The sequence below is a fragment of the Lysinibacillus sp. RS11 genome (assembly GCF_042019215.1).
GTDB lineage: Bacteria > Bacillota > Bacilli > Bacillales_A > Planococcaceae > Lysinibacillus > Lysinibacillus xylanilyticus_A.
Map to the genome: position 1 here is coordinate 346,028 of NZ_CP168124.1, position 461,373 is coordinate 807,400.

The window sequence follows — 461,373 nt, forward strand, 5'->3', positions numbered from 1 at the left end:
ATAAAGCATTATTTATTGATTTTTTTAAAATAACTACTGTATAATTAAAATATCAGAAAATTCAATTAAATCAAAAGGAGAGGTGATTACATGAAAAAGTTGTTCAATTCAAAGTTTGAAACATATTTAATGGATCAGGAATTGGAGTTAACTATGGAAGAGGAAAAAAATGAGGAGCAAACTACACGGGTGTATTATGAAGAATATCCAGAAGGCTTTTTTACAAGTTTATAATATTTATTTGATGGGCTGTGCTAAAGGTGGAAAAAACTTTTAACACAGTCCTTTGCTTTTTTTTACATATTTTAAATCACTTTTTTATATTGTCTGTTTAGTTGATAAAAAATTACTGTTTGAAATTATGTTAATAATATATCTTATTTATTCCTTTTGTCTAGGTCTAATTCCATATATACTTTTGTGAAATGGTTTCCTGTATAATGGGAATCAAAAATGCGTATAGAGGTGTAATTATGTCAAATGCGGTTACATTAGAAGAGACAATTTATCAATGGTTTGAACATTTTCATAAATACCCAGAGGTCAGCTGGAAGGAGTTTGAAACAACGAAAAAGATTGCGTCGATTTTAGATGAGTTAAACGTATCGTATCGTTTGTTAGGCGATGTTACAGGGCTAATTGCTGAAATTGGTTCAGGAGATGAAATTGTTGCGGTACGTGCTGATATAGATGCATTGTGGCAAGAAGTGGACGGGGAATGGCAAGCTAATCACTCATGTGGGCATGATGCTAATATCACAATGGTATTAGGTGCTTTATTACAGCTGAAAGATCGACCATTACAACATCGTGTCCGTTTTATTTTCCAGCCTGCTGAAGAACTTGGTAATGGTGCTTGTGCAGCCTTTGAGCGTGGAGCTGTCGATGGCGTATCGCATTTATTTGGTGTTCATCTAAGACCGATTGAAGAACTACCGCTTGGCAAGGTTTCGCCTGCTATTCATCATGGTGCGGCATATTTTTTAGATGGAACAATTAAAGGTACTGATGCCCATGGTGCTAGACCTCATCAAGGGAAAAATGCAATTGATGTTATTATGGCAGTGCAACAAATGCTGCACAGTATTCATCTATCACCATTTGAGCCACATTCGGCAAAGTTAACGAAAATTGTTGCAGATGGAGGTAGTACAAATATTATTCCGGGTACTGCGAGCTTCTCGATGGATATCCGTGCACAACGTAATGATCAATTAGAATTACTTCGTAGCCGTATTGAATTTGGCTTAAAATCGATTCAACAGCAGTTTGAGATTGATATGGATTGGCAATGGATTGATTTTACACCTGGTGCTGAGGTTTCTCCAGTTGCAGCACGTATGGCTAAAAATGCCATTGTCGAGACGTTAGGTGAAGAACGCCTTGCTGAAGAAATTACAACTCCTGGAAGTGATGATTTCCATTTCTATACGGTTAAAAAACCGGAATTAAAAGCGACGATGATTGGTATTGGTGCTAATTTGGCACCAGGATTACACCATCCAAAAATGTCTTTTGAACGTAGTGCATTAATAGATGCTGCAAATGTACTTGCTTGTGTATTAGAAAAAAAACCAGAATAACTATGTGTGGGAGTTAAATCAAAAGATTAAAATTCTTTTGATTTAACCCCTTTTTATTTTGCTTTTTTGTCGAAATGCATGAATATACGTGGGTTTGCATTGTTTGTAATAGCTATTTGAAAGCGTTTTTTTACGCTAAAAAAGGAGAAATTGCTCGAGAAGCATAAATTTTTTGCGTTGACTTTTAATTTTTTGAATATTAAGCTAAAAATCGTAAAAAAATATTTGCGCCTTAGAAAATTTTAAAAGGGAATGGGTGCAAAAAAGGGGATGGGACGATGAAAAAGGAAATCAGTGCTGGTTGGGCACTTCTAACTTTTGCAATAATGATTATAGCTATGCTTATAACAGTAGTTGTGTTAGAGCAAAGTCCTCACGTGCCACTAATTATTGGAACAACTGTAGCGGCAATTGTTGCCAAATTACATGGATTTAAGTGGTTAGAAATTGAAGAAATGATGTATAAGGGGATACGCCTAGCTTTACCTGCAATTGTCATCATTATTTTAGTAGGTTTGACAATTGGTGCTTGGATTGGTGGCGGTGTCGTAGCTACAATGATTTATTTTGGTTTAAAATTAATTTCCCCAGCTTGGTTCTTAGTGACAATCATGCTGTTGTGTTCAATTGTTTCACTGGCGATTGGTAGTTCATGGTCAACGATGGCAACAATTGGTGTTGCTGGTATGGGTATTGGGTTAAGTATGGGAATCCCTGCACCAATGATTGCTGGAGCAGTTATTTCGGGTTCATATTTTGGTGATAAGATGTCACCGTTATCGGATACTACTAATCTCGCGGCAGGTTTAACAGGTACCGACTTATTTGAACATATTAAGCATATGCTTTATACGACAATTCCGGCTTTGGTCATTGCTATCGTAGCATTTGGAATTATGGGAAGAAGCTTTGCGGATATCTCAATGAAATCAGAAAGTATTTTAACAACACTACAAGTAATGGAGGACAGCTTTGTTATTTCTCCGTGGCTATTGCTTGTACCAGTTGGTGTAATTGTATTGGTAGCAAAAAAAGTACCTGCAATTCCAGCTTTAATTGTTGGAATTATCTCAGGATTCTTACTACAAATCTTCGTGCAAGGTGGCACTCCTGCAATGGCTGTACATGCTTTACAAGAAGGATTTGTTATTTCAACTGGCAATGAAATGGTGGACGAGTTATTTAACCGTGGTGGTTTAGATTCAATGATGAATACGGTTTCAATGACGATTGTGGCTATGACATTCGGTGGGGTGTTAGAATATTCCGGCATGTTAAAGTCACTTATGAATGTTATTGTGAAGTTTGCTAAATCTACAGGAAGCCTAGTTGCTTCAACGATTGCTGCATGTATTACAACAAATGCTACATGTTCTGAGCAGTATATTTCAATTGTTGTTCCATCACGTATGTTTGCGAATGTTTATCAAGAGCGTGGCCTGCATTCGAAGAACTTATCTAGAGCGTTAGAGGATGGGGGAACTTTAACTTCTGTGTTCTTCCCGTGGAATACTTGCGGAGTCTTTATTTTAGCAACATTAGGTGTAAGCGCGATTGAATATGCGCCATATGCAATCATTAACTTCTTGGTACCGATCATTTCAATTATTTATGCATATGTAGGGTTTGCGATTGTTAAGCTGACACCTGAAGAAATAAAAGAGGCAGAAAAGCGTAAAAAAGAGCAAGAAGTGAATGAAGCTAATATGGTCATGGCTGACTAATGTAGAAACTAAAATTCCGCTCTTTTCTGATAGTTAATAAGGGTCTCGCGGATGCAAAAGCATCTGCGAGAACTTTTCGATTTTCTAGCTTTAGAAGTAGAACGATATTTTTTATATGTTAATAGGTTGCAAAGTTTAATTCATAGATTGTGCGTGGGCGGCCTTGCTGATGAGTCATTTCTTCACCGACTACTCTAGCATAGCCGTTATCCACTAATTTTTTGATAATGCGCTCTGTTGTACGGCGTGTAACTTGTAAGTATTCGGCAAGATTATGTGATGTAAATTGAGCTGATTGTCGCTCTCTGCTAAAGTTAATGATTTTAGAGATATTTAATGGACTTAAGCTTGTTTGCTTTGCCATTTGTAAAACATAGGGATCATCAGTTTTTAAAGCTAGTCTTGCTTCTGAATTCGGGAAGGGACCTAGTAAGTTTTTATGTTCATCTAGTATATAAATTTCACACGGTTTAGCAAATGATAATGCGTTCTTAGCGTGTTGATGAGCCTCCAAAATGGAGTGACCGTAACCAAATGCTAACTTAAAGGGATAGCTAGTTTGCTGTAATAAGTTCTGTAAATTTTCTTTTTCAAGCGCCCTTTGCAAATGTCCAGCCGTCGTATAAAGCTCAAAAGAGTAAGCTGTAATTTGTTTATAGGTTGAATGCGTAGCTGCAGTGATTTGTGTTAACATGTTAGCGTCTATAGGTTTATTCTCAGGAGCCTGTAATAGTCCGACAACAGCTTTAACAGATTCAGATTTTGTTAGAAGTGATCGGGATTTCGTTTCTTCTAAGCATTGAATAATGGAGTTAGTGGCATCTAGCATGCGCATTGCAGGTATTTGAAGGGCTTGTAATTCATCAAACACACTATGAATACTTGTTATGATAAAATCAATGCTGTTAGCTTCCCATAAAGCTATATGGTGCTGCAATATAGATTGAGTAGGTTTCGTAATAGAAATAGGCTGGATATATGGTTTTGGACCACGATACTCTATTTCTGTTAGAACATTTTCTACAATAGCTGGATTCATAACATCAATGGAAATTCTATTTAAAGGTACTGCATGATTTGCTATAAGCGATAATAACGTTGTGGAAATAGTTGTCTCATCTTGTTTTATATAATTCCAAGGTATTGGCATTGCTGATAGTGCGGATTGGGTATGTAAATAGGGCAACGTTCCTCCGAATAACAAGGCATCACATGGTTTAATTTCCTTTAACAAAACGGGTGCCTCGGTAGGTTGATTGTAAAGATAAAATTCTAATTGAATATTCTCAATGTTTTGTGCGATACTATTTATACGTTCCATAAATGCTTTAGAGCAGATAACCGCTATTTTAGTAGACATAGGCAATGTTCCTTTTCTCTATTATTTTTTTAATAATTAGCGACGTATTAACGACAACTTTATTATATAGGAGATAGATATAAATGAAAATCCAACAAGTAGAAATTTTCGCCATTCATTTACCACTTATTGATCCATTTATCATCAGTTATGCTACATATAATACAATGCCTTCTATTATTTTGAAGGTTACGACAGATACAGGGATTGTAGGCTATGGTGAAGCAGTACCAGATGAGCATGTAACAGGGGAGACATGGGAGAGCACGTATGCTGTATTACAGAATCAGCTCGCTCCCGCCATCATTGGAGAAAATCCACTGGCCTTTGAAAGACTTCACGATAAAATGAATAAAATTGTGAAGGATGTGCCTGCAGCGAAAGCAGCGCTTGATATTGCTTGCTTCGATATTGCTGGTAAAGCGCTACAGGTTCCAGTATATCAACTGCTAGGCGGACGCTATCATGAAAAGTTCCCTATTACACATGTACTAAGCATCGGAGAACCAGATGCTATGGCTGATGAGGCGGCTAGTCGAGTAGAGATGGGCTACCAATCTTTTAAAATGAAGGTAGGAACAGAGGTTACGCGTGATGTTGCTCGCATCAAAGCTGTGCGTGAGCGTGTAGGCGAAGACATCGCAATTCGAGTAGATGTCAATCAAGGATGGGGTAATGCCTCTACTACATTACAGGGCTTACGTGCATTAAAGGATTTAAATATCGATTGGTTAGAGCAGCCAGTAGATAGTGAAGATATTGATGGAATGGTAGAAGTGAAGTCAAAATCAGATGTTACCTTAATGATTGATGAAGGGCTTCGCGGTGTTCGCGAAATGCGTGAAATTATTGCAAAGCGTGCTGCAGATAAAGTCAACATTAAATTAATGAAATGCGGCGGCATTTATCCTGCTATGAAGTTAGCAGTTATGGCTGAAATGGCAGGCATTGAATGTCAGATTGGTTCAATGGTAGAATCATCAGTTGGCTCAGCAGCTGGTTTCCATGTAGCATTCTCTAAAAAAATAATGACAAGTGTAGAATTAACAGGTCCGCTAAAATTCTCTAAGGATGTTGGGAACTTACACTATGATGTTCCATTTATCTGCCTAAATGAAAAACCAGGATTAGGTGTTGATGTAGATGAAGAGATTCTAAAAGAGTTATGTAAATTCTCGACGATTGTAACAGCCTAAGGAGACGGTGAGATGGAAAAAATTTATGAAGGTATGCTTGGGGAAACGCCGTTTTTTGTTTCAGCATTAAATCTTCAGCATTTAGAAGAAATTGAGAAATTACAGCTTGAGGTTTATGAATCTTTAGAGGACCAAAGCATCTTACAGCCACTGAGTACAGAAGAATTCGACTATATTTTAAAAGGTAATGGCATGATGATAGGTGCTTACGTAGGGGATGAGTTAATTGCCTTTCGCGCATTATTGAACCCACCTGTTGATGATGAGCACCTTGGCTTTGATTGTGGGATTGCCGAGGATGAATTTAATCGCGTATTATATCAAGAAATATCGAATGTCTCTCCAGCTTATCGTGGCTATGGCTTACAAAAGACGTTAGCCAAAGTTGTGATGGGGCATATTGATTTAGAAAAATATGATTATGTATGCTCAACGGTAAAACCATATAATATTCCTAGCTTAAAGGATAAATTCTCTCAAGGTTTAGTCGTAAAGGGATTAAAGGTTAAGTATGTAGATAAGTTGCGTTATATTTTCTATAAAGATTTGCGACAAGAACTACCAATCTTTACAGAGAAGAAATTGATTTCAATGGACGATACAGTTGGTCAGCAACAGCTTTTAAAGCAGGGCTATCTAGGTACTTCTATGTATGAGGATCAAAATGATTGGTTCGTCGTTTATGAGAAATAAATAAAGTAAAAAGCCTTACCTTTTACTTATTGTGAGGGGTAAGGCTTAGCTTTTCAGTTTATTTTAGTTATTAGATTTAGAATTGATTTTCTCTCCATCAGTTGTTTGGACCACTAACGGCTCAACAATTTTTTCTAGGCCTATCTTTATAAATGGGAGTCCTGTATCTTTCTCTTTATCGACAACCTTAACTGTGATTTCAGTGTTCCCTAGGGTCTTTACATCTTTTATTTCCAGATGTTTTCCTTTATATTTCTCGCCTAATTGAATATGAATTTGTTTCATTCCTTCAGAAATCGTAGATACCTCGTAGTAGGAGGATGTATCGTTACCAGCCACAATGACGCCTTCTTCATTGATCCAATAACCTTCATCTAAGGTGATCGCCCAACCAATAATAGCAAAAATAAGGACTGGGACTATAAACAAGATTGATTTATCCACTTTGTTAAATTCAGATTTTCTTAGGCCTTTCGTAAAAGGAAGTAACAACGTCCCAACCATAGCAGCTATCAAAATACCTACTCCAATAATGCCAAAACCCATCCCTTCAAAGCCTCCCACTTTGAACAATCCGTATACGACGGTAAACACAGCAATTAAAAATGTCACAATCGGAGCCAAGTAGAACTTTCCTGTTTTTTTCATAGCTATTAAAGTAAAAAGGAAAATACATGCTCCTATAATGAAACCAATTGAACTTATCATTCCCAATTTCTTCACCCCCAATAGATTAATGTATTAATAGAAAATCGACATAAATGTATCTAAAAAAAATATAATCCCTAAATCAAAAAGAATTGAGAGTGTAATCCACCTTTTGGTAAAAAAGATCATCGTGAATACTGTTAAAAAAATAGCTACTGGGAAATAGAACATGAAAGTAACGCTTTTGATATATTCAAGGGCCGCATCAGCAGACAATTCCCAGTTGTAAAAGTGAAAAGAAGAAAATAAGATGTAAAATAATATGAGGGCTCTAATGGAAATAAACAACCATTTAAGGCCATGATTAAACTGAACTAATTTCTTTAATGGCTTTATTTCTACTTCTTCACTCCGTTCTAACATCGGATAACTTCCATCAGCTAATTCATTAAATAATTGCTTACACTCACTACAGTCGTGAATATGTTCCAAAACCACTTCTTTTGTTTCCTGTTCTAGCTCATCAAATACAGAGATTAACTCCCGCGAAAGAATATGAATCTTTTGGGAATCCTCCATCTTTTTCACCTCTTTCTAGCCATCTGTTTTCTCATCCTAAATATTTTGGACTTTAATGTAGGGATCGGTATATCCAAAAGTGTACTTATTTCTTGATAATCATAACCATAATGAAATTTAGCTAAAAAAATGGCCTTATCACTCGTTGATAAATAACCTAATGTACTTAGAATTTGGGAATTTATTATTGCCTTTGATTCGGGTGTTTGATTATCAATTAATAAGCTTTCAATTACACTTTCATCATGAAACAGCGCTGGTTTTCTCTTTTTGTAATGATCGAGGAGTGTATTTTTGGCTGCCTTCACTAACCAGCTTTTCATATAAGTAACTTGTTGAACTCTCGATGGATCTGTTAAAATCTTCGCAAATAACTCTTGAATGATGTCATCGGCTACGTCATAACTTTTAGTTAATCCAATTAAAAAGTTCCGCAAATATGTGTAATGCTCCTCATAAATCTTTTCAATCACCTCAAATGGATTTTGATTTATCATTTTTATCCTCCGTAAGATGTCGCGCACTAAAGAGACGATTCAAATTGGAAAAAGTTTTAATTTTTTTGAATAATAGTTAAACTTCCTAGTTTTATCGAAAGCCTTCTTTTTTTGAATAAAAGATGGATCAAAATGGATTCTCTTTCATCCAAGATTAGTCCCACCATAGATAAAGGCCTCGATATTCGACACTTCTCTCAAAATGTTGAATATCGAGGCCACACGATTAAAATGTAATATAGTTTAATGCAATCAGGAGTACCGTTTGTCTATAGTCTGAGCATTACCTTTCAATTATTATGAGAGGTAATGCTTTTTTGTTAAAGAGAGTATTATTTAATTGGGCAGAAGCCACAAGCCATTAAACCGGGTATATCTTTAGAAAAACAACATGATTTTCGTACAGGAACGTTCACTAAATTAGTTGGACTTTGACCTCCTGTATATTGCGCCCACCACGATTTATTAGAGAAGCGAGCCCACGTTTTAGGATCCTCTAAGGCCTCGATATCCTCCATTGCTTGGTCAGCCAAGCCGGGGTTAGACAACAATATATGATAGTGCCAAAGTAGATAACCAAAGAAATTCTCCCAAATTGTCAGAGGGGAAATAGACGTTACTTTACGAAGCTGTTGAACAATAACATGCCCATCATATAGGATTTTCTCAATCACTGCCTGGCGTTCATCTTCATCGACATAACGCCAATCATTGGGGTTGACAAACATTGCGACTGTAAAGCTGTTGAACTCTTTTGCTGCATCAAAGCGAAGCTCGATTGGTTTACCAACCCACACTTCGTCATAGGCGGCAAGCATGTAAAGTTGCATAGCGAAAAACATACCGTAGCGGCGTGCGAAATGAGAAATAGCTGCTGCTTCCGTTGCTGCGTCTGTAATACCCATCATTAGGTTTAAAAAGTCAGGATGGTAAAAGTCTTTATGTATATCAGCTAAAGTAAATAATGTTCGCTTTGGTTCTGTCGTATAAATGCTATAGGAATTCAATTGTCGAACTTGATCCATCGTTAATGCTGGCATTGTCATCACCTTTTCTTTCAATCGTTTGCTACTTCAATTATAGATTAATCATTTTTGCTTCACAAATGGAATGCAATGTAGTAAAATTAATTAAACATATCTGAAAGGTTGGTTTTTATTGTGCAGCCTTTGTATAGATTGTTCTCTGCATTTCTAGCTGAGGGTGTAGTCATTGCAATAAAAAACTAAAATAATTTTCAGATAAGTGTTGACTTTTTAATTGATAATGATTATCATTATCGTATAAAGAATATTCCTCTTCTACAATACAGTGTAGAGAGGATGAACTTTAGCTACTTTTCTCCAGAAGTTTGCTAGTTCATGATAACGCTCCTAAAACCCCCCCTCATTTTTTGGGAACGTAAAATCTTCTGACGACTCATCCATTGTGATTGAGTCGTTTTTTTGTAGAAGCCGAAGTTGTTCCGATAAAACGAGATAATAATCCGATAAAAGCTAAAATTGTTCCGATAAGTCTTCAAAGTATTCCTATAAAAATGAAATCATCAACATAACGTGGGGGAGGCTACGTTTATATCAGTGGATATAGCAGCGAAATAAGGTCTTATGAATAACAAATCCTTTACTTTTTTGATTGTATGGACCCGAATTTTAGTTAAAGCCTAAATAGTTTCGATAAATAAATTTCTCCAAAAAAGCAGCCCACTGTATGTGTACTGCTATGAGGAGACAACACTTTTTCTCCCTAGTATCATCGTGTAGTAGCTATGTAACAGCATACCAATGATGATGACACCTAGGCCCGCAAGAGCGATTGGATCTGGGAATGCAATGCCGAGTAATAATACTTCACCAATAATGACAAAGAGTATTTCTGTGGATTGTGTTGCTTCAACTGCTGCGAGCTTGCCTTGATGATCGCGAACACGGTCAGTCGCAATGAAAAATAAAGTTGTCGCGATGACGCCAGAGCTTATACCTACAAGCAATGATTGTGTCACTTGGCTGATTGAGGGAAGCCCGACCGTTGCCATTGCATAAATGGCCATAATAATCCATGCGGGCATCGAGGCGATGGTCATGCCAAGAACTCGTTGATATGTATCGATGCGTCCGCCGCAGACTTCCATCATTTTGCGGTTACCAAGAGGGTAGGCAAAGGCAGCAATGATAACAGGTAAAATGCCAAGCAATAAACTTTTAAATGGAACAGACTGTGCTTGTGGTATTTGAATAAGTAAAATTCCGACTAAAATGACACATGAAATTAGCAATGAAATAAGTGGTATCTTTTGACGTTCTGTTTTCCCAGCGACTACTGAAATAAAGAGGGGAGCTAGTAATACGCCAGCGACAATTGTCAATTGCCATGTGCCAGAAACGAGCCAGCCTGGACCGAATGCTGCTGCAAATGTCAGCGGTGCATAGAATAATACAAATCCGATAAAGCTCCAAAGCATCCAGGCTACAGGCTGTGCTTTCATTTCACTTGAAAGCTGTGTAAATCCTTTGCGATAAAAAACTATAACAAGTAGAAACGGTAACATGAAGAAGTAGCGCAGGGATGCACTCCATAGCCAGCTACCGCCTTGCATTTCCATTGCATGATTTAATATAAAAGTAACAGCAAAAAAAAGTGAGGCTAAAATGCCTAATGCAATTTCTTTCATTAAAGTCACCTCAAAACCTTTTTTAATTTGAAGATTCAGTTATTTATTTTGAAAAAATTACGAAGAAGGGGTAAACCCTTCTTCGTAACTATTTTCCTTGTTGTTCAAATAGCTGTACGATTTCAATAATAACTTGTGTTGCTTTTTCCATTGTTTCGGCAGATACATATTCGAATTTACCGTGCATATTTTCGCCACCTGCAAAAATATTTGGTGTCGGTAAGCCCATGTAAGAAAGTTGAGAACCATCAGTACCGCCACGGATTGGAAGTGTAATTGGTGTAATATCTAACTTTTCCATAGCTGCACGTGCAATATCAACGATTTCTTTTACAGGCTCAATTTTTTCGCCCATATTATAGTATTGATCTTCAATTGTAATGCTTAAAGCATCTTCACCATATTGAGCTTTCATTTTCGCTGCTGCATCAAGCATTAGTTGTTTTTTCGCCTCGAATTTTTGACGGTCATGATCACGTACGATATAGGAAAGCTCGGTATGCTCGATCGCACCTTTAAAGCCCATTAAGTGAATAAAGCCCTCATAGCCCTCTGTTTTTTCTGGTACAGCATCAATAGGCATTTCATTTTGGAAGGCGATTGCCATTGTGATGGCATTAACCATTTTATTTTTTGCTGAACCAGGGTGTACACTCGTACCTGTTGTCACTACTTTTACACCTGCTGCATTAAAACTTTCGTATTGTAGCTCGCCAAGAGGTCCGCCATCCATCGTATAAGCATAGTCGGCTCCAAATGCAGCGACATCAAATTTATGAGGACCACGGCCGATTTCTTCATCAGGCGTAAAGGCTACACGTAATTTGCCATGTTTAATCGAAGGATTATTTATTAAGTATTCCATGGCAGTCATAATTTCAGCGATACCAGCTTTATCGTCAGCGCCTAATAATGTAGTACCATTCGTTGTAATTAACGTTTGACCTACATAATTTTTTAGCTCAGGGAAATCTGCTGGAGACATCACTAGATTTTCGTTTAGCTGAATATCTCCACCATCGTAATTGTCAATGCGCTGTGGATTCACGTTTGTGCCAGTAAAATCTGTCGTAGTGTCAACATGCGCTAAAAAACCTATAGTAGGCACATCTTTATCTGTATTTGCTTCAAGTGTCGCAAATAAATAACCATTTTCATCTAATGTAATGTCAGTTAGGCCTATTGCAGTAAGTTCATCTTTTAGTACGTGCAATAAGTCAAATTGTTTTTGTGTGGAAGGAGTTGTTTCGCTTGTGAAATCAGATTGTGTATCAATTTTTGCATAGCGAACTAATCGCTCGATTACTTGTTCTTTCATAAGTATGGCCTCCTAATGTGTATGTGTAACTTCTTTCGGCAGGTGTCCAAAAACAAAGCCGATTCCAGACGCAATTATGCTGAGGCATAATTGATATTATTGTAACACTTTACTTCGGATTTCGGAATATTGAAGAATACTTAACGCAATAAGTACTTGGGCACTGTAATATGTCAGCATAATAAACTCATGTGAAAATGTTAAGGGCATAACAAATTTATCAACAGCTAAATAGGAATCAGATGCGATAAATAGCAGAGCTCCAATCGTTGCAAAAGTCGAACCTGTTTTAATCGCAGTCCAACCCATCGTTAATATGACAGAAATATAGGCAATTACAGCGAAACCAAGTACGACATCTCCTGATGAAAACACAGTACCTACAATCCACACAGCCATGCTCGCCCCGTAAACGAGTAATACAATCTTCGCCCAAGTCGGCACTTGTCGTTCATTCGTAGAAGAGAAGGCGAAGATATAAAAAATATGTCCAATCAAGAAGCTCGTTAGCCCAATTAGAAACCACTGTAGCGTATAATCACCGACCATACAAAACACAAGTCCGATGATAATCAGTAGTTGATATTTTTTAATGCTTAAGTTCTTTTGTGTAGCCGCTAAAATAATGATTAAAAGCATTGGGATAACTTTAAAAACAAGTTTCAAGCTTTCTGCAATTTGGGAAAAGAAAAAAATATAATAGAAGCCAAACAACATAATGAGTGTTAGTAAAATTTTTTTAGACAAATTTCTCATCTCCTTTTCTTTAAAAATTCTTTATCTATGATAGAATTTCCTGTATTCAAAGTTTTAGGTGATACATAAAGAGTTTACTATACACACCTTATGTATGAAACTTTTTTGATATGTAGCCGTAAATAAGTAGACAGTCAGCTAAGAGAGGGTGAACGAAATGACCAAGCTATTATTAGCTTCGGCAGTTATTGGACTAATTGCGAGTGTTTTATTAACACCGCTTATAACGAAAAAGCGAGAAGACGGATCTAAAAAGGTAATTGGATACTTCTTTATAGGTGTATTTGTACTAGGATTTTTAGCTACAGGTATAACAGTATATGTGACAAAAATGGACGTAAACTGGCTTGCTTTTTGGCCAGCTATTATTCTATTAACATTAGGTGGCGCACTTCTTGCGAGTGGCATTGAAAGAAAAATAAAAGGTGTTTTATTTTTAGCTAGTTTAGGTATTGCGGTGTATGTATTATCTGCGCCTTTATGGAATGCTAACGAAAAATTTAAATCAGCTGAAATGAAGGAAGAAGTTGAAATAAAACCGTTTGATGAAACACAGACACCAGCAAGTGTGCCATCTCAATTTGCGCGTAATAAGATGAAAAAAGCGTTCGGGCAAGTACCGAATACAAGTTATTATGAGCTAGGGCGTTTACAAATTCAAAAAGTGAATGGTGAGTATGTCTATATAGCTCCAGTTGAGTTCTCTAGCCTCTTTAAATGGATGAATGGTAAAACGACACCTGGTTACTTTATCATGAGCGCAACGGATTCAGCAGATAATCCTAAATTTGTTGAGCAAGAAATGAAGTATGTTCCTTCAGCTTACTTAAATGCAAATTTAGAGCGTCATATCCGTTTACAACATCCTTACCTTATTTTTTATGGGGATGTACAACTTGAAGTGGATGAAGATGGTAAGCCATACTACATCCAATCATACGGTGATTTTATTTCAGGACGTAATGGCTTTGATGTAAAAGGGATCGTGCTTGTAGATGCGCTGACGGGAAAATCAGAGGTGATTAAGTTAGCGGATGTCCCAGAGTTTATTGATGGAGCGGTTTCACCTGAGACAGTAAGCTTACAAAATAGCTATTTCGGTAATTACGTTCACGGATTTTGGAACAGTAGGTTTGGTAAGAAAGATGTGAAACTTCCTTCTGATGAGGGAACAGAGTCAAATGTTAGCCCAATTTTTGACGAGAAAGGTGATATGTATTATTTCACAGACTTTACGAGTCCTAAAGAGGGTGTCGATTCGATGCTTGGCTATTCATTAACAAATGCTCGAACAGGTGAAGCAACCTACTATACAGGGAATTCAGATTCTTCTTATATGGATTCACAAGGTAATTTGCAAATTATTGAGAAGAAATTTATCGAGAAAAAATGGACTGGAAAAATGCCAGTCTTGTATAACTTCTACGGTGAAGCAAGCTGGCTAACAGCGGTGCTTGATTCAAATGGTTTCTTACAAAATTATTTCATCGTGTCCGCGGCAAATCCTGAAATTTCCGTTTATGCGCCAACGCCAAAAGAGGCATTAAAGTTATATAAAACAGCTTTAAGTCGAGGCGGAAATAAGGTTGAAGGCAGCTCACATGCAGAAGAAAAAAATGCTAGTGGCAAGGTGCTTCGCGTATACAAAGAACGTCTCGGTGACTTTACAGTTGCATCATTTTTACTGAATAACGGAGAAAACTATGTGGTAAGTTCAGAAACAGAACCTCTTGCAATTTATTTACAAGAAGGTGATGAGGTAATTCTCACTTACGGTGACACAGGAGAGCAGTTCTTACCAGTTCGATCATTGATTATTAAAGGACTACAATAGAAGGAAATCAATTTCGCCATGGCGTAGAATAAAGAAAAAAGACGATCTAGTTGCATTGCTGCGAAGATCGTCTTTTTTTATGTTGGATGAGACTCCATATAGTGAAGCATCTTTTCCTGATGATTCGTATAAAGTGTCTTGGCATAATCATTTAACGCAAATATTTCATGTATGTATCCTTGAAGTAATGTATGTTCATGTTTAAAAGAATAAGCGTCTTCATTTTCTATAATATGTGCTAATAAAAGGCTATGTAACACAACCACCTCTAGATTTTGCGTATTTGTAATAAATTTTAAGTTGAGGATCGTAGTATGAGAAACGAATTGATTGACGTAATCAATAGCATTCGTATAAACGGTTAAGTCGATATGTGGCTCAAGTCGCTTTCTTAATAATGTGCAATCATTATTTAAGTCTTGAATTTTTAAAAATAAACCTCTCACACTTCGCTTATGTTGTTGTTCTAAGGTACGAGCAAGATGTTTATTGGCATAGGACATTTTTACATAGCTCCTTTTTATAATGGTATCATCTATTAGTATTAATGGAATTATATGAAAAGGAAAGAGTCTTTTTGTTTAATTTATATTTAAATTTAACTTCTTTCAGCAAATGTTTTGTGTACTGAAAGCGTAGCGGCAGGTATAGAAGTCTCCTGCTTCTATAGATGTGAGATGAATGCGGTTTTAAATCTCTTTTCAGTGGGTATCCAAACTCCCGCTGCAATAGAGGAACTCAGGCTAATAGCTTCACATCCTGTGAAAACGCCTGAGTGACCAATGTCGTGTTGCTTCGCTTTCGCACAAAAAACATCGACAGGCCTAAGCACAAAGCCGATTCCAGACGCAATTATGCTGAGGCATAATTGATTTAGCTTGTTGAGATTTTATGAGAAAGAGATGTATAGTAAAACAAATAAAGTAGTAGCTAGAAGATTACAAGAGTTGTTTATTGCTCGAAAAAACACAAAATAGCTTACTAACTAATTATTTTTCAAAAAAAGATAATTTTGTAGCAAAAAAACACTTGCGGATGTAATGGAATCGTGATAAATTATTACTTGTCGTTAAGACGACGCAAGAACGAAAACGGCTTCGAAAAAACATTTTAAAAAGATGTTGACATCGATAACCAAGAATGATATTATATAAGAGTTGTCGCTTCTGAAAAGGAGCAAAAAACTTCTAAAAAAGAAGTTGACAACAAAAACAAGAAATGTTATGATATAAAAGTTGCTGAAATGAAACGGCGACGAAATGAACCTTGAAAACTGAACAAGCAAAACGTAATCAATAAAGTTTTTAGTAGCTAACCTTGAGTTAGTGAACGAAACAAAATTTTGGACATCAAACATGATGCCAGCAAAACAATTTGAGCTAATCAAATTTCTTTTTATGGAGAGTTTGATCCTGGCTCAGGACGAACGCTGGCGGCGTGCCTAATACATGCAAGTCGAGCGAACAGAGAAGGAGCTTGCTCCTTTGACGTTAGCGGCGGACGGGTGAGTAACACGTGGGCAACCTACCTTATAGTTTGGGATAACTCCGGGAAACCGGGGCTAATACCGAATAATCTATTTTACTTCATGGTGAAATACTGAAAGACGGTTTCGGCTGTCGCTATAAGATGGGCCCGCGGCGCATTAGCTAGTTGGTGAGGTAACGGCTCACCAAGGCGACGATGCGTAGCCGACCTGAGAGGGTGATCGGCCACACTGGGACTGAGACACGGCCCAGACTCCTACGGGAGGCAGCAGTAGGGAATCTTCCACAATGGGCGAAAGCCTGATGGAGCAACGCCGCGTGAGTGAAGAAGGTTTTCGGATCGTAAAACTCTGTTGTAAGGGAAGAACAAGTACAGTAGTAACTGGCTGTACCTTGACGGTACCTTATTAGAAAGCCACGGCTAACTACGTGCCAGCAGCCGCGGTAATACGTAGGTGGCAAGCGTTGTCCGGAATTATTGGGCGTAAAGCGCGCGCAGGCGGTCCTTTAAGTCTGATGTGAAAGCCCACGGCTCAACCGTGGAGGGTCATTGGAAACTGGGGGACTTGAGTGCAGAAGAGGAAAGTGGAATTCCAAGTGTAGCGGTGAAATGCGTAGAGATTTGGAGGAACACCAGTGGCGAAGGCGACTTTCTGGTCTGTAACTGACGCTGAGGCGCGAAAGCGTGGGGAGCAAACAGGATTAGATACCCTGGTAGTCCACGCCGTAAACGATGAGTGCTAAGTGTTAGGGGGTTTCCGCCCCTTAGTGCTGCAGCTAACGCATTAAGCACTCCGCCTGGGGAGTACGGTCGCAAGACTGAAACTCAAAGGAATTGACGGGGGCCCGCACAAGCGGTGGAGCATGTGGTTTAATTCGAAGCAACGCGAAGAACCTTACCAGGTCTTGACATCCCGTTGACCACTGTAGAGATATGGTTTTCCCTTCGGGGACAACGGTGACAGGTGGTGCATGGTTGTCGTCAGCTCGTGTCGTGAGATGTTGGGTTAAGTCCCGCAACGAGCGCAACCCTTGATCTTAGTTGCCATCATTTAGTTGGGCACTCTAAGGTGACTGCCGGTGACAAACCGGAGGAAGGTGGGGATGACGTCAAATCATCATGCCCCTTATGACCTGGGCTACACACGTGCTACAATGGACGATACAAACGGTTGCCAACTCGCGAGAGGGAGCTAATCCGATAAAGTCGTTCTCAGTTCGGATTGTAGGCTGCAACTCGCCTACATGAAGCCGGAATCGCTAGTAATCGCGGATCAGCATGCCGCGGTGAATACGTTCCCGGGCCTTGTACACACCGCCCGTCACACCACGAGAGTTTGTAACACCCGAAGTCGGTGGGGTAACCTTTTGGAGCCAGCCGCCGAAGGTGGGATAGATGATTGGGGTGAAGTCGTAACAAGGTAGCCGTATCGGAAGGTGCGGCTGGATCACCTCCTTTCTAAGGATATTTTCGGAATACAAACCTAGGGTTTGTAAGATTACGTTTTGCGTTCAGTTTTGAAGGTTCATTCTTCTGAATGAATTACTTCAAAACTTGTTCTTTGAAAACTGGATAAAACGACATTGAAATTGTAACAAACACATTTATTTTTTTAAGTTTTTTATAGGCTTAATAACTTGGTTAAGTTATTAAGGGCGCACGGCGAATGCCTTGGCACTAGGAGCCGAAGAAGGACGGCACTAACACCGATATGCTTCGGGGAGCTGTAAGTGAGCTTTGATCCGGAGATTTCCGAATGGGGGAACCCACTACGTTTAATCGCGTAGTATCTTGACGTGAATACATAGCGTCTTGAAGGCAGACCCAGGGAACTGAAACATCTAAGTACCTGGAGGAAGAGAAAGAAAAATCGATTCCCTGAGTAGCGGCGAGCGAAACGGGAAGAGCCCAAACCAAGAGGCTTGCCTCTTGGGGTTGTAGGACACTCAATACGGAGTTACAAAAGAGCGAGTTAGATGAAGCGACTTGGAAAGGTCCGCCAGAGCAGGTAAAAGCCCTGTAGTCGAAAGTTCGTTCTCTCCTGAGTGGATCCTGAGTACGGCGGAACACGTGAAATTCCGTCGGAATCCGGGAGGACCATCTCCCAAGGCTAAATACTACCTAGTGACCGATAGTGAACCAGTACCGTGAGGGAAAGGTGAAAAGCACCCCGGAAGGGGAGTGAAAGAGATCCTGAAACCGTGTGCCTACAAGTAGTTAGAGCCCGTTAATGGGTGATAGCGTGCCTTTTGTAGAATGAACCGGCGAGTTACGATTACGTGCGAGGTTAAGCTTTAGAAGGCGGAGCCGCAGCGAAAGCGAGTCTGAATAGGGCGAATTAGTACGTGGTCGTAGACCCGAAACCAGGTGATCTACCCATGTCCAGGGTGAAGGTGAGGTAACACTTACTGGAGGCCCGAACCCACGCACGTTGAAAAGTGCGGGGATGAGGTGTGGGTAGCGGAGAAATTCCAATCGAACTTGGAGATAGCTGGTTCTCTCCGAAATAGCTTTAGGGCTAGCCTCGTGATGAGAATACTGGAGGTAGAGCACTGTTTGGACTAGGGGGCCATCCCGGTTTACCGAATTCAGACAAACTCCGAATGCCAGATATTTATACACGGGAGTCAGACTGCGAGTGATAAGATCCGTAGTCAAAAGGGAAACAGCCCAGACCACCAGCTAAGGTCCCAAAGTAATCGTTAAGTGGAAAAGGATGTGGCGTTGCACAGACAACCAGGATGTTGGCTTAGAAGCAGCCATCATTTAAAGAGTGCGTAATAGCTCACTGGTCGAGTGACGCTGCGCCGAAAATGTATCGGGGCTAAACGATTCACCGAAGCTGTGGATTGACATCTACGATGTCAGTGGTAGGAGAGCGTTCTAAGTGCGTTGAAGTCAGATCGGAAGGACTGGTGGAGCGCTTAGAAGTGAGAATGCCGGTATGAGTAGCGAAAGACGGGTGAGAATCCCGTCCACCGTATGACTAAGGTTTCCTGAGGAAGGCTCGTCCGCTCAGGGTTAGTCGGGACCTAAGCCGAGGCCGATAGGCGTAGGCGATGGACAACAGGTTGATATTCCTGTACCACCTCCTCACCGTTTGAGAAATGGGGGGACGCAGTAGGATAGGGTAAGCGCGCCGTTGGTTGTGCGCGTCCAAGCAGTAAGGCGTGTGTGTAGGCAAATCCGCACACTGTAACGTTGAGCTGTGATGGCGAGTCCGTATGGACGAAGTTCCTGATTTCACACTGCCAAGAAAAGCCTCTATCGAGGTGAGAGGTGCCCGTACCGCAAACCGACACAGGTAGTCGAGGAGAGAATCCTAAGGTGTGCGAGAGAACTCTCGTTAAGGAACTCGGCAAAATGACCCCGTAACTTCGGGAGAAGGGGTGCTCTTGAGCGTGCAAGCGCATGAGAGCCGCAGTGAATAGGCCCAGGCGACTGTTTAGCAAAAACACAGGTCTCTGCAAAACCGTAAGGTGACGTATAGGGGCTGACGCCTGCCCGGTGCTGGAAGGTTAAGAGGAGTGGTTAGCGCAAGCGAAGCTGCGAATTGAAGCCCCAGTAAACGGCGGCCGTAACTATAACGGTCCTAAGGTAGCGAAATTCCTTGTCGGGTAAGTTCCGACCCGCACGAAAGGCGTAACGATCTGGGCACTGTCTCAACGAGAGACTCGGTGAAATTATAGTACCTGTGAAGATGCAGGTTACCCGCGACAGGACGGAAAGACCCCGTGGAGCTTTACTGTAGCCTGATATTGAATTTTGGTACAACTTGTACAGGATAGGTAGGAGCCAGAGATCTCGGAGCGCCAGCTTCGAAGGAGGCGTCGGTGGGATACTACCCTGGTTGTATTGAAATTCTAACCCATGCCCCTTAGCGGGGCAGGAGACAGTGTCAGGCGGACAGTTTGACTGGGGCGGTCGCCTCCTAAAAGGTAACGGAGGCGCCCAAAGGTTCCCTCAGAATGGTTGGAAATCATTCGTAGAGTGTAAAGGCACAAGGGAGCTTGACTGCGAGACCTACAAGTCGAGCAGGGTCGAAAGACGGGCTTAGTGATCCGGTGGTTCCGCATGGAAGGGCCATCGCTCAACGGATAAAAGCTACCCCGGGGATAACAGGCTTATCTCCCCCAAGAGTCCACATCGACGGGGAGGTTTGGCACCTCGATGTCGGCTCATCGCATCCTGGGGCTGTAGTCGGTCCCAAGGGTTGGGCTGTTCGCCCATTAAAGCGGTACGCGAGCTGGGTTCAGAACGTCGTGAGACAGTTCGGTCCCTATCCGTCGTGGGCGTAGGAAATTTGAGAGGAGCTGTCCTTAGTACGAGAGGACCGGGATGGACACACCGCTGGTGTACCAGTTGTCTTGCCAAAGGCATCGCTGGGTAGCTATGTGTGGACGGGATAAGTGCTGAAAGCATCTAAGCATGAAGCCCCCCTCAAGATGAGATTTCCCATTACGCAAGTAAGTAAGATCCCTCAAAGACGATGAGGTAGATAGGTTCGAGGTGGAAGTGTGGTGACACATGGAGCTGACGAATACTAATCGATCGAGGACTTAACCAAAATGTTTGAAACATTCAATGCACGTTTATCCAGTTTTGAAAGAACAAAACCTTTCATATAAGGGTTTCAAGATACGAGTAGTTCGAGGAAGCGATGGAGAGAGGGAAGGAGCGTACTCAAGTACGTGACTGACTGAGCGACAGAAGCTGACGAAGAAATACGACGTATATTGGAAGCCGAAGAGAGCTTCAAGACACAAGTAGTACAAGGAAGCAAACGAGTGAATGAGGGAGCGTACCTCTGTACGTGACCGATTGAGCGAGAGAAGCTGACGCAGTAATACGCCGTGTATTGGAGGTCGAAAATAGTCTAGTGATGATGGCAAAGAGGTCACACCCGTTCCCATACCGAACACGGAAGTTAAGCTCTTTAGCGCCGATGGTAGTTGGGGGATTCCCCCTGTGAGAGTAGGACGTCGCTAGGCACCTGTAAAAGTCGAGGATTTATTCCTCGGCTTTTTTATTTGCAATTAATTGTGATTCCTGCCAACGATCTAGCTGAAGGTTAAGAAATATAGACGATGGAGCAATATATTGAGCGCCAACTGACGGAGATGCAGGACCTGAAGGTTTGTTGGTTTGGAATAAAGTTTGATACGTAATTCTAAAAGTCATTTTTATAGTATATGAAAAGAAAGTACATTGAACAAAGATTGATCAAGATGCTTTCTTTTCTGGTAATATTAGTAAATAGTTTTTATAAATAAGTTTGGGTATTTCTTTGTAGCTCTTGTTCAACAAACGCACCCCGTTACTTAAAAAACATATTTACCAAATTGTTATTATTGCATACGCTAATTGTATAAAAGAAGTATGGATGACCATTATTGGAATAAGAACATTAGACCCTCTTGTCACGTTTGTCTCATGGAAAACGAGTAGGGGAGCACTGACCTTCATCGATGGAGAGGTCACACGGACGGCGAGTGTCTTGTCTTCGAGTGATGTACTTACTAAACTGTGGGTTCTAAACTTTCAATTAACCATAGTGATACAAAAATCACATTTTTTACACCAGGTTCTTTAAACGTAGCTACACCATCACGGACTTCAATCACATTTACCCGAGTTATCGAATTTAAGCCAGTTGAATAGACATTTAATAATTGGTTATTTTCCTTGTGTAATTCTAACCGTTCGCGAATGGATATTACACAGGGGTCTTCAATACAACTACAATTTTTGCATTTTGGCCTAACACATGTTGAAGTATTAACCATTAATGGCCTGTAGGAAAAAATATAACATATTGCAATATCCAATTGTCCACCATCATTAGGAAGATTTGCTGTAACCGTTCCACAGGAAATGTCCGAAAAATTCAACACAGCTTTGCTTCTAGTAATAGTTTGAATGTCACCAGGTGAATTTCTAAAATTACTTAAGACTTCCCTCATGTCCCTAACAGAAACAGTTTCTAAACACTTGCAAGCTGGTCTTACATTCATTATCTCACCTATCCTTTCTATAATCTTTAATAGCATATGTTTAAATAATAGGAAATGGTAGGTAAGATGTCCTAAGTCATTGACCTAAATTCGGAAGCGGATTGCCTCACGCTTGTAATCTAATTATTTGTTTTATTCTAATCTAAACACGAACATCTTTAATCGGCGGAGGACGAGTTTGATTCTGATTATAAAATTTCAGCAGGCTCTAACCTCAAAAACTTCACTTAGTTTAGGAGAAATAATGCTCAACATGACTTTAAATCTCAATGTGCATGGTCGAAATCCTTTCAGTGCTATATTAGGTGTACTTAAAATAATATTTGGTTATCATGTAAAGTAAACACTGATGAATGAACGCTTTATAATGATGTAGTAATTATTTCACCGACCCTTTATTACATTATACTGCCTCGTTCGCATAATAAGAAAAGCTGCCATCGACTTTGGCAACTGGTTCTTGTGGTACCGCTCTAGCTTAAAAGCTCTAGACTAGATAATGCTCTCTTGAAAATGAAAAAGCTCCTTACATATTTTCAAACTAAAATAAATTAACTATAATGGAATATAAATGGGGATATACTAAATTCTATTCATTTATCTTTATTTATACAAATATATCGTAGAGGAGCACGAAGATGAAAAAGAAGTTTTTATCTTTATTCATGGCCATAATAATGGTCCTATCAGTTAGCGTATCGGTGTATGCCGATGAAACGTCGCCACCAGCGACAAGAGGAGAGATCGTTAAAACCTTGTTGGTGGCAGCAGACGCTTATCAACCAGGAATTAATAAAGAATACGTTATGCAAGGCTTTAACGATTTAAGAGAGAATGAGCCAGCTAAGAAGGTTGAAGCTTTAGTCATGTTGAGTAGAGCATTCGGCGAATTGCCAGAGCCAGTCGGAAATGATCTGCGCAGTGGAACATTTGGCGTCGAGTTCACCGATGTACCCGCTTGGGCTAAGAAAGATATCGATAAACTGGCAAAAGCAGGCGTACTGACGGGCAAACCTGACGGTACATTAGGCGCAAATGACAATATTACAATCGATGAGTTCCAAAACATGATTGCCAGAGTGTGGACGCTTAAAGGCTCCCATTTAAATGACGATTTTTATGAAGCAATTAATAAGGAATGGTTAAATAAATCGACAATTCTGGCAGGAGAAATCATGGGCGGCGTTTTTCCCGAGCTGCATAAGCAAAATAACAATAAAATAGAAAAAATAATAGATGAGCTCGCTGGCAAACAATTCACAGAAGGAACAAAAGAACAGAAAATTGCAGACTTCTATGCAACAGCGTTAGATACAAAAAATAGAAATAAACAAGGGATTGAACCCATTCAAAAATATGTAAAGGACATTGAAGGGGCTAAAACGCTTGATGAGCTCGTTCAAGCAGATCTTACCCTGGAGAAAGAATTGGGTCTAAGTTCATTATTCAGCTTTGCAATCATGGGCGATGCAAAGAACAGCAGCGAAAATGCTTTGTATTACACTGGATTAGCTACCGGTCTGGATAAGAACAGCTTTATAACGGAAGACGAAAAAGCGAAAAAAGCCTATATTCAATATATGACCAAACTTCTCGTGTCATCGGGAGAGAAAGAGTCTGCAGCGAAAGCCCATGCCGAGAAAATTTATGGAATGGAGAAAAGCCTAGCCTCCGTATCGCTTGAACCTCATGAACAAGGCGATGTCAATAAATACTATAATCCGTATACAATCGAACAATTTGATGACATGTTCAAAACAGTAGATATGAAACAAGTCTTGAAATCGATGAAAGTCGACAGTGCAGATAAAGTGATCGTAATCGATGAAAAGTTGGCGCAAAAAGGCTCGGAACTCTTGAATGAAGCTAATCTTGACGTACTTAAAGCTTACTCAAAAGTACAACTGCTTTCGGCAACAGGCGGTTTGTTGTCAGATGAATTCAGAGACGCTGCAAATGAGTTTTCCGCAACGTTATATGGCGTTACAGGAGAAAAAACAGATCAGGAAATCGCAGTAGCCAAGACAACTGGCACAATGGGCGGATATTTGGAGCAAATGTTTGCCGAGAAACATTTTTCACCAGAAGCTAAAAAAGATGTTGAGCAAATGGTAGAGAAATTAATTGCTACGTATGAAGAAAGAATTAAATCCCTTGATTGGATGTCAGAAACGACAAAAGATAAAGCGATTAAAAAGCTAGATACGATGATTGTTAAGATCGGTTACCCAGATAAGTGGGATACGACATTAGATAAAGTAGCGATCAAGACATATGACGAAGGCGGCTCGCTGTTCTCTAATACCTTCACAGTAAACAAAGCATATATTGATAACACAAAAGCCAAGCTAGGAAAACCGGTTGATAGAACGGAATGGGGAACAAGCGTATATACCGTAAATGCTTTCTACAATCCGCTTAATAACGAAATTACGTTCCCTGCCGGTATTCTTCAAGCGCCTTTCTATGACATTAACGCTAAACCTGAAGAAAACTATGGGGCAATTGGCATGATCATTGGCCATGAAATCAGCCATGCATTTGATAACAACGGATCTGCATACGACGAAAATGGAAATGCAAATAACTGGTGGACAGAAGAAGACTTTAAGAAATTCAAAGAGAAGAACGAGGAACTGATTGAGTTCTATAATAACATTGAGATTATTCCGGGTGTGTTGAACGACGGTCAGCTTACACTAAGCGAGAATGTCGCCGATTTGGGCGGAATGGCCGCTTCACTACAAGTTGTATCCAATATGAGTAATCCAGATTATAAAGCATATTTCGAAAGCAATGCAGAAATGTGGAAATCCACAACAACAAAAGAATTTGCAGTGATTCTGAGCAAAAACGATGTACATTCAGCTAATAAAATTCGGGTAAACCGCACGATTGTGAACTTCCAGCAATTCTATGATACCTATGGAATCAAGCCTGGAGATGGCATGTATGTAGCTCCGGAGGATCGAGTTTCCATCTGGTAAAAATCAGAGCAGATAGAGCTAATTCCTGATAACTCTTACATCAGTGTATAAAGGCAAAGAGGTTGTCTAGGAAGTCCTTTTTAGAGTAAGGCTGTTTTCTCAAAGATTGTTGCTGTTAAAACAAAAAGGCAGATTTAATCTACATTAACGTGTAGATTAAATTCTGTTTTTTTTATTTCGATATAAGTAAGCCCCGAACCAAACTGCTAATAAAACAATGGCGATTATTAACAAAATAAGTGCTTATTTTTTTACAATTTCCCATCCCAATACTTTGAACTACTGATTTTAGTTATGTGTTATTTTGACAAAGTGTACATTCATTAAACCTTCCCAAACCCCATTACATAAAATTAATTAAAAAAATTTAAGCCAAATCACCTTCCAGTTTATCTAATAGATGTAAAACCAAAACGAAAGGAGGAATTAAGATGAAACTTGAACGTCTAGTAAAGAAAGCACAAAAAGGAAATGATAAAGCTTACTTAATGCTTTTTCAGCAGTACGAAGCAGATATTTATCGAATGGCTTATGTCTATGTAAAAAATAAAGATGATGCATTAGATCTTGTTCAAGAAGTGGCCTATCAGTCATTTAAGAAAATCAGTACATTGAAAAAACCAGAATATTTCAAGACATGGCTCATGAAAATTACGATTAATTGTGCATTGAGCTTAATCAATAAAAATAAAAAGGTGATCCCGCTAAATTTAGACTTTGAAGTGCTTACTGGGGCAGAAGATGAAGACATTGCACTTACTTTATCTTTACACAAGCTGATTGATACTTTAAAAGAGGATGAGAAGAGTGTCATTTTACTAAAATATTACGACGATCGTACATTAAAGGAAATTTCAGAGATATTAGACATCCCGCTTGGAACCGCAAAGTCTGTCTTATACCGTGCGTTAGATAAGCTTCGCCAAAATTTAAAGGAGGTAGATAACTATGCATAACCATCTAAAGCAAGAGTTTTCAAAAATTGAAATCCCTGTAGAGATTCATGAAAGAAGTAAATTGGGCATTAATAAAGCAAATTCTGAAATGGGTGGTAAACTGAATCGTTTTGTAAAAAAACGATTGGCTATAGCTGTTATTTCTGCTTGTTTAATGATTCCAACAGGTGTATTTGCTTATCAGGCGTTACTTGCCGATCATTTATATGGTTCATTTGATAATCTAAAAAAACATGTGGCAAATGTTACAATGGAAAGTTACTTATTATTTGATGCAAAACTAAATCAAGCAAAAGGTGACCTAGGAAAAGAGGAATTTGAACAATTTAAAGATTTACTAAATGTATTTACAAATGCAAAACTGGAATATGGTGATAACAATGGAAACATAGATTATTCTCAACTCCCTGTAGAACCATTAGAGAAAATTAAAGAAGCTATGTACGAAATTCAACCATACTTTGACAAATTAAACGGACTCCCATCAAGCAAAGAGGTTTTAACAGCTGAAGAATATGAACAATATATTCAAGCCCTAATGACCTATGAAACGATTATGGCACAACTAGGAGTCTCAAGTATTCCTGAGGTCGATATAATTCCTACAGAGTCACAAGAGGAATTCTTGGAAGCTCAAGAATACTTAATTTATGTAAATGAAAAACAAATTGGAAATTAAATTATAGATAGAAGACAGCTGGATAATAAAATATACCAAGTTAATTTCATTCTGTTTTACTGAAACATTACCGTCGGCTAATTATAAATAAATACTTCAACGGGTGTGTTAGCTTATAAATGTGCTTATAAGTACGTATATATAATACAATTTAATTAAATATGAAAAAAAGTGGCGTTACTATCATACGATAGTAACGCCACATACCTTGTTGATAAAGTTATTTCCAATTGAAACCTTTTTTCGCTAAAAAATCTGTAATATGAGGACGGCGCTGTTCGATTAAAAAGTCGGCCATTTGCTTTGTCCAGTTATCAATTTTTCGATTCGATGAGCGATTATTGTAGTATGTTTCCATTGTGTCATTGTAAGCAGGTAAAAGCTCTTCGTATTTTTCTGCATTGTATTCATTTTCATGTAATACTGCTGCAACTGGTAAACGAGGTTTTACTTCGTTGCGACGAGCAGGAACTCCGATTGTTAAGCCGAATAGTGGGAATACATAATCAGGTAGATTGAATAATTCGCTTATTTCCTCAGGCTTATTACGCACGCCGCCAATATAACAAATACCATATCCCATAGATTCTGCCGCAATGACAAAGTTTTGAGCGAATAATGATACATCAGCTACACCAACAAGAACATTTTCTGCTGAATCCGCTACAATGTCTACACCTTCTAATTTACCTGCCATTTGAAGACGTTTGAAATCTACACAGAAGACAAAGGCACCGCCAGAAGTTTCGTATTGACGAGGATTACCAGAGAGTAAACCTAATTTTTCCTTTTTCTCTTCATCTGTTACCCAAATAACACTATAAGCTTGTACAAAATGTGATGTAGCAGCCATTTGTGCAGTAGCAATTAATTCTTCAATAATTTCTTTAGAAATTTGATTTCCATCATAAATACGAACCGAAGAGTGGTTACGTAACAATTGTTTAACCATCTAAAAGAATCTCCTTTTCCCCTTATATAACAAGAGCATATCACGCTTTTTTAAATAAATCGAATTTATGCGAGCTTACCATTATTTTTGTATAGTATTAAAATGCATTAAATTTCTCGTAAAATTAAATATATTGGTTAATATAGATTAAAAATTCTAAATAGTATAGAATTGTTTGTGCGGCGGTTTATTTGGTTTATACCCCAATAAATGGATTTTTATGCCGGAAAAATTGAGCTAAATAATCTAGTTGAACAAAAATAAAGTGGGATGGAGGAATAAGGGATGGAAGAAAAGTTAGCGAAAAAGCTTCGTAATGAACAGCTACGGAGCAAGGTTGTAACAGCAGAAGAAGCAGCATCTTGGATTGAGGATGGTATGGTACTTGGGATGAGCGGATTTACACGTGCTGGTGACGTTAAAGTGGTCCCACTGGCACTTGTGGAAAAAGCCAAAAAAGAGAGCTTCCAGGTAGATGTATATACAGGTGCATCGCTTGGGCCAGAAGTTGACCAATACTTAGCAGAAGCTGGCGTTATTCGCAAACGCGGACCTTTCCAAGCGGATGCCGGTATTCGTAATAAAATCAACAGCGGTGAAATCACATTCGTTGATGCGCACCTGTCACATAATGCGGAACTAGTACGTCAAGGCATTATTGGTCCTATTGATTTTGCAATTATTGAAGCGACTGCTATTACAGAAGACGGCCTACTAATTCCTACAACTTCAGTTGGTAACTCTCCAATTTTTGTGCAAGAGGCAAACCAAATAATCATAGAGTTGAACATAGCTCAGCTTGATGCATTAGAGGGTGTGCACGATATTTTTGTGCCAGGACCACAGGGGAAACGTGATCCAATTCAATTACAAGATGTATCGGATCGACTTGGCACAATTGGTATTCCACTAGACTTAGATAAAGTAAAAGGTATTGTGATTTCAGATATTTTAGATGCACCATCAACAATCGTTCCTGCTGATGAAGAAACAGATATTATGGCCAATCATTTATTAAACTTCCTACGTGAAGAAATTAAAGTAGGCCGTTTAACGAATAGTTTACGACCAATCCAATCAGGAGTAGGTTCAGTAGCAAATGCTGTATTATTTGGCTTTAAAGACTCTGAGTTTGAGAACTTGGAAATATATTCGGAAGTACTACAAGATGCGGTATTTGAATTAATAGATGCAGGTAAGGTAAACTTTGCATCTGCTACTTCTATTACTCTTTCCGAGGCAGTTGGAAACCGAGTGTATAGTAATTTCGAAAAATATACTGATAAATTAGTATTACGCCCGCAAGAAATTTCTAACCAACCAGAAATTATTCGCCGACTCGGGTTAATTTCTGTTAATACAGCGCTTGAAGTAGATATTTACGGGAATGTGAATTCTACGCATGTTTCTGGCACAAAGATGATGAATGGAATCGGCGGTTCTGGAGACTTTGCGCGTAATGCACGATTAGGTATTTTCGTCACAAAATCTTATGCGAAAGGCGGAAATATTTCTAGTATCGTCCCAATGGTATCGCATGTGGACCATACGGAGCATGATGTAGACGTAATCGTAACAGAGCAGGGAGTAGCAGATTTGCGAGGGCTTGCACCAAAAGAACGGGTTGCACTCATTATCGATAACTGTGCACATCCGGAATATCGTGAGCAATTACGGAAGTATTTTAACGATGCTAACGAAGCAACAGGTGGGCACCATACGCCACACAATCTAGAAAAAGCACTTTCATGGCATGTCAATTACGCAAAAAACGGGACGATGAAGGACCCTGCATTATCGAAATAATAAAATGAAGAAAGCCTTGAAGGACAGTTGACTTGTTCCTTCAAGGCTTTTAGTTGTTAAGAAGTATTGCGCGAAAAGCTAGGGACAAGCAAGGTCTCTGAGTGATCGGGTGGGGCCCCGAAGTAATCAGGAGAGCCGGCAAAGTGATCGTTTAAGACCCAGCCCGTAGCGGAAATCAAAGCCTTCTAATCGGGATGGATAAAAATGGTTAATCAACACACTTGTTTTTTCTTTTTCTTAAATGCAGAAGTCACTTTAGGCTCAGTTCCCTGAATTAATCTCTTTATATTTTCAATATGCAAAATGATTGCTATTGCAAAAAGTAGTAGGGCTATAATCGTTGGACCTACTCCAGGAATCCATAAATATGTTGCTGTACAAAAAACAAGATAAAATTCAAGTACACCGACAATTAAATAATTCGTCGCGAAAGATAAAATAACAAATAAAATGAGTGCAAATAAACCAATCTCCCAATCAACTGCTAGTAGGATCCCTATGATTGATGCAGTTCCTTTGCCGCCATTGAAGCCCATATGAAATGGAAAATTGTGACCTAGGATGACACCGGCAGCTATGATATAGGTTAAGAGCCAAACTTGTATTTCTGTTAAATTTGTTGCATCTGCTAGATAGAAATGGGCACCTATAATAGCTGCTACACCTTTACCGATATCGATAAGGGCGACTAATACGCCGTATTTCCATCCAAGGGAAAGTGTTGCATTGGAAGCACCAGCATTTCCATGACCAGCCTTTTTTAGATCGACCCCGGATAAGAACTGGGCGACTTTAGAGCCGTGAATACAGCCAATTAAATAACCAACAAGTAGAAAAATAATAACGGCTTTTACCATAAAACTCCTCCTTTCTAAATAAATACTAAAATAGTGTATGCGTTCGTAATACGTTCAGAAGCAGACAGAAGTTTCGGAAAAAATAAAATTTTAGTGTTGACAGAAAAAAAGTCTATGTTTATACTGTGTAACAACGATGGAAATTGAATCTCATACTCTTATCAAGAGCGGCGGAGGGATAGGCCCTATGATGCCCGGCAACCAGTAAGTGACGAACTTGCTAAGGTGCTAATTCCTACAGATTCTTACTTGGATCTGGCAGATAAGGGGAGGAAAACTTGCAACCGCAACCCTCTTCTTAGCTGAAGAGGGTTTTTGTTTTCTACTGAAAAATCCTCCTCATCTCCGGTGCCATCGTAAAAAAATAACCATTTGGAGGTATACAATGACAAATTTTAAACCAGAAACATTGCTGTTACACGGGGGCCAAGAGCCAGACCCTGTAACAGGATCTCGCACAGTACCCGTATATCGCTCAACGGCTTTCGTTTTTAAAGACACTGCTCATGCGCAACGTCTTTTTGCCTTAGAGGAAGCTGGCAATATTTACACTCGTATTACAAACCCAACTGTAGATGTTTTTGAAAAACGCGTCGCTTTATTAGAGGGCGGTACAGCAGCAGTAGCACTTTCATCTGGTGCAGCAGCTATCGCATTTTCCATTTTAAATCTTGCGGGTGCAGGTGATGAAATTGTCGCGGCGAGTTCTTTATATGGAGGTACTTATAATTTATTTGCCAATACACTACCAAACTACGGTATTAAAACAATTTTTGTAGACGAAACAAACCCTGAAAATTTCCAAGCAGCGATTACTGATAAAACAAAAGTGGTGTTCGCTGAAATTTATGGTAACCCAAGTTTAAAAGTGCTAGATATTGAAGCGGTAGCGAATATTGCACATGAAAACGGCTTGCCATTAATTATCGATAGTACATTTGCTTCACCATATGGCTCTACACCAATTGACTTCGGTGCAGATATCGTCGTTCATTCTGCAACAAAATGGATTGGCGGACATGGTACAACTTTAGGTGGCGTTGTAGTAGATGCAGGAAAGTTTGATTGGACTCGTGGGCGTTTCCCAGGCTTTACTGAGCCAGATGCTTCTTATCACGGTTTGCGTTATGGTATTGACACAGCAGAGGCTGCATTTGCCACAAAACTGCGTGTACAATTGCTACGCGACTTTGGACCAACGTTAAGTGCAGATGCAGCATTTAATTTATTACAAGGGTTAGAAACGCTTCATTTGCGTATTCCTAAACACAATGAAAATGCATTGGCAGTAGCTGAATATTTACGTAACCACCCATCTGTGGAATATGTAAATTACAATGGCTTAGAAGATTTCCCTACTCATGATTTAGCAAAAAAATATTTGAGAAATGGCTTCGGTTCAGTGCTTACATTCGGTATTAAAGGTGGACGTGAAGCAGGGCGTAAACTAATTGATAGTGTGAAATTATTCTCGCACGTAGCAAATGTAGGGGATGCCAAATCATTAATTATCCATCCAGCATCTACTACACATCAGCAACTATCAGCTGAAGAGTTAATCCAAACTGGTGTAACCGAGTCGCTCATTCGCCTATCAATCGGTTTAGAGGCAGTAGAGGATATCATTGCAGATTTAGAACAAGCTATTGAACAAGTAACAGCTTCTCAACAAACAATAGAGGCTTAATAAAAATTGGCTAATGTTGTAGCGTTTACGTATTGTCTCATTTGATGGGCCTCATTCGGTAATACGTAAAACGTTGCTGCATCAACCACTTACCCCATTCGGTAAGTAATCCGAAAGTATGTACAAATAATTCCTAGTATTTATATAAGTATTATTGACTTATTTAAATCCTTGTATTATACTAGGGAATAACTTAAGCGTTCGAAAGGCTACCAACCTAGAACAAAATTGTTTTTCATAAGTATTCTCCACTTTTGAATATTTGCGTAGCCAGTAGCTACTCTGATCTAAAAACTGATGATAAAGGAGTGTTTTAAATGGGAAATGTTTATAGTGCGCAAAACATGGCATCTTATCTTATTTATGAACTAAATGAAAATCATGTGTTTGTGAACAACATGGCCATTCAAAACATACTTGCGTCAGTTGAAAACAAATGGATACAGACATTTGGACATTCTGCTTTTAATGAATTCGTTTATGCTAAAGAGGAAGGCTATATAGTAGAAGAGGTCTTCGAAGCATATGAAATATATGGTGCAAGTCACATTCCTGTACCTGCGACAGAGTATTACTTAAAATACGGTACATTCCAATTAGTTGAACGTACGTATGCAATACCAAACTTTACACAAGAAGAAATTGAACTTGTACAACAGACTTTATCAACATATCGTTATCAAATGCTATCAGAAGCTAGTTAATTCTCCCTCATATATTTCGGCTCATTCTCTGCTGCTACAGGGAATGAGCTTTTTAATTAGATTTGATAAGTGGGAGAGAGATAGATTAACTGACCTGAAAAATTTTTTTATTGGTATCTTTTAAAGGAACAATTTTTATGAACGTTTAAGCATACATATATAATAGAAGAAAGACTTTCGTTTTCTTTAGAAAAAACCGTCAATATTTGTTCAAATATTATAGAACAACTAAAGAAACGTATAATAAAGGGAATGAAACCGATTTCTTCTGCACGTCTAGAGAAAACAAATGTCCTCTCTAGAAAGATTTTTCTTGTGCATTGTATGTATTTGCGTTACAATTTTTCTAAGTTGAATTTTGAATTATTTGAATTTGTGTGTGTTGCACAGATTTATTATCTACATTCAGTAAAGGGTTTGTGTAGCGAAAGTGAAATGATAGTTAAAGAAGACTTTCGCAAATGGCGAGAGCGAAATGCCATGACTCTAAATCTGCTGAACTGAAGTTAGAAACATTGCAAACTGGCCTACGATGTACAGTCTGCGCACAATTCAAAATCTGTACGAATTAAGCTAAGGCGTAATTAAATTTAATGAAACTGCGGAATGTAAGTTGGAGGGAATAACAAGAATGGCAACTATAAAGGCAGCGATCCTAGGATTTGGAACGGTAGGTCAAGGAATTTACCATATATTAAACGAAAAGCGTGAAGAGCTTAAACATAAATTAGGAATTGAGTTAGAAGTAGCAAAAATTTTAGTGACAGATGCTAGCCGTGAACGTGTACCAGGCACAGCGCATTTAATGACAACTAGTATGGATGACGTTTTAGCAGAGCCAGGTATACAGGTTGTATTTGAAGCGATTGTCAATGAGGAGCCAGCATTTACTTATTTAAAACGTGCTGTAGAGCATAAATGCCATGTCATTACAGCTAACAAAGTGATGTTCGCGAAAAGAGGCTTAGAGCTACAGGATCTTGCAAAAGAGAATGGTGTATTTGTCGGCTTTGAGGCAACAACAGCTGGTGGTGTGCCTGTTATTAAAACGATGAAAAATATTTTACTAGTCAATGATGTTAGTCGTATTCAAGGAGTTTTAAATGGCACATGCAATTATATTCTAACAAAAATGCGTGCACAGGGCTGGTCGTTCGAAACAGCTTTAAAAGAGGCGCAAAATTTAGGGTATGCAGAGGCAGATCCATATAATGATATCTCAGGCCAGGATGCCTTTAAGAAATTAATGATTTTAAGCGCACTAGCATTTGGAGAGCAGCCAGATTGGGCTGATGTAGAAGTGATCGGGATTGATAGCATTTCAGCCGAGCAAGTGAAAGAAGCGTGTGAAAAAGGCTTACGCTATCGTCATGTTGCAGAGGTTGAGAAGTTGGCGGATGGTACAGTAGTAGCAAAGGTTGGCCCACAATTAGTTGATAAAGAACATCCACTTTATCCGGTGGATGACGTGAATAATGCTGTAGCGTTGGATACAAATTATATTGGCACATTAACATTAGTAGGGCCTGGCGCAGGTATGTATCCAACAGCTAGTGTAATGGTTGAGGATTATGCAGAAATTATTGGTAAACGAGCTGGGTTTGTCGTAACAATATAACGGGCAAGAGTTAACTGTGTCCGCCTGATTTTAACTAAAATAATATAAATGCCTAACATTCACAATATCAAATTGTTTGAATGCTAGGCATTTTTTAATCCTCATCTTTAACATCAATATCCTCTGGAATGGGTGTATTACGCCAAATTTCGATTTCCTCCTTTATCAGTTCTAGTTGATTAAAATAAGTACTGAATTGCCCGCTATTAATCAGTATTTGATCTCCATCATAAACAGAACGGATGCGTCCCTCATAGACCAAACGCAGTACTTGATCCTCAGGCATACTAAGATCTATAGCTGTTTCTTCAATGGTTTTATACATAATTTTCGCTCCTTTTGTTGTTTATATTATAACGTCCCTTGCAAAGAAAGCATACTGTGGCTAATGTAAGAAAAAGAAATATGTTAATTGTTTGATTTTGGATAAATCTGTATTATTAATGTTAATGAGTGGTAAGGTCAAAGGGGGCAAAAAAGGATGTATCCATTTTTCGTACTACTAGCGGCAATATTGTGGGGGATGACAGGAACCGCACAAACATTCTTAGATGATGGAGTATCCCCGATAGCGGTAGCAACAGCTCGCTCTGCAATTGGTGGCGGACTATTATTAGCTATGGTCATTTTGCTACGTAAAATTAACTTTCGTAAATGGTCGTGGAAATGGACAATTTTAGCTGCTGCGAGCATTGCGTTATTCCAAGGTCTTTTTTTCACATCAATACGTCTAACAGGTGTAGCTATTGGAACAGTTGCAACGATTGGCAGTGCTCCTATGTTTTCAGGCGTTTTAGAATGGATACTATGGAAAACTCGACCGACAAAGGTGTGGGGCATAGCAACAATTATGGCAATACTCGGCTGCATTTTATTATTCGTTAATAATGGGGAAGGGGCTGTTCATATGGGAGGGATCGGACTAGCTCTTTGGGCAGGTTTCTCCTTCGCCATGTACACAAATATTAGTAAAAAGCTTATGACACAAGAGGAGGCACTTCCAGCAGTAGCGATGACATTTTCAATTTGTGCGTTATTTTTGCTTCCTTTCTCAATCAGTAGTGGTTTTAGCTGGTTAGCTGTCGCACACAATCTATGGACGATGCTGTTCATGGGAATAATGTGTACAAGCATAGCCTATTTATTGTTTTTAAAAGGTCTTCAGAAAATTACTTCATCGACGGCTGTAACACTATCACTAGCAGAGCCGTTGACAGCAGCTATACTTGGGGTCTTTTTAGTCGGAGAATATTTAAGTGTGACTTCCTGGATTGGTGTAGCAATGTTATTAGGTGGCATTGTTGTACTGACATTCGGAGGACGAAAAAAGATTTGAGAACAAGTCTTACACTATTTTTGTATGCGTGCCCCTAGAAAAAGCACCCAGTCGAAACGGAAATCAACCCCACGTTATGGTGATGAGCCAAATGGTGTTAACTAATACATTTGATAGGATTCATTAAAACCTTAAGAATTTCTTCATTTTTATAATAACTGGTTTTTAAGATTTAACAGGTACACTATTATTTGAGAGCGAGGTGCATATCATGACGAAACTAACAGTTCTTGTAACGGACGATGATCAAGATATTCGTGATGGTATTGAAATTTATTTGAAAAATGAAGGCTACAATGTCATTAAAGCTGCTGACGGCTTAGAGGCACTTGAAAAGCTAGAAAACAATGAAGTACATTTAATTATTTTAGATATTATGATGCCAAATATGGACGGAATTACAGCGACATTTAAGATTAGAGAAGCGCGCAATATTCCCATTATTATGCTTAGTGCGAAGGCAGAGGATGGCGACAAAATTCATGGCTTGTCTGTAGGTGCCGATGATTACGTCACAAAACCGTTTCATCCATTAGAGCTGTTGGCTCGGGTAAAATCACAGCTGCGACGATATGTACAACTTGGGACGTACAATGACGAAGCAGCAAAGGTGGAAATCGACGGACTTGTATTAGATGAAGACGCCAAGGAAGTCATTTTAGAAGGGGAACCTGTTCGATTAACACCAATCGAATATAAAATTACGGAATTATTAATGAAAAATGCAGGGCGTGTATTTTCAATTAGAGAGATTTATGAGCGTGTATGGAATGAGGAAGCCTACAATGCAGAAAATATTGTGGCAGTACACATTCGAAAAATACGTGAGAAAATCGAAGCAGATCCGAAAAATCCACGTTATTTAAAGGTGGTGTGGGGCGTTGGCTATAAAATGGAGAAATAAAATAGAGCAGTATATTACGATTACAGGGTTTGTAGCAGGGGTTATTGGGCTGATTTATTTCGGTGTGTTTGCGTATCAGCTAGTAAATGCCCGCTCTTCGGAGGTATTACAATTACTTAAGAAAATTTTATAGAGAGGAGTTATTAGTATGTTGAAAAATTGGAAACCTCTTTTCGCTCTTATATGTTTAATCTGGGTGATTTTCGGTATATTTACGTTCTCCAATATTGGGTATCAATATATTGGAAAGTCCTACTTCCAATCCGATGATTTCCAGCACGAACTTGATAATTTTCAGTCGGAGTTAGGACCATTAGTATTAAATTTACCAGTTGCTAAGGATTTAAAAAGTAAAATAGTGGTTACGCAAAATGAAGTTGAAGAGCATCGTAATCGCTATGGAACATTAGGAAGCCAGATAGATAATATTAAAGCTCAATATGAGGAACGTATTCAAGAAGCTGCTAATGTAAATGCAACGGACTTAAAAACAAAGCTTGAGAAAGAGCGAGATGAGAAAATTAAAGATATTACGGCAAACTTTGAGGATGATGAGCATGTTCGTAAGAAAATTCTTGCTGATAAGGAAGCACTCATTGATCAATATATAAAGGCAGCACAAGATGAAGCAAAGAATTTTGTGAAAAATAATAATTACTGGTCTTATGAATTAACGAACACTGAAACAGGCAAAACGTATCGTTCAGGCGATGTTTCTGACAGTAGCGCTTATAAAATAGAGTACACTGAGCAGCATCCATTAACTACTTCGAATATCAGTGGTAATTTAAGCCATGTTTTTTATCAAACTGATGTCCATATGGATACAGAGAGTATTACGGAAACTTCTGATTACACTGGTACCATTACACTTTCTAAAAAATCAGCACAATTTGCAGCTGTGATGGGGGATTATGACCATTTTAAGCGCAATCAATACATATTCTTCTTTATATGGTTAACGAGTATTGTAGCGGCTATTTTTGCATGGAAAGGGCGTAAAAAAGTACTGCAAATGGTACTAGGTATAAAGGAAAAAGAAGCTCTTACAAAGCTAAAAATTGATTTCCAAATTGGTTTATTGTTCATAACTGGTTCTATGTATTGGTTTACATCACATATTGTTATGGAATCAATTGAATTGCACTATCAATACAATTATGTACGCTTTATCTTGGATATACTATTTGAAGCAGGCGTCTTATTGATTATCGCGATAGCATTCTTTGTTCAGTTAATTTGGTTGTATGATCGAGTGAATACAGCACGGAAATTAGAAGAGAATTTAAAAGCTAGCTATCTATGGTCACTAGGAGAATCAATTACAGATTTATTTATAAATCGTTCCATTGCATTGCATTCCATTGTGATGATCGGAGCAGCGTTTTTCGGTGGTGGAAGTCTTGTTGCTACAATGTTAAGAGGTGGCGGTTTTCCCTTCTTTGTATTTGTCATCTGCGCAATGATCGGTATACCAGCCATGATTGTCTTCCTTTCTAGAATGGGCTATTTAAACCGAATTATGAAGGATACAAAAGACATGGCGGAAGGACGTTTAAATCGTGATGTGAAGGTAATGGGCAAATCACCGCTTGCAGGGCATGCAGAAAATCTTAATCATTTAAGAGAAGGCGTACGCACGTCCATGCATGAGCAGGCAAAAAGTGAGCGATTAAAAACAGAGTTAATTACGAATGTTAGTCATGATTTACGTACACCGTTAACGTCGATTATTACGTACACTGATTTACTGAAAAATCCTAATATTTCAGAGGAAGAGCGTAAGCAATATATTCATATTCTTGATAAGAAATCAGAGCGTTTGAAGGTATTAATAGAGGATCTTTTTGAAGTATCAAAAATGGCGAGTGGCAATATTGAGCTTCATCGTAGCCGAGTTGATTTAAATCAGCTGGTGCAGCAGGCCGTAGGGGAGCATGAGGAAGATTTAGCCAAGGCGCGTTTAGATTTACGTATGACAAAACCACATGAGCCAATCTACGCATATGTAGATGGTCAAAAATGGTGGAGACTAATTGATAATTTAATTGTCAATGTATTGAAATATGCATTAGAAGGCACACGTGTCTATGTTACATTAAAACATACGCCTGAGGGCGATGCGGAATTCACGGTAAAGAATGTCGCCAAATATGAAATTAGCGAGGATGCCGAAGAATTATTTGAACGCTTTAAACGAGCAGATGCTTCACGTCATACAGAGGGCTCAGGGCTCGGCTTAGCCATAGCGCAATCCATCGTAGATTTACATGGTGCTCGTATGAGTATAGAAATAGACGGAGATTTATTTAAGGTAATCGTCCGAATTCCAGTTGCATAGACAAAAAACAGCGGCAAACATTTTGCCGCTGTTTTCCTTATGGTGAAAAATAAAATATGTGAGGAAATCCTTTTGAATGTTGTGAATTTCCATCCGTCATTTTGGCCCTTTATTCAGTCGCTTTAGTGGGACCATCCGCGACTTGGACGTTTCTATCCACGATTTTTGCTGTTCTATCCACGATTTTGACGTTTCTATCCGTCACTTGGACCCTTCTATCCGTCGTTCCGGCATTTCATCCCGTGGCTTAAGCACTTCTATCCGTCGTTCCGGCCCTTCATTTCGTCACTTAGGCTACTCGTTGTACCGAAGAGCCTTACAATTTTCAATATCACACCTTAATTTCATTAGAATAGTAGTTTTTCTTAGTTATAACCCTAAATTCTTGGCAATAATTACTTTCATAACTTCGTTGGTACCGGCATAAATAGACATGACAGGAATATCTCGATATCTTCTAGCAATCTTATATTCTTCCATATAACCGTAGCCACCATGTAACTGCATACATTGGATAGCAAGTTCACGTGCATTTTCTGTTATCCAGTATTTTGCCATTGATACTTTTGTTACAACATCATTTCCTGCAATATGCTCTTCTATTAAAGATTCTAAAAAAGATTTGCCAAGCTCAATTTTTGTTGCCATTTCCGCTATTTTAAATTGTGTGTTTTGGAAATCACTAATTGACTTACCAAAAGCTTCGCGTGATTTTACATAATCAATCGTTAAGGCTAGCATATCCTCAGCAGCCGTTTGTGCAGCAATGGCCACTGCTAAACGCTCTTGCTGCAACTTTTCCATCATATAGATAAAGCCTTTACCTTCTTCACCGAGAAGATTTTCTACAGGTATTCGACAATCCTCGAAATATAGCTCAGCTGTGTCCTGTGCATGCATTCCGACTTTTTCGAGCTTGCGGCCTTTCGTGAAGCCAGGTGTCCCGTCCTCTATGACAAGAAGGCTAATGCCACGATGTTTTTTTTCTGCCTGAGGGTTTGTTTTGACAGCCACAACCGCCAAGTTTGTATGAATACCATTTGTAATAAATGTTTTTTGTCCGTTGACGATGTAATGATCGCCATCACGAATGGCAGTTGTTTGGAGGTTTGCTAAATCTGAACCTGCGCCTGGCTCTGTCATAGCAATCGCTGTAATATATTCACCTGTAACACATTTAGGTAGCCAGCGTGATTTTTGCTCATTTGAGCCATATGCCTCAATATAGGGCACGACGATATCGTTATGCAAACCAACGCCAATAAGACTTGAACCTACTCGCTCTAGCTCTTCTTGAATAGTAACGCCGAAGCTAAAATCGAGCCCGAGACCGCCATATTGTTCTTCTACTTGGGGACATAGATAGCCCATTTCTCCGAGCTTACGCCAAAAATCAAGTGGAATAAGATGATCTTTCTCCCATTGTGGATAGTGTGGTTCAGCTTCTTCTGCTAAAAACTTACGTAAAGTTTTACGAAATAACTCATGCTCTGTTGATTCGAATTTGTATCTTGTCATTGGAACAGCACCCCTTTTTCACTCGTAAATGTGTAAATTTTCTTACTATTTATAATGTTACTGGAAAAATGGGCGAAGTTAAAGAGTATTAATCAAAAAGTGGGGATCATTACCATGATGTAGGGTTGACTTCCGTTCCGGATGTGCGCTTTGTTGCCGCTGACGCTTCGCTTTCGCGCAGATAAACATTGTTGCTGTCGCTACGCTTTCGCACAGAGCAGAGCTTCCTGGGTGAGTCCGATGAGCCGCCTGGGCCACAAATGTTTTTTGCGCGAAAGCGTAGTGCTAACAAAGCGGCAGCGGCAACAGCATCGATGTTGGTCACGAAGGCGTTATTACAGGACGTGATGCTCTTAGCCTTCGTTCCTCTATCGCTGTTCCCCAAGGAGCCGCCCAGCCTCCACTCTAATAGCGAAAGTGGTAAGTAATCGCTTAAATTACGAAATTGTCACTTTCCTATTAGGGATTGTCATGTAAATCATACGATTGAATTCCCAGGAAGATGTACACTTGATATAAGGTGCCAATTGGTAGTCCTTTTTCCCTTACTTTCTAAAGACGAATAGTGAAAGTACTTAGAGCAAATATAAATAGTAAGTATAATGCTATAATCGACTAAGAAAATATAAAAGTGGAGGACTAAAATATGCCTAAAGTAATTGGTGGAATTCTTTTAATAAGTATATATAGTGCATTAACTTTTTACTTAGGGTGGGGATTAAGGCAATGGCTTGTGGCAATGGAATGGTTCCGTTATCCAATTTTATATTGGTTAGTGCTATATATCATTGCATTTAGTATTATTATTGGCAGACTGCATGAGTCTTTACGAGTGTTTTCGATTATTAGTAATTACTGGATGTTTATTTTTGAATACGGGTTATTGCTTTGTATGGCAGCACACTTGATTATTTGGTCAAGTCCCTTTAAAAATGTACAGATAATTGGTAGTATAGCAATTGCTATGTTGTTTGTACTAAGTGTTGTAGGCTCCTATTTGGCGTATTCTCCTGTAGTCCGTCATTTAGAAATAACGATGGATAAAAAAAGTAGTAAGTTAGAGTCATTGAGAGTTGTAGTAGCATCAGATTTTCATTTAGGTGTTCTATCACACAAAAAACATTTACAGCGCTTTGTTACTTTATCGAATGAAGCAAAGCCTGATATCGTCTTTTTAGTTGGGGATATTGTGGATGATGATCCTAAATGGTTTGTTCAAGAAGGAATGGCAGATGTGATGAAGAAGCTAACTTCTACATACGGAGTATATGGTGTACTTGGTAATCACGAATATTACGGCAAGAAAATTCCTGAATTTGTTGAAGAGATGGAAAACGCAAATGTGAAAATTTTGAGGGACGAAACTATTAGAATCGATAATGCGTTACTATTAACGGGTCAAGAGGATAGGACAAACAAGGATAGAAAGCAACTAGATGCATTGAAGTTAACAGATGACTTGCCTTGGTTTGTAATGAATCATACCCCAAATAATATAAATACACCTGCAAAAATGGGTGTAGACTTTCATATGTCAGGGCATACGCATAAAGGTCAACTATGGCCTAATCAGTATATAACGGCTCGTGTATTTGAGCTCGATTATGATTATAAGATGAAGGGGAAAATGCATACACTTGTTTCATCAGGTTTTGGCTTTTGGGGTCCTCCGATGCGAATAGGCAGCCGTTCAGAATTATGGGTGGTAGATATCAATTTCCATTAAATCATAAAGGCGGCAGAAGCTAGTGTTTAGACTGTTCGATGTTAAACAGCTATAATTATATTTTTGTGTTAATGTTGTCTACTCACAGCTGAAGACTATAGCCAATGTACATGAAAAAGAGTATTTTATTATATGTGGATATTTAATTAATAAAAGGTAAGGTGAAGATGTGGATATCATAGAGTTATTAAAGGCGTTAATTTTAGGTATGGTCGAAGGGTTGACAGAGTTTGCACCAGTGTCATCGACAGGTCATATGATTATTGTGGACGATATGTGGCTAAAGACAGAGGAGTTTTTAGGGATGTATCCCGCTAATACATTTAAAATTGTTGTTCAACTAGGTTCTATATTAGCCGTAGTCGTTGTGATGTGGAAACGAATGTTGAGCTTAGTAGGGCTATATAAAATCGAGGGACAATCTACTTCGATGAAAGGTCGCTTCAACTTAATGCATGTTATTGTGGGCATGTTGCCAGCAACTGTATTAGGTTTTGCATTTAAAGACTTTATCGATGATCATTTATTTAAAGTAGAACATGTAATTTATGCTTTAATAGCAGGGGCAATTTTAATGATTATTGCAGATAAATTTGCACCGAAAAAACCAAAAGTGGATTCGCTAGATAAGATTTCTTATGGTTTAGCATTTAAAGTAGGTTTAGTACAATGTTTATCACTTTGGCCAGGGTTTTCTCGTTCGGGTGCAACAATCTCTGGTGGTGTACTATTTGGTATGAGTTATCGTGTAGCGGCAGATTTTACTTTCATTATGGCAGTACCAATTATGGCAGGTGCTAGTCTAGTATCTGTATTGAAAAACTGGGATACGCTATCTATGGATTATTTTGGATTCTATGCAGTGGGCTTCATTAGTTCATTTATTTTTGCATTACTGTCTATTAAATTCTTCGTTGCACTTGTTTCAAAAGTGAAATTAATGCCATTTGCTATTTATCGTTTAGTACTAGCTGCTGTATTGGCTTTTATTATCTTTATGTAAATTAGAAAGTCACTCTTCTGTTAAAGGTTGAGTGGCTTTTTTAGTTTATCCCACATTAACGGGCAATAAGACTACCAACTTGAAATTTAACGAAAGAAGGTAGGAGAATAACTGAAATTTTCTATTTTCTGTTTATTTTGGTGTTTTCATGACTCATCATTAAAAGTTGTGTGTGACATTTATTTAAACGTATGAGCGGAGACTGGGCGACTCCTTGGGGATTAACGATAGAGGAACGAAGGCTAAAACCATCATGCCCTGTGATAACGCCCTCGTGACCAACATCATGATGCTGCCGCTACGTTAGCACTACGCTTTCGCGCAAAAAACATCATGATGCTGCCGCTAAGTTAGCACTACGCTTTCGCGCAAAAAACATCGTGCCACTGCCGCTGCGTTAGCACTACGCTTTCGCGCAAAAAACATCTGTTGGCCCGAGACCCTGGAGCGAAGCGAAACGGCTCATCGGACGCCCCCAGGAAGCTTTGCTCTGTGCGAAAGCGAAGCGTCAGCGGCAAATGTTTTATCTGCGCGAAAGCGAAGCGTCAGCGGCAACAAAGCGCCCAGTCGGAACGGAAATCAACCACACGTTATGGGGATAAGTCCAGTTTCTATTATTTAATATAAATAGGATAAAGTCGCTTAATAGAAGGATAAAACAACAAATAGACGAATGAAGTATGTAGAGTGATAGAAAGTATGAGTTATTGTACAAGTAAAGATAAGAAATTCCTAGAAAATGCGCGTTCTAAGTGTTACGCTATAGGCGAATTAAATAGAGGGGTGTTCGGAATATGAAAAAGAAATTATTTATTACACGTAAGTTCCCAACGCATATAATTGAGCCATTAAAAGAGTATTATGATATCGATCAATGGGAGGAAGAGGAAATTGTTATACCGCGAGAAAAACTACTGGCAGCTGTCGCGGATTGTGATGCATTGTGGGTGACGCTTGCTGATCAAGTCGATGAAGAGTTATTATTACACGCACCCAATTTAAAACTGGTGACCAATTTAGCGGTTGGATTTAATAATATTGATATTAAAGCTTTGCGTAAGCGCGGAATAATGGCAACAAATACTCCAGGAGTTTTAACAAATACCACTGCTGATTTTGTAATGGGATTATTGCTTGCGACTGCTCGTAGAATACCAGAAAGCGAACGATATTTACGCGAAGGTAAATGGAAAAGCTGGTATCCAATGCAATTAGTAGGTAAAGATGTGTCAGGAGCTACTATAGGAATTATTGGCATGGGGCGTATTGGACAGGCTGTTGCAAGACGAGCAAAAGGGTTTGATATGAAAATTTTATATAACAATCGTAGACGTCGCCATGAGGCTGAAGAAATGTATGGATTTCAGTATGTGTCGTTGGAGGATCTTTTACAGCAATCGGATTTTGTTGTGATTATGACGCCGTATAATAATGATACGGTAGGACTTATAGGAGCAGAGGAACTTGCTTTAATGAAGGATGACGCGGTGTTAATCAATGCATCACGTGGTGGCATTATTGATGAGAAGGCACTTTATGAAACTTTGAAAAGTGGTAAGCTGTGGGCAGCAGGTCTAGATGTGTTTGAACATGAACCGATTGCGTTGGATCACCCATTATTGACGCTTCCAAATGTTTTAGCGCTTCCGCATATCGGTAGTGCCTCGCTTCAGACTAGAACGGCTATGCTGATGCTGAACGTTAAGGCTCTTACTGCATTTGGACAGGGCAAGGCTCCATCGAATCGAATAGATTGATGACACAGAAGATGGAGGGTGCTTTTTTTAACAAAGCGTAAGGGGAAACGTAACGATAGAAGTACCGAAAAACGGGGAATTCAATTGTTTTATTCATCTATAAGAAAAGGAGCACATCGAAAAAAGATGTGCTCCTTTTAAAAATAGGGCTAATGCGTCTATTATTTATTAAACATATCAAATAAACCGCCGATGCCGCCTTCACCTCTAGATTGACCGCCACCGCCTTGTGAAATTGGTGCTGCAGCGAAGACGCGGCTTGCTAAACGGCTAAATGGTAATGATTGAATCCATACTTTACCTGGCCCCTTTAAAGTCGCGAAGAAGATACCTTCACCACCGAATAGAGCAGTTTTTACGCCCCCAACCATTTCGATATTGTAATCTACATCGGATGTCATAGCAACTAAGCAACCTGTATCCACACGTAATACTTCACCAGGTTGTAGCGTTTTTTCGTGAATTGCTCCACCTGCATGAACAAAAGCCATACCATCTCCTTCTAGCTTTTGCATAATGAAGCCTTCACCACCGAAGAACCCTGCACCGATTTTTTTCTGGAATTCAACACCAACTGAAACTCCTTTTGCGGCAGCTAAAAACGCATCTTTTTGACAAATAATTTTGCCGTTTAATTGACTTAAATCCATTGGTATAATCTTACCAGGGTATGGAGAAGCAAAATACACATGACGTTTACCTGAACCAACGTTTGTAAATGTCGTCATAAATAAACTTTCACCTGTAATTAGGCGTTTTCCAGCTCCGAATAATTTTCCCATAAGGCCATTTTCTTGGCTTCCTCTTGAACCGTCACCAAAGATTGTTTCCATATGGATAGAATCATCCATCATCATTAAAGCACCAGCTTCAGCTACCACTGTTTCCTGTGGATCAAGCTCAACCTGCACGTATTGCATATCATCGCCATATAATTTGTAGTCAATTTCATGATTATTCATAATAGGATTCCTCCAAAAAAAGTAATTTTGTTATATATACGATTATAAGTCACATTAGTTTCAATGTATAATTAATTAATTTAGAAAAAAAGGGATTAAGATAGGAAATGTCGAATATAAAAAACTAGAATGTGTATTTTATTTTCGTTTAGCTAAAATTTTTGTGATTGATATCCAGTGCTCACAAAAGAATTCCATCAGTGACTCTTCATCTATGTTTAGCTAAAAGAAAATAAAGCCTCTGGCGATTTTCATCGATGTTGTTAAGCTGAAAGTATAGCTTTATAGATTATCATTTGTTGAAAATTCGGAATTTTGACACATTTAATTCTGTAATAGATGATATCTGTCCGAAGCGATGCGGCTGGTAACGACGGAGCAGAGGCATCATAGATATTTCAGGGGGTGTTTGTAGTGGAAATCAAAAACTATATCGGTGGTGAATGGGTAACATCACATTCACATTTACAAAGTATAGTAGTGACCAACCCTGCAAATGGGGAGCAGCTGGCTACAATACCGCGTTCTACGGCAAGTGAGGTAGATGAAGCGGTAGCAGTTGCGAAGCAAGTACAAAAAAGCTGGGCATTAGTACCTGCGCCTAGACGTGCTGACTATTTATATGCCATCGGTCAAAAAATGAAAGAGAAGAAGGAGCATTTGGCGACCGTTTTAACAAAAGAAATGGGGAAGGTCATCGAAGAAGCTAGAGGTGAAGTACAAGAAGGGATCGATATGGCTTATTATATGGCTGGTGAGGGGCGTAGGTTGTTTGGGGAAACAACACCGTCTGAGCTTGCCAATAAATTTGCTATGAGTGTACGGGCACCTATTGGAGTTGTTGGTTTAATAACTCCGTGGAATTTCCCAGTTGCCATTGCTACATGGAAGTCGTTCCCTGCAATTGTTGCGGGTAATACGTTTATTTGGAAGCCTTCTAATGAGACACCAATGATGGCGTATGAAATGGGTAAAATTTTTGAAGAGGTGGGCTTACCAGGCGGAGTAGCAAATATTGTCTTTGGTACAGGTCCGACAGTAGGAGCTGCATTAATTGAACATCCTGACGTCAAGGTCATTTCATTTACCGGCTCTACAACAACAGGCAGTAAGGTGGCAGAGCTAGGTGGTAAACATTTGAAAAAGGTTTCATTGGAGATGGGTGGAAAAAATGCAGTCATCGTTATGGATGATGCGGATTTACAGCTAGCTACTGAAGGAATCTTATGGAGTGCATTTGGCACTGCTGGTCAAAGGTGTACGGCATGTAGTCGTGTTATCGTGCATAAAGATGTAAGAGAGGAATTAGAAAAACGTCTATTGGAAGAAATGCGAAAGCTAACAATTGGAGACGGCCTAGATGAAGGTGTAAAAATCGGACCTGTAATTAATAAAGCCGCATTGGAAAAAATTAATCACTATGTGCAAATCGGCAAACAGGAAGGCGCGACATTATTAGCTGGAGGTAGAATTTTATCTGAGCCTCCTTATGATAAAGGGTTTTATTATGAGCCTACGCTATTTACTAATGTGAAGCCTGACATGATTATTGCACAGGAAGAAATCTTTGGTCCGGTCGTTTCGCTAATTGAAGTAGCAAGTTTGGATGAAGCAATCGAAGTAAACAATGGCGTAAAGTTTGGCTTATCAAGTTCAATTTTCTCACAAAATGTTAATACGATTTTCCGCGCACAACGAGATTTAGATACAGGTATTGTTTATGTGAATGCAGGCACAACGGGTGCTGAAATCCATTTACCATTTGGTGGCACAAAGGGTACGGGGAATGGTCACCGTGATTCAGGTGTTGCTGCTTTGGATGTTTATACAGAATGGAAAAGCATTTATGTAGACTATAGCGGTAAATTACAAAGAGCACAAATCGATACAGAATAACAGATCAATGAAAGGGGATGTTCTTGATGAAAGTTGTTGTATTAGGTGCAGGTTTAATGGGGAAAGAGGTAGCTCGTGATTTAATAAAAAATAGCAAAGTAGAGCGTGTGTTTTTAGGGGATATAGACGTAAAAATAGCACAGGATTTTGTGGACTCGTTAAATACAGATAAGGTTGAAGTTGTAGAGCTTCATGCGGAGCGTGATGACTCGTTAATGGGGGTCATCTCTAAAGGCGATGTCGTCGTTAATGCTTTATTCTATTCCTTTAATGAGCGTGTAGCAAGAGCAGCCATTGAGGCGGGTGTTCATTCCGTAGATTTAGGTGGTCATATTGGCGGTGTAACGGAAAAAATATTAGATCTTAATGAAGAAGCAAAAGCAAAAGGTGTAACGATTATACCAGATTTGGGTGTTGCCCCAGGTATGGTCAACATATTAGCGGGTTACGGTGCTTCGAAATTAGATGAGGTAGAATCGATTAAACTTTTTGTTGGTGGTATTCCTACAGAGCCTAAGCCGCCTCTTCATTATACACGGGTATTTTCTCTAGATGGTGTCTTTGATCATTATACAGAGCCATCAAAGACGATTCAAAAAGGCAAACTTCAAGAAGTTCCATCATTATCAGGTGTTGAGCCTATTTATTTCGAAGGTTTTGGTGTGCTTGAGGCATTTTATACATCTGGCGGCATATCGACATTGTATAAGACATTCCCAAATGTCAGCACATTAGAATATAAAACAATTCGTTATAAGGGACATGCAGAGAAATTTAAGCTATTAGCAGATCTAGGATTCCTTGATGCTGGTAATAAGGTAGCGGTAGAAGATCAGGAAGTTCCTGTGCGTGCAGTTGTTCGTGAGGCACTTAAAAAGAAGCTTGAGCTTGGTACAAAACAAGATGCAGTACTACTGCGTGTTATTGTAGCAGGTGAAAAAGCACAGCAGCAGGTGACTTATGAGTACGAAATGATTGTGCGTAAAGATATGACGATTAATGAAACAGCTATGGCTCGTGCAACAGCTAATACAATTTCTGTCGTGGCACAGATGATTGGGGAAGATAAAATTACAGAGCGCGGTGTATTTGCGCCTGAATCAATTGTACCAGGTGATACTTATATTGAAGAGATGGCAAAACGAGGCGTTGTTATAAAGGAAACCTCTCATAAATCTACAATGATCGTGAAATGGTAGGTGCCTAGTCTTGAATTTCGAATTTACTACTGAGCAAGAAATGCTACGAAAAACAGTCCGGCAGTTTGTGGATGATGAAATCATTCCACATATTGCGAAGTGGGATACTGAAGGTGGCTTTGATCCGAAGATTTGGTCAAGACTTGCTGACCTTGGACTAATGGGTGTTTGTGTACCTGAACAATACGGTGGCAGTGGCATGGATTACAATGCGCTGGCCATCGTCTGCGAAGAACTTGAACGTGGGGATACAGCGTTTCGCACTGCTGTTTCAGTTCATACAGGGTTGAATAGTATGACCTTAATGCAATGGGGAACAGAGGCTCAAAAACAGCAATACCTTGTTCCGCAGGCGAAAGGTGTTCGGATTGGGGCGTTTGGTTTAACAGAGCCTGGCGCAGGGTCAGATGTAGCGGCGATGTCTACCACAGCTGTACGTGATGGAGATGATTACGTCTTAAATGGGCAAAAAACATGGATTTCTTTATGTGATATAGCTGACCACTTTATCGTCTTCGCCTACACTGATAAAGCGAAGAAACATCATGGTATTAGCGCCTTTATCGTAGAGCGATCCATGGCGGGCTTCACATCGAAGGCCATTAAAGGCAAATACGGTATTCGTGCTGGCAATACTGGGGAGCTCTTTTTCGAAGATCTACGTATACCTGTAGAGAATCGTCTAGGAGAAGAAGGGGAAGGTTTTAAAATTGCCATGTCTGCGCTAGATAATGGTCGTTTTACAGTAGCAGCAGGTGCTGTCGGTCTCATTCAAGCATGTATCGAGGCGAGCGTGAAATACTGTCATGAACGCGAGACCTTTGGAAAATCTATTGGAGAACATCAGCTAGTTGGGCAAATGATTGCCAAAATGGAAGCGGGCTATCAAATGAGTCGCTTGCTTGTATATCGTGTTGGTGAGTTGAAAAACAAAGGGGTACGCAATACACGAGAGACATCATTAGCAAAGTGGCAGGCTTGTGATTTTGCCAATAAAGCAGCGGATGATGCTGTACAAATTTATGGTGCATATGGTTATTCGGATGAATATCCAGTCGCTCGTTATTTACGTAACTCGAAAGCCCCAGTGATCTATGAAGGTACGCGTGAGATTCATACAGTCATGCAGGCGGATTATGTATTAGGAAAACGTCAAGATAAGCCACTAGCAAAAATGCTACCGAGATGGCCATTTGAAGAGTAAGCATCTTATCAAGACTTTTTATATTAGGCTTATTTTTTAAACACATGAATACACAGATCTAAATGTCAAATGAAAAACAACTTGGTCCCCTTTCTAAGGAGAGGAGGCTAGGTTGTTTTTATTTTAACTTTTAAAATGACATGTAACTACTTATTGTAGGTTTGTAATGAAGTTTGATTAAAGTTCCTCACAAACCTTGATTTTAAAATAAAGAAAACGACTCTCTTTGAACAATATTTGATAAAACAAGGTCACTTTTAATATTGATAGATTTCAGGTGTGTTGATTAACCATTTTCATACATTCGAAGAGGCTGATTTCCGTTACAGGCTCTTGCTAACCTGAGCCCATTACCTGAACCTCGCTTTAATCTTCTTTAATCAACCTTTTTACAGTGTTTAATTAGTTTTTTTATAACAATTGACAATGAAGATTATTTGATTTAGTATAAACTTAAAATATTTTAATTAAAAAGTTTTAAGTTTATTGCGGGAAGGAGAAATAAATGTGTTGAATGAACTCTTTGAAGATTTGTATATGAAACTTGCTATGAATTTTTATAAAAATTCATCTCGAGGTCAAACAGTAGAGATTGAAAATATAAGTGCTGTAGAAATGGCATGCCTTGAAGTTGTATATTTCTTAAAAAAGCCTACATATAGCGAGCTAGCAGAGTTTTTTAATATATCACAGCCGAATGCCACGTATAGAATCAACAAATTGATTAAAAAAGGATATCTTACAAAATTCAATGACGAAAAAGATAAACGTGTATATTACCTTCAAGTAACAGATAAATTTATGGAGTATTACAGTCTTAATGATAATTATATGAATAATATAATTATGAATTTGAAAAAAAGATGTACCGCAGAGGAAATAGAACAATTTGAAAAAATGTTAAAAATACTAGTAAAAGAAGCTATGGAGTAATTACAGATGGAATTTTAAATTGCAAAATAGGATGAGAAATACCAATACAGTATCTTTATTAGTAGAATTGCAAAAGCGTTTAGATATTGAAGTATCTATTTCAGATTTCGATCATGATAAATGGGAAACACCAAATATGATTGTTAAGAAATTGGGAGATCTACGATGAAAAAAGTAACCTTTGGAGAGATGAAATGGAATGGATTTATGAATTATTTCAACAGTATGGATACTATGTTGTATTAGTTGGATTGCTGTTAGAATATATCGCTTTTCCTTTCCCAGGGGAGCCAACATTAGTTTATGCAGGGTATTTAGTACATACAGGAGACTTAAATTTACTGATATTAATTATACTATCGTTTATTGGGACAAGTGTTGGGATGACGATTCAGTATTTTCTAGGTAATAAACTAGGTATGCCGTTTGTACAAAAGTATGGAAAGTATGTGTTTTTAACACAGAGAAAAATCGATTTAACGAAAATGTGGTTTGATAAATATGGATATTTCCTGCTTTTTATTGGATTCTTCATTCCAGGTGTACGTCATTTTACTGGATACTTTGTAGGAATAATCAATTTATCATTTCGCCGTTTTGCAATAATAATTTATTCAGGTGCTCTGTTTTGGGTATCGTTCTTCTTAATTGGTGGTTACTGGTTAGGTGATAAAATGCATTCTGTCTTTAGTATGATGGGACAGCATGTCTGGGAGATTGTTTTTGGCGTTATTATAATTGTAGCTATTATTCGATTCCGTAAACAATTGAAACGTTTATTTGTACAAAATACAAATTAATTTGGAACCCATTCATGTAAAAAATTAGAAGCCTCATAGACAGTTAGAGCTATTTCACATCAATGATTCTTATAGAAAGAGATGTTGGTACATGAAGAAAACAATTAAAGAACAAAAGTCGATATTAATTATACTTCTAAGCAATGTATTCATTGCTTTTCTCGGAATTGGTCTTGTCATTCCTGTTATGCCGTCATTTATGAATAGCATGCAATTATCAGGAAAAACGATGGGGTATCTTATTGCCGTATTTGCGATGGCACAGCTACTTATGTCACCACTCGCAGGTCGTTGGGTTGACCGTTATGGCAGGAAGAACATCATCACAATCGGTTTATTCCTTTTTGGTATTTCAGAACTTATCTTTGGTTTGGGCACGCATGTATCGGTGCTTTATCTATCAAGGATGTTAGGGGGAATTAGTGCCGCCTTTATTATACCAGGTGTTACTGCATATGTTGCAGATATTACATCCGTTCAGGATCGACCAAAAGCGATGGGCTATGTTTCTGCCGCCATTAGTACTGGCTTTATTATAGGACCTGGCTTTGGAGGCTTTATTGCAGAATACGGTATACGCATGCCCTTCTTCTTTGCGGCAGCTATTGCCTTTGTAGCGTGCATTTTATCAATATTTATTTTAAAAGAGCCGCTTACAAAAGAACAACTTGCAGAAATTTCTGCTAAAACAAAGCAAACAAACTTTATAAAAGATCTAAAAAAATCACTTAATCCACTTTATTTCATTCCATTTATCATTGTATTTGTACTCGCTTTCGGCTTGTCTGCATATGAAACTGTTTTTAGTCTATTTTCTGATCATAAATTCGGCTTCACGCCGAAGGACATTGCAACCATTATTACGATAAGCGCAATCTTCGGTGTTATTGTGCAAATATTTATGTTTGGAAAAATGGTAGATAAACTCGGTGAAAAGAAATTGATCCAATTATGTTTAATTACAGGTGCAATATTGGCGGTTATATCCACCGTGATCTCAGGATTTTGGGCAGTGTTGGTGGTAACTAGCCTCATCTTCCTCGCATTTGACTTGCTTCGTCCGGCATTGACGACATTTTTATCAAAATCTGCCGGTAAAGATCAAGGGTTTATTGCTGGAATGAACTCGACCTATACGAGCTTAGGTAATATCATCGGGCCAACGATAGGCGGAATACTATTTGACGTAAACGTCCACTATCCTTACCTTTTCGCTGCTGTTATTATGGTCATTGGCCTCGGTATTACATTTGTGTGGAAAGAAAAACAATTGACAGAAGACTTAGTGGGATAATTAGAAAAGTGGGGGAAGCCTTCAGAACAATCAAATCCCAAATTGTTCCGGTGACATTCAAAGAAGCTCTCTTTGTGGACATAGACAATTCCCTAATTCGAAAAGTTTTACCTAGTATTATCGTTTACTTAAATACCATTCACAATATAATTAGCAGTTTGTGGAGAAGTCGAGAAATCAATTTCGCCTCTATCTCACCACCTTCAGAGGGGGATTCTTCTGTATCTGTCGCTATAAAATGAAAATTCTATTTTTCAAGGTGTGCTGTAAGACTGTTTTTTTATCCATTGTGTTGGTTTGAATGAATTGGAGGTTTAATATACTGTGAAATTTATACCCTGTATGATTACAATTGGAAACTTTATTTGCGGACTTCTTGCTATTCGCTCTTTGTTTATTCAAGATTTCTATACAGCAGCGGTCTTCATTTTTGTTGGTATGTTTCTTGACTTTTTCGACGGCATGGTCGCACGTAAGCTAAATGCCGTTTCGGATATTGGGAAGGAACTTGATTCTTTTGCTGATTTGATTACGTTTGGTGTGGCTCCGGCTATGCTTGCTTACAATGTAGCATTGTATAGTATTCCGTATATTGGGATTTTGTGTACGCTGGCATATGGCACTTGTGGAGCAATTCGCCTATCAAGATTTAATGTTCTTCAAAGCAAGTCTCCGACATTCATTGGAATGCCGATCCCATTCGCAGGAATATGTCTTGTTATATTAAGTTTTATGAATAACTCAATCGTATTAGCATTAAGCACATGTGTGCTTTCTTATTTGATGGTGAGCACGATTAAGTTTCCACATTTTAAAAGACTTGCGGTTGAAAATTCAGAGGTGGAAAGATGGGAACAATTCAAGAATTAATCGGATCTTATGGGTATATAGCAATTTTTTTAATGTTGCTTCTTGGAATCGTTGGATTGCCGATACCCGATGAAGTCCTAATGACAATTGTCGGTTATTTTACAAATATTCATGTCCTGAATTATGAACTTGCTATTTTCGTTAGTTTTGCAGGAGCGCTTATAGGGATGATGATCAGTTATCTAATCGGAAGAAAAGCTGGTCGTCCTTTAATAGCTAAATATGGAAAATGGATAGGGCTGAAAGAAAAGAGAATGATGAAAGTAGAAAGGTGGATGAAGAAATACGGGCCGTATACACTTCTTTTCGGATACTTTATTCCCGGTTTCAGACACGTAACCTGTTACTTTGCGGGAATCGGCAAAATGAAATTAAAAACATATATTACGTTTGCTGCGATTGGTGCTTTTTTATGGTGTTTCACCTTTATTACAATTGGAAAGGTCGTAGGGGTTATACAGGATTAATCCCATTTCCTTATTCGAGTATTGCCCCACATCCATCAACTTAAGAATTTAATAACGCCCTAAAATAAGAAAATGTACAATTTTATATAAAGTTGTACATTTTTTCGTTTTTTGGATAGTTGTATTGATGCTAGTGATAAAGTTAAATAATACGATCAGCCTTAATATGAGAGCAAATCTAAAGAGTGGATTAATTTGTCTAATCAGCAGGTGTGTTGCTTGAAAAAAATTCAGAATAGTGTAACTTTCCTGTTCTTTGGTAGTCTAATTAATAAACAACATTATGAAAGGAAGGAAAAATGATGAAAAATAAGTGGATAGCCATTTTACTCATCGCCGTACTAGCTAGTTTGCCAGGAACTTTTTCGCTGATGGTGCCCCAAAAAGTGGAGGCACAGACTGCAAGTGCGAGTATGACAAAGCATAGCTGGCAAGTGTCCTTTACAGAGGCAATAAAGGAAAGCAAAATAACGGATGCCAATGTATACGTAACAAATAGCAAAAATAAAAAGGTGCTAGCAACAATAACATTGGGGGACGATAAAAAGACACTGATCGTTAGCGATTTAGCACCTGGTAGCTATAAATTACATGTGAATAAAGAAGCATTTGCACTAAGCGGAACTAAAACAGCCTCACAAGTAATACCATTTACCATCATTGAAAAGCTAGAAGCGGTAAAATCAGAAAAAGAGCTGCAACAATATTTCGAAGCACTTTTAGCCAACCACTCACAAAAAGAATTGGACTATGAAACAAGCGTAGAAATGGCAAGCAACGAGGAGAAAGCGAGTGCAAAAGATGCCTCCACAACAAATAATCAAGTAGAGGGCGTGGAGGAAGGTGATATCGTTGTTGTTAAAGATGACTTTATTTATGCTGTAAAGGATCAAAGTATTACGGTAGTTGATGCGAAAGATCCGAAAAATTTAAAATTAGCAACAACAATCAAGCTGAAAGGATCACAATATATTTCGAAGCTAGCATTATATAATAATTTATTAATAGCGATTGGAGACGAATATTTAGAAAAAGCAGACACAAGTATGTTGACAGCTACTTTGTATGATATTTCAAATCCTAAGAATCCTAAGTTTATACGTGAAGTGGGGCAAGAGGGATATTTACAGGATATTCGAATAACAAACGACACATTATATTTAATCGGTAATATGTATACGAATTATTGGATGCTTCGAGAGCAAAAAGCGCCAGATTTAAAACCAAAAACATTTGATAGTTTAGAAGGTAAAGAGTACAAAAGCTTACCTTTAGAGAAAATTTCTATTTTACCAAATACTATGGATGGAACATATAGCTTGATTACAGCTATAGATTTAAAAAATGGTGCCAAGACAACTGCAAATACTAAGGGATATTTAGGTGGCAGTAGTGGGCTTTATATGTCGGAGAATGCACTTTATTTAACAACACCAATTTATGATGGAAGTCCAGACGTTCCTGCTGCTGGTCGCATTACGGATATGATCTGGATGCCGAGAACAACGGATACACAAGTTTTTAAATGGAATGTTGATGGAACTGCCCTGAATTTTGTAGGTACTACGAAAGTAAAAGGATCCGTGTTAAACCAATATTCAATGGATGAGTATGAGGGCAATTTCCGCATCGTTACAACGGAAGGGAACATGTGGGATGAAAAAAATATATCACGTAACCACCTATTTATTTTAGATGAAAATTTACACCAGCTTGGTGCGGTAAAAGATTTAGCTCCTGGTGAAAAAGTGTATTCTGCACGCTTTATGGGTGAAAGAGCATATGTGGTAACTTTTAAACAAGTTGATCCACTGTTTGTGATTGATGTAGCAAATCCAAAGAATCCAACAGTATTAGGTGAACTGAAGATTCCAGGCTTTAGTAACTATTTACATCCATTAGACGATACGCATTTAATCGGCATTGGCTATGATACAGAGCAACGTTATGATGCCAATTCAAAGCGTAATTTTACAGTTACAACAAATATGAAAATGTCATTGTTTGATGTTTCAGATTTCAAAAATCCAAAGGAACAATCTTCAGTGAAAATCGGTGGTAAGGGCTCGTACTCGGATGTTCAATACAATCCTAAAGCGCTATTTCGTAATCCAGAATACAATTACTTTGGTTTCCCGGTTGTCCTTTATGAGGCAGGGAAGGGAGATGAAATTGTCTACAAAGGTCAAGGCGCACAAATCTATGAAATCACTGCGGATAAAGGCATTGTGCTAAAAGGAAATATCATTAACGAAAGCACTGGCGAGCAGTTTGAAAATTGGGAGCAGCTTGTACAGCGTGTAATCTATATAGATGACGCTCTTTACACAGTAGCACGCAATGAAGTGAAGAGTTATAACTTAAAAGACTTTAAGCCACTTGATACATTAACAATAAAATAAATAGAAAGTCCAATAAACCCAAGATTGAGTTTATTGGACTTTTTATGTTGTTGAAAAACTATTAGGTCAGAGAGATTAAAGTGCCATATTAAATGAAGTAAGATTCTTCTGCAAAACGAGGGGGTGATTTCCGTTCCGACTGGGCGCTTTTGTCGCTGACGCTTCGCTTTCGCGCAGATAAAACATTTGTCGCTGACGCTTCGCTTTCGCGCAGATAAAACATTTGTCGCTGACGCTTCGCTTTCGCGCAGATAAAACATTTGTCGCTGACGCTTCGCTTTCGCGCAGATAAAACATTTGTCGCTGACGCTTCGCTTTCGCGCAGATAAAACATTTGTCGCTGACGCTTCGCTTTCGCGCAGATAAAACATTTGTCGCTGACGCTTCGCTTTCGCGCAGATAAAACATTTGTTGCTGTCGCTTCGCTTTCGCACAGAGTAAAGCTTCCTGGGGACGTCCGATGAGCCGACACGAGTAGTCACGAAGGCGTTATCACAGAACGTGATGCCGCTGACGCTTCGCTTTCGCGCAGATAAAACATTTGCTCTTAGCCTTCGTTCCTCTAATTGCTCACTCGAGGGTCTCATTTGTGACGCTGTGATCCCAAAGGAGTCGCACAGTCTCCACTATATATAGAATGTGATTTCTGGTATATCACTCAGATTTATAGTGATATGAAACTCTAGCAACAGATGTACAATCACATCATAGGTATAAATCATTCTGTTAAATTATAATTCGTAGCTATACTGTTCACTTTTAAATGTATAAAAATATATAAAAGTTCTACGCTATTGTTGATTGAAGTGGAAGGCTACTCGACTCCCGTGGGAAAGCGAGTAGCCTGGAACGGAAATCACCCTCTTTAAAGTGACTAAACGTTCTATTCGACCATTTTTTTTACAAAAGAAAGGCCAATAAACCTTGAGGTTATTGGCCTTTTTCTTTGGTTAGTTATTGGCGATATGGAAGAATCTCTGATACTGTCACGAATTCATAGCCCTGCCCTTGTAAATAGGCAAGTACGGCATCAAGACCGTCAGCGGTTGATTGATGAATATCGTGCATTAAGACGATCGCATTATTGTGTAAATTATTTTTGATATTAGGTAGTAACTGTTGTGCATCGCGATGCTTCCAGTCCAATGTATCAATTGTCCATAAGACAACAGGAACAGGGATTTGAGCGTTAATAGCATCATTTGTTGCTCCGTATGGTGGTCTAAATACAGTTGGCTTTTGATTAATGGCTTTCTCTATCTCCGCAACTGTAGATGTGCATTGGTTTACTGCCGACTCTAGTGACAGTTTTGTTAGTACAGGATGGTTCCATGAATGATTACCTATTTCGTGCCCACGTGCAAGTACGTCTCTCGCAATATCAGGGTAATATTGTACACGACTGCCAAGCATAAAGAAGGTAGCCTTTGCATGATATTTATCAAGGGTATCTAAAATTTGTTCTGTAACTTTTGGATGTGGACCATCATCAAAAGTTAAGGCAATACGTTTTGCATTAGGGTCACCTGTATTAATTGGTTTCGCCGGTTTTTCCATGGCAATCTGGAAATCAGGGGCTAACAACGGATTAATAAGTGAAAGGGGAAGCTTCACAATTGGCGCACCTGCTGCTCCGCTAGCAATCTCATACTCATCAAAATAGAATTGTAATGAATCATCAACGATGGCAAAGCGATTGAAGTTAGACCACTTCGGTTCAGTTACCTTTAAGAGCTCATCCTGGATAAGCTCATCTTTTAACTGGGGGTTTCGTTGTAAGTCATTACGTACATGAGTTGCTAATGTCGATAAGTTGTTTTCATCGTTGTGTAATAATGCTTGAATAGAAATTAATTCACCAGTTTCATTATTGATGAAGAATGTTTTCGTTGAAACCTCGTGATTGGCTCCGCCTGTGTACAGCATTGTTGTTAGAACAAAGGAATAGTAATGCTTTTGATATGGGAAAGTTTCCAGACTAATATTAAGCTCGCCCTTAGCCTTTTTATCTTTATTTTTTTTCATAGATGCCAGATAGTTTTCTTTTGAATCCTTTATGTACTGTAATACAGCGTCGTTAAAAGCTTCATTATCTGTTTCTGGGTAGTGAATAGCAAAAGGTGTTCGCTTATCATCAGAAACATCTGTTACAATACGTATACCTGGAAACGCAGAACTTTCTGTAGATAGATTACTCTTTATTGAATCTGAAGTTGTCTCTTTTGAGGCACTAATTTTTTGAAACTTAAAATCATCCTTTGATAGGATAATGACTAAAATAATAGTAGATAATGTAATGATGAGGCCGATTAATAGAAAATCAATTCTTTGGCCGCGTCTTCTTCTTCTGCGTTCCGGCATTTTGATGGATACGCTCCTTTCCTTATTTATTTTTCTATAAAATCAGACGTGTTAGTCATTGAAAAAGTTATACGAATCTACGAAGTTTTGCAATCAATTAATAGGGAACCGATCTTCATGAATAAATAACTCAGCAACTTACACATTTCAGCATATGAAAGCCAAAGTGTTTTTGTTAAAAGTTAAAAATTTTCAGTTGAGTTTTTATTTGCAGTTCGATACTATGGGCAAGGAACCTTAACTTATTTCAGTGGGTGCAAAAACACCCACTGAAATAAGTTAAAGCCTCCGGCGGATGTCACGGAATCGGAAAGGAGTTCTTTGTGCCAGCACAAAGCCGATTCCAGACGCAATTATGCCGAGGCATAATTGATAGGAGGGCAGATAGCTGTAATGGTTTTACATGAAGCAGATAATGAATTTACGTTGGACTGTTTATTGCTTGCAGGGCGCATTATGATTGAAAGTGGTGCAGAAACATACCGTGTCGAGGATACGATGCTACGCATGGCACATTCTCAAAATATGCTGGATGCGCAATGTTATGCCACACCAACAGGAATCATTTTTTCGTTAGGCAAGACACAGCCAACGAGAATTGTATCAATTTCCAACAGAATTACAGATTTACAAAAAATAGCCTTGGTAAATTCAGTATCTCGGAGACTCACATCTCACATGATAACATTAGAAGAAGCTTATGACGAGCTAAAGTCGATACAAAAAACAAATTATTTTTTACCAACATATATACAAGTCTTAGCAGCGGCTCTTGCGAGTGGTTTTTTCCTTATAATGTTTAAGGGAGGATGGTCTGATTTTCCTGTAGCGTTTTTAGCCGGAGGGGTAGGCTTCCTAGTACTTGTAATGATCAATTATTTAACAAAAGTAAAATTTTTCTCAGAATTTACTGCTTCATTAGCAATAGGATATATAGCTGTCTTTGCCGTGAAATGTGGCTATGGTGTTGAATTAGACAAAATTATCATTAGCTCCGTTATGCCGCTCGTACCAGGTTTATTAATTACAAATGCAGTTCGGGATTTAATGGCAGGTCATTTTATATCGGGGATGGCAAAGGGAGTAGAAGCTTTTTTAACAGCTTTTGCCATTGGTGCAGCTATTGCTGTCACTTTATCGTTTTAGGAGGCAGACGACATGGACTATATCATACAATTGATTGTTAGTTTTTTTGCGACTGCTGGTATCGCAATTATATTTAATGTACCAAGAAAAGTATTACTTTATTGCGTTTTTGTTGGGGTCATAGGCTGGATGATATATTTCGTCCTAACAGAACATGGCATGGATATTGTGAATGCCTCGTTCTATAGCTCATTTGTCATTGCCATTGTTGCGCATTTGTATGCTCGACGCTTTAAAATGCCGATGATTATTTTTATTGTTGGTGGTATTATCCCGTTAGTTCCGGGAGGTATGGCTTACAATGCAATGAGAAATGTTGTAGAGGATGATTATTTACAGGGGCTACAGTATGGGTTAAAGGCATTTTTAATTACAGGTGCAATCGTTATGGGGCTTGTGTTCGCGGAAGTATTTATGCAGCTTATTTTTCGTTCTGTTCGTACTAGTAAAGCGACATTCCGAAAAGTCTATAAGAAGTAAGGCTCTACAGCAAATGTGGGGGAGAGCTTGGCGGATTGAAGACCAGAGCGATGGATAGAAGCTAGAGCGGCGGATAAACTCAACCAAAGTAACGGATAGAAAAGCCGAAGCGAAAGTTAAAATAAATAGGGAGAAGGAGGTTACGTTCTTAATCGTAACCTCCTTCTTTAATTTAACTATTTAACGAGTAATGCTTCAACTTCTTCTGACGTAATTGGTTTACTAATATGGTAACCCTGAATAGCGTCGCAACCATAAGTGATTAAAAGGTCTGCTTGTTCAGCAGTTTCAACACCTTCTGCTACGACTCTAAGTTCCATAGATTTACCAAGTTGTACCATACCGTTAATCAGCTTTTGTGTTTTTTCGGATTTCAATAAAGCACTAGTAAATGCTTTATCGATTTTTAATGTATCTATTGGTAGAATTTGCATATATCTAAATGAGCCATATCCGGTACCGAAATCATCTAGTACAAAGGAGATGCCTTCATTTTCAAGCTTACGCATTTGTTGTGTAATAAAAGTAGCAGCTTCTGCTTCTAAGGCAAATTTCTCTGTAATTTCTATTTGAATAAGGCTTGCAGGACAGCCTGTTTTCGCTAACATTTCAAGTATTGACTGTGCCATGTTTTTATCACGAAATTCGCGTACAGAAGAGTTAATGGATACTTTTAAATCAAGCCCGGCTTTTTTCCAGATTAGTGCCTGTTCACAAGCTTTTTCTAACATAAAGGAACCGATATTATTAATGAGACCCGTTTCCTCAGCAATTGGAATAAGCTCATCTGGTGAGACAACGCCTACTACTTCATCTTCCCAACGAACTAATGCTTCTACAGCTGTGATTTTACCTGAATAAACGTCAATTTGTGGCTGATAAAGGACTTTTAGATTTTTTTGGTCAAGTGCCTGAAGTAAACGTTTTTCAATTAAAGCTTTACGATTTAATGCCTTGTGTGTTGCTTTTGATAGTGAGACGATTTTACCGCCACCTGCTTGACGAACAGTTGTAATAGTAGCAATGGATGCTTTCATTAGTTGGGAGAATGTAGCTTGATCCTCAGGATAACGTGTAATTCCTCCACTAATAGAAATAGGGACAGCAACATTACTGTTATAAATTGGATGGTGTTGTAAATAAGACAGGAAGCCCTGAATAAACCATTCACTTAAAGGTGTAATTACGACAAAATCATTTTCGTTAATGCGTGCCATTGTGCTATCTTGGAAATACATTTTTATACGGTTTGTAAACTCTACAATAAGGCCTTGATCGATATGATGATCATGTAACTCTTTTAACGTATAAAATTTATCTATACTTAAATAGACAAAAGAGAAGTTTCTTTCTTCTTCAATCATGCTGGAAATCACTTTTTCGAGACGATGTGCATTCATGAGGCCTGTTTCTGTATCAATATAAGCGATTTTTTCAAGCTGATGTTGTATTGTCTTTGATTTCGTAATGTCTTTTTCAATTAAAATAAATTGTTGCTCGTTTGCTTCAAGATTAAATGTCGGGATAGCTGTTAATAGTACCCAATAAGACTGGCCCGATTTTGTGATTTTTTCAACTTCACCTTGCCACGTGTTGCCATTGTTCAAATTACGCCAGATAGTATTTGTGATCTTTTCGCTCACTTCATTGTTAGGGAATAGCTGCCAAAACGTTTTACCAATAACGCGCTTAGGTGTCCATTGACTCGTTTTTAAAAATTCAGCATTACATTCTAAAATAAATCCATCATGATCAAGTGTTATTGTCATAAATGTCGAGTCTAAGCCTTGTTTTAAGTCTACGAGAGTACTGCTATTTGAGACAGAATTAATCATTAATTCTGGTAACATAAACATTATAAGGATAAAACGCTCTCCTTGTTCAGTAAATGGTTTAGTTAGCAGCTCTGTCGTAATTTTTTCATTGGTATACGAGTTCATTTGAATTGGATCTATATACATGCTGTCATCATTTTGTAAAATTGTTTGAAACGTCTCTGGTGAAAGCTGGCGTAGTATATTTTCATGTATGAATGAAGCAGTAAGTTCTTTTGTATCAGTAGCTGAAAAACCAAATAGCTGTTCAGCAAGTTTTCCCAAAATTATAACTTGTCCATCTTGATTTATGACAATTGAAGGAAAAGGAAGTGAATTTAAATAATTTTCATCAATCGTAAATGATTTGTGGATATGACTCATGATTATTCGATCTCCTTGAGTAATCTATATATACTAATATTATAGTTAATTATCGGGAATTAGTCATTACGAATATAATTGTAAATATTTGATAATGAAAAAAATAGGACTTTTCTAGTGAAACTTAAGAAAAAATTGGAGAAAAATAACATTCCTTAGTACGTATATAGGATGCGGGAGTTGTATGGAACGGTTAAAAGGAATAATATTTATCGTCTTTGGTTCAATGAAATTGATCACCAACTGGAAAAGATATGCAATTTTTAGCGAAAACTATGGAGTAGACAGCCCCTTATTTTCGGAATAATAGGGATGTTGGATGTACAGTTTGTTCCCGTGGCAGCGATCAACGAAAGTAATGCTGTACTGTTTACCTTACTACAGTTTTTATCACCGATATTTATTGTTGCTTATGTCTCTCTTAGTTTAAAAAATGACCCCAAAAATATCAAGTGATAGGGATTATTGTTACGCTTATAGGTCTTTTTCTCCTACTAACGAACGCTTTGTTTGAGGTTTTGTTAGTTAGTAACAAAGCCTTATTATGGGGAGTAGCTGTTGATCACGTTGTATCCTGCACGTCTGAAGGTAGAATGGAGTGTACTTCTTGTTGTTGGCTGGAGAATGCATATAGGTGGTGTAACGCTTAATATTCTTTGGAACTGTGGCTTGTAAGTAGCATGAAATATATTACAACAGTTGAGACTAGTATTCTTTCTAGTATTGAACCATTAACAGCTGTGGTTATTTAAGTGATCATATTTGGTACATCATTAGGTTATTGGCAATTAGTTGGGGTGTTCGTTATGCTTGTTTGTGTAACGTGGCTTTCGATAGCAGGAGAAAAGCATAAAAATACTATCTTTACAGGAGATTGTTACTATGTTCGGGTTATAGGGAATCTCTTTTTAGGACAAGGGGGAAGAATATGAAAGAGGTTTTTTCCTATGTAAAGCCTTATAAATGGACTGCATTTATTGCGTTATGTTTAATGTTGTTGGAATTATTTGTTGAGCTTGCTCAACCACTTATAATGGCTAAAATCATAGATGATGGGGTGCGAGCCCAAAACGAAGGGATGATTTTGCAATGGGGTGCTGTTTTACTGGCTTTATCCTTTGTAGCTTTTTTAGCTGGTATCGTTAATTCATATTTTTCATCACATACAGCACAAAGCTTTTCCTATGATTTACGAAATGCACTGTTTGAAAAAATACAATCCTTTACATTGGCTACTTATCAAAAATTTTCAACGGCGTCACTTATTACAAGGTTAACAAATGATGTGACACAAGTGCAGACGGTGTTGTTTATGAGTCTACGAATTATGCTCCGGGCACCACTTGCGGTTGTTGGCAGCATTGTGATGGCTTTTGTTGTAAATGCAAAGCTGGCATTGTGTTTAGTTATTGGCGCACCCATTATTTTTGTTTTTCTTATTTTCATGGTGGCCAAAGGTGTGTCTTATTTTGGGCTCGTACAAAAAAGAATAGATCGTTTAAATCGTGTACTACAAGAAAATTTGCAGGCGATTCGATTGGTGAAGGCTTATTTACGCGGTGCTTATGAAGCGTCGCGTTTTGACGAGGTTGCTTCACGCTTAAAAATAGATACAGTAAAGGCTCTTCGTACAATGGAGTATATTATGCCAGTATTGTTATTCGTCATGAATATGAGTTTACTTGCAGTACTATGGTTTGGGACGAAGCAAATAGCTGCAGGTACGACTCCACTTGGAGATATTGTTGCTATTGTTAATTATGCAATGCGTATGACAGGCTCGTTTTCGATGTTTGCCTTTATTATTATTTTTTATGCGCGTGCAAAAGCATCAGCAGAGCGTATGGCAGAAGTACTTTCTATTGAAAATGAGATTGAACTACCGTCATCTTCAGAGAAAACACCTAAGGGCATGAGTTTTGGAGAATTAGCTTTTGATCATGTTAGCTTTACTTATCCTGGGGGAGATTCACCGGTACTATCCGATGTAAGCTTCCAAGTGAAATCTGGTGAAAAGTTAGCCATTATGGGGGCAACAGGTGCAGGGAAATCAACATTGCTACAGCTTATTCCTCGCTTCTACGATGTCACAGAAGGCAAAATAGTAGTAGAGAGAAAAGATGCGCAGAAGTGGGATTTACAAGAACTACGTGAAATCATTGGTTATGTCCCTCAGCAATCGTTGTTGTTTACAGGAAGCATTGCCGATAATGTTCGTTGGGGGGATGCAGAGGCTGAAATGGATGCCGTGCTACAGGCTACAATGCAAGCGCAAATCCATGCTTCTGTGGAGGATTTCCCAAATGGTTACGAGACAAGAGTTGGACAGAAGGGTGTCAATCTTTCAGGTGGTCAAAAACAAAGATTATCTATTGCAAGAGCGTTATTAAGAAAAGGTCATATATTGATGCTCGATGATAGTACAAGTGCGCTTGATGTTAAAACGGAACAAGCGTTATGGGAAGCATTAAGTGAAGAACAAGCAACAATGCTAGTGGTCACTCAAAAAATTCGTACAGCTAAGGGGGCAGATCGAATTTTACTCATTGATGCAGGAAAAGTGGTCGCATACGGGACACATGAAGAGCTATTGCGAACTTCAGCGCTCTATAAAAAAATCGCAATCTCCCAACAGGAGGTAGAGGAATAATGGGATTTTTCCAAAAACCTTTTGGCTATGAACCGATTTTGACGCAAGATGATGTGAAGCAGGCTGTTAAGAAAAAGAAGGGACCTCGTGCGACAGATTGGAAAAGTACACTGTTACGTTTATGGAAAATTGTTGATGAACAACGTGCACTATTAATTATTGTGCTGTTACTAGTCATGGTGAGCTCAATATTGGCTCTACTTGGGCCATATCTAATCGGTAAAATGATTGACACGTATGTAATGCATGGAGAGCTTGCAGGACTAGGCAAAGGAATTAGGCTGTTAATCGGCATTTACGCTCTATTAGCAGTATCATTATTTTTACAAAACTATTGGATGATTGGTATTGCTCAGCAAACAATTTATAGATTACGAACGAGTGTATTGGCCCATTTCCAAAGACTCCCGATTGCCTTTTTCGATCGCCGTCAGCATGGAGAATTAATGAGTCGGATGACGAATGATATTGAAGCAGTTAGCTCAACTTTAAACAGTTCCTTTATCCAAGTGTTTTCCAGTGTATTAACGCTTACAGGAACAGTGATTATTATGTTAAGTTTAAGCCCTTTGCTAACGATATTAACGATGGCGATTATACCAATAATGTTTTGGGCAATGCGTTGGATTACACGGAGAACAGCACCATTATTTAAAGAGCAACAAGTGGCCTTAGGAGCGCTTAATGGCATGATTGAAGAAACAATCTCAGGTCAGCGGATTGTGAAGGCTTTTTCACAAGAGGAACGAATGAAAGAGGAGTTTCGTGAAAAAAGTTTACGATTAAAAAGAACTGGCTTTTGGGCACAAACATACTCTGGGTATATTCCAAAGGTCATGAACTTTTTAAATAATATGAGCTTCACAATTGTGGCTGGTATTGGAGGCGTACTTGCTTTTTATGGACATGTGTCAATCGGAGTAATTGTTATTTTTACAGAGTATGCAAGGCAATTTACACGACCATTAAACGATCTAGCCAACCAATTTAACACAGTACTGTCAGCGATTGCTGGTGCGGAACGTGTATTTGCGTTACTGGATGAACAGCCTGAAGAGGAAGCTGCTTTCGCGCAGAAGCATAAACTATTAGGACAGGTGTGTTTTCAACACGTGTACTTTAAATATGAGCAAGAAGCGGAAGCTTACACTTTAAAGGACGTCAATTTTAACGTAGAGCCTGGACAGACAGTAGCTCTTGTTGGGGCAACGGGAGCAGGGAAAACAACGATCTTACAGCTTATTGCAAGGTTTTACGAGGTAGCGAAGGGTGAGGTTTTATTTGATGGTGTGAACGTTCAGCAAATAGCACGACAAGCTTTGCGTTCGCAAATGGCCTTTGTATTACAGGATCCGTTTTTATTTGAGGCGTCTGTACGTGAAAATATTCGTTATGGGCGATTAGATGCTAGTGATGAGGAGATAGAAGAGGCGGCTAAGCGTGCGAATGCACATGACTTTATCATGAAGCTAAAGAATGGCTATGATACAGTACTTGCGGCAGATGGTCGTGAAATTTCGCAAGGTCAAAAGCAGTTATTGTCAATTGCACGTGCCTTGATTGCAGACCCGAAAATTTTGTTGTTGGACGAGGCGACAAGTAGCATTGATACTGTGACGGAGCTTGCGATTCAAGAGGCTCTAGACACGTTAATGCAGGGAAGAACAAGTTTTGTTATTGCTCACCGCTTAAATACAGTGCACAATGCCGATATTGTGCTTGTTATGCACAAGGGTGAGTTAGTCGAAGCGGGGCCACAACAAAAGTTAATTGAATCAGGTGGCATTTATGCACAGATGTTACAATCTTCATCTTATCATCTTGATGAGTAATTGTAGCAATGTGTGAAAAATAAAGAGCAGGGTGAGGAGTAGTGTGTCGAACGTTACTACTCACTCTTTTTATCTGATGAAAATGATTTTTGTATGTTTTTATTAAGCGTCCTTTTGGATGGAATGTGTAGTCAAGTACATATTTGGGTGAAGAGCCTAATAATAAAATGTGATTTAATGGTATAAATAGTGGGGTTGGTTATAAAATAAATGAATCTATTGACGATAAATAAGGTGTAAATCTAATTATATGTATCTATAGCTTCTAGTTAGTTTTAGTCATTTTAGAAATGGACAGTAGTAAAAATCCATTATTTATTAAAGTGAAATCGCTGATTATGAGAAGTTACAATTATATTTTGTTGCCAGCTTATTTTCTTTCTTGCTACAATAGGGCAATAGTTTGATACAAGAACGGAGTAAACAATGGATATTTCAGTAATTACAGTGTCTTTCCCGTTAGATGGGGAAACCTTAAATGAATTAAAAACATTATGTGAAGAAGCAACTTTAAACGATTATCGTGTATATGAAACGATTATGAATATACCAATGGCAAGCTCCTTTGATTCGAAAGGTTTTATGGTTCTTGCGTATGACGATGACAAGGATGTGTTAGTCGGTGCGGCTAGTGCAATTGATTTAATGGGGTTACATACGTATGAATGGTCGTTAGTAGTTACACCATTACATCGTCAAAAAGGAATTGGAACCGCTTTAGTCGGGGGGCTACAAGCGGGACTAGACGAACGAGGTGCAGAAGGTCAATTGGCAGTAGTCATTGATGGATCACCTTTCGGCCATGCATTTATTGAAAAAAGAGGCTATACATATAGCTTCTCAGAGGCAACGCTAGAAACGAGAGCGGAACGAGTTGAATTACGTAGCGATATTGAGATTTCTCCATATGCTGGGGAGCATGCAGCGTTAATGACTATTTATAGTGAGGCATTTGGGGATTTACCAGAAGAATCCGAGGAGCTAATTGCCTTTAACACGTCAACGAATGGACGAAAGCTTTGGGTAGCACGTAAAGACGATATGGTAGTCGGTACAGTAACGACCGTTGAAGAAAATGAAATTCAATGGGTAACGGCACTTGCTGTTCTTCCAACTTGTGAAGGGCAAGGTATTGGTACAGCTTTACTGACATTTTCAAAGGATTTTGCAAGTGAAAATGGAGCGAAATATGTCATGCTTGATGTAGAAATTGAAAATAGAAAAGCACTTTCTGTTTATGAGAAGGCGGGCTTTATGAAAGCTCAACAAATAGATTATTTCGTGAAAAACTAAAAACAGGGTGAGGAGTGATGTAATGGATGGTGCATCGCTGCTCACTCTTTTTATTTGGCTCTCTACAATTTGTTTAGGAATCCGGTGTGGCGGTGTGAACATTTGAGAGCGAGTAAAAAATGTCAGTTGAATAGAGACTTTTCAAGCACAATTCAAAATCCGGCCACAAAAACAAAAACCATCAGTACCTGTCGCTACGCTTTCGGTACAGAAAACATTAGTACCTGTCGCTACGCTTTCGGTACAGAAAACATTGCTGAAAGAAGTTAATATTGAACATAAGTTTGTCACTATCTTCATATAGTATTGCGAAGCCTATGAAAGGAGTCGTTATCATGCGAATGCCGGCATTGCCTAAAAAAAAGTCTCCTCGAAAGGAAGCACCTCGTTCATGGTGGAAGGTTGTTAAAGCGTATTTATTCAGAGGGAAGTTTTACCGTCTACCACCTCGGAATTGATAAATGAGCATTCAATAAAATAAAAAAGTCGCCGTGATAGCGACTTTTTTATTTTCATTCAGCAGAAGACTCCCGCCTCAGAAAGTGTTGAGATGTATGCGTGTGTGGTTTCTTTTCAGTAACACCTGCTGAAATAGGGGAACTCAGTCTAAGAACGCCACGTCCCGCAATTCAAAATCCGGACGCATTGTTAATCTGCGCGAAAGCGAAGCGTCAGCTACCATTGTTTTCTGTAGCGAAAGCAAAGCGTCAGCTACAATTACGCCGAGGCGAAACTGATTATTATATCTGTTCATTTTCTAATAGAAAAGTATTTTTTGATGGGCCAATTAAATAAAGCTCATGCATTGCTCGAGTGAGTGCCACGTAAAGTAGCTTTCGATCAATCTTCGTATCATAGAAAGGGATATCGAAGGCAGCTACGATGACTGCATCAAACTCAAGGCCTTTAGCTAAATGACTTGGAACAACGAGCAATAATTCCTGATTGATGGACTCAGTTTCAGTTAGGAGCTGAGCGGCAATCTTATTGTTTTTTAATGCTTGCTGCATGGATCTTGCCTCTGCAGTAGTTTTGCAAATTAAAGCAATGGAATGATGTCCATTGGCTCGAATGTTCTCAAAAATTTGCTTAATTTGCTGGGCATCAAATGATTGTGCCTGTATATAGGTAGGTACATGGCCATGACGAACCACGGGCTCAACCAAGGGAAGCTGTTCGTCCATTTGTGCTAAAATCTTGTTCGCTACCTCCATAATTTCAATTGTTGTTCGATAGCTTTTTTGAAGTGTTCTGAAGCTTGCTCGGGGAAATAGATTTTGAACGGGTTCCCAGGCAGTAAGAGATCGATAACTGTGAATGCCTTGTGCTAAATCACCAACCATAGTAAACATATCCGTTTCAAGCCCTGTTTTTAAAGCGGCAAGCTGAAATAAACTATAGTCCTGTACTTCATCGATAAAGACAACTCGCATTTTCCATTCATCTGGAATTCCTTTTATACGAGCTTGTAAATAATAAAGTGCAGCTAAATCTTCAAGCACCCATTGTTCTTTAGCATGCATTTGTAAAAATTGCTGTTGCTCAAGATAATGCCATTCTGGTGCAAGCTCTGCTAAAAGCTCAGCATTTGTTAGAAGGGTACGATAGAGAGTTTTAATGTTATGTTTAGCAAAGCGACGCATATAAACAGATACTGTTGATTTTGCCTCTTTCTCAATAGCAGGAATACGTTCATCACGTTCATCGATAAACTTAGTGACAACGCGACGACGTTTGTCATCATCACGAATACCATTCAGTGCTTTACCAAGTGCTTCGTCATATTTTTTATGGAGCATATTTAAAATAGCCTGTTTCTTTTGACGAACATGGCTTGCTAGCACCTTTTTAATATGAGCTAGTCGTTTTTCAATCGGCATATAAGAAAATTCATATAAAAATAGCTTCTTTAAATGGGAGGCGCGCATAATGCAATATTTTTCAATGGAAACATCCTCGAATTGGTTGGCAATTTCCTGCTCTATTTTTTGAACATATCGTTCGATTACATCCCGATAATAAAGAGAGCCCTTTATTTCGGATATCCAAGAGATGGTCTGTTGGGCTTCTCCTGCAACAAGAGATTCTAATTGTTCATTAGGGTTTTGAAGTTTCAGTTTTAGTTTAGTTGCAGCTAGAACATAATCGGTAAAGGTTGTTTGACAAATTTTATCGACACCAAGCTCTGGTAAAACGTCACCAATATAATCGATAAATAACTTATTTGGTGCTAAAATCATGAGCTGCTCAGGGTTAAAGTGTTCGCCCATTGTGTAGAGGAAGTAAGATATTCGGTGTAAGGCAATTGTTGTTTTTCCACTACCAGCAGCCCCTTGTACGATGATAGGCTGACGAAGATGAGCTCGAATAATTTCATTTTGCTCTTTTTGGATGGTGGAGACGATTTCTGTTAAACGCACATCTGCTTTTCCAGCTAACGCTTCTTGCAGTAATTCATCGTTTGTTGTTAAATCAATATCCTGTATATCAAGCAATTTACCATCTTCTATTTTATATTGACGCTTTGCAAATAGGTGTCCCTTATGGATCTCTCCACGCACATCATATTCCATATCCCCAAGGCGACCATCATAATAGACGTTTGCTACCGGTGAACGCCAATCGACTATAATAGGCTCATGGGTTTCTCGATGAAACAAAGAGGTTTTACCGATATAAAGAAATTCTTCAGGATCTCCAGTTTTTTGAAAATGAATTCGGGCAAAGTATGGCTTTTTTTGAACAGCCTCTAAGCCTTCCTTTTGGTTTCGAGCCATTTCAAAGAAACGAGCATTTGCTAAGATATTTAAATAGCTCAAACTTGAATCTAAATAATCAAGATCTGCCATCGACTTACGGATATTTTCCTGAGCAGATCGCAAATCTTTTTGCGATTCATTTAAAATTTGCTGCATGTAATTTTTGGTGTAAACTAGCCGTTCCACTTCAGCCTGAAAATCTGGATGTTGTACAGTCATATTTTAGCACCTCCTAAGTACTTACAATTTCAAGTAGATTCTCATACTACTATATAAAATATTTACCATCAAGTGAAATTGTAATAGGATTATTTAGGAAGAAGGAAAACCGAAATTCAAGGCCCGCCCGCTAATCTGATGAGAGGTGGGCGAAATAGGAGGTTATTAGAATTGGATATTTTTGCCCATAGAGGCGTTTCTGCACATTACCCTGAAAATACTATCGCTGCGTTTGTAGCTGCATCCAAGCTTCCGATTGTTGGGATTGAATTAGATGTTCATTTAACAGCGGATAGGGAGTTGGTCGTGATTCATGATGAAACGATTGATCGCACATCTAACGGTTCTGGCTACGTAAAGGATTATACGCTACAAGAACTTCGCGCATTTGATTTTGGTTCATGGTTTTCTCCTGAATTTGAGGGTGAAAGCATTCCAACGCTAGGTGATATATTAGAGCTGTTTGCAGGTACAAATCATCGTATTAATATTGAACTTAAAACAGATATATTTCCGTATAACGGTATAGAAGCTCTTGTCATTAAGGAAGTTGCTGCATACCAAATGACAGAGAGAGTGATTCTTTCCTCCTTCAATCATGAATCCATTCAGATCGTCTCACAAAGGGCACCGTATATCGAAAAAGCGGCGCTATTTGCAGAAATTTTAGTTGATTTTTATGGCTACACAGCTCAAATTCCGGCAAATGCTATACATGTCAGCTTAGCAACAGCGTTTCGGAAATCAATTAAAGAAGCTCTTAATGAAGGAGCCGTTGTACGTGTGTATACAGTAAATGATGTTGAGTATGCAAAGCAACTGCAGCAGCTTGGTGTACAGGCAATATTTACAGATGACCCGGAGAAGATAGTATCTGCATTAGCAGATTGATTGGATGGAATGGCCGGGGGGATAGACGCAGTGATGGAACGGTCAAAGTGGCGGATGAAAGAGCTAAGGTGACGGCTAGAAGTAGGGGCGACGGATAGAATCACCAAAGTGATGGGTAGGAAGGCGAGAGCGACGGATAGAGTGGCCAAAGCGACGGATAGAGTGGCCAGAGTGACGGAAAGAAAGGCGAGAGCGACGGAAAGAAAGGCGAGAGCGACGGAAAGAAAGGCCAAGGTGACGGATAGAAGTCAAAGCGACGGATAGAAGAGCCGAAGCGACGGAAAGAAAGGCGAGAGCGACGGAAAGAAAGGCCAAGGTGATGGATAGAAGTCAAAGCGACGGAAAGAAAGGCGAGAGCGACGGAAAGAAAGGCCAAGGTGACGGATAGAAGTCAGAGCGACGGATAGAAGAGCCGAAGTGACGGAAAGAAAGGCCAAGGTGACCGATAGAAGTCAAAGCGACGGATAGAATCGCCGAAGCGACGGAAAGAAAGGTCAAAGCGACGGATAGAATCGCCTTAAGTGACGGAAAGAAAGGTCAAAGCGACGGAAAGAAAGGCGAGAGCGACGGAAAGAAAGGCCAAGGTGACGGATAGAAGTCAGAGCGACGGATAGAAGAGCCGAAGTGACGGAAAGAAAGGCGAGATCGACGGAAAGAAAGGCCAAGGTGACCGATAGAAGTCAAAGCGACGGATAGAATCGCCGAAGCGACGGAAAGAAAGGCCAGAACGACGGATAGAACCGTCAAAAACGTGGATAGAACCGTCAAAATCGTGGATAGCCCCGACAGAGCGAGGGGAAAGAACCGCTAAAGCGACGAATAGACGCGAGTCATGGGCTTTTTCGGATTTAACGCGCTGAGGATGTGCGAATGTCAGTGCGTTAAACCCTAGTATGAGAAGGATATAGCAATTAATTTATTTTGTTCTTACCATTTCACACGATTTTCTTCTATACTGCCTAGCATTTGCTTGATTACAAGTGTTTCACCGTTGTCTAGTAATACGGAGCCGTCGTAATAGCCAAACATTTGATGTACTTCAGATTTTACAAGTCCGGCCTTTGTGACGGATATGCGCTCGAAAAACGGGGAGAATGTTAATGAAACTTGGTTAGAGAATTTCGTCTTAATTTTCCACCGTTGCATTAAATCCTCTTGATTATAATTGAACAGTACATCTTCATGTATTTTTGTCATTTGACCTTCAACGAAAACAGCATTTTCGGTCATTCCAGTCCCGTCAGTCCACTTACCGCCTAAATTGAGCCCAATTCGTCTACCTCGAACTCGCTGTGAGGCCATACCCCAATTCCATGTTGACTCACGCGGCCAAACACCACGACTATATTCTAGTACAGAGAAGTTTTCTTCAGGTGAAAATGTAAAGCGACGAGTGCCAATTGTTACAACTCCAGAAGTAGGAAGTATATGATGCTTACCTGTAAATTGAAATGTTTTACGGTTCCAAGGAATGACTACATTCAATGACTCATCTGTTGGTGGATGCTGAATGACAAGCTTCGCACGTAAAACATCTCCATCGAAGTCCGGAATTGAAACGGATAGATGTGTTTCATTTTGTATATAAGTCATCTCAATCATCATGTCACTATTTTTGTATGATACGGAATCTAGCACCTGTGTAGGCATTTTTAAATTTCCGCCTAATGGAATTGTAATCGTTTTTTCAAAATAGCGCTGTGTTTCATATTCAAGGAAATAAACGAAGCAGACCGCCGCGTAGTCTAGATGACTAATAGTAGCAGAGAATATGATCTCGTCACCGTAGACACACCAATAATTCCATTTCTTTTTGCGCAGAATATGGCCACTTAAATTGCTGTTTATGAGGGGTTTACGTGCAAATCCGATGGCAGCTGGATTTAAATTACCTTTTTTATCGCATAAAAGAGTAGGCTGTATAATTTCTTTCTCAGCATGCTGCTTCACTTTCAACATCCCTTCCAGTCATAAAATAAAAATGTATATTTCTTTTAACCTTATTGTAGCAAAAACTACCTTAAAATTGAAAAGATACCACCGATAAAGACCACTTTATATAGGTTTTCGAATATGGACCTAGCTAATAGAAACACCTCTTTGTACATATGATGAATATAAGGAGGGGAAGTGTGGCAAAAATGTATAACAGACAGGCCGCTGTACAATATGCGAATTTGTGGTGGAACAGGCGTAATCCAGCATTTCCGAATTTTACTGTCGATTGTACGAACTATATTTCTCAATGCTTACTTGCTGGAGGAGCACCAATGCGAGGTGCTCCAAATAGAGAGAGAGGTTGGTGGGTTCAACATAGCAATTGGAGCTTTAGCTGGTCTGTTGCACATTCCCTTAGATGGTATTTGGAGGGCTCTAAAAATGGCTTGAAGGGAAGGCGTGTGCAATCTGCTGAGGAATTAGATCTTGGAGATGTCATTTTTTATGATTTCCAAGGTGATGGAAGGATTGACCATTCTGTAATTGTGACGAGTATTCAAAATGGTATTCCATACGTTAACGCACATACTTCAGATAGTATTAATCGGCCATATTTTTATGAAGATTCAACGGCCTATACGCCAAGCATGACTTATTATTATATTCATATAGATGATAGTTTTGCTTAGGAAGGTAGCAGTATTAAAGCTCATCATTTTGTGATAATGTAAAAGATAGAAAATATAGCTGTAATGTTATAGAAGGAGATACGAGTATATGAGCGAACAATTTTTGTCTGTTAGGGATGCGATTATTGAGCGTCGTTCTATTAAAAAGTTTAATGGGCAGCCAGTAAATCGTGAAGATTTACTGGCAATTATTGAAGATGCGGTATGGGCACCGAATCATGGTAATCGAGAGCCTTGGCGTTTAGTCGTTGCATGTGGAAAGGAGTTATCTGCCCTTCATCATGTATTGCGTGATTTAGCTATACCGAAATGGCAGGAGCTTTCAAGTGAAGATTTAGCGAAGCAAATGATGACATTCACATTACCGGGTGGTTATGCTTTTGTGATTGTTCCTGAGGATGTACGACAAAAAGAGCGTTTAGAAGATTACGCGGCGGCAAGTATTTTTATTCAAAACATTCAATTGCTTGCATGGGATAGAGGGATCGGTTCATGCTGGAAAACTCCTGCTTTCCTAGATAACCCAAAATTCCGTGAAGCTTTAAAAGTCCAGCCAGGTGAGCGTATTATCGCAATGCTACAAGTTGGCTATTTTGATGAAATACCAAAAGGGAAAGAACGTAAAAAATCAGCAGATATCGTTACGATTTTTGGAGAATAACATAGTAAAATCCCCTCGTAAAAAAATGCGAGGGGATTTGTTGATTTTATTTTTGTAATTCAGCTACCTCGAATAAATAATCGCTTAAAACGCGTAATCCTTTATCGAAGTTTTCTAAATGGAAGTGTTCATTTGGGGCATGGAAGTTTTCACTAGATAAACCGAAGCCCATTAGCACTACTGGTAATTCTAAAATTTCATCAAAAGCAGCCACGATAGGGATTGATCCTCCTCCACGTGTGTAAGCAGTTGGCACATTATATACTTTTTCGTACGAGCGACCAGCTGCTTGGATAAGTGGATGATCAAATGGTGTTAAGAATGGACGACCTTTATCGAATTCAGAGATTGTCACTTCAACGCCAGTTGGTTTATGTTTTTCAATATGTGCTTTTAAAAGTGCTACAATTTCATCGGGTTCTTGATTTGGCACAAGACGGCAAGTAATTTTTGCGCCAGCCTCAGCAGGAAGCACTGTTTTAATGCCTTCGCCAGAGAAGCCACCAAACACACCATTGATCTCTAATGTTGGGCGTGCCCAAGTACGTTCTAAATAGGAATAGCCAGCTTCACCGAATAATTCCTTCACGCCAACTTCTTCTTTCACTGATTCTTCATCGAAGCCAAGCGCACGGTAAGCTTCACGTTCTTCTTCAGTTAACGGTAAAACTTTGTCGTAGAAGCCTTCCACTTGAATTGTGCCATGCTCATCACGGAAAGATGCTAAAATGTCAGCCAATGCATGAATAGCGTTTTGTACACCGCCACCGTAAAGACCTGAGTGAAGATCACCTTTTGCACCGCGAACATCAATTTGAATCCCTGTTAAGCCTCGTAACCCATAGCATACAGCAGGCTTACCAGGACCGTATAGACCTGTATCAGAAATCAAAATTAAGTCTGCAGCTAATTTCTGTTTATGTTCTTCAACATAGGCAGGAAGGTTTGGACTGCCAATCTCTTCTTCACCTTCATAGATGAATTTCACGTTCACTGGTAATGTGCCAGTTGTCGCAAATAATGCTTCAATCATTTTTAAGTGCATAAACACTTGTCCTTTATCATCACTAGCACCACGAGCAAACAATTTGTTATCACGAATTGTAGGGTTAAATGGCTCGCTATCCCATAAATTTAATGGATCAACAGGCTGTACATCATAATGACCGTAAAACAGAATAGTTGGTTTGTCCTCTGCATGTAACCAATCCGCATAAACAACAGGGTGACCTGCAGTTTGAGTAATGGAGATGTTTTCTAGATTGAGTTTCTTAAAGGCATTGGCAAGCCACTCGGCAGCGTTTTGTATATCTCCTTTATGCTCAGATAAAGAACTAATACTTGGAATACGTAAAAATTCGTTTAATTCATTTAAGTGTGTCTCGCGATGTTCTGTGAAATACGCATCTAATTGCTGTAAATTTGTCATCTAGCATCCCTCGTTTCAAATATTTCGATAATAGAAATAGTATAGCATAATGTGGTTGGGGAATCCTTTAATAGCAGTGATTTCAGTCACATTCGTTATTGATTAGCCCCAGTTTTAGCCCCACTAGCCTGTAAAGTTTGGCTAAATAACGAAACAGATTCTGCTTCTAATTCCTTTAGAACATGACCGTATACATCCATAATCATTTTAGGTGTATTGCCTAATCTCTCAGCAATAACTTTCACATTGAGCCCGCGATTTAACAAGATGGTGCAATGTGTATGCCTTAAACCATGTATCGTTGTTTTTGGCAATCCAGTCCGATCTAAAATTTTTTTGAATGCATAAATAGGACTTGTCGGAGCAATCGGATCCGCAGCATGTTCAAATATGAAGACAAATGAATCATCTTTTGATAAGTCCTCTTGTAATTTACGGCCATTTTTAAATAACGCTATTTTACACCACTTTAAATAAGTTTCGAGTTGCTTCATAATCGCTTCATCCACTAAAATAGTTCTATAGCTATTGGTTGTTTTGGGTGTGTGGATGCCAATAACATCCCTAGTACGTTCAATAGTAATAGTGTTGTTTTGAAAGTCGATATTCTTCCACTGCAATCCTAATGCTTCGCCGCGGCGGATACCTGTATAAGCGATCGTTAGGAAAAAAGTGTAGTGGGTAATATTTTCATGCTGTTTAGCATTCTCTAAAAAAGTGACCAACTCAGTAGGAGTAAGGAAGTTAGCAGCTTCCTTTTTCTTTTGGCTCTCTGTCGGAATTGTTACTTTCGTGAAGCGGTTACGATTGAGTATTTCTTCTTCAACTGCAGCATTAACAGCAATTTTAAAAATGGTATGCCATGCCCGTATTGTACTAGCCTGGTATTCACCAACAAGTGCATTGATAAACATTCTTTGATATGTTTGCTTGTCTAATTTTTGTAGTTTGTAATGGCCGAGTAGAGGCTTTAAATGAACACGTACAATGATTTCTCGTTGAACCTGTGTCCCTTTTTTCCATTTACCTTTATTCGTTTCATACCAAGTGTCTAGCCATTCACCAACAGTCATTTGGTCATTTTCTACATACCTTTTTTCACCACGCAGCGTTGCAGCCTTCACTTCCAACAGGGCTTTCAACGCTGCCTTTTCTGTTTTAAATCCACTTTTCTTCTTTTCTCTTCGCTTCCCAACAGCATCATAATACTTATGCCGAAACATCCATAACTTTTCTTTATTCGCATTAAAATAGTGATATATTTCAGGTTCTTTTGCTGATTTATATAACTTCACCTTGTCCATTCCTTTCATGCTTGGCGAGCGTGTGTACAGGAATAGGTGAGTGATTTTATTGATTGTTTTTACAAATAATATTAAAACTTTTTAAACACATCAGAAAGTAATTCAATACTAAAATTGTTTTTTATACCTTTTTCAAGAAATTGTTTTTGATTAATGTCGAATGCAGTGTTGCCCAATTCTTGCAATACTTTTTCTTTCAGTTCACTTTCTAAGACATCAGTAAATTTTTTATAAATGTCTTGGCGGAATGAACTATTTATTCTGTTATAAGTCTCGTAAATAAAACTATTTTTCTCTGTATCGTTTTCGAATTCGATTTTAATTTGAATAGGTGTATCAGGTTCTTCTAATGCAAATTTTTTAGACATAACCAGCGAACATTTTAAATCGATACTTTGTTTTTGAGGCGATTTATCTACATCTAAAATTACCTCAATATCTATACTACTGACACTAATATAAGAGTAGATAAATTCAGTTTCTAAATAGTAATTAAAGCTATTTAGAAAAACAGAAAAATCTATATCAATAGGTTCGTATTCATAAAATTCACAAGGAGTAACACCGAGGTATTTACATAAGGTATTTATAGTTTCCATGCGTATCATTTCACTATCATTTTGAGCGATCGAAGTAATTGTGTTTCTTGATATTCCAGTATCTTTCGCTACCCGCGTTATTTTTAATCCCCTTTCCCCCATTAAAGCAGCTAAACGGTTTCTTATCATTTATATAACCACCTTTCTTAATGAAAATATATCAATGATTAAGCAAAATGACAAGTTAACTTATCTATTCGACAATCAAACTTGTATATTTATAATTCGTATGGTAGAATTCGTTAAAAGCATAATGACAAGTAAAGTTATCATTTTGATTACATGTTGTTTCGTGTGTTGTTAAAATGTTTAGTTTAGTTGTCATTTTATTTTCGAGAGATCAAAGGAGGGGTATGGATGAAAAATAATTTGCGTTTGTTAATGGCTCAGAAACACATAAATATTACACAACTTTCAGGGGCAACAGGAATATCACGAAATACAATTGCTAGCATTTATCATGAAAAAACTACTCGTATGGATATAAAAACAATTACTTTACTTTGTAATTATTTTAAATGTACTCCAAATGATTTAATTGTAATTCCAAAGGAGGTTGTTTAATTGTTACCAGCACAAATTGAAGTGAACATCGATAAAACGGCAGTTCGTCAGTACATCGAAAAGCGACTTGATGAGGAAATTAGAGGGACTCTGTGGCTGATAGATTTGGACAAAATGGCTGAGCTAACTTGTATGTCGAAGCGGTGGTTAGAGGATGTAATTACTTGTGATGTGCGTATGCGAGCTATTGAGATTAAGAAGAACCGCAAGCGCTGGTGGCCGTATAGACAAGCTTTTGAAGTAATAAGTGAAATCACGAATTCTTGGTGACAAAACAAATAAAAAAGTCTTGGCGGACGTGTGTACAGGAATAGTTAAAGAAGAATGGAGGTCAAAGGGAATGTATGAAAATCTAACAAACGACGAATTACGTGTCTATCGTATTTTAGAGGGATTAAGAGATTCAGAGAGTTTAACAGGTTTACAAATTATGGAGCGATTATTGATTAAAGATCGCCGCTATTTTCACCAGCTTATTTACAATTTGAGAACAAAGGGCTTACCTGTTGTGAGCATAAAGAATGGTGGTCATTCGGGTTATTGGTTAGCACAAAACAAGGCTGAACTTGCAGCTTACTTACACGACAAGGAGCAATATATAGCCACTCATAGAAAAATCATCGAAGCAATGAGAGGCGCAGCAGAAACGATTTTTTAGTAAGTGTAGCAACTAATGAATAGGTAGGGGGTGTGATGTTGGAAACAGATAATTCAACAACAGTTGAAAAAACATGGGCTCCTTTGATAGATGGGATGCAATATTTAGGGTTTCAGCCTTTGTTGGCTAAAGAAATTGGTGTAAACGAAACCCTATTTCTTAATCATATCCATAACTGGCTGCAAGTTTCTAAAAATAAACGTGATGGATTTATATGGGTTTATAAGACGTATGATGAATGGCAAGCTGAACTACCGTTTTGGTCAGTAGATACAGTAAAGCGAACTATTAAAAAACTAGAAAAAGCTGAATTGGTTATTAGTACTGGAAAGTATAACCGTTTAGGATTCGATAAAACAAAATGGTACACAATTAATTACGAAAAAATCAACCTATTGAATATGGAATTACAGTCAGGGCAAAATGCACAGACGGATGATGCAGATTGCACAGACAATAATAGCAAAATGCATAGAGGTACAGAGCAATTTGCAACAAGCCATGATAATAAGTTGCACAAACAGTCAGGGCAAAATGCACAGACGGATGATAGCAAATTGCCCCAAACAATACCATTAAATAACACACTAAATAATTCATTAAATCAATCAAATAATACTTTCATAATAAAACAAGAAGAAAAGACAGACAGACAATCTTTTCACGCCTCTAGTATATCTAATAGCGTAGATAGAGAAAGAGAAGAAAAGAAAAAAGAAAAAACAGTCGTCGGTCAGTCTCTTTCTCGAAATGAGCAAATTGTAAGTATTGAAAAAGCAATACAATTCACATTCGATAATGTTGACGAGCAAGTCTATAAAGAAATCCCTGGATGGCTTGTATATTCTGATTACGATTCAATCATGACAGTTTTACAAGAGACAGCACAGCTTGAGGAAATTCCTAATAAGCTTAGTAGCCATATATTGAACATGTTGAATGAGAGGAAAAAGCAAGGTTCTACAGCAATGAGTGGGTAAAGTAGGTTGAAAAAACGTATAGCAAACTTGTAGAGGTGTTTTAGCATTAAATTTGATAAGTATATAAGGGTGAAAGTTAAAACTGCTTCGAGGGCTATTTAAACGATATTAGAAAGGGTGGTAGGAGTATGGGGGACGTAATAAATTTTCCTGATTTAGATAACTTATTTATTGAAATTGAACGTACAGAGGCTTTTATACAGTCAGCGAAAGAATTAAGCACATTCTTAAAGGCTTTACCTTTGAACAACGTTGATAACGATAAATTAGTAGAGTTAATGATTAAACATGTAAAGGAAGCAGAACAGGGGGCTTTTTTACAAGGTTTTAGTATGGGCCATGAATTTAGTGAATATCAAGGGAATGAAGGTGATCTATAAATGATCACTCAATTCAAATATACAGACACGGAACTAAAAAAGCTCCTCACGTCAATGGTGATACTCATTGATACGAGGGAGCAAGTGAATCAGCATATAATAAACTTTTTTCAAGTCAATAATATCCCATATACAGCTATAAAGCTAGATACTGGTGATTACGGGGCTATGATTCCACAGAATTTTGAGTTAGGTATATACAGAGATACCTATTTTCCGCTCACTGTGGAACGTAAGAATAGCATTGACGAGTTAGCTAGTAGTATCAAAGAGGATCGGTTTGAACACGAATTGATCAGATCGCAGAAATCACATTTTACTTTATTAATAGAAGGTAGTTACTCAGACTTGGTACATGGTAACTACAGAAGCCAATACAATGCCAAAGCATTACTTGCACGAATCAAAACGTTTGAGGCACGTTACAATTTCTCTACAACCTTTTTGAATGATAGGCAAATAAGTGGTAACTGGATATACAACCATCTTTATTATCATGTTCGAGCCGCGTTGAAAGGATAGAGATGTTAGTCCTGAAACGACGTGTGTCAAATTTGACTCTCCCTACAGAGATAGTAATCGGACAAATCAGACACCTTAAAAAGAGAAGTTGTTAACCTTTGTTAACGTCTTTTATATAAAGCACAATTTTTCTAGTTACCAATTTGCAGAAGATGTACTGAGACATTCGGTGGAGATATAGCTTAGAACGCACAAGAAGCGACAGGGGCGTTTTAAATCTATTTTGTGAGAAAAAGTACAAACGTGAAACGAATGTTCTAAAAAGGGCTGTAAAACATGTTTTAGGGGTGATGGCATTTTGAATAAGAAATATGATTGGGATTGGATGCGAGAATATTATGCACGATCTCAGAAAAATAGCCGTACATCGTTAAAGGATGTTTCCCAGCTCTTTGAGGTACCTTATCAAACTGTTAGGAGAATAGCAGCGAAAGAAAACTGGATAGGCGGTGTAGCTGTATGTAGATGCGCTGAATTGATTGAGTATTTTCCAGATACTGAATACCAGGAACAATATTTGAAATTGGCTAAACCGCTAGCACATCGGAATTATAAGGAATTGGAAGAAATGCAACGATTCGATGATTGGTTTTGAAAGCTACAAATGATGACTTACTGATTGGTAACGTTACTAAATAGCGTTCCTTTTGAAAGGCTACAAAAGCTCAGATAAATTACGTTTTTCGATGCACTGGACATGTTGAGAAATGTTAAGGTTGCAACGTTTCCAAAACGGAACTCAATTCACTTCCCAAACGGAACAGGACAGTAAGAAAACGTAAGGTATTTGTGATGTTTGAGCCTTGCAAGACCTAATATTTTACGGAGTACTCCATTGCAGTACTCCAATCGTTTTGCTTTAGTACTACATTGATTTAACTAGGGAACGAACAGTCGTTATGGAGCGTTCCGTTCATTTGATTGGAACGTCCCGAAACGCAACTCAAATACTTTTCCGAAACAAACAATACCCCAAGAAAACCCAAGAATTAAACAAAAAAGTGTGCGTACCAAACGAAAAAGGATGCAACCTTTTCGTGCGATGGTTGCAATGTTTGAAAAATGAGAGGAGGAAAACATAGTGGACATCAAAACAGAGAAATGGCTCGATTATGAAATTCGTTTTGTGGAAATTGAAGGTGAGTGGTGGGGAATTGCTAAAGATATAGCCGATGCCCTTTGTTACAGTAGTACAGCTGCTATGACAAGACACTTAAAAAGTAAATTTCTTACACATGTCAAATTGACTGGTATGAATCAGAAGTTTACAGCAATATCTGAACAAGGGATTTACAAAGCAATAACTCGTTCGCAAAGACCTGAAGCAGAGGCATTTGAAGATTGGCTATTTGAAGTAGTTAAAACACTTCGCCAGTCGTCAGGGTTAGAAGGTTTTCAAATATTTAGGATGCTAGACAAAGTGCATCAAAAGGAAACGATGGCTAAGTTGCAACAATCATTGCTAGAACCAACAACTGTGAGCTTTATAAAAGCAAACACAATTGCTAACAAAGCAGTTTCTAGTCGTCATGGACACGTGAAATCTCTAAAGAAAAATCAGATGACACCTGAGATGTTAATTGAACGAGAGCCAATCTTAGCCGATACAGTTGATTTAATGATCGCAAAAGAGAAATTCCGACTTGATTTGTCAGTCAGTAAGAAAGTGTATGAAAAGTATGTGCATTAACAGGTAGTAAAGTTTATTAATATGTGTTTGAAAATTCTAAAATGGACAAATACATGAATGCAACCATGCTAACATTTGCTAACAGTTTTCTGTATTAAAGATGCTTAGAAATACTAATGTATTTCGTCTTAAGGGCACTAAGAAATGTTAAAAAAGCTTCTGAATGAGTTTACTACTAAAAAATACTAACACCATTTATATAGGGGATGTAGTTACTTGTTTAGAAAATTGTATAACTACCGTATGGCTGATTTGATGGATATTCAGATGAATAGGGTTGCCCTGTTATGCATAGTTACACTAGGGATTATAGGCTGGATCCATGAAAATGTTGGCTTTTCCGGTAACCTGCTTCTTAAAGTGTTTGCAAATGTGAGTGCATTTCATATAAGGGATGGTGAGAGACATTGACTTTAGATGAACTAAAACGCCTTTTTAAAAAGCAAATACCAGCTGCGTACGAATCATTAAAAGAAGCGGAAGCCATGCCAGAAGGTGAGGTAAAGCGTTATAAAATATCCGCCGCTATTGATGTAATTGAAAAGGCTCAAGATTTACTCGCAAGTTGCTGGGGTGAATTGAAGTTTAAGGACGAGCTTATTTTAGCTCATAGAGTTGAGAATGTGCCGGTGGAACTCACAGCTAAGATTCTCTATGATTACGCTCATGTTGAATCTAAAAGGGCTATTCATAATCTTCAAGCCTTAGAGGGAGTAGCTTATAAAAAATTGTATAAGATCCTTTGCACACAGAAAGCTAATTCAGTTGGATTAAAAGTTGAAAGGGAGCAAAGTATGGCCAATCGTTTAAAAGCAAGAGAACAACGAATGAAAGGGTGATAGCATGATGACAGATAGCCAATTTTGGGCGTACTTACATGCACAGCGAGAAATAGAAGAAATCGAACGAATATATCAAGCGGAGCGACAAGAAGCTTATGAAGGTATTGCTCCGACGATAACAGGTTTCGATTATGGTAGTGGCCGTATCTACAAATTGGCTTGTCACGTTGAAGATTATGCTAGTTACCTGGTAGAGCTTTATGAAAAACGAAATCAGCGCATGGATAAAGTAAAAAAGCGTGTTGAAGTATTGGAAGAAGCAGTTTCCCTTCTCTATGATGACGAGCGAGCGCAGTATGAGGCTTGGAATGCAAATCCTGTTGATATATACCCCGATGTATTAAACGCGTTAAGAGAGTGCTTGTATTACGTTATAGAGCGTGAGCAAATAAAAGAAGATGCTCGTGAAATGTCGCTGAATGAATGGGATGCGCTGATAGATGCAATGGAAGACGATGAGCTACTTTTGGATTACTGGGATCGTGATGGTTCATTTGACGAGGAGATTAAGAAGCGGCGAGAAAAAGAAAAACGGTATGGCCGAGTCGATTTATCTGAAAGAGCGTTACAAAACTTTGCTGATAAGTTTACGATAAAAGACCGCTTCTGGAAGGCAGCCGTGTGTTATTAGTATTGTAGGTACTATATATGTTCTCTGAGTAACTACATAGAAAGGAGCAGCGTACATGTTTTGTGTCATTCAGAAAATACAAAAGAAAAAGCCTGATGAATACGGAGCCGCAAAGGAATTGCTAGTTGAAACAGATGTTTATACAGTCGATGGGGAAGAAATAACGGAATATACTTACCATTACAGTGAGGATCGCTTTGAACGTCCTATACTGGATGCTTATAAGATTAGTATTCATCATTCTTATAGAGAAAATGGTAAGGTTAAAAAGAAACAATGGGCAATCTGTACAATGGGTTATTATGATATTGTTGAATATTGCTTTGATGATAAGGTTGTAAAGTCTGTACTTGATGCAAAGATAGCGGAAATGGGCATTAAAAGAGGTCAGTTTTATAGAATGGTTTATGATAAGTTAAATCCGTTGGAAGATGCAATAAAAGCCGAGTATGAGCAAACAGAGGAATATAAAACCCATAAAGAACACCAGGCTATTTTAACAACGCATAGAAATACCAAGAGAGAATTTGAAAAACTATATGGTAAAGACACCTACAACCGTATTTATGATGTGTACGGCATAGTTAGAAATAAGGAATACCTAGAACGGTTGATAGCAGCTAAAGGTACGGCAGAAGAAGCGCAAAAGGCGCAAGAAGAATATAAAAGACGTAGCGAGCAAGAACAGTGGAAACGATTCGAGGAACACTTTGGAAAAGGCGGTGGTAGTTACTCTTCAACTTTAAATAGTAACTACAGCGAAAATGAAAAAACGATGTTAAAAGAAATCTATCGTATGGCATCCAAGAAGTTTCATCCCGATGCATGCGGTGATGATGGGAGCAAAATGAAATTCTTAACAAAATTAAAAGATCAGTGGGGGCTATAAGTAGAAGAAGCGGTTTAGATCAAAAAGGATCTAGCCGCTTCTTTTTTATATGAATGATGATGTTGTTATTCCTTGGAAAATGTGTATAATCACAATTAAATATTAAAAATGGTATAGCTTGTTATAATCTTTTCTAATTTATTGGAACTTGTAGTACATAAAGTTCTTCTTCAACAACATCCATCTGAAGACGCACTGTTTTACATGCATCTTCTATAGCTTGGTTATATATGTGTGGTCCAATTTCTTTCATTATAAACTCCAGTATGGATTCAGTTTCAATTGAACTTAAGTCAAGATCGAATTTTTTATAAAAAATGTCCTCAAGACGTGCCTTTACCATCTCTTCATTTTCACGAGATAACCTTTTTAATTTTGGCATTTCACAATTCACTCCTATATATTAAATCTATTGCTTTGTAACAGACATAAGTTTTGTATAACGATATATAAATAATCTAATTAATTTTTGCGCCATAAGATTGTGCAACAGCTATCGCTTGGGTTGTATCCAGTCTTACGTTTTTTAAATCAAAGGTCCTAAAATCTATTCTATTGACTGCTGCTCCTCGTAAATCCGCTCCTGAAAGCTTTACTTTCCCTAATTGTGCACCTGTCAAATCGACATCACGCAAATCCGCCTTTTCCAGATTACATTCATACAAGTCAGCCTCAACCAAACGAATTCCTCTTAATTTTTGTTTCCCTAAATTCGCGAAACGAAAGTTTGTATAGGACCAATCGCCACCTTCGATTGTTATTCCATCTAAATTGGCCTCTTCAAAATCGGAACCCGTCATTTTACATTCCTCAAACTTTGAAACAAACAAATTCGCCCTAGAAAATTTACAGTTGGCAAATGTTGACCCTTTATGGAGAGAAGCATTAAAGAACGCACCAGTAAAATCACATTCGATAAAGTTACAATTTTGCGTTAAGATCTCTGATGCATCTACACTTTTGAAACTGCACTTAATGAAAGTACAGGTTCTTAACTCTGCTTCATTTAAATTAATTCCTTTGAAATCCGTTTCTACATATTCATTATTTATATATTGAGCCATATTTTAACCTCCGATGTTACTATAATTCGATTTTTTTAGATTTAAGATAAAAAGAAAAAGGTAATCCCAAAATAGCTATAATAGTAGCTATTATAAATACATCATGAATACTTAGTGTAAAGGCTTGTTGTTGGATCGATATAGCACTACCACTTAGCTTTTCTGTGTATACAATCATACGTGCAGCTATTATAGAAGTGAATACGCCGATAGCAAGGGAACCAAAACTTTGTCGTGTCCAATTATTAATAGAAGATGCATGTCCAGATAAGTTTAACGGAACTTCTTCCATTCCAGTGTTGCTAGCGGGCATGGTTGAAAATGCGACTCCAATATTACGTATTGTCATCCAGAAAATTATATTGCCAGTAGAGGTATCGACTTGTAAAAAACTCAGTCCAAAAGTACCGATGCTAAGTAGAATAATACCTGTCACAATAAGAGAAAATGCACCTATGCGATGATACAATTTTCCAGCAACCACCATAGCTATCACCATCGCTATAGAAGGTGGAAATAAAATTAGTCCTGCCTCAACAGCAGACGTATGTTGAACATTTTGTAGGAATAATGGCATTAAATAGGTGCCAGAATATAAACTAATTGTAAGAATACTGCTTATGATAATGCTAATTGTGAAACGAGTATTTTGAAACACTCGAATATTGAGTAATGGGGAGTCGTGTTTTAGTTCCCACCAAATAAATAAACCCAGTGTAAAAATGCCTACTACTAATAAAGAGACGATTTTCCATGAAGTCCAGCCCCATTGATGTCCCTGACTGAATGCAACAATTAACATAAAGCTACTAAGAATAACAGTAATGAAACCAATAAAATCAAATGATTTAGGCGTTTGTAATCGGTAATATGGAATAAGTAACATCGTTAAGATTATTGCTATAATTCCAATAGGAACGTTTATTAAAAAGATCCACTTCCACCCTAATGTTTGAATAACCCAGCCGCTTAATGTTGGACCTAATGCCGGCGCTAATGTTGCTGAAATACTCCAAATACTCATGGCAAGTGCTTGTTTTTCCTTCGCAATAACTTGAAAGATAATTGCCATTGTTGTTGGCATAATTAAACCGCAGAACGCACCTTGTAGAATACGAAATCCAATAAGAGATGATATGCTCCATGAGAATGCGCAAAGCGCTGAAAATAATGTAAAACCTAAAAGTGAGAAAAAGTACAAATATTTATAACTATATCGGTCTCCTAGAAAACCAGTAATTGGAGCAATAATACCGGTTGCTAGTATGAAACCTGTTAATGTCCATTGAACAGTGTCAAGATTAGTTTGGAAATATCTCATTATTTCAGGAATCGCAACATTGATTGTGCTCATATTTAAAATTGATAAAAATGAGCCTAAAAAAATGGCAATTATAATCGGAATAAATGAACCTGCGGTATTTTCTGAACTATTCATATTTGTTTTCCACCTAACGCTTTATGGAATATGAAATTCAACTGCTGTACTTCTTCGGGAGATAAATTTCCCCAAAGTGTTTTGATGATGTCCTTCCCAGTTTCATCCATCACACTTAAGAAATGCAGTCCTTTTTGAGTAATTTGTAATAATACTAGGCGTCGATCTGATTCTGAGTGAATACGTTCTATATATCCTCCGTCCACTAGCTTTTTTGATAAATTTGTAACAGCGGGCAATGTAATTTTAAAGAATTGAGCTAACTCAGAACTACTCTTGCTGCCTTCATTTCTAAGAATCTCTAGAATTAAGTATTGGGAATTAGAAACCCTAGCTTCTTTGGCTTCTGGTGGCACAGTGTAAGCCATTGTAAATTTCCGAAGTACAAGTAAAGATAATTCCTCAAGTTTTTTAAAATTTAGATCTTCATCATGGTTCATCGTTCAATCACTCCTAACATAAACTTAAGACATCTTAATATTTCATTTTATAAAAGGTTAAGATGTTTTAACTATTTTTTCATAATAGTATGTTTTATCTCGAATGTCAAATCCAATAAATTAGATGTTTACATATTCAAGGGGGGTACCGATCATTTTAGAAATAATATGTCTGTGCTTTCCGTTTTTAATATTTTCCTATCCATTAATGAATTTTAAGTATCCATTAGAAAATAATTGATTTTAGCTAATCTTTTTTTAAACTAATTTGTAATAATGTTTATAAAATCAACGTTTATCAGCTTTTAATCAAACTTAATTCCAAAGCTACATTAGATTGGTGCTAGTTGATTTCCTATATCTAGGCTAGCTATTGGAATAGAGCTTCTTATTGAGCATACAAGATGACTTGATAATTTATAATCATAGACACAAAAAACATCCGCTCTAAGAGAGTAGCTGCTTTTTGTGTTCTTTTCCGGTGTATATTTAATTAAGTCAAAAGCTTACAATCGAAATCAGGAAAGGAATGCTATTTGCAGATGAATATTAAAGAACAAATACAAAAAATTGATTCTTTAGAATTTGAGTTATTTCAACAAAAATTAGAATTAGTCATTGAAAAAGCATATCTAAAAGGTGTACAAGATGGACAAACGAAGTATAACTATCCGCCAGTATTAACTAAGAAAGATTTAACAGAAATCTTTCAGGCTTCATCTTCAACAATTGATCGAACTGTAGCAAGAAAGGATTTTCCAAAGCTTACAACCTTAGCTGGAAAGTACCCACGCGATGAAGTGTTCGAATGGATAAAAAATAATTCAATATAATTTGATAGTTTTTGGCGACTGCAAAGGCCAATGGAAGTAGATTGATAGCAAATGATATCGTAAAAGCTTATATAGACGAACGTATGGAGGAATTAGAGTGCGAAGCTAATCAAGAAGAAATAGAAATAGAAATAGAAATAGGTATTGGCCGATGTTTTGAATCTGTTTATCAGTCTTCTTTTTTATATGACTAATGTTGGCGTTTCTTGTAAAATATTTGATAAATCAAATAATAAAGGTGGTATGGTTGTGGGTAAAAAAGATGATACAAATCAAGTTAATATCGAGGTTAAAATAGCTGAACTCGAATTAGAATTAGTTAAATTAAAAATTGAGCAAGTAGCGGAAGAGGCTTTTTTACAAGGAGTAGAATATGGAAAGCAACAGCATAAATGGCCTCCCATATTAACAAATTCCGATTTAAAGGAAATATTTCAATGTAGTAGTGCAGTAGTACATCGATTAAAAAATATATCTGGTTTTCCAAATTTCCCTTATGTTCAAGGGAGATATCCTCGAGATGAGGTATTTGAGTGGATAAAAAATAATTCAATTTAATTTGATAGATTACAGCATGTTTCACCAATTCGAAAGTTTCGAAGTCGTTAGTGAGATACTAGTGGATTACCTATATAAGGCTGGCATTTTGAAATACAGCTCCTATTGAGCATACAAGATCCGTGACAACTAATGGCCCCATAAATACAAAAAGCATCCGCTCCAGAAGAGTAGATGCTTTTTGTGTTGTTATTCAGATACCTTCACATGCGAAATAATATCCTCTATTTTGCAATCTAAATACTCGCATAGTTTATCTAATACAGACATAGATATGTTTTCACCTTTAGCAAGTTTAGCCATAGTTGCAGGGGAAAGTTGTAAATCTTTTTTTATTTGTTCCCTTGTCACTTCTTTGTCAATAAGTGTTTTAAAAAATGGTTTGTAATCAAATGACATAGAAAGCACCTCCGTCTATTTACTATTATATACTAAAAGTTCATAAAAATAAACTTTTAATTCATTAACATGTTGACTGTTGATTTAATAAGATGTATTATAAGTTCATGAAGTTGAACTTTTGATTTGCGTTTTGAAGGCTATCAACAGTCAGTCGGTGAATGGACTAGAAATAACCGACACACTAGAAGAGGTAGGTAAATATATGGATCGATTATTAGAGTTAGAAAGCCAGCGAATAGTTCGTGCTTTGATTAAAGGCTATATGAAGTTGCTCACACAACAGATCAATAAATAAATTCAGGGAGACGAAGTTTCGTTCACTTAAAAAGGGGGGCATCCAAATGAAAGTAACAGCTAAAGAATGGTGTATCATGTCGGACCACAACAAGCAATTACTTTTGAATGCAGTAGCAACAATTCGCTAAGGTAACGAATCATTCAACAGTGAATAATGACTATTAAATCACACTATAAAACACAGCAGATAGGAGCTAAGAAACATGGAAAAAACAACAGTAACATTTAGCTTAGTAGACACAGTAGATGCACTAGAGGACATTCGAGAGATCTTAGAAAATGCGCATTATGTTCAACAGCTAGTCGAAGAAAAATTTTTCGGTCGTTGCGATGTTGAGGAAGCCGATGTACAGCTCGGCATTGTTCATGATTACCATCGTTATGGAGTTTTCAACAGAATACTAAGCGACAATGTTTATCATGCTGAAACACTACTAAAAGACCTATTGCATACAGTCAAAATAACTTTGCAAGATAGTTAATCAATAACAAATAGAGAGGGGAATTGAACATGATTAAGAATTTATTTGCTGGTGTAAAAAACGTTGATTTTGTAGGAGAATCCTTTTCAAGAATAGTTGGCCAAGAGGTCAAAATGGAAACAGTCGTTTTAGAAGAGCTTGATACAAGTCGTTGGAATACACTGGCTGAACGTACTAACACAAAATCATTCATTCGTATGGTTGGCAGGGAACCAGTGAACTATGCAGAGGTACAGGCATGGGTGAAAGGTTTATCAGAAGGCATAGAAAAAGCCGCAGCGTTGGCAGACGCTACAGCTCATTGATTCATGCCCTTTGAAGTGCAGAAATAGTTTATCATATAGATTTAGTATATGCCAATTAGAAAAGCTTTACAGTACACTGTAAGGCTTTTTTGTATCATTTTATATATTATATAATTTCCATCCTATGACTTATTATAGAATCAGGAGGCGATTATATGAATAAGGAAAAATTAAAATATGCAATTTTAAAAGAAATAGATTCGAATAATTTACCTTTAACGGAAAATGATTTTGGTGCAGCTCTAGGTTTTTTGTCTAGAGAAAACTATCTATCCGGATTTTTTAGGGCAGATCATAGAGCTCATTTACACAAAATGGGACCTTCTCTAACTGAACATTCAATCCCGACCCTGATTTTTTTGCAAATAACCTTTGCGAAATTGGGGTCTTTTTATATGGAACATAATCGGAAAATATCTCGTATTCAGCATTTATGATTAGTACACGGATTAATCCATCCATTTCTTTTCTAGGAAAGGAATTACTTGTATTGGTTTTATATCATGAAGCCCTCCTATGCTTATTACGTAATCAAGTGGTTAATTTATAGGGGCGCTTTCCAGAAGTTTCGCGACTTTTTGGAGGCCTTTATTTCATAGCTATTTCAATGGGATTTAGAGAATAAATTTTCATTTTACTTCATGATAAATTAAGTTGTCAATAATAAATTTGTAAATTTATAAAAAAATGTTATAATAGTCTTACAATTATTTTTTAAAATCGTATTTCGAATTCCGCTGTCCTTTTTGCAGATAGAATTTGGATACGTTTTTTTAATATCCTTTTTAAGCCGAAGAAAAAATTAAAACAGTTATGTGAGCTTTAAAGGAAGTTAGTTGAATAAAATTATTAATTTACTATCTAATAGTAACCGATTTTTTATTTCATAAGGAGGACTAGAATAATGAATCTAATCAATAAGAAAGTTACACACAAGCGTTTTGGCATGGGTAGTATAGTTAAACATAATGATTCTCGTATTGAAATACATTTCGCATCGGAAAATAAAATGTTTGTTTTCCCTGATGTATTTGGAAAGCACCTAAAACTACATGATAAAAGTGATGCTAAGTCACTTGAAGAAATTTTGAAAAAAAAGGAAAACGAACGAAAAGAGGAAGAATGGAAGAAGGAAGAGGAAAAAAAACTACAACGAAAAAAACTGGTACTTCGCTTGGAACACGAAAAACTTATGAAAAACCATAAACTTCATCCCGAATCACAAATGGTTTTTTGGTGTGACACAGAAGAACAGAATAGTTCTTTTTCAGAGCGGAAAGTTTTTTCAGGCGTATTAAAAAGTGGTAATAACAAAGGAAAGCCAAACAAGCCGAGCCGCTTGCACCAAAATAGCGCTGTCCTATTAACAGCAATAGATTCCGGCATGCCTGAAAAAGACAGACGTATCTTAGGTGTCTATATGGTGAATGAAGATTTTGTCGGTAAGCTTTGTGAAGATGGATATATTCCTGCTCATTCAAAATACAGAATTCAACTTACAGAACAGGAGTCGGATCAGCTGCTTTTCTGGCAATATTATATAAATGAAAAATTCCCTGAAAAAATGACATGGAAGACAGGTAAATATCGTTATTTTGAAAATTTATGGATGGCTCAAATTTTGCTTGATATAGTTTCGTTGAAAAGTGACCCAAATGAACGAGAGCTGGCACAACAATTTTTTAAACATTTTTGTAAAATGAATATGATAACAGCTCAAGAGTTACCAAAGCCTAATGGTGCATTAATGCGTATTTAGAAGTTAGCCCAAAGATTATAAGAATGACTAACACCTACTTTCTTTTTAGCAGTATGTTTGATTGTAACTGCTGGGATTGTTCGTGTCATAGCTAACCTGATTTGGAATTAAAATATAAGGTATGCTGTTGTTTCAAAGGCACCAATTTTATCAAACTTAGATTCAATTGTAGCCATGTTTATGGGGTGGCCATATAATACAAATTATTCTGAGGGTGTAAAATGGGTTGTCCACTTGAGGTAGGACATTACCAAAGATTAAAGTACCTAGATTAACCAGAAGGTAATACGGGAACAGTCATCCTTTTTAGATGTTGTAAATTTACACTTTTATGGAAGCGTTATATAAAACTTTAATAACAGATAAAGATTGATCAAAATATTCATCTTGTAGATGTAGTAAATTAGGATTTATAATAGGAAAGACACTAACATTATTTTAGCCATTTCCCTCAATTGAGATATGGCTTTTATTTTTAACTTGTATGGAAGAATATTAAATTCATGTTGTTGTAAGTAATTCGTTCAATTATTGGCCCGATTCTTTATAGGAAAAAGCAAATAACTCCTGAAGAGCCTTAAATGGTCTATTTACATAACAAAAAAAGATTGAAGCAGTTAGCCCCAATCTAAATCACTCACACATTCCTATACACACGCTCGCCTAGTTTTTAATTAGCCCCATTCTGCCCCACCTAGCCCCAATGCAAAGCTATTATATGCAGTATCATGCAATTAATGTTTATGCTAAATTACCGTTAAACCGTTGATACATAAGGCTTTCTTGCTTATTGATGTAATACCTTGCACCCTGAAAATAATAGAAATAGTATAGCATAATGTGGTTGGGGAATCCTGCTATAGCAATGGTCTCTGAGATTTTTTTATTAATGATTAACCCCAGTTTTATACAAGGGCCGCGAGAGACATCAAGTGAAGATTATTGGCATTGAAAGAAGTTTCGAGGGCAAAGAAAAAAGCCGTAACGTTGGCAGGCGCTACAGCTTAAATCCATCCTTTATGTTATTAAAATTTGTTGGTCATTCCATATATCATTCCAGATATATAAGGAATCAACCAAATGAACCATACTAATATACTAAACGTATGGAATTTTACCATCATATTTGAGTCTTTTTTTACCAATACAATAGAAGCCCAAATTGCATGAAATAACATTAACAAGATTGCTAATAAACCTGTTATGCCATGAAAACTAAATAGAGACCCTTGTGAGGACATTTTTTCCATCATGGTAGTTCCGAGTGTATCGCAAAGTAAGCCTATCCAAAAAATAATCACATGCCATAACTTTAATGTTTTTTGGAATTTTTCTGCCCATACTCCTACTGAATAAAAAATTAGTGCTGCTGTAATAAATATAGTAGCAATTATTAGCATTTCAATCACCCGATTCATAGCACTATTTAAATGTCTTTTTCCCTTAAAAGTAATACTTTATACGCTAAAAGAATATATACACCTATTGCTCGGCTTTATTATAAAAAAGCAATATGAACAACAGATGAACAGCAACTGCTACATCAAAAGAGTTTCGGGATTCTATGCACTACTGCGCATCATAAAAATAATTAGAACATGACCGTATACATCACTCTCGTGGATGCTTTTTGTGTTGTTTATAAGTGGCTAATTTTGTGCTTCTGCCACTTTTTTGACACGTTCTAAAAATTCAACGACTACTTTGTCCGAAGCCAACAATAAAAATAATTTTACGAACCATTTTAACGGGTTATTTTGTTACAGTATAAGTAAAAGAAGTCTCTGTTTCATTTAGTTTATTTAATTCATAGTAAGCCGTAATTTCAAACATATTAGCGAGTGTAAAGCCTACTTTCAATATTTTTTTATCAGGTATATTCGTATATTCAAATGTTTCTACATCGTACTCTTCGATAGGTTTTCCTTCTTTATATTTTTGGCGATAAACACTGCCAACCACTTCTTCCGTTATTTTCATAGGTTTGTTTTCAACTACTTGTGGCATACTCTTTTGCAAATCAGCTAAAGAACCATCACGTAATGTCCAAATTTTCTATGGGAGCATTTATGTTAATAGTCTTTGTCCATGTTTTCATCAAAAAACACCTCTACTTCCAACAATAAAATAATTGATTTTTTTATTGCATTCTATCCTTCAAATCTGTGCCTCAAACAGATATCTATTTGAGAGCTATTACTTTAAATAACATTTCACTTTGTTGATAAAATGATGAATCTAGTAATGTTTAGTATTGTATTAATTTTGGTATTTTTTTGCTTAGTGCATACTTAGATTTTTATTCGAAAACGAAGGGGGAACTCAGCATCGTTTTCTCCTTATGATGTTCAATGTTAAATATAATGCACATAAAATTTGGTGATTTTCTTTAAGGTTTTGATGATATTTTCATTGTTTATCAAATATTTAACTTGACGCCGTTTATGAAAGTATGTAATATGAAATAAACTTCATGTGAAGTAAACTTCATATTTCGGAAGGGGTATTGGTATTGAAACGAAAGTTATTTCAAAGATTATTAATGTCTTTCCTTGCAATAATGTTAGGTGTTATTAGTCTTTTGATGGATCCAGCAGACAAAATGTCAGCAATTTATCTTTTAATTGTTGGTAGCATTATTTTGATTTTCTCGATTACAATGTATTTAAGAAAATCAGAAAAAGAGGATGATTTATCGAAAGAATATGATGAAAGAGATGCTCTTATTGAAGGACAAGCTTCAAATATAACAATGCAATGTATAACGTCATTAATAATACTGTTGCTATTTTTGAGTAATTTTATTGTATTATCTGTAAAAGCGGTTCTTTTACTATTAATACTCGCTCTTTTCATCCTATATACTGTAACTAAGTTTTTCTATGAACGAGTCCTTTAATTCTGAAGGAGGACGAATATGGAAAATAGAGTGCGAGATTTAAGAAAACAGCATAATTTAACACAACAAGAATTGGCTGATCGTGTAAGTGTATCTTCAAGGACGATTATTTCGCTTGAGAATCAGAAGTATAATCCTTCTGTATTACTTGCCTATAAAATTGCATCGATTTTTAATCAATCGATAGAGGAAGTTTTTATTTTTGATGAAAATGACAAATAAGGGGATTTTTTAATATGTTAGGTTTAATTGCTATCGTTTTTGGTATTGTTTTAACTGTTTGGGGAATTTATCGTATGAAAACAGATGATGGTCTTTTTGGAAAGACTCAAAAAAGCAAAAATATTTTTAATCTGTTTTTAATGGGAGAGGCGTCTGGGATTGGTCAATTTTTAGGCGGAATTGTTTGTGTAATTTTAGGAGTTGCTTATTTATTGTTCGGGTAATCTAGAAAGCTACCAACCGATTAAGTTAATATATTTAGCAAAAGACCGGGACTTGTGATTCAGGTCTTTTTGTGTTTATTCACTTTGCAATTCCTTTTATCGAGCTTCCATAATTTTATAAGGCTACAGGACAAGCATCACTAATAATAATAGATTTTTCCTCTCGATTCTTGCTGTAAGAGAGGTTAGAACAGGAGCACCTATAGTTACATCATATGTTGAAAATTTGAAACTTGAACATATAATCTATAGGATAATCTCCAATCAAAAAAGCATCTGCTCTAAGAGAGTAGATGTTTTTTGTGCTGTTATTAACTCAGTACCTCAGCTATTTCTATAAGTTCTTTTAAGTTGTCACGTTTGAATTTGTTATAAAGGTTTGAGGTATTCTGCCTAAAAGAATCGTTCATATATGAAACAAGAGGTGATCGAAGGCAAAACCATTTTTCGCTTCTTTTATGAAATTTTCCATCGTGCCTCGTTTTCGATAAGACTGCACAATCACTTTGGGAGAGAAACGTTTGTTGAATTGGTCACGAAGAACGTTTGCGAAAAGAGTAATTTAAAGCTGGACGAACCGATTTCTAGTCTTATATTTTTACCTAAATGGGCATTTTGCATAGGTCGATTACTCAAATATACATATAGATAACAAGACAATACTATTAGGAGGCTAAAGGAATGAATAAAGATCTTCTGCTTACGTTAATGAATAAAGTTATAAGAGTGGATCGAGGAGGTCCTGAATCACGTATAGGGAAGTTAATGGCTGCTGAAGACGATCATTTTGTATTATTAACTGAAAAAGATGGGATTGTTTACTACAGAACGCAGCACATTAAAAGCATTTCTCTTAACTCAAGAGATGGGATGGAATTTAGTGCTGAAGATCCAGCAGCAGGTTCGTACCTACTTGCACCTGATTTTAAAGCAGTAGTAAGCAGCCTACGACATCATTGGGTTAAAGTGAATCGTGGGGGTCCAGAAATGTTAGAAGGAATAATGGATGAGGTTTCGGACGATTATATTACTATTTTTTCTAAAGAAGAGGTTATCCGTCTAGCAATGTATCATGTACGAAATATTAGTTTAGGAACAAAAGAAAAAACGAATGAAAAAAACAATAGTGAAGCAAAAGATAGCAATGAAAGCCCTAATAATAAGACAGAAAACAGCAATAAACAAAAAAATGAAAACGCAGTGAATGATAGGGGAAGAAATGCGAGAAATAGAAGAAGGTAATGATTTTGTATTACGAAATAATTCGAGTCACGCATTGTCAGTTGAATATCCTTTTCAGCTGAATAGCGGAATCATTTCGTATTTCTATAAGCTCGTCAAAAGCTTCACTTGTATATCGTAGATCCTAAATCCTAAATCCGTATGTATACTTATCCCTAGTAGTGGATTTTGCGCTGCTACTGCGTTATCAAATGTTTCTAAAATGAGTTCAACCTCATACCATATACGCTAGCTTAGTTGATTGACCGTTGTCTCGAGCGATAAAGCTCGACTAAAATTTGTGATTTCTTAATTGTACTTTCTTAGACTCTTTTCGGACACGTCCTCTTGTATACTAAATTTTATTGATTGAACCGAGGCATGTCTATTCAACTATAAACATCCATTCAACAAATTTTCTTATATAATGTGATTTGAAGAGGCTGGGATAGAACTCGATTATTTTGAAAAATAGCGAAAACAGATAATAACTTTTTCGCTTCAATGAGTAGAGTGTTCCTTCCTAAATCAAAAAAATGTTAGACCAATTGCAATCGGTCTGACATTTTTTCTTTTTGTCCTAGCCTCTTCAAGTTTTGAAAAACTAGTATGTCAATGAAATTAAGGTATCATAATGATACGCCAAGGCGAAAATTGATATCAAAATATCGATAAACTATTCGCTAGTTTAGTGCAAAAACTGCAACAAAAAAGTGACAAACTTTCTTAAAACATAACCCCTAGTTACTTTGATAAAAGGAAACAAAAAAATAACCTACATAACAAAATAGACGCACCTTACACTTGATGAACAGTTTGAATATGTGAAAGGTTAAAATACGTTGAATTAGATTTCCCGTTTTGTATCTCAATAATTTGACCTTTTACAGTTACTACTCTACCTATATGGGAAAATTCTTTTCCAAGATTTAATACAACAAATTGATTTCTAAGTTGGTCAATTTGAGACTCGAATGTATCGTTTAGTGACTGATTGTTAATAGACGACAGGCTTAAAAATTCATTTTCACTTAGTCCGTAAGGAAACTGATCCTTAGAATATGGAATGAGCCATTTTAAATGTTTTGTTGAAATGAGCATGGTTTTGTAAATAGGAGATTCAAATACAAAATAATCATTCCTAACAGACGTTATAACTCCATGTAGTGCTTGGTTTTTTGTTACAAAAATCTCCACGTGTATTCCTTTTGCATATGAAAGTATATTTGTAAGGGTTAGGTCCTTATTGGACGACACTTGAGAATCAAATGCCGGTCTTTCTGAAGGTTGTTGAACATTATCTTCATTGTTATAATCTATTTCTAAAGTTTGAATATGATCGATTGGTAAATAGACAAACATATTTCCATTATAAATCACAATAATGTCACTACTCGAATCAATCACTGAACCTTTTAATACCTTTCCCCCCGAGAGTTCAATGACAACAATTTCTTTATTTAAATTTTGCAATAACAAAATCAAATTTACCTCCCTTTCTATATAAGTACTCAAACTACCCACAAATCCTAACTGAATAAATTAATCAATAAGCTAATAGGGATGACTAAAATGCTACATTAAGCTATCCCTCCGTTAGATTAATAGTCTATGTTTTTTCTAATAAATATCCATATTAGTGTTGCTTGGCTATCAATAGATGTCAATATGGCACTGATGCTCCTCAGGTACACTTGCCAGACTTGTAACTTGAAAAAGTAAGGTCTAATTCCTAATCCATAATCGCAATGTACCAATCATCACAACTTATTCATTTGAAATTGCTTTTATGTCAATATTTTTTATGGTTTTACGGTGCTAAAGCACGTCACGAAGTTAGTATAAATGCTTTTCCAAACGCCCATAAACTAAATGTTTGCGATTGAATTAATTATTTCAATTTCAAGATGGTGATTACTTTATAGATTCTTTAACAATAAAAAGAGAGTTCATCCTATTAGGAGGAACACCTCTGATGATTAAACGACCTATTTTTATTTGGTTAAGATTAAGGATCTAACACTATTTTAGACGTCTCTTTATCCTAAACTTAAAGAAATACATGGCATGAGTTCAGAATTTGCTTGAACACATGCCTTTTTATGTTTGCTTTAAATCAATGTAATTCTTTACGACCTAATATTTTAATATTTAGGTAATTTAGTATGAATATTGGAGAAAGTAGGTATAAAACTAAGGGAGTTTTAACTTTTTACATATTTATACTAAGACAGCATCACTAACCTAATGTATGAGAGGGAGAGCCTATTATTTTAGTCTAAAAATAAGTTATTTTTTAGAATCAAAAAACTGCTTGAAGGTGAAAATACTATGCAAATATTTGAGGTAATAACAATACTTACATTTTTAGTTACTCTTGGTTTCATTTTTTGGAGACCTAGAAATATGAATGAAGCGATTCCTGCATTGGTTGGCGCGATTATTGTAATACTTTGCGGTAGTGTGACCATGACAGATCTCGTCACAATTTTACAAACCATCAGTGATGCTGCGATTACCATCATGGCTACAATTGTCATGGCGATTGTATTAGAAAGCTTTGGGTTCTTTAACTGGGTTGCAGAGCTTCTTGCTGAAAAAGCAAATGGGTCTGGCATTCGATTATTCTGGTATGTCAATCTCTTATGCTTTCTCATGACACTATTCGTTAATAATGACGGTAGTATTTTAATCGCAATACCAATATTAATAATGTTATTAAACAATATGGGATTAGAAAATCATCAAAAGATTCCATATTTACTTTCTGGAGGTTTAATTGCAACAGCATCCAGTGCTCCAATCGGGGTAAGTAATATCGTAAATCTAATTGCATTAAAAATTGTCGATATGACTTTGTATTCACATACAGCAATGATGTTTGTCCCTGCAACAATCGGTTTATTGCTACTAGTTGGCTTACTGTTTTTATACTTCAAAAAGAACATACCTAAAACTGTTCCTATAAATGTAGCAGGGATGTCACTTCCTTCTTATCATCCACTCAAACAAATTGCTTTAGGACAATCGAGGCAAAAGCGTACTAGGTTTATGCTAAACGTACTTCTATTTGTATTTTGTGTTCGGTTAAGTCTGTTCTTCGCCTCGTTTTTAGGAATTCCAATTTCTATTATGGCGGTGATTGGATCCCTCGTTCTTTTAGGGTGGAGATGGGCTTATTTAAAAATACCTCCAGGTGATATGCTGAAAAAAACACCTTGGTATATTATCGTTTTCGCATTTGGTATGTATGTCATCATCTATGGTCTCAATAATATTGGCTTAACGGAATGGTTAATTCAATTTATGCACCCACTGGTTTCAGAAAACCTACTCAACACAAGCGTCTTAATGGGCGTACTACTTTCAGTACTTTCTAATATCTTTAATAACCATCCGGCACTTATGGTTGGAACGATTACGTTAACTAATATGGGGCTAGACCCTATTTCCTTGAAAGTTGCATATTTAGCAAACATTATTGGAAGTGACATAGGTGCGCTGTTACTTCCTATGGGTACCCTTGCAACACTAATGTGGATGCACATCTTAAGGAAAGGTAAGGTGAAAATCACATGGTGGGAATATATTAAAGTTACGATTATTGTGATTCCACCTACAGTCATCTTTACATTAGTTATTTTATATTATTGGGTAACATGGCTCTTTTATTAACACTGTGGAATAGATGACCTAAATTTAATAGATGATTATCCGAGAAAATTGTTCTAACATTACAATTTATTTGTTATTAATCGAAGATAATTTTTTTAATAGTTGAGAGAAATAGCCACTTTAATTTGTAAATCAACGGTTCTTTAGAATCAGCTTTTTAAGCTTATACAATTGTGGTAAAAAGGTGACTTTAACTCATGCGTTAGGTCTGAGTATTAATAGAGAGAGTCTACGATTTTCGTAGACTCTCTTCTACATAGCGTCAACTCGTAATGTTTTGTGTAACCATTTGAAATGGATGGAAAAAATTTTTTTCATAGATTCAGGAAAGAACAAGGTGATGAAGGAAATTAATAAGGGCGTATTGGCGCCTCAGCTTTTACATAAAAAACATCCTATACAAAACGAAAAAGGATTAAGTCCGGTTCAACACCGAACTTAATCCTTACAGATTTTTTTAAAAGATAGGTGATCACTTCAAAATGAAGTGATCCCTAATCGTTAGTGACAAATTGTATAAAGAGGTACTGCATTTAGAAATCATATTAAACACGGAATTGAGCTGCCAAGTCTCTTAACTCTTCAGCCAAGCTTGCTAGTGAATAAGCAGATGATGAAATTTCCTCCATTGCTGCCATTTGTTCTTCGGACGAAGCAGAAATACTCTCAGTGCCAGCAGTAGTAGATCTAGTTATAGAGTGGATTGCATTCATACTACCAACAATTTCTTCAGTTCCTGCGGCCATTTGCTCAACCGCTGCAGATACTTCTTCTACCTGCATCGTAACATTTTGAATGGCATCTTGAATGGAAGCAAAAGTTGTACGTGTATTTTCTGTTGTTTTAATCCCTTCATTAACTCCCGTTGTTACTAACTTCATTGATTCAACGGCCTTTTGAGTATCTTTCTGCGTCTCTGAAATCAACACTTCAATTTGGTTTGAAGAAATAGCGGACTGTTCTGCTAATTTTCTAACCTCATCTGCAACGACAGCGAAGCCCTTCCCATGCTCGCCAGCACGTGCGGCTTCAATTGCGGCGTTCAAGGCAAGGAGATTTGTTTGTTCAGCAATTGCTGTAATTGAATCAATAATTTGACCGATTTCATTTGAACGTTTTCCTAACACGTCGACAACTTCTGATAAGCCATTTACTCGTTCTGTGATGTCCATCATTTGTTGATTCATTTGATTCGCGGCATCTATACCATGTATTACTAGAGATAAAGAATCACCTGAAAGTTCGGTTACAGCTTGAGCATTCCCAGCTACTTGTTGTACACCTGTTGAAAGCTCATTAACGGTATTGACGGTGTTAGAGACATTGTTTAGTTGCTCTACTGAACCATGAGCGATCGTTTCCATCGTATTTGCAACCATCTCTGTTGCTTTCGTAGTTTCAGCTGCATTAGAATTCAATTCTTCAGATGCTGCGGCTACATGATTAGCAGTTTCAGTCACTTTTGTTACGGTAGTACGAATATTATTAAGCATCGAATTAAATGAAAGGGTTAATTGACCAATTTCATCTTTGGATGAATAGGTACCTTGTACAGTCAAATCTCCATCGCCTGCTTTTAACATGTTAGCCTGCAACTCTTTAACCGGATTTACAATTAAACGGCTAATCCATGTTGCCAATGCAATAAAGAAAATAATGGCTATAACAGTGAGAATGGCAGAAATGAGCATAGTAGTGTATAGACTTTGTTCATTTGCTTTATTCAACTGTTCAGCATCATCAGAACATATAATCATTAGTTCACGTGCATCATTTGCCACTTTCTCACGAAAATCCTGCATAGATGTAGTGTATAAAGAATAAGCTTCCTCGTTTCGGTTTTTACTAGCCAAATCAACGACCTCTGTCATAGTACTAAAATAACCGTCAAGATTAGATTGAATAGATTCTAACAGTTTTCGTTCATCTTCATTTCCGCTGTAAGAGTCTTTGAATTGTACAATTGATTCTTCAATATTTTGAGATCTTTCTGTGACGTTCGCTTGTAGCTCGGTATTACGTTTAGTATCCATAGTAATCATAAGCTCTAAAACGAAAGAATCCATCGCACGAATGTCAGTTCGAATTTGACCGAGATATTGGATTGGCAAAAGTGACTCTTCGTACATATCCTTAGTTCTTTTTGCCATATCGTTAATATAATAAAAACCTCCACCCGAAATAATTAGCAAAAAAATAACAGCAGACGTAATAAGTGTTAGGATTTTCTGTTTAATTGAAAAGTTTTTCATATGTATTACCTCCCTTGTCTCAACTATCTTCCAAATTCCTTATTATTATTGTGGTATATACTAATAACTTTGGATATATTGAGTAATTTAGATTATGTAATAATATACTACATCTAAGCTATTAATAAGAGAAGAAAAAATTTAAAAAATATAAAATAAGTATTAATTATTTGAAAAAAAACCCTGATAGTAGTTTTTAAGTAGTGAACATAAAGTGCTATGTTTGAAGTTAGTAAATTGTCATTTATAAGAAGTAATATAGAAAACATACATATTTTGTTATGGAAAATTAAAGGAAATAAGTCCTAGGTAGTCTTTGTGATATTTATAATAGTCCCTTATTAGCGCGCTTTTTTAATTGAAAAGACTGTTTTGTGCAAGGGGTATATCTGTAACATTAAATTGTTTATTGAGTAATAGATTCGTGATGAGAGATGGGGGAGAAGATCATGAACAACCAGCGTCAATTGTAAATAATCGTTTAGGTATGTTGAGCTTTTTTTATCATGGGGTGACCATTCCTTCCATTTATACAGCATTTTATGTTTTGTGCGGATTAAGGGAACAACAGACACAATAATTACGGACGACACCTATGTTTTTGTTAAATAAGAATGAAGTCAATGAATTAAAGTAAGAAGAGTTTATGCTGATAATACCTTCAAAAGTCAATGAATGGCCTACAAGCGCAAATCCAAGAACACCTTTAATAGGGTGTTCTTTTTATTTTAGCTAATGGATTCCATTGAGAAGATTAAATCCAAAAGAACGGAGGGTTTGAATTACTACATGTATTAAAGGAATGGTAGTGAGAATACACCTAGAGGACACTTTTGTAAATTGTTGTAATTAACATTGTGAAGGGAGTGTGGGCGTTGTTTTATTTATAAGAAAAAAATCTGTCGAAAAATATAATTTAATGTAAAAAAACTTTTGGCGCAGTTTGTATTTATTGTAAAAGAAAAATATGGTTCTATTAACATTTTTTAATTCCTTAAAATGGATTTTATTAAGGTTTGCGAAATTAATAAAAATACTAGTTTCTAAATATTTTTTATAAAATGGTACTATAGTAATGTTTTGGGAATCCTTAAAATATTTTTCAATTCTTTAGTCTTATGTTATATTACTTTAGGTGCTTTTTGCTTTATATTATTGAGAGTTTACTCACCTACGAGATTTTGTTAGGTTCTATATTGATAGTAAAAAGGTCTGTAAAGTTATCCTTTCACTAAAATCCAAAGCAAGAAATTTTTACTGAAATAATATGAATCATATAAAGTTTAGCGATAATAGGGAATCTACATACGATACTCTGAAATTCAAACAGGAGGTTTATAAACATGCATGCCAAGAAATTATTTCCATTATTATTATGTTTTGTAGTCGTACTTTTTCAAACAATAGTACCCAATGTAGGAAAAGCAGATGAACTAAACAATACAATGCTTATTGATAGTGCGCAAATTACAAAAACAGATTTAACATACGGAGAACAAACAGGAGTCCGTGTAACCTTTAGTGAAAAGCCTAATCTGAAATTAAAATCAGGCGATACAATTACGATGACATTACCACCTGAATTAAGAGGTTTTAATGTGAATATTAAACTAGATGATTACGGTTCGTGTAATGTGACTGGCGAACAAGTTGTGTGTACGTTCAATAGTAAAGTAGATGAACGTAAAAATATTAAAGGTTTCTTTGAATTTACTATCCAAGCAACAAACGTAGAATCTGGAAGTTCAAAAACGATTAATACGAACTTTGGAACAAGTTTAAGTAAGCAAGCTGTAAAAATTACGCATCCAGCTAGTAGCGGTTCTTCGCCAGGAATCTTCTTCTATAAAACAGGAGATATTCAGCCAAATAATTCAGATGAAGTTCGTTGGTTCCTAAACTTCAACTTAAAGAAGGAATATCTTGATAGTGATATCGTGTTACAAGATACTTCAAAAGGTGGTCAACAAATTCAGAAAGATAGTTTCTATATCCAAACAAGTGGTCACTTAGGTGATCGTCAATTCACACCTGATGAGTTTTATAGGAATGGGCTTGGATATGTGAGTATTACGAGTGATAATTCATTTAATGTAGTAATTTATCGTGGGTATGCAAGTGGTTCTTCGTTCACTGTAGGTTATAAAACAACTATTACAGCTCAAGGAATAAATGAAGAATATTTGAAGAATGGATATGATTTGAATTACAAAGTTAACAATCAACAGCCAGTACACGAGCAAAAAGAGGCTCAAGTAAAAAACATTTCAGCTAATGGTGGGGCTGTAGGAGACTTACCAGCTAAAGGTACATTAAGAATACTGAAATATATAGATGATCATAAAGAACAAGTCATTCCAGGTGTTCAATTTAAAGTTTTCACATCAGGTGGTCAACAAATTGGCGATTTTACAACCAATGACAAAGGAATTGTAGAAGTACCAAACTTGAAAGCTGGTGAGTACTATGTACAAGAAGTATCAGCTCCTGAATATGTAACATTTGACGCGAGTAAGAAAATTCCATTTACAATAGACGAGGATGCTGCAAAAGGTATTGAATTACCGATTTCTAATAGTTTGAAAAAAACTTCGATTGAGGGAACGAAAACTTGGAGCAACGATCGTGAACAAGATCGCCCTTCAGAAATCAAAGTAGATTTACTCAAAGATGGAGAGGTTATTGTTACAAAAACCGTAACAGCAGACAATGGTTGGAAATATCAATTCGATCAATTAGACCAATACACAGTAGAAGGTAAAGAAATCCAATATGCTGTAAAAGAGCAATCTGTAGAGGGATATGAGTCTAAAGTTAATGGTTATGATATTTTAAATACAAAAATAGAAAAACCAGTGGATCCAAGTGAAAAACCGGTGGATCCAAGTGAAAAACCGGTGGATCCAAGTGAAAAACCGGTGGATCCAAGTGAAAAACCGGTGGATCCAAGTGAAAAACCGGTGGATCCAAGTGAAAAACCGGTGGATCCAAGTGAAAAACCGGTGGATCCAAGTGAAAAACCGGTGGATCCAAGTGAAAAACCAGTGGATCCAAGTGAAAAACCAGTGGACCCAAGTGAAAAACCAGTGGACCCAAGTGAAAAACCAGTGGACCCAAGTGAAAAACCAGTGGAACCAAGTGAAAAACCAGTGGACCCAAGTGAAAAACCAGTGGACCCAAGTGAAAAACCAGTGGACCCAAGTGAAAAACCAGTGGAACCAAGTGAAAAACCAGTGGACCCAAGTGAAAAACCAGTGGACCCAAGTGAAAAACCGGTAGAGCCGAGTGAAAAACCAGTAGAGCCAAGTGAAAAACCGGTAGAGCCGAGTGAAAAACCAGTGGACCCAAGTGAAAAACCGGTAGAGCCGAGTGAAAAACCAGTAGTTCCAAGTGAAAAACCAGTAGTTCCAAGTGAAAAACCAGTGGAGCCGAGTGAAAAACCAGTAGTTCCAAGTGAAAAACCAGTGGAGCCGAGTGAAAAACCAGTAGTTCCAAGTGAAAAACCAGTGGAGCCGAGTGAAAAACCAGTAGCTCCAAGTGAAAAACCGGTGGATCCGAGTGAAAAACCGGTGGATCCGAGTGAAAAACCAGTAGTTCCAAGTGAAAAACCAGTGGAGCCGAGTGAAAAACCAGTGGCCCCAAGTGAAAAAGTGGTAGAGCCAAGTGAAAAACCGATGGCTCCGGGTGAAAAACCGGTAGAGCCGAGTGAAAAACCTGTGGAACAAAGTGAAAAAACGAAAGACTCTGAAGATGCAGGTAAGGTAGAAGAGGAACAAATAACTCCAGAGAAACCAGAACAATCGGTGGAACAGAGTAAAAAACCGAAAGACTCAGGAAATACGGCTAAGGAAGTAGAAAAGCCATCAGTAGAAGAGCATGTCAACAATGTTGTTCAAAATCAAAAAGTTGACCAAGAGGAGCAACAAACTCCAAATAAAGCTGAACGCTTACCTCAAACAGGGGAAAGTAACACAACTTTATATCAAGTACTTGGTTTAATCTTAGTAGCTTTAGCATGCTTGTTATTACGACGTAGCAGAAAAGAAATTTAAAATATAAACCCCCTGTTTTGAACTGAACTGCTCCCTGTCAAGTAGACAGTGGAAATAATAAAAAGCTTTTAAGCGGCTTTAGCCCTATATTCTAATGGGCTTAAGCCGTTTAATCGTTCTTGGTATCTATCGTTATTGTAAAACTGGATATAATCCTCAATCGCTTGTTGTAACGCTTCAAATGTTTGGTACTTATGTAAATAATACTTTTCACATTTCAATGTTCCCCAAAATGATTCCATTGGTCCGTTATCTATACATTTGCCTACACGGGACATGCTATGAATCATCTCTGCTCCATCTATTCTTCTTTTAAATCCATGTGATGTGTACTGATAGCCACGATCACTATGAAGTAACGGTTGTTCTCCATCTTTTAAAGTAAGCATTGCTAAATCAAACGTCTTAAATACCAATTCATTATTATTTGAATGCCCCAATACATAACTGATAATAGAGCCATCGTAAAGATCTAGAATAGCGCTTAAATAAGCTTTCTTTCCATTTCCTAATTTGAACTCCGTCACATCTGTTACCCATTTTTCGTTGGGTTTGCTTGCAGTAAATTCACGATTTAATCGATTTTCAGCGACATGTTGTGCAGGTGAAGAAACATATCGCTTTCTTTTTCGGCGAATCACGGATTGTAAACCACTGATTTGCATTAATCGATAAATACGTTTGTGATTGAACTTTTTATTGTATTTACGATTGATATTTAAAGTCATTCTTCGATATCCATAAATTCCTTCGACTTGTCGAAAAATAGCTTGGATATCCTGAAGAATCGCTTTATTCTCTAGCTCTCTATCTGTTGGTGTACGTTGTAGCCATTTATAATAGGCAGCACGAGATAAACCGGCAATATCACATAAAAGGATTACTGGCAGATTTTCTTTCGCATGTAACTCTTGAATCGCTCTATATTTATTTTGTAAACGAACGCTTGTTAACGATTCCTCCTTTCGAGTTCTTCCAACTTTTTTAAAAAGGCATTTTCTGCGCGTAATCGTTCATTTTCACGTTCTAAACGTTTCATTTCTAGCTTAAATTTTTCTTCAGCTGTTAATTCCTGTTCTTCTTTCTTGCGACCACGTTTATCCTGCAGAGCCTCTTCACCATTTACTTCGAATTTTTTGACCCATTGATACACCTGTTGATAAGACACTTCATAGGTTTCTGCAGCGAGCTGATAGTTTTTCTGATGTTCTAGACAGTAATTTACAATCTGTATTCTTTCTTCTAACGTCGTTGTTCTTTTATTAGTCATAGAGTTTGTCATTCCTTTACCGGTATCCTTTAATTCTCTATGACTATTATACTTTTGAATCCAATTTCTCAAAACGGATTTGTCAGAAATCTTGTATTTTCTTGTAACTTCTTTTAAAGAATATTGTCCAGATAAATAGTCTTGTACAGCTGCTAACTTTAGCTCTTTCGAGTAAGAATTCCAAGAAGTGGACTCTTCAAGGCCAATTTCTCCATCTATTTCATATTTGTAGTTCCATTCTTCAATGGTTTTATAAGAAACCTGAAATATAGTAGCTAATTCTGAAATTGTCTTTTGTCCTTTGTGAAGAAGTCTTAGAACCGCTAATTTTTCATCTTTTGAGTGGTTACTTCGAGCCATAAAAAAATGCCCCCTAGATAAACAGATTTTTATTTTTTAATCTGTCTACCTAAAGGGGAGCATATCAAACGAACAGGGGGTTTGTTATGTCGAAAAAGTTCTTATTTGTGAATACTGTTTCGGGACCACCAGTTTAATATGAACGGACACTAGTGAGCGGATTTAGGGCAGCATCATCAGAGCAACCCGATTTAAATGATGGGAGGAATCAAACGATAATCCTTCATTTATTTCCATAAATATCTGAATTTTTAGTTAGGTAATTTAAGTAAATACTATTGGGAATACAATAAAAAAGTAGCAGAGGAGGCGTGCTGAGTAGCTTTTCTTTGAAAAAGTAATATAGTAGTAAAACAATTTTTACGAATATTACAAGTGAAAGGATTTAAGCTTACACGATTGTAATGTAATTGAAAGCCAATACGATAGAGTGTAATACATTATTTTGCGAGAATGTGTATAGAAGCAAGAACAAGAAGCGGAGGAATACACAATGAATGAAAAATTAGAAGGCGTATATGAGGAATACAATCGTTATATATATCATTTATGTTTAAAACTTACTCGCAATAATATTGAAGCTGAAGATTTAATGCAAGAAGTATGGGTAAAAGTTGTGCGCTATGAGGATAGCGTTGCCGAGGTGGAGCATATTAAAGCTTGGCTAACAACAATTACAATGAATACATTTAGAGATCGCTATCGTAAAAAAGTACGACGTAGTAAATACATGATGAACCAACCTGAAACATTAGACGTACCGATTTTAGATTTGGTTCCCAATAATGATATTTCGACTGAAGAAAAAATTGAAAAAGATGTTGTTACTAAATTAGTACAGGATAAAATGGAGCAATTAGATGGGATCTATCGTAAAACATTATGGTATTTTTACATAGACCAATACTCACTTGCTGAAATCTCTTCTATTATGAAAGTTTCAATTGGTACTGTGAAATCTCGTTTATTCCGTGCTAAAGCTCGTTTGAAAGAAATGCTTATGGCTGATGTTTCAATTGTAGAGTCTGTGCTACCAGCATGATAACATGCATTGGTCGCACTAAACTAATTACTTAGACGGAAGTATATGTTCGACCAATCCGATAAAAGATGCATTGCAAAATTATGTTGCAATGCATCTTTTTTTGAATTTTATTACCAGTAAAACGGGGTACATCGCTGATAAAAGTGCCGAAATCGCTGATAAACCACCGAACATCGCCGGTGGAACCTCAAACTTTCACTCACTTAAATGCAGGGCTAAATGAATCTCTAAATAATGTGCTGGATTGTGTAAATCACGATTTAACAATTGTTTAATTTTCTCAAGTCGGTGGTATAGCGTATTTTGATGAATGTGTAAGGTAGAAGCCGTTTTTGAAATAGAACGATTTTGATGAATATAACAACGAAGTGTTTTAAGTAAAGTTTCATCCTTTTGCTTGTATAACGGAGCTAATATATCATGAACGAATTGTCCAAGCTCTTCTTCGCTTTGCTTGTTGAATAATCGATTAATACCTAGCTCTTCATAACAAATAATGGTTACCTCGTCTTCTTTGTTTGCTTGGCGCGTAGCTTGTTGAAGTGCTTGCTGACTTTCTTCGGCGCTCTGAGCAACATTTAACAAATGATCCTGTATAGCTCCTATGCCTATTGCCACCTGTTGATGATAAAACTGAACCCAACTAATAATAGCCTGCGTTAATTGTTGTTTTATTTTGTGACGAAATGCCGTATCTCCTTGTAATACCCAAACGATTGTTTCGCGTAGTGTAAATATAAAATGCTGCCCTTTAAAATATTGCTGTACATGTTGAATAAATTGCATACTATTTTTATGAGAAAATTGTTTCAGTCCAAATTTTACGACGAATGTTGGTTTCTTAATATCGAGTCCTAATTCATCATAACGAGAATCAACTAGAGGGGCACGTCCAGAGATAAGCTGTTGAAAAAGCTCGAAACGTTCTTTAAAATTCGTTTGTCCTGTCGCTTGTATTTGTAGTGATTTTAAAGTTAAGCTCATCGCGGCGTTTTCAATAATCATACGTTGTTGGCTCGTCAATTTCTCCAACTGCTGAATAATTAAGTAACCGAAAATTTCTCTTTCATTTCGGATTGGGAAAATATAGCCTATATCCATTAATTGTTCCTCTTGAATTGTTGCTAGCTTGTTCATTTTTTCTAACTGTAAAAATGTTTTACGATCGGCTAAATTTACAAATTGTATGTCTAATTGTAATAATTCCTTCGTCGTTTGAATGATTTTCATTTCTTGTACATTTTGCAAAGATAGTTTAATAAAGATTTGGTGAATTTCATGTTGCTTTATAAAATAAGCATTTAACCGTTCTATTTCTTCATATGCCTCCGCATTTCTTATAGCAACGGCCGCCTGCGATGCGAAGCTTTCTAGAAGTCTTAGATCACTTTGTTGAAAAGCACGTTTATTTGTATATTGATGAACAATCATCACACCGAGTTTTCTTTCGTGAAAGGTAATAGGAACAGCCATCGATGTATTATTCTCGATTCTTCCTAAATGTACAGCTTCCATTAATGCGTCTAGATTGAATTTTGTAACATTGCTCATAATCTCTAATGTTTCTTGATAGTTGTAAATGGCTGATACGCCTGTGTGGAATGTATAACCTGCCATTCCCTCGCCTAATTGGGGAGCGTAATCAAAGATGCGCTCTGTCACACCCGCACTTGCTACTGTATATAAACGCTCCATTTCAGGGTTGAATAACATTAAAAATCCACGATCAATTACTGGAATAGCTAGAATGGAAAAATCCATGATGGTCTGCAACAGCGTTTTTATTTTCAAAGTTGAATTCATTACTCCTATAAGCTGCATAATGGCTAATTTCTGCTCACGCTGCTGTATGAGAATTTTCTGATAAAAGGTCTTTTCTAGCTGCAAAACTAAAAATTGCTCATCATAACCAGTAAAGTCCCCAAAGATGATACCTTGTACAATGTACTCATTTGGCTCTGGTATGTATATCGTTGCACTAAAGCGTTGCTGTTGTTTATCCCAATGTACTCCTTTTAGATTGGGGTTAATATCACAAGGTCGACCATAAAATAAAGACCATTCCTTTGTTGCGCTATAAATATAAAAGCTACAATTTTCATCGTTCAATACAATTTCTTCATGTTCCCCTAGAGACATCGTTATTTCGACTCCTTTCACTAAATTTCGGAATATATTCTAATGATCTTTTATAAACATTGTAAGATATTCTAATGATATCGTCCTTTATTTATCTTAATATTTAGATAATTTAATGAAAGGAGTGGAGTTATGAATGTCGAACTAAAAAACCGCAGTAATTTAATTTTAGGCGTTTTATTCTTTGGATGGATGGTTTCATATATTGACAGAACTGCTATCAGCTTAGCTTTAATTAATATTGGTAATGACCTAACCTTAACAGCCACTGAACTAGGATTTGTTTTAAGTGCGTTCTTCTTTGGATATGCTGTAATGCAAATTCCTGGTGGATGGCTAACGGATAAGTACGGAGCGATTAAATTATTAATTGGTGCCGTTATTTTTTGGTCAGTTTTCACTGCATTTACGGGATTGGCTTGGTCACTCACTTCACTACTCTTAATTCGGTTTTTATTTGGTATTGGAGAAGGCGGATATCCTGCTGCAAGTACAAAAGCAATCTCTATATATTTTCAGAAAGAACAACGTACAAAGGCTCAAGCGACAATGATGTCATCCAATATGATAGGTAGTGCTATCGCTCCTATTATTTGTGCACCTCTATTATTGGTAATGGATTGGCGCAATGTATTTTTCTTAATTTCTGGTTTAGGACTTCTTTTTGTAATCGCTCTTTTGTGGAGTACGAAAAATGCACAAACATCTATATCAGAGGAGCGAAAGGAGAGCGAAGAGAAGGGCTCTTTTAGCAAAGTATTAAAAAATACTTATTTAATGCGTGTACTTCTTATTTTCTTCTTTATTAATATAGCAAACTGGGGATTGAGCTCATGGATGCCAACGTATTTAATGAAAGTGCATGGTCTTGATTTAAAAAATGTCGGATTCATCGCCGCTATACCAGCCATTTTCGCAGCTATTGGAATGATTATAAGTGGGCGTATCATCTCAAAGATAGGAGGGCGCTCGAAATATGGCGTGATTTTCGGAGCGGTTGTGCTAGCTGTTTGTTTGTATCTCATGTCTACAGCTGCTTCTGCAGCACTAGCTATTACGTATCAATCAATCGCCTTTATATTCGTATCTTTTATGTCCTCGTTTATATTTACAACACCACATCGTGTCGTCAATCAACAAAATGTTGGGACAGCTTTTGGCGTAGTAAATTTTGGTGGTCAAGCAGCCGGCATTATTTCGCCAATAATTATGGGTTATTTAATTAATGTATCAGGTGGTTCTTTTAAAACATCATTTATATTTTTAGCCATTATGTGTGTAATTGCTGCTGTAATTGCTGTTACTTTACCAGTTAATCATCAGCAACAAACAAAAATAAAATCTGTGGAGGGATACTAACTATGAAACGGCATTTATTTGATTGGATGCAACAACATGAAGAAACTTTCAGTCATATGGCAAAGCAAATTTGGGACAATCCTCAGCTAGGCTATGAAGAAACATTTGCTTCTGTACTGCAACAAGATTTTTTGAGAAAAGAAGGATTTGATATTGTTACTCCGATTGGTGATGTAGAAACAGCCTTTTATGCACAGTGGGGATCAGGTAGTCCAATTATTGGAATTTTAGGAGAGTTTGATGCGCTTCCAGGATTATCGCAGCAAGTCAGTTCATTATATTCGCCTGTGGAGGAAGGGGCACCAGGGCATGGCTGTGGTCACAATTTATTAGGAACGGCTGGAGTAGAAGTTGTAGTTGCCTTAAAAGAAGTGATGAAGCTTAACAATTTACAAGGAACGATTCGCTATTACGGATGCCCAGCAGAGGAATTGTTATCAGGAAAATCGTATATGGCACGGGCAGGTGTTTTTGATGATTTAGATGTAGTCTATACGTGGCATCCATTCACGTTTAACATGACAGCGAATTTCTCTATGCAAGCACTCACTGCCATTGAATTTTATTTTTCAGGTAGGACGGCACATGCTGCTGGTGCACCACATCTAGGGAGAAGTGCACTTGATGCTGTTGAATTGACGAATGTCGGAGCCAATTATTTACGGGAGCACGTGCCAGACGGTTCTCGTATTCATTATCAAATTACAAATGGAGGCTTAGCACCGAATATTGTTCCAGATAAAGCAAGTGTCTATTATTTCCTACGCGGAGCAAATCGTGATGCTGTTAAAGATTTAGAGCGCAGACTCATTAAGGTGGCAAAAGGGGCAGCGATGATGACAGAAACAGAAGTGCATTGGGGGATTAAGGCAGGGTGTTATGATACTTTACCAAATCTCACTTTAAATGAGCAAATGTTGGCACAGTGGAACGAACTACAGCCATTATCTTTTACAGAGGATGAGCTTGCTTTTGCAAAGTCGTTACAGGCTTCATTAGATCCTTCTGTTCTTGCAGGTGTTGCCCAACAATCTTTTGTACCAAATGAAATAAGTAAAGAGGTATTGGTGGAGCAGGTATTTCATTTTCCACAAACGTTTCGCCAATCCATGCAAGGTTCTAGCGATTTAGGGGACGTTTCGTGGATTGCGCCCCTTGGTCAGGTATTTACAACATGTGCTCCTCATGGGGTCCAAGTGCATACTTGGCAAGCGACTGCTGCTTTTGGATCTTCAATTGGCATGAAGGGGATGCATTATGCTGCAAAAGCAATGGCAGGAGCTGCGCTTGATTCCTTACTAAATCCTGCTGTTATTCAAAAAGCGAAAGAAGAATTTATGAATTTAAGAGCTGGGAAACAGTATGAATGTGGTATTCCGGAATAAGTAAAAGCAAATTCTGGTTTAAAACTAAGCGTCTAGAAATAGTTGGGGTGGAGGGTAGTCACCCATAATTTGGCCAAATGAAAAACACCTTTAAAAGTTAGATGTATGTCTAACTTTTAAAGGTGTTACTCTTACCGAGTAGATTCATTGTTAAGTAATTTTGCAAAAATCTCACGTAATGTTTGTATTTCCTCAGCTGAGAGCATACCAAACATATTGTTGAGAATTTCGCTAACTTGTTGACGGGATTTTTCCAAAATGTCTTTGCCATCAGGTGTAATGATCAATTGAAATGCTCTTCGATCTGTGGCATGTTGTGTTTTTTCAATAAAGCCAGCATTAATGAGCTTACTTGTTAAAACAGTGACGCCACCTGTTGTAACCTTTAACCGATCAGCAATGGCAGAAGGGCGTTTTGGTCCCTCCTGCGATAAGTAGTCTAAAATTAAAATATGGGATTTTGAAAAGCCGAGTACATTTTGATTATTCCACTCGTTTGCCCACTTACGCTCAATAGAAGAAACTACTTCAAACAACGAGGTAAGGGTTATTTGTTTTTCTTGATCCATATAAGGTCATCTCCAAAACTGTTTTAACTTTCTTGTGCCAATCTTGTCATCGCATTTAATTCAAAAGCACGAACTTTACGTGGAATAAAACGACGAATGTCCATCTCATTGTACCCAACTTGAATACGTTTTTCATCAATTAAGATAGGGCTGCGTAGCATTCTCGGATGAGCCTGGATGATTGCAAACAATTCTTGAATAGAGAGCTGATCAATATCAACATTTAAATTTTTAAAATCGTTTGAGTTTGTCGCAATAATTTCATCTGTTCCATCTTCTGTCATGCTTAATATTTCTTTAAATTCTGCAAGTGTAAGTGGGTGTGAAGTAATACGTTTTTCTTTATATTCGATGTTGTGATCTTTTAACCATTTTAATGCTTTTCTGGATGAAGAACAGCTCGCTTGTGAATAAATAATAACTGTCATTCTTCATTCCCCGCTTTCTTTTTTAGGATTATATTTTATAGATATCTTATTAGTAAGTTAAGTAGGTTATACATATATCTTACTAGTAAGTTATATATAAATCAATAGCTATTTGAAAAAAAAATTAAATAGAAATAATGTTTTTTTTTATACTAAAATATACGTTCAAAAGAGCAAAAAGTTCCGTAAATTCAGCTTACAATGATGTAAGTTTACTCAATATTAATAATAGATGCTTAAAGAATTTGAGAGTTGTCCTAAAATAGGGAGAAATAGTTTGATTTAATAGCGGTAGATATATTTGTTAATCCACTGATTATTATTATGATTAAATGTTGGGTTTTATGCATAGATAAAAATTTTTTTATTTGAGGCTAAGGAGAGAAGTGGTTTTCAAAAGCTCGGGAAGCTTGGAGAACCGCTCAGGTCCCACGATCCCCACGCTCAATTTCCAGCTACTAAAAAGAGGGCAGTACCGAGTGATCCAAGAATCACATCGGTAACTGCCCACATTAATAATATTCCTAGCTTTGTTGCCCAGAAGTAAACCAGTCTTGGACATTCCAAACTTTTGTTGCTAAACCTTCATAGAAATCAGGTTCATGGCTTACTAACACGATTGTGCCTTTAAATTCTTTCATGGCACGCTTTAGCTCATCTTTTGCATCGACATCTAAGTGATTTGTTGGTTCGTCAAATATGAGCCAGTTTGCCTCTTCCATCATTAACTTACATAAACGAACCTTTGCTTGCTCACCACCAGATAAAGAATTAAGTGGGCGAGTAATATGCTCCGTTTTTAGTCCCGCACGTGCTAATGCTGCACGTACTTGTGCTTGCTCCATAGAAGGGAAGGCATTCCATACATCATCGATTGGTGTAATTTTGTCTGCCTTTACTTCTTGTTCGAAGTAAGATGGGTAAAGGTAGTCCCCACGAATAACTTTTCCATCCAGTGGGTTTATTTTGCCTAGCATCGTTTTTAATAATGTTGATTTACCGACACCATTCATACCGACTAGAGCAATCTTTTCCCCACGTTCAATCTCAAAAGTAAGTGGTGGAAGTAACGGCTTGTCCTTATCATATCCAATGACTAAGTTTTCAGCCTCTACTACATAACGGCTTGAAGAACGTGCCTCTTTAAAGCCAAATTCAGGTTTTACAGCTGTTTCAGGACGATCGATACGCTCTAAACGGTCAAGCTGCTTGGCGCGAGATTTTGCACGACCAGTAGTAGAGTAGCGAGCTTTATTTTTCGCGATAAAATCCTCTTGTTTTTTTATGAATTCCTGTTGTTTTTCATAGGCATCAATATGCTGACGTTTATTGATTTCAGCAAGCTCTAAAAACTTTTCATATGTTGCTGTATAGCGAGTTAATTTTGAAAACTCTAGTTGGAAAATAACGTCCACCGTTTCATTCATAAACTCCGTATCATGCGAAATTAATAAGAAAGCATGTGGATAGTTCTTTAAATAGTTTTTCAACCATGTAATATGCTCTTCATCCAGATAGTTCGTTGGCTCATCGAGTAATAGTACTTTTGGTTTTTCAAGTAATAGTTTTGCTAGTAAAACCTTTGTACGTTGACCACCAGAAAGAGCAGCGACATCACGTTCCAAGCCGATTGCATCAAGACCAAGACCTCGTGCAACCTCTTCAATTTTCATATCAAGAGAATAGAAATCCCCTGCATCCAGAGCATCCTGCACCTCGGCCATTTGATCTAGTAAAACTTCTAATTCTTCAGGTGTTGCTTCAGCCATTTTACCAGTAATTTCATTGAGTTCTTCTTCTTTTTTATATAAAGGAAGAAAGGCATCACGTAATGCATCTCGCATCGTTCGGCCAGCTGTTAATACAGTATGCTGATCTAAATAGCCGTAATGTGTTCCTGGAAGCCATTCAACCTTCCCAGTATCGTGGATTGCTTGGCCTGTAATAATGCTCATTAATGTGGACTTACCAACACCGTTTGCACCTACAAGACCAATATGATCACCTTCAACTAAACGAAAGGATACATCTTTAAAAAGTGTGCGGTCACCGAATGAATGACCTAAATTTTCAACTGTTAATACTGCCATATATGTTCCTCCAAATTCAATTCATACATTTATGTGAAATAGTAGCCGTCTTTCTAAAGAGACAACTGTTTGTGAAGTGTTTTTATTTCGCTAGGCTTTTTCATTATTATAGTTCTGCTAATTGTTTATTTAACTCCGCTAGCGTTGCTTCCATATTTGCAAGGCGTTGTTCTGCCTTTGCCACTTGATCATTATGACCTGTAGATTCAAGTTTTTCGATGTCGCCTTGTAAATTCATATAATCCATTTTTAGCTCTCTAATTTGATATTCAATATCACTTTTTGATGGCATGATAATTGCTCCTTTTATGTGTTTATTTTATAACGAATGCGTATATCAATTATGCCTCGGCATAATTGCGTCTGGAATCGGCTTTGTGTTTACACAAAGAACTCCTTTTCGATTCCATGACATCCGCCGGAGGCTTTAGGCCAACACGAAGTTGGTCACTCAGTAGTTGCCACAGGACGTGGCGTTCTTAGACTGAGTTCCCCTATTTCAGCAGGTGTCTTTTGTACCGAAAGCGTAGCGACAGGTACAGGTGTCCAAACACCTGCTGAAAGAAGGTAAAAGCGATGGAGGTTTTTTGATCCCCCACCGCTCATTAGTTAATATCAATCGGGTACTTATGTTGCTTGAATTCACTTCTTATAATGAAAGATAAGTGAAAGTGAAAAATTCTTCTATATTGTATCATATCCACCTTCAAAGAATCACTAAGTAGAAGCGATATTGTGTCGATCGTAAGCGAAATCTAAAAGCAATGACTGTAGTGCTTCATTGTTGCTTACTAAATTGAGCTGTCGTTGTTTTTTTACAGCTCGTTCGCTTCGGGCCTCATGTAATAAAAATTCCATGACAGCGTTTTGAATTTGTGATTGCTTCATTTTGCGACCTAATCCAAGGTGAATAAAGCCGTTCTGTTCACGAGGGAAGGCGTGTAATAGTTCAGCCTCTGTTTGTGCAAGTGTAATACAAGGTACACCATAAGCGGCGATTTTATAAGGTGTATAATTAGAATTACAAATGATAACATCTGCTTTTGGTAATAGTTTTAGGAGTGCGTCTTTATCACGAAGAATGGCAGTATTACGACGACTGAGCACCATCATTTGCAAATCATCCGTTGCATGTCGATAGCTATCATCAATCATCACTGTAATTTGTAGTGGAATTTGTAGCTGCGTTAAGTGTCGAAGAGTACGGTAGGTTAAGTTATGCTCGTCCCCATCCTCAAAAGCAACAACAATATGAGGTGGGTTTTCAGGTATTTTACTATCTGGTCTATTTTCGAAATTCTGGTAAGCCTTCGGTAATGCAAAGTTGAAGTTACCCCCAATATAATGAGATGGTAAATAATCTTTAACTTCTTGATAGAGTGCTAGCAAAACACAGTCACAGGCTTGACCACCCTCACCAAAGTCATCAAAATGAATGATTGTTTTGCAGAATGGTCGTAAATTTTGTACTTGCCAGCTTTCGGAGTTATGACCATCTCTTACAATTAAATCCGGTTGAATACTTTTCATATGCTTCGGTAGCTCATCGAAATGTTCAAATAAGATTGGGCCGAGATTTTCATTCATTAAAATTTGAATCTCATCATTTGAAGGGGTTTTTACAAATATGAAAACTTGTTCATTAGCAAGTAGCTTTGCCAGCGTTGCAACCCGTTCAAAAGGATACAGCCCTTTATCAATACAGCTTTCAATAATGAAAACAATCGTTTTTTTCAGTTCCATTTGAGTTTCGTTTTGCAAATGTATCCCATCCTTTCATCTGTCTATTTAAACTATGGTGAATAATGGTCAAGTATGTGTAAAAAATTAGGATTAGATAAATTCTGACATAATGTATACCGGGTTCGTTAACAGTATTGCTTATAAATGGTTTTTCGAAACTCCTAAAATTAAAAGAGTAAGAGTTCCTTCATTGTCCGATAAATAAAGTAGAGCTATCGGGAATATACATACGATTGTTTTAGTTCATTACCAAAAATAAAATGTTACGTTCTTCCAGTAGTGCGACTTCTGGAGCGAACAGAGCACAGAAAGGGGTACAACCAATGGGAATGCGCGCAGCAATTGTTGTAGGGGCTACTGGATTAACAGGTACCTCTCTTGTCAAACAATTATGTGAGAATGATGAATATGTTTCGGTTACAGTAATTGCACGAAGAGAACTAGCATTTACGCATCCAAAGCTAGAAGTAAAAATTCGTAATTTTGATACTTTAGAAGAAAAAGATATCGAATTGGCGCAAGAGGTCTATTGTTGTTTAGGAACAACAATTAAAAAAGCTGGATCGCGTGAGGAATTTGAGAAAGTTGATTTTGAATATCCGCTAACGATAGCTTCGTTAGCAAAAAAACGAGGAATTCCACATATGCTTGTCATCACGGCGATGGGGGCAAATGAAAATTCTCCATTTTACTATAATCGAGTAAAAGGAAAGCTAGAGCATGATTTAATGGAGATAGGCTTACAGAGACTTTCTATTATTCGCCCATCGTTATTAGTTGGGGAGAGAGAGGAAGTTCGCTTAGGTGAAAAAGTAGGAGAGCAAGTTTTAAAGTTCGTAAAGCCGCTTTTAGTGGGGCCACTAAAACGCTCAAGGTCTATAGAAGCCTCCCAGGTTGCAAAGGCGATGATCGTAATTGCTTTGCAGGAGCACGGTACTAAACAGCCTGTTACTGTTTATCAATCTCAGGAATTGGCTAAGTTAGATTTTCCTGAAACGCAGGATGAGGATGTTTCAAGAGAGCAATTATTTAATTGGGATAAGCGCAAATTACCGGGTGCTAACGCTGAAGGAGATAAAGTAAATCGTGAAGTCGTGATGAATCGAGATAAATATAAAATAGAGGAAACTGTTGTAGATAAAGAAGTAAATTTTCATCATCGTGAGAATAAATAATAGGTTCATCGCTGAAATTGGGAATTATCTTTATGCAGATTAGTGATGAGAGTGGAGGCTGGGCGACTCCTTGGGGCTCATCGGACGCCCCCAGGTAGCTTTGCTCTGTGCGAAAGCGCGCGACAGCGGCAATGTTTTATCTGTGCGAAAGCGAAGCGTCAGCAACAATGTTTTATCTGTGCGAAAGCGAAGCGTCAGCAACAATGTTTTATCTGTGCGAAAGCGAAGCGTCAGCAACAATGTTTTATCTGTGCGAAAGCGAAGCGTCAGCAACAATGTTTTATCTGTGCGAAAGCGAAGCGTCAGCAACAATGTTTTATCTGTGCGAAAGCGAAGCGTCAGCAACAATGTTTTATCTGTGCGAAAGCGAAGCGTCAGCAACAATGTTTTATCTGTGCGAAAGCGAAGCGTCAGCAACAAAGCGCCCAGCCGGAACGGAAATCAACTCCACGATATGAACCAAATAGTATTTTAATAACAAGTAATCGCTGTATCGAAGTCCACTTTCTGTAGCAATAGTTCCTGTGTAGACTCCGTTCCGCCTAAAGACTGAATTTATGGTTTTAACCACTACAATTCTTTCCGTGCCTCTTTTCATTTGTTACAATATTATTGTAGAAATGAATGTGGAGGCAAAGTGAAAATGAAAATTTTACTCGTTGATGGCACGATGTTTGGTCGTAAAACTGGTGCTATTTTAGAGCAAGTGGAGCAATATATTAAAGAATTAGATGCAAGTTTCGAGTTAGAAATTATGCATTTTAGTCAATATAAGCATCAAATTGTAGACGGTTCACCGTTAAATGATGACATGAAGGAAATGATTCAAAAGTTCGAGGAAGCGGATGCGTATATTATCGCTACACCGATTTTCCAAGCATCAATTCCAGGCGTTTTAAAAAATGCATTTGACTTCTTGCATCCGAAAACAATGCGCTATAAGCCAGTATCGATCGTGGCAAATGGTGGTACGTATCAGCACCATTTAGTAGTAGAAAATCAGTTGAAACCAATTTTAGACTACTTCCGTGCACTTGTAACGCCGAACTATGTTTACACACACACATCTCACTTTGATGCAGATAATAATATTGTCGACGAAGACGTTCATAATCGTTTACGTGAATTGGCTCGTGTTTTTGTGCAGTATTGTGAAATGAGCAAAACATTGCCGAAAGAACCGATTGATCAACATTAAAATAAAATTCATCCCTTGTGCAGTGGAAGGAAATCACTGTGCAGGGGATTTTTCTTTTAATTTATTTCAGCGGGTGTCCAAACACTGCTGAAATATAGGAACTCAGTCTAAGAGCGCCACGTCCTGTGGCAATTTATCTGTGCGAAAGCGAAGCGACAGCAACAAGTTTTTATCTGTGCGAAAGCGAAGCGACAGCAACAACAACAACAACAACACACGACTGAGTGACCAACATCATGTTGCTGACGCTACGTTAGCACTGCGCTTTCGCACAAAAAACATTATGTTGCTGACGCTACGTTAGCACTGCGCTTTCGCACAAAAAACATTATGCTGCTGACGCTACGTTAGCACTGCGCTTTCGCACAAAAAACATTATGCTGCTGACGCTACGTTAGCACTGCGCTTTCGCACAAAAAACATTATGCTGCTGACGCTACGTTAGCACTGCGCTTTCGCACAAAAAACATTATGCTGCTGACGCTACGTTAGCACTGCGCTTTCGCACAAAAAACATTATGCTGCTGACGCTACGTTAGCACTGCGCTTTCGCACAAAAAACATTATGCTGCTGACGCTACGTTAGCACTGCGCTTTCGCACAAAAAACATTATGTTGCTGACGCTACGTTAGCACTGCGCTTTCGCACAAAAAACATTATGCTGCTGACGCTACGTTAGCACTGCGCTTTCGCACAAAAAACATTATGCTGCTGACGCTGCGTTAGCACTACGCTTTCGCGCAAAAAAACATTTGTTGGCCTAAAGCCTCCGGCCGATTCCCGACGCAATTATCCCGACGCATAATTGATGTATCCTTTTACGATGTGATAAAATTGAACTTTAGTGATTCGGAAGGGAGGGCTGCTCATGCAGGACATAGCTTTACTAGAAAAACAACGCTGTAATCTCATTTTGACAAATAAAGCGAAGGAAGCGGTAGAGGAATGCTCAGCAAATGAGCATGCCTTTTTTGCGTTACAAAAAACTTTCACTGTTTACATCGAAAAACGTAAGGCAAAAACACTTGGTGAAACGTTTTTATCGATTTACTTTAATGCGGAGCAGAATGAAAAGTTAACGGATGTCTTGGCCGAGAAAACAGCCATTATGGATTGTGTGCTAAAGGTTGAGGGATTGCTAGCTACAAATCTTCGTTTTGTACATATGCGAGGACCGATTAATACAAACCGACGTCTACCAGCAGCATTACAATTTGTCACAAGACCTAATAATGGAGCAGGGATTCCGCTTGATCTTCATACAAAAATAAGAGAGTTACCAATAGCCGAGGAGCGCACGGAATATGTAAAAAAGCGTATCGGGAGCTGGGAAGGCTATTTAAAAATTCAAGAACGTGATGCGACTGTTGATGACATTCATACCGAATTTAAGCAAAGCTATTTTAATGAAGATTTTACTAGGCTGACAATTGTCTGCCCTTATATAAAATCGAAGGAATGGAAGAAGCTTGAAGGGTTAAGTGTGAACATTCAAGGGGTACGCGGTGAAATTGGACAAGTATTAAAGGCTAATGCAGGGAAGCAGACAATAGAAATTGACTTAAAGCCTTTTGTGCAGGATTTAGCACGTAAAGATCAACTTAACCTTCGTTCTAAGCAAGCGAGCTTTAGTAATTTTGCGACATTGAGTCAAATTAGACGATTACGCAATGGTTTTACAAAGCTAGAAAAAGGTGAGGCCGTTAACCCTAATTTAGAGACAATACTATTTGAAAAACGCCCAACTGTTCGAACAGCAAAGCTACGAGACGATATTGATTTTCACAATAATTTAAACGAATATCAGCGACGGGCCGTTTTAGGGGCATTGTCTGTTGAAGATTTGTATGTGATTCAGGGACCTCCTGGCACAGGGAAGACCACCGTTATTTCTGAAATTTGTCAGCAAAATGTCAAGGCTGGTTTAAAAACACTTGTAGCTTCTCAATCAAATCTAGCCGTGGATAATGCATTGGGACGACTTCTTTCCAATCAAGAAATTCGAATTTTACGTTATGGTAGAACGGAAAGTATTGAAGAAGAGGGTAAAAAATTTATTGAAGAAAATGTTGCGCTTTATTGGCGTGAGCAAACTCTTGCAGCGATTGAAGAGGAAATCACAGCATTTACTGAACGTGAGCAGGAACTGAAATCTAGTTTAATCAAAGCTAAGGAAGAGCAAGAAAAGCTTAAGGAATGGCTTGAGGACCTAACAAAAGAAATAGCTGCAAAAGAACAGGCTGCAATAGACGAGCCTATTTTACAGCAGGAAATCCAAGCGTTAAAAAAAGAATTGAAGGCTGCAAAAGCTGAACAGCAGGAGTGCGAGGCGCAAAAAGAGCATTACGAAAAACAGCTGGCGCAAATCGAGCCTGCTGTAAAGACACTGGAGCAGACCATTGCTGAAAACCCATCAATAGAGCAGCTAAAGCTTACTATAGAAGAAACTTCCCAAAAGATGGAGCAATTGGAAGCGTCTGCTCAATATAAGGAGCTGCAAGAACAAAAGCAGCATCTGACCCTGCAGTTCAAAGATATTCAATCGAAATATGAAGAGGAAAGTAACCGGCTTCGATTAATGAAGGAAGCGGAAAAATATATCGGCAATTTAACGTCCTATGAGCGAATCCAACGATTTTTACAGCACTATCAAGTTCGCCCTTCCTATGTGCTGACACAACAAATCAATCGGTTACAGCATTTAGAGGACGCCAAGGATTTAGAAGCATGGTCAACAATTAATGGACGTCTACAAAAGGCTATCACAAAGCTTGAAGCATTAGTAGCATATGAAGAAAAGGAACGTGCCCTTGCTAAAAGTAGATTACAGCCAGTTCAATCGTTTTCGTTGCAAAATCTCACAGGTGTTTTTGCCAAGCTTAATAAAGCCTTTGAAGATGATCAAACCCCACCTGTTGAACAAATTGAGAGCTTCTTGCTCGGATTATATATGCGTCGTGACTTTGTCTGGCAAAAGGGTGTAGCTCTTAAACAACAACAAGAGCATAAAGATCAGGAGTTTGAGTCCTTACGTAAAAATATTGGTGGACTAATACATCAAGAGTGTGCAATTACAAGCTTCGACGTCCAAAGCTTACAGCGACAATTGCAGCCATTTTTACAGCATACAGAACGACTTCAGCAGCTAGCTGAGGCATTCCAAATTGATGCTGAGCCAGAGGAATCTGTAGAGCATTTAAAAATACTCGTATCGCAATCAAAGACTTCTCTTCAAACAGCACGTCAACAGCTTGAGGCAGTTGAACTTGCTCATACACAGCTCCTACCAAAGAAAGCGGCCCTTCAAACAGCGCAGAATAGCTTACAAGAGATTGAACAGGAGCTTGCACAAGTAGAAGAACGTATAAAAGAAATTAATATAGCTGGATTGAAGAAGGAAAAGCAGCTCACAGCATGTACAAATCTCCTGCAATCAACACCAGAGCGCACTTTCGAGGAAGTAGAGGAAGCAATTGTATCCTCCGAAACAGTGCTAGAGGAATTACAGCGCAAGGAACAGCAGCTGCCTCTTCGAAAAAAATTACAAGAGCAATGGCGTGACAAGCTGCAAAACGCTACGGAATATGATTTAGATGAAATTCGTAAATTATATGTGCGCCACGCTAATGTCATCGGTACAACATGCGTTGCTTCAGCAAGTAAGGAATTTATGGAGAACTACCCGACATTTGATGTTGTCATTATTGATGAAGTATCAAAGGCAACACCACCAGAGCTACTATTACCGATGCTTAAAGGTAAGAAAGTTATTTTAGTGGGCGATCACCATCAGCTACCTCCACTACTTGGAGATGACACGTTAGAGGAAACGTTAAAGGCAATGTTAGATGAAAATCCAAACTTTGATGGCGCACAGGAATTGAAAAATTTATTGCGTGAATCACTATTTGAACGCTTATTTAATAATTTGCCGCAAACACATAAACAAATGCTGGCATTGCAATACCGTATGCATGAAAAAATTATGCATAGTATTACGCCATTTTACGCAAAAGAGGAAAATGGTCTGCAATGTGGTTTACCAGATTCCGATGCAGCGCGAGACCATAGCCTAGAAGGGCAATTTGTGAGCCGTGATGATCATTTAATGTGGATTGATATTCCTACCGAAAAACCTTATCTAGAGGAGCAGGTGAAGGGAGGAACAAGTCGTTATAATGAGGGTGAATTACAAACAATTCGTCGTATTTTAATAGACTTAAATGATGCTGTTATCGCAGCAAAAGAGGCAGGTCGCATGCCACAAGATGCACAAAAAAGCGTTGGAGTTATTAGCTTCTATGGGGAGCAAGTAAAGAGAATTAATCGCCTTCTTCAACAGGAATTACAGTTACCACATCTTCAATTTAGAACAGGGACAGTCGATAAGTTCCAAGGTATGGAGATGGACGTCATATTAGTCAGTATGGTACGTAATACACCTAAAGGGGGAGACATTGGCTTTGCAAAAGATTATCGCCGCTTAAACGTTGCCTTATCTCGTGCCCGAGAGCTCTTACTACTTGTCGGAAGTGCGGAGATGTTTGCCAAACGTGCGAAACATCAAGATACACGTGAGATGTACAGTAATCTGTTAGATACAGTGAAATCCTATAACGGCTTGCGCAATCATGAAGGACAGGTGATGTAGAGTGTCAAAATTACAGCAGCGCTTAATGCGTGAACTGCAGCAAAATCGAAATATTAAAATTATCAAAACTGATGAATGGTGTATTCCGATTCGCACAGTAGAAGTGACCTATGAGCCAGTTCGCCGTTCCACTATGGACGTCTTAATGACGATGCTGTTAATAAGCATACAGGAAGCGGATTTTGCAAGTACACATGAATTAAGTGAGTTATTGCTAGTCGATCCGTTATTTATTGAGGATTTAGTATCATTAATGTCTCGAGCCAGTCTTATTGAGCAAAAGGAAAACTTCTATAGATTAACATCTAAAGGGCAGCAGCAACTGGAACGTGGTATCTTTGAAGAGGAGCTAGATGTTGAAATGGCCAACCTTTACTATAGCCCATGCCATCTTGCATTTCTTACTGTCGATGAGGACAATGTGGAAGAATATGACGATCTACCAGAGCTATATCGCTATGTGGATGAAGAGGCTGAGAAGCAGGAGCATTTTGAAGAAGTGATGTTAATAGATGCATTGCAGCAAGAGGATGATGAACAAGCTGGAGCCTCTCAAAAAATCATTTCAAAAATTTTCCAAACAGACGCTAAACAAATAAATGATATCCCATGTCTTGAATTTGTTCTTTACAATAAAGAACAGGATATTGTCTTTGTTCGTGTCTGGAATGCGTTGTTAAATCAATGGGATTCTTATTTAGAACAACAGCTCACAGAAAAAGAACAGCTACAATGGCGTGAAAAATACCTATAAGTTGAAGAAACGAACGTGTATAGCGTTCGTTTTTTTGTGCTTTTTGAGGTGGATGTCGATAAAACGGAAAAGTTGAGTGATAAATTCAAAAAGTTGAGCGATAAATAAAAAAGTTAGACGATAAAATGGAAAAATGCCTCGATAAATTTTCAAGCTTGCATATATTAATACAAAAAAAAGGAGGGGACAGATGCTAACGATTAGTTTATGTATGATTGTCAAAAATGAAGAATGTATTATTGAAAGATGCCTAGATTCCGTTCAACATTTAGTGGATGAAATCAATATTATTGATACAGGCTCAACTGATCGTACAAAAGATATCGTCCGAAGCTATACCTCTAGAATTTTTGACTTTACATGGTGTGATGATTTTTCCAAAGCCCGTAACTTTTCTTTCCAGCAAGCAACGAAAGATTATATTTTATGGCTCGATGCAGATGATGTGATGACAACAGAACATCAGCATAAGCTACTTCAGCTTAAGAAATCTCTCTATCCTAACGTCGATGCTGTTTCAATGGAATATTATGTAACGCTAGATGCAGATGGCTGTGTAGAATCTAGTGAAAAAAGATTTCGTCTTGTCAAACGTGCAAGTAATTTTCAGTGGCAGGGTGCCGTCCATGAGTATTTAGATGTATCGGGCCAGCTCTATCATAGCGATATAGCGGTTATGCATTTGCCAAGAAAAAGTGAAGTTCATCGTAATATTCGTATTTATGAGCGTTTAAAGAAAGAAGGGCACCCATTTTCAGCTAGAGATACATTTCATTATGCTAATGAACTCAAAAATCATCAGCGATTTTTAGAAGCTATTAATCACTATAATAATTTCCTAGATTCCACACTAGGCTCTACTGATAATAATATTCAGGCTTGCTTAAATTTAGCGGATTGCCACCAACAACTACACGATGCAAAACAAGCAACCCAAGCTGTTTTAAAATCTTTATTGTATGATCGACCAAGACCCGAAACATGCTGTCGAATTGGTCATTTTTTTATGGAGCAATTGAAAAATAAAGAGGCGATTTATTGGTATTCACAAGCGTTACAGCAACCTATAGAACAGACAATGGCTATTCACAAGCACGCTTATTCTACATGGCTTCCACATTTACAGTTAAGCTTGTTATACAATCGTTTGCGTCTCTATGAAAATGCCCATCAACATAATGAGGAAGCACGGAAATATAAGCCAAAAGATCAGCGCATACTAGACAACCGAAAATACTTGTTAAGTCAGTTAAAGAAGTAAGGCCGTCATGGAAAGGGAACATCAATAAAATTGATATATATACCGTAACCAATTAACACCGATACAAAAACAACAATCGTCATAAAAATCACATTCCGAGGTCTGAAAGTTCGAGCATCCATTCATCCATCCCCTTTCGAATTTGTGAACATTCTGTTAACTCAACATATGTTTTGAGAGTTAGAGTATGCAGTTGATATTTAATATTTTTATTTGAAGCATAGAAAAAGCGCAAATTCACAATTTTCGTGAATTTGCTTTTTAAATTAATCGTCTTACTCGATAGTTTTCCAGCAAGCCGATCAGTTCTCCCACAATGACCATTGTAAAGACTAAGTAGTGGCTCTACTCAATTTCCACCTCGAACTTATGGTATATTAGACATTACATAGTTAGTAAAGGAGTACGAATATATGGTTAAAAGTGTAGTTATTGCTGAAAAACCTTCAGTTGCACGTGATATAGCAAATGTATTGAAATGTAATAAAAAGGGGAACGGATTTTTAGAGGGTGACAAATATATTGTTACTTGGGCATTAGGGCATTTAGTAACATTAGCCGATCCAGAAGCCTACGATAATAAATACAAAACATGGAATTTAGAAGACCTTCCGATGTTACCAGAACGAATGAAGCTAGTCGTGATGAAGCAAACAGGTAAGCAATTTAATGCGGTCAAATCACAATTAACACGTAATGATGTAAATGAAATCATTGTGGCTACTGATGCTGGACGTGAAGGGGAATTAGTTGCTCGATGGATTATAGAAAAAACAAATGTGAAAAAGCCGATTAAACGTTTGTGGATTTCGTCTGTCACAGATAAAGCTATTAAAGAAGGATTTGCTAATTTAAAGCCGGGTAAAAACTATGAAAATTTATATGCTGCTGCTGTCGCTCGTTCTGAAGCAGATTGGTACATTGGCTTAAATGCGACACGTGCGCTAACAACAAGATTTAACGCACAGCTGAACTGTGGTCGTGTACAAACCCCAACGGTTGCAATGATTGCCGCACGCGAAGATGAAATTAAAAACTTCAAACCACAAACGTACTATGGCATTGAAGCACAAACAGATTCGTTAAAGCTGACATGGCAAGATGCGAACGGAAATTCACGTAGCTTTAATAAAGAAAAAACAGACGGTATTGTAAAAGCATTAGGCAACCAAGATGCAAAAATTGTTGGAATTGACCGCAAGCCTAAAAAGTCATTTGCCCCAGGTCTTTATGACTTAACAGAATTACAACGTGATGCCAATAAATTATTTGGCTATTCTGCAAAAGAAACATTAAATATCATGCAAAAGCTGTACGAATCTCATAAAGTACTGACATATCCTCGTACGGATTCACGTTATTTATCGTCTGATATTGTAGGTACATTACCTGAGCGTCTAAAAGCATGTGGCATTGGCGAATATCGTACATTAACAAATAAGATCTTAACAAAGCCAATTAAAGCGAATAAATCATTTGTAGATGATAGTAAAGTATCCGATCACCATGCCATCATTCCAACTGAAGGCTATGTGAATTTATCGGCATTCAATGATAAAGAGCGTAAAATTTATGATTTAGTAGTAAAGCGATTTTTAGCTGTATTATTCCCAGCACAAGAATATGAGCAATTAACAGTACAAGCTCAAATTGGTCATGAGAAATTTATTGCCAAAGGGAAAACCGTAATAAATGCTGGGTGGAAAGAAGTGTATCAAAATCGTTTTGACGATGAAGAGTCATCGGATGATGTGAAAGAGCAAATGCTTCCTCGTTTAGAACAAGGACAAGTATTAAAAACAAAGCTAATCGCTCAAACATCTGGTCAAACAAAACCACCAGCACGCTTTACAGAGGCGACATTGCTATCAGCTATGGAAAATCCTACGAAGTATATGGAAACGAATGATAAGAAGCTTGTAGATACGTTGAAATCAACAGGTGGACTAGGGACAGTTGCAACACGAGCAGATATTATCGAAAAGCTCTTTAATTCATTCTTAATCGAAAAACGCGGCGGTAAAGAAATCTATATTACTTCAAAAGGTCGTCAATTGCTTGATTTAGTACCTGAAGAATTACGTTCCCCTGCGACAACAGCTGAGTGGGAGCAAAAGCTAGAATTGATCGCTAAAGGCAAGCTTAAAAAAGAAGTATTTATTAATGAAATGAAAAAGCATACGAAAGAAATAGTATCTGAAATTAAATCAAGTGATAAAAAATACAAACATGACAATATCTCTACAAAGTCCTGTCCTGATTGTGGCAAGCCAATGCTTGAAGTCAATGGTAAAAAGGGCAAAATGCTTGTCTGCCAAGATCGAGAATGTGGTCATCGTAAAAACGTATCTCGTGTTACAAATGCACGATGCCCTCAATGTAAGAAAAAGCTAGAACTACGTGGTGAAGGTGATGGCCAAATCTTCGTATGTAAATGTGGCTATCGTGAAAAATTATCTGCATTTGAAGCCCGCCGTAAAAAAGAAGGCGGCGGTAAGGTAGATAAACGTAGCGTACAAAAATATATGAAGCAGCAAGAAAAAGAAGCAGAACCGATTAATAATGCGTTTGCGGATTTATTAAAAGGGATGAAGTTTGATGAATAGGCAAAAAATGTGCAAATCTAATTTTAGATTTGCACATTTTTATTTTAACTATGGAAAAAATTTGATTTCACTGTAATTCTTTATTTTTCAAATTCCTCGATGACGATGTCGGGACAGTTTATTTCGGACAGCAATTCATCTATATTTGTTATTTCAAAAGGGGAAACTACACCTTTTACATTTTTTTGTTGAGCAATTTTTGCTAAGGAAGCAGTTGCCATGGCTGTTGTATGATAATCAGAAAAAGTTGATAAGGCTAACGTTTTTACCTTCTCTTTGTGATCGATTATTCCTTTTACCTCAACCGTAAGAAAAGCATGTTCATTTTTATGAGGCTTATGTTTTACTACCTTTGATAGAACATTCTTGTACTTATGAACGTTTTCTATGAATCCAACTTGTCTTAAAAAAGATACTAGTTTATTGAAAGGATTATCATTCCAAGAAGTCCAATAATTTATAGAGCCAATGCCCAACATGTCTTTTAAGATAGCTTTTTCTGAATGGTCTATACATCTCATCTCTTTTTCTTTAAGGTGATGAAGGAAATACATTTTTCTTTTATTAGTAAATCCAGAGATTACTTTGTTTTCAAACTTTACTGGTTGGGCAATTATATGTAACATATCTAAAATTCCAGAAATCCCAGCTTTAGCATTTGTATTTTGCAATAATCCGACATTAACCTCTGTCACTTCTAAAAAATTGGAAATAGCCTTTTTGACCATTAATCCTGATAATCCAGGGAAAAACCCAGACATTACAACTAAACCTACATCATGGTTTTCTGCATCTTCATTAAGCTCGTTAACTTTCTCTACAAAGTCATAAAATGGTGTGACATCTATACATAATATCTTATTTTCTATACATGCTTTTTGGATATATGGATTTTTCTGCTTTAATACAACAACTACCGTATCAATATTTTTTATTACCTGTTTTACATTGTCTTCATCATTTGCATTTAAAAATTGGAATTGAGCATCCGTGTTAAAAGAGTTGGCTAATTTTTCTCCTCTTTCAGTTTTATAGTCTGTCACTATTAACCTTATTTGATGATTATATATTCTTAGTAATTCATGGCAAACTAATTGACCAAGAACGCCAGATGCTCCTACAACCATAATCTTTTTCATAATTCTACAATCACCCGTTTTATTTAATAAATAGTGTAATTTGTTTTCTTTTTATTATATACGAAATAGCAAATTTGGTATAACAATCCAATCTAGTTTTGGATTGAAAGGCTATTGAATAGGATGGTAGCTTAAAAAACAACGCAAACTGAAATTTCAGAAAATATATTGGATTGCGGCAAAAACTATGCTAAGCTATGCACCATGTGGAATGAAGCTTAAACTTCAAAAAATGGGAGACAATCAAACAATTCAACAAGCCATTCAACATAAATATCAGGAGCTTTCAAAAAGTCAGCAAAAGGTAGCGAGCTTTATTCTCAAAAATTTGCAGACTGTTGGTGTTCATTCAGCTGCATATGTTGGGGAAAAATCTGACGTAAGTGAAACGACGGTCATCCGCTTTTGCTATGCAATAGGATTATCGGGTTATGCTGAGTTGCAGCGATAGATAACGATGCATCTTTTCAATGAAGGCAATACGAGTAAGCTTGCAAAATTATTTGCAGTCAAAGCAAGCACTTTTCGAAACGCCGCGATTTTATGGAAAAACGATGGAGAAGGACGCCACGCGCATTTTAAATGTGGCTAAGAATATTAGCGAGGAAGATTTTAATCGTGCTTCGAAGCTACTACATACAAAGAAAAAGATCTATATTGTTGGGAATGGTTCATCCCATTTAGCTGCACAATGGCTGTATTTTACGTTAAATATGTTATGTCCTAACGTTGTGCTTTTAGATTTTGAAACTAGTGAAATCATTAGAGCTTTACAAGAAATTGATCAGGATAGTGTGGTAATTATTTTATCGTTCCATCGTTATTCTAAAGAATCGATTCAATTTGCCGCTGAAATTCAAGAAAAAAATTGCGAGATTATTGGTATTACAGATTGTGAAATTGCACCAATTACGCAGTATGCGACGATTACCTTTGTGAATGAACAACAAGAAATGTCTACGATTGACGCAATGCCAGCACTCATCTCATTTTTAAATACACTAATTGCAGGTATGACAGCGCAAAATCACGACTATTATGAAAATCAGCGCGTAAAATATGATAATTTCCAAAACAGCTTTTTAGCAAATCGATGGAGTTGAAAAAAATGAATCAAGTTTTACAAAATTTACAGCCAAGATTGGCTAATATATTTACACATTTACATGCGCATCCGGAAATCAGCTGGCAAGAGCATGAAACCACACAATATATTGCTGATTTATTGCGAGAGGCACAAATGGAGCCTCATTTATTCGATGATATGACAGGACTTTATGTAGATATTGGTAAAGGGACACCAAAAGTTGGCTTTCGTACTGATATAGATGCGCTTTGGCAGGAGGTAGATGGTGTCTTTAAGGCAAATCATTCTTGTGGACATGACGGTCATATGACGATGGCTATTGGGACGGCACTACTTTTAAAGGACATGGAGCACTTACTTTCTGGAGCGGTGCGTATACTTTTTCAGCCCGCTGAAGAAAAGGGGCAAGGGGCGAGTGCATTTGTCGAGAAGGGGTTAATTAATAGTTTAGAATACTTATTTGGTGTCCATGTGCGTCCGTTAAAAGAATTGCAGGATGGAACGTACGCCCCGGCATTGTATCATGGTGCAGCAAAGCTTTTTACTGGGACTATTATTGGAGAAGAGGCACATGGCGCACGACCTGAACTTGGCATTAATGCGATTGAGGTAGGGACAGCGATTGTCGAAGGTCTACAAAAAATTTGGACTGACCCGAATGTCTCCGCGTCAGTCAAAATGACGCAATTTAATACAGGAGGTAACTCCGCGAATATTATTCCGGGGAAAGCAACATTTAGTATTGATGCACGGGCGCAAACAAATGAAATAATGCAAACGATCACAGAAGGTGTGGAACGTGTAAGAGCATCGATAGAAGTAATGTATGGTGCCAAAATTTCCTTAAATGTAGATGCACATATTGTTGCAGCATTAGTAAATGAAGAGGCATTACAGCATATGAATTCGGCTATTATTGACGTTGTTGGTGAAAAAGCATGTGCTTTACCAGTTGTCACTCCAGGAGGAGAGGATTTTCATTTTTATACGTATGGGCGTCCTAATCTTAAAGCAACAATGCTTGGCTTAGGTTGTGGTGTAACACCGGGATTACATCATCCGAAAATGACGTTTAATCGTGAGCGACTTATTACAGGTGTGAACATTATCACGAGAGCCATTTTACGAGCTTTATAAAGTGAAGGGGTTTAGGGTAGAGAACCAGACATCTCCTGGGACATAACGAGCTGATAGTAATGGGAAAGAGAAATCGAACATCATCGATTTCTCTTCTTTAATTTTTAGTAATAAAAACAAGGTGGAAATCATACAGTAAATGTGTGTTTGTTCATTTGTTTCGTGAAGTATAATTCTGTTTTATGTAAAATAAATTCTCGTAAAATCTATTTTATTGCTAGACACTAAATTTTGTAAATGCTATATTGATATTGTCATAGTATTTTTATAATTTGGAAAAATGACGATTATAAACGATTCATCATCAAAAATAAAGTAGAAATTTTTTCTGATTATAAAGAGTGATGGAGTAAAGAGCAATATGAAGGATGATAGATGCCTATGGTAAAGAAAACGTTAAAACAACGCATTGTTGACGCTTCTGTAGTGCTGTTTCAGCAGGATGGCTATCACAATGTAACTGTTGATCGCATTGTTGAATATATTGGTGCATCAAAAGGTGGATTTTATCATAATTTTAAATCGAAAGATGAACTGTTATATGAAATTCATGATGTATTTATTTCTTATGTTATTAAACAGTCACAGGAGGCATATGACAAATACGATACACCGATTACTCGTTTATGTGCAATGCTACAAACGCTTACACAAGTATTTGATATGTATCAAGCGCATATAACTGTTTTTTACGAGGAAAGTCGTTCATTGCCAGAAGAATATAGTGAAATTATTCATAAAAAGCGAGATCAATATCGGGATATTTTACAAAAAGTCATAGAGGAAGGCCAGCAAACAAAGGATTTTCGTACAGAACTACCTTGTACTATTGTAACGATGGCTATTGTTGGGATGATTAACTGGACATACAAATGGTTTAAACAAACGGGTCCATTGACAATGGAGGAAATTACAGCTGTATTTACGGATATGGTATTGCGTGCGATTGTCACTGAACAAGCAATGAAAGAAGCAGTTCAATTTATGGTTAAGGGGTAGCCAGCACAATGACTGGTTTTAACTTCATTTAGCAAAATGTTTTTGTAACGAAAGCGAAGCGACAGCAACAAAATGTTTTCTGTGCGAAAGCGAAGCGACAGCAACAAAATGTTTTCTGTGCGAAAGCGAAGCGACAGCAACAAAATGTTTTCTGTGCGAAAGCGAAGCGACAGCAACAAAATGTTTTCTGTGCGAAAGCGAAGCGACAGCAACAATTACGCCAAGGCGAAATTAATTAATCGTTCAAACAAACCGACTAGTCGGTATTAACCTATTTCAACGGGTTTCCAAACACCCGTTGAAATAAAGGAACTCAGTCTAAGAACGCCGCGTCCTGTGGTATTACCGAAATGACCGACATCGTGTCGGCCCTCGTGCAGGCCTAGGCACAAAGCCGATTCCGGACGCAATTACGCCGAGGCATAATTGATTTATTGCAACTGTTATCTGAACGAAATCTGCTATGGCAAATTTGAACTTAGGGGGACTAGGGATGAACTTTGAGCTAACGAAAGAGCAAGAGATGATTCGAGACATGGTGCGTGATTTTGCAGAAAAAGAAATTGAACCGTATGCTCGTGAGGTTGACGAGACATCGACAATGAGAATAGAGAGCTTTGAAAAAATGGCGGAACTAGGGTTATTAGGTATTCCATTCCCTGAAGAATACGGCGGTTCTGGTGGGGATACAGTTTCCTACGCAATAGCTGTTGAAGAGATTGGTCGTGCATGTGGGGGCACAGGTTTGAGCTATGCAGCAGCAGTTAGCCTAGGTGCTTCACCTATCTATAACTTTGGGACAGAGGAGCAAAAGCAGGAATGGCTTGTTCCGTTAGCGAAGGGTGAAACGTTAGGTTCATTTGGCTTAACAGAGCCCAATGCAGGTTCAGATGCCGGTGGGACACTTACAACAGCCGTAATTGATGGTGATGATTACATCATTAATGGTGAAAAATGCTGGATCACAAATGCTGGCCATGCACGTCAAATTATTGTGACAGCAGTGACAGGTAAACGTGAAGATGGTAAAAAAATTATCTCATCTATCATAGTACCAACCAATACTCCTGGCGTAACGATCAACTGCAATTACGACAAAATGGGCGTACGCGGCTCCAATACGTGTGAAATTGTTTTGCAAAATGTGCGTGTACCAAGAGCTAATCTTTTAGGGGATGAGAAACGCGGATTTAGTCAATTTTTAAACACTTTAGATGGAGGACGTATTTCCATTGCTGCATTATCCGTAGGTATTGCTCAAGCTGCTTATGAGAAATCATTAAAATACGCAAAAGAACGTGAACAATTTGGTGCACCAATATCCAAGCTACAGGCTATACAATTTAAATTAGCCGATATGGCGACGGAAATAGAGCTTGCGCGTACGTTAGTACATAAGGCGGCATGGCTTAAGGACCAAAAGAAACCATTTGGGAAGGAAGCAGCAATGGCAAAATTATTTGCTTCTGAAATGGGCTTCCGTACTTGTAATCAAGCAATTCAAATTCACGGTGGTTCAGGTTATATGAAAGAATACGATGTGGAGCGTCATCTGCGCGACATTAAGTTAATGGAAATCGGTGAGGGAACATCTGAAATTCAACGTCTCGTTATTTCTCGTCTAATTGGCTGTTAATCATAATTAAGGGGGATTTTCATGGCAGAGCTTGTGTATCAAACTATTGGTCAATTGCTAGATGAACAATCGAAAAAGTATCCACAGCGCGAAGCATTAGTGTATGCAGATAGAGATTTACGTATGACATATGAGGAGCTAAATCGTCAAAGTCGCCTAGTAGCGAGGGGATTAATGGCTCTTGGAATAGAGAAGGGTGAACATATTGCAGTGTGGACGACGAATGTTCCTGAATGGGTACAACTGCAATTTGGGACAGGAAAAATGGGTGCCCCAATCGTTACCGTAAATACTAATTACCGTGCAAGTGAGTTGGAATATTTACTAAAGCAATCCGATACGACAACGATATTTTTAATTGAAAATTATCGCGACCATTCATTTATGAATACACTGCAAGAGTTATGTCCAGAACTTGAACATTGTGAACCAGGTAATTTGCAATCAAAGCGACTACCTTTATTGAAAAATGTTATTTTAATTGGCGAGACGAAATATCCCGGAGTGCTTAATTGGTCGGATGTTTTATCTGCTGCTGAGCAAGTAACAGAGGAGCAATTAGATCAGAGACAACAAGCACTTCATTATGATGATGTTATTAATATTCAATATACTTCGGGAACGACAGGTTTTCCGAAAGGGGTTATGTTAACGCATTACAACTTAGTCAATAATGCGATAAATATTGCGGAATGTATGCGATTAACTTCTGAAGATCGTTTATGCATACCTGTACCATTTTTCCACTGTTTTGGCTGTGTGATTGGAACATTAGCGATTACAACTTGTGGCGGAACGATGGTGCCTGTGCAGGAATTTTCACCTGCTGATGTGTTACGGACGGTTGAAAAAGAAAAATGTACCGCATTACATGGCGTGCCAACGATGTTTATCAGTGAACTTAATTTACCGAATTTTTCGTCTTTTGACCTATCGACATTACGTACAGGTGTAATGGCTGGCTCAAACTGCCCTATAGAGGTGATGAAGGCTGTTATCGACAAAATGGGTATGAAAGATATTACGATCTGTTATGGGCAAACGGAAGCTTCACCTGTAATTACACAAACGAGATCAGATGACCCGCTATCTTTAAAAGTGGAAACAGTCGGTCGTGCATTGCCGAATCTAGAAGTGAAAATTGTCATTCCTGGTACAAACGAAGAAGCTGCGCCGAATGAACAAGGGGAGCTATGTACGAGAGGTTACCACGTCATGAAAGGTTACTATAATAACCCAGAAGAAACGCTTCTTGCAATTAATGAAGACAACTGGCTGCATACTGGGGATTTAGCAACAATGGATGAGGCTGGCTATATTCGTGTAACAGGGCGTTTAAAAGATATGATCATCCGTGGCGGTGAAAATTTATATCCTCGTGAAATTGAAGAATTCCTTTACACACATCCAAAAATTTCAGATGTGCAAGTTGCTGGTGTCCCTGATCCTATCTATGGGGAGGAAGCGGCAGCTTGGATTATTTTGCGGGAAGGCGAGGAAGCAACGGAGGAAGAGATTCGCGATTATTGTCGGGATAAAATTTCAAGACATAAAATCCCACGACATATTTTCTTTATCGATAACTACCCGATGACTGCATCAGGGAAAGTTCAAAAATATAGATTGCGTGAGAATTTTGTTGCCGTAGTGAAGTAAGAAAGGGGCCAGTGTTATGTTCAAGAAGGTTTTAATTGCAAATCGTGGAGAGATAGCAAGACGTATTATAAGAACATGCAAACGACTAAATGTTCAAACCGTTGCGGTGTATTCCGAGGCAGATGCTGCAAGCTTACATGTTAAAGATGCTGATGAGGCGTTTTGTATTGGGAAACCACCTGTTGCACAAAGCTATTTAAATATTGATCGTATTCTTGAAGTCGCTAAGGAAAGCGGTGCTGACGCTGTTCATCCCGGCTATGGCTTATTATCGGAGAACGCTGAGTTTGCTAAACGTTGTACTGAGGCGGGGTTAGTTTTTATTGGGCCAAGCGCCGCAGTTATTGCTTCAATGGGTAGTAAATTAGAAGCTCGTAAAACAATGAAGGCAGCGGGTGTCCCTATTGTTGAAGGTGTAGAGGCACCAGTGAAAGATGTAACAGAAGCTATTGAAATTGCTTCCCGTCTAGGTTATCCGATTATGTTGAAAGCCTCTGCTGGAGGTGGGGGTATCGGCATGCAGCTAGTTGAAAATGCTGAGGAATTAGCAAAAGCCTTTGAAGGGAATCAAAAGCGTGCACAGTCATTCTTTGGTGATGGCACGATGTATATGGAACGATTTATTGCTAACCCTCACCACGTCGAGGTACAAATTATTGCGGACCATGATGGTAATGTCGTACCGCTATTTGAACGTGAGTGCTCAATTCAGCGCAGAAACCAAAAAGTAGTTGAGGAAGCACCATCGCCATTCATTTCTGAAGAAACAAGATCGCGTATGCTAGATGCGTCAGTCAAGGCAGTTCAACATATTGGGTATGTAAATGCCGGAACGATTGAGTATTTAGTAGATGAACATCAAAATTTTTATTTCTTAGAGATGAATACACGCTTACAGGTGGAGCATCCGGTGACTGAGGAAATTACAAAGCTGGATCTGGTAGAAGAACAATTGAAGATAGCAGCAAAACAACCATTAGCATTTACACGTGATAGCATCCAAAAAAATGGGCATGCGATTGAAGTACGCATATATGCTGAAAATCCTTCAACCTTTTTCCCTTCTCCGGGCACAATCACGACGCTTGAATTACCTACGGGTGACGGGATTCGCCATGAATGTGGTGTAGAGGCTGGTTCTACGGTAACGCCTTTTTATGATCCGATGATTAGCAAATTAGTCGTTTGGGGAGAAACACGTGCAATTGCGTGTGAAAGGCTTATTGAAGCACTTAAAGCATATAAAGTAGAAGGAATTCAAACTAATATTCCGATGCTTTTAAAAACAGTCACTCATGAACAATTTTTAAAGGGCTATACAACAACTAAATTTGTGGATGAATATTATCTACCACAATTAGCAGAGACAAAATAAAGACTGGGGCTGTCCATATAACTTTCGATTTGGAAGAGTATTTCAGACAGCCCTGCTACTAAATATTTGGAGGGGTCACAATGGCAACAGTTAAAGCGAGCATGGCAGGAACAGTATGGAAAATCGTTGTAGCAGAAGGCGAGAAAGTGACAGCAGGACAAGATGTGGCAATTTTAGAGTCGATGAAAATGGAGATTCCCATTGCAGCAGAGGAAGATGGTGTGGTAACAAAAATCATGGCGAGCGAAGGGGATTTCATTAACGTTGATGATGATATTTTAGAAATCGAATAAGGAGGCTTCTTGATGCAGCTACCAAAGCATGTAACGTTAAAGGAAGTAGGTCCTCGTGACGGTTTGCAAAATGAAAAGGCGCATATGGCAACTGCCGATAAAGTACAGCTAGTGAATTTACTTAGTCAAACTGGCTTGAATTATATCGAGGTAACGTCCTTTGTGCATCCGAAGTGGATTCCACAGCTGGCAGATGCAGTGGAGGTACTACAAGCCATTAAACGCCAAAAAGATATAACGTATGCAGCACTAGTACCGAATATGCGTGGCTTAGAACGTGCATTACAGGCTGATGTGGATGAAGTGAGCGTTTTTATGTCGGCGAGTGAAAGCCATAATAAAAACAATATTAATAAAACGATTAATGAAACATTTCCGATAGTAGAGGAAGTAGTTATAGGGGCAAAGGCAGCGCATAAAAAAGTGCGAGGTTATATTTCAACAGTGATTGGATGCCCATATGAAGGCTACATACAACCAGAAAAGGTTTTGCGAGTAACAGAAAAATTATTAGAAATGGGCATCGATGAAATTTCACTTGGTGACACAATTGGTGTTGGCGTACCAACACAGGTGGAAAGGCTTTTAGAAGAATTACTAAAAAGATATCCTGTAGAAAATTTTGCGATGCATTTTCATGATACACGTGGCACGGCACTAGCGAATATTGTGAAATCCTTAGAAATGGGGATTACCAAGTTTGATAGTGCACTTGGTGGGCTTGGAGGCTGTCCATATGCCAAGGGAGCATCAGGTAATGTAGCTACGGAAGATTTATTGTATTTGTTAGATGAAATGGGTATTAAAACAGGTGTAGAACTCAATAAAGTGCTTGAGGCGACGCATTTTATTGAACAGAAACTAGGGAAGGCAGTTACATCTAAACAAATGGCGATTGCCCGTAATGAAAGGAGTGCGAGTCAATTATGACGCAACTCGTTCGTTTTGAATTATTAGACGGCAGCATTGGACTTATTACACTTTCAAGGCCAGAAGCTGCAAATGCAATGTCTGTACAATTACTCCAAGAACTTAGTGCGACATTCGACAAAATTAATGGCGATCCGGCAGTGCGAGTTGTCTTGCTAACAGGAGCAGGGGAAAAAGCTTTTTGTGCAGGTGCAGATTTAAAAGAACGGAAAGGAATGTCGGACCGACAAGTTAAGCAAATTGTGCATTTAATTGGTGCAACAGTGGCAAAAGTAGAAGCACTCGCTCAGCCCGTTATTGCCGTATTAAATGGCGTTGCTTTTGGTGGTGGACTCGAACTAGCGTTAGCCTGTGATTTACGTATTGCAGCTTCCCATGCAAAGATAGGCCTCACGGAAACATCTCTCGGGATTATTCCTGGAGCAGGAGGTACACAGCGACTTCCTCGGCTCATTGGTATTGGAAAAGCAAAAGAACTAATTTATACGGCCCGTCGATTAAATACACAGGAAGCAAAAGACTACGGTATTGTAGAGTATGTTTTTGAAGGACATGAAGTATTTGAAAAGGCTCAACAGCTAGCACTTGAAATGGCAAAAAATGCACCACTATCTTTAGTACAGGCGAAAATTGCTATTAATCAAGGGGTAGAGGTAGATTTAGCTACTGGTTTAAAAATCGAATCTCTCGCATATAGTGCTCTGATCTCTACGGAAGATCGTTTAGAGGGTTTGCTTGCCTTCCAAGAAAAGCGAGCACCACAATATTTAGGGAAATAAGAAACGATATTATTAATTATTTATTCAAAGGCGTAACCGATTGGGCAAAAAGGAGGAATTAACTATGAGCAATGTATCGACAGAAAATACGACTAAAACAATGAAGGAACAAATTTTAGCAGGTGGTCTGCCAAAATATCACGATAAAAATGCACAACAAGGGAAGCTATTTGTGCGTGAACGACTCGAATTATTATTAGATGATGGACTTCAATCAGAGGATGGTCTGTATGCAAACTGCTTAGCTGGCGATTTACCGGCAGATGGCGTAGTAACAGGAATCGGTAAAATCCATGGTCGTACTGTTTGTGTTTTAGCAAACGATTCGACGATTAAAGCTGGCTCTTGGGGTAAACGTACAGTAGAAAAAATGATTCGTATTCAAGAAACAGCAGAAAAGCTAAATTGCCCGTTATTGTATCTAGTCGATTCAGCAGGTGCACGTATTACAGATCAATTAGAAATGTTCCCTGGTCGAAGAGGAGCAGGGCGTATTTTCTATAATCAGGTAAAGCTTTCAGGTAAAATCCCTCAAATATGCTTATTGTTTGGACCATCAGCTGCAGGTGGTGCATATATCCCTGCATTTTGCGATATCGTAGTAATGGTAGAGGGTAACGCATCCATGTATTTAGGATCTCCACGTATGGCGGAGATGGTGATCGGTGAGAAGGTAGATTTGGAAACAATGGGTGGAGCGAAAATGCATTGTTCCGTTTCTGGCTGCGGAGATGTACTAGCGAAAACGGAGCAGGAAGCTATTACTTATGCTCGTAAATATTTAGGTTATTTTCCGAGTAACTATTCAGAGCGCAGTAAGGTTGAGGCACCAAAGCCACCAGCTTCATTTGATAAGTCCATTGAAGAACTAATACCAAAAAATCAAAACGTTCCATTTGATATGTATAAGTTAATTGACCGTATTATTGATGAAGATTCGTTTTGTGAAGTAAAAAAATTATTTGCTCCAGAATTAATTACAGGGCTTGGACGTATTAACGGGCAACCTGTTGGTATTATCGCCAACCAACCTCGTGTAAAGGGAGGCGTCTTGTTCCACGATTCAGCCGATAAAGCGGCAAAGTTTATTTCACTTTGTGACGCGTTTAATATACCACTTCTTTTCCTTGCAGATGTACCAGGTTTTATGATCGGTACGCAAGTTGAAAAAGCAGGGATTATACGCCATGGTGCGAAAATGATTTTTGCGATGAGCGAGGCGACTGTTCCTAAACTAACGGTTATTGTTCGTAAAGCATATGGTGCAGGGCTGTATGCAATGGCAGGTCCTGCTTTTGAGCCAGACTGCTGTATTGCGCTATCCAACGCACAAATTGCCGTAATGGGTCCTGAAGCTGCAGTCAATGCAGTTTACGCAAATAAAATTGCTGAACTTCCAAAAGAGGAGCAGGCAAGCTTTATTGCAGAGAAACGCAAGGAATATCAAGAGGAAATCGATGTCTATCGTCTAGCTTCAGAGCTTATCATTGATGATGTTATTGAGCCAAATGATTTAAGAAAAGCACTTGAATCACGTTTAGAGCTTTATATGTCGAAGTACCTATTATTCTCAGAGCGCAAGCATGGAGTAAATCCAGTATAAAGCCATTTATAAAAAAGCTGTCTCGGTGAGGCAGCTTTTTACTGTATAGAGAATGCAAATGGACGTGTCGGAATATAAATATATTGTTAGCTATTGCATGGGGAGGTAGTGCATATTAAAATATGAGGAGGATAAAGGGAAGTAGGTGGTATAGGCATGCAAAAAAATAACATATCAAATGCGCAAGGTGATGCCAAGCTACCATTACCTTATCGTGCATTGATAGATACATATTATCTACCATTAAAGATAGCAGGTTGGATATTTTTTAGTATCTATTCAACTATAGCTTTTTATAAATTGGTCATTGATCGTCTAGTGAATGTTTTCATTATATTAGTCAAGGGCGAATATACTTTTGTAGAATTAGGGCTTTTTGATTATAGTGATTGGCGATTAACAACAAATTTTGTTCCCTTTGAAACAATTCTTCGTTATATAAATTACTCCCAATATTTTAATCTGGACATCATTATTATCAATTTACTCGGCAATTTATTAATATTTACTCCGATGGGCTTTTTACTACCATTATTATCGAAAAAGTACCGTAAAGCTTGGTCAATTATATGTGTAGGGTTTTTCTCCAGCCTAGCGGTAGAAACCGTACAATTTATTTTTAGAGTTGGGTCAGCAGATATTGATGATTTGATTTTAAATACGCTTGGAGCATGGCTTGGCTATTTAGCCTATAAAAGTATCCTTATTAAACCTAAAAATAATAGATAGAAACAGCCTTTGTCCAAGGGCTGTTTTTTTGTGTGCTACAGTAACACTTTTTTAGGGAGTGATAATAGTAATAACTTTTATTGAAATTAAACATTAATCAAATGCCGCCTCAATTTATGGTGATGAGCCACATTTAAGTAATTAATGGATAAAAACAGGTTATTATTAAGGTCTTTATACTCACCAGTTTGAAAGTTAATTATTTCTTTAGGAGGTTAGTAGCAATTTGCTCTTGAATTTAATTGGGAAAATTCCGATAATGAGTGTACAGAAACTGTTTAGATGATCTATGTATAGTAAATAGAGGATATGATCATATTTTTTATTTATCTTGCATATTAAATTAGAAAAGCCGAGGTGAATTATATGAAACTATCAAGTTTAATAGAACAAGAAAGAATTCCATTACCCTATAATCGTAAAAAGATGTTACAGAGAAAAGAAGCAAGTGATGCATATCGGAAAAACGCACTGTATTTTCAGCCAAAGAAAAATCCGTTATTGCTTGAGCTAGAAAATTTACTGCTAGGGCACACAGATCAAGATCTCTACGAACAACAAAAAGAGGAAGCAAAAGAAGTTACCCCTCAACAGCAAGCAATCATTCAAGATTTGCAGCAAACGAAAAAGGATGTGCTTGCTCATGAACAAGCGCATAAGGCTGTGAATAGTGATGCCCTTGAATCATCTTCTAATTTACAGCTAAAACATGTAGATGAAGAAGGAGCTCCAGTAGTTGAAACGAATGCTAGTGACATGTTACTAATTCTAGAGAAAGTGCGTAATGCAGCGTTAGCACCAGCACAGCCATCACCACAGGCTATACAAGTAGCGATAAATGCAAATGCTCACATACAGCGTATGCAGGCACAGTTACATGGTCATAAGGTAGATGAAAGTGAACTAGGTCATCATGAGCCTGCTTTTGTGGGGGAAGTAATGGACGTCAAGGTACCAGAACGTTTTTCGAAGGAATTGAAATTAGATCCATTTGCAGATACAATTTTCGGTATGAGTGATGGGGAGGCATTTAAGGCGCGAACTTTTAAAAACGCTTCTGAAAAATATGCCGCTCATATTCAAATGGCGAAAAATGGGTATCATCCAGGAACAGATTCTATGTTCTCTATGATAGCCTAGTGTTAGAGATGGGAGATTGTTAACATGGCGAAGGCAAAGCATGCGAAGACAAATGCTATCAGATTGTTGGAGCAGCAAAAAATACAATTTGAAGTAATTGAATACGAGACTAGCGACGGTCAGGTTGATGGAATTTCAGTTGCGGAAAAAATTGGACATCCGGTTTCTCGTGTTTTTAAAACACTAGTAGCAAAGGCAAGTGCACAAAAGCTTTTTGTCTTTGTTATTCCTGTGGCTGAAGAGCTTGATTTAAAAGCAGCGGCCAAAGTCGTTGGTGAGAAAAAAATCGAAATGCTTGCTGTTAAAGAATTACTTGGTTATACAGGCTATGTACGAGGCGGATGCTCTCCAGTCGGGATGAAGAAGCTTTACCCGACAGTTATTGATGCATCGGCTCAAGAACAAGGAAGTATTATTGTTAGTGCAGGAAAAATCGGCATGCAAGTCCATCTACAATTAGATGATTTAGTCGCTGTGACGAAAGCAAAGCTTGCACCAATTTCAACTACCCAGGAATGATTTGTGGTAGTTTTTTTATTTGGATTGAATAGGGACAATCCGTTTGGCTAAGAGGGAAAACGACAATCCACTCGGCTAAAGGGGAACTGCTCTGCTATTTATAATCCGCCAAGAGAAGGTATAACTTATCCACTGGTAAACGCATTTTCTTGGATGTTTCTAGTGGGGGCGCTGAGACGCATATATCGATTTTTGTAGAAAATATGGTACAGTTAGAGCAATAGTGTACATAAGTGAGGGATATGCCGTGCGGAAGATTATGGGGTGGCGTTGGACGTTTTTTATTGGTGGCTTAATGGTTATGTCACTTGGTATTACGATGTCCATTAAAGGGAAAATCGTAGGAACAAGTCCTTGGGATGTGTTGCATGTAGGTTTATTTCAGAACTTTGGTTTATCAATCGGTACTTGGTCTATTTTAACTGGGCTTTTTATTGTAGTATCTACCTCAATTGTTTTGCGAGAATGGCCAAAGGTAGGGACATGGCTTAATATGCTACTAATCGGGTCATTTATAGATGTCTTTAATTGGTTAATACCGTCTACAAATAATTATGGCTTACAGGTAGCGTATTTTGTAGTTGGTTTATTTGTTTTAAGCTTTGGCTGTGGTATGTATATTGCACCGAATATGGGAGCAGGACCACGGGATACATTAATGATGATTCTTGTTGAAAAGTTTGGCGGGACGATTAAAACTGCGCGAATGGGTATTGAGGTGCTTGTCACTATTTTTGGCTGGTTACTTGGTGGTCCTGTTGGCCTCGGTACGGTAATCATTGCTTTAACATCAGGCTATATTGTGCAATATTCTTTACCTTATTGTCGGAAGGTATTAATGAAGTGTATTGGCAATGTCGAGGAGATGAAGCCGTTCTATTAAATAGGAAGCTACTTTTATCTGTGAAAGATAGAAGTAGCTTTTCATTTTTTTAAAAGCTGCTTCATATAATGCAAGGCATAAGGTAAAGGGGGAGCGATATTGAACGGAAATGTGACCTATTATTTTGGACACGCACTGACGGGGCAAGGAATTAAACATTTATATAAAGAAATGATGGATGAGGCGGAATTAGTTTATATTTTGCAGGGGGCGCCGACGTTTAAAGGATCAGAGCTTCTGAAAGAGCTTGGTTATTTTTATGTCAAGCAGGGCTTCGCAGTAGAATGGTTTAAACATGCTTTACTAGAGAATATTGTTGAGGCGGTGTATGTTCAAGGGTGTAACCGACTATTTGTATGGTCATCGGAATGGGGTATTGAGCCAATTTTTCTTGGAACGAAGCATCGCGTGATGTCATTTTATGATTGTTTAGAAGAAATCCAGCTTGAAAGGATTGGCGAACAGCTTGCTGATGCAATGAACGAACGAGAATTATGGCATGAAAAGTGTATTTCAATGCTTAATAAAGCTATAAAGATTCATGATGATTGGGAGATCGTTACACAGAGCTGTATGAACTGGCAGGCATTAAATGACCAAGTTGAAATGTTAAAGACCGATGTTTTTCAATCAATCGAATTAAATAAAACAGGAATGCGCACTCATCGCTTACTTGGAACATTAACACCAAGGGGCGCAGAAAATACAGTGGAAAGCATAACAAAAAATTTAGCTCGAAGATTAATGATTAAAGGTAAGCCAGGGACAGGTAAATCTTCTTTAATGAAGGGAATAGCAGATGAAGCAAATGAGAGAGGGCTAGATGCACAAATTGTTTGGTGTGGCTTAGATGCTGGCTCTGTTGACATGGTCATTATCCCGGAATTAAATTTGTGTATCTTTGATAGTACAGAGCCACATGTCTTTGACCCACAGGACGGAAGATTAGGGGATGAAATTTTTGATATCGGGAAACATTGTGCACTTTCACAGGAAGCGGAAGCTAAAATCGTAGATATTCAGGCAAAGTATAAAGAAGCCATTCAGGATGCAATGGGTTATTCGAAGCGTTATGCGGAAGCAGAGTATACAGTTCGTCGATTATTAGATAATTGTGTATCGTCATCTCTTTGGAAAGAAAGAACTGCCCCACTATTCGAAAGATTAACAAAGTAATGTTTCGAATAGTGTGCTTGTGCTACACTAGGAGCTAGAACAGTTTTCCTAGGAAAGGATGATACGCTTGTCAAAAGTATTGAATGCATTTTTAGATGAAAACCTACAAGCCTTACACAATCAAGGCTTATACAATGAAATTGACCCAGTAGAAGGAGCGAACGGACCGATCATTCAGGTACGTGGCCAAAATCTAATCAATCTATCTTCAAATAATTACCTGGGCTTAGCAACGAATGAAGAATTAAAGCGTATTGCCAAAGAAACAATTGAGACATACGGTGTGGGAGCGGGAGCAGTTCGCACGATTAACGGTACACTCGATTTACACGTGAAATTGGAGGAAAAGCTTGCTGAATTTAAAGGAACAGAAGCAGCGATCTCTTACCAATCAGGTTTTAACTGTAATATGGCAGCTATTTCAGCTGTTATGGATAAAAATGATGCGATTCTTTCAGACCAATTAAACCATGCATCTATTATTGATGGCTGTCGTTTATCACGTGCGAAAATTATCGCCTATAATCACTCGGATATGGACGATTTACGTGCAAAGGCAAAGGAAGCAAAAGAATCGGGCTTATACAATAAAGTCATGGTCATTACGGATGGCGTATTCTCAATGGATGGTGATATTGCAAAATTACCAGAAATCGTTGAGATTGCGAAAGAGTTTGATTTAATTACGTATGTCGATGATGCACATGGCTCAGGTGTAACTGGTAAAGGGAAGGGGACAGTGAAGCATTTCGGTTTAGAAATAGAAATCGACTTCCAAATTGGTACACTGTCTAAAGCAATTGGCGTTGTGGGTGGATATGTAGCTGGTAAGAAGAATTTAATTGACTGGTTGCGAGTGCGTTCACGTCCATTTTTATTCTCAACAGCATTACCACCAGGCGATGTAGCAGCGATTACTGCGGCAGTGCAAATGCTGCTTGACTCGACAGAGCTACATGATAAGCTTTGGGAAAATGGCAACTATTTAAAAGCAGGTCTTGCTAAGTTAGGCTTTAATATTGGTGAATCTGAAACGCCGATTACACCATGTATTATTGGCGATGAAAAGCTTACGCAGGAATTTTCACGTCGTTTATTTGAAGAGGGTGTCTATGCGAAATCAATCGTTTTCCCAACGGTTCCAAAAGGCACAGGTCGTGTTCGTAATATGCCTACAGCGGCGCATACAAAAGAAATGCTTGATGATGCGCTAGCCATCTATGAAAAGGTGGGTCGTGAGCTAGGCGTAATTCAATAATAAAAAAGGGCTGCCTCAATAGAGGTAGCCCTTTTTTGAGGTTGAGATGGATTGAGTGGCTAAAGCGACGGAAAGAAAAGCTGAAGCGACGGAAGGAAGAGCTGAAGCGACGGAAGGAAGAGCTAGAGCGACGGATAGAAAGGTCGAAGAGACGGAAAGAAAGCAGAGCGACGGAAAGAAGAGTCAAAGCGACGGAAGGAAGAGCCAGAGCGACGGAAAGAAGGGTCGAAGTGACGGAAAGAAAGCAGAGCGACGGAAAGAAGAGCCGAAGAGACGGAAAAAATCGCCAGAGCGACGGAAAGAAGAGCCGAAGTGACGGAAAGAAAGCAGAGCGACGGATAGAAAAGTAGAAGCGACGGAAAGAAGAGCCAAAGCGACGGAAGGAAGAGCCAGAGCGACGGATAGAAAGGTCGAAGCGATCGAAGGAAAGCAGAGAGACGGATAGGAAAGTAGAAGCGACGGAAAGAAGAACCAGAGCGACGGATAGAAAGGTCGAAGAGACGGAAAGAAAGCAGAGCGACGGAAAGAAGAGCTAAAGCGACGGATAGAAAGGTCAAAGTGACGGAAGGAAGAGTCGAAGTGACGGATAGAATAGTCAAAGTCGTGGATAGAGCAGCCAAAGTCGTGGGTAGAACCGTCAAAGTTGTGGATAGAACAACCAAAATCGTGGATAGCCCCGCCAGAGTGACGGATAGAAAGGTCGAAGAGACGGAAAGAAGAGCCAGAGCGACGGAAAGAAGAGCCGAAGTGAAGGAAAGAAAGGTCAGAGCGACGGAAGGAAGAGTCGAAGAGACGGAAAGAAAGTAGAGCGATGGAAAGAAGAGCCGAAGTGAAGGAAAGAATCGCCAGAGCGACGGAAAGAAGGGCCGAAGTGACGGAAAGAAAGCAGAGTGACGGAAAGAAAGTAGAGCGACGGAAAGAAGAGCCGAAGAGACGGAAAGAAAGGTCAGAGCGACGGAAGGAAGAGTCGAAGAGACGGATAGAAAGCAGAGCGACGGATAGAATAGTCAAAGTCGTGGATAGAGCAGCCAAAGTCGTGGATAGAACCGTCAAAGTCGTGGATAGAACAGCCAAAATCGTGGATAGCCCCGCCAGAGTGACGGAAAGAAAAGCCAAAATGACGGAAGCCACCGCCAAAACGACGGAAGCCACCGTCAAAGCAACAAAAAAGTCGTCCCAAAAGGATTGATAGCTTTATTTCGAGTGAATGGCTTTCGCTTCTTTTAGCTGTTTGTTGCGCTCATCAGTCACATGTAATGATTTTAAAATCTCTTCATCATCTTGTCCCAATGTATACTTCTGTCTCAGGATCAATATCCACATTGTATTCACGTTTGTAGAAGTCAGCTGCTGCTTGACGTAATTCTGCGATACCACGAAATGGAGAGTATTTATGATTTTGAGGATTGTCAGCTGCCTCCTGTAGTGCTTGAATAATATGGGGAGGAGTAGGCTGATCTGGATTGCCTTGACCAAGATTGATAACATCGCGCCCTTCTGCTAGAGCAGCGTTTACTTTTTGCACAAGTGCTGCAAAAAATTGAGTTGGGAATTGCTGTAGTTTTTTTGAGAATTCCATGCATGTTCACCTTTTTCAGAATATAATAATTATTAAAGAATACTATTACTTTTTTTACTAGTTGTTTAGAGCTTTTTCAGTTAATTAAAAACTACTGGTGATTAAAAGTGACCTAATAATACGTATATGAGGTGAGAAAATTGAACAAAGTCTCATATTTTATCGTCAATGCTTTTACTACAGAGCTTTACAAGGGAAACCCCGCTGCAGTATGTTTACTTGATACAGCAATACCTGAGTCGACCATGCAGAAAATTGCTCAGGAGATCCCCGTACCAACAACAGCTTTTGTCCAAAAGAAGGATAATGATTTTTTTCTTAGATGGTTTACGCCAGCAAAGGAAATACCGATTTGTGGACATGGGACAATTGCTAGTGCTTTTTTACTTTGGAAAAAAGGGATTGTACCCGTCAATTCTTCTATTACATTCCAAACTTTTAGTGGCCCTTTGCAAGCGATTTGGTTTAATGAGTTAGTTGAAATAACAATTCAAAAGTATCGGTTAGAAGAGATTGAATGTCCTTTGGAGCTTGAAGAATGGCTTGGTATGAAGCCAACATATGTAGGGAAAACAGAATTGGATTATATAGTGGAGCTAAGTCACGAAGAATATATTGCAGATTTCAAAGCTAATTTTCATGCGATGAAACAGTTCCCTGTACGTGGTGTTTGTATTACGAGTATTTCTAAGGATGAAGGGATTGATATTGTTTCAAGATTTTTTTCTCCAGCACAAGGCATTGATGAAGATCATGTAAATGGTTCCACTCATGGTGCATTAGGACCTTACTGGTGTGAAAAATTATCAAAAGAAAGCATCGTTAGCAAACAGCTTTCAAAACGTGGTGGATTATTATACGTTACGCCAAAAATAAAAGATGTGGCAATTGCGGGCTCGGCAGTTCGAGTATTAAGTGGTGAAATATTAATCTAAACATAGAGCTAAAACTATGGCAGTAAGTTTGTTTTATTGTAGTATAAAATACAGAAAAGTACAGTCTAGAGGAGGACTAACAATGAAAATAGGGTGTATCCAATTAAATGTAGGCTTCGGTAAAGTAGAAGAAAATTTTGCTCGCGCTGAGGACAAGATTCGTGAAGCGGCAAAACAAGGTGCAGAAATTATTGTACTACCAGAAATGTGGAATACAGGTTATGCACTTGAACGTTTACCGGAGCTTGCAGATGTTGATGGAGAGCGTTCGAAAGCATTTTTATCAGATCTAGCCAAAGAACTGGGTGTACATATTGTTGGTGGCTCTGTTTCGACGAAGAAGGGCGATAAATTTTACAATACGATGTATACGTTTGATAAATATGGTGAACTAGTAGGTGAATATAGCAAGGCGCATCTTTTCCGTTTAATGGACGAGCATTTATATTTAGAAGCCGGGGATGAAATGAATCGCTTTGCACTGGGAGACATCGAGGCTGCGGGTGTGATTTGCTATGATATTCGCTTCCCTGAATGGCTACGCGCTCACGCTTTAGAGGGTGCAAAGGTATTGTTCGTCCCAGCACAATGGCCAACACCACGTATTGATCATTGGAAAACATTGCTACAAGCACGTGCTATTGAAAATCAATGCTTCGTGATCGCGGTTAATCGTATTTCGAAAAAGGTAGAAAACTTCAATGGTCAATCTATGATTATTCAGCCGTGGGGCGAAGTACTTTGGGTTGGCGCGGAGGATGAAGAGGTCGCTGTCATTGATGTGGACTTTTCGATTGTTGATGAAGTACGAGGTAGAATTCCTGTTTACGACGACCGCAGACCTGGATTATATAGTGGGGTAGTTGCTGGAAATTAGCATGATGGGCACGCTCAAGGAGCAAAGTGATCTTGAGCGTGCCATCGCCGCTAAACCCGAGAACATCGCCGCTAAACCCGAGAACATCGCCGCTAAACCCGAGAACTAAGATTTTTCCTCGATTAAAGAGTTAGCGAGCAACATAAATTCAAGTGTAATCCGATTATGCCCCTTCATGAAATTTTCACCTAAGAGACTCTCAAGCTTGTTTAAACGATGATAGAGCGTTTGGCGTACGATGAACAATTGATTGGCTGTTTGCTGTTTGGAGCCATTCGTTTGTAAGTATACCTGCAGTGTTTCTAACAGCTTACTGTTATATTTTTTATCATATTCAATAACAGGCTGCAAATAATCTTGTATGACTTCCTGTAAATTTACTTGCATCTGTAATTTATAGATTAAGTGATACAAATGTAAATCATCGTAAAAATAAGAAGTTGTTTGTACTTTACTGCAAATATACAATGTTTCGAGAGCAGTTTGATAGCTCTTCGGAATTTCTTTTACGTCTGCAATGACTTTGCCGATAGCTACTTGATAACCCTGAACCATTTGTTTTTTATAAAAGTCGGTTTGTTGGAGAGAAGATACTAACGTATTTAATAATTCGCGACTCGCTTTACTATCCTTCGCATGGAGTAAAATAAAAATGACATAGCTTTTTCTCTCAAATAAAAATGGTATAAATCCATTTTGCTCAAAAAGGTTTCGATAGTAGAGCTTACTATAGACAATATCCTCTTGTACCTTAGAGACGGCATTAGGAGATGCTAAAATAAAGACAGCTCCGCTAGAAAAATGATAGTTAGAATGATGTGCTACGATAAATTTATAAATTTCCTCTTTCGATAGTTTTTGATCGATCCAATCCGCTAAAATAGAGGCATCCTCAATGTCCCTTTTCTCCTCAATATAAAATTCCCGCATTAATAGCTGTGCTAACGCAGTAGCTGTTCGGTCTAAAATAAGTAATTCAAATTCTGAGAATCGACCATCTTCCCTATAGAGAGATAAATCTGCATAATGCTGATCAAAAATAAAGATTGGTTCATTTTTAAATACTGATGCTGTTTTTTTTATCGTTAATAGTTGTTGGCGTTTATTGTGCGACTTATTTGGAAAGAAGATAGGCTCTCGACCTTTAATAGAAAAGATGATTTGTGTCTTTAATTCATTATATATATTTTGTAAAATATCTTCCGCGGTTTGCCCTAATAGAGCATTTTTATTTAACGTTTGAGAATAGGATTCTAAAGTGGAAATCATTAAATATTGTTGATTCATTATTTGGCTATGTAAATCCTGTGTAATGCGGACAAAAGGAACCGTATCATGAAAAACGATGATAGGGAAGTTGTGACGGTTGGCGATAGCTACGATCACTTCCGGGATGGTTTGTATGGAAGTTCCATATTCAATGCACAATGCAGCGCAATTTTTTTTGATTAAGGACTCTACAAAAAAGATAAAATCCTCTAGGCGATGCTGAAGACTTATCCCTGTTGTTAAGACCAATTCATCACCAGCTAGAAAATTATCTACTTGGATAATTTCGATGACATGGGCCCATTTTACAATCCGTAACAATCCATCCTCACCAGCTACGACCTCCGCACTTTGAAAATATGTATTTTCTAATACATCTTTCACTTGAAGCTTAAACATTTTTATCCTCCTTCCTTTTAACACAAATCCTTGCTTAGTTTTCTAATTAATGCGCGATTTCAGCTTGAATAGACAAAAATAATATGTTTTGTGAATATTAAATCTATTTTACATTATGTTTAAAACAAAAGTATAGAATTTTACAGTTTGTCTATTACTTCGACTCTATGGAACTTGTAAAATTTTTGTAAGCAATAATTTTAATAAAAGACGTAACAGAGCCGTGGAATCGATGACCCAAAAGAGAAAGTCGCCTGACCCGATAGATGAAGCAAGCTCTATTTTCCAAAAGGAAGAATTAGATTTTAAACAACAATAAATGAGGAGTGGGGAAATTATGACAGTTCAACAAAAAATAAAAACGCTATCACATTTTATCAATGGTATTGAAACAGCTGGTACAAGTGGTCGTTATTCGGAAGTTTATAATCCAACAACAGGAGAGATCATCGCACAAGTTCCGTTAGCAACAAGAGATGAGGTGAAGCAGGCGATCCAACTAGCAAAGTCAGCCTTCCCTGCATGGAAAAGGACATCGATTGGCAAACGAGTTGAGGTTTTACATCGTTTCCGTCAGTTATTAATAGAAAGACAGGATGAGCTAATTGAAGTGATTTGTGAGGAAAGTGGGAAAACAAAGGAAGATGCTAAAGGGGAAATTGTTCGTGGCATTGAATCTGTAGATATGGCAATAAGTGCCCCGCAAATGCTGAAGGGGGAATATTCCGTTAATGTAGGCGGCAATATTAATGCCTTCTCTGCAAAATCACCACTTGGGGTTGTTGCGACAATTGCGCCGTTTAATTTCCCTGTCATGGTCCCACTTGCAATTACAAGTATGGCTGTAGCGGTTGGCAATGCCGTCATTTTAAAGCCGTCTGAGCGCGTGCCAATTTCGGCATTATATTTAAGTAGATTATGGAAAGAGGCAGGGCTGCCAGATGGAATTTGGACAGTCATGAATGGCGATAAAGATGCGGTAAATGAACTGCTAGAAAATAAAGAGATACAAGCAATTTCATTTGTTGGATCAACACCGGTTGCAGAGTATATTTACCAAACAGGAACGAAGCATAATAAACGTGTCGCTGCATTTGGTGGTGGGAAAAACTTTATGATTGTTATGCCGGATGCAAACCTGGAGCAAACAGCTAATGCCTTTTTAGGTGCAGCATTTGGAGCCGCGTCCCAGCGTTGTATGGCCATTTCGGGGGCGATCGTTGTTGGGGGAGATATTGAAAAACGCTTTACAGAGATATTAAAGGAGAAGATTTTGAAATTAAAGGTTGGTTCATATACAGATGACGAAGTTGATTTTGGTCCAGTTATTACGCAACAATCAAAAGATACCATTGTTCGATATATAGACGAAGCTATTACAGAAGGTGCAAATCTTGTCACGGACGGGCGGAAACCGAAAATATGTGAAACATCTAAAGGCTTTTATCTTGGACCAACATTGTTAAACAATGTAACACCAAATATGACTATTTTTAAAGAAGAGGTTTTTGGTCCTGCGCGTATTATTGTGGGCGTTGAAACTTTACAAGAAGCTATTGATTTAATTAATGATCACGAACTTGGGAATGGTGTCACGATGTTTACGAGTAGTGGTTCGGCGGCCCGTAAATTCCAAGAAGAAATTGAAGTAGGTATGGTAGGCGTGAATGTTCCGATTCCAATTCCAGTTGGCTATCACAACTTTGGTGGTTGGAAGCGATCGAAGTTTGGTGAAGGGCATATGTTCGGACCTGACCAAGCTCGGTTCTTTACGAAAGCGAAAACGATTTCTGAAAGATGGCCAGACGAAACAGAGGGTACGACAAGTTCATTCGCGTTCCCGAGTAATAACGATGTGAATAAGTGAACATAACATAAGGGGGTGTATCGATATGGTTCAAGTAAATCTTAAAAGTGATGTTTTAAAGAAAGATGAACAATATGTATGGCATTCAATGAAACCTTACAATCCACAAGCAACATATGTAGTAGAAAAATCAAATGGCGCGAGAATTGTTGATACAGAGGGAGTTGAATACATCGATGCAATGGCAGGATTATGGTGTGTAAACGTAGGCTACGGACGCAAGGAATTAGCAGATGTTGCACATGAGCAGATGCTGAAAAATGCATATGCACCATTATCGCAAGGACATTTACCAGCAGTTGAACTGGCTGAAAAGATTAATGAAATGCTTGGGGGAGATTATGTTATTTTCTTCTCTAATAGTGGGTCAGAGGCTAATGAAACCGCGTTTAAAATTGCGCGCCAATATCATCAACAAAAAGGACAGAGCTCGCGTTATAAAATTGTTTCCCGTTACCGTGCATATCATGGCAATTCTTTTGGTGCTTTAGCTGCTACAGGGCAAGCGGAACGAAAGTATAAGTATGAGCCATTATCTCCTGGCTTTATCCATGTAGCGCCACCTGATCAATATCGAGAATATGAAAGTGACACACTTGCTCCAATGGATTTAGCAAGCGTAAAAGCTGTAGACAAGACGATGACATGGGAGCTAAGTGAAACAATAGCCGCTATGATTTTAGAGCCAATTATTACAGGTGGGGGCGTCATCATGCCTCCGGAAAATTATTTAAAGGGTATTGAGGAAGTGTGTAAAAAACATGGGGCTTTAATGATTGTAGATGAAGTAATATGTGGCTTTGGTCGAACAGGTAAGCCATTTGGATTTATGAACTACGGTGTTAAACCAGATATTATTACAATGGCAAAAGGAATTACAAGTGCTTATTTACCATTATCAGCAACAGCAGTGAAACGTGAAATTTATGAAGCATTCACTGGCTCTGATGCATACGGTTATTTCCGACATGTCAATACATTTGGTGGATCACCAGTATCTTGTGCGGTCGCATTAAAAAATATTGAGATTCTTCAGCGAGAAGCATTATTTGAAAGATCTAGCGAGGTTGGAGCTGCTACTCTGCAAGCGCTTCAGGAAGCGTTGGGAAATCACCCGAACGTTGGGAATGTTCGGGGAAAAGGTTTATTAATTGGCATAGAATTAGTTGTTGATAAAGCGTCGAAGGAGCCTTTACCAGTAGATAAAGTAAATGCTGTTATTGCTGCATGTAAGGAGCAGGGTGTTATTTTAGGTAAAAATGGTGCAACTGTTGCAGGCTTCAATAACGTATTAACATTATCTCCACCTCTTAATATTGTACAAGAGGATCTTGATACAATCATAAAAGCTGTCATTGATAGTATTCATAAAGTGAAGCTTAATTAGTGGTGTTTTGTAGATAAATTACTGCCTGTAAAAAAAGTAAAACTGTCTCTTAAGTTCAAGTAGAAACTTTTGAGACAGTTTTTTGATTGTCTTATAGCACAAGAAAGGCGAGGCAGTATGAGTTTGAACAACGCTCCTCCTGTTAGAAAAGTGTCATTCATACACAACTTCACTTACTCTTTTGTTGTTTTAAATAAGTAGCCACTATAAGAATTGTAGATAATCATAACAATGCCCATTAACATGAAATTTGATATGAGTGAACTTCCGCCATAGCTTAAAAATGGTAATGTCATACCTGTTACAGGTAAAAGTCCAATTGTCATACCGATATTTTGTGTAATTTGGAAGGCTAATAAACTAGAGATACCTGCTCCCATCAACGTCATAAATGGGTCTTTTGCTTCTACTGTAATGAGAACAATACGGTAAATGACAAAAAATAAAAGAGCAATGACAAATGCCCCTCCAATGAACCCGAGCTCTTCAGCGATGTTTGCGAAAATGAAATCTGTATGCTTTTCTACGACATAGACATTATTGTTCATGTATCCCTTACCAGTAAACCCTCCTGAACCTATTGCTAAAAATCCCTGCCTAGTTTGATAAGATGAATCCAGATGCTCATAAGGCTGCAACCAGCCATAAATGCGAGAAATTTGATGCCCTGATAATTTATTTAATATTTTATCTGTAAAAAATTCATTAAATTTTACATAAAGAATAACCACAACGCTGAGAATTGAAACTGGAATGGCAGTAAAGATTATAAGCAATTTTCTTTGTATACCTGAAAAGAAAATCATCGGTATAATCATCGACATATAAATCATTGCCATGCCCGTATCAGGCTGCTTATAAACAGCAAGCGTAGGTGGAAGGGTGATAACAGCAATTATGAAGAGAAGCCGCATATCCGTTAAAAAGGTAGGGCGCACATATTTCTCTCGATGTGCAACAATGACCTTACTCACAACGATTAAAAGCGCGAACTTTAAAAACTCTGACGGTTGGAATGATCCTAACACTGGAACTTGGTACCAACGCTTCGCCTCATTTACAGTTCTAGCTATACTCTCGGGTGCAATAAATAAGCCAAATGTTAAAACGACCATCGCCCAATAAAATGGCCAGCCAATCTTTTTTAGTTGCTCAATATCAAGCGTCGCTACTCCATACATAATTAAAAATCCGATTAGATAATAAAAAAACTGCTTTATAATAAACGAGCTTGTATACTGCTCAAACACCGTACTACTGGAATGAACAAAGAGACAACTAATGATGCAAAGTAACATTAAGCTAACGACTAAACTTTTATCTAATTTATTTAATTCTAACACCTCCCTTTAAAACCAAACTATTAATAGAAAACGATAGAAATATACAGAAGGTTGCGAGTTAAATGATTATTACAAAAAATAAAAATCTTAAACTGATTTTACTAATTATTTAATTTTATATTTGATTCTATTTGAGTAGTTTTGTGGATTACCAGCATAAAGTTTCGTTTTTTTCTGGGCTCGTCAAATGGGGGTGCTTGGAGATACAAGTGTGTTAAAGAAAAAAACGATTAATCATGAACACCTGAAACGGGATGTGTTGTTAAATATAATAATTTTCTGTTGAGATAATTTAGAAACTCTTCGTGCAATCTTTATAAAAACATAACACTAGCTTTACATCTTCATACTATCATTATTGGTAAGAGTTGGAGAAGGAGCCAAAGATAATGCGTTTTTTTCGATACATAATGGTGAAAGACAAGCTACTAGTACTAATGATTGTTTGTGTACTATCGAATGTATTGCTAGGTGTTTTTAGTGTTGATTATTTACGGAAAATGTCATGGCATGCAAGTGAAAGCTATTCAGAAGGGCTTGTACCGATTGGATGGTTAAATGAACTAGAGGAATCACAACGACAATTAGATTATTTAGTAGATTCAGCTGGGACTTATCAAGAAATGACAGCCATTTTTAAAGATGTTGAGCAGCCTTTAGGTTATTTAGAAAATCTAGAAGTTGATAAAAAGATGGATCACCAGGTGAAGAAATACAAGTCCTTACTAGCACAGCAGATAGAACTGGTTGATAGCTATAAACAATTAGATCAAAATGAACAACAACAGTTTTATGTTCAGTCATATTTATCCGTAAGCCAGCAAAGTCATACATTATTAGAAGAAACTCAAAGCTATTTGGTCCAAAGGTCTAAGGAACAGCAACAGGCATATCAGGACGATGTGGAATTCGGTTATTGGCTATTGGGTGGAGTGTGTTTATTTGTTGTTCTGTTAGTGATTTTTATAGGGTTAATAGCAACGAAAGCTGTAAATATACCAACACGTCAATTGAAGTCACTATTAAAGCGTGCAGAGCAGGGGGATTTCACAGCGAATGCTAGCTATGTGGCACAGGATGAGCTTGGCGAGGTAATATTGTCATACAATCAAATGGCAACAGAGGTGAAAAGACTACTTCATACAGTAACAAATAGTGCATATGAGGTAGAAGAAATGTCTGGAAAGCTGCAGGAATCCTCAGAGCAGTCGTCTAATACAACAGTCAAAATTGCAAAGGATGTGCAGTCCATTTCAGATTCAACAGCCGCTTCTACAACAAAATTAGCTTCCAATACAGCTTCTCTAGAGGAGGTGCTGAATGGTGTCCAAGTAATTTTAGAAAAAGTACAGGTTGTTGAAAATTTTGCTCATAAAACGGCACGTGATGCAGAAAGTGGTACGGAAATTGTACAAGCAAATTTAACACAAATACAGGCGATTAAGCGTGCAGTTGAAAAATCGAATACAGCTATTTTTAATCTTGTAGAAAGGGCATCTACGATCGATCAAATGGTCGAGGTGATTGAAAAAATTACTGCACAAACAAACCTCCTAGCTTTAAATGCATCCATTGAGGCTGCTAGAGCAGGGGAGCATGGTAAGGGATTTGCGGTGGTGGCCGATGAAGTACGTAAGCTTGCGGAGCAGACAGTTCAGTCAACACAAACGATTACGTCGATAGTACAAAACATTCATTTAGATTCAAACTATGCTGTGCAAATGATGGAGGGCGTGTTAGCCGCAACTGAAAAGGGTGTACATGTAACTGGGGATACGGCAACAAGCTTTGATCAAATTTTAGAAAAAGTACATACAATTAAGCCGTATATAATGGAAGTATCTGCAACCGTGCAAGAGATTGCCAATCATACGAAAAAGGTTAATGAGGATGCGGTCATGTTAACGTCATTTTCAGATACAAATGCATCATCAACTAAACATGTAGCTACTTTAACAGCTGCTCAATTAACCGCACAACAGCAATTCCATGATTATATTCAAGAGTTACGTAGGGTATCAAAAGTTTTACAAATAGCGGTAAAGCGTTTCTCAATTTAATAAGAATAATTGGACCTTTCTTTGTAAATGTATACAAAAAAGGTTCTTTTTTTGGCTCCTCACCATAACGTATGGTTGATTTTCCCTTAGGGGCGTCCGATGAGCCGCATTACTTGCGTCCCTCTATCGCTGATCCCCAAGGAGTCGCCAAGCTTCCACTCCAATCAACTAATCTACATGGCGGAGCATATGTTTTAACAGATGTCACCAACAAATTAATAGTGTTGCTATGCGAAAAACGGACATTTGTACATTTCAGGTATACAAATGTATTTTGTTTGTTTTATCAGCACAATATTATATAGGGCTCATATACTGATAGTAAGGGGTTTTGTGTTCGGATTGTCGAAATGAAAAAGATAATGGTTGTGTTTTTAATGTGAACACTTTATAATAAAAATCACCAAAAGTGTTATTAAATCAATGTTTATTTATATATTAATGTACTTTACAGAAGTACAATTGTTCACAGGTGGAGGTTTGGAGAAATGAAAAAGATAATGGTTACAGGAGCACTTGGTCAAATAGGTTCTGAGCTTGTAGAAAAGCTTCGGGGTATTTATGGAGAGGACAATGTGTTAGCGACAGATGTTCGGAAGCTTGAAAATATTAAGGGTCCATTTGAAGTATTGGACGTGACGGATGGACAAAGAATGCATGAGTTAGCGAAGGATTTTGGTGCTGATACAATGATGCATTTAGCGGCGTTACTATCAGCAACAGCAGAAAAAAATCCATTGCTAGCATGGAATTTAAATATGGGCGGTTTAATGAATGCGCTAGAGGTTTCGCGTGAGTTAAACTTGCAATTTTTTACACCGAGCTCAATAGGCGCGTTCGGTCCTACGACACCGAAGGATAATACGCCTCAGGATACATTACAACGCCCAACAACAATGTATGGGGTAAATAAAGTAGCTGGAGAGCTATTATGTGATTATTATTTCAATCGTTTTGGTGTAGATACTCGTGGTGTACGTTTCCCAGGGTTAATATCATATGTAACGCCTCCTGGAGGTGGTACGACAGACTATGCAGTTGAGATTTTCTATGAGGCGATTGAGCAAGGTAAGTATACATCTTATATTCAAGAAGGCACATACATGGACATGATGTACATGCCAGATGCATTGCAGGCTATTGTAGATTTAATGGAAGCGGATAGTAGCAAACTAATACATCGCAATGCCTTTAATATAACTGCAATGAGCTTTGAGCCATCTGAAATTGCGGCAGAGATTAAAAAGCATTTACCACATTTCCGTATGGATTATAATGTAGATCCAGTACGTCAGGCGATAGCAGATAGTTGGCCAAATTCTATAAATATAGAAGCGGCACAGAAAGAATGGGGCTTTAAAGCTCAGTATGATTTAGCAAAAATGACAGTTGATATGCTAGAAAAATTAAAAATCAAACTACACAAAAAGGCCATTTCATAAATATTCCTGAAAAAATGGACGAAGAAAACAATTTAGTTTTCTTCGTCTTTTTTATTTTTACGGGCAATCACTAAAAGTTGGGATGACATTTTTAAATGTATACCGTGTATATAAATTGATTGGAGTGGAGGCTTGGCGACTCCTTGGGGATTAGCGATAGAGGAACGAAGGCTAAAAGCATCACGTCCTGTGATAACGCCTTCGTGACCAACATTCTTTTGGCCCGAGACCCTGCAGCGAAGCGGATGTTTTCTGTGCGAAAGCGTAGTGTTAACGTAGCGGCAGCAATGTTTTATCTGTGCGAAAGTGCAACGACAGCAACAACAATGTTTATCTGCGCGAAAGCGAAGCGTCAGCGGCAAATGTTTTATCTGTGCGAAAGTGCAACGACAGCAACAATGTTTTATCTGTGCGAAAGTGCAACGACAGCAACAACAAATGTTTTATCTGCGCGAAAGCGAAGCGTCAGCGGCAAATGTTTTATCTGTAGCGAAAGCAAAGCGACAGCTACAAAGCGCCCAGTCGGAACGGAAATCAATCACACGTTATGCTAATAAGTATTTTTAGAAAAAGTTAACAATAAAAAGAAAAATATTGGAATATATAGCTTAATTTATAATTTTCAAATATAATCATATTCAGAATATTAATAGTATTCAATTATATTTTTATTAGTATTTCACAAAGGTAATGGAGAGGCAGTTCACAAGACGAAGGGATGGATGGTTTTTATGATGCAGACGCCGTTAGTATTAACAAGCTTTTTTAACCGAGCAGAAAGTTATTTTGCTAGAAAGACTATTGTTTCACGAACGAGCCCACAGAAGATTCACCGCTTAACATATGGAGAGTGGGCGAAAAGGACACGTCGTTTAGCAGATGCGCTAACAAAGCTGGGGATGAAAAGGGGAACAAAGATTGGCTCCTTTGCCTGGAATCAGCATCGCCACTTAGAGGCCTATTTTGCGGTACCGTGTTCTGGTGCTATTTTGCATATGGTGAATATTCGTTTATCAGAAGAGCATTTAACTTATATTATTAATCATGCAGAAGATGAGATTTTAATAATTGATGTTGATTTGTTACCAATCATAGAAAACATTGCGCCTGAGCTTAAAACAGTGAAACATTATATTATTATGACGGATGAGGATACTTTACCAGTGACGACATTACCGAATGCGTTATCATATGAGGATTTATTGGCAGCAGCAGATGAAAACTATCAATTCCCAGAGGATTTAGGGGAAGATGAGCCCGCTGGAATGTGCTATACAAGTGCTACAACAGGAAATCCAAAGGGTGTTGTTTATTCACATCGAGGCCTAGTGTTACACAGTATGATGCTGAGTATGTCTGATTCAATGGGCATTTCCGAGCGTGATGTTGTGATGCCAATTGTACCGATGTTTCATGCAAATGCATGGGGTCTACCGTTTGCAAGTGTCAATGTAGGTGCGACACAGGTGCTTCCGGGTCCACAATTTACATCGGCAATAATTTTGGATTTAGTGGAGCAGGAGAAGATTACATTAACAGCTGGAGTGCCGACAATTTGGATTGGGGCGTTGCAAGAACTAGAGAAGCGTGAACGAGATATAAGTTCGCTACGTGCCATTTGTTGTGGTGGCTCTGCTTCACCAACCCGTCTTATTCGTACATTTGAAGAGCAATATGGCATCCCATATATTGTTGTATATGGTATGACTGAAACAACACCGATTGTAGCATTATCAAATTATATGTCTTGGATGGAAGACTGGCCAATTGAAAAGAAAATTGAATCGCGAGCTATGCAAGGAATGACGATGGCTGGTATTGAATCGAGTATTATTAATGACAATGGAGAAGTACCGTGGGATGGAGAGACAATGGGTGAATTACGTTTACGAGGTCCATGGATTTCACACGAGTACTATCGTGATGAACGAACGGCTGATGCCTATCGAGATGGCTGGTTATATACAGGGGACATTGCGGTGCGATCAGAGGATGGCTTTATTAAAATATCAGATCGTACAAAGGATTTAATTAAATCAGGAGGGGAGTGGATATCCTCAGTTGATTTAGAAAATGCGTTAATGACCCATGATGCTGTTTTGGAAGCAGCAGTTATTGCAATTCCGCATGTTAAATGGCAAGAACGTCCGCTAGCTTGCGTTGTATTGAAGGAAGGAAAGACAGCAACCGACGAGGAGCTTCTTGCATTTTTAGAAAGTCAATTTGCAAAATGGTGGGTGCCAGATGATGTTGTATTTTTAGAGGAAATTCCAAAAACATCGGTTGGGAAATTCCTAAAAGCTAAGCTTCGAGATAATGTGGCAGAAATTTATCCGAAATTAAGTTCATTGGTATAGTCAAAAGAGCGATTTCCACAAACGGAAGTCGCTCTTTCATTTCATTATTTCTTTAACATGTGGAATACTTGTTCTACGTCCTTGTCTCCGCGGCCCGAGATGTTAATAATAATACTCTCATCAGGAGATAACGTTGGAGCAAGCTTTAGTGCATGCGCAACTGCGTGAGAGCTTTCAAGTGCAGGGATAATTCCCTCGACTTTTGAAAGTACTTGGAATGCTTCAAGCACCTCTTCATTTGTCACCGTTACATATTCTCCACGACCAATTGTTTTTAAATAGCTATGTTCCGGACCAGCTCCTGGATAATCTAGTCCAGCGGCAATCGAATAAGTTGGTAGGGGATTGCCTTCCGAATCTTGTAGTACTAAACATTTGAAACCGTGTAATTCACCTGGCGTTCCTTCATTTAATGATGCAGCCTTATCTGGTTCAATCCCGATGAGGCGAACGTTTTCATCTGCAATATATTCTGCAAACGCACCGATCGCATTACTACCGCCACCGACACAAGCGAGTACTGCTGTTGGTAGCTTTCCTTCCTTTTCTAAAATTTGTTCGCGACTTTCACGGCTAATGACTGATTGAAAATGTTTCACCATTGAAGGGAATGGGTGAGGTCCAACAGCAGAACCTAGTAAATAGAAAGTCGTTTTATAGTTTTCTACTAAATCAGCAAATGCTTCATCTACAGCATCCTTTAGTCGTCCTTGCCCTTTATCAACAGCTACTACCTTTGCGCCAAGAAGCTCCATACGGAACACATTCAATGCTTGACGCTTTGTATCTTCTAAGCCCATATAAATTGTGCAATCCATCCCGAACATTGCACAAGCAGTTGCAGTGGCTACACCATGCTGACCTGCACCTGTTTCGGCAATAACACGATTAGCACCCATGCGCTTTGCCAATAAGATCTGTCCAAGGACATTATTAATTTTATGTGAACCTGTGTGGTTGAGATCTTCACGTTTTAAATAAATTTTCGCGCCACCTAATTGTTTTGTTAAATTTTCAGCAAAATAAAGTGGGGATTTTCGCCCAACATATTCATGGAAATAATAATCTAGCTCTCTATTAAAATCTTCATCGTCTTTAAATTTTTGGAAATTTTCATCTAAAATATTTAATACATTTTGAAGCTCCTCAGGAACAAAGCTACCGCCAAATTCACCAAAATATCCCTTTTTCTCTGCTACTGTACTCATCTGCTCTCGACTCCTCTTTTCTAATTTTTCCATAAAAAAAAGCCACTTCAATCCTTCTGTAAAAAGGACGAGTAACCGTGGTGCCACCTTCATTCGCAAAAAAATGCGCGCTTTCGTACTCCGGTAACGGGGAGTAAATTCGTCCTCACATTTAATAAGGCTGCTCCAAAGTCCATTCACAAGTAGTTACTACTGATTTACACCAACCATCAGCTCTCTACAAGTACTACTACTTGCTACTATTCTTTTTCATCGCATGTTTTATTGAAAAGAATTGTAAAATATTTTCAGAATATTGTCAAGAAATTAAAAAAGACGAATCTAAAAAGATCCGTCTTTTAAATCAAATTTTTGAAGTTTAAGCGTTTATTCAATAGATACATAATAGGTGCACCGACCGCTAAGACCACAAATTCACCTGCAGCAACAGTTAACCATGTCCAGAAGAATGGTATTTCTAATACTATGTTCAATTCTAAAGCAATGATGAACATTGTGCATGTAAATAACAATGTATTAATGATTAAACGTGCCCAAATATTTTTGACAAATTTACAAATAAGAATGAACAGTCCAAGTGTAATCATCGAATGGCCTACACCGAAAAATACATCGTAAATGCCGTTTGGTGAAAATATATTAGAGATAAATACACCAATAATAATCCCGACGGCAAAGCGTGGATTAAAGGCAACTAGATGATTGAACATTTCCGATACGCGGAACTGCACCTCTGTAAAGCCAAATGGCGCTACCAGCAATGTAACAGCAATGTAGAGCGCTGCAATAATGCCACTCGTTGCTAAAAATTTTATTTTCATATATTAATTTCTCCTTAGTTTTTTTGCGTGGGATGGTTACGAACCACGTGAAGCAAATGCAATCATATCAATGTTTATGCTAGTTTGTAAAGAGTCATGTGTAAAACAAAAATTGTTATTATTGTACTAACATCTGCATAACCAAGACTTCTGAAATATATTATATTGAAATACTTAAGTCTGTAGCAGTTGTGTTAATAAAAAATCTAAGGATCCGCGTAGTAAAAGAAAGGGGCTAATCCCATAAATCATTTTTTAATGACGTTTAGGATTAGCCCGAAAGCCTTTACTTATTTATGCTGTGTAAGGTAAACTTTGCCGTTTATTGTTACTTTAGAAGCTGAGATTAGAATTTCTTTATTTGCTTCATAATATGGATTTAAAATGTTGTCGATAGCAACCCATTTTTCACTAGATTTTTCATAGTCACCTTTTTTATCAAGAGCTGTTGCTTCTTCATAAAGCTTTTTTAATTGCGCTTTATCTTTTGCTTTGATTTCAAAATCAAAGTTAGACATGTAATCTTCAAAGCTAAGTGGCTTCATGTAAGGATGAATCATTTCATCGAATTCACCCCATAGCTTTTCAGATAGTTGATCATTTTTATCTTGATCTGCTTTTTGAGCATCCTTGTATAAAGTTTTTAGTTTTGGTAAAGCTTCAGCAGGAATATCTACATCTATATCTGAAATGTATTCTTCAAATGGTACTGGTGGATATAGCGCATCTAGGTAAGGTTGAAGAACCTTCTGGAATTCTTCAAATTTTGTTTGTGCTGCTTCTTCTTTACCAGATTTCTCTAGTTTAATCCACTGTTGATAAATATCTTTTAGCTGCTTTTTATCTTTTTCTTTAATAACTATATTTTTTTCACCAAATCCATACTGTTCCATGAATTCTTCGAAGGATACTGGTACCCAGCTAGCTAAAATATACGGCTTTGTGATTTTATCCATTTCAAGATTAATTTTTTCTACTTCTTCATATTTCTCTTCTTTTTCTAACTTTTTCATTTGATTAAACAATTTTTCTAATTTAGCTAGATCTGCTTTTGTGATTTCTTTAGGTAAGTCTTTTTTATATACGTTAAACGTGTAGAAATCTGAATAATCTTGTACTAAGCTACCTTCTACAGAGATTTCTTGACCTTCTACTAACTTCATTTTTTCTAATTGCTCATCTGAAAAATTTTGAATTCCGATATAATAATTTTTACCGTCTTTTCCTTTGATTGAGATGCTATCTCCGTAAACACTTTTAATCGTTCCTTTAATTTGTTGCTCAGCTTGAACAGTTATTTCGCTTGTTGTTTTTGCTGTTGTTGCCTCAGCTTGATGTGGCGTGAAGACAGCCATTCCTATTGTTAGTGCTGATACAATCATCCAAGATTTTTTTATTGTTTTTTTCATAATTATTTCTCCTTTAATTTAAGTGATTTAATTTTCTAATGATTAGACGGCTTTCGAATGATAAAAAGTTAGCTAAAATTAGAAAAAATTTTAACTTTTTTTAGCAAATTTTTTGGTAACGTAAGTGCAACGGCAGTTACAAAAGGTTTTTTGTACCGAAAGCGTAGCGGTAGGTACAGAAGTTTCCCGCATCTAGGAGTATTTTTACCTTCACTCCTTAATACTTCGCAAAATTGTCAAAAAATTTTTTATTATGTTAGAAAAAGCAATCAATTTGTAAAAACAGCGTAGTTTAGCGGTTTAAAGCGACGAATTGAAAGAAAAACTAAAATATTATGTCAATTTTAAAAGTCAGAACATTCATAATGTTGTTGACGAACCTCGATAATAACGATAATATAGCGATACGTTCACACTTCGTTTGGATGAAGTGTGATGAATATCAGAGATAATAATCGGGGGGATTATTTGTGAAATGCAATTTAAAAAAGCTTTCGTTCCTGTTATTTGGGTTAGTCTTAATGCTTGCTGCTTGTGGTAGTGGTGGCTCTAGTTCATCTGATTCAAAAGGAAAAGAAACGAATAATGCAAGTGAGAGCGGTAATGCAGATGACAAAACATATAAAATCGGGATTACTCAAATTGTTGAGCATCCATCTTTAAATGCTGCCACTGAAGGCTTCAAAAAAGCAATTGAAGAATCAGGCTTAAAAGTTGAGTACGAGGCACAGATAGCTCAAGGGGATAACAGTCTTAACACAACGATTGCAAACAATCTAGTAAGTGCAAACGTAGATTTAATATTTGCTAACTCTACACCGTCTGCGCAAGCGGCAGCGACAGCAACTAGCGATATTCCAATTATCTTTACTTCTGTAACAGATGCTGTTGGTGCACAACTCATTGAATCTATGGAGAAGCCAGGAAAAAATGTAACAGGTACGATCGATTTACATCCTGATACTATTTCAAAAACAGTGGCTTTCTTAAAGGAACTTGGTGCCAAAAATGTTGGTATGGTCTACAACGCTGGTGAGCAAAACTCAGTAGCACAAGTAAAAGAAGTGAAAAAAGTTATGGGCGAGCAAGGCCTAACAGTTGTTGAGGCATCTGCGTCAACTTCTGCGGAAGTAAAACTGGCTACGGAATCATTAATCGGTAAAGTAGATGCATTCTATATTATTACTGATAATACAGTAGTTTCTGCTTTAGAATCTGTTATTGATGTAGCGAATGCTAATAAATTGCCACTTATTGTAGGGGAGCTTGACTCTGTTGAACGTGGTGGCTTAGCTGCATATGGTTTTGAATATTTTGACATCGGTTACGAGGCAGGTCAAATGGCTGTGAAGATTCTAAAAGGAGAAGCAACACCTGCTGATATGCCAGCACAATACCCACAAAACTTAAAACTAGTAATCAATAAAAAAGTAGCGGATGATTTAGGAATCGAAGTTAAAGATTCTTGGGGTGCAGAGCTTTTAGAAAAGTAATGGACGGATATGGTCATCTGATCAAGCAAAGCGGGGGAGAACTAAACTGCCCCCGCTTTATCTTCTTTTTAGAGTGAAAAGTTTAAAGAGTATGTATGATTCATAGAAATACCTAAGGATTTAGCACGACGTTCTGTGATAACCCTTTGATCTATATCCATGAGCTCATCATCGAAAGTTGGGATAATATTTATTAAAACGTATTCCAGTATATTAGTTGATTGGAGTGGAGACTGGGCACTCCTTGGGGATTAGCGTCGCAGATGAGACCCTGGAGCGAGCAACGCGAGTGAAGCGGCTCATCGGACGCCCCCAGGAAAGCGCCTAGTTGGAACGGAAATCAACCTTACTTTATGATGATGCCCAATTTAAATGTTGAGCTCCATTATTTAGGAATGGAGCATAGGTAATAAAAATTAGTTTAAGAATGATTAGGAGATGATTCAACTATGTTTTTAGCAATGTTTGGCGCAGTGGAGCAAGGAATCATCTATGCAATTATGGCACTTGGTGTGTATTTAACATTCCGCGTGTTAGATTTTCCGGATTTAACGGTTGATGGAAGCTTTGTAACAGGGGCGGCTACAGCGGCGACGATGGTTCTGCTTGGCTACCACCCGATGTTAGCGACTTTAGTGGCAATTGTTGCTGGATTTATTGCTGGATGTATGACAGGGATTCTTCACACAAAAGGTAAAATTAACCCACTATTATCGGGGATTTTAATGATGATTGCTTTGTATTCTATTAACCTACGAATCATGGGGTTAACTGCAGAAAATACGATAGGTCGTCCGAATATTCCACTATTGAACTCAGAGACTATATTTTCAAAGTTTCAAGTATTTTGGAGTAATTTAGGTATCGATGCTGCGATCAATAACCTATTAAAAAGCATCGGCATTCAGCAAGTACCGTCTACATGGAGTACGTTGATTGTAGTATTAATCATCACGATTTTAATTAAGGTAATAGCAGACTGGTTCTTAAAAACTGAGGTCGGACTGGCTATTCGAGCAACTGGTGATAATAAGCGTATGATTCGTAGCTTTTCAGCAAATACAGATACACTTATTATTCTAGGGCTAGGACTTTCTAACGCACTTGTCGCATTTTCTGGAGCTTTAATCGCACAGTATTCGAAGTTCTCAGATGTAAGTATGGGGATTGGGATGATCGTTATCGGTCTTGCTTCTGTTATTATTGGTGAAGCAATCTTTGGTACAAAAACGATTATGCGCACAACTTTTGCTGTCATTGCGGGGGCTATTATTTACCGTATCATTTTAGCATTAGCATTACGTGTTGAATTCCTTGATTCGGGAGATATGAAATTAATAACAGCTATCATTGTTATTTTAGCGTTGGTTTTACCTCAATTTGTTAGTAAAAGTAAGGAACGCAAACGAAAAGTGAAGCGTGCAGCAGAGCGTGCACAAGTAAATGCGGTAGAGCAAGGAGGGAACGGCCTTGCTTAAATTACACGGCATTAATAAAGTTTTTAATGAAGGTACGCCTGACGAAAAAGTCGCACTTGCTGAAATTAATTTGCATTTAAAGCCAGGAGATTTTGTAACAATCATTGGTAGTAATGGTGCCGGTAAGTCGACCATGATGAATATGATTTCAGGTGCCTTAACGCCAGATTTTGGCTCAGTTTTAATTGATGGGAATGAGGTAACGGCTTTACCAGAATACAAGCGTTCCCACTATATCGGTCGTGTGTTTCAGGACCCAATGGCTGGTACAGCGCCAACAATGACGATTGAGGAAAACTTAGCGTTAGCTTACTCACGTAATAAGAGTAGAGGCTTGCGTATTGGTGTTGATAAAAAGCGTCTAGAATTTTTCAAGGAATCGTTGGAGATGTTGGGTCTAAATCTAGAAAATCGCCTATCTGCAAAGGTCGGCTTACTTTCTGGTGGGGAACGTCAGGCGCTGTCTTTATTAATGGCAACGTTCACGAAGCCATCGATTTTATTACTAGATGAGCATACGGCTGCACTTGACCCATCGCGTGCAGAGTTAATCACACGCATTACGAAATATTTAGTTGAGAAAGATAGCTTAACAACATTAATGGTCACGCACAATATGCAACAGGCATTAGATTTAGGTAACCGATTGATTATGATGGATAAAGGTCAAATCATTTTAGAAGTTGGCGAGGATCGCAAGCATGAATTGACTATTCCTGATTTAATGGCAGAGTTCGAACGTATCCGCGGTGAGAAAATGAACTCAGACCGTGCGTTATTAGGATCATGATGATTAACGCTCATACATAGGTATGGGCGTTTTTTTCTGCTGAAAGTTGGGTGGTAAATCGATAAAGTGCATTATAATCTAGCTAAAGGAGGTGAAAATATGCTACTGAAAAAGCGGGAAGTCTCATCGAAGAAACGGGTGTTAGAAATGATTGAGAGGCGGTTACCGAAATCTCACGCAAAGTATGATTATTTTCAAGAAATGCTAAGGAGAACAAGGGCAGGGTATGCAGGTGAGCGAAGAGTAGATAAAGAATGGCAAGAGATCTATTTGCAGCATGCGCATTATTTATTGCATGATGTTCAGCTTAAAGTCGAAGGTGGATCAATGCATCAAATGGATACATTATTCATGTCGCAAAATTTTGTTTTAATAGTAGAAATTAAAAATATTGCTGGGCGTGTTGATTATATGGAAGATAACCATCAATTTATTAGAGTTACCTCTGATGGAAGAGTAGATGGTTTTCGTAATCCATTCGATCAGGTGAAGCGACATGCTAGGTTTTTGCATCGATTATTTCAAATGAGTGGGCATTATCTACCTATTGAAACTATAGTCGTTTCTGCAAATCCGAGTATGATTATGTCACCCACTTTCTTGTCGCAGCCAATTATTCATGTAAGTGGCTTGGCTGAAAGGGTAGAGCAACTGTTCAAGCAGCATCAACAAGTCTATCTAAGTGAAAATGATTTGAGAGAACTATCAACGCATATTCTAAAGATGCACACACCAACCCAATGGACGCTAGATATTAAAGTGGATGAATTGAAGAAGGGTGCACTATGCTCTAAGTGCGAATATCAATTTGTTATGCATTATCGTCAAGGGAAGTGGTGTTGTGAGAATTGTGGTGAGGTCGATAATCTAGCTTTCAACAACGCACTGAAAGATTACCGTTATATGTATGGGGGATTTATATCCAACAGTTCATTTCAAGATTTCTTCGGTATCTCTTGCACTAAAACAGTATATAAAATATTGAAGTCATTACAGCTTCAAGAAATTGGTGCCAATAAGAATCGACAGTATATTTTAAAATAGTACAGTCTATCATTGCGGTCAGATAGACTGTATTTTTCTAAATTGTTCCGATAAATATAACAAACATTCCGATAAAATCTGAAATTGTTCCGATAAATCTCAAAATAGTTCCGATAAAACATAATTTTATTCCGATAAACCTCTCATCCCCGCAAAAAAGCCACACTCACATAGAAGTGTGACTCTTTATTTTAGACTAGTAAGCCGAAAAGTTGAATGTCGTTGTTTACTTCTTTGTATTTGAAGCCAAATTCATTCATACGTGCTAGTAAACCTTCGTAGTCGTCACGATTACCAAGTTCAATGCCGACTAAGGCAGGACCACTTTCTTTATTGTTTTTCTTTGTATATTCGAAAGTTGTAATGTCATCATTTGGTCCGACAACACTTGTTAGGAATTGGCGAAGTGCGCCTGCACGCTGTGGGAAGCTTACGATGAAGTAATAGAGTAAGCCTTCATGAATTAAAGATTTTTCTTTAATCTCCTGCATACGCCCGATGTCATTATTACCACCGCTAATGATGATAACGACTGATTTACCTTTAATTTCTTCCTTATAATAGTCGAGCGCCGCAACTGATAATGCCCCAGCAGGCTCTGCGATAATGGCATGTTTATTATAAAGATCTAAAATCGTTGTACATACTTTTCCTTCTGGTACTAGTACGATGTCGTCTAAATAGCGACGACAAACATCATATGTGTGATGGCCGACGCATTTTACCGCGGCGCCATCTACGAACTTGTCAATCCAATTAAGTGCCACTGCACCACCTTCTGTAAATGCAGCCTTCATACTACCCGCCCCAGCAGGCTCTACACCGATAATTTTGCTAGTAGGGGAAAGGTTTTTCACGTAGGCAGAAACACCTGACATTAAGCCGCCGCCACCGATACTACCAAATAGGTAGTCGATCGGTTCCTCCATGTCATTCATAATTTCAACTGCGACCGTTCCTTGGCCAGCAATGACATCAAAATCGTCAAATGGATGGATAAAGATTTTATTGTGTTCTTCGCAGTAAACGAATGCACTTTCTGCAGAATCATCAAACGTATCGCCCGCTAAAATAATTTCCACATAATCGCGACCAAACATACGCACTTGATCAATTTTTTGCTTAGGTGTTGTTTGGGGCATAAAAATACTTGCTTGAATTTTCAGTTGAGCACAGGCGTAAGCAACACCTTGAGCATGGTTGCCGGCACTTGCACAAACAACACCAGCTTGGCGAGCCTCTTCTTCAATTTTTTTAATCTTATAATAGGCGCCACGAAGTTTAAATGAGCGTACATGCTGTAAATCTTCGCGCTTAAAATAAATGCTAGCTCCGTATTTCTCAGATAAATAATCATTTTTTTGTAGCGGCGTGTGCACCACTACGTCTTTTAAAAAATGATGTGCAATTAAGATATTTTCTACTTGCACAGTTCTAGTGTCAGCAGCTTCCATAGTATACATCCTCCGTTACGTTAAAACATTTATCTATGATAGCACATTTTATAAGGTTTTTGTCATTAATTTTTAGTAAATTCTAAATTTTCGGTGTCTATTTTAACTTCTTTCAGTGGGTGTCTAAACATTCAAGGGTTTTTATAGAAATAAAGGAACGCCCATTTCTTCATAACGAAAATGACCAAGCATATACTAGAATACTTTAGGACAAGTAGGAGGGTATGTAATTGGAAATCATTCAAGGAATTCTATCTACATACATTCAATTTTTCGATTGGGAAATGTGGAAAGAAGTTTTAACAGACCCCGTATCTTGGGGGTTAATATCAACACTCATCATTATTGAAGGTTTACTGTCAGCAGATAATGCACTCGTCTTGGCAGTACTGGTTAAACATTTACCAGACAAGCAACGTAAACGTGCGTTAATGTATGGAATGTTGGGTGCTTACTTTTTCCGATTTTTGTTTATCGGAATAGGTGTTTATTTAGTAGATTTTTGGTTTATTAAATTATTAGGAGCTTTGTATTTAGGTTGGCTTTGTATCGCTCATTTCTTGCGAATTGGGGCAGAGGATAGTGTTAAGGAAGTTAAAAAATCAGGGTTAATGGTTCGAATTTTTGGGACATTTTGGGCGACTGTCATTTCAGTAGAGCTAATGGATATTGCCTTTTCAATTGACGCGATTTTTGCCGCATTTGCAATTTCTAATCAAATTTGGATCTTACTAATAGGGGGGATGCTAGGGATTTTAATGATGAGAACCATTGCCGGCCTATTTTTAATCATAATTGAAAAAATACCAGAACTAGAGGCGGCGGCATTTATTATTATCGGCATTATTGCGCTGAAAATGCTAGTTAGTATCATTGGTGTTCACGTTCCACACTATATGTTCTTTGTCGTGCTAATTATTGTATTTTCTATAACTTTCTTTGTTCATATTTTAAAGAAATTAAAAGTCGCTTAATATAAAAACGGTTCTGTTCTCGCTAAAAAAGAGGACAGAACTGTTTTATTTTTATTAAGGAAAATATAAGTTTTTTTGCCAGAGGAACCTAAAGCATAGTCGTCTAGGCTAAAGCGCTTCGATCTCTCCAGCGCTTTTGTTCTTATTTTACATATTGGTCAGGGTTGACGATATAAAACTTTTCAACATTTAACCAGCTTTCGCTCATTGGTTCACCGTTATCGATGCGTTTTTCTGTTTCTTGCATCATCCAAGCTGTTTGGGATGCATGTGCTTGTAATGCTTTAATTTTATCCGTCTTCATTTCACGAATATCGACGACAATATGGGGCTCTCCATTTTTTTCGATGGTATCATTGGCGAAGGCACATCCATATACTTGAGGACGTGCAGTTTTTGGCATACGGCGGACAGCCTCAACTACGGCACGTGCTGTTGCTTCATGGTCTGGATGGACCGCAAAGCCAGGTAAGAATGTAATGATAAGAGAAGGTGATAACTCTTCTATTAAACCTTCAACAAGCTTTACCATTTTTTCATCGTCTTCAAATTCAATCGTTTTATCACGGAAACCAAGCATACGTAAATCTTGTATTCCCATAGCCTCTGCAGCTGCAATTAGCTCCTTGCGTCGAATTTCTGGTAAGGATTCACGCGTAGCAAAAGGCGGATTTCCTAAATTACGGCCCATTTCCCCTAAAGTTAAACAGGCATATGTAACAGGAGTATTCATTTTCTTTGTATAGTAGGCAATCGTTCCAGCAACTGAAAAAGCCTCATCATCTGGGTGAGGGTAAACAATCAAAATATGACGTTGTGGCTCTAAATTCAAATAGTCGTCCTCCTTAATACGTAAATGGCGTTTCACTAATTTCTAGTGCTATCGCCAATTTACCAGAGTAGTCTAGTCCAGCCATTAATAAACGGCCTAAATCATCTAATTCAAAATGTGTGATGCCTTGAGCATAAACCCAGCCATGCGCCATTTTTAATCCGACACGATGGGGTGAATCATCTACCACTTTAGCAAGCTCATAGTTGATTTTGGCATTGCGAATAAAAGCACCTGCATTAAAAAATTTCTCATCAAAATGTGCTGCATAAGAACCGTTCGTCGTCTCAAGATGAATATAAACGTCTTTGTTGGCGAAAGAATTTAATAATTCCTGCAACGTTTTTACTTGTACTTCTTGCACCTTAACACTCCTCTCGATTATTTCTCCTTTAAGTATAGTAAAAAAAATTCACAAAGGGAAATTGAATGCCTCTTTAGCACAACATAATCACTAAGATTTCCTAAATAAATTTCGAAGGCTTGTTCATTTAAAATTTTTCATAAATCGGTTCCTAATTTTAACCAATGACTACTTTTCGAGCAATATTCTTGAAAAAATTATTGTAATGTATCAATATAATGAGTGTGAAAACAAACTTGTACAAAACGTGTTATTTTGTATTGTATACGGTTTCACAAATGAAAAGATACTGCGACCATGATTTCTTCCTAAACTGACAGTTAGGCAGCATGTAATGTTAAAGGGAATTTTAAACTACGTAATAACGAATTCTATCTTGGTACAATAGATGACGTTCCTTTAACATTGAGATGTGTAGCTGTGACAAGGGAAGAAGACGGAAAGATCATTATCATAGTATAGTAAAAAAGCCGCGATTCTCTTTTATGACGGAGAATCGCGGCTTTTAATATCGATTGAGCTTTCGTTCTATGGATTCTAAGCGATTGTTAACATTCTGTAGTTGTTTATACATTTGTTTAAATTGTAGATTTTGATCCTGTGCTTGTGAAGATTTTTTTTGTGCTAATTCCTCTTCCTCCTGGAATGCTAATATCGTGGCGAGGGTTGATAATGAATAACCGAGCGTTAAAACAATTGATGAAATTACTTCTACTTTTGAAGCGGTTAGTTCTCCAGAAAGTAATCCTCGTTCTTCTTTTAATTCTTCAGGTTTTTGCTTTTTCATTTTGCTCCCTCCCATATAAATCTAATATATGGTTTATGAAGTAGTAGCGAATCTTGTCCAATACTTTTAGCAATGGGAGAAAAATTATGTTAATTATTTGTAATTTTCTAATAATTAAATTGATTTTCGTGGGGAGATGGAGCATTATAGTAGAAATAAAACAGTTGTTTTTACGAGGGGGAATTGATGTGAAAAAGGACTTTAAATACTGTAAAGAATCGAGGGTTATGCGGACAAGTCGAGTGTTTCCGAATGATGTTAATAACCATAATACACTATTTGGTGGTCGCTTAATGGGTGATATCGATCAGGTAGCCTCAATCTCAGCTGCTAAGCATAGTCGTAGAGATTGTGTGACAGCTTCAACGGATTCGGTCGACTTCCTACATCCAATTCGCCCGACTGATTCTGTATACTTCGAATCTTATGTAACATGGACAGGGACGTCTTCAATGGAGGTTTTCGTAAAGGTCATTGCTGAAAATTTGAAAACGGGGGAACGCAAGGTAGCAGCGACAGCATTGTTAACCTTTGTCGCATTAGATGATAATAATAAACCAGCCCCAGTTCCACGCGTCATTCCTGAAACAGTAGAGGAGACAAAGTTACATGAAACTGCATCTGAACGAGCAAAGGTCCGTGCAGAGCGTAAAAAGGAAAGTAAGGCATTGGCTCAATTCATTTCGATGAATGATCCATGGGATTATTCATCGAAATGATGGAGAACGCTTATATGTAATAGAGGCATCTGATTAGTATCGTTTTGCTAATCAGATGCCTGTTATGTTTAGATTTCAGTCACTGTTACTTGTGGTGCGCCAAATCGAGATTTTGCACCGTGCATAACTGGTCCTACATAGTCATTTAATGCCCAACCGTGAGCGATTGCAGCTGAAACGAATTCTTTCGCTTCGATAACAGCTTCTTTCACTGAAAGTCCGTTAGCAAGGTTTGCTGTCACTGAAGCAGCAAATGTACAGCCAGCCCCATGGTTATAAGTAGAAGCGACTTTATCAGACTCTAATAAGTAGAATTTTTCACCGTCGAAGAATAAGTCGGTTGCTTTTTCAGTAGCTAACGCTTTTCCGCCTTTAATCACAATAGCTTTAGCACCTAGTTCGTGAATTTTACGAGCTGCCGTTTTCATCTCTTCAATTGTGTTTGGAGTTCCAGTTCCAGCCAATTGTCCAGCCTCAAACAGGTTTGGTGTTGTCACTGCAGCCAATGGTAAAAGATGTTGAATCATCGCATCTGTGTTACCAGGGTTCAATACTTCATCTTCTCCTTTACATACCATTACAGGGTCAATGACAACATTTGGCGTACCGGATTTTGAGATGGCATCACCAGCAATACGAATGATTTCTTCCGTTGACAGCATACCAGTCTTTATTGCGTCAATGCCTGTTGAAAGAGCAGTATTGATTTGCTTTTGTAAAAGCTCTGTTGGCAATGGTGTGACATTATGTGCCCAACCATTTGGCTCCATTGTTACAACAACCGTTAACGCCACCATGCCATAAGTGCCGTGCTCTTGGAATGTTTTAAGATCAGCTTGCATACCTGCGCCGCCTGATGTATCGGAACCAGCAATTGTTAAAGTTTTTTTAAGAGCCATGATGATAGATCTCCTTTATAGATAAAAGTTTTAAAATTACCATCTAGTATAGTCTTATTCTGATTCTGTAAAAATAGTCAGAATAAGATATTTTTACAAGGTCAGTTTTAACTTCGATAGGTGTCCAACCATTCTCTGACGCTTCGCTTTCGCACAAAAAACAACGTGTTGCTGCTGACGCTTCGCTTTCGCACAGACAAAACCCTTTTGCTGTCGCTACGTTAGCACTGCGCTTTCGCACAAAAAACACCGTGTTGGCCTAAAGCCTCAGAACGCAATTATGCTGAGGCGTAATTGATCTGATGCTTGTATTCGACATTATTTTTTTGTACCGTTGTAAGAAGAGAAAGGGGTTAATATTACGATGAATCAAGTATTCTCGAATGATTGGCAAGCAATACTTGCAGATGAATTAGACAAAACTTACTATAAAGAGCTGCGTCAATTTGTAGCACATGAATATTCAACACAAACTATTTATCCACCAATGAATGACATCATGAATGCATTTAATACAACAGCTTATCATGATGTAAAGGTCGTAATTTTAGGCCAAGACCCATATCATGGACCAAATCAAGCACATGGATTAAGTTTTTCGGTCATGCCAGGAATCAAACATCCACCAAGCTTGCGAAATATGCTACAAGAGTTACAGGAGGATCTTGGTTGTTCAATCCCTCAAAACGGTACATTAACAAAATGGTCACAGCAAGGTGTAATGTTATTGAATACAGTATTAACAGTTCGAGCAGGTCAGGCTCATTCTCATAAAGAACAAGGATGGGAGCAATTTACGGATGCTGTTATTGATAAATTAGCCTCAAGAGAAAAACCGATTATTTTTGTACTTTGGGGCAAACCAGCACAGCGGAAAAAATCAATAATCCGTAATTATTCAACACCTCATGTCATTTTAGAAGCACCTCATCCAAGTCCTCTTAGTGCCTATCGAGGATTTTTTGGCAGTAAACCGTATTCGAAAATAAATGCACAGCTAGTACAATGGGGAGAGCAGCCAATTGATTGGTCTCTAGCATAGATTGGCACAAATCGTTTACTTTATACACTTATAGATTCATGTTACAGTTAATAATAGAAGAAAGTGAGGGGCAACAATGAAGGTAAATTGTTTCAAATGTCAATATTTTAAAGTAACATGGGACCCACAAACGCCGCGGGCCTGTGTAGCATATGGCTTTAAAACAAAGCAAATACCATCCGTTGTTGTTAAACAATCCTCGGGCACGGACTGTCTAAAATTTGTGCCAAAAGCAGAAAGTGGGAGAATGCAATGATTCCTTATCAAGCCGTTATTCAACAACTTGAAAAACAATTATCGGGTGTGAAAAATATTGGGAACGAACAGCAAATTCGCGAAGCTTTAACAGCAATCCGAGCATTATGTGATGTGGTATTAGACTCACCTGACGGCATTTCAAAAGCGCAGTCAAAACATTTGCCACAAATGCTAGTATCAGAGCCGAAGCAATCAAGTTTATACACAGCAAAAATTGAAGAAGAAGACGGGGCAAATGGCGATTCAATTTTTGACTTTTAATTATCTTCATTCAGCGAAGACTTTCACCTCTGAAGGTGGCTAGATGAATGAGGATGTGGTTCCTTTTCAGTAGGTGCCCAACGCCTACTGAAATAGGGGAACTCAGTCTAAGAACGCCACGTCTTGTTGCAATTTATCTGTGCGAAAGCGAAGCGACAGCAACAAGGTTTTATCTGTGCGAAAGCGAAGCGACAGCAACAAGGTTTTATCTGTGCGAAAGCGAAGCGACAGCAACAAGGTTTTATCTGTGCGAAAGCGAAGCGACAGCAACAACAACAACAACACACGAATAAGTGACCAACATCACGTTGGCCCAAAGCCTCCGGACGCAATTACACCAAGGCGAAATTGATTAAAGGTAGGAGAAATGACATGAAAAAATTTATTGTGACAGGTGCACTCCACGGCTTTTTGGCAGTGGCATTCGGTGCATTCGGTGCACATGCTTTAAAAGAAGTTCTAGACGATTATGGGCGTGGGGTTTGGGAAACAGCTGTTCAGTACCAAATGTTTCATGCCACGGCTTTACTAGTCATTGGCTTATTGATGAGCCCTAAATTACTTGGAGAGGTAAAGAAGTTAAATTTAGCTGGAATCTTTTTCAACCTCGGTATTGTCTTCTTTTCAGGAAGCTTATATGTACTGGCAATCAGCGGCATTAAAATCTTAGGGGCAGTCACACCAATTGGTGGAGTACTATTTTTAGTTGGATGGATTTTAATCATCGTGTCTGCCATTAAACATACTCGCTAATAAAATTTAGTTGAACGTACTCCTTCGCCGTAATGTGTGAGGGAGTTTTTTGTTGGTAATTGCAGCAGCTAGGACAATGCTCCAATATGAAAAAAGCTCGGACATAAAAAGAATTTATACAGCTTCTCCACAATATAATTTCTAGAGAATAATAGTTTTAATTCCTATTGTTATTGTAAGAATTTATAGTACACTGTTATTACCAGAAGAGTTCGACAAATAGAAAGAGAGGTTTAGTGATATGGAGAAGCTATATACATTACTAGATAATAACTATGATGAAATGGTTGCGATTCGTCGTCATCTACATGAATATCCTGAATTATCCTTTGAGGAAGTAGAAACACCAGCTTATGTAGCTGCTTTTCATCGTGCTTTAGGACATGAAGTTCGTGAGCATGTAGGAAAGCGTGGGGTGGTTGCAACATTACATGGTGGGAAACCAGGAAAAACAGTAGCATTGCGAGCTGATTTTGATGCGTTAGCGATACAGGAAGAAAATGATGTTCCTTATAAGTCAAAAATTGATGGTAAAATGCATGCATGTGGACACGATGGTCATACTGCGACTTTACTTGGGCTGGCTAAGGCACTCAATGCAATGAAGGATGATCTTGTAGGTAATGTAGTATTTATCCATCAGCATGCGGAAGAAATTGCACCAGGCGGAGCAAAGCTGATGATTGAAGATGGCTGTCTAGACGGGGTAGACGTTATTTTCGGTACACATTTATGGGCACCAACACCATTGGGCGATATTTTGGTTAGAGATGGGGCAATTATGGCTGCTGCGGATAAAGTGGAAATCATGATTCAAGGTAAAGGTGGCCATGGTGCGGAGCCGCATCATTCTATTGATGCTGTTGCTCTTGCTTCACAGTTTATTGTCAATGCTCAGCAGCTTATATCTAGACGCATTGATCCATTAAAATCAGCGGTTTTAACAATTGGTCATTTTGAGGCGATTAACCCTTTCAATGTTATTGCTGAACGAGTTGTGCTAGCGGGAACAGTGCGTACTTTTGAAGAGCAAGTACGTAGACAGATGGAGAAAGAGATTGAGGCTGTACTAAATGCCACTTGTCTAGCTTTTGGCGCAAGTTATGAATATCGTTATACAAGAGGCTATCCCCCTGTTTACAATCATATGAAAGAAACAGAATTTATTGCTCGGCTTGCAGCAGATGTACCAGGAGTGGAAAATATAATAACGTGTCCACCATTTATGATCGGTGAGGATTTTGCGTATTATTTAGAGAATGTACCTGGTACATTTTTCTTCACAGGTGCCAAAAAGCCTGAGTGGGAAGTGGCATATCCTCATCATCATGCACGCTTTGACTTTGATGAACGTGCAATGTTGATTGCAGCCAAAACATTAGGAAAAGCAACATTGCAGTATTTACAAGAAAATCAATAGTAAGCTCCCATGAACGTTCTATATGGCTTGAACTTACAATAAAAATTGGCATGCTAGGACGTATCCTAACATGCCAATTTTTCCCTTACCCGTGGGAAGCGGTGTGAAATATATTACGGATTTTGATTAAAATAAACCATTTCCTCATCATATTCAGCAAAATCAAAGTAAATCATCGGGAATAGGAAACGGTGATTTGATTTGAGCTCACGAAGAATAACATGATCTCGACCAGCAGCCTCTACAACACCTCGCACAACTTTTGTGTTTTTACCTTGTTCAATGGCATGCTCGAAAGAAAAATGGAACGTACCAGGTTTTCCGCGATTCAAACGCAAAATATTTTCAATATAGGATTCCTCACGTCCAGGTGGTCGTCCGTTTTGAAGTGTTGCTGGAGGAGGAGTCATTGGTTGTTGCGTTGTTGGTGTCCAATAATAAGGCATCATAAGTTATCAACCTTCTTTCTTTTAGATTTGAGGACAATCCTCTTCGGTAGGCGAGAAAAAGCAATGCACTTTATATCTTCCCATGTTCCACTGACCGTACCATTATGCAGGAAAATCTTCTTCAGGTCTGAAAAACCATAGCGAACGAGTTGCTGGATGGAACTCTTCTCCTTTGATAACTCTATTTGCTAATCTAATGACTTAATCACGTGCTCGCTGATCCATAGCCTTTTGTTGTCTCTTCACAGCCCCCTTTGATGCCGAAACCGTCCGAATATCACCAAAATCTAAACAATCTGCTCGTACACGATTGACGCTAACAGTGCCGACCATCAGCATACCTATTCTCCGTCGCCTTCTGCCTCAGCGCGTATAAGCCTCACGAGCAGGGCTGTTTGTGTATCCTTCTCTTTATAACGGCGATTTTTATTCCTCCTCGCAGACAGTATATGCACGATGGTATTGTAGACATGTTCAATTTTAACTTTTTTCAGCACATGTTTTGGTAGCGAAAGCAAAGCGTCAGCTACAGATGTCTTTTGTAGCGAAAGCAAAGCGTCAGCTACAGATGTCTTTTGTACCGAAAGCGTAGCAACAGGTACAGAAGTCTTCCACTTCTATAGGTGGTAAGATGAATGCGGGTTTAAGTTACCTTTTCACTGGGTGTCCAAACACCTAGTGGAACTCAGTCTAAGAACGCCACGTCCTGTGGCAATTTATCTGTGCGAAAGCGAAGCGACAGCAACACACGACTGAGTGACCAACATCGTGTTGGCCTAAAGTCTCCGACGGATGTCACGGAATCGGAAAGGAGTTCTTTGTGCGAGCACAAAGCCGATTCAGGACGCAATTATGCCGAGGCATAATTGATTGAAAGAAATTCACATCTTAAAATTGCTAAGCATATATTAGCCATAATGAGTAGTCTGTAAAGAGGGACAGGTTTTACATGTGAGGTGAAAAATTATGGAGATTGGTGTGTGGGTAGGTATTTTGTTGAGCGCTGTGTTGGCATTTTTGGTAGGGGATTTTTACGGACAGCCACTCCATTGGTATCTCTTTATATTAATAATCGTAGTGGGTTTTTTCATCAATACCGTTATATTAATTTTGAAAGTTAAGGATGAAAAGTCTTAAAGTACAAGACAATCATATGAAAATAAGAAAGTTCATCGTAATGGGTGACGCTTTTTTATTGTTAAGGAAACTATGGGGTTTTTTGCCGGTGGATAACCTAGCGCATAATCATCGTCTAGACGAAAGCGTTAGTCCTCGGGCGAAAGAGGTGGCCTTCTAACGTTCTTTTTGTTAAATTTTTATGATTATATAGCTGAAGTATTTTGTTTTGCAAGTATATTGAAAATAAATTGTGACATACTAAAGTAGAAAATTACTTTTTGCTTTTAAAAAGGAGTGTTACAATGCGTATTTTTGGTATGTTTGTAGCAATTATCATAAGTGCATTTATGGCCGTTGGTATAGCAGAATACTATCATCAACCATATAATTGGTATTTAGTTTTCCTTATGATTCTAACTGGTTTTTTTATTCATACAATTATTTTAATATTGGAATCAGAGAACAGCGAAGAAAACGAATTATAAAAAATGCGAGCCCGTTAGTCAGGACTCGCATTTTTTATATTTAAAACCGTTTTCGATTAAACAGTTAAGAATTTCGCTAGTTTTTCGTTATCAAGAAGGTTACCAACGAAGAATGCACCAAACTCACCGTAGCGAGCTGAAACTTCATCGAAACGCATTTCATATACTAATTTTTTGAATTGTAATACGTCATCGGCAAATAATGTTACGCCCCATTCGTGATCGTCAAAGCCAACAGAACCAGTAATAATTTGTTTAACTTTACCAGCATAGCCACGACCAATCATACCGTGAGAACGCATTAGAGATTTGCGGTCGTCCATTGAAAGCATATACCAGTTATCATTGCCTTGACGACGCTTATCCATTGGATAGAAGCATACATGCTTAGCACGTGGAAGTTCAGGATATAGACGAGCACGCACATGTGGATTTTGGTATGGGTCTTCGTCTGAGTCGCCAGCTAAATAGTTGGAAAGCTCTACAACAGATACATATGAATATGTAGGGATAGTAAAATCAGCAATTGCTAATTTATTAAATTCAGCTTCAAGCTCTTGTAGCTCATCCATTGTTTCACGTAATGTCATAATCATAAAGTCAGCTTTTTGACCAACGATTGCGTAAAAAGCATGAGCACCAGTTTTAGCGATATCAGCCTCGTTTAATTTTTCTAAATAAGCAATGAATTCTTCTACTGCTGCTTGACGTTCTTCAGCAGAAACTAGTTTCCATGAAGCCCAGTCGATTGAGCGGAAATCATGTAAAGCGTACCAACCATCTAAAGTAATTGCTGCTTCATTCATTATTTAAAACACTCCTTCATAAGTGAATACCATTTGAATTTTAGTTTATCATAGTTTGTACAAAATCCCTAAGTTCATGATTGCATTTCACGAATTTGACACCTTCCATAGATAATGTATGCTAAAGAGAAGAGATGTAAATAGAGGAGCACCAATAATGAAAAGTATTTTACAACAGCCGATTTGGCGTTTTTACGATCAATCCATTAGCGCAAAGCAAAGATCGCCACTTGAATCCTTTGCAACAGATGATACATTATGTCAGCTAGTTGGACAATTAGCCTCTCCGCCAACTATTCGTACTTGGGTGCATGATGCATCTGTTGTGCTTGGTATTCAGGATCACCGTTTACCATATGTGCAGGAGGGGATGGACTTGCTTAAAACACGTGGTTATCATCCTATAGTGCGCAATTCAGGCGGATTAGCAGTTGTCCTTGATGAAGGTGTACTGAATATTTCTGTTGTTTTATCTGAACAAACGGAAACGCTAAGCATTGATGATGGCTATGATGTAATGGTGGATTTAGTAAAGGGATTATTCCCTGAAGTAGCGGATCAAATTGAAGCCTATGAGATTGTAGGTTCCTATTGCCCGGGCTCCTATGATTTAAGTATTGAAGGAAAGAAATTTGCTGGTATTTCTCAGAGACGTTTACGCCAAGGAGTAGCCGTGCAAATTTATTTATGTATTGAAGGTAGCGGTTCAGATCGAGCTGCACTCATTCGTGACTTTTATGAGGAAAGTCTAAAGGGAGAGGAAACCAAATTTACGTACCCTAACATTGTCCCTGATGTGATGGCGTCGCTATCCGAACTTATTGATGTATCATTAACAGTGGAAGATGTTGTGATTCGTTTACAGCAGCTTCTTCACAATATGGCTGAAGAAATTCGTTTTGAGTCTTTTGGTGACGAAGAACTGACGTCATACGCATTCTATTTACAACGTGTTTTAGAACGCAATACGAGAATGCTCGAACCGAAAAAATAGATTACAACGACCAAAGAAAAAAGCGATGCTGCTAACTAAGCGCATCGCCATTTTCTTGTTGATAAGCAGAACTACTTACAACAAGATTTCCGTTTTTCTCCATTTTGAAGACAGGTGCAATTCGTTCTTCCTCTTCATCTAGTGTTACTAGTCGTCTAGCACGGTTCATAATTTGTACAAATTGCTCGTAATCTTTTCGAATAGATCTATTTTCCTCTTCTAGCTGCGTAATGGTCTTCTCTAGTTTTTTATTTTTCTCAGAGGTTACGTGTACAAGCTGTCTCCATTTTGTAGACTCATTACCTATCTCACCAGAGTGTTGCAAACGTAGTAAATAGGCTATGACAATATCAAGAGATAATGCAGAAAGAGGAATTGATTTACCCTCTGCGCCACTATTATTTACTGTAAACATACTAGTAGTACGTCGTCTTGCTGGAGCGCCCAACACTCGCATTCTCTCTTTTCTTTCTTTTTTCGCATCTGCTAATTGCTCCTCATACTCTTTGCGAACAACAGCATTCCAACGAAAACCACAGGCTGCGGCAGTACGGTTCAAAGCATCGCCAGCTTCTTCGAAGGCGTTTAACTGCGTACTTCCTTCCGTTACATGGCGAATAACCGCCTCTGCTAATAATTCATCATTTTCTTCTAACCAAGCATCTTGTCTTACTTTACTCATAGTAAAATCCTCCCACCTTTATTTGGAACTTATTTATTTATAACTAGCATGACCAATCTTTTAACCTTTTATTCATCTATGTGGAAGGAATTATGCTTGAATACAAGGTGAAAAATGCGATACAATACCCGATGTAGGTTTGTGCGTATGCTACATACTTAAATATGTGAAGGTCATACGTTCAATAGAGCGGTTTTTTGATTGAAAAAATACTATATAGAAAGGGTTGTTGACAAAATGGCAAACGAATTTAAAGTTTGCGATGAATGTCAGGCCGTTAACTTAAAAACGTTAATTCCAAAATTAAAGGAAATCGATCCTGATGCAACCATCGAAATTGGCTGTCATTCTTATTGTGGTCCAGGACGTAAAAAAACATTTACCTTCGTAAATAGTCGCCCTGTTGCTGCATTAACGGAAGAAGAACTAATGGAAAAGGTTTTAGCAAAGTTAAAGAAATAAGTAAAACAAAACGCTATCTTCACTAGTTGAAGATAGTTTTTGTTTTCTGTGCGTATTTAATATTAAAGATAGAAGAGGTAAAGAGATGGAAAGAAGAGTCAGAGCGACGGATAGAACCTTTCGAAGTGAAGGATAGAGTAGTCAAAGAGACGGATAGAATCGGCGGAGTGACGGAAAGAAGAGTCAGAGCGACGGATAGAATCCTCGGAGTGATGGAAAGAAGAGTCAGAGCGACGGATAGCCATCGAAGTGACGGAAGAAAGGGCCAAAGCGACGGATAGAACCATCGGAGTGACGGAAAGAAAAGTCAGAGCGACGGAAAGCCATCGAGGTGACGGAAAGAAGAGCCAAAGCGACGGATAGAACCATCGAAGTGACGGAAAGAAGAGTCAAAGCGACGGAAAGCCATCGAGGTGACGGAAAGAAGAGCCAAAGCGACGGATAGAACCATCGAAGTGACGGAAAGAAGAGTCAAAGCGACGGAAAGCCATCGAGGTGACGGAAAGAAGAGCCAAAGCGACGGATAGAACCATCGAAGTGACGGAAAGAAGAGTCAAAGCGACGTAAAGCCATCGAGGTGGACGGAAAGAAGAGCCAAAGCGACGGATAGAACCATCGAAGTGACGGAAAGAAGAGTCAGAGCGACGGAAAGCCATCGAGGTGACGGAAAGAAGAGTCAAAGCGACGGATAGAACCAACAAAGCGACGGAAAGCCATCCGTCGCAAGGGAATTAGGTCAATAGAATCCTAAATTAAGACGAGAATACAGTGAGTTAGGTTGATAGTCTCTATAATTAAAGGGAAATATGTATGCTAGTCCTGCATTTATCGCATATAATAGAACAAATAGGAAACGGGGGTGCTGTACAATTGACACATTATGCAAAAGCTAAATTGCAAGAGGAAAAAGTATTCAAGGACCCGGTGCATCGCTATGTGCATGTACGGGATCAAGTGATTTGGGATTTAGTTGGGACGAAAGAATTCCAGCGATTACGTCGAATTCGCCAGCTAGGTACAACGTTTTTAGTATTCCATGGAGCCGAGCATAGCCGCTTTAGTCACTCACTTGGCGTTTACGAAATTGTACGTCGCATAGTAGATGATATTTTTGCTGGGCGTCCTGAATGGGATGAAGATGAACGACTACTTGTGCTTTGTGCAGCCCTACTACACGATTTAGGGCACGGGCCATTTTCGCATGCTTTTGAAAATGTCTTTGAACTTGATCATGAATTTTATACAAGACAAATTCTGCTCGGTGATACAGAAGTGAATGCAGTATTAAAAAAAGTATCGACTGATTTCCCTGAGAAAGTATCACAGGTAATTGAAAAAACATATCCGAATAAGCAGGTCGTCAGTTTAATATCGAGTCAAATCGATGCTGATCGTATGGATTACCTACAACGTGATGCGTATTTCACTGGCGTAAGCTATGGTCATTTTGATATGGAACGGATCTTAAGAGTAATGCGTCCGCGAAAAAATCAGGTTGTTATTAAGGCGACAGGCATGCACGCGGTAGAGGATTACATTATGAGCCGCTATCAAATGTACTTACAAATTTATTTCCATCCAGTGTCTCGCAGTGCAGAGGTTGTTTTAAATAATATTTTAAAACGCGCTAAGCAATTAAGCTTGGCGGGCTACAAATTTAAGCACGAGCCTACACACTTTTTAGCATTTTTCCGCAACTCCATTCAGCTGGAAGATTATCTTGCATTAGATGAGAGTATTCTTTTTACATATTTTCAACTTTGGATGCAAGAGGAAGATGCTATATTAAGTGACTTGAGTCGCCGCTTTGTCAATCGAAAGCTATTTCAGTACATCGATTTAGATCCAGGTGTCGAGCTAGACAAATATCAAAAACTACAAGAGCTCTTTAAGCAAGCCGATTTAAATCCAGAATACTATCTTGTCCATGATACGACGGCAGATCTACCTTATGATTTTTATCGACCAGGAGAGGAAGAAGTACGCGTTCCTATTTTCTTAGAAATGAAAAATGGAGAGCTACGAGAACTTTCTCGTGAATCGATTATTGTGGATTCTATTTCTGGGCGCATGAAGCGGGATCATAAAGTATATTTCCCACTTGATTTCTTAGAGGACAACAGTACCCATTCCGTTGTGAAGACACAAATATTAGCTTTACTGCGAAAACAGGAAAAAAAATAAAAAAAATTTAATGTATAAATCATGTATGTTAAACGAGAGCAGTTTAATAGGATACCAACATATTGATAATGAAAAAACAGTAAAAGTACTCATTGAGAGTAATCTTTTACTGTTTTTTTTGTTGTATAAAGATAAATAAAATGGAAAATATATAGAAATTTTTTGAATAATGTAAATAGAAAGTCCGGAATTGTTTAGAATTTGTTCAGTAGTCTTCCTTATAATGAGTCGAAAACCCTAAAGGGGGTGAGGCCTATTATTATAGGTGTCACAAAAGTAGCATGGATACATATAAATTTGTACATCACACATTCATAAGTCATCATGATTGCCTATGCAGTGAAGTACTTATAAGAATGTATTCAGTTATGGCGACAAGTGAATTGAAGGAAAGAGGGACCAACCTATTGTTTGTGGCATACCTTCCAACATGAAGAAAGGATGCAACGTCGTCAACAAACACCAACAGGTATCTCTCTGAACTTAGAAAAGGAGAGAAACATGAAGAAACTTAAACAATTAAACATAGCAATTATCTTATTGCTGCTCGTATTCCAAACCGTACTATCACCGATTTCAGTGTTTGCGGCAGAGGGCGAACTACCTGCAGTTGAAACTGGAACAGATACTGGGACTAGTACGGGTTCTACGGGAGAGGTCGTACCACCTGTAACACCACCAGTTGAAACGGGAGGAGATGCTGATACCAGTTCTACGGGAGAGGTCATACCACCTGTAACACCACCAGCTGAAACTGGAGAAGATGCTGATACTGATTCTACGGGAGAGGCCGTACCACCTGTAACGCCACCGGCTGAAACTGGAGGAGATAATGAGACTGGTTCCACGGACGAGGTCGCACCACCCGCTGAAGCAGGAAAAGAGGAAGGAACTAACCCTGATTCTGGCAATGAAGTAAAAGACCCAAGTGGAGATATGCCGGACGAAACTACACCACCAAAGTATGATTCAACTATGCCTGTTGATGTGATTAAAAATGTTGAGTTTACTGTGGATGGAAAAAAGGTTAATCCAAGTGACAGTATTAAAGTTACTAATGGACAATCTGCAGAGTTTAAATTCCATTTAGAACTAGCAGCGGGACATAATTATGGTCCGGGTACAACATTAACGTACACTTTACCAGCTATTTTTGAAGATATCACATTCCCGAATGGAACAGCTTATGGTGAGGTCGGTACAATTTCGAAAAATGGAAATGACATCGTAATTACATTCAACGATGAGTTACGAGATGATTTAGGAACGGGTGTAGCCCTTGAGCCAGAAGCATTCTTTATGGTAGAGGCAAATTTTTTAAATGGTAATACGAATTGGGAAGAAACAATTAGTTTACCAGGCACTGAAAACATCAAGCTGAACTTCCAACCTTCGAATAGTGGTACACCTGTTACTAAATCAGGTGAAGCAGATAGTAGTGCGCTAAACAGCAAGTTTATTAAGTGGACAGTAGATGTTAATACAAATTTAGGCGTTAATGAAGCGTCAGGTACTACAGATTTTGTTGATACACTAATAGAAGGTGCACATACATTTAAGCAAGATTCTGTAAAAATCACAAAGTTAAATGTATTCCCTGATGGCACTGTAACAGACTCTACTGACATTATGCAGGCGAAACCAATTTTTGATAAAGATGATAATAATAAAGACCGAATGACAATTTCATTGCCAAATGAAAAGTATACGGCTTACCGCATTACGTATCAAACAGAAGTTGGTGACCCAGGTAACGTTAAAAGTGCAAACTTTAAAAATGAGGCTACTTATAATGGGGAATCCTCTCCTCAATCAGTAACTGTAAACTTTGGTGATCCATTAGCAAAAACACATGAAGGTCCTACTTATAATGATTTAGCAACATATTGGACGATTAATTACAACTTCAATAAGCGCAACATATCATCTAAAAATGCAGTACTGACTGATGTGTGGTCAGACACTCAAGAATTAGATGGGGATGTGCAGGTGTTTATGGCAGATGGTACTACTCCTGCTGATATTCCTGCTGATGTAGATACTAAAGTTAGTAACGGTTTTAAATTATCATTTGATGCTGATGTAACAAAACCATATGTAATCAAATACAAAACAAAGCCAAAAGCTGATGTTTTCCCTACGAAAGACTATACAGTAACAAATACAGTAACGCGTAGCGATATGACAACGTCAGTTCAAGACAGTACAACTTATAGTAAAACAGGATTATTACTGCATAAATCCAAAAATGGTATTGATTATCATAATAAAACGATGTCATGGAAAATTGTGGCGAACCAAGCGGGCTATAACTTAGATGCTGGTACTGTGTTTACTGATACTTTTACAGATAAAAACCTAACTTTAAAAGAAGATAGTTTAGAGATAAAAGTAGGTAATACCACATTAGTTAAAGGTACAGATTACACGTTAACTAATAAAAACGATAAAACTGGTTTTGAAATTACTTTAAAAAATGCAACAAATAAACTTATCGAAATTACGTACGATACAGATTACGATATTCGACATGTTGGAGAAAATACAATTCAATATCGAAATGAAGTACAAATGGAAAATAGTGCTTTATCAAATGTTTCATCTGATTGGGATGAACAAAATATCCACTCTGAACAAAAAGCAAACGGTAAAAAAGAGGGTTATTATAATTACGCAACAAAAACCTTCCACTGGGATGTTGAGTTAAACTTTAACTACAATGATTTAAAAAATGCGGTATTCGAAGATAAATTACCAGATACACAAAAAGTGCAAAATATTGTTGTGCAAAAAGGTAAACTAAATGCAAGTGGTGATTTCGAAAAGGTAGGAGAACCATCCACAATTGAAAACACCTCAGGTAAACAGAATGAAATTAAGCTTGAATTAGGGGATATTGATAGCCCTTATAAAGTGACTTATGAATCAGTAGATGCAGATAGCATTTTCCCGCATGGTAACCCAGTAAGTATTACAAACACAGCTACATTGACAAGTGAAGCGGGTAAAAATGCATCATGGACAGAAACGGTTGATGTAAGTCATACAGACAAAATTTTAAACAAAAAGGGTAAACAAGCACAACAAGGTTCTGCAGTAGCTAAGTGGGATTTTGAATTTAACTACGCACAATCTATATTAAACAATGTAGTCATTACCGACACAGTTGGTAAAGATGCTGAGGGTAACCCAGAACAAATGATTCTAGAAGATACATTTAAAGTATATAAAGTTGCATTGTCTGGAAAAACTCCAAGTAATCCAGCTGAAGATAAGAAACTTTTAGCTCCAAGTGAGTATACATTAAATGTAGATATGAAAAATGGTACGTTCACTCTTGATTTAGGTAATGTAACTGGTGCTTACTACGTAGAATACGAAACAGTATTTACAGGTCTTTCAGGCTCTGATGCAAAAAATGAAGTAGAAGTAAGCTATCAAGGTAGCGGTCAAACAAGTGGAAAAGATAGCTGGTCAATTGTTGATTTTAAATATGGTAACCAAGCTTCAACAGTTAAAGTACCATTCGTTATTGTAAAAACGAATGCTGCAACAGGCGAAGCAATGAAAGATGTTGAGTTTACTTTATACAGTGAATATACAGGTGATAAACCATTAATTAGCGCTAAAACAGGTAAAGACGGTGTATTAGATTTCGGATTAAAATTAGCTGAAGGTAAATATACAGTAAAAGAAACAAAAGTTCCTGGTTTTGAAAATCCGGATGTAAGCTTTACATTAGATCGCAATAAAAAAGCAACAACAGGTACATTTGCAGGTAAACAAATTGTTGAAATCGCTAATAAACCAGAAAGCTCCTTGAAATGTGATCGATTTGAATTAACAGTATATGATATTGACGGTAAATTAGTTAATAACGGAACAGTAACATTAGTAAGTAAAGCAACAGGATTATCCGAAGATCATAAAATTGAAAACGGTAAAGTTACTTTTACACCAGACCAAGTTAAAGCAGGTCAGTACGATGTTGTTTATGATGGTGTGCCGTTAAAGACGATTACAGTTGAGTACAGTGACAAATGTCATGAGAATATCCAACCAACACCTAAGTGCGAAAACTTTACAATCGCGGTTGAAGATTCAAAAGGAAATATCCGTACAAATATTAAAGAGTTAACATTAAAATCAGGTACTACAGAAGTAAAGGCATCACCTGATGCGTCAGGGAAGTTTATTTTTGAATCAAACAAAAATAATCCTACTAATGGCGTGAAGCCAGGTGAGTATCTGGTGTACGAAGGTAACCAGTTCTTAGGGACAGTAACTTTAACGTACACAGAAGACTGTGGGCATGAATTTATCGTTAAAGAAGTACCAAAGTGCGAGAAGTTCGAATTAACTGTAAAAGATGTTGATGGTAATAATATTACTGATGGTAAGACAAAAATAGTTGTTAAAGATGCTAGCGGTAAAGAAATTATTAACACAACAACTACGACAGGTGTTATTGAATTAACTGATTTAGAATCAGGTATTTATACAGTTATAGTAGATGGCAAAGAAATTGGTAACTTCCAAAACAATATCGAGTGTAAAATAACAGTTCAACCAGCGCCTTCATGTCCACAATTTACACTAACTGTAAAAGATGAAAATGGCAAAGTACGTCCTAATGTTGACAACATCACGATCAAAGATACAACAGGAGCAATTATTGCTACAAATAAGACGACAAATGAATTAGGTCAAATTACTATTCCATCTGAAAACATTCCTTCAGGTGTGTACAATGTATATCAAGGTGATCTATTCATTGGTCAAATAACAGTTAAATATTCAGTTAATTGTGAAGCAGAAATATCAGCAGCGCCTGCATGTCCTGCGTTTACATTAACTGTACAAACTGAGTTTGGAACGCCAAATGCGAATGCAAAGATAACAGTAAAAGATGCTAATGGTAATATCGTTAAAGGTGTAGACAATAGTGAAGTTCTGACAACTAGTGTTGCTGGAACGGTTGTATTGCCAAACGAAGCTATTAAGCAAGGTACGTACTATGTATATGAAGGAAGTCGTTTAATTGGCTCATTCACAGTAAAAGATACATGTTCTGCTATAGTAAAACCTTCATCAACAGGTGGAAACGGTGGAGGCAATGGCGGTGGAGGCGGCGGTGGCTGGACTCCTGATCCAGAAAAACCAGTTGATCCAAACAAGCCAAATCCTGATCCGGAAAAACCAGTTGATCCAAACAAGCCAAATCCAGATCCAGAAAAGCCAGTTGATCCAAACAAACCAAATCCAGATCCGGAGAAGCCAGTCGATCCAAACAAGCCAAATCCAGATCCGGAAAAGCCGGTTGATCCAAACAAACCAAATCCAGATCCGGAGAAGCCAGTTGATCCAAACAAGCCGAATCCAGATCCAGAGAAGCCGGTTGATCCAAAAAATCCAGGTAATCCAACAACAGATACAAAAAATCCAACAAATCCTGGAAAACCTGAAACATCTAAACCATCTGTAACAGATATCATTGATCAAGGTAAAAACTTACCACCATACAATCCTTCTACAGCGGATAAAGACACACTAGATTCGTATAAGGATTTCCTCGATAATTACAACAATTTATCTAAAGAGGAACAGGAAGAAGTAGCAAAATCTCTTGATATTGACAAAATCAAAGCAGATGCTGAACAAATGGAAGCTCAATTAAAAGCGACAGGCAAACTGCCGCAAACAAATGGAGCAAACCAAACAGCTCTTACACTAATTGGTGTAGCTCTTGTTCTAGGTGCATTGTTCGTATTGCGTCGTCGCAATACGGAAGTGAAATAATATTCAATAAGAAACCCCAAGATTTAATAAAATGTTACACATTCAATAAAAAGCACGTTACTAAAAACGAAAAGTTTAGTAATGTGCTTTTTTATTTTTTATGATTTATTAAAGGATTATACATTTTACAATTACCAATAAATAAGTTAAAGTCAGAACGGATGTTCTGTTATAGGTGGTGTTAGATTGTATTGGTATGATTATTGTCCAAAAGGAATAACGAGTAAATATCAATTATTAGTATTTAAAGATAACCAACCTTTTCTTCCATTAACAGATTATTTCCATGATTGTTTAGGAAGAATTGATAAGAGTTCTGCTATGTCTTATTTAAATTGCTTGCTTCCATTTTTTTAATGGTTGGAGCTAGAAAGTAATTATCAAGGGAAACGAGTGAAATGGAATGATTCATCTGAAATAATACGAATAGTTGTAGAAGATTATTTAATGCTTGAGCTGGCATGTAAAATTCGAGAAAAAGATACCTTTCGATTTGTGAAATTAACAAATAAAAGTCCTATTACAATCAGTCGCTTTTTATCAGCATTAAAATCTTTTTATAAGTCGATGATTCGATTGGAGCATTATACATATAACAATCCATTCATAGATGGGCAATATATTTTGCATGATTATAGCAATCAAAATGGTGTTAGAAAAGATAAACCTAGAATGCCGAATATTTCAGGGACAGAAGATGCTATTCCTCACAGAAGATTAACAGATTCCTATTTCAAAATTATTAAAGAAGAGTGGCAACCACAAATAATAGATGATGGCAATTTACCATATCAAGTTTATCAAGCAGGGAAAAAAGTGGATTGGTCACAACGGGAAATGTTGATTGCACGTATGTTGTTCGAAACAGGTGCAAGGATATCTGAAATCATTCATTTAACAATAGGAGATTATCGCCAACGAAAGAGCCACCAAGAAGTTGCTACTTTTAACAAAGGTAGTCATGGTCGAAAAATAAAGTTCTTACGCTTTAGCAAAGATACTGTTAAACGATTATTTCATTACATTGATACAGAAAGAAAGAGCTATGACAAAAACCACTTCATATTTGAACAATTAAGTGATGATTCCCCTATTTTTTTATCGGAAAACGGAACTGCACTCACTTATCATGCATGGTACCATCATTGGAATAAAGCGATGAAGTTAAATGAAATAAGCTTAAACCTTCATAAAGCTAGACATTGGTTTGTAACTTCGAGATTAAGAGAGATATATCATATTTCTCAAAATGAGAGCGAAATTCAACAACGAAAAAATGAGTTAATTAAATATATGAAATGGAAAAATACGGATACTATAAATGTTTACGAACATCATTTTGATAAAGCAAAACATCGAGAATCCCACGACAAAATGTTAGAACAAATGCAACGAAACGAAAAAGAATATATACAGCAACTAAAAGCTTCAAAAAAATCTAAACTAAAACTAACAGTAATTGAAACAGATAATTTGAATAAATTTGATGGAGATTTACAGGAGCTATTAGAAGGGTTGGAGTAAGTTTGACAGAAACATTGCGACCAGTAACAGATTGGTATGATAAATGGTTAGGCACAATGGATACAAAATTAATGTGTCTACAAAACAATAGAGGCGAATATTTAATCGATAAACTAGATGAACGGGTTTTTAAGTATATGAACAATAATTGTTTGACTTATGATTGGAAAAATCATTTATTACTTATAACATTAATTAATTCAGCTAGAAATAATGACGTTAGAACGGACTTGAAAAAAATAGAGATCTTACACCTAAGATTCAAACAAATTTTCAGTGAATGTGGGTGAGTTATTAGGGATCATTGAGTTATCAAAAGATATGGAAACACGATTTAAGGCAATGGGTCTAGACCTTGAAGTACGTAAAGCAAAAGAAATGGCGAAGCAAGCAAAAATCGAACTAAAAGAGATTGACTTGATAAAACAATATAGAGAGGAACGTCATTATGAACCAATCACAAAGCACAATCCATTCAGATAAGCGGCAATGGCTTGTAAAAGTGCATCAGCAACGAAGAGACCGTTCACTTACTATTGGAATTCAAACGATTAATTTTCTAGTAGAACAAGGGATTCCCGTAACTTATCACAACATTAGTGAGCATTCAAAAGCATTTGATGAAAAAGGAAAAGGTATCCATCAAAATACAATTAAGCGCAATGAAGAACTACATTCTTATTATCAAAAGCATAGCAGAACGTATAAAGTAAAAAACACACGTAAAAAACCTGTAATGCCTTCTACATTTGACGAATCATCGATAAGAAGGATTTCATCTGAACGTGATGTAAACTTCGCCAAAAGGAGGTATTTGTAGCTTTCAAAAGAGGAATTGGTGAATAGATTAATAGCGGTTGAAAAATACATTGCAGAAAATCAAGAACGATGGCTAACTAATCAATTTGAGCAGTTTAAGTAGAATAATGAGATACAAAACCAGCCTTGTTAAATTACTTTTAACTAGGCTAATTTTTAACTATCTTGTTCAATTAAAGCACCCGTTAGTTTAAGTGTAACTCTTCACAATTACTTGATATTATATAGTTAAGTAGAAATGTAAATTAGAATTTAGTTTATAGTTATAAAAATAAGTTTTTTATACTCTTATAATTCTTCAAAAAGGAGAGTTTATGAAAAAGACTATTGTTTTTGTATTAACGATACTTATATTATTCTCGGGATTCGCAACACAAAGTTATGCGTTGTCAGATTCGAAATCTGTGGCAATACAAGCGTTGCTAGATGATGCCTCTCGTACATCAGGTGTGCCTGGAATGTCAATCTCAATACTTGCTAATGATGAAGTGTTCTACTTTTCTTCTGGGTATGCAGATCTTGAAAAGGGGTTGTCTGCAAGTGAAAATACACTCTATGAGTTGGCCTCGGTGAGTAAAGCTTTTACTGGTATGGGGATTCTGCTATTGGAAGAGCAAGGGCTGCTATCAATGACTGACCCTATCCAAAAATATTTACCTTGGTTTACGTTAAAGTATCAAGGTAAACCTGTTGATATGCAAAGCCTTACACTAAATAACTTCCTTCACCATACCAGCGGCTTAACAAATATTAGACATACTCAAAATATTCCACAAGGCAATACGCCTGATATGTTGCAAAAGACTGTGGAAACGCTGGTAGATGCTGAATTGGCGTTCTCTCCCGGTGAACAATATAACTATGGAACCGTTAATTATGACGTATTGGGTTTGGTTATTGAGATTGTATCACGACAAAGCTATGAAGACTTTATGAGGGAACAGGTATTTCTACCCTTAGGTCTTCACCAGACGTATGTTTATAAAGAAGATGCTCAAGCCACTGGACAGTTAGCACAGGGCTACCGTTCTTCCTTTTTCATAACAACTCCATTTAACGCTCCGGATTATGCTGGGAATAAACCTGCCGGCTATATCATTTCTAATACAAAAGATATGGCGCGTTGGATGGGCATACAGATGGGTATCGTGCAGGACGTACCCGAAATATTTCACAGGGTTATCAAAAAATCACATAGGGGTGATATGTCTGTTTCGGCTGTCAACGATATGTATTATGCGGCAGGTTGGTCGGTAAACGCCGAACAAACGTTTATAGAACACACTGGGGGTAATCCGAATTTTAGAACCGAAGTAGCCATACTGCCAAATGAACGAACAGCCATCTGCTTACTGAGCAACGGCGCAAATACCAATATAAACCTGGTACTAAAAGTTAAAGATATATTAGACGGCAATCTAACTCAGTCATATGAGATAAGCGGCACACAGCTTTTGGACATCATTTTGTCGTCTACCACAATTATTCTTTGCCTATTGGCCGTTCTGTTATTTCTCTTAGGATTAAGAAAAAGGAAAACGAATGAGCAGCAGCCAATTACAAAAAAGAGAACAATCGTAACAATTATTTTCCTAATCGCTACGATTGCCCAGTGTATAATGTTTTTTGCCTTCGATTGGTCAACGATACTTATTTGGCAAACATATAGTGTTCTTACAGCTTTGATTTCGTCAACATTATTAACAGCAAGCATTACTTGGTATATACTCACCGATAAGATGCCTCGCTCCGAAAATAAGTATAATGTTAAGTAATTAAATTCCACTTTATCAATATTCTTAATTAAAAAAACATAAGACACCTCGGTGTCTTCTTTAATGTCATCGACACTTCTCCTAGTTAAACCCACTTGCTATTTCTTCCACTAACCTGCTCCGTTAGTTGAAGAACGGATAGAAAAATTTCCTAATAATATACTTTTATTAAATATACTCAAACTATATCTTTAAACACAAATAAAAGCTGAACTAATATCAAAATTAGTTCAGCTTTAAAATAGCATATTATAATGTTGCACATTGTATATAGGATCCTGAAATATTATGTGCATTACTTTAACTCTTGACTTTTAATAAAACGTAAAATCTTGGGGTTTTTCGTATACTAAAAAGTTTCTGATAGCTTTGCAGGTGCTTTGTCAAACGGATATTGCTCAACAAAATCTGCTTGAATGGCAAGTCTTTTCGTGCCATTATCAGCGCATGTAACGAGGGTCAAAACGGTTTTATTAGGGATATCATTAATAACATAAACATCCGTAGCGGCGATGATTTCCTTAGACGTTAGTTTGTACTCATAAATATTCGTTAAATCCGTTACATAAATCGTATCTCCTATACTCGCTTTATATAAGGGGCTAAATAAAATATCTGTTTCTTCAAAGTAATGACCCGCTAAAGCGTAATTTCCTTGTCCAAGTTTTTGATTAGGCTTCATGGTGCCTGCTCCAACGGCAAGAGAGGCATTGCCAACTCCTTTGACGATAGGAAGCTGCATATCCACACTAGGGACAGCGATACTACCAATGACAGGCATTTTATTTGCTGTTGTTTGAGCTTTTAAAACTTCCGCAATAGATAGTGATTGTACTGCTTCAAATTCAAAATCGGCATCCACATTATTGTTCTTTTCAATATCCTCTGCACTGTAATCGGTTGTATTTAATTGTTTACTTAAATGAGCGATAATGGCATTTTGAATTGGATTAATAAAAATAAGTAAGAGGCCAATGATGAGCATACAAATGAGTAGTGTTAGTTTAAGTTTATTCATTTCATAGATCACATCCTAGTATTGAAATTACGAATCGCCGGAAGTAGATCGATTTCCGCCGCTAAAAGTGAGAGAAACGCCGCTAAAGGATCAAGTTGCGCCGCCAAAAGTGAAAGAATCGCCGCTAAAGGATCAAGTTGCGCCGCTAAAAGTGAGAGAATCGCCGCTAAAGGATCAAATTCCGCCGCTAAAACCAAGAGAATCGCCGCTAAAGGATCGAATTCCGCCGCTAAAACCAAGAGAATCGCCGCTAACAGGTCATATTCCGCCACTAGAACTATAGCTGGCTCGGTAAAACGTTATGTATCGTCAGTAAGGACATCAGACGAAAAAGAGTAGAGCATTATGTTGCTCTACCCGTTATACTCTTTATTTATCACTGTGGAGCACGCCTGCAACGCCGTAATGGTTTTTAGGCATTTCTTCGATAAAGACTGTTACGTTTTCTGCTGGCGCGTTAACTGTACGAGAAACGGCTTCTGTTACTTCTTTTACTAGTGCGCGTTTTTGTTCGTCTGTACGACCTTCAAGCATTTTCACTGTTACGTATGGCATAATATTGCCTCCTTTATTGAATAATGTTGTATAGTTAGTTTATCTCCATTCAGTAGAAGACTTCAACCTCTGATGGTGGTAAGATGAATGCGGGTGTGGTTCCTTTTCCGTGGGTGTTCAAACACCTACTGAATGAAGATAAAAAGCCTCCGGCGGATGTCACGGATTTTGAAAGGAATGAATTGTGCTGGCACAATTCAAAATCCGGACGCAATTACGCCAAGGCGAAATTGATAAGAAAGTATAAAAACTTCTTACTTGTATTCAGGCATTTGCGCAAGGCAAGAGTCGTTGTCATGACGACACCGATGCGCTAACGATGCTTTACTTTATAATAGCAGAATGGAGGTAATTAAAGTATGGCAAATGAAGAAAAATCAAAACAAAAAATGGGCTTTACGATTATTAAAAATGACCCAACAGATGGACATAAGGGATTTGGAATCGGTTCGCTTTCACTTGAAAACGTATCGCCAGTCATAATCGATGTAGAAGAGGGGACAGCATCAGTTGAAGTCGGTGCAATGCATGCTCGTAGTGATGTGGAACGTGGTATTAAATTTACGACAGATCGTGCAGATTCAGAGGGTGGAAAACCGTATTGGCTCGTATGGGTGACGATTGACCATAAAGCGGATGGACCTTACTATGCAGGTGTTACTGCGTGTGAAATGGTAGTCAATCGAGAAAAACGTCGTGGCTATAAAATTTTAGCTGATCATGTTAATAAAATGGATAAATCTATGAAGCGTCATATTATTGTAGAGCATATGGATGCACCATCTAAAAAAGTGTTAGCTTCTTTCTTAGCGGAGCTCAATCCAGACCTGTGGGCACGTAGTGAGGACCAATTGCGTCAAGACTTATTTGCAGAATAGACTTACAATGATTGAACAATCTGTGACATTTTGCAATCGTTTTCGATATAAGGTTGAAAGTGGGTTTGAAACAAAGTAAACTTGATGCAGACTTACATTTTAGTAAGCTAGGACACTTGGTTCTGCGAATGTGATGAGCGCTATGCGGCATTTGAACAACCCAAACCCAAGCCAAATGCCTCATGATGCTCATCTACTTCGCGAGCCATAAAAAAGAAAAGCTTTCTGTTCCCACGGACACTGCTCCGGGGAAGAGAAAGCTTTTCTTTTTTGTATATGTCTATTACTTTGTCGAGAGCCTTCGTTATTTAGAACGTGATTGACTCATAAAGGTTTCCACATTGTCTATTAGTTTTTAAAAATGTCGAACGGGAGCATATTCCAAATCTCTCCCCACGTATCTCTATCGAGAATATCAAAGTTTGAACATTTTTCAGTCGGTACATCCTTTTCATCTACATAGACCAAACGTTGTTTAGGGCAGGCGTCTGTTGCAAGTTTGCCTGTTTCAACATCGATGACCACACCTTTCACATCTTTAGGCTTTGTGAAATCCTCGTTCTTTGTTCCTTTATTGACAGTCTCCATAAAGTCGATCCATATTTTCTTTGTAGCTGCAGTATCTTCTTTTGTTTCTATATTTTTTCCTTGGTCATAGCCGTTCCACACACCAGCAGTTAAACTAGGTGTAAATCCAATTAACCATTGATCACTATTTGTAGAACCAGATTTTGCTGCATACGTATGCGTCATACGAGAGCGAATGCCAATCCCTGTAGCTGGAGAATAATCGTTAAATACAGGATCGAAAATACCTGTCATCATTTCTGTTAAGATAAACGTATCTTCTTTTGAGAGAACTGTCTCAGCTTCTTTTTTTTCTTCTTTATTTTCGTAGATGATATCACCATTAGCATCTTTAATAGAAATAATAGTAGTAGGAGCGGTTTCTTGTCCCTGTGATGCTAAAATATTATAAGCATTCGTCATTTCGTATAAAGTAGTTTCAGCTGTTCCTAGCGCGATAGATAAATTGTCTTTATCACCAATATTCACGTTGAATCGATCAGCCATCTCGTGAAATGCTTTAAATCCAATTTCCTCTAACGTTTTAACTGCGTAAATATTATCTGAAATAGCGATCGCTTGTGCCATCGACATATCATGCGTTGCAAATTTACCGTTAACATTTTTAGGAGAATATGTTGAACGTCCTTTATCATAAGTGAAAGTTGTCTCACCTACATCTAAAAAAGTTAATGGCGTATACCCATTCTCTAAAGCTGCGGCATATAAAATAGGTTTAATGGTTGAGCCTGGCTGACGTTTTGCCTGTGTAACCCTGTTAAATGAACTTGTAGCATAGTCACGGCCTCCGACTAGTGCGGTAACAGCACCTGAATTGGACTCCATACTAACGAACGCGGCTTGGAGATCATTAGCAGGCATGTTTTTGGCTACAGCTTCTTCTGCTGCTTTTTGGTGTTCTTGATTAAGGGTTGTTTGGATAGTCCAACCACCTTCACTAATGTCGAGATTTTTTGTTTTCAAAATTTCACTAGCCTCTTGCCATGCTACGTCAAGGAAGAATGGTGCTATAGATTTTGTTGCTACCCAGCTATCATTCTTTAAGACAATCTTTTCATTTTCTGCACGTGTTTTTTCATCTTGCGTAATGGCACCTTGATCAGCCATCAATTTTAAAATAACGTGCTGGCGATTAGTTGCCTTATCTAGATTGACAATAGGGGAGTAAATACTTGGCCCTTTTGGAATTCCAGTTAACATTGCTGCTTCCGCTAGTGTTAAATCACTGGCAGATTTTCCGAAATAAAATCGACTAGCTGCTTCTACACCGTACATACCATGTCCGTAATATACAGTGTTTAAATAGCCCTCCAGTATTTCATCCTTATCATAAAAAACTTCTAATCTATAAGCATACAGTGCTTCATTTAATTTTCGTGTCCAAGACTTTTCATGTGAAAGATATAGATTTCGAGCATATTGTTGTGTAATAGTACTTGCTCCTTGAACCTTACTTCCAGCCTTAATATCAACTAATAATGCACCTGCGATACGTGAAAAATCCAATCCTCTATGCTCATAAAAATCTTTATCCTCAACAGCGACCACTGCTTTTTTTAGATAGGGGGACATCTCATCAAGATCAACCCAATAACGTCGTTCGTTCGTAAAGTGATCCCCAATCTGGTTCTCATTTTCATCTAAGAAAATAGAGGCTTTAGGTACGGTTAAAGGCGGGGCACCAGCCACTTGAACATAGACGCGTAAAGCTACAAATGCTACTACAATTGCAGATAGAAAGGCGACGAAAAGGGTAAGGGCTTTGCGTGTACGCTTCGTACGTTTTTGCTTACGTTGATAGCTTTTTCTCTTCATCCGACTTCACCTCGTTTTCTCACACTTGCGTATAGTATGTGTCTGAACATTCATCTTTAATCGAAATTCTAGGTAAAAACTATTGCACTTTATTCAAAAACATCTATACTTTTTTTGTACTGTTTGAAATGCTAGCATTCGACAAAAGAAAGACACTTTGTAAATTTTAATCGAATTTTGCTAGATGTTCCAATAATGTATACGAGGATGCAAGGATAGAGGTTTCATTACAATCCTGTAAGTCCTTAATAGAGTAATGGTGAAATAGGATTAATTCCTAATAAAAGTGGAGGTCGAGTAATGAGATTTGATGAAGCTTATTCAGGAAATGTTTTTATAAAAAGTCATCCCACATATGAGGATGCTCAGGCAGTTATTTACGGTATGCCAATGGACTGGACAGTTAGTTATCGTCCAGGCTCACGTTTTGGCCCGCAACGTATTCGTGAAGTATCAATTGGTCTAGAAGAATATAGTCCATATTTAGATCGCGAGTTAGAAGAAGTGAAATATTTTGATGCAGGAGATATACCGTTACCATTCGGGAATGCACAGCGTTCTTTAGATGAAATTGAAAAGTATATCGAGACGCTTTTAGCGGATGGCAAGATTCCAGTTGGCATGGGTGGCGAACATTTAGTATCGTGGCCTGTAATGAAAGCTGTATCTGCGAAATATGATGATCTAGCAATTATCCACTTCGATGCACATACAGACTTACGTGTTGAATATGAAGGGGAGCCACTTTCTCACTCAACGCCTATTCGCAAAATTGCCGAACATATCGGACCGAAAAATGTCTATTCATTTGGTATTCGTTCAGGTATGAAGGAAGAATTCGAATGGGCAAAGGAAAATGGCATGCACATCTCAAAATTTGAAGTGCTAGAGCCATTAAAAGAGGTATTACCGACTTTAGCGGGACGTAATGTTTACGTGACGATTGATATTGATGTACTTGATCCTGCACATGCACCAGGCACAGGAACAGTAGATTGCGGAGGCATTACATCGAAAGAATTACTAGCATCAATCCATGCGATTGCAGCAAGTAATGTCAATGTAGTTGGCTTTGACCTAGTTGAAGTTGCACCAATCTACGACACATCAGAAATGACAGCAAACACAGCCAGTAAATTGCTAAGAGAAATGATTTTGGGTTGGGTAAAATAAAGCAAGAAACATTAACTAATGCATTTAGCGACGAAAGTGAAACGCCAGTCGCAAACACAGCGAGTAAATTGCTAAGAGAAATGATTTTGGGTTGGGTAAAATAAAGAGGGCTTTATAAGTGTTTATATGAAGCGGTTTGAGTGGGGTTTAGCTATGAGCTAGCCCCACTTTTTAACTTTTTTCTTAGAGAAGCTAGGGCAGTCCCGTGTAATTTATTGTGTAATAGGACTCGAATCGTAGATGGTTTTAATTTGTTCTTAAAGGCATTGATAAAGATCTTTTAATAAAAGGTCTTATCGAGCTTTTACAAGTAATGTCGTTCATGTGATAGACGGGTTGGTAATACCCAAATTAGAGCTTGTTATTCTAAAAAAGAAGACGCCATCCAAAATACATCGGATAGCGCTTTGATATTTCGAATAGTTCTATTTAAGGGTTCGTCGACCAAAGTCCAGCATGTTTTAATACAACACGTGGATGAAGTTTTAGCTGTGCAACCATTAAATCTGCTAAATCTTCTGCTTGCATCACTTTTTCTGGATTGCCGTCTGTTAAGTTTAGTTCAACCGCCATATCTGTTGCAACTGTACTTGGCGTTAATGTAGTAACGCGAATATTTTTCTTACGCACTTCAAACATTAAGGACTCACTTAGTCCGATAACTGCAGCTTTTGAAGCTGAGTATGCACTTGTAATCGGTGCACCTTTTTGTCCAGCTGTTGATGAGATATTAATGATGTCGCCTGTGTTGCGTTCTATCATCTCCGGTAATACAGCACGTGTTGTGTAGTACACACCTTTTACGTTGACATCGATAATATTTGTCCATTCTTCAGGCTTTAAGTCCATGAAGCTACCGAATTTTGAAATGCCGGCATTGTTTACTAAAATATCGATTGCCCCAAGCTCACTGCGAATTGATTCAACAGCTGTAGTAATAGAGTCTAAATCTGCTACATTTGCCACAGCGATTGCTACCTTCACATCATACTGTTTAAGTTCCTCTGCTACTTGTTGTAAATTTTCAAGAGTACGCCCAATAAGACCGACGTGAATACCTTCTTGCGCAAAAGCTACTGCTGTTGCACGTCCTATTCCACGTCCTGCTCCTGTAATTAGCGCCACTTTTCCTGCGATTGTTTGCATGATTTTTTGCTCCTTTAGATGGGATAGTTTTATTTTAGACGAAATAAAGCCATTTTAAATAATAAAATAAGGTGAGTTTGATAGAATTGTTCAGGTAATCGTAAATGTTTGACGCCTAAAATAGAAAAAATTTGTCTTTAAGACTAACCTCATTCTACTATGGTTTTCTATATTGTGAAGAGTGCACTTTTTTGTGCGGAGGTTACCAAAAGGTTACTTATTTATATGAAAGGGAGTTAGTTCTATGTCGGATAAATTAAGAGATGAGATAAAAGAGAGAATATTAAATAAAGATTATCATTGTGAAAAAGAACTTACCTTATCAATTATTAGTGGGAAATGGAAGATTGTTATTTTGTGGCATTTAGGTGTAGAAGGACCACATCGCTTCAGTGAACTTCAAAGACTTTTTCCGAAAATATCTCATAAGATATTAACAAACCAATTACGTGAACTAATGGATGATGGAATTGTTCATAGAGAAGTGTTTCCAGAAGTTCCTCCGAAAGTCGAATATTCAATGACTGAACTAGGGATGACATTATTACCAATCGTTGAGATGATGTACGAATGGGGAAAAAATAGAATCGATCAAATTAAACAAGAAAGCAATAAGGAAAATAACGAGGCCGTTTTGAGAAATAATTAAAAAAAAGCTAGAAACACTAACTCTACGACGAATGTGAAACGCCAGTCGCAAATACAGCTTCAAAGTTAGTAAGAGAAATGATTTTGGTCTGGGTAAAATAAGAATGGCTTTGTAAATGTTGATATGAAGGATTTAAGTGGGGAGTTATGAGCTAGTCCCACTTTCCTTAAGTCATTATAAATAAAAGTCCCCTGTAAGATAAACTTTTTTAAGTGTCTATCTTACAGGGGACATTTGATCTATGTTGTTATTTCTCAGAAAATGTGTAAAGTCATATTTAAATGTGAAAATTGGTGCTGCCCGTGATCATCAGATTATACGCGGAAATGAGCTGCCAAATCCCTTAACTCCTCTGCCAAGTTTGCAAGTGCATTAGCAGATGATGAAATTTCCTCCATCGATGCCATTTGTTCTTCAGTCGTAGCAGAAATACTCTCTGTGCCGGCTGTAGTAGATTTAGTTACAGAATGGATTGTATTCATACTACCAACAATTTCTTCAGTTCCTGCGGCCATTTGCTCGACTGCTGCAGATACTTCTTCTACCTGCATTGTAACACTTTGAATGGCACCTTGAATTGAAGCGAAAGTTGTACGTGTATTTTCTGTTGTTTTAATCCCTTCATTAACTCCCGCTGTTACTAATTTCATTGATTCAACAGCTTTTTGAGTATCTTTCTGTGTCTCTGAAATCAACACTTCAATTTGGTTTGAAGAAACAGCAGATTGTTCTGCTAACTTCTTAACCTCATCTGCAACAACAGCAAAGCCTTTCCCATGCTCGCCAGCTCGTGCGGCTTCAATTGCAGCGTTTAGAGCAAGAAGATTTGTTTGTTCAGCAATCGCTGTAATCGAATCAATAATTTGACCAATTTCATTAGAACGTTTTCCTAACAAGTCAACAACTTCTGATAAGCCATTTACTCGGTCTGTGATGTCGATCATTTGTTGATTCATTTGATTCGCGGCATTTATACCATTTTTCACCAAGGATAATGAATCCCCTGAAAGTTCGCTTACAGCTTGAGCATTTCCAGCTACTTGTTGAACACCTGTAGAAAGCTCATTGATGGTATTGAATGTGTTAGAAACATTATTTAGTTGCTCTACTGATCCATGGGCGATCGTTTCCATCGTATTTGCAACCATCTCTGTTGCTTTTGTAGTTTCTGCTGCATTAGCATTCAATTCTTCAGATGCTGCGGCTACATGATTAGCAGTTTCAGTCACTTTTGTTACTGTGTTACGAATATTGCTAATCATCGAATTAAATGATTGGGTTAATTGACCGATTTCATCTTTGGATGAATAGGTACTTTGCACAGTCAAATCACCGTCGCTAGCCTTTAAGATATTAGCCTGCAGCTCTTTAACTGGATTTACAATTAAACGTCCAATCCATGTTGCTAATGTAATGAAGAAAATAATGGCGATAACAGAGAAAGTAATCGAAATAAGCAAAGTAGTGAATTTATTTTGCTCATTTATATTATTCAGCTCATTGGCATGGTCAGAGCAAAGAGTCATAAGGTCGCGTGCATCATTTGCCATATTCTCACGGAAATCAGCTAAAGTTGTGATGTACATAGAATAGGCTTCGGTGTTTTTGTTCTGACTAGCCAAATCAATAACATCTGTCATGGCGTTAAAATAACCATCGATATTAGGTTTAAGAGATTCTAACAGTTTTCGTTCTTCTTCATTTCCATTGTAAGAGGCTTCGAATTTCACGATTGAGTCTTTAATACTTTCAGATCTCTTTTCGATGTTTGTCTGTAGATCGGCAATACGGTTTACTTCTGTAGTAATAATCATTAGTTCTAAAATGAAAGAATCCATCGCACGAATGTCAGTTCGAAGTTGACCGATATATTGAATTGGTAAAAGTGACTCATTATACATATTATTAGATTTTTTTGCCATATCGTTGATGTAATAAAAACTACAACTTGAAATAATCAGCAAAAAAATAACAGCGGATGTAATGAGTGTTAAAATTTTTCTTTTGATTGATAAGTTTTTCAAAATACTTCCTCCGTTGGCTCAACTATCTTTAAAAGTAGTATAATAGTGGTAATTACTAATTACTTTGGATAAATTGAGTAATTATTTTGTAATATTATACTCCATCTAAGTGTTTAATCTGAGAAGAAAGAAATATGAAACAATTATTAATTTTCACATCCAAAAGTTCTATACTTAAAGTTTGCAAGTCGTCATATCGAAATGATTATGTATGTTTGCATGTACCTGTGAGACTACATACGTAAAGTAAGCGGAGGTACCTGCAAATGAGTCGTTAAAAGCCGCTTTATGGAAACCTTTATAAACTGCTTAGTCTTATCTTGTGAAACTTGCTGTCTTCAAATAATCAGCCATCGCTAACTTCGGCGTTACTCTATACCAAACACTAAATTCTAATTCTTGCCTAGTAATCAATCTGACTACTACCGTCATTGTGGATACCAGATTTGGATCTAGTTGATTTTCATCCTTTAATACTGGCGTTTGAATACCGCTTCTCTGGATCATTTCTATAGAACGTGACAACTTATAGCCCCCATAAACACAAAAAACATCCGCTCTAAGAGAGTAGATGCTTTTTGTGTTAATTCTCTTCCGGTATATATTTAATTAAGTCAGAAAGCTTACAATTGAAATTAGGAAAGGAATGCCATTAGATGAATATTAAAGAACAAATACAAAATTGATTCTTTAGAATTTGAGTTATTTCAACAAAAATTAGAATTAGTTATTGTTTCCCCCTTTAACTTCTAGGGCAACGGTACTTGCTTTTAAGAGTGATAAGTAATGACTAAGTTATCCTAAAATGTTAAAATTAAACTGTTATTCAAAGGAGGTGTAACGAATGGATTTTTTTATTGTAATTATTTTTTTAATCATGATAATAAGAATTTTAACTACCATGAAAAAGACAAGAAGTAATAATAGTTCTTCAAGCCGTTCTATCCATTCGGGTACTAATACAACTGATTTTATTTCAACAGGTTCAGTATTTTCGTTTCAAGACACAGATAGAAATGATTGTACGGATACCACTTCGAATTACAGTGATTCGTCTGAAGGTTCTTCGTGCGATTAAGTTTTTTAAGTCGTTTCCGAATTTAATTGGAGATGGCTTTTTTATTTTACAAAGCAACTAGCATAATGGGGTGATGTCATTGGGAAAAGTAAAGAAATTAACACCGAAATAATAAGCGTTTGGGGACTACTATATTGAGTTAGGAAACGCTACTGAAGCAGCTTATATCAAAGCAGGCTAAAACGAAAAGGGATCTGGAGTTAACTCTGCGAGATCGATAGCAAATGATAGCGCAAAATCTTATATAGATAAACGATGGAAGGACTCTAAAAAAAGTTGAAGCAATTAGCCCCAACCTGATATAACTCACTCATTCCTGTACACACGCTCGCCATTTTATTAGTCCCATTCAGTCCCACATCCCCAAATTAAAATTGTTTTATGCCTTATCTTGCGTAGTTCAAAATTTCATGAAAAACATACTAAGATTAGTAGTACAAACCAAGGCCATGGTTTGTGCTACTATTTTATTTAGTAGAAGTGAAGAAAAGTCGACCAGCCTCTGGGATCATATAGAATCCGTATCATAAACTGGCTAACTTCGCACCCTTATATGAATCAGTTTAGTATGTTGGGTCCAAGAGATCGTGTATAAGAAAATGGAATCAATAAGGTAATGTGAAGACTTCTATAATTGGCTATAAAGGAGAACATCTATATGAAACATGTCATCGCATTTGATGTCAGTAAAGGGAAAAGTACCATCGTCATTTATAATGAAGATAGACAATGTGAATTTGAAGGGGAATTACATCACACGCGTTTCGATTTTGAACAGCTTCATCGACGTATTGAGAAAATAACAGCTCTTGATGGACAACCTCCTGAAATTGTATTTGAAGCTACAGGGGTCTATTCAAAACCTGTAGAAGAGTTTCTACGTGATCATGGCTACACATACTACCGTATGAACCCGCTTGAAGCGAGCCTACAAATGGCTTCCATGCGGCGTCATAAAACCGACAGTAGTGATGCGCACGAATTAGCGAAAACGCACAGGATACATATTATGAACAGATGCGTGCGATTACACGTTATTATGATGAAGTTGATAAAGAAATCATTCTTTTACGTAGTCGAATGCATGCAATTTTACATGGTACATTTCCTGAATTAGAACAGCTCATCACACCAAGTTCAGCGTTGTTTTTAAATTTCGTGCAGCTATATCCACATCCAGCACTTTTATTGGCGCATTCAAAAACAATCATTAAAAACCGTTTAAAAAGTAATACTCGTAAGAAGCTATCCTTAGAACGTGCGGAGAAAAAAGCAATTGTATTATTAGAAGCTGCGGAAAACTCGTATCCGTCCATTAAGCCAACGGATATTCGTTGTATTCAAGTACGCGATTATGCACGACGTATTGCGGATTTGATGGAAACGAAAGACAAGCTTGTCAAGCAGATGGTGACAATGTCTGAGGATAAAAAAGAATATAAAGTGTTACTCTCTATTCCAGGCATTGGAGATACAACAGCTTGCCGATTGATTGGTGAGTTAGGCGATATTCGTCGTTTTCAAAATGCCAAACAAATAAATGCCTATGCGGGTATTGATATTATGCGCTATCAATCTGGCAATACACAATATCGTGATCGTATAAATAAGCGTGGGAATAAGAAGCTACGGAAGATTTTATATTTTATGGTTTGTACAATGTTAATGGCAAAAGGAAAAGGAGAAGAAAATCACTTTGTGGACTACTATTACAAATTAAAAACGCAACCTCAGAAAAAGCATCATGAGGTCGCGATTGTGGCGTGTATGAATAAGTTCTTGAAAGTTGCATTTCACCTTATTACACACGGCATATTGTACGATTATGAGTCCGCACTACCAGCTCTGAAATCGTAACCAAGTTTATATTTACTATAACACACCGACCTTTCGAAACAAAGAAAATCGTAAGGTCTTTTAGTCGTGCGAAAATTTAGTTGTAGTTGGGAGGGGTACCCCTCCCAACTACAACTAAATCAAAAAACAAAAGAAATTAAAGAATTACACTTGACTGGAGGTAAGAAGAGGCTGGGACAGAACTCGATTATTTTGAAAAATAGCGAAAACAGATAATAACTTTTTCGCTTCAATGAGTAGAGTGTTCCTTCCTAAATCAAAAAAATGTTAGACCAATGCAATCGGTCTAACATTTTTTCTTTTTGCCCGAGCCTCTTTTGTTAGATATAGTATGCACCCAATCCACTTTGTGCTGGGTAAATTAATTTATTTTATAGTGTGGGGCTGACAGTGGGATTAATTAGAGTGAGTCGCAGCATGTGTATGCAGTAATCCATGAATTTGTAGTAGCTTTTAATCTCTAAGCTAAAGGAACGGCGAGAGTTATAAAAGAGAAGAAGCGGTTTAGATCAAAAAATGATCTAGCCGCTTCTTTTTTATATGAATGATGTTGAGATTCCTTAGAAAATGTACAAAGTCATAATTAAATGTTAAAAGTGGTGATGACCGCGATCATCCTATTAAACTCTGAATTGAGCTGCTAAGTCTCTTAACTCATCTGCCAAGTTTGCGAGCGCATATGCAGATGATGAAATTTCCTCCATCGATGCTGTTTGTTCTTCAGTTGTAGCAGAAATACTCTCTGTACCGGCTGTAGTAGATTTAGTTATGGAGTGGATTGTATTCATACTACCAACAATTTCTTCAGTTCCTGCGGCCATTTGCTCAACTGCTGCAGATACTTCTTCTACCTGCATGGTAACATCTTGAATGGCCCCTTGAATGGCAGCGAAAGTTGTACGTGTATTTTCAGTTGTTTTAATCCCTTCATTAACTCCCACTGTAACTAACTTCATTGATTCAACAGCTTTTTGAGTATCCTTCTGTGTCTCTGAAATCAACACTTCAATTTTGTTTGAAGAAGCAGCAGACTGTTCTGCTAATTTTCTAACCTCATCTGCAACGACGGCAAAGCCTTTCCCATGTTCGCCAGCACGTGCGGCTTCAATTGCGGCGTTCAGGGCAAGGAGATTTGTTTGTTCAGCAATTGCTGTAATCGAATCAATAATTTGACCAATGTCATTAGAACGTTTTCCTAACAAGTTGACAACTTCGGATAAGTCATTTACTCGTACAGTGATGTCCATCATTTGTTGATTCATTTGATCCGCCGCATTCATACCATTTATCACCAGGGATAAAGAATCACCTGAAAGTTCGGTTACAGCTTGAGCATTCTCAGCCACTTGTTGAACACCAGTTGAAAGCTCATTGACGGTATTGACGGTGCTAGAAACATTATTTAATTGCTCTACGGATCCATGAGCAATCGTTTCCATCGTAATGGCAACCATCTCTGTTGCTTTCGTAGTTTCTTCTGCATTCGCATTTAACTCTTCAGATGCCGAGGCTACATGATTAGCAGTTTCATTGACTTTTGTTACGGTAGTACGAATATTATTAATCATCGAATTAAATGATTGAGTTAACTGACCAATTTCATCTTTGGATGAATAGGTACCTTGCACAGTCAAATCACCATCGCCTGCTTTTAACATAGTAGCCTGCAACTCTTTCACCGGATTTACAATTAAACGTGCAATCCATGTTGCTAATGTAATAAAGAAAATAATGGCTAAAACAGAAAGGATGGCAGAAATAAGCATAGTAGTAGATTGATTTTGTTCGTTTATTTTATTCAGCTGATCGGCATCATCAACACATAGAGATATGAGTTTGTCTGTATCGGTTTCCACCTTCTTGATAAGATCGTCTGAAGCTTTAGTGTACGCAGAATAGGCTTCCTCGTTTTGGTTGTTGTTAGCCAAATTAATGATATTTGTCATAGTACTAAAATAACCATCGAGATTGGATTTAAGAGATTCTAATAGTTCTTTTTCATCTTCTTTTCCAGTGTAAGAGTCTTCGAATTTTATGAGTAAGTCTCTAATACTTTCACCACTTTTTGATATGTTTGTCTGTAGTTCGGTATTACGATTAGCATCCGTAGTAATCATGAGCTCTAAAATGAAAGAATCTACATCACTAAAGTTAGATCTAAGTTGACTGATATGTTGAATTGGCAAAAGTGACTCGTCATACATTTCACTAGATTTTTTTGCCATATCATTAATGTAATAAAAACCATCAAATGAAATAATCAGCAAAAAAGCAACAGCGGACGTAATGAGTGTTAGAATTTTTTTTCTGATTGATAAATTTTTCAAAGTATTTCCCCCATTGGCTCAATTATCTTCAAAAAAGTGGTATATACTAATAACTTTGGATATATTGAGTAATTTAAATGTAGTGATAATATACCATATCCATATCTTTAATAAGAGAAGATAGAATTATGAAATTTTTGTAAAAATTAAAGGGGAAGCTTGTTGCAATGGAGTTTCTGACGGACGTAATAACTTATACCGCCTCTAAAACAAAAAGCATCCGCTCAAATTAAAGAGAGTAATGTTTTTGATGATCTTATTGACAGGCATAGGAAAATATTGTTACATTATAGGTAACAGATGTTACCTATTGATTGGAGGAAAATTTTTTGGCACCAAAAGAGCGGTTTACAGAGGAAGTTTTATTGGATTGTGCTTTTGAAATGGCTAGAAAGAGTGGGATTGATAGTGTCAATGCACGAGATTTAGCAAAAGAATTAGGTTGTTCGACAAAACCTATATTTCGATTATTCGCGAGTATGGACGATTTAAAGTACGCAATATATGAATTGGCTAGCAATCTTTATAATGAAAGGATGTTTCATGGGTTACAACAAAGCTCTTTTCTAGGAATGGGGTTAGCGTATATTAACTTTGCTCGAGAAGAAAAAAAGTTCTTTGAGTTATTATTTCTATCCAATAAATATAAGATTTCGAGTTTTTCAGAATTACTAAATGACGTTGAGAATCAAGGCGTTATAGCACTTATTTCAAATAACACAGGATTAACTCAAACCTCAGCTAAGTCGCTATTTATAGATATATGGTTAACTACGCACGGCATTGCAACAATGTGTGCGACGAATACTTGCGATTTAGATAGCTCGGAAATTGAGAGCATTTTAAAAGATGTTTTTGAAGGCGTTAAACAAAAATTACTGAATGGAGAAAATAAATGACCATAAAAAATTCGCCTATTCTGTTATCGATTCTATTCACCTTACTTGCACTTGTTTTTCCTTCTATATCAGGTGCAATTATAACTGTTAACAATATAAGCAGCTTAAGCACAATTTATTTGATTCATTTTGCGGCCTTTACATGTGGTATTCTAGTTACTCTATGGATCATGAAAAAAAGCAAATTCTCTTTACAGGATTTCGGATTTAGAAGATTTAAAGCCGAGGCGTGGATGATTGTGATCGTTATTTCTGAGCTGATTACTTTCTTTAATGGTCTTACACATAAGGATAGTTTTTCAGTGCAGTATGTATTTACTTTGCTTCTATTTGTTATTGCCGTTGGTATTTGTGAAGAGCTTATTTTCCGAGGTTTAATTTTTAAATATTTATCAGCTAAAGGTCTTAAAATAGCTATTCTAGGCTCCTCAATTTTGTTTGGTGTTGGGCATCTTGCAAATTTAGCTTCGGGTGCTGATTTAGTAATGACAGTACTACAAATAATTTATGCATTCCTCTTTGGACTAGTTTGTGCAGAAATTGTTGCGAAGACAAAAAGTATTATTTTCCCGATTATCTGGCACGCTATGCACGATTTTATAGCTTTCATGACGGATGGTGAGCCAACTGTTCTTGCTGTTTCTATTTATATCATTCATTGCATGGTGTTAATCGGTCTCTCAATTTATTTCTGGCGCGCTTTATTTACTAAAAAGGATGCAATGAAATTAAAAAATACGGAGAGCTATGTTTAACAAAAAAGAGGGCAAAAAAGCATCTACTCATCTGAGCGGATGCTTTTTTGTCTAGTGCTCATCAGGTGTTAATTCAACATTACCTCCTGAAATAAGAAAACATACTTTTTCATGTTGATGAATAGGTAAAGCTCCTTGAAGGGCAGCCCCAATACCGATTGAGGAGGATGGTTCAGCGATGATTTTACCTGCGGAAAGTAAGGTCTTCATTCCAAGATGGATCAATGCTTCTTCTACACTTACAACCTCATCGACAAGCTGTTGAACAATTGGAAAGTTTCGTTCTCCGGGCTGTAAAGTTAATAGGGCATCTGCCAAAGATTTTTGTTCCTCTAAAAGCAATCTTTCGCCAGCTTCTAAGCTTTTGGCATAACGCGAAACAACGGCAGGCTCCACGCCAATTATTTTAATATGAGGGGCCATAGATTTTATTGCAGTTGCAATCCCGCTAATTAATCCACCGCCACCAATAGGGACAACAATAGTATTGACATCAGGAAGCTGTGCAAATATTTCTAAACCTGCTGTTCCTTGTCCTGCCATGATATCGTAATCATCATAAGGATGTATAATGCAATAACCATGATTACGACTGAGCTTTTCTGTTATGACATGCCTTTCTGCAAGCTTACATTGTACAACCTCCGCACCTAAAGCACGTATTCCTTCTACCTTAACTGTAGGAGCTGAATCCGGTAGGACAGTTGTTGCCTTAATATTTAATAGCTTAGCAGCGTAGGCAACGCCTTTGCCATGATTACCCGAGGAAGCAGCAACTACGCCTTGTTGCAATTGTTCTAACGGCATGGATAGCATTTTATTAAGAGCTCCACGCAGTTTGAAAGAGTTAGTCTTTTGCATATTCTCGGCTTTTATGTAGACATGACATCCTAAAAGTTCATCGAGCCCGTTTAATCGAATCATAGGTGTTTCATATACATAAGATGAAATTCTTCGTTTAGCAGTATGGATTTGTTCAAGTGTTAACATACAGCAACCCTCACTTTATTGAAATGATTGAAAATTCTGGAGTTATATCATAACTGTAGATTTACAGGCAATTTGTGTCAATAAATAAAATGACTGTGATTATTGCCGCGACACCATAGAATACTTACTTCAACCTTGAAAAAATATGAGTATTCATCCTATAATAAAAAGGTTATAGTAAAAACAATAAAAGGGAGCGTCCATAATGGCCAACGAAGCAAGATCGCAGGTGAACATTAAGCTCATTTCTACGATTCGTCCGATTGATGGAGAGTCCGAAAGTTATGAAATGTGGCTGACAGGGCAGCTACTTGAAAAAGCAGGAAGCATGTATTTGAAATATGAAGAGGTGCAGGAGGATAAAACCATCCGCACAACTATGAAGCTAGGCAATGAACAGGCACTAATTATGCGTGCTGGAGCAGTAAAAATGCGACTACCACTTAACATAATTGAACAACAAACGGGTCATTATGAAAGTGAGTTTGGTTCAATGCCACTCGTCATAGAGACGAAAAAAATGACGTTTACAAAACAAGCAATAAGCGGAGATTTCCATGTACAGTATGATTTACTAATGGGTGGGCAATCCGTTGGCAACTATACATTAGACATTACATTTACGGAGGTACAATGATGAACGCAGTAGAACAAGTACAACAAGCCATTAAAGCGGCAATTGCGCAGGCTGTTGAAAAAGCTGGCTTAGTAGAGGCTGGCACAGAGTTAAATATTCACCTTGAAACACCAAAGGATAAGGCAAATGGAGACTATGCAACAAATATCGCTATGCAATTAACGAAATTAGCTAAAAAACCACCTCGTGCCATTGCTGAAGCTATTTTAGAAAATCTTGACACAGCAGGTACAGTTATTGAGAAAATCGATATTGCTGGTCCTGGCTTTATGAATATTACTGTGCGTAAAGATTTCCTAACAGATGTAGTAAAAGCGGTGCTTGAGCAAGGCGCTGACTATGGTCGTTCTAATGCTGGTGCTGGAGAAAAAGTTCAAGTTGAATTCGTATCTGCAAATCCAACTGGTGATCTACATTTAGGTCATGCGCGTGGAGCTTCAGTAGGGGATTCATTATGTAATGTGTTAGATATGGCAGGCTACAAAGTATCTCGTGAGTACTATATAAACGACGCGGGTAACCAAATTAATAACTTAGCTTATTCACTAGAAGCGCGCTATAAGCAAGCTTTAGGATTGGATGCTGAGATGCCAGAGGATGGCTACCACGGTCCAGATATTATTGAAATTGCTGGTAAACTAGCTAGTGAGCATGGCGATTCAATTTTAGCAAAATCTGATGAAGAACGTTTTGCATTCTTCCGTCAGCATGGTTTAGCGTTAGAATTAGACAAGTTAAAAACAGACCTTGCAAACTTCCGCGTAAACTTTGATGTGTGGTATTCTGAAACTTCACTATATGAAAACGGCAAAATTGAAGTGGCATTGGATAAATTAAAAGCAAATGGTCATGTATTTGAAGAAGACGGTGCTACTTGGTTCCGTTCGACAACATTTGGTGACGATAAAGACCGCGTGTTAATTAAAAATGATGGTTCTTTCACGTATTTGACTCCGGATATCGCATACCATGAGGATAAAATTGTACGTGGCTTCGATAAATTAATTAATATTTGGGGAGCTGACCACCACGGCTATATTCCACGTATGAAAGCTGCTATACAGGCGCTTGGCTATGATCGTGATACACTTGAAGTAGAGATCATCCAAATGGTTCAGCTTTATAAAAACGGTGAGAAATTCAAAATGTCTAAACGTACAGGGAACGCTGTTACAATGCGTGAGCTTGTAGAAGAGGTTGGCCTAGACGCAGTACGTTACTTCTTCGTGAAAACTGCAGGCGATTCTCATATGGACTTTGACTTAGACCTTGCTGTATCTCAATCAAATGAAAACCCAGTGTATTATGCACAATACGCACATGCACGTATTTCATCTATTTTACGTTCAGCAAATGAGCAAGGCTTTGCTGCTTCAACTGACAATTTAAGCTTGTTAATTGCTGAAAAAGAGATCGATTTACTGAAAAAAGTGGGCGACTTCCCGAAAATGGTAGCTGATGCTGCGAATCACCGTACACCGCACCGTATCGCCAACTATATTCAAGAAACGGCAGCTGCATTCCACAGCTTCTATAACGCTGAAAAAGTGTTAGATGCTTCAAATAAAGAGCTAACAGAGGCGCGTTTAGCCCTTATTACAGCTGTTCGTACAACAATTGCCAACGCACTACGTTTAATCGGCGTATCTGCACCAGAAAAAATGTAATAAAAGTATTTCTAACCCCCAGCACGACAATGTGCCGGGGGTTTTTTGTATCTTAGGTAACAAGAGCGGTTGAAACGACGGAAAGAATCATCAAAGAGATGGATAGAACCGCCGAAGTCGTGGATAGAGCTGCCAAAGTCGTGGATAGAACAGCCAAAGTAGTGGATAGAACAGGCAAAGTGATGGATAGAGCCGCCAAAGTGTGGATAGAACAGGCAAAGTAGTGGATAGAACAGGCAAAGTGATGGATAGAGCCGCCAAAGTGTGGATAGAACAGGCAAAGTAGTGGATAGAACGGTCAAAGTCGTGGATAGAACAGTCGAAGTCGTGGATAGAACAGCCAAAGTCGTGGATAGAACAGGCAAAGTCGTGGATAGAACAGTCAAAATGATGGATAGAACAGTCAAAGTGAAGGATAGAACAGTCAAAGTGAAGGATAGAACAGTCAAAGTGAAGGAAAGAACCACCAGAGCGACGGAAAAAGCTGCCGAAGCGACGGAATAAATCATCAAAGCGACGGAACGAATCCAAAGCGACGGATAGAATCGCCAAAGTGAAGGAAAGAATCACCAGAGCGACGGAACGAATCATCAAAGCGACGGAACGAATCCGAAGCGACGGATAGAATCGCCAAAGTGAAGGAAAGAATCACCAGAGCGACGGAACAAGCCACCGAAGCGACGGAACGAATCCGAAGCGACGGATAGAACCGTCAAAGTGAAGGAAAGAATCACCAGAGCGACGGAACAAGCCGCTGTAGCGACGGAAAGAATCATCAAAGAGATGGATAGAACCGTCAAAGTCGTGGATAGAACGGTCAAAGTCGTGGATAGAACCACCAGATCGACGGAAAAAGCTGCCGAAGCGACGGAACGAATCATCAAAGCGACGGAACGAATCCGAAGCGACGGATAGAATCGCCAAAGTGAAGGAAAGAACCACCAGAGCGACGGAACGAATCATCAAAGCGACGGATAGAATCGCCAAAGTGAAGGAAAGAATCACCAGAGCGACGGAACAAGCCACCGAAGCGACGGAACGAATCATCAAAGCGACGGAACGAATCCGAAGCGACGGATAGAACCGTCAAAGTGAAGGAAAGAACCACCAGAGCGACGGAACAAGCTGCCGAAGCGACGGAACAAATCATCAAAGCGACGGAACGAATCCGAAGCGACGGAACAAATCATCAAAGCGACGGAACGAATCCGAAGCGACGGATAGAATCGCCAAAGTGAAGGAAAGAACCACCAGAGCGACGGAACAAGCCGCCGAAGCGACGGAACAAATCATCAAAGCGACGGAACGAATCCGAAGCGACGGATAGAACCGTCAAAGTGAAGGAAAGAATCACCAGAGCGACGGAACAAGCCACCGAAGCGACGGAACGAATCATCAAAGCGACGGAACGAATCCGAAGCGACGGATAGAATCGCCAAAGTGAAGGAAAGAACCACCAGAGCGACGGAACGAATCATCAAAGCGACGGAACGAATCATCAAAGCGACGGAACAAGCCCCCGAAGCGACGGAACGCATCATCAAAGCGACGGATAGAATCGCCAAAGTGAAGGAAAGAATCACCAGAGCGACGGAACAAGCCACCGAAGCGACGGAACGAATCATCAAAGCGACGGAACGAATCCGAAGCGACGGATAGAATCGCCAAAGTGAAGGAAAGAACCACCAGAGCGACGGAACAAGCCGCTGTAGCGACGGAAAGAATCATCAAAGAGATGGATAGAACCGTCAAAGTAGTGGATAGAACGGTCAAAGTCGTGGATAGAACAGCCAAAGTCGTGGATAGAACAGCCAAAGTCGTGGATAGAACCGTCAAAGTCGTGGATAGAACAGTCAAAGTGTGGATAGAACAGTCAAAATGATGGATAGAACAGTCAAAGTGAAGGAAAGAACCACCAGAGCGACGGAAAAAGCTGCCGAAGCGACGGAACGAATCATCAAAGCGACGGAACGAATCATCAAAGCGACGGAACGAATCCGAAGCGACGGATAGAATCGCCAAAGTGAAGGAAAGAACCAACAGAGCGACGGAACAAGCCGCCAAAGCGACGGAACAAATCATCAAAGCGACGGAACGAATCTGAAGCGACGGATAGAATCGCCAAAGTGAAGGAACGAACCACCAGAGCAACGGAACGAATCATCAAAGCGACGGAACGAATCCGAAGCGACGGATAGAATCGCCAAAGTGAAGGAAAGAACCACCAGAGCGACGGAACGAATCATCAAAGCGACGGAACGAATCCGAAGCGACGGATAGAATCGCCAAAGTGAAGGAAAGAACCACCAGAGCGACGGAACAAGCCGCTGAAGCGACGGAACGAATCATCAAAGCGACGGAACACCCCACCAAAATGATGGATAGAACCAGAATCAGTAAACTGAAGAACAGCTCCATCGAAACGTCGCAATTAATCTCCTTAAATCAATGATTTTCTTAAAATTTCAGAAATCTTGTTGAAGTTTACGTTAGCGTCAATGATATACTGATGGAAAATGTGAAGGGGGAGATGAAGTTGAAGACGATTCAAGAAGTGGCTAAGCAGTTTAATGTTTCAACACGGACAATTCGTTATTATGAGGAGCTTGGGCTGCTTAATCCCAATCGTTCATCTACTAATCAACGAACCTTTTCAAAAAAAGAATTGGCGAAGCTTAAGCTTATTTTTCGAGGAAAGCGTTACGGTTTTTCACTTGAGGAGATTAAGGAGATGGTATTGCTGTTTGATTTTGATCGCACAGGTATTCAGCAATTGGAGCGTACGGTCGAATATGGGGAACAAAAAATTCAAGAAATAGATAGCAAAATAGCAGAGCTTGCACAAATGAAAAATGAGTTACAGCAATTGCAAGGCGTGTTTATTAAAAAATTGGCGACTTTAAAGGGAGAGGTGTACGATGAATAGTTCGAATTTGTTAGCACGAAATGCGCGAAAGTATCCTTTGAGCGAAGCGATTGTTTGTCAAGGTAGACGAGTGACCTATCGTGATTTAGATGAGCAAGTAACACGTTTTAGTCATGCTTTATTAGAGCAAGGTGTGCGACAAGGCGATAAAGTCATCATTTTTATGCCAAATGTTGTAGAGTTTGTTGTTAGCTATTTTGCAATTCAACGCATTGGAGCTATTGTCGTTCCAGTAAATGCGAAATTTACACTGCAAGAGGTCGAATATGTAGCGCAGCATGCAGACGCTAAAGCTATTCTAGTTCATGAAGCAATTTTTGCGGCAGTCGAAAGCATCACGGTTGTTCCTTTAAAAATCAAAACGGGACAAGAGCATGCTGGTTGGCTAAATTATGAAACACTTATTCAACATGCAAGCATTCAAACAATTGATTATCCGTTGAATGAAGATGATGTCTCGACGATTTTATATACATCGGGTACAACGGGAAAACCAAAGGGTGTGTTGTTTAGCTATCGCAATATTTTAACTGTAGCGCAAATGATTGCAGTAGAAATGGAAGTAAAGCCTGAAAGCCGAATCCTTCTCATGATGCCGTTGACACATTCAGCGCCATTACATTTATTTTTAATGGCAGGCGTACTTGTAGGCTCAACAAATGTGCTAACACCGACATTTACACCTGATTTGTGTATTGATTCAATCGAGCAGGAAAGGACAACGCATTTCTTTGGTGCACCTGTCGCCTATTTGCTAACTGCTCAAATGCCGAGATTGCAAACAGCAGATTTATCTTCGATGAAATGGTGGGTTTATGGAGGTGCGCCGTTATCACAAAACGAAATTCGCTTGATAGAAAAGGCTTTCCGAACAACTCATTTAACTTGTGTTTATGGTTTGACGGAGGCTGGTCCAAGCGGTTCGTTATTGTTTGGTAGGGAGCATGAAACGAAGGCGGGGAGTATTGGTCAGCGTGCACCACTTGGCACTGAGCTGCGTATTATTAACGGCAGTGGAGAAGATGTCGGCGTTGGTGAAGTTGGAGAGATCGTGTTATTTGGTGAAGGCAATATGCTGGGCTATTACAAGGATGATACTGCAACGAAGGCTGCATTTATAGATGGTTGGCTTAAAACAGGAGATTTAGCGCGTATGGATGGGGATGGATATATTTGGATTGTTGATCGTAAAAAGGATGTTATTATTTCAGGCGGTGTTAATATTTATCCGAAGGAAATAGAAGATAGTATGTTAAGTTATGACGGGATTTTTGAGGTAGCTGTAATAGGTGTTCCGCATCCACAATGGGGAGAAACGGTGAAGGCCGTCTATGCTTCTAAAAAGGCAATTGCTGAAAATGATCTAATCAATTATTTAGAGGAGCGTCTTGCTAAATATAAAATACCACGCCTTTTTGAACAAATGGAAGCGCTGCCACGAAATGCAGCAGGCAAAATATTAAAACAATCTTTGAAGGGACAAGAGGTGAGATAGCATGAAGGTATTACAGCAGGCAGAAATGAAAACAAAAAACTTTTTTAAAGATAATGATACACTTCATAAAGTTTTAGAAATGATGCTAGATCAAGAGTTTGCAGAATATGCAACACGCGAGCTAACAGATTTCGGAGGGCTCTGTGCTGGAGATATTGATGTGAGAGCGAAACATACGGATAGAGAGGGTGAACCTCGCTTACAAAGGTATAACGCATATGGGGAAGAAGTGTCAGAGGTCTGGGTTAATGATGGCTATAAAAAAACGATTGAAGAGACATACAATATCGGGATTGTTGGCTATGTGCATAAGGATATTCCGCAATTAGGTAGAAAGGGAAATTATGTGTATAGCTTTGCTCAAGGCTATATACTGTCCCATACTGAGCCAGGCTTTTACTGTCCTGTTACTTTAACAATGGCAACGGCTTATTTACTCGATCATTATGCAAGTGATGAGGTGAAGGAGCGCTTTTTACCACATGTTTGTGCAACAGGAGATACCGAGTTATATGAGGGAGCTACATTTTTAACGGAGCGTCAAGGTGGTTCTGATGTTGGCGCGAATGTGGTAGAGGCGAGACAGGACGGCAAAGAGTATCGTTTATACGGCGAGAAATATTTCGCATCTAATGCAGGAATGTGTGGCGTAGCGATGGTATTGGCCCGTATGGAGGGGGCACAGATAGGCTCAAAGGGCTTAACATTATTTGCGGTTCCATGGCGGAATGAGGATGGCACTGTGAATAACCTCCGCATTCGACGTTTAAAGGATAAACTTGGCGTTCGAGCAGTGCCTTCTGGTGAGGTGGAATTTGATGGCGCACTAGCTTATGTTGTCGGTGAGCCGAATAAAGGGATTTATTATATGCTGGAGGCACTTAATTTATCAAGAATTTGCAATGCAGTTGCTTCTATCGGCATTATGCGTCGCGGTTATTTAGAGGCGAAGCACTATGTAACCAATCGTCATGCATTTGGTAAGCCTTTAACGCAATATCCTATGATTCAGGATACATTAGGGAAATATGCTGCCAAGCTTCATGTAGAAGTTGCCACTGTTTTTGATGTTATTCAGCTGTACGATAAAGTAGCAAGTGGACAGGGCAATGAACAGGACATCATTATGAATCGCTTGTATATTGCTATTATGAAAAAAGAAACGGCAGAGCAAGCGGTACATTATGCTAGTGAAGCAATTGAATTGCACGGAGGGAATGGCTATATAGAGGATTTTGTTACACCTCGCTTATTAAGAGATGCACAGGTGCTGACGGTGTGGGAAGGGACTGCCAATATTTTAGCGTTGGAGCTCATTCGTTTAGTAGATAAGTTTCATGCGCATGAATTATTTGTTCGTATCATGGAGAAACGTCTAGAAAAACTAGCTGACAGTCCATTAGTAGCAATTGTAGCAGAGCAATTAGTAAAACTAGACTTGACTTTGCAAACATTTAGTCGTTTAGATGAAGCAACGAAAACATTTGAGGCAAAAAAGGTTGCAGAAAATATGGCACATGTATATGAAAGTGTTGTAGCAGTCGAATGGGCACAAAAATTCGGCGGTAAATATGAAAAGCTAGCAGATATTTATTTAGAGAGCACATGGTCATTGCGAGAAATTGGAGCGCCAATGAAAACTGTTCAGTATTTTTTAGATATAGTCTAATAGATTAGAGTCTGGGATCTAGCAAGATTAAAAAATTTCACATAAGAAAAGCGCGAGAAATCAACGTTTCTAAAATTGATTTCTCGCGCTTTTTAAGGTATTGACCAGTTTTATCCCAGCCACTTTTTTTTTCATGTATAATTATATCAACTGAAAATTATAAAGGTTCTTTACTTATGTAAAGTGAAAAGGGAAATCGGTGTTATTCCGATGCGGTCCCGCCACTGTATGTGTGAGTTTTTTCAATCTGCACCACTGAAAATTTCGGGAAGGCTTGAAAAAGCGAAGGAAGCACGAGCCAGGAGACCTGCCTTTATAGAAAACACGTTGCAGCCTACGAGGATAGGGTGGTGGATTTTGTATACGTATTTTTGTGCAAATTTGATCCCCTCATCTTTTTTTGATGAGGGGTATTTGTTTTGTAAGATGGATGTCGATAAATTCTCAGTATTAGGCAATTTCAAGCCAAAATGTATCGATAAATCAGAAGAACAAGTCGTTAAATATTGGCACAGATAGACTAAGGGGGAGAGCCTTTAAATGAGTAGAACGATTATAGCCTATGTAACAGCAATTACGCTTCTAATTATTAGCATCTGGTGTGGCGTAGCAATAGGCTCAGTTCATATTCCACTAGAAGTAGTGTGGAATAAGGCAGCTGATGAAACAGCTGCCAATATTTTATGGAAAATTCGTTTACCTCGAGTCCTGCTGGCGGGGCTTGTCGGAGCATCGCTTGCCATTGCAGGGGCAGCTTTTCAAGGCTTATTAAAAAATCCTTTGGCAGATCCTTATACGTTAGGTGTTTCCTCTGGTGCATCAGTTGGCGCAGTGATGACGATTTTCTTTAGTATTTCAATTCCAGTAGTAGGCCATTATGCATTACCAATCTTCAGTATGCTAGGTGCAATATTAACGATGGTAGCGGTCATGGGCTTTGCTAGAATGGTAGACCGCTCACTAAAAATGGAAACCCTTATTTTAACAGGGATCATCTTTAGTTCATTTTTAGGTTCCTTAATTTCCTTAATGATTGCATTATCTGGTGAGGAGCTACGACAAGTTATGGGATGGCTGCTCGGCTCAGTATCGATGCGAGGTTGGCCTTTTGTTCAAATGATTATTCCGTTTGTGATAATTGGTTCAATTATGCTTTGGACACAAAGACGCGAGTTAAATGTTTTGTTATATGGAGAGGAACGCGCAAAACATTTAGGTGTTCATGTTAAGCGTAGTAAATATATAATTTTGATAGGCGGGTCAATGTTGACAGGAGCAGCTGTAGCAGTTTCTGGTACGATTGGATTTGTTGGCTTAGTTGTACCCCATATGACGCGAATGCTTTGGGGTTCAGATCATCGTCATTTATTGCCATTATCATTTTTAAATGGTGCAACTTTGCTCATTATTTGTGATTTAATAGCAAGAACAATTATTATGCCAAGAGAGCTACCAATTGGCGTTATTACTGCATTTATTGGGGCGCCCGTTTTTTCTTATATTTTTTATAAGCAACGTAGAAGCAAGGGGGGACGGGCATGATTGTTGTTGAACATCTTTCTGGAGGTTATGGAGATGTGCCGATCGTTCAGGATATCAGTTTTTCCGTTGAAAAAGGAAAAGTACTAGGGATTTTAGGCCCGAATGGTAGTGGGAAATCCACACTATTAAAAGTGATGAGTGGCATACTACCAGCTACTGCAGGCACTATAGTCGTAGATGGTAAAAATATTAGCGCTTATAATGCCCGTGCATTGGCAAAAAAAATGGCAGTGCTACCACAATTACATGCGAATGCCTTTTCAAACAGTGTACGTGAGGCAGTATCACTTGGACGTTATCCACATCAAACAGGCTTCTTTTCAAGTTGGGCTGAACGAGATGAACAAGCAGTCCAACATGCAATGCTGCAAACAGGTGTGAAACGCTATGAACAGACACCGATGGAATTTTTGTCGGGCGGGGAACAACAAAGAGTTTTTGTAGCCCAGGCCCTTGCGCAAACGGCGGAAATATTACTGCTAGATGAGCCAACGAACCATCTAGATATTGCCCATCAACGTCAAATTTTAGATATGGTACGAAAGGAAGCAATTGAATGTGATTTAACTGTTATTATGGTACTACATGATATGAATTTAGCTTCCCTCTATTGTGACGAATTATTACTAATGGAAGACGGAAGGATGCGAGCATTTGGAGCACCACATGAAGTATTAATCGCTTCGGAAATTGAAGATGTCTATCATGCGCGAGTAGCGACTTATGCACATCCCGAAATTCCAAAGCCTCAAATTACAATGATGCCAGCCTCAATCGAACATCAGCAACGTGCTGTCATTAAAAACGAAAATTTCACTGTTACGAATCATTACATTCAGCTTCAATCGGAGTATCCGTTAAAAACGGTTTCCTCAGCAGTTCATAATCCGGGGATCGGTTGGTATGATTGCCTATTAAATCGCTCTGTACCAATAGATTATGTCATTAGTGATGTAAAGAAAGAGGTCGCTGAATTTTTACAAAAGGAGCATTTTTCACCTACCAGCACAGTAGTTATGATAACAGCTGTCCCGGCAAATCTTGTAGCAATTAATGAATTTAAAGCTTCTTTTGGTAGCGTATTTGTTGCTGTAACGGCTGGTGTTGGCAATGCTGTTGATGTGTCACGGGCTCATGAAAGACAAGATGAACCATATATTGGTACTATAAATACATGGGTCATCATAAATGGTTGTTTATCAGAAGAAGCATTTTTCCAAGCAATGATGACAGCTAATGAGGCGAAAACAAAGGCATTGCAGTCAGAAGGTATTCGTGATGAGCTTAGTGGTACGATTGCAACAGGTACTGCTACCGATAGCTTATTAATTGCAGCAACACAAAAAGGGGAAGAGATGCTGTATGGTGGTCCAGTTACTGATGTAGGCAAGATTATCGGTAAAGGCGTTTTTGAAACAACGGTGCAGGCAATAAAAAACTATAAAGTGAAGTGTTAATCAGTAGGCGTCACAGATAAGTTGCTGCCTGTTAATGCGGGATAAAAATTGATTATAGGAGACGAGAGAAATGAAGCTTTATACAAAAACAGGCGATACGGGGAAAACTAGTCTGATAGGTGGACGTGTCGACAAAGATAGCTTGCGCGTTGAGACATACGGGGCAATTGATGAGTTGAATTCTTTTATTGGCAAGGCAGTAAGTGAATTAGATCGTGAGCTATTCAAGGATATTCTAATTGATTTAGAAACGATCCAGCACGAACTTTTTGATGCAGGTGGCGACCTCGCTAACGTCATGAAGGAACGTCATTATAAGCTTGCAGAGCAGCCAATTGAAGTGTTAGAATCTCGGATTGATGCATTGTCAGATGAAGCGCCACCATTACAGCGCTTTATTTTACCAGGTGGTGCACCAGCAGCTGCAACTTTACACATTGCGCGCACAGTAGCGCGTCGAGCAGAGCGACAAATGGTAACGCTTATGAAGGAAATTGAAGACGTACCGACAATTGTGCAAAAGTATTTAAACCGTTTATCCGACTATTTATTTGCAGCCGCACGAGTTGTTAATTTTAGACTTAAAGTTGCGGATGTTGAATATATTCGAAGCGGTAATGTCTTTAAAAAATAGTTTGATCATCAAAAGTTGTGGATGACATTTTGTTAAAACGTATGTCATTTGAAGAAGTTGATTGGAGTGAGGTTGGGCGGCTCTTTGGGAATCAGCGCAGTAGATGAGACCTCGAGTAGGGGAACGAAAGGGCTTTTGCGAAAAAACATCGTGCTGCTGACGCTTCGCTTTCGCGCAAAAAACATCGTGCTGCTGACGCTTCGCTTTCGCGCAAAAAACATCGTGCTGCCATAAGCGCCCCGTAGGAACGGAAATCAACTCCACGTTATTGTGATGAATTCACTTTTATATGAGCACTTTGAAGATTTATCGGAACAAAATCTCATTTTATCGGAACAATTTTAGCTTTTATCGGAATAATTTCTCGTTTTATCGGAACAATTTCAGTTTTTATCAACTAAGGGCGACTCCTCGGACGCCTCCGGTCACGTTTTGCTGAAAGCGCATATTAGTTTTAAAAAGAAATAGCTACTTTAAAATTTAGCGCATTGAAAAAGTCGATTTGTCATCAAAAACATGATGCGAATCGGCTTTTTTGAGTTTCTATACCCAACAAAAAATAGATTTATAATATAAAAAAATGAAATTCTTTAGCTGTTTCATGTCCTTTTAAAAATTCAGGGTGGCTTTTTTTCTTGTAAAATGTAAGAATATAAAATTATCAGAAATATTTCCGTTTTATGTTGACTGAATGCTCACTCATTTATTAGAATAGGAATATAATGATGACGTACATTTACGTATGAGCTAGCGAATTCACCACAAAGAGAGAAAATTACGACAAACTAAAGGGGGGGACCAACCATGAGTCCATTAGTAATTGCAAATATTGTTCTAACAGTCGTGGTTGTGCTTTATGCAGGAGGATTGTTCTTCTATCTGTTAAAAACACGTTATAAGTTTGTGCAATTGGGGAAAAAAGTTGAGTTTGATGAAAGTGTCAAAGAACGTATTCGTTATATTATGGTCAATGTATTTGGCCAAAATAAGCTATTAAAAGATCCGAAGAGTGGTTTAATTCACGTAATGTTCTTCTATGGATTTTTAATGGTGCAGCTAGGCGCTATTGATTTAATTTGGAAGGGGTTAGTACCTGGATCACATCTGCCACTTGGCATTTTCTATAGTGTCTTTACATTCTTCCAAGAGCTTGTGGTATTAATGATTTTAGTGGCAGTTGTGTGGGCATTTTACCGTCGCTATGTAGAAAAGCTAGTACGTCTAAAACGAGGCTGGAAAAATGGTCTTGTCTTAATTTTTATTGGTGGGTTAATGTTATCAACATTGCTTGCAAATGGTATGGGGTTAATTTGGCATGGTGAAGAACTAAGTTATACAGAGCCGGTTGCTTCTGGCATTGCAGCTATATTTAGCTTCCTACCAGCATCAGTAGCAGCTGTTGTTTTCTACGTGATGTGGTGGGCGCATTTATTAATTTTATTAACATTCTTAGTGTATGTACCACAATCGAAGCACTTCCACTTGATTGTAAGTCCAATCAATGTGTACATGAATCGTTTAGATCGTACAGGTACTCTAACACCAATCGACTTTGAAGCATTAGAAAATGCTGAAGATGAAGAGGATATTCCGGCAATTGGTGTTGGACGTATTCAAGACTTTACACAAAAACAAATGCTAGATTTATATTCTTGTGTAGAATGCGGACGCTGTACAAATATGTGTCCAGCAACTGGAACAGGTAAAATGTTATCACCAATGGATTTAATCGTGAAGCTTCGTGATCATTTAACGTTTACAGGTGCTGTTGTGACAAAGCAAAAACCTTGGGTACCTTATCAATTCTTTGCTAATACAAAGGGGAATCAGTTAGCAATGACAGCTGGTGCTGAAGGTGTAGTCATTGAAGATATCTACAGCCCTTCTTTAATCGGCGATGTCATTACAGAAGAGGAGATTTGGGCATGTACGACTTGTCGTAACTGTGAAGATCAATGTCCTGTTATGAATGAGCATGTCGATAAAATTATTGACTTACGCCGTTACTTAACAATGACTGAAGGAAAAGTAAACCCTGATGCACAGCGCGCGATGACAAACATCGAACGTCAAGGGAATCCTTGGGGCTTGAACCGTAAAGAAAAAGAAAATTGGCGTGACCTAGACCCAACAATTCATATTCCAACAGTGAAAGAGCTGAAAAAATCAGGCGAGGAAATGGAATATTTATTCTGGGTAGGCTCAATGGGCGCATTTGATAACCGCTCACAAAAAATTGCATTAGCATTCTGTCGCCTATTAAACGAGGCTGGCGTAAAGTTTGCGATTTTAGGAAATAAAGAGAAAAACTCAGGGGATACTCCTCGTCGTTTAGGAAATGAGTTTTTATTCCAAGAGCTTGCTACAGCAAATATTGATGAATTCGAGAAAAACGACGTAAAGAAAATTGTTACAATCGATCCGCATGCTTACAATATCTTTAAAAATGAATATCAAGACTTTGGCTGGAAGGGTGAGGTTTATCACCATACTGAGCTATTGAACGAATTGATTGATGAAAATCGTCTAGCGTTAAATTACGAAGTGCATGAAACAATTGTTTTCCACGATTCTTGTTATTTAGGCCGTTATAACGATGTTTATGATGCGCCACGAGAAATACTACGTGGAATTCCAGGTGTTAAGCTTGTGGAAATGGAGCGTAATCGCGAGACAGCCATGTGCTGTGGCGCAGGTGGCGGATTAATGTGGATGGAAGAGCATGTCGGCAACCGTATTAACGTAGCAAGAACAGAGCAAGCTTTAGCAACGGACGCATCAGTAATTTCTTCTGGATGTCCTTACTGTTTAACAATGCTTGAAGATGGCACAAAGGCAAAAGAGGTTGAGGATTCAATCGGTACATTCGATGTTGCAGAGTTATTAGAGCGTTCTGTGTTTGGTGAAAAGGTGAAAGCTGTTGAAATTTCAGTTGAAGAGGCAGCAGATGTAATGGCTGAAGAAGTAGTAGCTTCTGTAGAAAGTGTCGAACAAGACAAGAATGCAGAAACTAACGCAGAAAAATGATAGTTATTGCAGAAATATTTTAGTTATCTGAAAAATATAAATTGCACAATAAATAATTGTTTTGTAGAATAAGATTAAATGGAAATGGGAGTGGAAGCATAACTGATACTCCCATTTTTCATCGCAAGAGGTCGAGCGAGCGTTCAGTCAACAGAAATGCTCTGATACTTCTTCTAGAACGTAAAACAAAAGGGGTGTTTTACTTGAATAGAGCTGTAATTTTAGCAGGAGCAAGAACTGCATTTGGTAAGTTTGGAGGTTCACTATCAGCATTAAATGCAAGTGATTTAGGTGCAATCGCCATAAAGGGGGCACTTGAGAAAGCGAAAATTTCGCCTGATGAAGTGGATGAAGTGATTTTAGGTTCTGTTTTACAAGGGGGACAGGGCCAAATTCCTTCAAGGCAAGCTGCAATAAAAGCAAATTTACCAATAGCGGTAAAAACAGAAACGATTAACAAGGTTTGTGCATCAGGAATGCGTGCTATAACACTAGCCGATCAGCTAATTCGATTAGGGGACGAAGAAGTGATTATCGCTGGTGGTATGGAGTCCATGTCCAATGCACCGTATTATCTACAAAATGGTCGAACAGGCTTACGCATGGGCGATTCAACAATGGTAGATGGCATGCTATATGATGGCTTAACATGTGCCTTTGATAAGGCAAGACCACATATGGGAAGCTACGGTAATACGACAGCGAACGAATTTTCTTTAAGCCGTGAAGAGCAGGATGCATGGTCTGTTCGTAGCCATGAACGTGCACTTGCAGCAATTGACAAAGGTTATTTTGCTGAGGAAATTGTGCCTGTGGAAATTCCGCAACGTAAGGGAGAACCGCTTCAAGTCGATACCGATGAGGCACCAAGAGCGGGTACGTCAATGGAGGTACTGGCAAAGCTCAAGCCAGCATTTGACAAGGACGGAACGATAACAGCAGGTAACGCACCTGGCGTTAACGACGGTGCATGTGCCGTAGTAGTAATGAGTGAGGAACGTGCAACGCGTGAAGGTAGAGAGCCGCTTGCGGTTATTATCGGCCATGAAGAGCTTGCTATTGAGCCAGAAAACTTCCCGCAAACACCAGGGCTTGTTATTAACAAATTACTGAAAAAGACGGGCAAATCATTAGCGGACATTGATGTCATCGAAATCAATGAAGCCTTTGCGGCAGTAGCTCTAGTGAGCAAGCAACTGGCAGATTTAGATGCTGAAAAGGTCAATGTGAACGGCGGTGCAGTTGCATTAGGTCATCCAATTGGAGCATCTGGAGCACGCATTATTTTAACACTTGCACATGAATTAAAGCGTCGTGGCGGTGGTATCGGAATTGCTGCTATCTGCTCCGGTGGAGGGCAAGGCGATGCGATAATGATCGAAGTACCGAAAACAGGGGGACACGAATGATGGGAATTCAAAAGGTAATGGTTATTGGTGCTGGACAAATGGGCTCTGGCATTGCACAAGTTTGTGCACAAGCTGGCTATGATGTCAAACTGAACGATATGAAACAAGAATTTTTCGAGCGCGGTTTAGGCGTGATGACGAAAAACCTGACACGTGATGTCGAAAAGGGTCGTAAAACTGAGGATGAGAAGGCGGCTATTCTAGGTCGTATTAGTATGTCACTAGATTTACAGGATGCTAGTGATGTAGATATTATCATCGAGGCTGCAGTGGAAAATATGGAAGTGAAGCAATCCATCTTTAAGCAAATTGATCAAATTGCACCGGCACATGCCATTTTAGCTACGAATACATCATCTTTACCAATTACGGAAATTGCAGCTGTCACAAATCGTCCAGAGCAAGTAATCGGTATGCACTTTATGAATCCGGTACCTGTGATGAAGCTAGTAGAGATTATTAGAGGATTGGCCACAAGCGATGAAGTCTACAAAGCTGTTGAAGACATGACAGTAAAATTATCGAAAACACCGGTGGAAGTAAATGACTTCCCAGGCTTTATTTCAAATCGTATTTTACTACCTATGATTAATGAAGCAATCTATGCACTGTATGAGGGTGTAGCATCGAAGGAAGCCATTGATGATGTGATGAAGCTTGGAATGAATCATCCAATGGGACCTTTAACTTTAGCGGACTTTATTGGTCTTGATACATGTCTATCCATAATGGAGATTTTACATGAGGGGCTAGGTGATAGTAAGTACAGACCTTGTCCATTGCTTCGTAAATATGTGGCAGCAGGCTGGTTAGGTAAAAAATCTGGAAGAGGCTTTTACGTTTACGAATAATCCTATGGGGATGGGGCTATTCAAGCGAAATTGAATGTTACGAGACAACATTTAGGGGTGACATTATAGATGCATTTACGATTTACAGATGAACAAATAATGATGCGAGATATGGTTCGAAGTTTTGCTCAGGAAAAGATTGAACCGTGGGTAGAGCGCATGGAGGCAGGGGAGTTTCCGCGTGAGCTCCTTGCGCAAATGGGAGAATTAGGTTTAATGGGGATAACAACCCCAGAAGAATTAGGCGGCTCAGCGATGGATTTTACATCGTACATAATTGCTATTAATGAACTATCGAAGGTTAGTGCAGTAATGGGTGTGATTTTATCTGTGCATACTTCAGTTGGAACAAACCCAATTATATATTTTGGCAACGATGAACAGAAGAAACGTTATGTTCCGAAGCTTGCTGTCGGTGAATATTTAGGGGCATTTTGTTTAACAGAGCCTAGTGCTGGCTCGGACGCTGGATCACTGCAATCAAAAGCGGTACGAGACGGGGATGATTATGTTATCAATGGCTCCAAAGTGTTTATTACAAATGGTGGAGAAGCAGATGTATATATTGTCTTTGCATCAACAGATCCTACTGCAAAAACACGTGGTATTTCAGCATTTATTGTTGAAAAGGGCACACCGGGGTTAATCATAGGGAAAGATGAACATAAAATGGGCTTACATGGTTCACGTACAGTCCAATTAACATTTGATAACTGTCGTATTCCAGCTGCAAACCTTCTTGGGGAGGAAGGGGAAGGCTTTAAAATTGCGATGGCTAACTTAGATGTAGGACGTATTGGCATTGCTGCACAATCTTTAGGTATTGCTGAAGCAGCGTTAGAAGCAGCTACTGCTTATGCCAAAGAGCGTGTTCAATTTGGCAAACCTATTGCTGCACAACAAGGGGTTGGCTTCAAGCTTGCTGATATGGCGACTGCAGTAGAATCAGCGAAATTACTAGTTTATCGTGCAGCAGACTTACGTTCAAAAGGGTTGCCGTGTGGAGCTGAGGCATCCATGGCGAAACTCTTTGCCTCACGCACAGCAGTGCAAACGGCAATAGAAGCGGTACAGATTTTTGGTGGCTACGGCTATACAGAAGACTATCCGGTAGAGCGTTATTTCCGAGATGCAAAGGTGACAGAAATATACGAGGGTACAAGTGAGATTCAAAAACTAGTCATTAGTAAACATTTACTTAAATAAAGCCTTATGTTATGTGGCGAAATTAATTTTTTACGGACGATGTAAATTGCCAGGGTCCTGCGAGAAACTGCTCAGGTCTCCTAGCAAACTAGGCAATCACCATCGAAACGTTATCGAATATAAAAATTAACAATTTAGCAATAACAGAGTCTAACTAAAAAGGGGAAATGGACAATGAACTTTCAATTAACAGAAGAGCATGAGCAATTACGTGAAATGATTCGTGATTTTGCTATTAATGAAGTAGCACCGACAGCAGCGGAACGTGACGAGAATGAAGAGTTTGATCGTGCAATTTTCGATAAAATGGCGGAGCTAGGCTTAACAGGTATTCCTTGGCCAGAAGAATACGGTGGTGCAGGCTTTGATTATCTTGCGTATGTTATTGCTGTAGAAGAATTATCACGTGTATGTGCTTCAACAGGGGTAACATTATCAGCACATACTTCGCTTGCGGGTTGGCCAATCTTTAAATTTGGTAATGAAGAACAAAAACAAAAATATCTTCGTCCAATGGCAGAAGGCAAACATATTGGTGCATATGGCTTAACAGAGGCAGGGTCAGGCTCTGATGCTGGCGGCATGAAAACGTATGCAAAACGTGATGGCGATGATTATATTTTAAACGGCGCGAAAATCTTCATTACCAATGGTGGAGTAGCAGATACATATGTTGTATTTGCAGTAACAGATCCAGAAGCTAAACATGGCACATCTGCTTTTATCGTTGAAGCTGGCTTTGAAGGTTTCTCGGTAGGGAAGAAGGAGAAAAAACTAGGAATTCGTTCATCTCCTACAACTGAAATTATTTTTGATAACTGTCGCGTTCCAAAAGAAAACCTGCTTGGGGCTGAGGGAGAAGGCTTCAAAATTGCGATGACAACACTTGATGGAGGACGTAACGGTATTGCGGCTCAAGCTGTAGGGATTGCACAAGGGGCATTAGATGCAGCAGTTGAGTATGGGAAAGAACGTGTGCAATTTGGTAAGCCGATTACTGCCAACCAAGGTGTATCTTTTAAACTAGCGGATATGGCAACTTCCATTGAAGCATCTCGACTGCTAACATACCAAGCGGCTTGGTTAGAATCAAATAACCTACCTTATGGTAAGGCATCTGCAATGGCGAAATTAATGGCTGGCGATACTGCGATGAATGTAACGACTGAGGCGGTTCAAATCTTTGGTGGATATGGTTATACAAAAGATTATCCAGTTGAGCGTTTCATGCGTGATGCAAAAATTACACAAATTTACGAAGGTACACAAGAGATTCAACGTCTTGTTATCTCTCGTATGTTGACGAAATAACGTATGACAGAAAGAGATAAAAGACCCCAAGTACAGTCAACGGTAAAAGATGAAAATCTCATCGCCATTCGTCGAGAACAAATGATAGAGGGAGCCATTAAATTATTTAAAGAAAAAGGTTTTCATCGTGCCACGACGAGAGAAATCGCAAAAGCTGCAGGTTTTAGTATCGGTACATTATATGAGTATATTCGTACGAAAGAAGATGTCCTTTACCTTGTATGTGATAGTATTTATCACCATGCAATGGAGAGACTTTCAAGTTATGAGATTAAGGCAGGAACTATAGAAGAGTTAAAAGAAATGATTCGAGAGTATTTCTTGCAAATTGATAGTATGGTTGATGAGCTAACAATCATGTATCAGGAAACTAAAACATTGTCAAAAGAAGCGCAGCGTTATGTATTTAGTAAGGAATTTGAAATGGTTGCTACTTTTGAGCGATTACTAAAACGCTGTGTGCAGTCAGGTGAAATAACGATGACGGATCAACAAATCCATTTGGCAGCAAATAATTTAGTCGTTTCTGGACAAAGCTGGGCATTCCGTAAATGGGCGCTCCATCGTCAACACTCTATTGATGAATTTATTGAAATGCAAACAACATTGTTTATTTCAGGCATAAAGGGGTTCTAATAAGTTCCGTTAAGGGGTTGTCGGTAATTGCATAGAGCGACATTGCAATTACCGACTTTTTTTATGAATGATAGGGGGGCTCATCACCAAAAGTGGGGATGACATTTGTTAAAACGTATGTCATGTAAATTAGTTGGAACGGAAATCAACCCCACGTTATGATGGTGAGCTGATAAAGAACATTAAGGGGAGAAAGTGGGGATTTCATATGACAAAGGTAGAAGTATATCGTCCAAAAAATCACGTACGTTTTGTTACAGCATCGAGTCTTTTTGATGGGCATGATGCTTCGGTCAACATTATGCGACGAATTTTGCAATCGAGCGGAGTAGAGGTAATCCATTTAGGACATAATCGCTCGGTGGAAGAAGTGGTAAATGCTGCGATTCAAGAGGATGCTCAAGGTATTGCTGTGTCTTCTTATCAAGGTGGACATATGGAATACTTTAAATATATGTATGATTTACTGCGTGAAAAAGGAGCGCCACATATTAAAATTTATGGTGGCGGTGGTGGTGTTATTTTACCACGTGAAATTAAAGAGCTGCATGCATATGGGATTGCAGGGATATTCTCGCCAGAGGATGGCCGTGTCTTAGGCTTACAAGGGATGATTAATGAAAAAATTAAAGGGACTGATTTCCCAACTGCAACGGGTAACTATCTAGAAAAGCTCGATGCTCTATCGACAGAAACACCGGAAATTTTAGCGAATTTAATAACTGCTGCAGAGTCAAATGATGATGGTGAAACGAAAAAAATGCTAGAAGAAGCTCGTAAACGCTCAAAAGGGACACCTGTCTTAGGTATTACAGGAACTGGTGGTGCGGGTAAATCTTCCTTAACAGATGAATTAATTCGTCGTTTCTTGAAAGAATTTCCGGATAAACGAGTGGCGATTCTTTCAGTCGATCCAACAAAGCAAAAAACAGGTGGGGCTTTACTTGGTGACCGAATTCGCATGAATGCGATTTTCAATAATCGAGTATATATGCGTAGTTTAGCAACCCGCGGATCTCGAACAGAGCTTTCTGCATCTATTGGAGACGTGCTAGATGTAGTGAAAGTAGTGGGCTATGATTTAATCATCGTAGAAACGAGCGGTATTGGTCAAGGTGATGCAGAAATTACAAAATATACGGATTTATCCATGTACGTTATGACAAGTGAGTTTGGTGCGCCAACACAGCTTGAGAAAATTGACATGATTGATTTTGCGGATGTAATCGCCATCAATAAATTTGAACGTAAAGGGTCTGAGGATGCGCTACGCCAAGTGCAGAAGCAATACCAACGTTCGCGAGAGCTTTGGGATGAATCACTTGATAATATGCCTGTTTACGGTACGATTGCAAGTCAATTTAATGATAAAGGAACGAATGCTTTATTTGCAGCATTAGTAAATATCATTAATACGAATACAGGAAGTAATTGGGAAACGGGCTATGAGCAGTTTGCGAAAACCCAAAAGCAGGATGTAATTATTCCAAACGATCGTCGTTATTATTTACGAGAAATTACAGATACTGTGCGTGGCTATCACAAAAAATCAGAGCAGCAAGTAGAATTTGCTCGCCGTCTATTCCAATTAGAGGGAGCTATTGCGGCGGTTAAGGAAAAAGCGCCAAATGATGCACTAATCGCATCTCTTACTTCTTTAGCAGAAGGTGTCAGAGATGAATTAACGGCTGAGTCCAAGCGTATTTTAGATAATTGGCAAGCTTTAAAAGAAGCCTATGCTGGGGACGAATTTGTCACGAAGGTTCGTGATAAGGAAATTCGTACGATTTTAAAAACAACAAGCCTTTCTGGTACAAAAATCCCTAAAGTTGCATTGCCGAAATTCGTAGATTACGGTGAAATTTTACGTTGGGTTTATAGAGAAAATGTACCTGGTGAATTCCCTTATACTGCGGGGGTATTCCAATTTAAACGTGAAGGGGAAGATCCAAAGCGACAATTTGCTGGTGAGGGTACACCTGAGCGTACAAATAAACGATTCCATTATTTATCGAAGGATGATGATGCAAAACGTTTATCCACAGCATTTGATTCGGTAACGCTATACGGTGAGGATCCAGATTACCGACCAGATATTTATGGAAAGGTTGGAGAGTCAGGCGTATCCATTTGTACGTTAGAGGATATGAAAAAGCTTTATGCAGGCTTTGATTTATGTGCACCATCAACTTCAGTATCGATGACAATTAACGGTCCAGCACCGATTATTTTAGCGATGTTCATGAATTCGGCTATTGATCAACAAGTGAAACTACGTGAGAAAGAATTTGGTCGACCTTTGACAGTTGAAGAATTTATGGACACACGAGAGAAAACATTACAGGTCGTGCGTGGAACGGTGCAAGCAGATATTTTAAAAGAAGATCAAGGGCAAAATACATGTATTTTCTCAACAGAGTTTGCGTTACGTATGATGGGAGATATTCAGCAATACTTTATTGATCATAAAGTACGTAATTACTACTCAGTATCTATTTCTGGTTACCATATTGCCGAAGCTGGAGCCAACCCAATTTCACAGTTGGCCTTTACATTAGCAAATGGCTTTACGTATGTGGAATATTATTTAAGTCGTGGCATGAACATTGACGATTTTGCGCCAAATCTATCATTCTTCTTCTCTAACGGACTTGACCCAGAGTACACAGTTATTGGACGTGTAGCTCGTCGTATTTGGGCAGTTGTAATGCGTGATAAGTATGGCGCTAATGAACGTGCACAAAAATTAAAATATCATATCCAAACATCTGGACGTAGCTTGCATGCACAGGAAATTGATTTCAACGATATCCGCACAACGTTACAGGCATTAATGGCATTACAGGATAATTGTAATTCATTGCATACAAATGCGTATGATGAGGCAATTACAACGCCTACAGAAGAATCTGTACGTCGTGCGATGGCCATTCAAATGATTATTACGAAGGAACATGGCTTAGCGAAAAACGAAAATCCATTACAAGGTGCGTATATCGTTGAAGAGTTAACAGATCTTGTAGAAGAGGCGGTACTAGAAGAGTTTGATCGTATCAATGATCGTGGTGGCGTGCTAGGTGCAATGGAAACACAATATCAGCGCGGTAAGATTCAAGAGGAATCCATGTACTACGAAATGCTAAAACATTCAGGTGAGTTACCAATCATTGGTGTAAACACATACTTAAATCCGAATCCACCTTCAGAAGATGAAATTGACAATATGGAAATTGCACGTGCCTCAACGGAAGAAAAAGAGACGCAAATTCATAATTTACAAGCTTTCTGGAAGCAACATGAAAATGAAGCGGAAGCGGCTATTACTCGTTTACAACAAGTAGCTGTAAACAATGGCAATATTTTCGCAGAGCTTATGGAAACTGTAAAAGTAGCTAGCTTAGGACAAATCACGAACGCTTTATATGAAGTAGGCGGTCAATATCGTCGCAATATGTAAAGTTTAAACATGCATATTTTCTATATTTATTCAATTTAATATAAAATGCTTCTCTATTTTTAAGTGTCTAGTCTTAGGATTAGGCACTTTTTTTTATTTCCGTTATAATAGAAATGTAAAAAAAAGGGGAGGCGCGGTAGAGGATGAAATCAGTTATTCACTACATCGTTATTTTAGCTTTAGTGTTAGGAGTTTTTTTCCTTTATGATAAGCAAATTGGCGCTGTTCCGATATTATTATTATCTGTCTATTTGTTTTACTTTGGGATAAAAAAAATGTGTGATATAAAAAACAGTAATTGAAGCTAGCAATGAGGATAAAACTTTGTATATAATGGGTATTATGCTTATGATATGGAAAGTTACTTTTGTGCGGCCTTTTTTGCTGCGCTCCGAAAATAAAGCAATATAAATTTTAAAACGTCCATTGTGATGAGGGAAAGGAAGTGCACGAATGAATTTTCGTGAAATGACAAAGGAACAATTAACGGAAGAATCGTTAATTAACTTAGCTTATGCAATTTTAAATGAAAAACGTGCCTCAGTGTCTTTTAATGACTTATTAACAATACTTCAAGAGCTTACAGGCTATAGTGATGAAGAAATGAAAGCTCGCCTACTACAATTTTACACAGATTTAAATGTAGAAGGTCGCTTCTTATTCAATCAGGAAACTGGCTGGGGCTTACGTGAATGGTATAAAGTTGAACAGATTGAAGAAGAAACAGCTCCTTCTGTTAAAACGCATAAGAAAAAATCTAAAGCTGCCCTTGAGGATGAAGAAGATTTAGATGAAGATTTAGAAGAAGAAGAAATTGACTTTGATGAAGACTATGAAGAATTCGTTGAAGAAGATGATCTAGATGAAGATGATGATAAAGAAGATATTGATTTTGAAGATGAAGAAGATTTAGAAGACATCGATGAGGATATCGACGAAGACTTCGCCGATGAAGATGATGAGGAATTTGAAGACGAAGAGGAAGAAGTCTAAGATATTGACTCTTTGAATTTTCTTTCTTTTATACTTGAATTAAAAAATCTTGACTTCTATCGCGGTTCCGTTTAATCTTTTACTTGGGCTCCTTAATTAAAGGAGAAAGACCGTGTATGTAATACGCTCCCCCTGCAAACCTATGCAGGAGGGGCGTTTTTTTTGTTTTTTCAACTTTATTCAGTTGACTCTCCCAAGCTTATTGCTACAGAAATGAATATAAATGTTCCAAATCATTCATGATGTATAGTAATTGGTGACTGAATAAATATTGAAGCTTCTAAGTAGAAAAGAGATAGAAACGATTACAGCTTCGAATCGACTACATTTTGTAGGCATTCTCGGCTTTTCTTATTTTAGGGATAAGAAATTTTTAGCCTATCGAGACATTTGCATCGTTGTACGGTTAGCGTAGGACGTGAATGCACTTTTCTTACTAACAATTTCTAGAACAACATAAGGAGGAATTTTTTCATGACGAAGTATATTTTTGTAACAGGTGGGGTTGTATCATCACTTGGAAAAGGGATTGTAGCAGCATCTCTAGGTCGTTTATTAAAAAATCGCGGATTAGAAGTAACGATTCAAAAATTTGACCCATATATCAATATTGACCCAGGTACAATGAGCCCTTATCAACATGGTGAGGTTTTCGTAACAGATGACGGCGCAGAAGCTGACTTAGACTTAGGTCACTACGAACGTTTCATTGATATTAACCTAGGAAAACATTCTACTGTAACATCAGGTCGTGTTTATCAGTCTGTATTACAAAAAGAACGCCGTGGTGATTACAACGGTGGAACAGTACAAGTAATTCCTCACATTACTAATGAAATCAAAGATCGTATTCAACGAGCTGGTCGCGAAACAAATGCAGACGTTGTCATTACAGAAGTAGGCGGGACAGTAGGAGATATTGAGTCACTACCATTCCTTGAAGCAATTCGCCAAATGAAAACAAATTTAGGCCATAACAATGTGATGTATGTTCATTGTACGCTTATTCCTTATATTAAAGCTGCGGGCGAGCTAAAAACAAAGCCAACTCAGCATTCTGTAAAAGAATTACGTTCTTTAGGTATTCAACCAAATATTATCGTTGTGCGTACAGAGCAAGAAGTGCCTCAAGAAATGAAAGAAAAATTAGCTTTATTCTGTGATGTTCAACCACATGAAATTATTGAATCTCGCGATGCAGAACATTTATATGAAGTACCATTAAATCTTCATGCACAAGATATCGATGATATTGTTCTTGACCATTTTGGCATTGAAGCTCCAGAGGCGGATATGGAAGAATGGCGTGAGCTTGTAGCGAAAGTGAAGAGCTTACCAAATAAACGAAAAGTAGCATTAGTTGGTAAATATGTAGAACTACAAGATGCTTACATTTCTGTTGTAGAGGCGTTAAAACATGCAGGCTATGCATTTAATTCTGATATTGAAATTGACTGGATTAATGCTGAACATGTAGATGCTGACAATGTAGCTTCATTATTAAAAGGTGCTGACGCAATTTTAGTACCAGGTGGCTTTGGTGATCGTGGAGTTGAAGGTAAAATTTTAGCGACACAATATGCTCGTGAAAATGATGTACCATTCTTAGGTATTTGCCTAGGTATGCAACTTGCGACAATAGAATTTGCTCGCAATGTACTTGGCTTAAAAGGTGCACATTCTACAGAGCTTGATGCAAATACAGAATATCCTATTATTGACTTCTTACCAGATCAAAACGACAGTGTAGACATTGGTGGTACATTACGTTTAGGTTTATATCCATGTAAGTTAAAGGATGGCTCAAAGGCAAGTCAAGCATACGGTAAAGAGCTTGTTTATGAACGCCACCGCCATCGTTATGAATTTAACAATGAATATCGTGAAGCAATGGAAGCTGCAGGTCTTGTCTTCTCAGGTACAAGCCCTGATGGTAAATTAGTGGAAATTATTGAGTTACCAGAAAAGAATTTCTTCGTAGCATGCCAATTCCATCCAGAGTTAGTATCACGTCCAAATCGTCCACAACCATTGTTCCGTGATTTTATCGGAGCAACATTTAAATAATAAAAAAGAGTTGTCTCGCGCTGAGACAACTCTTTTTTAGATCCTTTATAACTCTTCGTCATCAAGACCAAGCATTTCATCATAAGCGATTTTTACGGCTTCATAAACAAAAAGCGCAGCAATAGCATGTGGCACAACTATGCGCTCTCCTAAATCGTTCGGTAATAAACCACCTCGTATGCGTGTAGAAATATACGTATACGCTAAATCGGCTAGTGGATTTTCAGAATCTGCTACTTCGCTAGCAACTGCTGCAAATGGAATAAAATTGTTATTGAGTTGTTGTGCTAAAGCTAATGCCTCTTCATCATGTGTACTTCTTGTAAAAATACATACACGATCAGCTTCCGTTATTACTGTATCCTTTGTCCATGGCACTAGCTTGGTAAAACGTTCAACTGCTTGACATGCATTTAACTCGACAACTTGCATCTCACCAAAGCATGCGAAATAGACATTTCCTTCGCCTATACCTGCTTGAGCAAGTAATCTTGCCGTTTCTTCAATAGCGTCCTCTTCATTTTGTGTTATTCTTTGAAATAACCCACTTAGTTGTGTTGTTAGTATTTTTGACATGGTCCCACCTCAATCAATATTATATGTTTGGGAAGAACATAAAGCAAAAGTAGTTAATTTATAATACTAGAAGGTATTAAGAAATTGAAGGAGAATAATACATAATATAGGAAGTTTTTTGCAAGAATAATAACTAAAAAGGGCGGAATGAAATGTGAAACGAGTACTAATTGTCGATGATCAACCTGGAATTCGTTTGCTTTTAAATGAAGTTGTGAAAAAAGAAGGTTATATTACATATTTAGCTGCAAATGGTATTGAAGCACTGCGATATGCAGAAGAGGGTATGGATTGTGTTCTATTAGACATGAAAATTCCAGGGATGGATGGCATTGAAATTTTAAAGCGCTTAAAAGAGAAGTGGCCACAACTCCCGGTATTTATGATGACTGCATATGGTGAACTAGATGTTGTGCAGGAAGCATTAGATTTAGGAGCAATTCGATATTTTACTAAGCCTTTTGATATTTTTGAAGTGCGTGATGAGGTTAATAAAACATTACAAGTTTAGATGAACAGGCAGTGGTCAACACCGCCTGTTTTTCATGGTTGTTATACGTTTAGTAGAATTTTTTTTACCGTTTCATCTTCACTTTGTTTCTAAATACCATATATATGTGGCATAAGTTTTAACAGATGTCATCCCCAACTTTTAATGAAGAGCCAAATATATTAAAAAAGATAAACATTGCCGTTAGCTTTCGTGCAGAAAATAAAACGCTGTCGCTTCGCTTTCGCGTAGAAAATAAAAGCCCCTGCTTTTCAGGGGCTTGAACCTCCGTTTCGTTGCACTGCCGCTTCGCTTACGTGCAGAAAATAAAACGCTGTCGCTTCGCTTTCGCGTAACCTTCGTTGCGTTGCACTACACTACGGTTGACACTGCCGCTGCGTTGCACTTCGCTTTCGTGTAGAAAATAAAAGCCCCTGCTTTTCAGGGGCTTGAACCTCCGTTTCGTTGCACTACACTACGGTTGGACGCTGTCGCTGCGTTGCACTTCGCTTTCGCGTAGAAAATAAAAGCCCCTGCTTTTCAGGGGCTTTTATTTTTGCTATGATTAAATAGCATATTTATGTAGAAAGAATAGTCCTATGAGGAGGATTTTTAGTATGGCATTAGTATCTATGAAAGAGATGTTAATTAAAGCAAAGGCAGAAGGTTATGCGGTGGGTCAGTTCAACATCAACAACCTTGAATGGACTCAGGCAATTTTACAAGCAGCTGAAGAAGAAAAATCTCCAGTGATTCTAGGTGTTTCTGAAGGTGCCGGTAAATATATGGGCGGATTTATTTCTGTTGTACACATGGTCAAAGGTTTAATGGAATCTTATGGCACTACAGTACCAGTGGCTATTCATCTTGATCATGGTTCAAGCTTTGAAAAATGTAAAGAAGCTATTGATGCAGGTTTCACTTCAGTTATGATTGATGCATCTCATCATCCATTCGAAGAAAACATTGCAACTACATCAAAAGTGGTTGAATACGCTCATTCTAAAGGTGTTTCTGTGGAAGCTGAGCTTGGCACAGTTGGTGGTGACGAGGATGGCGTAATCGGTGGTATTATGTACGCTGATCCAGAAGAATGCCGTAAAATGGTTGAGTTAACAGCTATCGATTGCTTAGCACCAGCACTTGGCTCTGTACACGGTCCTTACAAAGGAGAACCAAACTTAGGCTTTAAAGAAATGGAAGAAATCTCAAAATTAGCAGACCTTCCATTAGTATTACATGGCGGTACTGGTATCCCAACAAAAGATATTCAACGCTCAATTTCATTAGGTACAGCAAAAATTAACGTTAATACTGAAAATCAAATTGCTGCGACAAAAGTAATCCGTGAAATTCTTGATAATGATAAAGTTGTTTATGATCCACGTAAATTCCTTGCACCAGCACGTGAAGCGATTAAAGCAACAGTAATTGGGAAAATTCGCGAATTTGGCAGTGCACAAAAAGCATAATTTTTGCATTTAATAAGTTAAAAAAGCATAGATGAATACACATAATAAGAGAAGCGTTGATGCCGTTATCGACCTTCTCTTGTTTTTGAAATAAAAAAATTAGGCAAATATTCAATTATAAGGCTCATCATTAAATGTTGGGGTTGGAGGATGACATTATTTACAACGTATTCCGTGTAAATAAATTGGAACGGAAATCAACCCACTTTATAGTGATGGACAAAACAGTGATCAGGAGGGAATATAATGAAATTTTTCATTGATACAGCAAACTTTGAAGAGATTAAAGAAGCACACGCATGGGGTATTTTATCAGGAGTTACAACAAACCCATCATTAGTTGCCAAAGAAGAGAATGTTTCTTTCCATGATCGACTTCGTGAAATTTCAGAGCTTGTAGACGGCTCAGTAAGTGGGGAAGTAATTGCACTTGATGCAGAAGGCATGATTAAAGAAGGCTTAGAATTGGCTGCTATTGCTCCGAATATTACAGTTAAATTACCAATGACTCCAGCTGGCTTAGAGGCGTGTCGTTTCTTTGCAGACAAAGGTATTAAAACAAACGTAACATTAATTTTTAGTGCAAACCAAGCATTAATGGCTGCTCGTGCAGGTGCAACATATGTATCACCATTTATCGGTCGTTTAGATGATATGGGGCAAAATGGTGTAGAGCTAATCGAAACAATTGCAGATATTTTCACAATCCATAATATCGACACGCAAATTATCGCTGCTTCTATTCGCCATCCACAGCATGTAACAGCAGCAGCACTTGCGGGTGCACATATTTCAACTACTCCTTTTAAAGTATTAAAGCAACTTTTCAACCATCCATTAACGGAAAAAGGAATTGAAGGATTTTTAGCGGATTGGAATAAGAGAAAAGGCGAATAATAAGATTATATAGTGAGCCATTAGCAAAAAAATTACTTTCCAATCATGAGGGAGAACGCAAAATGGATGTTTATAAAATTACAGGCGAAAATCGTCTACAAGGTACAATTAAAGTTAGTGGTGCAAAAAATAGTGCAGTCGCCTTAATTCCTGCATCAATTTTGGCGAACTCTCCAGTGACAATTGGAGGGTTACCAGAAATTTCTGATGCTTGGACATTAAAGGCTTTATTAGAGGAAATCGGTGGGGAAGTTTCATTTGAGGATGGCACAATGACAATTGATCCAACGGACATGATTGCGTTGCCATTACCAAACGGCAACGTGAAAAAGCTTCGTGCCTCTTATTACTTAATGGGCGCTATGCTTGGTCGCTTTAAAAAAGCAGTAATTGGTTTACCTGGAGGCTGCTTCTTAGGTCCGCGTCCCATTGATCAACATATAAAAGGCTTTGAGGCATTAGGTGCAAAAATCACGAATGAGCATGGCGCAATTTATTTACGTGCGGATGAATTAATTGGTGCTAAAATATTTTTAGACGTTGCCAGTGTTGGAGCAACCATTAATATTATGCTAGCTGCTGTCCTTGCAAAGGGACGAACAGTTATTGAAAATGCAGCGAAAGAACCAGAAATTATTGATGTGGCAACTCTTCTCACTAACATGGGTGCTAATATTAAAGGCGCAGGTACGAGTGTTATTCGTATTGAAGGTGTTGAGGAGCTTCATGGTACAGAGCATACAATTATTCCAGATCGCATTGAAGCTGCTACGTTTATGATTATGGCTGCAGCTTTAGGTGAAGGCGTTACAATCGATAATGTTATTCCATTGCATTTAGAGGCGATTATTGCAAAGCTTCGTGAAATGGGTGTGAAGATTGACATCGGTGAAGAAAGTATTTTTGTGCCAAAAACGGATCTCTCCACATTGCATGCAGTTGATGTTAAAACATTAGTGTATCCAGGGTTCCCAACGGATATTCAACAGCCACTTGCTGTCTTAATGTCCCAGGCATTTGGTTCCTCAAAGGTAACAGATACAATCTATACAGCTCGATTTAAGCATATTGATGAACTTCGTCGTATGAATGCCAATGCACGTGTTGAAGGAAATACAGCTATTATTACAGGGCCTAGTAAATTACAAGGCTCAACTGTAACAGCTACAGATCTCCGTGCTGGTGCCGCATTAGTATTAGCAGGCCTTTTAGCTGAAGGCGAAACAGAAATTCATGATATCTATCATATTGAGCGCGGCTATAGCTCACTTATTGAGAAATTACGTGATTTAGGCGCTAATATTCGACGTGAAACAATAATGGCACGCGTAGCAGAGACGAAGGAATAATGAGAGCTAAAAGTTTTGAACTAACTATGTTACAATAGAGGTAATTTGAATGTTTCGGCGAAGAAGTGTGCCGATAACGGGAGGCAAATAGAACAATGGAACGTAGTTTATCGATGGAAGTAGTCCGAGTAACAGAAGCAGCAGCAATCGCATCCGGGAAATGGATGGGTCGCGGTTTAAAAATTGAGGCAGATGATGCAGCAACGACAGCGATGCGCGCAATGTTCGATACAATTCCAATGCATGCTACAGTAGTGATTGGTGAAGGTGAAATGGATGAAGCACCAATGCTTTATATTGGTGAAGAGCTGGGCTTGCGTAATGGAGGTCCTCAAGTAGATATCGCAGTTGACCCATTAGAAGGTACAAATATTGTGGCCAAGGGTACAAATGGTGCAATGACAGTTCTTGCCATTGCAGATAAGGGTAATCTGTTAAATGCACCTGATATGTACATGGAGAAAATTGCAGTAGGACCGGAAGCGGCTGGTAAAGTCGATATTAATGCTTCTGTTACTTATAACTTACTACAGGTAGCAAAAGCTAAAAATAAAGATATTTCAGACGTGGTAGCTACTCTTTTAGATCGACCACGCCACCAAGCAATTGTTGATGAAATCAGAGAAGCTGGGGCGCGCATTAAATTTATTCAAGACGGCGATGTTGGAGCCGCTATCAATACAGCTTTTGATGAAACCGGCATTGATATTATGTTTGGTACAGGTGGTGCACCAGAGGGTGTAATTTCAGCTGTTGCATTAAAATGTTTAGGTGGAGACTTCCAAGCGAAACTAGTGCCAGAAGATGAGGAACAGTTAGAACGCTGCAGAAAAATGGGTGTAGACGTAGAAAAAGTTCTTCATTTAGATGACCTAGTTAAAGGTGACGATGCTATTTTTGCAGCGACAGCTGTAACAGATTGCGAGTTATTAAAAGGCGTTCAGTATAAAGGGGCTTATGCTTTAACACACTCTGTTGTTATGCGAGCTAAATCTGGAACTGTCCGTTTTGTAGAAGGTCGTCACGCTCTTGATAAAAAACCTAGCTATAAATAAAATTTTCTTCTAAAATATACCTAGTGCATCTTTTGCGCTAGGTACCTTCTTCTAAATTTAAACCATCCCATAGTTTATAAGGTTTGGCAATTTGATTGGTGTACTTGAGATAAAAGAGAAAGTGTACAGGTGCAAAAATCAACTTTAGAACTGAGCCTTTCGTAAAAAAAACTTCTATGATAATCCCAAAAATTGCATTATATTTTGAAAAAGACTGGAGTTGTGCATATGTCTGCATTGACAATCGCTCAATTAGAAAACATGACGTTAAAAGAGCTTTACGCCCTTGCACGCCAATATAAAATTTCATATTATAGCAAGCTAACGAAAAAAGAATTAATCTTTGCTATTTTGAAAACGCGTTCAGAGCAAGAGGGCTATTTCTTTATGGAAGGTGTACTAGAAATTGTTTCGCAAGAGGGCTTCGGCTTCCTTCGACCAATTAACTACTCTCCAAGTAAAGAGGATATTTATATTTCTGCTTCTCAGATTCGTCGCTTTGATCTACGAAATGGGGACAAGGTATCTGGTAAGGTGCGTCCACCTAAAGAAAATGAACGCTATTATGGACTACTACAAGTGGATGCTGTTAACGGTGAAGACCCAGAAGTGGCAAAGGAACGTGTGCATTTTCCTGCATTAACGCCTTTATATCCTGACCGACAAATTAAGCTTGAAACAACTCAACGTAATTTATCGACTCGTATTATGGATTTAGTAGCACCTGTAGGCTTTGGACAACGTGGATTAATCGTTGCACCACCAAAGGCAGGGAAAACTTCGTTACTAAAAGAGATCGCGAATGCGATTACAACAAATTATCCTGACGCAGAGTTAATTGTCTTACTTATTGACGAACGCCCTGAGGAAGTAACTGATATTGAACGTTCTGTGAATGCAGATGTAGTGAGCTCGACTTTCGATGAGGTCCCAGAAAATCATGTGAAAGTTGCAGAAATTGTGTTAGAACGTGCACGCCGTTTAGTTGAGCATAAGCGTGATGTTATTATTTTAATGGACTCCATTACACGTTTAGCACGCGCTTATAACTTAGTTATTCCACCGAGCGGTCGTACGCTTTCAGGTGGTATTGATCCTGCTGCATTCCATAGACCAAAACGATTCTTTGGATCTGCACGTAATATTGAAGAAGGCGGTAGCTTAACAATTTTAGCGACAGCTTTAGTGGATACAGGATCTCGTATGGATGAGGTTATTTATGAGGAGTTTAAAGGGACAGGTAATTTAGAGCTTCATCTTGATCGCCAATTAGCAGAGCGTCGTATTTTCCCTGCGCTTGATATCCGTCGTTCAGGTACACGTAAGGAAGAGCTTCTGCTTGCGCCTGAGCAACTTGAAAAGCTATGGGCAATTCGTAAAACATTCTCGGACGCACCTGATTTTGCGGAGCGCTTCATGAAAAAATTACGTACAACAAAATCAAATGAAGAGTTCTTTGAAAAGCTTAATGAAGATATGAAAAAAGCTACTAAAGGTAAAGGGCTTCTATAAAACATGAATCACCATTGACTAGATCATAGTCGGTGGTGATTTTTTTGCATTAACAGTTCTGCAAAATATGTACTACAAATGGCAGTCAGGCTCTATTCAAGGGCATTTATTTCGATTACCACAAGTGCTAGGTGCAGCATAGTAGGTGTTATATAGAGCCAGATGCACCGAAAGTAGCGTACGTGTCCTCCCACAACATCTATTCAAAGAAAGGAATAAAAAAGCATCATGACTATCGTGAGGTGCGCGGTTAACTAGTACTAAAAGTGAATTATAAATATTTTCTCTTGAAATAAACAAAATAACTATGCTATACTTCAAAAGTATGCAACGTGTACATATGTAGCTGACATATTCGAGCTATGTAAGGTACAGTTCGATATTACTCTGTTCCAGATGGTTCAGGGCGAGAGGAGAAAACGAATATGAAACAAGGAATTCATCCAGACTACAAAGTAGCAACAGTAACTTGCTCTTGTGGTAACACTTTCCAAACTGGTTCAGTAAAAGAAAACATCGTTGTCGAGTTCTGCAACGAATGTCACCCATTCTATACTGGCCGTCAAAAATTCGCGTCTAATGATGGTCGCGTGGATCGTTTCAACAAAAAATACGGTCTTAAAAACTAATGTTAGTTTAATACCTGCCAAGCATGTGCTTGGCAGGTATTTTTTTCAGTATATCAAAGTAATAAGATCACGTTGATGCAAGTCTTTTCAAAATCCAGATTGACAAAAAGAAAGGGAGAAGACACATGGCACAGCTATATTTTAAGCATGGCGCAATGAATAGTGGTAAATCCATAGAAATTCTAAAAGTTGCGCATAACTATGAAGAACAACAAAAACCTGTAATGATGTTTACACCAGGCATAGATACGCGAGATGAAGTAGGTTTTATCTCAAGTCGAGTAGGCTTACGTCAACAAGCCATTCCTGTTAATGATGATACAAATATTTTTGAGCTAGTAAAAAACAATGCTGTAAAACCATATTGTGTACTTGTTGATGAAGTACAATTTCTAAAAAAAGAGCATGTTTTGCAGTTAGCATATATCGTAGATGAGTTAGATATTCCGGTCATGGGCTTCGGTCTAAAAAACGATTTCCAAAATGAGTTATTTGAAGGCAGTCAGTACATGCTTACATATGCAGATAAAATTGAGGAAATGAAAACAATTTGTTGGTTCTGTCATAAAAAAGCGACAATGAATTTACGTGTTGATGAAGGTGGAAAACCTGTTTATACAGGAGATCAAATTCAAATTGGAGGAAATGATTCCTACTATCCAGTTTGTCGAAAGTGTCACGCACATCCGCCACTATAACGCTAAGAAAAAGTAGCGTACAAAAGAAATTTTCCTTATACTAAGTAGTGGAAAGAAAGAATGTTCATAAACAACCATTACGCCTGAGCGAGATTCTAATGTAGAGTTACTCTTTTCAAGTTAGGGTGCTACGACCATAAAAGAGGAAACGTTTTAAAAAACTAAATAGAGGTGAAATCCATGTTTGATCGATTACAAGCAGTGGAGGATCGTTACGAAAGACTAACGGAGCTTTTAAGTGATCCTGATATTGTGAATGACAATAAAAAATTACGTGAATATTCCAAGGAACAATCAGATATCCAGGAAACTGTAGATGCTTATCGTGAATATAAAAGTGTAAAAGAACAATTAGTTGATACACGTGAGATGCTAGATAGTGAAAAAGATCCTGATATGCACGAAATGGTAAAAGAAGAATTCAATATGCTGAAAGATCAGCAAGAAGAGTTAGAAGAACGTTTACGTATTCTATTAATTCCAAAAGATCCTAATGATAATAAAAACGTTATTATGGAGATTCGTGGTGCAGCTGGTGGAGACGAGGCGAATATTTTTGCTGGAGATTTGTTCCGTATGTACTCTCGTTATGCGGAGACACAAGGCTGGAAAATTGACATAATGGAAGCGACGCCAAACCCAATGGGCGGCTATAAAGAAGTTATTTTTATGATTAATGGTCAAGGTGCATATTCTAAATTCAAGTTTGAAAATGGTGCACACCGTGTGCAACGTGTACCTGCAACGGAATCTCAAGGGCGTATTCATACATCGACATCGACAGTAGCCTGCTTACCTGAAGTGGAAGAAGTAGATGTTGAAATCCATGAAAAAGATATCCGTGTTGATACATTTGCATCTTCTGGTGCAGGTGGTCAATCGGTAAATACAACGATGTCAGCTGTGCGTATGACCCACTTACCAACAGGTGTTGTTGTATCGATGCAGGATGAACGTTCGCAAATTAAAAACCGTGAAAAGGCGATGAAAATTCTACGTGCTCGTGTTGCTGATAAATATATGCAAGAAGCACAAAAAGAAATCGATGCCACACGTAAATCAGCTGTAGGTTCAGGCGATCGCTCTGAGCGTATTCGCACATACAATTATCCACAAAACCGTGTAACAGACCACCGTATTGGTTTAACGATTCAAAAGCTAGACCAAATCGTCGAAGGTAGACTTGACGAAATCATTGATGCACTCATTTTAGAAGAGCAAGCATCAAAGTTAGAGCGATTAAATGATGACCTATAATAATGTAATGGAGGCCCTTCAATGGGCTTCTTCTTTTTTAGTGGATCATGGTTGTGAGGAAACAGCAGCCCGCATTGTCATGCAGCATGTACTTGGCACAAGTTATTCAGAAGTGATGTTGCATTTACCGGACGTATTAACAGCTGAACAAAAAGATCAATTTAAAGAATTAATCGAAGAGCATGCGAGTGGACGACCTGTACAGTATTGCGTTGGCAGTGAAGAATTTTATGGTCGTTCATTTATTGTCGATGAGTCAGTGCTTATTCCTAGACCTGAGACAGAGGAATTAGTGCTTGGAACAATCAATCGCATGAAAAAAATGTTTCATCATAGCGCATTGAAGCTTGCAGATATAGGAACTGGTAGTGGTGCAATTGCCATTTCTATGAAGTTAGAATGTCCAGAGCTAACAGTCGTAGCCACTGATTTATCTGAAGCTGCTTTAACTACAGCACAAAACAATGCCCAAAGATTAGCGGCGGATATTGATTTCCGATTAGGCGATTTAACGGCTCCTCTTGTAGGTGAAAAATTCGATATTGTGTTATCTAATCCGCCTTATATTGCTTTTGATGAAGCGAAAGAGATGTCTAGTACTGTGCTAGAGCATGAACCACATAGTGCTCTTTTTGCAGAAGAAGACGGACTTATTTTATATAGAAAATTGGCTGAGCAGCTACCAACCCTTATGAATAAACCAGCCCTCATTGGCCTTGAAATCGGTTATACACAAGGGGAGCAGGTGGCTCAATTCTTTAAAAATAGTTTTCCACAGGCTACAGTTTCGATAGAAAAAGATATTAATGGTAAGCCACGAATGATTTTTTGTGAAATTCATGTATAAAGTATCTACTTCTTGCCAACAATGTTGAGCAAGGAGGGATTTTTATGTTAAACGAATACAAGATTATTAGATTACCTAAACAAAATATTTTTCTAGCTTTTGCAAGACTAGTATTAGTTGCGATTGCTTTACAATTATGTATTTTATATATTCCATCATTAGTAGGTTTTGCGAAAGAAGCTACGGATTATGAGCAAGAAAATGATTTTCGTATCCGCGTTATTGCCAATAGTAATACGACACAGGATCAGCTTGAAAAGGAGCAGCTTGTCAAAGATTTAAAGCCGTATTTTAAGCAAGTTGTAGCTAGTGCTGAAGCAGGAATTGTGGATAACGAGCAAATTATTTCATTAAAACAAGAAATCGAAGCAGAAATAAAAGAAAAATATCCACAACTTGATACACAGATTGTACTTGGGGATAACTTATTTCCACCAAAGAGACAGAATGCTGCGCTTTATCCACAAAATGTGTATCATTCTATTGTTGTGAAAATCGGCGATGCACGTGGTGATAACTGGTGGTGTAGCATATTCGCATCAGTTTGTGAGCCTGATAAAGAAGAACAAACAGAAGAAGAGGAAGAACAAGTTACATTCTTTATATGGGAATGGATTAAAGGTTTTTTTGAATGAATTGTGCACAAATTCAGATAACTTATACACAATTTTTGATAAGTTATAAACATTATGTGGATAATTCAGTAAAATCAAAAATTGAAGGAAGGTTTTAATCATGGAAACCGTTTGCAAGATTGTGGATAGTAATGTGAATAGTCAGACAAATTATGCACAGGCTGTGGATATCTTAAATGCGGGTGAGGTTGTGGCATTTCCTACAGAAACGGTTTATGGCTTAGGAGCTGTTGCTACAAATGACATAGCAGTAAAAAAGATATTTGAAGCAAAAGGTCGTCCTTCAGACAATCCATTAATTGTCCACATTGGCACGAAAGAGGAAGTTGAACTCTATATAGAACATATTTCTGAAGTAGCCAAAAAATGCATGGATTTATTTTGGCCAGGTCCACTGACACTTGTTATGCCTGTAAAGCCAAATGTACTGGCAAACAGTGTGACAGCTGGGCTAAAGACTGTCGGCATCCGCATGCCAGATCATCCAGTTGCACTCGCATTACTTCAACAATTAAAGATGCCACTTGCTGCGCCGAGTGCGAATCGTAGTGGAAAGCCAAGTCCTACAGAAGCAATCCATGTTCAAGATGATTTGAAAGGGTACATACCTTATATTTTAGATGGAGGTTCTACTGGAATTGGATTAGAATCCACAGTGTTAGATGTTACACACGAACCTCCAGTTATTTTGCGTCCAGGTGGAATCACTAAGGAAATGCTAGAGGCTAAGATTGGTCCTGTTCTTCAGCCGACAAAAATAGAACAAAAACTAGAGGCTACTCCAAAAGCCCCTGGTATGAAATATACACACTATGCTCCAAACGCCCCCGTACGATTAATTGAATGCGAGTTGCAGAAAGTGAACGAGGCTGTCCATCAATTACAAACACAAGGGCATAAAGTAGCACTACTTGCACCAGCTAGTTTTGTTAACATCGAGGCTGATTTTTATTTTTCGATAGGAGAAGCTGGTAGTAAAGAAGAAATGGGTGCGACATTGTACCATGCATTAAGAGCCTGTGATAAAACAGCAGCTACAATTATCTTAGCGACCACTACATCGACTGACGGGGTAGGGGCTGCAATTATGAATCGACTTGAAAAAGCTGCTGGTGGTAAATGGTATACTCCGTAAAAAGCAATCTTTCTATAATAAAGGTCCATCACCAAAAGTTGTGGATAACATTTGCGCCCTGTCGGAACGGAAATCAACCACACGTTAGGTGATGAGCCATAATAAATGAAAAAAAGTATGCTAGAAAGTTACTTCTGGCATACTTTTTTTGTTATGAAGATAAAAATCTGCTTAGACGCTTGTTTTCACGCCATAGTGGTGGAAAGCGGAGCGAATTTTTACTATAACGGAAGATGGTTGCTAGTGTTGATGGGACTTTTAACACCTTGTTTCTAAGAAAAAAGGATTATGATAATACTGCATTTTCGAGCATAAAATGATAAAATATTAGGGAGTGAAGGAGTGCTTTCTTGCAGGGAATTCTTGCAGGTATTATAACGTCTGTAGATGTGATTGGTTTATATGTATTAATACCAAATGTTAGATATCGATTATTTTTATCAGTGTGGACAGCTGCTCTGCACATGCTTTTTCCGTTAGTAGGCTTCGAAATAGGAAGCTATTTAGTTCGTTTCCTATTAGAATGGGGGCAATGGATTTCAAGTATTTTATTATTTTGTATTGGCTTACATATACTATTATTCTCACAGAAAGAGGAAAAAGTAACGATTTCACCAATACTTTTAGCTGTGACTGCAAGCCTAGACACCTTTTCAGTAAGTATTTCTTTTGGTATGCTAAATTTGGAGAAAACATTATTTATTATTAGTGCAGGTGTGAGTGCTCTTATTTGCTCTTATGGGTCATTAGTAATTGCACGTAGAAGTCAGGTCTTATTTGGGGATAAATTACAAAGAATTACAGGAATTATTTTAATCATTATGAGTTTTTTAGCTTTCTTGCAATAGAGAAAACAATGGAGGGTGATAAGTGTGAAAATACTATTTGTTTGTACCGGGAATACTTGTCGCAGTCCGATGGCAGAAGTTATTTTAAAACATCAACAAATTGGGCATATTGAAGTCCGGTCAGCAGGTATTTATGCCATGCCTAATGCTCAGATGTCGGCACATGCGCAACAAGTATTAAATGAAGCAAATATGACACATCAGCATTTAGCAACACAATTATCTATAACTGAAATGGAATGGGCTGATTTAATTTTAACAATGACAACTGCCCATAAAGATACAATCATCGCTAATTATCCTCATGCAGAACAAAAAGTTTTTACTTTAAAAGAGTATACAAGCGAAGGTAGCACAGGAAATGTTGTAGATCCTTATGGTGGTAGTAAAGAAATTTATGAAATAACATTTGCAGAATTAAAAGAATTGGTAGAACGATTAGTAAAAAAACTTGAAGAGAATTGAGGAGCTCTATGAAAAAACAGTTTGGCTTACGACTTAAACTAGTATTATTTGTCAGTATTCTAGCACTAATCACATACAGTATCAGTTTTATATTTATCGAATATTTACAACCTACCTTCTTCCCAGAAAGCAATCGTAAACTGTTTGAAATTATTACGTACCTGTTAGGGATTACGTGGTCAGGTATTTTGGCTGCGGTTTTCTGTGTAATTTTAATTAAACCTTTACAGCAGCTTGAAAATTCTGCTTCCCGTGTGGCGGATGGGAAAATTGGACAAGATGTAGAAATGCCGAATACAAATGATGAGATTCGTTCTGTTGCAGAAGCATTCCAGCAAATGGTGTTAAATTTACGACAAATGGTGGAAAGTATAGACCAGAACTTCCAACAAACAAATCAATCGATTATCCACCTATCTGATGAAGCGGCTGTTGCAACAAAAAAGGCAGAGCGTATCTCCTTTACGGTTAAACAGATTTCTACAGGTGCAGAGGCTTCTGCTACAGCAGTGCAAGACACAGTTGAAGCGATTGAAGATGTACGAGCTCTCGCTACAGAAGTGAATAGTAGAGCTGAGGCATCAGCAACGCAATCCAAAGAGATCCTACATAATTTAACGACAACTACTAAAGCAATCGAAACGTTAGTGAATAGTATTCAACAAATTGCGGCCGGCAATAATGAAGCATTAGAGAGCATTCGTTTATTAGAAGATAATGCTGGACAGGTAGAGCGCATCATTGGCTTAGTTGGCGATATTGCAGCACAAACAAATTTACTAGCCTTAAATGCTTCGATTGAGGCAGCACGTGCTGGAGAACATGGAAAAGGCTTTGCTGTAGTAGCGGAAGAGGTTCGTAGCTTGGCTGATGAGAGTGCTAAAGCGGTGCAAGGTATTACGTCTCTTATTCAATCCATGCAAGGAAACGTTGGGGTTGTTGTAAAACAAATGAATCAGCAAGTGGCATTTGCGACAAAGGAAGCTGCACGTGTATCAGAAACGACGACAGCGGTAGAAGGCATGTCTTCAAGTGTACATGAAATGGCAAGTGCAATTGTAGAAATTTCTGCACTGATTGAACAACAAATGCATAATATTGAAACAACTGCGCGTCAATCTCAAGAAGTTGCAGCTATTGCTCAAGAAACGTCAGCGGGTGCACAAGAGGTCAGCAGTGCAACGGAAGAACAGGCATATGCCATTGAGCAAGTAGAGCAATTAGCAGAAAGCTTGAAAAAACAATCAGCAGAGCTATATAAAATGATTCAACAATTTGATAGACAAGCATAGCTGTCATTTTAAACTGTAGACAAACTCGGATCTTAACTGAGTTGGCTACAGTTTTTTTATTTTATATTAAATCTAAAGCGACGGATAGAACAGCTAGGGCGACGTATAGAGTCAAGGAAGCGACGGAAGAAAGGCGAGAACGACGAAAAGAATAGTTAAAGAGACGGATGGAAATCAGAGCGACGGATAGAACAGTCAAAGCGACGGAAAGAAGAGTCCAAACGACGGATAGAACCAAGGAAGCGACGGAAAGAAGAAGCCGAGCGACGGATAGCCAACGAAGCGACGGAAAGAAGAGTCCAAACGACGGATAGAACCGACGAAGCGACGGAAAGAAGAAGCCAAACGACGGATAGAACCGACGAAGTGACGGAAAGAAGAGTCCAACGACGGATAGAACCAACGAAGCGACGGAAAGAAAAGTCCAAACGACGGATAGCCAACGAAGCGACGGAAAGAAAAGTCCAAACGACGGATAGAACCGACGAAGCGACGGAAAGAAGAAGCCAAACGACGGATAGTCAACGAAGCGACGGAAAGAAGAGTCCGAACGACGGATAGAACCAAGGAATCGACGGAAAGAAGAGTCCAAACGACGGATAGCCAAGGAAGTGACGGAAAGAAGAGTCCAAACGACGGATAGAACCGACGAAGCGACGGAAAGAAGAAGCCAAACGACGGATAGAACCGACGAAGTGACGGAAAGAAGAGCCCGAACGACGGATAGAACCGACGAAGCGACGGAAAGAAGAAGCCAAACGACGGATAGCCAACGAAGCGGCGGAAAGAAGAGTCCAAACGACGGATAGAACCGACGAAGCGACGGAAAGAAGTATCCAAACGACGGATAGAACCAACGAAGCGGCGAATTGCATCATCCAACCGAGGAAGATTTATATTGTGCCATACCCAACATTGGATGTAAAGCCGCCTTTTATCACCAACCACTGGTAATACCTAGAAAAAATATTGATATAGTATGTCCACTGTAATTGAAAAGCTAAAAAAACTTCAGAAGATGGAATATTACAACAAAATACTGTTATCCGAATTTATCAACATGATATTCACAGTATCCACAGATAAATGGACATAAAAGTGAATGATTTTATATCGAAATACAAGAAATGTTCGTCTTTTAGGAGAAATCAGCATAAAAATGCAAGAAAAATCATGTTATTCTTGAGGGAGAAGTGGTACACTAGTGTTGACTATAATTTCGAAATGAGGGAACCCAGTGAGAATAGCAATTTCTTCTGATCACGGAGGCAATAATTTACGTCGTGAGATTATGCAACTGTTAGATGAGCTAAATATTAGCTACGAAGATTTTGGTCCACAATCTGCGGATTCAGTAGACTATCCTGATTATGCAAAACCAGTTACTGAAGGTGTTGCTAGCGGGGAATTTGATAAAGGCATTTTAATTTGTGGCACAGGCATTGGTATGTCCATTGCTGCAAATAAAATTAAGGGGATTCGTTGTGCTTTAGTACATGATTTATTTAGTGCAAAAGCAACGCGTTGCCACAACGATTCAAATGTTTTAGCAATGGGTGAGCGTGTTATTGGGCCAGGCCTTGCACGTGAAATCGCTAAAGTATGGCTTGAAACAGATTTTGAAGGTGGTCGTCATACGCGACGCATTGAAAAAATCGCTGAGCTTGAGCAATAAGTAAAGCAAGTAAAGCTAGTACACATTTAACAAGTTCCGTGGACTTTTTAAATGTAGGGTATAAATATTAATAAATTAAGGGGCTGAGCATCGTGGTTGTACAACAAATACGAACACATTTGACTCAGTTACTCAGTGAATTTGAAGAGCAGGTAACCCTACGACCAAATACTATTTTTGTTGTAGGCTGCTCGACATCTGAAGTGATTGGTCAGAAAATTGGCACAGCAGGCGCGCTTGAAATCGGAGAGGCGATTTTTGAGCCATTGCAGGCATTTGCAAAGAAACATCAGCTGCATCTAGCGTTCCAAGGCTGTGAGCATATTAATCGTGCTATTACAATGGAAGCAACAACGGCAGAACAATTTGGCTACGAACCAGTAACAGTTGTACCAGTTCGTACTGCAGGTGGCTCGATGTCTGCTTATGCGTTTACGCAATTTACAAATCCAGTTGTTGTGGAATCTGTGCAAGCAAATGCAGGTATTGACATTGGTCAAACACTTATAGGTATGCATTTAAAAGCAGTAGCTGTTCCAGTTCGTACTTCTGTGCGAATGGTAGGAGAAGCAGTTGTAACGATTGCAACAACACGTCCAAAGCTGATTGGCGGAGAACGTGCAGTATATAAATAAAATTACCTCTGAAATCAGTGGTATACAAATAATGATTATACTTAGGAGGCTTTTTCAAACATGGCATACGAAAAATTAGCAGTACAAGACAAAGCAGTATTAGATGGAATTCTTGCGGAGAAAAAACGTCAACAAGCAAATATCGAGTTAATCGCATCAGAAAACTTTGTATCTGAAGCAGTAATGGAAGCACAAGGTTCTGTTTTGACAAATAAATATGCTGAAGGTTATCCAGGTAAACGCTACTATGGCGGTTGTGAACACGTAGATGTTGTGGAAGATATTGCACGTGATCGTGTAAAAGAAATCTTTGGAGCGGAATACGCGAACGTTCAACCACACTCTGGTGCACAAGCGAACATGGCTGTATATCACACAATTTTAGAACCAGGTGATACAGTTCTTGGTATGAATCTTTCTCATGGCGGTCACTTAACACATGGATCTCCAGTAAACTTCTCAGGTGTTCTTTATAATTTCGTTGAATATGGCGTAACGAAAGATACACAAGTAATCGATTATGAAGATGTACGCCAAAAAGCATTAGAGCATAAACCAAAACTAATTGTTGCAGGTGCATCTGCATACCCACGTGAAATCGATTTTGCTAAATTCCGTGAAATCGCTGATGAAGTAGGTGCATATTTCATGGTGGATATGGCGCACATTGCAGGTCTTGTAGCTGCTGGAGAACATCAATCACCGGTGCCATACGCTGATTTTGTCACTTCTACAACACACAAAACATTACGTGGTCCACGTGGTGGTTTAATCCTTGCTTCGAAAGAATGGGAGCAAAAGCTTAATAAATCTGTATTCCCAGGTATCCAAGGTGGACCATTAATGCACGTGATCGCTGCCAAAGCTGTAGCATTCGGTGAAACATTACAACCAGAATTCAAAGAATATGCAAAACAAATTAAAGCGAATGCAAAAGCTTTAGCAGACGTATTAATTGCAGAAGGTGTTGAAATTGTATCTGGTGGTACGGATAACCACTTGTTACTTCTTAATGTGAAATCTCTTGGTTTAACAGGTAAAGTGGCAGAACACGCACTTGATGAAGTAGGTATTACAACAAATAAAAATACAATTCCTTACGATACAGAATCTCCATTCGTAACTTCTGGTATCCGCATTGGTACACCAGCTGTCACATCTCGTGGTTTCAAAGAAGAGGACATGAAAGAAGTTGGTGCAATTATTGCAACAGTTCTTAAAAATCCAGAAGATGAAGCAGTCAAAGCTGAAGCGAAAGCTCGTGTCAAAGCATTAACGGACAAACATCCATTATACGCATAATTTAATATAAAAGGCTGTGGTTAAAGTGTAATATATCACCTTAACCACAGCCTTTTTATTTTGGAAAGGGAGTTAAAACTGTAAAAAGCATCTTTTCTGCTAACATAAAAATAAATTACTCTTATTTTTAAATTAATTTACATCAACTTAGTAGAAAAGGATATATTATAGTGGATTGAGGACAGTTAGTGTCCTGATAAAGAAGAAATTTTCGTGAAAGTGACAATTTATTGAATCTTTTATGTACAATGTAAGAGAGGTTTGAAGTGATAGTGGGAGGAGGGGTTGGATGGTAACTAGTACGAAGATCATGGAAGATGAAGTGCTATTAAATACAATTCGTAGATTAGGTAATAATTCTAAGGAAAGGTATGTAATTTTTGATGCAACAAATAATCATTGCGTATTGGAATGTAATGACTCTTTTTGTGTGCTTACAAATACTACACGTTCGCAACTAATAAATACCGATTATTTTTCATTGCTGTCAAACGAAGAACAGATGACAACTATTGAAATGATTAAACAAAAAATACATAGCGGAGTTATGGTACAGGCTAAATTGCACCATAGTTGCTTCGATAAACCCTCTTTTTTAGCAGAAATACAAGCACTTCCGTTTCAAAACAATAACAATGAAACATTATATGTATTAGTACTTGTGAAGGATGTGACATATTATCACACCAAGGAATTTTTAATGCGCCTTGAGAAAGCAATGTATGAAGCGATTGAAAAGGACAATTCCTTTGATAAAAAAATGAGCATTATTTGCAGAGGCTTAGATGAATTTTTTATGCCGTATATATCAAGTATGATTCTTGTCAAAACGGAAACAAATCAATTGCAAATTTTTAAAGGGGATCATAATACAAAAGGTATTTTGGAGCGTTGTGAAAACAATGGATTTTATAAGGAAGTCATGAAAGGGAAGACATCCATTCTAGTTAAAAGCTTGGATGAAATTGATATTCCGAAAGAACATAAAATGTTTGCCTGTTCTTCTAAAAAGCAATTTGGATGGTTTATGCCCATACACAATCAACAACAGCAAGCAATTGGATTGTTTGCGATATTTTTAAAGCAACATCATAGTGACCAAGCGTTTTTTGAAGAAATGTTTCGAAAAATTGGGACACTTGTTGCATTGGCATACTCGTATGCAAAAACGCAGAAAAAGATATGGGATTTAGCTTATATCGATATTACAACGGGGTTACCTAATCGACATAGTTTTTTAAATAAGATAGAAAAAGAGAAAGAATACGGTCAAAATGGCAATATCAAAATAGTAAAGCCGAGTGAGTTTCATCAAATTGTCGAGTTATATGGCCGTGAAGCAGGAGACGAGCTTTTAAGACAAATTGCGAAACGTCTAGAAGAACATAAGCATGAACATCACGAATATATTGCTAGATTTACTAGCACTAGTTTAATCATTTCAAATGCGACATCCAATGAGGATTTCTTAACTTATGAGAGGCGTATAAAAGAGATCATTCGTCTGCCTTTTATAGTAGGAGAAAAGCAAATTTATATTACATTGAAGACTGGAATTGCTTCTTATAATGATGAGATACAAATTGCTGATGCGATACGCTTTGCAGATAATGCGGTATCCTTTGCAGGGAATAAACCGGGCACTCATATGGAAATATTCACGCAAGAAAGAAATGATGTGCTTGAGGAGCAAATGATGGTGTTGAATCATTTGTCAGAAGCATTAAAAAATAAAGAAATCACTGTGAACTTACAGCCTAAAGTAGATTTGCGGACAGGTGACATTCAAAGTCTAGAAGCGCTTGCTCGCTGGATATCACCGAAACTGGGCTTTGTATCTCCGACGATTTTCATTCCGGTGGCGGAAAGTGCAGGGAAGGTTCGAGAAATCGATATTCAAATATTAGAGCTTGTTCTTACATGGTTAGCTGAACGCAAAAGTTTAGGAAAAAAACTAGTAAAGGTCGCAGTGAATATTTCACCGGATCATTTTTATTATGAACATTTTGTACAGGATACAGTACAGCTAGTTCAGAAATATAATATCGATCCGCAATATATTATATTAGAAGTAACTGAAAGTATTGGTCTCGTTGATTTTCAAACAGCTTTTGCGATTATTCAGGAATTAAAGAGCTACGGCTTTAAAACTTCGGTGGACGACTTTGGAACGGGCTTTTCATCCTTAAGTTATTTACAAAAACTACCATTTTCGGAATTGAAAATAGATCGAAGCTTTATTAATGCTATTAGTGATGCTGCGACGCTCGCTATTGTCCAATCTATTATTCAATTAGCGTTAAATCTAGGAATGACTTCAGTTGCAGAAGGCATTGAAAATAAAGAACAGGTTGAGATTTTACGTACACTGGGCTGTACAGTCGGACAGGGATATTTCTATTACAAACCGATGACAATAGAACAGTTAGATGCAGTACTTGATAAATAATTGCTCTTATATGTAGTAAACATTCTTGAAAAGGAGTTGTCCCAAATTTATTTTTGAGACGACTCCTATTTTCTGTTATACTAGGTTAGATAAAAATGAAAACCGAACGGTTAGGAGCGAGTCCCTTTGAGCAAAGTATACGTATTTGATCATCCACTAATCCAACACAAGTTAACTTATATTCGAGATAAGAATACAGGCACAAAAGAATTCCGTGAGCTAGTAGACGAAGTCGCAACATTAATGGCATTCGAAATTACACGTGATATGCCAGTAGAGGAAATTGAAGTTGAAACACCTGTTACAATTGCTAAAACAAAAGTACTGTCTGGTAAAAAACTTGCGATTGTACCGATTTTACGTGCAGGTATCGGCATGGTAGATGGCGTATTAAAGCTAATTCCAGCTGCAAAAGTTGGTCATATCGGTCTTTATCGTGATCCAGAAACATTAAAACCTGTAGAGTACTATGCAAAACTTCCTGCAGATGTAGAAGAACGTGATTTCATCATTGTAGACCCAATGCTTGCAACGGGTGGATCAGCGGTGGAAGCGATCAACTCACTGAAAAAACGTGGTGCGAAAAGCATTAAATTCATGTGCTTAATCGCTGCGCCAGAGGGTGTAAAAGTTATTCAAGATGAACATCCAGATGTAGATATTTATATTGCTGCACTTGATGAAAAATTAGATGACCACGGCTATATTGTACCTGGTTTAGGTGATGCAGGAGATCGTCTATTCGGTACGAAATAATACTGTGTATGTAATTTTTAGGCAACTTATAACTTTTGAAAGCGTCCTTCAATATTGAAGGACGTTTCCTAGTATGTTTAGGCGATACTTCTCTTGAAGTCTAATGCTTGCCTCATCTGGAGCAGTTCAATAGAAGTAAAGCACTTTTCATATAATATAATAAAGGACGGTGCAAATCGTTTTGATGAAAAAATGGAAAGTAATGACGATTTTCGGTACGAGACCAGAAGCTATTAAAATGGCTCCGCTTGTATTGGAATTACAAAAGCATCCTGAGCAAATAGAATCGATTGTTACGGTAACAGCCCAACATCGCCAAATGCTCGATCAAGTATTAGAAACATTTAAAATCACACCAGACTACGATTTAAATATTATGAAAGATCGTCAAACATTAATTGACGTGACAACGAATGCGTTACAAGGCTTAGACAAAGTCATGAAAGAAGCAAAGCCAGATATTGTTTTAGTACATGGCGATACAGCAACAACTTTCATTGCAAGTTTAGCAGCATTTTATAACCAAATTGCTATCGGACATGTAGAAGCGGGTCTTCGTACATGGAATAAATATTCACCATACCCAGAGGAAATGAACCGTCAGTTAACAGGTGTCATGGCTGACCTTCATTTCGCGCCGACAGAAGTGTCAAAGAAAAATCTTTTAGATGAAAATAAAAACCCTGAAACTATTTTTGTGACGGGTAATACAGCTATCGACGCATTAGCTACTACAGTAAGTGAACATTACTCACATCCTGTCCTAGAAAAAATAGGCTCAGATCGTATGATTTTATTGACAGCGCATCGCCGTGAAAACCTAGGTGAACCAATGCGTCATATGTTCCGTGCAATTACTAGAATATTAGCAGAGCATGAGGATGTACAAGTTGTTTATCCAGTGCATATGAACCCAGCTGTACGAGAAATTGCTAATGAAATTTTAGGAGATCACAAGCGTGTACATTTAATCGAACCTCTTGAAGTCTTTGATTTCCATAACTTTGCGGCAAATTCATATATGATTTTAACTGACTCTGGTGGCGTCCAAGAAGAAGCTCCTTCATTAGGTAAACCAGTTCTAGTACTGAGAGACACAACAGAGCGTCCGGAAGGTATCGCAGCAGGGACATTAAAGTTAGCCGGAACGGAAGAAGAAACAATCTATTCTTTAGCAAAACAATTAATAGAAGATACAAATGCCTACGAAGCAATGGCGAAAGCATCAAATCCTTATGGGGATGGACATGCTTCTGAGCGTATTGTAGAGGCTCTTCTAGGATTTTTACAAAAAGTCAAGTAATGTACTATATTTGGAACTGAAAAATGAGTCTAATGTACCTATTTTGATGGGTAAGCTAATTTACGAGCATAAACGCGTCGTAAATTAGCTTTTTTTTGCATAACTGTGAAGTTTGATTTTGAAACTATGAAATTTCATACACAAATTTGTCAACAATTTGACAAGAATATAGTGGCTGTGAAGTTTTTCTCCTTTACTAATTGACTTCAAATATCTCCTATTGTATGCTTACAAAGGGTAATAATGATAAGGGTTTCTAGTCGTTTATAGACGTTGAAACACTTGTTATATCAAGTTTCTACTAAATTGACAGTTAAAACAATACTGTCGATTTGCAACGTTTTGTGCGTTTCGGGGTGTAAGACATTTTTTAGAATTTACACCTGTAATTTCAAAATGACTCTCCCGTTACTATTCCGCTGTGAGTAGTGTTTTTCACTGCTCTTTTCTGATTTCACGTAGTGGTCAGCAAACGTTTTCTTTACTCGAAAAAATGATTCAGGAGATTACAAACCAATGCTAGATTTGCATCACATTTTTGCTGTGCAGAAGAGAGCGTTATTTTTTTTGCTCGCACTCTGTGCATTAGGTTGGGGGTTTACGCCCTATCAGACGGTTTTTGCGGGCATCGCAATCGGTGCATTATTTGGTACGTATAATTTTTGGATTTTAGTTCGCCGTATGGAGAAGTTTGATCGATCCATTAGTGAAGGGAAGAAAATAGGCTCGCTTGGTACAGCACTTCGCTTTGGATCAGGTGTAGCGGCAGTCGCTCTAGCAATTTCGTTGCCAAACTATTTTCACTTAATTAGCACGGTCATAGGGCTAATGATTCCGTACGTTTTTCTCTTTGTCGAGAGAATTGTGTCACAAGTAAGGAACCGCTAATGTGCTTTAAATTAGAAAGAGAGGTGAAAAATAACAATGACTCATGAAGCTCCATTAAAAACAGTTGATTTTGGTCTGTTTTCACTAACATTCAACCTCTCAACTGTTATGATGTTACTAGTTGCAGCTGTAATCGTTTTCTTAATCGCGGTTATCTCAACTAGAAACTTAAAGTTAAAACCTACTGGTATGCAAAACTTTATGGAATGGATTATGGATTTCGTAAAGAACATCATCAAAAGCAACATGGACTGGAAAACAGGTGGGCGATTCCACATTCTAGGTATCACACTTATTATGTTTATCGCTGTATCTAACTTATTAGGTCTTCCATTCTCGATTGCCTATGACCACACACTTTGGTGGAAATCACCTACAGCTGACCCAACTGTTACGATGACGCTTGCAGCAATGATTTTAGTTCTAACTCATTACTATGGTATTAAAATGAAGGGTACAGGTCATTATGTTGGCACATTCTTTAAACCAATGTCATTCATGTTCCCATTAAAAATCGTAGAAGAGTTTGCAAACACTTTAACATTAGGTCTTCGTCTTTACGGTAACATTTATGCGGGTGAGATTTTACTAGGCTTACTTGCAGGTTTAGCGTCAACAGGTGCTATGGGATTCATCGGGGCAATTATTCCTACGATGGCATGGCAAGGTTTCTCTATCTTTATCGGCTTTATCCAAGCCTTTATCTTCACAATGTTAACAATGGTTTACATGGCTCATAAAGTGAGCGATGACCATTAATATAAAGCATACACTTTATGCTTGAACCAAAAAAAACAAACAATTCCAAGGAGGAAATTTTCAAATGACAGGTTCATTAGGTTTATTAGCAGCAGCAATCGCAATCGGTTTAGGTGCACTTGGTGCAGGTATCGGTAACGGTCTTATCGTATCAAAAACAGTAGAAGGTATCGCTCGTCAACCAGAAGCTCGTGGCGTTCTTCAAACTACAATGTTCATCGGGGTTGCATTAGTTGAAGCCCTACCGATCATCGCAGTAGTAGTAGCATTCATCGTAATGAACAAATAATTCAGTTGTACACTGAATTTGACTAGTGGCGAAGCAGGATTCTTAGATGAAACTTCGCCCTTCATTTTGGAACTGATAAAAGCTATGTGTAAATATAGCTTTTTAAAATAGGTAGTTTTCAAGTATTTAAATTATTATGTTGAAGTCATAGCTCTTGAAGGGAGTGAAACAATCGTGTTTTTAGATTATCTTGTACTAGGTGCCGGCACTGGTTTTAATGGCGGGGACATCGTTTCAACATTAGTTATCTTCTTATTGTTAATGGTGTTACTTAAAAAGTTCGCTTGGGGTCCACTTATGGGCATCATGCAACAACGTGAAGAATTAGTAGCAAGTGAAATCGAAGCAGCTGAAAAAGCGCGCAAAGATTCGCACCAATTTTTAGAAGAACAAAAGAGCCTTCTTAAAGAAGCTCGTACGGAAGCACAATCGATTGTTGAAAGCGCTAAGAAGCAAGGCGAAGTGCAAAAAGAAGAAATTCTTACTGCAGCACGCAATGAAGCAAACCGCTTAAAAGAATCGGCTTTACGTGAAATTGAGTCTGAAAAAGAAAAAGCTATTGCAGCAGTACGTGATGAAGTCGTTTCATTATCTGTACTTGCAGCATCTAAAGTCCTTAGCAAAGAGATTTCTGAGGCAGACAACCGTGCTCTAATTGAAGAGACGATTGCGAAGGCAGGGGAAGCTCGATGAGTAATTCAACTGTAGCAAAACGTTACGCTCAAGCGCTTTTTGAATTAGCGCAACAAAAAAACATTCTTGCAGAAGTTGGAGCAGACTTAAACGAGCTAACAAAAGTTATCAATGAATCTCCTGATTTTTTAACACTTTTAAATGCTCCTAAGTTCTCTATCGAACGTAAGAAACAAATAATAGCTGAAATCTTTGCTGGTGCAACTCCAGAAGTTTTACACACAGTTCAACTACTTGTTGAAAAAAAACGTGTAAACGAAGTGAAGCTAATCGCAACAGCATATGCTGAACTTGCTGCACAAGCACAAGGTTCTGCAGATGCTACAGTATTCTCAACTCGTGCACTTTCTACTGAAGAAAGCGCTAATATTTCGGCAGCTTTTTCGAAACTTGTTGGGAAACAATCATTAAACATTACAAACGAAATCGATCCATCTTTACTTGGTGGGATTCGTGTTCAAATCGGTAACCATATTTATGATAGCTCAGTAGCGAACAAGCTTGAGCGTCTAAAACGTGAATTAATCGGTTAATAATTTAGAAATGTGAGAGGTGACATACATGGGCATCAAGGCTGAAGAAATCAGCAGTCTGATTAAACAACAGATTGAGAATTATGAATCTGAACTTAAAGTAAGCGAAGTTGGTACAGTTATCCGTATTGGTGACGGTATCGCTCTTGCTCATGGCCTCGACAACGTCATGGCTGGAGAGCTTTTAGAGTTCTCTAATGGTGTTATGGGTATGGCTCAAAACCTAGAAGAAGGTAACGTTGGTATCGTAATCCTAGGTCCATACACTGACATCAAAGAAGGCGATGAAGTTCGTCGTACAGGTCGTATCATGGAAGTACCAGTTGGTGAAGAACTAATTGGTCGTGTTGTAAACCCACTTGGTCAACCAGTGGATGGACAAGGTCCTATCAACACAACAAAATCTCGTCCAATCGAAAGTCCAGCTTTCGGTGTAATGGCTCGTAAATCAGTACACGAACCACTACAAACTGGTATCAAAGCGATTGACGCTTTAGTACCAATCGGTCGTGGTCAACGTGAGTTAATCATCGGTGACCGTCAAACTGGTAAAACATCAGTAGCAATCGATGCAATTCTTAACCAAAATGACCAAAACATGATCTGTATCTATGTTGCAATCGGTCAAAAAGAATCTACTGTACGTGGTGTAGTAGAAACTCTTCGTAAAAATGGCGCTTTAGATTACACAATCGTTGTGACAGCTTCTGCTTCTCAACCAGCTCCATTATTATTCTTAGCACCATTAGCTGGTGTATCTATGGCAGAAGAATTCATGTTACAAGGTAAACACGTTTTAATCGTGTATGATGATCTTTCTAAACAAGCATCAGCTTACCGTGAACTTTCACTTCTTCTTCGCCGTCCTCCAGGTCGTGAAGCTTACCCTGGTGACGTATTCTACTTACACAGCCGCTTACTTGAACGTGCTGCGAAGTTAAATGAAACATATCAAAATGGTTCAATTACAGCTCTTCCATTCGTTGAGACACAAGCTGGGGATATCTCTGCATACATCCCAACTAACGTAATCTCAATTACTGATGGACAAATTTTCTTACAATCTGACTTATTCAACTCAGGTGTACGTCCAGCGATTAACGCCGGTCTTTCTGTATCACGTGTAGGTGGATCTGCTCAAATTAAAGCGATGAAAAAAGTTGCGGGTACACTACGTCTTGACTTAGCTGCATTCCGTGAACTTGAATCATTTGCTCAATTCGGTTCAGATTTAGATAAAATCACACTTGCTAAACTTGAACGTGGTAAACGTACGGTTGAAGTTCTTAAACAAGACCTAAACAAACCACTTAAAGTTGAAAAGCAAGTTGCGATCCTTTATGCATTAACTAAAGGTCACTTAGATGATATTCCAGTACAAGATATCGTTCGCTTTGAAAGTGAATTCTTAAGCTGGTTAGATACAAACCACACAAACGTTTTAGATCATGTTCGTACTACAAAAGAACTTGCTCCTGATGCGGATTACGTAGCAGCTTTAACAGAGTTCAAAAAAACTTTCGCTAAATCAGAATAAGTTCGTGCTAGTCACTTGATTAAAAAACAAAAGGTGGTGAAATACCAGTGGTAAACTTACGCGAAATAAAAGGTCGTATTACTTCTACAAAGAGTACGAAACAAATTACAAAAGCGATGCAGATGGTTTCTTCTTCAAAGTTACGTCGTGCAGAGCAAAACGCTAAAGCGTACGTTCCTTACATGGAAAAAATTCAGGATGTAGTAGGCGCGATCGCTTCAGGAACAAAAGACAGTGGACATCCAATGTTAACTGCTCGTCCTGTTAAGAAAACAGCTTACTTAGTCATTGGTTCTGACCGTGGTCTTGCAGGTGCTTACAACTCAAGTATCCTACGCCAAGTACAACGTACAATTGACGAGCGTCATAAATCAAAAGACGAATACGTTATTTTAGCGGTAGGTCGTGTTGTTCGTGACTACTTTGTGAAACGTGATCATAATGTCATCAGCGATGTTGTCGGTCTTCCGGACCAACCATCATTTGCTGATATTAAAGAAATCGCTCGTAAAGCTGTTGGTATGTTCACTGATGGTACGTATGATGAACTTTATATGTACTACAATCACTTTGTCAGCGCAATTGCTAGCGAAGTGACAGAGAAAAAACTTCTTCCATTAACGGATCTTGCACCTGCTAGCAGTAATGCTTCTTACGAATTTGAGCCATCTGGTGAAGCAATTCTTGAAGTGTTACTTCCACAATACGCGGAAAGCTTAGTTTACGGCGCATTATTAGATGGAAAAGCAAGTGAACATGCTTCTCGTATGACGGCTATGAAAAATGCAACTGATAATGCATCTGATCTTATTTCAGACCTTTCATTGCAATATAACCGTGCGCGTCAAGCGGCGATTACACAAGAAATTACAGAAATCGTTGGTGGAGCTGCAGCCTTAGAATAGGCCCAGCTTCCCAATGTCGTATAAGAATACGATAGGAGGGTACACAGTAATGAATAAAGGACATGTTATTCAAGTAATGGGTCCAGTTGTTGACGTAAAATTTAGCAATGGCCAATTACCAGCAATCTATAACTCACTAACAGTTAAGATTGAACGTCCTAATGAAGAACCAACAACTCTTGCATTAGAAGTTGCTCTTCATTTAGGTGATGATTCTGTTCGTACAATTGCAATGTCATCTACTGATGGCTTACAACGTGGAGCAGAAGTAACAGACTCAGGAAAAGCTATCTCAGTACCAGTTGGTGAAGTTACTTTAGGTCGTGTATTCAACGTACTTGGAGAAGTAATCGACTTAGGTGAAGAGATCCCAGCTGACGTTCGTCGTGATTCAATTCACCGCGAAGCACCAGCTTTCGATGAACTTTCAACTACAGTTGAAATTCTTGAAACAGGTATCAAAGTAGTAGACTTATTAGCACCATATATCAAAGGTGGTAAAATCGGTCTATTCGGTGGTGCCGGTGTAGGTAAAACAGTATTAATCCAAGAATTAATCAATAACATTGCACAAGAGCACTCAGGTATCTCTGTATTCGCTGGTGTAGGTGAGCGTACTCGTGAAGGGAACGACTTATTCTTCGAGATGAGCGATTCAGGCGTTATCAAGCAAACAGCGATGGTATTCGGTCAAATGAACGAACCACCTGGTGCACGTATGCGTGTAGCTTTAACTGGTCTTACAATGGCGGAATACTTCCGTGATGAACAAGGTGCTGACGTACTTTTATTCATCGACAATATCTTCCGTTTCACACAAGCAGGTTCTGAGGTTTCTGCCCTATTAGGTCGTATGCCTTCTGCGGTAGGTTACCAACCAACTCTTGCAACTGAAATGGGTAAATTACAAGAACGTATCACATCTACTAACAAAGGTTCTGTAACTTCTATTCAAGCGATTTATGTACCAGCCGATGACTATACTGACCCGGCGCCAGCTACAACTTTCGCCCACTTAGATGCTACTACTAACCTTGAGCGTAAATTATCAGAAATGGGTATCTACCCTGCGGTTGACCCATTAGCTTCGACTTCTCGTGCGTTATCACCAGAAATCGTAGGCGCTGAGCACTACGCAATCGCTACTGGTGTACAACGTACAATCCAACGTTACCGTGAATTACAAGATATCATTGCTATCTTAGGTATGGATGAGTTATCTGATGAAGATAAACAAACAGTAGAACGTGCTCGTCGTATTCAATTCTTCTTATCTCAAAACTTCCACGTTGCGGAACAATTTACTGGTCAAAAAGGTTCTTATGTACCTGTTAAAGAAACTGTTCGCTCATTCAAGGAAATCCTTGATGGCAAATGGGATCACCTACCAGAAGATGCTTTCCGTTTAGTTGGTTCAATTGATGAAGTAGTTGAAAAAGCGAAAAGCATGGGCGTAGAGGTTTAATACTAGGGACGAGGAGGAAAAAATATGAAGACAGTTCTAGTCAATATTGTCACTCCCGACGGCCCAGTATACGATTCTGAAGTATCAATGGTAATTGCTAAAACAACTTCAGGAGAAATCGGTGTTCTTGCAGGCCATATTCCTATGGTCGCTCCACTTGCAATTGGTGCAGTGAAGCTTAAAAAAGAAAACGGTTCGACTGAAATTGTTGCTTTAAGCGGTGGTTTCATTGAAGTGCGTCCTGAAAAAATCTCAATTTTAGCTCCGTCTGCTGAAATTGCTGAAAGCATCGATGTTAAACGTGCTAAAGAAGCCGTTAAACGTGCTGAAGGACGTATTCAAAGTAAACAAGACAACATTGATTTCAAACGTGCTGACCTAGCATTAAAACGTGCGTTGAATCGTATCAACGTTCATGAGGGTAATATCTAATTCAAATTTTAACGGGCAGATTCAATATCTGTCCGTTTTTTAACTTTATCCCAAATGCAGCCTTTTAGAGTGCTGCCAGAGAAATGAATATGGAGGAACCGACATGGAAATGTATGAGGCCATAGGACAAGAAGCCTTAATAGGAATTTTATCGCATATATTTTTTATCGCTATTACTTTTTACGCGCTACAAGCTTTTATGCTAGAAAAGCTCTTCAAGAAGAATAGAGTATTTCAAGTTCAGTTAATTTATATTTTATTAAGTATTGTGATAGGATCAGCTGTTTCAAATTTCTTTCTCCAAATTTCAAACTGGTCAGGAAAACTTCCGTATTTATTTTGATAGCCCCTTATGCCTATCTTTTGATGGAAACTACATATTTCACAGGACTTTATAATATTATTATGTGGTCCTTTGAAATATGTAAATATAAGTGTTAAAAAACCCATTAGATTTTTGTTTTTGTTCATAAATCTTTGGGTAAGTAATTAGAAATTAATGCTTTTCTTCCATGTTATTGGTCATTCACAAAAAAAAAAATAATGCGTACAATAAATAAATAGCAAAATATCAATAAATGTCTTAAAATAGTGATTTGGATGCTTGAACGAGCGTAAGAAAAGTTGTACTATAGAGTTGTTTGTTTACTGATTATGACATTATACTTCTTGTTAAAATAAAAATATGATAGGTTAATAGATTGAATTCGGAGGGACATAAGGTGGAAAAAATAATAGTGACTGGCGGCAAAAAGCTACAGGGAAAAGTACGTGTAGAGGGCGCAAAAAATGCAGTGTTACCAATCCTAGCGGCGGCTTTACTTGCTTCTGAAGGAGAAAATGTAATTAAAGAAGTCCCTAACTTAGCAGATGTCTTTACTATAAATGAAGTACTTAAAAGTCTAAACGCGGCGGTTACATATATACCGGAAGACAATACAGTATATATAGATACAACAAAAGAACTTTCTAGTGAAGCGCAGTTTGAATTTGTCAGTAAAATGCGTGCATCGATTTTAGTGATGGGTTCTTTACTTGCTCGAAATGGCTATGCTCGTGTTGCTTTACCAGGGGGCTGTGCAATCGGTTCTCGCCCAATTGAGTTACATTTAAAGGGCTTTGAGGCTATGGGAGCAAAAATCTCCTTTGGTCATGGGTATGTAGAAGCGAAGGCAGAAGGACGTTTAAAAGGCGCCAATGTGTATTTGGACTTCCCTAGCGTTGGGGCAACAGAAAATATTATGACAGCTGCAGCTTTAGCACAAGGGACAACTGTAATTGAAAACGCAGCGAAAGAGCCTGAAATTGTAGATCTTGCAAACTTTATTAATAATATGGGTGGCCGTGTCATCGGTGCAGGTACGAATACGATTCGTATCGAAGGTGTCGATACATTGTATGGAACAGAACATCATATTATTCCTGACCGTATTGAAGCTGGCACATTTATGGTTGCAGCAGCAATTACAAAAGGCGATGTAACGATTGAAAACGCTGTTCCTGAGCATATGACAGCATTAATCGCAAAGATGCGTGAAATGGGTGTAGAAGTTATTGAACTAGATGAGGGCATCCGTGTACGTGTTCCTAATACATTAAAAGCTGTCGATATTAAAACAATGCCACATCCAGGATTCCCAACAGACATGCAATCCCAAATGATGGCCTTGATGTTAACTGCAGAAGGTACGAGTATAATTACGGAAACGGTTTTTGAAAATCGTTTTATGCATGTTGAAGAGTTCCGTCGTATGAATGCCAGTGCTAAAATAGAAGGACGTTCTGTGTTTATCGAAGGGCCTGTAGGTCTTCAGGGTGCTGAAGTGATGGCGACAGATTTACGAGCGGCGGCTGCACTAATTTTAGCAGGTCTTGTATCTGAAGGTGTAACTAGAGTTACAAAACTTCATCACTTAGATCGTGGTTACGTTGATTTCCACGGCAAACTGGCTGCTCTTGGCGCAAATATTGAACGTGTACCAGTTGAAGATGTAATCATCAATGAGGAATCAGCTGTTGAATTACCAACAAACTAAATAAATGTCAAAACCCTTTGCTTGAGTTCGAGCAGAGGGTTTTTCTTTTGTAGTTAACGTATTAAAACGTATGCCATGTTATAAGTTGATTACCGTTCCGGCTGGACGCCCACAGAAAAGCGCCCAGCCGGAACGGTAATCAACCTCACGTTACGGTGAAAAGCCATTTTTAGATAGCCAGCTTTAATCATGTTTTCCTATGCGTATGGAAGCGTACATCGCCAACATCCTCATATTTTGAAGATTTCTAGCATAGTATTCTTTATGAAAAAATGGATAATGAGTATAGGCATAATTAGTTTGATTGGAGCATTATATATGCTTCCTGTGGCATTAGGTGAGAGATATTCGGTTGAGGATTTACCTGCAATAACAACAACAGAGAAGGCTTGTGAAATCTTTATAGAAGTGGAGGGACAACAGGAGAAAATCCCTTTAGAAACGTATGTGACTGGTGTAGTTGCTGCAGAAATGCCCGTTTCGTTTAAAAAAGAAGCTTTAAAAGCGCAGGCAATTGCAGCGAGAACATACGCATTGAAATCGACAAATTACGGTAAAATAGCCATCGCTCCTACAGTGGCTAGACAAGTTTTTTACAATAAGGAGCAAAGAAAAGCGAACTGGACTAGCAATTTCCCGGGGAATGAAAAGAAAATTGTCGAGGCCATTAACGAAACGAAAGGACAAGTTCTTCTATATAATAATGAATTAATTACGGCAATGTTTCACTCTACTAGCAACGGTAAAACAGAGAGTGCGTACGGTTATGGTGGGAATGATCTTCCATATTTACAAAGTGTTGCAAGTGTATCTGATCAATCATCACCAAAGTTTTCAGCTATAAAGGAATGGACATTAAAGGAATGGAATGCACTGTGGCCTGTTAAATGGCAGGCAAGTGATTTCAACCGTCTACAGTTATTTTTAAATGATTCCGGACGTGTTGAGCGCATGCAGCTAGGCAAGAATTTGTGGTCAGGTCGAGAAGTTCGAACACTTTTACAAATACCATCAACGGATTTTAAAATTTCATATAATGCCGCTACAGGAAATGTACAGGTTAGCACGAAAGGATACGGGCATGGGGTAGGAATGAGTCAATACGGAGCAGAGGCAATGGCCAGTAATGGGAAAACTGCTGCCGAAATTTTACACTATTATTATCAAGATATTGAAATAAAATCGATAGATGCATGTTTAAAATAACTTCTAGTTGTTCACACTGCAACTAGAGGTGATGAAAATGAGAGAGGATAAAAATAGTAAAACTTCTCAAGATCAAAATGAAAAAGTTCAAGTACAGAAGAAACCATGGTTTTGGCCAGCAGTTTACGGAGGTGGCGCTCTAATGCTAGCAGGAATGCTATTTGGTTACAATAGTCTCGTATCGAAAGTAGAAGAGGCTCCGTCATCAGAAGTAGCAGAAGTAGATTCAGGTCCTGTAGTTGAAACAAATGCACGTACAGAAACTATGAAGTACCCATTCAAGGAAGCAGATTTAAGTAAAGTCCAAGTTTCACAAGAGTTTTATGAAGTAGAGGCTAATGCAGAGTCACGTGAAAAAGCACTAATGGTATTTAATCAAACATTTACGACATCTTCTGGTATTTCTCTTTCTATGAATGGTGAAGAATTTGAAGTACTTGCTGCTATGAGTGGTAAAGTACTAGAAGTAAAACTAGATGCATTTACGGGCAATAAAATTGTTATTGAGCATGCAGATGGTAAGCAAACACATTATAGCTCTGTAAAGGACATTGCTGTAAAAGAAGGCGATGAGGTAACACAAGGTCAAGCGCTTGGAAAAGCGACTGACAATGAGTGGAACCAAGCAGCTGGGGTTCACTTGCATTTTGAAGTACTAGATAACGGAAAATATATTAATCCGAAACAATTACTAGCCTTTGAAAATAAGTAGATCCTTAATACAGTATTTAAAAGAGAAAAATAAATACTAAAAATTGCATAAAAAATCAGTATTTTATCGTGAAAATGTAAAATGTGTTCTGAATAGCTTTGTCCTCACATAAGGTGAAGAAATGCGCAGACGTGCATCTGATGCCAACGCCATTTTGTGAAATTGTGTGGAAAGGACGAAGAACGTGCACGAGCACATTCGGAAGCGCTGCATACGCCTCGGTGAATTATTGATTGAGACGCGTGAAACTGTGCGTGTCCTCGCGAAAATGACAGGTTATTCAAAAAGTACGGTGCACAAAGATTTAACAGAGCGATTGCCAACAATTCATGAAGGATTAGCTGAGCAAGTGAAAGAAATTCTCGCCTATCATAAGGCCGTACGTCATATTCGTGGAGGAGAGGCAACAAAAAACAAGTGGAAAGAAAGAGCGAGTCAATAATGATTCGTTCTTTTTTTGTTTGCCCAGGGAGGTTGAGACAAAATCTCATTTTTCTGCAGCGAAAGTGGAGCGGAGCGCAACAGCAGCGACAAAAATCTTTAATGAGCTGCAGTTTTGAGATTTGTCGAGAACTTTTGATTGTTTATCGACCAACTTTATCGATTTATCAACCAACTTTTGAAAAATATCGACATCTACCTTCATGCAACACTCTCTGACCGCACTGATCATTTACGTCTCTTATGACATAAGTATATTTTTTTACGCAAAATTTAAAAACTCAACACCAAAAAACGCGAGAAATCAACGTTCTAAATTGATTTATCTTGCTTTTTAAAGTTTTGACCAGTTTTGTCCCAGCCACTTTCATTTTCTACATATTTTTAAAACGTATGCAATGTTTATAAGTTGATTGGAGTGGAGGCTGAGCGACTCCTTGGGAATCAGCCGTAGAGGAACGAAGGCTAAGAGCATCACGTCCTGTGATAACGCCTTCGTGACCAACATCGGTGCTGTTGCTGTCGCTGCGCTTTCGCACAAACAAAACCCTCTGCTGCCGCTACGTTAGCACTACGCTTTCGCGCAAAAAACATCTGTAGGCCCGAGACCCTGCAGCGAAGCGGATGTTTTCTGTGCGAAAGCGAGGCGACAGCAACAAATGTTTAACTGCGCGAAAGCGAAGCGTCAGCGACAAATGTTTTATCTGTGCGAAAGCGAAGCGTCAGCGACAAAGCGCCCAGCCGGAACGGAAATCAACCTCACGTTATTGTGATGAGCCAAAACAAATAAGAAACCATATAAAAGATTGCTAAAACGATTTCTTCTTTTCTATGACTGTTCATATAATTGAAACAAAACCGTTCCGTTCACTAAAATTAGGTGAAATTACCAATGAAATATGATAAAATATTCTAGATAAACAGATAAAATGAACGTTATGTAGTTGGAACTGGCGGGAAGGAGAAATTATAAAATGTTTTCGAAAGATATTGGCATTGACTTAGGAACTGCGAACGTATTAATACACGTTAAAGGCAAAGGAATCGTCTTAAATGAACCATCAGTAGTGGCGATTGATAAAAAAACTAATAAAGTATTAGCGGTAGGGGAAGAGGCTCGCCAAATGGTAGGGCGTACGCCAGGAAATATAACTGCAATTCGCCCATTACGAGATGGTGTTATTGCGGATTTTGATGTTACAGAAGCTATGCTAAGACATTTCATCAATAAATTAGATGTAAAAGGATTTTTAGCGAAACCACGTATTTTAATTTGCTGTCCAACAAACATTACTAGTGTTGAGCAAAAAGCTATTCGCGAAGCTGCAGAAAAATCAGGTGGAAAAAAAGTATACTTAGAAGAAGAACCAAAAGTTGCTGCAATTGGTGCAGGCATGGATATATTCCAACCTAGTGGTAATATGGTAGTCGATATTGGCGGTGGAACAACAGATGTAGCAGTTCTATCAATGGGTGATATTGTAACGAGCGAATCCATTAAGGTTGCAGGAGACGTTTTTGATAATGATATTTTACAATATATTAAAAAAGAATATAAATTGCTAATTGGTGAACGTACTGCAGAAGCAATAAAAATCACAATTGGTACAGTCTTTAAGGGCGCAAGAAACGATTCAATGGATATTCGTGGTCGTGACATGGTGACAGGTCTACCGCGTACAATAGAAATTCACTCTGAGGAGATTGAACGTGCATTACATGAATCGGTTGCTATGATTGTCCAATCTGCAAAAAATGTTTTAGAAAAAACGCCACCAGAACTATCAGCTGATATAATTGATCGTGGGGTCATTATTACTGGCGGTGGAGCATTACTACATGGAATGGACCAGCTATTAATAGAAGAGTTAAAGGTACCTGTGTTCATTGCAGAGCACCCTATGGATTGTGTAGCAATTGGAACAGGCATTATGCTTGAAAATATTGATCGAGTGCCCGCATCCTTATAAAAATTTAAGAGGTGATTCCTTTGTTTAAAGGATTTTATACTGTTGCAACTGGAATGATTGCACAACAAAGAAGAACAGAGCTACTAACTAATAACTTATCAAATGCGAATACACCAGGGTTTAAGGCAGACCAATCAACAATTCGCTCATTTCCTGATATGCTCATGTCAAGTGTAGGAAAAACGAATGCACCTGCCAATCAACAAGCTGGCTCTCAATATATGAGTCAAGTTGGAGCATTAAATACAGGGATTTATATGCAAGAAACATTGCCCAACTACATACAAGGCCAAATTTACAACACTGATTTCACGACAGATATGGCTTTGATTGATGGAAACTTACCACAAAATGATGATGGCGTCTCGGGATCTATTTTCTTCCGTTTAGCACATCCGGATGGTGGCGAGGCATATACACGCAACGGGAATTTTACTTTAGATGGTCAAGGCTATTTAGTAAATCCACAAGGGTTGTATGTGCTATCAGACAGAGGTCAACGCATTCAGCTACCGAATGATGATTTCCGCCTAGATGAGAACGGGGCAATTTATGTTAATGATCAGCAAGTAGCACGTGTTGGTGTATCATATGCGGCGAATCCGAACACGCTACGTAAACAGGATAATGGTTTAATTCGAACAGCAAACGGTGAAGACTTACCGACAGCTTACGGAGCGAATGGCGTATCCTTTACATTGCGTCAAAATTATCTAGAAGGCTCAAACGTAGATTCTAGTCGCACCATGACAGATTTAATGACAGCATATCGTGCTTTCGAAGCTAACCAAAAAGTGTTACAGGCTTATGATCGTAGCATGGAAAAGGCTGTCAACGAAATCGGTAAAGTATAATAGGCGAACAGGAGGCGTTTGATCATGCTACGTACAATGATTACTGCAACAAATACAATGGGGCAATTACAACATAAACTAGATACAATTAGTAATAACATTGCCAATAGCAATACACTTGGCTACAAAACACAAGAAGCTACATTCAATGAACTGCTTTATCAGCAATTTAATAATGATAAACAAGATCGTGCTGACCGACAATCACCACTTGGCATCCGTTATGGTGCAGGTGCCATGCTTGGACAAATCCAATCAAATCATAAGCAAGGTTCCCTACAAACAACAGATCGCGATCTTGATTTTGCTTTCACAAAACCGAAGCAATATTTCAATATTTTGATGCCAGATGGTGAAAATGGCACAAAAACAGTGTATACTCGTCAAGGTGACTTTTATTTGTCACCATTAGATAATGGAACAGTAATGGTTGTAAATGCAGATGGATATCCATTGGCAGATTCAACAGGACAAGCTATTACATTACCAAGTAATGTGAAAAGTATCGCTGTACGCAATGGCGGCGTTTTAGAGGCAACTGAGCCGAATGGGGATATTATTCGTACTGATTTAGCAGTGACAGAATTTCAAAAGCCACAGCTAATGGAGCATATTTCTGGCTCTTATGTTGCATTACCGAATAACCTCGCTCAGCTTGGATATACACAAGCTGAAGTTGTCACTGAATTACAAGGAGCAAATCGTCAGCAAATTGGCATGCAAAACGGTGCGTTAGAAATGTCAAATGTAAATCTTTCAAAAGAAATGACGGATTTAATACAAACGCAGCGTTCTTATCAATTCAATGCAAGAGCGGTAACTTTAGCAGACCAAATGCTTGGGCTCATTAATGGTATTCGATAGTAAATCCGTTCATACTGTTTAGTAAGGAATGAAGAGGAGTACAATTTATGACAAACGATTCACGTCGACGTTCTGTGCCGACACAAGAAACCGATACGCCACCAGAAGAGAAGGAACAAAGCTCAAATGGAGAGCAACGAGGGATTCGATGGGTGCAAATACGGCTGATTCCGATTTGGCTACGCGTTGTACTTGTTCTCATCTTAATCGTTGTAGCCGCAATTGTAGGTGCAATAGTTGGCTATAGTGTTATTGGTTCAGGTAATGCCATGGATGTTTTCAAAACTGAAACATGGCAGCATATATTTGATATTATGAATGGTAAAGAATAATATTATTCTTTACCATACTTTATGTTTACATATTTATTGATCTTCTACCAGTAGGCAGCTACTGAATAGAGGAACTCATCCTGTGAAAACGCCAAGGCGAAATCGATATTTAGGGGGAAAAGAAATGTTAACAGCAGAGCAAATTCAAGCAATTTTACCACATCGATATCCATTTTTATTTGTTGATCGTATTGTTGAATTAGAAGAAGGTAAGCGTGCAGTCGGTTTAAAAAACGTCTCTATGAACGAGGACTTTTTTAATGGGCATTTCCCAGGCTACCCAGTAATGCCAGGCGTTTTAATTGTAGAGGCGCTAGCACAAGTTGGTGGAGTAGCATTATTAAATGCAGATGAATTCAAAGGTCGTCTAGCTTTCTTGACAGGTATTGATAATTGTCGTTTCAAGCGTCAAGTAGTACCAGGAGATCAACTTCGATTAGAAGTAGAATTCGTGAAACTACGTGGAGTAATGGGCAAAGGTCACGGTGTGGCAACAGTCGATGGAGAGCTAGTATGTGAAGCTGATATTCTATTTGCTATTGGACCTGAGCAGCCAAAACAGGCGTAATTTGCAATTATAGGTTAAAAGATATAAAATAACTATGTCGAATAATGACCTTACTGTTAATTAATAGATTAATTAAGTTCTTAAAATGCGATAGCATATAACGATTGAAATTTGAAATACATGTAATTTTAGGTTTTTTTAAAACGTAGGAGGATTATATAGATGTATAAGGAATTGTCTTCAGGTGTTAAAATTAGCATTACGCGTTCGATTTCAACATCTTTTGAATCATACTTAACAAGTATTGATTGGAAAGAAGAGCGTTTTTCTATGGAAGACTTCATTGCTAGCTGGCAAACTTATTTTCAAGAAAATGCCGCATGGATCGAAAAAATCCCAGCAGATGTTTTGATGAGTACTGAATTCCATGAAGAAATGGCGCAGAAAATCGATGAAGTAATTGCAAAAATTTTAAATGAAGAACCAACGGCTAAGCAAATCGAAACAATTGAGGCCTTGCAAAAAGAGCTAGGTACAAATTATAGCTACAACTGTAAAGCTGAAGCAGCGTACATTGAACAATTGTTAAAAGAAAAACAAAAATAGTTTTTACGAAAATCGGATAGTTCCCTCTTTTCCTGGGCAATCTATGTAGGATCACAAATGCACCTATTGTATTTGCTGACATAGCACCCATGAAAGGAGGTTTTTTTAATGTGGAAAATGTCATTTTTAGCCATCATTCTTGCTACTGTATTCCTTGGAGGATGTAACTGGGGAAATAAAGCAGTTGAAGAGAGACCAGCGGAGAATGTAAAGAACGACGTTCAACGAGGTGTTGATAAAGTCGAAGACGTTGTAGAGCCAGCTAGAAAACATGACGTTTACAATCGTGACGTGAATGGTACTGTTATGCCTGAAGCTACAACACCAGGAACAACTGTACCAAGAACAACAGCACCAGGAACAACAACACCAGGAACAAACACTGACTTAAATGGTACAAATGGTTACAACAACGTTCCAAATGCTAACGGCGTAGATAGAAATGGTAATGTCATTAAAGAAAAAGTCGTTGAAGAAAAAGTAGACGTTCGTGAGAATAACAACATGAATACGCGATAAATTAAAAAAGAGTGCTTCCAACATGGAACACTCTTTTTTGCATTAGCTGAACACCGCGGATGTGAAGGTGAATACTTAAACGTGAAAGTGGAGTTCCGCGCCAAAGGGAGAGAAGTATCTGAGCGTAAGGAATATCCGCGGAAGGAAGAGAAATACCCGCGAATGAAGTGTAAATATCCGCGGAAGGAAGGGAAATACCCGCGAACGAAGGGTGAATATCCGCGGAAGGAAGGGAAATACCCGCGAACAAAGTGTGAATATCCGCGGAAGGAAGAAAAATCCCCGCGCGCAGGTGAATATCCACGGAAGGAAGAGAAAAACCCGCGAACAAAGTGTGAATATCCGCGGAAGGAAGAAAAATCCCCGCGCGCAGGTGAATATCCACGGAAGGAAGAGAAAAACCCGCGAACAAAGTGTAAATATCCGCGGAAGGAAGGAAAATACCCGCGAACGAAGTGTAAATATCCACAAACAGGGGAAGCGGCTTCGCGCAAAGCTGAATCACCGCGCACCCTAACCTAGCAAACTAACATCTCATGAAGAGTGAAAAAACGGCTGCATATATTCTATTAAATTTTCAGGTAAATGGTAAACGCGATCCTTATTAGAACCAGTAAAGGGAAATTGAAACTTTCTAAGTAAGCGATTGGCAACATCACTAGAAGGAATATTGAAAAATTCACGTAACTGTTTATTTGTAATGGTTGGTCTAACTAAGTATTGGTAATCTTGCAAGGCTTCAGCAAAAATTGCTTTGCTAGTATAGTGACACCGTGAACAGGTCCAAATACCGCGAGCAACATGCATTTGTGGTTTGTACTGACATTTCGGGCAAAGTACGCCTTGACGAAAACGTGAAGGATCGATAGGAGCCGGAATTTTCGAAGGCAGCTGTCTACTTAGAAGTTGTTGAGCAAATTGAGTTAGCTGTTTATCACTTAAAAAAGCTTGTGGATATTTTTTTAATAGGGAATGAAGATGTTTTTGAAGTCCTGACACATGAAAAATTGGAATTGTATTTGGGTGACTTGCAATAATAGCAGAGGGATTAGCAATGATAACTGCGCCCTCAATGGGGAGAGAATAGTTTTGGGAAATAACTTTAAGAAATTGCATATGTCGTTGGGTCTGAGTAAGGGCATTAGGAAACCCTTCAACGGTTCCGTCTGGCTTCGTTCGTATACATTGATGAGTAATATCGTCAAAATCAAGACGTCCATTCATATTTTTTATTTCAACGACTAGCATAAAATTAGCGCAAATGAAAAGTGTATCGAGTTGATGTGAATGCTGTGCGGAATTCATCAGCATTAAATTATGCAATACGAAAAAAGTATAGGGATATACTAATTCAAGCCACTCACGGTCAACTTTCTTTTCACCTGCAAAGCCTGCATCGACTCTTCGAAACTGTTCATGATAATAGCTAAAGTCTGGATCCTCTTCTAACAACCGTCTCTTTAATGCCTCTAGCCATATTAATTTCATTGGTTTCTCTCTAATCGCAATCGTCAAGTGTGGTTACCTCCTATAATTTTTAAATCGTATTTTACAGTAAAATCCCTCCCTGTCCAATAAAAAAAACGATGCAGTAATTTGCATCGTTAAATCCAGCTCAATCATTTTTTAGTTTTGGTCGTTCTTTCATATCGTGTGAGAAGCGTTCCAAAAGCTCATCTAAAGAAACTCCTTCAGCTAATAGCTCGGCTAGTAATTGCTCTGCATATTTTGAACGTTTTAATTTTAACGTCCCTTTTAAAAGTACAGAGATGTGTTCGCCAATTTCTTGAACGTTATGTACGATAACTTGGAAAGGAGCAGGCTCATTATCTGGAGATGAAATAACTGCACGTACATTAAAGACAGTAGCACTCGCTAAAAGTTCATCAAAAGTTGAACGATATTGTCGGTCCATAAACAGTTCAAGAATCCAAGATTGATGGCTGTTTTCCTGGTTAATAATAATACCATCGACTAAAGGAAACGGTTGCATGCCATCTTTTGTGACAAGGTCAAAGGAAAGCATTTTAAATGTTTTCATTATGTAATATCCTCCTAAGTCGGTCATCCTTTTTAGTATAACATATTCAAATCACCCTTGTTGACGATTGGCAGTCTGTTCGCACATTGTACAAAAACAGCGAAATTGCATATTTCAACAATTAGCTTTTGCTATTACAGCCAAAAGCATTCGAATTGAAAAATGATTAAATTCTTGAAAAATAAAAACCTCAATATAACCAATTTATGATTAAAAACTAAAGGAAATGATAAATATCGACTTTTGCCAATGCTAGAATCTTTCTTGTAAGATGAGGGCAATCAAAAGCAAAGGAGGTGAATCGATGAACCAAGTCGGACTGGTCGGAAGGTTAACAAAAGATCCTGTGTTGCGACACTTATCAGGAAATCGCGTGCAAACCAATTTTACGCTAGCTATTAATCGCAATTACAAAAACAGTCGAGGGGAAGTAGATGCTGACTTTATTCTATGTTCAGTTTGGGGAAGGCTGGCAGAGCATATCGTCAAATATTGCGGAAAAGGCTCATTGATTGGTACAAATGGCCGTATTCAATCAAGATCATTTGTAAATGAAGCAAGCACAAAGGTTTTTATAACAGAAGTAGTCGTAGAAGATGTCCGATTTTATCATCTTAAGCCAAGGGAAAGTGATGAGGCTATTGTGCCACCAAAGCCACCTGACGGGCAGGAAGGCTTAAAGGATTTTGTGCTACCTGAAGAAGTACAATTACCAGTAGTATAGCAAGTGATTAGTTGTCTGATCCGCCATTCTCCTGTATTACTTACATCAAGAAAGGAATGATGTATACCATTCATTAACGTAGATCATTGCTGAAGACCGCACAGCAATGACCATTTTCGACACAACTAAATATTAATATAAAGTAAGTAGGGAAGAAGTAACAACATTAATCCACTGAAATTCGCGAAATTAAAAAGAGCGCCAAGAGCATTTTTGCTCTTGGCGCATAAACAAATCTTTAATAATCAAGCATCATTAAATCACGAAGTTCATGATCTTCTAATTCAGTTAACCACTGGCTTGATTGAATGAGTTCTTCTGATAATGCAGATTTCTGGGCCAGCATTTTATCGATTTTTTCTTCGATGGTACCAATTGTAACAAACTTATGCACTTGCACAAATTGTGTTTGCCCAATCCGATAGGCACGGTCTGTCGCTTGGTTTTCAACGGCAGGGTTCCACCAGCGATCTGCGTGTAATACATGATTTGCAGCCGTTAAATTTAACCCTGTTCCACCTGCTTTTAAGGAGAGGATAAATATCGGGAAATCGCCTGCCTGAAAAGCCTCTACTAAGCGGTCACGCTGCTGCTTAGGCATTGCACCTGTTAAGAACGGTGCATCAACATTATATAGTTCACTAAAACAATGCTGTAGTAATTGCCCCATCCCAATATATTGTGTGAAAATGAGGCACTGCTCGCCATTGTCCACGATTTCAGCAGCCATTTGCACGATACGTTCTAATTTTGTAGAACGAGTTAGCATTGTATCGGCATCCTCGAAAGGTTCCTTTAAATACAAGGCAGGATGATTACATAATTGCTTTAATTTACTAAGCATTTTTAAGACGCGTCCCTTTTTTTGAAAGCCTGTTAATTGCTCCAGCTGATCGAGCGTCTCTAATATATAACCTTCATATAGAGAGGCTTGCTCAGTTGTTAATGGGCAAAACTCATGAGACTCTTGTTTATCAGGTAAGTTAAGCTGTAAGTTTGGATCACGCTTTGTGCGACGCAGTAAAAATGGTTGGATTTTTGCACGTAGCTTCTGTTTATGTGACTCCGACTCATCACGTTCAATTGGTAAAATAAATTCTTCGTTAAAGCGACCGAAGCTACCTAAATAACCCTTATGGATAAAGTCAAAAATAGCCCACAGCTCCGATAATCGGTTTTCAACCGGTGTACCTGTCAAGGCAATATGATGCGTACCATGTAATTTACGAATAGCCCTTGACTGTAGTGTTTGCATATTTTTAATATTTTGAGCTTCATCTAGGACAACTGCTGCCCAATCCACTTCCTGCAAAAACTCAGTATCCTGTGAGACTGTGCCGTAGGTAGATAAAATTACATGTGGTTTTTCGCTTGCTACTAGCTGTTTAAAGACATCCTCTTTTGCTCGATTTGCCTGATAATGTGTATGCACAATTAAAGAAGGAGCAAAGCGAGCTATTTCCTTTTGCCAGTTACCTAGTACTGACGTAGGACAAATGATGATGGATGGCTTACTATCCGCAGTCGTTTCATTAAGATGAAGTAAATATGAAATGAGCTGAACTGTTTTACCAAGTCCCATATCATCAGCTAGACAGGCGCCAAAGCCTTGTTCACGCATGAAGACAAGCCATTCAAAGCCCTCGTGCTGATAGGGACGTAAATCAGCTTGCAAAGATGTAGGAACCGCAACTGTTGGAAGCCCTTTTTTCTCCTGTAGCTGCTCCATATAGGATTTAAGCGATTTTTGCAGTTCAAATGCAAAAATCGGGTCATCTCGCATTGCATCATCGGCATCTTCTTCTTCAAGAGGTAAGGATAAATCCTCAGGTAACTCACGAAATAGCAATTCGCGAACGGTCCAGCTTTCATCTTCTGCTTGCTGCATCAACGCGCGCATTTCCTGCATCCAGTTCGCATCCACACGAAACCACTCTGTCCCAATACGAATGAATTCACGTTTCTCATCCACAAGCTTTTTAAATTGCTCAGGTGAAATGGACTGTCCATTCATAGAAAACTGCCATTTGAACGTTAAAATATCATCTAGTCCAGCAACCTTCTTAGTCGATACATTGCCAGTACTCACACGAACACGAAGTTTTGATTGTTTTAAATCCTTTAGCCAAGCAGGTAGTACAACGTCGAAGCCGAGTGCCTGTAATCTTGCTAAATCCTCACGTAAAAATGTTCGTACTTCTAAATCCTCAAGCATAATACGGATGAAAATATCGCTACGTATATCTTCAATAGAAAGAAGATCGACAATTTGTGCTTGTTGTTGTTCAATAGCATCAGCAAACATTTGCCACTTTGCTGGTAAAGCATCAACAATTGGTAATGACTGCTTTCGCATAGCAGGCGTCCAGTAGTTTTTGGTTGTAGCTGTACTCAGTACCGTTTCTAGAAGCCACACATCTGAATCTTCCTCAGGTTCACTTAAGCGTAGGGAGACAGTCACTGTACCTGCTTGTCGTTCCTGCTCTAATGGCCAGCCACCACGTAAGAAAAATGGCAATAGCTTTGGTAAATCAGACAGTACAAGACCCGCTTGGGTAAGCTTTTGCTGCACGGCCATTTCTAATAATGCCGTATCTATACCGTCTATAGGGAATGCTAGTGACGAAAAATCATCAGCAATGGCAGCGTACGACCAAAGCGAGGGCTCCTGCCAATACGTTTGTAAAGCCGACGCTTTTTCTAGCCACACCTGACTTTCTGCGTCCACACCGATCCATTCAATAAAAGGATGTAGATACCGCGGTGAAAAAATATCTAGAAGCTCAGAGGTTGAAACTTCAACAGTAAGATCCGTACGATTGCTTAATAGACCATAGACATTCGCTTCATAGTTTAAAAATAATGAAGAAATAAGTGAGTCTGCATCCACTGTTGCACCGCCAGCAGTAAAGCCTTGTATCGTAAAATATCCTTCCTGGATTGATTCAATACGAAGCTGTAATTTTTTTGAAAACGGGGAATTAGCATTAATAGTCATCATACTAAGTTTCCTTTCTCAATTTCTTCCTGTAATGCACGCAGGCGTTTAAACTCTACACGAATAGTTTGCATATATGTTTCAAAATAAGCGGTTTTGCCAGCACGTTTTGCTGCACTGCGCATACTCTTCCAAATTCGTACAGCTTGCTTATAGTTCATACGTGATTTTTGCGTAATTTCAGACATGGCATATAGATGATATAAGGGCAATACTGTTGCAGGAGCAACTTGTAGTACATCCTTTAATCCACACATTTCTAAATAAGAAAGGGAGGAGAGATTTAACTGGTGAAGGGCTACCCATTCACGATAACGTCCCTTTTTAATAAGAAAGAACGAAAATGGTTGAAGCCCGTAAACACCAAATGCACTATATAATGTGGTTTCATCTTCCTCCGTAAGTGGTATATCTTCGTACAAAAGTTGAAATTGGTGTACGTATTGAGCTCGTTTTACAACTGGCACCGTTTGCTGTAAAAAGACTTCGGCAAATGGTAGCATCGCACGTAAAATGATTGACTGTGCATGTGACTCGCCAGCACGCTTTGCAAAAATAGCAAGCTCAAATAGGTCCTGCATTCGCTGTACATCAATCTGTGCAATGCTTTCCTGCAATAATTCCTCTTTTTGCAGCAGTACATAAAATAGCAGTTTTAATGACTCTAAGGAAATCTCTGATGAAGGATTTTCCAGATCATTTATAAGTGCTAATTCCTGTTCTCGTCGTGGCTTCTCATAAAAAAGCACAGCCCAAAGCAGCATATAAATTTGTAGTCGATTAGCAAACAACCCTTGTCGTCCCAATAAAAACTCTCTGACTAGTTCCTGAAGTGCATCATAAAATGGGTCAGTGGCAAAAAGTCGTGATCGACCAGTTAACTCTGTCAGGATACTCTCGAATGATTGAACACTTTGATCAATAAAATATTTCATATAAGGAGAATCCACTGAATGCCCTTGTGTTTCATTTACATGACGCCATATTGTATTAAAGATGGATAGCTCCATGAAGAGCTTATAAAGTGGCTGCCACTCACGCTCGAAGGGCATATGCCGTTGAAGTCTCTCCAAAGCATCAGTCCGGATAGCAGAAAGACCATAGCCTTCTAAAATACGCCCGGGTGGCAATAAACGTTTCATTATTTCATTGACCATCAATTGCCAGCTTTCTGGACTCCGCTCATCTGCTAATGATTTTAATTGCACTGATTTTTGTGCACGCCACGCACTTGACCAATCTTGCACAGAATCAAAATACTGGTAGAGGGCAAGTAATGCGCCAACCTGATGTCTACACCATTTCAGCTGAGGACAATTACAGCTCAACTCCTCTTTAGCAAAATCAATTTCTACAGAAGCGGGTCTGACATCCTGTACGCTTGCATATAATATAGAACTTGCTCCATTAAAACGTTCAAAGACAACTGATTTATTCCGCACCGAAAAAACAGCACGACGCACTAGCTCCTCGTCTTCAGTAGAGGAAGGATGTAATGCCTGTTCAGCTTCCTTTAATTTCCTAAAGACAAATTCTTGATGTTCCTTAGCTAATTGGGCAATAGACAATGCCATAACCTCACTCCTTTCAGTGGACATTTAAGTATGAAGGAAAAAAGACTGTCCTTCCATTATACGACTAAAATACGGACATGATAAGCTGAATGATTTGAAAGTGAAAAATCAAGGAGAAGATAGTTAACAAGATTATTGATTTATGTTAAAATCTGAATAATCAGACAAATCGGGAGGGATGAGGAATGATGCAAGTTCAGTATATGAAGCCGTTTTACACAAAAATCACTGGAGATAAACTACGTCTAGTGTTTGCTTATCAATATTTCTCTATTTTAAAAGAGAATGAGATTTTCCATTTCATTCCGATTGAAGGTAAAGAGATGATTATCAACTTGAATACACAGCAAATTGAAAATTTATCTGAGGTATTTGTTTTCCAAAAGGGGAATCGTTTTATCCGACTACCACTATATCAATTATTATTAATTACAAATGTTCATGAGCATCTAGCACCGATTCTTGAAAACGCTACACCAAAGCCACAGCTACCACTTGTTTCTTCAGTGACTGTTGGCGAAATAGATCAGCTCGTTACAGAATTGGAGCAGAAAAACTTTGACTATTTAATCGACCAAGCATTATTAGATAACGATAAAGCACTCTTTTTTGAACTGCTACAACAAAAGAACCATCAACTCGGAGGCTTCGAAATTTGAATACACAGTATGGCAATTAAGCACCTACTTTTCACATGTGAGAAGCGGGTGCTTTTATAAATTGTTGATAATTCATCTAGGTCTAAAGTCGAAATCTTGGGAATGAATTAGATACGATTAATATATAGAACCTATTAAATTAGAATGTATTACCAGAATTAACTAAAATGAGTTGAGTACATACCGATATAAATAAAAATAAAGGTGGTGAAATGATGCTTGGAAAATGGTCAGCAACGGGTTTATCTATCTTAAATAATATGAATAGACATTATGGTGCAATGAGCAAGTCAATGCTTCGGATTTCTTCAGGTTACCGAATCAATAGTGCAGCAGATGATCCAGCAGGGCTCGCGATTTCCGAAAAAATGCGTGCACAAATTCGTGGGCTGAATATGGCAGCGAAAAATATCCAGGACGGTATTTCACTTGTTCAAACAGCAGAAGGTGCACTTAATGAAACACATGCAATGATCCAACGCATGCGCGAGTTAGCAGTAGAAGCTGCCAACGATACATTGACAGATAGTGATCGAGAAAAACTTGACTTAGAATTTCAAGAATTAAAAAAGGAAATTCAGCGCATCTCGAAGGATACTGAATTTAATACCAAGACATTACTGAATGGGGATCACACTACAAACGGAATTAAAATTCAGGCGGGCGCAAACTCAGGTCAAAGCATCGAGCTATTCATTAACGATATGGGAGCCGGAGCACTTGGCTTGAATGATACGACAACCATTGCAACACGTGACAATGCCGATAAAGCCATTTCCACTATGGACGAGGCTTTAAAGCGTGTATCAAACGAGCGTTCAAGACTAGGTGCCTATCAAAATCGCCTAGAGCATGCGTATAATGCAAACGTAAACACGGCAGAAAACTTACAAGCTGCCGAGTCCCGTATTCGTGATGCAGATATCGCAAAAGAAATGATGAACATAGTAAAGGCACAAATCCTAATGCAGGCAAGTCAATACGTACTAGCAATGCACCTACAGCAAGCACAATCAATTTTAAAACTACTCGAAAGCGGAACAACAAGGAATCCCCGATACTAAAGGTGATTCCTTTTTAATTTGGATAATCGATGATAGCAAAGTTGATATCGCTGATAAAGAAGTGAACACCGCTGATAAAAGTGAAGCAATCGCTGATAAAAAGTCAACACCGCTGATAAAGAAGTGAACATCGCTGATAAAAGTGAAAGAATCGCTGATAAAAAAGAGAATACCGCTGATAAAAGTGAAGCAATTGCTGATAAAAAGTCAACATCGCTGATAAAAGTGAAAGAATCGCTGATAAAAAGTCAACACCGCTGATAAAAGTGAAGCAATCGCTGATAAAAAGGTTAACAACGCTGATAAAAGTGAAAGAATCGCTGATAAAAAGTTAACATCGCTGATAAAAGTGAAAGAATCGCTGATAAAAAGTCAACACCGCTGATAAAAGTGAAGAATCGCTGATAAAAAGAGAACACCGCTGATAAAGAAGTGAACATCGCTGATAAAAGTGAAGCAACCACTGATAAAAAAGTAAAAACCGCTGATTATCATACCAAAACCGATGACAGCCATGCTATAATCGCTGAAAGGGTGTTAAATTATCTGATAAATCTAACAATATATAAAATAGAAAAGGAGAGAATTAATTGATCATAAAACCCTTCGCACCATCTCCGTTGACAATAGGACTTCAAGCACTTGTGACTCGGTTACAGCCCACACATCCCCAATATCAAAATCTTCAGCAGGAACAAAAAATTAAAGAAGCTGGCGATTTTGGAGAGCAATACGTTATGAAGGAACTGCGGCAAACAGCACTACTAAACGATTGCCACATTTTCCACAATGTCATTCTTCCCTCTGTTCTTCCCATGCAAATTGATATTCTCATCATTGTCCCCAACGCGATCATACTATTAGAAGTAAAAAATATTCGAGGAACTGTACATTTAAAAAATGACCCACGTCAGCTCATTCGTACCTCGGAATCTGGAGAGGTTCACGTCTTTACACATCCCGAAATCCAACTTGAACAGTATATTCAAGGAATGAAACATTTCTTAGATACGCAAAATATTTCTATACCCATATTCGGAGCTGTTGTGTTCCCCTTCAATAATGTCAATATTCAACGAGAGGACAGCGGATTGCCGATTCTAATGGCAAAAGAGCTACCGCTATTTCTGCATAAACATATAGAGAAAAGCAAAGAGACATCAACAATGAACGAAATCAAACACATTATTTTGTCACATTTAAGGGACAGAACGCCATTTCCACTTTGCCAATACTATCAAATTGATGTATCTGCTTTACGACGAGGAGTTCAGTGTGAAAACTGCGGTCAGTTTGGGATGAAGAAATTGCGCATGACTTGGTGTTGTCAAAGTTGCCAATATCAATGTAACGACGCACATATACGAGCGCTATTGGATTATTACATGCTAGTAGGGGGCACCATATCGAATAGAGCGTGTCGTGAGTTTTTAAATATAGAGAGTCAGTATGTAGCAAAACGACTTTTACAAAAATTAAATTTACCTAGTACTGGACCGGATCGAATTAGGAAGTACGATCTGTCCACCTTATATTGGAATGCGGCGCAAAAGAAGTGAGTTCCGCCGCTAAAAGTGTAAATTGCGCCGCTAACCAAGCGAAATGCGCCGCCAACGAAGCAAATTTCCGCCACCAACCAACAAAATTTTTTCAAATCAGACACAGAAAACAACTTCAAAATAACAAATTGGTTCACACTTTCCCTTGAAAGTTGTATACTATAATGCAGAACAAAAATGCATTAAGCATTTACAGAATATATAATTTAACTACTCGTTTTTGAAAACGGAAGGAAGAATAGAGAATGACGAAATCAATTTGTGTCGTTGGACTTGGCTACATCGGTTTACCAACGGCTGTAATGTTTGCCAACCACGGCGTGAAAGTACATGGGGTGGACGTAAACCCAGCAGCAGTAAAAAGTATTCAAGAGAAAAAACTTCATATTGAAGAAAACGGATTACAGGAGCGCTTGAACAAAGCAGTAGATGAAGGATTCCTAACGGCGTCAACGACACCAGTGGAAGCGGACGTGTTCATCGTTGCTGTACCATCACCAATCAATCCTGATAATACAGCGAATTTAGAATATGTACGTCAAGCTACAGCTTCAATCGTGCCATTCTTGAAAAAAGGTAACCTTGTCATTCTTGAATCGACAGTACCACCGAAAACAGTGGAGCACATTATGCTACCTGAACTGATCAAGGCAAATCTTGAATTTGGTGTAGATTTATTCGTATCACATTCACCAGAGCGTGTTATTCCTGGTCGTATTTTTGAAGAGTTAGTGAACAACGACCGTATCGTTGGTGGTATTGATGACACATCTGCACAAATGACAAAAGAGCTTTATCAAACATTTGTGAATGGTACAATTCACCTTACGGATGCAACAACAGCTGAGTTAGTAAAAGTAATGGAAAACACTTATCGTGATGTCAATATTGCGTTTGCGAATGAGCTTGCGAAATTAGCAGAGAAGCTGGATGTGAACATTTGGGAAGCGATTAAATTTGCGAACTATCACCCACGTGTAAATGTTCACTTCCCAGGCCCAGGTGTAGGTGGTCACTGTATCGCAGTTGACCCTTGGTTCCTAGTAGAGCTTGGTGGCGAGACGGCACAAATTATTCACCTATCTCGTAATACGAATGATAGTATGCCAAGCTTTACAGCACAAAAAACACAAGCAATCTTAAATCAAAACAAAATTGCTGGTGGCAAAGTAGCTGTTCTTGGACTAGCCTTCAAAGGAAACGTTGATGATATGCGCGAAAGTCCATCAACAATCGTTATTGACGAGTTACAAAATCTTGGATTAGACGTGATTTCATACGATCCGCACATTAAAGAAAACAAACATGCTACACAAACACAAAGCTTAGAAGAAGCAACAAAAGATGCAGATATCATTCTAGTGTTAACAGATCACAATGAATTCAAAGCATTGAACGCTGCAGATATTACAGCAAAATCAAAAATCGTCTTCGATACGAAAAATTGCTTAAAACGTGATAATTGGGAAGAAGCAGGCTTCCAGTTCCACCTTCTAGGAGATGCAAAAAACCGATGAAAGAAACAGTACTTGGCATCAATGTCAATACGGAAGGCTACGATGAATTAATGGAGATGGCATTTGAGCGCATTGAAAAAAAACAAAAGGCGCTCGTTGTTGCCATCAATCCAGAAAAGATTATCAAGGCGAAAGAAGACACTGCTCTAAAAAAGCTTCTGAACGAAGCGGAAATTCAGATTCCAGATGGCATTGGCGTGATTCTTGCTTCAAAAATTCAAAAAGGGCAAATTCGTGAACGTGTTACAGGCGTCGATATGATGATGAAGCTTTGCGAGGAAGCGGCCCAACGTGGCAAGCCCATTTTCCTTTACGGAGGGAAACCAGGTGTAGCCGATGCAGCAAAAGCAAAGCTAGAATCATTATTTCCTTCTATTAAAATAGTCGGCACACAGGACGGCTATGAAAAGGATGAACAGAAGGTACTTGACCGCATTAACGAAGCACAGCCCGATTTACTTTTTGTAGCGATGGGCAGTCCAAAGCAAGAAAACTGGATCAATGCCAATCGTGATCAATTACATCCAACCATTTATCAAGGCGTGGGTGGATCATTCGATGTACTTGCAGGTACAGTGAAACGTGCACCGGAAATTTTCCAAAAATTTGGCCTGGAATGGTTTTATCGATTAATGAAAGAACCAAAGCGTATCAAGCGTCAAATCGCCCTTCCATTATTTTTACTGGAAGTAGCAAGACAAAAACGCCAATAATTTTTAAAAATTGGTATTGTCGTTTTAAATTGAAAGTGTTAGACTGTATGTGTATAGGAATTTCCTCTATGAAATAAATAGAATTCCCTGCAAGGAAACAACGGTTGGTAGCCCAAGCGAAAAAAGCTCAAGCATTTATATGCTTGAGCTTTTTTCGTTGTTTACATTTATATGATTTTAAGAAATTTGAACATTTATTGATAGAATATCAGAATTTTGTTAGAAATTTGTGTAATATCACTTGAAAAATAAGCTTAAATAGATAACAATGGTAAAAGAGAGTTGCACGACCTTATTTTTCCGGAAATGAATTAGAAAGTTTCCCAAAATATGATTGACAACTTTTAGGGATACAACTATACTTTTATGTGTAGTTGTTTATTTACTGCATTTCTATGTAGTAGAAACATAATTTTTGAACTTAGAGGAGGAAATTTTTCTATGGCTAACCAACCAAAGAAATACAAAAAATTCGTAGCAACAGCTGCTACAGCTACATTAGTAGCATCTGCTATTGTACCAGTGGCTTCTGCTGCAGGATTCACAGACGTAGCAAATAATTCTCATGAAGAAGCGATCAACGCTCTTGCTGATGCAGGTATCATCAATGGATACGCTGACGGCACATTCAAACCAAACCAAACTATTAACCGTGGTCAAGTAGTTAAATTATTAGGCCGTTGGTTAGAAACTGAAGGCTTTAAAGTTCCAGCTGACTGGGATACAAAACAACGCTTCAACGACCTTCCATTAACAGCTGAAAAAGAATTAGTAAAATATGCTGCACTTGCTAAAGATGCAGGCGTATTCGCTGGTTCAAACGGCAACCTAAACTTCACACAAACTATGCAACGTCAACAAATGGCAGTTGTTTTAGTACGTGCTATCAATGAAATCTATGAACTAGATTTAGTTAAAGAATACAAAGCAGCTAAATTCACGAGCGAAATCTCTGACTTAGACAAAGCTTTCTCTGCTGAACAACGTGAAGCAATCACAGCTTTAGAATATGCTGAGTTAACAAATGCAGCTAACCTACCAGGTAAAGCATTCAAACCAGCTGACTCTATCACTCGCGGTCAATTCGCTTCATTCTTATACCGTACGATCAACATGGAAGTTTCAACTCCAGCAAGTGCTTCTGTAAAAGCTATCAACAACACAACTGTTGAAGTAACATTTGACGAAGAAGTTGAAAACGTACAAGCTCTTAACTTCGAAATCAAAGATCTAGAAGTTAAAAACGCAGCTGTAAAACAAACTAACAAAAAAGTTGTTGTTTTAACTACTGCACCACAAACAGCTGACAAAGAGTACACTGTATCTCTTAATGCTGAAGAAGTTGGTAAATTTAAAGGTGTATCAGCTGTAATTCCAACTAAAGTTGAACTAACTACTCCTGCTACTCAAGGTAAACTTGGTCAACAAGTAACTGTAAAAGCAAAAGTTACTGTAGCTGAAGGTCAATCTAAAGCTGGTATCCCTGTAACTTTCTACGTACCAGGTAACAACACAGATGGCGTTACACCAACATTAACTGGTGAAGCAATCACTGATGAAAACGGTGTAGCATCTTACTCTTATACTCGTTACAAAGACGGTACTGATGAAGTAACTGCTTATGCAACTGGTGATCGTTCTAAATTCTCACTTGGTTATGTATTCTGGGGAGTAGACACAATCTTATCAGTTCAAGAAGTAACTACTGGTGCTACAATCAACAACGGCGCTGACAAAACTTACAAAGTTACTTACAAAAACCCTAAAACTGGTTTACCAGAAGCAAACAAAACATTCAACATTGGTTTTGTTGAAAACATGAACGTTACTTCTGATAAAGTATCAAACGCAACAGTTAATGGTATCAATGCTCTTCAATTAAGCAACAATACAGCTTTAGCTGCTGCTAAAATCACTACTGACTCTAAAGGTGAAGCTACATTCACTGTTTCAGGTGCAAACACAGCTGTTACTCCAGTAGTATTTGCTCCAAATACTGCAACTGGTGAAAAAGCTGAACTTTATAAAGCATCAGCTTTACAAACAACTGCTTCTAAAGTAACATTCGGTGCAGTTCAATCTCAATACACGATCGAAATGACTCGTGATGGCGGTGAAGTAGCAGCTCGTTATGCTGACAATGGTCGTCAATATAAAGTAGTTGTTAAAGATAAAGAAGGTAAATTAGCTAAAAACGAAATCGTGAACGTAGCGTTCAACGAAGATTTAGACCGTGTAATTAGTACTAATACGGAAGCTAAATTCATCCAAGTTGACAAAGATGACAACCAATCTTACTATGCAAACAATGCTGCTGACGGTAAAAATAATGCGAAGCAAATCTCTGTTAAAACAAATGATAAAGGTGAAGCAACATTTATCATCGGTTCTGACAAAGAAAATGATTATGCAACTCCAGTAGCTTGGATTGATATCAATACTTCAAATGCTAAACAAGGTAACCTTGATGAAGGTGAACCAAAAGTAGCTGGTCAAATGTCTTACTTCCAAAATGCATACCTTGATGGGGCTGCAGTTAAATCTTTCAAACTAAATGATAGTAAGAAAGTTGTAACTAAATTTGAAGGTAACGAATCTGCAGTGTTCCGTGCAGAATTAGTAAACCAAAGTAACAAGAAAATGTCTGGTACAAGTGTTAAGAAAGTAACTTACACAATCTTTAACACTGGTGCTAATGATGTAGTAGTAGATGGCAAGACTATTTCACCAAATCGTAGCTGGACAGTAACTAAAGAACTTCCAGGTTCTACTGATTTAATTGTTACTTCAGCTGATCAAAAAACTACTTCAGTAAAAGTTACTGCAACTGGTGTTGCTATTAATACTGACGGTAAAGATTACGCATTCACTTCTAAAGAAGCAAATGCAGAATTCACTTCAAAATCTGATGTAACTAAAGAACACACTGGTGAAGTAGTTGCAATCAACAAAAATGAAATTGAGTTCAAAGATAAAGCTCCAATTTCAGTTAAAGATGCTAAATTCTATGCATTAAGTGGTGCTGAAATTTATGGCGCTGACAAATTCATTAAAGAGTTAGAATCTTACGATGGTGTTGTTGTAACACGCACTGAAGATAAAGATGGAAAAATCACTTTACGAATTGTGCGCGAAGTTAAAGGTACTGATGCAATTAAAGTAAATGCTGATGCAAAATTAACTTCAGCTGTAATTACAAGCGAAGCAGGTGGAACATCAGCAGTTGCATCATCTAGTGATACAATTATTGTAAACACTAATGTAACTCCAAAATTAACTATCGGTGCTAAAGCTTATACTTATAATGCAAATGCACCTGTTACAGATGCAACTAATTATAAAAATGTTACTGATTTAGTTAATAAAATCAACGCTGACAAAGGCACTCATGGTGTTACAGCAACAGCTGATGCAGCAGGCATTAAATTAATGAACGAAAAAGGCGAAGCATTCTCTTATCAAGTAGATTCACTTGCGTCTGTTTACGTTAACAATGGTAAGCCTGGAGTTGTATCATCTAAACAACAAGTTACATTTACATTTACATCATCTGTTAATGTAAGCGTAGATGAAAAAGTTTTCATTAATGGTACAGAAGCAACAGTAACAAGTGTAAATGGTAACAAAGTTGTTGTTGAAATTTCTACTTTAAATGTAGGCAATGCAATTACTCAATTTGAAGTTAAAGAAGATGGTGTATGGAAAGTACTTAAATCTTCTGTAACTGATAAAGCTGTAAATTTAGCAGGCGTTCAAGTAGTTAAGTAATATTCTATTTTCAAATGTTTGCATATAAAAGTAAAAGGCTTTGTGGATTTTTCCACAAAGCCTTTTCTTTTTAATGGGAATAACTAAGCTCTACTGAATCTGTTTCATATGTATCTATAGTTATAGCAAATAGAAGAAATAATTAATAATAATTTTTTAGATAAATAGATTTGTTTTATATTGATAGTTAATAATGGTCATGTTTTCCTTGGAAATATAACATGAAGATACTAATTTATAGTATAATAACCATATGTGAAAAAAAGACATAATTCGAGAAAGGTAGAGTTTGATGACAATTACTGAACCGGTACGAAAATATATATTGTCAGGGATAGTAGCCTGTGTTGTTATTGGTCTGATCGTGGCGAATGTTTTAGCAAGCAAACAGGATGAGGATTTCTCATCGAATGATATTCTTTATAGCCAGGCAATTCAATTACAAGCAGAGGGTAATTATGAAGATGCATGGAATGCAGTTTCTAAAGTGTTAAAGACAGAGCCGAACTCCGAAATAGCAAATTATTTAGCTGGAATTATAGCTGTTAACAGAGGTGATGTAAAACAGGCAGCAATTTATATGCAGAAAACATTAGATATTAATCCTTATAAGGTAGAAGATGCGACTTTTATGATTCAGTTAGGAGAGATATTTGTAGCTGCAGAAAAATATGAGGAAGCAAAAATTGTTCTTCTTCGCTGTCAAGAATCGGGCTGGGCACCAGAAGAAATACCAAATTATCAAGACCATGTTGCTACATTACTAGCTCAAATTGAAAATTTGCAATAAAGGAAGGTACATAATAGATGAGTAAGTTCTACGAAAAAGTAGCTTATCGTGATGTGGAAGAAGATGTTAAATCTCAAAAATCCGTAGATAAATGGATTTTTAGATTACTTCTTATTGTTATAGGCTTCGTGCCATTAATTGTTATGGCAAAAGTTATTGAGGTACAATCACCGCTCGTTACAAATGTAGATATCCTTCAGAGTGGAGAAAAGGGAGATCTTTTTACTTACTATAAATCTCTAATAGTAATAATTATAACTATATTAGCAGGTCTAATGTTGTTAGCAAAGATTTTATTTATGAATGGCGAAATCCGCAAAACAAAAATAAATTATGCAATAGGAGCATTTGCAGTAGCGATTGTTATTTCGACAATCTTTTCACCAAACATTTCTATTGCATTGCATGGTCTGTATAACCGTTCAGATGGTGCAATTAGTTGGTTGTGTTATTTAGCATTGTTCTTTATTGCGATGAATATTGACTATCCGAAAAAAGCACTAAATTGTATTTTATATTCTCTATACCCATTTGTGATTATTAACCTATTTATAGTTACTATGAACTTTTATGATAATGATTTACTTCAAAAGGTAGCAGTTAAAAAGCTGGTGATGTTATTTTTACCTGAGGGTGCTGAGCTTAGTGATGGTTCCGTTTTAGTAGGGACATTAAATCAATGGAACTATATGAGTGGAATGTTTGCAATCATGACCGTAATGTTTCTGACAGCAACAGTTTTAGAAAAAAATATTGGCCGAGCTATCGGACATTTAGTTGTAGCTGTGATGTCCATAGCTGTAATGTTAATGTCTATTTCAACAAGTGGTTTTATAACAGTTTGTATAATGATGATTGTTGTATTATTTGTAGCAATTAAATCGGAAAAGAAAGCACAAAGCTTTGCGATGATTGCAGTGTTTTTAGTAGCAAGTGCACCAGTGTTTCATGTGCTTGCAAGTAAAGATGCACGTGTTTGGACTGAATCTGTAGGCTTTGTAATAAAATCTAATCCTTATTTAAAGGAAGAGCCTGTATCTGCCACAAGTATAAATACAGATGTGAAATTTGACTGGATGACAAAGGCTTATGCTACCGAAAAATTTGAATTGCCAGTGCTGCCTGAGAGAGCTGTTGGTGCTGGGACAGGGCGTGTTTATATTTGGGGGAAAGGCTTTGAATTAGTGAAAGATCGTCCATTCTTTGGGTATGGGTTGGATACTTTTATGTATAATTTCCCGCATTATAATATTGATGCACGTGCAAGTATATTTGATGAAAATACAATTATTGATAAACCCCATAGTATGTATGTTGGTTGGCTATATGGAACAGGAATAATAGGTTTTTTATGTGGAATCATCATATTAATTATTTCATTATGTAGCCCACTAAAAATTGCTATTAAATCTAATAATTCAATGATTTGGATACTAGGAATAGCATGGGGAGCGTATTTAGTTCAAGCGTTATTTAATGATAGTTTGCCAGGAACATCTGCAACTTTGTGGGTTATGGCGGGTATATTATTAGCTACCACATTAAATAAAAATAACATAGCCCAACAATAGACGCGAAATAATTAACAGCCCACTAGAATAGGGCTGTTAATTAATTTGAACAAATGCCATCATTTGGCGAGGTGAAGATAAAAATTGAACTATAAATTTAGGTTGATTTCTTTATTAACCATCGATTCAATAATTGTTTTAATTTCTATTTTTTTAGCACATTTTTTCTTGAATCCGTTTAATCGAACTGTCGATTTGATGTTAGTGTTGAGTTCTATCATATTATTAATAAGTCATCATATATTATGCTTTTATTTTCACCTATATCAAAGAATTTGGAAGTATGCAAATATTGATGAATTAATAAGTCTGTGTAAAGTAGTTATTTTATCGATATTAATAACCGCAGCATCACAACTTATTTTCTTTAATGATTTATATGAAAGAGGACTTTTTTTAACGTTAATTTTACATCTTGTATTCTTATGTGGAATTAGATTGTTTTGGAGATATATACAATTAAGAAGAGATGATGTAATTCGTGAAAGTTCAATAAAAAGAAAAGCAACACTTATATTAGGAGCTGGGGTTTCAGGCAGAAGTATTTCAGCAGAATTACAGAAAACGGACAGTGTTCTAAATCCAGTCGTTTTTTTAGATGATAATCCAAAACTGAAAAATTTAGAAATAAACGGTATACCTATAGTTGGAAATTTAAATGATTTAGAAGCTGTTGTAGAGCATTATAATATTAAACATATTATCATTGCAATACCCAGCCTTAAAGGAGAGCAACTACAGAAAATTATTCAAAAGTCTAAAAGAGTATGTAAGAATGTCCAGATTATACCGAAATATAGAGAGTTCGCAACTGGGAAATTAAGTTATAGTAAGTTTAGAAATGTATCTATTGAAGACTTACTTGGAAGAGATTCAGTTGTTTTAGATAATGACTCTATTTCAAAAAAAATAAAAGGAAAAAAAATACTAGTTACAGGTGCTGGTGGATCAATAGGTTCTGAACTTTGCAGGCAAATAATAAAATTTGAACCTAGTATACTCGTTTTGTTAGATCATAGCGAGTATAACATTTATCAGATTTTACGTGAGTTGGAAAAAATAAAAGGATGTACTCAACTTAAAGTAGAGATTCTAAGTGTGGAAAATCGTGAACGAGTGCAGTTAATGATGGAAAAACATCAACCAAATATTATTTTCCATGCTGCAGCATACAAACATGTACCTTTAATGGAAGAAAATATTTATTCAGCTGTATCAACAAATATTCTAGGTACAAAAAATGTAATAGATGCGGCAGATAAAGTAAGTGTAAGCAGTTTTGTATTAATTTCAACTGATAAAGCTGTTAGTCCGTCAAATATTATGGGGATGTCGAAGAGAATTGCTGAGTTAATTGTGAATGAAAAAAACAATAATAGCTCTACGAAATATTCATCTGTACGTTTTGGAAATGTACTTGGTAGTAGTGGAAGTGTTGTTCCATTGTTTAAAGAGCAAATCAAAAAAGGTGGTCCCGTTACAGTAACACATCCTGATATGTCACGCTACTTTATGACAATTCCTGAAGCTGCCCAATTAGTAATTCAAGCTGCAAGTTTTTCAAAAGGTGGAGAAACCTTCGTACTAGATATGGGGCAACCTGTTAAAATTGTTGATTTAGCGAAGCAACTAATTAATTTATCTGGTTTTTCCGAGGATGAAATTGAAATAACTTATACAGGTATTCGTGTTGGAGAAAAACTACACGAAGAATTATTTTATGAATTTGAAGAAAAGTATAGTAAAGTACATCCAAAAATCAATGCTTTTACTAATGAACAATATATCAGTGATATTAGATATAAATTACAGAATAACTTGACATATAGTGAAGAAGAACTTGAACAGCTTCTTCAAACAATTTTAAATAATGTGGAATCTAAAAATACAGCTAGAATGGTTAGTAATTAGGAAATCTCCCATACAAACATTCGAAAGCTATTATTTTTGATTGTAATGAAAGGGAGAGTATATATTGTTGAACTTAATTAGAGAACACCGAAACTTAATTAAGCAGTTAACAAAGAGAGATTTAGAACTTAAATATAAGGGATCATTCCTTGGAGGAATTTGGTCTTTCATTACGCCGTTAATAATGTTAGCGGTATATACTTTTATATTCTCTGTAGTCTTTAATGCTAGATGGGGAATTGAGCAAAGTGATAACAAATTTGAATTTGCGATGATTATTTTCTCAGGGCTAATAATTTATAATATTTTCAATGAAACAGTTAGTAAATCAACTACAATTATTCTCTCTAATGTGAATTATGTAAAAAAAGTGATTTTCCCATTAGATATTCTTCCACTAACTACATTATTATCTTCGTTAATCAATGCATTTTTTAATATAGTGGTATTAGCAGTAGGGATTGCGATTTTTATTCCAGACTGGAACTTTATGTGGTTATTTATATCGTTAATTTATTTACTTCCAATAAGCTTATTCTCTTTAGGTTTTGCTTACATTGTTGCATCTATTGGTGTATATATTCGTGATTTGGCTTATACAGTAGGAGTACTATTAAATATTCTGTTTTATGTGACACCTATTTTTTACCCTATTTCGCTTGTTCCAGAGTTTATGCATCCAATAATGAATTTAAATCCATTAACTTATGTGATAGAAGGTTATAGGGATGCTGTATTTGCTGGCAAATTTCCTAATTGGGGTTCATTTTTAGTATTCACATTTTCTGGATACATTTTTATGCTATTAAGTATTTGGTTATTCCGTAAGCTAAAGCGAGGGTTTGCAGATGTCATTTAATAATAAAGATATCGTGATAAAGGTTGAAAATGTCACTAAAGAATATAAAATATACCAAAAGCCTATTCATAAAATTTTAATTAACTTAGCACCGAAGTTTTATGAAAAGAAAGTAAGTAATTTTAAGGCACTAAACAATATTAGTTTAGAAATTCCAAAAGGTACGACAGTAGGTATAGTAGGAAGAAATGGATCTGGAAAAAGTACACTGTTACAAATAATCACTGGTACTCTAAACCCTACATTAGGAAACGTAAATATAAATGGGCGAATTTCTGCACTTTTAGAGCTTGGGGCAGGATTTAACCCAGAATTTACAGGGCGCGAGAATGTATATTTAAATGGTGCTATTTTAGGATTAAGTAGAAAAGAGATCGATGAAAAATTTGATTCTATACTTGAGTTTTCAGAAATTGGAGAATTTATAGATCGCCCTGTTAAAACATATTCAAGTGGTATGTTTGTAAGGCTAGCATTTTCAGTAGCTGCCTTTGTTGATCCAGATATCATGATAATTGATGAGGCATTGTCAGTTGGCGATGAGAAATTCCAAAGAAAATGCTATAACTATTTAGAAAATTTAAAGGAAAAAGGTTGTACTATTCTCTTTGTTTCTCATTCTATGAGGGTCGTTGAACAATTATGTGATTATGCATATCTATTAGATAACTCTAATTTGATAGCTGAGGGAGAGCCTAAGGAAATTATCGATAAATACCACATGCTTCTGTATTCTCAAGAAAATGCACACTATCAAGCTTTAAATGCTGTTGAAAAAGCTGAAAAAAATATAGTTAGTGATGGTGGGGATACAACAGAGGAGCATATTGCTAAAATTGAAAGAGATGTATTTATTGAAAATGTAAAGATGTTAAATGAAGTAGATGAAGAGGCATATGTGTTTAATACAGGTAAACCAAGTAAAATTGTTTTAACTGTTCATTCTTCAATAAATGTGCAAGATGTATTAATTGGTCTGAGAATTAAAACTACACAAGGAATAGAAGTTTATGGCACTAGTACGTCATATCATAAATTAAAAATAGATTTTAAGAAAAACAAACAATATACAATTTCATTTGATCAAAAGGTACGTTTAACATCTGGAACATACCATATATCTGTAGCAATAGCTAAAGAGGATGGGAAAAATGATATGATCTACTTCGATAAATTATCTGATTTCTTATTGTTTAAAGTGGAAGAACTTCCAATTAGCGGAACTGGGATTGCGAATTTAAATAGTAGCATAACAATAAAAGAAGTATAGCTGTAATTAAGTTTAACATTAAACAAATTATAGGAAGTGTGTAAGCAAAATGACCAAGAAAAATATATTAATTGTGACAGAGAATTTTTCATTGGGGGGGCTTGAAACTCATATATTATCACATTGTAAAGTATTAAAGGAAATAGGTAGTGAAATATTTTTAGCAACTTCAAGTAGTTCAAGTACAAATTTAATTGATGAATATATAACTAAAAGTCTCCTAATAGAAAACTTCTCTAGTACGATTGGTAATGATTTATTAAATCATTATAATATCTTGAAAGAATTTATAATTAAAAATGAGATTAACTATATTCAAATACATCCTTATGTAACAGCTATTGTAACTGCTGCTATTGCAAATGATTTAAATATACCTTATTCGTATACAGCACATGGACCATTAAATTTTAGTTTGGGGTACGGAGAAATATATAGAAATTTCATGTTTGATATAGTACTGCCATCTGCAAACAAGATTTATTCTGTTTCAGAAGAAACTAAGCAATTAATGAAACATGCTAATAAAGACTTAAAGATAACTATCTTACCTAATGTAATTGAAATAAGTGACACATTAAATGCTCATCATAATGAAAGTAATAATATATCTTTGATTTCTAGATTGGATAAAGATAAAGTTCAAGGGATTTATGAATTTATAAAGTTTTATAGAGAATATATAAATACTGAGAATGGTAAAAATAAATCTTTAATTATTGTTGGGGATGGAGAATCTTACGAAGATATACAAGAGTTTATCAAAAATGATACTAATATAAGCATGGCTGGGTATAGCGAGAAAGTAAATGATTATATTGAAAAATCTTACTTTGTTTGTGGTATGGGGCGAGTTGTATTAGAATCAATGGCACAAAATAGACCTATTCTATTACTAGGATATGATGGCATCAAAGGCTTTGTTTCACAAGGGAATGTAGAGCATCTTGCTAATTCAAATTTCTCTGGAAGAAACATTAATACAGCTACATATGAAAACATTCTTCAAGAGATTGTTGCTTTAGATAAAAGTGCAGGCAAGTATTTTTTACAGCAGTGGGCATTAGAAAACAGAAGTACACAATTATTAAAAAGAGAATATGCTTATTTAGGTAATGAAAATATTAATAATGAAGTATCAGAAAATAAATGGTCTAATTACTTCATAAACATATGCACCAATTTGTTAGACCAAAATATTTTATTACCACAAAATATTGTATACTTCTTAGATCTATTTAATGTAAATAAAGAAGATAAAGTAGTAATGTCTTTACTTGCTGAGTTAAGTAGAGTTAGAGAAGAAAAGCAAACGCAGTCTATTGAATTAGCAATGACTAGACAAAGTCTACATGACTCTTCTTCAAACAAGCAAGAATTAGAAAATAAATTAAATTTATTAATGGATACACATAATAAATTATTAGATAAGATAGAAAGTAGTTCTATAGAGGAAGTAAAGAAATTATTAAATTATCCTAGTGAAGAAGAAATTAAACGGATTTATGAAAATTTAAGTTTAAAAGATCATCAAATATTTCAACTAAATGAACAGATACAGTTAAATGAACAACTATTTAATAATTTATCACAGAAAATATATGAGTTACACGGATCAAAGTATTTTAAATTAGTAAATTTACTAAAGCGTACAAATTTTCATTTAGTAAAAGGTAGTACTAAAGAGAAAAAAGAATTTATAAAATGGTTTTACAAGAAACTATCTAGAGAAAATTATGTTTCAACAAACAAAATCGAGCATCCATTAGATCAATTAATAACGATGATTGAACAAAAGAATAAACATCTAATAACATCGCCCACAACCCCTGCTGCAGAAGTAGTTTCCGGGTTTGGTTCTATGTATGAGCAGCAGTATGCTTACTATAGAGACTATTTAAATCAGTCGAATGATGAGTACGCGAAACAAATTAAAGGAATATTAAAAAATAGAAAATTTAAAGGAATAGTTATTTATCCAACGGCAGTACATTGGGAACCGATGCAACGACCTCAACAATTTTTAAGAGAATTTGCTAAAAAAGGATATCTATGTTTCTTCTGTGCACCATTCAATGGTGAATTTTCTATTAAGGAATATGAGAATAATTTATTTATTGTAAATAATGATGCTGCATTATTGTCTGTTGTTAGAAATAAGTATTGTATTGTTTTATGTACTTGGCAAGGCCAAAAAGCATTCATTGATCTTTTACCACAAAAATTGCTTTGGTATGATTTATTAGATCAATTGGAATTCTTTGCTGATACAGATGAAAAAACAATAGAGGCACATTATCAAACCCTTGAACACGCAGATATTGTAACTTATTCAGCTGACAAATTACATAAATATGTTAGCAAAAGAACAGATGCAATAGTTTTACCTAATGCTAGTAACTTAGCAGACTTTATTCAAGGAAAAGATACAGAGAAGCAAGGCCCACTATTACAAGGTATAAAGAATAGAAAAGTAGTAGGTTATTTTGGTGCAATAGAAGAGTGGTTTGAAGTAGATTTAATTAATCAATTAGCAGAAAGAAATAAAGAATGGTTATTTGTAATAATTGGACATATTGGGGCTGATATTAAGTTTAAAAAGCTTGAAAATATTCGATTAGTAGGCAAAGTTGATTACATTAAATTAGTGAACTATGCGTCTGCTTTTGATGTTGGTATTGTTCCTTTTAAAATTAATGACTTAACGGATTGTGTATCTCCAGTAAAATACTTTGAATATAGAGCTTTAGGTTTACCAGTAGTTACTACGGGAATACATGAAATGAAAAAATTCTCTAATGATTATGGTGTATATATTGCAAATAGCTTAGAGGAATTTGAAAGCAGCATTAAAGATGCTTTATTGCTTGACAAAGAACAGATAAAGCAGACTTCAGAAGAGTTTGCAATCCAACATCAGTGGAAAAATCGTATTGAAATTGTAGAGCAAAAAATGCTAAAGAATATAAGCAATTTAAAAGCATATGCTAATTATTTTATTGATGATCATGTATCAGTTATGACAGGCACTTTCTTAGGTTTGGATGGAGAAAACTTCTATTCAGGTGGAGCTGAAAGATATTTAATAGATTTAAATGAAGTTGTGAACTCATTAAATAGAAGATTAATTATTTATCAATATGGAACTTTCCCATGGACACGAAAATTCAAAAATATAGAAGTTAGATCCTTGGCGCGTGGAACAGAAAAAATAACAGAGTTATCAGTTGAAAATGTAAGAAATTATAATAAGGTATTTTATGATGAAGAAAATGCTGTATCGTTATTAAACGTATATTCTGCTTTCTTTGAATCATGGCCAAATGTAGCAAGCCCAAGTATAGGTATTAGTCATGGTATCGCATGGGACTCACCACAAAATAGCGGGCTATCAGCTTTGACTTTTTGGGAACAAAATAGAAAAATCATTGAATCGGCATCCTTGGTTGATAAGATGGTGTCTGTAGATACTAATACAGCTAATTGGTTCCAAACTATTGATTTTGAATTAGGAAATACTATGGAGTATGTACCTAACTATGTTGATACTAATATATTTAAGCCTAGCCAAAAAGAGAGTGACAGAGTTGTAATCTCTTATCCAAGAAGATTATACGGAGCTCGTGGATTATATATGGTATTAGATATTATTGATGAGATTCTTACAAAATTCCCTTATGTAGACTTCCATTTTGTTGGAAAAGGGTTTGAAGAAGATACAAAACATGTTGAACAAAAGATTGGAAAATGGAAGGATAGGATTAAGTGGTATTCTCTAGATCCTTCAGAAATGCATAAGGCATACGAAATTGCTGACATATCATTAGTACCTACTTTGCATAGTGAAGGAACTAGTTTATCATGCCTAGAGGCAATGTCTTCTGGAAATGCCGTAATATTAACGAGAATTGGCGGATTAACAGACTTGGTAATCAATGATTTTAATGGTATTTTAATCGAACCTAATAGTAGTGCGCTGAAAAAGGCAATAGAAGAGTTATTAAGTAATCCAGAAAAGCTACAATTTGTTAAAGAAAATGCTATTCAGGTTTCTAAAACATTCTCAAAAACCCAATGGAGTGAGAAATGGTCTACTATTGTTAAGGATTTTATCGAGGCAGAAAGCCCAGAGATTGAATTAAAGTCGAATAAAATTATCCATTTTTATATTGATGATGAAAAAGATTTAGAACGTGTTCTTGACCGAATTAAAACATACTTACTTGAAGGTCATAATATTATGGTATTTATGAAGAAAATCATTAATAACAGAGAGAAAAATAGTTTTGGTCGACTGCAATTTTTACATTTAAGTGAAGATATTTTTGATGCTGGGGATTATTTAATAGCTTCTAATAAAATATCCGATAGTATGAAAAATTATAAATACCAAATGGATGAAATCATTTGATTTTATCTTGTTGATTCAGCGGGTGTGTAAACTCCCGCTGAATAAAGAAAAGATAAAGCTTTTGGCGGATGTCACAGATTTAAAGAGGAGTTTTTTCGAGCGGGCTCGAAAAAATCTGGACGCAATTACGCTGAGGCGTAATGGATAATTGCTTTCATGTTACTTAAGAACAAACCAGCAAAAGTACTCCTTCTGATTTCTAATAGTTCTATAGAAATTAGGAGGATATTTAATTTATATAAGTATCATCATGGAATATTTGGAGGTAACTAGCTTATGCAATTAACTCATAAAATTGCTAGGTATATAAAATACCATGGTTTTAAAGGATTAATAAATAAGGTCATTGGAACAGCGGTTTATAAAATAAAAAGACAATTAAGTAAAAAAGAAAATCAAAAACAATTAGAAATTATTTTGAATGAACATGCAGATAAAGAAATTATAGTGTATTTTTCTCCAGTTCCGTGGAACTTACCTCTGTATCAAAGACCACACCATATTGCATTAAACTTAGCTAATTCAAATTATCTTTATTTCTATTGTACAAATAATCCTGTTAAAGATAACTTGAATGGTTTTAGAAAAATAGCAAATTCTTGTTATTTGACAAACCAACAGGATATTTTATTGGGTTTACCTAATAAAAAAATTATTCATTTATATTCAACTGATATGAGAGATATTGGTGAAGTATATGAGAAAGCAATAAAAAATAATGATGTGATTTTATATGAATATATAGATGAACTACATAAAGACATTACTGGAGAAATACCTGAATATGTTTTTAAAAATCACCAAAAATTATTAAAAGATGACATTAATTGTGTAGCAATTGCTTCAGCAGATAAATTATTAGCAGATGTTGAATCTCATAGAAGTAAAAATTATAAATTAATAACAAATGGTGTGGATTTTAATCATTTTAATAAAAATCAAAATAATGCGATTCCTAAAGAAATAAGAAATGTAGTAGAGAAAAAAAGACCAATTATTGGATATTTCGGTGCTTTCGCATCGTGGTTTGATTATGAGCTAGTATTAAAATTAGCAGTTGAGCGCCCAGATTACGAAATTTTATTAATTGGTTGGGATTATGACAAAAGTATAGTTAAATATAATTTAGATAAAGTACCTAATATTACAGTTATAGGTCCTATAGATTACTCTATTTTACCTGATTATTCTAAGTGGTTTGATGTATCAACAATACCATTCAAAATCAATGAAGTAACAGAATCTACATCACCTGTGAAATTATTTGAATATATGGCAATGGGGAAACCAATTGTTACGACAAATATGAAAGAATGTAGAAAATATAAATCAGTTTTAATCGCTAAAAACCGTGAACAATTTATTGGGCAAATTGATCGAGCATTACAATTAGAAGATGATAAGAAGTACTTAAAATTGCTTAAGGAAGAAGCGATGATCAATACGTGGAAAGAAAAAGCACAAGAGATTCGTTATGTGTTGAAAGAGTCAAAGGAGGAGAAATAATTGGAGAATGGAGCAAGAATTGTCGGTAGTTTATTATAGCGGCGTATTTACGCAATATCGGCTGCATTAGGAGTGCCTGTTACATTTTTAATGGTTAAATTTTTTGCATTAAAGAAATAATTTGTGATTAAGCATGTATAAATCACATGTGTTTTAATCAAATGTTGGAGATATAACAATGACACAAAATAAAATCCTACTCGCACAAAATAGTGCGTTTATCGCGAATCGTTTGCCACGTGCTGCCCGTGCTTTAAAAGAAGCGAACTATGAAGTAGATATATTAAATTGGAACCGTGGAGTAAATGCCGAGATTATTCAAAATGCAACTGAGAGCTTTGGTTTAGAAGGAATTACTGTCCACTCCATTTATTGTGGAAATACACCATATGGAAAAGGAATCATTACAATTTTTAATAAAATTCTATTTATCATAAAAGTAATACTATTCCTTTTTAAAAATGGCCATCAATATAAGGTTGTGCATGCAATTGATTTTGATTTGGCATTACCTGTTTATATAGCTAAGCTACTAAATCCAAAATTAAAATTTGAATTTATTTATGATATTGCTGATTTTGTTGAGACTTTTCATAGTCCTATTCCTAAGTTTATTCGTTCAATGATTAAAAGTTTAAGTGAACGAATAATGAATCATGCAAAAGTTGTAATAATCCCTGATGAAAACCGACTTGTCAATATTCCAAAAGAGTTTCAAAATAAAACCGTAATTATTAACAATAGTATTGATCCACCTCAACAAACAGTGGACTATGAAGTGAAAATAAATGGTGACACGTTAAATATTTTTTATTATGGTGCACTTAGTAAAGATAGAGGTATTGAATTATTATTAAAGCAAAAAAATGTTTCTTTATGGTTTGCTGGTAAAGGTGAATTACAGGGGGAAATAGTAGAGAATGCAGATACTTATGATAATATTCATTACTTAGGTTATCTACAATTAGAACAAATTTTATATGTAGCTAGCCAAATGGATGTTATTTATATGGTGTATGACCCAAGCTATCAGCATAACCAAATCGCTTCCCCAAATAAATTATATGAAGCATTGTATTTAGGAAAACCTTGTATTGTAGCTGAAAATACTTCAATTGATTTATTTGTTGAAAAATATGATATAGGATATATTACGAAATTTGATGAGCACAACTTAAGCAAAATGATTAAATCTATTAGTAAAGAAGAGTTAATAGTAAAAGGAAGTAATGCAAAATCTATTTATCCAGCGTTTAGCTGGGATACCTCTAAAAGAAAATTAATAGAAATTTATAAATCTATTACGAAAAAAGGTGACACAATATGAATCATCCTTTAGTTTCTATTATTACGCCTTCTTTTAATAGTTCACGCTTTATTGAGGATACGGTTAATTCGGTTTTAAATCAAACCTATCCTCATTTTGAGTTGATAATTGTGGACGATTGCTCAAAGGATAATAGTTTAGAAATGATTACCGCATTTAGTAAAAAAGATGAGCGTATCAAAATATATCAGTTAGAGAAAAATAGTGGGGCTGCTACTGCTAGGAATTACGGAATTCAAGTTGCAAATGGGAAATACTTAGCCTTTCTGGATAGTGATGATTTATGGGATCAACATAAGCTTGAAGTACAAGTGAAGTTTATGGAAAGCAACAATTATACATTTTCTTTCACTAATTATAATATGATTGATGAGAAGGGTAATTCTCTTAATAAAACTGTAACGTGTCCTAGTGTCATCGATTATAACAGTTTGTTAAAAAACACAACGATTGGTTGTTTAACTGTTATGCTCAATATTGAGCAACTTGGTAAGCCGATTATGCCTAATTTGCAACCTGAGGATACTGCTTTATGGTTAAAAATTTTAAGAAATAATAATAAAGCGTATTGCCTTCAAGAAGTGTTGGCAAGCTATCGGATTGTAGGAAACTCTGCTTCAAGTAATAAGCTCAAAGTAGCAAAAAAGATGTGGATTGTATATAGAAAGTCAGAAAATATTAATAGATTGAAAACTTCTTGGTATTTCGTTCATTATGCGTGGAATGCTGTTAAGAAGCACTATTTATAGAAGGTGAGAGTATGAACGTTTTAATCACAGGAGAATCAGGTTATATAGCGAAAAGTTTAAAAGCCTATTTGACTTCGAAATTTGCAGAGAGTTCTTTTTTTCTAAAGTCTATTCGAAATAATGCTATAAGTAATCTGTACTTAAATGAGGTAGATGTTCTAATTCACTTAGCTGCACTCGTTCATAAAAAAGAAACAACTGATAGTGAGGGGCTTTACTATCAAGTAAACACCGAACTAACCTATCAATTGGCAATGAAAGCAAAGTCAGCAGGAGTCAAGCAATTTATTTTCTTTAGTACAATGGCTGTGTATGGTGATGTACAAGGGGAAATAAATTATCAAACCAAGCTGAATCCAGTAACGTTCTATGGAAAAAGTAAGCTAGCCGCAGAAAAGAAAATTTTAGAATTACAAGAAGAGCATTTTCAAGTTGCCATTGTACGACCACCAATGGTATATGGTCCTAAGTGTCCAGGTAATTATTCACTTTTAAGTAAGTTAAGTCGGAAAACTTTTGTTTTTCCAAAAGTAGAGAATAAACGGAGTATGCTTTTTATAAATAATTTGAATGAGTTTATATTCCAATTAATTCAATATAAAGAGTCTGGCATTTTTCACCCACAAGACCCCCAATACATTAATACAAGTTCAATGGTACGAGAAATTTCGAAAGTGCATGGTAAGTTTGTTTATTTTAATAAACTAGTAGGAAGAGTATTAAAGTTGCTGATAGGGAATAAAATCATCTATAAGAAAGTGTTTGGAGATTTATATTATGAGAGAGAGTTATCATCATACAAAGATAATTCCTACCAAAAGTTTGATTTTGAGCAAGCAATTGCTATAACTGAGAGGGAAAAATGAAACGTTTATTGGATATTATTTTAAGTTTTATAGCGATTATTATATTTGCCGTTCCTATGGTTATTGTCAGCATTGTAATTAAAGTAACTTCAAAAGGCCCAATATTATTTAAACAACAGCGTGTTGGTAAAAATGGCATCCATTTTGAAATTTATAAGTTTCGGTCAATGTATACAGAAACTCCAAATGTTTCAACAGAAGACCTAGGTGATCCAACTAGTTATATTACACCTGTTGGAAAATTTATTAGAAAAACTAGCATAGACGAGCTTCCACAACTTTTTAATATTATTAAAGGGGATATGTCAATAGTTGGACCAAGACCGGCCTTATATAATCAATACGAGTTAATTGAAATGCGTAACAGTGTGAATGTTAACTCTGTTAGGCCAGGGTTAACGGGTTTTGCACAGGTGATGGGACGTGATTTTATTTCTGATAAGGAAAAAGTTGATTACGATAAATACTATGTTGATAATAAGAGTATCGTGCTAGATATAAAAATAATTTGGATGACATTTTTCAGTGTATTAAAAACTGAAGGAGTTAAGATGAAATAGAGATAAGAGGTAAAACTTAAATTATGAAAAAAATCCGAAAAGCTATTATACCAGCAGCAGGGCTTGGCACTCGTTTCCTTCCAGCAACAAAGGCAATGCCTAAAGAGATGCTACCAATTGTAGATAAGCCGACAATTCAATATATAGTAGAAGAAGCCATTGCCTCCGGAATTGAAGATATCATTATAGTTACAGGTAAAGGTAAACGTGCAATCGAGGATCATTTCGATAATTCATTTGAACTTGAGACGAACCTAATAGAAGCAGGTAAATTTGATATGCTTGAAAAGGTTCAGAAGTCTGCTGAAGTGGAAATTCATTACATCCGTCAAAAGGAGCCGCTTGGACTAGGTCATGCAATTTGGTGTGCTCGTAAATTTATTGGTGATGAGCCGTTTGCAGTGCTACTTGGTGATGATGTTGTTAAAAGTAATGAACCTTGCTTAAAACAATTAATGGATCAATATGAAAAAACGTCTTCAAGTGTGATTGGTGTTCAAGAAGTGCCAGATAGGGATGTCCATCGTTATGGTATTATTGATCCTGTCAATACTGACAGTCGTTTAATACAAGTTACACAATTTATTGAAAAGCCTAGCTTGGAGGACGCACCTTCAAATTACGCTATAATTGGACGTTATGTATTAACACCTGAAATTTTCCATTTCTTGGATGAGAAGAAGAAAGGTAAAGGTGGCGAAATTCAGTTAACCGATGCTATTGAATCTTTAAATGGTATTCAACAGGTTTTTGCATATGTATTTGAAGGTCGTCGTTATGATGTAGGTGAACAATTAGGTTTCATCGAAACGACAATTGATTTTGCTTTAGAACGTGACGATTTAAGCGAAAGTGTTAAAGCGTTAATTTTACAAAAAGCTAAACAATTGAGTGGCAAAACGGATTGATTTTAGTTGTTATTGGCTTTATTGATATCGTTTGTCAGGGAATTAGTAGAAAAACTCAAGAAGTTGTTATATCAAATAATTATGGTACTTGCAACGTTAGATTGTAGATACACAAACTTTTTTGTGCAAAGCGATTTATATGATGGAGTTACTCATGTGCGTAATATTCAAAGTGCCTGGCGTTATAACAGAAATTTCAATTAGAAGGTATGTCTCAAATTGGGGCATACTTTTTATTTTAATGTCGATTAAAGATCGAAGTCATTCAAATAATGATAAAAGAAAAAATATCTAAGGATATTGAAATTGTTCATTCTAATTACTATATGTCATAATATACATATCAAATTTTACCTTGAGAAGTGAGGATTCAATTGTGCTGACAGAAATTGTTAAAACAACGTTACTGAATTGTTCCCTAGACGATAGTGATATAATTCGATATAAAGATCGTGTAAAGAGGATTCATGACGCTTTACCACAATATCCATTAACAGGATGGGTGGATTCTCCGTTACAAGATCAAGAAGCACTACTTACTTCTATTGAACGAGTAGCGAGTGAGGTACGTGCATGTGCGGATGTACTTGTCGTTGTCGGGGTTGGTGGATCATTTTTAGGGGCACGAGCAATTCAAGAAGCGCTAATGCCTTATTTTGGTCTAGCTAAATGTGGCATCGAGGTTGTTTATGTTGGTCTAAATATGAGCGGTGCCTATATTAAGGAACTACTCGAGTATTTAGATACAAAGCAAGTGTATGTCAATGTGATTTCAAAGTCAGGTGGTACGATGGAGCCTGCGTTGGCGTTTCGCGTAATGCGTTTATATATGGAAGAACGTTATGGTGATAAGGCCATTGAGCGCATTATTGTGACTACAGATGCTGAAAAAGGGATATTGAAGGGTATTGCTGATAAAGCTGGCTATCGTCAATTCGTGATTCCGAATGATATTGGTGGACGTTATTCCGTGTTGACGCCTGTAGGCTTATTGCCTGTAGCAGTAGCGGGAGTCAATATTCGTGCTTTAATGGATGGTGCGCGACATGCAGCTACGGAACTAGCGGAATCAGATTTAGCACATAACGATGCATACAAATATGCGGTCATGCGCCATATGCTTTATGAGAAAGGTTTTACGATTGAGTTGCTTGCTTCCTTTGAGCCAGGTTTGAATAAGTTCCATGAATGGTGGAAGCAGTTATTTGGTGAAAGTGAAGGAAAGGAGCATAAGGGACTCTATCCTTCAACGGTGAATTTCTCAACAGATTTACATGCGATTGGGCAATTTATTCAAGAGGGAAGTCGTGTAATGTTTGAGACATTGTTACACTTTCATGAAATCGAGGGAGATTTAGCTGTGCCTTTTGATGCTCGAAATGAAGATGGGTTAAATTATTTATCGACTCGCACCTTTAATGAGATTAATGCTATTTCCAAACAGGGTACAGCACTTGCACATGCAGAAGGAAAGGTGCCTGTTATTCAGCTTGAATTACCGAAGCTTGATGTGTACCACTTAGGTTATTTGATTTATTTCTTCATGAAAGCTTGTGCGATGAGTGCGTGCTTATTAGAGGTTAATCCGTTTGATCAGCCTGGAGTTGAAGCGTATAAACGCAAAATGCTAGAGTTGTTGAAAGAAGAGAAGGTGTTCAAGTAATGGTTAATGTTCGTGATTTATATAATCGGTGGAACGAGATGAGCCTTCCTAGTTATTTAGCAGAGGAGCTTGTATCTTTTGCTGAGGATAGTAGTTTAATAGAGGATCGCTTTTATCAATACGTATCCTTTGGTACTGGTGGAATGCGTGGTGTTTTAGGTGCTGGAACAAACCGTATGAACGTTTATACCATTCGTCGTGTTGCAGAAGGACTTGCTCGTTATATCGAATCGAATGGCGAGGCCGCTAAAGAGCGTGGGGTTGTTATTGCTTATGATACACGTCATTTCTCGTATGAATTTGCCTGTGAAACTGCAAGTGTACTAGGAGCACATGGTATTCGTTCATATGTTTATAAAGAAGCACGGCCAACACCGCAGTTATCATTTACGGTACGTCAATTACATGCTTATGCAGGTGTTGTCATAACGGCAAGTCATAACCCTAAACAGTATAATGGCTTTAAGGTGTATGGTGAGGACGGTGCACAACTAACACCTCAATCTGCCAATGACATCGTGGAACATATGGAAAATATCGAGGATATATTTTCTATAAAGGTATGTGAACTTGAGCAACTGGAACAGCAAAGAATCTTGTCATGGCTTGGAAGTGATATGGATGCCGCCTATTTAGAGCATCTTTTAACATTAAAGGACAATGATGATATTGCTCTAAATATGAAGCTTGTTTATACGCCATTACATGGTGCTGGTTTAGTGCCAGTTAGTGAAGGGCTACAAGCTTTTGGTTTTCAGCACATACATATTGTGAACGAACAAGCTGTACAGGATGGAGCTTTTCCCACGGTTTCTTACCCAAATCCAGAGGAGCCTGCTGCCTTTGCGTTAGCGATGGAACTGGGGCGAAAAGTAGGCGCAGATCTTTTATTAGCAACAGATCCCGATGCGGACCGTTTAGGTGTGGCCGTGAAGAATGGTGAGGGCTACGAACTATTGACGGGAAATCAGCTTGGTGCATTATTGCTACATTATTTGTTATCAACAAAACAATCTAATGATACTTTACCGGATAATGGGGTAATGTTGAAAACTATTGTAACTTCAGAGTTAGGTGCGATGATAGCCAAGCAATTTGGTGTAACCACGGTCAATACGTTAACGGGCTTCAAATACATCGCTGAAAAAATTGCGGAGTATGAAAAAACGGGTGCTTTTTCGTATTTATTCGGCTATGAAGAAAGCTATGGCTACTTAATTGAAACTTTCGCTCGCGATAAGGATGCGGTACAAGTTGCATTAAAGGTAGCGGAGATGGCAGCTTTCTATGCAAAGAATGGACAAACATTATTAGATGGATTGCAAAATTTGTATCATCAATATGGTTATTACAAAGAGGCTTTAGTTTCTCAGGTATTTGAAGGAAAGAATGGTCAAGATGAAATGAAAGCAATATTAGATAATCTTCGACGAAACGTGCCTGAGTCAATAGCAGACTTAGCTGTAAAACGATTTGAGGATTACTTAACAGGACTTACAACATTAGCTGACGGTACAACTGAGTCTATTGTATTGCCTAAAGAAAACGTTTTGAAATATATACTTGAAGATAATTCTTGGGTAGCCATTCGACCATCTGGTACAGAACCAAAATGTAAGTTCTATTTTGGTGTTGTTGGAGAAACAGAAGAAGAAGCAAAAGAAAAACTGAAGCAACTGCAAGCTGTATTTGTATAGAATAGTAGTTTAATAAATCGAAACAATAAACGCCCTCTTAAAATCGGAGGGCGTTTTCATTTTCTTTCTGTACTCGTTTCAATAAAGCCTCTTGCTGGATTGAGGGGCTGCGGTTGATTGGAGTGGAGGCGGAGCGACTCCTTGGGGATCAGCGACTCAACGGACGCCCCCAGGAAAGCGCCCCGTCAGAATGGACATCAACCACACGTTATGGTGATAAACCTACCAATTTCTAATATTAAAATTAATTTACACAATATAGATACTATTAAAATAAGTCATTAACAATAATATGCTAACATATACATATAGTGGGGAAATAGGTTTAAATTATTTCAACTATTGATGGCAAGCCGTATGCGATGAAAGTCGCCTGTATGGTGTAGGCCCAAAGAAAGGTGACAGCAGTTAAGGAGGTTAGTGCCAATAGTAGAAGAGAAAGTAGATCTTTCAAAAACAGATGCTGAAAAAGTTAATATTGATGGAATCACAGTTAAAGGAAACACAATTCTATAATCTTTTTGCAAAGTCTTCTCTTAGAGGCTTTGCATTTTAAAAACTAACTTTCCTAAGTTTGAAAGGGGATTTGACTGGATGTCGAAGAAGAAGTGGAAGAAGCCGATAAATGCCTTTTTAGCAACAACTCTAGTGGCAAGTGTTGTCACACCTGTAGCACCGCTTACAGTAAAAGCCGAAACATTAGCAAATGATTTAATCATTTCAGAGTATATTGAAGGTAGTTCCTTTAATAAAGCGATTGAAATATATAATGGTACAGGTGCCGCGGTTGATTTAAGTAATTATACTTTAGAGCTTCATACGAACGGAGAAGCTACCGCGAAAAATAAAGTGAGTCTGACAGGTACTCTAGAAAACGGAGCTACGTATGTTGTATATCATAAAGATGCAGGTCCAAACATTAAAGCAAAAGGGAATCTAGAAAACTCAACTGTTATTAACTTCAATGGGAATGATCCGATTGTATTAAGGAAATCGGGTGAAATAATCGATTCCATTGGACAAGTTGGTCCTTCAGCAGATTTTGCTAAAGATGTAACTTTAGTAAGAAAGAATTCAGTTTTGTCGGGTGATACAAATATTAATGATCCATTTAACCCTGCTTTAGAATGGAATTCTTCTTCAGTTGATGATTTTTCTAATTTAGGGCAACACGTAATGGACAACTCAGGTGGACCTGTTGATCCTGTTGACCCGGAAACACCAGCAATCCTCCCAATTGGAGATGCTAGAACTAAAGGTGTGGGTGAAACGGTAACCATTAAAGGAAAAGTAGCTGCAGGCTTGAAAAATACGTTCTCCGTCCAAGATGATACAGGAGGTATTGCAGTACGACCTACTAGTCTAGATTTGTCTGTCGGGGATGAGGTTACTTTAACAGGTAAATTAGCTGACTATCGCGGATTACTACAATTAGATGGTGCTACAATCGTTGAAAAAGGTGGAAATTCTGGTGCGCCATCGCCAAAGGTAGTAACTGGTACTCAAGTAACGGAAGCAAACGAATCACAGCTAGTAACAGTGAAAAATGTTACGCTTACAGATGTTCAACAAGGAAATGGATGGGTGAACTTTACGGCAAATGATGGGACGAATTTCCTTGTACGGGATGAAACGAATTCACTTGGATTAACTGCTGGTACTTCCTATGAATCTATTACTGGTATTGTCCAACAGTTCGATCAAGATTATCAAGTTATTCCCCGCTCAAAAGCAGACATTGTTGTGGATAGCTCAGCATTAAAACCTGCTATTGCATCTCCTGGAAGTGGAACGTTTACAGGGAAAACAACAGTTACGTTGACAACACCGACTGCAGATGCAGAAATTTATTACACATTAGATGGCACTGAGCCAACTGAGAAAAGTCATAAATATGAGATGCCACTAGAAATCAGTAAAAATACTACAGTAAAGGCAATTGTTAAAGATAAAAATGGTACGTTTAGTGAAGTAACTACGTTTGATTATATTATTGCCGATAAATTACAAATTCATGATATTCAAGGTGCCAATCATACTTCTTCATTCAATGGTAAAACGGTTGAGGGCATTGAAGGTGTCGTAACCTATTCATTCATGTTAAATAACAATTGGTATTATAACATTCAAACACCTGATGATTTAGCTGATCATAATCCGAATACGTCTGAAGGGATTTTACTATACAGTGGTAAAAACGCTTGGCCAGTTCAGGTAGGGGACTTAGTATCTGTTAAAGGGCAAGTAAATGAATTTGCCTATGATGGTTATAGTGATCGACAACAAACAGATTTAAAAACTACGCAAATCAATGTACGTAACGATCAAGGCGGAAAAGTAGAAGTCGTGAAAAATAGTGTGGCACTACCAAAGCCAATTGAAATTGATAAATTAAAAATGTCCTTAAGCAGCATTGACAGTGATCAACTTCAAACATTTAATCCAACGATTGATGCTATAGATTTCTGGGAAAGCATTGAAGGGATGCGGGTAGAAGTAAAGGACGTAAAAGCGGTAGCACCACAAGAGCATGGAGATCTGGTGACAGTACTTGGCAGTGAACCGACAAATACAATTCACGGTGGCGTATTGTACGAAAAAGGAAATGCTAATCCAAACAGAATTCAATTCAGATTGGAACCGAATGCCGCTGCACGCGATTTTGAAGTGGCTACAGGTGATCAATTTAAAGGACCTATTACGGGAGTCGTAGGCTATTCCTATCAAAACTTTAAAATCTATGTTCCTTTAGACGAAATGAAAGCTGCCCATCAACGAGGTACAGCATCACCTGAGAAAACAAAAATTGTAAAAGCCGATGATAAGCTAACAGTTGCATCTTATAATTTAGAAAACTTCTCGAATAACAAAAGTTCTACGACTGATGATAAAGCGAAAAAGCTAGCACGAGCAATTGGCATTGATATGGGGAGCCCAGATATTGTTGGTGTAACTGAGGTGCAAGATAATAACGGTGCTTCTCCTGGTGATTCAAACGCAAATGAAAGTTATCAAAGACTAATTGACGCGATCAAAGCTACAAGTGGTGTTGAATATCAGTATGTTAATATTGATCCTATCAACAATCAAGACGGTGGAGCACCAGATGCGAATATTCGTGTTGGCTTCCTTTATAATCCAGAGCGAGTGAAGTTGAAGGAAGGTATCCCAGCAGGAGATGCTACAACAGCTGTAGATTATAAAGATGGGAAATTAACACTGAACCCTGGTCGTATTGATCCAACAAACGAAGCGTTTAATAGTAGTCGTAAACCTTTAGCGGCACAATTTGAATTCCAAGGTGAAGACGTAGTAGTGATCGCCAACCATTGGAATTCTAAAAATGGAGATACGCCATTATTTGGTGCTAAGCAACCGCCTGTATATGGCAGTGAAGTGCAACGTCAAAAAATCGCACACATTGTTTATGATTTTATTGAAGATATTAAATCAAACAATCCAGATGCAAATATTGTTTCATTAGGCGATTTTAATGATTTTCAATTTGCAGATGCTTTAAAAATACATGAAGGTCAATTAATGACGAATATGATTAATAAAGTGGAAGATTCTGATCGTTACACATACGTCTTTCAAGGAAATTCACAAGTATTAGATCATATTTTAGTTTCGAATAATCTAGCAGACAAAACAGTTGTAGATGTCCTTCATATTAATGCTGATTTTACGGACATGGCTGGTCGTGCAAGTGACCATGATCCTGTCATGATTCAAATTGATATGAAGAAAGATTCAAGTATTGAACCGATTAAACCTGAAATCGTATATGACCTTAAGAACTACAAAAAAAACAAATTGACAATAAATAAACCTAGTGTGGCAGTGCATTTAGATGCTCAATCTGTTATTCCAAAAGGTGTGGTCCTTAAAGGTGCCTATGCGGAGCTACATGGAGAAGGCTTTAAGACGACTGATGTTATCCTTAGTCCAGTAAAAGCAGGGGCGATTATCGACTTAAAAGGCACTGCTGTGAAATCAATCACGATTGAAGGTTCAAATGTTAGTGAAATAAGAGATGCTGAAAATATAGATATCAAATCGATAATCTATAAAAAGGGTGCAGCTCCTGAGCAAATTAAATTTACAAATTCGAAGGGCGAACCTATTGGAGATCCTTCTTTACCTTCTGAAAATAATGCACCTATCATTAAAAATCCTATAGCAAACAAATCTGTAGCTGTTGGTGAGACAATTAACATTGATTTAACAGATCATTTCTCAGACCCTGATGGTGATGAGCTTTCATTTACAGCTACAAAAGGAACTGTAAAGGGCAAGACATTAACGCTTAATTTAGAAGAGGGTAGCCATATTGTTGGCGTTACAGCATCTGATGGTAAAAAAAGTGTTACAGCAAGTTTCAGTGTTACAGTTGTTGCGAATGATTATTATACAGCTGCCTATAACAAAGAGGGGCAGGAACTAAAAAAGGCACTTCACGATATCATTTCTGAACAAAAGGTACTTTCTTATGATGAAGTTTGGAATGCATTAAAGTATACGGATGAAGATCCTAATAATCCAAACAACGTCATGTTATTTTACTCTGGGAAATCTAGTCCCAAAACAAACAGTGGTGGCAATGTAGGAAACTGGAACCGAGAGCATACATGGGCAAAATCCCACGGTAATTTTGGAACAAGCAATGGACCAGGAACGGATATCCATCACTTACGTGCAACCGATGTACAAGTTAATAGCTCAAGAGGAAATTTAGATTTTGACAATGGCGGCAGTCCAGTAGCAGGCTGCAATGGTTGCCTGAAAGATTCAGATTCATTCGAACCTCCTAATCGCGTAAAAGGTGATGTAGCACGTATATTATTATATATGGCCACTCGTTACGAGACTGGAAATAAGGTAGACCTTGAATTAAATGACAAAGTCAACAATGGAACAGCTCCTTACCACGGTAAACTTTCTGTTCTTTTAGAATGGCACGAGCAAGATCCAGTAGATGCCTACGAAAAACAAAGAAACGAGAGAATTTACGAAATCCAAGGTAATCGCAACCCATTTATAGACCATCCAGAATGGGTAGAAAAGATATGGTAAATTAAACTCAAAACAAAAAACGCCCACTTCAGTTGCTAACCTGAAGCGGGCGTTTGTCGTTTACTGTGCTCATTTCACTGCAGCCTTATGCTGGTTTTCTTGCCTTATAAAACTCCCACATTCTTCTATTAAATTTCCTCATTATAGCGTAAAAAATTAGATTGCTAGTATTGCCATTGCATTCTTCGACAAACTATGACATCCTTAAATTAGAGATAAAAGTAAAGTATTAGGGGAATGTTTTGTGATTAAAGAGTGGGATTTACTACGTGTGGTCGCGTGTTTATCTATTTTATTATTACACACTTCTTCGTGGATTATTATTGAAGCTGGTGCGATACCAGAGCAGCCATTTTATCTGTTTTTACGTATTGCGCTATGTTATGCGACACCGACGTTTATTTTATTATCTATATTAATTTTGGCGAATCGTTATCAGGATAAAATACCGAGTAACTTTTGGTCAAATAGAATTCAATATATTTTTCTGCCTTATTTAATATGGGCCATGATCGATGCAGTAATTGTAGAGTCAATTTATCGCAAGGGCTTATTATGGGAAAAAATTGTCCGCAATGTCTTCTACAGTGAGTTTGTAGGCTGGTTTGTTTTGGTCATTATGCAGCTGTATGTAGTCTTTGCGTTAATGAAACGTTTTAAGTGGTCTATGGCTTGGTTTTTACCGTTATGTATGCTGATTACGCTTGTCCATCATTCGATGATTTTATTACCATATCCGATTTTTGAAGAGAATGAGTTAATGTTTCGTTTATTCTTTACGGGGTGGCTTGGGTATTTTGCCATTGCTTATGCGATGGGGGTGTATTATACGCAGATTGCCACGCTTGCGAAAAAGTATCGTTACGCGACAATTGTGTTCTTCGTGTTATCTGTTGCCTTTTTATACATTCGTATGCTGCTTGGTTATACAGATACACATTCGAGACGCCTTGATTTAATGCCGCTTGTTTTAAGTATTGCATTGCTAGTAATTGCCTGGGGACAGTCGATACCTTACACGAAAACGGTTCGAGTGCTGAGCCAATATTCGTTTATGATCTATCTCATACATTGGGAAGTTCTGCGTCTATCGACAGGCTGGTTTGTAGAGCACTTCGATCGCACGCTAGTCCGAGTGCCACTGTTGATGCTGTGGACGTTAGTCGTTTGTATTGCGGTGACCAAGTTGATTTCATTACTTCCATATAGTCAATGGGTAGTAGGGAAAATTAAAAAGCGTGCCACATAGTAAAAGCAGTGATTTCTTTCATTATAGAAATCACTGCTTTTTTTGTATCACCCGTAGAGTCGTTATTCCGCCACCAAAAGTGGAAATATCGCCGGTAAAGTAGTGAGTAGCGCCGCTAAAAGTGGAAATTCCGCCGGTAAAGAAGTAAGTTGCGCCGCTAAAAGCCGGAGTATCGCCGGTAAAGTAGTGAGTAGCGCCGCTAAAAGCCGGAGTATCGCCGGTAAAGTAGCTAGCTCCGCCGCTAAAAGTCGGAGTATCGCCGCTAAAAGTGGAAATTCCGCGGGTAACCTAGTCAATTCCGCCGCTAACTTCAACGATAGCGCCGCTAGAAGATAATACTTGTACTAAAAGCTTTCGCTACTCGGGCATCAATTTTAAATTGCGGTCATTGTAAGCAAGCACGACGTAGTCTGGGTGCATGCTTTGTAAATAAGAAAGAACATCTTTATCCAAATAACGTAAGTCTAAAACTGTTAGCTTTTTAAAATGACTCGCTACATGAAATTGAATGGCATTAAAATATGAATCTTTGATGACAACGACATGTTTGTCGCTGTCATAGTCATTGTTAACAATCGTGAGCTCTGCAAAGTCTCGGCTGTAAGCATCAGCATAGTTTACGACTGTGTCAGGGCTCATTTGCTTGGCACGACCGTATACTGACTCGTACGGAGCCGTGACGCCATCCTCGATTGTACCGTCATAGATTGTAAATTGCGTTGCGAACGAAGCGGGCTCGTTGTAGCAAATTTCATCGTGGTTATCGACGGTCATGTACAGGATTTTATTCCATGAGCCAGCAAACTTATTCGGTAAGCAATAAGTATTGGCTTCCTCGTATGGAATCGGCTCAATTGTTTCACCGAGTCGCTCGCTCATCGTTTTCATGAGTGCCTCGTAGCCTGTGTATGCGCCACGCATCGTCCAGTGATGATCGGTTTTGTAGAAGTTCCGTTCAGCAGAAAAGTCGTTCTTCATTTCATCATAGAGACGGATATTGTCTACGCCAGCATCAGTAACAAGCTCATGTAGGCGCGCATTATTGGCTATTCCTGCATCATCAGGCATGTAGCTTGGACTTGGCTCACGTGAGTAAGTTGCCTTTGCTGGTAGTGAGTAAAACGTAAACGGGATATTTTTTTCAGCAAGCCCTTCGCTTAGATTTTGCAAATCGGAGGCGAAGGAAGCAAGCTCTTCATCAGATTTTGCTTCAGCGGGCTTTGAAATAATCCAGCCGCTGTCATCATCAACTGCGTACTTATCGTTTAAGTAGGTTTTCCCCATTGCCCGTTGGAAGTAAACATAGTTACGCATCCATGTATCTCGTGCAGGAAATTGATCGGAAATATATGTTTCTACTTGTTTTGACCATGCCCCAGAAAAGATCTCCTGTGGGCTTGGTGAAATGTTTGCAGATTCTAACGGACGGTTCTCCATCTCAGATTGTGGACGATCTACCGTTAGCACATGCACGACGAAGCCACCGAAAATGATGCAAAAAAAGGTTATTGGTAATAGATACATTTGTATTTTTCGCATATTGTCCCACCTAGAATCTAAAGTAAATGAATGGATTATGTGTTGCGTTTACTAAAAACATCGTAATAAAGAGCAACAATGCCCCATAGTAAATTGTTTGTACAAGACGTAGACTCCAATCAAATGATAGGGAAGCGGTTGCTTTTTGCTCGCTCCACGTTTGATAAAGTCTATAAATTGGCATAGCGAATATGATTGCTACTACAAAATACACGGCATAGTCTTTCGCCAGTAAAATCGTTTCATAATTATAAAGTGCCGCATCGGAGAGCCCAAACATCGTTTTGATAAACTCAAAAGCATATGTAAAGTCATTCGCTCTAAAGAATACCCAACCGATCATAACGATAATAAGTATATAAACATGGCGTAAGAAACGAGGAATACGCTCCAACCATTTTAAAAGCACCCATTTTTCAAGGCAAATTAATATTCCGTAATAAAAACCCCAAGCCATAAATGTCCAGCTTGCTCCATGCCAAAAGCCCGTTAGCGTCCATACAATTAATAAATTTCGATAGAGCTTCCATTCGTGGCTAACGCGACTACCTCCAAGTGGGAAGTAGACATAGTCTCTGAACCAGCTGCTAAGCGAAATATGCCAGCGACGCCAGAAGTCTGTAACAGATTGTGCAATGTACGGATAGTTAAAGTTTTCTTCAAAATGGAAGCCGAAAATTCGTGCTAAACCAATGGCCATATCACTATAACCTGAGAAGTCAAAATAGATTTGTAACGAGTAAGCTAAGATACCTATCCAAGCAGTACCTGTCGTTAAATCGCCGCCTGATAAGCTGAAGACATGATCGGCGACTTCGCCCATCGGATTCGCAATAAGTACTTTTTTAGCTAACCCTTGTACAAAGCGACGTGTACCAATCATCCAATCCTCTGCTGTAGAGAAACGCTTTTTAATTTGCTCTGCTACCGTTTGATAACGAACGATCGGTCCTGCCACAAGCTGTGGAAACAATGTAATGAAAAGTGATAAATCCAAAAAATTACGCTGTGCCTTAACATCTTTTCGATAAACATCGATCACATAGCTAAGTGCTTGGAATGTATAGAACGAAATACCGATTGGAAGGGGTACAGCCTCCCATTCAATTGGCTGCTCCAAGTAGTTGTTAATAATGTCCACAAAAAAGCCGGCATATTTGTAATAGCCTAAGATAGCTAGGTTACTTACAATAACAAGCCAAAGTAGCGCTTTTCGTTTGGACTGCGAGACTGTCTTTTCAATAACAATCCCCAAAATATAGTTGAGCAAAATTGAAATCATCATTAAAAGTACATATTTCGGTTCGCCCCATGCATAAAAGAACAGACTGGCCAACAGTAATATTGTGTTGCGTAGCATCTTCGGAGAGATGAAGTACACAATGAGCACTAATGGCAAAAATACATATAAAAATATAAGGCTACTAAAAACCATTCCTTCAAATCCCCATCTCTAATAATTATGTAATTGCTAATAGAATCGCCATGATCGCTGATAAAACCGAAAACATCGCTGATAAAATGTCAACACGCCGATAGTCCAGTGAACTTCGCTGATAAGATACCCCGAATCACTGATAACATCGTGAAAATCGCCAAAATAACTGATAATATGCAAAACTGCTAGATAATTCTAATATAAACAAGGAAATGCAAGAATAAATTACCTACCTCATTGTAACGTAAATTCACGAATTGTTCACTACTGGTTTTTAATCAAATATTGGTAAAAAGTCGATTTTTGTCGAAAAAATGGTTGGTAAAAAAGACATGGGCAAATTGGTATATTTTCCGTGCGGCAGTAAGGTTTGTCTGTTAATTTTCAGGATGGAGATGTTTTATCTATTAATCTAAAATATGGTTGAAAACCCTTTAGAAATCTACGTTTACCATATCTTTCATTCCAAATCTTGCCCTTTGAAATTTATTATCACGTACTCTTATAATAGATTCGTAGTCACCAAAAGTGGCTAATTTATCTAGGAGGTTCTTTCATATGAAACAAAAATATAGTAAATGGGTTGTCGGCGCAGCATCAGCGGCCCTAGTAGCATCAGCAATCGTACCAGCAGCAAGCGCAGCAAGCAGCTTTTCTGATATTGAAAAAAGTGACCACAAGGATGCCATTTTAGCATTAGCAGACGCTAAAATCGTAGCTGGTTACCCAGATGGAACATTCAAACCGAATGCCGTTGTAACTCGCGGAAATGTAACAAAATTCTTAGGTAAATGGTTAGTATCAGAAAACTACGAAATTCCTGCAAACTATGAAACAGAAGCACGTTTCACTGATTTACCAACAACAACACCTGACAAAGAGTTATTACAATATGCAGCACTTGTTAAAGATGCTGGCGTATTCAAAGGCTCTAACAACAAATTAATGCATACTAATAACATGAGCCGTGAACAAATGGCAGTTGTTTTAGTACGTGCGATCAACACTGTTTATAACGTAGATTTAGTAGCAGATTACAAAGAATCTGACTTCAAAACGACAATCACGGATTTAGACAAAGCTACAGCTACTGAAAATCGTGAAGCAATCGTCGCGTTAGAATATGCTGGACTTACAAACGTGAAAGCGTTCAATCCTAAAAACACATTAACACGCGGTCAATTTGCATCATTCTTACACCGTACAATTACTAAAATTGGTCAAGGTGAAACTTTAACTGTTAAAGAAGCTAAAGTTGTAGATGCAACAACATTAGAAGTAACACTTTCTAATGACAAAAAACATACTGTAAAATTAGAAACTGCTCTTCCAGAAAACAAAGAAACAAAAGTAGAGTTTGTGATCGATGGTAAAACTTATTCAGCTGTAGTTACATATGTAACTGACGTAAAAGTAAAATCTGTTGATGCAGTGAATGCAAAAACTTTAGCTGTAACATTCAACAAACCAGTTGAAACTGAAAAAGCTAAATTTGAGCTTAAAAAAGACGGCTTCAAATCTAACTTCTCTTCTATTACATGGAACGAAGATAAAACAGTTGCAACAATCGAATTAACTAGCAAAATTACAAAAGGTGAATTCACAGTTAGCGTAACTGGTCTTTCAGATAAAGCAGTAACTGGCTCTGTAAAAACTGAAGACGAAAAAGTTGCTGGTATTGAAGTTCTAGGTGATGTAGCTCCATCAACTGGCGACAAAACAGCTACAATCGGCTTCCAAGTTAAAAACCAATACGGTGAAGATATTACAAAATTAAACGCTTCAGCTTTAACACTTACTGCAGCAGGCGCTGATTCAGCAGTTGCAAATGCAGACGGCTCTATCACTATTAATAAAGCTGCTGGTCTTAAAGAAGGCGACAAAGTTGTACTTACAGTAATCCACGGTGGAACTGCAACTACAACTACAAAAACTGTAACAGTTTCTGCTAAAACTGTAGCAACTGATGTAACAATTGGTGCTCTTTACAATAAAGATGGCAAAATGTTAACTGAAGATGCTAATTTAGCAAAAGATAAATTCTATCTTCCTGTAACTGTAAAAGACCAATACGGTAAAGAAGTTACTGACTTAAACCGTCTAAAAGATGAGGTTATTGTTACAAATACAAACCAAGCTGTTGCAACGTTTGGTGCATTTGAAAAACAAACAATCAATGGCAAAGATGTAATCGTACTTCCCGTTACTAGCATCGTAGCAAATGGTGATACAAACGTAATCGTTATCGCAAAAGCAACTGGTAAAAACGGCCAAGCAACAGTGAAAGTTGCTGAAGGTTTACGTGCTGATACAGTTACATTAGGTGCACCAACAAAAGTTGTTACTGCTGGATCTGATATCCTATTCCCATTATCTGTATTAGATAAACAAGGTAATGCTATTAAAGATACTGCTGTACTAGGCGGATCTAAAGGTATCTCTATTACTGGCGGTACTTTAGTAGAAAAAGACGGCGAGCTTTATGCAAAAGTAGCAGGCGATAAAGTAGTAGAAAACGCACCAGTAACTGTTGTTGTTACATCTTCAACTGGTAAGGTTGCAACTCAAACAGTTATCCCTAAATCTACAACTGCACCAAAAGTAATCACTGGCTTAGATAGCAAAGTAAGCACATCTATCCGTGAACTAGCTGATGCTAAAGTAGAAATCACTGCAAAAGACATCGTAGTTGAAGACCAATTCGGTCAAGTTATTTCATCTGACGAGCTTCTTGCAAAACTTGGAACATCAGGCTATGCAATCCAAGCGGTTACAGACAATGATGCACCATTCACTGTAACTGGTGAAATTAAAGATGCTACTAACAACAAAATCACAGTAGCATACAAAGCAGGCGCTACAAAAACAACTGCTAATGTAACATTCAAACTTGTAAAAGTAGGTGGCGAAGCGATCGAAGCTAGCTCTTACTCTAAACAATTCTCAGTTGTAAAAGATAGCTCATTCTCTTCTTATAAAGTAGAAGATATCAAACCTATCTATGTAACTGAAAAATTAATTCCAGCTAAATATGGCAAAGACATCGTAGTGAAAGCAGTAACAGCTAATGGTGGAGAAGTTACACTTAAAGCAGGTTCTGACTACACTGTAAAATCTACAGTTCTTACAAACGTTGCAGATGGTAACGTTACGACTGGCGATGCAGCTAACGTAGAATTCGATAAAGATGCAAAAACTGCAACTGCAAAAGTAACAATCACAATCAATGCTACTGGTGAAGAAATCGTGAAAGAAGTAACATTCTCTAACGTTGCTCCTAAAGTAGAAAAAGTGGCAGTAGTAGAAGAAGGTAAAGCAGATAAATTCATCGCTGGTGAAACAGTTAACGCTGTAACAACTTCTTCTTACAATGTAGCTGCTAACTTCAACCTAGATGCATTCTTCAGTTTAGCTGACGTAGTTGTTACTGACCAATACGGCGTAATGGCAACTGTTGCTGAAGCTGGTGCAGAAAAAGGTCAAGCTAAATTTAACAACGTTCCAACTGCTGCTACAACTTTAACTTTATCTAAAGTTTCAGGCGAAGTAGTATTCAGCGATAACGGTACAGCTACTGCATCTGCTACAGGTAAAGCAAACGACGTATTCAATGCTCGCGTAAACATTGGTGGTCAAAGTGCAACTCCTGTAAAAGTTACAGCTAAGCAAGACTTCAAAAACTAAGAAACACTTTATACAGTGGAGGTTCGAGTAAATCGAACGCTCCACTGTTTTTTTTATTATCTATTTTGGGCGATGGAGCGGCGGAGTTAGCTTGTTAGCGGCGAAAAGTGGATCTTTAGCGGCGGAGTTGACTACGTTGGCGGCGGAAAATGAACCTTTAGCGTCGGAGTTGACTATGTTGGTGGCGAAAACTCAACTTTTAGCGGCGGAAGCGACAACGTTACCAGCGGAATTTTTATCTTTAGCGGCGGAAAGAACAGCTAAAGCAACGGAAAGACCATCAAACAGAGGAGGAGTGGCAATCAATCGCTGACATTAAAAGTAAAACCAGAAGAATTTATAATGGAAAAATATTAAATTTTTGGATTCCATTACACGTATTATCATAGTATGATAGATAAAATGTGTTGAGGGGTTGAGCTAGTGAAGAAGCATACATTATTTCAGGGCGCAATAGTTGCTGCTCTAACGACAAGTGCTATTGTGGTAGTGCCAACTGCGCAGGCAGCAGAAAAATTTACGGATGTTGATTACACGAAAGAATATGGTGCCGCGGTCAAGGATTTAGCAGCACGCGGTATTATTAAAGGATATGTAGATGGTACATTTAAGCCATTCGCAGATGTGACGCGTGGACAGGCTTCAAAGATTTTAGCAGGTCTTTTAGGACTAGATACTAAAAATGTAGAGGACCCACAATTTACAGATGTAAAGCCGAGCGATGAATATTACGGGGCAATCGCAGCTCTAGAAAATAAAGGGATTATTTCAGGCCTTGCTGATGGGAGCTTTGGTGTCAATCAAGCGATTACTCGAGAACAATTAGCGCGAATGCTAACAGTGGCGTATCAGTTAGAAAGTGATAATGTTGATCAGACATTACCATTTAAAGATATTGTAAAATATTCAGAAGCTCATTATGCGGTCGCTCCATTGTTTGAGAATAATATAACGAAGGGGCTTACACCAACTACTTTTGGTTTAAAAGAGACGGTCAAACGTTCACAGCTTGCGTTATTTATACATCGTATTGAAGCGATGCAGGCTAAACGAGTGATCCAAACATTTACCGCAAGCGAGCTTGATTCAAACTATATTGAGGCTTATTCTTCAGACAATCTAGCGGCGGATGGTGAGCATGAATTTTTCCGCGTTCTTCGAGCAGATAATGATGTGAAGATAGAGGCGTTACGAGAAGGATCGGGCTATTTCATGCTTATTGGCTACAATATAGATAATGAAGAAAATTATAATATAATTGAAATGCAAAAATATAAAATTGATGTAACAAAAGTAGATGGAAAGCTACAAATTAACTGCCAGCCAACCGATGAAGTTAAGCCAGGCTCAGCGCTGTTTTTGGAGGAAGATTTAGGTTTTAATCCGAAAAATATTGAGCTAACTACAGCTGCTGGTCATGCAGTGAGTGAGAAAGTCTACAGCTATCAACCGATTGATCTCGAAGACTGGGGAGAAGAAACTGTTCCTAAGGGCAGTAACTATGTGCTTTCGCTATCACAAGCAGGGGACTATATTGCAACATTATCGGATGATAAAGGACAATCGGTACGAATAGGCATCCGAGCAGAATCTGATGGCTATGATTTGTATACAACTTCTGCGGTTGAAAAAAGCAGTGTGTTCATTCCAAAAAGTGAAATCGGCTTTACTGTGAAAGATTTCAAAATTGAACAATACACAGGCGCGAGGTATGATCATAAAATAGTGGATGTAGAGCTTTCAGAAAAGGGTGTCACTGTAAAAAGAGTTGGAAAAGGTGATGCTACTTTTTCTATCCGCCTGAATGGAGCAAATGGTGAGAAGTTATATGTACATGGCATGGTCTATGAGGTAAGTGGCGTAACTTCGATGTACTATGAAATAGCGACACAAGAACAAATGGAGAACAGAATTAAACATTGAGATAAGAAAAAGATGGTGATCGCCGGTAGAATTTAGAACATCGCTGATAAAAGTGCTAGAATCGCTGATAAAAGAGCCGGAACCGCTGATAAACCAGAGGAAACCGCTGATAAAAGAGCTAGAATCGCTGATAAACCAGAGGAAACCGCTGATAAAAGAGCCGGAACCGCTGATAAACCAGAGGAAATCGCTGATAAAAGAGCTAGAATCGCTGATAAACCAGAGGAAACCGCTGATAAAAGAGCCGGAACCGCTGATAAACCAGAGGAAACCGCTGATAAAAGAGCCGGAATCGCTGATAAACCAGAGAACATCACCAATTAAACTAAAAACATCGCCAACAGCAGAAAACCTCCCCAACATGTCGGGGAGGTTTCTGTATGTTAAAAGACAATATATTTCACGTAGTCTTTCCAGTCGAGTTCTTTAAAATGTTGCCACTCAATTTTTTTCAGAGGCATAGAACGGAAGGAGCGGGCTAAAATATTGCGTTCTTCATTTGTAATAATAGGTGTTCCAACAACTAGATCGCCCGTAAAGATAGTAGAATCTGCCGTTTTAAAGGCTACCTTAATTTCCTCAAGGCGTATTTTACCATTTTCATCAAGAATATAAACGCTATGTTTATTTTTCTTTCCGGATTTTACCCAATCAGAATCCACCTTAAACGCATCGGATGCTTCATTTACGGTAATGGAAGCCTTACCAACAGTTGAAAATGGAATGTCTTCTAGAATGTCATCTGGATGCAATATTACCTCGTAGCTTGAAGGTTGAGGTAGTTTTGCAGATTTGGCTAATTCATTTGCCCAAAGGGATTCATTATTTGTCGTGATCTTTTGTTTTTGAAACACAATACCTGCTAGATCATCTTTGTAATGTTGCAAGTTAAAATCAACGGTTTGCCCATCTTTCACCTTTTGCCATTCATCCTCAGATAAGTAGGCAAGCATAGCCTTTTCAGATGAATAGATTTCAAATGTCACAGCACCAGCTTCTTCTGTGATTTTTGAAATTACACCGTCTACTGGGCAAATAACGCCTTCTCGTGCCTGAATTTGGGCTATTTGCGCATCCATTAAGGCTACTTGACGAGTGGTTTCTGCAATGTGACGGTTTAAAATTGCCACTGCTGTTGATGGAGAAGTTTGCTGCCCTAATTCAAATTGAACAGAGACATTTAACTTATCACTAATTTGATCGGTATTAATAGAGCTTGTCGGGTCATTGTTGTCACCGTATTCGGATTCTATCTGATCTAATGCAGATTCTAAATCACTTAATTCGGTTTCGTAAGCAGTGCGTTCAGCCTCAAGCTTTGTTAATTCACCGTCAACTTCCTCTGTTTTATAGGTAGCTAGTAAATCATTGGCACTTACTTCCTGTCCACGTTTGACATCTATGGCAGAAAGGCTTTTTGCATCTGCTGAAATCGTATAAGTTTGTGCAGGTGCAACAATTGCATCCTTTTCAACCGTCTCTACACGTTTACCAGTAGAAGCTTTCTGAAATTCATCGATAAAGTAGGATCTTGCTACTTCACTATCGTCCTTAAATACAAAATAAGCATTTACACCGATTAATAACGCGATCACAATAATACTCAAACTTGTCCAAGGTCTAGATTTAATAAAGCGCATCATCCTAACCCCCTTGCCAGCCATTCTTGAAGTGGTAACACACTAACCATTCCAATAAAGATAGCCATTAATACATAAAGCCCAATAATTTTCGCTAATAAAGCTTTACGCTCTGATAATTCCTCCCATTTCGAAAGGAACGTGTATTGCACAATAATTGTTAGTACAGTTGCTACGGTGATTTGATTGATGGCAAATAGCACAAAATCCGTATCAATTACTTGCTGAGCAATTGGTGCAAGTGAAAAGAAGGAGAAGTTTGTTGTGTAACCAACTGCATAAAACACAGCAAATAAAATCGTTTTTTCAATAAGTAAAAATACCATTACATAAAGTTGTACCTTCTGAATCCATTTGTAAGGGATGTCTGTTAATAGATGTAACAAGTATGTAACGCCGTAATAATGGAAGCAATAATAGATGATTCCCCAGGCAATAGCCCCAACCATTGATAGTAAACGGGCTGTATAGTATTCATTCGGATGATTCGATGCAAATAATGTTGTTAAGCTTTCAGTCCCCATGCCCCAATACTCACGAATGACAAATAGCATCATAAAGAGCAGGAAAACGGTGAAGGATCGTTTTTTATAGCCTCTTATTTCCCCTTGCTCGACAGCCTGGGTAAAGTTAGTGGGATGCATTAAGCTATGCCAAAACTTATATTGATAAAACATATATAGCTCCCTTTCTAGTAAATAAATATTAAAGTTGTAGTATACACCTAATTACTGGTAAATAACATAGTAGAAATGCTGAGTTTTTCATGGATTTTCCTCGATAAAGAGAAACGTCTTTTTAAGACAATTATACAAAGTTTTTGTTACTCGATGTACGTATTTTTTTGACACAATATTTACCACTATGTCTGTCTTCTAAGACTATCTTTTAGGAAGATCAAATAAGGCCTATTAGCACTTTTACTCGTAATTAGTCATCTTTTGCCAAAATTTGCACCAGATCCATGCACATATTTCAATTATATAGTATCCTAACAATAACTTCCTATAAAAAGACTATTCAATCTAAAAATAACAATTATCTTTATGTTAGTAAAGGTGAGCAACTTTAAGAGAATAGCTTGAAATAGAGTGATAGGCACCGATATTAAAGGTAGCAAATAAGAATTAAATGATACATATTTATTTTCCTATAATGTAGAAAGGGTGGGCATTTTGAAGAAACAGATTAAAGTTGGTGTAATCACAAGTCTATTACTAACTCCGGCAGCGATTGCCAATGCTCAAGAAACACAACCTCAAACAAGTTCTCACGTGGAGCAAGTTTCTAATGTTAATGTAGCAACAACAGACACTAGATCACAAACAATTGCACAATTCGGCAAACTATCTGTTACATCAACTAATGATGAAATGGTAGTAGCAAAGGGAGATGTAGCAGTTTTAAGTACTACAGACTTCAAACCAGATGAAATCAATTTCATTAAAGCGAAATACGAATATGTTGTGGCACAACGAGATTTATTGTCCAAATTAAAAAATATCGGAACAGAAATAAGTAAGTTGTCTTATACAAGTAAAACATTTTTTGATGATGTGACAAAATTACATCAAAATTACACTACTTTTTTAGGTTCAGAAACAGAAACAGGCTCTTATTTAAATGTTCAAAAGACTTTCGAGAATGCTGTAAATACAGCCCTTGCATCAGAAGAGTCAAAGGGCATTGTTTCCTCAATTCGAGGTACATCAACTCAATATGGCTATGGAGAACCAGAGCGTATTAATTACTTCAAACAGAACGGTGCAGATATTGAGAAGCTTGTGAAAATGAACAAGGATGCAAAGGATGTAGAGAATACAATTACTAAGTTAGATTCATTTATTGCTGTTCTCGATAACCAGTCATCCACTTCTACTGAAATTGCTGCTGCTGCTACTGAAGTAACGACTGGATTGAACACTCTGACAGCTGATCAAAAGAAAATTGTTATAGCACATAATCCTAAAAATACAGCGGTCACACCATATAAAAAATATACAGATGTGTTAGCAAACTTATCATCGGCTGATCAAGTGATTGCTAGTATTACACAGCTAACGCAAAAGAAACCAGAAGACTTTTCATCTGCTACAAGCTTTATTAGTGCTGTAACAGCAATTGAAACTGCCTACAATAGACTAGATGAAGGCTCAAAGCGTTTAGTTACAAATTATAAAGAGCTTGAGCCATATCAGGGAGCGGCTAATGTTTCCAAGCAAATTACAGCGTTACGTCCGTCAAGTAATGCCGACTATCGTACTGCAGTAAAGGCAGCAAGCGACAAGTTAACAACCTTAGTTAAAAAAGATTTTGTGAAAAATATCGCTGACTTAGAATTGGCTGAGGCAAATATAGCAACAGCGCAAGAAATTGAAAAACTCATTGCGGAAATTGCTACAACTACAGATAAAATTACACAAATCGAGAAAGCGCGTGCAGCTTATAATACACCAGTCGCACCTGCGGGACAAAAAATAGACGCGGCCACTGTCAAGAAAATCGTGAACAATTTGCCGGAGCTAACAAGCTGGGAAAGTTCACATAAAGCCGTTTTAAATGTTATATCCCTTGTAGAAAAGCTAGACCCAGCTGCGAAGGATTATACGAAAAAAGCGAAGGCTGCTAACACAGCTTACCTAAAGCTGGACCCTACAAAACGTGAATATGTGAAAAGCTATAAAACGTTGAAGAATCAAGTAGAGGCGATGGATATTGTAACACGAATCATGGCCTTAAACCCTTCGCAAAAAACATATAAGGAAACAGTCGAACTGTTATCAACAGACTTTGAAAAGCTATCGTCCGAAGCGAAAGTACTTGTAACAAATAATGCAGATCTTCAAACCGCAAAAGGCTATATTGCAACAGCAAAAAATTTCGATGATCGTGTGATTGCTTTAGCAAATGAACCAGATACTACATTTGTAGCAAAAGTGGCAGCTTTATCTTCTGAGTATAAAACGATGGACAAAAATGCGAAAAAATTAGTAACACAATACAAGACATTAACAACGTATGAGAAAAATAATGCTAATGTTGTGAAGGTTATTAAATTAATTGCAGACTTAAATCCAGCAAATAAGGATTATACAAAAAAAGTTTTAGCAGCGCGTAAGGCATACAATGCATTAGATCCTGCCTCACAACAGCGTGTTACAAACTATAACCAACTAGCTGCTGTCGAGGATGTTGCTACATTAATAGGCTTAATCGAAACATTGAAACCAACAAGTAAGACGTTTTTAAATGATTTAGATACGGCACGAAAAAATTACGATGCATTACCAGCAGAAAAGAAAAATGCTGTCATAAACTATGAAAAGCTTGTTACTGCTGAAACTGAGCTGAAATCTGCACACACTGTTATTGCATTAATAGATGCGGCAGTGCCTGATGATCCGGATTACTTAACAAAGCTCATGAATGCTCGTGTTGCCTACGACAAACTAACATCCGGACAGAAAAAGCTTGTTTCTAATGTGAAGTTGTTAACGGATCGTGAAAAGCAAGTAAAACCTATTTTAACTGCCATGGTGCAAATCGATACATTAGATCCAAGCTCAAGTAAATTTGTTAGTCAAGTAAACTCAGCACGAAAAGCGTACGATAAGCTGACAAAGGATCAAAAGCAATATGTGAAAAATATTGATACTTTACAAAAGTATGAACCAACTGCAAAAGTGATTGAATTAATTGGCAAGTTAAAGCCGTCTAGTAAAACATTCCATGCGGATACTGTACAAGCTCGTGCATTATACGATGCTCTAAGTAAGGACATGCAGCAATATGTAACAAACTACAATTTATTACAAGCCGCTGAGTCAAGTATCCTCGGAGCAGGTAATGTACAGCGCATGATTGATGAGCTTCCGTCTGTCCAGCCAGATCAATATGTTAAACGTATTGAAGAGATACGCGCAGCATATAATGCGTTACCAAAAGATCAACAAATGTCTGTTGAAAACTATAAAACATTGCAGGAGCAAGAAAAGCTTATTAAACCTGTTATGAGTGTTGTCAACGAAATTGATAAACTGATGACATCCAAAAATATGGACAGTCAATACCAAAAGATTTTAAAAGCATATGATAATCTTACTGCCACTCAGCGTAAATATGTTTATAACGACCAGTTGCTTCTATCGTTAGATAATGTTATTAAAGTTTATAAGAGTATTGAAGATTTAAAGCCAAGCGATAAACTGTATTTTGGTATGATCGAATCTGTGCGAAGAGATTACGATAGCTTAAATACAGCAGATAAGCAAAGGGTATCTAATTATCATATTTTGCTTGAAGCAGAGAGAAGTATGAGTGAAGTGAAGAAGGTTGTAGAAATTATTTCAGGTCTTAATCCAACTTCTAGCACATATATTCAAGATGTAGCGAATGCTTCTGCGGCATATAAAGCATTAGACTCTAAAGTAAAAGGACAGGTCCTTAACTACGATACTTTAAAGAAAGCAGAAAAAGATGTAGCGGCAGTGTTAAAAGTTGTTGAAGCGATTGGCGAGTTGGATCCAGATGCTAAAACATTCGAAAAGAAAGTACTGGCTGCACAAAAATCATACGATGCACTGACGCTTGAACAACAGGATTTAGTGTATAATTACCGTATTTTACAGGATCATTTAAGAACATTAGGTTTAGAATAAGGAGAGAGGGTCAATCCCTCTTTTCCTCTTTTTTATGGCCTTGAGGAAAGGGAGCGTTAATGTGAAGGTACATAAAGCGTGGGCTATTGCCACTGCAGCAGTAGTAGTACCCTGTGTCGCAGTCATTCCTACAGAAGCAGCTACTATGCCATTTACAGATATAAAAAATAGTGGAAGCGAAGCAGAATTATACAAAGCAGTCAGTGAATTATATAGTCAGGGAATTGTATTTGGTACAACACCGACTACGTTCAGTCCATATCAAAATTTAACGCGAGGGGAAGCAGCATACTTTTTAGCTGAAGCTCTAAAATTGGAGACAAAAAATGTAGTAAATCCTGGCTTCAAAGATGTACCTGCCTCTCATAAATATTACGGTCATATTGCTGCACTTGTTGAAAATGGAATTATCCAAAAAAATACAAATTATAATCCAGATCATTTTATTAAGCGAAGTCAAATGGCAAAGATGCTGACACTTGGCTTTGATTTACAACAGGCAACAACATTATCTGCTCCTTTTTCAGATTTTACAAAAGATAATGAAACCAATAAGTATATTCAAACGTTATTAAATTATGGGATTACACAAGGTACTAGTGCGACAACATTCTCTCCGTATACAGACGTTACTCGCGGTCAGATGGCGTTATTCCTATATCGCACCTTACAAAAAAACGAAAATGATTTTTATATTATTAGCGTTGAATAAAAGCAAAGACTCACTCTTAGGTTATCCGCAATCTTGGAGTGTTTTTTTTAAAACTATCTAGGGTAAAATAGGGATTAATGGTATATTTCAGGCTTATTACCCGAAGACATGGGGCATTGTCGTCAGGAAAATAGAGTACGATACATAACTGAATGAAGGGAAGGGAGCTATGTTTAAAAAAGTTTCTGGTGTTGTTGGTATGTCACTTATATTGCTGACTACATCATACGATGTATCTCTGGCGAACACATCTGAAGAAGTATTGGCGGCTAATATTGCAAAGGATGTTTCACCATCACATTGGGCTAGTAGCTCGATAGAACATATGTTAGAGAAGCACTATATGACAAATGATCAGGGCGGCTTCTTTCGACCAGAGCAACCGATTACTAGGGCAGAGGCTGCAGCTGCAATTGCTCGTTCCATGCAGATAAAACTGGATACTACATATACGCCAAAATTTACAGATATATCGATTAACCATCCATACTACAAAGAAATTTGCGCTTTAGTTGAATTAGGTATTTTACAAGATGGTGATTGTTTCAAACCTGAAGCACCTTTAACACGTATGCAAATTGCCAAAATGTTAACACTTGCTTATCAAATTGAAGTGGATTCCGAAAATAAAAGTAAGTTTAGCGATGTGAATGAGGGACATTGGGCGAAAGACTATATTGAATCACTTGCAGATGTCGGTATTATTAAAGGGGTCAATGCGCAAAAGTTTGCACCGAATCAATTGATCACACGTGCTCAATTTGCTTCTTTGGTTGAGCGAAGTCTTGACTTTTCATTGAAGGTAACCAATTTCGAATTAGCGTATGACTTTTTATCAAAGTCGTATATACCAACAAAAAATTATTCATCAACCATGTCTAATGATGTCATTCGATTAGTTAACGTTGAACGACAAAAGAAAAATTTGCAACCACTTACCCATGATGCAGCTTTAACACAAGTCGCTGTTATTAAGGCGCAAGATATGGTGAATCGACATTATTTTGAGCACGAATCCCCTTATTACGGAATGCCGTGGGATCTAGCGACATTATTCGACTATCCATATACGAGTTTAGGAGAAAATATAGGAAGAAACATCCCATCACCAGAAGCGGCAGTGAAAGCGTGGATGGCCTCTCCAACACACCGTGAAAATATTTTACGTGAAAATTACACAAATACCGGAGTAGCCATTGCCATTGACAGCAAAGGAAACTACTATTGGGTGCAATTGTTTTCAAGTCAATAACTTGAGCGGATCAAGGGGAAAATAAATACCCGTGGGTAGTGGTGGATATTTGCGGAGGCGAAGTGAAAATTTGCGCGACCGAGGTGAATATCCGCGCGACCGAGGCAAATATCCGCAGAAGCAAAGCAAATACCCGCGAAGCCGAGGTTAATATCCGCGAAGCCGGGGCAAATACCCGCGGAAGCAAAGCGAATATCCGCGAAGCTGGGGCAAATACCCACGGAAGCGAAGCAAACAAATCTCCACGCGCCCCCGTAGAATCCTGGCACGCGACTGGATACGCGAAGTCGAAGCAAATCAATTATTCGCGTGAAAATACCTGAAATCCGTAACGATTTCATTAGTACTTCCTATGAATCTCGTGTTCTATTGTGACAAAGCATAGCTAATATTACAGGAATGTTACAAAACGCCGGGATATCCATTAATTAATACCCATATTTTAACGCTGATAAACCACGGAAACGTTGGTGTATCAGCGTTTTTTTGCGTTTTGTAAACCGTTACACAATTGAAAAATTAAAATAGCACCTTTTATGATAGTCTATTTATAGGCAAAAAAGTTCAGAGAGGGGTATACCGAAATATGAAAAAGAAATGGTTATTACCGATTTTTGCATCCTTTATGTTATTTACAACAACTCACATAGATACAGCTGAAGCAGCTACAGCATCTGATGTAACTGAAACAGCATCCAAATATTTAGGTATTCCATATGTGTATGGAGGTACAACTACTAAAGGGCTTGATTGCTCAGGCTTTACATCTAAAGTATTTTCAGATTTAGGTATTAAATTAAACCGTACATCAAGTTCACAGTACGAACAAGGTACAGCGGTAGCAAAAGACGATTTACAAGTGGGCGACTTACTATTCTTCAATACTAGTGGTAAAGGTGTTTCACATGTATCGATATATACAGGTGACGGAAAAATGATTCACTCACAAACAGGTAAAGGTGTTAGTTACTCAGATGTAAACGATCCATATTATTGGGGTTCTCGTTACATTGGTGCTAAACGCGTAGCAACATTTGATAGTGAACAAGCTGAAGCTGTTAAAGAAGAAGTAAAGAAAGCTGCTATCGATTTTACAGTTTACGCTTCTCGTGCTGAAGTGGCAGAGCAAATTGCTAAAGCACTTAACTTGGATACATCCGATAAAAATACGAAATTTACAGACGTAAAACCAACATATGAACATGCTGGTGCGATTGCTGCTGTATCGAAGTTAGGTATCTTTGATGGTAATGGTAAATTTAACCCATCTTCACCGATAACACGTGCTCAAGTCTCTAAAGTATTAGTACATGCTTTTGGATTAGAACAACAAGGCGATGTTGTAACATTTACTGATGCTCCTGCAAATCATTGGGCAAATGAATTTGTTTCAATTCTAGCTTCAAATGGTATTACAGAAGGTAAAGGAAATGGTAATTTCGGTTACGATGAAATGTTAAAAATTTCACAACTTCAAACATTTATTGAACGCGCACAACAATTACAAAAATAATTAAAATTCCGTATTACTTAGACAAGGGCTACGTTTTAAGTAATACCATGCAGGGAAGTTCTTTTAAATAATGTATAAATTGAGGAGAGTTTGCATCTGCAGGCTCTCTTCTTTTTATGAAATATTAATAATCAAGGGGTGATGCCTAAAAATAGTAGAATAGTTACGTTCGTATGATAGTTTTGTCTGTGAGTTTTTGCTAAAATGAACACGAGAACAGGAAGGGAGGAAATAAGACAGTGTACCTCAAAAAAATCAGTCTTATATTATGTGTCTTATTCATTTCAGCTTCTATGTTTACAATACATAGTGCCCAAGCTAGTGGTGGGTTTGTAGATGTTCCTAAAGATCATGAAGCTTATGAAGAGATCAATTATTTAGTAAATTTAGGTGTTATTAAAGGATATACGGAAAATGGCAAAACGTATTATAAACCTTATAATAACGTAACGCGTGGGCAAGTTGCCAAAATGGTTGTTGTTGCTTCAGGTAACAAGCCATTAGTTGTCAATAAATCAAACTTTTCAGATGTAGAAGTCGGCACAGAACTTTCAGGTTATGTAGAACGTGCTGTACAGCTTGGTTACTTTGCCACAAATACAAAGGGGCAATTCTTACCAAACAAGCCTTTAACTCGTGATGAAATGAGTCATGTTTTAACAAAAGCATTTAAGCTTGATACAAGTGAGTATGAAAATATCGATTCTCCTTTTGTGGATGTAGGTATTACAAATCCTTACGTGAAATACGTGAATACGATTTACTATAACGGTATTACAAAGGGAAGCGGTCAAAATTATAACCCAAATAGCCAAGTGACACGTGCACAATTTGCGTTATTTGTGGCGCGTGCGAAAAGTGAAGAGTATCGTTTAGAGCTACCTGTTAAAGGTGTATCTGTACCTGATACATCACAGGTTATTGGATTAATTTCCTCAACAACTGACGGATTAAATATTCGTAAATCTAAAGATTCTTCATCTTCTGCTAATATAGTAGGCACTGTCAATAAAGGCGGTAAATTATCAGTCTATGCGGTTGAAGGAGACTGGTTAAAAGTTACCTATAAAGGTGCATATGCTTATATTTATAAAACGTATGCTCAGTATTTAGATGCAGATGGTAACGCATTAGGGAATGTCCAAAAACAGGTTACAGCAACACAAAATTTAAATGTTTACGTAAAGCCAACTTCTTCTTCGAAAGTTATTACAACAGTTAATAGCAAAACGAAGTTACCAGTTTATAAGACGGTAAGTGGCTACCATTTAACTGTAGTGAATGGTTTACCAGGCTATATTGTAGCGAATAGTACAGAGGATGTTGAAGTAGAAAAACCTTCTACGCCAGATCCAATTCCAGATCCAAATCCAACTCCTCCGACAGTTTCAGGTAATCTATTAGGACGAGCGACAGTTGATAATTTAAATATTCGCACAGAAGCTAACTCTACTTCTACGATAGTGGGTAAGTTGAAAAAGGGCGAATATGTGCAAGTGAACAGTATTAACGGTTATTGGGCACAAGTTACTTATAACGGTCAAAAAGGGTATGTCCATAAATCTTTCTTAAAGTTATTAAATCAAAGTGGTAATGCGTTAAAAGATCGTATTATCATTATTGATCCAGGTCATGGTGGTAAGGACCCTGGAACGGTTGTAGGTTCTAATTCCGAAAAAGCCATTACATTAAAGGTTGGCACACTTGTGAAGCAAAAACTAGAAGCTGCAGGTGCGAAGGTATTGATGACTCGTACGGGGGATACCTATCCTTCACTACAAGACCGAGTTGACTTTACAAATGCTAATTACGGTGAAATCTTTGTGAGTATCCATGTTAACTCAGCAGCGAATACTTCTGCACAGGGTACTGAAACATATTATGCTATTTCAACAGGTGATATGCATCAGGAAGACGTTGATCTTGCTACATTTGTAAACAATCAAATTGTTAATAACTTAAAAATGAAAAATCGTGGTGTCAAAGAACAGCAATACTATGTAATTCGCAACATGGCTATTCCATCTATCTTAGTCGAGCTAGGCTTCCTCACAAATAATGAAGACCGCGCTAAAATGACGGATGATCAATATGCTGAGTTATTTGCTGAGTCTATCTTCAAAGGGATTTCACAATATTACGCAAAACAATAATAATAGAAGCTACATTGTTCATAGTGAACGATGTAGCTCTTTTTTGTTTCGAGTCATTTATAAATGAAAGAGAGTTTATATTTGGCTCTTCACGAAAAGTTGTGGATGACATAATCCTTATATTTTGATATAAACCTGAAAAATACTAATAGTTACATTTGTATGCTGGTTTCAGGTGTTAAATTTTGTTAAAATGGATATGAGAATAGGGAGGGAGGAAAAAAGACATTGTATCTCAAGAAAATCTGTCTTATGTTATGCATCTTATTCATATCAGCTTCTATTTTTACCATACATAATGCAAGTGCAAGTGGTAATTTTGAAGATATTTCTTCAAAGCATGAAGCTTATGAAGAGATCAATTATTTAGTGAATTTAGGTGTGATTAAAGGATATACAGAAAAAGGGAAGACGTATTTTAAACCAAATAATAACGTAACGCGTGGACAAGTTGCCAAAATGGTTGTTGTTGCTTCAGGTAATAAACCACTAGTTGTTAATAAATCAAGCTTCACAGATGTTCAAGTTGGCAGTGAGCTTTCAGGTTATGTAGAACGTGCCGTACAGCTTGGTTACTTTAAAACAAATACAAAGGGACAATTTTTACCGAACAAACCTTTAACTCGTGATGAAATGAGTTATGTATTAACGAAAGCATTTAAGCTTGATACAAGTGAATATGAAAATGTCGATTCTCCTTTTGTGGACGTAGATATTACACATGACTACGTTCAATACGTGAATACGATTTACTATAATGGTATTACAAAAGGGAGCGGTCAAAATTATTACCCAGATCGCCAAGTGACACGTGCACAGTTTGCGTTATTTGTAGCGCGTGCGAAAAGTGAAAAGTATCGTTTAGAGCTACCTGTTAAAGGCGTAGCTGTACCTGATCCATCACAGGTCATTGGATTTGTTTCCTCAACGACTGACGGATTGAATATTCGTAAATCCAAAGATTCTTCATCTAATGCCAACATTGTGGGTACAGTGAATAAAGGTGGTAAACTATCAGTCTATGCAGTTGAAGGAGATTGGTTAAAAGTTTCATCAGAAGATACCTATGCTTATATTTATAAAAAGTATGCACAGTTTTTAGATGCGGACGGTAATGCATTAGGGGATGTTCAAAAGCAAGTTACTACAACACAAAGTATAAATATTTACGTCAAACCAACATCTTCTTCAAAGGTTATTTCGACTGTCGATAGTAAAGTGAAATTACCAGTTTATAAGACGGTAAGTGGCTACTATTTAACAGAAGTGAACGGATTACCAGGTTATATCGTGGCAAATAGTACAGAGGATATTAAAGTAGAACAGCCTTCTACTCCAGACCCAAAACCAACTCCAACTCCAACTCCAGACCCAATAACGCCATCAGTTACAGGTGATTTACTTGGTCGAGTGACAGTTGACAATTTAAACATTCGCACAGAAGCTAACTCTACTTCTACGGTAGTAAGTAAGCTGAAAAAGGGCGAATATGTTCAAGTGAACAGTATTAACGGCTATTGGGCACAAGTTACCTCTAATGGTCAAACAGGGTATGTCCATAAATCTTACTTAAAGTTATTAAATCAAAATGGTAATGCGTTAAAAGATCGTATTATCATTATTGATCCAGGTCATGGTGGTAAGGACCCTGGAACGGTTGTAGGTTCTAATTCCGAAAAAGCCATTACATTAAAGGTTGGCACACTTGTGAAGCAAAAACTAGAGGCTGCGGGTGCGAAGGTATTGATGACTCGTACGGGGGATACCTATCCTTCACTACAAGACCGTGTTGACTTTACAAATGCTAATTACGGTGAAGTCTTCGTAAGTATCCATGTGAACTCAGCAGCGAATACTTCTGCACAGGGCACTGAAACATATTATGCTATTTCAACAGGGGACATGCATCAGGAAGACGTTGATCTTGCTACATTTGTAAATAATCAAATTGTTAATAACTTAAAAATGAAAAATCGTGGTGTCAAAGAACAGCAATACTATGTAATTCGCAACATGGCTATTCCATCTATCTTAGTCGAGCTAGGCTTCCTCACAAATAATGAAGACAACGCTAAAATGACGGATGATCAATATGCTGAGTTATTTGCTGAATCTGTTTACAAAGGAATTTCGGAGTATTACTCAAAGCAATAATAAAAAGGGCTACATGGTTCAGGTAACGAACCATGTAGCTCTTTTTTGTTTGATTAGTACAGTTAAAAGGAATGTTATCAGCGATGTTGAGTTTTTATCATCGATTCCGGCACTTTTATCAGCGATGTTGAGTTTTTATCATCGATTCCGGCACTTTTATCAGCGATGTTGAGTTTTTATCATCGATTCCGGCACTTTTATCAGCGATGTTGAGTTTTTATCATCGATTCCGGCACTTTTATCAGCGATGTTGAGTTTTTATCATCGATTCCAGCACTTTTATCATCGATGTTGAGTTTTTATCATCGATTCCGGCACTTTTATCAGCGATGTTGAGTTTTTATCATCGATTCCAGCATTTTTATCAGCGATGTTGAGTTTTTATCAGCGGTTCCAGCACTTTTATCAGCGATGTTCGCCGCTTTATCACTGGTTCCAGCACTTTTATCAGCTGTCCAAAAGTAACTTATCTTGAATCCAAAGTAGCATCTTACTTATTTTGAATTTGCATGTAGTGTTCTGTTTACGAATTGCGCGAAGTTTTGACGTGTCACTGTACCATTTGGTTTAAATGTATGATCGGCATAGCCTGTTGTAATGCCAAGTGCATATAAAGCTTGGACATCTTTATAATAAGCATGAGATGCAGGTACATCTGTGAAAGTATGATTCGTGTGGCCTTGTAGCTTGAAGCCGTTGACAAGTGCTCTTGCCATAGCAGCGCGCGTCATTGGCTGGTGGGCATTGATTTTGCCATCCTCTAATGCAATCATGCCGTGGCGTAAGCCTGTTGCTAAAACTGCATAGCCATACTCACTTGCTTTGATGTCACTCGCATTTAATGTAGCTGAGTTTGATGCTGGAATACCTAATGCTCGCAGTATCATTTCTGTTGCTTGAAGGCGAGTCAGTGTACCCTGTGGATTAAATTTCCCGTTAGAACCTTTTACAATGCCAAGTGCATATAAGTTTTTAATATCATGATAGGCACCATTCGATGATGCTACATCTGGGAAGAATGGTGCGGCAGCAATTGTTGCTTTGTTGGAACCTTTTGCGCGTGTGAGCGTTTTAATTTCTGCAATCGTTGCAAATTTTTCATTAGCATTTTTGCGATCATCACGTCCTTCTATAAAGGATGTACGTATCGTATATGTTCCGGCAGCTAAATTACCAGGCATAGAAATTTGATATTTTTCGGTATGGGTACTAATATCTTTTTTATCAGCATTGTCTGTTGTGGAATCAGCAGCAAGGCCTGGGATGTAACGTTCATGCCCTGTACCAACCACTTTATCGTTTGCGTCTAAAATTTCTACTTTCAATGTACCTCGAGCAGGCACATTACCATTGTTCTTAACTGTTACAGTAGAGTAGAAAACAAATTTACCGGACGGTGCTACATAACCTTGCACCCCGTCAGAGTAAAGCGAAAGATTATAACGGCGGGGCACATTGCCATTATGATTGTCGGCTACCCAATTGAGAGCATGCTTCATAAATACTTGTGCATCCTTGTCACCAGTAGTTGTGGAATAGGCAGCACCATTTTCGTGATCTTGCCAATCAGCTTTAGCATCAATATTAATATAATCATAGATTTTGAATCCAATTTGAACAACTCTGCCCTTACCGTATTCGATAGCATGAGCAGCGCCAAATTCATTCTTTTTCATTGTTTTAGCCTTGTCTGTGAAATTGTAATCTGAGAAATATAAAATAGGTGTTGCAGATCCCCCTTGCCAAGGCTTAATGATTTCTACCCAATCACGATCTGTTTTTGTTAGAGTAAGCTTGCTTTTGCCAAGCTCTTTTGTTGTATTTTGAATAATTGGATGAACAGTATTAATATTGCTTATCGTGGAATTTCCTAATACGATATCGTCAATAAAACGTGAATTGAATACCTCGGTTAAATTATCCCACTCCATTACCCAAGAATCGACATCATAGATCAATGGAGAAAGATCCATTTGGCCGGATTTAGGGAATTTTGTTGATTCATTACGCGCTGTCTGGAATGCAAAAATTGCACCACCGCCATTTCGAACGTACATTTTGACATTTTCGCGTTGCTGATGATTCATCATGACTGTATAGGCAAAGACGATTGCATCATATTCACTTAAATTTTCTAAATTGTTTAAGTCTTTCTCATAAATCTTCTCTACTTGGAAGCCTTGTTGCTGATAGAGAAGAAATGCTTTAAGTTCCTTATTATACGTGGAGCTATAGTCCACCTTTTCAGAAACAGACTGGCCATTAAATGTTCCACCTGGGTGTGTTGTATTGGCGTATTTTTCACTACTTTCAGAGAAAACGACACCGATTTTCTGTGCTGCTTTAGCTTGTGTAGGTGCTAAAAAAGCTATAAGCATAAAAGTGCATGCTACAAGTAATGAAATGAATAATTTCTGCATTAAATCCACATCCTTAGTTCTATGTTTTCCATCAAAATTGCACTACATTACCATATTACACATAAATAATGGATGAATCATTAAAATTTGGCACATCATCAAAATGGATGACAATTGTTAAGACGTATGCCCTGTATATAAGTTGATGGTAGTGGGGATTGTGATAAGTCTTCATGACCAACATTCTTTCGGTCTAAGCGGCTCATCAGACGCCCCCAGTCGGAAATGAAATCAACCACACGTTATGGTAATGGGCCATTAATTAGGCAGAATGAGAAATTATTGCATAATTTTATATAAAATCACTTCATTCCTTTCTATAAGTCTATCTGTATTTATGATATAATAACTCTTGTTTTGTATAAGAATGAAAAAAAGACACAACTATGATTTGCGATAGAGGAGGGCAATCACATCTACTTAGATGTATGACATTTATGAATAAATTGAAACAAACTTTAGCAAAGGTCAATAAGATTGATACGTTTTCACCGTACTTCTTTTTACCTTTTATATTAGTGCTATATTTCTTTACGAGTCTATTCGATTTCCATCGATTTGAGTTATTTAATGTAAAAGTATCAATTTGGCCAGCGGTATTTTTAGCACTTGCATGCTATTACATCGGTGTGTACGTTATTGATAAATTACAATGGACAATCCCATCATTTGGTTTATCTTTCTTAGGGAAATATGTTGTTCATTTTATTGTATTCTTAACTTTACTTGGTTTAGCTTCATATTTATTAATGATTTTTGGTGGAGGACTCGGAATTTCTGATGAATCTAGTCGACGTAACCTTGATCCAAAATTAAACTTCTTTGCCCAATTATTATGGTTTGGAGTTTTATTGTTATTATCGTATAAAATGATTTTAGAAAAGCACATGACATGGAAGAAAGTATTAGTATACGGTTCTATTTATGCTGCTGTTATGTTCTTGTTCCTATTAATGGGTTACCGTACACCATTAATTATTATGTTATTTACTGGTATTATTATTTTCCATTATGTTGTGAAGCGTGTGAAATTAACATGGTTCCTTTCAGCTCTGTTTGTCATCGGAGTAGCTTTCTCAATGTTTGGTTTCCTACGTGTTGTATCAGAAGATACGACGAAGGAATTTAATAGCCGTGAACAACCAGATGTAGAATTAACTGAAACAGAAAAAGAAAAACTGTTAACAGTAGAGCAGCAAGTTAACTTAACGCCAAAATGGATTCGTTCATTAAATGGTGAGAGTGTAACTGGACATATTGTTTTAAGTAAAATTATTGAATATACGCAAGAAGAAGGTTACCTAAATGGTGAACTCCATGCTGGTATCTTTAACACGATTCGATCAGGTGAACAAGTGTCACCTCGTATGAAAGTAACAGAAGTTGTAAACTCACTAAGTGTAGAAGAAGGTAAATATATTACACGCCCTAATAGAACAACAACGCCTACGTTTATCGGTCAGTTATTCTTAGATGGCGGTTATGTACTTGTAGGGATTGGATTCTTCTTATATGGTGTATTAATCTCATTAATTTATAATAAAGTGAAGCAAGGCGGTATTCGTAGCTTCCACTCAGTAGCTTATGCATTTGTCATTACTCTATTTACAGTGTCTATGCATACGGGCTTACTCGATTTAATATTTATTTTAATGCTTGGCTTTGTGATCCTAGCCTCGGCGGTTATAAAAACGGACAATAAAAAACTTTCATATTAACAATAGTAGAGATGTCTCAATAGTCAGTTGAGGCATCTCTTTTTTGTATATCGGGCGTTCTATCCGCCTCCTTTGTTTCTACAGGCACAATGCGTAGTTCTTCAGCAGGAGTGTCGATCGTTCACCTTCATAACAATATTTTAGAACCTGAAAAACTGCTTTCTTCACAGAGAAAAAGCCGTCCTAATGATAGGACGACTTCTTTTTTATTTTACGGTATTGATCACTTGTACATAGTCTTTGCTAACAAAAGCTGTTCCTGTATGAAGTTTATCAGAAAGAACCTCATACCAACCGTTTGTAGCAGAGTTAGTGATGATAACAGGCATTCCACTACGTGCATACGTGAATAGTGGACTATTACTTGTAGATGCTTCTGTACGAACATTTAAACCAGGCGTTGTTGTGATACCAATCGTATATGGGTTATTAGCATCCTTAAAGCCTAATGCCTTTTCAGCACGGTAGTAATGTCCTGCAATTTTTGCACCCCAGTATGGGTCAGAAGCGTATTTTACGTTAAAGCCAAGAGCTTTTGAACCAACTACAGCGCCGTTGGCAAAGTTTCTGCCTGGTGAACCACCTGGCGTGATATAGTTTGGCTGTAAAAACTTATCAACAAGCTCATTGATATTGGCAACAATACTATCAAACTTTTTGTTTAGTGGGTTAGTATCATATACATACAAACCAAACAAGTTATTTAAGTCTTGTGCATGAGGACTCATACCATAAGCACTTTCATGCTGTGCAAGTGATAAAATAAGCATCGCATTAATTTGTGATTTTGCTTCTACTTCTTTTAATGTTTTGCCTAAACCGATTAACTTACTTTTCTTTGTTGCATCTTTATATTGCGTAATCCCCGTACTTTCCATCTCCGCTAACTTCTGCATAATATAAGCATCAATTTCTTCTGCAGTGTATTGTGTTGTTGCACGAGCAGGTAAAAACTGATAGTAGTTATAGGCGTCACCTTTAGAAGACCCATTTCCATTTGTGAAAGAGATGCCATCCCAGCTATAGTATTTTTCACCTGGCTTCATGAAAGAAGGTGCCTTTCCGTAAACATAGCTAGAAGAATATTTATTTGTTTTGTAATCGTAGAGCGTGTGTTTAATTTCACCATTCTCATTTGTATAGTAAGAGCGACCTTTGCTCATTGCAAATGGGATTAATGTAACATCAGCGTGTTTTAAGTAGCCGACTTGACCAGCTAAACGTACTTTTACTTGTGTTTCATCACTGCTAAGGTATTCCATCTCTGTATTACCTGCAACAGCAATAGAGTCATTAATTGTTTCAGATTTTAGTGCTACATAATTATTTGTCACGACATAGCCTGAAGACATTTTCACAATTTTATCATTCTGAACAATAACCTGTGTATTTTTTGTCATGGCCTTTTCAGCATCTGCAAAGGTAGAGAATCCTTGATTGCCAACTAGTGTGCCGTTTGAAATTTCCTTAATAACGTATTTAGGGGAGTCTGTATTCGGATCTCCAGGATTTGGATCACCAGTGTTTGGCTTACCGCCGTTTGAGTTGCCACCGTTTGGATCACCAGTGTTTGGCTTACCTCCGTTTGAGTTGCCACCGTTTGGATCACCAGTGTTTGGCTTACCGCCGTTTGAGTTGCCATCGTTTGGATCACCAGTGTTTGGCTTACCGCCATTTGAGTTGCCGTCATTTGGATCACCAGTGTTTGGCTTACTGCCGTTTGAGTTGCCGTCGTTTGGATCTCCAGCAAGTGTCATTAAACGGTGAACAAACGTGGCAGCTTGTCCAATAGTTGCATTTTTGGTAGGCATAAATTTACCATTAGAGCCTTGAATGATTCCTAATTGGGCACCTACAGATACTGCTTGGCGGTATTCTTTAATAATAGATGCATTATCCTTAAAGGTAATAGTAGAAGTACCTTTAGGAATTTCTAAGTAATCAATAGCTCTTTCTAGCATAATCGCCATATGCTGTCTTGAAATAGCGGCATTCGGTTTAAATGAACCATCTCCATAGCCTGTAATAATCCCAGCTGAAGCAGCAAGTTTAATATCTTTTGCATGCAAATATGTATCTGGGACATCCTTAAAGACTATGTCGCTAGTCTCTTGAAGATTCATGGCCTTTGCCAAATAAGAAGCGAATTCTCCGCGTGTCACATTATCATTTGGACGATAACTTCCTTTTGCATCTTTTACTAATGCATTTTTGGAAATTAAATAGCGAAGTCCCTTTTCATGGGAATGCCCTGTGAGTTCATCAGCAGCAGATGCCTGTTGGGGTTGCCAAAAAAGCAAGCCGACTACAGTCATGAGCATTGCAATGATTGATAGTTTTTTCATATTTTTACCCTCCTAAACTTCTACACCATTTTAACAAAGTTATAGGGTCACGATAAAGGTAAACGTTAGAAAAATAACAAAATGAGACTATATGAATAGCTTTCTTGACAATTCCTATAAAACTGGAAAATAGCTTAAATGTTCCATAGCTATTTTGGCATATTTTTGATAATGTTATAGAAGTAAAGCATACGAAGGGAGAGTTGAGGGCTCTATATTACTTAAGAGCGCAAAAAAAATGAAAAAAATAGCGAAAAATTTACTGGTTTTAGTTGTATTATTGTCAATGGTTGTTAGTCCATTGAATGCCTATGCATTCCAAACAGTTACGAAGGATATTCCATTATCGAAAGGTATACAGTATAAACAATATACATACAAAAATACCTATACAAATTCTATAAATCATATTACGGTAAATGTCGATGAGCCAATGACAGAGGTACAATTGGGTATGCCTGCAACAGTCAATGGAAAAGAATCGACAGTAGCGAATGCTAATCGTAATTCACGCGAGGGGAATCGTGTAGTCGGTGCTATTAATGCAAGTTTCTTCAATATGTCAGAAGGTTACCCATTATTTTTACTAGCTAAAGATAATGTTATTTTAAACGGTGGAGCGGTTTCAAACGGCACCGATCAATATATGAATGTCCCTACAGCTTTCGGGATGACAGCAGATGGCCGCGGTGAGATTGACTATTTTGATTTTGATGTAACGCTTTCTCACAAAGGCACAAATTATGCAATGTCAGGAATGAACCGTGAGCGTAATATTAACGAATCGATGATTTACACACCACAATTTTATAGTAAAACAACAAATACAAATGAATATGGTTTTGAAATCGTAGTTGATACAGGTGCGCCAATTACTGAAAATAAATTTGGACAAACGTTAACAGGAAAAGTTACAAAAATTACACCTTATGGATCAAAGGATAAAATATCTATTCCTCCAACTGGCTTTGTTGTTTCATTACAAGGGGGAGATTGGCACAATAAGCTAAGTCAAATAGCACTTGGAGATGAGCTGAGTGTTAACTTCTCTATTGATAAGCAGTGGCAGGATGCAAAATTTATCATGGCAAGTGGTCCGTATTTAGTAAAGGATAATAAACCTTACATTATGATGAGCACATCTAGTTCTCGTGCAAAAGAGGTTGCACCACGTACAGTTGTTGCGACAAGTGATAATGGAAAAAAAGTACACTTTATTACGGTAGATGGACGTCAAAGTCATAGTAAAGGTATGAATATGGTTCAACTTGCTAACTATTTAGTATCGCTTGGTGTCGATCAAGCAATTAACCTAGATGGTGGCGGCTCAACAACAATGGGTATTCGAAATCACGGTAGCAATAATGTCGTATTAGCGAACCTACCATCCAATTCAGGAAATACGCAACGTCTTGTGTCTGCAACATTACAAGCTGTTAGTACGGCACCAACTGGTAAAGGAAAATATATTAAAAAGACAAATAGTACAAACTATGCAACTCTTTTAGAAGGTGCTTCGTCTAGTATAGCAGTACAATATGTATTAGATGAGAACTATAATGCACTTCCACTCGATGGTCATTTATCGCTAACATCTGAGAATAATATTTTAAACATTAATGGTTTAAACTATACGGCAACGAAAGCCGGTAATGATCGAATTTACATCAACCATGATGGCACTGCTGTTGAATCATTCCAAGTGAAAGTAGTAGATGCTCCGGCAACATTGAACGTTGCGCCAAAATCAAAAACAGTAAGTGCTGGCGAAACGGTTAAATTTACTATGGATGCAAAGGATGACGGTGGCAAACCTCTAGTTTACAATCCATCACAGGTGAAATGGTCTGTAGAAGGTAATATCGGTACCATTACTAATGATGGTAAGTTTACAGCTAAAAATCCAGGTGCTACTGGTAAGGTAATAGCGACTTTAGGAACAAAAAGTGCAGAGGCTGCGGTGACTGTAGCAAAACCTTCTTTGTTTAAAGATATTCCAGATAATTATGTGTACTATAAAGAAATTGAGTACTTAACAAAGAATAATATTATTACAGGTCAAGCAGATGGCACATTTAGACCGAATGATAAACTGACACGTGCACATGCGGCAGTTATTATTAGTCGCGCACTTGGTTTAGATACATCCAATGTAAAAAATCCAGGCTTTAAGGATATTCCTGCGAATCACGTTTATTATAAACAAATCGCAGCTGTAGTTGAGGCTGGTATTATGAGTGGTAAAGGCAACAATACCTTTGATGCAAATGGTACTTTAACGCGTGCACAAATGGCGAAGGTTGTAGCATTAGCTTATGACCTAGAAGGAACAAGTAACATTAACTTTAAAGATGTATCGAAGGATCATTGGGCATATTCATATGTTCAGCAACTAGCAGCAAATAATATTACAACTGGCTATGGTGATAACACTTTTAAGCCAAATGAAGCGATTAGTCGCGCTCACTTTGGATTATTCCTATATCGAGCAATCCATCAATAACAGTAGTCCTTAAAGAAAGGTTTTGCCTTTAAAAAATAGCAAACTAGTAGTATTTTATCTAGTTTGCTATTTTTGTTTTTAAATCAAAGGGTGTAGTAGATAGAAATATAGTTTAATTTTTACCATACCACAAGAACTAGTATTAACCTTTAAAGCTCGCCTTTTTTTTACTATTTTTAAAAAGAACGAAAATGTACAATTGTGGTATAATCTCAGTATTAAAAAGTAAAAGGATGTTTTTTAATGAAAATAGGCATTGTGGGGAATTACGGCAATGATAATAATGGTGATGAATCAATATTATACGGCATTCTTCAACAAGTAAAACAAACATTTTCGGTAACTAGTGATGACATTACCGTTTTTAGTAATAACACACAACAAACATCCGAACGTTATGGGGTACACAGCTATCCATTGTATTACAGAAAGAGTAACTTATTTAAAACGTTTATCCATACCTTTAAAAATAATAAACAATATGTAGCAACATTTGACCTCCTCATCATTGGTGGTGGTGGTATTTTAATGGATTTCTATAAACGTGAAGCTCACCTGTATGGAGCGTATGCAATGATGGCAAAACAAAGTAATATTCCCTACATTATATACGGATGTGGCGCTGGTCCACTTGATACGTTTTCTGGAAAGATTAGTATTCGTGCGATGTGTCGTTATGCAGCAAGTATCTCTGTACGTGATCCTCAGTCCAAGAAGCTTTTGCAAAGTATTGGGGTGAAAAAGCCAATAGAAATCATTGGTGATCCTGCATTTACATTAAAAAGGGATCGTCAAAATTACGCAGAAAAACCAATTAAGATAGGTGTATCAGCGGTTCCATACTATAATGCAAATTATTGGCCAGAGGGAAATGTTGAAAAATATGATGCGTACGTTACTGGTATGGCGAAAAATTTAGATAATGTAATTTCAGAGCATAATGTCAAAATTACTTTTTTTGCCACGAAATTCCCGCAAGACGTCACTGTGACGAAGGATATTCAGAAAAAAATGCAACAACGTGCACATACAGAAATTATTGAGGAAAATTTGGTGCCAGAGCGATTACTTGAGGTAACTGAGGAGCAGGACATTATCATTGGTACACGTCTACACTCGCTTATTTTGGCAACCGATTCGGAAACGCCGATTATTGCGATATCCTATCATACAAAAGTACAGGATTTTATGTCCTTTGTGGGCGCATCAGATCGTTGCTTACAAATGCAGGATATAGAGGATGATGGGAAGGCTCTATCCACAGTAGTTGGCAAATTAAGTAGCAATTGGGAGCAGTCAATTGCAGAGACGAAACAAATTGCTACCCATATTCATCAAGAGGCCATGCATGGTCAGGAATTAATGAAAAAGGCAGTGACACGTCTATGAAAAAAGTACTCGTCATTAGTAATATGTATCCAACATCTGATCATTTATCATTCGGTATTTTTGTGAAAAATCAAGTCACTGCACTTGAAAAAGCAGGACTAGACGTAGATATATCAGTCAATGCAAATCCGGCGACAGGTAAGAAAAACACCATTATGAAATATACAAAATGGGGCTTATCGACATTAATGAAAGGCTTAAAAAACAGAAAGTCTATTGATGTCACACATGCACATTATGTGTTCCCATCTGGTATGCTGTCGTTGCTATTAAAGAAAATGTTTGGTATACCGTTTATCGTTACAGCACATGGCGGCGATATTGAGCGTATGGCGAAAAAGAGTACAAGAATTCGAAATTGGACAGCCAGTATTTTACGTGAAAGTGAACATGTTATCGCTGTAGGTCCTGTCTTAGCTCAACAAATTGAACAAGATTTTGGGATTGAAAAAGGTAAAATCTCTATCGTTAGCATGGGTGTGAATCGTGAGGTTTTCACCAAAGGAAGTCAAGCAGCAGTGTGCAAAGAACTGCAATTAGCTTCTGAGCCATTCAGATTTTTATTTGTAGGAAATGTTATTAAGCAAAAAGGCGTGGAGGAGCTGTTACAAGCTTTCCAAATGCTAAAAACAAAAGTATCTCGTCCTTTAGAGTTAAATATTGTAGGTTCTAGAAGAGATCAAGCATTTTTCCAATCCTTGCAACCATTAATCAGTGAAGACGTCAAATTTATAGATCCACTAAAACAACAAGAACTAGTGAAGTGGTTTCAGGCAAGTGATGTCTTTGTATTACCATCCCATTTAGAAGGTTTTGGGTTAGTGGCATTAGAGGCTTTAGCGACAGATACACCTGTTATTGCTTCTAATGTAGGTGGACTTGTATCTTTGCTTGGAGAAGGCGCAGGGCATTTAGTGGAGCCCGAAAACGCTATGGTTTTATCTGAGGAGATGCTGCGTGCAGTGAACACGCCAAAAGATCAATATATGAATCGTGAAGCGGTCGACAAGGTTTTAACCATTCACGATGAAAAAAATATAACAGCTCGCTGTATAGCGATTTACAAGTCGGCCATCGAAGGTAGGGATGGCTTATGAATAAGTTTATAAAATTAATTGGGGCAGTTGCGATTATTAATATTGTTGCCCGTATTTTCGGATTTTTACGTGAAATGATTATCGGATTCCAATATGGTACTGGCCATATTTCCGACAGTATTTTTACTGCGTATATGATTCCAAACTTTTTATATTTAGTGGTTGGAGGAGCATTTACAACTGTTTTTATTTCAATTTATAACCGAGAATCAACTGACAAAGGACTATTCGTAAAGCAGTCGTTTACAATAGTTACTGTGACAGCGACAGTAATGACATTGATTGGGATGGTCTTTGCTACTCCAATTTTAGATAGCTTTAAAACGGATAAGATTGTTAGCGAAGAGGACTTGGCTTTAACGAAAAATCTTTATTTGTGGATGATGCCATCCTCTATATTTCTTGTTTTATCTTCTTGGTATAGTGGTTTACTAAATGTAAATCAAAAATTTCATTTATCGAGCTTTGCCATTTTAATTTACAATGCGATTTTCTTAGTAATCGCATTTGTATTATCAAATTCGACTATTGGTCCAGTTGGATATGGTATTAGTGCATTTGTGAGTGCAATACTGATGGTGTATTTCTTAGTGATCGGTTACCGTAAATTAGATTCGTATAAGGTAGGGCTTTCCTTTAAACAAAATGTATCAACAAAAGAGTTGTGGATAATGGTTGTACCTATTATGCTTGGCGGTGCAACGATTCAACTTTATGCACTACTACAGCGCTATGTAGCAGGGCTATTATCATTAGAAGGAGCAGTATCATCTGTTAACTATGCTTCTAAGTTGATGCAATTCCCACAAGCTATTTTAATTACGGCTGTAACGACAGTTATTTATCCAATTTTAAGTCAAAAGGAATCTGATAATGACCATTCTTCTATAAAAAGCTTGTATTCAAAGGGACTACATTACTTGTTACTGTTACTTGCTCCAGTGACAATTTTCTCTTATTTTTATTCGAATAGTCTAATTCAAGTTGTTTTCGAATACAGCAATTTTACTGCGGAGGATACAGCTGCAACAGCGCCAGTACTGGCCGTCTTTGTACTTTCTATGTATTTCCTTGCGGCAAACGGATACATTACACGCTTTTACTATGCAAAAGGTGACTCAATGGCACCAGTAGTATTTAGTTTACTAAATGTATTTGGAGTAAACATGGCAGTTATTTTCTTAATGGTAGATGCAACTGGGGTAGTTTCAATTGCATGGGGGACTTTAATAAGTTCTATTGTGAACTTTATCATGCTTGTAGTATATGCAAGCATTAAATATGATCTGAAAATGGGTATTTTCAGCAAAGAGCTACAATTTTTCAGAGCATTGCCACCATTGATCGTTATCACGGTTGTTATGTACTTTTCAAGCGAGTATTTAGTATTTGATAACAAGTGGTTAACTTTCATTGTAGGTCTTGTTATTTTTGCTGCTGTGCTTGTAGGCTCCTACTTATTATTTGGCGTGAAGGAAGTAAAAGAATTTAGTGATAAACTAAAACGAAAACTTTTAAAACAATAGTAATCAAAATGGGTATCTTAGAAGAAATTCTTAGATACCCGTTTTGTATTTTTTAAATAGGAAGAGGTTGTTTTTTGATAAAAGCCCAAAAAGTTTCGATAAAACGAGTTATTGTTTCGATAAAACTTCAAAGTATACCTATAAATACGAACACAAGCAGCTTCTTTGCTATTTATCTCGCATTAAAGGGCAGTAAGACTCCATCCTAAAATAGGAAATAAAAGTTGGATTAGTTAGACACTATAAGTACTTGTTGCAAAAAAAATGTCATATTCACAATATTTTATAGTAAAAAAATAGGGGCTGTATTATAATGATTTTATTCAGATAGTGTGGAATTTTTTAACTTATTTTAGCGAAATATTTTTGTAGCGAAAATGAAACATCTGCTACAGAAGTCTCCCAACTCTATAGATGGTAAGATGAATCCGGACCTAATTATGAAGAGATATAATTGCTGAGCATATGACTCATCACCAAAAGTTGTGATGACATTCCCTTTCAATGGGTGTCCATACATCTACTGAAATAGAGGAACTCAGTCTAAGAACGCCACATCTTGTGGCAATTTATCTGTGCGAAAGCGAAGCGACAGCTACAAATGTTTTCTGTGCGAAAGCGAAGCGACAGCTACAAATGTTTTCTGCGCGAAAGCGAAGCGTCAGCGACAATTACGCCAAGGCGAAATTGATATAAGTTGATTGGAGTGGAGACTGGGCGACTCCTTGGGGATTAGCGATAGAGGAACGAAGGCAAGAGCATCACGTCCTGTGATAACACCTTCGTGACCAACATCCTTTTTGGCCCAAGCGGCTCATCGGACGCCCCCAGTCGGAACGGAAATCAACCACACGTTATGGTGATAAGCCGGACATATTAATAATTTGGCATTACTTAGTAATAATAATACTTGAAGGAACTACAAACTAAGATAAGGTGGAAAGTATGGCAAGAGGTAGGAAGATTAATTCAAATGGTGAACGAAGTAAACAATTATTGCTTGAAAAGGCTGTAGAGCTATTTTCTGAAAAAGGTTATCATGATACAAAAATTAGTGACATTGTAAAAGCTGCCAATGTAACACAACCAACTTTTTATTTATATTTTGAAAGCAAGGACTCTCTGTATAACGATCTGAATAAACGATTTCAGCGTGGATTTGATGAAATCATGAGTAAACATTCAGAGGAAGTTGTAAAGGGAATAGAAGGCTTAGTTAGAACGCTGAAGCAAAAAATAAAAATGTTGTTCGTCTACATACTTGAAAATCCGAAGTTAACGAAAATTGGTTTATTTGAATCCGAACAGTCAGTTATAGTTAAATCTCAGCTTACACAGCAGTTAATTTCCCTTATACACCTCCATGATTGTGAGCATCTATTACAATTATATTCTGTAGACATTAATGTGGCTGTAGATAGTTTTGTAGGATCCTTGGAGCGTTTAATATTAACAACTTTACTTGAACAAAAAAAACTGCCATGCGAGCTAGCAAATGAACTAATTAACTTATACTTTTTAAGAGAAGATAAATATAAACATGTATAAAAAAATTCCCCTCACCACAGATTGAACTGCTCCCTGTCAAGTAGACAGTGGAAATAATAAAAAGCTTTTAAGCGGCTTTAGCCCTATATTCTAATGGGCTTAAGCCGTTTAATCGTTCTTGGTATCTATCGTTATTGTAAAACTGGATATAATCCTCAATCGCTTGTTGTAACGCTTCAAATGTTTGGTACTTATGTAAATAATACTTTTCACATTTCAATGTTCCCCAAAATGATTCCATTGGTCCGTTATCTATACATTTGCCTACACGGGACATGCTATGAATCATCTCTGCTCCATCTATTCTTCTTTTAAATCCATGTGATGTGTACTGATAGCCACGATCACTATGAAGTAACGGTTGTTCTCCATCTTTTAAAGTAAGCATTGCTAAATCAAACGTCTTAAATACCAATTCATTATTATTTGAATGCCCCAATACATAACTGATAATAGAGCCATCGTAAAGATCTAGAATAGCGCTTAAATAAGCTTTCTTTCCATTTCCTAATTTGAACTCCGTCACATCTGTTACCCATTTTTCGTTGGGTTTGCTTGCAGTAAATTCACGATTTAATCGATTTTCAGCGACATGTTGTGCAGGTGAAGAAACATATCGCTTTCTTTTTCGGCGAATCACGGATTGTAAACCACTGATTTGCATTAATCGATAAATACGTTTGTGATTGAACTTTTTATTGTATTTACGATTGATATTTAAAGTCATTCTTCGATATCCATAAATTCCTTCGACTTGTCGAAAAATAGCTTGGATATCCTGAAGAATCGCTTTATTCTCTAGCTCTCTATCTGTTGGTGTACGTTGTAGCCATTTATAATAGGCAGCACGAGATAAACCGGCAATATCACATAAAAGGATTACTGGCAGATTTTCTTTCGCATGTAACTCTTGAATCGCTCTATATTTATTTTGTAAACGAACGCTTGTTAACGATTCCTCCTTTCGAGTTCTTCCAACTTTTTTAAAAAGGCATTTTCTGCGCGTAATCGTTCATTTTCACGTTCTAAACGTTTCATTTCTAGCTTAAATTTTTCTTCAGCTGTTAATTCCTGTTCTTCTTTCTTGCGACCACGTTTATCCTGCAGAGCCTCTTCACCATTTACTTCGAATTTTTTGACCCATTGATACACCTGTTGATAAGACACTTCATAGGTTTCTGCAGCGAGCTGATAGTTTTTCTGATGTTCTAGACAGTAATTTACAATCTGTATTCTTTCTTCTAACGTCGTTGTTCTTTTATTAGTCATAGAGTTTGTCATTCCTTTACCGGTATCCTTTAATTCTCTATGACTATTATACTTTTGAATCCAATTTCTCAAAACGGATTTGTCAGAAATCTTGTATTTTCTTGTAACTTCTTTTAAAGAATATTGTCCAGATAAATAGTCTTGTACAGCTGCTAACTTTAGCTCTTTCGAGTAAGAATTCCAAGAAGTGGACTCTTCAAGGCCAATTTCTCCATCTATTTCATATTTGTAGTTCCATTCTTCAATGGTTTTATAAGAAACCTGAAATATAGTAGCTAATTCTGAAATTGTCTTTTGTCCTTTGTGAAGAAGTCTTAGAACCGCTAATTTTTCATCTTTTGAGTGGTTACTTCGAGCCATAAAAAAATGCCCCCTAGATAAACAGATTTTTATTTTTTAATCTGTCTACCTAAAGGGGAGCATATCAAATTGGTGAGAGGAATTTTTTATTTCTTTACTGTAATACGAAGATAAATGCCTTGTTGAAGCTTTTTATCTGTTTCTTTTTGAATAGTTGGATGAACAAGAAGCATATACTCTTGTCCGCTGTTTAACGGTTTTGATGGGGTAACAAGCAATGATTGACCATCAACTTTTGTTGTAATTGGTACTTCGTTACCGCCTAAAGCGACGAGCTGAACACTACCTTCAGCGATCTGCGAAGAGAGTGCTTGAGATAATTTCACTGTAAATGTTTTAGTAGACGGTACATTTTTTAAGCTTGCTAGTTCTTTGTAATGTGTATATTGTTCTTTTATTGCATCGTAATGGGCCTGGAAAATAGGTGCAGTCTTTGTTTGGATGTTTGGTTTTACCCCAACTTCATTAATTGTTTTCCCAGATGGACCTGTAAATTTACCGACTGTTAGCTTTAAATAGCTACCGTCATGCAATTCAAAAAAGCCCTGCATAGCGCCTTTTCCATATGTAGTTTCCCCATATAAAATAGCAGATTGCTGATCTTGTAATGATGCTGCTAACATTTCAGAGGCGCTAGCACTATAGCGATTTACTAGAATACGTGTATTAGCCGGAAATTTTTCGTTTTGATGGGCTGCACGTACTTTATAAGAGGCATGTGCTTCTTCTAGTAAATAAGCAATTTTTGCTTGTGGGAATAGCCCTGTCATTTCCTCAGCTGTTGCCACATAGCCACCACCATTGTTTTGTAAATCTAATATAAAGGAAGTTGCACCACGCTGTTTTAATTGAACAAGCGCGTCCTTTACAAGCTTAGCACCGTCTTCTGAGAAGGATGACATGGCAATATAGCCAACATTCCCAAATAGTAATTCAGATTCCACATTGGGTAATGTGAATTTTTTTCGTGTAATAGTTGTAGTAGAAGTTTTACCATTTACATGTTGGAGTGTCACTTCTAGTTTAGTACCCTCATCACCGATTAAGAGGGACGAGGCTTCTTGTATGGAGCTTCCTACAACAGATTGCCCGTTAATTGCAGTAATAATGTCTCCAGCTACGATACCGGCATTAGCTGCACCGCTATTCTCAAATACTCGTAAAATATGAATGCCATCTTCATGCTCTTCGATGACTACACCAATCCCAATTGTTGATAGATTGATGCTATTGATAAATTCCTCAAATTCCTGTTTCGTAAAAAATGTGGAATAAGGATCTAGCATATCAATAATTTCTGGAATTGTTTTGGCGTTTTGTAAATTCCCATTGATCGTCCCAACATATTTTTCCTCAATAATTTCCTTGATCTCCTTTACAAGCTGTTGTTCATTGCTTGCAGCAGAAGCGTTTGCAAATGGAAAGATGAAGAAACTTAGAATAAATACGAAAGACCACACTAATTTTTTCATAGGACACCTCTTTTCTAATTACTTGTATTATACATGAATTTCCATATAACCGCGAATAGAGATAGAGGGAATTTACTGAAAAAAAGAATCTGCAAGCATTTTGCGAAAACAGTCGCAAAAGCAAGCAGATTCTAGTTATTTAATAAATGTAGAAGGCTCATAGAGGTGATTTCCGTTCCAACTGGAAGCTTTGTCGCTGACGCTTCGCTTTCGCACAGAAAACATTTGGTGCTGACGCTTTGCTTTCGCACAGAAAACATTTGGTGCTGACGCTTTGCTTTCGCACAGAAAACATTTGGTGCTGACGCTTTGCTTTCGCACAGAAAACATTTGTTGCTGACGCTTCGCTTTCGCACAGAAAACATTTGTTGCTGACGCTTCGCTTTCGCACAGAGCAGAGCTTGCTGAGGGCGTACGATGAACCGCTTCACTTGCGCTCCAGGGCCTCATCCTTGACTTGATAGCCTAGCCTCCACTAATGTCATCCCGAACTTTTGGCTATGAGATTAAAACTCTCTTATCTTTTCATAAGTTTATGAATGATAAAGCCGATAAGTGCGCCGATAATAGCAGGTACAAGCCATCCTAAACTTTGCTCGTATAATGGTAAAGCATTTAAAATGTTCTCATAGGGTGCAATTCTAATATTCATTTCCTTTAAACCATCATATAGACTAACACAGAATGTTGGAATTAAAGCTAAAATGTAAACGATTTGTCCACCTTTAAAGAAATGATCGACAAGCGACAGTACCATTAGCACCATTGCTAGCGGATAGATCATTAATAATACAGGCAGTGATGCACTAATGATTGTAGATAGACCCACGTTCGTAATAGCCGCACTAAAAATTGTGAAAACTATTAAAAATGTTTTGTATGATATTTTTGGAAATAACTTATTAAAATACGTAGCATTAGCAGTTAATAATCCTACAGCAGTTGATATACACGCTAGTAAAATAGTAGTAGATAAAATAACACTTCCAAAATTACCAAATAGAACTTTAGCGGATTTTGCAATAATAACGCCGCCATTATCAGAAGTGCCAATTGCATCTATACTAGTGTTACCAATTTGGCCAAGCGAGATGTAAACAAATGATAGACCAATAGCCGCAACAATTCCGGCGAAAATCGTCGTTTTGATTTGTTTTTTAGTATCTGACATCCCCATGTCACGCAATGCTTGTAAAATAACGATACCAAAAACAAGCGCACTTAGAACATCCATTGTTAAATAGCCTTGAACAAAGCCTTCAGTCAGAGGAGATACAGTATATTCTCCTACAGCTGTCCCTGGTTCACCCATTGGAGAAATAAAGCTTTTAACAGCTAGAATTAAAATAACGATCAATAAAGCAGGTGTTAAAATTTTACCTACACGATCGACAAGCTTTGTAGGGTTAATAGCTAAGTATAATATTAAGGCAAAAAACAATACAGACGTTATAAAAAGTGGTGCCCAATGATCTGCTACTGACTCAGGTAGAAATGGTGCAATCCCTATTTCATAGGACACCGAACCTGTACGAGGTACTGCAAAAAATGGCCCAATCGCTAAATAAACGATTGATGTAAAGATCACACCAAAAGTAGGACTGACACGATTAGCAAGCAGTTGTAAATCCCCACCTGCTTTCGCAACCGCAACGATTGCTAAGAGTGGTAAACCAACACCCGTTATTAAGAAACCAATCATTGCTAACGTAATATTTTCACCAGCTTGTTGACCTAATAATGGAGGGAAGATAATATTTCCAGCACCTAAAAATAAGGCAAATAATAATAAACCTACTGCTAAATTTTCTTTGATGAAAAGCACTATGTTTTTCATAAAAATAAAAACTCCTTTAAGATTGAAAAGATGAAACTTTCTAAAAATTTTAAATACAGAAGTGTATGTTACCATATGAATACTAATCTTGCAATGAATATCTTCTCGTAATTTGTCGGATTCTGTAGTATTCAATAAGATTGATAAAATGTTTGAAAAATAGTCAGTTTTTCCGATTTCTCATTACTTTAATATCTAGTATGATAGACTCACAAGGGAATATTCTAGCATGAACGGAGGCAATTTGATATGAAAAAATCAAAAAAATTGAGAATCCTTGCTTTAAGTACTATAGCTACTTCATTTTTAGCCCTACCTACCGCAGAAGCAGCTACATATACCGTGCAAAAAGGAGATACTTTATCTAAAATCGCTCAAAATCATCAAGTAACAGTTCAAGACATAAAAAGCTGGAACAAATTAAAGAATGATATGATTTATGTAGCGCAAAAGCTTGAGGTTTCAAAAACATCTACGAATGAAGCAGGGAAACCTTCAAATCCATCCACAACAAAACCAACAACACCAACAACACCACCGAAGCAAACAACTGCTTCCCATACAGTAGTTAAAGGAGATACATTATCAAAAATTGCTAAGCAATATAATGTGACACTAAAGGACATTAAAGAATGGAATGGACTTACGACAGATGCTATCTACGTTGGCCAGGTGTTAAAATTATCTTCAACAGCTACAATACCCGAGGGTGATAAGTCTTCAGGTGCAGGAACACCATCAAAAGAAACGTCTAAAGATCCCTTAGCTAATGGACAAGCTATTTATAAGAAAACAATAGATGTAGCTAATACTTTGATAGGAACTCCGTATGTCTACGGTGGTAATACACCTGAAGGCCTTGACTGCAGTGGCTTTATTTACTACGCCTTTAATCAAGGTGGTTTAAAGATTGGAAGAGACAGCAGCGAAGGATATTTTTATGGTAATACAACACAAGTTACTAATCCAATAGCGGGGGATTTAGTATTTTTCGAGAATACGTATAAAGATGGAATATCTCATATGGGTATTTATCTTGGTAGTAATAAATTTATCCATTCAGGGTCAGATGGTGTTGAAGTTTCAGATGTTACAAACTCCTACTGGTCTACAAAATTAGTAGGTTATAAACGCTTCGACGCGATCAAATAAGGTGAAAGCGATTTTTGCATATACGCAGAAATCGTTTTTTTTTTATGGAGTGAGAGAGAATCGCGCGGTTGAAGTCGACAGTTTTACTATAAAAAATGTGGCACCGCTGATAAAGGTGTCAGAATCGCTGATAAACCAGCGAACATCGCTGATAAAAGCCTCAGAATCGCTGATAAAGGGTTGATCACCGCTCCATAAGAAAATGAACAAAAGAAAAAGAGGCAGGGACAAAAAGAAAAAATGTTAGACCGATTGCATTGGTCTAACATTTTTTTGATTTAGGAAGGAACACTCTACTCATTGAAGCGGAAAAGTTATTATCTGTTTTCGCTATTTTTCAAAATAATCGAGTTCTGTCCCAGCCTCTTTTAAACGCTTTATTGTGTTACGCGTGCTGTCCAACGAGAAAGATCTGCATCTTTTGCATCAACAAGCTCTGCAGGGAAGATAAATGTCCAAGGCTTCGTTGAGTTCGGTTGTACAGTTAAGATAGGATCCATTTTAAATGAACCTTTAGCAATTTGTTTACCTGTTGCATCAATAATTTCTAGTGGTAATTGTTCAAGGTTAATAGCTTTATTATGTCCGTTACGAATGAAGATAGACACATTTAAACTACCATTATCCACAAGTTTTGCTTGCAGGCCAGTGAAGTTTACTTCTGTTTCACCTAACTCAGGTAAAGTTTTGACGATTTTTGCAAGCTCCTCTTTTTGTGCTTCAGGTAATTGTTGTTCCCATGATGGATCTAATTCTAATTGGTGACCGCGTAGGGAAACAAGGTTGAATGCAATTTTCCAACCGTCTTCTGGTACTTCATTGACTTTGATTGTTGATTTTTCAAATTCAAATACCCATGGACGAGCACTTTCTGCTGGAATCGTGCCAAGTGCTGCAAAATCGAATTTTTTAGATGCTACAAGCTCATCGTTTTTATCCATAATGTAAAGCTCAATTTCACCTAGCTCGATTGCTTGAGGCAATGATGAGCGGAAAAATGCACGCACTTGCCATTTTTTAGAGCGTGGGTCTTCTTCAATACTAATAGAAGAAAGTGATAATTGATTTGGCTTCAAAGGTTCTAGCTCATTAGCAAGGAAACTAAAAATGTATTTTTGCTCCTGAGGAACATCCCACTCTGGATGGAATGAAAGCTTTGTCACAACATCACGATTATCGCTACTATCCGTAGTAGTATTTCCTAATAAGTCTTTAGAGTCAATTGTGTTTTCTTGAACAACCTTGTCCGATTTTTTAAAGAATGAAAATAAGCCCATTATTGTACCTCCATTTGTGCTTCAATCATTTTCATGAAGCCTGTGATTTCTATAATAATAGAACGACGTAATTCTTGGAAATTCTTTCCGAATAATTCAAGTCCTTCACGTTGGTAAATTCGCATCGGATCTTCTTGCTGGTAATGACGTAAGCCAATTCCTTCTTTTAAGTGTGTCATGGCTTCTAAATGTTTCACCCAGCCACTATCTAAGTAGCTTAGCATTACTTGTGGAATAACTGCCACTACTTGTTCATTCTCAGCGAACTTCTCCATCTTTGCAGTTAATTCATCAACAGGTGCTTGCAGTGAATCTAAAATAGGGACAACTTTACCTACTTCTCTATCAATTGTGATAGGTGAAAGGAAGAGACTGTTTAAGGTTCTTTCCATCCCTTCGTAATCCCATTCAACTGAAGGTAATTCATCAGGTGCTGCATCACGTACTGCAAAGTCTACAGTTTCATAGAACATTTGCTTTAATTGTTCTAATAAATTTTCGCCAGCTAAAATTTTGTCACGTAGACCGTAAATAACTGTACGTTGGTCATTAATCACATCGTCTAATTTTAAGTTGTATTCACGCATGCTGTATTGAGAACCTTCAACGATACGCTGTGTACGGCTAATAAGCTCGTGAACGTTATTATTTTGAATAATGTCTTGTTCGTCAACAACCATTTTTGCTGAGAATTTTTCAACATCTTCTTTTGCGTAACGTCGGAACATATCATCTTCAATAGAGAGAATGAAGCGGCTTTCACCTATATCACCTTGACGACCTGAACGACCGCGAAGTTGATTATCTACACGACGACTTTCATGTTTCTCGGTACCGATGACATATAAGCCGCCAAGCTCGTGTACTTCTTCACCTAGCATAATATCTGTACCACGACCAGCCATATTCGTAGCTACCGTAATACGACCTTTTTGACCTGCTTGTGAAATCAGCTCAACCTCTTGTTCAACTGTTTTAGCATTCAGTAATTGGAATTTTAACCCTGCACTTTTCAAATGCTCAGCAACTGTTTCAGATTGCAGTATCGATGTAGTACCAATTAAGACAGGTTGTCCTTTTTCGTGACGACTTTTCGCTTCTGCAGCCACATATTTATATTTAGCTTCTTGTGTTTTAAAAATAATATCAGGCTGATCGACACGTTGACGTGGGCGGTTTGTTGGAATTTGAATAACTTCCATTGCGTACACTTCTTTTATTTCTTTTTCCTGTGTTTTCGCTGTACCCGTCATCCCGGAAAGCTTCGGATACATACGGAAATAGTTTTGAATCGTAATTTGTGCCTGTGCTTTATTTTCTTCTGTGATCGTTACGCCTTCTTTTGCTTCAATTGCTTGATGCAATCCATCAGATAGTGAACGACCTTCTAAAATACGACCTGTGAACATATCAACAAGCTCGATTTTGTCATCCTTAACGATGTAATCAACATCACGCTTGAACATTACATGGGCACGCACAGCTTGGATCACATAATGATAAAGTGTTTGGTGTTCAAGATCATATAGATTATCAACATTAAAGGCAGCCTCAACCTTTTCAATACCTTTATCTGTTAAAGAAGTAGCTTTTGTTTCTTCATCAAAATCGTAGTCTTCTTCTTCTTTAAAACGTTTAGCTAGCATAGAAGCAATGCGATGTAGTTCATCATTCGCTGCCATTTTCCCAGCGATAATAAGTGGTGTTTTTGCCTCATCAATAAGTACACTATCAACCTCATCGATAATGGCGAAGTGATAAGGGCGTTGTACTTTATCAGCCAAGCTATGTGCCATGTTGTCACGTAAGTAGTCAAATCCGAATTCAGTACCGACACCATATGTTATATCAGCATTATAGGCCTCTTTTTTTGCGTCTGGTTCCATCATTGGTATATTTAAACCAACTGTTAAGCCAAGGAAACGATGAATTTGACCAACAAGTTCGTAGTCACGCTTAGCTAAATAGTCATTAACTGTAATGACATGAACACCTTTACCTTCTAATGCGCGTACATAAGAAGGTAGGGAAGCGACAAGCGTTTTACCTTCACCTGTAGGCATTTCTGCAATATTACCTTCAGTTAAAACAAGACCACCGATAAGTTGTACATCAAAATGACGCATACCTAATACACGTTTTGAGGCTTCGCGTACAACAGCAAATGCGTCTGGGATGATTGATGTAATTGGTTCGCCTTGTTCTAAACGATCCTTGAAAATAAAAGTCATTTCTTTTAATTCTTCATCTGACTTGTCGACATATTTTTCTTCAAGATTATTAATCTGATCTACTATTTTATAGTAGCGTTTTAATTGACGAGCACTTGTTTGCTCATTGTTGCGTTTAAAAATTGAGAACATGAAATTTACGCTCCTTTAAAGTTGTCTAAATGCTAGACACTACATTATTTTATCAAATTTTACGAATGGTGACTACATTTGACATGCAGCATTCTACCATTCTCAAAAAGAAGAAAAATATTTGTGAAATGGTGGAAATTAAATAGAAAAAGTATATTTCGGCGCTCGTTCGTGCTATAATCAATTTGGATTTAAATGTAGATTATTTTTGAGGAGGAGAGACATGCTTTACGTGTCTTTAATAGCAGCATTCATTGCTTCCATATTGTTAACTCCATTAGTTAAACGATTAGCGTTCAGAATAGGTGCTGTCGATGCACCAAACTATCGAAAAGTACATGCACGAATTATGCCAAGACTTGGCGGATTAGCGATTTTCCTTGCGTTTTTAATAGGCATAGCTATGCTATATCCATTTTTAATAGGCGTATTACCGTGGCATACTAGTGAATATAGTTTATTGGCGATTATTATAGGAGCCTGTATTATTGTAGCAACAGGCGTCATTGATGATATGCGTGAAATTTCTGCAAAGGCGAAAATGCTAGGGCAGCTTGCTGCTGCACTTATCGTTATTTTTGTAGGTGGCATTCAAATTGACGAGGTTAACTTACCTTTCGTAGGTGAATTAGATTTTGGATTACTAAGTATCCCTTTAACAATTCTTTGGATTATTGGAATTACAAATGCCATTAATTTAATTGATGGTTTAGATGGTCTAGCTGCCGGGGTTTCAACGATTGCTCTTATTACATTAGCGGTCATGGCATTTAATATGGACAATATGTTTGTTTTAGCAATTGCAGCCATTTTAGCAGCAGCATCAAGTGGTTTCTTATTTTATAATTTCCACCCAGCAAAAATCTTTATGGGGGATACAGGGGCATTATTCCTCGGATTTATGATATCCGTGCTGGCGTTACTTGGTTTTAAAAATGTAACATTTGTTTCATTAATTATCCCAATTATTATTCTAGGTGTACCAATTTCTGATACATTCTTTGCGATTGTTCGTCGTGTGCGCATGAAGAAAAAATGGTCTGATCCAGATAAATCACACTTACATCACCGTTTACTGGATATGGGCTTCACACATCGTCAAACAGTACTCCTTATCTATGGGATTGCTATGATGTTTGGGTTGGCAGCCGTTATTTTCTCTATGGCAAAAGTATGGGGAGCGATTTTACTCATAGCCGTCATATTAACTGCCATTGAAATTTTTGTTGAAATCATCGGACTCGCAGGTAAAAACTATAAGCCGCTATTAAATTTTGTGCGGATATTTAATAAATAAAATATTAAAGCAATCATTCATTTTTAATGTGTGATTGTTTTTTTTATGGAGTTTATGGGGAACTGGAGTGAAGAAAATCTTGATCCATGTGAATTTAGCTTGGGTCGAGTGGAGAATAGCATAGGTTGATAGGAGAATTTTTGGGATTTACAAGAAAATTGCTCGGGTAGAGTAGTGAGTTGCTAGGGTCCTCGAAAAAAATGCTCAGGTAAGGCGGAAAATTGCTCAGGTAGCATGGAGACCGGGTAAATGAGGGTGTTTTCCATTCCATGCTACTCGCTATCCTGTGAGCGAGTGTCGAGCCTTTCCTCCGCTTTTGTTTTCACTGCCGCTACGTTTGCACTTCGCTTTCGTGCAGAAAACCACATGTCACTGCCGCTACGTTTGCACTTCGCTTTCGTGCAGAAAACCACATGTCACTGCCGCTACGTTTGCACTTCGCTTTCGTGCAGAAAACCACATGTCACTGCCGCTACGTTTGCACTTCGCTTTCGTGCAGAAAACCACATGTCACTGCCGCTACGTTTGCACTTCGCTTTCGTGCAGAAAACCACATGTCACTGCCGCTACGTTTGCACTTCGCTTTCGCACAGAAAACCACATGTCACTGCCGCTACGCTTTCGCACAAAAACATCTGTTGGCCCAAGCCGCTCATCGGACGCCCTCCAGGAAAGCGATCAGTCGGAACGGAAGACAGCCCCTCATTTTGCTGAAGAGCCATATTTTACTTAATTAGCTACATTAATTTCATTGACATAATAGTTTTTCAACAACATAAAAGCCCTCTCCACATAAAGTGGAAAAGGCTTTTAAAGTTACTGTTCATCTTTGTTATCTGTTGTATCATTGCCAACAGCGTTATCTTTATCGTTATCTGTATTGTTATTAGTTAGACTTGTAGATGTTTTATCTCTTTCAAGATGGTTATTAAGTGTTTCCGATATTTCATCAACCGATTCTTGATTTAATTTATAGTAGTAAATACCAGTAGACATATCATCTGTACCTTCTAATGTTAAAGAATCGATACGTGGCATTCCTTGTGTTAAATAAGATAGGAATGATTTCATCTCACTGAATGTCATGTTTGTCTTCATGTTATCGCCAAGTGCTTTAATGACATCATCGTATTTTGCAATAGATTCTACAGAAGAAGCTTTACTGATGATGGCCGTTAAGATCTCTTGTTGACGTTTACCGCGTTCAATATCACTGTCTTGCTTACGCGTTCTTGCGAGTGCCAGTGCTTCACTACCGTTTAAATGCTGTAAACCAGGCTCTAAGTTAATTGCATTGCGATCAAATTCGTCTTTTTCGTGTAAAGTATACGGTACTTCAGCTTCGATTCCACCTAATGCATCAACAACGTCAATAAATGCGTTAAAGTTCATACGAACATAATAATCAATCGGAACATCTAAAAATCCTTCTACGGTCTCAATTGTTGAAAGCGTACCACCATTTGCGTGTGCATGTGTAATTTTATCTTTATAGCCTAAGTTAGGAATATAAACATATGAATCACGAGGGATACTTAGCATTTTAATCGTTTTTGTTTTATTGTTTAATGTTGCTAAAATCAGTGCATCGGAACGAGAGTTTTCAGAACCTTGCCCGCGATTTTCACTATCATCAACACCTACAAATAGGATGGAAACATTATCTTTTACTGGTTTTACTTTTTCCTCACGAAGTGAAGAAACTTCTCGACCCTCTAATTCTTCATGTGCCGAGTTCACTGCATGCTCTGCTTGCTTCGTAATATAGACTGCGTAAGCCGTCACACATATTACTAAACTTGCAACAAGAAGAAGCGATACTTTTATAATTAGGGAAGATTTAGAAGACCTCTTCTTATTTTTATAGTTAGTTCTATTTTTCATATTTGATATATTCTCCTCTGAATTTTGGGAATAATGATGGGATTAACTAAACTTTATTCAAATACATTTAGATATAAACGATAAAATAGCTCAACATTAGAATTATACTATGGATATTTAGTTTTCGACAATTAAAACTATTTATTTCACAACAAATTCGATAAATTGTGCATTTTCAAAAGAAATGGTTGACTGCCCATTTGTCATTTCCGTCACCCAATTTCGGAACTTTTCTTCTTCCTCTTTTAGCACGGATACAATGATTTCGACGCCTTCCAAGTAGCGAATTTCTTCTAATGTATACGAAGAACCTCGAATTTCATTTTCAACTTTACCAAGCCATGTGTAATCAATGGCAATGTTCATAAAATGATGAAGCTTACGTTCAACTACTTGTGCAGCGAGTAAGCCTTCTGTTGTCGCCTTCCCATATGCACGAATAAGACCGCCACCACCAAGCTTAATGCCACCAAAGTAGCGTGTGACGACAACGACCGTATCCTTTAAACCTTGTTTTTTTAAGACTTCTAACATAGGGACGCCAGCTGTGCCACTTGGTTCCCCGTCATCATTTGCTTTTTGAATATGATCATGCTCTCCAATAATATAGGCTGAGCAATTGTGTGTCGCGTTATGATGTATTTTCTTTATGCGGTCAATAAAAGAAATTGCATCCTCTTCTGTTTCTACGCGTTCTATATAAGTAAGAAAGCGAGATTTTGAAATAACAATTTCGCTTTCACCGTATCCTTTTACTGTTAAATAGTTTTCTCTCATCAGTATCAATCTCCTTTTAGGTAGAGTTATATTCTATAATTTTCATAAAGAAAAAGCATTAAATTTTAACTGGGTGATGCTATAATAGGTATAGACTATAGAATATATGAAATTGGTCTATTAAAATAGTAAGTAATCATAAGACATTAGACTGGGGAGTACATTATGTTTTCAACTGATACCTTCGATTTAAAGTCGCTTGATGACATATTTAATCGAATGATAGATACAATCATGAGCTCAAAAGATGATATCTTTATTATAAGTGAACAAAACCGAAGAAATTTCGAAGATATGCAAAAAGAGCTAGAAATTGTTCGAGAACAAGTTTCAATTGTGATTGATGAAGGTGATTCTTTAGAAAAAAGTACCCAGCTTGCTAAGCAAAGACTTGTGCTAGTGAGTAAAGCTTTTGATAAATATACCGAAGAACAAGTTCGAGAAGCATATGAAACTGCACAAGATTTTCAAGTGAAGCTCTCCGTGATTAGAACTCAAGAAAAACAGCTGCGCGATAAAAGAGATGATCTAGAGAGAAGATTAAGAGGGTTACTCGATACGATAGAACGAGCAGATCAGATTGTCAATCAAGTAAATGTCGTTTTGAATTACTTAACTTCAGATTTGAAAAATGTTGGTTTAGCACTTGAACAAGCAAAAATGAAACAAGACTTTGGTATACGTATTATCGCGGCGCAAGAAGAAGAGCGGAAACGTTTATCTAGGGAAATTCATGATGGGCCTGCTCAGATGCTGGCAAATGTACTAATGCGCACGGATTTAATAGATAGAACGTATCGTGAGAAGGGCATTGAATCTGCTTTAGCTGAAATTGTTGATTTAAAGAAAACGGTGCGTAATGCATTAACAGAGGTGCGACGTATTATTTATGATCTAAGACCAATGGCACTTGATGATTTGGGAATTGTCCCGACATTAAAGAAGTACGTATCGACAGTGACTGAATATAATCCTGGTGTTGAAGTTCATTTCCAATCGAGAAGCACCGAAAAGCGTATACCATCAAACTATGAAGTGTCTATTTTCCGATTAGTGCAAGAATGTGTAACTAATGCTATGAAGCACGGGAAATGTAAGGAGATTTGGGTAAAACTTGAGTGGTTGAACAATGCCGTAAATATCGTTGTAAAGGATGATGGTATAGGTTTCGATCCACAGGTAGTTAAAGATCATTCCTTTGGGATTTTAGGAATGAAAGAACGTATCGAAATTTTGGATGGTACAATTTCCATTAAAAGTGAGATAAATCGAGGGACGACGGTATTATTTAAAATTCCGTTATGATGAAGCAATTGTTGGAGAAATTTAGGGGGTAAAGGAAAATGACGAAGATTATTATTGTAGACGATCACCAGCTATTCCGCGAAGGAGTAAAACGTATTTTAGATTTTGAAGATACGTTTGATGTAGTGGCAGAAGGTGATGATGGTGCGGATGTGGTGTCATTATATGCTGAAAATCAACCAGATGTTGTACTAATGGATATTAATATGCCGGGTAAAAATGGAGTAGAAGCTACGGCAGATTTAATTAGTGAATACCCAGATGCAAAGGTTATTATGTTATCAATTCATGATGATGAAACATATGTAACACACGCGCTAAAATCGGGATCACTTGGTTATATGCTAAAAGAGATGGATGCTGACGAAATTGTTGAAGCTATTAAAGTAGTTGCAAATGGTGGATCTTATCTACATCCAAAGGTAACTAAAAATTTAGTAGCGGAATTCCGTCGTCTTTCTGAGCATGAAAATAAAGGGAATTTCCATCAAACAGAAATTCGTCGACCATTCCATTTACTAACAAAACGTGAATGTGAAGTATTACAATTATTAACAGATGGTCAATCTAACCGTACAATTGGTGAGACATTGTTTATTTCTGAAAAAACAGTTAAAAACCACGTTTCAAGCATTTTACAAAAAATGAATGTAAACGACCGCACACAAGCCGTTGTTACAGCTATCAAAAACGGCTGGGTTGAAGTACGTTAATTGCATAACATTAAATTAAAAGCTGTTTTTAAAGGCTACTATATTATGTAGTAGTTTTTAAAGCAGTTTTTTTATGGTCGAACACCTGTAGGTAACGGATCTTGTTAAAAGTGTAGCTATTTAACTTTAGAGATCACTCAATGTGCAACATTTTAAAATCGTAGGCGTCATATGAAAGATGTAGCACCTAAATGTTGAAAATTCACAACAAAATTCCTACAGTAGGATTTATATGCTACAATATGCGCGGGAGGTTTTTTGATGTTAAAGAAAAGTTTTCTAGCAGTTTTTACCTTATTAATGTTAACTGCCTGTGGTAATAAAGATGAAGAGAATAGTGCGGAAGATCGTGCAAAAACGATTGAAGATGGAACTGTTGGTTTTGAAATGGTTGGCGATAATGTAGAAAAAGCTACGAATGTACCAGCAGAAGAAGAAAAAGCAATTTTAGCAGCTTTCGATGAATATATTGCTGCGTTAAATAAAGAAGAAATCAATCGTTATATGCAAACAATAGCGAAGGATCCAAGAGGCTTTAAGTATGATGAAGAGAAGGTTTATGCAACTGAAGCCTTCGATCAATTTGATAGTAAACGTGAAGTAGCAAATGTGACCATTGCGAAATATAAGGAAGAAGAAGCGGAGGTCTTTGCCAATATGACACTCCATTCTCTGCAACTTGAAACAAACATCGAACATGAAAGTGCAGGGCGTCAGGTAACTGTTTTTGTAAAAGAGGACGGGGCCTGGAAGGTAACGAGTGTCTATTATATTGGAGATGACTCTAAATCAACCACCGGCAAATAAGAATAAGACAACCTCTGAGGGATTCAACGCAGTTTCGCAAAGAGGTTATCTTCATTCAGCAGATGAATGTGGATGTGGTCCCATTTCGGAGTTTCCAAACACCTACTGAATGAAGATAATGCCTCTGAATGTAATTACACCAAGGCGAAATTGATACATAGATAATGAATGTGAAAAGAATTACGCAATGTCGTAATTCATTTCACATTCATTTCTTTTTATTGTAAACTATGTAGAATAGGAGAGTGGACATGAATGAGGACAGCAATCGTAACAGATAGTACTGCGTATATTCCGGCTGAGGAACGAGCACGCTTAAACATTCATATGATTCCGTTAAGTGTAAATATTTCGGGGCAATTATTTGCAGAAGAAGTAGATATCACGGCATCTGAATTTTATGATAAAGTACGCGGGTCAAAAGAATTTCCAAAAACAACGCAGCCCCCAATCGGAGAATTTGTCTCTCTCTTTGAAGAGTTGGCAAAAGAGTATGATGAGGTAATATCTATTCATTTATCAAGTGGAATCAGTGGAACATATCATGGTGCAGTTCAAGCAGGCGAAATGGTGGAAGGCATTGATATGTACGCTTTTGATACTGAAATATCCTGTGCGGTACAGGGTTTTTATGTTTTACGAGCAGCTGAAATGGCTGCACAAGGTTGTTCAGCAAAAGAAATACTTGCTACATTAGCGGACATGAAGCAGTATGCCCGAGCTTACTTTATTGTAGATGACTTAGCGCACTTACAACGTGGGGGACGTCTGTCTTCAGCAGCGGCATTAATAGGTGGCTTATTACAAGTAAAGCCTGTGCTTCATTTTGTGGACAAGGTCATTGTACCTTTTGAAAAAATTCGTACGCGTAAAAAAGCATTAAGGCGTGCGGAGGAGCTAATGGCGGAGGATGCTAAAAAGTATGAAGCAATGGACGCTGTTGTTATCCACGCCAATTGCCAAGCTGAAGCAGAAGAATGGCTAGCACAACTAGCTGCAACTTACCCAAACGTTGACTTTAAATTGAGCTATTTCGGTCCCGTGATCGGCACACATTTAGGTGAAGGCTCGTTGGGGTTATGCTGGATAAAAAAATAACCTTAAATAAGAAAGTCTCTACAGAAAAATGTAGAGGCTTTTTTGTTATTTTAGAAGGTATCCGATTTTGCCAGGAGACACGAGAGAATCGCTGATAAACGTGTGGAAATCGCTGATAAAAGATCTAGAATCGCTGATAAACGTGTGGAAATCGCTGATAAAGTCCGAGAATCGCTGATAAACGTGTGGAAATCGCTGATAAAAGATCTAGAATCGCTGATAAACGTGTGGAAATCGCTGATAAAGTCCGAGAATCGCTGATAAATCTGTGGGAATCGCTGGTAAACGCGAGAACATCGCCGCTAAAAGTGCCAAAATCGCCGGTAAACCCGAGAACATCGCCGCCAAAAGTGCCAGAAACGCCGCTAAATCCAAGAACATCGCCGCTAAAGAACTGCTGAAGAAAATCACCTACCTGAAAGGAGCAAAGCAATGGAAAATAAAGGTTGTTTGTTGCCACTTGCATTACGAGATTTTCATGAAGGACGTATTTGGTTAAAGGAGTATTCCCCGTTTTCAAAGGGAGATATCGAGAAAGCGATCCATCACAAACACTTCCATATAATAGAAGGAATTCAAAAAGTGCCACATCTTAAATGCAACCGTTGCCATAATACTGATCCGCAGCAATTTACAACGTTTGATTGTTCGAAGTGCCAGCAGCAATGTATCTATTGTAGACATTGTCTGAATATGGGCAGAGTGGGTAGCTGTACGCAATTGATGATTTGGACTGGCCCATCTGCAATTAGAACAAAAAAGCATCCACTTGAATGGGCAGGACAATTTACTGTGCTGCAACAGCAGGCAGCAAATGAATTACTAGAAAGTGTGAAGGTAAAACGTTCCCACTTGTTACATGCGGTATGTGGGGCGGGGAAAACAGAGCTGCTTTTCCCAACTGTTCATTATGCTTTAGAGCTGGGGTTACGAGTGTGTATTGCTACGCCTCGTACAGATGTAATATTAGAGTTATTTCCACGCTTTCAAAAGGTCTTCCCGCAAACGACCATCCATGCTTTATATGGTGGATCACCGAAGCAGGAGGGCTATGCGCAGCTAGTGTTGGCTACAACTCATCAGCTCTACCGTTTTGAACGAGCGTTTGATGTCATGATTGTTGATGAGGCTGATGCATTTCCGTATACATTTGACGAAACGTTACAAAGAGCTGTACAAAAAGCAAAAACGGAAAACGCACCAATATTGTTTGTCACAGCAACACCTTCACAAAAATTACTTACTGCGTATCAAAATAAAAGTTATTCATTCATCCCGAAACGTTACCATAATCGTCCATTACCAGTCCCTCGATTTGATGCCCTATGGAGCTATGAAAAGAACTTGAAACGAGGAAAAATCCCGCGAAAGCTAAAACAATGGACGGAGGATCGTCTTGCACATAAAGAACCATTTCTATTATTTTTCCCGAAAGTAGAGTTAATGAAAATAGCTACGCCTCTTTTTCAGTTATTAGATGCAAGCATTTTGGCAGTCCATGCCGAAGATCCTGATCGTAAAGAAAAAGTGCTTAAACTACGTCACGAAGAAGTTCCGGGTTTACTCACAACAACCATTTTAGAACGAGGTATTACGATAAAGAATGTGCAGGTTGCAGTTATTGGGGCGGAATCGACTATTTTTACTTCCAGTGCACTTATCCAAATTGCTGGGCGAGTTGGTCGAAATGCTGATTTTGCAGATGGAGACGTTGTATTTTTTCATCATGGCATTACAACTGAAATGGATGATGCTCGTACGAAAATTCTTTATTACAATAAGAAAGGATTTTTGCAATGAATAAAATTGAAACACTGTGCTTATTATGCTCACAACCTCTGCAACCAGTAATTTCTTGGAAAATGCTTTTAACAAACCACTTTCAGCCAACCATCTGTGATAAGTGCTCAGCTCGATTTGAACATTCGCCCACAGCAACAGCACTCTTCCAATACAACGACGCTATGAAGGATTACTTGCATCAATATAAATTTCTTCAGGATGTAGCACTCGCAAAAGTATTTCGGCAAGAGCTATATGCACGGTTCAAAAATGAAAAAGCTATTATTATACCGATTCCTATGCATCCCCTCAAACAAAGGGAACGTACCTTCTCGCATATGGAGGAGCTATTAAAGGCTGCCAATATTCCTTTTATACAACTTTTAGAAAAGACGACAACAGAAACGCAAAGCTCCAAAAATAGAGTTGAGCGAATACAAGTAGCCCCTCTTTTTCGTCTGATGGTTGGTGCACATGTAGAGCATAAACAATATCTCCTTTTTGACGATATAAAAACTACAGGAACTACGCTACGGCATGCCAGCGAGATTTTATTACATGCAGGTGCCCGAAATGTTCAAAGCTTCACATTAATTAATGGATGAAAATGCTAATGCGTCATGTATAATAGATACGAATATATATGATTCGTATTTTACTGTTATTATGCGAGAGGAGGAAGAGTAATGGCAGAGGTTCGCAATTGTCCGAAATGTAATGAGTTTTTTAATTATACTGGGGTTAGAGAAGTATGTCATAAATGCGCTCAATCTGAAGAAGAATTATATCAAATCGTTTATCGCTTTTTACGTAAACGTGAAAACCGTGCTGCGACAGTAGAACGGATTGTTGAAGCAACAGGAGCTGAAGAGGCGCTATTGTATAAATGGGTTCGCAAGGGTCGTTTACAGACGGCGATGTTTCCTAATCTTGGCTACCCGTGTGACAACTGTGGTCATCTAACGACAACAGGCAAACTTTGTACAAAATGCCAAGATGAATTGAAGGCGGATTTACGTACATTTGAAGCGGCGAAAGAGTTCCGTGAAAATGTAGTACAACATGATCGTGCAACATATCACTCAGAACGAAAACGCTAAACGCTTAAAGTGTGTTAATTTTAAACAAAATTAGCACATTTTTTTATGTTTGAAAACTTAACATTATGTGAGACAATCCGAAATAATAGTAAGATAGCGTATTAGATAGGAGGGGAAAAAATGAAAATTACATCTTATGGGGTTAATGCAGTAAACGCCTATAAAAATCAGGTGCGCAATGTAAAATCAGGCACAAACAAGGCATCTTTCGCCGATAAAATCGAAATTTCAAAGGCTGCACAGGAGATGCAAGGAGTTTCAACATATAGCGCCGAGCGTGCAGAACGCGTAAAACAATTAAAAGAAGGAATTGCTTCGGGTGAATATAAAGTCAACGCTCGGAAAGTTGCAGAAGATATGCTGAAATATTATCGTTTCTAAGGAATATCAGAGAGGGTGCTTAGCAATATGTCTGTAGAAGCGATCTGTTCTACACTAACAATGCTAGAAAGAATGCATAAAAGCTTACTTGAACTAGCCTTTAAAAAAACGGAAATCATTACAGCTGGCAATATCGAAGCACTGGACCAATTGCTCAAGGATGAGCAGGCACATGTAGCGGCCATCGACAAGCTCGAGCAACAGCGTCAGAAACAGGTAACGGAATACCTTGGAGCAAAAGGATTTGCTTCAACTGACAAAACGACTGTCGCTAATGTCATCGAGGCTGCTGAACAACAAACTGATAAAGACACACTATCAGCAGTTCGCAATCGATTATTGCAAATCATTAATGACTTAAAAAAACAAAATGATTTAAACCAAAAACTAGTGTACCAATCACTACAAATTGTCAATTTAACATTAGATAATCTACGACCTCAACCTGAACAAATCAATTACTCAGGCAATGAGGTACGCGGCACAAATTCAATGGCCAAAAAATCATATTTCGACTCGCAAGCATAGTTTCTTGCACAGACGCAAGAAACTATGCTTGAACTTATAAACGGTACTAAAAGGAGGAAAAACAATGCGTTCAACATTTATGGGCTTAGAAACTAGTAAACGTGGTTTGTTTACACAACAAACAGCTTTATATACTACTGGACATAATATTTCCAATGCAAATACATTAGGTTACTCTCGCCAACGAGTAAATCTGCAAGCGACTCCTGGCTTCCCAACTGCAGGCTTAAATCAGCCTATCTATCCAGGCCATCTTGGTACTGGGGTTGAAGCAGGGTCCATTCAACGTATTCGTGATGAATTTATCGATCGTCAATATCGCCAAGAAACGAATAAGTTAGGTTATTGGGATTCAACAGCAAAATCAATTGCGCAAATGGAAGATATCATGTCAGAGCCTTCTGAGTTTGGTATTAATCAATCATTTACAGATTTTTGGAAGTCGATGGAGGATGTTATTGACAATCCGAAAGACGCAGCTGCGCGTCAAGTATTAATTGCTAAAGGAAAGTCTATTGCGGAGTCCTTTAATTATATGGATAGACAGCAAAAACTTATCCAAGGTAATATCGGGAATGAAATTAAAGTATCGACAGATAAAGTGAATTCGATACTCAAACAGATTGCAGCCATTAATAAACAAATTCAAGAAGTTGAGCCGAGTGGTTATGTGCCGAACGATTTATATGATGCACGTGATTTGTTAGTAGATGAGTTAAATGAAAATATCCCTGTATCGATTTCAATGCAAAAATCAGGTGGGTTAGCAAAAGATGTAGCGGAAGGTTCTATGACGATTACATATGTACCAGCGGATGGCAGCGCTCCTATTAAATTAGTGGATGGCAGAGAATATGCTGCACTTGCAACGATGGACACAAACAATCAGCGCGTCGATGGTGAGGTAGATGAGCAAGCGACAGGGAGCTATTTTGAATTTAAGGAAATTAAAATCTCTGCTGTTGGTGAACCACCGGGAGATCCAGCAACAGGACCTCATAAAATTGATTACAGTCAAATGGACCCTGGTAAAGGAACATTGCGTGCATTAATTGATGCGTATGGGCATAGCGGTGGACAAGGTACTTATCCTGAAATGCTTGCCAACTTAGATAATCTCGCAAATGAATTTATTACAAAATTTAATGATATTCATAAAACAGGTGTCGGTCTAGACAATAGTACAGGTATTAACTTTTTCGCAGGAACAACTGCAAGAGATTTTAAAGTGGTGATTACTGATCCAAAGCAGGTAGCTGTATCTGATACGGTGGGTGAGGAAGGTAATAACCAAAACATGCGTAAGTTAGCAGAGCTTCAAACACAGGCACAAGCAAACTTAAAGCAAGGTACATTCCAAAGCTATTATAAATCATTAGTAGGGGATTTAGCAGTAAAGGGACAGGAAGCTGAGCGTAGTGCATTCAACTCTAAAACATTGCACTTACAAATTTCTAATAACCGTGATTCAATGAGTTCGGTTTCGTTAGATGAAGAGATGACTAATATGATTACATTCCAGCAAGCATACAATGCCAATGCACGTATGATTACAGTGGTAGATGAAACATTAGATAAAATCATCAATGGTATGGGAAGAGTAGGGCTATAATAGCCACTTGACTGAGAGGAGATAAATTATGCGCGTCACACAATCAATGCTATCGAGTAATATGCTACGCAATTTAAATACAAGCTACAACAAAATGTCTAAATATCAAAATATGTTGGACTCTGGTAAAAAAATTACGAGACCATCTGAAGATCCAGTTGTAGCGGTCAAGGGAATGGGCTATCGTATAGATCTTGATAAAAACGAACAATACCAACGTAATATTCGTGAAGCACATACATGGCTAGATACAACAGATGAAGCACTTGATCAGACAGGCTCTGCATTAAAACGTGTAAAAGAACTTATTGTACAAGCTGCAAACGATACAAATACTACTGACGATCGTCAAAAAATAAATGCAGAAATGCAACAACTTAAGGAACAATTGCGTGATATCGCCAATACAAGAGTTGGTGAAAACTATATCTTTTCAGGTACGCATACAAACGAACCTCTTTATACTGATAAAACAGGCCCACAAAACCCAGCAATTACTACTGGAGGACAAAAGGCGATTGAAATCAACGTATTTGATGGCATCCCAATGAATATTAATACTCCAGGTGCTGATTTATTTAAGGATATCGATGATTTTATGGGACAAGTTACAACACTTTTACAAAGCGGTGCTACAGGTAAGGAGATTGGAGATACACTTGGTTTAACAAGTGGTGGTGGCACAATTCCTGGTTTAGATGCTGTTTATGAAAGTACATTGACTGTAAGAGCAGATGTCGGAGCTCGTCAAAATCGTATAGAGATGATGGAGAATCGATTAGATCTTCAAGAAGTCAATGTAACAAAGCAACTGTCTGTCAATGAAGACACAGACTATGCTAAGACGATTACAGACATGATTACACAAGAATCAATTCACCAAGCCTCACTATCTGTAGGAGCAAAAATCATTCAGCAAACCCTAGTAGATTTTATCCGATAAAATCTACTAGGGTTCTGCCCCGAAAGCGAAGCGACAGGGGGCAATACCAAAGCGTTTGGACAATATGTTCAGACGCTTTTCTTGAAAGGAGAGATGTAGATGAGACTCCCACAAATTCAAATTCATACAACAGATGCTCAAATTGACCTTAATATATCAAAGCCACAACAATATATTAAACAACCTAATGCAACACAGCATATTGAGCAGCCTGCCGCAATTTTGGAAATTAATACAACAAGAGGCGTTTTAAAAATCGATTCTTCACAGGCAAGACGTGATTTAGGTTTAATCGGTCCTATTGAATCAAGTGCAAACTACGCAGAAAAAGGTAAACAAGAGGCTCTGAAAGGAATGGCACGAAGAGCTAGAGAGGGACGTCAAATGATGGAGAATGCTGGTAAAGATCAGGGACGTGCGACAATCCAAAACATCGCGAAACAAAATCATGGTCCACACCGTGTACAATTCAACGTGAAATTTGTCCCATCTATAGGATCGGTTAAAATCGACTATACGCCTGGGACAACGGACGTCAATATCCAGCGTAGAGAACCAATTATTGACGCAAAAGTGAACAAACCAATTCATGAATACACACCAGGAAAAGTAACTGGTACAATGGTACAAAGACCAGATGTCGACATCGATGTCAACATTTAAAGGAGCGCAAGGAATAGATGAAAATTACAACAAAATTTTTAGGTGAAGTCGAAATTGTTGAAAAAGACATACTTACGTTTGAACAAGGACTACTTGGATTAGAAAGTCATAATAAATTCGTACTACTTCCTATCTCTGAAGAACATCCATTGGCATTGTTACAATCAGTTGAACAAGTTGAAATAGGCTTTGTAGTTGCTTATCCATTCGCCTTCAAAAAAGACTATAGTTTTGATTTAAGTGAAGAGGATCTAGAACAACTACAAATTGAAAATGAAAAAGATGTTATAACATACGCCATTGTCACAATGAAGGAAACACTTCAGGACTCTACTATTAATTTACTTGCACCTTTAGTTATTAACATGGATGAAAAATGTGGTAAACAAATTGTTCTTCAAGATAATAAATCCTATCCATTACGCTACCCAATGCAATCGTTGGAAGGAAGTGCGAAATAATGCTAGTTTTATCACGTAAGAAAGATGAATCTATTATGATTGGCGACCAAATTGAAATAAAAATATTAGCAGTAGAAGGTGAACAAATTAAGTTAGGTATAGTCGCACCTAAAACAGTCAAAGTACACCGTTCCGAAGTTTTTGAAGCTATTCAAGCACAAAATAGAGAAGCTTTATCAGCATCATCAAGCTTTTTAGAACAACTAAAGAAAAAATAAAGACTAAATAATTTGGTTGTTTATTTTATAAGAAATATAAAATCGGAATCTATTACATAAAAAATAAAAAAAGTTTTAAAAAACTATTAAACATTTCCAACTAATTACGATATATAGATTGTAAGGTGCAGGAAGTATATACTACCTAATCCGAAATTCCACACGGATGTGGAATAACAAAAACAAACATTCAAGGAGGAATTCCAAATGAGAATTCAACACAACATTTCAGCTTTAAACACACACCGTAACCTAGCTTTCAACAACACTCAATCTTCTAAAAACCTTGAGAAATTATCTTCTGGTTACAAAATCAACCGCGCTGGTGACGATGCTGCTGGTTTAGCAATCTCTGAAAAAATGCGCGCTCAAATCAAAGGTCTTGATATGGCTACTAAAAACTCTCAAGACTCAATCTCTTTAATCCAAACTGCTGAGGGTGCTCTTAACGAAACACACTCTATCCTACAACGTATGCGTGAATTAGCAGTTCAATCTCGTAACGATACAAACGAAGATATTGACCGTGGCTACTTAAATGATGAAATTTCACAATTAAAAGCAGAAATTACTCGTATTGGTTCAACTACTGAGTTTAACGAAAAAACTTTACTTAATGGTAATTTATCTGGTGCTGGTGAAGGTCTTATTTTCCAAATTGGTGCTAATGAAGGTCAAACAATGTCTTTACAAATTGGAGATATGCGTACATCTCAACTAGCTACAACAACAACTGGATTAGATGAGATTTCAGTAGGTAAAGGTAGCTCTGCATCAAATGCAATCAAAGTCATTGATAATGCAATTAAGCGTGTATCTTCACAACGCTCTACACTTGGTGCTGTTCAAAATCGTCTAGAACACACAATTAACAACTTAGGTGCTGCTTCTGAAAACTTAACAGCTGCCGAATCTCGTATTCGTGATACAGACATGGCTGCTGAAATGATGGCATTTACTAAAAATAACATTCTTACTCAAGCTGCACAATCTATGTTAGCTCAAGCAAACCAACAGCCACAAGGCGTTCTACAATTATTACAATAATAATATGTTTAAAGCTCGCATTTCTAAAGAAATGCGAGCTTTTTTGATGTGTGCCCGGAAAGCCAAGGGTTGAAAAGTCTGCAAGTTCGTTACGAAACTTTACGTTATTCATCTTAATTGAACCGCCGTATACGGATCAGTACATACGGTGGTGTGAGAGGTCGGGAGTTAATCACTCCTTCCAACTCGATTTATTAGAGAATTTGACTGATTACGTAATTGATTTAATCGGGATAGGAGTTAAAGGATTTATTTAAACTAGATTCTAGAGAATTAATGCCTATACCGAAATGTTGTACTAACATTCAGGCGAAGTGATTATAATTGTTAGTAACTTTAAACCTTACTCTTTAGTTCTATAAAACAATGTCGATAAAAAGGGTGAGGTGAAATAATATGAATTTGGAATATAATATTGAAACAATACAAGCTAAAAGTACAAAAACGACTTTAAGAATAAATGGATATAATATACATAGTAAATATGATCCGATTCAAGAAGCAAAAATATTTGTTGATAATAATTATAAGCCTGGTTATGTACATATTTTGTTTGGCTATGGATTAGGGTATATTGCAGAAGAGTTTTTGAAAAGATTTATAAATGACGATGAAAAACTTATAGTGATTGAACCTATTTTGACGAAAAATGTTAGTATAGAAGATACAAGACTTAATATTTTTTATGAACGTGATATGAATCTTGTAAAACAGAAAATTGAGATAAGCTTTGGGATTATGAATAATATTACTTTAGTTTGTTCACCTAATTATAATAAAATTTGTCCTGAGATTTATAAAGAATTTTTGACAGTTTTAAAAAACAAACTTTACCTAGATAGAGTAAGTGAGAATACGATGATTGCACTCTCTGAATTGTGGCAAAGAAATTACATATACAACTTAAAACATGTTGTTAATGATGTTTCCATTAGCAAATTAAAAAAGAGTATGTCTAAACCTGTAGTAGTTGCTTCAGGAGGTCCGTCACTAACAAAACAATTGCCCTTATTAAGAGAGTATAGGGACGATTTTGTATTAATTGCATCTGGATCAACGATAAACACTTTAATGTATGATGATATAATACCAGATTATGTAGTTTCAATTGATGGTCATAAAAATAATTTTAATCATTTTAAAGATTTAGAAACCTATGGTATTACGTTGTTATATGGAATGTATAATCATTATAAGATTAGAGATGCCTTTGATAATGAAGCATATTTCTTTCTCACACAAAGTAACGAGGTATTAATAAACCATTTAAAAGATGTAATAAATGAGGAACCAGTGGTTTTAAAGGGCGGCGGATCAGTAGCACACTATGCATTTTCTATCGCTAATTATATATCGTCAGGACCTATTGCGTTAATTGGGCAAGATCTTGCATATACAAATAATCTTTCCCATGCGATTAATAATAAAGGCTTAATTGAATTAAGTGAAGAAGAAATAAATAAAAGAGCTTTAATGAAGGTGGATGGATATTATAAGGAAAAGGTGTTAACTGACTATCCTTTTCTAAGTATGAGGAATACTTTTGAAACTTTAATCAATATCTATAACGAGCAAAATGAAAATATATACAATTGTACTGAGGGAGGAATTGAAATAAATGGATTCAATAAAATTCCGTTTAAGGAATTTTGTGGTAAATTTATTACTCCTGAACATAGAAAAAATGTAAAACATAAAGTTAGAAATAAAAATAACTCTAATAATATTTTAGAGAAACTAGAAAAAGAAATTTGTATGTACGATAAATTAATAGATATTTTAAATGAAAATTTGGATCTGATTTCAAAAAATAAATTGAATGATTCATTCGAAGAAAGTATTTTAGAAAGATTGGATATAAATGATAGTGAAATTAATGAAATACAATTGTTGACATCTCTAGCGGTAATTATGGATCCGATTAATTTAAATATAATTAAACGTTTTCCACCAAAAATAAACGAGACAATTGAGGAGAAATATGTAAGAGTTTGTAGCCAAAATAAAGTTCTTTATGAAGAATATAAAAATGCTGTAAAAAAAGTAAAACAATATACTTTAAATTTAATTGAAATAATTAATAAAGAAACGAAGGGTGATAAATGTTGGAATCAATAATTAGAGAAACTATAGATAGCTATAACAATTATATTATAAGAATACCAAAGGGGTGTAGGGATATTGCAATTGGTTTAAGAAGTGAAAAAGTAAATGATACTCTAAAATCAATATTGGATTTTTCAGAAGGGGTAATTTGGCTAACTAAAGTTAACCATCTTTTAGCTGTAAATGGTTATATCAATGATTTGAATATTCAAAGAATTGATGAGTACCTTGAAGAAATTAATAGTGGTTTATTACTAGAAGATTATTATATGGTGGCTGATTTGTTTGAATATGAAATACAGTCATTTTTCGAAAATTGTAAACCCTTTGTAAATTCAATTAGAGGTTAAGGGAGACATTTTATATGAGAAAAAAAATACTAGTAACCGGAGCAGATGGCTTTATTGGATCACATTTAACAGAGACATTAGTACAACAAGGTTATGATGTACGTGCTTTTGTATATTACAATTCATTTAATTCTTGGGGGTGGCTTGACCAATCTACTTCAGATATTAAAACATCGTTAGATGTATTTTCTGGAGATATACGTGATCCATACGGAGTGAAGGAGGCGATGAAAGGCTGTACACATGTTTTAAACCTAGCAGCGCTTATTGCTATTCCATATTCTTATCATTCTCCAGCTACATATGTTGATACAAATATGAAAGGAACTTTAAATGTAGTGCAAGCTGCAAAAGAATTAGGGGTAGAAAAGGTTGTACATACATCTACAAGTGAAGTATATGGAACTGCTTTATATGTCCCGATAGATGAAGAGCATCCGCTACAAGGTCAATCACCTTATTCTGCATCTAAAATTGGTGCAGATCAAATGGCTTTATCATTTTACCGTTCATTTGATACACCAGTATCGATTATTCGTCCTTTTAATACATATGGACCACGTCAATCAGCACGTGCTGTTATCCCGACGATTATTAGTCAGTTTGCAAGTGGTCGAACTACAATAAAGCTAGGTGCTGTTAGTCCAACACGTGATTTTAACTATGTAAAAGATACAGTTCAAGGTTTTATTTCAGTTATGAATTCAGAAAAATCGATTGGTGAAGTAATTAATATTGGCTCTAATTATGAGGTGTCAATTGGTGAAACTGCTGAAATGATTGCAGATATTATGGGTGTTAATTTAACGATTGAGACGGATGAGCAACGTATTCGCCCAGAAAAGAGTGAAGTAGAGCGTTTATGGGCAGAGAATAAAAAAGCAAAAGAGCTACTTGGTTGGGAGCCGCATTATGGCGGAAAAGATGGTTTCCGAAAAGGCTTAGAAGAGACAATCGAATGGTTCACAAATCCAAATAATTTATCTCAATATAAGGCAGATGTTTATAATATATGAATAAACAATGGATGGAATTTGTAGAAAACATTAAGCAGTTATACGGCAAAGATTTCGTAGCCTTACACGAGCCAACGTTTAATGAAAAAGAAGTGGAGTATGTAACCGATTGTGTAAAAACTGGTTGGGTATCTTCAGTAGGCTCATATGTTACCCGCTTTGAAGAGAGTTTAGCAAAATTTGTTGGTGTGAAGCGTGCGGTGGCGGTCGTTAATGGCACAGCTGCTCTCCATATTGCTTTAAAGGTTGCAGGGGTAGAACCAAAGGACGAGGTGCTTATGCCGTCGCTGACTTTTATTGCTACAGCTAATGCGATTTCTTATTTACAAGCAATCCCACATTTCGTGGATGTAAATATGGCAACGTTAGGCGTTAATCCAGCGAGACTTGAAAAGTATTTGGAAGAAGTAGCAGAACTGCGACAAGGTGAGTTATACAATAAACAGACAAATCGTCGTATTAAAGCATTAGTACCAATGCACACTTTTGGTCATCCTTGTATGATGGATGAACTTGTTGCTTTATGTGATAAATATAAGCTTGTTCTTGTAGAAGATATAGCGGAGTCATTGGGGAGCTATTACAAAGGTAGACATACAGGAACGTTTGGAAAAGTTAGTGCAATAAGCTTTAATGGTAATAAAATTGTCACTACTGGTGGAGGTGGTGCAGTTTTAACAGATGATGAGTCACTTGCTGACTATGCGAAACATTTAACTACTACAGCAAAAGTTCCTCACCGATGGGAATTTATACATGATGAAATTGGCTTTAATTATCGTATGCCGAATATTAATGCTGCATTAGGATGTGCTCAGCTTGAAAAAATGCCTAAATTTATTGAACAAAAGCGTAATTTAGCGGAATATTATGGAAAAATATCAACGAATATTGAAGGTGTACAGTTATTTAAAGAGCCTGTAAATACACGAAGTAATTACTGGCTACAAACGATTTTGTTAGATGAATGCCATCATCGGGATGAAATATTAGGTTTTTTAAACGAGCAAGGTGTTATGAGCCGTCCTATTTGGACACCAATGCATGAACTTACAATGTATCGAAAATGTCCTAAGATGGATTTAGTGATAACTGAGCAATTAAAACAAACTGTTATTAATATCCCAAGCACACCTACAAGTGAGGTGTAAAGAGTGAATAGAAAAATTTGTGTTGTTACTGGAACTAGGGCGGAGTATGGACTGTTATATTGGTTGCTTAAGCGTATTGCTAATGATTCAAGGTTAGAGCTACAAATAGTGGCAACTGGAATGCATTTATCTCCTGAGTTTGGACTAACTTTTGAGCAAATTGAAAATGATGGTTTTATTATAGATGAGAAAGTTGAAATGTTACTTTCTAGTGATACGCCTACTGCTATTACAAAATCAATTGGTTTGGGTGTAATAGCTTTTGCAGATACCTTCGCCCGATTAAATCCAGATATATTAGTTGTATTAGGTGATAGATTTGAAATTTTTGCAGCTGTTCAAGCAGCAATGATTATGAGGATACCAACGGCACATATCCATGGTGGGGAGTTAACAGAAGGTGTAATTGATGATCCTATTCGACATTCTATTAGTAAAATGGCACATCTCCATTTTACTGCTAGTGAGGAATATAGAAACCGTGTGATACAGATGGGAGAACAACCAAATACTGTTTACAATGTTGGTACATTAGGGATTGAAGGTATCAATAATATAGAATGTTTGAGTAAGGAGGAACTGTCTAAAAGTATTGGGCTAACCTTAGATAAATTTTTCTTAGTTACACTTCATCCTACAACTTTACAAAATAGTACTGCGGAAATGCAGGTTCAAATATTATTGAAAGCTTTGGATAATCACCCTAAATATCAAGTGATTTTTACAAAAACGAATGCTGATACGGATGGGCGAATTATTAATCAATATCTTGAAGAATATGTAAAGAGAAATCAACATAGGACATGTATATATGATTCACTAGGTCAACTTAGATATTTAAGTGCTATTAAACATTGCGAATTAGTTATAGGTAATTCTTCAAGTGGATTATTAGAAGTTCCTTTTTATCGACAGCCTACTATAAATATAGGGTTACGCCAACGAGGTCGTTTAAAAGCAGAGTCAGTAATAGATTGTGACTTTGATGTAAATCAGATAAATTGTGCAATAAAAAAAGGGTTATCTTTAGAATTTAAAGAAAAGATAAAAACTATGCCTATGGTATATGGGGAAGGAGATACTTCGCGACAAATTATTGATATCTTAAAAGAAGTAAATCTTGACAATATACTTATAAAAAAATTTTATGATGTAACGAGGTAAATATGAAAATATTATTTATTGATTATGTAAAATCAGTGAATGTTTTTTAAAAGCAATCTATCTTCAAACAAAATCAAAGATGATAGGTGTCGACTAAGGTTAAATCAAATTTTAAAGCTGATCGTGTGGCATTAGATGTTTTTTTGTGAAAAATATAGTATTGATTGATAGGTTATATCAAAAATAATCAATAAATACAGTGGGTTTAGAAAGAAAAAAGCAGATATTATTTATTGTGGATGGTTATATTTATTACCGAATGAGGTATATTCAATCCCATCAACTGGAGAAGTGGGTTACCATCTAACGTTATAACCTAAAAAATATGGTGGTAATCCCGTTATTTGGACGTTGGCTTTAGGATTACAAGAAACAGGATCTACTACATTCTTTTATTTAAATGATATACCGGATTCAGGAGAAATTTAGTGCTACAAAAATTATTTTAGGTGATAATGAAGACGCAAATTTTTTATATGAAAAACTATTGTTCAACGGTAAAAAGCAAGTAGTAGAGATGACCCATGTATAATGAATTGCACTCGTACCCTAATAAAGCAAGATGAGCATGAAGCACCTATTGGAGAAAAAGAGATAAAAAAGATGGGGAAATAGATTGGCGAATGAATGTGAAAGTAATTTTACAGTTAACAAAACCATATGTAGGTGCTCATTTTAAATATAATGATTCAGAAAGCATCGTTTTGTTGCAGAAAAATAGAAAAAGATATTTTTAATATGGAGCCGGAATCTGAATTGAGTGAATTTCCATTCCTGCGTAGTGAAAAAGCAATTCGCTCTCTAGCTTACGTTCGAGGAGCAGCAAGTGGTTTTAAGGAGCAGAGGCATTTATGTTATTGAAGGAGAGAGTTTTATGAAAACTTACGTCATCGCAGAAGCAGGAGTTAATCATAATGGTTCATTAAAATTGGCAAAAGAGCTTGTTAAGGTCGCAAAAGAAGCTGGTGCAGATGCTGTGAAATTTCAGACTTTTAAAGCAGAAAATTTAGTAACAAGACAAGCGAAGCAAGCTGATTATCAAGTTGAAAACTTAGGAGAAGCTACGACCCAATATGATATGTTAAAAAAGCTAGAATTAACTTATGAAGAATTTATAGAATTGCAATTATATTGTCAAACAAATCAAATTGAATTTTTATCGACACCTTTTGATTTCGAAAGTATTGATTTTTTGCTAGATGAATTAGGTATTACAACTGTTAAGATTTCTTCTGGAGAGTTAACGAATGCACCTTTTATTCATTATATTGCGACCAAAGGAAAGCCAATTATTTTATCAACTGGAATGACGACAATTGAAGAAATTCATGAGGCATTAGCATTTATTGCCTATGGTTTTGCACGTCCGCAGGAGACAGTTGTGATAGAACAAGTATATGCTTTTTATAAGACAGAAGAAGCTAAAGAAGTATTAAGGAAAAATGTAACACTTTTACATTGTACGACACAATACCCTGCCCCTATAGAATCAATTAATTTAAAAGCAATGAGTGAAATGAAAAAAACATATCAATTACCTATTGGATTATCAGATCATTCAGAGGGTGTTCATATTCCGTTAGCTGCGGTTGCAATGGGAGCAAAGGTGATAGAAAAACATTTCACATTGGATAAAACATTAGAAGGTCCAGACCATGTTGCCTCCTTAGATCCAGATGAATTAAAAGCAATGGTAAAAGGCATTAGAGAAGTAGAGCTGGCATTGGGAGATGGCATAAAAAGTCCAACTGCAATCGAGTTGCAAAATCGCATTCCTGCACGCAAAAGCTTAGTTGCTAAGACGAGTATAAAAGCAGGAGATGTATTTAGTATGGATAATTTATCAGTTAAAAGACCAGGTAATGGTATTGAGCCTTCAAAATACTGGTCATACATTGGACAAACTGCTTTAAAATCATATGAAAAGGATGAATTAATCGATGAATAAACCGATTATTATCATTGGAAATGGTGGACATGCTTCTGTATTGACGGAAATTTTACTTTCTCAAAATCAAAAGATTATTGGTTTTACTGCACCTATGTTGGAAGAGAATTTTTTTAGTCTACCTTATTTAGGTACTGACGAGATTATTTTAAATTATCATCCATCCGAGGTTGAGCTTATTCTCGCTATAGGAATGGTTAAACCTTCACTTTTGCGTGAAAAAATATTTAATAGTTTTTCAGAATTAAACTACCATTTTAAAACTATAATACATCCATCTACTATTATTGCTCCGACTGTCAAATTAGATCATGGTGTTCAAATAATGGCAGGGGCTATTATTCAAACTAATACGGTAATTGCCGATAATAGTATTATAAATACAGGTGCTCTAATTGATCATGATTGTCAGATAGGCCCTCATGTACATATTTCACCGGGGAGTAAAATTTCTGGAAATGTCCGTATACATAAAGGAACACATATAGGAACAGGTGTAACAATTATACAAGGAATAGAAATAGGAGAGAATTGTTTAATTGGTGCTGGGGCAGCAGTAGTAAAAGACATAGCGAATGACAAGAAAGCATTTGGAGTACCTGCAAAGGAAGTGTAGTTCAAATGAGAGAATGGGAAAAAATAGTGGTTACTCGACATCAAACTTTACTTGATACAATGAAGATTATTGATGAATCTTCATTACAATTTGCAGTAGTTGTAGATGAGGAACAGCATTTGCTTGGCACTGTAACAGACGGGGATATCCGCCGTGGTATTTTACGTGGTAAAGGGCTCGAAGTACCAATTACATCTATTATGAATTCGAATCCAACTAGTGCGAAAAGAGGACAAAAGCAGTATAAATATAAGCAACTAATGAAATCTAAAATGTTAAAGCAGTTACCTATTGTAGATGAAAATAATAGAATCTATGACATTTTATTTATGGACAACTTGGGGAAATCTACAAATAAAAATACAGTAGTTTTAATGCTTGGAGGGCTAGGTACAAGATTACGACCTCTTACAAATGATATTCCTAAACCGATGCTAAGGGTTGGTAATAAACCTATTTTAGAAACAATCATTGAAGGATTTAAACAATATGGTTATTCGCATTTTATCTTTTCGGTAAATTATAAAAAAGAAATTATTCAAGATTATTTTCAAAATGGTGAAGCTTTTGGTGTAACGATTGAATATGTTGAAGAAGATAAACGAATGGGAACAGCTGGTGCTCTTTCTTTAATAACAAATCGTCCTACAGAGCCTTTTTTTGTAATGAACGGTGATTTACTTACACAGATTAATTTTGAGCAACTTATGCAATTTCATATGGAGCAACAATCTGTTTCAACTATGTGTGTAAGGGAATTTGAATATCAAATTCCATATGGTGTTATTGAAATTTCTGGAACAAATTTATTGGGGATAAAAGAAAAGCCGAATCATCGTAGCTTTGTAAATGCAGGTATTTATGTTCTAAATCCTGAGGTATTTGAATATATTCCTCAGAATGAATTCTATGATATGCCAACACTTTTTGAACAATTGATTGAAGAAAGTTTAAAGACATCTGCTTTCCCTATACATGAATACTGGTTAGATATTGGGCAAATAGATGATTTTCACAAGGCAAATAATGAATTTGAGGAGATAGTATATGAAACCTAAGATTTTAGCTGTTATTCCAGCAAGAGGAGGTTCTAAAGGTGTACCACGGAAAAATATAAAAATGCTTGCTGGAAAGCCTTTAATTGCATGGACAATCGAAGAGGCTAAAAAATCCAAATATATTACGAGTGTAATTCTATCTTCAGAGGATGATGAAATTATTGAAGTAGCAGAGAAATATGGATGTGATGTTCCTTTCAAACGTCCGATGGAAATAGCTCAAGATGATACAGCAGGAATAATGCCAGTATTACATGCTATTGAACAATGTCCAGGTTATGATTATGTAGTTCTTTTACAACCAACTTCTCCCTTAAGAACTGTTGAAGACATAGATGGGTGTATTGAATATGCTATAGAAAATAATGCTGAATTTTGTGTAAGTGTAAAAGAAACAGAGAAATCTCCTTTTTGGATGTATACAGTAAATGATGGTAAAATGGGACAATTCATAAAGCAAAATCAATTAATTACAAATAGACAAGAGCTACCAAAGATATATATTTTAAATGGTGCAGTCTACTTTAGTCGTATAAAATCTATTGTACAAAAAAAATCATTTTTAACAGAAGAAACTACCGCATATATTATGCCATTTGAAAATTCATACGATATTGATACGGAGCTAGACTTTAAAGTGTGCCAAACTATTATGTTAGAAAGGAAAATTTGTCATGAATAAAATCCTATTAATGAAAGGTATATCTCAATATAATGTTTTACGTTATTGGACTGACGCTTTGGCAGTTGGGTTTGAAAAATTAGGGATTGAAGTTGATATACTAGATTTAAAGTATTCTGACAAATACATATTAGAGAAGTACTTTAGCAATAAATATGATTGTGTTATAGCTTTTAATGGTTATATGTTTGAAAGCAAGGAGTTTTCTGATAGCCTTAATTGTCCTTTTATTTATTTATTAGTTGATCATCCCATAGATCATCTCTTACGTATCAGAAATCTACGACAAGGTGACATTCTTACATTAATGGATCGTTATGATGTCAATAATTTATATCAATTTGGTTATGAATTAGAGGATATTTATATGTTACCTCATGCTGCAATGGAACTAGCTATAGAAAAAAAAGAAAAAACAATAGATATTTTAATTAGTGGAACCTATTCGGATAGTTTAAATTTTACGAATTATATAGAAAGCCTACCTCCAATAATTTCTAATATTTGTAAAGAGGTTATTGAAAAGTGCCTTGAGGATTCGTCGAAATATTATATCGAAGAATTTCTAAAAGCGTTTGAAGTTAAAGGGATACCTTTAAAATTACGATTAAATGAAAATCCAGAATTTATTGAGATGGTACGCGAAATTGGTAGATATATATATTCTACTAAACGTTTGAAGGTGGTATTAGCTCTTGCAGAAGCAGGATTTAAATTGGATATTTACGGAAAACATTGGGGTGAATCGCCTTTGGTTAATTATAAAAATGTTAATATCCACAAACCTGTTAATTTTTGGGAAATGCAAGAATTAATGAAGTCGTCAAAAATTGTAGTGAGTTTCCAAGCATTACTTAGAGATGGAACTCATGAGCGTATATTTGCAGGAATGGCTGCTCAATCAGTAGTTTTGACTAATGAAACACCTTATTTACATGAAATTTTTAAAGAAAATGAAGAGATTCTTTTTTATAATTTTGATAATTTGGAAGAAATGGTGCAAAAAGTTAAAGGTATTTTAGAGGATGAAGAACGTCAAGAGAAATTAGCGGAAGCAGGATGGTATGCAATTAAAGGGAATCATACATTTGAGGAACGTGCCAAACAGATTGTTGATATTTATAATGATGTTCATAAAAATTTGAGATATTGAGAGTTAATTTACTCAAACTTCGCACAATGAAATCTGTAAATAAGCTTTGATATAACTAAAGAAGGCCGATAATCTATCGCTGAAGTTGACTTTTGGTGAGTTATTGAATTTTGTGATTCATATGTTTCAACGCACCATTAAAAAGCCAAATTATAGCTGATGTAGTGCTACAGCCCAATCAAGTTCGTTGATTTCATCGCATAGTTCATAGAATAATCCGCTGATTGTGCGTTAATCCGTGTGGCGGCGATTTTGCGATGAAAGAACTATGTAGCGTGAAGAAACAAAGGTTTTCTTTCATGGATATCGGTCACTTTTTTATTTTGAAGCGAGGTAAACCTCTTTTGTTTAGGAATACAAGGAAAAGACAAGTTGAAATAAATAGTTTGTTGAAAAGCCAAATCCTTTTTTGCTTGGTAGTGTTTTCTAGTCAATCACACTATACCAAAGAATGAGGTGCTTTTTGTATACCTAAAAAATAGTGTCAAGAAAAATAAATACATTATTAGTGCAATCTAAGCCATTTGTTTTGGGCTGGTTTATCTAGCTGTGAAGTTTACATGGGCACTTAAAAAAGATATAAATAAAAGTAGTGGATGTATTATAGAAGTATTATAATGGCTGAGTTTATGAATATATGATTTAAAAAAATTTAAAAATAGTTTTTTGTTATATCTTGTAACAAAAAACTATTTTTGTTTTAGATAAACTTCTTTATGTGAAAGATTGTTAAATGCTTCCGATAATATAGATAAGTTATTTAATTGTTTAGGAGGTTAGAGAATATGCGAATTGCCGGACAAGGTCAATCATTAGATACAGACAATCCATCTGGTGTTGTACAGGCGAATGCAGCACAGAAAAATTCGAAAGTGGTTGAAGCAACAAATCTAGTTGACTTACCAATAATTGAAAAGTTAGCAGTACAAACAGAAGAACAATCAGTATCAAAAGAAAAACTAAAACAAGCTGTAGACACAGTGAACGAATTTTTACAAATTAACCACAGTTCATCAAAATTTGTATTTCATGATGGCTTAGAACGCTATTTTGTCCAAGTCGTAGATGCAGAAACAGAAGAAGTCGTAAAAGAAATACCACCTAGGAAGTTGCTTGATGCATTTTACGAAATGCAAAAGCTTTTAGGAATGATAGTAGACGAAAAAATATAAAATTTTTTAGGAGGCTTTATTATGGTAAACCGAATTGGTGGATTAGCATCAGGGATGGATATAGATGCATTAGTAGAAAAATTAATGGCAGCGGAGAAAACGCCACTTACCAAATTACAACAGAAGAAACAAACAACAGAGTGGACGCGAGATGCTTATCGTAGTGTAAACACAAAGTTAAAAACATTTGATACGTATATTGCGGACAATCTTTTACTTAAAGGCTTTAACACGAAAACGGCTACTTCATCTAATTCTAAATATGTAACGGCAACTGCAACATCAAGTGCATCAGGGAATTTAACAATTGAGGGTGTTTCACAGCTTGCTACTGCAGGGAAAACAGTTGGTAGTAAACAAGTCAATTCAAATGGTGGGGTTGCTACTGGAAGTACAAAAATAAGTGATTTAGAAGGGTCAACATTCACAGGCACAGGTGAATATTCAATTTTATTAAAGGCTATTAAGTCAGATGGTACATTGGCTAGCGAAGCGACAGAAATTAAATTTAAAGCAACAGATAGCATTGATGATGTAATGAAAAAAATTAATAGCAGTAATGCAGGTGTAACTGCTTTCTTCGAAAATGGTAAATTATCTGTTGCCGCAAAAAATACAGGTGCATTAGCAGGGAATGCTGCTGAAGTGCAATTAGTAACTGAACAAACAAAAAATGGTGTTACTGTTGATGCAACAGAGGGTAATAAGTTGTTCTCGTTATTAGGAGTAGGTAGTTCGGGATCAAATGATTTAGTAGATGGTGGATCGAATGCTATTTTCCGCGTAAATGGTATTGATACAGAGCGTTCTACCAATACATTCTCAATGGGCGGTTATAATATAACATTAAATGAAACATTTAATTCAAAAGCAACAATTGAAAGTCGTATTAAAACATTGGGAGAATTACTTGACGCTACCAATACAGCTATTCCTCGTTTAGAAGATGAGATAAGAGATCTGACACCTATAGTTGATGGAGCAAAGGCAGACTATGATGATGCATTAATAATGTTTAATGGTGCAAATACAAATACGGCTTTAACTGCCGCTGAAAAAAAAGCACTCGCAACTATGAACACAGCACAGCTTACTACACTTGAGAATCTTGATTTGAAGGATAATGCAGCTATAGATGCTTCGGATTTAACCGATGCACAAAAAACCGCGTTGAAGGGCTTGAAAACAGAAGAAAAAGAGGCGTTAAATAACTTTACAACAGCTGAATTGAAGGATTTACAAAAATTTAGTGCGTACGAAAACTTAAATTCTACTAGTAAAAATATTTTATCGAAAATGACTGCAACAGATATTCAAGAATTAGCTAGAATTACTGATTTAACATCCGATACTGAAATCGATGGCAGTGCGTTAACAGATGAGCAAAAAAAAGCATTAAAAAGCCTTTCACCAGAACAACGTACAATACTTGGCAATACTTCTGATGCAGATTTAACTGGCATGTCAAAGGTCATTAATACGAAAAATGCGTACGATACTGTAAATACAGATTTAACAACCAAAATACAACAATTGGAAACAAACAAGAATAATAAAATAAAGTATGAAAAAGATTTGCAAGAAGCCGAGGAGGAACTAATAAAATTAAATTCAACACCAGATTCTGGTGCATCTGTACCGAATGTGACATTAACGTCTACAACAGATGTAGACGATATGATGAAAAAAATCAATGAGTTCGTCAAAACATATAATGGACTTATAAAGGATTTAAACGACCAAACGAAAGACAAAAAATACCGTGACTATCCACCATTAACAGACGAGCAAAGAAAAGAGATGTCTGAAAATGAAATTAAGCTATGGGAAGAAAAAGCTAAAAGCGGTCTATTGCGTAGTGACTCGATTTTAAGAAGTGGTCTTTCAGATATGCGTGGGTTGATTTATCAATCTAATCCTGCTGTATCCAATCCTAAATACAATACGTTATTTAATATCGGGATTACAACTTCTAAATCTTATAATGACGGCGGTACTTTAGAAATCGATCAAGAAAAATTGCGTAAGGCACTAGAGGATGACCCTGATGCAGTAACTGCTTTGTTTACAAATAAAGGTTCAGAGAAAGAGACAATTACTGTTGATGGTGTAGAAAAAACTGTTGATACTCGAGGTTTCTTACACAAACTACGTGGTTCTATGAAAACATTCTCGGAGAACATCGAGAAAAAAGCTGGACGTGCTTCAAGTACGGATAATTCATACACAATTGGAAAAAGTTTGGTTGATATGGATAAACGTATTGATACATGGAAAGACAAGCTTGAAAAAATTGAGGCCCGCTATTGGAAGCAATTCAGTGCAATGGAGAAAGCTATTAACAAAGCAAACTCACAGGCAGGTATGTTTGCGCAATCTGGTGGACAGTGATAAAAGTTTTAGTATAATTTAGTTAAAAGGTAATATAAAGGAGTTGTCTTTGATTGACAGCACAAACATCGGCTCATAATGCATATAAACAAAATAGTGTTACAACTGCCTCTCCAGGAGATTTAACGCTAATGCTGTATAATGGATGCTTGAAATTTTTGCATAAGGCAAAGTTGGCGATTCAAGATAAAAAGATCCAAGAAAAAAATACTAACCTTCAAAAAGCACAGGCAATCATAAGTGAGCTAATGGCGACACTAAATATGGATATCGAAGTTTCCAAAAATATGATGGCACTTTATGAATATATGAATACTCGATTAGTAGAAGCAAATATTCGAAATGACATTTCTATAATTGAAGAGGTTGAAGGACTTGTGACGGAATTCCGTGATACATGGAAGGAAGTTATTCGTATTAATCGCCAACAACAATACGGGAATGGAGACAGAATATGATGGGACCAGTTGAACGTTTGCTCTCTATTTCAGCTAGACTTTACGAGCATATGTCGACCATTCCTCACGGAGACGATCGAGAAGAATTTATCGAAAAAATAAATGACTTGCTTGACGAGCGCGGTGCAATAATCGAGGAAGTGAAGCAATCAGGAAAATCTTTAGATGGGCATCAATTAAACAAACATTTACAGGAGCTTGATCGAGGCATACAAGAACGATTACAGAAGGTTATGGCTGCAATTAAAACAGATTTAAAAACCGTTCAACAATCTAAAAAAACTGAGAAGCAATATTTAAATCCGTATAGCTCTGTCCGTGTAATGGATGGTATGTATTACGACGGGAAAAAATAAGTTAAAAGTACTTTTAAGGATTTTATTCATCAAAACCAGGACTCATTTATAAATGAGTTCCTGGTTTTGTGTGTTTGTTTCCAATAAAAATGGATATGAGAATTTGAAATAAAGCGCTAATAAATTGAATTACAAATATAGCTATACTTTGCGAATTATCGACAATTATTATTAGAAAAATTTCTAACCTCTCTTTTCTTTGTAAGAAAGACAAGACACGAGATGTATCTCATACAAAAGGGAAACATTTAACTAGTCATAAAATAGCCCTTTTTACGGTAGAATATGTTACTTATTCCCTCTAGATGTAAATCATGCATCGTGTCATAATCAACTAAATAGATGTTTAGAATAGTATTGGAGTGGGTAGATGATATTTAAGCGACAAGAAGGTTTTCGATTTAAATTCGATGAACCTATTAAAATGACGTTTGCGATCTATGAAAATGGAAAAGTGAATCAAGCACAAACGGCAATGGCTGACCTGCTCGATATTAGTCCAAGAGGTATGAAGATGTTTACTGAGGTGGATTTAGGTGTCAATCCTCCTCCTTTGGATTTACGCTTTGTTCTTGATACAATAGAGGTACGAGCTTATGGAGAAATCATTTGGAGTCGCCCTTTTGGCAATGGCAAGCAGTACGGCGTGAATTTTAATAACCAAGGATCGGTTGAAGATTTAATTGTCGATGAATTGAAGTCTCGCCGAAGAAAAGAAGCGGATGAGGCAAAACTCAATAACGTTAATTCTTAAAAAAATTTGTGAAAAAAAGAATTATTTTAGAGGAATTTCTCACACTTGTGTAGAAATATAAAGTATAGCAGTTATAAAGGAGGAGTTTACATGTTAAACTTTAACATTCGTGGTGAAAATATTGAGGTAACGCCAGCTATTCGAGAGTATGTTGAGAACAAAGTCGAGAAAGTTGAGCGCTATTTTAACGAAGATATTAACGCCAATGCTAACGTAAATTTAAAGGTTTATAATGACAAGCAAACAAAAGTGGAAGTAACAATTCCAATGAAAAACTTAACTCTTCGTGCAGAAGAGCGTCATAATGATATGTATGCTGCGATTGACTTAATCGTTGATAAATTAGAACGTCAAATTCGTAAGCATAAAACAAAGGTAAACCGTAAATTCCGTGAGCGCGAAGGTGCAGGCCTTTATTTTGCTACTACGCAAGCAGTAGCTGATGTATCGACAGAGGAAGATGAGTACTCTATTGTTCGTACAAAGCAATTTGATTTAAAACCGATGGATCAAGAAGAGGCTGTATTACAAATGAATATGCTTGGGCATGATTTCTATATCTTTACAGATGCAGAATCAAACGGCACAAATATTGTCTACAAACGCAAAGACGGTAAATACGGCTTAATCGAAACAACTTAAACTTCATATGTACAAAGGCTCTCGCCATAGCGGGAGCTTTTTTTATGACTTTATCGTCATGCTAGTGACAGTGTTTGCATGAAACTGTTACACAATGGTAAAATGAACTTTGAGACTATATAGGAAGTGAAAAAATTCATGGTAAACCTATTAAATAAATTATTTGATTTCAATAAGCGTGAGTTAAAAAAATTAGAAAAAATCGCTGACCAGGTTGAGGGATTCGCTTCTCAAATGGCACAGCTTTCAGATGAACAATTACAAGCGAAAACAGAAGAATTTAAAAAACGTTATGCCGACGGAGAGAAATTAGAGTCGATTCGTGCGGAAGCTTTTGCCGTTTGTCGTGAAGGGTCAAAGCGTGTGTTACAGATGTACCCATTCCGTGTACAAATTATGGGTGCTGCTGCACTAGATGAAGGTAATATTTCGGAGATGAAAACCGGGGAAGGTAAAACGTTAACGGCTACAATGGCTGTTTACTTGAATGCCATTACTGGTAAAGGTGTACATGTTGTAACAGTCAACGAGTATTTAGCGAGTCGTGATGCTGAAGAAATGGGGCATCTGTATAATTTCTTAGGCTTATCAGTTGGTTTAAACTTGAACAGCCTGTCAAAAGAAGAAAAACGTGCAGCCTATGAAGCTGATATTACGTATAGTACAAACAATGAGCTAGGCTTTGACTATTTACGTGACAATATGGTGCTTTATAAAGAAGAACGTGTACAACGTCCACTACATTATGCCGTAATCGATGAGGTTGACTCGATTTTAATTGATGAAGCGCGTACGCCATTAATTATTTCGGGTCAGGCTGGGAAATCAGCGCAGCTTTATAAACAGTCTAATGCGTTTTGTCGTATGTTAAGTGCGGAAACGGATTACACATACGAAGAGTCAACAAAAGGTGTTACGTTAACAGATGCTGGTGTTGAAAAAGCGGAGAAAGCGTTTGGTATTGATAACCTATTTGATTTAACGCATGTCCGTTTAAACCATGCTATTAACCAATCGTTAAAGGCACACGTAAGTATGCATAATGATGTTGATTATGTTGTGCAAGATGGAGAAATTGTTATTGTTGACGGCTTTACGGGTCGTTTAATGAAAGGTCGTCGCTACTCAGATGGACTACATCAGGCGATTGAAGCTAAAGAGGGCGTAGAGATTCAAAATGAATCGATGACGATGGCGACAATTACATTCCAAAACTATTTCCGTATGTATCAAAAGCTTTCAGGTATGACAGGTACAGCGAAAACAGAGGAAGAAGAATTCCGTAATATTTATAATATGAGTGTTGTGGCGATTCCGACGAATAAGCCGATTGCTCGTGATGACCGTCCAGACTTAATTTTTGCTTCAATGGAAGGAAAATATAAAGCGGTGGCGGCAGATATTGCAGAGCGCCATAAAGCAGGACAACCTGTTCTTGTTGGTACTGTTGCAATTGAAACGTCTGAAATCATTTCGAACCTCTTGGATAAACATAAAATTCCACATAATGTCCTGAACGCGAAAAACCATGAGCGTGAAGCCGAAATTATTGCTAATGCTGGTACGAAGGGCGCTGTAACAATCGCTACGAACATGGCTGGTCGTGGTACAGACATTAAGCCTGGCGAAGGTGTAATGGAGATTGGTGGTTTAGCGGTAATTGGTACGGAGCGTCATGAATCTCGTCGTATCGATAATCAGCTGCGTGGTCGTTCTGGTCGTCAAGGGAATCCAGGGGTTACGCAATTCTATCTGTCACTAGAAGATGAATTAATGCGTCGTTTTGGCTCTGATAATATGAAGTCTATGATGATGCGTTTAGGGATGGATGATTCACAGCCGCTACAATCAAAAGTTGTTTCAAGAGCCGTAGAATCAGCTCAAAAACGTGTTGAAGGAAATAACTTCGATGCACGTAAACGTTTATTACAATATGATGATGTGTTACGCCAGCAACGTGAAATTATTTATAAAGAGCGTTATGACGTATTAGAAACAGATAATATGCGTGTCCTTGTTGAGTCTATGATTCAAGAAACAATCGACAATGTTGTTGCATTATATACGCAAGGCGAGCAAAAGGATTGGAACTTAAAAGCCATTGATGACTTTGTCGGTGCAAATCTTCTAGGTGAAGATGATCAGACGGTGGAAGATTTCCAAGGCAAATCTGCTGAAGAAATTAACCGAATGATTTCTGACGCTGTTCATGCGCGTTATGATGAAAAAGAGGCAGAGCTTACACCAGAGCGTATGCGTGAATTTGAAAAGGTTATTTTATTGCGTTCAATTGATACGAAGTGGACTGATCATATTGATGCTATGGATCAGCTACGTCAAGGTATCCATCTTCGTGCATATGGTCAAAATGACCCGCTTCGTGAGTACCAACAAGAAGGCTTTGCTATGTTTGAGGAGATGGTCGATTCCATTCGCGAAGATGTAGCGAAATATGCGATGAAGGCAGAAATTCGTAGTAACCTAGAGCGTGAGGAAGTTGCAAAAGGTCAAGCTGTTAATCCGAAAGAGGATGGTTCTCCAGCACCGAAAAAGCAACCTGTTCGTAAGGCTGAAAATGTTGGACGTAATGATGTATGTCCATGTGGAAGTGGGAAGAAATTTAAAAACTGCCATGGTGCAGGTCAATAATTTTACGATTACGAAGAAGATCATTTTAACTATACGTTAAAATGGTCTTTTTTTTAGTACCCGAAACTTGGGTGAAAGATCACTACAGGTTTGGCAGTCAGCTGGCCGAAAGGGAGGGGAGCGGGGATTTTTTGCGTAAGCTTCACATTGCGCCTTGCAAGTCCCCTTTATGTTTTGGCAAAGAGCCTTTTTCTATTTTTTGCTTTATTGATAGATAATTCTGAAAAAGATACATAATACTACAACAATAGGTAAATAGTTCAATGAAAAGGGTAACGTTTATAACTTTTTTCTAATTTATTATAAAAGTATAAATAGTATGAAAGTTTTATTGTGTGAAATCGGTGTGGACTTACTTTCTTTGAATAAAGGGGGTGATTCATGTTTGGATATAAAAATTCTAGAGCATTGGAGTATACCAATATCTCTATTAATATACTCCTCTTTACTGGAAAATATAAATTTTAGGAGGATTAAAATGCATAGTGATGACATTATGAGTGGTGAAACGATGTTGTATATGCCGGAGTATGATGCCTTTGGGAACTTGTGTACACGTGTGATAGAAAGGGATTATCAATATATTTCAAAATTAGCACCGACAAAATTAATGGATTATAATCTACGCTATTTTGGTTCAAGCTTAAGAGGGGCTTTCGATGGATCGAAAATGATACTTGGAAAACTGAATAAAAATCCAATAGTTGTTCATGAACGAAGTAATATTGTATGGTTTCCAAGTAAATCTCCTCTACATCCTGAATGTATATGGTTTGCGGTCCAGCATATTGAGGACTTTCAAGTTGTGGATAAAAAAAATACAAAAGTATATTTTATGAACGGCAAGGACATTATTGTGGATTTAAGTTTCAGAGCATTTGAAAACAGAATTCAAAGAGCATTTTTACTTAAGTATAAATTAGAGAAACGAACAAATCACTTACTAGGACAACATGATCGAGTTAAAGTATACCAACGCATGGCAACCCGAAGTGCTGTGTTTGAGGATAAAGCTTAAGGCAAATGATTGTCGTCCAATTAGTTATGTAAATTATGCTGTCATGTTAAAAAAGTATGTTTTCCGACGTAAAAACGTTATAATAAAAAAATACGGGGCTTACAAAAAATAGAGAAATAAGCATTTTGAATGCATTTCGAGAGCGATGAGAACTTAGCCATTGGGATTAAAGCACATACCGATCCTTGCGTTAACTCATCATGATTTTATTGAAAAAAAGATTTACAAGATTGCCCCATTAAAAATGTTCGGAGGATTTAACAATGATAGAATTAGCAGATGTACGTAACGCGTTAGACACTTCAGCCAAAAAATTGGCGGATTTTAGGAGGTCTCTTTGACTTAGAAAACAAAGAGGCACGCATTCAGGAATTAGATGAAATGATGCTTGAGCCAGGTTTCTGGGATGATCAACAAGGCGCACAAGTAATCATTAATGAGAGTAATGGCTTAAAGGCAATTGCTAATGAGTATAAAGATTTAGTGGAAACACATGAGAACTTAGATATGACGCTAGAGCTATTGAGAGAAGAGCCTGATGAAGAATTGCAGGAGGAGCTGGGCACAGAATTAGTAGAATTCCAGCAGAAAATGGGCGATTTTGAGCTGCAATTACTATTAAGTGGTCCATATGATCAAAACAATGCGATTTTAGAGTTACACCCAGGAGCTGGTGGTACGGAATCTCAGGATTGGGGCTCAATGCTTCTTCGTATGTACACACGCTGGGCAGAAAAACGTGGCTTTAAAGTTGAAACAGTTGATTATCTTCCTGGCGATGAAGCAGGTATTAAATCTGTAACATTGTCTATTAAGGGTCATAATGCTTACGGCTATTTACAAGCAGAGAAAGGTGTTCATCGTTTAGTACGTATTTCACCGTTTGACTCTTCGGGCCGTCGTCATACATCATTCGTTTCTTGTGATGTTATGCCTGAATTCGATGACAATATTGAAATTGAAGTTCGCACGGAGGATTTAAAAATTGATACGTATCGTGCAACAGGAGCCGGTGGTCAGCATATTAATACAACAGATTCAGCTGTTCGTATTACGCACATTCCAACTGGTACTGTCGTACAATGTCAGGCAGAACGTTCACAAATTAAAAACCGTGAAAAAGCCATGACGATGTTAAAAGGGAAGCTCTATCAATTAGAGATTGAAAAGCAGCAGGCACAGCTAGATGAAATCCGTGGTGAACAGAAGGAAATCGGCTGGGGCTCACAAATTCGTTCATATGTATTCCACCCATATTCAATGGTGAAGGATCATCGTACAAATGAGGAAACAGGTAATGTAGGAGCGGTGATGGATGGAGATTTAGATCCGTTCATTAATGCATACTTACGTTCAAAAATCGGGTAATGAAGGCCCCTCAGAGGCACAGTAAAATTGTGCTCCTGAGGGGTTTTTTTGTTCTGCTAGATTAGCTACGGTTGGTCGTCCTATTAAAAAGGCGGATAATACGGAGTGTCTTGACTAATTTGCTTACGTTCATTCATGTAATGCTTATAAAGCATCGATGCATTGACAAATTGTTTGCTAATAGAAGCATATTGAACGGGTAGTTCAATTTGTTGATCGTTTTTCAGTGTGACGATACAGCCCATTTTACTCGGGACAATATTCGAAATGGCATGTAGTCCAATCCATATATTGTGGATGGAGTTTGGTGAATAAGTTGGTAAAAAAATACATGGGTAACCATAATCAAAAGTAACAACGATGGGAAGTTTATGTTGATTGCCGAAGAAGCGTTTGGCGGAATGTTTTGCTGCCTCATAGGTTGTTCCTAGTGAAATACAAGATTTTCGTAATACATGCAATGGCTTCCTAGTAACAATCAGTTCATTATGCTTGTCGATTACTCGAGTGAAAATTTTAGAGTTGTACTGAATTGGTTCTAGTAAGTAGGTGTTAAAAGACATTAAATATCCATTGACATAATTTGCTGGCATATATGTAGCCCCTCCTTTTCTATTTATTATTGAAGTGTAAAACACAAAATTAAATTCAGAAAATATAGATAAAGAACAAAAGCAATTGGTAGAGCAAGCAATTGCTTAGAGAATTTGCATGAAATGGCATGAGATTAATAGTAAATCGAAGTGAATTTCAGTTCTTAAGCATTGCTTTTTAATTTCAATTTTCATATAATTTAGAAAAGGATCGAGGTGAGGTCGTTGGATAAATATTATCCGTATACAGATTTTCTAAAAGCCGTTGGTCAGTCAAAGAAAGTAAGTGAGGCAGAGAAATTATTAAACGAGATTTATTTAGATTTATTTATAAATCATATCCAGCGTATGTATCGTGAAGAGCAGCTCATAGTTCTGATAGATAGAGCACTCGATGAAAAAGATGAAAAGGCCTTTCATCTATACGCAACCGAACTAAAAGCGTTACACCAAGTAACAAGTGAATAATATGACGAGCCCGCTCTCCGTTTAATGGAGGGCGGGATTTTTTTGCTACTTTTTTTGAAAGATTGGTGATTTGGGGTGGCTTGAACTCGTCGAAACCTCATATGGCTTGAGTGGATTTAGCATTAAGCCGAGTGGAATCTTTAAGGGGCCGGGCGATTCTTCGGCGAACCCGACCAGAACTGTGGCCAAGCGGAGCCGATGTTGCGGTAACCCGATCAGAATTACGACGAAGCGGAGCATATCTTCCGACAACCTGATCATATCTCCAGTCAACCCGATTAGTTTTTCAGCCTACCCGAGCTTTCGCCTCCTTATCTGCTCGAATCTCCAGGACTTGAGGAGTCTATCATCAAACGATGGAAATCGCCTCTAGGCTAATACATTTCCATCCGCCAATCTCGATTAGTTAACATTTGGAAAGGGTAATCTATTAACAGGAACTCCAAGTTTACAGATAGCACTTTAAGCTATAAGGAATTTCACTTTTTATTTCTCGCAATGGTCGAATGTATGAATAGGCTGTCAGTATGCACTTCAGTACGTATGTTCTATAAATATTCATCTCATTGTAGCAAAAGAATAAAATTTTACAAACATTCGTTCGTTAAATGTTCGAAATTTTAATAGTGCTATGCTAAAATATATGTACAAATTGGAAGGAAAGGACGGGGAAATGTGTGCAAACATTTGATTTACAAGCGCCATATACGCCAAATGGGGATCAGCCACAAGCAATTGCAGAATTAGTGGAGGGTGTACGTGCAGGTAAACGTCATCAAACATTGCTCGGTGCAACAGGCACAGGAAAAACGTTTACTATTTCTAATGTCATTAAACAGGTAAAAAAACCGACACTTATTATGGCACACAATAAAACTTTAGCGGGTCAATTATATAGTGAGTTTAAAGAGTTCTTCCCTAATAATGCCGTTGAATACTTTGTTAGCTACTATGATTACTTTCAGCCAGAGGCCTATGTACCGCAGACGGATACTTATATCGAGAAAGATTCAAGCATTAATGATGAAATTGATAAGTTGCGTCACTCTGCAACATCTTCATTATTCGAGCGTGATGATGTCATTATTATTGCATCCGTGTCCTGTATATATGGTCTAGGTTCTCCAGAAGAATATCGTGAAATGGTCGTATCAGTGCGTACTGGAATGGAAATTGAACGTAATCAGTTGCTTCGAAAACTGGTCGATGTACAGTATGAACGTAATGATGTGAGTTTTACACGTGGGACGTTTCGGGTACGTGGCGATGTAGTGGAAATATTCCCTGCATCTCGTGATGAGCATTGTATCCGCGTGGAGTTTTTCGGGGACGAGATCGATCGAATTCGCGAGGTGGATGCGTTAACTGGTGAAATACTAGCGGATCGTGATCATGTAGCTATTTTCCCAGCATCTCACTTCGTTACACGAGAAGAAAAAATGCTAAAGGCCATTGAAAATATTGAAAAAGAGTTGGAGGAGCGTTTAACTCTATTACGTGCAGAGGATAAATTATTAGAGGCACAGCGTTTAGAGCAACGTACTCGCTACGATTTAGAAATGATGCGTGAAATGGGCTTTTGCTCAGGTATCGAAAACTACTCGCGTCATTTAACATTGCGTGAAGCGGGGGCAACTCCATATACGTTACTTGACTATTTCCCTGAGGATTTTTTACTTGTTGTCGATGAAAGTCACGTTACATTGCCACAGGTTCGAGGAATGTATAATGGTGACCAAGCACGTAAAGGTGTGCTAGTTGAGCATGGATTCCGTTTGCCATCAGCACTAGATAACCGCCCTTTACGTTTTGAAGAATTTGAGAAACATATACATCAAGCTATTTATGTATCAGCAACACCAGGCCCGTATGAGCTTGAGCATACTCCGGAAATGGCGCAGCAAATTATTCGTCCAACCGGGCTGCTTGATCCACAAATTGACGTACGTCCTATTGAAGGGCAAATTGATGATTTAATCGATGAAATTCAAGGTCGTATTGCCCGTGATGAACGAGTACTAGTTACAACATTGACGAAAAAAATGTCAGAGGATTTATCGGCTTATTTGAAAGAAATGGGCTTAAAGGTGGAATACTTACATTCAGAAATTAAGACGCTAGAGCGAATTGAAATTATTCGTGAGCTTCGCAAAGGTACTTATGATGTTCTCATTGGTATTAACTTATTGAGAGAAGGGCTAGATATTCCTGAGGTTTCGCTTGTAGCTATTTTAGATGCTGACAAGGAAGGGTTTTTACGTTCAGAGCGTTCACTCATTCAAACAATTGGACGTGCCGCACGTAATGCTAATGGTCATGTCATTATGTACGCAGATAATATGACAGATTCGATGAAAAAGGCAATTGAGGAAACGAAGCGTCGTCGAACACTGCAAATGGCGTATAACGAGGAGCATGGCATTACACCGAAAACGATTGTTAAGAAGATTCCTGATGTGATCCGTGCGACACAGGTGGCAGAGGGAGAAGCGTCTTATGTAACGAAGGCGACAAAAGGTAAGAAGCTGACGAAAGCGGAAAAAGAGCAATTACTTGCTTCTCTAGAAGTAGAAATGAAGGAAGCAGCAAAAGCGCTAGATTTTGAACGTGCTGCTGAGCTGCGCGATACAATATTTGAATTGAAGGCAGAAGGGTGAATGGCTTGTGAAAAATACTGAAATAGTCGTGCAGGGCGCGCGAGCACATAATTTAAAAAATATCAATGTCACAATTCCACGTGATCAACTAGTAGTGTTAACCGGTTTATCTGGCTCAGGGAAATCATCATTAGCGTTTGATACGATCTATGCCGAAGGACAACGTCGTTATGTAGAATCTCTTTCAGCTTATGCTCGTCAATTCCTCGGACAAATGGATAAACCAGACGTCGATGCGATTGAGGGATTATCTCCTGCTATATCGATCGATCAAAAAACGACGAGCCGTAATCCCCGTTCTACAGTTGGTACAGTAACGGAAATCTATGATTATTTACGTTTGCTCTATGCACGTATCGGTAAGCCAATTTGTCCAAATCATGGCATTGAAATTACTTCCCAAACGATTGAGCAGATGGTCGATCGGTTATTATCTTACCCAGAAAGAACGAAAATGCAGCTGCTTGCCCCAATGGTATCTGGACGCAAGGGGACGCATGTGAAGTTACTGGAGGATCTAAAAAAGCAAGGCTTTGTTCGAGTGCGTATCGATGGCGAGCTACGTGATTTAGATGATGCGATTGATCTCGATAAAAACAAAAAGCATTCGATTGAAGTAGTCGTGGACCGTGTTGTGATGAAGGAAGGTATTGCTGCACGTCTTAGCGATTCTTTAGAGACAGCATTACGCTTAGCAGAAGGGCGCGTACTTGTCGATGTGATGGAACATGAGGAATTATTATTTAGTGAGCATCATGCCTGTCCATTATGTGGATTTTCTATCGGTGAGCTAGAGCCTCGCATGTTTTCATTTAACAGTCCATTTGGAGCTTGTCCAAGCTGTGATGGCTTAGGATCAACACAAGAGGTAGATCTTGATTTGGTAGTACCAGATTGGGACCGTTCTTTATTAGAGCATGCAATAGCACCGTGGGAACCAACAAGCTCACAATATTACCCACAGTTATTAAAGGCAGTATGTGATCATTATGATATCCCAATGGATGTACCAGTAAAGGATCTTCCGAAAGAAAAGATGGATAAAATTTTATATGGTTCTGGTAAAGATAAAATCCACTTCCATTATGAAAATGAGTTTGGCAATGTGCGAGATCAAATGATTGAATTTGAAGGTGTTGTGCGTAATGTGGAGCGACGTTTTAAGGAGACCACTTCTGATTACGTGCGTGAACAGATGGAAAAATATATGGCACAGCAAGCATGTCCTTCTTGTAAAGGTTATCGTTTAAAGCAGGAAACTTTAGCTGTGAAAATTGCAGATAAGCATATTGGTGAAGTTACACAGTATTCGATTCAGGAAGCAGATACATTTTTCAAGGATCTGGATTTATCAGAAAAGGATATGAAAATTGCACGACTTGTCTTACGCGAAATTGAAGAACGATTAGGCTTCCTCGTAAACGTAGGATTAGATTATTTAACATTAAGTCGAGCAGCAGGGACACTTTCAGGGGGAGAAGCTCAAAGAATTCGTCTTGCGACACAAATTGGCTCACGCTTAACAGGTGTCCTCTACATTCTAGATGAACCATCTATCGGCTTACATCAACGTGATAATGACCGTCTCATTAGTACATTGCAAAATATGCGTGATATTGGTAATACACTTATTGTTGTCGAGCATGATGAAGATACAATGCTAGCGGCGGATTATCTCATTGATGTTGGTCCTGGTGCAGGTGTACATGGTGGTCAAATCGTAGCGGCAGGAACACCACAGGAAGTAATGGCAAATGAAAAGTCTTTGACGGGGCAATATTTAAGTGGTAAGAAATTTATTCCATTGCCAATTGAGCGTCGTAAGCCAAATGGTCGTAAATTATCGATTAAAGGTGCCAAGGAAAATAATCTTCGAAATGTGAAAATCGATATACCTCTTGGATTATTCGTTGCCGTTACAGGGGTTTCGGGGTCAGGTAAGTCAACACTTATTAATGAAATTTTATATAAATCATTGGCTCAAAAGCTTAATCGTTCAAAGGTGAAGCCAGGTGAACATAAAGAAGTAACGGGGATTGATGAGCTTGAAAAGGTTATTGATATTGATCAATCACCAATCGGTCGTACACCTCGCTCTAATCCGGCTACTTATACAGGTGTATTTGATGATATTCGAGATGTTTTCGCAGCAACAAATGAGGCGAAGGTACGAGGCTATAAAAAAGGTCGCTTTAGCTTCAATGTTAAGGGAGGTCGCTGTGAAGCTTGTCGTGGTGACGGAATTATAAAAATTGAAATGCATTTCCTACCAGACGTTTATGTGCCATGTGAAGTCTGCCATGGGAAACGCTATAACCGTGAAACACTTGAAGTGAAATATAAAGATAAGAGTATTGCAGATATTTTAGATATGACGATTGAAAACGCAGTAGTTTTCTTTGAAAATATTCCGAAAATCCAACGTAAGCTACAAACCATCGTGGATGTTGGGTTAGGCTATATGAAATTAGGACAACCTGCCACAACCTTATCTGGTGGTGAGGCACAGCGTGTAAAATTAGCCTCTGAATTACACCGTCGTTCAACAGGGAAATCATTCTATATTTTAGATGAGCCGACAACGGGCTTACATGCGGATGATATTGCACGTCTACTCGTTGTATTACAGCGTCTTGTAGAAAATGGCGATTCGGTGTTAGTGATCGAACATAATTTAGATGTCATCAAGACAGCAGACTATATTATCGATTTGGGACCTGAAGGTGGCGACAAAGGTGGTACAATTGTTGCAACAGGTACACCAGAAGAAGTCGCTGAAGTAAGTGGCTCTTATACAGGGAAGTATTTAAAGCCAATATTGACACGAGATCGTATGCGTATGGAAGCTGTTTTAGAAAAGGCTTCTCAATAAAACGTCGAATTACGCATTGTTCTCTAAAAAAGTTCGCACTTTCCGAAGGGGGAGTTGCGAACTTTTTTATTACATAGAAATACAATTATGAGTCAATACTGGATCATTACCATAACGTGTGGTTGATTTCCGTTCCGACTGGGCGCTTTGTTGCTGACGCTTCGCTTTCGCACAGAGCAGAGCTTCCTGGGGGCGTCCGATGAGCCGCTTCACTCGCGTTGCTCGCTCCAGGGTCTCATCTGTGACGCTGATCCCCAAGGAGTCGCCCAGCCTCCACTCCAATCAACTGATATACATGGCATACGTTTTGAAAAATTTTAGTGATGGACCTTTTTAAGATTTATGAACGGCACACTCACCTCTAAGCTTAAAAAAAGATGTATCTCCAAAATTTTCATTTTAATGGTGAAACTTTTCACAAAATGATTCGTATAAATAGTATAACGAACTGAGGGAGGCTATTTTAGTTATGCAAAATGAACGTCAACGAATTTTAGAACTTGTGGAAAAAGGAACAATTACAGCGCAAGAGGCGATTACATTATTTGAAGCATTAGAGCAACCTAGCAAGTCCACTCAACATGTTATGAATAATGTGTCAAATGAGGGCCAGCATTCCTCAACAGAGAATGAGTCATTATTTAAAGATGAAAGTCACAAAGATGAACACAAGAAAAAAGACGAGGATTTCACTAAATATTTCGAAGAAGAAATGCGAGATTTTCGTAAAGATTTAACACAAATTGGTTCACTCTTTATGGATATGATGAATACAGCAGTGAAAAAGGTAAAAGAATTTGATGTATCTTCTCCGTTTGGGGATAAAGTAGAGTTTACACATACAGAAGAAGTTGCGGCAGAACAGGTAGAAAATATAGTTGCTGAATTACCGAATGGCAATTTTGCAGTGGAATCTACTGAAGGTGATAGCTTCCAAGTCATTTGCAAGGTGAAGGCACCACTAGTTAATGACAGTGAAGAAGAAACACGCGCTCATTTCTTAGAGCAATTCGTTGTGAAGGAGAATGAAGGTTCACTACGAATTTTAAGTCAACTCAAACTTGTTCAAGTAAATGTTAAAGTACTAGTACCAAAGGATAAATTGGACAAATTATCGGTACGTTTAATGAACGGTAGTGTTACTTTACAAGATACGGATTTTGAGCAATTAAAAGTAAAGACATTAAACGGTGCAATTAAAGGCTCTAAGTTTAATTTTGGAAAGGCAGAAGTGGATTCTTCTAATGGTTCAATTGAATTAACAAATGTCCGTGGTAAAGATTTAGAAGCTGAAACATTGAATGGTCGTGTATATTTAGATGGCGCATTGGATGAAGTTGAAGCAAAATCGGTCAATGGACATGTTGTTGTCACAACTTGCTCTACAAATTCATCAAAAATCAAAGCGCAAACAGTTGCAGGAGCTGTTGAATTGTATGTGCCACGTACAATATCGATCAGCGGTAAAATTGTTACGAATTTTGGTAAAGTAGATGTTGGTATTCAAGATGCCTCAAAGATTGAATCACAGGATCAATTCTTATCAAAGGTAGTACGTTTTGATAAAGAAGTAGAGAATGCCAATCGTCTATTTATTGAAGGTGAATCCAAAACAGGGGCAGTTTTAGTACGTTATACAACAACTGACGAGCAGCATATTTAAGTATAAATGCATTCAGGCTATGTAAAAAAGCATAGCTTGAATGTTTTTTTATTATCAAACAGGAATCGACTTCTCTACATTAAAATCGATTTCTGTCTTTTTATGTCGATTTTCCTATCATTTTCGTTTTTTTAATGGCAATGAAAGAACGAAATAGAAGGAACTGCCACGGAATGAAATGAAACTGTAATAAAAAAATAGAAATAGAGTGCTATAATAGTAAATGAAATACCTCTTATATAAGTAAGAGATTTAGGTGGTTTAAATATGATAGAAATGAAAAATGTGACAAAGAAGTATCCAAATGGCGTAGTTGCGACAAATGGGATTTCCGTTAACATAAAGCAAGGTGAATTTGTCTACGTTGTAGGTCCAAGTGGTGCAGGTAAATCGACATTCATTAAATTAATGTACCGCGAGGAAAAAGCTACTTCGGGCGAGATTATTGTTAATGGCATAGATTTAGCTACATTGAAAAATAAAAAGGTACCTTTTTTACGTCGCCAGCTTGGCGTTGTATTCCAGGATTTTAAACTGCTCCCTCGTTTGAATGTTTATGAAAACGTAGCGTTTGCACTAGAGGTAATTGAGGAGGACCCAGTGGAAATCCGTCGCCGAGTAATGGAGGTTTTGGAATTAGTGGGGCTGAAGAATAAGGCAAGAATGTTCCCTAATGAACTTTCAGGTGGTGAACAGCAGCGTGTTTCGATTGCGCGTTCTGTTGTTAATGTGCCAAAGGTCGTTATTGCAGATGAACCTACTGGGAATCTTGATCCTGAGACATCGTGGGACATTATGAATTTATTTGAGGAAATTAATGCACGAGGTACAACGATTGTAATGGCAACCCATAACCGAGAAATCGTGAATACGATTCGTCGTCGGGTAATTGCCATTGAAGGCGGCATGATTGTACGTGATGAGCACGGAGGTGATTACGGCTATGAAATTTAGTACGTTGAAACGTCATCTCCGAGAAAGTGTAAAATCACTTGGTCGTAACAGCTGGATGACCATTGCCTCAGTGAGTGCGGTTACAGTTACATTAATATTAGTAGGCGTATTTGCGCTTATTATGATGAATTTAAATAAAGTAGCAAATGATTTAGAGAATGATGTTGAAATTAAAGTGTTAATTGATGAAACAGCTGATAAAGCTGCTGAAAAAACACTCATGGAAAAAATAAAGAAATTGCCAGGTGTCGAAGAGATGAGTTATTCGACAAAGGAAAATGAGTTAACTAAATTAGTAAAAGATTTTGGGGACGATTTTAAACTATTTGAACAAAGTAACCCATTACGTAATGTTATTTATGTGAAGGCTTCAGATCCTCAGCAAACAGCTGCTGTAGCCAAGAAAATTGATAAATTTGAGTATACATATGATGTTATGTATGGTGAAGGCAAAGTAGAAAAGCTTTTCAACTTCTTAAATACTAGCCGTAACGTAGGTGTAGTGCTCATTTTAGGATTATTGTTTACAGCCATTTTCTTAATTTCTAATACGATTCGAATTACGATTATTGCACGTCGTGATGAAATAGAAATTATGAAACTTGTAGGGGCAACGAATTCATTCGTACGCATACCGTTTTTATTAGAAGGAATGTGGCTCGGACTTTTAGGTTCTATTATTCCGATTGCGGTGATTGCAACTCTTTACCACAATGTATATAGAATTATTGCGCCTCGATTAAAAGGTGAGCTTATTCAAGTACTTGATTTCTCACCACTTGTGTACCAAGTAAGTGCGCTTCTATTACTAATTGGTGTACTAATCGGTATTTGGGGAAGTTTCATGTCAGTACGTAAGTTTTTAAAAATCTAACTTTAAGGATATGGAACCAGTAAAGAAGCCATCAGTAGTATCTTGAAAAGTGCCGTCCGTAACGAAAATCAACCCAATAGGTGATCAAGCAAAATAATAGTCGAAAGGGAGTTCAATCGGTGAAAAGTATGGCGAAAAACTCAATAAAAACACTTGCAGCAGCATCTGCACTATTTCTTTTTATCCAAACTCCATCAGCATATGCAACTAATTTATCGGATTTAAAAGATCAAAAAAATCAAATTGAATCAAAGAAAGATGGCTTAAATTCATCCATCAATAATAAATCAAATGCTATTACTGCAAATGAAGAAAAGCAACAACAAATATTAGATCAAATTCAATCATTAAACGCTGAAATTGAAAAAACTAATAATAATATTAAAAATGTAATGGCGGAAATTCATTCTGCAAATGAAGAAATAAAAGCTTTAGAAGATTCTATAGCAGAGCTTCTGCGCAAAATTGAAGAGCGTGATGTATTGTTAGAGGATCGTGCTCGTGCCATTCAGGCAAGTGGTACCGTTAGCTATTTAGACGTACTACTTAGTTCTAGTAGCTTTGTAGATTTTATCGATCGATTCTCTGCTGTTAATTCATTAATGGAAGCGGACCGTCAAATTATCCATGAGCAAAAAGAGGACAAGCAAAAATTAGAGGAACAAAAGCAAGTCTTAGAAAGCAAACGCAAAAAGCTTGAAGATAAAAAAGCTGAGCTTGATCGTTTAAAAGCATCATTGGATGGACAGAAAGCTGAGAAAAACAAATTAGTTGATCAATTAGAAAAAGAACAAGAAAAACTAAAGTCAGAGAAAGTTTTACTTGAAAAAGAATACTCTGAGGCACTTGAAATTAGTGAAGAATTACAACAAAAGATTATTGATGAGCAAAAACGATTAGCAGAAATTGCCCGTCAACAGGAAGAAAAACGTAAGGCAGCAGCAGCCGCTGCCGCAGCAAATGCAGCTAAAAATAATGGTGGTGGATCTTTAAATGTCGTCCATGCTCCGCAATCAAATGGTACGTGGATCAACCCGACAAATGGTCGTCTAACATCGCCATATGGCTGGCGTAATATTGGTGCAGGTCCAGAATTCCATTATGGAGTCGATCTTGCAAATAGTACAGGTACGCCAATTTGGGCAGCTGCTGACGGTGTTGTATCTTATGCTGCACCACTTAGTTCATATGGTAATGCTGTCATTATCACACATTCAATTGATGGTCAAATTTATGCAACAGTGTATGCACACTTAAATTCCATCAATGTTAGTGTTGGTGCAGAGGTATCCCAAGGTCAGCAAATTGCAACAATGGGTAGTACTGGACGTTCAACAGGACCACACTTACACTTTGAAGTGCACAACGGCCCTTGGCAAGGACAATCAGTCGGTAGTGTTAATCCTTTAAAATATATTCCGTTGTAAAAATAGTAAAAGCTATACATTAGATGAATCTAATGTATAGCTTTTTTCTTATTAGTAGTGATGAATAGAACATAAAATGAGGGAAAGAATCATCGAAGTGATGGAAGCAGCAAAGTGAAGGATGGAGGCAGCAGAACGACGGAAAGAATTATCAAAGCGATGGATAGAAGCAGCAGAACGACGGATTGAACTATCAAAGTGACGGATGGAAGCAGCAAAGTGAAGGATGGAATTATCAAAGTGATAGATAGAAACAAAAAAGCGAGGGGTAAAATAACCTTGAGGAAGGGCTCAGTCGGCGGAACGTTTGAGGAAGACATTTATATAGTAGTATCTTGAACTCAGCGTTGTTTTGGTAGATAATTGTAAAAGATAATTAGAAGTAAAATTGTAGCCTCCTTTCAGCCGCATGGTTTATGGCAACCGGCTGTATGGGTGAGCGTCGTATTACTTATACTGGGTATAACAATATACGACTGCTCAAAAAAATTCTCACAAAGTACTTGATTACTGGGAGGTAAGAAATGAAAAGAAATATTGGGCTGCTTATCGTCGTGTTATTGGTAGTTGCGATGATTGGTACATATGTTAAACAGCAGATTGATAAAGATCGTGAAATTGAAACAGCCTCTCATGGGAAAGAAATGGATGAACAAAAGATTGGCTTAAAAAATGGAGATACACCACCAGATTTTACGTTAACAAGCTTGGATGGTGACGAGGTAACATTGAGCGACCTTCGCGGAAAGAAAGTCGTGTTAAATTTCTGGGCGACATGGTGTCCACCATGTAAGGCTGAAATGCCACATATGCAAAAGTATTATGAACAACATGCTAAAGAAGATAATGTGGAAATCATAGCTGTCAATTTAACATCGGAAGAGCGTGAATTTTCAGCTGACGGAAAAATTGATACCGTTATGACATTTAGAGATAGCTTCGAACTAACATTTCCTATCCTTCTTGACCAAAAAAGAGAAGTTTCTCCACAATATAATGTCATGACAATTCCTACCACTTATTTTATTGATTCAAAGGGATACATTCAACGTGCCATTTCAGGGCCGATGGATATGGATATGCTAAAAAGTTATGTTGATGAATTAGATTAACAAGATAAATGTAAAGAGTCTGCTCGTTTTTGTTAAAGAAACGAAGCAGATTTTTTTATGTGAAAATTTTATATAAAATATCCTTGATTCAAGAATAAACACCTGCGCTCAGGGGGAATATCCGCGCAAGTAAGATAAATATCCGCGATAGACGCCGGAATATCCGCGAAAGTAAGGTAAATATCCGCGAAGCACTCATAGAATACTTGCTAAACCAAAAGCATAGTATTCAACAAATTATTTTGAAGCTGAATCTTGTATGTTTGAAAAATAAAAGTCATACAGTAAAAGAGACGGAGGAGGGAAGGTTTGCGCAAAATAATGGCGGGTGTCGGCGTACTTGCTAGTAGTTTATTGCTAGGTAGTGGAATTTATTTTGATTGGTTTAATTTAGGGGATAAAGAGGAGCCGGTCGTCACAGAGGCCGAATCGATTAATGAAGCGTTGAATTTAATTGAGAAAAAATCTGTATACAGTACGAAAAAAGATGTGTTAGTAGAAGGAGCACTTCGCGGTATGGCAGATGCTATTAAGGACCCTTACAGTACTTATTATTCGAAGGAAGAGGCAGAACAACACCGACAAATGTTAGCCGAAGAAAGAGTGGGCATTGGGATTGAGTTAACGGAAAATAACGGAAAATTTATTATTGTGTCTCCTGTCCGTTCGTCCCCGGCAGATAAAGCAGGAATGCGCTCTCTCGATGAAATTGTACAAGTTGATGGTGTTCGAGTAGATGGTAAATCGATGAGTGAATTGATGCATTTAATTCAAGGAGAAAAGGGAACAAAAGTGACGATTGTTGTTTATCGTCCAAGTGAAGATAAGCATATTAAAATGACGATGGAACGAGCAGCAATTTCCAATAAAACAGTAACAAGCGAAGTAGTGAATGTAGAAGATACCTCGATAGGCTATGTAGCAATTTCGCTTTTTGGTGAGAAAACAGCTAATGAGTGGGTTGCCGAAACGAGTAAATTACTCCGAAAAGATATCAAAGGGTTAGTGATCGATGTGCGAGATAATCCAGGCGGTTATTTACATAGCGTCGCAGCACTATTGAGCACGGTATTGGAGAATGGTAAAGTGTTTGCGTATATGCAAAATGCTGAAGGTGCTATGGAACCATTAAAAACGGAATCAAAAAGCTTTGATGAAAAATATTTGCAGACAATGAATAAAATACCCATTGTTGTGTTGCAAAATCAAGGCAGTGCATCGGCTAGTGAAGTGCTTAGTGGTGCTTTAAAAGGTTGGGGACGTGCCTCCCTTGTTGGTGTTAAGAGCTTTGGGAAGGGAACAGTGCAGGAATCTTGGTCACTGTCAAATGGTGGAGAGCTTAAACTGTCCACAAATAAATGGCTGACACCGAAACGCGAATGGATTCACGGGCAAGGTATTGAGGCTAATTTAGTCATTGAACAAAATGAATTAGTTGCTTTCCAAATGCATCCATTATCAGGGAAGTTTAAAGTGGGCGATATGAGTGAGGATATCTCTTATACGCAAAATGCTTTAAAAAAGTTAGGATATAAAATTGCTCGTTTAGATGGTTATTTTGATGACACGACGGAAGAGGCTGTTAAGCTTTATCGTAAAGATAAGGAATTGAAACAAGTAGAAGATAATATTTATATGGATAGTACCTTCTTTAACAGCTTAAATGAAACATTGAAAAAATATAAAGAGGATCGTCAAAATGATTTACAGTTCCAAATGGCGACAAGCTTTTTATTGCACAATATTGAACAATAAATAATATAGACTTACAATGGCATAATTGATATGTTGTAACATCCGCTCAATGAAGATAAATCATAAGAATAGAAAGCTTTCTACTAGTTTGTACTACGCAAGAGTGTAGTCGTTTGATACAATAAATTCATAGTATTCAAGACAGAATGGCGGGTGTTCGTATGGTTAGTGATATATTAATAGAAATTGTAACAGCGATTGGCCGCTTTTTACTCAACCCATTAGTGTACATTGCGATTTTATTTGCGATATTATTAGGTTATAGTCGTGTAAAGCAGGAGCGTAAATTTTTTAATAGACGTATTATTTGGGGTTGGACAGAGCTAATTGGGCAATGGAAATATGGTTGGCTAAATGCCCTCCTCATTTCACTAATAAGTGTTGGTTTAGGTTTAACAGTGCCTAAAGCTTTCTTAATGATTTTAATAGTCATTTCTGTGTTAGCACTATTATTGTTCTGCATTAATGCACTTTCGCCTATCTATACGATGGGGCTCGCAACACTAGTAATATGGTTGATGGATCAATACAATTGGACATTTTCTTGGTGGAAAATCTCTTTAGAAGGTACCAATTTATTAGATGGCGCTATTGTAACTATTACGATTTTAGCAGGTCTAAGTGTGATTGCTGAGGGCATGTTAATTCGTCGTACAGCAATAAAGGTAACGACACCACGAGTTGAAAAAACGAAGCGGGGTATGCAGGCAATTGTCTATCGTTCAAGAAATGTATGGGTACTGCCAATTTTCTTTGTAATACCTGGAGATATTATTCCGGCAGACTTGCCGTATTGGCCACAATTTACATTAGGAGATAGTAGCTTTGCACTCGTATTATTTCCAATCGTTATAGGATTTTCAAAGCTTACTAGAAAAGAAATGCCGGTTGTTAAATTTCCTAAAATGGGGCGATCCGTGTTACTACTAGGACAGCTTATTTTAATAGGTGGACTGATAGCAGCTTTTGAGCCGTTCATCGGTTTTATTACGTTGGCAGTAGGTGCAGTACTTCGTATTGTTATTTCAATCTTCTATGCAATGCAAGAAAAAAAGGATATTTATGCAGTTGCACCGAGCTCGAAAGGAGCTATTATTGCGGCTGTTCTTCCTGATTCTCCAGCTGAAAAGATGGGCTTACTTGCGGGGGAATGTATTCGTAAAGTAAATGGTCGTTCCATTTTTACTGAAAATGAATTATATGAAGCTTTGCAATTAAATGCGGCACATTGTCGTTTAGAAGTATTAGACTGTAATAATGAAATTCGTTTAACACAGCATGTTATATATAGTAATGATCATTATCGTATAGGATTATTACTAGCCGAGCCGAGGGACTTCTAATGGATGTTTTCGGGAAAATGATGTTAGCGTTATTTTTACCAGCATTACTCGTGTTATTGTTTACGAGAATTACGTTTAATCGTTATGTTGCACTAATATTAGCGATTGCTCTAATTGCGGCATCTGTATATGCAGGTTACACTTCCACGCCTACTTTATATGTGATTGATGCATTTTCTTTAACAGTAGGCTTTTGGTTAGCGAGTAAAATGAAAGAAAATAAAGATACTCTTTAAATTAAAAGGTCAGTCCAAAGTGAAGTTTTCTCACTTTCCGGACTGACCTTTTTACATGAAAAATCGTACGGCTGCCATAATGATAACACCGGCTACAACTGTAATAGATAAGCTTTTTGTAACGAGTGCAATAATAAGCGTTGGCACAAATGTAATAAATACAGGCCAATCGAGTGTCACAATTTTTCCACTTTCCGTATCCAGTAAATTTTCAATAACAAGCGCACTTAAAATGCAGACAGGGATAAAGCTTAACCATTTCATTACAACATCTGGTAGTTTTACACTTCGTACGAAAATAAAAGGAATAATACGTGGTAGCCAAGTTACAAGTGCACAGCCAATGATCAGCCAGACCATAGAAGCGGTTGTCGTCATTTATCTGTCACCACCCCTATTGTGGCTACAATAACTGTTGCAAGTAGAACAGCTACATGCGAAGGTACGATATAAGAAAGGCCATACATAGTAACAATCATATAGCCGATTAACATAAGATAATGCATTATTTTACTTTTACCTACACTGCTAAGTTGAAGTACAAGAAGTGCCACAAACATAGCAATCAATGCAAAATCTAAGCCCCATTTTTCAGGGTTTGCGACCCATTGCCCTAAATATGCACCAGCTACACAAGAAAGAATCCAACATGAGTAAGCCGTGATATTCAGTCCATCCATCCATTTGCCATATAGCTTACCAGTCTGCATTTGCTTCGTAACAGCTACACCAAATGTTTCATCTGTTAATAATGTACCGAAACCAATATTTCTGAGCATGGAATAGTGTGTAAAATGAGGAGCTAATGTTAAACTCATTAATAAATGACGTAGATTTACGACAAAAATGGTTACAATAATAGCAGAAGCCGGACTATTGGTTAAAACGAGTGCACAAAAGATAAATTGCGCGGAGCCTGCATAGACGAGTATAGTTAAAAGTGCAATTTCAAGTACCGATAAGCCAGAAGCGGAACCTACAACACCGAAAGCAAGTCCTATACTAATATAGCCAAGTAAGGTGGGAACACAATCTTTTATGCCTTGTAAAAAGTTGTCATTGGGTGTGTGAGCTGCTGCTTCATTCCGCAGCTCTGTCGTACTTGTCATAGATAGATCATCCTTTCTGAAAAATTTCCATGTATACTAATGATGGAATAGTTTGATATTTCTTGATGTTTATTAAAGTATACATATGTCTTATAAAATAAACAATAGAGATTGGTGAATAAAATGGAACAAATGAGCCGAAATTTAGCATTTCAACTAAAAAAGATTCGTCAGCAACGTCATTTAAGCTTAGACGATGTTGCCAAAGCTACAGGGGTAAGTAAAGCGCAACTAGCACAAATTGAAAAGGGGGAGGCAAACCCTACCGTATCGACGATTTGGAAAATTGCTGCAGGTATGCGCACGTCATTTTCTAGCTTATTGCAGCCACCGACAGCACATTTCATGAAATATAGTAGTAAGGATGCGCCACATGTAGATGAAGACGAAGGGCGATATCGTGTATATTCCATTATTCCTTATAATCCAGAACGTGGCTGGGAGCTTTATAAGATTGAAATGGAGCCCGGTGCCTTTAGCAGGAGCGAAGCCCACACAGAAGGAGTGGAAGAAACTGTGACCGTTATCCAAGGACAAGCCACTATTTCTGCTGGTGATATGCATGAAAAACTAGAAGAAGGGGATACACTAGTATTCTCAGGGCATCAGCCCCATGAGTATAAAAATACTACTGAAGCGCTAACGATTTTACATTTAATTTTGCAGTATAAATAGAGGTGTCAATTTTGAGTGAATGGTTTACTGTAGAAAATATTGAGCATATAACGGAACAATATCAAGCACTTGGCCCAATCATTGGTTTTTTATTACCTTTTATAGAGGCATTTTTACCGTTTTTACCTTTGGTCGTGTTCGTTGTTGTTAATGCAAGTGCATATGGTTTATGGTTTGGTTTTTTATTGTCATGGCTAGGATCTGTAGCGGGTTCATATGCAGTATTTTTGCTTGTCCGACATTTTGGCAAGCATCCAAAGCTTCGATTTGTAACAGGTAGTAAAAGAGTAGAAAAGCTAATAAAATGGGTAGATATGAATGGGATTAGTCCACTATTTGTGTTACTGTGTTTTCCGTTTACACCCTCAGTCATTGTAAACGTTGTAGCGGGGCTATCTCATATTTACAAAAAGTTTTATTTAATTGTGTTATTGGCAGGGAAGTTCGTGATGATTTTAGGAATGAGCGTGCTTGGTTATGATTTAAGAGCGTTACTAACAAGCCCTAAAAAACTAATTATTGCAGCTGTGGCGATTGTTATGCTTTGGTGGATTGGCAAGCTTTTAGAGAAACGATTAAATGCACGTGTGGAGCGAGATTTAAAACAAGCGCGAAAATTGACGAAAAATCATCAACGATGAAAGTTGAATATACACATCTAGCCCCTTGTATCATGTAGAATGAGAACAGGGGCTTTTATCTTTCAATAAGGGTAGGCAATGCCCAGGGAGAACGGCAAAGTGATCAGGCCCATGCAATAACTGCTCAGGTAGAATCGTAAAGTGCTTGGGTATATCAACAAACGCACAGGTTGGGTAGTAAAGCGTTGGGTATATACGATTAGCATATTTTATTAAATAGAATATTAACAGGAGGGGAAGAGTATATGACATTGCGTATTGTTTCTGGACGTTCAGGAACAGGTAAATCAACATTTATTCATCATGAGATAGTCGAGCAACTAAAATCAGATCCGTTAGGTCATCCAATTTTTATAATTGTTCCTGACCAAATGTCTTACTCAACGGAGTATGAGCTAACGAATAAACATGGCTTGCAAGGCTTAATCCGTGCGCAAGTCATGACATTTAAACGATTGGCATGGCTGGTGTTACAGGAAACGGGCGGGATTGCTCGAAAAGAAGTAAATGGCTATGGCTATCGAATGCTGATCCGCAAACTTTTAGAGGAACAAAAAAGTGAATTTTCGTTATTTCGCCAAGCCGCCGGGAAACGAGGCTTTACGGAGGAAATTGAGACGCTATTACGAGAATTTAGTCGATATAGCGTAAATAGTTCAGTGTTAGCTGAAGTGACAGCATCTTTAATGGCCGTTGATGCGCCTAATACATTGCAAGCTAAAACGAATGATTTACAAGTCGTTTTACACGCTTTGGAAGAGAGACTTGGCACAACTTATGTGGATAGCGAGGGCTATTATCCAATTTTAACAGAGCAACTGAAATACTCTGAAACGATGAAGAGAGCGACAGTTTATATAGATGGTTTTACAGCATTCACTGTAAGAGAATTAGAGCTTGTAAAAGAGTTATTAAAAGTGACGAAACAAGTAACCGTCGTTCTTCCCTTTGACCATATCGAAGAAGTTTATGATGAACAGTCTTTATTCCATGAAGCTGCATCTACGAACCAACGTTTACACGATATCGCCTATGAGGAGGGCATTGAAATCGATGCACCGATACATTTCTATCATGCATATCGTTTTCAATCTAAGGATTTACAACATTTGGAAGGTGAGTTTGCACATCTGGTGCCTCAAACGAAAGAAACTACAGGTGATGTAAAGGTACTAGAGGCATCCAATCGTCGTGCAGAGATACATGCCATTGCCCGGGAAATAACAAAGCTGACAAAGGAAGATGGCTATCGTTATCAGGATATAGTTCTACTTTATAGACAAGCAGATGTTTATGACCCATTGATCACAACTATTTTTCAACAATATCAAATCCCTATTTTTACCAACTCTAAAAAGACGATGCTACATCATCCTTTAATTGAGCTAAGTCGATCTGCTTTAGAGGTTATCACTTCTAACTGGAAATATGAACCGGTTTTTCGTAGCGTGAAAACAGATTTGTTTTTCCCGTTACATGCTGAGCTAAGTGTTTGGCGAGAGCGTGTGGATCGTTTAGAAAACTACTGTTTAGCACAGGGCGTCTATGGTGAGCGCTGGTTTGAGGAGGCCAGGTGGTTTTTCAAAAAGTATCGTGGTCTTGAATTCCATTCACGCGTGCAAACGGATGAAGAACGTGCGATGCAGGCAGAAATCGAGGCCATTCGTGATGAAATTCGTATGCCACTAAAATTGTTACAGGACAAGCTAGAAACAGCGACAACAGGTAGAGATGTAGCGACAGCATTGTTTGAGCTGATTGAGAGTTTACAAGTTTATGAAAAGCTTCAAGCAATGAAAGAACGTGAGCTTGATCGAGGGGATGCATTAGCTGCAAGCGAGCATGACCAAGCATGGAAAGAATGGATTGCCGTGCTCGATCAGTTTGTATACATGTTTGGGGAACAGGAACTGTCTGTAGAAGAAGCGGCGAAAATTTTAGATGAGGGCTTTGATACATTAGAATTTTCTCGTATCCCTCCTACATTAGATGAGGTCATGGTAGCGACAGTTGATTTAGCTCGTTTATCGAATATAAAAATCGCTTTCGTCTTAGGGATGAATGATGGAGTTTATCCAACTCGTATGGAGTATGAGGGATTGCTGTCAGATACAGAACGTGAATGGTTTAGTCAAATTGGCTATGAGCTTGCGCCAACATCTAAAAATCGTTTACTGCAAGAAAATTTCCTGCTATACCGTGCTTTAACGACACCATCTGATAAATTATATATGTCCTATCCAACAGCTGATGAAGAGGGCAAGGCGCTATTGTCCTCACTCTATATAAAGAAAATTATCGGTAATGATAGAACGACTGGGCTTTTGAGTGGTGTCAAGGTTGAGCGAGTTGTGATTGATCCAATTGAATTACTTGAAGAAAGTCCTTTACCGTATTTACGTCATCCACGTACAGCTTTAGCACATTTAATGGTTCAAAAACGCCAAGCTGAGCACAGTCGTGAGCTTGCGCCAGAGTGGCTTGCCCTGCAAAAATTTTATACGCAGGATCCTTATTGGGCACTCATTTTTGAACGAGTTATACATCCAATTACACATAAAAATGAAGCTGAGCCATTGGAAAACTACATTACACAGGAATTATATGGTCAAAAGTTAACATCTAGTGTGTCTCGTATTGAGAAATATTTCCGGTGTCCATTTTCGCATTTTACAACGTATGGGCTTCGTCTAGAAGAGCGAGAAGAGTATAGACTAGAAACATTTGCAATGGGCGATTTATTCCATGAGGCATTGAAATGGATTACTGAAGAGACACACCGTCAGCAGCTATCATGGATACGTTTAACAAAGCAGCAAATTAAACAATTAGCAAGACAAGCCGTTGAGCAAATTGTCCCGGTATTTTCACATCAAATTTTACTGTCAAGCGCACGTTATCGCTATATTCAGCGAAAACTTATTCGTATTGTCGAGCGAACAATGACGGCACTTACACAGCATGCGAATGTGTCTCACTTTAAGCCAATTGCTATTGAGGCATCTTTTGGACCAGGGCAACATGAACAGCTACCACCACTTGAAATTGATTTAACAGGCGGTAAGAAAATGTTTATGCGAGGTCGTATTGATAGGGTGGATAGTGCAGCTATTGACGATCGCTCATATTTACGGATCGTCGATTATAAATCATCCGCTCGTGATTTAGATTTGAATGAGGTCTACCACGGATTGTCTCTTCAGGTGCTAACGTATTTAGATGTAGCGATGGAAAATGCTTCTTACTGGTTACCAGGTGAAGCGGAGCCAGCTGGGGTTCTTTATGTACATGTCCACAATCCGATGCTAAAGCTTGATAAGGATTTAAGCGACAGCGAAATTGAGGAAGACCGTTTAAAACAATACAAAATGAAAGGTCTTTTGTCAGAAAATGCGGAGGCCATTTTATCGATGGACGAGCAGTTAGAGGAATCGAGTGGGCATTCGAAAATCATTCCTGTCTATATGAAAAAAGATGGGACACCGTCAGAATCTCAGTCACGCATTGTACCTGTTAATGATATGAAAAATCTACAACATTTTGTACGGCGCAAGCATCAAGAAGCAGGCAATGGAATTTTAGCGGGGGATACCTCCATAAGTCCTTATAAACTAAAAGCAAAAACAGCATGTGACTACTGTCAATTTACAGCTGTTTGTCAATTTGACCCATCTGATGGTAAACAAAACTATCGTCAGTTACAGCAAGCAAAACCGAATGATATCGTTGAGAAAATTCGGAAGGAGATGAAGTAAGTTGGTACAAAAAATACCTAAAAAGCCAGCGGAAGTCACATGGACAGATGACCAGTGGAAGGCAATTTATGCAAGCGGTCAGGATACACTTGTATCGGCTGCGGCAGGCTCTGGTAAAACGGCAGTTCTTATTAATCGCATGATTGAGAAGGTAGTTGCCACAGAAAATCCCATTAATGTGGATGAGTTACTTGTTGTAACCTTTACAAATGCATCTGCTGCTGAAATGCGTCATCGTATGGCTGAGGCACTTGAAAAAGCTATTGCAGAAAATCCAACTTCCAATCATTTGCGACGCCAGCTAAGCCTTGTCAATAAAGCACAAATTTCAACACTGCATTCCTTCTGTTTAGCCATTGTTAAACAATACGCCTATATGCTAGATATTGACCCAGGCTTTCGTATTGCGAATGAGGCAGAGGTTGCTTTGTTAAGAGATGATATATTAGCAGATGTGCTAGAAAATGCTTACGATTCTGAGGATGAGGCAGAGGTTCAAGCAATCTATAGGCTAGTTGATAGCTTTACATCGGATCGTGATGATCAGGCTATAGAAACTTTAATAAGCAAGCTTTATGATACGTCTCGTGTTCATGCAGAGCCTCAAAAATGGCTTCGTAGTTTACCAAAGACATATGACATAGCGGCAGACGTGACAATTGATGATTTAGAGCTGTCGAAATATGTGAAATTAACAGTCAAGCATAGTCTTGAAGAGGCATTCGTTTTAATTTCTGAAATGCGTACAATTACGCTACAGCCTGCGGGACCTGCACCATATGCTGAAACCGCAGAGATGGATTTTGCCATGATTCAGGAAGGAATTCGTATTAGTCGTGAAGGAACGTGGCAGGAACTCTTTGATTATTTTGCTACTGTGAAATGGTCAACTTTAAAGCGTGTATCAAAGGATGCATTAGTAGATGTGGAGCTACAGGAGCTTGCCAAGAAAAAGCGAGAGGCAGCTAAGAAAATTGTGAATAAGCTTAAAGAGACCTTTTTTGTTAGGACTCCTGCGCGCTTGCTTGAAGAAATTCGATTAATGAGTCCGACGATTGGAACATTAGTCGAATTGACAAATGTTTTTAGCGAACAGTTCCGCATGGCCAAATTAGAACGAGGAATTATTGATTTCTCGGATTTAGAGCATTTCGCATTGCAAATTTTAACTGAAGAGGTCGAAGGTGAATTACAACCTTCACCTGTTGCATTAGATTTGAAACAACGTTTTAAAGAAGTGCTTGTGGATGAATATCAAGATAGTGCGACACGTTGCTAATTGAAAAGATTAGCCACTAGCATATTTGCTAGGAGAACTAAGAAATCGGATGAGTCGAATGATGAAGTAACGCTCTGAAAGGCTCGACCTAATCCTCCGAATAGCATTGTCATGTGCAATCATGATGGTGTTATAAGCTCGGTGAAGTCAGTTGAATACCACCCTAATAACAGGAAAGCGGAGTGGAGGCACTTTGTGTGGTAGATAGGCTGGGGTTCTATAAAAATACTCATGGTTAGAATGTAGGGAATAAAACTTCCTACTGACGAAATTCCGAATGTACGGCTCTAGAGGTATAGGTATTCGAAAGGGTACACCAACTTATTGTTGGGTTAGTGAGGTGGAGTAAAATTTGTCTTTATGAAACACCTTATAGTGTTACAGGCACTATCAAGCTAACAGGGTTAGAGGAATGACCTAAAGGTATTATATGTACAGATATGATTTCTTGGAACGTGGTAAGCTGACTACTTGGAGAGATTGTACTCGGTGAAAAGGTATAGGGGAAAAACTTGTATGTTATAACCTTATTTTAAGTCAGTGAAAGTGATGGCATAGTACCTGTGAAGCTGTGATAACAAGCAGTGGAGGGATAGCCATTAGTTAGTTAATTGAACACTCATACTATATTTCATGATTTTCAGGTTCGAGTAGGACTAAGAGAAATGGAATCACTGAACAATCTCTTGATTGATAGAGGTGAGGACATTGACTGAAACGGTTAACGCCAATAAAGCATTAAAGAGACAGGCTTTGCGGAAATGAAATAATAGGATGAAGAGCAGTTAATTGATGGAACGCCGTATGACGGGAAACCCTCACGTACGGTGTGAATGGGGGGAAAAGCTGGAGATGATTTCAAAGGCTTACCTATCCATATCAAATATGCTACAAGAAACGATATTACAGCTTGTGAAAACAGGTAGTGAGCAAGAGGGAAACCTTTTTATGGTTGGGGACGTAAAGCAAAGTATCGTGCGCCCATAAGGGTATTGTATATTTCACCATTTGGCGGTGAATAAATTATAGAAACGGTTTATATATCAACTGACTTATCTTGGCGGGAAACCAAAGAGGGAGTGTAGCATGTCGGTTAAAGTCATAAGTTAGCTTAAACGGAAAGGCTACGACTGAATGGCAAGATATAAAAGATCCATATAAGGAAGAAGGCTAAACTGCTTGAAGAATAGTCCGAGTGGGGTCATGCTTAACCATCTAGGAAACCGTTTGAAACCTAGATTCTATTCTGTTCAGCGTATTAGATGCTTGCGACTGAACATAGGAAAGTGTACTAAATTGATGCACAATCCTAGTTTCTGATTGATGAAAGAATAGACACTCTTCAAGATTGAAGAAAAGGATGAACGTTCCTTCCGACAATGAATCAAGCCTGTATACAATATACTAAATGGGGATTACCTAAGTTGGAACGCCACTAGGCTATGTACAAAGGTACTGAATATCTAATAAGGTAACGGAGCTCTCGTAGTAGTCGGAGATAGGGAAAGCCTATTACATGGCGAAGGGGAGTAGCTTATAACGTATAAACAATGAGGAAAGGAGCGAAATGCTCTATGCAAAGTTCAGAAATTGTCTTATACAATCTATCGAAACAAGCAATGAAAGACGGATATACATTTGACCGTCTATACAGACATTTATACAATGAAGATTTTTATATAAAAGCCTATACGAAGATATACAAAAATAAAGGTAGTGCAACAAAAGGTATTGATGAAGAAACAGCGGATGGATTCGGGGAAGAAAAAATTCAAGCAATCATTGATACGTTGAAAAATGAAAGCTATCAACCGAAGCCAGTTCGTCGTATTCATACCCCAAAGAAAAATGGTGACACACGACCACTTGGTATCCCAACGTTTACAGACCGTATCGTACAAGAAGTTTGTCGTATGATATTAGAAGCAATTTATGAGCCTAAATTTTCAAACCATTCGCATGGTTTCAGACCAAAAAGAAGTTGTCATACAGCATTAGTCGAAATGAAGAAAACCTTTACTGGGGTAAACTGGTTCATTGAAGGCGATATAAAAGAATTTTTCGATAACATCAATCATCAAGTTTTAATTACTATTTTAAGAAAACGTATCAAAGATGAAAAATTCATTCGTTTAATGTGGAAGTTCTTAAAAGCAGGATTCGTTGAAAATTGGCGATTCCAAAAGACGTATAGTGGAACTCCACAGGGCGGTATTATTAGTCCGCTACTAGCGAATATTTATTTAAATGAATTTGATGATTATATTGAAAAAGAATTAAAACCTTCTTTTGATTTAGGTGAACCAAAAAAACGTAAACGTAATACTGACTATCGAAAATATGATATGCGTAACCAACGTTTGCATAAAAAGATTAATGCAACAGAAGATGAAGTCTTGCGAAAAGAAATGATTGAAGAATATAAGGAGAATAAGAAAATAATGCTTAATTTACCGTACTATGAGTCGAACACGGACACATATAAAGCATTAAAATATGTACGTTATGCAGATGATTTTATTGTTGGCGTCAACGGTAGTAAAGAAGATTGTGAAATGCTTAAGCAAGCAATGAAAGACTTCTTACAAAATTATTTACAACTTGAATTGTCAGAAGATAAGACGCTCATTACGCATAGTACAAAGTTTGCGAATTTTTTAAGCTACGATATATCAATTAGCCATGATTTAAGTACGGGAAAAGATAAAAACGGTGTTATTAAACGTAAATATAGGGGATATGTACAATTACGAATACCTAAAGGAACAATTGAAAAAGTAATCGTAAAAAATAAAATGGTCAAAGACATTGATGCGAAACAATGGGATATGTTGCATCGAACAAGATTAGTTGGACTTTCTGATCTAGAAATCATCGAAACGTATAACGCAGAGCTGCGTGGTTTATATAATTATTATGCTCTAGCGGAAAATGTAAACCAAAAAATGTGGCAATTACGTTATGTAATGGAATATAGCTGTTTAAAAACACTCGCGAATAAATACAAATCCTCAGTAGCAAAAATGAAGGTTAAGTTTAAACAAGGTAAGTATTGGGGAGTAAAATACGAAACAAAACAAGGCGAAAGAATAGCATATTTCTATAAAGATGGTTTTGAAAAGAAGAAAGAAAGCGTCAAAGCAACAATAGATGAACTACCTAATCTTTATGTATATCAGGGCGAAATGATTTAGAAAAACGACTAAGTGCAAGACAATGCGAATTATGTGGAGACAATCACCCCGATACAAAATTCGAGATTCATCACATAAATAAAGTGAAGAATTTAAAGGGAAAAAAATATTGGGAATGGACAATGCTCGCTAAGCAAAGAAAAACGTTAGTCGTGTGTGATAAATGTCATAAAGAAATTCATAAACAACGATAGATTTGTTATAAGTGGAGAGCCGTATACTTTGAGAGGAGTACGTACGGTTCGGGGAGGGGTTCACTGGAAACCTACTACAGAAATGTAGCAAGGCGCTGGGTTCCTACTCTACTATCGTTTCCGTTTGGCAGAACCGAAGCTTTTTATGCGAAAGTACAGTGAGTTTCTAGAGACCCCAGATTTAACAGGAATGCGTATCGATTTAAACGCTAACTTCCGTAGTCGGAAAGAAGTGTTGAACGCTACGAACTACGTTTTTGCACAAATTATGGGAGAGCGTGTTGGAGAAATTCTATACGATGAAAATGCTTCATTAAAGCCAGCAGCGCCATATGATGATAGAGAAGTTCCGGTGGAGCTAGTCATCATGCATCCTCCTGAAGCAGAGGAGCAGGAAGAAGAGGCAGAAGATGTTGCAAGTGAAGCAGCTGAACTAGAGGAATCAAAAAAATCACAGTATGAGGCACGTTTTATTATTGAGCGTATCCGGCAGATGATGGAGGATGGGACAACTGTATTTGATACAAAAACGAAGACAGAACGACCACTAAAATATAGCGATATTGTGATTTTAATGCGTTCAATGACATGGTCAACAGATTTAGTGGAGGAATTTAAGCTTGCGGGAATCCCTCTCTATGCAGAGTCCTCCAAAGGCTATTTCGATGCGTTAGAGGTCATGATTATGCTGAATGTACTGAAGGTTGTCGATAACCCATATCAAGATATTCCTTTAGCTTCAGTGCTACGTGCTCCATTTGTTGGCTTAACTGAAAATGAGCTAGCAAAAATACGACTAGCAGATTCAAAAGCGCCGTTTTATGATGCACTAAGGCAATTTATTCGAAGTGATGGGCATGGTGTACAATCTGACACTTTTGCGAAGCTTCAACGTTTTATGTTGGCATTTGAAAACTGGCGAGATTTAGCACGACGTGGTTCATTGTCAGATTTAATTTGGAAGATTTACTTAGACACGCATTATTACGAGATGGTTGGAGCTATGCCAAATGGTAAGCAGCGTCAGGCCAACTTACGCATTTTGCATGATCGCGCTTTAATGTATGAGAAAACTGCCTTTCGTGGACTGTTCCGCTTTTTACGTTTTATCGATCGTATGCGTACGCGTGGTGATGATTTAGGAACTGCTAAATCGATTGGAGAAAAAGATGATGTTGTGCGTCTTGTGACGATTCACTCTTCAAAAGGATTGGAATACCCTGTTGTCTTTGTTGCAGGGATGGGAAGACCGTTTAATAAAATGGATTTCCACAATCCATATTTATTCGATCAAGATTTTGGTCTTGCAGTAAAGGCGATTGATCCAGAAAATCGTATTACCTATACATCCCTACCATTTTTAGCACTGAAGGAGAAAAAGGAGCTCGAAATGCGTGCTGAGGAAATGCGTGTATTATACGTAGCAATGACACGTGCAAAGGAGCGACTTATTTTAATTGGGTCTGTGAAAAATTGGAGTAAAACGCTCGACAATTGGCTGGATGCACAAAGTTTACCGGTAGATGCTCCGCTTCAGGAGTATTTACGTGCACGAGCTAATAGCTATTTTGATTGGCTTGGGCCAGCGGTTGCTAGACATACTGATTTTGCAGCAATCTCCAGTTCCTCCTATAAGGCACCTGAAGATGTAGCACATTGGTGGGTACGTGCTATCGAAACGAGTCACTATTCATATGACATACAGGGGTTAGAGGATGAGGTACAGCAAATGCTAGAAACGCCAGAGGACGAAGCATTGCTGTCAGAAATTACGACGCGCTTTCAAGCACAGTATCCATTCCAACAATCGACACAAAAACGCTCAAAAACATCAGTTAGTGAAATTAAGCGTTTAGAAAATCTTCAGCGACAGGAGGAGCCTGAATATTACTTTTCAATACCTTCTAAGCAAAAAACGACAACCATTGCGCCACGTCCAACTTTTTTACAGGACAAACAGCTGACAGGCGCAGAAATTGGAACAGCTGTCCACACAGTTATGCAGCATGTACCTCAAAATGGCTTTACAAACGTACAGGAGGTAAAGGAGTTTGTCGCCGATTTAGTGGCAAGACAGCTACTGACGGAGGCTGAGGGGACGGTTGTTCCATGGAAAAAAATATATAATTTCTTTACAACAGACGTTGGACTTCGCTTTAAAAAAGCAAAGCAAATACGTAGAGAAATGCCTTTTACGATTAGTAGAGTAGATGAAGATGGCGATGCTCAAATTGTACAAGGAATTATTGACTGTTTATTTGAGGATGAATATGGTGAATGGATCTTGCTTGATTATAAGACAGATCGCATCCAATCACATTTTGCTGAGGAGCCAGCACTCTCGAAGGAACTATTAGGGCGATATGGTGTTCAACTTAGAGTTTATAGTGAGGCAATTGAAGCTATCCTTCAAATCAAAGTGAGTGATAAAATTCTATATTTATTCGATATTGAACAGGCTATACATGGGTAAGTAAACGCACTGTGTTAACGGGGGTGTCTTATTGCTATTGGTAAGTATTGCGAAATCTTGCAGCTTACCATACCCTGTTTTCACTAAAGCGTTATCTTCCTTCAGCAATTGTTTGCTGTAGCGAAGCAAAGCGACAGCTACAATTACGCTAAGGCGAAATTGATTATATAGAGGAGGCTATTTTGTGGAGTTAAAACCGACAATGTTGCAGGAACGCATTGCGACATTAGATATATTACGTGGTATAAGCTTACTAGGTATTTTACTCGTTAATATGTTCGCCTTTTATTTGCCAATGCCATATATTGATTTGGCATCATGGTTTACAACACCATCAGATATAGTGTGGCAGCAAAATTTAGATATTTATGTACAAAGTAGCTTTTATCCACTGTTTGCCATGTTATTTGGTTATGGACTTGCTATGCAATGGAAGAAAGCGCAAAGTCGTGAACAAAATTTCTATACGATAGGACTGCGAAGACTTTCTGTATTATTTGTATTTGGTTTTTTACATGCTGTGCTCATTTGGTGGGGCGACATTTTGATGACTTATGCATTTTGTGGCATTTTTTTATTGCTATTACTACGACTACATCCTATTTGGTTATTATCAATCGGTATTATGATTAACAGTGTTATGCAAGTTTTCATGGTATTTATTGTAGGGTTTGTTAACTTTAATACAGCAGTTGATGAGTATTTAGATATTACTTCAGTAGAGCAAGCAATCACTGCTTATGGAACGGGAAGTTGGCTAGATGCTTTTATGCAACGTTTAACCGATTTATCTGTCCAAGCGGGGATAGGTATGTGGTTTGCGGCATTATTTACAGTTTTGCCATATATGTTAATTGGTGCTGCAGCCTCTAAATGGCGTTTAGTGGAACGTGCGAAGGAGTTAAAATGGCTATGGCTGACGTTAGCAATAGCTGGATTGACAATTGGTATTTTCATCAAGAGCTTACCTATCATGTTTACTCGTACGTATTTCTTAGATTATTTGAAAGTATACATAGGTGGTCCAATTTTATCAGTTGGTTATATTGGGGTTATTGTATTACTTTGCTTACTGCCAGTTGTACCGAAGTTACTCAGTCCTTTTGCAAAAATGGGGCGTATGTCGTTAACGATGTACATACTACAATCGATCATTGGAACATGTTTATTTTATCAATTTGGATTTGGTTGGTATGGAAAAGTGAGCGTCGCAACAGGCGTGTTAATTGCAGTAGGTATTATTGTTGTACAAATGATTGTGGCGGAGATTTGGCTAGCAAAATGGAAACAAGGTCCGTTAGAGGCTTTATGGCGTAAATTAACATACAAGGCGAATGCTAAAGTAGGTTAATGTTTTATCAATATAAGGTATACGATTCTCGTGCAATCTAGCAATCTACGGTGGAAATCAGCCTTCATCTTCTATGCGGTGGAAACATATAGTTAATAATCACGTCTTGTATTATAAGAATAATTTATTGCGATTTGGCTCATCATAAAAATTTGGTGACGACATTTGTTAAAACATATGTCATGTATATAAGTTGATTGGAGTGGAGGCTGGGCGACTCCTTGGGGATTAGCGTCACAAATGAGACCCTGGAGCGAGCAACGCGAGTGAAGCGGCTCATCGGACGCCCCCAGGAAAGCGCCCAGCTGGAACGGAAATCAACCCCACGTTATGGTGAATGGCCCCGCGGTTGATTAGGAATAAAAATTATTGTCGCAAAAGTAAGGCAATTTCTATTATTTTGTTGTATCATGTAGAAAAAAGAAGGAGCTCTGAAAATCATGAAAATTTTATCGTTTAAATTAGGTGGACATGTAAGCTTTGGACCAAAAGTAAAAAAAGAAGAAGCGGTATGGGATGTACTCGCTATTCAGAATGAACTTCAAGTTCTCCCTTCTTTTTCAAGTTCAATCGTAGACGGCATTGCTTTAGGCTTTGATTTTGTTGAACAGATTCGTAAATTAGTAGAAGCCGCTGAAAAATCAGATCGTGCTGAAAGCTTCAAACGTGAATTTACAGTGATTGAATGGTTATCACCAATTCCACGTACACCAAAAAATATTATGTGTATAGGTAAAAACTATGATGAGCATGCAAAAGAAATGGGTGCAGAAGCAGCACCAACAGAATTAATGGTATTTACAAAATCTCCGACTGCTATTGCTGCTGATGGACAAACACTTTCGATCCATGCTGATCTTTCATCTAAAATGGATTATGAAGGCGAATTAGCAATTGTCATTGGTAAGCGTGGTAAAAATATTCCGAAAAACTTAGCATACGATTATGTATTTGGCTACACAATTGCCAATGATATAACAGCTCGTGATTTACAAGAAAAACATAAGCAATTCTTCTTAGGTAAAAGCTTAGAAGGAACTTGTCCACTTGGGCCATATCTTGTAACAAAGGATGAAATTCCGAATCCACAAGATTTAACAGTGGTTACAAAAGTGAATGATGAAGTACGTCAAAACGGCTCTACAAAAGATATGATGTTCTCTGTAGAATCATTAGTATCGATTTTATCTCAACACGTAACACTAGAGCCAGGTGATGTTATTTTAACGGGTACTCCATCAGGTGTTGGAAAAGGCATGAATCCACCACAATTTTTAAAAGCTGGAGATACTGTGAAAGTATCCATTCAAGGCATCGGTACATTAGTGAATCATTTTGAATAACTTTTTCAAATCCGCGTGAGCCAACACGGGGGCACGGAAAGCTAAAGAAATATATTTTCTTAATTATAAATCTGACTTTTGTTGGAATTATAAACTCAAAAAAGTCGATTTGCATCACAATTTTTGTGGCAAATCGACTTTTTCAATGCCCTAAGTCAACACTCCGCGGATTTTTAAGTTTATTCTGTGAACACTATTGTAATGTTTGAAACCCTTTCCAACACATGGTAGGATAGAGTTTGATAGAAAAAGAATATGAGGTGGGACAATAATGAGTTTTTTAACTAGCCAAACGCATTTGCATATTACTACTTGGGTAGTAGGTATCGTAATCTTTTTAATTGCAGCGCTAATGGGCAAGCAGTCAAAAGGCTTACATATGACGTTACGTTTATTCTACGTTTTAATTATCATTACTGGTGGAGCGCTCTTTATTTCTGCCATGGATTATGGTCAAGGTATGCTCTACGGCTTTAAATTCATAGGCGGTATTTTAGTCATTGGTATGATGGAAATGGTATTAGTACGTCAAAAGAAAAATAAACCAACAGGCATGTTTTGGATTTTATTTGCAGTATTCTTACTGATTACAATGTTCCTAGGTTTCAAATTGCCAATGGGACAAAGTTTCTTAGCATAATTGTTCGGAAAGTCGTGAAGATTTCGCTTCACGGCTTTTATTTTTTAGAAAGGTGGATCACGCTCGGGTAGTTAGGAGAACAGCTCAGGTAAGGTGAAATCCGCTCGAGTAGACCGAATAACCCCTCAGGTAGCCGGAAAATCTACTCTTGCAAAGCGCACGACTTCCCAGGCGATGAGTTCAACCGCTTCACGTAGCCGATGAATCGATCAAAAGGAGAAGTTGACACCTTTTTGTCGTAATTCATTTTGCATTTTCAGAAAATATTTTGAAATGATAGCGATGTGACTGTTTTATTTGGTAAAATGACGAAGGATTGGTTTGAAAGAGAGGGAATAAAAGTGAAATTCAAGAAGTGGATAAGTGCGACAGCTGCATCGCTTTTACTGGCAACTTCTTTAGTGAGTGCTATACCAGTTGCACATGCTGATGAAGTGTCAACAAGAACGATTGCAGAAGAAAGCATCTATGATTTACTCGTTGACCGTTTCTTTAATGGTTCGGGCACTAACGATTTTGATACAAATACGCAAGACCCTACGAAATTTGCTGGAGGCGATTTTGCAGGTCTAAAAGATAAACTGAAATTTATCGGAGAGATGGGCTTTACAATTGTTTCCATCGGACCAGTTTTTGCTACTGAGAAATATGATGGTTCGATGCCAACTAGCTACTCTACGATCGAGCGTCATTTTGGGACAAGTAAAGAGTTTCAAAGTGTTGTTGAGGCTTATAAAGCAAAAAATATGTCAATCATGGTGGATTTTCCACTTAACAATGTAAGTCCAAATCATGAGTGGGCAAAGGATCCAGCGAAAAAGGACTGGATTGCTTCAAGCAAAAATGGACAAGTACAGTGGGATTTAAAAAACAAAGATGTACAAGAAGCACTTATTAAATCAGCAACGGACTTTGTCTCTACATATGATATTGGTGGGGTTCGTCTAACAAATATTGCGGATGCCGATACAGAGTTTATTAATGCAATGATCGCGGCATTAAAGGATACGAAAAAGTCACTCTATGTCATTTCAAATGAAGAAAGTGACGCCGATTTTGATGCAAGTTTCTCACCAGCGACAGCTGATATTTACCGTAATATATTTAAAAATGTTGATAAGGATTCTTCAAAATTGATGGAGCCATTTACAGATGAGAAACCAACTCAGATTATGGTGGATTCGTTAGAAACGCATCGTTTTACATTTGATTCTGCAACTGAAAATATGTTCCCACCGACACGTATAAAAATGGCGATGGGTGCACTATTCATGATGCCGGGAATTCCAGTTATGCAATATGGTACAGAAATTGCGATGAATGGAGAGGCAAAGCCAGATACACATCAATTCTTTAACTTTAAAACAGATGAAGAATTAATCAAATATATTAAACATGTCCAATCTTTACGTAATCAATCTGCTACATTACGCAAAGGTGATTTTGAAGTTCTCAAAAATGAAGATGGCCTACTTGTATTTACACGTACATCCGATGAAGAAAAATGGGTCATCATGGTTAACAATACTAGTAAAACACAACGCTTTGATTTAACACCAGAACAGATTGGTGAAGATAAAATGCTAAATGGTATTTTAGTAGAAGAAAAAGTTCGTATTAATGAAAAAGACGTTTATCCAGTTATTTTGAACCGCGAAATGGTAGAAATTTATCAAGTTAAAAATGATGAAGGTTTCAATGTTCCATATATGGTCGCATTAGGATTAGTATGGTTAATATTCATAGGATTTGTAGTTGTTATTATTAAACGAGGTAAAGTACGACGCCAGGAGCAAGATGCTTAAAATAAATGATAAAGCCCCCTCTACACTGAATTTGAAGTGTGGAGGGGGTTTTTGTTAAGCTTGATAGCTTTTATTCGTAAAAAAGATGGCAATTGTACCTGGCCCAACGTGGGAACCGATCGCAGAACCAATCATTGTTACTTGGATGGCTTTTGGAGAAAATCTTTCTTGAATAGAAGCTTTTACATCGTTGGCAAGGTCCACATCATCGCTATGGCTAATACCTACAATTTTCTCTGAGAAGTTACCACCGCGCTCCTGCATCAATTCTAACATGCGAGCGATGGCTTTTTTACGTCCACGTGACTTTTCGATGGGCACAAGCTTACCATCTTCTACATTTAAAATAGGTTTAATACTTAGAAGCCCACCAAGAAATGCGCTTGTTTTTGATAAACGTCCGCCTTTAGCGAGGTAATCTAAATCCTCAACTGTAAATATGTGCTCCATTTGTAGGGCAAGGGCAGTAATTGTTGTTGCGATTTCCTCTAACGAAGTACCTGTACTTCGAAGTCGGACTGCTTCCTCGACTACTAGACCAAAACCTAATGAAATACATTTAGAATCGATGATCGCTAATTTTAGTGATGGATATTGCTCTTGTACTTGATTGCGAATCATGACCGCAGTATTATAGGTACCTGATAATTCCGATGAAAGGGCAATATAGATGCCTTCCTCTTCATTTTTTGCTAGATTTTCAAAATGCTTGAGAAAAAGCTCTGGTGATACTTGGGATGTTTTTGGGCGAGCACCTTGACGAATAGCATCGTAAATTTGTTTGGAATCAATTGCAATGACATCATCATAGTCTTTATTGTTCAATCCCACTCGTAGAGGAAGAAGTTCAATATTGTGTTCTTCGTAGTAAGACTTCGGTAGATCACATCCACTATCAGTAAAAATCTTCATCATTTGTCCCCCTAATTTAACATTCTTTTAACTCTGTATAAGGAGTTTTTAAATACTTAATACTACATAACAAGTGAATGAGTGTCGAGCTTTCCATTCTATGTTCCTTTAAAATAATGTTATATAGATAAATAATCCTATCGAGTTTCAGTATCGTTTTTGCAACAGTAAAAATTTATAACTTTATTCAGTAAGTACTCAGGATAACGGGTACTACTGAATAAAGTTAAATGTAAAAAATGGAATGTTAATTTGAACTTACTACTTAACTAGGATAATTTCAAGCGATTGATGAGTATTTTAGCGATTCCATCGTCATTATTTGTTGTGGTAATTTCATTGGCAATATTTTTTAAAGTAGGGATACCATTACCCATTGCAACACCTAATCCAGCATATTCAATCATTTCTAAATCATTGTCCTCATCACCAAATGCAATGATACGTTCCCGTGGGATACCTAAATCCTTTGCTACATGAGCGATTCCCACTGCTTTATTTAAGCCACGGCGAACAATCTCAATAATGTGAAATGGCGCACCCCAGCGACGATGTTCAATGACCTCTGCATGAACAGCATGTAAATGATCACGAATAATCATTGAATTTATTTCATTCGCTTGAATCAGTAAACTAGTGGGGTTGTCTAATAAATGGATATATAGGTCCCCTAGGGTAATTTTTGGATTCCCCATATTAAATATATTTAATATCCGTTCATCCTCTGTATGCACGTAAATATCATCCTTAACCTCCGCAATAATATTTTCGTATTCATAGCTATTAATGGAATCGACGACATCATGCACAATACTTAAATCTATAGGTGTGTGCTTATGGTGCCAAGAAGCATTTTTGGGGTGATGCACATAGGCTCCATTGAAATTTACAATGGGTGTTGTCAGGTCAAGCTCCTTGTAGTATATATCGCTTGCACGATAAGGACGACCTGTTGCAATCATCACTTGATGACCTTGTTCCTTTGCCTGTAATAATGTATTTTTAGTTTTTGTTGAAATTTGTTGTTGGTCCGTTAATAACGTACCATCTAAGTCTAAAACGATTAAATGTGGTTTCATAACTAATTGCCCCTTTCCTATAGTTTGAATAGTATCTCTTTGTCAATCATTCGTCAAAATTTTGTCACAATGGAAAAAGTTTGCTAACATTAAGTTGAGACACAAGTAGGGAGTGACAAAGATGATTGTTGAGAAAGAAATGTGGGGGAATATTCCTTTATTACATATACATACTGAAAATATGAATGAAGAAACCCCGGTAGTAATTTTCTTACATGGCTTTATGAGTGCGAAAGAACATAACTTACATTATGCATATCAATTAGTAGGTAAAGGGGTGCGTGTCCTATTACCAGATGCAAAATTACATGGTGACCGTAGTGAAGACCTATCTGAGATGCAAATGAATTTGCAATTTTGGGATATTGTTTTAAATTCTATTCATGAAGTTGAACAATTATATAATGAATTAAAGAATAAACAATTATTAGTGAATGATAAAATTGGCATAGCTGGTACATCAATGGGCGGAATTGTGACGTCGGGCTGCTTAAAGCTTTATGATTGGATTAAAACAGCAGTAGTATGTATGGGTGCACCAGGTTTTATTAAATTAGGTGAATATCAATTACAGCAACTCGCGAATGATGGTGTTAACTGGTCAATGTCCGAAGAAGAGGTACAGCAAATAAATGAGCTTCTAGCTAAATATGATATCAGTCTAACACCAGAAAAATTTGCAGGACGGCCTGTACTATTTTGGCATGGGGAATTAGATAAAATTGTACCTTTTAAAGATACCTATCATTTTTATTTAACTTTATGCAAATACTATGAAACAAATCCGGAAGACTTGAAATTTTTAGCCAATAAAAAAGCAGGACATGCTGTGTCACGCGACGGTATGTTAGCTGCAACTGAATGGCTTGCACAGCATTTGGCATAATAAGATGCATCTGCTATGATTAAGTTAACACTGTGATGGAAGGAGAAATACAGATGGATCAAGATATGAAAGACAGCATGTTCGGTGCATTAGAAAATGTAATTGACCCTGAGCTTGGTATTGATATCGTCAACTTAGGTTTAGTATATGATGTAGATTTAGATGAAGAAGGTCTAGCAACGGTTACAATGACATTAACTTCAATGGGCTGCCCGCTTGGACCTGTTATTGTGGATCAAGTAAATACAGCATTAGGTGAGCTTCCAGAAGTAAAAAGTACAAATGTTAATATTGTTTGGAATCCACCGTGGTCAAAAGATAGAATGTCACGCTATGCAAAAATGGCATTAGGCGTACGATAAGTCCGCTTAAAGCACAACAACAAATCCCCGCTCGCAACAGTGAGCGGGGATTTGTGCTGTCGAAAAACTATTATGTCAATGAAATTAAGGTGTCATATTAAAAGTATGGCTCTTCTGCAAAACGAGAAGTTGATTTCCGTTCCGACTGGGCGCTTTGTTGCTGCCGCTACGTTAGCACTACGCTTTCGCACAGAGCAAAGCTTCCTGGGGGCGTCCGATGAGCCGCTTCACTCGCGTTGCTCGCTCCAGGGTCTCGGGCCTACACGATGTAGGTCACGAAGGCGTTATCACAGGACGTGATGCTCTTAGCCTTCGTTCCTCTATCGCTAATCCCCAAGGAGTCGCCCAGCCTCCACTCCAATCAACAACTTCTCTTAGTATGTATCTTCTGGCATGTTACTTTTAATTTATAGCTATAAAACGAAACTTCAGCAATGTTTTATGTGCGAAAGCGGAGCGTCAGCAAGATTAGGTGTACAATAGCATTACTGTTATAAGATTCTTCTGTTTGATTATGGATAAGTTTCCATAGCGTTCACTTTTGAAATACAAAAATTTATAAAAGTTCTACACTATCGCTGATTGGAGTGGAAGGCTACTCGACTCCCGTGGGAAAGCGAGAAAGGCGAGACCCTGAGGCCAACACGATGTTGGTCACGAAGGCATTGTCACAGGACGTGACGCACTTAGCCTTCGTTCCTTTAGTGGAGGAAGCGGCTCGACGCTCGCCCACAGGAAAGCGAGTAGCCTGGAACGGAAATCCCCCTCATTTAAATATTATAATATTCACAATGATTTCCTTGACCATTATATGAAATCCCCGCTTATAACTCATAAGCGGGGATTTTGTGTGTAGCGTATTAATCGATACGACATATTTGTAACGGACAATTTTCACAAGCAATTTCATCCTTTAAAATTTGGACGTTGTGAACTGTTATATAACCTTTGTCAAAGGAAAGAATATTTTGCTTCTTTAAATCATTGAGCATGCGATTGATCATCTCTCTACTCGTCGCACATAAATTAGCGATTTCCGTATTTGTTAACGGGAAATCAATAAAAATATTGCCATTTTCAAAAGGCTTACCATAAGTATTTGTAAGACGGATAAGCGTTGAAAATAAAGCACCTTTTTTACCGTTTAAAACTAAATCACGCAAACGACTTTGATGCTTTAAATTTTCTATTTGCAACCACTTCATATATTCCACCATTAAATTAGGTTGTTCTACTAATAATAGTTCCAATGATTTGCGGTTTAGAACATATAAACTAGAGTGTTCTAATACTTTAGCAGTCATGGAATGATACGTAAAGTTACAAAACAAAGAGCCTTCACCAATAATACTATTCGGACCACAAATTCGAATTGTTAACTCCTTGCCGTTCTCAGTTTCCTGACTAATCGAGATAGCTCCAGTTTTTATATAGTATATTTCTTTCGCACGTTCGCCTTCTAAAAAAATTTTATGATCCTTATTTACTTTCGTAAAAACACCGTGCTTTTGGAAAAGATCGTGAAATTGCTCTTGTAATTTATCCATTATAACCATATCTCCAACACATCGCTTTCTTTTTGTAATAAGTGGCTGTTTATTACAAAAGGATGGTGAATAATTTCGATACTAAATCTAAGAAACATACTTTTATTATAGCTTAACTTTTCAGTTAGAAGTGAAGGAATTTTAGAGCTTATTCTTTGCTTAGGTTTGTCGTATGTTGTAAAATAAAGTTAGTCAAAAAAGGTCAAACTTTTTTCGTGAACAAGAATGGTAAACGGGATTCCGCTAACATTATTGAAAAGGAGTGCTAATTATGCAATTTCAACAAACAGATAATAAAAAACCATTAGAGCAATTTGGACGTAATTTAATTGAAGAAGTTAAAAACGGTAAAATGGACCCGGTTATCGGTCGTGATGAAGAAATTCGTAATGTTATTCGTATTTTAACGCGTAAAACGAAAAATAATCCTGTCTTAATCGGTGAGCCAGGCGTCGGTAAAACAGCAATTGTAGAAGGGTTAGCTCAACGTATTGTAAAAGGGGATGTACCCGAGGGATTAAAAGATTGCGTATTATACGAGCTTGATATGAGTGCTTTAATAGCAGGTGCAAGTTATCGAGGTCAATTTGAAGAACGCTTAAAAGGTGTACTTAAAGAAGTGAAGGAATCGGAAGGGCGTATCATTTTATTTATTGATGAAATTCATACAATTGTTGGTGCAGGTAAAACGGATGGTGCAATGGATGCTGGGAATATGTTAAAGCCAATGCTTGCACGAGGTGAGTTACATTGTATCGGTGCTACAACATTAGATGAATACCGTATGTATATTGAAAAAGATCCTGCTTTAGAGCGTCGTTTTCAACAAGTGCTTGTGCGTGAGCCATCTATTGAGGATACAGTTTCCATTTTACGTGGCTTAAAAGAGCGCTTTGAGTTACATCATGCGGTACGTATTCATGACCGTGCGATCGTAGCGGCAGCAGAGCTTTCGAACCGCTATATTACAGAGCGCTTCTTGCCTGATAAAGCCATTGATTTAATCGATGAAGCATGTGCCATGATTCGAACAGAGATTGATTCTATGCCACAGGAATTGGATGCAGTAACACGCCGTATTATGCAGCTCGAAATTGAGGAACAAGCATTGCGTAAAGAAAAGGATGAGGCAAGTAAAAAGCGTCTCGAGCAATTAAGTGAGGAATTAACAAAGCTAAAAGATTCCTCAGAAGGCATGCGGAAACAATGGGAAAGCGAAAAAGCAGCGTTACAGGGCATTCAGAAAAAACGAGAAACGCTTAATAAATATCGTCGTGACTTAGATGAAGCAGAAAGTAAATATGATTTAAATAAAGCAGCCGAACTACGTCATGGGAAAATTCCTACTCTTGAAAAGGATATACAAGAGATGGAGAAACAATTAGAGAATGGCATAGAATCACGTATTTTACGTGAAGAGGTAACAGCTGATGAAATCGCATCTATTGTTTCACGCTGGACAGGAATACCTGTAACAAAGTTAGTGGAGGGAGAGCGCGAAAAATTATTGCGCTTAAAAGATACATTGCATGAGCGAGTAGTTGGACAAGATAATGCTGTGCAACTTGTCACTGAAGCAGTATGGCGCGCTCGAGCTGGTATTAAAGATCCACATCGACCAATTGGTAGCTTTTTATTCTTAGGACCAACCGGTGTTGGTAAAACAGAGCTTGCCAAGGCATTAGCGGCACAGCTGTTTGATTCCGAGGATCATTTTATTCGCATTGATATGAGTGAATATATGGAGAAACATAGCGTATCACGTCTTGTAGGGGCACCTCCAGGTTATGTTGGTTATGAGGAAGGTGGACAATTAACGGAAGCTGTTCGCCGTAATCCATATTCAGTTGTATTACTAGATGAAATTGAAAAGGCACACCCAGATGTCGCGAATATTTTACTACAAATTTTAGATGATGGCCGCATTACGGATAGTCAAGGTCGTATGGTCAATTTTACGAACACAGTGGTTATTTTAACTTCTAACATTGGCTCAAGCTATTTAATGGAAGCAAAAGAAGACGATGGAGCAGTTGAGGATTTAGTGATGACTGCACTGCGTCAGCACTTTAAACCAGAGCTGTTAAATCGTATGGATGATATTATTATGTTCCACGCATTATCAGGTGAGCACTTTACAGCGATTGCTTGGAAATATGTTGAACAGCTTGTAAAACGTGTTGCAGAGCAAGATATTGCTTTACAAGTAGAACAAGGTGTAATTGATTGGGTTGTAGACCAAGGAGCGGATGCTCAGTTTGGCGCAAGACCATTAAAACGCTTCGTACAACGTTATATTGAAACGGCAGTTGCAAAGGAATTGCTACGAGGTGAAGTATTACCAGGAGAAACATTGCATATTAGAATGCATGACGGTCAATGTGTTGTTGAAAAATAACAAGAAAAAAACCTGTTTCGCACAATGCGGAACAGGTTTTTTCTTGTTTGAATTAATGATGATCTGCAGCTTCTGGAGTTGGCTCGTTTGGAATGACTGCACCAATAATGAAAATAAGAATTGAGAATGCAACTGATAAGATTGCACCCGTTTGGAAATCAAATGGTACGCCAAGTACAGAGCTTACTACGTAGTTTAACATTGAAACTAGTAGGAATGACCATATGAATGTTACGATATATTGCATTAATTTCACCTCAACCGAACTTTTTATCATAAAGTTTTACTACATATTCATTATCATATCATAACATAACTCGAAAAAAAAAGAACCTTTTCTGTGAAACATGTCGATTTTGTCACAACGATAATCTTACTTGAATGCAATTTCAATAGGATCACCGAAAATCGAAGACGCTGCAAATGTTTGATGCAGGGGAGTGTCGTAGCCGAATCGAATTGAGGCAAAATGCATTAACTTTAATTCATCCTGCCACTGATCTTCACTACAGCAATGGTATTCGGATACAGTGAGATCCTCTTGTCAAATTAATCAAGCTCTTTTCAATGTGTCAGTTTAAATAAGAGTGGTCTTTTGTTATATCTTCAGCGAAACTTTTTACTTTTAGTTCCGTAGAAATAATTGGAAATATAAAAAAGTCATGGGTGGAAAGAGAATGAGAGATTTTTTAAAAGAAATTATTAAAGAAGTTAAAAGGCAACTAACAAACGAACAACCAACAATAGAGAACATTTTAGATAGTAAAATATTCGATTGGTTCATACCTATTTTCGATTTCCTACTGTTCCCGGAAGTTTATCTTTTCTTAGCTTCTACACTAATGTGGAAAATGATTTTTTCATTATTGTTGGCAGGTATGATTGTTATCATTGTTTTAGTGATTGAAAAAGTTATAGAGAAGAAGACTAGTAAAGAAAAGGTTGAAGTATTGGATGAAAAATTCTCATGGTTCATACTCGCTCCAATTTTATTTTATGCAGTAAAAGGTTTAGCGTATGGTTATCTATTATTCAAACCAATGTTGTAGTTCTAAGCCATCGCAAACCGAGGTGGCTGATTGGGTTCTTCTGTGCGTTGGTCCTTTTTAATTTGAAACCTTTTTACGTACCATTCGTATTATAACTAGACAATTCGAATTGATAGAACTAAAAAAAGGGAGAAATAATTTTTGAACCATTGAACAAAACAATTACTTTTTGTGATTTACTTGATTACCATTGCGGATGCGTATTATTCAACATTGTTTATTGAACCAAAGACACCACCGCAACACCAGACGATTAAAGCTTCAGCCATTACGTTGGCACAACTACGGTAGCACACCTAACAAAAAGAAACGTACAACACGTCGTTTGAAGCCTTCTGTGCTACAACCTATTAAGCGATTTCTTCAGAGCACTAGGAGTTCCAAAGAAAACGCGATCCTTCACAACCTATTAGAGAATAGATTGGATGTAGGCCGAACAATGCGAGAGCCACCTTCCATCTTTTTACGATATCGACTTTTGCGTTGTTGATCATATATGTTAGCAATGTTGGTAAAAGCTGCAGATTTATGTGCAGCTTTTTTTCATTATCCGCCATTATTAAATTTTTCAGCCTCACGTTATGGTGATAAGCCAAAATTGTATATATCACTAAAATCCTTGATATTGCTAGCTTTAAGACGGTGATTTCAAATCATCTTGCACCATTCCTTCATTATGAGTTATAATTATGACCAGTTACTAATAATTGATAGTAAGAAAGCGGAGGGGTTGCTTTATGAACGCTGGTATTATAGGAATAGGCAAATACGTTCCGGAGAAGGTCGTTACAAATTTTGATTTAGAAAAAATTATGGACACTTCGGATGAATGGATTCGAACTCGTACGGGGATTGAAGAGCGTCATTTTGCTGCAGATGATCAGGAAACTTCAGATTTAGCAGTAGCTGCTGCAAAAGAGGCTATTGCAAATGCGGGTATTACACCTGAAGAAATAGGCTTAATTCTTGTAGCAACTGTAACACAAGATCAAAACTTTCCAAGTGTAGCATGTATGGTTCAGGAACAAATTGGAGCAGTTAATGCAGCTGCGATGGACCAAGCAGCTGCTTGTGCAGGATTTATATATAGTTTAGTGACAGCAAAGCACTTTGTAGAAGCAAATGCTTATAAATATGTCTTAGTAGTAGGTGTTGAAAAGCTGTCGAAGGTACTTGATTGGGAAGATCGCAATACGGCAGTGTTATTCGGTGATGGTGCAAGTGCAGCAATTGTTGGTCCAGTATCAGAAGGTAGAGGTATCTTATCATTTGAGCTTGGAGCTGATGGTACAGGTGGGAAGCATTTGTCTTTAACGCAGCAGGACACAATTGCTATGAATGGCCGTGAAGTATTTAAGTTTGCAGTACGTCAAATGGGTGAATCTGCAGTAACTGTGTTAGATAAAGCAGGTTTAACAAAAGATGACGTAGATTTTTTAGTGCCACATCAGGCGAATATTCGAATTATGGAATCAGCTCGTGAGCGTCTAGAGCTGCCACCAGAAAAAATGTCAAAAACGATTCACAAATATGGTAATACGTCAGCAGCGTCTATTGGTATTTCCTTGGTAGATGAGCTTGAAGCAGGTAAGATAAAAGAGGATGATTTATTAGTACTTGTTGGATTTGGCGGTGGCTTAACATGGGGCGCCGTTGCAATGAGATGGGGAAAATAATAACTAAAAATGCTTGAGGGGAGTAAGACAATGAGTAAACGACGAGTAGTAATTACAGGGATTGGCGCAGTTACACCACTAGGAAATAGCATCGAAGAAACATGGGCTAATATTAAAGCTGGAAAATCTGGTATTGGCGAGTTAACACGTTTAAATAAAGATCAATTCGCAGCAAAAATTGCCGCTGAAGTAAAAGACTTTGATATTGAAAAGTATATCGAACGTAAAGAAGCTCGCAAAATGGATCGCTTTACACATTACGCCTTAGCAGCGTCCATTATGGCGATGGAAGACGCACAACTAACTATCGATGAAGAGCTAGCACCACGCGCAGGTGTATGGATTGGTTCGGGTATCGGTGGTATGGAAACATATGAACAACAATTTACAACATTCCAAGAACGTGGCGCAAGACGTGTCAGTCCATTCTTCATTCCAATGATGATTCCTGATATGGCTTCGGGCCAAGTATCAATTCACCTTGGTGCAAAAGGCATTAACTCTTGCTCAGTAACTGCTTGTGCTTCAGGTACAAATTCAATTGGTGATGCTTTTAAAGTAATTGAACGCGGGGATGCAGATGTCATGATTACTGGCGGTGCTGAGTCACCAATCGTTACAATGGCAGTGGCAGGCTTCTGTGCAAATACTGCTTTATCTTTAAATACAGATCCACAAACAGCTTGCCGTCCATTCGATAAAAATCGCGATGGTTTTATTATCGGGGAGGGTGCAGGTATTGTCGTGCTAGAAGAGTATGAGCACGCAAAAGCACGTGGGGCAAAAATCTATGCAGAAGTTCTTGGCTATGGTTCAACAGGTGATGCTCATCATATTACAGCTCCAGCTCCAGAAGGAGAAGGTGCCGCACGTGCAATGTTACAAGCATTAGCTGATGGCGATCTAGAGC

At 37.7% G+C, this 461,373-nt stretch carries 400 protein-coding genes, 3 rRNA genes, 15 pseudogenes, 3 riboswitches and 1 other annotated feature (1 of these 422 running past the window's edge); of the genes and pseudogenes, 298 read left to right on the top strand and 120 right to left on the bottom strand.

What is annotated here, in order from left to right; all coding sequences use genetic code 11:
• The first annotated feature begins 90 nt into the window (after window positions 1–90).
• The 3 genes from AB9L17_RS01855 to nhaC all read left to right on the top strand — a co-directional run bounded on the left by AB9L17_RS01855 (window position 91) and on the right by nhaC (window position 3,307).
• Window positions 91–234 (top strand): hypothetical protein, encoded by a 144-nt coding sequence (locus AB9L17_RS01855; protein ID WP_175401799.1) that lies wholly within the window; start codon window positions 91–93, stop codon window positions 232–234.
• A 239-nt stretch (window positions 235–473) separates the two neighbouring features.
• Window positions 474–1,583: an amidohydrolase gene (locus tag AB9L17_RS01860; RefSeq protein ID WP_223554667.1), complete on the top strand. Its 1,110-nt coding sequence runs from the start codon at window positions 474–476 to the stop codon at window positions 1,581–1,583.
• A gap of 278 nt (window positions 1,584–1,861) precedes the next feature.
• Window positions 1,862–3,307, top strand: coding sequence for a Na+/H+ antiporter NhaC (nhaC, locus tag AB9L17_RS01865; protein WP_068985930.1), 1,446 nt, complete (start codon window positions 1,862–1,864; stop codon window positions 3,305–3,307).
• Window positions 3,308–3,425: 118 nt separating this feature from the next.
• Here the strand turns inward: nhaC and AB9L17_RS01870 are convergent, their stop codons facing one another.
• On the bottom strand, window positions 3,426–4,667 hold the full coding sequence (locus AB9L17_RS01870; protein WP_068985931.1) for a hypothetical protein: 1,242 nt from the start codon (window positions 4,665–4,667) through the stop codon (window positions 3,426–3,428).
• 83 nt (window positions 4,668–4,750) lie between these two features.
• On the opposite strand from AB9L17_RS01870, the gene AB9L17_RS01875 reads away from it, so the two are divergent.
• Window positions 4,751–5,863, top strand: a complete 1,113-nt coding sequence (locus tag AB9L17_RS01875; RefSeq protein WP_223554662.1) for a mandelate racemase/muconate lactonizing enzyme family protein — start codon at window positions 4,751–4,753, stop codon at window positions 5,861–5,863.
• A gap of 12 nt (window positions 5,864–5,875) precedes the next feature.
• Complete coding sequence (locus AB9L17_RS01880; protein WP_223554661.1) at window positions 5,876–6,556, top strand: GNAT family N-acetyltransferase; 681 nt, start codon at window positions 5,876–5,878, stop codon at window positions 6,554–6,556.
• Window positions 6,557–6,619: 63 nt separating this feature from the next.
• On the opposite strand, the gene AB9L17_RS01885 is transcribed toward AB9L17_RS01880, so the two are convergent.
• The 7 genes from AB9L17_RS01885 to AB9L17_RS01915 all read right to left on the bottom strand — a co-directional run bounded on the left by AB9L17_RS01885 (window position 6,620) and on the right by AB9L17_RS01915 (window position 13,016).
• A complete protein-coding gene (locus AB9L17_RS01885; protein WP_068985955.1) occupies window positions 6,620–7,264 on the bottom strand; it encodes a YesK family protein in 645 nt (214 codons plus the stop codon).
• A gap of 33 nt (window positions 7,265–7,297) precedes the next feature.
• The gene (locus AB9L17_RS01890) at window positions 7,298–7,783 is read right to left on the bottom strand and encodes a hypothetical protein (RefSeq protein ID WP_068985934.1); all 486 of its coding nucleotides are present in this window, start codon (window positions 7,781–7,783) and stop codon (window positions 7,298–7,300) included.
• 5 nt (window positions 7,784–7,788) lie between these two features.
• Entirely contained in the window at window positions 7,789–8,280 is a 492-nt protein-coding gene (locus AB9L17_RS01895) for an RNA polymerase sigma factor (RefSeq protein ID WP_068985935.1), read from the bottom strand.
• Between the two features lie 332 nt (window positions 8,281–8,612).
• A complete protein-coding gene (locus AB9L17_RS01900; RefSeq protein WP_068985936.1) occupies window positions 8,613–9,320 on the bottom strand; it encodes a Fe-S oxidoreductase in 708 nt (235 codons plus the stop codon).
• A gap of 680 nt (window positions 9,321–10,000) precedes the next feature.
• On the bottom strand, window positions 10,001–10,951 hold the full coding sequence (locus tag AB9L17_RS01905) for a multidrug resistance efflux transporter family protein (RefSeq protein WP_223554656.1): 951 nt from the start codon (window positions 10,949–10,951) through the stop codon (window positions 10,001–10,003).
• An 88-nt stretch (window positions 10,952–11,039) separates the two neighbouring features.
• A complete protein-coding gene (gene pepT / locus AB9L17_RS01910; protein ID WP_068985941.1) occupies window positions 11,040–12,269 on the bottom strand; it encodes a peptidase T in 1,230 nt (409 codons plus the stop codon).
• Between the two features lie 96 nt (window positions 12,270–12,365).
• Window positions 12,366–13,016 carry a lysoplasmalogenase gene (locus tag AB9L17_RS01915; RefSeq protein ID WP_375199965.1) on the bottom strand — a complete coding sequence of 217 codons (651 nt, stop codon included), beginning with the start codon at window positions 13,014–13,016 and terminating at the stop codon, window positions 12,366–12,368.
• Between the two features lie 166 nt (window positions 13,017–13,182).
• Here AB9L17_RS01915 and AB9L17_RS01920 point away from each other — a divergent pair, with 166 nt between their 5' ends.
• Window positions 13,183–14,859: a hypothetical protein gene (locus AB9L17_RS01920; RefSeq protein ID WP_375199966.1), complete on the top strand. Its 1,677-nt coding sequence runs from the start codon at window positions 13,183–13,185 to the stop codon at window positions 14,857–14,859.
• A 77-nt stretch (window positions 14,860–14,936) separates the two neighbouring features.
• Here the strand turns inward: AB9L17_RS01920 and AB9L17_RS01925 are convergent, their stop codons facing one another.
• Window positions 14,937–15,362: a hypothetical protein gene (locus tag AB9L17_RS01925; protein ID WP_375199967.1), complete on the bottom strand. Its 426-nt coding sequence runs from the start codon at window positions 15,360–15,362 to the stop codon at window positions 14,937–14,939.
• An 891-nt stretch (window positions 15,363–16,253) separates the two neighbouring features.
• Between AB9L17_RS01925 and AB9L17_RS01930 the strand changes: the two genes are divergently transcribed.
• From AB9L17_RS01930 to rrf, 3 genes are all read left to right on the top strand, one after another.
• A 16S ribosomal RNA gene (locus tag AB9L17_RS01930) occupies window positions 16,254–17,805 on the top strand.
• Window positions 17,806–17,986: 181 nt separating this feature from the next.
• A 23S ribosomal RNA gene (locus AB9L17_RS01935) occupies window positions 17,987–20,914 on the top strand.
• A 308-nt stretch (window positions 20,915–21,222) separates the two neighbouring features.
• A 5S ribosomal RNA gene (gene rrf, locus AB9L17_RS01940) occupies window positions 21,223–21,338 on the top strand.
• Together the 16S, 23S and 5S rRNA genes form the textbook arrangement of a ribosomal RNA operon.
• A gap of 528 nt (window positions 21,339–21,866) precedes the next feature.
• On the opposite strand, the gene AB9L17_RS01945 is transcribed toward rrf, so the two are convergent.
• Window positions 21,867–22,361: a hypothetical protein gene (locus tag AB9L17_RS01945; RefSeq protein ID WP_068985103.1), complete on the bottom strand. Its 495-nt coding sequence runs from the start codon at window positions 22,359–22,361 to the stop codon at window positions 21,867–21,869.
• A gap of 638 nt (window positions 22,362–22,999) precedes the next feature.
• Here AB9L17_RS01945 and AB9L17_RS01950 point away from each other — a divergent pair.
• The 3 genes from AB9L17_RS01950 (at window position 23,000) to AB9L17_RS01960 (ending at window position 26,983) form a co-directional block, all read left to right on the top strand.
• Window positions 23,000–25,348, top strand: a complete 2,349-nt coding sequence (locus AB9L17_RS01950) for a M13-type metalloendopeptidase (RefSeq protein WP_223554540.1) — start codon at window positions 23,000–23,002, stop codon at window positions 25,346–25,348.
• Between the two features lie 431 nt (window positions 25,349–25,779).
• The gene (locus AB9L17_RS01955) at window positions 25,780–26,304 is read left to right on the top strand and encodes a sigma-70 family RNA polymerase sigma factor (RefSeq protein WP_068985107.1); all 525 of its coding nucleotides are present in this window, start codon (window positions 25,780–25,782) and stop codon (window positions 26,302–26,304) included.
• Complete coding sequence (locus tag AB9L17_RS01960; protein ID WP_223554538.1) at window positions 26,297–26,983, top strand: DUF3600 domain-containing protein; 687 nt, start codon at window positions 26,297–26,299, stop codon at window positions 26,981–26,983. Before AB9L17_RS01955 ends, AB9L17_RS01960 begins: the two co-directional genes overlap by 8 nt.
• Before the next feature lie 220 nt (window positions 26,984–27,203).
• Here AB9L17_RS01960 and chrR read toward each other — a convergent pair whose 3' ends face one another.
• On the bottom strand, window positions 27,204–27,935 hold the full coding sequence (gene chrR / locus AB9L17_RS01965) for a class II chromate reductase ChrR (protein WP_223554536.1): 732 nt from the start codon (window positions 27,933–27,935) through the stop codon (window positions 27,204–27,206).
• Window positions 27,936–28,220: 285 nt separating this feature from the next.
• Here chrR and AB9L17_RS01970 point away from each other — a divergent pair, with 285 nt between their 5' ends.
• Window positions 28,221–29,741, top strand: coding sequence for a succinate CoA transferase (locus AB9L17_RS01970; RefSeq protein WP_068985110.1), 1,521 nt, complete (start codon window positions 28,221–28,223; stop codon window positions 29,739–29,741).
• 212 nt (window positions 29,742–29,953) lie between these two features.
• On the opposite strand, the gene AB9L17_RS01975 is transcribed toward AB9L17_RS01970, so the two are convergent.
• Window positions 29,954–30,598 carry a glycerol-3-phosphate acyltransferase gene (locus AB9L17_RS01975; RefSeq protein WP_223554534.1) on the bottom strand — a complete coding sequence of 215 codons (645 nt, stop codon included), beginning with the start codon at window positions 30,596–30,598 and terminating at the stop codon, window positions 29,954–29,956.
• Between the two features lie 155 nt (window positions 30,599–30,753).
• Window positions 30,754–30,867, top strand: a riboswitch (SAM riboswitch).
• A 116-nt stretch (window positions 30,868–30,983) separates the two neighbouring features.
• On the opposite strand from AB9L17_RS01975, the gene AB9L17_RS01980 reads away from it, so the two are divergent.
• The 3 genes from AB9L17_RS01980 (at window position 30,984) to AB9L17_RS01990 (ending at window position 34,607) form a co-directional block, all read left to right on the top strand.
• Window positions 30,984–32,285 (top strand): O-acetylhomoserine aminocarboxypropyltransferase/cysteine synthase family protein, encoded by a 1,302-nt coding sequence (locus tag AB9L17_RS01980; RefSeq protein WP_223554532.1) that lies wholly within the window; start codon window positions 30,984–30,986, stop codon window positions 32,283–32,285.
• A gap of 317 nt (window positions 32,286–32,602) precedes the next feature.
• The gene (locus AB9L17_RS01985) at window positions 32,603–32,989 is read left to right on the top strand and encodes a hypothetical protein (protein ID WP_068985113.1); all 387 of its coding nucleotides are present in this window, start codon (window positions 32,603–32,605) and stop codon (window positions 32,987–32,989) included.
• A gap of 631 nt (window positions 32,990–33,620) precedes the next feature.
• On the top strand, window positions 33,621–34,607 hold the full coding sequence (locus tag AB9L17_RS01990; protein WP_223554528.1) for a homoserine dehydrogenase: 987 nt from the start codon (window positions 33,621–33,623) through the stop codon (window positions 34,605–34,607).
• A gap of 94 nt (window positions 34,608–34,701) precedes the next feature.
• Here AB9L17_RS01990 and AB9L17_RS01995 read toward each other — a convergent pair whose 3' ends face one another.
• Window positions 34,702–34,932 carry an excisionase gene (locus tag AB9L17_RS01995; protein WP_068985115.1) on the bottom strand — a complete coding sequence of 77 codons (231 nt, stop codon included), beginning with the start codon at window positions 34,930–34,932 and terminating at the stop codon, window positions 34,702–34,704.
• A 156-nt stretch (window positions 34,933–35,088) separates the two neighbouring features.
• On the opposite strand from AB9L17_RS01995, the gene AB9L17_RS02000 reads away from it, so the two are divergent.
• From AB9L17_RS02000 to AB9L17_RS02015, 4 genes are all read left to right on the top strand, one after another.
• On the top strand, window positions 35,089–35,943 hold the full coding sequence (locus AB9L17_RS02000; RefSeq protein WP_068985116.1) for a DMT family transporter: 855 nt from the start codon (window positions 35,089–35,091) through the stop codon (window positions 35,941–35,943).
• 211 nt (window positions 35,944–36,154) lie between these two features.
• On the top strand, window positions 36,155–36,847 hold the full coding sequence (locus tag AB9L17_RS02005; protein WP_068985117.1) for a response regulator transcription factor: 693 nt from the start codon (window positions 36,155–36,157) through the stop codon (window positions 36,845–36,847).
• Window positions 36,825–36,980 carry a hypothetical protein gene (locus AB9L17_RS02010; RefSeq protein ID WP_375199968.1) on the top strand — a complete coding sequence of 52 codons (156 nt, stop codon included), beginning with the start codon at window positions 36,825–36,827 and terminating at the stop codon, window positions 36,978–36,980. Before AB9L17_RS02005 ends, AB9L17_RS02010 begins: the two co-directional genes overlap by 23 nt.
• A gap of 15 nt (window positions 36,981–36,995) precedes the next feature.
• On the top strand, window positions 36,996–39,188 hold the full coding sequence (locus AB9L17_RS02015) for a sensor histidine kinase (RefSeq protein WP_375199969.1): 2,193 nt from the start codon (window positions 36,996–36,998) through the stop codon (window positions 39,186–39,188).
• Window positions 39,189–39,557: 369 nt separating this feature from the next.
• Here the strand turns inward: AB9L17_RS02015 and AB9L17_RS02020 are convergent, their stop codons facing one another.
• Window positions 39,558–40,706 carry an acyl-CoA dehydrogenase family protein gene (locus tag AB9L17_RS02020; protein WP_375199970.1) on the bottom strand — a complete coding sequence of 383 codons (1,149 nt, stop codon included), beginning with the start codon at window positions 40,704–40,706 and terminating at the stop codon, window positions 39,558–39,560.
• A gap of 109 nt (window positions 40,707–40,815) precedes the next feature.
• Window positions 40,816–41,091 carry a hypothetical protein gene (locus AB9L17_RS02025; RefSeq protein WP_375199971.1) on the bottom strand — a complete coding sequence of 92 codons (276 nt, stop codon included), beginning with the start codon at window positions 41,089–41,091 and terminating at the stop codon, window positions 40,816–40,818.
• 261 nt (window positions 41,092–41,352) lie between these two features.
• Between AB9L17_RS02025 and AB9L17_RS02030 the strand changes: the two genes are divergently transcribed.
• From AB9L17_RS02030 to AB9L17_RS02040, 3 genes are all read left to right on the top strand, one after another.
• Window positions 41,353–42,432 carry a metallophosphoesterase gene (locus tag AB9L17_RS02030; protein WP_375199972.1) on the top strand — a complete coding sequence of 360 codons (1,080 nt, stop codon included), beginning with the start codon at window positions 41,353–41,355 and terminating at the stop codon, window positions 42,430–42,432.
• Between the two features lie 169 nt (window positions 42,433–42,601).
• Window positions 42,602–43,435, top strand: coding sequence for an undecaprenyl-diphosphate phosphatase (locus AB9L17_RS02035; protein WP_068985121.1), 834 nt, complete (start codon window positions 42,602–42,604; stop codon window positions 43,433–43,435).
• Window positions 43,436–44,229: 794 nt separating this feature from the next.
• Entirely contained in the window at window positions 44,230–45,192 is a 963-nt protein-coding gene (locus tag AB9L17_RS02040) for a 2-hydroxyacid dehydrogenase (protein ID WP_068985122.1), read from the top strand.
• A 161-nt stretch (window positions 45,193–45,353) separates the two neighbouring features.
• Here the strand turns inward: AB9L17_RS02040 and AB9L17_RS02045 are convergent, their stop codons facing one another.
• Complete coding sequence (locus AB9L17_RS02045) at window positions 45,354–46,154, bottom strand: TIGR00266 family protein (protein ID WP_068985123.1); 801 nt, start codon at window positions 46,152–46,154, stop codon at window positions 45,354–45,356.
• A 414-nt stretch (window positions 46,155–46,568) separates the two neighbouring features.
• Here AB9L17_RS02045 and AB9L17_RS02050 point away from each other — a divergent pair, with 414 nt between their 5' ends.
• The 10 genes and pseudogenes from AB9L17_RS02050 to AB9L17_RS02095 all read left to right on the top strand — a co-directional run bounded on the left by AB9L17_RS02050 (window position 46,569) and on the right by AB9L17_RS02095 (window position 57,219).
• Entirely contained in the window at window positions 46,569–48,050 is a 1,482-nt protein-coding gene (locus AB9L17_RS02050) for an aldehyde dehydrogenase family protein (RefSeq protein ID WP_068985124.1), read from the top strand.
• Between the two features lie 26 nt (window positions 48,051–48,076).
• Window positions 48,077–49,249 carry a saccharopine dehydrogenase family protein gene (locus tag AB9L17_RS02055; protein ID WP_068985125.1) on the top strand — a complete coding sequence of 391 codons (1,173 nt, stop codon included), beginning with the start codon at window positions 48,077–48,079 and terminating at the stop codon, window positions 49,247–49,249.
• 10 nt (window positions 49,250–49,259) lie between these two features.
• Complete coding sequence (locus AB9L17_RS02060) at window positions 49,260–50,453, top strand: acyl-CoA dehydrogenase family protein (protein WP_223554520.1); 1,194 nt, start codon at window positions 49,260–49,262, stop codon at window positions 50,451–50,453.
• A 507-nt stretch (window positions 50,454–50,960) separates the two neighbouring features.
• Entirely contained in the window at window positions 50,961–51,386 is a 426-nt protein-coding gene (locus AB9L17_RS02065; protein WP_083227035.1) for a MarR family transcriptional regulator, read from the top strand.
• Window positions 51,387–51,429: 43 nt separating this feature from the next.
• Window positions 51,430–51,555 (top strand): annotated as a pseudogene (dltC, locus tag AB9L17_RS02070) (D-alanine--poly(phosphoribitol) ligase subunit 2); the annotation flags it as partial.
• 25 nt (window positions 51,556–51,580) lie between these two features.
• Window positions 51,581–52,186 (top strand): DedA family protein, encoded by a 606-nt coding sequence (locus AB9L17_RS02075; RefSeq protein WP_068985127.1) that lies wholly within the window; start codon window positions 51,581–51,583, stop codon window positions 52,184–52,186.
• A gap of 91 nt (window positions 52,187–52,277) precedes the next feature.
• Window positions 52,278–53,480 carry an MFS transporter gene (locus AB9L17_RS02080; protein WP_375199973.1) on the top strand — a complete coding sequence of 401 codons (1,203 nt, stop codon included), beginning with the start codon at window positions 52,278–52,280 and terminating at the stop codon, window positions 53,478–53,480.
• A 324-nt stretch (window positions 53,481–53,804) separates the two neighbouring features.
• Window positions 53,805–54,350, top strand: a complete 546-nt coding sequence (gene pssA / locus AB9L17_RS02085; RefSeq protein WP_068985129.1) for a CDP-diacylglycerol--serine O-phosphatidyltransferase — start codon at window positions 53,805–53,807, stop codon at window positions 54,348–54,350.
• Window positions 54,329–54,817 carry a DedA family protein gene (locus tag AB9L17_RS02090; RefSeq protein WP_068985130.1) on the top strand — a complete coding sequence of 163 codons (489 nt, stop codon included), beginning with the start codon at window positions 54,329–54,331 and terminating at the stop codon, window positions 54,815–54,817. The genes pssA and AB9L17_RS02090 overlap by 22 nt, the downstream gene beginning before the upstream one ends.
• A gap of 299 nt (window positions 54,818–55,116) precedes the next feature.
• Window positions 55,117–57,219, top strand: a complete 2,103-nt coding sequence (locus tag AB9L17_RS02095; protein ID WP_375199974.1) for a beta-propeller domain-containing protein — start codon at window positions 55,117–55,119, stop codon at window positions 57,217–57,219.
• 88 nt (window positions 57,220–57,307) lie between these two features.
• Here the strand turns inward: AB9L17_RS02095 and AB9L17_RS02100 are convergent, their stop codons facing one another.
• Complete coding sequence (locus AB9L17_RS02100; RefSeq protein ID WP_375199975.1) at window positions 57,308–57,691, bottom strand: hypothetical protein; 384 nt, start codon at window positions 57,689–57,691, stop codon at window positions 57,308–57,310.
• A 482-nt stretch (window positions 57,692–58,173) separates the two neighbouring features.
• The gene (locus AB9L17_RS02105; RefSeq protein WP_223554514.1) at window positions 58,174–59,580 is read right to left on the bottom strand and encodes a polysaccharide deacetylase family protein; all 1,407 of its coding nucleotides are present in this window, start codon (window positions 59,578–59,580) and stop codon (window positions 58,174–58,176) included.
• Between the two features lie 393 nt (window positions 59,581–59,973).
• Between AB9L17_RS02105 and AB9L17_RS02110 the strand changes: the two genes are divergently transcribed.
• Window positions 59,974–60,726, top strand: a complete 753-nt coding sequence (locus AB9L17_RS02110; protein WP_068985133.1) for a threonine/serine exporter family protein — start codon at window positions 59,974–59,976, stop codon at window positions 60,724–60,726.
• Window positions 60,727–60,738: 12 nt separating this feature from the next.
• Window positions 60,739–61,206, top strand: coding sequence for a threonine/serine exporter family protein (locus AB9L17_RS02115; protein WP_068985134.1), 468 nt, complete (start codon window positions 60,739–60,741; stop codon window positions 61,204–61,206).
• A gap of 176 nt (window positions 61,207–61,382) precedes the next feature.
• Here AB9L17_RS02115 and AB9L17_RS02120 read toward each other — a convergent pair whose 3' ends face one another.
• Complete coding sequence (locus tag AB9L17_RS02120) at window positions 61,383–63,404, bottom strand: bifunctional diguanylate cyclase/phosphodiesterase (protein ID WP_068985135.1); 2,022 nt, start codon at window positions 63,402–63,404, stop codon at window positions 61,383–61,385.
• A gap of 928 nt (window positions 63,405–64,332) precedes the next feature.
• On the opposite strand from AB9L17_RS02120, the gene AB9L17_RS02125 reads away from it, so the two are divergent.
• From AB9L17_RS02125 to AB9L17_RS02135, 3 genes are all read left to right on the top strand, one after another.
• Window positions 64,333–66,054: an ABC transporter ATP-binding protein gene (locus AB9L17_RS02125; protein WP_068985136.1), complete on the top strand. Its 1,722-nt coding sequence runs from the start codon at window positions 64,333–64,335 to the stop codon at window positions 66,052–66,054.
• Window positions 66,054–67,886, top strand: a complete 1,833-nt coding sequence (locus AB9L17_RS02130) for an ABC transporter ATP-binding protein (protein ID WP_375199976.1) — start codon at window positions 66,054–66,056, stop codon at window positions 67,884–67,886. The genes AB9L17_RS02125 and AB9L17_RS02130 overlap by 1 nt, the downstream gene beginning before the upstream one ends.
• A gap of 426 nt (window positions 67,887–68,312) precedes the next feature.
• Window positions 68,313–69,179 (top strand): GNAT family N-acetyltransferase, encoded by an 867-nt coding sequence (locus AB9L17_RS02135; protein WP_068985138.1) that lies wholly within the window; start codon window positions 68,313–68,315, stop codon window positions 69,177–69,179.
• A gap of 740 nt (window positions 69,180–69,919) precedes the next feature.
• Here AB9L17_RS02135 and helD read toward each other — a convergent pair.
• A complete protein-coding gene (gene helD, locus AB9L17_RS02140; protein ID WP_068985139.1) occupies window positions 69,920–72,157 on the bottom strand; it encodes an RNA polymerase recycling motor HelD in 2,238 nt (745 codons plus the stop codon).
• Between the two features lie 171 nt (window positions 72,158–72,328).
• Between helD and AB9L17_RS02145 the strand changes: the two genes are divergently transcribed.
• Window positions 72,329–73,048: a glycerophosphodiester phosphodiesterase gene (locus AB9L17_RS02145; protein WP_223554507.1), complete on the top strand. Its 720-nt coding sequence runs from the start codon at window positions 72,329–72,331 to the stop codon at window positions 73,046–73,048.
• Window positions 73,049–73,123: 75 nt separating this feature from the next.
• Here AB9L17_RS02145 and AB9L17_RS02150 read toward each other — a convergent pair whose 3' ends face one another.
• From AB9L17_RS02150 to AB9L17_RS02165, 4 genes are all read right to left on the bottom strand, one after another.
• Entirely contained in the window at window positions 73,124–73,363 is a 240-nt protein-coding gene (locus AB9L17_RS02150; protein ID WP_375199977.1) for a hypothetical protein, read from the bottom strand.
• 15 nt (window positions 73,364–73,378) lie between these two features.
• Entirely contained in the window at window positions 73,379–73,546 is a 168-nt protein-coding gene (locus AB9L17_RS02155; protein ID WP_375199978.1) for a hypothetical protein, read from the bottom strand.
• Between the two features lie 39 nt (window positions 73,547–73,585).
• Complete coding sequence (locus AB9L17_RS02160) at window positions 73,586–73,816, bottom strand: hypothetical protein (RefSeq protein WP_375199979.1); 231 nt, start codon at window positions 73,814–73,816, stop codon at window positions 73,586–73,588.
• Between the two features lie 159 nt (window positions 73,817–73,975).
• Window positions 73,976–74,998 (bottom strand): DUF2804 domain-containing protein, encoded by a 1,023-nt coding sequence (locus AB9L17_RS02165; RefSeq protein ID WP_223554502.1) that lies wholly within the window; start codon window positions 74,996–74,998, stop codon window positions 73,976–73,978.
• A gap of 182 nt (window positions 74,999–75,180) precedes the next feature.
• Here AB9L17_RS02165 and AB9L17_RS02170 point away from each other — a divergent pair, with 182 nt between their 5' ends.
• Both AB9L17_RS02170 and AB9L17_RS02175 read left to right on the top strand, forming a co-directional pair.
• Entirely contained in the window at window positions 75,181–75,675 is a 495-nt protein-coding gene (locus tag AB9L17_RS02170) for an amidase domain-containing protein (RefSeq protein WP_068985142.1), read from the top strand.
• An 88-nt stretch (window positions 75,676–75,763) separates the two neighbouring features.
• Window positions 75,764–76,336, top strand: coding sequence for a nitroreductase family protein (locus tag AB9L17_RS02175; RefSeq protein ID WP_068985143.1), 573 nt, complete (start codon window positions 75,764–75,766; stop codon window positions 76,334–76,336).
• Window positions 76,337–76,382: 46 nt separating this feature from the next.
• Here the strand turns inward: AB9L17_RS02175 and AB9L17_RS02180 are convergent, their stop codons facing one another.
• The 3 genes from AB9L17_RS02180 to AB9L17_RS02190 form a co-directional block, all read right to left on the bottom strand.
• Window positions 76,383–77,765: a dipeptidase gene (locus AB9L17_RS02180; protein WP_068985144.1), complete on the bottom strand. Its 1,383-nt coding sequence runs from the start codon at window positions 77,763–77,765 to the stop codon at window positions 76,383–76,385.
• 95 nt (window positions 77,766–77,860) lie between these two features.
• Window positions 77,861–79,099, bottom strand: a complete 1,239-nt coding sequence (locus AB9L17_RS02185; RefSeq protein ID WP_375200747.1) for a tyrosine-type recombinase/integrase — start codon at window positions 79,097–79,099, stop codon at window positions 77,861–77,863.
• A gap of 41 nt (window positions 79,100–79,140) precedes the next feature.
• Complete coding sequence (locus AB9L17_RS02190) at window positions 79,141–79,797, bottom strand: helix-turn-helix domain-containing protein (RefSeq protein WP_375199980.1); 657 nt, start codon at window positions 79,795–79,797, stop codon at window positions 79,141–79,143.
• A 228-nt stretch (window positions 79,798–80,025) separates the two neighbouring features.
• Between AB9L17_RS02190 and AB9L17_RS02195 the strand changes: the two genes are divergently transcribed.
• The 11 genes from AB9L17_RS02195 (at window position 80,026) to AB9L17_RS02245 (ending at window position 86,824) form a co-directional block, all read left to right on the top strand.
• Window positions 80,026–80,232: a helix-turn-helix domain-containing protein gene (locus AB9L17_RS02195; RefSeq protein WP_375199981.1), complete on the top strand. Its 207-nt coding sequence runs from the start codon at window positions 80,026–80,028 to the stop codon at window positions 80,230–80,232.
• Window positions 80,233–80,502, top strand: coding sequence for a hypothetical protein (locus tag AB9L17_RS02200; protein WP_375199982.1), 270 nt, complete (start codon window positions 80,233–80,235; stop codon window positions 80,500–80,502).
• A 70-nt stretch (window positions 80,503–80,572) separates the two neighbouring features.
• Entirely contained in the window at window positions 80,573–80,890 is a 318-nt protein-coding gene (locus AB9L17_RS02205) for a hypothetical protein (protein WP_375199983.1), read from the top strand.
• Window positions 80,891–80,928: 38 nt separating this feature from the next.
• Window positions 80,929–81,870: a hypothetical protein gene (locus AB9L17_RS02210; RefSeq protein ID WP_375199984.1), complete on the top strand. Its 942-nt coding sequence runs from the start codon at window positions 80,929–80,931 to the stop codon at window positions 81,868–81,870.
• Between the two features lie 128 nt (window positions 81,871–81,998).
• A complete protein-coding gene (locus AB9L17_RS02215) occupies window positions 81,999–82,250 on the top strand; it encodes a hypothetical protein (RefSeq protein WP_375199985.1) in 252 nt (83 codons plus the stop codon).
• Window positions 82,251–82,772 (top strand): ERCC4 domain-containing protein, encoded by a 522-nt coding sequence (locus AB9L17_RS02220; RefSeq protein ID WP_375199986.1) that lies wholly within the window; start codon window positions 82,251–82,253, stop codon window positions 82,770–82,772.
• Window positions 82,773–83,070: 298 nt separating this feature from the next.
• Window positions 83,071–83,367: a hypothetical protein gene (locus AB9L17_RS02225; protein ID WP_375199987.1), complete on the top strand. Its 297-nt coding sequence runs from the start codon at window positions 83,071–83,073 to the stop codon at window positions 83,365–83,367.
• 486 nt (window positions 83,368–83,853) lie between these two features.
• Window positions 83,854–84,462: a BRO-N domain-containing protein gene (locus AB9L17_RS02230; RefSeq protein WP_289416778.1), complete on the top strand. Its 609-nt coding sequence runs from the start codon at window positions 83,854–83,856 to the stop codon at window positions 84,460–84,462.
• Window positions 84,463–84,869: 407 nt separating this feature from the next.
• Window positions 84,870–85,301, top strand: coding sequence for a hypothetical protein (locus AB9L17_RS02235; protein WP_375199988.1), 432 nt, complete (start codon window positions 84,870–84,872; stop codon window positions 85,299–85,301).
• 4 nt (window positions 85,302–85,305) lie between these two features.
• Window positions 85,306–85,935: a hypothetical protein gene (locus AB9L17_RS02240; protein ID WP_375199989.1), complete on the top strand. Its 630-nt coding sequence runs from the start codon at window positions 85,306–85,308 to the stop codon at window positions 85,933–85,935.
• Between the two features lie 55 nt (window positions 85,936–85,990).
• On the top strand, window positions 85,991–86,824 hold the full coding sequence (locus tag AB9L17_RS02245; RefSeq protein ID WP_375199990.1) for a hypothetical protein: 834 nt from the start codon (window positions 85,991–85,993) through the stop codon (window positions 86,822–86,824).
• Window positions 86,825–86,957: 133 nt separating this feature from the next.
• Here the strand turns inward: AB9L17_RS02245 and AB9L17_RS02250 are convergent, their stop codons facing one another.
• The 4 genes from AB9L17_RS02250 to AB9L17_RS02265 form a co-directional block, all read right to left on the bottom strand.
• On the bottom strand, window positions 86,958–87,206 hold the full coding sequence (locus AB9L17_RS02250; protein ID WP_375199991.1) for a DUF2164 domain-containing protein: 249 nt from the start codon (window positions 87,204–87,206) through the stop codon (window positions 86,958–86,960).
• 76 nt (window positions 87,207–87,282) lie between these two features.
• Window positions 87,283–87,888, bottom strand: a complete 606-nt coding sequence (locus AB9L17_RS02255) for a pentapeptide repeat-containing protein (RefSeq protein WP_375199992.1) — start codon at window positions 87,886–87,888, stop codon at window positions 87,283–87,285.
• Between the two features lie 19 nt (window positions 87,889–87,907).
• Window positions 87,908–89,326: a DHA2 family efflux MFS transporter permease subunit gene (locus AB9L17_RS02260; protein ID WP_375199993.1), complete on the bottom strand. Its 1,419-nt coding sequence runs from the start codon at window positions 89,324–89,326 to the stop codon at window positions 87,908–87,910.
• Window positions 89,323–89,766: a MarR family winged helix-turn-helix transcriptional regulator gene (locus AB9L17_RS02265; protein WP_375199994.1), complete on the bottom strand. Its 444-nt coding sequence runs from the start codon at window positions 89,764–89,766 to the stop codon at window positions 89,323–89,325. The genes AB9L17_RS02260 and AB9L17_RS02265 overlap by 4 nt, the downstream gene beginning before the upstream one ends.
• A gap of 542 nt (window positions 89,767–90,308) precedes the next feature.
• Here AB9L17_RS02265 and AB9L17_RS02270 point away from each other — a divergent pair.
• The 3 genes from AB9L17_RS02270 to AB9L17_RS02280 are packed head-to-tail and all read left to right on the top strand — an operon-like array spanning window position 90,309 to window position 91,157.
• Window positions 90,309–90,599 (top strand): helix-turn-helix transcriptional regulator, encoded by a 291-nt coding sequence (locus AB9L17_RS02270; protein WP_375200748.1) that lies wholly within the window; start codon window positions 90,309–90,311, stop codon window positions 90,597–90,599.
• 11 nt (window positions 90,600–90,610) lie between these two features.
• Window positions 90,611–90,793 (top strand): hypothetical protein, encoded by a 183-nt coding sequence (locus AB9L17_RS02275; protein ID WP_375199995.1) that lies wholly within the window; start codon window positions 90,611–90,613, stop codon window positions 90,791–90,793.
• 55 nt (window positions 90,794–90,848) lie between these two features.
• Window positions 90,849–91,157 (top strand): hypothetical protein, encoded by a 309-nt coding sequence (locus AB9L17_RS02280; RefSeq protein ID WP_375199996.1) that lies wholly within the window; start codon window positions 90,849–90,851, stop codon window positions 91,155–91,157.
• Window positions 91,158–91,346: 189 nt separating this feature from the next.
• Here the strand turns inward: AB9L17_RS02280 and AB9L17_RS02285 are convergent, their stop codons facing one another.
• The gene (locus tag AB9L17_RS02285; RefSeq protein ID WP_375199997.1) at window positions 91,347–91,556 is read right to left on the bottom strand and encodes a helix-turn-helix domain-containing protein; all 210 of its coding nucleotides are present in this window, start codon (window positions 91,554–91,556) and stop codon (window positions 91,347–91,349) included.
• A 503-nt stretch (window positions 91,557–92,059) separates the two neighbouring features.
• Between AB9L17_RS02285 and AB9L17_RS02290 the strand changes: the two genes are divergently transcribed.
• From AB9L17_RS02290 to AB9L17_RS02305, 4 genes are all read left to right on the top strand, one after another.
• A complete protein-coding gene (locus AB9L17_RS02290) occupies window positions 92,060–92,338 on the top strand; it encodes a hypothetical protein (protein WP_289416787.1) in 279 nt (92 codons plus the stop codon).
• Between the two features lie 29 nt (window positions 92,339–92,367).
• Window positions 92,368–92,643, top strand: a complete 276-nt coding sequence (locus AB9L17_RS02295; protein ID WP_289416788.1) for a hypothetical protein — start codon at window positions 92,368–92,370, stop codon at window positions 92,641–92,643.
• 155 nt (window positions 92,644–92,798) lie between these two features.
• On the top strand, window positions 92,799–93,080 hold the full coding sequence (locus AB9L17_RS02300; protein WP_375199998.1) for a hypothetical protein: 282 nt from the start codon (window positions 92,799–92,801) through the stop codon (window positions 93,078–93,080).
• A gap of 467 nt (window positions 93,081–93,547) precedes the next feature.
• Entirely contained in the window at window positions 93,548–94,402 is an 855-nt protein-coding gene (locus tag AB9L17_RS02305) for a malate synthase (RefSeq protein WP_289416790.1), read from the top strand.
• 1,025 nt (window positions 94,403–95,427) lie between these two features.
• Here AB9L17_RS02305 and AB9L17_RS02310 read toward each other — a convergent pair.
• Together AB9L17_RS02310 and AB9L17_RS02315 are read right to left on the bottom strand one after the other, a co-directional pair.
• Window positions 95,428–95,802 carry an HsmA family protein gene (locus tag AB9L17_RS02310; protein ID WP_083227039.1) on the bottom strand — a complete coding sequence of 125 codons (375 nt, stop codon included), beginning with the start codon at window positions 95,800–95,802 and terminating at the stop codon, window positions 95,428–95,430.
• A 352-nt stretch (window positions 95,803–96,154) separates the two neighbouring features.
• Window positions 96,155–96,409, bottom strand: a complete 255-nt coding sequence (locus AB9L17_RS02315; protein ID WP_223554499.1) for a hypothetical protein — start codon at window positions 96,407–96,409, stop codon at window positions 96,155–96,157.
• Window positions 96,410–96,914: 505 nt separating this feature from the next.
• Here AB9L17_RS02315 and AB9L17_RS02320 point away from each other — a divergent pair.
• The 3 genes from AB9L17_RS02320 to AB9L17_RS02330 are packed head-to-tail and all read left to right on the top strand — an operon-like array spanning window position 96,915 to window position 97,747.
• The gene (locus tag AB9L17_RS02320) at window positions 96,915–97,301 is read left to right on the top strand and encodes a hypothetical protein (protein ID WP_068985170.1); all 387 of its coding nucleotides are present in this window, start codon (window positions 96,915–96,917) and stop codon (window positions 97,299–97,301) included.
• 18 nt (window positions 97,302–97,319) lie between these two features.
• Window positions 97,320–97,523, top strand: coding sequence for a helix-turn-helix transcriptional regulator (locus tag AB9L17_RS02325; RefSeq protein ID WP_068985171.1), 204 nt, complete (start codon window positions 97,320–97,322; stop codon window positions 97,521–97,523).
• Between the two features lie 14 nt (window positions 97,524–97,537).
• Window positions 97,538–97,747, top strand: a complete 210-nt coding sequence (locus AB9L17_RS02330; protein WP_068985172.1) for a hypothetical protein — start codon at window positions 97,538–97,540, stop codon at window positions 97,745–97,747.
• A gap of 129 nt (window positions 97,748–97,876) precedes the next feature.
• Here AB9L17_RS02330 and AB9L17_RS02335 read toward each other — a convergent pair.
• Window positions 97,877–97,957: pseudogene (locus tag AB9L17_RS02335) on the bottom strand (hypothetical protein); the annotation flags it as partial.
• Window positions 97,958–98,159: 202 nt separating this feature from the next.
• Window positions 98,160–98,331, bottom strand: a pseudogene (locus AB9L17_RS02340) (transposase); the annotation flags it as partial.
• Window positions 98,332–98,428: 97 nt separating this feature from the next.
• On the opposite strand from AB9L17_RS02340, the gene AB9L17_RS02345 reads away from it, so the two are divergent.
• Complete coding sequence (locus AB9L17_RS02345) at window positions 98,429–98,989, top strand: hypothetical protein (RefSeq protein WP_068985173.1); 561 nt, start codon at window positions 98,429–98,431, stop codon at window positions 98,987–98,989.
• A gap of 777 nt (window positions 98,990–99,766) precedes the next feature.
• On the opposite strand, the gene AB9L17_RS02350 is transcribed toward AB9L17_RS02345, so the two are convergent.
• On the bottom strand, window positions 99,767–100,453 hold the full coding sequence (locus tag AB9L17_RS02350) for a DUF2642 domain-containing protein (protein WP_223554497.1): 687 nt from the start codon (window positions 100,451–100,453) through the stop codon (window positions 99,767–99,769).
• Window positions 100,454–101,299: 846 nt separating this feature from the next.
• Between AB9L17_RS02350 and AB9L17_RS02355 the strand changes: the two genes are divergently transcribed.
• Window positions 101,300–102,643 carry an arsenic transporter gene (locus AB9L17_RS02355; protein ID WP_068985174.1) on the top strand — a complete coding sequence of 448 codons (1,344 nt, stop codon included), beginning with the start codon at window positions 101,300–101,302 and terminating at the stop codon, window positions 102,641–102,643.
• 545 nt (window positions 102,644–103,188) lie between these two features.
• On the opposite strand, the gene AB9L17_RS02360 is transcribed toward AB9L17_RS02355, so the two are convergent.
• Window positions 103,189–104,136, bottom strand: coding sequence for a methyl-accepting chemotaxis protein (locus AB9L17_RS02360; protein ID WP_375200749.1), 948 nt, complete (start codon window positions 104,134–104,136; stop codon window positions 103,189–103,191).
• A pseudogene (locus AB9L17_RS02365) lies at window positions 104,131–104,895 on the bottom strand (MCP four helix bundle domain-containing protein); the annotation flags it as partial. The pseudogene AB9L17_RS02365 and the gene AB9L17_RS02360, both read right to left, overlap by 6 nt.
• Window positions 104,896–106,238: 1,343 nt before the next feature.
• On the opposite strand from AB9L17_RS02365, the gene AB9L17_RS02370 reads away from it, so the two are divergent.
• Window positions 106,239–108,947: a Cna B-type domain-containing protein gene (locus AB9L17_RS02370; RefSeq protein ID WP_375199999.1), complete on the top strand. Its 2,709-nt coding sequence runs from the start codon at window positions 106,239–106,241 to the stop codon at window positions 108,945–108,947.
• 68 nt (window positions 108,948–109,015) lie between these two features.
• On the opposite strand, the gene AB9L17_RS02375 is transcribed toward AB9L17_RS02370, so the two are convergent.
• Window positions 109,016–110,577 (bottom strand): IS3 family transposase gene (locus AB9L17_RS02375; RefSeq protein WP_375199824.1). Its coding sequence is split into 2 segments (ribosomal slippage): window positions 109,016–109,920 and window positions 109,920–110,577, totalling 1,563 coding nucleotides; the frame shifts between segments, so codons are not numbered across the junction.
• Between the two features lie 493 nt (window positions 110,578–111,070).
• Here AB9L17_RS02375 and AB9L17_RS02380 point away from each other — a divergent pair.
• Window positions 111,071–111,619, top strand: a complete 549-nt coding sequence (locus AB9L17_RS02380) for an RNA polymerase sigma factor (RefSeq protein ID WP_068985177.1) — start codon at window positions 111,071–111,073, stop codon at window positions 111,617–111,619.
• A 198-nt stretch (window positions 111,620–111,817) separates the two neighbouring features.
• On the opposite strand, the gene AB9L17_RS02385 is transcribed toward AB9L17_RS02380, so the two are convergent.
• On the bottom strand, window positions 111,818–113,761 hold the full coding sequence (locus AB9L17_RS02385) for a helix-turn-helix domain-containing protein (protein WP_375200000.1): 1,944 nt from the start codon (window positions 113,759–113,761) through the stop codon (window positions 111,818–111,820).
• A 132-nt stretch (window positions 113,762–113,893) separates the two neighbouring features.
• Here AB9L17_RS02385 and AB9L17_RS02390 point away from each other — a divergent pair, with 132 nt between their 5' ends.
• Window positions 113,894–115,120, top strand: coding sequence for an MFS transporter (locus tag AB9L17_RS02390; RefSeq protein WP_375200001.1), 1,227 nt, complete (start codon window positions 113,894–113,896; stop codon window positions 115,118–115,120).
• Between the two features lie 2 nt (window positions 115,121–115,122).
• On the top strand, window positions 115,123–116,505 hold the full coding sequence (locus tag AB9L17_RS02395; RefSeq protein ID WP_223554489.1) for an amidohydrolase: 1,383 nt from the start codon (window positions 115,123–115,125) through the stop codon (window positions 116,503–116,505).
• 131 nt (window positions 116,506–116,636) lie between these two features.
• Here the strand turns inward: AB9L17_RS02395 and AB9L17_RS02400 are convergent, their stop codons facing one another.
• The 5 genes from AB9L17_RS02400 to AB9L17_RS02420 all read right to left on the bottom strand — a co-directional run bounded on the left by AB9L17_RS02400 (window position 116,637) and on the right by AB9L17_RS02420 (window position 121,353).
• A complete protein-coding gene (locus tag AB9L17_RS02400) occupies window positions 116,637–117,074 on the bottom strand; it encodes a MarR family winged helix-turn-helix transcriptional regulator (RefSeq protein WP_068985181.1) in 438 nt (145 codons plus the stop codon).
• A 23-nt stretch (window positions 117,075–117,097) separates the two neighbouring features.
• Window positions 117,098–117,502, bottom strand: a complete 405-nt coding sequence (spx, locus tag AB9L17_RS02405; protein WP_068985182.1) for a transcriptional regulator Spx — start codon at window positions 117,500–117,502, stop codon at window positions 117,098–117,100.
• Between the two features lie 524 nt (window positions 117,503–118,026).
• Entirely contained in the window at window positions 118,027–119,592 is a 1,566-nt protein-coding gene (locus tag AB9L17_RS02410) for an ABC-F family ATP-binding cassette domain-containing protein (RefSeq protein ID WP_223554487.1), read from the bottom strand.
• A gap of 106 nt (window positions 119,593–119,698) precedes the next feature.
• Complete coding sequence (locus tag AB9L17_RS02415) at window positions 119,699–119,884, bottom strand: SE1832 family protein (protein WP_049667890.1); 186 nt, start codon at window positions 119,882–119,884, stop codon at window positions 119,699–119,701.
• A gap of 425 nt (window positions 119,885–120,309) precedes the next feature.
• Entirely contained in the window at window positions 120,310–121,353 is a 1,044-nt protein-coding gene (locus tag AB9L17_RS02420) for a PseG/SpsG family protein (RefSeq protein WP_223554486.1), read from the bottom strand.
• A gap of 305 nt (window positions 121,354–121,658) precedes the next feature.
• On the opposite strand from AB9L17_RS02420, the gene AB9L17_RS02425 reads away from it, so the two are divergent.
• The 7 genes from AB9L17_RS02425 to AB9L17_RS02455 all read left to right on the top strand — a co-directional run bounded on the left by AB9L17_RS02425 (window position 121,659) and on the right by AB9L17_RS02455 (window position 132,981).
• Window positions 121,659–122,510 carry an oxidoreductase gene (locus AB9L17_RS02425; protein WP_375200002.1) on the top strand — a complete coding sequence of 284 codons (852 nt, stop codon included), beginning with the start codon at window positions 121,659–121,661 and terminating at the stop codon, window positions 122,508–122,510.
• Window positions 122,511–122,617: 107 nt separating this feature from the next.
• On the top strand, window positions 122,618–122,968 hold the full coding sequence (locus AB9L17_RS02430) for a hypothetical protein (protein WP_375200003.1): 351 nt from the start codon (window positions 122,618–122,620) through the stop codon (window positions 122,966–122,968).
• A gap of 185 nt (window positions 122,969–123,153) precedes the next feature.
• On the top strand, window positions 123,154–123,708 hold the full coding sequence (locus AB9L17_RS02435; protein WP_049667893.1) for an NADPH-dependent FMN reductase: 555 nt from the start codon (window positions 123,154–123,156) through the stop codon (window positions 123,706–123,708).
• Window positions 123,709–124,577: 869 nt separating this feature from the next.
• Window positions 124,578–128,360, top strand: a complete 3,783-nt coding sequence (locus AB9L17_RS02440; RefSeq protein ID WP_375200004.1) for a DEAD/DEAH box helicase — start codon at window positions 124,578–124,580, stop codon at window positions 128,358–128,360.
• Between the two features lies 1 nt (window position 128,361).
• On the top strand, window positions 128,362–129,114 hold the full coding sequence (locus AB9L17_RS02445; protein ID WP_375200005.1) for a hypothetical protein: 753 nt from the start codon (window positions 128,362–128,364) through the stop codon (window positions 129,112–129,114).
• 190 nt (window positions 129,115–129,304) lie between these two features.
• Window positions 129,305–130,375, top strand: a complete 1,071-nt coding sequence (locus AB9L17_RS02450; RefSeq protein WP_375200006.1) for a glycosyltransferase — start codon at window positions 129,305–129,307, stop codon at window positions 130,373–130,375.
• A gap of 413 nt (window positions 130,376–130,788) precedes the next feature.
• On the top strand, window positions 130,789–132,981 hold the full coding sequence (locus AB9L17_RS02455) for a DNA topoisomerase III (RefSeq protein WP_223554476.1): 2,193 nt from the start codon (window positions 130,789–130,791) through the stop codon (window positions 132,979–132,981).
• 80 nt (window positions 132,982–133,061) lie between these two features.
• On the opposite strand, the gene AB9L17_RS02460 is transcribed toward AB9L17_RS02455, so the two are convergent.
• The gene (locus tag AB9L17_RS02460) at window positions 133,062–134,120 is read right to left on the bottom strand and encodes a saccharopine dehydrogenase NADP-binding domain-containing protein (protein WP_375200007.1); all 1,059 of its coding nucleotides are present in this window, start codon (window positions 134,118–134,120) and stop codon (window positions 133,062–133,064) included.
• Window positions 134,121–134,331: 211 nt separating this feature from the next.
• On the opposite strand from AB9L17_RS02460, the gene AB9L17_RS02465 reads away from it, so the two are divergent.
• The 18 genes from AB9L17_RS02465 to AB9L17_RS02550 all read left to right on the top strand — a co-directional run bounded on the left by AB9L17_RS02465 (window position 134,332) and on the right by AB9L17_RS02550 (window position 151,320).
• Window positions 134,332–134,571 (top strand): MurR/RpiR family transcriptional regulator, encoded by a 240-nt coding sequence (locus tag AB9L17_RS02465; protein WP_223554474.1) that lies wholly within the window; start codon window positions 134,332–134,334, stop codon window positions 134,569–134,571.
• A 19-nt stretch (window positions 134,572–134,590) separates the two neighbouring features.
• Entirely contained in the window at window positions 134,591–135,223 is a 633-nt protein-coding gene (locus tag AB9L17_RS02470) for a MurR/RpiR family transcriptional regulator (RefSeq protein WP_223554472.1), read from the top strand.
• A gap of 5 nt (window positions 135,224–135,228) precedes the next feature.
• Window positions 135,229–136,344 carry a M20 peptidase aminoacylase family protein gene (locus AB9L17_RS02475; RefSeq protein ID WP_223554470.1) on the top strand — a complete coding sequence of 372 codons (1,116 nt, stop codon included), beginning with the start codon at window positions 135,229–135,231 and terminating at the stop codon, window positions 136,342–136,344.
• Between the two features lie 381 nt (window positions 136,345–136,725).
• On the top strand, window positions 136,726–137,343 hold the full coding sequence (locus AB9L17_RS02480; RefSeq protein ID WP_068985270.1) for a TetR/AcrR family transcriptional regulator: 618 nt from the start codon (window positions 136,726–136,728) through the stop codon (window positions 137,341–137,343).
• A 72-nt stretch (window positions 137,344–137,415) separates the two neighbouring features.
• A complete protein-coding gene (locus tag AB9L17_RS02485; RefSeq protein ID WP_375200008.1) occupies window positions 137,416–137,613 on the top strand; it encodes a hypothetical protein in 198 nt (65 codons plus the stop codon).
• A 223-nt stretch (window positions 137,614–137,836) separates the two neighbouring features.
• Window positions 137,837–138,979: an acyl-CoA dehydrogenase gene (locus tag AB9L17_RS02490; RefSeq protein WP_068985193.1), complete on the top strand. Its 1,143-nt coding sequence runs from the start codon at window positions 137,837–137,839 to the stop codon at window positions 138,977–138,979.
• Window positions 138,980–139,000: 21 nt separating this feature from the next.
• Entirely contained in the window at window positions 139,001–140,635 is a 1,635-nt protein-coding gene (locus AB9L17_RS02495) for an AMP-binding protein (RefSeq protein ID WP_223554468.1), read from the top strand.
• Window positions 140,636–140,651: 16 nt separating this feature from the next.
• Window positions 140,652–142,010: an acetyl-CoA carboxylase biotin carboxylase subunit gene (locus AB9L17_RS02500; RefSeq protein ID WP_375200009.1), complete on the top strand. Its 1,359-nt coding sequence runs from the start codon at window positions 140,652–140,654 to the stop codon at window positions 142,008–142,010.
• 80 nt (window positions 142,011–142,090) lie between these two features.
• Window positions 142,091–142,303, top strand: a complete 213-nt coding sequence (locus tag AB9L17_RS02505; protein ID WP_068985196.1) for an acetyl-CoA carboxylase biotin carboxyl carrier protein subunit — start codon at window positions 142,091–142,093, stop codon at window positions 142,301–142,303.
• Between the two features lie 12 nt (window positions 142,304–142,315).
• A complete protein-coding gene (locus tag AB9L17_RS02510) occupies window positions 142,316–143,233 on the top strand; it encodes a hydroxymethylglutaryl-CoA lyase (protein WP_375200010.1) in 918 nt (305 codons plus the stop codon).
• The gene (locus AB9L17_RS02515) at window positions 143,230–144,012 is read left to right on the top strand and encodes an enoyl-CoA hydratase (RefSeq protein ID WP_375200011.1); all 783 of its coding nucleotides are present in this window, start codon (window positions 143,230–143,232) and stop codon (window positions 144,010–144,012) included. Before AB9L17_RS02510 ends, AB9L17_RS02515 begins: the two co-directional genes overlap by 4 nt.
• A 64-nt stretch (window positions 144,013–144,076) precedes the next feature.
• Entirely contained in the window at window positions 144,077–145,615 is a 1,539-nt protein-coding gene (locus tag AB9L17_RS02520) for an acyl-CoA carboxylase subunit beta (protein ID WP_375200012.1), read from the top strand.
• A gap of 156 nt (window positions 145,616–145,771) precedes the next feature.
• Window positions 145,772–146,344: a VanZ family protein gene (locus tag AB9L17_RS02525; protein ID WP_068985200.1), complete on the top strand. Its 573-nt coding sequence runs from the start codon at window positions 145,772–145,774 to the stop codon at window positions 146,342–146,344.
• A gap of 366 nt (window positions 146,345–146,710) precedes the next feature.
• Window positions 146,711–147,484, top strand: a complete 774-nt coding sequence (locus AB9L17_RS02530; protein ID WP_068985201.1) for a hypothetical protein — start codon at window positions 146,711–146,713, stop codon at window positions 147,482–147,484.
• Window positions 147,485–147,508: 24 nt separating this feature from the next.
• On the top strand, window positions 147,509–148,003 hold the full coding sequence (ybaK, locus tag AB9L17_RS02535) for a Cys-tRNA(Pro) deacylase (RefSeq protein ID WP_068985202.1): 495 nt from the start codon (window positions 147,509–147,511) through the stop codon (window positions 148,001–148,003).
• 247 nt (window positions 148,004–148,250) lie between these two features.
• On the top strand, window positions 148,251–148,886 hold the full coding sequence (locus AB9L17_RS02540) for a YczE/YyaS/YitT family protein (protein ID WP_083227042.1): 636 nt from the start codon (window positions 148,251–148,253) through the stop codon (window positions 148,884–148,886).
• A 99-nt stretch (window positions 148,887–148,985) separates the two neighbouring features.
• The gene (locus tag AB9L17_RS02545) at window positions 148,986–150,062 is read left to right on the top strand and encodes a nucleotide kinase (protein ID WP_068985204.1); all 1,077 of its coding nucleotides are present in this window, start codon (window positions 148,986–148,988) and stop codon (window positions 150,060–150,062) included.
• Window positions 150,063–150,120: 58 nt separating this feature from the next.
• Window positions 150,121–151,320 carry a glycine C-acetyltransferase gene (locus AB9L17_RS02550; protein ID WP_375200013.1) on the top strand — a complete coding sequence of 400 codons (1,200 nt, stop codon included), beginning with the start codon at window positions 150,121–150,123 and terminating at the stop codon, window positions 151,318–151,320.
• 183 nt (window positions 151,321–151,503) lie between these two features.
• Here AB9L17_RS02550 and AB9L17_RS02555 read toward each other — a convergent pair whose 3' ends face one another.
• Window positions 151,504–152,394: a hypothetical protein gene (locus AB9L17_RS02555; protein WP_375200014.1), complete on the bottom strand. Its 891-nt coding sequence runs from the start codon at window positions 152,392–152,394 to the stop codon at window positions 151,504–151,506.
• 214 nt (window positions 152,395–152,608) lie between these two features.
• Window positions 152,609–152,899: pseudogene (locus AB9L17_RS02560) on the bottom strand (aminotransferase class I/II-fold pyridoxal phosphate-dependent enzyme); the annotation flags it as partial.
• Between the two features lie 140 nt (window positions 152,900–153,039).
• On the opposite strand from AB9L17_RS02560, the gene AB9L17_RS02565 reads away from it, so the two are divergent.
• The 3 genes from AB9L17_RS02565 (at window position 153,040) to AB9L17_RS02575 (ending at window position 154,820) form a co-directional block, all read left to right on the top strand.
• Window positions 153,040–153,834, top strand: a complete 795-nt coding sequence (locus AB9L17_RS02565; RefSeq protein ID WP_068985210.1) for a PhzF family phenazine biosynthesis protein — start codon at window positions 153,040–153,042, stop codon at window positions 153,832–153,834.
• Window positions 153,835–153,916: 82 nt separating this feature from the next.
• Entirely contained in the window at window positions 153,917–154,711 is a 795-nt protein-coding gene (locus AB9L17_RS02570) for a carbon-nitrogen family hydrolase (protein WP_068985211.1), read from the top strand.
• Window positions 154,698–154,820, top strand: a complete 123-nt coding sequence (locus AB9L17_RS02575; RefSeq protein ID WP_375200015.1) for a hypothetical protein — start codon at window positions 154,698–154,700, stop codon at window positions 154,818–154,820. Before AB9L17_RS02570 ends, AB9L17_RS02575 begins: the two co-directional genes overlap by 14 nt.
• Here the strand turns inward: AB9L17_RS02575 and AB9L17_RS02580 are convergent.
• Window positions 154,817–156,379: a PucR family transcriptional regulator gene (locus AB9L17_RS02580; RefSeq protein WP_375200016.1), complete on the bottom strand. Its 1,563-nt coding sequence runs from the start codon at window positions 156,377–156,379 to the stop codon at window positions 154,817–154,819. The genes AB9L17_RS02575 and AB9L17_RS02580 overlap by 4 nt on opposite strands.
• 337 nt (window positions 156,380–156,716) lie before the next feature.
• Here AB9L17_RS02580 and AB9L17_RS02585 point away from each other — a divergent pair, with 337 nt between their 5' ends.
• Together AB9L17_RS02585 and AB9L17_RS02590 are read left to right on the top strand one after the other, a co-directional pair.
• Window positions 156,717–158,246 carry a CoA-acylating methylmalonate-semialdehyde dehydrogenase gene (locus AB9L17_RS02585; RefSeq protein WP_223554453.1) on the top strand — a complete coding sequence of 510 codons (1,530 nt, stop codon included), beginning with the start codon at window positions 156,717–156,719 and terminating at the stop codon, window positions 158,244–158,246.
• Between the two features lie 25 nt (window positions 158,247–158,271).
• Window positions 158,272–159,633: an aspartate aminotransferase family protein gene (locus tag AB9L17_RS02590; RefSeq protein ID WP_068985214.1), complete on the top strand. Its 1,362-nt coding sequence runs from the start codon at window positions 158,272–158,274 to the stop codon at window positions 159,631–159,633.
• A 173-nt stretch (window positions 159,634–159,806) separates the two neighbouring features.
• Here the strand turns inward: AB9L17_RS02590 and AB9L17_RS02595 are convergent, their stop codons facing one another.
• Window positions 159,807–160,976 (bottom strand): FtsW/RodA/SpoVE family cell cycle protein, encoded by a 1,170-nt coding sequence (locus AB9L17_RS02595; RefSeq protein ID WP_375200017.1) that lies wholly within the window; start codon window positions 160,974–160,976, stop codon window positions 159,807–159,809.
• A 389-nt stretch (window positions 160,977–161,365) separates the two neighbouring features.
• Here AB9L17_RS02595 and AB9L17_RS02600 point away from each other — a divergent pair, with 389 nt between their 5' ends.
• The 4 genes from AB9L17_RS02600 (at window position 161,366) to AB9L17_RS02615 (ending at window position 166,835) form a co-directional block, all read left to right on the top strand.
• Entirely contained in the window at window positions 161,366–163,036 is a 1,671-nt protein-coding gene (locus tag AB9L17_RS02600; protein ID WP_375200018.1) for a methyl-accepting chemotaxis protein, read from the top strand.
• 488 nt (window positions 163,037–163,524) lie between these two features.
• A complete protein-coding gene (locus AB9L17_RS02605; RefSeq protein ID WP_068985216.1) occupies window positions 163,525–164,478 on the top strand; it encodes an L-threonine 3-dehydrogenase in 954 nt (317 codons plus the stop codon).
• Between the two features lie 143 nt (window positions 164,479–164,621).
• Window positions 164,622–165,032 carry a hypothetical protein gene (locus tag AB9L17_RS02610; protein WP_375200019.1) on the top strand — a complete coding sequence of 137 codons (411 nt, stop codon included), beginning with the start codon at window positions 164,622–164,624 and terminating at the stop codon, window positions 165,030–165,032.
• A gap of 177 nt (window positions 165,033–165,209) precedes the next feature.
• Window positions 165,210–166,835 (top strand): long-chain fatty acid--CoA ligase, encoded by a 1,626-nt coding sequence (locus AB9L17_RS02615; protein WP_223554447.1) that lies wholly within the window; start codon window positions 165,210–165,212, stop codon window positions 166,833–166,835.
• A gap of 44 nt (window positions 166,836–166,879) precedes the next feature.
• On the opposite strand, the gene trpB is transcribed toward AB9L17_RS02615, so the two are convergent.
• From trpB to AB9L17_RS02630, 3 genes are all read right to left on the bottom strand, one after another.
• Complete coding sequence (gene trpB / locus AB9L17_RS02620; protein ID WP_375200020.1) at window positions 166,880–168,043, bottom strand: tryptophan synthase subunit beta; 1,164 nt, start codon at window positions 168,041–168,043, stop codon at window positions 166,880–166,882.
• Between the two features lie 60 nt (window positions 168,044–168,103).
• Window positions 168,104–168,305: a binding site (T-box leader), on the bottom strand.
• A 76-nt stretch (window positions 168,306–168,381) separates the two neighbouring features.
• Entirely contained in the window at window positions 168,382–168,864 is a 483-nt protein-coding gene (locus AB9L17_RS02625) for a QueT transporter family protein (protein WP_375200021.1), read from the bottom strand.
• An 8-nt stretch (window positions 168,865–168,872) separates the two neighbouring features.
• Window positions 168,873–168,917, bottom strand: a riboswitch (PreQ1 riboswitch).
• Between the two features lie 237 nt (window positions 168,918–169,154).
• Window positions 169,155–170,273 (bottom strand): hypothetical protein, encoded by a 1,119-nt coding sequence (locus AB9L17_RS02630; protein WP_068985221.1) that lies wholly within the window; start codon window positions 170,271–170,273, stop codon window positions 169,155–169,157.
• A 470-nt stretch (window positions 170,274–170,743) separates the two neighbouring features.
• Here AB9L17_RS02630 and AB9L17_RS02635 point away from each other — a divergent pair, with 470 nt between their 5' ends.
• From AB9L17_RS02635 to AB9L17_RS02650, 4 genes are all read left to right on the top strand, one after another.
• The gene (locus tag AB9L17_RS02635; protein ID WP_068985222.1) at window positions 170,744–171,766 is read left to right on the top strand and encodes an ABC transporter substrate-binding protein; all 1,023 of its coding nucleotides are present in this window, start codon (window positions 170,744–170,746) and stop codon (window positions 171,764–171,766) included.
• Between the two features lie 449 nt (window positions 171,767–172,215).
• On the top strand, window positions 172,216–173,244 hold the full coding sequence (locus tag AB9L17_RS02640) for an ABC transporter permease (protein WP_068985223.1): 1,029 nt from the start codon (window positions 172,216–172,218) through the stop codon (window positions 173,242–173,244).
• Complete coding sequence (locus AB9L17_RS02645) at window positions 173,237–174,034, top strand: ABC transporter ATP-binding protein (protein ID WP_375200022.1); 798 nt, start codon at window positions 173,237–173,239, stop codon at window positions 174,032–174,034. Before AB9L17_RS02640 ends, AB9L17_RS02645 begins: the two co-directional genes overlap by 8 nt.
• A 99-nt stretch (window positions 174,035–174,133) precedes the next feature.
• Window positions 174,134–175,078, top strand: coding sequence for a nuclease-related domain-containing protein (locus AB9L17_RS02650; protein WP_068985225.1), 945 nt, complete (start codon window positions 174,134–174,136; stop codon window positions 175,076–175,078).
• A 191-nt stretch (window positions 175,079–175,269) separates the two neighbouring features.
• On the opposite strand, the gene ilvA is transcribed toward AB9L17_RS02650, so the two are convergent.
• Entirely contained in the window at window positions 175,270–176,532 is a 1,263-nt protein-coding gene (gene ilvA, locus AB9L17_RS02655; protein ID WP_068985226.1) for a threonine ammonia-lyase IlvA, read from the bottom strand.
• A 230-nt stretch (window positions 176,533–176,762) separates the two neighbouring features.
• On the opposite strand from ilvA, the gene AB9L17_RS02660 reads away from it, so the two are divergent.
• Window positions 176,763–177,506: a TerC family protein gene (locus tag AB9L17_RS02660; protein ID WP_068985227.1), complete on the top strand. Its 744-nt coding sequence runs from the start codon at window positions 176,763–176,765 to the stop codon at window positions 177,504–177,506.
• 142 nt (window positions 177,507–177,648) lie between these two features.
• On the opposite strand, the gene bshB2 is transcribed toward AB9L17_RS02660, so the two are convergent.
• From bshB2 to AB9L17_RS02675, 3 genes are all read right to left on the bottom strand, one after another.
• The gene (gene bshB2, locus AB9L17_RS02665) at window positions 177,649–178,338 is read right to left on the bottom strand and encodes a bacillithiol biosynthesis deacetylase BshB2 (protein WP_068985228.1); all 690 of its coding nucleotides are present in this window, start codon (window positions 178,336–178,338) and stop codon (window positions 177,649–177,651) included.
• A 13-nt stretch (window positions 178,339–178,351) separates the two neighbouring features.
• Window positions 178,352–178,702 carry a YojF family protein gene (locus AB9L17_RS02670; protein WP_053484519.1) on the bottom strand — a complete coding sequence of 117 codons (351 nt, stop codon included), beginning with the start codon at window positions 178,700–178,702 and terminating at the stop codon, window positions 178,352–178,354.
• A gap of 505 nt (window positions 178,703–179,207) precedes the next feature.
• The gene (locus AB9L17_RS02675) at window positions 179,208–179,489 is read right to left on the bottom strand and encodes a hypothetical protein (protein WP_068985229.1); all 282 of its coding nucleotides are present in this window, start codon (window positions 179,487–179,489) and stop codon (window positions 179,208–179,210) included.
• A gap of 227 nt (window positions 179,490–179,716) precedes the next feature.
• On the opposite strand from AB9L17_RS02675, the gene AB9L17_RS02680 reads away from it, so the two are divergent.
• Entirely contained in the window at window positions 179,717–180,208 is a 492-nt protein-coding gene (locus tag AB9L17_RS02680) for an acyl-CoA thioesterase (RefSeq protein WP_223554542.1), read from the top strand.
• Between the two features lie 68 nt (window positions 180,209–180,276).
• On the opposite strand, the gene thiD is transcribed toward AB9L17_RS02680, so the two are convergent.
• Together thiD and AB9L17_RS02690 are read right to left on the bottom strand one after the other, a co-directional pair.
• A complete protein-coding gene (thiD, locus tag AB9L17_RS02685; RefSeq protein ID WP_068985231.1) occupies window positions 180,277–181,107 on the bottom strand; it encodes a bifunctional hydroxymethylpyrimidine kinase/phosphomethylpyrimidine kinase in 831 nt (276 codons plus the stop codon).
• Between the two features lie 43 nt (window positions 181,108–181,150).
• Entirely contained in the window at window positions 181,151–181,348 is a 198-nt protein-coding gene (locus AB9L17_RS02690; protein WP_139114441.1) for a hypothetical protein, read from the bottom strand.
• A gap of 123 nt (window positions 181,349–181,471) precedes the next feature.
• Between AB9L17_RS02690 and AB9L17_RS02695 the strand changes: the two genes are divergently transcribed.
• From AB9L17_RS02695 to AB9L17_RS02720, 6 genes are all read left to right on the top strand, one after another.
• Window positions 181,472–182,149 (top strand): uracil-DNA glycosylase, encoded by a 678-nt coding sequence (locus tag AB9L17_RS02695; protein WP_068985232.1) that lies wholly within the window; start codon window positions 181,472–181,474, stop codon window positions 182,147–182,149.
• 76 nt (window positions 182,150–182,225) lie between these two features.
• Window positions 182,226–182,405 (top strand): uracil-DNA glycosylase, encoded by a 180-nt coding sequence (locus tag AB9L17_RS02700; RefSeq protein WP_068985233.1) that lies wholly within the window; start codon window positions 182,226–182,228, stop codon window positions 182,403–182,405.
• Window positions 182,402–182,668: a YwdI family protein gene (locus AB9L17_RS02705; protein ID WP_068985234.1), complete on the top strand. Its 267-nt coding sequence runs from the start codon at window positions 182,402–182,404 to the stop codon at window positions 182,666–182,668. Before AB9L17_RS02700 ends, AB9L17_RS02705 begins: the two co-directional genes overlap by 4 nt.
• A 47-nt stretch (window positions 182,669–182,715) precedes the next feature.
• Window positions 182,716–182,961, top strand: a complete 246-nt coding sequence (locus tag AB9L17_RS02710) for a hypothetical protein (protein ID WP_375200023.1) — start codon at window positions 182,716–182,718, stop codon at window positions 182,959–182,961.
• Window positions 182,962–183,040: 79 nt separating this feature from the next.
• Window positions 183,041–183,421: a DUF423 domain-containing protein gene (locus tag AB9L17_RS02715; protein WP_068985236.1), complete on the top strand. Its 381-nt coding sequence runs from the start codon at window positions 183,041–183,043 to the stop codon at window positions 183,419–183,421.
• Window positions 183,422–183,662: 241 nt separating this feature from the next.
• A complete protein-coding gene (locus tag AB9L17_RS02720; protein ID WP_375200024.1) occupies window positions 183,663–184,841 on the top strand; it encodes a M20 family metallopeptidase in 1,179 nt (392 codons plus the stop codon).
• Between the two features lie 113 nt (window positions 184,842–184,954).
• Here AB9L17_RS02720 and gerQ read toward each other — a convergent pair whose 3' ends face one another.
• Together gerQ and AB9L17_RS02730 are read right to left on the bottom strand one after the other, a co-directional pair.
• The gene (gerQ, locus tag AB9L17_RS02725) at window positions 184,955–185,290 is read right to left on the bottom strand and encodes a spore coat protein GerQ (protein ID WP_083227044.1); all 336 of its coding nucleotides are present in this window, start codon (window positions 185,288–185,290) and stop codon (window positions 184,955–184,957) included.
• Window positions 185,291–185,311: 21 nt separating this feature from the next.
• Window positions 185,312–185,720: pseudogene (locus AB9L17_RS02730) on the bottom strand (cell wall hydrolase).
• A gap of 967 nt (window positions 185,721–186,687) precedes the next feature.
• Between AB9L17_RS02730 and AB9L17_RS02735 the strand changes: the two are divergent.
• On the top strand, window positions 186,688–186,894 hold the full coding sequence (locus AB9L17_RS02735) for a hypothetical protein (RefSeq protein WP_375200025.1): 207 nt from the start codon (window positions 186,688–186,690) through the stop codon (window positions 186,892–186,894).
• Between the two features lie 56 nt (window positions 186,895–186,950).
• Here AB9L17_RS02735 and hemQ read toward each other — a convergent pair whose 3' ends face one another.
• On the bottom strand, window positions 186,951–187,700 hold the full coding sequence (gene hemQ, locus AB9L17_RS02740; RefSeq protein ID WP_068985239.1) for a hydrogen peroxide-dependent heme synthase: 750 nt from the start codon (window positions 187,698–187,700) through the stop codon (window positions 186,951–186,953).
• 157 nt (window positions 187,701–187,857) lie between these two features.
• Between hemQ and AB9L17_RS02745 the strand changes: the two genes are divergently transcribed.
• Window positions 187,858–188,694, top strand: a complete 837-nt coding sequence (locus tag AB9L17_RS02745; protein WP_068985240.1) for a lipoate--protein ligase family protein — start codon at window positions 187,858–187,860, stop codon at window positions 188,692–188,694.
• 31 nt (window positions 188,695–188,725) lie between these two features.
• Here AB9L17_RS02745 and AB9L17_RS02750 read toward each other — a convergent pair whose 3' ends face one another.
• Window positions 188,726–189,376 (bottom strand): RsfA family transcriptional regulator, encoded by a 651-nt coding sequence (locus AB9L17_RS02750; RefSeq protein WP_068985241.1) that lies wholly within the window; start codon window positions 189,374–189,376, stop codon window positions 188,726–188,728.
• A gap of 237 nt (window positions 189,377–189,613) precedes the next feature.
• Here AB9L17_RS02750 and AB9L17_RS02755 point away from each other — a divergent pair, with 237 nt between their 5' ends.
• Entirely contained in the window at window positions 189,614–189,838 is a 225-nt protein-coding gene (locus AB9L17_RS02755; protein ID WP_049667962.1) for a DUF1450 domain-containing protein, read from the top strand.
• 98 nt (window positions 189,839–189,936) lie between these two features.
• Here AB9L17_RS02755 and AB9L17_RS02760 read toward each other — a convergent pair whose 3' ends face one another.
• The 3 genes from AB9L17_RS02760 to AB9L17_RS02770 are packed head-to-tail and all read right to left on the bottom strand — an operon-like array spanning window position 189,937 to window position 190,539.
• A complete protein-coding gene (locus AB9L17_RS02760; RefSeq protein WP_223557030.1) occupies window positions 189,937–190,107 on the bottom strand; it encodes a hypothetical protein in 171 nt (56 codons plus the stop codon).
• Window positions 190,064–190,231 carry a hypothetical protein gene (locus tag AB9L17_RS02765; RefSeq protein ID WP_375200026.1) on the bottom strand — a complete coding sequence of 56 codons (168 nt, stop codon included), beginning with the start codon at window positions 190,229–190,231 and terminating at the stop codon, window positions 190,064–190,066. The genes AB9L17_RS02760 and AB9L17_RS02765 overlap by 44 nt, the downstream gene beginning before the upstream one ends.
• Window positions 190,228–190,539 (bottom strand): hypothetical protein, encoded by a 312-nt coding sequence (locus tag AB9L17_RS02770; protein ID WP_375200027.1) that lies wholly within the window; start codon window positions 190,537–190,539, stop codon window positions 190,228–190,230. The genes AB9L17_RS02765 and AB9L17_RS02770 overlap by 4 nt, the downstream gene beginning before the upstream one ends.
• Before the next feature lie 109 nt (window positions 190,540–190,648).
• Between AB9L17_RS02770 and AB9L17_RS02775 the strand changes: the two genes are divergently transcribed.
• The 6 genes from AB9L17_RS02775 to AB9L17_RS02800 all read left to right on the top strand — a co-directional run bounded on the left by AB9L17_RS02775 (window position 190,649) and on the right by AB9L17_RS02800 (window position 201,939).
• Window positions 190,649–192,022, top strand: coding sequence for an HD domain-containing protein (locus tag AB9L17_RS02775; RefSeq protein ID WP_254660171.1), 1,374 nt, complete (start codon window positions 190,649–190,651; stop codon window positions 192,020–192,022).
• A gap of 501 nt (window positions 192,023–192,523) precedes the next feature.
• Window positions 192,524–197,821 carry a collagen binding domain-containing protein gene (locus tag AB9L17_RS02780; protein WP_375200028.1) on the top strand — a complete coding sequence of 1,766 codons (5,298 nt, stop codon included), beginning with the start codon at window positions 192,524–192,526 and terminating at the stop codon, window positions 197,819–197,821.
• Window positions 197,822–198,214: 393 nt separating this feature from the next.
• On the top strand, window positions 198,215–199,345 hold the full coding sequence (locus tag AB9L17_RS02785) for a tyrosine-type recombinase/integrase (RefSeq protein ID WP_375200029.1): 1,131 nt from the start codon (window positions 198,215–198,217) through the stop codon (window positions 199,343–199,345).
• Between the two features lie 321 nt (window positions 199,346–199,666).
• A complete protein-coding gene (locus tag AB9L17_RS02790) occupies window positions 199,667–199,828 on the top strand; it encodes a hypothetical protein (protein ID WP_175401754.1) in 162 nt (53 codons plus the stop codon).
• Window positions 199,794–200,165 (top strand): hypothetical protein, encoded by a 372-nt coding sequence (locus tag AB9L17_RS02795; RefSeq protein ID WP_375200030.1) that lies wholly within the window; start codon window positions 199,794–199,796, stop codon window positions 200,163–200,165. The genes AB9L17_RS02790 and AB9L17_RS02795 overlap by 35 nt, the downstream gene beginning before the upstream one ends.
• A 313-nt stretch (window positions 200,166–200,478) precedes the next feature.
• Entirely contained in the window at window positions 200,479–201,939 is a 1,461-nt protein-coding gene (locus tag AB9L17_RS02800; RefSeq protein ID WP_375200031.1) for a serine hydrolase domain-containing protein, read from the top strand.
• Between the two features lie 349 nt (window positions 201,940–202,288).
• Here the strand turns inward: AB9L17_RS02800 and AB9L17_RS02805 are convergent, their stop codons facing one another.
• From AB9L17_RS02805 to AB9L17_RS02815, 3 genes are all read right to left on the bottom strand, one after another.
• Complete coding sequence (locus AB9L17_RS02805) at window positions 202,289–202,957, bottom strand: class A sortase (protein WP_223556868.1); 669 nt, start codon at window positions 202,955–202,957, stop codon at window positions 202,289–202,291.
• Window positions 202,958–202,965: 8 nt separating this feature from the next.
• Entirely contained in the window at window positions 202,966–203,229 is a 264-nt protein-coding gene (locus tag AB9L17_RS02810; RefSeq protein ID WP_375200032.1) for a hypothetical protein, read from the bottom strand.
• Window positions 203,230–203,326: 97 nt separating this feature from the next.
• Entirely contained in the window at window positions 203,327–203,512 is a 186-nt protein-coding gene (locus tag AB9L17_RS02815) for a 2-hydroxymuconate tautomerase (RefSeq protein WP_068985249.1), read from the bottom strand.
• A gap of 359 nt (window positions 203,513–203,871) precedes the next feature.
• Here AB9L17_RS02815 and AB9L17_RS02820 point away from each other — a divergent pair, with 359 nt between their 5' ends.
• Window positions 203,872–204,390, top strand: coding sequence for a YwhD family protein (locus AB9L17_RS02820; protein WP_068985250.1), 519 nt, complete (start codon window positions 203,872–203,874; stop codon window positions 204,388–204,390).
• A 348-nt stretch (window positions 204,391–204,738) separates the two neighbouring features.
• Here AB9L17_RS02820 and AB9L17_RS02825 read toward each other — a convergent pair whose 3' ends face one another.
• Complete coding sequence (locus AB9L17_RS02825) at window positions 204,739–206,793, bottom strand: transglycosylase domain-containing protein (protein WP_375200033.1); 2,055 nt, start codon at window positions 206,791–206,793, stop codon at window positions 204,739–204,741.
• 300 nt (window positions 206,794–207,093) lie between these two features.
• On the opposite strand from AB9L17_RS02825, the gene speB reads away from it, so the two are divergent.
• Complete coding sequence (gene speB, locus AB9L17_RS02830; protein WP_068985252.1) at window positions 207,094–207,966, top strand: agmatinase; 873 nt, start codon at window positions 207,094–207,096, stop codon at window positions 207,964–207,966.
• A gap of 429 nt (window positions 207,967–208,395) precedes the next feature.
• On the opposite strand, the gene AB9L17_RS02835 is transcribed toward speB, so the two are convergent.
• On the bottom strand, window positions 208,396–209,112 hold the full coding sequence (locus AB9L17_RS02835) for a 3-ketoacyl-ACP reductase (RefSeq protein WP_375200034.1): 717 nt from the start codon (window positions 209,110–209,112) through the stop codon (window positions 208,396–208,398).
• A gap of 244 nt (window positions 209,113–209,356) precedes the next feature.
• On the opposite strand from AB9L17_RS02835, the gene AB9L17_RS02840 reads away from it, so the two are divergent.
• On the top strand, window positions 209,357–209,761 hold the full coding sequence (locus tag AB9L17_RS02840) for a winged helix-turn-helix transcriptional regulator (protein WP_375200035.1): 405 nt from the start codon (window positions 209,357–209,359) through the stop codon (window positions 209,759–209,761).
• 314 nt (window positions 209,762–210,075) lie between these two features.
• Here AB9L17_RS02840 and AB9L17_RS02845 read toward each other — a convergent pair whose 3' ends face one another.
• The 3 genes and pseudogenes from AB9L17_RS02845 to AB9L17_RS02855 all read right to left on the bottom strand — a co-directional run bounded on the left by AB9L17_RS02845 (window position 210,076) and on the right by AB9L17_RS02855 (window position 212,310).
• Window positions 210,076–211,023, bottom strand: coding sequence for a methyl-accepting chemotaxis protein (locus AB9L17_RS02845; protein WP_375200750.1), 948 nt, complete (start codon window positions 211,021–211,023; stop codon window positions 210,076–210,078).
• Window positions 211,018–211,785: pseudogene (locus AB9L17_RS02850) on the bottom strand (MCP four helix bundle domain-containing protein); the annotation flags it as partial. The gene AB9L17_RS02845 and the pseudogene AB9L17_RS02850, both read right to left, overlap by 6 nt.
• A 315-nt stretch (window positions 211,786–212,100) precedes the next feature.
• Window positions 212,101–212,310, bottom strand: coding sequence for a hypothetical protein (locus AB9L17_RS02855; protein ID WP_068985256.1), 210 nt, complete (start codon window positions 212,308–212,310; stop codon window positions 212,101–212,103).
• 319 nt (window positions 212,311–212,629) lie between these two features.
• Between AB9L17_RS02855 and AB9L17_RS02860 the strand changes: the two genes are divergently transcribed.
• Complete coding sequence (locus tag AB9L17_RS02860; RefSeq protein WP_375200036.1) at window positions 212,630–212,863, top strand: hypothetical protein; 234 nt, start codon at window positions 212,630–212,632, stop codon at window positions 212,861–212,863.
• Window positions 212,864–213,521: 658 nt separating this feature from the next.
• A pseudogene (locus AB9L17_RS02865) lies at window positions 213,522–214,720 on the top strand (IS110 family transposase).
• Window positions 214,721–215,340: 620 nt separating this feature from the next.
• Here the strand turns inward: AB9L17_RS02865 and AB9L17_RS02870 are convergent.
• Together AB9L17_RS02870 and AB9L17_RS02875 are read right to left on the bottom strand one after the other, a co-directional pair.
• The gene (locus tag AB9L17_RS02870) at window positions 215,341–216,288 is read right to left on the bottom strand and encodes a methyl-accepting chemotaxis protein (protein WP_375200751.1); all 948 of its coding nucleotides are present in this window, start codon (window positions 216,286–216,288) and stop codon (window positions 215,341–215,343) included.
• Window positions 216,283–217,047 (bottom strand): annotated as a pseudogene (locus AB9L17_RS02875) (MCP four helix bundle domain-containing protein); the annotation flags it as partial. The gene AB9L17_RS02870 and the pseudogene AB9L17_RS02875, both read right to left, overlap by 6 nt.
• Window positions 217,048–217,376: 329 nt before the next feature.
• Here AB9L17_RS02875 and AB9L17_RS02880 point away from each other — a divergent pair.
• Window positions 217,377–217,946: a TetR/AcrR family transcriptional regulator gene (locus tag AB9L17_RS02880; RefSeq protein WP_223556851.1), complete on the top strand. Its 570-nt coding sequence runs from the start codon at window positions 217,377–217,379 to the stop codon at window positions 217,944–217,946.
• Window positions 217,943–218,701, top strand: a complete 759-nt coding sequence (locus AB9L17_RS02885) for a CPBP family intramembrane glutamic endopeptidase (RefSeq protein ID WP_223556850.1) — start codon at window positions 217,943–217,945, stop codon at window positions 218,699–218,701. Before AB9L17_RS02880 ends, AB9L17_RS02885 begins: the two co-directional genes overlap by 4 nt.
• Window positions 218,702–218,752: 51 nt before the next feature.
• Here the strand turns inward: AB9L17_RS02885 and AB9L17_RS02890 are convergent, their stop codons facing one another.
• On the bottom strand, window positions 218,753–219,691 hold the full coding sequence (locus AB9L17_RS02890) for a threonine ammonia-lyase (RefSeq protein ID WP_375200037.1): 939 nt from the start codon (window positions 219,689–219,691) through the stop codon (window positions 218,753–218,755).
• Between the two features lie 205 nt (window positions 219,692–219,896).
• Between AB9L17_RS02890 and AB9L17_RS02895 the strand changes: the two genes are divergently transcribed.
• Both AB9L17_RS02895 and argS read left to right on the top strand, forming a co-directional pair.
• Window positions 219,897–220,328, top strand: coding sequence for a DUF1934 domain-containing protein (locus AB9L17_RS02895; protein ID WP_068985262.1), 432 nt, complete (start codon window positions 219,897–219,899; stop codon window positions 220,326–220,328).
• On the top strand, window positions 220,328–221,995 hold the full coding sequence (gene argS, locus AB9L17_RS02900) for an arginine--tRNA ligase (protein WP_068985263.1): 1,668 nt from the start codon (window positions 220,328–220,330) through the stop codon (window positions 221,993–221,995). Before AB9L17_RS02895 ends, argS begins: the two co-directional genes overlap by 1 nt.
• Window positions 221,996–222,085: 90 nt before the next feature.
• Here the strand turns inward: argS and AB9L17_RS02905 are convergent, their stop codons facing one another.
• Genes AB9L17_RS02905 through AB9L17_RS02950 form a run of 10 tightly spaced genes read right to left on the bottom strand, consistent with a single transcriptional unit; the run spans window position 222,086 to window position 224,347 of the window.
• A complete protein-coding gene (locus AB9L17_RS02905) occupies window positions 222,086–222,547 on the bottom strand; it encodes a hypothetical protein (RefSeq protein ID WP_375200038.1) in 462 nt (153 codons plus the stop codon).
• Complete coding sequence (locus tag AB9L17_RS02910) at window positions 222,504–222,629, bottom strand: hypothetical protein (protein WP_263297628.1); 126 nt, start codon at window positions 222,627–222,629, stop codon at window positions 222,504–222,506. The genes AB9L17_RS02905 and AB9L17_RS02910 overlap by 44 nt, the downstream gene beginning before the upstream one ends.
• Window positions 222,630–222,643: 14 nt before the next feature.
• Window positions 222,644–222,919: a hypothetical protein gene (locus tag AB9L17_RS02915; RefSeq protein ID WP_375200039.1), complete on the bottom strand. Its 276-nt coding sequence runs from the start codon at window positions 222,917–222,919 to the stop codon at window positions 222,644–222,646.
• On the bottom strand, window positions 222,876–223,085 hold the full coding sequence (locus tag AB9L17_RS02920; protein ID WP_375200040.1) for a hypothetical protein: 210 nt from the start codon (window positions 223,083–223,085) through the stop codon (window positions 222,876–222,878). Before AB9L17_RS02920 ends, AB9L17_RS02915 begins: the two co-directional genes overlap by 44 nt.
• Window positions 223,042–223,188, bottom strand: coding sequence for a hypothetical protein (locus AB9L17_RS02925; protein WP_375200041.1), 147 nt, complete (start codon window positions 223,186–223,188; stop codon window positions 223,042–223,044). Before AB9L17_RS02925 ends, AB9L17_RS02920 begins: the two co-directional genes overlap by 44 nt.
• On the bottom strand, window positions 223,185–223,331 hold the full coding sequence (locus AB9L17_RS02930; RefSeq protein ID WP_375200042.1) for a hypothetical protein: 147 nt from the start codon (window positions 223,329–223,331) through the stop codon (window positions 223,185–223,187). Before AB9L17_RS02930 ends, AB9L17_RS02925 begins: the two co-directional genes overlap by 4 nt.
• On the bottom strand, window positions 223,288–223,434 hold the full coding sequence (locus AB9L17_RS02935; protein ID WP_375200043.1) for a hypothetical protein: 147 nt from the start codon (window positions 223,432–223,434) through the stop codon (window positions 223,288–223,290). Before AB9L17_RS02935 ends, AB9L17_RS02930 begins: the two co-directional genes overlap by 44 nt.
• Window positions 223,391–224,017, bottom strand: a complete 627-nt coding sequence (locus AB9L17_RS02940) for a hypothetical protein (protein WP_375200044.1) — start codon at window positions 224,015–224,017, stop codon at window positions 223,391–223,393. Before AB9L17_RS02940 ends, AB9L17_RS02935 begins: the two co-directional genes overlap by 44 nt.
• A complete protein-coding gene (locus AB9L17_RS02945) occupies window positions 223,974–224,162 on the bottom strand; it encodes a hypothetical protein (RefSeq protein ID WP_375200045.1) in 189 nt (62 codons plus the stop codon). The genes AB9L17_RS02940 and AB9L17_RS02945 overlap by 44 nt, the downstream gene beginning before the upstream one ends.
• Complete coding sequence (locus AB9L17_RS02950; protein WP_375200046.1) at window positions 224,159–224,347, bottom strand: hypothetical protein; 189 nt, start codon at window positions 224,345–224,347, stop codon at window positions 224,159–224,161. The genes AB9L17_RS02945 and AB9L17_RS02950 overlap by 4 nt, the downstream gene beginning before the upstream one ends.
• Window positions 224,348–224,531: 184 nt before the next feature.
• On the opposite strand from AB9L17_RS02950, the gene AB9L17_RS02955 reads away from it, so the two are divergent.
• The 17 genes from AB9L17_RS02955 to AB9L17_RS03035 all read left to right on the top strand — a co-directional run bounded on the left by AB9L17_RS02955 (window position 224,532) and on the right by AB9L17_RS03035 (window position 246,675).
• Entirely contained in the window at window positions 224,532–224,921 is a 390-nt protein-coding gene (locus AB9L17_RS02955) for a MerR family transcriptional regulator (RefSeq protein ID WP_068986695.1), read from the top strand.
• On the top strand, window positions 224,914–226,416 hold the full coding sequence (locus AB9L17_RS02960) for a class I adenylate-forming enzyme family protein (protein ID WP_375200047.1): 1,503 nt from the start codon (window positions 224,914–224,916) through the stop codon (window positions 226,414–226,416). Before AB9L17_RS02955 ends, AB9L17_RS02960 begins: the two co-directional genes overlap by 8 nt.
• A gap of 1 nt (window position 226,417) precedes the next feature.
• Window positions 226,418–228,085 (top strand): acyl-CoA dehydrogenase family protein, encoded by a 1,668-nt coding sequence (locus AB9L17_RS02965; RefSeq protein ID WP_375200048.1) that lies wholly within the window; start codon window positions 226,418–226,420, stop codon window positions 228,083–228,085.
• Between the two features lie 146 nt (window positions 228,086–228,231).
• Window positions 228,232–228,414: riboswitch (cobalamin riboswitch) on the top strand.
• Window positions 228,415–228,625: 211 nt separating this feature from the next.
• A complete protein-coding gene (locus tag AB9L17_RS02970) occupies window positions 228,626–229,627 on the top strand; it encodes a FecCD family ABC transporter permease (RefSeq protein ID WP_223552753.1) in 1,002 nt (333 codons plus the stop codon).
• A complete protein-coding gene (locus AB9L17_RS02975; RefSeq protein WP_375200049.1) occupies window positions 229,624–231,084 on the top strand; it encodes an adenosylcobinamide amidohydrolase in 1,461 nt (486 codons plus the stop codon). Before AB9L17_RS02970 ends, AB9L17_RS02975 begins: the two co-directional genes overlap by 4 nt.
• Before the next feature lie 70 nt (window positions 231,085–231,154).
• On the top strand, window positions 231,155–231,718 hold the full coding sequence (locus AB9L17_RS02980) for a cob(I)yrinic acid a,c-diamide adenosyltransferase (RefSeq protein ID WP_068986691.1): 564 nt from the start codon (window positions 231,155–231,157) through the stop codon (window positions 231,716–231,718).
• An 84-nt stretch (window positions 231,719–231,802) separates the two neighbouring features.
• The gene (locus tag AB9L17_RS02985) at window positions 231,803–231,952 is read left to right on the top strand and encodes a hypothetical protein (RefSeq protein ID WP_375200050.1); all 150 of its coding nucleotides are present in this window, start codon (window positions 231,803–231,805) and stop codon (window positions 231,950–231,952) included.
• A 570-nt stretch (window positions 231,953–232,522) separates the two neighbouring features.
• Complete coding sequence (locus tag AB9L17_RS02990; RefSeq protein ID WP_375200051.1) at window positions 232,523–234,745, top strand: heterodisulfide reductase-related iron-sulfur binding cluster; 2,223 nt, start codon at window positions 232,523–232,525, stop codon at window positions 234,743–234,745.
• 203 nt (window positions 234,746–234,948) lie between these two features.
• Window positions 234,949–236,154: an acetyl-CoA C-acetyltransferase gene (locus AB9L17_RS02995; RefSeq protein ID WP_375200052.1), complete on the top strand. Its 1,206-nt coding sequence runs from the start codon at window positions 234,949–234,951 to the stop codon at window positions 236,152–236,154.
• Window positions 236,154–237,005, top strand: coding sequence for a 3-hydroxybutyryl-CoA dehydrogenase (locus tag AB9L17_RS03000; RefSeq protein ID WP_068986688.1), 852 nt, complete (start codon window positions 236,154–236,156; stop codon window positions 237,003–237,005). The genes AB9L17_RS02995 and AB9L17_RS03000 overlap by 1 nt, the downstream gene beginning before the upstream one ends.
• A gap of 69 nt (window positions 237,006–237,074) precedes the next feature.
• A complete protein-coding gene (locus tag AB9L17_RS03005; RefSeq protein ID WP_375200053.1) occupies window positions 237,075–238,211 on the top strand; it encodes an acyl-CoA dehydrogenase in 1,137 nt (378 codons plus the stop codon).
• Between the two features lie 174 nt (window positions 238,212–238,385).
• Complete coding sequence (locus AB9L17_RS03010; protein ID WP_068986686.1) at window positions 238,386–239,522, top strand: acyl-CoA dehydrogenase; 1,137 nt, start codon at window positions 238,386–238,388, stop codon at window positions 239,520–239,522.
• Window positions 239,523–239,525: 3 nt separating this feature from the next.
• Window positions 239,526–240,158, top strand: a complete 633-nt coding sequence (locus AB9L17_RS03015) for a TetR/AcrR family transcriptional regulator (RefSeq protein ID WP_068986685.1) — start codon at window positions 239,526–239,528, stop codon at window positions 240,156–240,158.
• Window positions 240,159–240,366: 208 nt separating this feature from the next.
• Window positions 240,367–243,615, top strand: coding sequence for a fused isobutyryl-CoA mutase/GTPase IcmF (gene icmF / locus AB9L17_RS03020; protein ID WP_223552748.1), 3,249 nt, complete (start codon window positions 240,367–240,369; stop codon window positions 243,613–243,615).
• Window positions 243,616–243,758: 143 nt separating this feature from the next.
• On the top strand, window positions 243,759–243,917 hold the full coding sequence (locus tag AB9L17_RS03025; RefSeq protein WP_175401833.1) for a hypothetical protein: 159 nt from the start codon (window positions 243,759–243,761) through the stop codon (window positions 243,915–243,917).
• Between the two features lie 151 nt (window positions 243,918–244,068).
• Window positions 244,069–244,608, top strand: a complete 540-nt coding sequence (gene rpoE, locus AB9L17_RS03030; protein WP_068986683.1) for a DNA-directed RNA polymerase subunit delta — start codon at window positions 244,069–244,071, stop codon at window positions 244,606–244,608.
• Between the two features lie 474 nt (window positions 244,609–245,082).
• The gene (locus tag AB9L17_RS03035; RefSeq protein WP_223552745.1) at window positions 245,083–246,675 is read left to right on the top strand and encodes a CTP synthase; all 1,593 of its coding nucleotides are present in this window, start codon (window positions 245,083–245,085) and stop codon (window positions 246,673–246,675) included.
• Window positions 246,676–246,720: 45 nt separating this feature from the next.
• On the opposite strand, the gene AB9L17_RS03040 is transcribed toward AB9L17_RS03035, so the two are convergent.
• Window positions 246,721–247,251, bottom strand: coding sequence for a DUF2529 family protein (locus tag AB9L17_RS03040; RefSeq protein WP_375200054.1), 531 nt, complete (start codon window positions 247,249–247,251; stop codon window positions 246,721–246,723).
• A 154-nt stretch (window positions 247,252–247,405) separates the two neighbouring features.
• Here AB9L17_RS03040 and AB9L17_RS03045 point away from each other — a divergent pair, with 154 nt between their 5' ends.
• From AB9L17_RS03045 to AB9L17_RS03120, 16 genes and pseudogenes are all read left to right on the top strand, one after another.
• A complete protein-coding gene (locus tag AB9L17_RS03045; protein WP_068986680.1) occupies window positions 247,406–247,762 on the top strand; it encodes a response regulator in 357 nt (118 codons plus the stop codon).
• 596 nt (window positions 247,763–248,358) lie between these two features.
• A complete protein-coding gene (locus AB9L17_RS03050) occupies window positions 248,359–249,213 on the top strand; it encodes a class II fructose-bisphosphate aldolase (RefSeq protein ID WP_068986679.1) in 855 nt (284 codons plus the stop codon).
• A gap of 246 nt (window positions 249,214–249,459) precedes the next feature.
• A complete protein-coding gene (gene fsa, locus AB9L17_RS03055; protein ID WP_068986678.1) occupies window positions 249,460–250,110 on the top strand; it encodes a fructose-6-phosphate aldolase in 651 nt (216 codons plus the stop codon).
• Between the two features lie 62 nt (window positions 250,111–250,172).
• A complete protein-coding gene (locus AB9L17_RS03060; RefSeq protein WP_068986677.1) occupies window positions 250,173–251,459 on the top strand; it encodes a UDP-N-acetylglucosamine 1-carboxyvinyltransferase in 1,287 nt (428 codons plus the stop codon).
• A 95-nt stretch (window positions 251,460–251,554) separates the two neighbouring features.
• On the top strand, window positions 251,555–252,514 hold the full coding sequence (gene glpX / locus AB9L17_RS03065) for a class II fructose-bisphosphatase (protein ID WP_068986676.1): 960 nt from the start codon (window positions 251,555–251,557) through the stop codon (window positions 252,512–252,514).
• Between the two features lie 228 nt (window positions 252,515–252,742).
• Window positions 252,743–254,026, top strand: coding sequence for a transcription termination factor Rho (rho, locus tag AB9L17_RS03070; RefSeq protein WP_068986674.1), 1,284 nt, complete (start codon window positions 252,743–252,745; stop codon window positions 254,024–254,026).
• Between the two features lie 425 nt (window positions 254,027–254,451).
• The gene (rpmE, locus tag AB9L17_RS03075; RefSeq protein ID WP_068986673.1) at window positions 254,452–254,655 is read left to right on the top strand and encodes a 50S ribosomal protein L31; all 204 of its coding nucleotides are present in this window, start codon (window positions 254,452–254,454) and stop codon (window positions 254,653–254,655) included.
• Between the two features lie 125 nt (window positions 254,656–254,780).
• Complete coding sequence (locus AB9L17_RS03080) at window positions 254,781–255,353, top strand: thymidine kinase (protein ID WP_068986672.1); 573 nt, start codon at window positions 254,781–254,783, stop codon at window positions 255,351–255,353.
• Window positions 255,354–255,533: 180 nt separating this feature from the next.
• Window positions 255,534–256,610, top strand: coding sequence for a peptide chain release factor 1 (gene prfA, locus AB9L17_RS03085; protein WP_068986671.1), 1,077 nt, complete (start codon window positions 255,534–255,536; stop codon window positions 256,608–256,610).
• Window positions 256,597–257,457 carry a peptide chain release factor N(5)-glutamine methyltransferase gene (gene prmC, locus AB9L17_RS03090; protein WP_223552736.1) on the top strand — a complete coding sequence of 287 codons (861 nt, stop codon included), beginning with the start codon at window positions 256,597–256,599 and terminating at the stop codon, window positions 257,455–257,457. The genes prfA and prmC overlap by 14 nt, the downstream gene beginning before the upstream one ends.
• Before the next feature lie 44 nt (window positions 257,458–257,501).
• Window positions 257,502–258,092, top strand: a complete 591-nt coding sequence (locus AB9L17_RS03095; protein WP_375200055.1) for a stage II sporulation protein R — start codon at window positions 257,502–257,504, stop codon at window positions 258,090–258,092.
• Between the two features lie 100 nt (window positions 258,093–258,192).
• Complete coding sequence (locus AB9L17_RS03100) at window positions 258,193–259,227, top strand: L-threonylcarbamoyladenylate synthase (RefSeq protein WP_223552735.1); 1,035 nt, start codon at window positions 258,193–258,195, stop codon at window positions 259,225–259,227.
• A gap of 350 nt (window positions 259,228–259,577) precedes the next feature.
• Complete coding sequence (locus tag AB9L17_RS03105; RefSeq protein ID WP_068986667.1) at window positions 259,578–260,075, top strand: manganese efflux pump MntP family protein; 498 nt, start codon at window positions 259,578–259,580, stop codon at window positions 260,073–260,075.
• A 24-nt stretch (window positions 260,076–260,099) separates the two neighbouring features.
• The gene (locus tag AB9L17_RS03110) at window positions 260,100–260,540 is read left to right on the top strand and encodes a low molecular weight protein arginine phosphatase (RefSeq protein ID WP_223552734.1); all 441 of its coding nucleotides are present in this window, start codon (window positions 260,100–260,102) and stop codon (window positions 260,538–260,540) included.
• 8 nt (window positions 260,541–260,548) lie between these two features.
• Window positions 260,549–260,887, top strand: a pseudogene (locus tag AB9L17_RS03115) (HAMP domain-containing protein); the annotation flags it as partial.
• A gap of 12 nt (window positions 260,888–260,899) precedes the next feature.
• The gene (locus AB9L17_RS03120) at window positions 260,900–261,832 is read left to right on the top strand and encodes a methyl-accepting chemotaxis protein (protein ID WP_375200752.1); all 933 of its coding nucleotides are present in this window, start codon (window positions 260,900–260,902) and stop codon (window positions 261,830–261,832) included.
• Between the two features lie 195 nt (window positions 261,833–262,027).
• On the opposite strand, the gene AB9L17_RS03125 is transcribed toward AB9L17_RS03120, so the two are convergent.
• On the bottom strand, window positions 262,028–262,714 hold the full coding sequence (locus AB9L17_RS03125) for a hypothetical protein (RefSeq protein ID WP_375200056.1): 687 nt from the start codon (window positions 262,712–262,714) through the stop codon (window positions 262,028–262,030).
• A gap of 355 nt (window positions 262,715–263,069) precedes the next feature.
• Between AB9L17_RS03125 and rpiB the strand changes: the two genes are divergently transcribed.
• From rpiB to AB9L17_RS03260, 27 genes are all read left to right on the top strand, one after another.
• Complete coding sequence (gene rpiB / locus AB9L17_RS03130; RefSeq protein ID WP_068986237.1) at window positions 263,070–263,507, top strand: ribose 5-phosphate isomerase B; 438 nt, start codon at window positions 263,070–263,072, stop codon at window positions 263,505–263,507.
• Between the two features lie 92 nt (window positions 263,508–263,599).
• Complete coding sequence (locus AB9L17_RS03135) at window positions 263,600–264,142, top strand: TIGR01440 family protein (protein WP_068986236.1); 543 nt, start codon at window positions 263,600–263,602, stop codon at window positions 264,140–264,142.
• 60 nt (window positions 264,143–264,202) lie between these two features.
• Window positions 264,203–265,444, top strand: a complete 1,242-nt coding sequence (gene glyA, locus AB9L17_RS03140; RefSeq protein ID WP_068986235.1) for a serine hydroxymethyltransferase — start codon at window positions 264,203–264,205, stop codon at window positions 265,442–265,444.
• Window positions 265,445–265,733: 289 nt separating this feature from the next.
• The gene (locus tag AB9L17_RS03145; protein WP_375200057.1) at window positions 265,734–267,893 is read left to right on the top strand and encodes an EAL domain-containing protein; all 2,160 of its coding nucleotides are present in this window, start codon (window positions 265,734–265,736) and stop codon (window positions 267,891–267,893) included.
• A gap of 126 nt (window positions 267,894–268,019) precedes the next feature.
• A complete protein-coding gene (gene upp / locus AB9L17_RS03150; RefSeq protein ID WP_375200058.1) occupies window positions 268,020–268,649 on the top strand; it encodes a uracil phosphoribosyltransferase in 630 nt (209 codons plus the stop codon).
• A gap of 184 nt (window positions 268,650–268,833) precedes the next feature.
• The gene (gene wecB / locus AB9L17_RS03155) at window positions 268,834–269,952 is read left to right on the top strand and encodes a non-hydrolyzing UDP-N-acetylglucosamine 2-epimerase (protein ID WP_223552779.1); all 1,119 of its coding nucleotides are present in this window, start codon (window positions 268,834–268,836) and stop codon (window positions 269,950–269,952) included.
• Between the two features lie 516 nt (window positions 269,953–270,468).
• Complete coding sequence (locus AB9L17_RS03160) at window positions 270,469–270,840, top strand: ATP synthase subunit I (RefSeq protein WP_068986231.1); 372 nt, start codon at window positions 270,469–270,471, stop codon at window positions 270,838–270,840.
• 36 nt (window positions 270,841–270,876) lie between these two features.
• Entirely contained in the window at window positions 270,877–271,599 is a 723-nt protein-coding gene (gene atpB, locus AB9L17_RS03165; RefSeq protein ID WP_068986230.1) for a F0F1 ATP synthase subunit A, read from the top strand.
• Window positions 271,600–271,663: 64 nt separating this feature from the next.
• The gene (gene atpE, locus AB9L17_RS03170; protein WP_004269474.1) at window positions 271,664–271,888 is read left to right on the top strand and encodes a F0F1 ATP synthase subunit C; all 225 of its coding nucleotides are present in this window, start codon (window positions 271,664–271,666) and stop codon (window positions 271,886–271,888) included.
• A gap of 174 nt (window positions 271,889–272,062) precedes the next feature.
• Window positions 272,063–272,581: a F0F1 ATP synthase subunit B gene (gene atpF, locus AB9L17_RS03175; RefSeq protein ID WP_068986229.1), complete on the top strand. Its 519-nt coding sequence runs from the start codon at window positions 272,063–272,065 to the stop codon at window positions 272,579–272,581.
• The gene (locus tag AB9L17_RS03180; RefSeq protein WP_068986228.1) at window positions 272,578–273,114 is read left to right on the top strand and encodes a F0F1 ATP synthase subunit delta; all 537 of its coding nucleotides are present in this window, start codon (window positions 272,578–272,580) and stop codon (window positions 273,112–273,114) included. The genes atpF and AB9L17_RS03180 overlap by 4 nt, the downstream gene beginning before the upstream one ends.
• A gap of 28 nt (window positions 273,115–273,142) precedes the next feature.
• On the top strand, window positions 273,143–274,651 hold the full coding sequence (atpA, locus tag AB9L17_RS03185; protein ID WP_068986227.1) for a F0F1 ATP synthase subunit alpha: 1,509 nt from the start codon (window positions 273,143–273,145) through the stop codon (window positions 274,649–274,651).
• 47 nt (window positions 274,652–274,698) lie between these two features.
• Window positions 274,699–275,556 carry an ATP synthase F1 subunit gamma gene (atpG, locus tag AB9L17_RS03190; protein WP_068986226.1) on the top strand — a complete coding sequence of 286 codons (858 nt, stop codon included), beginning with the start codon at window positions 274,699–274,701 and terminating at the stop codon, window positions 275,554–275,556.
• 49 nt (window positions 275,557–275,605) lie between these two features.
• Window positions 275,606–277,021, top strand: coding sequence for a F0F1 ATP synthase subunit beta (gene atpD / locus AB9L17_RS03195; protein WP_068986225.1), 1,416 nt, complete (start codon window positions 275,606–275,608; stop codon window positions 277,019–277,021).
• 24 nt (window positions 277,022–277,045) lie between these two features.
• The gene (locus tag AB9L17_RS03200; RefSeq protein ID WP_068986224.1) at window positions 277,046–277,453 is read left to right on the top strand and encodes a F0F1 ATP synthase subunit epsilon; all 408 of its coding nucleotides are present in this window, start codon (window positions 277,046–277,048) and stop codon (window positions 277,451–277,453) included.
• A gap of 103 nt (window positions 277,454–277,556) precedes the next feature.
• Entirely contained in the window at window positions 277,557–277,796 is a 240-nt protein-coding gene (locus AB9L17_RS03205) for a DUF1146 family protein (protein WP_068986223.1), read from the top strand.
• A 379-nt stretch (window positions 277,797–278,175) separates the two neighbouring features.
• Window positions 278,176–279,489 (top strand): UDP-N-acetylglucosamine 1-carboxyvinyltransferase, encoded by a 1,314-nt coding sequence (gene murA, locus AB9L17_RS03210; RefSeq protein WP_068986222.1) that lies wholly within the window; start codon window positions 278,176–278,178, stop codon window positions 279,487–279,489.
• Between the two features lie 318 nt (window positions 279,490–279,807).
• Window positions 279,808–280,695: a stage II sporulation protein D gene (spoIID, locus tag AB9L17_RS03215; protein ID WP_375200059.1), complete on the top strand. Its 888-nt coding sequence runs from the start codon at window positions 279,808–279,810 to the stop codon at window positions 280,693–280,695.
• A 37-nt stretch (window positions 280,696–280,732) separates the two neighbouring features.
• Complete coding sequence (locus AB9L17_RS03220; RefSeq protein ID WP_068986220.1) at window positions 280,733–281,407, top strand: M23 family metallopeptidase; 675 nt, start codon at window positions 280,733–280,735, stop codon at window positions 281,405–281,407.
• A gap of 184 nt (window positions 281,408–281,591) precedes the next feature.
• Window positions 281,592–281,849: a sporulation transcriptional regulator SpoIIID gene (locus AB9L17_RS03225; RefSeq protein ID WP_068986219.1), complete on the top strand. Its 258-nt coding sequence runs from the start codon at window positions 281,592–281,594 to the stop codon at window positions 281,847–281,849.
• A 973-nt stretch (window positions 281,850–282,822) separates the two neighbouring features.
• The gene (locus tag AB9L17_RS03230) at window positions 282,823–283,818 is read left to right on the top strand and encodes a rod shape-determining protein (RefSeq protein ID WP_068986217.1); all 996 of its coding nucleotides are present in this window, start codon (window positions 282,823–282,825) and stop codon (window positions 283,816–283,818) included.
• 20 nt (window positions 283,819–283,838) lie between these two features.
• Entirely contained in the window at window positions 283,839–284,672 is an 834-nt protein-coding gene (locus AB9L17_RS03235; RefSeq protein ID WP_375200060.1) for a flagellar hook-basal body protein, read from the top strand.
• 24 nt (window positions 284,673–284,696) lie between these two features.
• Entirely contained in the window at window positions 284,697–285,536 is an 840-nt protein-coding gene (locus AB9L17_RS03240) for a flagellar hook-basal body protein (RefSeq protein WP_068986215.1), read from the top strand.
• A gap of 47 nt (window positions 285,537–285,583) precedes the next feature.
• A complete protein-coding gene (locus AB9L17_RS03245; protein WP_068986214.1) occupies window positions 285,584–285,868 on the top strand; it encodes a DNA-directed RNA polymerase subunit beta in 285 nt (94 codons plus the stop codon).
• A gap of 124 nt (window positions 285,869–285,992) precedes the next feature.
• Window positions 285,993–286,436, top strand: coding sequence for a 3-hydroxyacyl-ACP dehydratase FabZ (gene fabZ, locus AB9L17_RS03250; protein ID WP_053484429.1), 444 nt, complete (start codon window positions 285,993–285,995; stop codon window positions 286,434–286,436).
• 162 nt (window positions 286,437–286,598) lie between these two features.
• Window positions 286,599–286,982 carry a hypothetical protein gene (locus AB9L17_RS03255; RefSeq protein WP_068986213.1) on the top strand — a complete coding sequence of 128 codons (384 nt, stop codon included), beginning with the start codon at window positions 286,599–286,601 and terminating at the stop codon, window positions 286,980–286,982.
• Between the two features lie 108 nt (window positions 286,983–287,090).
• Window positions 287,091–287,501 (top strand): hypothetical protein, encoded by a 411-nt coding sequence (locus AB9L17_RS03260; protein WP_223552724.1) that lies wholly within the window; start codon window positions 287,091–287,093, stop codon window positions 287,499–287,501.
• A gap of 1 nt (window position 287,502) precedes the next feature.
• Here AB9L17_RS03260 and AB9L17_RS03265 read toward each other — a convergent pair whose 3' ends face one another.
• From AB9L17_RS03265 to AB9L17_RS03275, 3 genes are all read right to left on the bottom strand, one after another.
• Window positions 287,503–288,006, bottom strand: a complete 504-nt coding sequence (locus AB9L17_RS03265; protein WP_375200061.1) for a hypothetical protein — start codon at window positions 288,004–288,006, stop codon at window positions 287,503–287,505.
• 29 nt (window positions 288,007–288,035) lie between these two features.
• Window positions 288,036–289,016, bottom strand: coding sequence for a nuclease-related domain-containing protein (locus tag AB9L17_RS03270; RefSeq protein ID WP_375200062.1), 981 nt, complete (start codon window positions 289,014–289,016; stop codon window positions 288,036–288,038).
• 100 nt (window positions 289,017–289,116) lie between these two features.
• Complete coding sequence (locus tag AB9L17_RS03275) at window positions 289,117–289,542, bottom strand: YwpF-like family protein (RefSeq protein WP_223552722.1); 426 nt, start codon at window positions 289,540–289,542, stop codon at window positions 289,117–289,119.
• A gap of 304 nt (window positions 289,543–289,846) precedes the next feature.
• Between AB9L17_RS03275 and AB9L17_RS03280 the strand changes: the two genes are divergently transcribed.
• Window positions 289,847–290,266, top strand: a complete 420-nt coding sequence (locus AB9L17_RS03280; RefSeq protein ID WP_223552721.1) for a single-stranded DNA-binding protein — start codon at window positions 289,847–289,849, stop codon at window positions 290,264–290,266.
• Between the two features lie 238 nt (window positions 290,267–290,504).
• Here the strand turns inward: AB9L17_RS03280 and AB9L17_RS03285 are convergent, their stop codons facing one another.
• Window positions 290,505–293,267 (bottom strand): DEAD/DEAH box helicase, encoded by a 2,763-nt coding sequence (locus AB9L17_RS03285; protein WP_375200063.1) that lies wholly within the window; start codon window positions 293,265–293,267, stop codon window positions 290,505–290,507.
• Window positions 293,264–294,838, bottom strand: coding sequence for a hypothetical protein (locus AB9L17_RS03290; RefSeq protein WP_223552718.1), 1,575 nt, complete (start codon window positions 294,836–294,838; stop codon window positions 293,264–293,266). The genes AB9L17_RS03285 and AB9L17_RS03290 overlap by 4 nt, the downstream gene beginning before the upstream one ends.
• 185 nt (window positions 294,839–295,023) lie before the next feature.
• On the opposite strand from AB9L17_RS03290, the gene AB9L17_RS03295 reads away from it, so the two are divergent.
• The 23 genes from AB9L17_RS03295 to AB9L17_RS03405 all read left to right on the top strand — a co-directional run bounded on the left by AB9L17_RS03295 (window position 295,024) and on the right by AB9L17_RS03405 (window position 330,531).
• Complete coding sequence (locus tag AB9L17_RS03295; RefSeq protein ID WP_375200064.1) at window positions 295,024–295,497, top strand: transcriptional regulator; 474 nt, start codon at window positions 295,024–295,026, stop codon at window positions 295,495–295,497.
• 215 nt (window positions 295,498–295,712) lie between these two features.
• Window positions 295,713–296,561: a flagellin gene (locus AB9L17_RS03300; RefSeq protein ID WP_375200065.1), complete on the top strand. Its 849-nt coding sequence runs from the start codon at window positions 295,713–295,715 to the stop codon at window positions 296,559–296,561.
• A 590-nt stretch (window positions 296,562–297,151) separates the two neighbouring features.
• Window positions 297,152–298,120 carry a nuclease-related domain-containing protein gene (locus tag AB9L17_RS03305; RefSeq protein ID WP_375200066.1) on the top strand — a complete coding sequence of 323 codons (969 nt, stop codon included), beginning with the start codon at window positions 297,152–297,154 and terminating at the stop codon, window positions 298,118–298,120.
• Window positions 298,121–298,365: 245 nt separating this feature from the next.
• On the top strand, window positions 298,366–299,637 hold the full coding sequence (locus AB9L17_RS03310; protein ID WP_375200067.1) for a nucleotide sugar dehydrogenase: 1,272 nt from the start codon (window positions 298,366–298,368) through the stop codon (window positions 299,635–299,637).
• Entirely contained in the window at window positions 299,634–300,350 is a 717-nt protein-coding gene (locus tag AB9L17_RS03315; RefSeq protein ID WP_375200068.1) for a WecB/TagA/CpsF family glycosyltransferase, read from the top strand. Before AB9L17_RS03310 ends, AB9L17_RS03315 begins: the two co-directional genes overlap by 4 nt.
• Window positions 300,351–300,791: 441 nt before the next feature.
• Window positions 300,792–304,118 (top strand): S-layer homology domain-containing protein, encoded by a 3,327-nt coding sequence (locus AB9L17_RS03320; protein ID WP_375200069.1) that lies wholly within the window; start codon window positions 300,792–300,794, stop codon window positions 304,116–304,118.
• A 292-nt stretch (window positions 304,119–304,410) separates the two neighbouring features.
• Window positions 304,411–304,908 (top strand): tetratricopeptide repeat protein, encoded by a 498-nt coding sequence (locus AB9L17_RS03325; RefSeq protein WP_068986201.1) that lies wholly within the window; start codon window positions 304,411–304,413, stop codon window positions 304,906–304,908.
• Between the two features lie 17 nt (window positions 304,909–304,925).
• Window positions 304,926–306,479, top strand: a complete 1,554-nt coding sequence (locus AB9L17_RS03330) for an O-antigen ligase family protein (protein WP_375200070.1) — start codon at window positions 304,926–304,928, stop codon at window positions 306,477–306,479.
• Between the two features lie 84 nt (window positions 306,480–306,563).
• A complete protein-coding gene (locus AB9L17_RS03335) occupies window positions 306,564–308,390 on the top strand; it encodes a polysaccharide biosynthesis protein (protein ID WP_223552704.1) in 1,827 nt (608 codons plus the stop codon).
• A 64-nt stretch (window positions 308,391–308,454) separates the two neighbouring features.
• Window positions 308,455–309,249, top strand: a complete 795-nt coding sequence (locus AB9L17_RS03340) for an ABC transporter permease (RefSeq protein ID WP_223552702.1) — start codon at window positions 308,455–308,457, stop codon at window positions 309,247–309,249.
• Window positions 309,239–310,519: an ABC transporter ATP-binding protein gene (locus AB9L17_RS03345; RefSeq protein WP_223552700.1), complete on the top strand. Its 1,281-nt coding sequence runs from the start codon at window positions 309,239–309,241 to the stop codon at window positions 310,517–310,519. The genes AB9L17_RS03340 and AB9L17_RS03345 overlap by 11 nt, the downstream gene beginning before the upstream one ends.
• A 49-nt stretch (window positions 310,520–310,568) precedes the next feature.
• Window positions 310,569–314,930 carry a glycosyltransferase gene (locus AB9L17_RS03350; RefSeq protein ID WP_375200071.1) on the top strand — a complete coding sequence of 1,454 codons (4,362 nt, stop codon included), beginning with the start codon at window positions 310,569–310,571 and terminating at the stop codon, window positions 314,928–314,930.
• 276 nt (window positions 314,931–315,206) lie between these two features.
• A complete protein-coding gene (locus AB9L17_RS03355) occupies window positions 315,207–316,436 on the top strand; it encodes a glycosyltransferase (protein WP_375200072.1) in 1,230 nt (409 codons plus the stop codon).
• 178 nt (window positions 316,437–316,614) lie between these two features.
• Window positions 316,615–317,763, top strand: a complete 1,149-nt coding sequence (locus AB9L17_RS03360; protein WP_375200073.1) for a glycosyltransferase — start codon at window positions 316,615–316,617, stop codon at window positions 317,761–317,763.
• Window positions 317,760–318,512 (top strand): glycosyltransferase family 2 protein, encoded by a 753-nt coding sequence (locus AB9L17_RS03365; protein ID WP_068986193.1) that lies wholly within the window; start codon window positions 317,760–317,762, stop codon window positions 318,510–318,512. Before AB9L17_RS03360 ends, AB9L17_RS03365 begins: the two co-directional genes overlap by 4 nt.
• Window positions 318,513–318,523: 11 nt before the next feature.
• A complete protein-coding gene (locus tag AB9L17_RS03370) occupies window positions 318,524–319,378 on the top strand; it encodes an NAD-dependent epimerase/dehydratase family protein (protein WP_375200074.1) in 855 nt (284 codons plus the stop codon).
• Window positions 319,375–319,938 (top strand): sugar transferase, encoded by a 564-nt coding sequence (locus AB9L17_RS03375; RefSeq protein WP_375200075.1) that lies wholly within the window; start codon window positions 319,375–319,377, stop codon window positions 319,936–319,938. Before AB9L17_RS03370 ends, AB9L17_RS03375 begins: the two co-directional genes overlap by 4 nt.
• A 23-nt stretch (window positions 319,939–319,961) precedes the next feature.
• Complete coding sequence (galU, locus tag AB9L17_RS03380) at window positions 319,962–320,846, top strand: UTP--glucose-1-phosphate uridylyltransferase GalU (protein WP_375200076.1); 885 nt, start codon at window positions 319,962–319,964, stop codon at window positions 320,844–320,846.
• A gap of 376 nt (window positions 320,847–321,222) precedes the next feature.
• Window positions 321,223–322,509, top strand: a complete 1,287-nt coding sequence (locus AB9L17_RS03385) for a glucose-6-phosphate isomerase (RefSeq protein WP_375200077.1) — start codon at window positions 321,223–321,225, stop codon at window positions 322,507–322,509.
• The gene (locus tag AB9L17_RS03390; RefSeq protein ID WP_375200078.1) at window positions 322,509–324,206 is read left to right on the top strand and encodes a phospho-sugar mutase; all 1,698 of its coding nucleotides are present in this window, start codon (window positions 322,509–322,511) and stop codon (window positions 324,204–324,206) included. Before AB9L17_RS03385 ends, AB9L17_RS03390 begins: the two co-directional genes overlap by 1 nt.
• A gap of 113 nt (window positions 324,207–324,319) precedes the next feature.
• Window positions 324,320–324,442, top strand: a complete 123-nt coding sequence (locus AB9L17_RS03395) for a hypothetical protein (RefSeq protein ID WP_375200079.1) — start codon at window positions 324,320–324,322, stop codon at window positions 324,440–324,442.
• 358 nt (window positions 324,443–324,800) lie between these two features.
• Window positions 324,801–329,282, top strand: coding sequence for an endonuclease (locus tag AB9L17_RS03400; RefSeq protein ID WP_375200080.1), 4,482 nt, complete (start codon window positions 324,801–324,803; stop codon window positions 329,280–329,282).
• A gap of 244 nt (window positions 329,283–329,526) precedes the next feature.
• Window positions 329,527–330,531: an acyltransferase family protein gene (locus tag AB9L17_RS03405; protein WP_375200081.1), complete on the top strand. Its 1,005-nt coding sequence runs from the start codon at window positions 329,527–329,529 to the stop codon at window positions 330,529–330,531.
• 357 nt (window positions 330,532–330,888) lie between these two features.
• Here the strand turns inward: AB9L17_RS03405 and AB9L17_RS03410 are convergent, their stop codons facing one another.
• Both AB9L17_RS03410 and AB9L17_RS03415 read right to left on the bottom strand, forming a co-directional pair.
• A complete protein-coding gene (locus AB9L17_RS03410) occupies window positions 330,889–332,070 on the bottom strand; it encodes a DHHW family protein (RefSeq protein WP_068986183.1) in 1,182 nt (393 codons plus the stop codon).
• A 10-nt stretch (window positions 332,071–332,080) separates the two neighbouring features.
• Window positions 332,081–333,505, bottom strand: a complete 1,425-nt coding sequence (locus AB9L17_RS03415) for an MBOAT family O-acyltransferase (protein ID WP_068986182.1) — start codon at window positions 333,503–333,505, stop codon at window positions 332,081–332,083.
• A 561-nt stretch (window positions 333,506–334,066) separates the two neighbouring features.
• On the opposite strand from AB9L17_RS03415, the gene AB9L17_RS03420 reads away from it, so the two are divergent.
• From AB9L17_RS03420 to AB9L17_RS03430, 3 genes are all read left to right on the top strand, one after another.
• The gene (locus AB9L17_RS03420) at window positions 334,067–337,192 is read left to right on the top strand and encodes an S-layer homology domain-containing protein (RefSeq protein ID WP_375200082.1); all 3,126 of its coding nucleotides are present in this window, start codon (window positions 334,067–334,069) and stop codon (window positions 337,190–337,192) included.
• A gap of 175 nt (window positions 337,193–337,367) precedes the next feature.
• Complete coding sequence (locus AB9L17_RS03425; protein WP_375200083.1) at window positions 337,368–337,505, top strand: hypothetical protein; 138 nt, start codon at window positions 337,368–337,370, stop codon at window positions 337,503–337,505.
• Between the two features lie 110 nt (window positions 337,506–337,615).
• Window positions 337,616–339,115, top strand: a complete 1,500-nt coding sequence (locus tag AB9L17_RS03430; protein ID WP_375200084.1) for an S-layer homology domain-containing protein — start codon at window positions 337,616–337,618, stop codon at window positions 339,113–339,115.
• Between the two features lie 32 nt (window positions 339,116–339,147).
• On the opposite strand, the gene AB9L17_RS03435 is transcribed toward AB9L17_RS03430, so the two are convergent.
• From AB9L17_RS03435 to AB9L17_RS03445, 3 genes are all read right to left on the bottom strand, one after another.
• Window positions 339,148–339,435, bottom strand: a complete 288-nt coding sequence (locus AB9L17_RS03435; protein WP_375200085.1) for a hypothetical protein — start codon at window positions 339,433–339,435, stop codon at window positions 339,148–339,150.
• 63 nt (window positions 339,436–339,498) lie between these two features.
• A complete protein-coding gene (locus AB9L17_RS03440) occupies window positions 339,499–340,758 on the bottom strand; it encodes an HlyD family secretion protein (RefSeq protein ID WP_375200086.1) in 1,260 nt (419 codons plus the stop codon).
• Window positions 340,755–341,432 (bottom strand): hypothetical protein, encoded by a 678-nt coding sequence (locus tag AB9L17_RS03445; protein WP_068986177.1) that lies wholly within the window; start codon window positions 341,430–341,432, stop codon window positions 340,755–340,757. The genes AB9L17_RS03440 and AB9L17_RS03445 overlap by 4 nt, the downstream gene beginning before the upstream one ends.
• Before the next feature lie 489 nt (window positions 341,433–341,921).
• Here AB9L17_RS03445 and AB9L17_RS03450 point away from each other — a divergent pair, with 489 nt between their 5' ends.
• From AB9L17_RS03450 to AB9L17_RS03480, 7 genes are all read left to right on the top strand, one after another.
• Window positions 341,922–345,413 (top strand): hypothetical protein, encoded by a 3,492-nt coding sequence (locus AB9L17_RS03450; protein ID WP_375200087.1) that lies wholly within the window; start codon window positions 341,922–341,924, stop codon window positions 345,411–345,413.
• A 61-nt stretch (window positions 345,414–345,474) separates the two neighbouring features.
• Window positions 345,475–346,125 (top strand): S-layer homology domain-containing protein, encoded by a 651-nt coding sequence (locus tag AB9L17_RS03455; RefSeq protein ID WP_375200088.1) that lies wholly within the window; start codon window positions 345,475–345,477, stop codon window positions 346,123–346,125.
• 169 nt (window positions 346,126–346,294) lie between these two features.
• On the top strand, window positions 346,295–347,377 hold the full coding sequence (locus AB9L17_RS03460) for an S-layer homology domain-containing protein (protein ID WP_223552678.1): 1,083 nt from the start codon (window positions 346,295–346,297) through the stop codon (window positions 347,375–347,377).
• 62 nt (window positions 347,378–347,439) lie between these two features.
• Window positions 347,440–347,700 (top strand): hypothetical protein, encoded by a 261-nt coding sequence (locus tag AB9L17_RS03465; protein WP_375200089.1) that lies wholly within the window; start codon window positions 347,440–347,442, stop codon window positions 347,698–347,700.
• Between the two features lie 263 nt (window positions 347,701–347,963).
• A complete protein-coding gene (locus AB9L17_RS03470; protein WP_375200090.1) occupies window positions 347,964–348,890 on the top strand; it encodes an NlpC/P60 family protein in 927 nt (308 codons plus the stop codon).
• 239 nt (window positions 348,891–349,129) lie between these two features.
• Window positions 349,130–351,043 (top strand): N-acetylmuramoyl-L-alanine amidase, encoded by a 1,914-nt coding sequence (locus AB9L17_RS03475; protein WP_375200091.1) that lies wholly within the window; start codon window positions 349,130–349,132, stop codon window positions 351,041–351,043.
• A gap of 228 nt (window positions 351,044–351,271) precedes the next feature.
• Window positions 351,272–353,197: an N-acetylmuramoyl-L-alanine amidase gene (locus AB9L17_RS03480; RefSeq protein ID WP_375200092.1), complete on the top strand. Its 1,926-nt coding sequence runs from the start codon at window positions 351,272–351,274 to the stop codon at window positions 353,195–353,197.
• Window positions 353,198–353,691: 494 nt separating this feature from the next.
• On the opposite strand, the gene AB9L17_RS03485 is transcribed toward AB9L17_RS03480, so the two are convergent.
• The gene (locus tag AB9L17_RS03485; protein ID WP_375200093.1) at window positions 353,692–355,617 is read right to left on the bottom strand and encodes an S-layer homology domain-containing protein; all 1,926 of its coding nucleotides are present in this window, start codon (window positions 355,615–355,617) and stop codon (window positions 353,692–353,694) included.
• A gap of 437 nt (window positions 355,618–356,054) precedes the next feature.
• Here AB9L17_RS03485 and AB9L17_RS03490 point away from each other — a divergent pair, with 437 nt between their 5' ends.
• Window positions 356,055–357,335: a hypothetical protein gene (locus AB9L17_RS03490; protein ID WP_068986238.1), complete on the top strand. Its 1,281-nt coding sequence runs from the start codon at window positions 356,055–356,057 to the stop codon at window positions 357,333–357,335.
• A gap of 206 nt (window positions 357,336–357,541) precedes the next feature.
• Here AB9L17_RS03490 and AB9L17_RS03495 read toward each other — a convergent pair whose 3' ends face one another.
• Window positions 357,542–359,680 carry an S-layer homology domain-containing protein gene (locus tag AB9L17_RS03495; protein ID WP_375200094.1) on the bottom strand — a complete coding sequence of 713 codons (2,139 nt, stop codon included), beginning with the start codon at window positions 359,678–359,680 and terminating at the stop codon, window positions 357,542–357,544.
• 238 nt (window positions 359,681–359,918) lie between these two features.
• Between AB9L17_RS03495 and AB9L17_RS03500 the strand changes: the two genes are divergently transcribed.
• From AB9L17_RS03500 to AB9L17_RS03525, 6 genes are all read left to right on the top strand, one after another.
• Window positions 359,919–362,183: an S-layer homology domain-containing protein gene (locus AB9L17_RS03500; RefSeq protein ID WP_375200095.1), complete on the top strand. Its 2,265-nt coding sequence runs from the start codon at window positions 359,919–359,921 to the stop codon at window positions 362,181–362,183.
• Window positions 362,184–362,426: 243 nt separating this feature from the next.
• Window positions 362,427–363,572, top strand: coding sequence for a polysaccharide pyruvyl transferase family protein (locus AB9L17_RS03505; protein WP_375200096.1), 1,146 nt, complete (start codon window positions 362,427–362,429; stop codon window positions 363,570–363,572).
• Window positions 363,569–364,669 carry a glycosyltransferase gene (locus tag AB9L17_RS03510; protein ID WP_375200097.1) on the top strand — a complete coding sequence of 367 codons (1,101 nt, stop codon included), beginning with the start codon at window positions 363,569–363,571 and terminating at the stop codon, window positions 364,667–364,669. Before AB9L17_RS03505 ends, AB9L17_RS03510 begins: the two co-directional genes overlap by 4 nt.
• On the top strand, window positions 364,666–366,195 hold the full coding sequence (gene murJ / locus AB9L17_RS03515; RefSeq protein WP_375200098.1) for a murein biosynthesis integral membrane protein MurJ: 1,530 nt from the start codon (window positions 364,666–364,668) through the stop codon (window positions 366,193–366,195). Before AB9L17_RS03510 ends, murJ begins: the two co-directional genes overlap by 4 nt.
• 504 nt (window positions 366,196–366,699) lie before the next feature.
• A complete protein-coding gene (locus AB9L17_RS03520; protein ID WP_375200099.1) occupies window positions 366,700–366,891 on the top strand; it encodes a hypothetical protein in 192 nt (63 codons plus the stop codon).
• A gap of 249 nt (window positions 366,892–367,140) precedes the next feature.
• Window positions 367,141–367,743 (top strand): TetR/AcrR family transcriptional regulator, encoded by a 603-nt coding sequence (locus AB9L17_RS03525; protein WP_375200100.1) that lies wholly within the window; start codon window positions 367,141–367,143, stop codon window positions 367,741–367,743.
• A 67-nt stretch (window positions 367,744–367,810) separates the two neighbouring features.
• On the opposite strand, the gene AB9L17_RS03530 is transcribed toward AB9L17_RS03525, so the two are convergent.
• The 4 genes from AB9L17_RS03530 to brnQ all read right to left on the bottom strand — a co-directional run bounded on the left by AB9L17_RS03530 (window position 367,811) and on the right by brnQ (window position 372,681).
• Window positions 367,811–369,372, bottom strand: a protein-coding gene (locus AB9L17_RS03530; RefSeq protein WP_375199824.1) for an IS3 family transposase whose coding sequence is annotated in 2 segments (ribosomal slippage) — window positions 367,811–368,715 and window positions 368,715–369,372 — 1,563 coding nt in all. Because the reading frame shifts where the segments join, the coding sequence is not laid out codon by codon here.
• A gap of 86 nt (window positions 369,373–369,458) precedes the next feature.
• On the bottom strand, window positions 369,459–370,844 hold the full coding sequence (locus tag AB9L17_RS03535) for a S41 family peptidase (RefSeq protein ID WP_375200101.1): 1,386 nt from the start codon (window positions 370,842–370,844) through the stop codon (window positions 369,459–369,461).
• Window positions 370,845–370,975: 131 nt separating this feature from the next.
• Window positions 370,976–371,275 carry a hypothetical protein gene (locus AB9L17_RS03540; RefSeq protein WP_375200102.1) on the bottom strand — a complete coding sequence of 100 codons (300 nt, stop codon included), beginning with the start codon at window positions 371,273–371,275 and terminating at the stop codon, window positions 370,976–370,978.
• A gap of 86 nt (window positions 371,276–371,361) precedes the next feature.
• On the bottom strand, window positions 371,362–372,681 hold the full coding sequence (brnQ, locus tag AB9L17_RS03545; RefSeq protein WP_375200103.1) for a branched-chain amino acid transport system II carrier protein: 1,320 nt from the start codon (window positions 372,679–372,681) through the stop codon (window positions 371,362–371,364).
• A 249-nt stretch (window positions 372,682–372,930) separates the two neighbouring features.
• On the opposite strand from brnQ, the gene AB9L17_RS03550 reads away from it, so the two are divergent.
• On the top strand, window positions 372,931–373,833 hold the full coding sequence (locus tag AB9L17_RS03550) for a LysM peptidoglycan-binding domain-containing protein (protein ID WP_375200104.1): 903 nt from the start codon (window positions 372,931–372,933) through the stop codon (window positions 373,831–373,833).
• Window positions 373,834–374,210: 377 nt separating this feature from the next.
• Here AB9L17_RS03550 and AB9L17_RS03555 read toward each other — a convergent pair whose 3' ends face one another.
• Window positions 374,211–375,110, bottom strand: coding sequence for an accessory Sec system S-layer assembly protein (locus AB9L17_RS03555; protein WP_223552965.1), 900 nt, complete (start codon window positions 375,108–375,110; stop codon window positions 374,211–374,213).
• Window positions 375,110–377,473: an accessory Sec system translocase SecA2 gene (secA2, locus tag AB9L17_RS03560; protein ID WP_068986517.1), complete on the bottom strand. Its 2,364-nt coding sequence runs from the start codon at window positions 377,471–377,473 to the stop codon at window positions 375,110–375,112. The genes AB9L17_RS03555 and secA2 overlap by 1 nt, the downstream gene beginning before the upstream one ends.
• A 223-nt stretch (window positions 377,474–377,696) precedes the next feature.
• On the opposite strand from secA2, the gene AB9L17_RS03565 reads away from it, so the two are divergent.
• Window positions 377,697–378,770: a glycosyltransferase family 4 protein gene (locus AB9L17_RS03565; protein WP_068986516.1), complete on the top strand. Its 1,074-nt coding sequence runs from the start codon at window positions 377,697–377,699 to the stop codon at window positions 378,768–378,770.
• An 816-nt stretch (window positions 378,771–379,586) separates the two neighbouring features.
• Here AB9L17_RS03565 and AB9L17_RS03570 read toward each other — a convergent pair.
• Entirely contained in the window at window positions 379,587–380,654 is a 1,068-nt protein-coding gene (locus AB9L17_RS03570; protein ID WP_068986515.1) for an LCP family protein, read from the bottom strand.
• Between the two features lie 141 nt (window positions 380,655–380,795).
• Window positions 380,796–381,431, bottom strand: coding sequence for a YigZ family protein (locus AB9L17_RS03575; protein ID WP_375200105.1), 636 nt, complete (start codon window positions 381,429–381,431; stop codon window positions 380,796–380,798).
• Window positions 381,432–381,596: 165 nt separating this feature from the next.
• On the opposite strand from AB9L17_RS03575, the gene AB9L17_RS03580 reads away from it, so the two are divergent.
• The 4 genes from AB9L17_RS03580 to AB9L17_RS03595 all read left to right on the top strand — a co-directional run bounded on the left by AB9L17_RS03580 (window position 381,597) and on the right by AB9L17_RS03595 (window position 385,354).
• Entirely contained in the window at window positions 381,597–382,736 is a 1,140-nt protein-coding gene (locus AB9L17_RS03580) for a sensor histidine kinase (protein ID WP_068986513.1), read from the top strand.
• Between the two features lie 38 nt (window positions 382,737–382,774).
• Window positions 382,775–383,449: a response regulator gene (locus AB9L17_RS03585; RefSeq protein ID WP_068986512.1), complete on the top strand. Its 675-nt coding sequence runs from the start codon at window positions 382,775–382,777 to the stop codon at window positions 383,447–383,449.
• Between the two features lie 261 nt (window positions 383,450–383,710).
• Window positions 383,711–384,256 carry an AtzH-like domain-containing protein gene (locus AB9L17_RS03590; protein WP_068986511.1) on the top strand — a complete coding sequence of 182 codons (546 nt, stop codon included), beginning with the start codon at window positions 383,711–383,713 and terminating at the stop codon, window positions 384,254–384,256.
• A 255-nt stretch (window positions 384,257–384,511) separates the two neighbouring features.
• Entirely contained in the window at window positions 384,512–385,354 is an 843-nt protein-coding gene (locus AB9L17_RS03595) for a DegV family protein (protein ID WP_375200106.1), read from the top strand.
• A 124-nt stretch (window positions 385,355–385,478) separates the two neighbouring features.
• Here AB9L17_RS03595 and AB9L17_RS03600 read toward each other — a convergent pair whose 3' ends face one another.
• Window positions 385,479–385,820, bottom strand: coding sequence for a hypothetical protein (locus AB9L17_RS03600; RefSeq protein ID WP_375200107.1), 342 nt, complete (start codon window positions 385,818–385,820; stop codon window positions 385,479–385,481).
• On the opposite strand from AB9L17_RS03600, the gene AB9L17_RS03605 reads away from it, so the two are divergent.
• The 21 genes from AB9L17_RS03605 to AB9L17_RS03705 all read left to right on the top strand — a co-directional run bounded on the left by AB9L17_RS03605 (window position 385,787) and on the right by AB9L17_RS03705 (window position 405,333).
• Entirely contained in the window at window positions 385,787–387,154 is a 1,368-nt protein-coding gene (locus AB9L17_RS03605; protein WP_375200108.1) for a DEAD/DEAH box helicase, read from the top strand. The two genes, AB9L17_RS03600 and AB9L17_RS03605, sit on opposite strands and share 34 nt — an antisense overlap.
• Complete coding sequence (locus AB9L17_RS03610; protein ID WP_068986508.1) at window positions 387,151–387,741, top strand: ComF family protein; 591 nt, start codon at window positions 387,151–387,153, stop codon at window positions 387,739–387,741. Before AB9L17_RS03605 ends, AB9L17_RS03610 begins: the two co-directional genes overlap by 4 nt.
• Window positions 387,742–387,822: 81 nt before the next feature.
• Window positions 387,823–388,236 carry a TIGR03826 family flagellar region protein gene (locus AB9L17_RS03615; RefSeq protein WP_068986507.1) on the top strand — a complete coding sequence of 138 codons (414 nt, stop codon included), beginning with the start codon at window positions 387,823–387,825 and terminating at the stop codon, window positions 388,234–388,236.
• Window positions 388,237–388,356: 120 nt separating this feature from the next.
• A complete protein-coding gene (gene flgM, locus AB9L17_RS03620; RefSeq protein ID WP_068986506.1) occupies window positions 388,357–388,617 on the top strand; it encodes a flagellar biosynthesis anti-sigma factor FlgM in 261 nt (86 codons plus the stop codon).
• Window positions 388,618–388,644: 27 nt separating this feature from the next.
• Window positions 388,645–389,145: a flagellar protein FlgN gene (locus AB9L17_RS03625; RefSeq protein WP_068986505.1), complete on the top strand. Its 501-nt coding sequence runs from the start codon at window positions 388,645–388,647 to the stop codon at window positions 389,143–389,145.
• A gap of 64 nt (window positions 389,146–389,209) precedes the next feature.
• On the top strand, window positions 389,210–390,757 hold the full coding sequence (flgK, locus tag AB9L17_RS03630) for a flagellar hook-associated protein FlgK (RefSeq protein WP_223552956.1): 1,548 nt from the start codon (window positions 389,210–389,212) through the stop codon (window positions 390,755–390,757).
• 28 nt (window positions 390,758–390,785) lie between these two features.
• Window positions 390,786–391,700 (top strand): flagellar hook-associated protein FlgL, encoded by a 915-nt coding sequence (gene flgL, locus AB9L17_RS03635; protein ID WP_223552954.1) that lies wholly within the window; start codon window positions 390,786–390,788, stop codon window positions 391,698–391,700.
• Window positions 391,701–391,799: 99 nt separating this feature from the next.
• Entirely contained in the window at window positions 391,800–392,363 is a 564-nt protein-coding gene (locus AB9L17_RS03640; RefSeq protein ID WP_223552952.1) for a DUF6470 family protein, read from the top strand.
• Window positions 392,364–392,380: 17 nt separating this feature from the next.
• Entirely contained in the window at window positions 392,381–392,824 is a 444-nt protein-coding gene (fliW, locus tag AB9L17_RS03645; protein WP_375200109.1) for a flagellar assembly protein FliW, read from the top strand.
• Window positions 392,824–393,042, top strand: a complete 219-nt coding sequence (csrA, locus tag AB9L17_RS03650) for a carbon storage regulator CsrA (RefSeq protein ID WP_223552949.1) — start codon at window positions 392,824–392,826, stop codon at window positions 393,040–393,042. The genes fliW and csrA overlap by 1 nt, the downstream gene beginning before the upstream one ends.
• Before the next feature lie 207 nt (window positions 393,043–393,249).
• The gene (gene hag, locus AB9L17_RS03655) at window positions 393,250–394,089 is read left to right on the top strand and encodes a flagellin Hag (protein WP_223552947.1); all 840 of its coding nucleotides are present in this window, start codon (window positions 393,250–393,252) and stop codon (window positions 394,087–394,089) included.
• 396 nt (window positions 394,090–394,485) lie between these two features.
• Entirely contained in the window at window positions 394,486–396,207 is a 1,722-nt protein-coding gene (locus AB9L17_RS03660) for a motility associated factor glycosyltransferase family protein (RefSeq protein WP_223552941.1), read from the top strand.
• Window positions 396,195–396,545: a hypothetical protein gene (locus AB9L17_RS03665; protein WP_223552937.1), complete on the top strand. Its 351-nt coding sequence runs from the start codon at window positions 396,195–396,197 to the stop codon at window positions 396,543–396,545. The genes AB9L17_RS03660 and AB9L17_RS03665 overlap by 13 nt, the downstream gene beginning before the upstream one ends.
• Window positions 396,546–396,559: 14 nt before the next feature.
• On the top strand, window positions 396,560–397,561 hold the full coding sequence (locus tag AB9L17_RS03670) for an NAD-dependent 4,6-dehydratase LegB (protein ID WP_223552936.1): 1,002 nt from the start codon (window positions 396,560–396,562) through the stop codon (window positions 397,559–397,561).
• Window positions 397,558–398,712, top strand: a complete 1,155-nt coding sequence (locus AB9L17_RS03675; RefSeq protein WP_223552934.1) for a LegC family aminotransferase — start codon at window positions 397,558–397,560, stop codon at window positions 398,710–398,712. Before AB9L17_RS03670 ends, AB9L17_RS03675 begins: the two co-directional genes overlap by 4 nt.
• 3 nt (window positions 398,713–398,715) lie before the next feature.
• Window positions 398,716–399,876, top strand: a complete 1,161-nt coding sequence (gene neuC / locus AB9L17_RS03680) for a UDP-N-acetylglucosamine 2-epimerase (protein ID WP_223552932.1) — start codon at window positions 398,716–398,718, stop codon at window positions 399,874–399,876.
• Window positions 399,877–400,750: 874 nt separating this feature from the next.
• Entirely contained in the window at window positions 400,751–401,824 is a 1,074-nt protein-coding gene (gene neuB, locus AB9L17_RS03685; RefSeq protein ID WP_375200110.1) for an N-acetylneuraminate synthase, read from the top strand.
• The gene (locus AB9L17_RS03690; protein ID WP_223552928.1) at window positions 401,817–402,440 is read left to right on the top strand and encodes an acetyltransferase; all 624 of its coding nucleotides are present in this window, start codon (window positions 401,817–401,819) and stop codon (window positions 402,438–402,440) included. Before neuB ends, AB9L17_RS03690 begins: the two co-directional genes overlap by 8 nt.
• A 5-nt stretch (window positions 402,441–402,445) precedes the next feature.
• A complete protein-coding gene (locus AB9L17_RS03695; RefSeq protein ID WP_223552927.1) occupies window positions 402,446–403,498 on the top strand; it encodes a nucleotidyltransferase family protein in 1,053 nt (350 codons plus the stop codon).
• Window positions 403,488–404,180 carry a cytidylyltransferase domain-containing protein gene (locus AB9L17_RS03700; RefSeq protein WP_223552925.1) on the top strand — a complete coding sequence of 231 codons (693 nt, stop codon included), beginning with the start codon at window positions 403,488–403,490 and terminating at the stop codon, window positions 404,178–404,180. The genes AB9L17_RS03695 and AB9L17_RS03700 overlap by 11 nt, the downstream gene beginning before the upstream one ends.
• On the top strand, window positions 404,173–405,333 hold the full coding sequence (locus AB9L17_RS03705) for a glycosyltransferase (protein ID WP_223552923.1): 1,161 nt from the start codon (window positions 404,173–404,175) through the stop codon (window positions 405,331–405,333). The genes AB9L17_RS03700 and AB9L17_RS03705 overlap by 8 nt, the downstream gene beginning before the upstream one ends.
• Before the next feature lie 12 nt (window positions 405,334–405,345).
• Here the strand turns inward: AB9L17_RS03705 and AB9L17_RS25360 are convergent.
• Window positions 405,346–405,624 (bottom strand): annotated as a pseudogene (locus AB9L17_RS25360) (IS4 family transposase); the annotation flags it as partial.
• Between the two features lie 494 nt (window positions 405,625–406,118).
• On the opposite strand from AB9L17_RS25360, the gene AB9L17_RS03710 reads away from it, so the two are divergent.
• The 9 genes from AB9L17_RS03710 (at window position 406,119) to prfB (ending at window position 416,141) form a co-directional block, all read left to right on the top strand.
• Window positions 406,119–406,505 carry a flagellar protein FlaG gene (locus tag AB9L17_RS03710; protein WP_223552922.1) on the top strand — a complete coding sequence of 129 codons (387 nt, stop codon included), beginning with the start codon at window positions 406,119–406,121 and terminating at the stop codon, window positions 406,503–406,505.
• Between the two features lie 21 nt (window positions 406,506–406,526).
• Entirely contained in the window at window positions 406,527–408,896 is a 2,370-nt protein-coding gene (gene fliD / locus AB9L17_RS03715) for a flagellar filament capping protein FliD (RefSeq protein ID WP_375200111.1), read from the top strand.
• Between the two features lie 53 nt (window positions 408,897–408,949).
• On the top strand, window positions 408,950–409,354 hold the full coding sequence (fliS, locus tag AB9L17_RS03720; RefSeq protein WP_068986486.1) for a flagellar export chaperone FliS: 405 nt from the start codon (window positions 408,950–408,952) through the stop codon (window positions 409,352–409,354).
• The gene (locus tag AB9L17_RS03725) at window positions 409,351–409,710 is read left to right on the top strand and encodes a flagellar protein FliT (protein ID WP_223552919.1); all 360 of its coding nucleotides are present in this window, start codon (window positions 409,351–409,353) and stop codon (window positions 409,708–409,710) included. Before fliS ends, AB9L17_RS03725 begins: the two co-directional genes overlap by 4 nt.
• Before the next feature lie 370 nt (window positions 409,711–410,080).
• Entirely contained in the window at window positions 410,081–410,464 is a 384-nt protein-coding gene (locus AB9L17_RS03730; RefSeq protein WP_068986484.1) for a PilZ domain-containing protein, read from the top strand.
• Between the two features lie 90 nt (window positions 410,465–410,554).
• The gene (gene hpf / locus AB9L17_RS03735) at window positions 410,555–411,106 is read left to right on the top strand and encodes a ribosome hibernation-promoting factor, HPF/YfiA family (RefSeq protein ID WP_068986483.1); all 552 of its coding nucleotides are present in this window, start codon (window positions 410,555–410,557) and stop codon (window positions 411,104–411,106) included.
• Between the two features lie 138 nt (window positions 411,107–411,244).
• Window positions 411,245–413,755: a preprotein translocase subunit SecA gene (secA, locus tag AB9L17_RS03740; RefSeq protein ID WP_223552917.1), complete on the top strand. Its 2,511-nt coding sequence runs from the start codon at window positions 411,245–411,247 to the stop codon at window positions 413,753–413,755.
• Between the two features lie 478 nt (window positions 413,756–414,233).
• The gene (locus AB9L17_RS03745) at window positions 414,234–414,773 is read left to right on the top strand and encodes a competence protein ComK (protein WP_223552916.1); all 540 of its coding nucleotides are present in this window, start codon (window positions 414,234–414,236) and stop codon (window positions 414,771–414,773) included.
• Window positions 414,774–415,036: 263 nt separating this feature from the next.
• Window positions 415,037–416,141 (top strand): peptide chain release factor 2 gene (prfB, locus tag AB9L17_RS03750; protein ID WP_263297355.1). Its coding sequence is split into 2 segments (ribosomal slippage): window positions 415,037–415,111 and window positions 415,113–416,141, totalling 1,104 coding nucleotides; the frame shifts between segments, so codons are not numbered across the junction.
• Window positions 416,142–416,224: 83 nt separating this feature from the next.
• On the opposite strand, the gene AB9L17_RS03755 is transcribed toward prfB, so the two are convergent.
• Window positions 416,225–416,734 (bottom strand): competence protein ComK, encoded by a 510-nt coding sequence (locus AB9L17_RS03755; RefSeq protein WP_068986480.1) that lies wholly within the window; start codon window positions 416,732–416,734, stop codon window positions 416,225–416,227.
• A 225-nt stretch (window positions 416,735–416,959) separates the two neighbouring features.
• Here AB9L17_RS03755 and AB9L17_RS03760 point away from each other — a divergent pair, with 225 nt between their 5' ends.
• The 3 genes from AB9L17_RS03760 to uvrA all read left to right on the top strand — a co-directional run bounded on the left by AB9L17_RS03760 (window position 416,960) and on the right by uvrA (window position 422,731).
• Complete coding sequence (locus AB9L17_RS03760) at window positions 416,960–417,202, top strand: IDEAL domain-containing protein (RefSeq protein ID WP_223552912.1); 243 nt, start codon at window positions 416,960–416,962, stop codon at window positions 417,200–417,202.
• Between the two features lie 677 nt (window positions 417,203–417,879).
• Window positions 417,880–419,859 carry an excinuclease ABC subunit UvrB gene (gene uvrB, locus AB9L17_RS03765; protein WP_068986478.1) on the top strand — a complete coding sequence of 660 codons (1,980 nt, stop codon included), beginning with the start codon at window positions 417,880–417,882 and terminating at the stop codon, window positions 419,857–419,859.
• A 7-nt stretch (window positions 419,860–419,866) separates the two neighbouring features.
• Window positions 419,867–422,731, top strand: coding sequence for an excinuclease ABC subunit UvrA (gene uvrA / locus AB9L17_RS03770; protein WP_375200112.1), 2,865 nt, complete (start codon window positions 419,867–419,869; stop codon window positions 422,729–422,731).
• Between the two features lie 69 nt (window positions 422,732–422,800).
• Here uvrA and AB9L17_RS03775 read toward each other — a convergent pair whose 3' ends face one another.
• On the bottom strand, window positions 422,801–422,989 hold the full coding sequence (locus tag AB9L17_RS03775) for a hypothetical protein (protein WP_375200113.1): 189 nt from the start codon (window positions 422,987–422,989) through the stop codon (window positions 422,801–422,803).
• Window positions 422,990–423,200: 211 nt separating this feature from the next.
• Here AB9L17_RS03775 and AB9L17_RS03780 point away from each other — a divergent pair, with 211 nt between their 5' ends.
• From AB9L17_RS03780 to AB9L17_RS03815, 8 genes are all read left to right on the top strand, one after another.
• The gene (locus AB9L17_RS03780) at window positions 423,201–424,394 is read left to right on the top strand and encodes a DUF4097 family beta strand repeat-containing protein (protein ID WP_068986476.1); all 1,194 of its coding nucleotides are present in this window, start codon (window positions 423,201–423,203) and stop codon (window positions 424,392–424,394) included.
• 267 nt (window positions 424,395–424,661) lie between these two features.
• The gene (gene ftsE / locus AB9L17_RS03785) at window positions 424,662–425,348 is read left to right on the top strand and encodes a cell division ATP-binding protein FtsE (RefSeq protein WP_068986475.1); all 687 of its coding nucleotides are present in this window, start codon (window positions 424,662–424,664) and stop codon (window positions 425,346–425,348) included.
• Complete coding sequence (ftsX, locus tag AB9L17_RS03790; protein ID WP_068986474.1) at window positions 425,338–426,222, top strand: permease-like cell division protein FtsX; 885 nt, start codon at window positions 425,338–425,340, stop codon at window positions 426,220–426,222. The genes ftsE and ftsX overlap by 11 nt, the downstream gene beginning before the upstream one ends.
• Window positions 426,223–426,341: 119 nt before the next feature.
• A complete protein-coding gene (locus AB9L17_RS03795; protein ID WP_223552904.1) occupies window positions 426,342–427,649 on the top strand; it encodes a murein hydrolase activator EnvC family protein in 1,308 nt (435 codons plus the stop codon).
• Between the two features lie 524 nt (window positions 427,650–428,173).
• Window positions 428,174–428,761 (top strand): peroxiredoxin family protein, encoded by a 588-nt coding sequence (locus AB9L17_RS03800; protein ID WP_375200114.1) that lies wholly within the window; start codon window positions 428,174–428,176, stop codon window positions 428,759–428,761.
• A 309-nt stretch (window positions 428,762–429,070) separates the two neighbouring features.
• Complete coding sequence (locus AB9L17_RS03805) at window positions 429,071–430,516, top strand: S41 family peptidase (protein ID WP_375200115.1); 1,446 nt, start codon at window positions 429,071–429,073, stop codon at window positions 430,514–430,516.
• Window positions 430,517–430,677: 161 nt separating this feature from the next.
• Entirely contained in the window at window positions 430,678–431,859 is a 1,182-nt protein-coding gene (locus tag AB9L17_RS03810; RefSeq protein ID WP_375200116.1) for a PDZ domain-containing protein, read from the top strand.
• Window positions 431,859–432,095, top strand: coding sequence for a DUF2198 family protein (locus AB9L17_RS03815; RefSeq protein WP_068986467.1), 237 nt, complete (start codon window positions 431,859–431,861; stop codon window positions 432,093–432,095). Before AB9L17_RS03810 ends, AB9L17_RS03815 begins: the two co-directional genes overlap by 1 nt.
• Before the next feature lie 51 nt (window positions 432,096–432,146).
• On the opposite strand, the gene AB9L17_RS03820 is transcribed toward AB9L17_RS03815, so the two are convergent.
• Together AB9L17_RS03820 and AB9L17_RS03825 are read right to left on the bottom strand one after the other, a co-directional pair.
• Window positions 432,147–432,473, bottom strand: a complete 327-nt coding sequence (locus AB9L17_RS03820) for an AzlD domain-containing protein (protein WP_368637005.1) — start codon at window positions 432,471–432,473, stop codon at window positions 432,147–432,149.
• Window positions 432,470–433,204: an AzlC family ABC transporter permease gene (locus tag AB9L17_RS03825; RefSeq protein ID WP_375200117.1), complete on the bottom strand. Its 735-nt coding sequence runs from the start codon at window positions 433,202–433,204 to the stop codon at window positions 432,470–432,472. The genes AB9L17_RS03820 and AB9L17_RS03825 overlap by 4 nt, the downstream gene beginning before the upstream one ends.
• Before the next feature lie 123 nt (window positions 433,205–433,327).
• Between AB9L17_RS03825 and AB9L17_RS03830 the strand changes: the two genes are divergently transcribed.
• The 12 genes and pseudogenes from AB9L17_RS03830 to AB9L17_RS03885 all read left to right on the top strand — a co-directional run bounded on the left by AB9L17_RS03830 (window position 433,328) and on the right by AB9L17_RS03885 (window position 450,554).
• Window positions 433,328–433,879, top strand: coding sequence for a helix-turn-helix domain-containing protein (locus AB9L17_RS03830; protein WP_068986464.1), 552 nt, complete (start codon window positions 433,328–433,330; stop codon window positions 433,877–433,879).
• An 11-nt stretch (window positions 433,880–433,890) separates the two neighbouring features.
• A complete protein-coding gene (locus AB9L17_RS03835) occupies window positions 433,891–434,520 on the top strand; it encodes a TVP38/TMEM64 family protein (protein WP_068986463.1) in 630 nt (209 codons plus the stop codon).
• Between the two features lie 245 nt (window positions 434,521–434,765).
• Window positions 434,766–438,275, top strand: coding sequence for a helicase-exonuclease AddAB subunit AddB (gene addB / locus AB9L17_RS03840; RefSeq protein WP_375200118.1), 3,510 nt, complete (start codon window positions 434,766–434,768; stop codon window positions 438,273–438,275).
• Between the two features lies 1 nt (window position 438,276).
• Window positions 438,277–439,539 (top strand): annotated as a pseudogene (locus AB9L17_RS03845) (UvrD-helicase domain-containing protein); the annotation flags it as partial.
• Window positions 439,540–440,433: 894 nt separating this feature from the next.
• Window positions 440,434–440,535: pseudogene (locus AB9L17_RS03850) on the top strand (hypothetical protein); the annotation flags it as partial.
• A gap of 593 nt (window positions 440,536–441,128) precedes the next feature.
• Window positions 441,129–442,942 (top strand): annotated as a pseudogene (ltrA, locus tag AB9L17_RS03855) (group II intron reverse transcriptase/maturase).
• Between the two features lie 112 nt (window positions 442,943–443,054).
• Window positions 443,055–445,415 (top strand): annotated as a pseudogene (addA, locus tag AB9L17_RS03860) (helicase-exonuclease AddAB subunit AddA); the annotation flags it as partial.
• A gap of 184 nt (window positions 445,416–445,599) precedes the next feature.
• Window positions 445,600–446,766 carry a DUF418 domain-containing protein gene (locus AB9L17_RS03865; RefSeq protein WP_068986460.1) on the top strand — a complete coding sequence of 389 codons (1,167 nt, stop codon included), beginning with the start codon at window positions 445,600–445,602 and terminating at the stop codon, window positions 446,764–446,766.
• 221 nt (window positions 446,767–446,987) lie between these two features.
• Window positions 446,988–447,119 carry a hypothetical protein gene (locus AB9L17_RS03870; RefSeq protein WP_375200119.1) on the top strand — a complete coding sequence of 44 codons (132 nt, stop codon included), beginning with the start codon at window positions 446,988–446,990 and terminating at the stop codon, window positions 447,117–447,119.
• Between the two features lie 87 nt (window positions 447,120–447,206).
• On the top strand, window positions 447,207–448,109 hold the full coding sequence (locus AB9L17_RS03875) for a fumarylacetoacetate hydrolase family protein (RefSeq protein ID WP_068986914.1): 903 nt from the start codon (window positions 447,207–447,209) through the stop codon (window positions 448,107–448,109).
• Window positions 448,110–448,380: 271 nt separating this feature from the next.
• Window positions 448,381–448,749 (top strand): YisL family protein, encoded by a 369-nt coding sequence (locus AB9L17_RS03880; protein WP_068986915.1) that lies wholly within the window; start codon window positions 448,381–448,383, stop codon window positions 448,747–448,749.
• 341 nt (window positions 448,750–449,090) lie between these two features.
• Window positions 449,091–450,554, top strand: a complete 1,464-nt coding sequence (locus AB9L17_RS03885; RefSeq protein WP_068986916.1) for an alpha-amylase family glycosyl hydrolase — start codon at window positions 449,091–449,093, stop codon at window positions 450,552–450,554.
• A gap of 54 nt (window positions 450,555–450,608) precedes the next feature.
• Here AB9L17_RS03885 and AB9L17_RS03890 read toward each other — a convergent pair whose 3' ends face one another.
• Entirely contained in the window at window positions 450,609–451,466 is an 858-nt protein-coding gene (locus AB9L17_RS03890) for a DegV family protein (RefSeq protein ID WP_223552894.1), read from the bottom strand.
• Between the two features lie 269 nt (window positions 451,467–451,735).
• On the bottom strand, window positions 451,736–452,545 hold the full coding sequence (locus tag AB9L17_RS03895) for a Cof-type HAD-IIB family hydrolase (RefSeq protein ID WP_375200120.1): 810 nt from the start codon (window positions 452,543–452,545) through the stop codon (window positions 451,736–451,738).
• A gap of 121 nt (window positions 452,546–452,666) precedes the next feature.
• Here AB9L17_RS03895 and AB9L17_RS03900 point away from each other — a divergent pair, with 121 nt between their 5' ends.
• Window positions 452,667–453,431 (top strand): prolyl oligopeptidase family serine peptidase, encoded by a 765-nt coding sequence (locus AB9L17_RS03900; protein WP_068986919.1) that lies wholly within the window; start codon window positions 452,667–452,669, stop codon window positions 453,429–453,431.
• A 53-nt stretch (window positions 453,432–453,484) separates the two neighbouring features.
• Window positions 453,485–453,793 (top strand): metal-sulfur cluster assembly factor, encoded by a 309-nt coding sequence (locus AB9L17_RS03905; protein ID WP_068986920.1) that lies wholly within the window; start codon window positions 453,485–453,487, stop codon window positions 453,791–453,793.
• 860 nt (window positions 453,794–454,653) lie between these two features.
• Here AB9L17_RS03905 and AB9L17_RS03910 read toward each other — a convergent pair.
• On the bottom strand, window positions 454,654–455,340 hold the full coding sequence (locus AB9L17_RS03910; protein ID WP_375200121.1) for a Crp/Fnr family transcriptional regulator: 687 nt from the start codon (window positions 455,338–455,340) through the stop codon (window positions 454,654–454,656).
• A 271-nt stretch (window positions 455,341–455,611) separates the two neighbouring features.
• Between AB9L17_RS03910 and AB9L17_RS03915 the strand changes: the two genes are divergently transcribed.
• Window positions 455,612–457,738, top strand: coding sequence for an ATP-dependent Clp protease ATP-binding subunit (locus AB9L17_RS03915; RefSeq protein WP_083226903.1), 2,127 nt, complete (start codon window positions 455,612–455,614; stop codon window positions 457,736–457,738).
• Between the two features lie 52 nt (window positions 457,739–457,790).
• Here AB9L17_RS03915 and AB9L17_RS03920 read toward each other — a convergent pair whose 3' ends face one another.
• A complete protein-coding gene (locus AB9L17_RS03920) occupies window positions 457,791–457,985 on the bottom strand; it encodes a YjzD family protein (RefSeq protein ID WP_068983461.1) in 195 nt (64 codons plus the stop codon).
• A gap of 430 nt (window positions 457,986–458,415) precedes the next feature.
• Between AB9L17_RS03920 and AB9L17_RS03925 the strand changes: the two genes are divergently transcribed.
• From AB9L17_RS03925 to fabF, 3 genes are all read left to right on the top strand, one after another.
• Entirely contained in the window at window positions 458,416–458,787 is a 372-nt protein-coding gene (locus AB9L17_RS03925; RefSeq protein WP_375200122.1) for a hypothetical protein, read from the top strand.
• Between the two features lie 737 nt (window positions 458,788–459,524).
• The gene (locus tag AB9L17_RS03930; protein WP_375200123.1) at window positions 459,525–460,463 is read left to right on the top strand and encodes a beta-ketoacyl-ACP synthase III; all 939 of its coding nucleotides are present in this window, start codon (window positions 459,525–459,527) and stop codon (window positions 460,461–460,463) included.
• A 30-nt stretch (window positions 460,464–460,493) separates the two neighbouring features.
• Window positions 460,494–461,373: the 5' portion of a beta-ketoacyl-ACP synthase II gene (fabF, locus tag AB9L17_RS03935; protein ID WP_068983458.1), read on the top strand. 362 nt of this gene lie beyond the right edge of the window; the window shows 880 of its 1,242 coding nt (coding positions 1–880); its start codon is at window positions 460,494–460,496; the stop codon falls past the right edge of the window.

What these genes read in the sequence shown, in the direction of transcription:
- AB9L17_RS03060 (WP_068986677.1), top strand. Translation starts at nt 250,173, where the DNA reads ATGGATGTTTATAAAATTACAGGCGAAAATCGTCTACAAGGTACAATT.
- AB9L17_RS03350 (WP_375200071.1), top strand. Translation starts at nt 310,569, where the DNA reads ATGACCAAGAAAAATATATTAATTGTGACAGAGAATTTTTCATTGGGG.
- AB9L17_RS02270 (WP_375200748.1), top strand. Translation starts at nt 90,309, where the DNA reads ATGAATATTAAAGAACAAATACAAAAAATTGATTCTTTAGAATTTGAG.
- AB9L17_RS03310 (WP_375200067.1), top strand. Translation starts at nt 298,366, where the DNA reads ATGACGAAATCAATTTGTGTCGTTGGACTTGGCTACATCGGTTTACCA.
- AB9L17_RS02805 (WP_223556868.1), bottom strand. Translation starts at nt 202,957, where the DNA reads ATGAATAAACTTAAACTAACACTACTCATTTGTATGCTCATCATTGGC.
- AB9L17_RS01950 (WP_223554540.1), top strand. Translation starts at nt 23,000, where the DNA reads ATGAAAAAGAAGTTTTTATCTTTATTCATGGCCATAATAATGGTCCTA.
- AB9L17_RS02530 (WP_068985201.1), top strand. Translation starts at nt 146,711, where the DNA reads ATGAAACTATCAAGTTTAATAGAACAAGAAAGAATTCCATTACCCTAT.
- AB9L17_RS03830 (WP_068986464.1), top strand. Translation starts at nt 433,328, where the DNA reads ATGGAACAAATGAGCCGAAATTTAGCATTTCAACTAAAAAAGATTCGT.
- AB9L17_RS03500 (WP_375200095.1), top strand. Translation starts at nt 359,919, where the DNA reads ATGAAAAAAATAGCGAAAAATTTACTGGTTTTAGTTGTATTATTGTCA.
- AB9L17_RS03355 (WP_375200072.1), top strand. Translation starts at nt 315,207, where the DNA reads ATGCAATTAACTCATAAAATTGCTAGGTATATAAAATACCATGGTTTT.
- AB9L17_RS03485 (WP_375200093.1), bottom strand. Translation starts at nt 355,617, where the DNA reads ATGCAGAAATTATTCATTTCATTACTTGTAGCATGCACTTTTATGCTT.
- AB9L17_RS02815 (WP_068985249.1), bottom strand. Translation starts at nt 203,512, where the DNA reads ATGCCATACGTAACAGTGAAAATGCTTGAAGGTCGTACAGACGAACAA.
- AB9L17_RS03585 (WP_068986512.1), top strand. Translation starts at nt 382,775, where the DNA reads ATGACGAAGATTATTATTGTAGACGATCACCAGCTATTCCGCGAAGGA.
- AB9L17_RS02325 (WP_068985171.1), top strand. Translation starts at nt 97,320, where the DNA reads ATGGAAAATAGAGTGCGAGATTTAAGAAAACAGCATAATTTAACACAA.
- AB9L17_RS03705 (WP_223552923.1), top strand. Translation starts at nt 404,173, where the DNA reads ATGAATAAAATCCTATTAATGAAAGGTATATCTCAATATAATGTTTTA.
- AB9L17_RS03625 (WP_068986505.1), top strand. Translation starts at nt 388,645, where the DNA reads ATGTCTGTAGAAGCGATCTGTTCTACACTAACAATGCTAGAAAGAATG.
- AB9L17_RS02495 (WP_223554468.1), top strand. Translation starts at nt 139,001, where the DNA reads ATGGCAGAGCTTGTGTATCAAACTATTGGTCAATTGCTAGATGAACAA.
- AB9L17_RS02755 (WP_049667962.1), top strand. Translation starts at nt 189,614, where the DNA reads ATGGCAAACGAATTTAAAGTTTGCGATGAATGTCAGGCCGTTAACTTA.
- AB9L17_RS02370 (WP_375199999.1), top strand. Translation starts at nt 106,239, where the DNA reads ATGCATGCCAAGAAATTATTTCCATTATTATTATGTTTTGTAGTCGTA.
- gerQ (WP_083227044.1), bottom strand. Translation starts at nt 185,290, where the DNA reads ATGATGCCTTATTATTGGACACCAACAACGCAACAACCAATGACTCCT.
- AB9L17_RS01970 (WP_068985110.1), top strand. Translation starts at nt 28,221, where the DNA reads ATGGAAGAAAAGTTAGCGAAAAAGCTTCGTAATGAACAGCTACGGAGC.
- AB9L17_RS02075 (WP_068985127.1), top strand. Translation starts at nt 51,581, where the DNA reads ATGGAATGGATTTATGAATTATTTCAACAGTATGGATACTATGTTGTA.
- AB9L17_RS02190 (WP_375199980.1), bottom strand. Translation starts at nt 79,797, where the DNA reads ATGATAAGAAACCGTTTAGCTGCTTTAATGGGGGAAAGGGGATTAAAA.
- AB9L17_RS02750 (WP_068985241.1), bottom strand. Translation starts at nt 189,376, where the DNA reads ATGAGTAAAGTAAGACAAGATGCTTGGTTAGAAGAAAATGATGAATTA.
- AB9L17_RS01925 (WP_375199967.1), bottom strand. Translation starts at nt 15,362, where the DNA reads ATGTCCTATGCCAATAAACATCTTGCTCGTACCTTAGAACAACAACAT.
- AB9L17_RS02110 (WP_068985133.1), top strand. Translation starts at nt 59,974, where the DNA reads ATGGTTTTACATGAAGCAGATAATGAATTTACGTTGGACTGTTTATTG.
- AB9L17_RS02290 (WP_289416787.1), top strand. Translation starts at nt 92,060, where the DNA reads ATGGAAAAAACAACAGTAACATTTAGCTTAGTAGACACAGTAGATGCA.
- AB9L17_RS03245 (WP_068986214.1), top strand. Translation starts at nt 285,584, where the DNA reads ATGACAAACGATTCACGTCGACGTTCTGTGCCGACACAAGAAACCGAT.
- AB9L17_RS03025 (WP_175401833.1), top strand. Translation starts at nt 243,759, where the DNA reads ATGAAATCAGTTATTCACTACATCGTTATTTTAGCTTTAGTGTTAGGA.
- AB9L17_RS03880 (WP_068986915.1), top strand. Translation starts at nt 448,381, where the DNA reads ATGAGTTTTTTAACTAGCCAAACGCATTTGCATATTACTACTTGGGTA.
- AB9L17_RS03285 (WP_375200063.1), bottom strand. Translation starts at nt 293,267, where the DNA reads ATGATGACTATTAATGCTAATTCCCCGTTTTCAAAAAAATTACAGCTT.
- AB9L17_RS02790 (WP_175401754.1), top strand. Translation starts at nt 199,667, where the DNA reads ATGGAAACACGATTTAAGGCAATGGGTCTAGACCTTGAAGTACGTAAA.
- AB9L17_RS02080 (WP_375199973.1), top strand. Translation starts at nt 52,278, where the DNA reads ATGAAGAAAACAATTAAAGAACAAAAGTCGATATTAATTATACTTCTA.
- AB9L17_RS02870 (WP_375200751.1), bottom strand. Translation starts at nt 216,288, where the DNA reads ATGATTAATAATATTCGTACTACCGTAACAAAAGTCAATGAAACTGCT.
- AB9L17_RS02700 (WP_068985233.1), top strand. Translation starts at nt 182,226, where the DNA reads ATGAAGGTAAATTGTTTCAAATGTCAATATTTTAAAGTAACATGGGAC.
- AB9L17_RS03200 (WP_068986224.1), top strand. Translation starts at nt 277,046, where the DNA reads ATGAAGACAGTTCTAGTCAATATTGTCACTCCCGACGGCCCAGTATAC.
- AB9L17_RS03375 (WP_375200075.1), top strand. Translation starts at nt 319,375, where the DNA reads ATGAAACGTTTATTGGATATTATTTTAAGTTTTATAGCGATTATTATA.
- AB9L17_RS03050 (WP_068986679.1), top strand. Translation starts at nt 248,359, where the DNA reads ATGGCATTAGTATCTATGAAAGAGATGTTAATTAAAGCAAAGGCAGAA.
- AB9L17_RS01900 (WP_068985936.1), bottom strand. Translation starts at nt 9,320, where the DNA reads ATGCCAGCATTAACGATGGATCAAGTTCGACAATTGAATTCCTATAGC.
- AB9L17_RS01985 (WP_068985113.1), top strand. Translation starts at nt 32,603, where the DNA reads ATGGGAAATGTTTATAGTGCGCAAAACATGGCATCTTATCTTATTTAT.
- wecB (WP_223552779.1), top strand. Translation starts at nt 268,834, where the DNA reads ATGAAAAAATGGAAAGTAATGACGATTTTCGGTACGAGACCAGAAGCT.
- AB9L17_RS03180 (WP_068986228.1), top strand. Translation starts at nt 272,578, where the DNA reads ATGAGTAATTCAACTGTAGCAAAACGTTACGCTCAAGCGCTTTTTGAA.
- AB9L17_RS03320 (WP_375200069.1), top strand. Translation starts at nt 300,792, where the DNA reads ATGGCTAACCAACCAAAGAAATACAAAAAATTCGTAGCAACAGCTGCT.
- AB9L17_RS01945 (WP_068985103.1), bottom strand. Translation starts at nt 22,361, where the DNA reads ATGAATGTAAGACCAGCTTGCAAGTGTTTAGAAACTGTTTCTGTTAGG.
- AB9L17_RS03575 (WP_375200105.1), bottom strand. Translation starts at nt 381,431, where the DNA reads ATGAGAGAAAACTATTTAACAGTAAAAGGATACGGTGAAAGCGAAATT.
- AB9L17_RS01975 (WP_223554534.1), bottom strand. Translation starts at nt 30,598, where the DNA reads ATGGTAAAAGCCGTTATTATTTTTCTACTTGTTGGTTATTTAATTGGC.
- AB9L17_RS01870 (WP_068985931.1), bottom strand. Translation starts at nt 4,667, where the DNA reads ATGTCTACTAAAATAGCGGTTATCTGCTCTAAAGCATTTATGGAACGT.
- AB9L17_RS03815 (WP_068986467.1), top strand. Translation starts at nt 431,859, where the DNA reads ATGGATGTTTTCGGGAAAATGATGTTAGCGTTATTTTTACCAGCATTA.
- AB9L17_RS02650 (WP_068985225.1), top strand. Translation starts at nt 174,134, where the DNA reads ATGCTACTGAAAAAGCGGGAAGTCTCATCGAAGAAACGGGTGTTAGAA.
- AB9L17_RS03220 (WP_068986220.1), top strand. Translation starts at nt 280,733, where the DNA reads ATGAGAGAGGATAAAAATAGTAAAACTTCTCAAGATCAAAATGAAAAA.
- AB9L17_RS03520 (WP_375200099.1), top strand. Translation starts at nt 366,700, where the DNA reads ATGGGTGTCCATACATCTACTGAAATAGAGGAACTCAGTCTAAGAACG.
- AB9L17_RS02305 (WP_289416790.1), top strand. Translation starts at nt 93,548, where the DNA reads ATGAATCTAATCAATAAGAAAGTTACACACAAGCGTTTTGGCATGGGT.
- fabZ (WP_053484429.1), top strand. Translation starts at nt 285,993, where the DNA reads ATGTTAACAGCAGAGCAAATTCAAGCAATTTTACCACATCGATATCCA.
- AB9L17_RS02600 (WP_375200018.1), top strand. Translation starts at nt 161,366, where the DNA reads ATGCGTTTTTTTCGATACATAATGGTGAAAGACAAGCTACTAGTACTA.
- AB9L17_RS03390 (WP_375200078.1), top strand. Translation starts at nt 322,509, where the DNA reads ATGGTTAATGTTCGTGATTTATATAATCGGTGGAACGAGATGAGCCTT.
- AB9L17_RS02130 (WP_375199976.1), top strand. Translation starts at nt 66,054, where the DNA reads ATGGGATTTTTCCAAAAACCTTTTGGCTATGAACCGATTTTGACGCAA.
- AB9L17_RS03300 (WP_375200065.1), top strand. Translation starts at nt 295,713, where the DNA reads ATGCTTGGAAAATGGTCAGCAACGGGTTTATCTATCTTAAATAATATG.
- speB (WP_068985252.1), top strand. Translation starts at nt 207,094, where the DNA reads ATGAGATTTGATGAAGCTTATTCAGGAAATGTTTTTATAAAAAGTCAT.
- AB9L17_RS01880 (WP_223554661.1), top strand. Translation starts at nt 5,876, where the DNA reads ATGGAAAAAATTTATGAAGGTATGCTTGGGGAAACGCCGTTTTTTGTT.
- murJ (WP_375200098.1), top strand. Translation starts at nt 364,666, where the DNA reads ATGAATAAGTTTATAAAATTAATTGGGGCAGTTGCGATTATTAATATT.
- AB9L17_RS02705 (WP_068985234.1), top strand. Translation starts at nt 182,402, where the DNA reads ATGATTCCTTATCAAGCCGTTATTCAACAACTTGAAAAACAATTATCG.
- AB9L17_RS02990 (WP_375200051.1), top strand. Translation starts at nt 232,523, where the DNA reads ATGAGTCCATTAGTAATTGCAAATATTGTTCTAACAGTCGTGGTTGTG.
- AB9L17_RS03695 (WP_223552927.1), top strand. Translation starts at nt 402,446, where the DNA reads ATGAGAGAATGGGAAAAAATAGTGGTTACTCGACATCAAACTTTACTT.
- AB9L17_RS02260 (WP_375199993.1), bottom strand. Translation starts at nt 89,326, where the DNA reads ATGAATAGTTCAGAAAATACCGCAGGTTCATTTATTCCGATTATAATT.
- AB9L17_RS03160 (WP_068986231.1), top strand. Translation starts at nt 270,469, where the DNA reads ATGCTAGATTTGCATCACATTTTTGCTGTGCAGAAGAGAGCGTTATTT.
- AB9L17_RS02215 (WP_375199985.1), top strand. Translation starts at nt 81,999, where the DNA reads ATGGGGGACGTAATAAATTTTCCTGATTTAGATAACTTATTTATTGAA.
- AB9L17_RS03275 (WP_223552722.1), bottom strand. Translation starts at nt 289,542, where the DNA reads ATGAAAACATTTAAAATGCTTTCCTTTGACCTTGTCACAAAAGATGGC.
- AB9L17_RS01890 (WP_068985934.1), bottom strand. Translation starts at nt 7,783, where the DNA reads ATGGAGGATTCCCAAAAGATTCATATTCTTTCGCGGGAGTTAATCTCT.
- secA (WP_223552917.1), top strand. Translation starts at nt 411,245, where the DNA reads ATGGTAAACCTATTAAATAAATTATTTGATTTCAATAAGCGTGAGTTA.
- AB9L17_RS02450 (WP_375200006.1), top strand. Translation starts at nt 129,305, where the DNA reads ATGCTAACGATTAGTTTATGTATGATTGTCAAAAATGAAGAATGTATT.
- AB9L17_RS02960 (WP_375200047.1), top strand. Translation starts at nt 224,914, where the DNA reads ATGAATAGTTCGAATTTGTTAGCACGAAATGCGCGAAAGTATCCTTTG.
- ilvA (WP_068985226.1), bottom strand. Translation starts at nt 176,532, where the DNA reads ATGGAAGCTGCTGACACTAGAACTGTGCAAGTAGAAAATATCTTAATT.
- AB9L17_RS03605 (WP_375200108.1), top strand. Translation starts at nt 385,787, where the DNA reads ATGGAAAATAAAGGTTGTTTGTTGCCACTTGCATTACGAGATTTTCAT.
- AB9L17_RS02315 (WP_223554499.1), bottom strand. Translation starts at nt 96,409, where the DNA reads ATGCCACAAGTAGTTGAAAACAAACCTATGAAAATAACGGAAGAAGTG.
- AB9L17_RS02330 (WP_068985172.1), top strand. Translation starts at nt 97,538, where the DNA reads ATGTTAGGTTTAATTGCTATCGTTTTTGGTATTGTTTTAACTGTTTGG.
- AB9L17_RS02745 (WP_068985240.1), top strand. Translation starts at nt 187,858, where the DNA reads ATGAAAAGTATTTTACAACAGCCGATTTGGCGTTTTTACGATCAATCC.
- AB9L17_RS02000 (WP_068985116.1), top strand. Translation starts at nt 35,089, where the DNA reads ATGTATCCATTTTTCGTACTACTAGCGGCAATATTGTGGGGGATGACA.
- AB9L17_RS02400 (WP_068985181.1), bottom strand. Translation starts at nt 117,074, where the DNA reads ATGGATCAAGAAAAACAAATAACCCTTACCTCGTTGTTTGAAGTAGTT.
- AB9L17_RS02395 (WP_223554489.1), top strand. Translation starts at nt 115,123, where the DNA reads ATGAAACGGCATTTATTTGATTGGATGCAACAACATGAAGAAACTTTC.
- AB9L17_RS02800 (WP_375200031.1), top strand. Translation starts at nt 200,479, where the DNA reads ATGAAAAAGACTATTGTTTTTGTATTAACGATACTTATATTATTCTCG.
- AB9L17_RS03780 (WP_068986476.1), top strand. Translation starts at nt 423,201, where the DNA reads ATGCAAAATGAACGTCAACGAATTTTAGAACTTGTGGAAAAAGGAACA.
- AB9L17_RS02965 (WP_375200048.1), top strand. Translation starts at nt 226,418, where the DNA reads ATGAAGGTATTACAGCAGGCAGAAATGAAAACAAAAAACTTTTTTAAA.
- AB9L17_RS02840 (WP_375200035.1), top strand. Translation starts at nt 209,357, where the DNA reads ATGTCGGATAAATTAAGAGATGAGATAAAAGAGAGAATATTAAATAAA.
- argS (WP_068985263.1), top strand. Translation starts at nt 220,328, where the DNA reads ATGAACGCAGTAGAACAAGTACAACAAGCCATTAAAGCGGCAATTGCG.
- AB9L17_RS03675 (WP_223552934.1), top strand. Translation starts at nt 397,558, where the DNA reads ATGAATAAACAATGGATGGAATTTGTAGAAAACATTAAGCAGTTATAC.
- AB9L17_RS03890 (WP_223552894.1), bottom strand. Translation starts at nt 451,466, where the DNA reads ATGAAGATTTTTACTGATAGTGGATGTGATCTACCGAAGTCTTACTAC.
- AB9L17_RS02440 (WP_375200004.1), top strand. Translation starts at nt 124,578, where the DNA reads ATGCAGGACATAGCTTTACTAGAAAAACAACGCTGTAATCTCATTTTG.
- AB9L17_RS03120 (WP_375200752.1), top strand. Translation starts at nt 260,900, where the DNA reads ATGGTGGAAAGTATAGACCAGAACTTCCAACAAACAAATCAATCGATT.
- AB9L17_RS03930 (WP_375200123.1), top strand. Translation starts at nt 459,525, where the DNA reads ATGAACGCTGGTATTATAGGAATAGGCAAATACGTTCCGGAGAAGGTC.
- AB9L17_RS02695 (WP_068985232.1), top strand. Translation starts at nt 181,472, where the DNA reads ATGAATCAAGTATTCTCGAATGATTGGCAAGCAATACTTGCAGATGAA.
- AB9L17_RS02640 (WP_068985223.1), top strand. Translation starts at nt 172,216, where the DNA reads ATGTTTTTAGCAATGTTTGGCGCAGTGGAGCAAGGAATCATCTATGCA.
- AB9L17_RS03095 (WP_375200055.1), top strand. Translation starts at nt 257,502, where the DNA reads ATGTTAAACGAATACAAGATTATTAGATTACCTAAACAAAATATTTTT.
- AB9L17_RS03565 (WP_068986516.1), top strand. Translation starts at nt 377,697, where the DNA reads ATGCTTTACGTGTCTTTAATAGCAGCATTCATTGCTTCCATATTGTTA.
- hemQ (WP_068985239.1), bottom strand. Translation starts at nt 187,700, where the DNA reads ATGAATGAAGCAGCAATTACTTTAGATGGTTGGTACGCTTTACATGAT.
- AB9L17_RS02580 (WP_375200016.1), bottom strand. Translation starts at nt 156,379, where the DNA reads ATGTTTAAGCTTCAAGTGAAAGATGTATTAGAAAATACATATTTTCAA.
- atpD (WP_068986225.1), top strand. Translation starts at nt 275,606, where the DNA reads ATGAATAAAGGACATGTTATTCAAGTAATGGGTCCAGTTGTTGACGTA.
- AB9L17_RS01995 (WP_068985115.1), bottom strand. Translation starts at nt 34,932, where the DNA reads ATGTATAAAACCATTGAAGAAACAGCTATAGATCTTAGTATGCCTGAG.
- AB9L17_RS02975 (WP_375200049.1), top strand. Translation starts at nt 229,624, where the DNA reads ATGATTGTTGTTGAACATCTTTCTGGAGGTTATGGAGATGTGCCGATC.
- AB9L17_RS02835 (WP_375200034.1), bottom strand. Translation starts at nt 209,112, where the DNA reads ATGCAAACAATCGCAGGAAAAGTGGCGCTAATTACAGGAGCAGGACGT.
- AB9L17_RS03600 (WP_375200107.1), bottom strand. Translation starts at nt 385,820, where the DNA reads ATGCAAGTGGCAACAAACAACCTTTATTTTCCATTGCTTTGCTCCTTT.
- AB9L17_RS03905 (WP_068986920.1), top strand. Translation starts at nt 453,485, where the DNA reads ATGGATCAAGATATGAAAGACAGCATGTTCGGTGCATTAGAAAATGTA.
- flgK (WP_223552956.1), top strand. Translation starts at nt 389,210, where the DNA reads ATGCGTTCAACATTTATGGGCTTAGAAACTAGTAAACGTGGTTTGTTT.
- AB9L17_RS02585 (WP_223554453.1), top strand. Translation starts at nt 156,717, where the DNA reads ATGACAGTTCAACAAAAAATAAAAACGCTATCACATTTTATCAATGGT.
- AB9L17_RS02040 (WP_068985122.1), top strand. Translation starts at nt 44,230, where the DNA reads ATGAAAAAGAAATTATTTATTACACGTAAGTTCCCAACGCATATAATT.
- thiD (WP_068985231.1), bottom strand. Translation starts at nt 181,107, where the DNA reads ATGGCTCTTAAAAAAACTTTAACAATTGCTGGTTCCGATACATCAGGC.
- AB9L17_RS02625 (WP_375200021.1), bottom strand. Translation starts at nt 168,864, where the DNA reads ATGAAAATAAAATTTTTAGCAACGAGTGGCATTATTGCAGCGCTCTAC.
- AB9L17_RS02885 (WP_223556850.1), top strand. Translation starts at nt 217,943, where the DNA reads ATGACCATAAAAAATTCGCCTATTCTGTTATCGATTCTATTCACCTTA.
- AB9L17_RS03145 (WP_375200057.1), top strand. Translation starts at nt 265,734, where the DNA reads ATGGTAACTAGTACGAAGATCATGGAAGATGAAGTGCTATTAAATACA.
- pepT (WP_068985941.1), bottom strand. Translation starts at nt 12,269, where the DNA reads ATGAAAGAACAAGTAATCGAGCGATTAGTTCGCTATGCAAAAATTGAT.
- AB9L17_RS02525 (WP_068985200.1), top strand. Translation starts at nt 145,772, where the DNA reads ATGCAAAAAAATAACATATCAAATGCGCAAGGTGATGCCAAGCTACCA.
- atpB (WP_068986230.1), top strand. Translation starts at nt 270,877, where the DNA reads ATGACTCATGAAGCTCCATTAAAAACAGTTGATTTTGGTCTGTTTTCA.
- AB9L17_RS03590 (WP_068986511.1), top strand. Translation starts at nt 383,711, where the DNA reads ATGTTAAAGAAAAGTTTTCTAGCAGTTTTTACCTTATTAATGTTAACT.
- AB9L17_RS02250 (WP_375199991.1), bottom strand. Translation starts at nt 87,206, where the DNA reads ATGCCAAAATTAAAAAGGTTATCTCGTGAAAATGAAGAGATGGTAAAG.
- galU (WP_375200076.1), top strand. Translation starts at nt 319,962, where the DNA reads ATGAAAAAAATCCGAAAAGCTATTATACCAGCAGCAGGGCTTGGCACT.
- AB9L17_RS03725 (WP_223552919.1), top strand. Translation starts at nt 409,351, where the DNA reads ATGATGGGACCAGTTGAACGTTTGCTCTCTATTTCAGCTAGACTTTAC.
- AB9L17_RS03255 (WP_068986213.1), top strand. Translation starts at nt 286,599, where the DNA reads ATGTATAAGGAATTGTCTTCAGGTGTTAAAATTAGCATTACGCGTTCG.
- AB9L17_RS03920 (WP_068983461.1), bottom strand. Translation starts at nt 457,985, where the DNA reads ATGCAATATATCGTAACATTCATATGGTCATTCCTACTAGTTTCAATG.
- chrR (WP_223554536.1), bottom strand. Translation starts at nt 27,935, where the DNA reads ATGGTTAAACAATTGTTACGTAACCACTCTTCGGTTCGTATTTATGAT.
- AB9L17_RS02390 (WP_375200001.1), top strand. Translation starts at nt 113,894, where the DNA reads ATGAATGTCGAACTAAAAAACCGCAGTAATTTAATTTTAGGCGTTTTA.
- AB9L17_RS03365 (WP_068986193.1), top strand. Translation starts at nt 317,760, where the DNA reads ATGAATCATCCTTTAGTTTCTATTATTACGCCTTCTTTTAATAGTTCA.
- AB9L17_RS02090 (WP_068985130.1), top strand. Translation starts at nt 54,329, where the DNA reads ATGGGAACAATTCAAGAATTAATCGGATCTTATGGGTATATAGCAATT.
- AB9L17_RS02570 (WP_068985211.1), top strand. Translation starts at nt 153,917, where the DNA reads ATGAAAATAGGGTGTATCCAATTAAATGTAGGCTTCGGTAAAGTAGAA.
- AB9L17_RS03555 (WP_223552965.1), bottom strand. Translation starts at nt 375,110, where the DNA reads ATGGGCTTATTTTCATTCTTTAAAAAATCGGACAAGGTTGTTCAAGAA.
- fliD (WP_375200111.1), top strand. Translation starts at nt 406,527, where the DNA reads ATGGTAAACCGAATTGGTGGATTAGCATCAGGGATGGATATAGATGCA.
- AB9L17_RS02780 (WP_375200028.1), top strand. Translation starts at nt 192,524, where the DNA reads ATGAAGAAACTTAAACAATTAAACATAGCAATTATCTTATTGCTGCTC.
- AB9L17_RS01875 (WP_223554662.1), top strand. Translation starts at nt 4,751, where the DNA reads ATGAAAATCCAACAAGTAGAAATTTTCGCCATTCATTTACCACTTATT.
- AB9L17_RS01905 (WP_223554656.1), bottom strand. Translation starts at nt 10,951, where the DNA reads ATGAAAGAAATTGCATTAGGCATTTTAGCCTCACTTTTTTTTGCTGTT.
- AB9L17_RS02490 (WP_068985193.1), top strand. Translation starts at nt 137,837, where the DNA reads ATGAACTTTGAGCTAACGAAAGAGCAAGAGATGATTCGAGACATGGTG.
- AB9L17_RS03925 (WP_375200122.1), top strand. Translation starts at nt 458,416, where the DNA reads ATGAGAGATTTTTTAAAAGAAATTATTAAAGAAGTTAAAAGGCAACTA.
- AB9L17_RS02360 (WP_375200749.1), bottom strand. Translation starts at nt 104,136, where the DNA reads ATGCTTAATAATATTCGTACTACCGTAACAAAAGTGACTGAAACTGCT.
- AB9L17_RS03470 (WP_375200090.1), top strand. Translation starts at nt 347,964, where the DNA reads ATGAAAAAGAAATGGTTATTACCGATTTTTGCATCCTTTATGTTATTT.
- AB9L17_RS03730 (WP_068986484.1), top strand. Translation starts at nt 410,081, where the DNA reads ATGATATTTAAGCGACAAGAAGGTTTTCGATTTAAATTCGATGAACCT.
- AB9L17_RS03410 (WP_068986183.1), bottom strand. Translation starts at nt 332,070, where the DNA reads ATGCGAAAAATACAAATGTATCTATTACCAATAACCTTTTTTTGCATC.
- AB9L17_RS02845 (WP_375200750.1), bottom strand. Translation starts at nt 211,023, where the DNA reads ATGATTAGCAATATTCGTAACACAGTAACAAAAGTGACTGAAACTGCT.
- AB9L17_RS02475 (WP_223554470.1), top strand. Translation starts at nt 135,229, where the DNA reads ATGAATCAAGTTTTACAAAATTTACAGCCAAGATTGGCTAATATATTT.
- AB9L17_RS03415 (WP_068986182.1), bottom strand. Translation starts at nt 333,505, where the DNA reads ATGGTTTTTAGTAGCCTTATATTTTTATATGTATTTTTGCCATTAGTG.
- atpA (WP_068986227.1), top strand. Translation starts at nt 273,143, where the DNA reads ATGGGCATCAAGGCTGAAGAAATCAGCAGTCTGATTAAACAACAGATT.
- spoIID (WP_375200059.1), top strand. Translation starts at nt 279,808, where the DNA reads ATGCTTCCTGTGGCATTAGGTGAGAGATATTCGGTTGAGGATTTACCT.
- AB9L17_RS03755 (WP_068986480.1), bottom strand. Translation starts at nt 416,734, where the DNA reads ATGCCAGCAAATTATGTCAATGGATATTTAATGTCTTTTAACACCTAC.
- ybaK (WP_068985202.1), top strand. Translation starts at nt 147,509, where the DNA reads ATGGCGAAGGCAAAGCATGCGAAGACAAATGCTATCAGATTGTTGGAG.
- AB9L17_RS03080 (WP_068986672.1), top strand. Translation starts at nt 254,781, where the DNA reads ATGGCACAGCTATATTTTAAGCATGGCGCAATGAATAGTGGTAAATCC.
- flgM (WP_068986506.1), top strand. Translation starts at nt 388,357, where the DNA reads ATGAAAATTACATCTTATGGGGTTAATGCAGTAAACGCCTATAAAAAT.
- AB9L17_RS03330 (WP_375200070.1), top strand. Translation starts at nt 304,926, where the DNA reads ATGAGTAAGTTCTACGAAAAAGTAGCTTATCGTGATGTGGAAGAAGAT.
- AB9L17_RS03260 (WP_223552724.1), top strand. Translation starts at nt 287,091, where the DNA reads ATGTGGAAAATGTCATTTTTAGCCATCATTCTTGCTACTGTATTCCTT.
- AB9L17_RS03915 (WP_083226903.1), top strand. Translation starts at nt 455,612, where the DNA reads ATGCAATTTCAACAAACAGATAATAAAAAACCATTAGAGCAATTTGGA.
- AB9L17_RS03745 (WP_223552916.1), top strand. Translation starts at nt 414,234, where the DNA reads ATGCATAGTGATGACATTATGAGTGGTGAAACGATGTTGTATATGCCG.
- AB9L17_RS02465 (WP_223554474.1), top strand. Translation starts at nt 134,332, where the DNA reads ATGAAGCTTAAACTTCAAAAAATGGGAGACAATCAAACAATTCAACAA.
- AB9L17_RS02820 (WP_068985250.1), top strand. Translation starts at nt 203,872, where the DNA reads ATGGCAAATGAAGAAAAATCAAAACAAAAAATGGGCTTTACGATTATT.
- AB9L17_RS02195 (WP_375199981.1), top strand. Translation starts at nt 80,026, where the DNA reads ATGAAAAATAATTTGCGTTTGTTAATGGCTCAGAAACACATAAATATT.
- AB9L17_RS02480 (WP_068985270.1), top strand. Translation starts at nt 136,726, where the DNA reads ATGGTAAAGAAAACGTTAAAACAACGCATTGTTGACGCTTCTGTAGTG.
- glpX (WP_068986676.1), top strand. Translation starts at nt 251,555, where the DNA reads ATGGAACGTAGTTTATCGATGGAAGTAGTCCGAGTAACAGAAGCAGCA.
- AB9L17_RS02515 (WP_375200011.1), top strand. Translation starts at nt 143,230, where the DNA reads ATGACGCAACTCGTTCGTTTTGAATTATTAGACGGCAGCATTGGACTT.
- AB9L17_RS03595 (WP_375200106.1), top strand. Translation starts at nt 384,512, where the DNA reads ATGAGGACAGCAATCGTAACAGATAGTACTGCGTATATTCCGGCTGAG.
- AB9L17_RS02825 (WP_375200033.1), bottom strand. Translation starts at nt 206,793, where the DNA reads ATGAAGAGAAAAAGCTATCAACGTAAGCAAAAACGTACGAAGCGTACA.
- AB9L17_RS02550 (WP_375200013.1), top strand. Translation starts at nt 150,121, where the DNA reads ATGATACGCTTGTCAAAAGTATTGAATGCATTTTTAGATGAAAACCTA.
- AB9L17_RS03690 (WP_223552928.1), top strand. Translation starts at nt 401,817, where the DNA reads ATGAATAAACCGATTATTATCATTGGAAATGGTGGACATGCTTCTGTA.
- AB9L17_RS03910 (WP_375200121.1), bottom strand. Translation starts at nt 455,340, where the DNA reads ATGGATAAATTACAAGAGCAATTTCACGATCTTTTCCAAAAGCACGGT.
- AB9L17_RS02970 (WP_223552753.1), top strand. Translation starts at nt 228,626, where the DNA reads ATGAGTAGAACGATTATAGCCTATGTAACAGCAATTACGCTTCTAATT.
- AB9L17_RS02675 (WP_068985229.1), bottom strand. Translation starts at nt 179,489, where the DNA reads ATGAAAAAGCAAAAACCTGAAGAATTAAAAGAAGAACGAGGATTACTT.
- AB9L17_RS02775 (WP_254660171.1), top strand. Translation starts at nt 190,649, where the DNA reads ATGCTAGTCCTGCATTTATCGCATATAATAGAACAAATAGGAAACGGG.
- AB9L17_RS02300 (WP_375199998.1), top strand. Translation starts at nt 92,799, where the DNA reads ATGAATAAGGAAAAATTAAAATATGCAATTTTAAAAGAAATAGATTCG.
- AB9L17_RS03295 (WP_375200064.1), top strand. Translation starts at nt 295,024, where the DNA reads ATGATGCAAGTTCAGTATATGAAGCCGTTTTACACAAAAATCACTGGA.
- AB9L17_RS02135 (WP_068985138.1), top strand. Translation starts at nt 68,313, where the DNA reads ATGGATATTTCAGTAATTACAGTGTCTTTCCCGTTAGATGGGGAAACC.
- AB9L17_RS02095 (WP_375199974.1), top strand. Translation starts at nt 55,117, where the DNA reads ATGATGAAAAATAAGTGGATAGCCATTTTACTCATCGCCGTACTAGCT.
- AB9L17_RS02425 (WP_375200002.1), top strand. Translation starts at nt 121,659, where the DNA reads ATGGGAATGCGCGCAGCAATTGTTGTAGGGGCTACTGGATTAACAGGT.
- AB9L17_RS02175 (WP_068985143.1), top strand. Translation starts at nt 75,764, where the DNA reads ATGAGCGAACAATTTTTGTCTGTTAGGGATGCGATTATTGAGCGTCGT.
- fliW (WP_375200109.1), top strand. Translation starts at nt 392,381, where the DNA reads ATGAAAATTACAACAAAATTTTTAGGTGAAGTCGAAATTGTTGAAAAA.
- AB9L17_RS02410 (WP_223554487.1), bottom strand. Translation starts at nt 119,592, where the DNA reads ATGGCAGTATTAACAGTTGAAAATTTAGGTCATTCATTCGGTGACCGC.
- AB9L17_RS03460 (WP_223552678.1), top strand. Translation starts at nt 346,295, where the DNA reads ATGTTTAAAAAAGTTTCTGGTGTTGTTGGTATGTCACTTATATTGCTG.
- AB9L17_RS03640 (WP_223552952.1), top strand. Translation starts at nt 391,800, where the DNA reads ATGAGACTCCCACAAATTCAAATTCATACAACAGATGCTCAAATTGAC.
- AB9L17_RS02590 (WP_068985214.1), top strand. Translation starts at nt 158,272, where the DNA reads ATGGTTCAAGTAAATCTTAAAAGTGATGTTTTAAAGAAAGATGAACAA.
- AB9L17_RS02285 (WP_375199997.1), bottom strand. Translation starts at nt 91,556, where the DNA reads ATGTCATTTGATTACAAACCATTTTTTAAAACACTTATTGACAAAGAA.
- AB9L17_RS02030 (WP_375199972.1), top strand. Translation starts at nt 41,353, where the DNA reads ATGCCTAAAGTAATTGGTGGAATTCTTTTAATAAGTATATATAGTGCA.
- AB9L17_RS03900 (WP_068986919.1), top strand. Translation starts at nt 452,667, where the DNA reads ATGATTGTTGAGAAAGAAATGTGGGGGAATATTCCTTTATTACATATA.
- AB9L17_RS02470 (WP_223554472.1), top strand. Translation starts at nt 134,591, where the DNA reads ATGAAGGCAATACGAGTAAGCTTGCAAAATTATTTGCAGTCAAAGCAA.
- AB9L17_RS02895 (WP_068985262.1), top strand. Translation starts at nt 219,897, where the DNA reads ATGGCCAACGAAGCAAGATCGCAGGTGAACATTAAGCTCATTTCTACG.
- AB9L17_RS02500 (WP_375200009.1), top strand. Translation starts at nt 140,652, where the DNA reads ATGTTCAAGAAGGTTTTAATTGCAAATCGTGGAGAGATAGCAAGACGT.
- AB9L17_RS03535 (WP_375200101.1), bottom strand. Translation starts at nt 370,844, where the DNA reads ATGAAAAAATTAGTGTGGTCTTTCGTATTTATTCTAAGTTTCTTCATC.
- trpB (WP_375200020.1), bottom strand. Translation starts at nt 168,043, where the DNA reads ATGAGTACAGTAGCAGAGAAAAAGGGATATTTTGGTGAATTTGGCGGT.
- AB9L17_RS03005 (WP_375200053.1), top strand. Translation starts at nt 237,075, where the DNA reads ATGCATTTACGATTTACAGATGAACAAATAATGATGCGAGATATGGTT.
- AB9L17_RS02255 (WP_375199992.1), bottom strand. Translation starts at nt 87,888, where the DNA reads ATGGCTCAATATATAAATAATGAATATGTAGAAACGGATTTCAAAGGA.
- AB9L17_RS03875 (WP_068986914.1), top strand. Translation starts at nt 447,207, where the DNA reads ATGAAAATTTTATCGTTTAAATTAGGTGGACATGTAAGCTTTGGACCA.
- ftsX (WP_068986474.1), top strand. Translation starts at nt 425,338, where the DNA reads ATGAAATTTAGTACGTTGAAACGTCATCTCCGAGAAAGTGTAAAATCA.
- AB9L17_RS03240 (WP_068986215.1), top strand. Translation starts at nt 284,697, where the DNA reads ATGCTACGTACAATGATTACTGCAACAAATACAATGGGGCAATTACAA.
- AB9L17_RS02980 (WP_068986691.1), top strand. Translation starts at nt 231,155, where the DNA reads ATGAAGCTTTATACAAAAACAGGCGATACGGGGAAAACTAGTCTGATA.
- AB9L17_RS03315 (WP_375200068.1), top strand. Translation starts at nt 299,634, where the DNA reads ATGAAAGAAACAGTACTTGGCATCAATGTCAATACGGAAGGCTACGAT.
- AB9L17_RS02240 (WP_375199989.1), top strand. Translation starts at nt 85,306, where the DNA reads ATGATGACAGATAGCCAATTTTGGGCGTACTTACATGCACAGCGAGAA.
- AB9L17_RS03525 (WP_375200100.1), top strand. Translation starts at nt 367,141, where the DNA reads ATGGCAAGAGGTAGGAAGATTAATTCAAATGGTGAACGAAGTAAACAA.
- nhaC (WP_068985930.1), top strand. Translation starts at nt 1,862, where the DNA reads ATGAAAAAGGAAATCAGTGCTGGTTGGGCACTTCTAACTTTTGCAATA.
- neuB (WP_375200110.1), top strand. Translation starts at nt 400,751, where the DNA reads ATGAAAACTTACGTCATCGCAGAAGCAGGAGTTAATCATAATGGTTCA.
- AB9L17_RS02505 (WP_068985196.1), top strand. Translation starts at nt 142,091, where the DNA reads ATGGCAACAGTTAAAGCGAGCATGGCAGGAACAGTATGGAAAATCGTT.
- AB9L17_RS03800 (WP_375200114.1), top strand. Translation starts at nt 428,174, where the DNA reads ATGAAAAGAAATATTGGGCTGCTTATCGTCGTGTTATTGGTAGTTGCG.
- AB9L17_RS02890 (WP_375200037.1), bottom strand. Translation starts at nt 219,691, where the DNA reads ATGTTAACACTTGAACAAATCCATACTGCTAAACGAAGAATTTCATCT.
- AB9L17_RS03100 (WP_223552735.1), top strand. Translation starts at nt 258,193, where the DNA reads ATGGAAACCGTTTGCAAGATTGTGGATAGTAATGTGAATAGTCAGACA.
- AB9L17_RS02205 (WP_375199983.1), top strand. Translation starts at nt 80,573, where the DNA reads ATGTATGAAAATCTAACAAACGACGAATTACGTGTCTATCGTATTTTA.
- AB9L17_RS02520 (WP_375200012.1), top strand. Translation starts at nt 144,077, where the DNA reads ATGAGCAATGTATCGACAGAAAATACGACTAAAACAATGAAGGAACAA.
- AB9L17_RS03580 (WP_068986513.1), top strand. Translation starts at nt 381,597, where the DNA reads ATGTTTTCAACTGATACCTTCGATTTAAAGTCGCTTGATGACATATTT.
- AB9L17_RS01990 (WP_223554528.1), top strand. Translation starts at nt 33,621, where the DNA reads ATGGCAACTATAAAGGCAGCGATCCTAGGATTTGGAACGGTAGGTCAA.
- prfA (WP_068986671.1), top strand. Translation starts at nt 255,534, where the DNA reads ATGTTTGATCGATTACAAGCAGTGGAGGATCGTTACGAAAGACTAACG.
- AB9L17_RS01960 (WP_223554538.1), top strand. Translation starts at nt 26,297, where the DNA reads ATGCATAACCATCTAAAGCAAGAGTTTTCAAAAATTGAAATCCCTGTA.
- AB9L17_RS02045 (WP_068985123.1), bottom strand. Translation starts at nt 46,154, where the DNA reads ATGAATAATCATGAAATTGACTACAAATTATATGGCGATGATATGCAA.
- AB9L17_RS03570 (WP_068986515.1), bottom strand. Translation starts at nt 380,654, where the DNA reads ATGAAAAATAGAACTAACTATAAAAATAAGAAGAGGTCTTCTAAATCT.
- AB9L17_RS02385 (WP_375200000.1), bottom strand. Translation starts at nt 113,761, where the DNA reads ATGTCTCTAGGGGAACATGAAGAAATTGTATTGAACGATGAAAATTGT.
- AB9L17_RS02105 (WP_223554514.1), bottom strand. Translation starts at nt 59,580, where the DNA reads ATGCCGGAACGCAGAAGAAGAAGACGCGGCCAAAGAATTGATTTTCTA.
- AB9L17_RS01980 (WP_223554532.1), top strand. Translation starts at nt 30,984, where the DNA reads ATGACAAATTTTAAACCAGAAACATTGCTGTTACACGGGGGCCAAGAG.
- secA2 (WP_068986517.1), bottom strand. Translation starts at nt 377,473, where the DNA reads ATGTTCTCAATTTTTAAACGCAACAATGAGCAAACAAGTGCTCGTCAA.
- fsa (WP_068986678.1), top strand. Translation starts at nt 249,460, where the DNA reads ATGAAATTTTTCATTGATACAGCAAACTTTGAAGAGATTAAAGAAGCA.
- AB9L17_RS02180 (WP_068985144.1), bottom strand. Translation starts at nt 77,765, where the DNA reads ATGACAAATTTACAGCAATTAGATGCGTATTTCACAGAACATCGCGAG.
- AB9L17_RS02795 (WP_375200030.1), top strand. Translation starts at nt 199,794, where the DNA reads ATGAACCAATCACAAAGCACAATCCATTCAGATAAGCGGCAATGGCTT.
- AB9L17_RS03280 (WP_223552721.1), top strand. Translation starts at nt 289,847, where the DNA reads ATGAACCAAGTCGGACTGGTCGGAAGGTTAACAAAAGATCCTGTGTTG.
- AB9L17_RS03550 (WP_375200104.1), top strand. Translation starts at nt 372,931, where the DNA reads ATGAAAAAATCAAAAAAATTGAGAATCCTTGCTTTAAGTACTATAGCT.
- AB9L17_RS02380 (WP_068985177.1), top strand. Translation starts at nt 111,071, where the DNA reads ATGAATGAAAAATTAGAAGGCGTATATGAGGAATACAATCGTTATATA.
- AB9L17_RS03010 (WP_068986686.1), top strand. Translation starts at nt 238,386, where the DNA reads ATGAACTTTCAATTAACAGAAGAGCATGAGCAATTACGTGAAATGATT.
- AB9L17_RS03325 (WP_068986201.1), top strand. Translation starts at nt 304,411, where the DNA reads ATGACAATTACTGAACCGGTACGAAAATATATATTGTCAGGGATAGTA.
- AB9L17_RS02435 (WP_049667893.1), top strand. Translation starts at nt 123,154, where the DNA reads ATGAAAATTTTACTCGTTGATGGCACGATGTTTGGTCGTAAAACTGGT.
- AB9L17_RS02345 (WP_068985173.1), top strand. Translation starts at nt 98,429, where the DNA reads ATGAATAAAGATCTTCTGCTTACGTTAATGAATAAAGTTATAAGAGTG.
- AB9L17_RS02485 (WP_375200008.1), top strand. Translation starts at nt 137,416, where the DNA reads ATGTTTTCTGTGCGAAAGCGAAGCGACAGCAACAAAATGTTTTCTGTG.
- AB9L17_RS02005 (WP_068985117.1), top strand. Translation starts at nt 36,155, where the DNA reads ATGACGAAACTAACAGTTCTTGTAACGGACGATGATCAAGATATTCGT.
- AB9L17_RS02055 (WP_068985125.1), top strand. Translation starts at nt 48,077, where the DNA reads ATGAAAGTTGTTGTATTAGGTGCAGGTTTAATGGGGAAAGAGGTAGCT.
- AB9L17_RS02355 (WP_068985174.1), top strand. Translation starts at nt 101,300, where the DNA reads ATGCAAATATTTGAGGTAATAACAATACTTACATTTTTAGTTACTCTT.
- AB9L17_RS02720 (WP_375200024.1), top strand. Translation starts at nt 183,663, where the DNA reads ATGGAGAAGCTATATACATTACTAGATAATAACTATGATGAAATGGTT.
- AB9L17_RS03510 (WP_375200097.1), top strand. Translation starts at nt 363,569, where the DNA reads ATGAAAAAAGTACTCGTCATTAGTAATATGTATCCAACATCTGATCAT.
- AB9L17_RS02510 (WP_375200010.1), top strand. Translation starts at nt 142,316, where the DNA reads ATGCAGCTACCAAAGCATGTAACGTTAAAGGAAGTAGGTCCTCGTGAC.
- AB9L17_RS03895 (WP_375200120.1), bottom strand. Translation starts at nt 452,545, where the DNA reads ATGAAACCACATTTAATCGTTTTAGACTTAGATGGTACGTTATTAACG.
- AB9L17_RS02460 (WP_375200007.1), bottom strand. Translation starts at nt 134,120, where the DNA reads ATGAAAAAGATTATGGTTGTAGGAGCATCTGGCGTTCTTGGTCAATTA.
- hag (WP_223552947.1), top strand. Translation starts at nt 393,250, where the DNA reads ATGAGAATTCAACACAACATTTCAGCTTTAAACACACACCGTAACCTA.
- flgL (WP_223552954.1), top strand. Translation starts at nt 390,786, where the DNA reads ATGCGCGTCACACAATCAATGCTATCGAGTAATATGCTACGCAATTTA.
- atpE (WP_004269474.1), top strand. Translation starts at nt 271,664, where the DNA reads ATGACAGGTTCATTAGGTTTATTAGCAGCAGCAATCGCAATCGGTTTA.
- AB9L17_RS02605 (WP_068985216.1), top strand. Translation starts at nt 163,525, where the DNA reads ATGAAAAAGATAATGGTTACAGGAGCACTTGGTCAAATAGGTTCTGAG.
- ftsE (WP_068986475.1), top strand. Translation starts at nt 424,662, where the DNA reads ATGATAGAAATGAAAAATGTGACAAAGAAGTATCCAAATGGCGTAGTT.
- helD (WP_068985139.1), bottom strand. Translation starts at nt 72,157, where the DNA reads ATGACTGTACAACATCCAGATTTTCAGGCTGAAGTGGAACGGCTAGTT.
- AB9L17_RS02715 (WP_068985236.1), top strand. Translation starts at nt 183,041, where the DNA reads ATGAAAAAATTTATTGTGACAGGTGCACTCCACGGCTTTTTGGCAGTG.
- AB9L17_RS02455 (WP_223554476.1), top strand. Translation starts at nt 130,789, where the DNA reads ATGGTTAAAAGTGTAGTTATTGCTGAAAAACCTTCAGTTGCACGTGAT.
- AB9L17_RS03290 (WP_223552718.1), bottom strand. Translation starts at nt 294,838, where the DNA reads ATGGCATTGTCTATTGCCCAATTAGCTAAGGAACATCAAGAATTTGTC.
- AB9L17_RS03495 (WP_375200094.1), bottom strand. Translation starts at nt 359,680, where the DNA reads ATGAAAAAACTATCAATCATTGCAATGCTCATGACTGTAGTCGGCTTG.
- AB9L17_RS03400 (WP_375200080.1), top strand. Translation starts at nt 324,801, where the DNA reads ATGTCGAAGAAGAAGTGGAAGAAGCCGATAAATGCCTTTTTAGCAACA.
- spx (WP_068985182.1), bottom strand. Translation starts at nt 117,502, where the DNA reads ATGACAGTTATTATTTATTCACAAGCGAGCTGTTCTTCATCCAGAAAA.
- AB9L17_RS02710 (WP_375200023.1), top strand. Translation starts at nt 182,716, where the DNA reads ATGAGGATGTGGTTCCTTTTCAGTAGGTGCCCAACGCCTACTGAAATA.
- AB9L17_RS03345 (WP_223552700.1), top strand. Translation starts at nt 309,239, where the DNA reads ATGTCATTTAATAATAAAGATATCGTGATAAAGGTTGAAAATGTCACT.
- AB9L17_RS02265 (WP_375199994.1), bottom strand. Translation starts at nt 89,766, where the DNA reads ATGAACCATGATGAAGATCTAAATTTTAAAAAACTTGAGGAATTATCT.
- AB9L17_RS02020 (WP_375199970.1), bottom strand. Translation starts at nt 40,706, where the DNA reads ATGACAAGATACAAATTCGAATCAACAGAGCATGAGTTATTTCGTAAA.
- AB9L17_RS01885 (WP_068985955.1), bottom strand. Translation starts at nt 7,264, where the DNA reads ATGATAAGTTCAATTGGTTTCATTATAGGAGCATGTATTTTCCTTTTT.
- AB9L17_RS03420 (WP_375200082.1), top strand. Translation starts at nt 334,067, where the DNA reads ATGAAACAAAAATATAGTAAATGGGTTGTCGGCGCAGCATCAGCGGCC.
- AB9L17_RS03425 (WP_375200083.1), top strand. Translation starts at nt 337,368, where the DNA reads ATGTTGGTGGCGAAAACTCAACTTTTAGCGGCGGAAGCGACAACGTTA.
- AB9L17_RS02115 (WP_068985134.1), top strand. Translation starts at nt 60,739, where the DNA reads ATGGACTATATCATACAATTGATTGTTAGTTTTTTTGCGACTGCTGGT.
- AB9L17_RS03670 (WP_223552936.1), top strand. Translation starts at nt 396,560, where the DNA reads ATGAGAAAAAAAATACTAGTAACCGGAGCAGATGGCTTTATTGGATCA.
- csrA (WP_223552949.1), top strand. Translation starts at nt 392,824, where the DNA reads ATGCTAGTTTTATCACGTAAGAAAGATGAATCTATTATGATTGGCGAC.
- AB9L17_RS03040 (WP_375200054.1), bottom strand. Translation starts at nt 247,251, where the DNA reads ATGTCAAAAATACTAACAACACAACTAAGTGGGTTATTTCAAAGAATA.
- AB9L17_RS03370 (WP_375200074.1), top strand. Translation starts at nt 318,524, where the DNA reads ATGAACGTTTTAATCACAGGAGAATCAGGTTATATAGCGAAAAGTTTA.
- AB9L17_RS03505 (WP_375200096.1), top strand. Translation starts at nt 362,427, where the DNA reads ATGAAAATAGGCATTGTGGGGAATTACGGCAATGATAATAATGGTGAT.
- rho (WP_068986674.1), top strand. Translation starts at nt 252,743, where the DNA reads ATGTCTGCATTGACAATCGCTCAATTAGAAAACATGACGTTAAAAGAG.
- hpf (WP_068986483.1), top strand. Translation starts at nt 410,555, where the DNA reads ATGTTAAACTTTAACATTCGTGGTGAAAATATTGAGGTAACGCCAGCT.
- AB9L17_RS02310 (WP_083227039.1), bottom strand. Translation starts at nt 95,802, where the DNA reads ATGCTAATAATTGCTACTATATTTATTACAGCAGCACTAATTTTTTAT.
- AB9L17_RS02245 (WP_375199990.1), top strand. Translation starts at nt 85,991, where the DNA reads ATGTTTTGTGTCATTCAGAAAATACAAAAGAAAAAGCCTGATGAATAC.
- AB9L17_RS03230 (WP_068986217.1), top strand. Translation starts at nt 282,823, where the DNA reads ATGTTTTCGAAAGATATTGGCATTGACTTAGGAACTGCGAACGTATTA.
- AB9L17_RS02630 (WP_068985221.1), bottom strand. Translation starts at nt 170,273, where the DNA reads ATGAAAAAAACAATAAAAAAATCTTGGATGATTGTATCAGCACTAACA.
- addB (WP_375200118.1), top strand. Translation starts at nt 434,766, where the DNA reads ATGACATTGCGTATTGTTTCTGGACGTTCAGGAACAGGTAAATCAACA.
- AB9L17_RS03440 (WP_375200086.1), bottom strand. Translation starts at nt 340,758, where the DNA reads ATGATGCGCTTTATTAAATCTAGACCTTGGACAAGTTTGAGTATTATT.
- AB9L17_RS03610 (WP_068986508.1), top strand. Translation starts at nt 387,151, where the DNA reads ATGAATAAAATTGAAACACTGTGCTTATTATGCTCACAACCTCTGCAA.
- AB9L17_RS02615 (WP_223554447.1), top strand. Translation starts at nt 165,210, where the DNA reads ATGATGCAGACGCCGTTAGTATTAACAAGCTTTTTTAACCGAGCAGAA.
- AB9L17_RS02295 (WP_289416788.1), top strand. Translation starts at nt 92,368, where the DNA reads ATGATTAAGAATTTATTTGCTGGTGTAAAAAACGTTGATTTTGTAGGA.
- AB9L17_RS03825 (WP_375200117.1), bottom strand. Translation starts at nt 433,204, where the DNA reads ATGACAAGTACGACAGAGCTGCGGAATGAAGCAGCAGCTCACACACCC.
- AB9L17_RS03360 (WP_375200073.1), top strand. Translation starts at nt 316,615, where the DNA reads ATGACACAAAATAAAATCCTACTCGCACAAAATAGTGCGTTTATCGCG.
- AB9L17_RS01860 (WP_223554667.1), top strand. Translation starts at nt 474, where the DNA reads ATGTCAAATGCGGTTACATTAGAAGAGACAATTTATCAATGGTTTGAA.
- AB9L17_RS02415 (WP_049667890.1), bottom strand. Translation starts at nt 119,884, where the DNA reads ATGCCATCAAAAAGTGATATTGAATATCAAATTAGAGAGCTAAAAATG.
- rpmE (WP_068986673.1), top strand. Translation starts at nt 254,452, where the DNA reads ATGAAACAAGGAATTCATCCAGACTACAAAGTAGCAACAGTAACTTGC.
- AB9L17_RS02680 (WP_223554542.1), top strand. Translation starts at nt 179,717, where the DNA reads ATGCGGACAAGTCGAGTGTTTCCGAATGATGTTAATAACCATAATACA.
- AB9L17_RS03490 (WP_068986238.1), top strand. Translation starts at nt 356,055, where the DNA reads ATGAATAAATTGAAACAAACTTTAGCAAAGGTCAATAAGATTGATACG.
- AB9L17_RS03015 (WP_068986685.1), top strand. Translation starts at nt 239,526, where the DNA reads ATGACAGAAAGAGATAAAAGACCCCAAGTACAGTCAACGGTAAAAGAT.
- AB9L17_RS01855 (WP_175401799.1), top strand. Translation starts at nt 91, where the DNA reads ATGAAAAAGTTGTTCAATTCAAAGTTTGAAACATATTTAATGGATCAG.
- AB9L17_RS03710 (WP_223552922.1), top strand. Translation starts at nt 406,119, where the DNA reads ATGCGAATTGCCGGACAAGGTCAATCATTAGATACAGACAATCCATCT.
- AB9L17_RS03000 (WP_068986688.1), top strand. Translation starts at nt 236,154, where the DNA reads ATGGGAATTCAAAAGGTAATGGTTATTGGTGCTGGACAAATGGGCTCT.
- AB9L17_RS03810 (WP_375200116.1), top strand. Translation starts at nt 430,678, where the DNA reads ATGGTTAGTGATATATTAATAGAAATTGTAACAGCGATTGGCCGCTTT.
- AB9L17_RS03615 (WP_068986507.1), top strand. Translation starts at nt 387,823, where the DNA reads ATGGCAGAGGTTCGCAATTGTCCGAAATGTAATGAGTTTTTTAATTAT.
- AB9L17_RS03820 (WP_368637005.1), bottom strand. Translation starts at nt 432,473, where the DNA reads ATGACGACAACCGCTTCTATGGTCTGGCTGATCATTGGCTGTGCACTT.
- AB9L17_RS03445 (WP_068986177.1), bottom strand. Translation starts at nt 341,432, where the DNA reads ATGTTTTATCAATATAAGTTTTGGCATAGCTTAATGCATCCCACTAAC.
- AB9L17_RS02860 (WP_375200036.1), top strand. Translation starts at nt 212,630, where the DNA reads ATGGATTTTTTTATTGTAATTATTTTTTTAATCATGATAATAAGAATT.
- AB9L17_RS03035 (WP_223552745.1), top strand. Translation starts at nt 245,083, where the DNA reads ATGACGAAGTATATTTTTGTAACAGGTGGGGTTGTATCATCACTTGGA.
- brnQ (WP_375200103.1), bottom strand. Translation starts at nt 372,681, where the DNA reads ATGAAAAACATAGTGCTTTTCATCAAAGAAAATTTAGCAGTAGGTTTA.
- AB9L17_RS03205 (WP_068986223.1), top strand. Translation starts at nt 277,557, where the DNA reads ATGGAAATGTATGAGGCCATAGGACAAGAAGCCTTAATAGGAATTTTA.
- prmC (WP_223552736.1), top strand. Translation starts at nt 256,597, where the DNA reads ATGATGACCTATAATAATGTAATGGAGGCCCTTCAATGGGCTTCTTCT.
- AB9L17_RS03700 (WP_223552925.1), top strand. Translation starts at nt 403,488, where the DNA reads ATGAAACCTAAGATTTTAGCTGTTATTCCAGCAAGAGGAGGTTCTAAA.
- AB9L17_RS03660 (WP_223552941.1), top strand. Translation starts at nt 394,486, where the DNA reads ATGAATTTGGAATATAATATTGAAACAATACAAGCTAAAAGTACAAAA.
- AB9L17_RS02120 (WP_068985135.1), bottom strand. Translation starts at nt 63,404, where the DNA reads ATGAGTCATATCCACAAATCATTTACGATTGATGAAAATTATTTAAAT.
- AB9L17_RS02125 (WP_068985136.1), top strand. Translation starts at nt 64,333, where the DNA reads ATGAAAGAGGTTTTTTCCTATGTAAAGCCTTATAAATGGACTGCATTT.
- icmF (WP_223552748.1), top strand. Translation starts at nt 240,367, where the DNA reads ATGACAAAGGTAGAAGTATATCGTCCAAAAAATCACGTACGTTTTGTT.
- AB9L17_RS01895 (WP_068985935.1), bottom strand. Translation starts at nt 8,280, where the DNA reads ATGATAAATCAAAATCCATTTGAGGTGATTGAAAAGATTTATGAGGAG.
- AB9L17_RS01920 (WP_375199966.1), top strand. Translation starts at nt 13,183, where the DNA reads ATGACCAAGCTATTATTAGCTTCGGCAGTTATTGGACTAATTGCGAGT.
- rpoE (WP_068986683.1), top strand. Translation starts at nt 244,069, where the DNA reads ATGAATTTTCGTGAAATGACAAAGGAACAATTAACGGAAGAATCGTTA.
- AB9L17_RS01955 (WP_068985107.1), top strand. Translation starts at nt 25,780, where the DNA reads ATGAAACTTGAACGTCTAGTAAAGAAAGCACAAAAAGGAAATGATAAA.
- glyA (WP_068986235.1), top strand. Translation starts at nt 264,203, where the DNA reads ATGGCATACGAAAAATTAGCAGTACAAGACAAAGCAGTATTAGATGGA.
- AB9L17_RS02015 (WP_375199969.1), top strand. Translation starts at nt 36,996, where the DNA reads ATGTTGAAAAATTGGAAACCTCTTTTCGCTCTTATATGTTTAATCTGG.
- AB9L17_RS02220 (WP_375199986.1), top strand. Translation starts at nt 82,251, where the DNA reads ATGATCACTCAATTCAAATATACAGACACGGAACTAAAAAAGCTCCTC.